The 461,373-nt window shown below is 38.7% G+C and carries 451 protein-coding genes, 4 tRNA genes, 1 pseudogene and 2 other annotated features (2 of these 458 running past the window's edge); of the genes and pseudogenes, 108 read left to right on the top strand and 348 right to left on the bottom strand.

Annotated elements, in window-relative coordinates:
- On the bottom strand, positions 1 to 764 hold the 5' portion of the coding sequence (gene tsf / locus IGI44_RS10665) for a translation elongation factor Ts (RefSeq protein ID WP_438787712.1). It extends 121 nt beyond the left edge of the window; only the first 764 of its 885 coding nucleotides appear in the window; the start codon lies at positions 762 to 764; its stop codon lies beyond the left edge, outside the window.
- 78 nt (positions 765 to 842) lie between these two features.
- Positions 843 to 1,640 carry a 30S ribosomal protein S2 gene (gene rpsB / locus IGI44_RS10670; protein WP_438787713.1) on the bottom strand — a complete coding sequence of 266 codons (798 nt, stop codon included), beginning with the start codon at positions 1,638 to 1,640 and terminating at the stop codon, positions 843 to 845.
- 368 nt (positions 1,641 to 2,008) lie between these two features.
- Here rpsB and IGI44_RS10675 point away from each other — a divergent pair, with 368 nt between their 5' ends.
- The gene (locus tag IGI44_RS10675; RefSeq protein ID WP_438787714.1) at positions 2,009 to 2,488 is read left to right on the top strand and encodes an arginine repressor; all 480 of its coding nucleotides are present in this window, start codon (positions 2,009 to 2,011) and stop codon (positions 2,486 to 2,488) included.
- 67 nt (positions 2,489 to 2,555) lie between these two features.
- On the opposite strand, the gene IGI44_RS10680 is transcribed toward IGI44_RS10675, so the two are convergent.
- From IGI44_RS10680 to galE, 10 genes are all read right to left on the bottom strand, one after another.
- Positions 2,556 to 3,614, bottom strand: a complete 1,059-nt coding sequence (locus tag IGI44_RS10680; RefSeq protein WP_438787715.1) for a BMP family ABC transporter substrate-binding protein — start codon at positions 3,612 to 3,614, stop codon at positions 2,556 to 2,558.
- Between the two features lie 142 nt (positions 3,615 to 3,756).
- The gene (gene argS / locus IGI44_RS10685) at positions 3,757 to 5,448 is read right to left on the bottom strand and encodes an arginine--tRNA ligase (RefSeq protein WP_438787716.1); all 1,692 of its coding nucleotides are present in this window, start codon (positions 5,446 to 5,448) and stop codon (positions 3,757 to 3,759) included.
- Positions 5,449 to 5,829: 381 nt separating this feature from the next.
- On the bottom strand, positions 5,830 to 6,843 hold the full coding sequence (gene argF / locus IGI44_RS10690) for an ornithine carbamoyltransferase (RefSeq protein ID WP_438787717.1): 1,014 nt from the start codon (positions 6,841 to 6,843) through the stop codon (positions 5,830 to 5,832).
- Positions 6,844 to 7,382: 539 nt separating this feature from the next.
- Complete coding sequence (gene tsaD, locus IGI44_RS10695) at positions 7,383 to 8,405, bottom strand: tRNA (adenosine(37)-N6)-threonylcarbamoyltransferase complex transferase subunit TsaD (RefSeq protein WP_438787718.1); 1,023 nt, start codon at positions 8,403 to 8,405, stop codon at positions 7,383 to 7,385.
- Positions 8,398 to 8,823 (bottom strand): ribosomal protein S18-alanine N-acetyltransferase, encoded by a 426-nt coding sequence (gene rimI / locus IGI44_RS10700; protein ID WP_438787719.1) that lies wholly within the window; start codon positions 8,821 to 8,823, stop codon positions 8,398 to 8,400. The genes tsaD and rimI (IGI44_RS10700) overlap by 8 nt, the downstream gene beginning before the upstream one ends.
- Positions 8,824 to 9,372, bottom strand: coding sequence for a ribosomal protein S18-alanine N-acetyltransferase (gene rimI / locus IGI44_RS10705; protein WP_438787720.1), 549 nt, complete (start codon positions 9,370 to 9,372; stop codon positions 8,824 to 8,826). It lies immediately after the preceding gene.
- Positions 9,356 to 10,063: a tRNA (adenosine(37)-N6)-threonylcarbamoyltransferase complex dimerization subunit type 1 TsaB gene (tsaB, locus tag IGI44_RS10710; RefSeq protein WP_438787721.1), complete on the bottom strand. Its 708-nt coding sequence runs from the start codon at positions 10,061 to 10,063 to the stop codon at positions 9,356 to 9,358. The genes rimI (IGI44_RS10705) and tsaB overlap by 17 nt, the downstream gene beginning before the upstream one ends.
- Before the next feature lie 206 nt (positions 10,064 to 10,269).
- Positions 10,270 to 11,253 carry a LacI family DNA-binding transcriptional regulator gene (locus IGI44_RS10715; protein WP_438787722.1) on the bottom strand — a complete coding sequence of 328 codons (984 nt, stop codon included), beginning with the start codon at positions 11,251 to 11,253 and terminating at the stop codon, positions 10,270 to 10,272.
- A 12-nt stretch (positions 11,254 to 11,265) separates the two neighbouring features.
- Positions 11,266 to 12,747: a UDP-glucose--hexose-1-phosphate uridylyltransferase gene (galT, locus tag IGI44_RS10720; RefSeq protein ID WP_438787723.1), complete on the bottom strand. Its 1,482-nt coding sequence runs from the start codon at positions 12,745 to 12,747 to the stop codon at positions 11,266 to 11,268.
- 11 nt (positions 12,748 to 12,758) lie between these two features.
- Positions 12,759 to 13,748: a UDP-glucose 4-epimerase GalE gene (galE, locus tag IGI44_RS10725; RefSeq protein ID WP_438787724.1), complete on the bottom strand. Its 990-nt coding sequence runs from the start codon at positions 13,746 to 13,748 to the stop codon at positions 12,759 to 12,761.
- Positions 13,749 to 13,897: 149 nt separating this feature from the next.
- Here galE and IGI44_RS10730 point away from each other — a divergent pair, with 149 nt between their 5' ends.
- Both IGI44_RS10730 and IGI44_RS10735 read left to right on the top strand, forming a co-directional pair.
- Complete coding sequence (locus IGI44_RS10730) at positions 13,898 to 14,065, top strand: DUF3042 family protein (protein WP_438787725.1); 168 nt, start codon at positions 13,898 to 13,900, stop codon at positions 14,063 to 14,065.
- A gap of 114 nt (positions 14,066 to 14,179) precedes the next feature.
- Positions 14,180 to 15,625 carry an IS1182 family transposase gene (locus tag IGI44_RS10735; RefSeq protein WP_438787726.1) on the top strand — a complete coding sequence of 482 codons (1,446 nt, stop codon included), beginning with the start codon at positions 14,180 to 14,182 and terminating at the stop codon, positions 15,623 to 15,625.
- Between the two features lie 22 nt (positions 15,626 to 15,647).
- On the opposite strand, the gene IGI44_RS10740 is transcribed toward IGI44_RS10735, so the two are convergent.
- From IGI44_RS10740 to IGI44_RS10790, 11 genes are all read right to left on the bottom strand, one after another.
- Positions 15,648 to 17,414: an FAD/NAD(P)-binding protein gene (locus IGI44_RS10740; RefSeq protein WP_438787727.1), complete on the bottom strand. Its 1,767-nt coding sequence runs from the start codon at positions 17,412 to 17,414 to the stop codon at positions 15,648 to 15,650.
- Positions 17,415 to 17,520: 106 nt separating this feature from the next.
- Entirely contained in the window at positions 17,521 to 18,336 is an 816-nt protein-coding gene (yidA, locus tag IGI44_RS10745; RefSeq protein ID WP_438787728.1) for a sugar-phosphatase, read from the bottom strand.
- 271 nt (positions 18,337 to 18,607) lie between these two features.
- The gene (locus IGI44_RS10750; protein WP_438787729.1) at positions 18,608 to 19,009 is read right to left on the bottom strand and encodes a rhodanese-like domain-containing protein; all 402 of its coding nucleotides are present in this window, start codon (positions 19,007 to 19,009) and stop codon (positions 18,608 to 18,610) included.
- A gap of 27 nt (positions 19,010 to 19,036) precedes the next feature.
- Complete coding sequence (locus tag IGI44_RS10755) at positions 19,037 to 19,993, bottom strand: ROK family glucokinase (RefSeq protein ID WP_438787730.1); 957 nt, start codon at positions 19,991 to 19,993, stop codon at positions 19,037 to 19,039.
- A gap of 1 nt (position 19,994) precedes the next feature.
- Positions 19,995 to 20,201 carry a YqgQ family protein gene (locus IGI44_RS10760; protein ID WP_438787731.1) on the bottom strand — a complete coding sequence of 69 codons (207 nt, stop codon included), beginning with the start codon at positions 20,199 to 20,201 and terminating at the stop codon, positions 19,995 to 19,997.
- Positions 20,202 to 20,479: 278 nt separating this feature from the next.
- Positions 20,480 to 21,148, bottom strand: a complete 669-nt coding sequence (locus IGI44_RS10765) for a rhomboid family intramembrane serine protease (RefSeq protein WP_438787732.1) — start codon at positions 21,146 to 21,148, stop codon at positions 20,480 to 20,482.
- 55 nt (positions 21,149 to 21,203) lie between these two features.
- Complete coding sequence (locus IGI44_RS10770; protein ID WP_438787733.1) at positions 21,204 to 21,740, bottom strand: 5-formyltetrahydrofolate cyclo-ligase; 537 nt, start codon at positions 21,738 to 21,740, stop codon at positions 21,204 to 21,206.
- Positions 21,741 to 21,796: 56 nt separating this feature from the next.
- The gene (locus IGI44_RS10775) at positions 21,797 to 22,792 is read right to left on the bottom strand and encodes a GDSL-type esterase/lipase family protein (RefSeq protein WP_438787734.1); all 996 of its coding nucleotides are present in this window, start codon (positions 22,790 to 22,792) and stop codon (positions 21,797 to 21,799) included.
- 11 nt (positions 22,793 to 22,803) lie between these two features.
- Positions 22,804 to 23,793: a FecCD family ABC transporter permease gene (locus tag IGI44_RS10780; RefSeq protein ID WP_438787735.1), complete on the bottom strand. Its 990-nt coding sequence runs from the start codon at positions 23,791 to 23,793 to the stop codon at positions 22,804 to 22,806.
- Entirely contained in the window at positions 23,790 to 24,773 is a 984-nt protein-coding gene (locus tag IGI44_RS10785) for a FecCD family ABC transporter permease (RefSeq protein ID WP_438787736.1), read from the bottom strand. Before IGI44_RS10785 ends, IGI44_RS10780 begins: the two co-directional genes overlap by 4 nt.
- Positions 24,774 to 24,777: 4 nt before the next feature.
- The gene (locus IGI44_RS10790; RefSeq protein ID WP_438787737.1) at positions 24,778 to 25,566 is read right to left on the bottom strand and encodes an ABC transporter ATP-binding protein; all 789 of its coding nucleotides are present in this window, start codon (positions 25,564 to 25,566) and stop codon (positions 24,778 to 24,780) included.
- A gap of 157 nt (positions 25,567 to 25,723) precedes the next feature.
- Here IGI44_RS10790 and IGI44_RS10795 point away from each other — a divergent pair, with 157 nt between their 5' ends.
- Positions 25,724 to 26,650, top strand: coding sequence for an ABC transporter substrate-binding protein (locus IGI44_RS10795; protein ID WP_438787738.1), 927 nt, complete (start codon positions 25,724 to 25,726; stop codon positions 26,648 to 26,650).
- A gap of 58 nt (positions 26,651 to 26,708) precedes the next feature.
- Here IGI44_RS10795 and IGI44_RS10800 read toward each other — a convergent pair whose 3' ends face one another.
- The 7 genes from IGI44_RS10800 to IGI44_RS10830 form a co-directional block, all read right to left on the bottom strand.
- Positions 26,709 to 27,440: a DUF6681 family protein gene (locus IGI44_RS10800; protein ID WP_438787739.1), complete on the bottom strand. Its 732-nt coding sequence runs from the start codon at positions 27,438 to 27,440 to the stop codon at positions 26,709 to 26,711.
- Complete coding sequence (locus IGI44_RS10805) at positions 27,437 to 27,856, bottom strand: hypothetical protein (RefSeq protein WP_438787740.1); 420 nt, start codon at positions 27,854 to 27,856, stop codon at positions 27,437 to 27,439. Before IGI44_RS10805 ends, IGI44_RS10800 begins: the two co-directional genes overlap by 4 nt.
- Positions 27,857 to 28,060: 204 nt before the next feature.
- On the bottom strand, positions 28,061 to 28,210 hold the full coding sequence (gene rpmG / locus IGI44_RS10810) for a 50S ribosomal protein L33 (RefSeq protein WP_010740369.1): 150 nt from the start codon (positions 28,208 to 28,210) through the stop codon (positions 28,061 to 28,063).
- A gap of 124 nt (positions 28,211 to 28,334) precedes the next feature.
- A complete protein-coding gene (locus tag IGI44_RS10815; RefSeq protein WP_438787741.1) occupies positions 28,335 to 28,808 on the bottom strand; it encodes a glutathione peroxidase in 474 nt (157 codons plus the stop codon).
- 144 nt (positions 28,809 to 28,952) lie between these two features.
- Positions 28,953 to 31,079, bottom strand: a complete 2,127-nt coding sequence (locus tag IGI44_RS10820) for a penicillin-binding transpeptidase domain-containing protein (protein ID WP_438787742.1) — start codon at positions 31,077 to 31,079, stop codon at positions 28,953 to 28,955.
- 415 nt (positions 31,080 to 31,494) lie between these two features.
- Positions 31,495 to 33,435, bottom strand: coding sequence for a threonine--tRNA ligase (gene thrS / locus IGI44_RS10825; RefSeq protein ID WP_438787743.1), 1,941 nt, complete (start codon positions 33,433 to 33,435; stop codon positions 31,495 to 31,497).
- Between the two features lie 317 nt (positions 33,436 to 33,752).
- Positions 33,753 to 33,929, bottom strand: a complete 177-nt coding sequence (locus tag IGI44_RS10830; protein ID WP_438787744.1) for a 2-hydroxymuconate tautomerase — start codon at positions 33,927 to 33,929, stop codon at positions 33,753 to 33,755.
- Positions 33,930 to 34,153: 224 nt separating this feature from the next.
- On the opposite strand from IGI44_RS10830, the gene IGI44_RS10835 reads away from it, so the two are divergent.
- From IGI44_RS10835 to helD, 3 genes are all read left to right on the top strand, one after another.
- Positions 34,154 to 34,564, top strand: coding sequence for a VOC family protein (locus IGI44_RS10835; protein WP_438787745.1), 411 nt, complete (start codon positions 34,154 to 34,156; stop codon positions 34,562 to 34,564).
- 17 nt (positions 34,565 to 34,581) lie between these two features.
- Positions 34,582 to 35,448, top strand: coding sequence for a VOC family protein (locus IGI44_RS10840; protein ID WP_438787746.1), 867 nt, complete (start codon positions 34,582 to 34,584; stop codon positions 35,446 to 35,448).
- A 276-nt stretch (positions 35,449 to 35,724) separates the two neighbouring features.
- Positions 35,725 to 38,016: an RNA polymerase recycling motor HelD gene (gene helD, locus IGI44_RS10845; RefSeq protein WP_438787747.1), complete on the top strand. Its 2,292-nt coding sequence runs from the start codon at positions 35,725 to 35,727 to the stop codon at positions 38,014 to 38,016.
- A gap of 87 nt (positions 38,017 to 38,103) precedes the next feature.
- Here the strand turns inward: helD and IGI44_RS10850 are convergent, their stop codons facing one another.
- The 34 genes from IGI44_RS10850 to IGI44_RS11015 form a co-directional block, all read right to left on the bottom strand.
- A complete protein-coding gene (locus IGI44_RS10850; protein WP_438787748.1) occupies positions 38,104 to 38,823 on the bottom strand; it encodes a YebC/PmpR family DNA-binding transcriptional regulator in 720 nt (239 codons plus the stop codon).
- A 72-nt stretch (positions 38,824 to 38,895) separates the two neighbouring features.
- Entirely contained in the window at positions 38,896 to 40,035 is a 1,140-nt protein-coding gene (locus tag IGI44_RS10855) for a nucleotidyltransferase (protein WP_438787749.1), read from the bottom strand.
- Positions 40,036 to 40,109: 74 nt separating this feature from the next.
- A complete protein-coding gene (locus IGI44_RS10860) occupies positions 40,110 to 40,838 on the bottom strand; it encodes a class I SAM-dependent DNA methyltransferase (protein ID WP_438787750.1) in 729 nt (242 codons plus the stop codon).
- Positions 40,838 to 41,194 (bottom strand): ribosome silencing factor, encoded by a 357-nt coding sequence (rsfS, locus tag IGI44_RS10865; protein WP_438788974.1) that lies wholly within the window; start codon positions 41,192 to 41,194, stop codon positions 40,838 to 40,840. The genes IGI44_RS10860 and rsfS overlap by 1 nt, the downstream gene beginning before the upstream one ends.
- Before the next feature lie 60 nt (positions 41,195 to 41,254).
- Positions 41,255 to 41,851 carry a bis(5'-nucleosyl)-tetraphosphatase (symmetrical) YqeK gene (gene yqeK, locus IGI44_RS10870; RefSeq protein WP_438788976.1) on the bottom strand — a complete coding sequence of 199 codons (597 nt, stop codon included), beginning with the start codon at positions 41,849 to 41,851 and terminating at the stop codon, positions 41,255 to 41,257.
- Positions 41,841 to 42,476: a nicotinate-nucleotide adenylyltransferase gene (locus IGI44_RS10875; RefSeq protein WP_438787751.1), complete on the bottom strand. Its 636-nt coding sequence runs from the start codon at positions 42,474 to 42,476 to the stop codon at positions 41,841 to 41,843. Before IGI44_RS10875 ends, yqeK begins: the two co-directional genes overlap by 11 nt.
- 35 nt (positions 42,477 to 42,511) lie before the next feature.
- On the bottom strand, positions 42,512 to 42,823 hold the full coding sequence (yhbY, locus tag IGI44_RS10880; protein WP_438787752.1) for a ribosome assembly RNA-binding protein YhbY: 312 nt from the start codon (positions 42,821 to 42,823) through the stop codon (positions 42,512 to 42,514).
- 29 nt (positions 42,824 to 42,852) lie between these two features.
- The gene (yqeH, locus tag IGI44_RS10885) at positions 42,853 to 43,962 is read right to left on the bottom strand and encodes a ribosome biogenesis GTPase YqeH (RefSeq protein ID WP_438787753.1); all 1,110 of its coding nucleotides are present in this window, start codon (positions 43,960 to 43,962) and stop codon (positions 42,853 to 42,855) included.
- Complete coding sequence (locus tag IGI44_RS10890) at positions 43,963 to 44,487, bottom strand: YqeG family HAD IIIA-type phosphatase (RefSeq protein WP_438787754.1); 525 nt, start codon at positions 44,485 to 44,487, stop codon at positions 43,963 to 43,965.
- A gap of 127 nt (positions 44,488 to 44,614) precedes the next feature.
- The gene (locus IGI44_RS10895; RefSeq protein WP_438788978.1) at positions 44,615 to 45,349 is read right to left on the bottom strand and encodes an amino acid ABC transporter ATP-binding protein; all 735 of its coding nucleotides are present in this window, start codon (positions 45,347 to 45,349) and stop codon (positions 44,615 to 44,617) included.
- A gap of 18 nt (positions 45,350 to 45,367) precedes the next feature.
- Complete coding sequence (locus IGI44_RS10900) at positions 45,368 to 46,057, bottom strand: amino acid ABC transporter permease (RefSeq protein ID WP_438787755.1); 690 nt, start codon at positions 46,055 to 46,057, stop codon at positions 45,368 to 45,370.
- 12 nt (positions 46,058 to 46,069) lie between these two features.
- Positions 46,070 to 46,912 (bottom strand): transporter substrate-binding domain-containing protein, encoded by an 843-nt coding sequence (locus tag IGI44_RS10905; protein WP_438787756.1) that lies wholly within the window; start codon positions 46,910 to 46,912, stop codon positions 46,070 to 46,072.
- A gap of 263 nt (positions 46,913 to 47,175) precedes the next feature.
- The gene (locus tag IGI44_RS10910) at positions 47,176 to 47,310 is read right to left on the bottom strand and encodes a hypothetical protein (protein WP_002302374.1); all 135 of its coding nucleotides are present in this window, start codon (positions 47,308 to 47,310) and stop codon (positions 47,176 to 47,178) included.
- A 43-nt stretch (positions 47,311 to 47,353) separates the two neighbouring features.
- A complete protein-coding gene (locus IGI44_RS10915) occupies positions 47,354 to 48,658 on the bottom strand; it encodes an IS91 family transposase (protein WP_438785899.1) in 1,305 nt (434 codons plus the stop codon).
- Between the two features lie 135 nt (positions 48,659 to 48,793).
- The gene (locus tag IGI44_RS10920) at positions 48,794 to 49,579 is read right to left on the bottom strand and encodes an acetyl-CoA carboxylase carboxyl transferase subunit alpha (protein WP_438787757.1); all 786 of its coding nucleotides are present in this window, start codon (positions 49,577 to 49,579) and stop codon (positions 48,794 to 48,796) included.
- A complete protein-coding gene (accD, locus tag IGI44_RS10925; RefSeq protein ID WP_438787758.1) occupies positions 49,579 to 50,445 on the bottom strand; it encodes an acetyl-CoA carboxylase, carboxyltransferase subunit beta in 867 nt (288 codons plus the stop codon). Before accD ends, IGI44_RS10920 begins: the two co-directional genes overlap by 1 nt.
- 11 nt (positions 50,446 to 50,456) lie before the next feature.
- Positions 50,457 to 51,821 carry an acetyl-CoA carboxylase biotin carboxylase subunit gene (locus IGI44_RS10930; RefSeq protein ID WP_438787759.1) on the bottom strand — a complete coding sequence of 455 codons (1,365 nt, stop codon included), beginning with the start codon at positions 51,819 to 51,821 and terminating at the stop codon, positions 50,457 to 50,459.
- Positions 51,822 to 51,827: 6 nt separating this feature from the next.
- The gene (gene fabZ / locus IGI44_RS10935) at positions 51,828 to 52,250 is read right to left on the bottom strand and encodes a 3-hydroxyacyl-ACP dehydratase FabZ (protein WP_438787760.1); all 423 of its coding nucleotides are present in this window, start codon (positions 52,248 to 52,250) and stop codon (positions 51,828 to 51,830) included.
- 46 nt (positions 52,251 to 52,296) lie between these two features.
- Positions 52,297 to 52,758, bottom strand: coding sequence for an acetyl-CoA carboxylase biotin carboxyl carrier protein (gene accB, locus IGI44_RS10940; protein WP_438787761.1), 462 nt, complete (start codon positions 52,756 to 52,758; stop codon positions 52,297 to 52,299).
- A 2-nt stretch (positions 52,759 to 52,760) separates the two neighbouring features.
- Positions 52,761 to 53,987, bottom strand: coding sequence for a beta-ketoacyl-ACP synthase II (gene fabF, locus IGI44_RS10945; protein ID WP_438787762.1), 1,227 nt, complete (start codon positions 53,985 to 53,987; stop codon positions 52,761 to 52,763).
- 17 nt (positions 53,988 to 54,004) lie between these two features.
- Positions 54,005 to 54,736, bottom strand: coding sequence for a 3-oxoacyl-[acyl-carrier-protein] reductase (fabG, locus tag IGI44_RS10950; protein WP_438787763.1), 732 nt, complete (start codon positions 54,734 to 54,736; stop codon positions 54,005 to 54,007).
- Positions 54,720 to 55,664: an ACP S-malonyltransferase gene (gene fabD, locus IGI44_RS10955; protein WP_438787764.1), complete on the bottom strand. Its 945-nt coding sequence runs from the start codon at positions 55,662 to 55,664 to the stop codon at positions 54,720 to 54,722. Before fabD ends, fabG begins: the two co-directional genes overlap by 17 nt.
- A gap of 64 nt (positions 55,665 to 55,728) precedes the next feature.
- Positions 55,729 to 55,956, bottom strand: coding sequence for an acyl carrier protein (locus tag IGI44_RS10960; RefSeq protein WP_010746005.1), 228 nt, complete (start codon positions 55,954 to 55,956; stop codon positions 55,729 to 55,731).
- A gap of 51 nt (positions 55,957 to 56,007) precedes the next feature.
- A complete protein-coding gene (locus IGI44_RS10965; RefSeq protein WP_438787765.1) occupies positions 56,008 to 56,970 on the bottom strand; it encodes a beta-ketoacyl-ACP synthase III in 963 nt (320 codons plus the stop codon).
- Positions 56,967 to 57,407, bottom strand: coding sequence for a fatty acid biosynthesis transcriptional regulator FabT (gene fabT / locus IGI44_RS10970; RefSeq protein ID WP_016180640.1), 441 nt, complete (start codon positions 57,405 to 57,407; stop codon positions 56,967 to 56,969). Before fabT ends, IGI44_RS10965 begins: the two co-directional genes overlap by 4 nt.
- Before the next feature lie 197 nt (positions 57,408 to 57,604).
- Positions 57,605 to 58,768, bottom strand: coding sequence for a class I SAM-dependent methyltransferase (locus tag IGI44_RS10975; protein WP_438787766.1), 1,164 nt, complete (start codon positions 58,766 to 58,768; stop codon positions 57,605 to 57,607).
- A gap of 240 nt (positions 58,769 to 59,008) precedes the next feature.
- Positions 59,009 to 59,239, bottom strand: a complete 231-nt coding sequence (locus IGI44_RS10980; RefSeq protein WP_016180637.1) for a YkuJ family protein — start codon at positions 59,237 to 59,239, stop codon at positions 59,009 to 59,011.
- A 104-nt stretch (positions 59,240 to 59,343) separates the two neighbouring features.
- Positions 59,344 to 60,210, bottom strand: coding sequence for an NAD(P)-dependent oxidoreductase (locus tag IGI44_RS10985; protein WP_438787767.1), 867 nt, complete (start codon positions 60,208 to 60,210; stop codon positions 59,344 to 59,346).
- 62 nt (positions 60,211 to 60,272) lie between these two features.
- Positions 60,273 to 61,511, bottom strand: a complete 1,239-nt coding sequence (locus IGI44_RS10990) for a glycosyltransferase family 4 protein (RefSeq protein ID WP_438787768.1) — start codon at positions 61,509 to 61,511, stop codon at positions 60,273 to 60,275.
- A gap of 15 nt (positions 61,512 to 61,526) precedes the next feature.
- Positions 61,527 to 62,570: a glycosyltransferase gene (locus tag IGI44_RS10995; protein ID WP_438787769.1), complete on the bottom strand. Its 1,044-nt coding sequence runs from the start codon at positions 62,568 to 62,570 to the stop codon at positions 61,527 to 61,529.
- Positions 62,571 to 62,834: 264 nt separating this feature from the next.
- On the bottom strand, positions 62,835 to 62,969 hold the full coding sequence (locus tag IGI44_RS11000) for a hypothetical protein (RefSeq protein WP_438786009.1): 135 nt from the start codon (positions 62,967 to 62,969) through the stop codon (positions 62,835 to 62,837).
- Positions 62,970 to 63,012: 43 nt separating this feature from the next.
- The gene (locus IGI44_RS11005) at positions 63,013 to 64,317 is read right to left on the bottom strand and encodes an IS91 family transposase (protein WP_438787770.1); all 1,305 of its coding nucleotides are present in this window, start codon (positions 64,315 to 64,317) and stop codon (positions 63,013 to 63,015) included.
- Positions 64,318 to 64,461: 144 nt separating this feature from the next.
- Positions 64,462 to 66,189 carry a phosphoenolpyruvate--protein phosphotransferase gene (ptsP, locus tag IGI44_RS11010; protein ID WP_438787771.1) on the bottom strand — a complete coding sequence of 576 codons (1,728 nt, stop codon included), beginning with the start codon at positions 66,187 to 66,189 and terminating at the stop codon, positions 64,462 to 64,464.
- Complete coding sequence (locus IGI44_RS11015; RefSeq protein WP_010740408.1) at positions 66,189 to 66,455, bottom strand: phosphocarrier protein HPr; 267 nt, start codon at positions 66,453 to 66,455, stop codon at positions 66,189 to 66,191. The genes ptsP and IGI44_RS11015 overlap by 1 nt, the downstream gene beginning before the upstream one ends.
- Positions 66,456 to 66,897: 442 nt before the next feature.
- On the opposite strand from IGI44_RS11015, the gene IGI44_RS11020 reads away from it, so the two are divergent.
- Positions 66,898 to 69,120, top strand: coding sequence for an AAA family ATPase (locus IGI44_RS11020; protein WP_438787772.1), 2,223 nt, complete (start codon positions 66,898 to 66,900; stop codon positions 69,118 to 69,120).
- A 152-nt stretch (positions 69,121 to 69,272) separates the two neighbouring features.
- A complete protein-coding gene (locus tag IGI44_RS11025) occupies positions 69,273 to 69,587 on the top strand; it encodes a DUF1827 family protein (RefSeq protein ID WP_438787773.1) in 315 nt (104 codons plus the stop codon).
- A gap of 61 nt (positions 69,588 to 69,648) precedes the next feature.
- Here the strand turns inward: IGI44_RS11025 and IGI44_RS11030 are convergent, their stop codons facing one another.
- The 3 genes from IGI44_RS11030 to IGI44_RS11040 form a co-directional block, all read right to left on the bottom strand.
- A complete protein-coding gene (locus IGI44_RS11030; protein ID WP_438787774.1) occupies positions 69,649 to 71,226 on the bottom strand; it encodes a peptide chain release factor 3 in 1,578 nt (525 codons plus the stop codon).
- A gap of 212 nt (positions 71,227 to 71,438) precedes the next feature.
- A complete protein-coding gene (locus tag IGI44_RS11035) occupies positions 71,439 to 72,815 on the bottom strand; it encodes a hemolysin family protein (RefSeq protein WP_438787775.1) in 1,377 nt (458 codons plus the stop codon).
- Positions 72,816 to 72,927: 112 nt separating this feature from the next.
- Complete coding sequence (locus IGI44_RS11040; protein WP_438787776.1) at positions 72,928 to 74,052, bottom strand: AI-2E family transporter; 1,125 nt, start codon at positions 74,050 to 74,052, stop codon at positions 72,928 to 72,930.
- A 76-nt stretch (positions 74,053 to 74,128) separates the two neighbouring features.
- Here IGI44_RS11040 and IGI44_RS11045 point away from each other — a divergent pair, with 76 nt between their 5' ends.
- Positions 74,129 to 74,563, top strand: a complete 435-nt coding sequence (locus tag IGI44_RS11045; protein ID WP_438787777.1) for a GNAT family N-acetyltransferase — start codon at positions 74,129 to 74,131, stop codon at positions 74,561 to 74,563.
- Positions 74,564 to 74,641: 78 nt separating this feature from the next.
- Here IGI44_RS11045 and ntdP read toward each other — a convergent pair whose 3' ends face one another.
- The 3 genes from ntdP to recX form a co-directional block, all read right to left on the bottom strand.
- Positions 74,642 to 75,175, bottom strand: a complete 534-nt coding sequence (gene ntdP, locus IGI44_RS11050; protein ID WP_438787778.1) for a nucleoside tri-diphosphate phosphatase — start codon at positions 75,173 to 75,175, stop codon at positions 74,642 to 74,644.
- 96 nt (positions 75,176 to 75,271) lie between these two features.
- A complete protein-coding gene (gene mutY, locus IGI44_RS11055) occupies positions 75,272 to 76,423 on the bottom strand; it encodes an A/G-specific adenine glycosylase (RefSeq protein ID WP_438787779.1) in 1,152 nt (383 codons plus the stop codon).
- The gene (gene recX / locus IGI44_RS11060) at positions 76,416 to 77,213 is read right to left on the bottom strand and encodes a recombination regulator RecX (RefSeq protein ID WP_438787780.1); all 798 of its coding nucleotides are present in this window, start codon (positions 77,211 to 77,213) and stop codon (positions 76,416 to 76,418) included. The genes mutY and recX overlap by 8 nt, the downstream gene beginning before the upstream one ends.
- Before the next feature lie 161 nt (positions 77,214 to 77,374).
- Between recX and rlmD the strand changes: the two genes are divergently transcribed.
- On the top strand, positions 77,375 to 78,748 hold the full coding sequence (rlmD, locus tag IGI44_RS11065) for a 23S rRNA (uracil(1939)-C(5))-methyltransferase RlmD (RefSeq protein ID WP_438787781.1): 1,374 nt from the start codon (positions 77,375 to 77,377) through the stop codon (positions 78,746 to 78,748).
- 108 nt (positions 78,749 to 78,856) lie between these two features.
- Here rlmD and IGI44_RS11070 read toward each other — a convergent pair whose 3' ends face one another.
- The 3 genes from IGI44_RS11070 to IGI44_RS11080 all read right to left on the bottom strand — a co-directional run bounded on the left by IGI44_RS11070 (position 78,857) and on the right by IGI44_RS11080 (position 81,463).
- On the bottom strand, positions 78,857 to 80,068 hold the full coding sequence (locus IGI44_RS11070) for an LCP family glycopolymer transferase (protein ID WP_438787782.1): 1,212 nt from the start codon (positions 80,066 to 80,068) through the stop codon (positions 78,857 to 78,859).
- A gap of 245 nt (positions 80,069 to 80,313) precedes the next feature.
- Complete coding sequence (locus IGI44_RS11075; protein WP_438787783.1) at positions 80,314 to 80,922, bottom strand: superoxide dismutase; 609 nt, start codon at positions 80,920 to 80,922, stop codon at positions 80,314 to 80,316.
- 73 nt (positions 80,923 to 80,995) lie between these two features.
- Positions 80,996 to 81,463 carry a GtrA family protein gene (locus tag IGI44_RS11080; RefSeq protein ID WP_438787784.1) on the bottom strand — a complete coding sequence of 156 codons (468 nt, stop codon included), beginning with the start codon at positions 81,461 to 81,463 and terminating at the stop codon, positions 80,996 to 80,998.
- Positions 81,464 to 81,622: 159 nt separating this feature from the next.
- Here IGI44_RS11080 and IGI44_RS11085 point away from each other — a divergent pair, with 159 nt between their 5' ends.
- The 3 genes from IGI44_RS11085 (at position 81,623) to IGI44_RS11095 (ending at position 84,723) form a co-directional block, all read left to right on the top strand.
- Complete coding sequence (locus IGI44_RS11085) at positions 81,623 to 82,438, top strand: DUF1189 domain-containing protein (protein ID WP_438787785.1); 816 nt, start codon at positions 81,623 to 81,625, stop codon at positions 82,436 to 82,438.
- 90 nt (positions 82,439 to 82,528) lie between these two features.
- Positions 82,529 to 83,476 carry a phosphoglycerate dehydrogenase gene (locus IGI44_RS11090; protein ID WP_438787786.1) on the top strand — a complete coding sequence of 316 codons (948 nt, stop codon included), beginning with the start codon at positions 82,529 to 82,531 and terminating at the stop codon, positions 83,474 to 83,476.
- Between the two features lie 1,052 nt (positions 83,477 to 84,528).
- A complete protein-coding gene (locus IGI44_RS11095) occupies positions 84,529 to 84,723 on the top strand; it encodes a hypothetical protein (RefSeq protein ID WP_438787787.1) in 195 nt (64 codons plus the stop codon).
- A 311-nt stretch (positions 84,724 to 85,034) separates the two neighbouring features.
- On the opposite strand, the gene IGI44_RS11100 is transcribed toward IGI44_RS11095, so the two are convergent.
- From IGI44_RS11100 to IGI44_RS11220, 25 genes are all read right to left on the bottom strand, one after another.
- Complete coding sequence (locus IGI44_RS11100; RefSeq protein ID WP_438787788.1) at positions 85,035 to 86,582, bottom strand: hypothetical protein; 1,548 nt, start codon at positions 86,580 to 86,582, stop codon at positions 85,035 to 85,037.
- A 10-nt stretch (positions 86,583 to 86,592) separates the two neighbouring features.
- Positions 86,593 to 87,543 carry a glycosyltransferase family 2 protein gene (locus tag IGI44_RS11105; protein WP_438787789.1) on the bottom strand — a complete coding sequence of 317 codons (951 nt, stop codon included), beginning with the start codon at positions 87,541 to 87,543 and terminating at the stop codon, positions 86,593 to 86,595.
- A gap of 94 nt (positions 87,544 to 87,637) precedes the next feature.
- Positions 87,638 to 89,170, bottom strand: coding sequence for a hypothetical protein (locus IGI44_RS11110; RefSeq protein WP_438787790.1), 1,533 nt, complete (start codon positions 89,168 to 89,170; stop codon positions 87,638 to 87,640).
- 137 nt (positions 89,171 to 89,307) lie between these two features.
- Positions 89,308 to 90,255 carry a glycosyltransferase family 2 protein gene (locus IGI44_RS11115; protein ID WP_438787791.1) on the bottom strand — a complete coding sequence of 316 codons (948 nt, stop codon included), beginning with the start codon at positions 90,253 to 90,255 and terminating at the stop codon, positions 89,308 to 89,310.
- Positions 90,256 to 90,266: 11 nt separating this feature from the next.
- The gene (locus IGI44_RS11120; RefSeq protein ID WP_438787792.1) at positions 90,267 to 90,560 is read right to left on the bottom strand and encodes a HesB/YadR/YfhF family protein; all 294 of its coding nucleotides are present in this window, start codon (positions 90,558 to 90,560) and stop codon (positions 90,267 to 90,269) included.
- A gap of 11 nt (positions 90,561 to 90,571) precedes the next feature.
- Positions 90,572 to 91,237: a potassium channel family protein gene (locus tag IGI44_RS11125; protein WP_016180613.1), complete on the bottom strand. Its 666-nt coding sequence runs from the start codon at positions 91,235 to 91,237 to the stop codon at positions 90,572 to 90,574.
- Positions 91,238 to 91,357: 120 nt separating this feature from the next.
- A complete protein-coding gene (locus tag IGI44_RS11130) occupies positions 91,358 to 91,990 on the bottom strand; it encodes a response regulator transcription factor (protein ID WP_016180612.1) in 633 nt (210 codons plus the stop codon).
- Between the two features lie 55 nt (positions 91,991 to 92,045).
- Positions 92,046 to 93,113, bottom strand: a complete 1,068-nt coding sequence (locus tag IGI44_RS11135; protein WP_438787793.1) for a sensor histidine kinase — start codon at positions 93,111 to 93,113, stop codon at positions 92,046 to 92,048.
- The gene (liaF, locus tag IGI44_RS11140; RefSeq protein ID WP_216409709.1) at positions 93,110 to 93,832 is read right to left on the bottom strand and encodes a cell wall-active antibiotics response protein LiaF; all 723 of its coding nucleotides are present in this window, start codon (positions 93,830 to 93,832) and stop codon (positions 93,110 to 93,112) included. Before liaF ends, IGI44_RS11135 begins: the two co-directional genes overlap by 4 nt.
- Positions 93,833 to 93,964: 132 nt before the next feature.
- Complete coding sequence (gene greA / locus IGI44_RS11145) at positions 93,965 to 94,444, bottom strand: transcription elongation factor GreA (RefSeq protein ID WP_049218879.1); 480 nt, start codon at positions 94,442 to 94,444, stop codon at positions 93,965 to 93,967.
- 95 nt (positions 94,445 to 94,539) lie between these two features.
- A complete protein-coding gene (mltG, locus tag IGI44_RS11150; RefSeq protein ID WP_438788980.1) occupies positions 94,540 to 95,682 on the bottom strand; it encodes an endolytic transglycosylase MltG in 1,143 nt (380 codons plus the stop codon).
- Positions 95,683 to 96,602: 920 nt separating this feature from the next.
- Positions 96,603 to 97,568 (bottom strand): glycosyltransferase family 2 protein, encoded by a 966-nt coding sequence (locus IGI44_RS11155; protein WP_438788982.1) that lies wholly within the window; start codon positions 97,566 to 97,568, stop codon positions 96,603 to 96,605.
- A 9-nt stretch (positions 97,569 to 97,577) separates the two neighbouring features.
- A complete protein-coding gene (locus tag IGI44_RS11160) occupies positions 97,578 to 99,029 on the bottom strand; it encodes a hypothetical protein (protein WP_438787794.1) in 1,452 nt (483 codons plus the stop codon).
- A 671-nt stretch (positions 99,030 to 99,700) separates the two neighbouring features.
- Positions 99,701 to 101,449 carry a hypothetical protein gene (locus IGI44_RS11165; protein ID WP_438787795.1) on the bottom strand — a complete coding sequence of 583 codons (1,749 nt, stop codon included), beginning with the start codon at positions 101,447 to 101,449 and terminating at the stop codon, positions 99,701 to 99,703.
- A 662-nt stretch (positions 101,450 to 102,111) separates the two neighbouring features.
- Entirely contained in the window at positions 102,112 to 103,071 is a 960-nt protein-coding gene (locus tag IGI44_RS11170; RefSeq protein ID WP_438787796.1) for an NAD-dependent epimerase/dehydratase family protein, read from the bottom strand.
- Between the two features lie 134 nt (positions 103,072 to 103,205).
- On the bottom strand, positions 103,206 to 104,630 hold the full coding sequence (locus tag IGI44_RS11175) for a lipopolysaccharide biosynthesis protein (RefSeq protein ID WP_438787797.1): 1,425 nt from the start codon (positions 104,628 to 104,630) through the stop codon (positions 103,206 to 103,208).
- A 2-nt stretch (positions 104,631 to 104,632) separates the two neighbouring features.
- Positions 104,633 to 105,604 (bottom strand): glycosyltransferase family 2 protein, encoded by a 972-nt coding sequence (locus tag IGI44_RS11180; RefSeq protein WP_438787798.1) that lies wholly within the window; start codon positions 105,602 to 105,604, stop codon positions 104,633 to 104,635.
- Between the two features lie 12 nt (positions 105,605 to 105,616).
- Positions 105,617 to 106,444, bottom strand: a complete 828-nt coding sequence (locus IGI44_RS11185) for a LicD family protein (RefSeq protein WP_438788984.1) — start codon at positions 106,442 to 106,444, stop codon at positions 105,617 to 105,619.
- Positions 106,441 to 107,838 (bottom strand): O-antigen ligase family protein, encoded by a 1,398-nt coding sequence (locus IGI44_RS11190; protein ID WP_438787799.1) that lies wholly within the window; start codon positions 107,836 to 107,838, stop codon positions 106,441 to 106,443. The genes IGI44_RS11185 and IGI44_RS11190 overlap by 4 nt, the downstream gene beginning before the upstream one ends.
- Before the next feature lie 17 nt (positions 107,839 to 107,855).
- Positions 107,856 to 108,830: a glycosyltransferase family 2 protein gene (locus IGI44_RS11195; protein WP_438787800.1), complete on the bottom strand. Its 975-nt coding sequence runs from the start codon at positions 108,828 to 108,830 to the stop codon at positions 107,856 to 107,858.
- On the bottom strand, positions 108,830 to 109,888 hold the full coding sequence (locus IGI44_RS11200) for an NAD-dependent epimerase/dehydratase family protein (RefSeq protein WP_438788985.1): 1,059 nt from the start codon (positions 109,886 to 109,888) through the stop codon (positions 108,830 to 108,832). Before IGI44_RS11200 ends, IGI44_RS11195 begins: the two co-directional genes overlap by 1 nt.
- Before the next feature lie 7 nt (positions 109,889 to 109,895).
- Positions 109,896 to 110,597, bottom strand: a complete 702-nt coding sequence (locus IGI44_RS11205) for an IspD/TarI family cytidylyltransferase (RefSeq protein WP_438787801.1) — start codon at positions 110,595 to 110,597, stop codon at positions 109,896 to 109,898.
- The gene (locus IGI44_RS11210; RefSeq protein ID WP_438787802.1) at positions 110,598 to 111,470 is read right to left on the bottom strand and encodes a LicD family protein; all 873 of its coding nucleotides are present in this window, start codon (positions 111,468 to 111,470) and stop codon (positions 110,598 to 110,600) included.
- A 15-nt stretch (positions 111,471 to 111,485) separates the two neighbouring features.
- Entirely contained in the window at positions 111,486 to 112,526 is a 1,041-nt protein-coding gene (locus IGI44_RS11215) for a glycosyltransferase family 2 protein (protein WP_438787803.1), read from the bottom strand.
- A 14-nt stretch (positions 112,527 to 112,540) separates the two neighbouring features.
- The gene (locus IGI44_RS11220) at positions 112,541 to 113,932 is read right to left on the bottom strand and encodes a sugar transferase (protein ID WP_438787804.1); all 1,392 of its coding nucleotides are present in this window, start codon (positions 113,930 to 113,932) and stop codon (positions 112,541 to 112,543) included.
- Positions 113,933 to 114,593: 661 nt separating this feature from the next.
- On the opposite strand from IGI44_RS11220, the gene IGI44_RS11225 reads away from it, so the two are divergent.
- The 9 genes from IGI44_RS11225 to IGI44_RS11265 all read left to right on the top strand — a co-directional run bounded on the left by IGI44_RS11225 (position 114,594) and on the right by IGI44_RS11265 (position 119,116).
- Positions 114,594 to 114,908 carry a hypothetical protein gene (locus IGI44_RS11225; protein WP_438787805.1) on the top strand — a complete coding sequence of 105 codons (315 nt, stop codon included), beginning with the start codon at positions 114,594 to 114,596 and terminating at the stop codon, positions 114,906 to 114,908.
- A gap of 240 nt (positions 114,909 to 115,148) precedes the next feature.
- Entirely contained in the window at positions 115,149 to 115,352 is a 204-nt protein-coding gene (locus tag IGI44_RS11230; RefSeq protein ID WP_438787806.1) for a hypothetical protein, read from the top strand.
- 22 nt (positions 115,353 to 115,374) lie between these two features.
- Entirely contained in the window at positions 115,375 to 115,587 is a 213-nt protein-coding gene (locus tag IGI44_RS11235; protein ID WP_438787807.1) for a DUF2922 family protein, read from the top strand.
- 68 nt (positions 115,588 to 115,655) lie between these two features.
- The gene (locus IGI44_RS11240) at positions 115,656 to 116,042 is read left to right on the top strand and encodes a hypothetical protein (protein ID WP_438787808.1); all 387 of its coding nucleotides are present in this window, start codon (positions 115,656 to 115,658) and stop codon (positions 116,040 to 116,042) included.
- A gap of 64 nt (positions 116,043 to 116,106) precedes the next feature.
- Complete coding sequence (locus tag IGI44_RS11245) at positions 116,107 to 116,586, top strand: hypothetical protein (protein ID WP_438787809.1); 480 nt, start codon at positions 116,107 to 116,109, stop codon at positions 116,584 to 116,586.
- Positions 116,587 to 117,229: 643 nt separating this feature from the next.
- Positions 117,230 to 117,436, top strand: a complete 207-nt coding sequence (locus tag IGI44_RS11250) for a hypothetical protein (RefSeq protein ID WP_438787810.1) — start codon at positions 117,230 to 117,232, stop codon at positions 117,434 to 117,436.
- On the top strand, positions 117,408 to 117,764 hold the full coding sequence (gene tnpB / locus IGI44_RS11255; protein ID WP_438787811.1) for an IS66 family insertion sequence element accessory protein TnpB: 357 nt from the start codon (positions 117,408 to 117,410) through the stop codon (positions 117,762 to 117,764). Before IGI44_RS11250 ends, tnpB begins: the two co-directional genes overlap by 29 nt.
- A 240-nt stretch (positions 117,765 to 118,004) precedes the next feature.
- The gene (locus IGI44_RS11260) at positions 118,005 to 118,250 is read left to right on the top strand and encodes a hypothetical protein (protein WP_438787812.1); all 246 of its coding nucleotides are present in this window, start codon (positions 118,005 to 118,007) and stop codon (positions 118,248 to 118,250) included.
- The gene (locus IGI44_RS11265; protein ID WP_438787813.1) at positions 118,136 to 119,116 is read left to right on the top strand and encodes an IS66 family transposase; all 981 of its coding nucleotides are present in this window, start codon (positions 118,136 to 118,138) and stop codon (positions 119,114 to 119,116) included. The genes IGI44_RS11260 and IGI44_RS11265 overlap by 115 nt, the downstream gene beginning before the upstream one ends.
- 245 nt (positions 119,117 to 119,361) lie before the next feature.
- Here IGI44_RS11265 and IGI44_RS11270 read toward each other — a convergent pair whose 3' ends face one another.
- The 15 genes from IGI44_RS11270 to map form a co-directional block, all read right to left on the bottom strand.
- Positions 119,362 to 120,615, bottom strand: coding sequence for a glycosyltransferase family 4 protein (locus IGI44_RS11270; protein ID WP_438787814.1), 1,254 nt, complete (start codon positions 120,613 to 120,615; stop codon positions 119,362 to 119,364).
- Positions 120,616 to 120,628: 13 nt separating this feature from the next.
- Positions 120,629 to 123,622: a rhamnan synthesis F family protein gene (locus IGI44_RS11275; RefSeq protein WP_438787815.1), complete on the bottom strand. Its 2,994-nt coding sequence runs from the start codon at positions 123,620 to 123,622 to the stop codon at positions 120,629 to 120,631.
- Between the two features lie 25 nt (positions 123,623 to 123,647).
- Positions 123,648 to 124,868 carry an ABC transporter ATP-binding protein gene (locus tag IGI44_RS11280; protein ID WP_438787816.1) on the bottom strand — a complete coding sequence of 407 codons (1,221 nt, stop codon included), beginning with the start codon at positions 124,866 to 124,868 and terminating at the stop codon, positions 123,648 to 123,650.
- Between the two features lies 1 nt (position 124,869).
- The gene (locus IGI44_RS11285) at positions 124,870 to 125,667 is read right to left on the bottom strand and encodes an ABC transporter permease (protein WP_438787817.1); all 798 of its coding nucleotides are present in this window, start codon (positions 125,665 to 125,667) and stop codon (positions 124,870 to 124,872) included.
- A 109-nt stretch (positions 125,668 to 125,776) separates the two neighbouring features.
- Positions 125,777 to 126,997 (bottom strand): EpaQ family protein, encoded by a 1,221-nt coding sequence (locus IGI44_RS11290; RefSeq protein ID WP_438787818.1) that lies wholly within the window; start codon positions 126,995 to 126,997, stop codon positions 125,777 to 125,779.
- A 20-nt stretch (positions 126,998 to 127,017) separates the two neighbouring features.
- Positions 127,018 to 127,845, bottom strand: coding sequence for a glycosyltransferase (locus tag IGI44_RS11295; protein ID WP_438787819.1), 828 nt, complete (start codon positions 127,843 to 127,845; stop codon positions 127,018 to 127,020).
- Between the two features lie 21 nt (positions 127,846 to 127,866).
- On the bottom strand, positions 127,867 to 128,712 hold the full coding sequence (gene rfbD, locus IGI44_RS11300; RefSeq protein WP_438787820.1) for a dTDP-4-dehydrorhamnose reductase: 846 nt from the start codon (positions 128,710 to 128,712) through the stop codon (positions 127,867 to 127,869).
- Positions 128,713 to 128,770: 58 nt separating this feature from the next.
- A complete protein-coding gene (rfbB, locus tag IGI44_RS11305) occupies positions 128,771 to 129,799 on the bottom strand; it encodes a dTDP-glucose 4,6-dehydratase (RefSeq protein WP_438787821.1) in 1,029 nt (342 codons plus the stop codon).
- Between the two features lie 14 nt (positions 129,800 to 129,813).
- Positions 129,814 to 130,386: a dTDP-4-dehydrorhamnose 3,5-epimerase gene (gene rfbC, locus IGI44_RS11310; RefSeq protein ID WP_216410539.1), complete on the bottom strand. Its 573-nt coding sequence runs from the start codon at positions 130,384 to 130,386 to the stop codon at positions 129,814 to 129,816.
- Between the two features lie 11 nt (positions 130,387 to 130,397).
- Positions 130,398 to 131,267 carry a glucose-1-phosphate thymidylyltransferase RfbA gene (gene rfbA, locus IGI44_RS11315; RefSeq protein WP_438787822.1) on the bottom strand — a complete coding sequence of 290 codons (870 nt, stop codon included), beginning with the start codon at positions 131,265 to 131,267 and terminating at the stop codon, positions 130,398 to 130,400.
- A 68-nt stretch (positions 131,268 to 131,335) separates the two neighbouring features.
- Positions 131,336 to 132,073 (bottom strand): glycosyltransferase, encoded by a 738-nt coding sequence (locus IGI44_RS11320; protein ID WP_438787823.1) that lies wholly within the window; start codon positions 132,071 to 132,073, stop codon positions 131,336 to 131,338.
- A gap of 15 nt (positions 132,074 to 132,088) precedes the next feature.
- A complete protein-coding gene (locus IGI44_RS11325; RefSeq protein ID WP_438787824.1) occupies positions 132,089 to 132,883 on the bottom strand; it encodes a glycosyltransferase family 2 protein in 795 nt (264 codons plus the stop codon).
- A 15-nt stretch (positions 132,884 to 132,898) separates the two neighbouring features.
- On the bottom strand, positions 132,899 to 134,017 hold the full coding sequence (locus IGI44_RS11330; protein ID WP_438787825.1) for a glycosyltransferase family 4 protein: 1,119 nt from the start codon (positions 134,015 to 134,017) through the stop codon (positions 132,899 to 132,901).
- A gap of 89 nt (positions 134,018 to 134,106) precedes the next feature.
- Positions 134,107 to 135,030 carry a YihY/virulence factor BrkB family protein gene (locus tag IGI44_RS11335; RefSeq protein WP_438787826.1) on the bottom strand — a complete coding sequence of 308 codons (924 nt, stop codon included), beginning with the start codon at positions 135,028 to 135,030 and terminating at the stop codon, positions 134,107 to 134,109.
- Positions 135,031 to 135,045: 15 nt separating this feature from the next.
- Positions 135,046 to 135,810: a type I methionyl aminopeptidase gene (gene map / locus IGI44_RS11340; RefSeq protein WP_438787827.1), complete on the bottom strand. Its 765-nt coding sequence runs from the start codon at positions 135,808 to 135,810 to the stop codon at positions 135,046 to 135,048.
- A 467-nt stretch (positions 135,811 to 136,277) separates the two neighbouring features.
- Here map and IGI44_RS11345 point away from each other — a divergent pair, with 467 nt between their 5' ends.
- Complete coding sequence (locus IGI44_RS11345; protein WP_438787828.1) at positions 136,278 to 136,721, top strand: flavodoxin; 444 nt, start codon at positions 136,278 to 136,280, stop codon at positions 136,719 to 136,721.
- A gap of 149 nt (positions 136,722 to 136,870) precedes the next feature.
- Positions 136,871 to 138,109 carry an aminopeptidase gene (locus IGI44_RS11350; protein WP_438787829.1) on the top strand — a complete coding sequence of 413 codons (1,239 nt, stop codon included), beginning with the start codon at positions 136,871 to 136,873 and terminating at the stop codon, positions 138,107 to 138,109.
- A gap of 46 nt (positions 138,110 to 138,155) precedes the next feature.
- On the opposite strand, the gene IGI44_RS11355 is transcribed toward IGI44_RS11350, so the two are convergent.
- From IGI44_RS11355 to sfsA, 4 genes are all read right to left on the bottom strand, one after another.
- Positions 138,156 to 138,229, bottom strand: a tRNA-Arg gene (locus IGI44_RS11355).
- Between the two features lie 187 nt (positions 138,230 to 138,416).
- Complete coding sequence (locus IGI44_RS11360; protein WP_438787830.1) at positions 138,417 to 139,595, bottom strand: DEAD/DEAH box helicase; 1,179 nt, start codon at positions 139,593 to 139,595, stop codon at positions 138,417 to 138,419.
- Positions 139,596 to 139,603: 8 nt separating this feature from the next.
- On the bottom strand, positions 139,604 to 140,605 hold the full coding sequence (locus IGI44_RS11365) for a Gfo/Idh/MocA family protein (protein ID WP_438787831.1): 1,002 nt from the start codon (positions 140,603 to 140,605) through the stop codon (positions 139,604 to 139,606).
- A gap of 14 nt (positions 140,606 to 140,619) precedes the next feature.
- Positions 140,620 to 141,351, bottom strand: coding sequence for a DNA/RNA nuclease SfsA (sfsA, locus tag IGI44_RS11370; protein ID WP_438787832.1), 732 nt, complete (start codon positions 141,349 to 141,351; stop codon positions 140,620 to 140,622).
- A gap of 107 nt (positions 141,352 to 141,458) precedes the next feature.
- On the opposite strand from sfsA, the gene IGI44_RS11375 reads away from it, so the two are divergent.
- The gene (locus IGI44_RS11375) at positions 141,459 to 141,830 is read left to right on the top strand and encodes a DUF4828 domain-containing protein (RefSeq protein ID WP_438787833.1); all 372 of its coding nucleotides are present in this window, start codon (positions 141,459 to 141,461) and stop codon (positions 141,828 to 141,830) included.
- Positions 141,831 to 141,964: 134 nt separating this feature from the next.
- On the opposite strand, the gene IGI44_RS11380 is transcribed toward IGI44_RS11375, so the two are convergent.
- Together IGI44_RS11380 and gltB are read right to left on the bottom strand one after the other, a co-directional pair.
- A complete protein-coding gene (locus IGI44_RS11380; RefSeq protein ID WP_438787834.1) occupies positions 141,965 to 143,401 on the bottom strand; it encodes a glutamate synthase subunit beta in 1,437 nt (478 codons plus the stop codon).
- Between the two features lies 1 nt (position 143,402).
- Positions 143,403 to 147,893, bottom strand: a complete 4,491-nt coding sequence (gene gltB / locus IGI44_RS11385) for a glutamate synthase large subunit (protein ID WP_438787835.1) — start codon at positions 147,891 to 147,893, stop codon at positions 143,403 to 143,405.
- 215 nt (positions 147,894 to 148,108) lie between these two features.
- On the opposite strand from gltB, the gene IGI44_RS11390 reads away from it, so the two are divergent.
- Complete coding sequence (locus tag IGI44_RS11390) at positions 148,109 to 148,756, top strand: metal-dependent transcriptional regulator (protein WP_216410513.1); 648 nt, start codon at positions 148,109 to 148,111, stop codon at positions 148,754 to 148,756.
- Between the two features lie 171 nt (positions 148,757 to 148,927).
- A complete protein-coding gene (gene zwf / locus IGI44_RS11395) occupies positions 148,928 to 150,442 on the top strand; it encodes a glucose-6-phosphate dehydrogenase (protein ID WP_438787836.1) in 1,515 nt (504 codons plus the stop codon).
- 149 nt (positions 150,443 to 150,591) lie between these two features.
- Here zwf and ileS read toward each other — a convergent pair whose 3' ends face one another.
- From ileS to IGI44_RS11480, 17 genes are all read right to left on the bottom strand, one after another.
- Positions 150,592 to 153,378: an isoleucine--tRNA ligase gene (gene ileS, locus IGI44_RS11400; protein WP_438787837.1), complete on the bottom strand. Its 2,787-nt coding sequence runs from the start codon at positions 153,376 to 153,378 to the stop codon at positions 150,592 to 150,594.
- Positions 153,379 to 153,755: 377 nt separating this feature from the next.
- Entirely contained in the window at positions 153,756 to 154,460 is a 705-nt protein-coding gene (locus IGI44_RS11405; protein ID WP_438787838.1) for a DivIVA domain-containing protein, read from the bottom strand.
- A gap of 21 nt (positions 154,461 to 154,481) precedes the next feature.
- Positions 154,482 to 155,264: an RNA-binding protein gene (locus IGI44_RS11410; RefSeq protein WP_438787839.1), complete on the bottom strand. Its 783-nt coding sequence runs from the start codon at positions 155,262 to 155,264 to the stop codon at positions 154,482 to 154,484.
- A 12-nt stretch (positions 155,265 to 155,276) separates the two neighbouring features.
- Positions 155,277 to 155,552 carry a YggT family protein gene (locus IGI44_RS11415; RefSeq protein ID WP_438787840.1) on the bottom strand — a complete coding sequence of 92 codons (276 nt, stop codon included), beginning with the start codon at positions 155,550 to 155,552 and terminating at the stop codon, positions 155,277 to 155,279.
- A 13-nt stretch (positions 155,553 to 155,565) separates the two neighbouring features.
- A complete protein-coding gene (locus tag IGI44_RS11420; RefSeq protein ID WP_438787841.1) occupies positions 155,566 to 156,207 on the bottom strand; it encodes a cell division protein SepF in 642 nt (213 codons plus the stop codon).
- 9 nt (positions 156,208 to 156,216) lie between these two features.
- Positions 156,217 to 156,894 carry a YggS family pyridoxal phosphate-dependent enzyme gene (locus tag IGI44_RS11425; RefSeq protein ID WP_438787842.1) on the bottom strand — a complete coding sequence of 226 codons (678 nt, stop codon included), beginning with the start codon at positions 156,892 to 156,894 and terminating at the stop codon, positions 156,217 to 156,219.
- A 14-nt stretch (positions 156,895 to 156,908) separates the two neighbouring features.
- Entirely contained in the window at positions 156,909 to 158,147 is a 1,239-nt protein-coding gene (ftsZ, locus tag IGI44_RS11430) for a cell division protein FtsZ (protein ID WP_438787843.1), read from the bottom strand.
- A gap of 21 nt (positions 158,148 to 158,168) precedes the next feature.
- The gene (ftsA, locus tag IGI44_RS11435; protein WP_438787844.1) at positions 158,169 to 159,494 is read right to left on the bottom strand and encodes a cell division protein FtsA; all 1,326 of its coding nucleotides are present in this window, start codon (positions 159,492 to 159,494) and stop codon (positions 158,169 to 158,171) included.
- 165 nt (positions 159,495 to 159,659) lie between these two features.
- Positions 159,660 to 160,781 carry a cell division protein FtsQ/DivIB gene (locus tag IGI44_RS11440; RefSeq protein ID WP_438787845.1) on the bottom strand — a complete coding sequence of 374 codons (1,122 nt, stop codon included), beginning with the start codon at positions 160,779 to 160,781 and terminating at the stop codon, positions 159,660 to 159,662.
- Positions 160,782 to 160,790: 9 nt separating this feature from the next.
- The gene (gene murG, locus IGI44_RS11445) at positions 160,791 to 161,882 is read right to left on the bottom strand and encodes an undecaprenyldiphospho-muramoylpentapeptide beta-N-acetylglucosaminyltransferase (protein ID WP_438787846.1); all 1,092 of its coding nucleotides are present in this window, start codon (positions 161,880 to 161,882) and stop codon (positions 160,791 to 160,793) included.
- A 9-nt stretch (positions 161,883 to 161,891) separates the two neighbouring features.
- A complete protein-coding gene (gene murD, locus IGI44_RS11450; protein WP_438787847.1) occupies positions 161,892 to 163,256 on the bottom strand; it encodes a UDP-N-acetylmuramoyl-L-alanine--D-glutamate ligase in 1,365 nt (454 codons plus the stop codon).
- 13 nt (positions 163,257 to 163,269) lie between these two features.
- Positions 163,270 to 164,232 carry a phospho-N-acetylmuramoyl-pentapeptide-transferase gene (mraY, locus tag IGI44_RS11455; protein ID WP_438787848.1) on the bottom strand — a complete coding sequence of 321 codons (963 nt, stop codon included), beginning with the start codon at positions 164,230 to 164,232 and terminating at the stop codon, positions 163,270 to 163,272.
- A gap of 15 nt (positions 164,233 to 164,247) precedes the next feature.
- Complete coding sequence (locus IGI44_RS11460; RefSeq protein WP_438787849.1) at positions 164,248 to 166,437, bottom strand: penicillin-binding transpeptidase domain-containing protein; 2,190 nt, start codon at positions 166,435 to 166,437, stop codon at positions 164,248 to 164,250.
- Positions 166,438 to 166,815, bottom strand: a complete 378-nt coding sequence (ftsL, locus tag IGI44_RS11465) for a cell division protein FtsL (protein WP_438787850.1) — start codon at positions 166,813 to 166,815, stop codon at positions 166,438 to 166,440.
- 5 nt (positions 166,816 to 166,820) lie between these two features.
- Positions 166,821 to 167,774 (bottom strand): 16S rRNA (cytosine(1402)-N(4))-methyltransferase RsmH, encoded by a 954-nt coding sequence (rsmH, locus tag IGI44_RS11470; RefSeq protein WP_438787851.1) that lies wholly within the window; start codon positions 167,772 to 167,774, stop codon positions 166,821 to 166,823.
- A 15-nt stretch (positions 167,775 to 167,789) separates the two neighbouring features.
- Positions 167,790 to 168,221 (bottom strand): division/cell wall cluster transcriptional repressor MraZ, encoded by a 432-nt coding sequence (mraZ, locus tag IGI44_RS11475; protein WP_438787852.1) that lies wholly within the window; start codon positions 168,219 to 168,221, stop codon positions 167,790 to 167,792.
- A 168-nt stretch (positions 168,222 to 168,389) separates the two neighbouring features.
- Positions 168,390 to 168,761, bottom strand: coding sequence for a DUF3397 domain-containing protein (locus IGI44_RS11480; RefSeq protein ID WP_438787853.1), 372 nt, complete (start codon positions 168,759 to 168,761; stop codon positions 168,390 to 168,392).
- A 228-nt stretch (positions 168,762 to 168,989) separates the two neighbouring features.
- On the opposite strand from IGI44_RS11480, the gene IGI44_RS11485 reads away from it, so the two are divergent.
- Entirely contained in the window at positions 168,990 to 169,106 is a 117-nt protein-coding gene (locus tag IGI44_RS11485) for a DUF4044 domain-containing protein (RefSeq protein WP_010745911.1), read from the top strand.
- 26 nt (positions 169,107 to 169,132) lie between these two features.
- Here IGI44_RS11485 and recN read toward each other — a convergent pair whose 3' ends face one another.
- The 13 genes from recN to IGI44_RS11550 all read right to left on the bottom strand — a co-directional run bounded on the left by recN (position 169,133) and on the right by IGI44_RS11550 (position 179,750).
- The gene (gene recN / locus IGI44_RS11490; RefSeq protein WP_438787854.1) at positions 169,133 to 170,803 is read right to left on the bottom strand and encodes a DNA repair protein RecN; all 1,671 of its coding nucleotides are present in this window, start codon (positions 170,801 to 170,803) and stop codon (positions 169,133 to 169,135) included.
- 30 nt (positions 170,804 to 170,833) lie between these two features.
- On the bottom strand, positions 170,834 to 171,292 hold the full coding sequence (locus tag IGI44_RS11495) for an arginine repressor (protein ID WP_438787855.1): 459 nt from the start codon (positions 171,290 to 171,292) through the stop codon (positions 170,834 to 170,836).
- A gap of 15 nt (positions 171,293 to 171,307) precedes the next feature.
- The gene (locus tag IGI44_RS11500; RefSeq protein ID WP_438787856.1) at positions 171,308 to 172,123 is read right to left on the bottom strand and encodes a TlyA family RNA methyltransferase; all 816 of its coding nucleotides are present in this window, start codon (positions 172,121 to 172,123) and stop codon (positions 171,308 to 171,310) included.
- A gap of 24 nt (positions 172,124 to 172,147) precedes the next feature.
- Complete coding sequence (locus IGI44_RS11505) at positions 172,148 to 173,032, bottom strand: polyprenyl synthetase family protein (protein ID WP_438787857.1); 885 nt, start codon at positions 173,030 to 173,032, stop codon at positions 172,148 to 172,150.
- Positions 173,033 to 173,254, bottom strand: coding sequence for an exodeoxyribonuclease VII small subunit (locus IGI44_RS11510; protein WP_438787858.1), 222 nt, complete (start codon positions 173,252 to 173,254; stop codon positions 173,033 to 173,035). It abuts the gene before it with no gap.
- Positions 173,254 to 174,588 carry an exodeoxyribonuclease VII large subunit gene (gene xseA / locus IGI44_RS11515; protein WP_438787859.1) on the bottom strand — a complete coding sequence of 445 codons (1,335 nt, stop codon included), beginning with the start codon at positions 174,586 to 174,588 and terminating at the stop codon, positions 173,254 to 173,256. The genes IGI44_RS11510 and xseA overlap by 1 nt, the downstream gene beginning before the upstream one ends.
- A 15-nt stretch (positions 174,589 to 174,603) precedes the next feature.
- Positions 174,604 to 175,461, bottom strand: a complete 858-nt coding sequence (locus tag IGI44_RS11520; RefSeq protein WP_438788987.1) for a bifunctional methylenetetrahydrofolate dehydrogenase/methenyltetrahydrofolate cyclohydrolase — start codon at positions 175,459 to 175,461, stop codon at positions 174,604 to 174,606.
- Between the two features lie 59 nt (positions 175,462 to 175,520).
- On the bottom strand, positions 175,521 to 175,979 hold the full coding sequence (gene nusB, locus IGI44_RS11525) for a transcription antitermination factor NusB (protein WP_438787860.1): 459 nt from the start codon (positions 175,977 to 175,979) through the stop codon (positions 175,521 to 175,523).
- Positions 175,972 to 176,397, bottom strand: a complete 426-nt coding sequence (locus IGI44_RS11530; protein WP_438787861.1) for an Asp23/Gls24 family envelope stress response protein — start codon at positions 176,395 to 176,397, stop codon at positions 175,972 to 175,974. The genes nusB and IGI44_RS11530 overlap by 8 nt, the downstream gene beginning before the upstream one ends.
- A gap of 260 nt (positions 176,398 to 176,657) precedes the next feature.
- The gene (gene efp, locus IGI44_RS11535; protein WP_016180534.1) at positions 176,658 to 177,215 is read right to left on the bottom strand and encodes an elongation factor P; all 558 of its coding nucleotides are present in this window, start codon (positions 177,213 to 177,215) and stop codon (positions 176,658 to 176,660) included.
- 85 nt (positions 177,216 to 177,300) lie between these two features.
- Complete coding sequence (locus tag IGI44_RS11540; protein WP_438787862.1) at positions 177,301 to 178,365, bottom strand: M24 family metallopeptidase; 1,065 nt, start codon at positions 178,363 to 178,365, stop codon at positions 177,301 to 177,303.
- 126 nt (positions 178,366 to 178,491) lie between these two features.
- Positions 178,492 to 178,728: a GlsB/YeaQ/YmgE family stress response membrane protein gene (locus IGI44_RS11545; protein WP_034876217.1), complete on the bottom strand. Its 237-nt coding sequence runs from the start codon at positions 178,726 to 178,728 to the stop codon at positions 178,492 to 178,494.
- Between the two features lie 320 nt (positions 178,729 to 179,048).
- Positions 179,049 to 179,750 carry a hypothetical protein gene (locus IGI44_RS11550; protein ID WP_438787863.1) on the bottom strand — a complete coding sequence of 234 codons (702 nt, stop codon included), beginning with the start codon at positions 179,748 to 179,750 and terminating at the stop codon, positions 179,049 to 179,051.
- Between the two features lie 180 nt (positions 179,751 to 179,930).
- Between IGI44_RS11550 and IGI44_RS11555 the strand changes: the two genes are divergently transcribed.
- Positions 179,931 to 180,458 (top strand): PadR family transcriptional regulator, encoded by a 528-nt coding sequence (locus IGI44_RS11555; protein WP_438787864.1) that lies wholly within the window; start codon positions 179,931 to 179,933, stop codon positions 180,456 to 180,458.
- Between the two features lie 107 nt (positions 180,459 to 180,565).
- Positions 180,566 to 181,786: an MFS transporter gene (locus IGI44_RS11560; RefSeq protein ID WP_438787865.1), complete on the top strand. Its 1,221-nt coding sequence runs from the start codon at positions 180,566 to 180,568 to the stop codon at positions 181,784 to 181,786.
- A 101-nt stretch (positions 181,787 to 181,887) separates the two neighbouring features.
- Here IGI44_RS11560 and IGI44_RS11565 read toward each other — a convergent pair whose 3' ends face one another.
- The 8 genes from IGI44_RS11565 to IGI44_RS11600 all read right to left on the bottom strand — a co-directional run bounded on the left by IGI44_RS11565 (position 181,888) and on the right by IGI44_RS11600 (position 189,292).
- A complete protein-coding gene (locus tag IGI44_RS11565; RefSeq protein WP_438787866.1) occupies positions 181,888 to 182,598 on the bottom strand; it encodes a glucosamine-6-phosphate deaminase in 711 nt (236 codons plus the stop codon).
- A 62-nt stretch (positions 182,599 to 182,660) separates the two neighbouring features.
- Positions 182,661 to 183,473, bottom strand: a complete 813-nt coding sequence (locus IGI44_RS11570; RefSeq protein ID WP_438787867.1) for an RnfABCDGE type electron transport complex subunit B — start codon at positions 183,471 to 183,473, stop codon at positions 182,661 to 182,663.
- A 12-nt stretch (positions 183,474 to 183,485) separates the two neighbouring features.
- A complete protein-coding gene (locus tag IGI44_RS11575) occupies positions 183,486 to 184,076 on the bottom strand; it encodes an electron transport complex protein RnfA (protein ID WP_438787868.1) in 591 nt (196 codons plus the stop codon).
- On the bottom strand, positions 184,076 to 184,753 hold the full coding sequence (gene rsxE / locus IGI44_RS11580) for an electron transport complex subunit RsxE (protein ID WP_438787869.1): 678 nt from the start codon (positions 184,751 to 184,753) through the stop codon (positions 184,076 to 184,078). The genes IGI44_RS11575 and rsxE overlap by 1 nt, the downstream gene beginning before the upstream one ends.
- Before the next feature lie 12 nt (positions 184,754 to 184,765).
- Complete coding sequence (locus tag IGI44_RS11585) at positions 184,766 to 185,329, bottom strand: FMN-binding protein (protein WP_438787870.1); 564 nt, start codon at positions 185,327 to 185,329, stop codon at positions 184,766 to 184,768.
- Entirely contained in the window at positions 185,326 to 186,267 is a 942-nt protein-coding gene (locus IGI44_RS11590; RefSeq protein WP_438787871.1) for an RnfABCDGE type electron transport complex subunit D, read from the bottom strand. The genes IGI44_RS11585 and IGI44_RS11590 overlap by 4 nt, the downstream gene beginning before the upstream one ends.
- A complete protein-coding gene (gene rsxC / locus IGI44_RS11595; RefSeq protein WP_438787872.1) occupies positions 186,264 to 187,589 on the bottom strand; it encodes an electron transport complex subunit RsxC in 1,326 nt (441 codons plus the stop codon). The genes IGI44_RS11590 and rsxC overlap by 4 nt, the downstream gene beginning before the upstream one ends.
- Positions 187,590 to 187,918: 329 nt before the next feature.
- Positions 187,919 to 189,292 (bottom strand): adhesive domain-containing protein, encoded by a 1,374-nt coding sequence (locus IGI44_RS11600; protein ID WP_438787873.1) that lies wholly within the window; start codon positions 189,290 to 189,292, stop codon positions 187,919 to 187,921.
- 332 nt (positions 189,293 to 189,624) lie between these two features.
- On the opposite strand from IGI44_RS11600, the gene IGI44_RS11605 reads away from it, so the two are divergent.
- The 3 genes from IGI44_RS11605 (at position 189,625) to IGI44_RS11615 (ending at position 191,803) form a co-directional block, all read left to right on the top strand.
- Positions 189,625 to 190,002, top strand: coding sequence for an LPXTG cell wall anchor domain-containing protein (locus tag IGI44_RS11605; RefSeq protein WP_438787874.1), 378 nt, complete (start codon positions 189,625 to 189,627; stop codon positions 190,000 to 190,002).
- Entirely contained in the window at positions 190,002 to 190,628 is a 627-nt protein-coding gene (locus IGI44_RS11610; protein ID WP_438787875.1) for a WxL domain-containing protein, read from the top strand. The genes IGI44_RS11605 and IGI44_RS11610 overlap by 1 nt, the downstream gene beginning before the upstream one ends.
- Before the next feature lie 161 nt (positions 190,629 to 190,789).
- Positions 190,790 to 191,803 carry a DUF916 and DUF3324 domain-containing protein gene (locus tag IGI44_RS11615; protein WP_438787876.1) on the top strand — a complete coding sequence of 338 codons (1,014 nt, stop codon included), beginning with the start codon at positions 190,790 to 190,792 and terminating at the stop codon, positions 191,801 to 191,803.
- A gap of 86 nt (positions 191,804 to 191,889) precedes the next feature.
- On the opposite strand, the gene IGI44_RS11620 is transcribed toward IGI44_RS11615, so the two are convergent.
- Positions 191,890 to 192,021 carry a hypothetical protein gene (locus IGI44_RS11620; protein ID WP_438787877.1) on the bottom strand — a complete coding sequence of 44 codons (132 nt, stop codon included), beginning with the start codon at positions 192,019 to 192,021 and terminating at the stop codon, positions 191,890 to 191,892.
- Positions 192,022 to 192,370: 349 nt separating this feature from the next.
- On the opposite strand from IGI44_RS11620, the gene IGI44_RS11625 reads away from it, so the two are divergent.
- The 6 genes from IGI44_RS11625 (at position 192,371) to IGI44_RS11650 (ending at position 196,324) form a co-directional block, all read left to right on the top strand.
- Complete coding sequence (locus IGI44_RS11625; protein WP_438787878.1) at positions 192,371 to 192,895, top strand: PadR family transcriptional regulator; 525 nt, start codon at positions 192,371 to 192,373, stop codon at positions 192,893 to 192,895.
- Between the two features lie 25 nt (positions 192,896 to 192,920).
- The gene (locus IGI44_RS11630) at positions 192,921 to 193,736 is read left to right on the top strand and encodes a helix-turn-helix domain-containing protein (RefSeq protein ID WP_438787879.1); all 816 of its coding nucleotides are present in this window, start codon (positions 192,921 to 192,923) and stop codon (positions 193,734 to 193,736) included.
- Between the two features lie 44 nt (positions 193,737 to 193,780).
- A complete protein-coding gene (locus tag IGI44_RS11635; protein ID WP_438787880.1) occupies positions 193,781 to 194,197 on the top strand; it encodes a VOC family protein in 417 nt (138 codons plus the stop codon).
- A 119-nt stretch (positions 194,198 to 194,316) separates the two neighbouring features.
- Entirely contained in the window at positions 194,317 to 194,940 is a 624-nt protein-coding gene (locus IGI44_RS11640) for a TetR/AcrR family transcriptional regulator (RefSeq protein WP_438787881.1), read from the top strand.
- 112 nt (positions 194,941 to 195,052) lie between these two features.
- Positions 195,053 to 195,742, top strand: coding sequence for a M23 family metallopeptidase (locus IGI44_RS11645; RefSeq protein WP_438788989.1), 690 nt, complete (start codon positions 195,053 to 195,055; stop codon positions 195,740 to 195,742).
- A 15-nt stretch (positions 195,743 to 195,757) separates the two neighbouring features.
- Complete coding sequence (locus IGI44_RS11650) at positions 195,758 to 196,324, top strand: YdeI/OmpD-associated family protein (RefSeq protein ID WP_438787882.1); 567 nt, start codon at positions 195,758 to 195,760, stop codon at positions 196,322 to 196,324.
- A 41-nt stretch (positions 196,325 to 196,365) separates the two neighbouring features.
- Here the strand turns inward: IGI44_RS11650 and IGI44_RS11655 are convergent, their stop codons facing one another.
- Both IGI44_RS11655 and IGI44_RS11660 read right to left on the bottom strand, forming a co-directional pair.
- Positions 196,366 to 196,986, bottom strand: coding sequence for a DUF2922 domain-containing protein (locus IGI44_RS11655; protein WP_438787883.1), 621 nt, complete (start codon positions 196,984 to 196,986; stop codon positions 196,366 to 196,368).
- Positions 196,987 to 197,033: 47 nt separating this feature from the next.
- Positions 197,034 to 197,417, bottom strand: a complete 384-nt coding sequence (locus IGI44_RS11660) for a hypothetical protein (RefSeq protein ID WP_438787884.1) — start codon at positions 197,415 to 197,417, stop codon at positions 197,034 to 197,036.
- A gap of 279 nt (positions 197,418 to 197,696) precedes the next feature.
- Between IGI44_RS11660 and IGI44_RS11665 the strand changes: the two genes are divergently transcribed.
- The gene (locus IGI44_RS11665; RefSeq protein ID WP_438787885.1) at positions 197,697 to 198,110 is read left to right on the top strand and encodes a GNAT family N-acetyltransferase; all 414 of its coding nucleotides are present in this window, start codon (positions 197,697 to 197,699) and stop codon (positions 198,108 to 198,110) included.
- A 109-nt stretch (positions 198,111 to 198,219) separates the two neighbouring features.
- Here IGI44_RS11665 and IGI44_RS11670 read toward each other — a convergent pair whose 3' ends face one another.
- The 12 genes from IGI44_RS11670 to IGI44_RS11725 all read right to left on the bottom strand — a co-directional run bounded on the left by IGI44_RS11670 (position 198,220) and on the right by IGI44_RS11725 (position 207,602).
- Complete coding sequence (locus IGI44_RS11670; RefSeq protein WP_438787886.1) at positions 198,220 to 198,831, bottom strand: DUF3267 domain-containing protein; 612 nt, start codon at positions 198,829 to 198,831, stop codon at positions 198,220 to 198,222.
- 652 nt (positions 198,832 to 199,483) lie between these two features.
- Positions 199,484 to 199,693: a helix-turn-helix transcriptional regulator gene (locus tag IGI44_RS11675; RefSeq protein WP_216409822.1), complete on the bottom strand. Its 210-nt coding sequence runs from the start codon at positions 199,691 to 199,693 to the stop codon at positions 199,484 to 199,486.
- A 9-nt stretch (positions 199,694 to 199,702) separates the two neighbouring features.
- Positions 199,703 to 200,038 carry a DUF6442 family protein gene (locus IGI44_RS11680; protein ID WP_438787887.1) on the bottom strand — a complete coding sequence of 112 codons (336 nt, stop codon included), beginning with the start codon at positions 200,036 to 200,038 and terminating at the stop codon, positions 199,703 to 199,705.
- Positions 200,039 to 200,105: 67 nt separating this feature from the next.
- Positions 200,106 to 200,849: an ABC transporter permease gene (locus IGI44_RS11685; protein WP_438787888.1), complete on the bottom strand. Its 744-nt coding sequence runs from the start codon at positions 200,847 to 200,849 to the stop codon at positions 200,106 to 200,108.
- Positions 200,846 to 201,700 carry an ABC transporter ATP-binding protein gene (locus IGI44_RS11690; protein WP_438787889.1) on the bottom strand — a complete coding sequence of 285 codons (855 nt, stop codon included), beginning with the start codon at positions 201,698 to 201,700 and terminating at the stop codon, positions 200,846 to 200,848. Before IGI44_RS11690 ends, IGI44_RS11685 begins: the two co-directional genes overlap by 4 nt.
- Before the next feature lie 55 nt (positions 201,701 to 201,755).
- Positions 201,756 to 201,944: a DUF6440 family protein gene (locus IGI44_RS11695; protein ID WP_438787890.1), complete on the bottom strand. Its 189-nt coding sequence runs from the start codon at positions 201,942 to 201,944 to the stop codon at positions 201,756 to 201,758.
- Between the two features lie 127 nt (positions 201,945 to 202,071).
- Positions 202,072 to 202,449 (bottom strand): DUF3021 domain-containing protein, encoded by a 378-nt coding sequence (locus tag IGI44_RS11700; RefSeq protein WP_438787891.1) that lies wholly within the window; start codon positions 202,447 to 202,449, stop codon positions 202,072 to 202,074.
- Positions 202,433 to 202,912, bottom strand: coding sequence for a LytTR family DNA-binding domain-containing protein (locus IGI44_RS11705; protein ID WP_438787892.1), 480 nt, complete (start codon positions 202,910 to 202,912; stop codon positions 202,433 to 202,435). The genes IGI44_RS11700 and IGI44_RS11705 overlap by 17 nt, the downstream gene beginning before the upstream one ends.
- Before the next feature lie 611 nt (positions 202,913 to 203,523).
- Entirely contained in the window at positions 203,524 to 204,243 is a 720-nt protein-coding gene (locus IGI44_RS11710) for a hypothetical protein (protein WP_438787893.1), read from the bottom strand.
- Between the two features lie 384 nt (positions 204,244 to 204,627).
- On the bottom strand, positions 204,628 to 205,785 hold the full coding sequence (locus IGI44_RS11715; protein WP_438787894.1) for a hypothetical protein: 1,158 nt from the start codon (positions 205,783 to 205,785) through the stop codon (positions 204,628 to 204,630).
- Between the two features lie 20 nt (positions 205,786 to 205,805).
- Complete coding sequence (locus IGI44_RS11720; RefSeq protein WP_438787895.1) at positions 205,806 to 206,603, bottom strand: SDR family NAD(P)-dependent oxidoreductase; 798 nt, start codon at positions 206,601 to 206,603, stop codon at positions 205,806 to 205,808.
- Between the two features lie 246 nt (positions 206,604 to 206,849).
- Positions 206,850 to 207,602: an SDR family NAD(P)-dependent oxidoreductase gene (locus tag IGI44_RS11725; protein WP_438787896.1), complete on the bottom strand. Its 753-nt coding sequence runs from the start codon at positions 207,600 to 207,602 to the stop codon at positions 206,850 to 206,852.
- Between the two features lie 506 nt (positions 207,603 to 208,108).
- Here IGI44_RS11725 and IGI44_RS11730 point away from each other — a divergent pair.
- Positions 208,109 to 209,353 (top strand): HlyC/CorC family transporter, encoded by a 1,245-nt coding sequence (locus IGI44_RS11730; protein ID WP_438787897.1) that lies wholly within the window; start codon positions 208,109 to 208,111, stop codon positions 209,351 to 209,353.
- A 531-nt stretch (positions 209,354 to 209,884) separates the two neighbouring features.
- Here IGI44_RS11730 and IGI44_RS11735 read toward each other — a convergent pair.
- The 25 genes from IGI44_RS11735 to IGI44_RS11855 all read right to left on the bottom strand — a co-directional run bounded on the left by IGI44_RS11735 (position 209,885) and on the right by IGI44_RS11855 (position 232,810).
- Positions 209,885 to 210,388, bottom strand: coding sequence for a hypothetical protein (locus tag IGI44_RS11735; RefSeq protein WP_438787898.1), 504 nt, complete (start codon positions 210,386 to 210,388; stop codon positions 209,885 to 209,887).
- Between the two features lie 454 nt (positions 210,389 to 210,842).
- The gene (locus IGI44_RS11740) at positions 210,843 to 212,378 is read right to left on the bottom strand and encodes a hypothetical protein (RefSeq protein ID WP_438787899.1); all 1,536 of its coding nucleotides are present in this window, start codon (positions 212,376 to 212,378) and stop codon (positions 210,843 to 210,845) included.
- Positions 212,379 to 212,711: 333 nt separating this feature from the next.
- Complete coding sequence (locus IGI44_RS11745; RefSeq protein ID WP_438787900.1) at positions 212,712 to 213,392, bottom strand: hypothetical protein; 681 nt, start codon at positions 213,390 to 213,392, stop codon at positions 212,712 to 212,714.
- 76 nt (positions 213,393 to 213,468) lie between these two features.
- Complete coding sequence (locus tag IGI44_RS11750) at positions 213,469 to 214,509, bottom strand: hypothetical protein (RefSeq protein WP_438787901.1); 1,041 nt, start codon at positions 214,507 to 214,509, stop codon at positions 213,469 to 213,471.
- 1 nt (position 214,510) lies between these two features.
- Positions 214,511 to 215,233 (bottom strand): hypothetical protein, encoded by a 723-nt coding sequence (locus tag IGI44_RS11755; protein ID WP_438787902.1) that lies wholly within the window; start codon positions 215,231 to 215,233, stop codon positions 214,511 to 214,513.
- Complete coding sequence (locus IGI44_RS11760) at positions 215,223 to 215,744, bottom strand: hypothetical protein (protein ID WP_438787903.1); 522 nt, start codon at positions 215,742 to 215,744, stop codon at positions 215,223 to 215,225. Before IGI44_RS11760 ends, IGI44_RS11755 begins: the two co-directional genes overlap by 11 nt.
- Positions 215,745 to 216,150: 406 nt before the next feature.
- Positions 216,151 to 216,498, bottom strand: coding sequence for a hypothetical protein (locus IGI44_RS11765; RefSeq protein WP_438787904.1), 348 nt, complete (start codon positions 216,496 to 216,498; stop codon positions 216,151 to 216,153).
- 199 nt (positions 216,499 to 216,697) lie between these two features.
- Positions 216,698 to 218,092, bottom strand: a complete 1,395-nt coding sequence (sufB, locus tag IGI44_RS11770) for a Fe-S cluster assembly protein SufB (protein WP_161169054.1) — start codon at positions 218,090 to 218,092, stop codon at positions 216,698 to 216,700.
- 261 nt (positions 218,093 to 218,353) lie between these two features.
- The gene (sufU, locus tag IGI44_RS11775; protein ID WP_438787905.1) at positions 218,354 to 218,827 is read right to left on the bottom strand and encodes a Fe-S cluster assembly sulfur transfer protein SufU; all 474 of its coding nucleotides are present in this window, start codon (positions 218,825 to 218,827) and stop codon (positions 218,354 to 218,356) included.
- Complete coding sequence (locus tag IGI44_RS11780) at positions 218,814 to 220,049, bottom strand: cysteine desulfurase (RefSeq protein WP_438787906.1); 1,236 nt, start codon at positions 220,047 to 220,049, stop codon at positions 218,814 to 218,816. Before IGI44_RS11780 ends, sufU begins: the two co-directional genes overlap by 14 nt.
- Positions 220,049 to 221,326: a Fe-S cluster assembly protein SufD gene (sufD, locus tag IGI44_RS11785; protein WP_438787907.1), complete on the bottom strand. Its 1,278-nt coding sequence runs from the start codon at positions 221,324 to 221,326 to the stop codon at positions 220,049 to 220,051. Before sufD ends, IGI44_RS11780 begins: the two co-directional genes overlap by 1 nt.
- Positions 221,327 to 221,339: 13 nt before the next feature.
- A complete protein-coding gene (gene sufC, locus IGI44_RS11790; protein ID WP_016180483.1) occupies positions 221,340 to 222,110 on the bottom strand; it encodes a Fe-S cluster assembly ATPase SufC in 771 nt (256 codons plus the stop codon).
- Between the two features lie 140 nt (positions 222,111 to 222,250).
- On the bottom strand, positions 222,251 to 222,673 hold the full coding sequence (locus IGI44_RS11795; RefSeq protein WP_438787908.1) for a GFA family protein: 423 nt from the start codon (positions 222,671 to 222,673) through the stop codon (positions 222,251 to 222,253).
- 162 nt (positions 222,674 to 222,835) lie between these two features.
- A complete protein-coding gene (locus IGI44_RS11800) occupies positions 222,836 to 223,606 on the bottom strand; it encodes a DeoR/GlpR family DNA-binding transcription regulator (protein ID WP_102872497.1) in 771 nt (256 codons plus the stop codon).
- A 95-nt stretch (positions 223,607 to 223,701) separates the two neighbouring features.
- Complete coding sequence (locus IGI44_RS11805; RefSeq protein ID WP_271819191.1) at positions 223,702 to 224,562, bottom strand: ketose-bisphosphate aldolase; 861 nt, start codon at positions 224,560 to 224,562, stop codon at positions 223,702 to 223,704.
- Positions 224,562 to 225,959, bottom strand: coding sequence for a PTS fructose transporter subunit IIC (locus IGI44_RS11810; RefSeq protein ID WP_438787909.1), 1,398 nt, complete (start codon positions 225,957 to 225,959; stop codon positions 224,562 to 224,564). The genes IGI44_RS11805 and IGI44_RS11810 overlap by 1 nt, the downstream gene beginning before the upstream one ends.
- On the bottom strand, positions 225,956 to 226,414 hold the full coding sequence (locus IGI44_RS11815; protein WP_438787910.1) for a PTS sugar transporter subunit IIA: 459 nt from the start codon (positions 226,412 to 226,414) through the stop codon (positions 225,956 to 225,958). Before IGI44_RS11815 ends, IGI44_RS11810 begins: the two co-directional genes overlap by 4 nt.
- 227 nt (positions 226,415 to 226,641) lie before the next feature.
- Positions 226,642 to 227,484: a MetQ/NlpA family ABC transporter substrate-binding protein gene (locus IGI44_RS11820; protein WP_438787911.1), complete on the bottom strand. Its 843-nt coding sequence runs from the start codon at positions 227,482 to 227,484 to the stop codon at positions 226,642 to 226,644.
- A gap of 57 nt (positions 227,485 to 227,541) precedes the next feature.
- The gene (locus IGI44_RS11825; protein ID WP_438787912.1) at positions 227,542 to 228,228 is read right to left on the bottom strand and encodes a methionine ABC transporter permease; all 687 of its coding nucleotides are present in this window, start codon (positions 228,226 to 228,228) and stop codon (positions 227,542 to 227,544) included.
- Positions 228,221 to 229,255 carry a methionine ABC transporter ATP-binding protein gene (locus IGI44_RS11830; protein WP_438787913.1) on the bottom strand — a complete coding sequence of 345 codons (1,035 nt, stop codon included), beginning with the start codon at positions 229,253 to 229,255 and terminating at the stop codon, positions 228,221 to 228,223. Before IGI44_RS11830 ends, IGI44_RS11825 begins: the two co-directional genes overlap by 8 nt.
- Before the next feature lie 459 nt (positions 229,256 to 229,714).
- Positions 229,715 to 229,967 (bottom strand) — a binding site (T-box leader).
- A 62-nt stretch (positions 229,968 to 230,029) separates the two neighbouring features.
- Positions 230,030 to 230,362, bottom strand: a complete 333-nt coding sequence (locus IGI44_RS11835) for a glycine cleavage system protein H (protein WP_176673325.1) — start codon at positions 230,360 to 230,362, stop codon at positions 230,030 to 230,032.
- Positions 230,363 to 230,366: 4 nt separating this feature from the next.
- Positions 230,367 to 230,720, bottom strand: a complete 354-nt coding sequence (locus IGI44_RS11840) for an arsenate reductase family protein (RefSeq protein WP_438787914.1) — start codon at positions 230,718 to 230,720, stop codon at positions 230,367 to 230,369.
- On the bottom strand, positions 230,713 to 231,909 hold the full coding sequence (locus IGI44_RS11845) for an FtsW/RodA/SpoVE family cell cycle protein (RefSeq protein WP_438787915.1): 1,197 nt from the start codon (positions 231,907 to 231,909) through the stop codon (positions 230,713 to 230,715). The genes IGI44_RS11840 and IGI44_RS11845 overlap by 8 nt, the downstream gene beginning before the upstream one ends.
- A gap of 89 nt (positions 231,910 to 231,998) precedes the next feature.
- Positions 231,999 to 232,532, bottom strand: a complete 534-nt coding sequence (locus IGI44_RS11850) for a DUF1361 domain-containing protein (protein ID WP_438787916.1) — start codon at positions 232,530 to 232,532, stop codon at positions 231,999 to 232,001.
- Between the two features lie 205 nt (positions 232,533 to 232,737).
- Positions 232,738 to 232,810, bottom strand: a tRNA-Thr gene (locus IGI44_RS11855).
- Positions 232,811 to 232,944: 134 nt separating this feature from the next.
- Between IGI44_RS11855 and IGI44_RS11860 the strand changes: the two genes are divergently transcribed.
- Positions 232,945 to 233,181: a hypothetical protein gene (locus IGI44_RS11860; RefSeq protein WP_438787917.1), complete on the top strand. Its 237-nt coding sequence runs from the start codon at positions 232,945 to 232,947 to the stop codon at positions 233,179 to 233,181.
- A gap of 304 nt (positions 233,182 to 233,485) precedes the next feature.
- Here the strand turns inward: IGI44_RS11860 and upp are convergent, their stop codons facing one another.
- The 6 genes from upp to IGI44_RS11890 form a co-directional block, all read right to left on the bottom strand.
- Positions 233,486 to 234,115 (bottom strand): uracil phosphoribosyltransferase, encoded by a 630-nt coding sequence (upp, locus tag IGI44_RS11865; RefSeq protein WP_016180473.1) that lies wholly within the window; start codon positions 234,113 to 234,115, stop codon positions 233,486 to 233,488.
- Positions 234,116 to 234,270: 155 nt separating this feature from the next.
- A complete protein-coding gene (gene glyA, locus IGI44_RS11870) occupies positions 234,271 to 235,512 on the bottom strand; it encodes a serine hydroxymethyltransferase (protein ID WP_438787918.1) in 1,242 nt (413 codons plus the stop codon).
- A 68-nt stretch (positions 235,513 to 235,580) separates the two neighbouring features.
- Positions 235,581 to 236,594 carry an L-threonylcarbamoyladenylate synthase gene (locus tag IGI44_RS11875; protein WP_438787919.1) on the bottom strand — a complete coding sequence of 338 codons (1,014 nt, stop codon included), beginning with the start codon at positions 236,592 to 236,594 and terminating at the stop codon, positions 235,581 to 235,583.
- Between the two features lie 179 nt (positions 236,595 to 236,773).
- A complete protein-coding gene (prmC, locus tag IGI44_RS11880; RefSeq protein WP_438787920.1) occupies positions 236,774 to 237,604 on the bottom strand; it encodes a peptide chain release factor N(5)-glutamine methyltransferase in 831 nt (276 codons plus the stop codon).
- Positions 237,597 to 238,670 (bottom strand): peptide chain release factor 1, encoded by a 1,074-nt coding sequence (gene prfA, locus IGI44_RS11885; protein WP_438787921.1) that lies wholly within the window; start codon positions 238,668 to 238,670, stop codon positions 237,597 to 237,599. Before prfA ends, prmC begins: the two co-directional genes overlap by 8 nt.
- Before the next feature lie 65 nt (positions 238,671 to 238,735).
- Complete coding sequence (locus IGI44_RS11890) at positions 238,736 to 239,317, bottom strand: thymidine kinase (protein WP_438787922.1); 582 nt, start codon at positions 239,315 to 239,317, stop codon at positions 238,736 to 238,738.
- 209 nt (positions 239,318 to 239,526) lie between these two features.
- Between IGI44_RS11890 and IGI44_RS11895 the strand changes: the two genes are divergently transcribed.
- On the top strand, positions 239,527 to 241,062 hold the full coding sequence (locus IGI44_RS11895) for a YfcC family protein (RefSeq protein WP_438787923.1): 1,536 nt from the start codon (positions 239,527 to 239,529) through the stop codon (positions 241,060 to 241,062).
- A gap of 18 nt (positions 241,063 to 241,080) precedes the next feature.
- Here the strand turns inward: IGI44_RS11895 and IGI44_RS11900 are convergent, their stop codons facing one another.
- Entirely contained in the window at positions 241,081 to 241,536 is a 456-nt protein-coding gene (locus IGI44_RS11900) for a MerR family transcriptional regulator (protein WP_438787924.1), read from the bottom strand.
- An 82-nt stretch (positions 241,537 to 241,618) separates the two neighbouring features.
- On the opposite strand from IGI44_RS11900, the gene IGI44_RS11905 reads away from it, so the two are divergent.
- The 4 genes from IGI44_RS11905 to IGI44_RS11920 all read left to right on the top strand — a co-directional run bounded on the left by IGI44_RS11905 (position 241,619) and on the right by IGI44_RS11920 (position 246,017).
- Positions 241,619 to 242,350: an SDR family oxidoreductase gene (locus tag IGI44_RS11905; RefSeq protein ID WP_438787925.1), complete on the top strand. Its 732-nt coding sequence runs from the start codon at positions 241,619 to 241,621 to the stop codon at positions 242,348 to 242,350.
- Between the two features lie 116 nt (positions 242,351 to 242,466).
- The gene (locus IGI44_RS11910; RefSeq protein WP_438787926.1) at positions 242,467 to 243,864 is read left to right on the top strand and encodes a TrkH family potassium uptake protein; all 1,398 of its coding nucleotides are present in this window, start codon (positions 242,467 to 242,469) and stop codon (positions 243,862 to 243,864) included.
- A gap of 121 nt (positions 243,865 to 243,985) precedes the next feature.
- Positions 243,986 to 245,338: a MurT ligase domain-containing protein gene (locus tag IGI44_RS11915; protein ID WP_438787927.1), complete on the top strand. Its 1,353-nt coding sequence runs from the start codon at positions 243,986 to 243,988 to the stop codon at positions 245,336 to 245,338.
- Positions 245,331 to 246,017 carry a type 1 glutamine amidotransferase gene (locus IGI44_RS11920; RefSeq protein ID WP_438787928.1) on the top strand — a complete coding sequence of 229 codons (687 nt, stop codon included), beginning with the start codon at positions 245,331 to 245,333 and terminating at the stop codon, positions 246,015 to 246,017. Before IGI44_RS11915 ends, IGI44_RS11920 begins: the two co-directional genes overlap by 8 nt.
- A gap of 59 nt (positions 246,018 to 246,076) precedes the next feature.
- On the opposite strand, the gene manA is transcribed toward IGI44_RS11920, so the two are convergent.
- Together manA and IGI44_RS11930 are read right to left on the bottom strand one after the other, a co-directional pair.
- The gene (gene manA / locus IGI44_RS11925) at positions 246,077 to 247,027 is read right to left on the bottom strand and encodes a mannose-6-phosphate isomerase, class I (RefSeq protein ID WP_438787929.1); all 951 of its coding nucleotides are present in this window, start codon (positions 247,025 to 247,027) and stop codon (positions 246,077 to 246,079) included.
- A 107-nt stretch (positions 247,028 to 247,134) separates the two neighbouring features.
- The gene (locus IGI44_RS11930; RefSeq protein WP_438787930.1) at positions 247,135 to 248,166 is read right to left on the bottom strand and encodes a serine hydrolase domain-containing protein; all 1,032 of its coding nucleotides are present in this window, start codon (positions 248,164 to 248,166) and stop codon (positions 247,135 to 247,137) included.
- A gap of 141 nt (positions 248,167 to 248,307) precedes the next feature.
- Here IGI44_RS11930 and IGI44_RS11935 point away from each other — a divergent pair, with 141 nt between their 5' ends.
- A complete protein-coding gene (locus IGI44_RS11935) occupies positions 248,308 to 248,640 on the top strand; it encodes a hypothetical protein (protein ID WP_438787931.1) in 333 nt (110 codons plus the stop codon).
- Between the two features lie 64 nt (positions 248,641 to 248,704).
- On the opposite strand, the gene IGI44_RS11940 is transcribed toward IGI44_RS11935, so the two are convergent.
- Positions 248,705 to 249,526, bottom strand: coding sequence for a VOC family protein (locus IGI44_RS11940; RefSeq protein ID WP_438787932.1), 822 nt, complete (start codon positions 249,524 to 249,526; stop codon positions 248,705 to 248,707).
- A 302-nt stretch (positions 249,527 to 249,828) separates the two neighbouring features.
- Between IGI44_RS11940 and IGI44_RS11945 the strand changes: the two genes are divergently transcribed.
- A complete protein-coding gene (locus IGI44_RS11945) occupies positions 249,829 to 250,137 on the top strand; it encodes a rhodanese-like domain-containing protein (RefSeq protein ID WP_438787933.1) in 309 nt (102 codons plus the stop codon).
- Between the two features lie 98 nt (positions 250,138 to 250,235).
- Positions 250,236 to 250,856: an FMN-dependent NADH-azoreductase gene (locus IGI44_RS11950; protein ID WP_438787934.1), complete on the top strand. Its 621-nt coding sequence runs from the start codon at positions 250,236 to 250,238 to the stop codon at positions 250,854 to 250,856.
- Between the two features lie 15 nt (positions 250,857 to 250,871).
- Here the strand turns inward: IGI44_RS11950 and IGI44_RS11955 are convergent, their stop codons facing one another.
- Positions 250,872 to 252,041, bottom strand: coding sequence for an AI-2E family transporter (locus IGI44_RS11955; protein WP_438787935.1), 1,170 nt, complete (start codon positions 252,039 to 252,041; stop codon positions 250,872 to 250,874).
- A gap of 12 nt (positions 252,042 to 252,053) precedes the next feature.
- Entirely contained in the window at positions 252,054 to 252,398 is a 345-nt protein-coding gene (locus IGI44_RS11960) for a PTS glucitol/sorbitol transporter subunit IIA (RefSeq protein WP_438787936.1), read from the bottom strand.
- A gap of 106 nt (positions 252,399 to 252,504) precedes the next feature.
- On the opposite strand from IGI44_RS11960, the gene IGI44_RS11965 reads away from it, so the two are divergent.
- Positions 252,505 to 253,524 (top strand): lactonase family protein, encoded by a 1,020-nt coding sequence (locus tag IGI44_RS11965; RefSeq protein WP_438787937.1) that lies wholly within the window; start codon positions 252,505 to 252,507, stop codon positions 253,522 to 253,524.
- Between the two features lie 55 nt (positions 253,525 to 253,579).
- A complete protein-coding gene (locus tag IGI44_RS11970) occupies positions 253,580 to 253,741 on the top strand; it encodes a hypothetical protein (protein WP_016180453.1) in 162 nt (53 codons plus the stop codon).
- Between the two features lie 585 nt (positions 253,742 to 254,326).
- Here IGI44_RS11970 and IGI44_RS11975 read toward each other — a convergent pair.
- Positions 254,327 to 254,752 carry a hypothetical protein gene (locus tag IGI44_RS11975; protein ID WP_438787938.1) on the bottom strand — a complete coding sequence of 142 codons (426 nt, stop codon included), beginning with the start codon at positions 254,750 to 254,752 and terminating at the stop codon, positions 254,327 to 254,329.
- 153 nt (positions 254,753 to 254,905) lie between these two features.
- Between IGI44_RS11975 and IGI44_RS11980 the strand changes: the two genes are divergently transcribed.
- Positions 254,906 to 255,412: a GNAT family N-acetyltransferase gene (locus IGI44_RS11980; protein ID WP_438787939.1), complete on the top strand. Its 507-nt coding sequence runs from the start codon at positions 254,906 to 254,908 to the stop codon at positions 255,410 to 255,412.
- A gap of 53 nt (positions 255,413 to 255,465) precedes the next feature.
- Here IGI44_RS11980 and IGI44_RS11985 read toward each other — a convergent pair whose 3' ends face one another.
- From IGI44_RS11985 to groES, 8 genes are all read right to left on the bottom strand, one after another.
- On the bottom strand, positions 255,466 to 258,141 hold the full coding sequence (locus IGI44_RS11985; protein ID WP_438787940.1) for a cation-translocating P-type ATPase: 2,676 nt from the start codon (positions 258,139 to 258,141) through the stop codon (positions 255,466 to 255,468).
- 246 nt (positions 258,142 to 258,387) lie between these two features.
- Positions 258,388 to 259,167, bottom strand: a complete 780-nt coding sequence (locus IGI44_RS11990; protein ID WP_438787941.1) for a tRNA 2-thiocytidine biosynthesis TtcA family protein — start codon at positions 259,165 to 259,167, stop codon at positions 258,388 to 258,390.
- Positions 259,168 to 259,189: 22 nt separating this feature from the next.
- Positions 259,190 to 260,995, bottom strand: a complete 1,806-nt coding sequence (locus IGI44_RS11995) for an LTA synthase family protein (RefSeq protein ID WP_438787942.1) — start codon at positions 260,993 to 260,995, stop codon at positions 259,190 to 259,192.
- Positions 260,996 to 261,248: 253 nt separating this feature from the next.
- Positions 261,249 to 262,073: an ammonia-dependent NAD(+) synthetase gene (nadE, locus tag IGI44_RS12000; RefSeq protein WP_438787943.1), complete on the bottom strand. Its 825-nt coding sequence runs from the start codon at positions 262,071 to 262,073 to the stop codon at positions 261,249 to 261,251.
- A gap of 17 nt (positions 262,074 to 262,090) precedes the next feature.
- Positions 262,091 to 263,563, bottom strand: a complete 1,473-nt coding sequence (locus IGI44_RS12005) for a nicotinate phosphoribosyltransferase (RefSeq protein WP_438787944.1) — start codon at positions 263,561 to 263,563, stop codon at positions 262,091 to 262,093.
- Between the two features lie 217 nt (positions 263,564 to 263,780).
- Positions 263,781 to 264,140, bottom strand: a complete 360-nt coding sequence (locus tag IGI44_RS12010; protein WP_438787945.1) for a DUF1827 family protein — start codon at positions 264,138 to 264,140, stop codon at positions 263,781 to 263,783.
- A 289-nt stretch (positions 264,141 to 264,429) separates the two neighbouring features.
- Positions 264,430 to 266,058, bottom strand: coding sequence for a chaperonin GroEL (gene groL, locus IGI44_RS12015; RefSeq protein ID WP_216410151.1), 1,629 nt, complete (start codon positions 266,056 to 266,058; stop codon positions 264,430 to 264,432).
- Positions 266,059 to 266,081: 23 nt separating this feature from the next.
- A complete protein-coding gene (groES, locus tag IGI44_RS12020; protein ID WP_010745764.1) occupies positions 266,082 to 266,366 on the bottom strand; it encodes a co-chaperone GroES in 285 nt (94 codons plus the stop codon).
- A gap of 188 nt (positions 266,367 to 266,554) precedes the next feature.
- Between groES and IGI44_RS12025 the strand changes: the two genes are divergently transcribed.
- Complete coding sequence (locus tag IGI44_RS12025) at positions 266,555 to 267,196, top strand: lysostaphin resistance A-like protein (protein ID WP_438787946.1); 642 nt, start codon at positions 266,555 to 266,557, stop codon at positions 267,194 to 267,196.
- A gap of 79 nt (positions 267,197 to 267,275) precedes the next feature.
- Complete coding sequence (locus IGI44_RS12030) at positions 267,276 to 267,896, top strand: NAD(P)-dependent oxidoreductase (RefSeq protein WP_438787947.1); 621 nt, start codon at positions 267,276 to 267,278, stop codon at positions 267,894 to 267,896.
- A 36-nt stretch (positions 267,897 to 267,932) separates the two neighbouring features.
- Here IGI44_RS12030 and IGI44_RS12035 read toward each other — a convergent pair whose 3' ends face one another.
- The 7 genes from IGI44_RS12035 to IGI44_RS12065 all read right to left on the bottom strand — a co-directional run bounded on the left by IGI44_RS12035 (position 267,933) and on the right by IGI44_RS12065 (position 275,124).
- Positions 267,933 to 268,742: an MBL fold metallo-hydrolase gene (locus tag IGI44_RS12035; protein ID WP_207108894.1), complete on the bottom strand. Its 810-nt coding sequence runs from the start codon at positions 268,740 to 268,742 to the stop codon at positions 267,933 to 267,935.
- A 48-nt stretch (positions 268,743 to 268,790) separates the two neighbouring features.
- Positions 268,791 to 269,636 (bottom strand): two-component system regulatory protein YycI, encoded by an 846-nt coding sequence (locus IGI44_RS12040; RefSeq protein WP_438787948.1) that lies wholly within the window; start codon positions 269,634 to 269,636, stop codon positions 268,791 to 268,793.
- Positions 269,637 to 270,950, bottom strand: coding sequence for a YycH family regulatory protein (locus IGI44_RS12045; RefSeq protein WP_438787949.1), 1,314 nt, complete (start codon positions 270,948 to 270,950; stop codon positions 269,637 to 269,639).
- Positions 270,947 to 272,776, bottom strand: a complete 1,830-nt coding sequence (gene walK, locus IGI44_RS12050; RefSeq protein WP_438787950.1) for a cell wall metabolism sensor histidine kinase WalK — start codon at positions 272,774 to 272,776, stop codon at positions 270,947 to 270,949. The genes IGI44_RS12045 and walK overlap by 4 nt, the downstream gene beginning before the upstream one ends.
- 2 nt (positions 272,777 to 272,778) lie before the next feature.
- On the bottom strand, positions 272,779 to 273,483 hold the full coding sequence (yycF, locus tag IGI44_RS12055; RefSeq protein WP_438787951.1) for a response regulator YycF: 705 nt from the start codon (positions 273,481 to 273,483) through the stop codon (positions 272,779 to 272,781).
- Positions 273,484 to 273,728: 245 nt separating this feature from the next.
- Entirely contained in the window at positions 273,729 to 274,583 is an 855-nt protein-coding gene (locus tag IGI44_RS12060) for a DegV family protein (RefSeq protein ID WP_438787952.1), read from the bottom strand.
- A complete protein-coding gene (locus IGI44_RS12065) occupies positions 274,576 to 275,124 on the bottom strand; it encodes a DUF1836 domain-containing protein (RefSeq protein ID WP_438787953.1) in 549 nt (182 codons plus the stop codon). Before IGI44_RS12065 ends, IGI44_RS12060 begins: the two co-directional genes overlap by 8 nt.
- A gap of 157 nt (positions 275,125 to 275,281) precedes the next feature.
- On the opposite strand from IGI44_RS12065, the gene IGI44_RS12070 reads away from it, so the two are divergent.
- The 3 genes from IGI44_RS12070 to IGI44_RS12080 all read left to right on the top strand — a co-directional run bounded on the left by IGI44_RS12070 (position 275,282) and on the right by IGI44_RS12080 (position 278,399).
- Positions 275,282 to 275,354: transfer RNA gene (locus IGI44_RS12070), tRNA-Lys, on the top strand.
- A gap of 430 nt (positions 275,355 to 275,784) precedes the next feature.
- Positions 275,785 to 276,993, top strand: coding sequence for an LPXTG cell wall anchor domain-containing protein (locus IGI44_RS12075; RefSeq protein ID WP_438787954.1), 1,209 nt, complete (start codon positions 275,785 to 275,787; stop codon positions 276,991 to 276,993).
- Between the two features lie 278 nt (positions 276,994 to 277,271).
- Positions 277,272 to 278,399, top strand: coding sequence for an LPXTG cell wall anchor domain-containing protein (locus IGI44_RS12080; protein ID WP_438788991.1), 1,128 nt, complete (start codon positions 277,272 to 277,274; stop codon positions 278,397 to 278,399).
- Positions 278,400 to 278,524: 125 nt separating this feature from the next.
- On the opposite strand, the gene IGI44_RS12085 is transcribed toward IGI44_RS12080, so the two are convergent.
- Genes IGI44_RS12085 through opp3b form a run of 4 tightly spaced genes read right to left on the bottom strand, consistent with a single transcriptional unit; the run spans position 278,525 to position 282,535 of the window.
- Complete coding sequence (locus tag IGI44_RS12085; RefSeq protein WP_438787955.1) at positions 278,525 to 279,478, bottom strand: ABC transporter ATP-binding protein; 954 nt, start codon at positions 279,476 to 279,478, stop codon at positions 278,525 to 278,527.
- A gap of 27 nt (positions 279,479 to 279,505) precedes the next feature.
- Positions 279,506 to 280,552: an ABC transporter ATP-binding protein gene (locus IGI44_RS12090; RefSeq protein ID WP_438787956.1), complete on the bottom strand. Its 1,047-nt coding sequence runs from the start codon at positions 280,550 to 280,552 to the stop codon at positions 279,506 to 279,508.
- A 7-nt stretch (positions 280,553 to 280,559) separates the two neighbouring features.
- Positions 280,560 to 281,594, bottom strand: a complete 1,035-nt coding sequence (gene opp3C, locus IGI44_RS12095; protein ID WP_438787957.1) for an oligopeptide ABC transporter permease — start codon at positions 281,592 to 281,594, stop codon at positions 280,560 to 280,562.
- On the bottom strand, positions 281,594 to 282,535 hold the full coding sequence (opp3b, locus tag IGI44_RS12100; protein ID WP_438787958.1) for an oligopeptide ABC transporter permease: 942 nt from the start codon (positions 282,533 to 282,535) through the stop codon (positions 281,594 to 281,596). Before opp3b ends, opp3C begins: the two co-directional genes overlap by 1 nt.
- Before the next feature lie 136 nt (positions 282,536 to 282,671).
- On the opposite strand from opp3b, the gene IGI44_RS12105 reads away from it, so the two are divergent.
- The gene (locus IGI44_RS12105; RefSeq protein ID WP_438787959.1) at positions 282,672 to 283,016 is read left to right on the top strand and encodes a DUF3899 domain-containing protein; all 345 of its coding nucleotides are present in this window, start codon (positions 282,672 to 282,674) and stop codon (positions 283,014 to 283,016) included.
- A 101-nt stretch (positions 283,017 to 283,117) separates the two neighbouring features.
- On the opposite strand, the gene IGI44_RS12110 is transcribed toward IGI44_RS12105, so the two are convergent.
- Complete coding sequence (locus IGI44_RS12110; RefSeq protein WP_438787960.1) at positions 283,118 to 284,779, bottom strand: peptide ABC transporter substrate-binding protein; 1,662 nt, start codon at positions 284,777 to 284,779, stop codon at positions 283,118 to 283,120.
- A gap of 604 nt (positions 284,780 to 285,383) precedes the next feature.
- Between IGI44_RS12110 and IGI44_RS12115 the strand changes: the two genes are divergently transcribed.
- The 4 genes from IGI44_RS12115 (at position 285,384) to leuD (ending at position 290,193) form a co-directional block, all read left to right on the top strand.
- Entirely contained in the window at positions 285,384 to 286,898 is a 1,515-nt protein-coding gene (locus IGI44_RS12115; protein WP_438787961.1) for a 2-isopropylmalate synthase, read from the top strand.
- A 288-nt stretch (positions 286,899 to 287,186) separates the two neighbouring features.
- Positions 287,187 to 288,236 (top strand): 3-isopropylmalate dehydrogenase, encoded by a 1,050-nt coding sequence (leuB, locus tag IGI44_RS12120; protein ID WP_438787962.1) that lies wholly within the window; start codon positions 287,187 to 287,189, stop codon positions 288,234 to 288,236.
- Between the two features lie 2 nt (positions 288,237 to 288,238).
- Positions 288,239 to 289,612 carry a 3-isopropylmalate dehydratase large subunit gene (gene leuC, locus IGI44_RS12125; protein ID WP_438787963.1) on the top strand — a complete coding sequence of 458 codons (1,374 nt, stop codon included), beginning with the start codon at positions 288,239 to 288,241 and terminating at the stop codon, positions 289,610 to 289,612.
- Positions 289,612 to 290,193: a 3-isopropylmalate dehydratase small subunit gene (leuD, locus tag IGI44_RS12130; protein ID WP_438787964.1), complete on the top strand. Its 582-nt coding sequence runs from the start codon at positions 289,612 to 289,614 to the stop codon at positions 290,191 to 290,193. Before leuC ends, leuD begins: the two co-directional genes overlap by 1 nt.
- Positions 290,194 to 290,258: 65 nt before the next feature.
- Here the strand turns inward: leuD and IGI44_RS12135 are convergent, their stop codons facing one another.
- The 5 genes from IGI44_RS12135 to IGI44_RS12155 all read right to left on the bottom strand — a co-directional run bounded on the left by IGI44_RS12135 (position 290,259) and on the right by IGI44_RS12155 (position 295,853).
- Positions 290,259 to 292,037 carry an ABC transporter ATP-binding protein gene (locus tag IGI44_RS12135; protein ID WP_438787965.1) on the bottom strand — a complete coding sequence of 593 codons (1,779 nt, stop codon included), beginning with the start codon at positions 292,035 to 292,037 and terminating at the stop codon, positions 290,259 to 290,261.
- Positions 292,038 to 292,104: 67 nt separating this feature from the next.
- Positions 292,105 to 292,806, bottom strand: coding sequence for a MarR family winged helix-turn-helix transcriptional regulator (locus tag IGI44_RS12140; protein ID WP_438787966.1), 702 nt, complete (start codon positions 292,804 to 292,806; stop codon positions 292,105 to 292,107).
- Between the two features lie 291 nt (positions 292,807 to 293,097).
- A complete protein-coding gene (locus IGI44_RS12145; protein WP_438787967.1) occupies positions 293,098 to 293,232 on the bottom strand; it encodes a FeoB-associated Cys-rich membrane protein in 135 nt (44 codons plus the stop codon).
- The gene (gene feoB / locus IGI44_RS12150) at positions 293,220 to 295,382 is read right to left on the bottom strand and encodes a ferrous iron transport protein B (protein ID WP_438787968.1); all 2,163 of its coding nucleotides are present in this window, start codon (positions 295,380 to 295,382) and stop codon (positions 293,220 to 293,222) included. Before feoB ends, IGI44_RS12145 begins: the two co-directional genes overlap by 13 nt.
- The gene (locus tag IGI44_RS12155; protein ID WP_438787969.1) at positions 295,383 to 295,853 is read right to left on the bottom strand and encodes a FeoA family protein; all 471 of its coding nucleotides are present in this window, start codon (positions 295,851 to 295,853) and stop codon (positions 295,383 to 295,385) included.
- A 393-nt stretch (positions 295,854 to 296,246) separates the two neighbouring features.
- Here IGI44_RS12155 and nrdH point away from each other — a divergent pair, with 393 nt between their 5' ends.
- From nrdH to nrdF, 3 genes are all read left to right on the top strand, one after another.
- Complete coding sequence (gene nrdH, locus IGI44_RS12160) at positions 296,247 to 296,465, top strand: glutaredoxin-like protein NrdH (RefSeq protein ID WP_216409902.1); 219 nt, start codon at positions 296,247 to 296,249, stop codon at positions 296,463 to 296,465.
- Positions 296,466 to 296,869: 404 nt separating this feature from the next.
- Positions 296,870 to 299,029 (top strand): class 1b ribonucleoside-diphosphate reductase subunit alpha, encoded by a 2,160-nt coding sequence (nrdE, locus tag IGI44_RS12165; protein ID WP_438787970.1) that lies wholly within the window; start codon positions 296,870 to 296,872, stop codon positions 299,027 to 299,029.
- A 299-nt stretch (positions 299,030 to 299,328) separates the two neighbouring features.
- Entirely contained in the window at positions 299,329 to 300,294 is a 966-nt protein-coding gene (gene nrdF, locus IGI44_RS12170; RefSeq protein ID WP_216409904.1) for a class 1b ribonucleoside-diphosphate reductase subunit beta, read from the top strand.
- Between the two features lie 40 nt (positions 300,295 to 300,334).
- Here nrdF and IGI44_RS12175 read toward each other — a convergent pair whose 3' ends face one another.
- The 31 genes and pseudogenes from IGI44_RS12175 to rplU all read right to left on the bottom strand — a co-directional run bounded on the left by IGI44_RS12175 (position 300,335) and on the right by rplU (position 335,681).
- Complete coding sequence (locus IGI44_RS12175; protein ID WP_438787971.1) at positions 300,335 to 302,815, bottom strand: ABC transporter permease; 2,481 nt, start codon at positions 302,813 to 302,815, stop codon at positions 300,335 to 300,337.
- Positions 302,816 to 303,475: an ABC transporter ATP-binding protein gene (locus IGI44_RS12180; protein WP_438787972.1), complete on the bottom strand. Its 660-nt coding sequence runs from the start codon at positions 303,473 to 303,475 to the stop codon at positions 302,816 to 302,818.
- Between the two features lie 102 nt (positions 303,476 to 303,577).
- Positions 303,578 to 304,705 (bottom strand): sensor histidine kinase, encoded by a 1,128-nt coding sequence (locus tag IGI44_RS12185; protein ID WP_438787973.1) that lies wholly within the window; start codon positions 304,703 to 304,705, stop codon positions 303,578 to 303,580.
- Positions 304,678 to 305,352: a response regulator transcription factor gene (locus IGI44_RS12190; RefSeq protein ID WP_438787974.1), complete on the bottom strand. Its 675-nt coding sequence runs from the start codon at positions 305,350 to 305,352 to the stop codon at positions 304,678 to 304,680. The genes IGI44_RS12185 and IGI44_RS12190 overlap by 28 nt, the downstream gene beginning before the upstream one ends.
- A gap of 134 nt (positions 305,353 to 305,486) precedes the next feature.
- Positions 305,487 to 306,191: an MgtC/SapB family protein gene (locus tag IGI44_RS12195; protein WP_216409909.1), complete on the bottom strand. Its 705-nt coding sequence runs from the start codon at positions 306,189 to 306,191 to the stop codon at positions 305,487 to 305,489.
- Positions 306,192 to 306,263: 72 nt separating this feature from the next.
- Positions 306,264 to 306,971 carry a pseudouridine synthase gene (locus tag IGI44_RS12200; RefSeq protein ID WP_438787975.1) on the bottom strand — a complete coding sequence of 236 codons (708 nt, stop codon included), beginning with the start codon at positions 306,969 to 306,971 and terminating at the stop codon, positions 306,264 to 306,266.
- 97 nt (positions 306,972 to 307,068) lie between these two features.
- Positions 307,069 to 307,347, bottom strand: a pseudogene (locus IGI44_RS12205) (CatB-related O-acetyltransferase); the annotation flags it as partial.
- Between the two features lie 387 nt (positions 307,348 to 307,734).
- Positions 307,735 to 308,436, bottom strand: a complete 702-nt coding sequence (gene nagB / locus IGI44_RS12210; protein ID WP_438787976.1) for a glucosamine-6-phosphate deaminase — start codon at positions 308,434 to 308,436, stop codon at positions 307,735 to 307,737.
- 216 nt (positions 308,437 to 308,652) lie between these two features.
- A complete protein-coding gene (locus IGI44_RS12215) occupies positions 308,653 to 309,141 on the bottom strand; it encodes a hypothetical protein (protein ID WP_438787977.1) in 489 nt (162 codons plus the stop codon).
- Positions 309,122 to 309,928 carry a DUF3100 domain-containing protein gene (locus IGI44_RS12220; protein WP_438787978.1) on the bottom strand — a complete coding sequence of 269 codons (807 nt, stop codon included), beginning with the start codon at positions 309,926 to 309,928 and terminating at the stop codon, positions 309,122 to 309,124. The genes IGI44_RS12215 and IGI44_RS12220 overlap by 20 nt, the downstream gene beginning before the upstream one ends.
- The gene (locus IGI44_RS12225; RefSeq protein WP_438787979.1) at positions 309,925 to 311,193 is read right to left on the bottom strand and encodes a M20/M25/M40 family metallo-hydrolase; all 1,269 of its coding nucleotides are present in this window, start codon (positions 311,191 to 311,193) and stop codon (positions 309,925 to 309,927) included. The genes IGI44_RS12220 and IGI44_RS12225 overlap by 4 nt, the downstream gene beginning before the upstream one ends.
- A 366-nt stretch (positions 311,194 to 311,559) precedes the next feature.
- Complete coding sequence (locus IGI44_RS12230) at positions 311,560 to 312,699, bottom strand: mannitol-1-phosphate 5-dehydrogenase (protein ID WP_438787980.1); 1,140 nt, start codon at positions 312,697 to 312,699, stop codon at positions 311,560 to 311,562.
- 1 nt (position 312,700) lies between these two features.
- On the bottom strand, positions 312,701 to 313,138 hold the full coding sequence (locus tag IGI44_RS12235; RefSeq protein WP_438787981.1) for a PTS sugar transporter subunit IIA: 438 nt from the start codon (positions 313,136 to 313,138) through the stop codon (positions 312,701 to 312,703).
- A gap of 31 nt (positions 313,139 to 313,169) precedes the next feature.
- The gene (locus IGI44_RS12240) at positions 313,170 to 315,221 is read right to left on the bottom strand and encodes a BglG family transcription antiterminator (RefSeq protein ID WP_438787982.1); all 2,052 of its coding nucleotides are present in this window, start codon (positions 315,219 to 315,221) and stop codon (positions 313,170 to 313,172) included.
- 87 nt (positions 315,222 to 315,308) lie between these two features.
- Complete coding sequence (locus IGI44_RS12245; RefSeq protein ID WP_438787983.1) at positions 315,309 to 317,069, bottom strand: PTS mannitol transporter subunit IICBA; 1,761 nt, start codon at positions 317,067 to 317,069, stop codon at positions 315,309 to 315,311.
- Positions 317,070 to 317,372: 303 nt separating this feature from the next.
- Entirely contained in the window at positions 317,373 to 317,744 is a 372-nt protein-coding gene (locus tag IGI44_RS12250; protein WP_438787984.1) for a DUF956 family protein, read from the bottom strand.
- 101 nt (positions 317,745 to 317,845) lie between these two features.
- Positions 317,846 to 318,757 carry a PTS system mannose/fructose/sorbose family transporter subunit IID gene (locus IGI44_RS12255; protein WP_438787985.1) on the bottom strand — a complete coding sequence of 304 codons (912 nt, stop codon included), beginning with the start codon at positions 318,755 to 318,757 and terminating at the stop codon, positions 317,846 to 317,848.
- A 19-nt stretch (positions 318,758 to 318,776) separates the two neighbouring features.
- Positions 318,777 to 319,583, bottom strand: coding sequence for a PTS mannose/fructose/sorbose transporter subunit IIC (locus tag IGI44_RS12260; protein ID WP_438787986.1), 807 nt, complete (start codon positions 319,581 to 319,583; stop codon positions 318,777 to 318,779).
- A gap of 42 nt (positions 319,584 to 319,625) precedes the next feature.
- Complete coding sequence (locus IGI44_RS12265) at positions 319,626 to 320,594, bottom strand: mannose/fructose/sorbose PTS transporter subunit IIA (RefSeq protein ID WP_438787987.1); 969 nt, start codon at positions 320,592 to 320,594, stop codon at positions 319,626 to 319,628.
- Between the two features lie 75 nt (positions 320,595 to 320,669).
- Positions 320,670 to 321,164, bottom strand: coding sequence for a PTS system mannose/fructose/N-acetylgalactosamine-transporter subunit IIB (locus IGI44_RS12270; RefSeq protein ID WP_438788993.1), 495 nt, complete (start codon positions 321,162 to 321,164; stop codon positions 320,670 to 320,672).
- Positions 321,165 to 321,369: 205 nt separating this feature from the next.
- Entirely contained in the window at positions 321,370 to 324,144 is a 2,775-nt protein-coding gene (locus IGI44_RS12275; protein WP_438787988.1) for a sigma-54-dependent transcriptional regulator, read from the bottom strand.
- 494 nt (positions 324,145 to 324,638) lie between these two features.
- Positions 324,639 to 325,940, bottom strand: coding sequence for a group II intron reverse transcriptase/maturase (gene ltrA / locus IGI44_RS12280; RefSeq protein ID WP_438787989.1), 1,302 nt, complete (start codon positions 325,938 to 325,940; stop codon positions 324,639 to 324,641).
- Between the two features lie 573 nt (positions 325,941 to 326,513).
- A complete protein-coding gene (locus IGI44_RS12285) occupies positions 326,514 to 327,953 on the bottom strand; it encodes a TrkH family potassium uptake protein (RefSeq protein WP_438787990.1) in 1,440 nt (479 codons plus the stop codon).
- A 12-nt stretch (positions 327,954 to 327,965) separates the two neighbouring features.
- Positions 327,966 to 329,333, bottom strand: coding sequence for a Trk system potassium transporter TrkA (gene trkA, locus IGI44_RS12290; protein WP_438787991.1), 1,368 nt, complete (start codon positions 329,331 to 329,333; stop codon positions 327,966 to 327,968).
- A gap of 278 nt (positions 329,334 to 329,611) precedes the next feature.
- Positions 329,612 to 329,878, bottom strand: a complete 267-nt coding sequence (locus IGI44_RS12295; protein ID WP_438787992.1) for a SemiSWEET family transporter — start codon at positions 329,876 to 329,878, stop codon at positions 329,612 to 329,614.
- Between the two features lie 332 nt (positions 329,879 to 330,210).
- Positions 330,211 to 331,047 (bottom strand): PRD domain-containing protein, encoded by an 837-nt coding sequence (locus tag IGI44_RS12300; RefSeq protein WP_438787993.1) that lies wholly within the window; start codon positions 331,045 to 331,047, stop codon positions 330,211 to 330,213.
- Between the two features lie 17 nt (positions 331,048 to 331,064).
- On the bottom strand, positions 331,065 to 332,531 hold the full coding sequence (locus tag IGI44_RS12305) for a glycoside hydrolase family 1 protein (RefSeq protein WP_438787994.1): 1,467 nt from the start codon (positions 332,529 to 332,531) through the stop codon (positions 331,065 to 331,067).
- A gap of 15 nt (positions 332,532 to 332,546) precedes the next feature.
- Positions 332,547 to 334,382 carry a beta-glucoside-specific PTS transporter subunit IIABC gene (locus IGI44_RS12310; protein ID WP_438787995.1) on the bottom strand — a complete coding sequence of 612 codons (1,836 nt, stop codon included), beginning with the start codon at positions 334,380 to 334,382 and terminating at the stop codon, positions 332,547 to 332,549.
- Between the two features lie 316 nt (positions 334,383 to 334,698).
- Positions 334,699 to 334,992, bottom strand: a complete 294-nt coding sequence (rpmA, locus tag IGI44_RS12315; RefSeq protein WP_010745708.1) for a 50S ribosomal protein L27 — start codon at positions 334,990 to 334,992, stop codon at positions 334,699 to 334,701.
- Positions 334,993 to 335,004: 12 nt separating this feature from the next.
- Positions 335,005 to 335,355, bottom strand: a complete 351-nt coding sequence (locus IGI44_RS12320) for a ribosomal-processing cysteine protease Prp (protein WP_438787996.1) — start codon at positions 335,353 to 335,355, stop codon at positions 335,005 to 335,007.
- Positions 335,356 to 335,372: 17 nt separating this feature from the next.
- Positions 335,373 to 335,681, bottom strand: a complete 309-nt coding sequence (gene rplU / locus IGI44_RS12325; RefSeq protein ID WP_431392060.1) for a 50S ribosomal protein L21 — start codon at positions 335,679 to 335,681, stop codon at positions 335,373 to 335,375.
- Between the two features lie 20 nt (positions 335,682 to 335,701).
- Positions 335,702 to 335,773, bottom strand: a sequence feature (ribosomal protein L21 leader region).
- 119 nt (positions 335,774 to 335,892) lie between these two features.
- Between rplU and IGI44_RS12330 the strand changes: the two genes are divergently transcribed.
- From IGI44_RS12330 to IGI44_RS12345, 4 genes are all read left to right on the top strand, one after another.
- Complete coding sequence (locus IGI44_RS12330) at positions 335,893 to 336,540, top strand: uracil-DNA glycosylase (protein WP_438787997.1); 648 nt, start codon at positions 335,893 to 335,895, stop codon at positions 336,538 to 336,540.
- Positions 336,540 to 337,208 (top strand): O-methyltransferase, encoded by a 669-nt coding sequence (locus tag IGI44_RS12335; protein ID WP_438787998.1) that lies wholly within the window; start codon positions 336,540 to 336,542, stop codon positions 337,206 to 337,208. Before IGI44_RS12330 ends, IGI44_RS12335 begins: the two co-directional genes overlap by 1 nt.
- 100 nt (positions 337,209 to 337,308) lie before the next feature.
- The gene (locus tag IGI44_RS12340; RefSeq protein WP_438787999.1) at positions 337,309 to 338,148 is read left to right on the top strand and encodes an alpha/beta hydrolase; all 840 of its coding nucleotides are present in this window, start codon (positions 337,309 to 337,311) and stop codon (positions 338,146 to 338,148) included.
- A 59-nt stretch (positions 338,149 to 338,207) separates the two neighbouring features.
- A tRNA-Arg gene (locus IGI44_RS12345) sits at positions 338,208 to 338,281 on the top strand.
- A gap of 363 nt (positions 338,282 to 338,644) precedes the next feature.
- Here the strand turns inward: IGI44_RS12345 and IGI44_RS12350 are convergent.
- The 10 genes from IGI44_RS12350 to IGI44_RS12395 all read right to left on the bottom strand — a co-directional run bounded on the left by IGI44_RS12350 (position 338,645) and on the right by IGI44_RS12395 (position 350,314).
- Positions 338,645 to 340,015 carry a glycoside hydrolase family 1 protein gene (locus IGI44_RS12350; protein ID WP_438788000.1) on the bottom strand — a complete coding sequence of 457 codons (1,371 nt, stop codon included), beginning with the start codon at positions 340,013 to 340,015 and terminating at the stop codon, positions 338,645 to 338,647.
- Between the two features lie 57 nt (positions 340,016 to 340,072).
- Complete coding sequence (locus IGI44_RS12355; RefSeq protein ID WP_438788994.1) at positions 340,073 to 341,413, bottom strand: PTS sugar transporter subunit IIC; 1,341 nt, start codon at positions 341,411 to 341,413, stop codon at positions 340,073 to 340,075.
- Positions 341,414 to 341,585: 172 nt separating this feature from the next.
- Positions 341,586 to 342,290 carry a GntR family transcriptional regulator gene (locus IGI44_RS12360; protein WP_438788001.1) on the bottom strand — a complete coding sequence of 235 codons (705 nt, stop codon included), beginning with the start codon at positions 342,288 to 342,290 and terminating at the stop codon, positions 341,586 to 341,588.
- Between the two features lie 434 nt (positions 342,291 to 342,724).
- On the bottom strand, positions 342,725 to 343,669 hold the full coding sequence (locus IGI44_RS12365) for an ROK family protein (protein ID WP_438788002.1): 945 nt from the start codon (positions 343,667 to 343,669) through the stop codon (positions 342,725 to 342,727).
- 11 nt (positions 343,670 to 343,680) lie between these two features.
- Positions 343,681 to 344,592, bottom strand: a complete 912-nt coding sequence (locus IGI44_RS12370; protein ID WP_438788003.1) for a sugar phosphate isomerase/epimerase family protein — start codon at positions 344,590 to 344,592, stop codon at positions 343,681 to 343,683.
- Positions 344,593 to 344,666: 74 nt separating this feature from the next.
- Positions 344,667 to 345,845, bottom strand: coding sequence for a Gfo/Idh/MocA family protein (locus tag IGI44_RS12375; protein ID WP_438788004.1), 1,179 nt, complete (start codon positions 345,843 to 345,845; stop codon positions 344,667 to 344,669).
- A gap of 22 nt (positions 345,846 to 345,867) precedes the next feature.
- Positions 345,868 to 346,863 carry an ABC transporter permease gene (locus tag IGI44_RS12380; RefSeq protein WP_438788005.1) on the bottom strand — a complete coding sequence of 332 codons (996 nt, stop codon included), beginning with the start codon at positions 346,861 to 346,863 and terminating at the stop codon, positions 345,868 to 345,870.
- The gene (locus IGI44_RS12385) at positions 346,844 to 348,337 is read right to left on the bottom strand and encodes a sugar ABC transporter ATP-binding protein (protein ID WP_438788006.1); all 1,494 of its coding nucleotides are present in this window, start codon (positions 348,335 to 348,337) and stop codon (positions 346,844 to 346,846) included. Before IGI44_RS12385 ends, IGI44_RS12380 begins: the two co-directional genes overlap by 20 nt.
- 17 nt (positions 348,338 to 348,354) lie before the next feature.
- Positions 348,355 to 349,488: a substrate-binding domain-containing protein gene (locus IGI44_RS12390; protein WP_438788007.1), complete on the bottom strand. Its 1,134-nt coding sequence runs from the start codon at positions 349,486 to 349,488 to the stop codon at positions 348,355 to 348,357.
- A 10-nt stretch (positions 349,489 to 349,498) separates the two neighbouring features.
- Entirely contained in the window at positions 349,499 to 350,314 is an 816-nt protein-coding gene (locus IGI44_RS12395; protein WP_438788008.1) for a sugar phosphate isomerase/epimerase family protein, read from the bottom strand.
- Positions 350,315 to 350,528: 214 nt separating this feature from the next.
- On the opposite strand from IGI44_RS12395, the gene IGI44_RS12400 reads away from it, so the two are divergent.
- The 3 genes from IGI44_RS12400 (at position 350,529) to IGI44_RS12410 (ending at position 354,692) form a co-directional block, all read left to right on the top strand.
- On the top strand, positions 350,529 to 351,428 hold the full coding sequence (locus IGI44_RS12400) for a sugar phosphate isomerase/epimerase family protein (protein WP_438788009.1): 900 nt from the start codon (positions 350,529 to 350,531) through the stop codon (positions 351,426 to 351,428).
- Entirely contained in the window at positions 351,425 to 352,480 is a 1,056-nt protein-coding gene (locus IGI44_RS12405) for a Gfo/Idh/MocA family protein (RefSeq protein WP_438788010.1), read from the top strand. Before IGI44_RS12400 ends, IGI44_RS12405 begins: the two co-directional genes overlap by 4 nt.
- Before the next feature lie 226 nt (positions 352,481 to 352,706).
- Positions 352,707 to 354,692, top strand: coding sequence for a LacI family DNA-binding transcriptional regulator (locus IGI44_RS12410; RefSeq protein WP_438788011.1), 1,986 nt, complete (start codon positions 352,707 to 352,709; stop codon positions 354,690 to 354,692).
- A 103-nt stretch (positions 354,693 to 354,795) separates the two neighbouring features.
- Here the strand turns inward: IGI44_RS12410 and IGI44_RS12415 are convergent, their stop codons facing one another.
- The 4 genes from IGI44_RS12415 to IGI44_RS12430 all read right to left on the bottom strand — a co-directional run bounded on the left by IGI44_RS12415 (position 354,796) and on the right by IGI44_RS12430 (position 358,277).
- Entirely contained in the window at positions 354,796 to 355,071 is a 276-nt protein-coding gene (locus IGI44_RS12415; RefSeq protein ID WP_438788012.1) for a Na+-transporting malonate decarboxylase, carboxybiotin decarboxylase subunit, madB, read from the bottom strand.
- Positions 355,072 to 355,429: 358 nt separating this feature from the next.
- The gene (locus IGI44_RS12420) at positions 355,430 to 356,059 is read right to left on the bottom strand and encodes a GyrI-like domain-containing protein (protein ID WP_438788013.1); all 630 of its coding nucleotides are present in this window, start codon (positions 356,057 to 356,059) and stop codon (positions 355,430 to 355,432) included.
- Between the two features lie 66 nt (positions 356,060 to 356,125).
- Complete coding sequence (locus IGI44_RS12425; RefSeq protein ID WP_438788014.1) at positions 356,126 to 357,013, bottom strand: helix-turn-helix transcriptional regulator; 888 nt, start codon at positions 357,011 to 357,013, stop codon at positions 356,126 to 356,128.
- A 310-nt stretch (positions 357,014 to 357,323) separates the two neighbouring features.
- Positions 357,324 to 358,277 (bottom strand): zinc-binding dehydrogenase, encoded by a 954-nt coding sequence (locus tag IGI44_RS12430; protein ID WP_438788015.1) that lies wholly within the window; start codon positions 358,275 to 358,277, stop codon positions 357,324 to 357,326.
- Positions 358,278 to 358,477: 200 nt separating this feature from the next.
- Between IGI44_RS12430 and IGI44_RS12435 the strand changes: the two genes are divergently transcribed.
- On the top strand, positions 358,478 to 358,843 hold the full coding sequence (locus IGI44_RS12435; RefSeq protein WP_438788016.1) for an ACT domain-containing protein: 366 nt from the start codon (positions 358,478 to 358,480) through the stop codon (positions 358,841 to 358,843).
- Between the two features lie 218 nt (positions 358,844 to 359,061).
- Positions 359,062 to 359,382 carry a YtxH domain-containing protein gene (locus IGI44_RS12440; RefSeq protein ID WP_438788017.1) on the top strand — a complete coding sequence of 107 codons (321 nt, stop codon included), beginning with the start codon at positions 359,062 to 359,064 and terminating at the stop codon, positions 359,380 to 359,382.
- A gap of 65 nt (positions 359,383 to 359,447) precedes the next feature.
- Here IGI44_RS12440 and IGI44_RS12445 read toward each other — a convergent pair whose 3' ends face one another.
- Positions 359,448 to 359,954, bottom strand: coding sequence for a S26 family signal peptidase (locus IGI44_RS12445; protein WP_438788018.1), 507 nt, complete (start codon positions 359,952 to 359,954; stop codon positions 359,448 to 359,450).
- A gap of 405 nt (positions 359,955 to 360,359) precedes the next feature.
- On the opposite strand from IGI44_RS12445, the gene IGI44_RS12450 reads away from it, so the two are divergent.
- Positions 360,360 to 361,829, top strand: coding sequence for an MFS transporter (locus tag IGI44_RS12450; protein ID WP_438788019.1), 1,470 nt, complete (start codon positions 360,360 to 360,362; stop codon positions 361,827 to 361,829).
- 43 nt (positions 361,830 to 361,872) lie between these two features.
- Here the strand turns inward: IGI44_RS12450 and IGI44_RS12455 are convergent, their stop codons facing one another.
- The 3 genes from IGI44_RS12455 to IGI44_RS12465 are packed head-to-tail and all read right to left on the bottom strand — an operon-like array spanning position 361,873 to position 365,352.
- Positions 361,873 to 362,868, bottom strand: a complete 996-nt coding sequence (locus IGI44_RS12455) for a sugar kinase (protein WP_438788020.1) — start codon at positions 362,866 to 362,868, stop codon at positions 361,873 to 361,875.
- Positions 362,861 to 363,511 carry a bifunctional 2-keto-4-hydroxyglutarate aldolase/2-keto-3-deoxy-6-phosphogluconate aldolase gene (locus IGI44_RS12460; protein WP_438788021.1) on the bottom strand — a complete coding sequence of 217 codons (651 nt, stop codon included), beginning with the start codon at positions 363,509 to 363,511 and terminating at the stop codon, positions 362,861 to 362,863. The genes IGI44_RS12455 and IGI44_RS12460 overlap by 8 nt, the downstream gene beginning before the upstream one ends.
- 11 nt (positions 363,512 to 363,522) lie before the next feature.
- On the bottom strand, positions 363,523 to 365,352 hold the full coding sequence (locus IGI44_RS12465) for a glucose PTS transporter subunit IIA (RefSeq protein ID WP_438788022.1): 1,830 nt from the start codon (positions 365,350 to 365,352) through the stop codon (positions 363,523 to 363,525).
- 577 nt (positions 365,353 to 365,929) lie between these two features.
- Between IGI44_RS12465 and IGI44_RS12470 the strand changes: the two genes are divergently transcribed.
- A complete protein-coding gene (locus IGI44_RS12470) occupies positions 365,930 to 367,129 on the top strand; it encodes an enolase C-terminal domain-like protein (protein ID WP_438788023.1) in 1,200 nt (399 codons plus the stop codon).
- A 65-nt stretch (positions 367,130 to 367,194) separates the two neighbouring features.
- Here the strand turns inward: IGI44_RS12470 and IGI44_RS12475 are convergent, their stop codons facing one another.
- From IGI44_RS12475 to IGI44_RS12500, 6 genes are all read right to left on the bottom strand, one after another.
- Positions 367,195 to 367,902, bottom strand: coding sequence for a GntR family transcriptional regulator (locus IGI44_RS12475; RefSeq protein WP_216409040.1), 708 nt, complete (start codon positions 367,900 to 367,902; stop codon positions 367,195 to 367,197).
- A gap of 94 nt (positions 367,903 to 367,996) precedes the next feature.
- Complete coding sequence (locus tag IGI44_RS12480; RefSeq protein WP_438788024.1) at positions 367,997 to 369,004, bottom strand: lipoate--protein ligase; 1,008 nt, start codon at positions 369,002 to 369,004, stop codon at positions 367,997 to 367,999.
- A gap of 20 nt (positions 369,005 to 369,024) precedes the next feature.
- Positions 369,025 to 369,762, bottom strand: coding sequence for an MBL fold metallo-hydrolase (locus IGI44_RS12485; RefSeq protein ID WP_438788025.1), 738 nt, complete (start codon positions 369,760 to 369,762; stop codon positions 369,025 to 369,027).
- Complete coding sequence (locus tag IGI44_RS12490) at positions 369,759 to 370,535, bottom strand: DUF975 family protein (protein WP_438788026.1); 777 nt, start codon at positions 370,533 to 370,535, stop codon at positions 369,759 to 369,761. The genes IGI44_RS12485 and IGI44_RS12490 overlap by 4 nt, the downstream gene beginning before the upstream one ends.
- A gap of 252 nt (positions 370,536 to 370,787) precedes the next feature.
- Positions 370,788 to 370,958: a hypothetical protein gene (locus IGI44_RS12495; RefSeq protein WP_438788027.1), complete on the bottom strand. Its 171-nt coding sequence runs from the start codon at positions 370,956 to 370,958 to the stop codon at positions 370,788 to 370,790.
- Positions 370,959 to 371,026: 68 nt separating this feature from the next.
- Positions 371,027 to 372,106 carry a M42 family metallopeptidase gene (locus IGI44_RS12500; protein WP_438788028.1) on the bottom strand — a complete coding sequence of 360 codons (1,080 nt, stop codon included), beginning with the start codon at positions 372,104 to 372,106 and terminating at the stop codon, positions 371,027 to 371,029.
- Between the two features lie 172 nt (positions 372,107 to 372,278).
- Here IGI44_RS12500 and IGI44_RS12505 point away from each other — a divergent pair, with 172 nt between their 5' ends.
- Entirely contained in the window at positions 372,279 to 372,689 is a 411-nt protein-coding gene (locus IGI44_RS12505; RefSeq protein WP_438788029.1) for an NUDIX domain-containing protein, read from the top strand.
- Between the two features lie 179 nt (positions 372,690 to 372,868).
- Here IGI44_RS12505 and IGI44_RS12510 read toward each other — a convergent pair whose 3' ends face one another.
- From IGI44_RS12510 to IGI44_RS12520, 3 genes are read right to left on the bottom strand one after another with little or no spacing between them, the layout of a single operon-like run.
- The gene (locus IGI44_RS12510) at positions 372,869 to 374,041 is read right to left on the bottom strand and encodes an ABC transporter permease (protein WP_438788030.1); all 1,173 of its coding nucleotides are present in this window, start codon (positions 374,039 to 374,041) and stop codon (positions 372,869 to 372,871) included.
- A complete protein-coding gene (locus IGI44_RS12515; RefSeq protein WP_438788031.1) occupies positions 374,028 to 375,164 on the bottom strand; it encodes an ABC transporter permease in 1,137 nt (378 codons plus the stop codon). Before IGI44_RS12515 ends, IGI44_RS12510 begins: the two co-directional genes overlap by 14 nt.
- A gap of 14 nt (positions 375,165 to 375,178) precedes the next feature.
- Positions 375,179 to 376,111 (bottom strand): ABC transporter ATP-binding protein, encoded by a 933-nt coding sequence (locus IGI44_RS12520; protein WP_438788032.1) that lies wholly within the window; start codon positions 376,109 to 376,111, stop codon positions 375,179 to 375,181.
- Between the two features lie 163 nt (positions 376,112 to 376,274).
- On the opposite strand from IGI44_RS12520, the gene IGI44_RS12525 reads away from it, so the two are divergent.
- Together IGI44_RS12525 and IGI44_RS12530 are read left to right on the top strand one after the other, a co-directional pair.
- The gene (locus IGI44_RS12525) at positions 376,275 to 377,375 is read left to right on the top strand and encodes a sensor histidine kinase (RefSeq protein WP_438788033.1); all 1,101 of its coding nucleotides are present in this window, start codon (positions 376,275 to 376,277) and stop codon (positions 377,373 to 377,375) included.
- A gap of 64 nt (positions 377,376 to 377,439) precedes the next feature.
- Positions 377,440 to 378,063 (top strand): response regulator transcription factor, encoded by a 624-nt coding sequence (locus IGI44_RS12530; RefSeq protein WP_438788034.1) that lies wholly within the window; start codon positions 377,440 to 377,442, stop codon positions 378,061 to 378,063.
- Between the two features lie 112 nt (positions 378,064 to 378,175).
- Here the strand turns inward: IGI44_RS12530 and IGI44_RS12535 are convergent, their stop codons facing one another.
- Both IGI44_RS12535 and IGI44_RS12540 read right to left on the bottom strand, forming a co-directional pair.
- On the bottom strand, positions 378,176 to 379,225 hold the full coding sequence (locus IGI44_RS12535; protein ID WP_438788035.1) for a hypothetical protein: 1,050 nt from the start codon (positions 379,223 to 379,225) through the stop codon (positions 378,176 to 378,178).
- Between the two features lie 222 nt (positions 379,226 to 379,447).
- Complete coding sequence (locus tag IGI44_RS12540; protein ID WP_438788036.1) at positions 379,448 to 379,762, bottom strand: MazG nucleotide pyrophosphohydrolase domain-containing protein; 315 nt, start codon at positions 379,760 to 379,762, stop codon at positions 379,448 to 379,450.
- An 82-nt stretch (positions 379,763 to 379,844) separates the two neighbouring features.
- Here IGI44_RS12540 and IGI44_RS12545 point away from each other — a divergent pair, with 82 nt between their 5' ends.
- Entirely contained in the window at positions 379,845 to 380,405 is a 561-nt protein-coding gene (locus IGI44_RS12545) for a TIGR00730 family Rossman fold protein (protein WP_438788037.1), read from the top strand.
- A gap of 44 nt (positions 380,406 to 380,449) precedes the next feature.
- Here IGI44_RS12545 and dltD read toward each other — a convergent pair whose 3' ends face one another.
- The 9 genes from dltD to IGI44_RS12590 all read right to left on the bottom strand — a co-directional run bounded on the left by dltD (position 380,450) and on the right by IGI44_RS12590 (position 391,308).
- Entirely contained in the window at positions 380,450 to 381,715 is a 1,266-nt protein-coding gene (gene dltD, locus IGI44_RS12550; RefSeq protein WP_438788038.1) for a D-alanyl-lipoteichoic acid biosynthesis protein DltD, read from the bottom strand.
- Positions 381,715 to 381,948, bottom strand: coding sequence for a D-alanine--poly(phosphoribitol) ligase subunit DltC (gene dltC, locus IGI44_RS12555; protein WP_438788039.1), 234 nt, complete (start codon positions 381,946 to 381,948; stop codon positions 381,715 to 381,717). The genes dltD and dltC overlap by 1 nt, the downstream gene beginning before the upstream one ends.
- 38 nt (positions 381,949 to 381,986) lie before the next feature.
- Complete coding sequence (gene dltB, locus IGI44_RS12560; protein WP_438788040.1) at positions 381,987 to 383,207, bottom strand: D-alanyl-lipoteichoic acid biosynthesis protein DltB; 1,221 nt, start codon at positions 383,205 to 383,207, stop codon at positions 381,987 to 381,989.
- Entirely contained in the window at positions 383,207 to 384,718 is a 1,512-nt protein-coding gene (gene dltA / locus IGI44_RS12565; RefSeq protein ID WP_438788041.1) for a D-alanine--poly(phosphoribitol) ligase subunit DltA, read from the bottom strand. The genes dltB and dltA overlap by 1 nt, the downstream gene beginning before the upstream one ends.
- Before the next feature lie 44 nt (positions 384,719 to 384,762).
- Entirely contained in the window at positions 384,763 to 384,912 is a 150-nt protein-coding gene (locus IGI44_RS12570) for a teichoic acid D-Ala incorporation-associated protein DltX (protein ID WP_216409024.1), read from the bottom strand.
- Between the two features lie 203 nt (positions 384,913 to 385,115).
- Positions 385,116 to 385,883, bottom strand: a complete 768-nt coding sequence (locus IGI44_RS12575; protein WP_438788042.1) for an ABC transporter ATP-binding protein — start codon at positions 385,881 to 385,883, stop codon at positions 385,116 to 385,118.
- A 12-nt stretch (positions 385,884 to 385,895) separates the two neighbouring features.
- Complete coding sequence (locus tag IGI44_RS12580) at positions 385,896 to 388,238, bottom strand: ABC transporter permease (RefSeq protein WP_438788043.1); 2,343 nt, start codon at positions 388,236 to 388,238, stop codon at positions 385,896 to 385,898.
- A gap of 300 nt (positions 388,239 to 388,538) precedes the next feature.
- Complete coding sequence (locus IGI44_RS12585; protein WP_438788045.1) at positions 388,539 to 390,551, bottom strand: FtsX-like permease family protein; 2,013 nt, start codon at positions 390,549 to 390,551, stop codon at positions 388,539 to 388,541.
- Positions 390,541 to 391,308 carry an ABC transporter ATP-binding protein gene (locus tag IGI44_RS12590; protein ID WP_438788046.1) on the bottom strand — a complete coding sequence of 256 codons (768 nt, stop codon included), beginning with the start codon at positions 391,306 to 391,308 and terminating at the stop codon, positions 390,541 to 390,543. Before IGI44_RS12590 ends, IGI44_RS12585 begins: the two co-directional genes overlap by 11 nt.
- A gap of 386 nt (positions 391,309 to 391,694) precedes the next feature.
- Here IGI44_RS12590 and nrdD point away from each other — a divergent pair, with 386 nt between their 5' ends.
- Positions 391,695 to 393,884: an anaerobic ribonucleoside-triphosphate reductase gene (nrdD, locus tag IGI44_RS12595; protein WP_438788047.1), complete on the top strand. Its 2,190-nt coding sequence runs from the start codon at positions 391,695 to 391,697 to the stop codon at positions 393,882 to 393,884.
- An 84-nt stretch (positions 393,885 to 393,968) separates the two neighbouring features.
- Positions 393,969 to 394,571, top strand: a complete 603-nt coding sequence (gene nrdG, locus IGI44_RS12600; RefSeq protein WP_438788048.1) for an anaerobic ribonucleoside-triphosphate reductase activating protein — start codon at positions 393,969 to 393,971, stop codon at positions 394,569 to 394,571.
- Here the strand turns inward: nrdG and dinB are convergent.
- From dinB to IGI44_RS12640, 8 genes are all read right to left on the bottom strand, one after another.
- A complete protein-coding gene (gene dinB, locus IGI44_RS12605) occupies positions 394,563 to 395,684 on the bottom strand; it encodes a DNA polymerase IV (RefSeq protein ID WP_438788050.1) in 1,122 nt (373 codons plus the stop codon). The two genes, nrdG and dinB, sit on opposite strands and share 9 nt — an antisense overlap.
- A 179-nt stretch (positions 395,685 to 395,863) precedes the next feature.
- Positions 395,864 to 396,394, bottom strand: a complete 531-nt coding sequence (locus IGI44_RS12610; RefSeq protein ID WP_010745652.1) for a hypothetical protein — start codon at positions 396,392 to 396,394, stop codon at positions 395,864 to 395,866.
- A gap of 171 nt (positions 396,395 to 396,565) precedes the next feature.
- Positions 396,566 to 397,600 carry a winged helix-turn-helix transcriptional regulator gene (locus IGI44_RS12615; protein WP_438788051.1) on the bottom strand — a complete coding sequence of 345 codons (1,035 nt, stop codon included), beginning with the start codon at positions 397,598 to 397,600 and terminating at the stop codon, positions 396,566 to 396,568.
- Positions 397,601 to 397,709: 109 nt separating this feature from the next.
- Entirely contained in the window at positions 397,710 to 399,821 is a 2,112-nt protein-coding gene (locus IGI44_RS12620) for a heavy metal translocating P-type ATPase (protein ID WP_438788052.1), read from the bottom strand.
- Positions 399,822 to 399,879: 58 nt separating this feature from the next.
- Positions 399,880 to 402,054: a heavy metal translocating P-type ATPase gene (locus tag IGI44_RS12625; RefSeq protein ID WP_438788053.1), complete on the bottom strand. Its 2,175-nt coding sequence runs from the start codon at positions 402,052 to 402,054 to the stop codon at positions 399,880 to 399,882.
- Positions 402,055 to 402,264 (bottom strand): copper chaperone CopZ, encoded by a 210-nt coding sequence (copZ, locus tag IGI44_RS12630; RefSeq protein ID WP_438788054.1) that lies wholly within the window; start codon positions 402,262 to 402,264, stop codon positions 402,055 to 402,057.
- A 21-nt stretch (positions 402,265 to 402,285) separates the two neighbouring features.
- Positions 402,286 to 402,726 (bottom strand): CopY/TcrY family copper transport repressor, encoded by a 441-nt coding sequence (locus IGI44_RS12635; protein WP_438788055.1) that lies wholly within the window; start codon positions 402,724 to 402,726, stop codon positions 402,286 to 402,288.
- Between the two features lie 485 nt (positions 402,727 to 403,211).
- On the bottom strand, positions 403,212 to 405,269 hold the full coding sequence (locus tag IGI44_RS12640) for a heavy metal translocating P-type ATPase (protein WP_438788057.1): 2,058 nt from the start codon (positions 405,267 to 405,269) through the stop codon (positions 403,212 to 403,214).
- Positions 405,270 to 405,518: 249 nt separating this feature from the next.
- Between IGI44_RS12640 and IGI44_RS12645 the strand changes: the two genes are divergently transcribed.
- The 6 genes from IGI44_RS12645 (at position 405,519) to IGI44_RS12670 (ending at position 407,365) form a co-directional block, all read left to right on the top strand.
- A complete protein-coding gene (locus IGI44_RS12645; protein ID WP_438788058.1) occupies positions 405,519 to 406,157 on the top strand; it encodes a TetR/AcrR family transcriptional regulator in 639 nt (212 codons plus the stop codon).
- 75 nt (positions 406,158 to 406,232) lie between these two features.
- On the top strand, positions 406,233 to 406,484 hold the full coding sequence (locus IGI44_RS12650) for a hypothetical protein (protein ID WP_438788059.1): 252 nt from the start codon (positions 406,233 to 406,235) through the stop codon (positions 406,482 to 406,484).
- A 25-nt stretch (positions 406,485 to 406,509) separates the two neighbouring features.
- The gene (locus tag IGI44_RS12655) at positions 406,510 to 406,710 is read left to right on the top strand and encodes a hypothetical protein (protein ID WP_438788060.1); all 201 of its coding nucleotides are present in this window, start codon (positions 406,510 to 406,512) and stop codon (positions 406,708 to 406,710) included.
- 17 nt (positions 406,711 to 406,727) lie between these two features.
- Positions 406,728 to 406,928, top strand: a complete 201-nt coding sequence (locus tag IGI44_RS12660; protein WP_438788061.1) for a hypothetical protein — start codon at positions 406,728 to 406,730, stop codon at positions 406,926 to 406,928.
- A gap of 18 nt (positions 406,929 to 406,946) precedes the next feature.
- On the top strand, positions 406,947 to 407,147 hold the full coding sequence (locus IGI44_RS12665; RefSeq protein ID WP_438788062.1) for a hypothetical protein: 201 nt from the start codon (positions 406,947 to 406,949) through the stop codon (positions 407,145 to 407,147).
- A 17-nt stretch (positions 407,148 to 407,164) separates the two neighbouring features.
- Positions 407,165 to 407,365 carry a hypothetical protein gene (locus tag IGI44_RS12670; RefSeq protein ID WP_438788063.1) on the top strand — a complete coding sequence of 67 codons (201 nt, stop codon included), beginning with the start codon at positions 407,165 to 407,167 and terminating at the stop codon, positions 407,363 to 407,365.
- Between the two features lie 42 nt (positions 407,366 to 407,407).
- Here the strand turns inward: IGI44_RS12670 and asnS are convergent, their stop codons facing one another.
- The 6 genes from asnS to IGI44_RS12700 form a co-directional block, all read right to left on the bottom strand.
- Positions 407,408 to 408,706, bottom strand: a complete 1,299-nt coding sequence (gene asnS / locus IGI44_RS12675; RefSeq protein ID WP_028021247.1) for an asparagine--tRNA ligase — start codon at positions 408,704 to 408,706, stop codon at positions 407,408 to 407,410.
- 38 nt (positions 408,707 to 408,744) lie between these two features.
- Positions 408,745 to 409,932: a pyridoxal phosphate-dependent aminotransferase gene (locus IGI44_RS12680; RefSeq protein ID WP_438788064.1), complete on the bottom strand. Its 1,188-nt coding sequence runs from the start codon at positions 409,930 to 409,932 to the stop codon at positions 408,745 to 408,747.
- Between the two features lie 27 nt (positions 409,933 to 409,959).
- The gene (locus tag IGI44_RS12685) at positions 409,960 to 410,463 is read right to left on the bottom strand and encodes a cell wall elongation regulator TseB-like domain-containing protein (RefSeq protein ID WP_438788066.1); all 504 of its coding nucleotides are present in this window, start codon (positions 410,461 to 410,463) and stop codon (positions 409,960 to 409,962) included.
- Positions 410,464 to 410,517: 54 nt separating this feature from the next.
- Positions 410,518 to 413,271 carry a helicase C-terminal domain-containing protein gene (locus IGI44_RS12690; protein ID WP_438788067.1) on the bottom strand — a complete coding sequence of 918 codons (2,754 nt, stop codon included), beginning with the start codon at positions 413,269 to 413,271 and terminating at the stop codon, positions 410,518 to 410,520.
- Positions 413,272 to 413,519: 248 nt separating this feature from the next.
- A complete protein-coding gene (locus IGI44_RS12695; RefSeq protein WP_010745638.1) occupies positions 413,520 to 413,720 on the bottom strand; it encodes a cold-shock protein in 201 nt (66 codons plus the stop codon).
- Positions 413,721 to 413,921: 201 nt separating this feature from the next.
- Positions 413,922 to 415,025, bottom strand: coding sequence for a baeRF6 domain-containing protein (locus IGI44_RS12700; RefSeq protein WP_438788069.1), 1,104 nt, complete (start codon positions 415,023 to 415,025; stop codon positions 413,922 to 413,924).
- A gap of 483 nt (positions 415,026 to 415,508) precedes the next feature.
- Here IGI44_RS12700 and IGI44_RS12705 point away from each other — a divergent pair, with 483 nt between their 5' ends.
- Positions 415,509 to 415,634: a hypothetical protein gene (locus tag IGI44_RS12705; RefSeq protein WP_438788070.1), complete on the top strand. Its 126-nt coding sequence runs from the start codon at positions 415,509 to 415,511 to the stop codon at positions 415,632 to 415,634.
- A gap of 83 nt (positions 415,635 to 415,717) precedes the next feature.
- Positions 415,718 to 416,257 carry an SHOCT domain-containing protein gene (locus tag IGI44_RS12710; RefSeq protein ID WP_438788072.1) on the top strand — a complete coding sequence of 180 codons (540 nt, stop codon included), beginning with the start codon at positions 415,718 to 415,720 and terminating at the stop codon, positions 416,255 to 416,257.
- A gap of 37 nt (positions 416,258 to 416,294) precedes the next feature.
- On the opposite strand, the gene IGI44_RS12715 is transcribed toward IGI44_RS12710, so the two are convergent.
- From IGI44_RS12715 to dnaX, 11 genes are all read right to left on the bottom strand, one after another.
- Positions 416,295 to 416,639 (bottom strand): P-II family nitrogen regulator, encoded by a 345-nt coding sequence (locus tag IGI44_RS12715; RefSeq protein ID WP_438788074.1) that lies wholly within the window; start codon positions 416,637 to 416,639, stop codon positions 416,295 to 416,297.
- Between the two features lie 21 nt (positions 416,640 to 416,660).
- Complete coding sequence (locus tag IGI44_RS12720) at positions 416,661 to 417,875, bottom strand: ammonium transporter (RefSeq protein ID WP_438788075.1); 1,215 nt, start codon at positions 417,873 to 417,875, stop codon at positions 416,661 to 416,663.
- Positions 417,876 to 418,026: 151 nt separating this feature from the next.
- Positions 418,027 to 418,887, bottom strand: coding sequence for a 16S rRNA (cytidine(1402)-2'-O)-methyltransferase (rsmI, locus tag IGI44_RS12725; RefSeq protein WP_438788076.1), 861 nt, complete (start codon positions 418,885 to 418,887; stop codon positions 418,027 to 418,029).
- A 153-nt stretch (positions 418,888 to 419,040) separates the two neighbouring features.
- A complete protein-coding gene (locus tag IGI44_RS12730) occupies positions 419,041 to 419,388 on the bottom strand; it encodes a DNA replication initiation control protein YabA (RefSeq protein WP_438788996.1) in 348 nt (115 codons plus the stop codon).
- Positions 419,388 to 420,200, bottom strand: a complete 813-nt coding sequence (locus tag IGI44_RS12735) for a PSP1 domain-containing protein (RefSeq protein ID WP_438788077.1) — start codon at positions 420,198 to 420,200, stop codon at positions 419,388 to 419,390. The genes IGI44_RS12730 and IGI44_RS12735 overlap by 1 nt, the downstream gene beginning before the upstream one ends.
- 26 nt (positions 420,201 to 420,226) lie before the next feature.
- Positions 420,227 to 421,165 carry a DNA polymerase III subunit delta' gene (gene holB / locus IGI44_RS12740; protein ID WP_438788998.1) on the bottom strand — a complete coding sequence of 313 codons (939 nt, stop codon included), beginning with the start codon at positions 421,163 to 421,165 and terminating at the stop codon, positions 420,227 to 420,229.
- Position 421,166: 1 nt separating this feature from the next.
- Positions 421,167 to 421,496 carry a cyclic-di-AMP receptor gene (locus IGI44_RS12745; protein WP_010740793.1) on the bottom strand — a complete coding sequence of 110 codons (330 nt, stop codon included), beginning with the start codon at positions 421,494 to 421,496 and terminating at the stop codon, positions 421,167 to 421,169.
- Between the two features lie 13 nt (positions 421,497 to 421,509).
- A complete protein-coding gene (tmk, locus tag IGI44_RS12750) occupies positions 421,510 to 422,154 on the bottom strand; it encodes a dTMP kinase (RefSeq protein WP_438788078.1) in 645 nt (214 codons plus the stop codon).
- A 63-nt stretch (positions 422,155 to 422,217) separates the two neighbouring features.
- The gene (gene recR / locus IGI44_RS12755) at positions 422,218 to 422,814 is read right to left on the bottom strand and encodes a recombination mediator RecR (RefSeq protein WP_010779862.1); all 597 of its coding nucleotides are present in this window, start codon (positions 422,812 to 422,814) and stop codon (positions 422,218 to 422,220) included.
- Positions 422,815 to 423,024: 210 nt separating this feature from the next.
- Positions 423,025 to 423,339 (bottom strand): YbaB/EbfC family nucleoid-associated protein, encoded by a 315-nt coding sequence (locus IGI44_RS12760; RefSeq protein WP_438788080.1) that lies wholly within the window; start codon positions 423,337 to 423,339, stop codon positions 423,025 to 423,027.
- 74 nt (positions 423,340 to 423,413) lie between these two features.
- Positions 423,414 to 425,156 (bottom strand): DNA polymerase III subunit gamma/tau, encoded by a 1,743-nt coding sequence (gene dnaX, locus IGI44_RS12765; RefSeq protein WP_438788081.1) that lies wholly within the window; start codon positions 425,154 to 425,156, stop codon positions 423,414 to 423,416.
- A 182-nt stretch (positions 425,157 to 425,338) separates the two neighbouring features.
- On the opposite strand from dnaX, the gene IGI44_RS12770 reads away from it, so the two are divergent.
- From IGI44_RS12770 to IGI44_RS12785, 4 genes are all read left to right on the top strand, one after another.
- Positions 425,339 to 426,574 (top strand): DUF7130 family rubredoxin-like protein, encoded by a 1,236-nt coding sequence (locus IGI44_RS12770; RefSeq protein WP_438788082.1) that lies wholly within the window; start codon positions 425,339 to 425,341, stop codon positions 426,572 to 426,574.
- Positions 426,575 to 426,602: 28 nt separating this feature from the next.
- Positions 426,603 to 427,667, top strand: a complete 1,065-nt coding sequence (locus IGI44_RS12775) for a TFIIB-type zinc ribbon-containing protein (RefSeq protein ID WP_438788083.1) — start codon at positions 426,603 to 426,605, stop codon at positions 427,665 to 427,667.
- A complete protein-coding gene (locus IGI44_RS12780; protein WP_438788084.1) occupies positions 427,664 to 428,458 on the top strand; it encodes a TPM domain-containing protein in 795 nt (264 codons plus the stop codon). The genes IGI44_RS12775 and IGI44_RS12780 overlap by 4 nt, the downstream gene beginning before the upstream one ends.
- Before the next feature lie 143 nt (positions 428,459 to 428,601).
- Positions 428,602 to 429,894 (top strand): serine hydrolase, encoded by a 1,293-nt coding sequence (locus tag IGI44_RS12785; protein ID WP_438788085.1) that lies wholly within the window; start codon positions 428,602 to 428,604, stop codon positions 429,892 to 429,894.
- A gap of 32 nt (positions 429,895 to 429,926) precedes the next feature.
- Here IGI44_RS12785 and IGI44_RS12790 read toward each other — a convergent pair whose 3' ends face one another.
- Positions 429,927 to 430,412, bottom strand: a complete 486-nt coding sequence (locus IGI44_RS12790; RefSeq protein ID WP_438788087.1) for a GyrI-like domain-containing protein — start codon at positions 430,410 to 430,412, stop codon at positions 429,927 to 429,929.
- Positions 430,413 to 430,635: 223 nt separating this feature from the next.
- Between IGI44_RS12790 and IGI44_RS12795 the strand changes: the two genes are divergently transcribed.
- Positions 430,636 to 431,838, top strand: coding sequence for a YdcF family protein (locus IGI44_RS12795; RefSeq protein ID WP_438788088.1), 1,203 nt, complete (start codon positions 430,636 to 430,638; stop codon positions 431,836 to 431,838).
- Positions 431,839 to 432,070: 232 nt separating this feature from the next.
- On the opposite strand, the gene IGI44_RS12800 is transcribed toward IGI44_RS12795, so the two are convergent.
- Entirely contained in the window at positions 432,071 to 434,419 is a 2,349-nt protein-coding gene (locus IGI44_RS12800) for an ABC transporter ATP-binding protein/permease (protein ID WP_438788089.1), read from the bottom strand.
- A 129-nt stretch (positions 434,420 to 434,548) separates the two neighbouring features.
- On the opposite strand from IGI44_RS12800, the gene IGI44_RS12805 reads away from it, so the two are divergent.
- The 3 genes from IGI44_RS12805 to IGI44_RS12815 all read left to right on the top strand — a co-directional run bounded on the left by IGI44_RS12805 (position 434,549) and on the right by IGI44_RS12815 (position 436,664).
- Positions 434,549 to 435,223, top strand: a complete 675-nt coding sequence (locus tag IGI44_RS12805; protein WP_438788090.1) for a response regulator transcription factor — start codon at positions 434,549 to 434,551, stop codon at positions 435,221 to 435,223.
- Positions 435,220 to 436,269: a sensor histidine kinase gene (locus IGI44_RS12810; protein ID WP_438788091.1), complete on the top strand. Its 1,050-nt coding sequence runs from the start codon at positions 435,220 to 435,222 to the stop codon at positions 436,267 to 436,269. The genes IGI44_RS12805 and IGI44_RS12810 overlap by 4 nt, the downstream gene beginning before the upstream one ends.
- 86 nt (positions 436,270 to 436,355) lie before the next feature.
- Complete coding sequence (locus IGI44_RS12815) at positions 436,356 to 436,664, top strand: hypothetical protein (RefSeq protein WP_438788093.1); 309 nt, start codon at positions 436,356 to 436,358, stop codon at positions 436,662 to 436,664.
- A gap of 47 nt (positions 436,665 to 436,711) precedes the next feature.
- Here IGI44_RS12815 and IGI44_RS12820 read toward each other — a convergent pair whose 3' ends face one another.
- Positions 436,712 to 437,029, bottom strand: a complete 318-nt coding sequence (locus tag IGI44_RS12820) for an AzlD domain-containing protein (RefSeq protein WP_438788094.1) — start codon at positions 437,027 to 437,029, stop codon at positions 436,712 to 436,714.
- Complete coding sequence (locus tag IGI44_RS12825) at positions 437,022 to 437,777, bottom strand: AzlC family ABC transporter permease (RefSeq protein WP_438788095.1); 756 nt, start codon at positions 437,775 to 437,777, stop codon at positions 437,022 to 437,024. Before IGI44_RS12825 ends, IGI44_RS12820 begins: the two co-directional genes overlap by 8 nt.
- Before the next feature lie 453 nt (positions 437,778 to 438,230).
- Between IGI44_RS12825 and IGI44_RS12830 the strand changes: the two genes are divergently transcribed.
- Positions 438,231 to 438,920 carry a YoaK family protein gene (locus tag IGI44_RS12830; protein ID WP_438788097.1) on the top strand — a complete coding sequence of 230 codons (690 nt, stop codon included), beginning with the start codon at positions 438,231 to 438,233 and terminating at the stop codon, positions 438,918 to 438,920.
- Between the two features lie 232 nt (positions 438,921 to 439,152).
- Here the strand turns inward: IGI44_RS12830 and IGI44_RS12835 are convergent, their stop codons facing one another.
- The 3 genes from IGI44_RS12835 to IGI44_RS12845 form a co-directional block, all read right to left on the bottom strand.
- A complete protein-coding gene (locus tag IGI44_RS12835; protein ID WP_438788098.1) occupies positions 439,153 to 439,668 on the bottom strand; it encodes a VanZ family protein in 516 nt (171 codons plus the stop codon).
- A 24-nt stretch (positions 439,669 to 439,692) separates the two neighbouring features.
- Complete coding sequence (locus tag IGI44_RS12840) at positions 439,693 to 440,508, bottom strand: DUF4097 family beta strand repeat-containing protein (protein WP_438788099.1); 816 nt, start codon at positions 440,506 to 440,508, stop codon at positions 439,693 to 439,695.
- An 86-nt stretch (positions 440,509 to 440,594) separates the two neighbouring features.
- Positions 440,595 to 441,545, bottom strand: coding sequence for an aromatic acid exporter family protein (locus IGI44_RS12845; protein ID WP_438788100.1), 951 nt, complete (start codon positions 441,543 to 441,545; stop codon positions 440,595 to 440,597).
- Between the two features lie 154 nt (positions 441,546 to 441,699).
- Here IGI44_RS12845 and IGI44_RS12850 point away from each other — a divergent pair, with 154 nt between their 5' ends.
- The 5 genes from IGI44_RS12850 (at position 441,700) to IGI44_RS12870 (ending at position 445,705) form a co-directional block, all read left to right on the top strand.
- Positions 441,700 to 442,161 (top strand): DUF441 domain-containing protein, encoded by a 462-nt coding sequence (locus tag IGI44_RS12850; RefSeq protein ID WP_438788101.1) that lies wholly within the window; start codon positions 441,700 to 441,702, stop codon positions 442,159 to 442,161.
- Between the two features lie 156 nt (positions 442,162 to 442,317).
- Complete coding sequence (locus IGI44_RS12855; RefSeq protein WP_438788102.1) at positions 442,318 to 444,060, top strand: ABC1 kinase family protein; 1,743 nt, start codon at positions 442,318 to 442,320, stop codon at positions 444,058 to 444,060.
- 261 nt (positions 444,061 to 444,321) lie between these two features.
- Positions 444,322 to 444,891, top strand: coding sequence for an alkaline shock response membrane anchor protein AmaP (gene amaP / locus IGI44_RS12860; RefSeq protein ID WP_438788103.1), 570 nt, complete (start codon positions 444,322 to 444,324; stop codon positions 444,889 to 444,891).
- Between the two features lie 11 nt (positions 444,892 to 444,902).
- Positions 444,903 to 445,091 (top strand): DUF2273 domain-containing protein, encoded by a 189-nt coding sequence (locus IGI44_RS12865; protein ID WP_438788104.1) that lies wholly within the window; start codon positions 444,903 to 444,905, stop codon positions 445,089 to 445,091.
- A gap of 77 nt (positions 445,092 to 445,168) precedes the next feature.
- The gene (locus tag IGI44_RS12870) at positions 445,169 to 445,705 is read left to right on the top strand and encodes an Asp23/Gls24 family envelope stress response protein (protein WP_438788105.1); all 537 of its coding nucleotides are present in this window, start codon (positions 445,169 to 445,171) and stop codon (positions 445,703 to 445,705) included.
- Positions 445,706 to 445,956: 251 nt separating this feature from the next.
- On the opposite strand, the gene IGI44_RS12875 is transcribed toward IGI44_RS12870, so the two are convergent.
- The 4 genes from IGI44_RS12875 to IGI44_RS12890 form a co-directional block, all read right to left on the bottom strand.
- The gene (locus IGI44_RS12875; RefSeq protein WP_438788106.1) at positions 445,957 to 446,907 is read right to left on the bottom strand and encodes a P1 family peptidase; all 951 of its coding nucleotides are present in this window, start codon (positions 446,905 to 446,907) and stop codon (positions 445,957 to 445,959) included.
- Positions 446,908 to 446,969: 62 nt separating this feature from the next.
- Complete coding sequence (locus tag IGI44_RS12880) at positions 446,970 to 447,974, bottom strand: nucleoid-associated protein (protein WP_438788108.1); 1,005 nt, start codon at positions 447,972 to 447,974, stop codon at positions 446,970 to 446,972.
- Positions 447,975 to 448,158: 184 nt separating this feature from the next.
- Positions 448,159 to 448,830 carry an ABC transporter ATP-binding protein gene (locus tag IGI44_RS12885; protein ID WP_438788109.1) on the bottom strand — a complete coding sequence of 224 codons (672 nt, stop codon included), beginning with the start codon at positions 448,828 to 448,830 and terminating at the stop codon, positions 448,159 to 448,161.
- Position 448,831: 1 nt separating this feature from the next.
- A complete protein-coding gene (locus IGI44_RS12890; RefSeq protein WP_438788111.1) occupies positions 448,832 to 449,902 on the bottom strand; it encodes an ABC transporter permease in 1,071 nt (356 codons plus the stop codon).
- 108 nt (positions 449,903 to 450,010) lie between these two features.
- Between IGI44_RS12890 and IGI44_RS12895 the strand changes: the two genes are divergently transcribed.
- The gene (locus tag IGI44_RS12895; RefSeq protein WP_438788112.1) at positions 450,011 to 450,601 is read left to right on the top strand and encodes a TetR/AcrR family transcriptional regulator; all 591 of its coding nucleotides are present in this window, start codon (positions 450,011 to 450,013) and stop codon (positions 450,599 to 450,601) included.
- A gap of 32 nt (positions 450,602 to 450,633) precedes the next feature.
- On the opposite strand, the gene thrS (IGI44_RS12900) is transcribed toward IGI44_RS12895, so the two are convergent.
- The 4 genes from thrS (IGI44_RS12900) to IGI44_RS12915 form a co-directional block, all read right to left on the bottom strand.
- Positions 450,634 to 452,541 (bottom strand): threonine--tRNA ligase, encoded by a 1,908-nt coding sequence (gene thrS, locus IGI44_RS12900; protein WP_438788113.1) that lies wholly within the window; start codon positions 452,539 to 452,541, stop codon positions 450,634 to 450,636.
- 375 nt (positions 452,542 to 452,916) lie between these two features.
- Positions 452,917 to 455,598, bottom strand: coding sequence for an ABC transporter permease (locus IGI44_RS12905; RefSeq protein WP_438788115.1), 2,682 nt, complete (start codon positions 455,596 to 455,598; stop codon positions 452,917 to 452,919).
- A 147-nt stretch (positions 455,599 to 455,745) separates the two neighbouring features.
- Positions 455,746 to 457,089: a PFL family protein gene (locus tag IGI44_RS12910; protein WP_438788117.1), complete on the bottom strand. Its 1,344-nt coding sequence runs from the start codon at positions 457,087 to 457,089 to the stop codon at positions 455,746 to 455,748.
- A gap of 12 nt (positions 457,090 to 457,101) precedes the next feature.
- The gene (locus IGI44_RS12915) at positions 457,102 to 457,371 is read right to left on the bottom strand and encodes an ACT domain-containing protein (protein WP_438788118.1); all 270 of its coding nucleotides are present in this window, start codon (positions 457,369 to 457,371) and stop codon (positions 457,102 to 457,104) included.
- Between the two features lie 425 nt (positions 457,372 to 457,796).
- On the opposite strand from IGI44_RS12915, the gene IGI44_RS12920 reads away from it, so the two are divergent.
- Complete coding sequence (locus tag IGI44_RS12920; RefSeq protein ID WP_438788119.1) at positions 457,797 to 458,528, top strand: NADPH-dependent oxidoreductase; 732 nt, start codon at positions 457,797 to 457,799, stop codon at positions 458,526 to 458,528.
- Positions 458,529 to 458,547: 19 nt separating this feature from the next.
- On the opposite strand, the gene IGI44_RS12925 is transcribed toward IGI44_RS12920, so the two are convergent.
- The 4 genes from IGI44_RS12925 to IGI44_RS12940 form a co-directional block, all read right to left on the bottom strand.
- Positions 458,548 to 459,291, bottom strand: coding sequence for a cyclase family protein (locus tag IGI44_RS12925; protein WP_438788120.1), 744 nt, complete (start codon positions 459,289 to 459,291; stop codon positions 458,548 to 458,550).
- A gap of 151 nt (positions 459,292 to 459,442) precedes the next feature.
- Entirely contained in the window at positions 459,443 to 460,381 is a 939-nt protein-coding gene (locus IGI44_RS12930) for an NADP-dependent oxidoreductase (protein WP_438788121.1), read from the bottom strand.
- A 63-nt stretch (positions 460,382 to 460,444) separates the two neighbouring features.
- Positions 460,445 to 460,810: a DUF1722 domain-containing protein gene (locus IGI44_RS12935; protein WP_438788122.1), complete on the bottom strand. Its 366-nt coding sequence runs from the start codon at positions 460,808 to 460,810 to the stop codon at positions 460,445 to 460,447.
- A gap of 143 nt (positions 460,811 to 460,953) precedes the next feature.
- Positions 460,954 to 461,373, bottom strand: partial view of a fructose-6-phosphate aldolase gene (locus IGI44_RS12940; RefSeq protein ID WP_438788123.1) — the 3' portion only. It continues 261 nt past the right edge of the window; the window shows 420 of its 681 coding nt (coding positions 262–681); its start codon lies off the right edge, out of view; the stop codon is at positions 460,954 to 460,956.

The raw sequence follows: 461,373 nt of genomic DNA on the forward strand, positions 1-461,373 counted from the left end.
TCAACAGTCATATCAGGATCTTTAACAAATGGTTGGTCAACCAAAGCGATTTCTGCTTTGAACTTGTTCAAACGGCCAATAACCATTTTTTCAACGATATTCGCTGGTTTGCCTTCGTTCAATGCTTGTTCAGTTAGAACTGCTTTTTCGTGTTCTAATTCTGATTCTGGAATTTGGCTTTCATTTACATAACGAGGGTTGATAGCTGCAACGTGCATCGCAACGTCTTTTGCAACTGATTCGTCAGTTGTGCCGTTCAATAGAGCTAAAACAGCAATACGTCCGCCCATGTGTAAATAGCCACCAAATGCAGCGTTGTCGTCTTTTTCAACAACTTCAAAACGGCGGAAGTTGATTCTTTCACCGATAACTTGTGTTGCTTCGATCAAAGCAGCTTCAAGAGTTTCGCCTTTAGCGTTCGTTAACTTCATTGCTGCGTCCATATCAGCAGGCTTGTTTTCAGCTACTAATGCAGCGATTTCTTTCACTAAGTCTTGGAACATTTCATTTTTAGAAACGAAGTCTGTTTCAGAATTCACTTCTACGATTGCAGCAGTATTTCCGTGGATTGCAACTGAAGCTAAACCTTCAGCGGCGATACGGTCATTTTTCTTAGCTGCTTTAGCCATACCTTTTTCGCGTAAAAGATCAACAGCTTTTTCAATGTCACCTTCTACTTCTACTAATGCACGTTTCGCATCCATCATCCCTACGCCAGTCATGTCGCGTAGTTCTTTTACCATTTTAGCTGTTACGTCTGCCATTTTAAGGGCCTCCTTAGATTTTCTAAAAAAGCTGCTTCAAAGGAAAATATTTACTTTGAAGCAGCATATGCTACGAGATTATTCAGCTGATTCAGTAGAAGCGTTGTCGCCTTCTACTACATCAACGATTTCTTCGATTGAAGTTGCTTGTCCGCCATCTTCAGCAACGAAGTCTGCTTCTGCTACTTGGTCTTCACCTTGGTTCCCTTCGATGAAAGCATCAGCCATTTTAGCAGTGATTAATTTCACGGCACGAATAGCATCATCATTTGAAGGAATTACTACGTCGATTTCATCAGGATCGCAGTTCGTATCAACCATAGCAACGATTGGAATGTTCAATTTTTGAGCTTCTTGAACAGCAATACGTTCTTTACGAGGATCAACGATATACATAACATCAGGGATGCGAGGCATATCAGCGATACCGCCTAAGAATTTTTCTAAGCGTTCACGTTCTTTGTTCAAGCCAACAACTTCTTTTTTAGGCAATACTTCGAAAGTACCGTCTTGTTCCATAGCGTTGATTTGTTTCAAACGAGCGATACGTTTTTGGATTGTATCCCAGTTAGTTAAAGTTCCGCCTAACCAACGGTGGTTTACATAGTATTGACCAGCGCGGATAGCTTCTTCTTTGATTGCTTCTTGAGCTTGTTTCTTAGTACCTACGAACAATGCAACGCCGCCATCTTCAGCAACATCTTTCATGTAATCGTAAGCAGCATCTACTAATTTGACTGTTTTTTGTAAGTCAATGATGTAGATTCCGTTTCTTTCTGTGAAGATATATTTCTTCATTTTTGGGTTCCAGCGACGAGTTTGGTGACCAAAGTGTACGCCGGCTTCTAGTAATTGTTTCATAGACAATACTGACATTTGTGTTTCCTCCAATTGGTTTTTGTTTTCCTCTTCTGCTCTCTTCTTTATAAGGAACTGACATGCAGCACCGCCTTATAAATCAAGCCAGAATGTGGATTTTTTTATGCATAGTCTCCCACACACAATTAGTAATTATACAAGACTCTTTTTAATAAATCAATCTTTTTTATTTCACTTTACGCTGATTAATATTTAGTAAGGAATACTGTTTAAAAAATCTTTTTCTGCTATACTGAATGCATAATTATCATTTTCTTTCAAACTAAAAAGATTAACTACATTGATGAATGGCACTATCTAGAACATTCAATCAATTTATAGAAACCTTTGCTAAGTTACCATTATACAAATTAAGGAGTTTTTTTATGCGAAAAAAAGATCGCCACGAACTAATCAAAAAAATAATTTCTGAAAATTCGATTCGAAACCAAAATGAATTGATGGCGTATTTACATCAATATCAAGCTTCTGCTACACAGGCAACTATCTCACGAGATATCCGAGATTTAAAAATTGTCAAAACGATTGATGAAGCTGGCAACCCACGATTTGAGTTATTTCAAGAACAACAGCCTGCTACTGAAGATGATGATATTAAACGTCTCATTCGCATGACAAACAACGTTATCGTAAAAATTGATACCGTTCAATTTATGACAATCGTTGGTACTCTGCCGGACAATGCACATCTATTAGCATCTGTACTGGATGATTTATCGAGTGAATTGATCGTTGCGACGATGGCGAGTTTCGACACCATTATTATTATTTCAAGAACACCTGAAGATGCACAACAAGTTGCTGCTTTTCTGCAAGACCCTACGCAGCAATCAATTTTCTCTTAATATAATAAGGTTAAAATCTTTTATCATCAAAAACGCGCTCCCAAAAAGTATATGGGAGTGCGTTTTACTATTTTTCAGGTATTGTTATTTCACCATCAATAATTTGCTTTTTAGCCTTTGTAACCGCTTGGTAGGCTTCTTCGGATAATTGCCCCTTTGTGAGATCCACTCCACCTTCTTTCAACCCGAACTCCAAATGCTCTCCACCGGGAAAGGTATTCTCATAAGAAGCTTCAGCAATTTCAGTTACCGCTGCCCCAACATTTTTCTTAGTAGATGTCAGAGTAAAATTCCCCGTTTCTCCATTTGCCATACGATAATTTCCTTCATCTGTTTGATCGCGATCTACTCCAATTACCCAGACTTTCTTAGTTTTGTCGTTTTCATTTTGGGCCTTTGCCTCTTGGAAAACACCCGCTCCTGTGCTTCCGGCTGCTTGATATAGTATATCTGCCCCCTCTTTATACATAGCCGCCGCGATAACTTTTCCTTTATCTGGGGCATCATAAGAAGCTGCATATTGCACATTAACTGAAATTTCTTTTCCTAACTCTTTAGCTCCAGCTTTAACACCTGCCTCAAAACCACTTTGAAAGCGCTGAATTACAGGACCTTCCATACCACCGATAAACCCAACTTGATTCTTATTCGTACTATATGCTGCCGCTAAGCCTGCTAAATAAGCACTTTCCTGATCTTTAAATGTTGCAGAAACGATATTTTTTTTATTTGAAATCTCTCCATCAATCAATGCAAAATTAAGATTGGGGTTTTGTTCAGCTGCTTCTTTAATCGCATCTGCCTGTAAATAACTTAAACTGATTATGGTAGTGAAACCATTCTCAACAGCCTGATTGATATTTGTGCTGTTTTCCTGTGGATCGTTTGTTTCAAGATAGGTGAACTCTTTTTTGGGTTTCAGGCTTTTTTCTTTTCCCCATTTTTCCAATCCTTCCCATCCTGCTTGATTAAATGAACGGTCATCGACACCGCCAAACCCTAAAATCAAGGCAATCTTTTGTTTAACATCTTCATTTCCTGCGTTCTTTTCAGCCTGACTTTGACCACATGCTGCTAGGATTACAATTAATCCTAAACAAGCTAATCCTAAAAGAATTCTTTTCATCAATATTCCTCCATATGTCTTGACACCTTTAGTTTCCTCAAAGTATAGCATACAGCCTATTGTTTCAGCAAAAAACATTGAAAACCAAAAAGGAAGTTGCAAGATAACTCTTCGCAACTTCCTTTTCTTCTATCATAAAAAATTACATTTTATTTGGTGCATGAACACCCAGCAAACGTAGATCCTCTTTTAGGATTACTGTTAGAGCATATACAAGTGCTAGACGAGCCTCTTTTTGATCATCTTCAACTAAGATTTTCGTATGGGCATAATACTTATTGAATGCTTGAGCCAACTTAATTGAATGTTTTGCAATCACAGATGGTTCGTATTGATCCGCTGCCTGCATTACGACTTCTGGGTAACTTTGTAGCAATTTAATAATCTCCCAACTATCAGGATCATTTAATGCATAGACTGCTTCTGGATCGGCAGTGAAGTTTCCTTTTTCCAAAACTGTCATCGCACGTGCATGCGTGTATTGTACATATGGACCAGTCTCTCCTTCAAACCGGACGACTTCTTCTAAATTGAAATCAAAGTTGTTCAAACGATCATTTTTCAAGTCATGAAAGACTACCGCTCCAACTCCTACTTGATGGGCTACTTCTTCTTTATCAGGTAAGTCTGGATTTTTTTCTTGAATTTGAGCAAGCGCAGAATCCTTTGCCTCATTTAGAACCTCTTCTAATAGAACAATTTTTCCTTTACGAGTGGACAATTTTTTTCCATCTTTGGTAATTAGACCAAATGGAATATGAACCATTTCATCCGACCAATCAAAATCCATTTCCTTCAATACCGCTTTTAATTGTTTGAAGTGTCCGCTTTGTTCATTTCCCACAACGTACAGTGATTTAACAAAATTATATTCACGTTTTCGGTAAAGTGCCGCTGCTAAATCACGGGTGATATATAAGGTTGCACCGTCTGATTTCTTAATTAGCGCAGGATTCAAATCATATTTTTCAAGATCAACAATTTCTGCCCCTTCATTGGTTTGCAATAAATGTTTTTCTTCCAACAAAGTTACAACTTCATCCATTTTGTCATTATAAAATGCTTCGCCATTATATGAGTCAAAGTCAACTTCTAGCATGCCGTAAATTTTATTAAACTCTTTCAATGATTCGCTGCGGAACCACTTCCACAGTTCTAATGCTTCCGAATCATTTTCTTCCAATTTCTTAAACCAAGCCCGAGCTTCATCATTTAATTCAGGTTCTTCTTCCGCCTTTTCATGGAATTCAACGTATAGACGGAGTAATTCGTTGATTGGTTCAGCTTTAACTTTTTCCTCTGAACCCCATTTTTTATAGGCAACAATCAACTTCCCAAATTGGGTCCCCCAGTCACCTAGGTGATTGATTTTGATTGGATGATAGCCTATTTTACTCAAAATCAAACTAATTGAATTCCCGATAACGGTCGAACGCAAATGTCCCATGGAAATGGGTTTGGCAATATTGGGTGAAGACATATCAATAGTAACATTGCCCTCATTACCGATAGTACTATCACCAAAATGGTTTTTTTCCTTTGCGATCTGTTTCAGAACCATACTTGAAATCACTTCTTTTTTCATGAAGAAATTTAAGTACGGTCCAACCACTTCGATTTTCTCAAATGCTTCAGGATTAATTTGCTCCGCTAACTCTGCTGCAATTTGCTGCGGTGCTTTACGGAAAACTTTTGCTAGAGCAAATGTCGGAAAGGCTACATCCCCATGATCCACTGACTTAGGATTTTCCAATAAACGTTCGACTTCTAGCAAGGTTAGATTTTCCTTGACTGCTTCAAAGACTGCTTGTGCTACGATTTCTTTATTATTCATCTGAATTCCTCCTTGATTTTAGTACAACTACTATCGATTGTGTGACTCATCTTTCAACAATTAAAATATAAGACTGGTTTTCCGCTTATAAGATTCGCTAATAGAAAAAAATACTCACAAAAAAAGCCCCTGATGTATAAATACATCAGAGACGAGATTTCCCGCGGTACCACTCTTATTGTCGTAAACGACCAGCTTAGGCTATAACGGTAGCTGCCGATTCACCTCAAAAGTGCGCCCTCTATTTCTGTTTATCCGGCTCTCACCTGCCCGAACTCGCTATAAAACAATCCATAGACTTCTCTTTTTCATCGATGAAATAATTATCTGGCATTTATATTAACAGAAAATTCTTCATCTGACTAGTCAGGAAGGATATTTTTATACCTTAGGAATAAACAAATTTCCTAAAGTTGCCGCCATAACTGCTTTAATCGTATGCATCCGATTTTCCGCTTGTTGAAATTGTAATGCATTCTCGGAACGGAATACTTCATCTGTGACTTCCATTTCAGATAATCCATATTTTTCTTTGATTTCCTCAGCTACTTGCGTTTCAAGATCATGAAAGGCTGGTAAACAATGTAAGAAGATCGTTTCGTTTTTTTCCGTTTTCGCCATAAGTTTCTGATTAACTTGATAAGGTAAAAGCAAATCAATTCGTTCTTTAAACGCAGCTTCTTCACCCATAGAAACCCACACATCCGTATAGATAATATCCGCCTGTTTAACCCCTTCATCAGTATCTGCTGTTACTAAAACTTTCGACTTGGACTCGAACGCATATTCTTTGGCTAACGTGATCAACTCTTGTTTCGGAAACAATTCTTCTGGGGTTACGATTGAAATATTTATACCTAAAATTGCACTAGTAACTAGTAGTGAATTGGCAACATTATTCCGCCCATCACCTACATAGGCTAAAGTTAGACCCTCTAATTTTCCAAAATGTTCCTTGATTGTTAAAAAATCGGCGAGCATTTGCGTAGGATGCCAAGCATCAGTCAAACCATTCCATACGGGCACACCACTATGTTCTGCCAATCCTTCGACTGCTATTTGCGAGAATCCGCGATACTCAATGCCATCAAACATACTACCTAAAACTTTTGCTGTATCTTCGACAGACTCCTTCTTACCTAATTGAATATCATTCTTACCTAAATACTCCGGATGAGCCCCTAGATCAATAGCTGCTGTCGTAAAGGCTGCACGTGTACGAGTAGAGGTTTTCTCAAATAGCAGTGCAATATTTTTCCCGGTTAAATATTTATGCGGAATATTTTGTTTCTTCAATTCTTTTAAATGTGCTGCAAATTCGATTAAATACAGCAGCTCATCTTTTGTAAAGTCAATTTCCTTTAGAAAACTTTTCCCTTGAAAGACACTCATCATTTTAACTCCTCCATTTTTGAATATTCATTCGGAACTATTGGATTTATCTCATTTTTATTCATAATAACGGAATAAAATGAAAGTATCAAGCTTATTTATGAATTATTTAGATAATTTGATTCAGCTTACAAAGCATTGCAGGAAAGATATCCAATAAACCAAGAAGAACTATTGATAGTGTGAATGAAGCCACCCAAACTGACTTCCTGCGTAATACATTTAATTTATCTTGTATCTCGCTGTCCATTGACAGCGCCTTTACACTAAAAAAACTATTATAAACAATCAGGAAAGCATTTAAATTAATCCTAAGATTTTGTTCCAAAGTATTGATTAATAGTCTAGCTAGAAAAGAGTATAAGCAACGCTGGGAAATCATTTAAAATCAACCTGTTCTCTAAATTGAAAAAGTCTGTGGAATTTCAGTATCAAAAAAAACAGCTAAATTATTATTAGCTGTTTTTTTTGATCTTGTTATACATAAAGATTTGAACTATTAAAAACTGATAAATACTTCTTCAGTTTATTACAATAAACTACTAAATGTGTTGAAAGGCTAAACTCGGATTCGCATTCAAGCTCATTCCTGCAAAATGATGTTTTTTTAATTCAATATGGGCCGCCGCACCAATCATGGCTGCATTATCACCACATAAGCGTAATGGTGGCACAATCAATTTCACATCAGGTAATTCCTCACTAATCGTAGCAGCCATTGCTCCACGTAATCCTCGATTCGCTGCCACGCCTCCAGCAACGATCAATTGTTTCACAGGATATGTTTTACATGCTTTGATTGTCTTCGTAACCAATACTTCAACCACGCTAGCTTGGAAACTTGCAGCTAAGTCTTTTTTGTCTAAGTCTTCCCCTCGTTGCTCTGCATTATGAGTCAAATTGATGAATGCACTTTTCAATCCGCTGAAACTAAAATCAAAATTATCTTCTTTAATCATGGCGCGAGGAAAATTGTACGTGTCGTTCCCTTGATGGGCCAACTCATCAATTTCCTTTCCACTAGGATAACTTAAGCCCAGCACACGGCCAACCTTATCATAAGCCTCCCCGGCTGCATCATCACGAGTTTCACCAATAATTTCAAACGAACCATCTTTTTCCATATAAACCAACTCTGTATGCCCGCCACTTACAAGTAGCGCCATCAAAGGAAACTGCAATGGTTCAACTAAGCGTGCCGCATAAATGTGACCTGCCATATGATTGACCGGTAATAGCGGTAAATCATTCGCCCATGCAAAAGCCTTAGCTGCACTTAAACCGATTAATAAGGCCCCAACAAGTCCTGGTCCGTAAGTTACTGCCACTGCTCGAAGGTCTGTTGGTACTACATTCGCCTCGGTCAGTGCTTCTTCAATACAAATCGTAATTTGTTCAACATGATGACGACTAGCAACTTCAGGAACTACTCCGCCAAACCGTTTATGACTTTTGATTTGTGAAGCAACAATATTCGATAGAACTTTTTCGCCATTTTCAATCACCGCAACACTTGTTTCATCACAGCTACTTTCAATTGCCAAGATAAGTTCTGATTCATTCATTCGGATCTCCTACTTTCAAAAGCATCAGTACCGCATCTTCTATCGGATTCTGATAATAATTTTTCCGGACTCCAATTTCTTGGAAGCCGAACTTTTCGTAAAAAAGACGCGCCTCCTGATTCGAAGCACGTACTTCTAAAAAAATACTCGCGATTTCCTGCGATTTTGCATGGGTTATCAAACGTTCCATTAATTTTTTACCATAACCTTGACCTTTTCTTTCAGAAGCAATATTTGTGATTTCGATCTCATCACATACTTGATGAAACCCAATAAAAGCTACAATTTTCGATTCTTCAGTAAAATAATGGCTATGGGTCTGCTTGATATCACTGGCAAATTGTTCTGCACTCCAAGGAGATTCAAACGTGTATGCCGTTTGACTGATTTCCCAGAATCGTTTTGCTAAATCTTCCAACTAATTCACTTCCAACCGTTTGATCATATCTAAAGCATCCTCATTATTCTCAGTATAATAATTCTTACGGATATTGCGCGCTGAAAATCCTAGTCGTCGATATAAACGTTGCGCGTCAGTATTACTGAGACGAACTTCTAAAGAAAGAGTTTCACAATCGTTCATTATAGCGAATTTTTCTACTTCGTCAATTAATAGTCTTCCAATTCCACGGTTTTGAAACGCAGTGGCTACCGCTATATTGGTAATATGCGTATCATTGCCAATCAAACGGCTGCCGATAAAACCAGCAATTTCTTCTTGCTTAGTGACCATACAAATATAAAGATGAGGGATTGGTGAATGAATCTCTGACAGAAATGCGCTTTTTGTCCAAGGCGTTTCTCCAAAATAAACATCACGTTCTAGAGCAATCAATTCCTTGATATCTTGGTCAATAATTCTTCTTAATAAATATTCTTCTTCAAATAAAATCACATTCTTAGAGGTGAACGGATATTGTTTACCGTAAAGAATCGTTTTTACTAATCCGCTAAATTTTTTCAACATAGTTACTGTCTCCTGGTTGATGTGTCTCCAACCATTTTTCTTCTGCCTCCACTCGTTTCAAATATTCCGGTACTAGTCCATGGATATTTTTGATTGGTTCTGCAAGAAAGCCTAATTTTCCTAAAACGATTCCATTAGGTAGATTTTGTTCATCTGATTCAGAAATGACCGCAGTTGGTAACGCTGTTTCAATCTGTTCTTTAAATTTATGCGTTTCTCCAATGAAAACCGCGGGCTCCTTAATGTGCTCCAACAAATCCATTAATGAAATATGTTGATCCGCTAAAATACTCACTAGTCGTTGATTTTCCCAACGATAGACTCCTGCATAGACATTGTTTCGGCGCGCATCCATTATTGGGACGATCCATTTATCCGTCTGAGCATTCGCTGCGATCACAGCCAAACTGGAAACAGTTGTTAATTCGATTTTCAATGTTTCAGCCAACGTTTTTGCTGTCGTTACTGCAATTCGGATACCTGTGTATGAACCCGGCCCCTTAGCAACGATGATTCGATCCAAATCAGTAGGTTTTAATCCGCTTGCCTGCATCACCGATTCGATTGCCGGCATCAATGTCAAGCTATGATTCATTTTTCGATTTAATTGAAAATGAGCTAATACTTTTTCGTCATCCAGGACTGCCACAGCTAAGGTTTGATTGGATGTATCCATCGCTAATAATTTCATAAAAATTCATTTCCTCGCATTTAAGATAGCCATATTTTAACACAAACTACATTTGCTTTCCTACTAGCAGTTCAAAGATTTCTTCTTTCCTGCGCCAGACAAAAAAATAGCCGAACACTCATAGACTATCCAAATGGAAAGAAACATGAGTATTCGGTTTCTATTTGTAAAGTATTTTTCAAAAAGACTTTACTAGATATATTGAATTATTTAGTGGAATCTCGTTCGATTAGCTTCGTACCCAGCATAATTTTTCGTGGAACGGGTGAAAATTCTTTTGCTAGATCTAAAATTGTTGAAACCGCTAATTCCCCCATCCACTCAGTTTCAACTTTAACAGTTGATAAAGCTGGCGATACATATTTAGCCACGCTGACATCATTAAAACCAATGACAGATATATCCTCCGGAATTTGCAAACCACTTTCTTGAATTGCTTGCATTGCCCCTACAGCTAATGCATCACTTGAAGCAAATAAAGCTTCTGGTAACTCATAATTCTCAGCTAAAAACTTAGCCATTGCTGCCTTTCCAGCCTCCATTGAAAAAGCAGCAGTCAAAGTGAACTCTGGTCGATAAAGATTAAGTTGTTCCATCTTTGTTTTAAAAGCACTCAATCGCGGGTCCTCGATTGGCTGTAAATTATGTTTAGTGTGCTCTTTTCCAGAAAGAATACCAATTTTTTGATGACCTTGTTGAATAAAGTGATCAATCACTAGATCAACACTTTGATCAAAATCAATGACTAGTGAATTCAGCCCATTATTCATGCCATCAAAATCGACGAATAATAGCTGCTCATCAATTTGTTTCAACTGTCGTATCTGCTCAGCATCAAATTTTCCTAGAGCGATTGTTCCGCTGACTTGACTATCCGATAGCTCATTCAAAGCTTCTCGTCGAATTTGAATATTCAATTCTTCAGCCTTCTTCTCGATCCCTAAACGAATCGATAAATAATACAAATCTGCTAATTCTTCGGCTTCATCATACCATTGTACTAAACGGATAACAGATTTCCCCGGCCTGTTCGCGCGTTTATGTTTAGTGTAGTTTAATTCCTCCGCCACTTCAAAAATACGCTGCTTTGTTTCTTGGGCGACGGATAATTCTTGATCGTAATTTAGCACACGTGAAACTGTAGCAGGAGAAACTCCCGCCAATTTTGCAATATCTCGAATAGTTGCCATCGCTGCCCCTTTCTACAAAGTATTAATAAAGCGTGTGAAACCTTCTTGTCCTTCAACATCCCGTTTGAAGACCCCAGCATCCTCCAAGACACGGGCAAAAACGGTTCCCACTGCCGTTTGAACGACTTTTGTAACATTCTCGCTTGTAATTTGATTCGTCGCTTTCAATTCATCGGCCCATGTAATATGATAATCGGCAATTGTATTTTCCTCGTTCAATAAATATTTTTCGACTTCTTTCAACTCGGATTCTAGACGCGGTGGCAAAACAGCCAGTCCCATCACTTCAATTAGACCGATATTTTCTTTCTTAATGTGCTGTACATCTGGATGCGGATGAAAAATACCATCTGGAAATTCAGCGGAAACATTGTTATCACGTAGAACCAAATCCATTTCAAATAGATCCTCTTTTCGGCGAGCAATTGGTGTAATTGTGTGGTGAGAAAGGCCATCTGAAGTACGAGCAACGATTTGTAATGCTTCATCCGAATAAGCATCCCATTTCTCAAAAATCATTTGAGAAGCATCAACTAAGTCCTTTTTGTTTTTCCCTTGCAGCCGAATGACTGACATTGGCCACTTAACAATACCGGCTTTTACATTTGGATAACCTTTAAGTTCAAACGTTCGTTCCATCTCAGCTATAGCCATTGGAAATGTATGCCGACCGCCTTGATAATGATCGTGTGAAAGGATTGAACCACCAACAATTGGCAAATCCGCATTTGACCCAACAAAATAGTGTGGTAAGACTTCTGTGATCCTCAACAAGCGTTGAAAAGTTGCCTTGGTAATTTTCATTGGGCGATGCTCTTCTGATAAAATGATGCAATGCTCGTTATAGTAAGCATAAGGTGAGTATTGGAACCCCCAACTTTCACCATCAAGATTCATTCGAATAATACGATGGTTGGTCCGTGCTGGATAATTCATTCGTCCTTTGTATCCTTCATTTTCCATACACAGCATACATTTCGGATAATCAACTTTTTTCATTTGTCTTTCCGCGGCAATTTGTTTTGGATCTTTTTCAGGTTTTGAAAGATTAATCGTAATTTCCAACTCGCCGTATTCTGTTTCAGCGGGAAAAATAATGTTACGAGCAATCTCACGAGTTTTAATATAATCATTATTTTTACTTAACTGGAAGAAATAATCTGTTGCTTGGACAGGATCCTTCGAATAATATTGTGCAAAATAAGCATTTACAACTGAAGGCGGTGGTGTCATCAAATCCATCAGTTGTGCTTCAAGAATGTCCCTTTCTGCCTGTAAGTCTGTGATTACTTGATTTTTTTCGGCCTGAGTCAACAGTTGGTCAACTAATTCTACTGCACTCTCGGATACCTCACGATTTTCCGCTTTTGACAAAGAGTCTTCTCCAATCATAGCGATCACGCGGTTTTCTAAATACAAGCGATCCATCTCCATCCAACCGCCTGATTGTATGGCTAAAGTAATAAAATCTTTTACCGTTTGACTGATTGACACACTATTTCCTCCTAATCCTCATACCCATGTGGATGACTCACATGCCAGTTCCACGCTGTTTCAATGATTGCTTTGATGTCCGTATACTCTGGCTTCCAACCTAAAGCTGCTTTGACTTTGTCACTTGATGCCACTAAGCGGCTTGGGTCTCCAGCACGACGAGGTCCGATTTCTGCAGCAATTTCTTTTCCAGTCACTTCACGAGCCGCATCCAGCATTTCCTTGACAGAGTAGCCATTATTTGAACCAAGATTGAAGAAATTACTTGGATTTCCAGCTTTTAAATACTCCAATGCAAGGATATGGGCATCAGCTAAATCTTCTACCTGAACATAATCGCGAATACATGTCCCGTCTGGTGTATCATAGTCATCGCCGAAAATCGTTAAATGATCTCTTTGACCTAAGGCCACTTGTAGAATAATCGGTACCAAATGGGTTTCTGGATCATGGTCTTCTCCAATACTGGCATCGGCTTTTGCACCAGCAACATTAAAGTAACGCAAGGCAACATAACGCATACCATACGCGTTATCGCACCACTTCATCATTTTTTCCATCATTAATTTGCTTTCACCATATGGATTGGTTGGGTTAGTCGGAACTTCTTCAGTAATCGGGGACACACCTGGCTCACCATAAGTAGCTGCAGTTGAAGAAAAGACAATATTTTTGACGTCAAATTCTTCCATAATTTCTAATAAACTTTCCATTCCAACAACGTTATTATTAAAATACTTTAACGGTTTTTCAACAGATTCACCAACTAATGAACTGGCTGCAAAATGAACAACGCCTTCAATTGATTCTTTCGTGAAAACATCCCGCATAAATGCTTTATCACGACAATCCCCTTCATAAAATTTTGCATTAGGATGAACAGCCTCACGATGACCTGTCAATAAATTATCAACAACAACGACTTCGTAATCTCGTGAAACTAACTTATCTACCGTATGAGAACCAATATATCCAGCGCCGCCTAAAACTAAAATTGCCATTTTATCTACTCCTGTCATTTTTATTTTATTTAGTAAACAAATTATAATTTGTTTACTAAATAAATGCAAGCGATTTTCCATTCGTTAAACTTTCTATTTTTGTGCTTTTGCTTCATAATGAAGATATAAAGAGAAGGAGTGATGAAACGATGCGTAAATTTGCTTCAGGATTCGTTACTGGTACCTTAGCTGCTGCAGCAGTAGTTGCTGGTGTAGTGATGGGTGTTAAAAAGAAAGTTATCGACCCCATTGAAGAAAAAGAAACAAAAATCGATGAAAATCGTAAAAAAGCCCGTAGAAAACGAATCGCACGATAAAAAAAGAAAGCCATCGGCTTTCTCAGACTGTAGACAAAGTCCATTTTATGGATGATGTCTACAGTCTTTTCTTTTATAATAGATTTATGAAATCGAATACAAGGAGTGATAGTTATGATGTCTAAAAACAATACGAACGGTAGAAATCAATTTGCGATGCTCACGATTGATGATCTGGTTCCTCAAGATCACCTCGTTCGAAAGATTGATGCCGCGATTGATTTTGACTTTATTTATCCAATCGTCGAAGCCACTTACTCCGATTTAGGTCGACCAAGTATCGATCCAGTCATTCTGATCAAATTGGTGTTTATCCAGTATTTATTCGGCATCCGTTCCATGCGCCAAACCATTAAGGAAGTCGATACCAATGTCGCTTACCGCTGGTTTTTAGGCTATTCCTTCGAGGAGAAAATCCCCCATTTCTCAACTTTTGGAAAGAATTATGTCCGCCGATTTAGAGAAACGACGTTGTTTGAGGATATCTTTGCCTATATTTTAGAACAAGCAGTTAAAGCAGGTTTCGTAACAGAGGATAATTTGTATCTGGATTCTACCCACATCAAAGCCAACGCCAATAAGCATAAGTTCACGAAGGAAATGACCCATGATGAAGCGAAAGCCTATCAAGATGAATTAGAAGATGAGATCAATCGTCAACGAATAGAGGCCGGAAAACGCCCTTTTACTTTGGACCTAGAAAAGGAAGTGAAGCTGAAAGAAAGAAAAATAAGTAAGTCTGATCCGGAAAGTGGCTACTACGTCAAAGGTGAACGAGAAAAACAATTTGCTTATTCTGCCCATACTTCATGCGACGACAACGGATTTGTTCTCAGCACCATCATAACTCCTGGAAATATTCATGACAGTCAAGTCGCCTTTCAACTCGTCAAACAATCGAAGAGACTTTTTCCTGAAATCAACTGTGTTGTCGCCGATGCCGGGTATAAGACACCTAAGTTTGTTCACTTTTTGACTCATTTGAACCTTCGACCTTGTTTGCCTTATTCAAGGCCCAAAGGGAAAAAGGGACTATTATCAAAAAACGAGTTTCTCTATGACGAGTATTATGATTGTTACATTTGTCCGCAGGATCAAATGCTCGATTTTTCAACAGTCACTCGAGACGGGTATCGTGAATACAAATCTGATCCAAAAGAGTGTGTGCACTGCCCTCTGCTAAACCAATGTACCAAAAGTAAAAATCATCAACGAGTCATCACGAGACATGTTTGGGGAGACTTAATGGATGAAGCGGAACATCTTCGTTTAACGGATCGGAATAAATCGATTTATAAAAAACGAAAACAAACGATTGAACGAATATTTGCGGATGCAAAAGAGAAGCATGGGATGCGTTGGACCAAGTATCGAGGCTTGGAAAAAGTCGCGACGCATACGATGCTAGTGTTTGCTGCAATGAATTTAAAGAAATTAGCCACATGGCTATGGAAAGGCAAGAAGCCTTTATTTTTTTGTCCTGAATTTCGAAAGAAATCAGATAAAAAGACGTCCCAAACTCAAATTTCGAGTTTGGAACGTCTTTTGTCTACAGTCTGAGAAAGCCATCGGCTTTCTTTTTTTAGTGATAAATCGTATCGACAATTTGATTGGCTAAATAAAAAACTCGATCATTACTTTTCGGACGTGGTGATGCAGCGTTTAACCAATCTAAACCCTCCAAGGGGATCCCATAGCAGAAAATATGCGATAAAACATTCCCCTTTCGATCAATCACCTGATGCGTTTCGCGTTTAACTTGTAATGCTCCTGTTAAGTGTTTCTCTCCATCAAAGATTACCTGATGCGGTGTTATATAGCCTCTTTCACGCATCTGTATCAACAAGGGATTTTTTGTACGATTTAAATTGGTTGCAGGCAAACGAGCTTCAATCAAATTTTTACTGCTAAATGTCTGTTCTGATACCTTTTTACTGAAAGCTAAGAATGCGCCTTCTTTTCTTTCAACAGTCATTTCAGGTGCTAAAAACTGTACAACACCTGCTTTCACAAGTGCTAACAACTGTTTTTGTCGGATTACTGGTGCGCCAATCGTCAGAAAACTATAATTTCGATTGAAGGTCCCAAAAAAATCTTCGAAATATTCTTTCGGAGAGAATTTTTCGTGATCCAACATATAGTTGAAAGGTTCTTGTAATTCTTTATACGTATCAATCGCTCTAGCGAATGCGCCACTTACATTTCCACGTTCAGCCTCGGCGATATCATTTTCCAAATAACTTTGAATAAACTCAGGAAACTCTTGCGGAGAAACTTTCTTTCCCGGATCAAAAAGTTTTTCCCAATCTAAACGATCTCCAGTTGGGACGTGATATTTTTGTAAGACGCTTTCTTTGTCCCCTTCGCGGTATTCACGCAAAAATTTTTCTAACACTATTTCAGATTTCGACAGCCTCACTTGGTAGAAAGCTAATTCAGCTTCCTTCTTTAGTAAATCAAACAGATCTTGCGCACTGCCGCTGAATTGCTTCATAAATGTTTTTGTCAGAATCTGGGGCTGTGCATCCTCTCCAGGATTTTTCTGATTATTTGGTCGTGCATGATACGGCAATCCCCTTCCTGAGCCAACTATCAGCTGCTGCTCTTTCCCAGAAGCTTCATACACCAAACAATCCTGCTTTTCGATAAAGCGTCCGCCCCATTTAGCAACGAACAGCGCAATATAATCAAAGAAACTGAGACCCAATCCCCGAAGTATCACATCTCCTTCTGCTAATCGATCTAGCGGTGTATCAGAAGGATTCCCCGGTCCTTGATAGAATAGACCATGTTCTTCTGCATAGGTTTTATTTTTTTCTTCCTCTTCATTCAAATGATTGGACGAATGTCCAGTTGCCAAGATAACATTGCTGACTCGATACGTTTGTGAAGCTTGAAGTATGATCTCCTCTTCGTTCAAGGTTAAATCAATAACTTTTTCTTCAATCATTTCGACCGTTACATTTTCTGGAAGTTGCTTTATCAGCTCCTCGAAAAACCAACGTTGATAAACACCATAATATCGCCGCTGGCAATAATCATTTTCTCCTAAGCTGATTTCTGATAAAAAGGTTTCTCCGTTTTTTAAAGTAGAAAGGTATTCAGGAGCTCTTGTCTGATTCCATTCTGCTAAATTCGGTCCTTCATCCTCCGAAAACAAGGTCACATGTTGCATAACGGTGTTCATGATTACTTGATCATTTTGATCTTCACGCCAAATATTGCCTCCAGGCCCCTCGGGATCAAAAAGCAAAAGAGTAATTTTTTCATTTGATGGTGCTTGTTTAATTAAGCGATCTAAAGCGATCAAGCCATATGGACCTGCACCAATAATTGCGATTTTTTTCATACACATTCCCCATTTTTTAGTTTCATCTCTTTAAGAGTAGAGAAAAATCGAGGAATAAGCAATAAAAAAAAGCTTCTGATGATTATTTCATCAAAAGCTTACCAAACTATTTTAACACCCATCGCTCAAATGCTTCTTTTACACCATCTTCTAGATTTGTTGCGACAGTGTAATCGGCCGCCGCTTTAACTGATTCGCTGGCATTTCCCATTGCAATTCCAGTTCCAGCAAATTCAATCATTGACAGATCATTCTCTGCATCACCGATGGCCATTACTTCGGACTGTTGGATTCCTAGATGCTCACTCAACTCTTTTAATGCTATCCCCTTACTGGCATTAGGATTTAATACTTCAAGGAAATACGGAGTACTCCGTACAAGCGTATATTTTTTGAAATATTCTGTCGGAATTTTTTTGTATGCTTCACTTAAAATTTCAGGATCATCAATCATCATCATCTTGATGGGTAATATATTTCCTGCAGCAATTTCTTCCGGTGTTCGATAATGCAGAGGCATATTTACTAAATAAGATTCTAAAATCGTGTACGGACTGATATCACGGTTAGACGTGTACATTTCCTTTTTATCTGCAAGATGTAAATGGACGCCCAATAAACGTGCCAAATGATCAATCTCCAAATAATTTTCTCGTGTCAAACCATGTTCAGCAACAATCTCCCACGTATTTGTATTCAAAACCAATGCACCGTTATACGTAATAATATAGTCATCTATATTAGTCAATCCTAATGCATCTAACTGGGCTCTCGTACCTGATAATGGACGACCCGTTGAAAGAACCACATAGACTCCAGCTTTACGTGCAGTTTTAATCACATCAATGACTGGTTGATTGATTTCGTGATGATCGTTTAGTAATGTACCATCCAAATCGATGGCAACTAATTTTATACTCATAAATTTTCCTAACTCCTATCGCTATACTTATTTGTTTAAGTAATATTCTCAAGCCTTTAACCTGACTCTTAGTAAAGTACCAGCTTTCATAATAAGCGTAATCCTATATTCAGTCAATTTAATGAATGTATTATCAGCTAGATCAACGCCTTCAGATATCTGATATTTGAATTCAATTTACTGTTTCACCATCAAAATGCCGACCTATAAAAGTTAGTCCGCAAAACTAACTTTTATAGGTCGGCTAACTATTTATCCAACAACTTTTTAATTAATCATTCTTTTTCTGCTTAACTTTTCCGGTCCATTCTTGCATTCCGCCTTTAAGAATATACAAATCCGTGTACCCTTTTTTTCTAAGCAAGTTGGCAGCACGAGCACTGATTGATTTATTATGATCATAAATAAAGATAGGCTGATCTTTTCTTAAAGAGCTATAGGTTTCTTTTAACATAGTATATGGAAAACTACGCGCTCCTAAAATATGTTTTGCATTAAACTCGTCACGTTCACGCACATCAATGACTTGCGCTTTACGCATTCCTGCTTGAAATTCTTCTTGAGAAATGATTTTCGCAGAACGTCTCATCATAATTCGCACAAAAAGTTCGTAAAGACCGTATAAAACAATTACTGAAATTAGTACAATATTAATTTTCCACCAAATTGACATCACTTGATTCCTCTCTTAGTCCTTATTCTATTTTGCTAATGAAGCAGCACCAATAACGCCCGCCTCATTTCCTAACTCTGCTAGTTTGATTTTTGTACTTTCCCGTACTTGTGGGAAAGTAAATTCTTTGAAGTAGTTTTCGATACGACTACGTAAAAATTCTCCCGCCGCAGAAACACCACCTCCAATAACAATCGTTGAAGGATTCAATGTATTTCCGAGATTTCCACAAGCTAATCCTAAATAGAACGTTACCTTATCGACTACCATTAAAGCAAGATCATCATTTTCCTTCTCAGCCAACTCAAAGACATCTTTACTTGTAATATCTTCACCGTTATCCAAACGCGCTTTCAACTGCGAACCACCTGCATATTCCTCAGCTAGTTTGCGAGCTACGCGCACAACGCCTGTCGCACTAGCCACAGTTTCTAGACACCCGCGTTTGCCGCAAGTACATTCAAATCCATTAGGATCAACGGTCACATGTCCGATTTCACCAGCACAGCCAGCTATACCATGAAGTAATTGACCGTTCATCACGATTCCACCGCCAACGCCCGTTCCTAAGGTCATAAAGACAACATCAGGTTCATTATCACCAGCGCCTTTCCAACGTTCACCTAAGGCGGCTACATTTGCATCGTTATCAATACTAAATTTGATTTTTGTTCCTTTTTCAATCTCACTTTTAACCTGCTGTAACGTTGTCCAATTCAAATTATAGGCACCAATAACCGTCCCAGCTTCAATATCGACACTACCAGGAGTTCCCATACCGATTCCAATAAATTGTTCAGGACTCATACCATACAATGACAAATGATGGTTAATTGAATCAATGATATCCGGAACAATATGTGAACCGTCATCTAAAATATTAGTTTCAATACTCCATTTTTGCTGAATCTCACCGGCTTCAGTTAAAATCGCAAATTTTACTGTTGTTCCGCCTAAGTCAATACCTAATAATTTTTTATCCACTTTAGTCACCTTCTCGACTTTCTTCAATGTGATGTTCTCGTTTTAAAATGCTCCAACCCTGCAAATAAGTGTCTCGATCCACTAAACGACTCTCATATAAATTTTTCAATTCGATCTGCATTAATTCAATATCGTAGATTCTCTTTCCTACGTACACATAAATGCCGAATTGTTTTAGCAACTGCTGTACATCATATAAACTTTCCATTCAAACACATCCCTAGTATTATACAGAAAAAAGAGCTTTTTTTGTAGCTTAATTTCTATTTCCTAGCCTAATTATTAATAAGTCATCTAGTCCGCTTTATATTTTATAGTATTTTCTCCACACTCGCAAATTCAGACCAACTGCCACCTATTTTCACAAACTAAAAACGGCACAAAAAACTTTTGTTATTTACAGATTGTCAGTTTCTCCATACTTTAAGTAAAAAGCACTCTTCATTCAGAAATCTAAAAAAAGCGGACAACCTTCGTCCGCAATCATTATTGATACATACTAAATTTTCTTAGTCCAAAGAAAACAAAAATTACAATAGCGAAAATGAAAAATAGTACAGATGTAGCACGTCCTCGGGTTGTGAAGCGGTCTTGTGAATACGGCACCGCTAATGCCCAACCAGACAATGCGCCTCCAATAATACCGCCCAAGTGTCCCCAAATATCAATTGTCGAATCGAATAAACCAAAAATAAGATTCATCATAATAAACAGCGTAAATTGACGAGTCAATGCCTGAATTGCTCCGTTGTCACGATAGTGCAACCCAACTACTAAAAAGGCCCCAAATAATCCAAATATTGCTGTACTTGCTCCACCGGATAGTGTCGTTGGCTGGTTAAATGCGAAACTAGCAAAATTCCCCATAATCCCGCTTAATAGGTAGATCACAGCAAATCGCCAATGACCAAAAATGGCTTCACACTGCTGCCCCATATAATAAAGGACCACTCCATTTAAAGCAAAATGCATCAATCCAAAATGAATAAACATCGGAGTAATAAACCGCCAATATTGATGCTGCCAAATGACCGATGGTGCAAACATTCCCAATTGATTCTCGATTGATAATCCAGGCAATAAATACTGCATAATGAAAACGATCGTATTGATTGCAAAAAACATATACATCATATAAGGCTTGTCTTTTTTCATGTATCTACCTCTCTCATTCTATGGTTATACTAAGTTATGGTAATAGCAAAAGCTATCAGGAAAGAAATAATTGCTGGACTGGCTGATCAAAAGCTTCTATTTGCCATTCTTCGATTAATTGATCAGCGAAAACTAAACTGCAGGTTTCTCCTGAATAATTTGCTAGATAGCGATCATAATACCCTCCACCAAATCCAATGCGGTATCCTTCATGATTAAACACTAATCCAGGAACAATCAATAGTGCTAATTCATCCGGTCTTGCAATATTTTCCGTAGCAGGTTCAGCGACACCAAATTTTGTTGTATAAAATGCGGATTCATCATCTATCCAATGAAAAACCATCTGGCCTTTCGGCAGCGATTTAGGAACAGCAATTCTTTTTCCCATATCAAGAGCACGTTTTATCACCGGTGATGTTGGAAACTCAAATTCTGTTGCCATCGTCAAACCGATGCTATCTGCTTTTTCCCAAGTCTTACTTTGAAAAAACTTTGCAAGAATGATTTCTATTTGAGCGTGTCTTTCCTCGTTGGACGCAATTTTTTGTAAACGAGAAATTGCCCGTTGTCTAAGTTTCTCTTTCTCCATTCATTCACCTTCTTATCTAGAAATACTAACAAAATCCAAACAAAATAAAAAGGGGATTACTCCCCTTTAATGAAATCACTAGAAATTTGACGAGCAATTGCTAAGCCAGCAACTGCATTGAAATGCAAATGATCTCCGCTATCAAATGACGAATGTAAATAACCTGATGCTTCTTCGACAATCATTGAAAAATCCCAAACGTTAGCGTAATTTTCAAGCAACCACTGATTTATTTCTTTGCGCAGCATTTCTTTCGTTTGATTCATTCCCGGATACCCCATACAAGGCGACAATGTACACAATTGATAACTTATCGTATATTTTCCACAAAGTTGAATCAGCTCTCTGATCCCCTTTTTGAACTTTTCCAAAGTAAGGTCCCCATTTATCAAATCATTCTCACCAAGAAAAAGGATGACTCTGCTGACATTACTGTGACTAGTTAGACAATCTTCTAAGCGACGCAACCCACCAAAACCATAAAAAAGGTTCCGTGAATCATTTGTTGGAACGTCACTACTTGATTTCAGCAAGCAACTGCCATTTATCCCTTGATTAACTAGATAAAGATTATGTTTTCGCCATTGTCTCTGCAAAGGTGCTGTCCAAGTTGCTCCTTCAGTTAAAGAGTCTCCTAAAGCAATAATACATTCGCCCTCACACTCTCCTTCAATCGCCAATAATCCTGAACAAAAATTTAGGTTCCTAGGCTCCGCCAAAAAATCAGCATCATTATAGGAAAAGCCACTTTCAAGCGAAGAAACTTGAAAAGTAATTTGCCACTTTTTCGCATTTGAATCAATCGAAATAGAACCTGTTTTTAAAAGTTCACTAGGACTCAACGAAAAATCAGGTAGATGTTGACAAGTCTGATTGGTTTTTATCGATAACTTTTTGATTTGTTGTGTCTTCTCGCCGTATTCATTAGCAAAAACTAAACGAATTGCCTTCACCGGTGCAATTTGTCTTAACGTTAAATGGATCACTCCGTTTGAAGTAGTGTGATGTGCAATCCCTCGTTGTGCATGACTCCATATCGTGGTCCAACTCATCTCGTTTCTCCTTATCTTTCATTACTTTTCTTCAATAACTGTAAAATAAAATAGGGTGCTCCAATCAACGAAACAATAATTCCGGCAGCCATTTCACCATTTGGCAAAATGACCCTTGCTAAAATATCACTATACAATAACAAAATACCGCCGATCACAGCAGTCATCAGTAACGCTTGATTATTCTTCCGCCGAGTAAACTGTTGGGCAATATGCGGCGCAATCAAACCGATAAAACTGATACTACCCGCAATAGAAACGCTCACTGCTGCCAAACAAACCGCACAAAGTAAAAAGAATACCTGCGTCCGTTTCAATTTTAATCCTAATCCAACAGCTATCTCGTCTCCTAATTCTAGCACCTCTAACGAACGCCCCTTCGACACTATCAAAGGTAATATGCAAAGGATCCAAGGAAGTAAGAGCAACACATGCTGCCAGGTTGTGCCCCAAATCGTTCCCGCAAGCCAAGCCGTCACAAATTGATAATTGTCTTTAGAAACACGAATCGTACCAATCAAAGTCAAAGCTGAAATACCGGCATTTACTGCTACCCCTGCTAACAGCAAACGATTCGGTGTGATACGTTTTGATTGTCTGCCAAAATAGTAGACTAGCCCTGTTGCTGAAAAACTACCGATACAAGCAATCAGTGGTAAAAACCAACTACTTTCACCAGTTGAAAAAAAGCCCAAATAAATTAGAACCGTCAGGCCCGCACCCGCATTTACTCCTAAAATTCCCGGATCCGCTAAATCATTATGTGTAATTGTTTGAAACAAGTAACCCGAAACCGCTAACCCCATACCCGCCAAGATTGAAACTAGCATCCGTGGAAAACGAAAATCAAAAACGATTAATTTTTGACTATTGGCAGCAGTTTGTTGAAAGACTCGCAAAAGATCAGTAACTGACATTGAAATCGTCCCCACGGTAAGGCTGAGTACAATTCCAATAGCTAATAAAATAAGTATTAATAGCCAACCTGCCTTTTTTCTCATATGCTACCCTTCCTAATTTGCAAAAGTAAAAACGGAACCCCAATAACTGTAATAATAACGCCAACAGGAGTTTCTAACGGAGGAGCGATCAATCGTGAAAGAGTGTCTGCCCCGACAAAAAATAGAGCGCCGAATAATCCAGAAGCCGGAATCACATACCGATAATCATGTCCCACAAAAAAACGAACGACATGGGGAACTATTAATCCAATAAAGCTAATCGTCCCAACTAATGCCACCGAACTTCCTGCCAGTAATAAAACAAACAGCATGCTCATTTGGCGAATACGCCGAGGATTTTTTCCTAAGGAGATGGCAGTTTCATCACCTAAACTCAACAAAGAAATTTGAGGTCCGAACAAGATTGCGCCGATTATTCCAATCATGATTATCGGAATAGCCACTTGTAATTGGTTCCACGTAAGGTTAGCAGTTCCTCCGACAAACCAAAAGGTGATGTCTTGGTTCAGATTAAATATCAAACTGATACTCTGACTCAACGCCGTAAAAAAGGCACTTAACGCCGCCCCTAATAAAACAATCCGAACAGGAGACAATCCAAATGATATACGATTAGAAACTAAATAAATCAAAAAAATTGAAAGTGATGCACCAAGAAAAGAACCAAGAATTCCTACAGAAGGGGAAGGATTTGCATTTAAGACAAAAACCAAAACAAGCCCTAATCCTGCGCCCGAATTAATTCCCAATAATCCAGAATCAGCGATTGGATTGGAGGTAATTCCCTGCATCAAAGCGCCAGCTATCGCAAAGGCAGCCCCTACAGAAGCCGCCCCCAGCATGCGCGGTAATCGCAAATAACGAATTAACTGTTCTCCCTGGTTTTCCGGATTAAACTTCAGCAATGCTCGAGTTACATCTGACCATTGGCTGGTAACTGCTCCATAACGCAAAGATAGAAGCATTGCAATGATTAATAAGAGAACAACAGTAGGAAAAAAATATTTTTGCTTTATCATTTTTTTAATGCTCCTTTATCAGGTCGTAAGCAATAACTACCGGTTTATCACTGTTAGGCATGGTCGCAAAGGTAGCTTGGATATCAAAAAGAGTAAGCAATTTATCCACTGTGAAAATTTCTTTTGGTGTACCTTGAAAAACCAATTCTCCCCTTTTCATCCCCAACAAATAATCAGAAAAGCGCGAGGCGTGATTTAAGTCATGAATCGTCATCAGAATCGTTTTTCCTTGCTGATTTATTTTCTGTAATAATTCTAATATTTCCAACTGATGCGCGGGATCCAAAAAAGTAATTGGTTCGTCTAATATCAAAATGTCTGTATCCTGTGCCAATGCCATGGCGATCCATACACGTTGCTGTTGTCCACCAGACAAGGTACCCAATGTTCGATCTTTTAAATTTTGAAGGTTTGTAGCTTTTAATGCCCAATTTATCAGTTGGTGATCCGTTTCCTTCAATCCAGAAAAACCCTTTTGATATGGAAATCGTCCATAAGCTACGATTTCTTCAACAGTTAATCCGCTGATTTGCGCACTAGTTTGTGACAAAGAAGCAATTTTTTGCGCAGTACTTTTAGTATCTAACTGTTGGATGTTTTCTCCGTCGATAAAAACCTCTCCCTTGGCTGGTTCTAGAATCCGTGCCAGAGCCTTTAAAAAAGTGGACTTCCCACTACCATTTGGACCAATCAAACTGGTAATCTTACCTTTGGGAATTTCTACTGTAATATCGTTTACGACAATTTTTTTATCATACCCAATTGAAAGATCAGCGGTATTCAATTTTGTCATAGAATTTCCTCATTTCTCTGATAATCGTTCTCAATTATGACCTTATTTGTTATCTGCGTCAACTGTCAATTAAAAAAGACACAGTTGACACCCTAAATGCTTTCAGTAATAATAGTAATTGAGAATTTTTCTCAATTAACTTCAAGGGAGTTTTTTTATGTTAAAAAAAGTAATGCTGAGTTCAGCTTTCCTGCTAGCTCTTTTCAGCTTAGCTGCTTGTGGGCAGAATAATGATAGCAAAGAAACAAATAAAGATGTGCACTCAATGACTGATGCGTTGGATCACAAGGTAGACATCCCCAAAAAACCTAAACGGATTATTGCTTCATATCTAGAAGATTACCTAGTCGCTTTAGATGAAAAGCCTGTTGCACAATGGACAGTGGGTGAGGGAAAGATTCAACATTATCTACAGGACAAATTGAAGGATATTCCTACTATTAACTATGATATGCCTTATGAAGACGTAGTAAAATTTGAACCAGATCTGTTATTGATTGGATCAAATGGATCACTTGAAGGTGGAAAATATAAGGAATATTCTAAGATTGCCCCTACCTATGTTGTAAAAAATGGTGATGGTGTTACGTGGCGTGATCAACTAGAGGATATTGGCGCTGTTTTAGGAAAAGAAGACAAAGCTAAAGCTGTGGAGAAAGACTATGATCAATTAGTTAGCCAAACTAAAAAAGAGCTTAAAAATGAAATCCAAGGTAAATCTGCTGTTGTATTGTGGGTAACGAATAATTCTGCTTTTATGGTAGCTGATAACCGTTCTAGTGGACAACTAATTTATAAAGAATTAGGTTTTGAAATTCCCCAATTAACAAAAGATATCAGCAAAAAAGCCACCGCAGACTTTTCTCAAGTCTCGTTGGAGAGCCTGTCTCAACTTGATGCTGATTATATCTTCTTAGTCAATAGCGACAACGGTGCTGCGATGTTTAAAGACCCTTTATGGAGTAACATTCCAGCAGTTAAAACTAATCGACTATTTGAATTTGACGGAACATCAAGTTGGCTATACAATGGTCCCATCGCGTATACTCAAATGGTTGAAAACATTCGCAATGTCCTGAAATAAAAATACCGTTCTGATCAATGTTCCCTCTACTATTAGAGAATTATTGATCAGACGGTATTTATTTTTTACTCCGACGTGTTCGCGAATTCGCTTCTTCTGATTTGACTAAAAATTTTAAGCGGTAGGGTTCATGGTAGCGTACACCATTCTTAACAAAATCCCCTCCGACAATGAATAATCCAATCGGTTTTAAAGGCTCCGTTTGATGAATCGTTCCAATTGTTTCCAAATTGCGATAATTCTTTCCAATCTGTAGCTGATACGTCCCGCTATTAATTTGTTTTACATAATAATATGGATATAATGTATTTTCTTCGATTAAGAAGCCTTCTTCTTTGGAAAGGTCGCGAATCGTGATTTCCTTCTCTTCAATCAGCAGTTGGATATTTTCAACCAGTTTTAACTGGTAATCTTCATTGAAATCAACAGGAAGCTCCTTCGCTTTTTCAAACCCCTTTTTCGGCTTTATATTTTTTTCATTTTGGATATTAAACGCATCATCCGGCAAATATTTTACAAATAGCTGCGTAATATCACCTTTCACATTTCTATCCATAAAGTAGTAAAAGAAGTTTAAAACAATGAAATAAACTAATACAATGAAAACTAGTCCATATAGGAATAATTGTAGATAGTTCTGATTAAGCCATAACCCATAAACAATCCGTAAAATATAGACAGTCGGGATAACACTTAGTAACGTGTATGCACGATTTGAGTATTTAGGACTAATATCTAAGAATCCCAAAAACTTATTTAGGCCATTTATAATGTCTAATAATAACGTCATTGATTATCACCCGCCTTTGATCCAATTGGTGCATCAGCTGGTTGTTGCTGTGACGGTACGGTCTGTGATGATTGCGTTGAAGATTGCGGTTGTGACGCTACAGAGCTACTGTCTGTTGAAGGTTGCGTATTTTCAACCTGATTGTTCTCAGCAGAGCTTTCAACAATAGCATCGGTGTCTTTTGATTCTTCAATTGATGTCTGCTCCTCGATTGTGTTTGTTTCATTAGTAACGCTATTTAAATCACTAGAAGAATCGGTCGTACGTGATGTAGCAGATTCGGTCGTCGATGTAGTTGGTGTTGTTGCTTTTACTTGACGATAACTGGAATTATTCAGAATCCCTGTAGTCGTTGCTATTAAGATCGACAAAGTTAAAAGAGCAATCGGCTTTAAAATCGGTGGAACTTTACGCATTTGATCCTTCCTTTCTATATTGTTTTATATGATACTTAGTTTTATCATTGGAAGGTTATCTTTTGCTTAGGATTCTGTGAAGATTTTATGTAGATTTCTGAAAATAAATGCGCGTTTCCAAGTTCTTTAGAATCAATTGACCCATTCAATTCTAGAAAACAAAAAAACCAGTAATCAACTCTGATTACTGGTTTAGTAACTAAATTATTTTACTTCTTTATGCAAAGTAACTTTACGTTCGCGTGGGCAATATTTCATTTTTTCCAAGCGATCTGGATTGTTACGTTTGTTTTTGTTAGTTAGGTAGTTACGTTCTTTACAAGAAGTACATTCTAAAGTGATATTTACGCGCATGATTTTCCCTCCCTAGTTAGGATCAGTTTTCCAAGATATTTCTCAGACTTTGATATCATATCACGTTTTTATTTTTTTGACTAGCCTTTTCGCGAAATTCGTTAAGTAATTCTACTTGACGTTGTTAAAGTTGCGCTTCGATGTCTTTTGCAATATCTTCTGGCTTTGTTTGTGATGCATAGCGTTTTATCACATTTCCTCCGCGATCAACCAAAAATTTTGTAAAGTTCCATTTAATTGCTTTGTTAAGTAAACCACCTTGCGCACTCTTCAAGTAACTATACAAAGGTGCTTCATTTTCTCCGTTAACATCAATCTTACCGAAGGTCTGAAATGTTGTATGGTATTTCAATTGACAAAACTCTGCAACTTCTACATCTGTTCCAGGCGCTTGATTCCCAAATTGATTGCATGGAAAATCAAGAATTTCAAATCCGCTATTCTTGTACTGATCATATAAATTTTGCAACCCTTCATATTGTGGTGTAAATCCACAGCCAGTTGCTGTATTAACGATCAGAAGTACTTTTCCCTGATAATCTGCTAAAGATTTCTCTGTTCCATCGGTTTTTTCCACTTTAAAATCATAAACTGACATGCTATTTTCTCCCTTTCATACAAAAATTTACTCATTTTTATTAATAAAAAATCTATTAAAATGTAGCAAAAAAGAGTGATTCCTTCATTCGTCTATTTAATCCAATTTAAACGAATAAGGCTAAGGAGCATAAGCTCCCTAGCCTTATTGTACGCCATATGTGTCTGCAAATGCATTTATTATGTCTTTGGCAATAGCCTTATTTGTATCGTCATGTTCTTCGTCTAAATTTGGCAACATCACACTGATTGCAATTTGCGGCTTATCGTAGGGTGCATAAGCAACAATATTACTATTGATCGTATTCACTGGTTGACCATTAACAGATACAACCGTTTCAGCAGTCCCTGTTTTAGCTGCAGGATCAATTTTCGCCGAAGCTAAATCTCTTGCTGTAGTATATGGATCGCTACCATGAACAGCTTGATAAAAACCTTGTTTGATAATTCCCATTTGCTCTCCAGTGATGTTGACTTGATCCAATTTTTTACCAGTGATCTCTTGTTGTAATTTTCCAAGTCCACCACTATCGTTATTTCCATAAATTCCTTTGACAACATGAGGGGCTATTCTAGTTCCACCATTAGCAACAGTCGCTGCGTATTGAGCCAATTGCATTGGTGTATACGTATCATACTGACCAAATGACAGGTCAAGTAAGTTCCCGCCGCCAGGAGCATTTTTAGTCCCAAATTGATCATTGACTAGCCCTGGAGATTCATTTGGTAAATCAATTTGTGTTTTCACACCCATACCATACTCCGCAAAAGCATTCCTTAATTTATCATACATTTCTTTCGATGAGGCGCTCTCTGGCAAACTCATCTCTTGTTGATACTGAACTCCCAACATTCGTAAAACAATCTGCATCATATATGCATTAGAAGACCATTCTAGTGCTTTTACCGTATTCAATGGAATTTGATTGCCTAGTACTTTATTGTAAATTGATCCTTTTAACGCGGTACCTGCTAATTTGATTGGTTGATCTATTAATGTGTCATTTCCTGTAATAACCCCTGTTTGATACCCTGCCGTTACAGTTCCAGCCTTAACAACAGAACCCGGTTCAAAAGCACTCGTGATTGTCCCTAAAGTATTTTCTTCGATTTCCTTACTATTGATATCATGTGTGAAGCCCGTCATAGCTAAAACTTCGCCCGTATTTGGGTTCACGGCGACTGCATAAGCACCTGGTGAATACTTAGCAACACCACTATCAACTAAACCTTGATAATGCTTTTTCAAGATATCTTCAACTTTTTTCTGAAAATTACTATCGATGGTTAGAACGAGATTCGAGCCTTTTTCTCCTTTTTTGACCTCTTTTTGTTTCTCAATATTTCCTTCGTTATTCAAGGTGACTTTGTATTCGCCCTTCTTACCTTGAAGCTGCTCTTCATATTGTTTCTCTAAATAACTTTTACCGACACGATCGTTTCGCGCATAGCCCTTTTTCAATAATTCGTCAGCTTCTTCAGCTGGCAATCCTTCTTTTTCTGTTGTAATTTTTCCTAAGATACTTTTTAATGAACCATCTAAATCGTCGTTATACGAACGATCCCAGTCAGTTCCTGTAGAAACGCCTGGTAAATCTGAGGCACGCTCAGCAACCACTGCCAACTCCTCATCCGTTACACCTTCGTTTTTGACAAAAACTGTGCTTAGCGCAGAAGCACTATTCATTCGTTTGAAAATCGTCGCGATTTTTAGCTGATCCTCGCTGAATTGAATTTCACTATCCTTCACTTTATCGACTAATTTTTGATACTCATTCGTATTATCAAGATTTTTTTCTTTAAAAGATAGACGATCTTCGGCTTCCTTTAGATGATCCTTATCTGCAAGCCAGTAATCCTTCTTATCACGCGTAGTTAAATTTTCATCAACGGGTACATCAATCAATTTGTTCAATTCAATCGCTAATTTAAGAATATCAGACGCTTCCATCCGATTGCCGCGTGTAAAAGTAATGGCCGGATTGGCTTTATTATTTACCAGCGCTGTTCCTTTAGCATCATAGATTACTCCGCGCGGGGCGTTTTCTTTCACCGTGATGGTCGTTGAAGCCTTCATCTCAGCTTTCATTTTGTCGCCTTCAACGATCTGAAGATAGCCTAATCGTGAGACTAAAATAACGAACAAGCCAAAAATCACAAAAAATAGAAAATTTAATCTAAACGGGATATGACTTTTATTTTGATTACGGCCTTTTTCGTCCGCAAGCTTCAATTTTTCAAAAAATTTCTTTAATGGATTCGTAAATTTCATTCTTCTGTTCCTTCCACTTTGACAGTTACTTGTCTTATTGTAGCCGAAAAAGTGTTTTTTCAAAAGGATTATTCGTAGTTCCTTTACTATAGTTTAAGAACTTCCAATTCTTTAGTGCATTAAATCGCTATGTGTTTCACGAGGAGAGGATTATTTTTTTCATCAGGGATAAATTTAGCTTCAAATATGGATTTTCGCCTACAGAAAAAAACCATTCCTGTGAAACATTCTATTCAGCAATCAATTGTGGAAAACTTTCGAAATTAAAAAGACGGGTATTATGCATTTTCTTTAAAAAGTTTTCCACAAATGAATCTTTTTTTGACTTAACTGATTATATTAACGAATTTCTGTAGAAAGACTGATTAATTGATCTACAATAAAAAAACCGGTGAGCGAACTCACCGGAAAATTATTAATTGCGACTCATGTTATCAATATCTGCTTTAATCGACTCAACAAACAGATTTAAGTCTTGTACTTCTTGTTCCTCACTACCATAGCGACGAACATTCACTGTTGCATCATTGACTTCTTTATCACCGATTACTAATAGATAAGGAATTTTTTGTGTCTGAGCTTGACGAATTTTATAGCCAAGTTTCTCATTACGATCGTCAACTTCAACCCGGACACCCTCACGAACCAAACGATCTTTCACTTCATACGCATAATCGCCATGATGTTCAGGTGATACTGGTAAGATGGCTACTTGCTCTGGTGCTAACCAAGTTGGGAAAGCCCCTTTATATTGTTCAATCAAGTAAGCAGTGAAACGTTCCATCGTTGAAACAACACTACGGTGTACTACGACTGGACGATGTTCTTTTCCATCTTCACCAATATAAGATAAATCAAAGCGTTCTGGTAATAGGAAGTCAAATTGAATCGTCGACAATGTTTCTTCAGTTCCTAAAGCCGTTTGAACTTGGACATCTAATTTAGGACCATAAAACGCTGCTTCGCCATCCGCTTCAAAATAATCAAAACCAGATTCATCCATAACTTCTTTCAATAAACGTTGAGAATTTTCCCACATCGCATCGTCATCAAAATATTTTTCAGTATTTTCAGGATCGCGATAGCTTAAGCGGAAGCGATAATCTTCAAAACCAAAGTCTTTATAAACTTCTAAGATCAAGTCTAACGTACGACGGAATTCCTCTTTGATTTGATCCGGACGAACAAAGATATGCGCATCATTCATTGTCATTTCACGAACCCGTTGTAAACCAGATAAAGCACCAGATTTTTCGTAACGGTGATCCATTCCAAGTTCAGCTAAACGAATTGGTAATTCACGGTATGAGTGAATATGATTTTTATAAATCATCATATGGTGCGGACAGTTCATTGGACGCAATACTAATGATTCTTCGCCGTCTCCCATGTCCATGATTGGGAACATATCTTCTTTGTAATGATCCCAGTGACCAGATGTTTTGTACAAACCAGTATCTGCTAATACAGGAGTATAAACATGTTCATAGCCCATTGAGATTTCTTTATCAACGATATAGCGTTCAATAATACGACGAATTGTCGCGCCTTTTGGCAACCAGAAAGGTAATCCTGAACCAACTTCTTGCGAGATCATGAATAGATCTAATTCTTTACCAAGTTTACGATGGTCACGTTCTTTCGCTTCTTCACGCATTTTTAAGAAATGATCAAGATCTGCTTGTTTAAAGAAGGCTGTTCCGTAAACCCGTTGCATCATTTTATTATCAGAATTTCCACGCCAGTAAGCACCAGCTACTGATAATAATTTGAAAATCTTGATTTTACCTGTTGAAGGCACATGTGGCCCGCGACATAAATCGGTGAATTCACCTTGCGTATAAGCAGTGATTACTTCATCCTCTGGCAAATCTGTAATCAATTCTACTTTGTATGGATCATAACTGAAGAAATCTAACGCTTCCTGACGACTCATTACTTTGCGTTCGATCGGCAGATTTTCTTTGATGATTTTTTTCATCTCTTTTTCGATTGCCGGGAAATCTTCTTCGCTGATTTGTTCCCCGTCTCCATTATCAGTATCATAATAGAAGCCAGATTCAATTGCTGGCCCTACACCGAAATGCATATTTGGAAATAAACGACGAATCGCTTGTGCCATTAAATGTGCACTTGAATGACGAACAAGTGGTAAAGCTTCTTCATCTTGTTCAGTCACGATTTTTAATTCCGCATCTTCTTCAATTGCTCGGTTTAAATCTTCCAACTCACCATTTACAACAACTGCTAATGCTTTTTTTGCTAATGAACTAGAAATACTTTTTGCGATCTCTAAGCCAGTAATACCGTTGTCAAACTCTTTTGCTGATCCGTCTGGAAATGAAATTTTTACCATCCTATAGTCCCCCTTATTCGTTTTGATTGATAAAAAAAGCCCTAGTACCGAAATCGGTACTAGGACGAATAAACGTGGTTCCACCTAATCTTTGGACAGAATTCCTGTCCCTCACAAGCGATAACGGCGCTATCCGCTTCTGCATTTTTACAGAAGTCTCAGAAAGTGGTCATCCCTTGCGCTTATCTGGAAAAGTTTCAGCCAAGCTTTTCCTCTCTAATAAACAGCCTTCAAGTTCAGGTGTCTTTCTTTATCAATCAATTATAAGGTCATTATAAACACTTATTGATTTGAAATGCAAGTCTAAATAGTAATAATTATTTCCATTTACCACCTTGCGCATATTTGCCCTTTTGCATTTCGTTAATAATGACATGAATATTTTCTTTTGGTGCTCCGGCAGTTCTTGAGATGACTTCTGTTACCTCTTCAACCATTTTAGTTAATTGCTCTTCAGTTCTTCCTTCAACTAATTCAATGTGTACGAACGGCATAATGAATCGCTCCCTTAATTTTAAATTTTTTCGTCGCTTCATTTTATCATATTTTACCAAAAAAGATGTTACAGCAGATGGCAAGAGCCCATTATATGTTCCACGATTAAATGTTCTACACTCCTGTACTTTAAAAATAAGATATTTAGTTTCAATGAGTCAAATCATTATTGATAGCCCTTTCTTCGTGATAAAGTAAGGGGATAAGAATGGAGGAAATCTCAATGGATATCTATTTACATTTCAAAAATCAAGCTACAGAAGCAATCGCCTTTTACGAAAAAGTTTTTAAAACAGAACCGGCTCAAATAATGACTTTTGGCCAAATGCCCCAGGATGATGAACATCCGATTGATGATAGTATCAAAAATCTAGTGTTGAATGCCAATTTGAATATCAATGATACAAACGTTATGTTCTCAGACAGTCCTGAGAGTATGGCGCCTCCAATAATCGTTGGAAATAATGTGGCTTTGGTGTTTAATGCGAATACTACAGAAGAAGCATCAGAAATCTTTCAGCAACTAACAGAGAAGGGAACTGTCCTTTTACCACTTGAGAAAACTTTCTGGGCAAAATTATATGGCATGGTTAAAGACCAATATGGCGTAATTTGGCATATCAATCTTTATTAAAGAGAGGATGAAACTCCATGGAACAGCAATTTGGTTGTTGTCTTTGGTTTAACGGACACATTGACGAAGCTGCCGAATTTTATACAAAAATCTTTGAGGATAGTAAAATCGTCGATCAAACACGTTATGTTACAGATGAGCATGGGAAAATCGGTGATTTACTAACTATTACTTTAGAATTAGCAGGCTCCGAATTTCTTTTGTTGAACGGCGGTGATGTTTTCACCCCCACCCCTGCTATTTCTTACATTGTCAACTGTGAACATGAGGATCAATTGCAGAAAGTATGGAAGCACCTCAATCAAAATGGGAAAACATTGATGCCCCTCTCAGATTATCCTGAGCTGGGAAAATTTGGATGGACAAACGATCGTTATGGGTTCTCATGGCAGGTTCGCTTAGGGGAAAACTTACAAACTATTACTCCCTGTATCATGTTTGCTAACGAAAATTTCGGCATGGCTCAAGCGGCAATTGATGAATGGATCTCTGTCTTTGGTGGAAAGCAAACCTTTGTCATCAAAGGAAAAGAAGACCGTTTACGAGCTTCTGGCATCCAATTGCGTGGACACGACTTGATTGTCATGGATAGCCCAGAAAAACATGATTTTACGTTTACAATGGCGAACTCTTTTTATTTCTATTTTAAGGATCAGTCAGATATTGATCAAGCTTGGGATGCTATAACGAACGGTGGCAAGGAATGGCCATGTGGTTGGATGGAAGATCGCTATGGGGTCTACTGGCAAACAGTCAATAAAAATCTCTTAAAATGGACCAATGATTCTAATACTGAAAAAGCTCGCCGCGCAACGCAAGAAATGTATAAAATGAAAAAAATTAATTTAGATCAAATTCAAAAAGCTTTTGATGGAGCAAACTAAATATTTATAGCTTTCAAAAAAATTAGTTGACCCTGTCTAGAAAAACTTAATACCCTAATGAGGAACATCTATAAACTTTTATCAAGGAAAATTTATAGATGTTCTTCTTGCCTTAAAAGTTGTTTAGCTCACAATCATTCTATCGCTTTTCTACTCTAATGCCTAATAGTCCTAGCATGTATTAACTCAAACGAGCCCTTTGCTTCTCTTTCCCCTTATGTGCTATACTATTATGCTGTTATAAACAGTTAATGGAAAAACAAAGGGGGATGCTCAATGAATGCAAGAGAGTACGAACAAGAGCACATCCAACAGACAAGTACTTTGATTCAACAAGAAATAGCATTTTTGGACAACCAAAAGAAAGAAACTAAAGCAAAATTCGATACCGATATGTTAGAAAATGCAGGACAAAGAATTCAAGGTGGTTCTTTCGAAGCCTTGGCAGAAACAATGGCTGATACTCGGCAGCACGAGGCTGAATTACTTTTACGTTATCAATCCTTGGCTTCACAAGAAAAACGCCAAAGAGTGCTACGATTAATGAGGGAGAATCCTTATTTTGCCCGCATTGATTTTAAAGAAGACCAAGAAACTGAAACACTTTATTTGGGCATTGCCTCTTTACGGGATGCACAAGAAGAAACCGTGGTCATAGATTGGCGCGCACCAATTGCGAATCTCTATTACGAAGGAACACTGGGTCAAACCCATTATGAAGCCCATGATGCAATTATTCCGATCGAATTATTATTAAAACGACAATTTAAAATTCGTGAAGGACAACTTTTATCAATGGTCGATACATCAGAAGCGATTAACGATGATTTTTTGTTGGAGATTTTAGACGAAGCCTCCTCGAATCACATGAAAAATATCGTAGCCACAATCCAACGTTCGCAAAACGAGATTATTCGCGATACAAAAAGTAAGGTTCTAGTCGTAGAAGGAATCGCTGGAAGCGGAAAGACTTCTGCATTGCTTCAACGAGTGGCATATCTGCTGTATCACAATCGCAAATGGTTAGACAATGAACAGGTTTTATTATTCTCCCCTAACCATATTTTTTCTGATTATATTTCTACTGTTCTACCCTCTCTTGGAGAAAGTGGGATTCCGACTGAAACATTCAAAACTTTTCTAACTGCACTGCTTCCGACTTATCAGATTCATACTGAAGAGAGTCATGAAGAAGTTTTCCTTTCTGGACAAGATGATCGCGTATTACGCGCGAAAAGCAGCTTTGCAATCGTTCAAGAATTGTACAACTATGTCGAACGTATCACTGAATTCGGACCACTATTTCGAGATCTTAAATTAAATCAGGAAGTATTGATTTCTAAGAAGCAAATCCGCAATTGGTATCAAGAAGCAAACCCAGACCTTCCGATGTATCAACGAATGCAGTTGTTGCAGGTCAAACTTTTAAAGAAAATCAGCGGACTGGAAAAAGATGAAATGAAGAAGGATTGGGCAAAGAAAGCAGCAGATGAGTTAGTGGATGCCGTATTTATTAACAATCCCGATATGGAAGACTCGGAAAAAGCTGAACGTCGTTTACGCCGTCAGATGGCTCAAAAGGTCGTACGAAAAAAAATGCGCCCGATTCGCAGAATGATCAATCGATTTGGTTTTATTAATTACGCCAAACAATATCTGCATTTCTTGCAAAATGTACCGAAGCAGCTATTGACTCACTACCAATTGACAGAAGAAAATTGGAAAGCGATGCTTGAAGAGTTACGAAATGATTTTAAACGAAAGGATATTAGTTTGGAAGATGGTACACTGATGTTCCTTTTGATGAAATCCATCCATCCGCTAGACGTGAAACAAAAAGCCCGCTTTATATTTATTGATGAAATGCAGGACTTCTCCCCTGCACAAGTCGCGTTACTACGTCATTTATATCCCAAAGCAACGTATACTTTATGTGGTGACTTAAATCAAAAGGTCTTTGGAAATGAGAGTATGGTTCATTCATTAGAGGAAATTTTCCCCGATCAGTCTTTGACTCATTTTGAATTAACTACAAGCTATCGTTCAACAGAAGAAATTACGAACTTTGCGAATCAATTCCTAACACAAGAGAATCGCGTGGAGCTGACTGCCCGTGTTGGTGATCTTCCGAAGGTATACTACGCGAATGAGTCTCGTCAGATGATCGACGGACTAATTCATCAGATCGAAGAAACCGCAGAATTAGCAAAATACTGGCGAACAGCCATTATCGCTAAAACGGTGGAAGAATGCCAAGCACTCTATGATCAATTAACTTCCGAGCAAAAAGACCGTGTTCAACTACTAACCGATGAGGAAGACTTCATGAAAAAAAGTTTAATCATCATCCCTACTTATCTAGCAAAGGGACTAGAATTTGACCGTGTCTACGCTTGGAATATCTCGCCTGAAAACTATCATACTGAACAAGATAAGTTAATTTTGTATACTGTTTGCACGCGCGCCATGCACGAATTAAACTTACTAGTCATCGGCGAAAGAAGTCCTTTATTGGAAATGATTCCAGAAAACTTGTATAAACAAGAATCAGTAACTTCTGAAATTTAAAAACAGGATTTCCGTAGAAAAAGCTCAATAATCCGGATTTAAAAAGGACCAGAAAGAATAAATTTATTCTTTCTGGTCCTTTTACTATTAATCATCTAATTCGACATTGTGATAAACTTGTTGAACATCTTCTAACTCTTCCAACACATCAATCATCTTTTCAAATTTTTCCAAATCATCCCCGGTTAATGTCACTTCATTTTGAGGAATCATTTGCATTTCTGCCACAGAGAAATCTGTGATACCTTTTTCCTTCAAAGCTTCTTGGATGGCATTGAAATCTTCAGGTTCACCATAGACAATGATCTGTCCTTCTTCATCTACTACATCGCGAACATCAATCTCTTTGTCCATTAAATATTCTAAAATTTCATCAGCATCTTCCCCGGCAAAGCCAAATAGCGCAGTGTTGTCGAACATATAAGCAACTGCACCTGAGACGCCCATATTCCCGCCGTTTTTACCAAAGGCAGCACGAACATCTGAAGCTGTCCGATTGACATTGTTGGTTAGTGCATCGACAATTACCATTGAGCCGTTAGGACCAAAACCTTCATAGCGTAATTCTTGGAACGTTTCATCGCCAGAACCTTTGGCTTTTTCAATTGCTCGATCAATAATATGCTTTGGTACATTATACGTTTTCGCGCGTTCAATAACGAAACGTAACTTTTGATTAGCATGCGGATCAGGTTCACCTGATTTTGCAGCTGCATAAATCTCAATTCCAAATTTAGCGTAAATTTTACTGTTGTTTGCATCCTTCGCAGTTTTCTTCGCTACGATATTCGCCCATTTACGTCCCATGTTTTCACTTCTCTTTCGTTAATTTCATACTTTCTCATTATAACGACTCACTTGCGCTTTGCAAAGTATTTTTTATACTCGAATCGGAAATCGTCCAATCGTTTGTTCTTCAGGGTGGATTAATTGATAAATTTGATCTGCACGATAAGTTAAGAAATGCTGCTCTTTTTCTTTTTGTCCTATTTTTGCCGCTACCGGTAAAGTGAATTGCTTTTTCTTGCTATTTAAGTAGGATTGCCCTTTTTTAGTAAAACCCAAAATATGAAGCATTGAATCTTTCTGCTCTGTTTTTATTTCAGCTTCCTTGACTTGGAGTAAAACATAAGTTAAAAGGCGCTGCAATCGTGGCTGCGTATAACGCTTTGTGCTGATTTCTTTTAGATAAGCAGAAAAGTTATTACTCCCCCGCTCAACTAAGCGATGCTCTAGGCCTTCCTTCATCTGATAAATTGTCTTCAAACTATCCAAAGAATTAGCTCGCAACTGATAATCTAAATATGGCCAGAAATCTTCCCAGGTAACATGCGTTTTTTCCAATTCTTCTTGTATTTCATTTGGGACGAAAGCTGCTATATCCTCTCCAGCCAAAACAGCTTGTCGAATTCCTGTAGCACTTGCAAATTGATTAATAACTAACTTTTCATCATGGTATCCCTGGTCTTTACGCGCTAATGGAAAAATTTCCATTGGTTGCGCATAAGTTGCGTTCTCCTTGGCATAACTTAAACCTAAAATATGGTTAGGAGGAAAAGCTTGCGTTTGTGGATACAAACGAGAAACAACTTCAGCCATTTTTTCTGGATAGCTCCATCCAATAGGTAATTCATGGAAAAGCTGATCAATCGCTTGCTTCTCTTCGATAAAGAAACGTCCGTATTTCGCGTAATCAAAAAAAGAATCACTATCCGTACCAAAACATAACGTATCGCATTTTAAAGCTTGCAACAACTTAATACTGCCCCTAGCAAAATAATCTGCAGATTGTACTGCCCATGAAAAGGGCAGTTCCACCACGAGATCAACCCCATTTTGCAAAGCTGTCTTTGTTCTCGTCCACTTATCAATTATTGCTGGTTCCCCACGCTGCAAAAAGTTTCCACTCATAACCGCTACCACTACATCAGCACCACTTAATTCTCGTGCTTTTTCAGCATGATACCGATGTCCATTATGAAAGGGATTGTACTCTACTACGATTCCACAGCTGCGCATATTGATCCTCCTTTTCCGTTTTATTTTACTACGTAAAGAAAATAAATTCACAAAAAAGCCGAGATTGCTCTCGGCTATTTTTGACAGACAAAAAACCAACGTTTACTTGTTTCGCTCGGTGCCTCATCTTTGAAGTCCGCAAAGACTTCAAACTTAAAGCCAACCTCACTCAACATTTTCTGGTATGTTTCTAATGGGTATGTCCGTTCCTTATGCAGTTCATCGATACGTTCAAACATTTCACCTTCTCTTTTAACAAAGAATGTCAAAAAATGTTCAATACTATGAGGAAAATCACCCGAGTAGCTATCCCATAGAAAAGCAAAATCATCGGTTTGATCATGAAAGCTATAGTCAGGAAAAATTTCATCTATTTGATATGTTGAATGAACATCAAAAATAAATGTTCCTGAGGATTCTAACAAATCATATACACCCTCAAAAACTTGTTTAACCTGCGTCGCGTCCTGCATATAACAAAGCGAATCTGAAAAACAGGTCACCGCTTGATATTTTCCAATATCAGTTAGATCCAGCATATCTCCAGCAATCCAATTGATAAAAACATCTTCTTGGGTCGCACGATCACTTGCTAATGTCAGCATTTCTTCAGACAGATCCAAGCCCGTCACTTCAAAACCATTTTTGGCAAATTCAACGGCTAACGCACCAGTTCCACAAGCTAGTTCTAAGACCTGGTATGTCGTTTTTGGCAGATGGCGCAATGAAAAATCCAACCATTGCTGATATAAAGAGTCATCCATTATTTCATCGTAAACAAAGGCAAATGTTTCATAAGCCATTAGTCTAACCAAGCCTCGATATTTTCAAGCGGAGCATCTGACCATAATTTTTCTAAATTATAAAATTCGCGTTCTGAAGTACTGAAGACGTGAACAATCACATCCCCTAGATCGATCAGGACCCATTTCCCACCATCTTTTCCTTCGACGCGTTTCACTTCTACTTGTGCTTCTTCTTCTTTATCGATGACCTCATCAACAATTGCGTTGATTTGACGATCTGAATTTGCTGAACAAATCAGGAAATAATCCGCCAATAATGAGACTTTTGAGACATTTAATGCCACAATATCAACTGCTCGTTTCGAGTCAGCTGCCTTCACGGCAATTTCTAACATATTTTTACTATCTATGATGATTCTCCTCCTTATTTCATATCCTTTAATAAACTAATTTTTCTAGCATGTCCATTTATTTTACTGTATTCCAGCTACCCAACGATTATACGTTTCAATCGTTTTAGGATAAACTGGCGTTTCACTTTCGATTAGATGAGCCAGTGTATGTTTCGTTTCATAAGCAACAGCCTGATTTAAATCGCTAAATGCGATAACACGCGCGTCTTCTACTCCTGGAAATTGCCTACCTGGTTCAATGTAATCTGCTACATAGATGATCTTATCTAGTAACGTCATTTCTGCTGCTCCCGTAGTATGCAACCGAATAGCATTTAATATCTCTTCATCGGTAATTTTGAGTTCCCGAGCCACAAAATCCGCACCTACAAGACCATGCCAGATAGCATTGCCGTACTTTAACAAATCGATCTTGTTTTCATAATCACCTTGATCAATTGCCAGTTGGAATTCTTCGTCGGAACGCTCTTTCGCATAATCATGTGTCAGTGCAGCAATACTTGCCTTTTCTGGTGAGGCGCTAAAGCGTTCTGCCAAAGCAATAGCTGTTTCTTCAACTCCTAAAACATGCTTGAAACGACGTTCACTCATACGCATTTGAACAGCTTGCATCAGTGACTCTCGATCTAAAGCTGTGTACTCTTCGCTATATTTCATCAAGATACAGTCCTTCTTCCGAGATATATTCCCGCACCCGATCAGGTACAAGATAACGAATCGAACAACCTTGTTTCACCTGTTTTCGAATGTAAGAAGACGACAATTGAATTTCTGGTACGTCAACCCAAATGATTGGGTACGGACTTTCTGAGGAAAAACCTGAACGTTTTACCCCTACAAAATTGACGATTCGAACTAGTTCATCGATACGATGCCATTTTGGTAGATAAGCCACTTCATCCCCGCCGATAATGAAATAGTATTCGGTATCAGGATTTTCAGTAGTCATTTCTAACATCGTATCAATCGTATAGCTCTTACCTTTACGAACAAGCTCTCTTGTATCTATTGATAAAAAAGAGTTATCTTCAATCGCCAATTTAGCCATCGCCAATCGATGCTTACTATCGATCGTTTTCTTCTCATCTACATGCGGCGGCAAATAACTTGGCAACAGATGTACTTCATCAAATCCCATTTTTTGTCCGACCTGTTCGGCAATCATTAAGTGTGCATTATGAATCGGATTAAAATTACCACCCAGTAAGCCCACCTGCTTTTTAGGCATTGTAGCATCCGTCATTGGTTTGACTTTTGGAATCGTTAAGACATCTTGATACAACAGTTACTCCCCCTCATTATTCTAAAAAATGATGATTAAATCCCTTGAACTTCTTTTGAGATTTTTTGATATTTTTCTTTGCTTGAAGCTTTGTACAAAACCAAGACACGCCCAATAATTTGGACGATCTTACAATTGATTTTTTCTTCCAACACATGCGCCACATCTTCTGCGATCTCATCGGTATTTTGTAATAAATTGATCTTGATCAATTCTCTTTTTTCCAATGCTTCATTGATTTGAATGATCACTGCATCATTAATCCCATTTTTTCCAATTTGAAAAATTGGTTGTAGATGATGCGCTTTGCTGCGTAAGAAACGCTTTTGTTTTCCTCTTAATTCCATTAATACTCCCCTTATTCGGATAATAGATTTTAAATCAGTGCTTTACGGGTCAAAACATCTACGCCTTTCGGTGCCCAACCAGCTACAACAGCCGGTTTCGATACAGTCACCCAGCCGAGTCCTGCAAAAACAATGTCAGTCTTTTCTTTGATAGAAAATTCAAAACGAACCAATTCTGGAAAATCCTCAACTTCATCTGGTCGAGGAGGCTGCAGTAACCCTCCGACATGTTTTTCATAAAATGCATCCGCTTTTTCTAATTTTGTTCGGTGTGGTTCAATGTCATTTGCGACATAGGCAACGAATGACGCTCGGTCTCCTTGAATAAAATCAAATCGAGCTAACCCACCTAAAAATAGTGTTTGTCCAGCATTTAATTGATAGACTTTAGGCTTAATTTCTTTATGAGGTGCAATAATCTTCAGGTCTTTTTTCCCAAGATAATGCGCCATCTGATGACGATGAATGATTCCCGGTGTATCAAATAGATAGTGCCCATCGTCTAAAGGAATTTCGATCTTATCCAAAGTAGTCCCTGGAAACTGAGATGTTGTGATTAAATCTTGTACACCAGCAGTTTGCTTAATGATTTGATTAATCAATGTTGACTTTCCAACATTTGTCACACCAACTACATAAACATCTCGTCCATCTCGATACTCTTCGATTTTTTCTAATAAGTTAGACATTTCATTTGCTTTACGCGCACTTGTTAGCAAAATGTCCACTGGACGTAATCCTTCCTCATGAGCGCGTTCTCGCATCCATTGGGTCAATTTTCCCCGTTTTAGCGACTTAGGCAATAAATCAACTTTATTACCGACTAATAAAACTGGGTTATCCCCAACAAATCGATGCATTCCTGGAATCAGTGAGCCATTAAAGTCAAAGATATCCACCACATTCACAATCAACGCGTCTGCTTTTCCTAATTCATTTAATAAACGTAAAAAGTCATCATCCGTCAATGAGACATCTTGAATCTCATTATAGTGACGCAAACGGAAACAACGTTGACAGTAAACTTCCCCATTTGCTAACCCTTTTTCTAGAGCAGAAAGCGGAGTGTAGCCTAAATCATTGGGATGTTCTGTTTGAATCTTAGCGCCACAACCAATACAAAATAATTCTTCTTCCATTTATAATTCACTCTTCCATTTCATCTCAGGGTCTTTGCGCAATAAAACATGCATTACACGACGTTCAAAAAAACGATTAATTCGAGTGTTCCAGCCATCCGTATTTAAAATCGGGCGCACTAAGATGCTTCGAATCCCTGCTGCGCTTGCTCCACGAATATCTGTCATCACTTGATCTCCAATCATGACGATTTCATCTTTCGAAACACCTAATTGTTGCTGAGCATTCTTAATTCCCACCGAAAATGGTTTCATTGCTCGTGCAACAAAGTCTAATTGAAAGCTTTCTAATGCTTTTGCAACACGGCTAGCCTTATTATTTGAAACAACGACCACAGGAATTCCTGCCTCATCCATCATTTTTAACCAATCAATTAGCTCTTTGGTTCCATTAGGATTGTTCCAAGCAATCAAAGTATTATCTAAATCTGTCAGAACTGCTTTGAATCCATGAGCCTTCAATTGCTCTGGGGTTATTTGATAAATGGCTTCGACCATCCACGTTGGTTTGTATTTATCTAACATGGCAACTCCTATAACTTTATTTATACTTCTACAAAACCTGATTATAACGCAATTTTTTTGAAAACTCTACATTTGACTACAAAGGTTTAAAAAAAGACTAGGCTTTCTCTGCCTAGTCTCATTAATCTTATAATACTTTTGATAAAAAATCGATCGTTCGAGGACTTTTTGTATGGTCGAAAACATCCTCAGGTGTTCCTTCTTCCACGATGATACCGCCATCCATAAAGATCACGCGGTCGCCGACTTCTTTGGCAAAGCCCATCTCATGGGTAACGATCATCATCGTCATCCCCTCTTTTGCTAACTGCTGCATAACTGCCAACACATCCCCGACCATCTCAGGATCAAGTGCCGAAGTTGGTTCATCAAACAACATAACATCTGGCTGCATCGCTAATGCACGTGCGATGGCGATCCGTTGTTGTTGTCCACCAGATAGCGATTGTGGATAGGCATCTGCTTTTTCAGACAAACCGACCTTTTTTAACAGTTCCTTTGCGATCTTCTCTGCTTCAGCTTTTGCTAGACCCTTTACTTTTATTGGTGACAACGTAATATTATCTAAGACTGTCATATTTGGAAATAAGTTAAATTGTTGAAAAACCATTCCCATTTTTTCGCGTGTTTTAAAAATATCATTCTTTTTATCTGTAATATCTGTTCCTTCGAATCGGATTGTACCAGACGTCGGAACTTCCAATAAATTAACACAACGCAAGAAAGTACTCTTGCCTGAACCAGATGGTCCAATAATCACGACAACTTCACCAGGAATAATCTCTGCTGATATATCCTTAAGAACTTCATTGTCACCAAATTTTTTATTTAAATGTTCAATTTGAATCAACGCTTCTGTCATCCTGCTCACCTCTGCTCCTTATCTCTGATACCCTTTTCCAAGTTTTTTCTCCCATAAATTCACTAAGCGAGAAGTGATGAAGGTCATCACAAAATAAACTGCCGCCGCAACAATTAATGGTTCTAATGGAATATAAGAATTTGAGACAACAATCTGAGCAGAACCCATTAATTCATTAATTCCGATCGTAGCAAGCAAAGATGAATCTTTGATTAAAGTAATAAATTCATTTCCTAACGGTGGTAAGATGTTTCTCAAGGCCTGTGGTAAAATCACGTAACGCATCGTTTGGGCTGGTCGCAGACCTAATGAATGTGCTGCTTCTGTCTGGCCAAAGTTCACGGCAGTAATCCCACCACGAATGATTTCCGCAACATAGGCACCCGAGTTCAAAGATAAAACAATCATACCTGGGATCAAACGATTCAAGCCAACTGTCAGTACACCCACATTTAGATCACTTGAAGGAAAGAATCTTTGCAAAATCAAAAATCCAATTGTGATCTGCAATAGCATCGGAGTGCCGCGAAGCACTTCGATGTAAATATTTGCTAACCAGTTTAAAGGTTTGTGTTTAGAAAGTTTTAACAAAGCCATAGCTAGGCCGATCAACGTTCCTAAACAAACTGTTACTAATGAGATAATAACGGTGATTCCTGCACCAGAAACGAAATAAGATAAATATTTATCTAAAAAAGAAAAGTTCAAAACCTGTTTCCTCTATTCTTCAGCTGATTTTTCGGCTAATTCATGATTTTGTTTAACATACTCATCAATCTTGCCTTCATCATTTAACTTTTTGATGATTTTATTGATTTCTGTTTGTAATTTATCGCTGCCTTCTTTTGGTAAAGCAATTGCAAATGCTTCATCTTCATTCGCCTTCAAATCAATATTAGCAATCATTAATTCAGGATTTTGTTGTACGTAAGATTCCGCAATTGTTTTTTCTACAACCATTGCATCTAATGAACCGCTGTTTACTTCAATTACCATGTTCGGCACTTTTTCAATTGAAACAAGTTTTGCATCTTTGATTTGTGTTTTTACAACATCTTCTTGAATCGAACCTTTTTGTGCACCGACATTTTTATCTTTTAACGCATCTAAGCTTGTAAATTTATTTTCGTTCTTTTTATTGATAATCACTACTTGTGGTGGATTGTAGTAGTTATCGGTAAAGTTAAATTGTTCTTGTCGTTCTTTAGTCGCAGATATCGCTGAAATGGCAATATCTGATTTTCCTTCTTTTAGTGAAGCTAAGACGGTGTTAAAGCTCATATCGGATACTTCAGCTTTAACTCCTAATTGTTTGGCAATTTCATTAACTAAATCAATATCAGCACCGACAATTTTATCTTTACCATCTACCATGGTATGGAACTCAAACGGCGCATAGTCTGCTGAAGTGGCAACTTTTAACACCCCTGCCTTTTTAATTGCTGCTAATTGATCCTCTGATTTAGCACCTGATGAATCAGCTGTTTTATCACTGCCTCCACCACATGCTGCTAAAGTAAATAATGCTACTAATGTCATAACTAAGCCGGTAATCTTTTTCATCCTATTTCCTCCTATTTTGAATGCTTTTTTCAATGAATTTATTATAGCATGAAATTTTCATAAAACAAGCATTATTATGTATAAATATTGAAATAATTTTGGATATGAGTTCAAATGTTGAATATATTCAATTTCTTAGTGTATAAATATTTTTCTTTTTTTCCAGTACTACTTTTTTTCACACTGACATTTCCAATCAAACTGGCATAAGAAAACCTCAGGAGAAAACCGCTCCTGAGGACTTTTTGTTTAGATGAATCATTTTATTGTCGATCACTGATTCTAAATTCGTATCCAAGTACGTTCTTATAATATTCTGGATACATCTCTCCACCGCATTTTTCGCAATCAAATTGCGGAGCGTTCTCAGGATCAAATGCAACATCTCCTGCATCCAAAAATTGAACCACTTCCTTTGGAATTTTTTCCTTTATCCCACATTCAAGACAAATGTAATGAACCACTCCATTGGAATCGAAGGCTTTTAAAAGCTGCTTCTTTTTCTTTTTCATACTTACGTTTCGATGCTTCTTCCCCAATTTTTTTATTCTCCTCTCGCATGAATCGTTCCGATTCTTTATTCTTCGCATATTTCACTACAAGTCGTCCATTTTTAGACACACTAACTCCACTAAATTCATAATATTCGCCACATCTAGTACATTCCAATGGATTTACTCCGAATTCTTCGGCTATTCGTTCACACCATGATTTTGGTTTAAGTGCTTTCTTCACATTCACAAGCATTCGTTGAATCTCTTTCTGGTAATTACTTACTACTTTTTTCATGATTGTCTTGATCCGCCGACTATAAATGCCGTATCTACGAATTGTTTTGAACTGGTTCTCTGGAATATGACGAATCAGTGCACCAATAAATTCCTCTGCCGACATCGTCTTTATCTTATCCGTGTTAGTTCGTTTATCGTGATACTGAAACATCACTATTTTCCCATCGTACAAAAGGATACGATTTAAAGCAATGGGACCACGTTTCATATAACGACTGATATATTCTAATATTTTTTTGAGAGAAGTTCGGCTCCTTTTGGGTGCATGCACGTAAAAGCCCTCTGCATTTTTCGTGTACGCCGCTTGTAAAAGCGGCTGGACTCGTGCCTTATCCCATTGGGATAAGGTTCTTCGAATAAGCTTTAGGACCGCATTCTGCCAATATTTCCTCAACATTGCGAACGGAAAATAGTCATAGTCCTTCCATTTTCCATCCTTCGTCAGTCCACCCATGGTGACGACTAAATGAACATGCGGATTGTATTCTAGCTGAGAACCGAAGGTGTGGAGTGTTGCCACAACCCCAGCTTGTATATGGTGTTTTCTAAAAAAATCTAATAGTATCCGTGCAGCTTCGTCCATTAATCCTTTTAAAAGCTCCCTACGATACTTCTCCTTCAGAAAAATCTCACGTAAACCTTCATCGATCGTGAAGATGACGTGCCGATGTGTCACTGTAAACAGATCATTCGCCGCAACCTCTGCCCACCGTTGACTTTCCCCTGTTGCACAAGTTGGACAAAATTTCCCTTTACAGCGAAAAGCAACTTTCTTTACATCATGGCATCCTTCACAGACAAATAGGCGGTAACCTTTTTTAAGGTCGCCACAATCGCGAAACTTCTTCACTTCTCTTTTCACAACGGATCGAATCCTTCTCGTGTACCTTTGATTGAACTTCTCCCAGTTCTGATATTCATCAAAGAAAATGGCGTGTAAAATATTGGGTTTCATGTCTCTAGTTTAATAGGAAAAAGACCAGATGAAAAGCGGTCAAAAGATTGATGTATCAATCCTTTGACCGCTTAAAATGTTATACTCCCTTTAATGTCTAAAAAACGACGGCAAATGCCGTCGTCGAGGATCTGTTTAAAATTTACGAAATCTTTGATACCTTTTTTCAAGAAGCTCTTCGATACTCAAAGATGAAAGTTCAGTAATCGTTTCAATCAGAGATTTTTTCATCATCCGAACGATTTTCTCTTCACTAAGTTTTTTACCTTTCAGCGTTTCTGGAATCACTCGGTCAATGACATCTAGTTCTAAAAGCTCAGCCGCGGTGATTTTCATCAGCTCGGCCGCCTCATCCGCTCGTTTACCGTCTTTCCAGAGGATTGAGGCAAACCCTTCAGGGGAAAGAATCGCATAAATGCTATATTCCATCATCCATACTTCATCAGCAACTGCTAATGCAAGTGCCCCACCGCTGCCACCTTCTCCTGTCACAATTGAAATGATTGGTACTTTTAAGTCCGACATCTCCATCAGATTACGAGCGATTGCTTCACCTTCACCACGTTCTTCAGCTTCAACTCCACAAAACGCTCCAGGTGTATTCACAAAACAAATCACCGGCCGATTAAACTTTTCTGCCTGTTTCATCAAACGTAGGGCTTTACGATAGCCTTCTGGATTGGGCTGACCAAAATTTCGTGCCATATTCTCCTTTAAGTCATTTCCTTTTTGAATACCAATAACTGTGACTGGCTTACCCGCAAGGTTGGCAATACCACCAACAATTGCAGGATCATCACCGAATAATCGGTCTCCGTGAAATTCTTGAAAATCAGTAAAAATCTTTTCGAAATAATCAAGACTAGTTAAGCGATCCTGATGTCTCGCCAGTTTTACGATTTCTCCAGCAGTAAGACTCATTAGTCACACCAGCCTTTCTGTTGATGAAATGCTAATAATTGCGACAAACGTTCTCGTAAAGTCATTCTCGGAACGATTTGATCAATAAATCCATGTTGTAAAAGAAACTCGGCTTTTTGAAAATCTTCTGGGAGCTGTTGACGAATTGTCTGCTCAATCACTCGTCGGCCTGCAAAACCGACTAACGTTTGCGGCTCCGCTAAGATAATATCTCCTTCCATAGCAAAACTTGCTGTAACACCGCCAGTAGTTGGATCGGTGAGAACTGTGATATACAATAAACCAGCATTGCTATGTCGTTTGACCGCCGCCGAAATTTTAGCCATCTGCATCAAAGAAAAAATCCCTTCCTGCATTCGAGCTCCACCTGAAGCGGTGAATAACACAACGGGTAATTTTTCAGAAGTAGCCTTTTCGAAGAGTCGAGTGATCTTTTCACCGACGACTGTCCCCATACTACCCATAATGAAATTCGCATCCATCACCCCGATGGCTACCAACTGATTATTAATTGTCGCTTTACCAGTTATAACAGCTTCGTCTAAACCTGTCTTTTCTTTCATCGTCTCGATTTTTGTTAGATAATCAGGAAAATTGATTGGATTCTGCTGCGTTAATTTATTATCCCAATCAACAAAGCTTTTTTCATCGATCGTTAATGCTAATCGTTCCCAAGCACTGATTCGGAAGCTGTAGCCACAATGAGGACAAACTTTCTCAGCACCAATTTCTTTTTTATATAAGGTACGTTTGCAATTCGGACATTTTGCCCACATATCATCAGGCACAGTTGGCTTCGTCGTTGGTACACTATCGCGGTTAGGATTGATCCGAATGTAGTTTTTTTTCTTATTAAAAAGGCCCACCTATATTCCTCCTACTCGCTTTGTTGCCACTCAGGTAAAAATGTTTTTTGTAAGAAACTTGTATCGTAATCACCGAATAGAACACTCGGATGACTAATTAAATCCATTTGAAACTCAACATTCGTGATAACACCTTCTGAAACAAACTCTCCTAAAGCACGTTGCATTTTCATTAGAGCGTCGAAGCGATCTTCTCCATGAACAATAATCTTTGCTATCATTGAATCATAGTATGGTGGGATTGTCACACCACTATACATCGCACTATCTACTCGTAATCCTAATCCACCACTAGGTAACAATAAGGTTTTGATTTTACCAGGTGAAGGAGCAAAATTAAATGCTGGATTTTCCGCGTTGATTCGGCATTCAATGGAATGCCCTTGAAATTTCACATCTGATTGCTTTAATCCCAAAGGTTCGCCAGCCGCAATTTTTATCTGCTTCTTCACGATATCAATCCCGGTAACCATTTCGGTAATTGGATGCTCTACTTGAATACGCGTATTCATTTCCATGAAATAGAAATTTCCGTTCTCGTCACGAAGAAATTCAATTGTTCCGGCACTTTCATAACTAACTGCTTTTCCAGCTTTAACAGCGATATCTCCTAACATTTGGCGAGTTTCTTCACCAATTACCACAGAAGGCGCTTCTTCTAAAACCTTTTGGTTATTCCGCTGTAATGAACAATCACGTTCTCCCAGATGAATCACATCACCGTTTTGATCACCTAATATTTGAACCTCAATATGACGTGCGGGATAAATAATTTTCTCCATATACATCGCGTCATCACCAAAAGCTGCTTTCGCTTCAGATTTTGCTGATAAGAAATGCTTCTCCAGTTCACTTTTCTTAGGAACCTTACGAATACCTTTTCCGCCGCCGCCAGCTGCTGCTTTCAGCATGACCGGATAACCGATTTTATCAGCAAGCTTTTCTGCTTCTTCTAAGGTATCGATTGCGCCATCACTGCCGGGGATTACGGGTACACCAGCCTCTTGCATCAATTGACGCGCATGGATCTTATTTCCCATCGCGTCAATCGTTTTTTCACTAGGTCCGATAAATTTAATATTGCATTCTGCGCACATCGTCGCAAACAAACTATTTTCTGATAGAAAACCAAAGCCGGGATGGATCGCTTCAGCATTCGTCACAATCGCCGCACTTAAAATTTCCTGCATATTCAAATAGGATTCGCTTGAACGAGCCGGACCGATACAAATCGCTTCGTCAGCCATTTCTGTATGCAACGCTTCTTTATCTGCCTCAGAATAAACCGCGACTGTCTGAATTCCTAATTCACGACAGGCACGGATAATTCGTACAGCAATTTCGCCACGATTGGCAATTAAAATTTTTGAAAACATAGACATCTATCCAATCATAAAAGTCAATTCTGCTTCGGCTACCTTTTTACCATCGACATAAGCGATGCCTTTTCCGCAACCTGCTGAAGAACGAACTTTTGTTAATTCTACTTCTAAAACTAAAGTATCTCCTGGAACGACTTTCTTACGGAATTTCGCTTTATCGATTCCCCCAAAGTAAGCTGTCTTACCCTTGAACTCATCCATCGACAATAAAGCGATGGCACCAGCTTGAGCCATTGCTTCAACGATCAAAACACCTGGCATTACTGGTTCGTGAGGAAAATGGCCTTGGAAAAATGGCTCATTAACGGAAACATTTTTCTTCGCTTTGATGCTTTTTCCTGCTTCTAATTCTTCCACGCGATCGATCAACAACATTGGATAGCGATGCGGGATGATTTCTTTGATTTCTTCAATTGTTAACATTAATTATTTCCTCCTAGTTCCTATTACGAATAAACAGAATGACCGACTAGCTAATACGGAACAACGGTTGTCCATATTCAACAACGTCTTCATTTTCCACTAAAATCTCTGTGATAGTCCCATCAAAATCGCTCGTGATTTCATTCAATAATTTCATTGCTTCGATGATGCAGACAGTTTCCCCCTGCTTCACTTTATCACCAACAGATTTGTAGGCCTCTTGCTCCGGTGATGGTTGTAAGTAGACGATCCCTACGATTGGGGAAGTAATTACATGTCCTTCTTCCTTGCTTTCAACAATTGGAGTCGCTTCTGCTGAAGTCGTCGAAGCAGAAGTAGCTGCTACTGGTACTGAATCTACAGCTTGTTCTGTTTGGACAGGTGTTACTTGACGACTCGTTTGATTTTTATTCATATATAATTCAAAACTGCCCTCACGCAAATCAAATTCAGTGAGGTTCGAATCATTAAATTGACTCAGCAGTTCTTTGACTTCATTGATTTCCATTATTATGCCTCCCAGCGTTTCAAACAGATCACAGCGTTGTGACCGCCAAAACCTAGAGAATTACTTACAGCGTAATTAACTGCTGTTTCTTTTGCTTCATTCACAACAACATTTGCTTTGATTTCTGAATCTACTTCTTGGATATTCGCAGTTGGTGGAATAAATTGGTGTTGTAAGGCCATTAATGAAGCTACTGCCTCCACGCCACCGGCTCCACCTAACAAATGACCAGTTAAGGATTTCGTGCTGCTGACGTAAGCATTCTCAGTCAATGCCGCTTCGATCGCTTTGCTTTCAGCTTTATCATTAGCTTGCGTGCTGGTTCCGTGAGCATTCACATAGTTTACTTCATCTGGAGTAATCCCAGCTTCTTTGATAGCTTCAGTAATTGCTCTAGCTGCGCCTTCCCCATCTGGTGATGGAGCTGTCATATGGTAGGCATCACAAGTAGCCCCATATCCCACAACTTCACCAAAAATCTTTGCTCCGCGTTTTTGTGCATGCTCTAAAGACTCTAAGACTAAGACGCCGGCACCTTCACCCATAACAAATCCGTTACGGTCTTTATCAAATGGGATTGATGCACGAGCTGGATCTTCTGAAGTACTTAACGCAGTCAATGCCGCAAAACCAGAGATACCGATCTTATTGATACAAGATTCTGCTCCACCAGCGATAATTACATCTGAATACCCATGCTTGATATTACGGAAAGCTTCACCGATTGAATGTGTTCCGCTGGCACAAGCTGTCACCGTACTTGTACAAATGCCTTTTGCTCCGATACGTAAAGCAACATTTCCAGCAGCCATATTTACGATCGCTAAAGGTACGAACATTGGAGAAACACGAGCTGGGCCTTTTTTATCCATTTTAATAACTTGATCCTGGATCGTACCTAGACCGCCGACACCAGAACCAATCATCACGCCAAAGCGCTCCATGTCTTCCTCTTCTGTGTTGATGCCGCTCATTTCTAATGCTTCAAGTGCAGAATAAATAGCATATAACGAATAAGTTTCCATCCGCTTTGTATCTTTTTTTACAAAATATTTTTCCAAAGGGAAATTTTTTACTTCCGCCGCAACGCTAATACCAGTTTCGCTGGCATCAAAACGCGTGATCGGACCAAAGCCGTGATTTCCTTCTTTTAAATTCTTTAAAAATGTTTCTTCATCGTTTCCAATTGGTGAGGCAACACCAAAGCCTGTAATTACGACACGATTCATATTTTTCCGTCCTTTCTTTACATGACCATTCCGCCATCAACGTTCAAAACTTGACCGGTGATATAATTATTTTGAGCTAAAAACAACGCGGCATTTGCTACATCCTCCACGCTGCCAAAACTTTTCAGCGGAATTTGCCCTTCCATTTGTTCCTTAACTTTATCGTTTAGTTCATCTGTCATGTCTGTTTTAATAAAACCAGGGGCAATTGCATTGCAAGTGATTCCCCGCGGTGCAACTTCTCTAGCGACTGCTTTTGTAAAGCCGATTACACCAGCTTTACTGGCTGCATAATTGCTTTGACCGACATTTCCGATCAGACCTACAACACTGGAAAGATTGATAATCACGCCAGCACGCTTTTTCATCATTTTTTTCAAAACTTGCTGGGTCATGTTGAAGGTTCCCTTCAAATTGATAGCCATCACCGCATCGAAATCTTCTGGTTTCATACGTAAAAGCAATTGATCTTTTGTAATTCCCGCATTATTGATCAGAATGTCGATCGAGTCTAAAGATTCTTCGCATTGTTTGATCATTTTCCCAGCTTCATCAAATGAGCTGATATCACCACAGATACTTGTACATTTCACACCATAAGACTCAATCTCAGCAATTTTTTCACTCGAAATTTCCTTACGACCGTTTAAGACAATATTAGCACCAGCTTTTGCAAAGGCTTTTGCTATTCCCCAACCAATACCGCGGCTGCTTCCAGTAATGAAAACTGTTTTATTCGTTAGTTCCATTCGAACCTCCTAAAAAAATGATGGTTTCTTCTAATGTCTTCCTATCTTCTATGCGACTAGTAGCTAATGAACGATCGATTTTCTTAATGAATCCAGTCAATGTCTTGCCTGGTCCAATCTCAATCAACTGTGAAATACCTAGTTCCTTCAACTTCAGGACGCTATCACTAAAACGAACCGGAGACATCACTTGTTTTGTCAGTAATGGTACGATCTCAGTCTGTGGCATAGTGTCAGCAGTCGTGTTAGAAATTACAGGAATGTGCATTTCATTGAATGTTACTGTCAGTAATTCCTCATTCAAACGTTTACTAGCAGGCTCCAATAATGCCGTATGGAAAGGTCCACTGACATTCAAAGGAATCATGCGTTTTGTTCCAGCAGCTTGCAATAATTCTTCCGCTTTTTCAACCGCGGCCACTTCACCGCCAATTACGATTTGTTGCGGAGTATTATAGTTTGCTGGTGAAACAATGCCTAATGCTGAGGCTTGCTTGCAGCAGTCTTCAATTACATCTGCTGCAGTATTCATCACGGCAACCATTTTCCCACTACCTGTCGGAGCCGCTTCACTCATAAATTGTCCACGTCTGTGTACAAGCTTTACGGCATCACTAAATGCCAGTGCTCCAGAGGCAACCAATGCTGTATATTCTCCCAAGCTTAAGCCTGCTAATGCGTCAGCTTGAAATCCTTTAGCTGTCAGCACACGTAGAAAAGCTGTACTAACTGTTAAGATTGCTGGTTGTGTATATTTCGTTTCATTAAGCTGGTCGTTTTCCAAAAAACATAAATCTTCCATTGAAAAACCAAGCAAATCACTGGCTTCTTCAAAGGTTTCTTTTACGATTTTTTCCTGCTGGTACAACTCTTTGCCCATTCCGACATATTGAGCGCCCTGCCCGCTGAACAAGAATGCTGTTTTCATGATCGTCTCCTAATAGCAGGAAAGGCCAGGCCTTACGCCTAGCCTTTTCCCGAAATTTTATTAATTAAGCGTTTTGTTGTTTTTCAACATATTCAACTAAATCTTTAACTGTTGTGATGCCATCTTCTGTTTCGATCTTCACATCAAATTCGTCTTCGATTTCGTTGATGATTTGGAATAGATCCAAGCTATCTGCTTCAAGATCTTCTTGAATATTTGTTTCTAATTTAACCTCTTCTTTTTCTACTCCTAGTTCTTCTACGATGATGTCTTGAATTTTTTCGAATGTCATAAGTTGTTTCCTCCGATAAGTTTAAGTTTTAATTTTATATTTTTAACAAGCTTACAGCTGAATCAGCAGGTTTCCCCACGCTAAGCCACCGCCATAGCCTGTCAATACCACAGTTTGCCCACTATTTAATGATAGGATATTGGCTTCAACAAGTTCATCCAGTAAGATCGGAATACTCGCCGCTGAAGTATTTCCATAATTCATTAAATTCATAGGGAATTTTTCAATTGGCTCATTCATTTTACGAGCAATTTTTTCAATGATTCGTTTATTGGCTTGGTGCAGCAGAAAATAATCGACTGACTCGTTACCGATAAATTCTTTCAAACTTTTTGTTACATCATTTAAGGCGAAGTTCCAGATTCCGCGACCATCCATTGCTAAAGCGGTATTGATCTCTAATCCTTCATGGAAAATATTACTGTTTTTGCGGAAGCCGGCAGTCAACGCATTCGCACGCTCTCCATCTGCTCGCAACATCTGCTTTACAATAGAAGGTTTTTCATTTGCTTCTAGTAAAACACCCGCTGCCCCGTCGCCAAAAAGAACTGCTGAAGAACGATCCTGCCAATCCAATAACTTCGAAGTTTTCTCGCCACCTATCACCATTCCGCGCTGCATGCCACCACGCATGAAATTTTCGGCTGTTGCCAAAGCATAGACAAATCCCGCACAAGCAGCTGCTACGTCAAAGGCCATCGCTTGTTTCGCACCCACTGCTCCTTGTACTTGACAAGCTACAGAAGGCGAAGTGTAATCAGGCGACATTGTTGCAACGATAATGAAATCTAAATCTAGAGGATCAATTCCCGTTTTATCGATCAATTTTTTTGCTACCTGCGCACACATGTCAGAAGTATTTTCGATTTCCGCCACGTGACGCTGTTTGATACCAGTCCGTGATTGAATCCATTCATCTGAAGTATCCATCCACTCAGTCAAGTCATCATTCGTCACGACTTTCTCAGGTAGGTAGCGGGCTGTTGCCGTTATTCTTCCGAATCTCATACTCATTTGATCTCCTCTAAGTAACTATATAGATTCACTAGCGCTTTTAAGAAAACCTCTTGCTCATCCTCATCCAAATCTTTAATGGCACTTTTGACCATTTCATGATGAAAATGTTGATGAATCCGAAAAACGAGTCGACCTTTTTTCGTCAAACCTAATTTGACTACACGGCGATCATCTTCGCTGCGAATTCGTTCTACATAGCCCTTTTTCACTAAGCGATTGATTGATGTCGTAAGCGTTCCGACAGTTACTAATAATTCTCTAGCAACTTCAGTTGTCGTCTTTTTCTTATACATGCCGATCGCATCGATGGTGTGCATCTCTGTAATCGTTAAATCGCTGAATTGTGATTTTTTTAGTTCGTTTTCTTCAATCGACAAAACATCGTTGAAAATTGAAACTAAATAGGTATTTAATTCTTCCCAGTTTCTTTCCATATCCTCACCTAATTAGTTTGATTATCAAATCATTTGATGTTCAAACTATATCTTATTTTTTTTCTGAATGCAACAACATTTTTTCAATTAACTAAAAATTAATGATTCTCTTTAAATCCAATTAAAATAGTTAGTTTGAAATTACTTTGGATATCAAAGTAATTGATTAAAATAAAAAGAAGCGGGATATCCGCTTCTTAGACATTTCGGTGCATTGGAGTCGAGTTGTTATTTGGATGAACTAATAAATATTGAATCACATCAATATTGCTAGCTTGGAATGACGCTGCACAAGCCTGTAGATATAAATCCCACATTCGATAAAAACTTTCATCTTTTTGCGCTATAACTTTATCAGCAACTTGATGGAAATTTTTCGTCCAATGTTCTAATGTCAATTGATAATCACGACGCAGGCTTTCAAGATCAATCAATTGCAAATCATTTTCGGTAATGTGTTTAACTAACTCTGTCACACCTGGAATATACCCACCTGGGAAAATGTATTGATTGATCCAAGCATTTTTTGCACCCCCTTGTTGACGACTGATTCCATGAATCAAAGCCGTACCATTTGGTGCTAAGTGTTTTTCCACCACTTTAAAATATTCTTGTAGGTTTTCTGCACCAACGTGTTCAAACATTCCAACACTTGTAATATGATCAAAGGTACCTTCTAAATCACGGTAATCCATTAACTCAACGGATACACTATCTTCTAGCTTTTCTTCAGCAATGATAGTCTGAATATGTTGATATTGTTCTTCACTTAAAGTAATGCCTTTTGCCTTAACATGGTATTCTTTTGCTGCTGTTAATATCAACGTACCCCACCCGCAACCAATGTCTAATAACGTCTCATCTGGTTGAATAAATAACTTGTTCAGGATATGATGCACTTTATTGATTTGTGCTTGTTCCAAGGTATCCTCAGGCGTCTCGAAATACGCGCAAGAGTACGTTAGCGTTTGGTCAAGCCACATTTCATAAAAATCATTACCTAAATCATAGTGACTATGAATATCATGTGCTGATTGTTTTTTAGTGTGTTTTTCCTTAGGCATCCATTTTTTAAAATTTGTATTATGGAAAAAGCCATTCGCTTGGTTATAGACGTCATAAATCAACGCTTGCAAGTTTCCTTCAATTTCAATTTTCTTTTCCATGTAGGCTTCACCTAATGCTAAAGATGCATTGTTTAGCAATTCTTTAACGGGAATTTTTTCGTTAAAAATAATTTTGAAGATTGTTTCACCTTCAGAATCTCCATACTCCTTTACCGTCCCATCCCAAAAAGTAACTTGTGTTCTCTTTGAAAAAGATGGTTTAAATAGTTGATTGTATACTTCTTTGTCTAACATATTATTACCTCCCCAAAATATCTTCCAACTAAAGCTTCATAAATTCAAAAGATTTGTCCCGAGTTATGGTAAAAAATAGGAATTACTCATAAAATTATAATCAAAAATTATCTGAAAGCCTTTTATTTTGGAAATAATAATATGTTCTAAATAATAACGTACCGGTCGTTATCCTACTAATACTTTCACTATTTATGTAGATTGGTAAAAATGGGCACAAAAAAAACGGGTTCCCCCGTTTTATTGAATCAAATCATAAATTTCCATCGCAACAATGTCGATGTTGTCAAATTGATAAGATTGTTTGCTGTCGCTTTCAGTCAGTTCAAATGTTTCTGTCGTATTATCATAAGTTACAGTACATTTCTCTACGCCCTCTTTTTCAAAACGACGTACCTGTACTTCATTGTCAGTCGATTCAGTCATTGCTTCTAAGCGTTTAATAATGGCAACTAATTGTGAATGTTTCATCTAGATGCCCCCCTTCTTCTCAATTCTGTCTTATTGTACCAAATCGGACCGTATCTTGCATTGATTTTCATCAATAAATTTATGTTTTTTTTACTAAATCTAACTTAAGATTTTGCCCACCATAATTTAATTAAGGCCTGCGTCCCATCATTTTCGAATCCTTGATCAGCTAAACGTTCATATAACTCAGTCGCCAATTTCGTTGCAGGTAGATCCAATTGCATTTTTTTGGCCTCGTCTAAAGCAATTTTTAAGTCCTTGATAAAATGCTTAACAAAGAATCCCGGAGAATAATCTGCCTTTAAAATACGAGGTGCATAATTCGTCATTGACCAATTTTGTGCTGCTCCACCACTCAATGTGTCCAGTACATTTTCTACATCTAAATCCGCCGCTTTCGCATATACCAGCATTTCCGTCAACCCCGTCATTGTCCCGGCAATCATGATCTGATTCGCCATCTTCGTATGCTGCCCCGCACCTGCTGCGCCTTGCAGAGAATAACTTTTCCCCATAATTTCAAAGAGTGGAGTCACTCGATCATATGCAACTTGATCGCCGCCGACCATAATTGTTAAGGTTCCATTCTGAGCGCCTAAATCGCCTCCAGAAACTGGGGCATCTAATGAAGCCGCACCTTTCTCTTTAGCCGTTTGATAAATTTTTTCTGCCAAAGTTGGAGTAGATGTTGTTAAATCAATCAAGATTTTATTTGTAACATCTACCGATAAAATCCCTTTTTCCCCATAATAGATTTCTTCCACATCACTAGGGTACCCGACCATTGAAAAAACAATTTCACTGAAAGTAGTAACTTCCGCAGGGGTGTCTTTCCAAACTGCTCCTTTAGCTACTAATTCGTCTGTTTTACTCTTCGTGCGATTGAAAACCGAAACTTCATGACCAGCTGCTAAAAAGTGTCCAACGATTGATTTCCCCATCACACCAGTACCGATAAAACCTATTCTCATGTTATTAACCTCCAAAATAAAATAATCCATCTCTAGTATACATGAAGAGATGGATTTGAGCTTTATTTATCTTCGGTGTTTCTAAGAGAATTAATTCTAACTCGCATTTTTTGCACTGTTCGCGTAGGTAATTTTATTTCTGTATGGTTTTCGGCATAATAAGTAATCATTTCTTGATAGAACTTAAGTATCTCACTGCCAAATCGTTCAGCTGAAATCTCAATTAGTTTATCTTGTTGAACTAAAGGATCTACACTGATTTGTTGTTGAACATACCTGACAAAACTTTCACTAAAATCCTCATCTTGTGCAAAAGTAATTCCTAAAGATTCATCACTTAACAATTGATTTAAATAATCATTGCCTTCGACAATACATTGTGTGCCTGAAGCTATTGCTTCGGCATAGGTCAATCCCTGTGTCTCTGAGGTGGAAGCACTGACAAAGTAATCAGCAGCACGATAATAATAGGCCACCTCTTCATGAGGAATCTCCCCAGTAAACTGGACATAATTTGTAATTCCTAACTCATGAGTCAGCTTTTCTAATTCCTCACGATAAGGTCCTTTTCCAACGATTACCAAACGGGCGTTAGGCAAGCTCATTAAAATTTCTGGAAATTGTTGGATAATACTATGGATATTCTTCTCATAAGAAATACGGCTCAAAGACAAAATCATTAGTTCTTCTTCCCGTATTCCTAATTTATCTCGCAATCGATCCGTATCCTCTTTTGTGATATCTGAACGAAGAAATTTGGCGACGTCAATTCCAGTTGGGATGATTCGCATTGGAACATCTACTTCATAACGTTTCAATGTATCAACGACACGTTTACTTGGACACACCACACCTGTCGAATGATTGACAAACATTTTTATAAAATGCTTTACATGCGTAGGTCTGACTACCTTTCCATTTGCAATATAATGAAGATAATCTTCGTACATCGTGTGATACGTATGAATGACCGGAATACGTAAACGATTAGCGACCATTTTACCTAAAAATCCAGTACCGAACTCTGTATGAGTATGAATAATTTCCAATTCTAATTCCTTAGCGATTTGATAAGCGAACCAAAGTCCACGAACTACTATCCGCCGATCAGTAAAAGAAATAAAAGGAACACTCGGCATTCGTACGATATCTTTTTCAAATTCGTCAGCATCAGGATCTGTTGTTGTAAAAATATAAACTTCATGCCCCTGATTTTCGAGTTCATTTTTTAAAGTTCTGATTGATGTTGCAACCCCACTTACTTGGGGAAAATAAGTGTCTGTAAAGAAACCGATCCGCACGTTCACTCCTCCAAACTATTTTGTAACCTTTGCATATACCTGATGATCGTATGGCAATTCTAAAACTGCACGATAGACAGATTCTAATTCTTTCCCAATTTGGGTGATACTTTTTTCTTGCGCCAATCTAAACCCAGCCATAGAAAGATTAGGTAAACGATGGTTGACTAATTGATGAATTAATTGTTCGAAATCTCGATTGTTGCTAGCCATATAGCAATTTTCTCGATTCTTCATCCAACCGTCATACACAGGAATATCTCTCAGCAATACCTGTTGCTGACTTGCTAAGGCTTCCAATACAACGATCCCTTCTGTTTCTTCGTAAGATGGGAAGAAAAACAAATCTGCACCTGAATACGCGCCCTCAATTAAATCCCCATTGATATAGCCGGGGAAAATGACATTTTTTGGATGTTCTTTTTTTACTACACGTCGAATATTCGCTGGAATCGAAATCATCGGTACATCGCCAAACCATATGAACGTGTATTCAGGCATCGCTTTTGCAATTTCAACAAAATCTAAAATTCCCTTACGTTCAAAAAATAAACCCACACAAATGACAACTTTTTGTGTCTCCGTTAAATGAAAGTAATTACGAAAGGCAACTTCTTTATGTTTATCCGGATAGTATTTTTTCAAATCAATCCCATTGGAAATGGCAGCGATTGGTTGTGTCAAACCATAATTACGCAGCAACTTTTTCGAATAAGGGGTCGGCGTGATTAAATGATCGGCCTGCTGGTACAGTGTAATTAGCCATTTTTTGAACAACGGAGCCAGTTGATTAGAGCCGACAAACGAATTTCGAAAATCTTCCTCAGTAGAATGCGCGTGAAAAATCACTTTTTTTCCAAGCCGTTTCGCTTTTCTGACTAAGTTTAAACTTTTAGGTCCGTATGTATTAATATGTAATATATCATAATCGGTTGCTTTAGGATCCAATGTATAATTAATTCCCATAGCACTTAGGGCTCTTTTCTGGTGTTTCAGCGCCCGACCAATGCCAGATTTGCCAATGACATTCTGACCCTCAAAGTATAATAATATTTTCATAAGCGCCTCCTTTTACAGTTTGATAAAACAAATTCCAATGAATTTAACATACCTATTTCCAGCTAAAGCATCATCGCTATTCGCAAATAAAAAATAATTTAGAATAGCTTTCCTTTAAAACAAATCAATTATATCATAAGCATTTCAGCTTTTTCTCAACCTATAGTCTGATTTAATAATGAAAACGTTTATTCGGGCTGTGAAATACTAAGAAAACCTCAGGAGAAAACCGCTCCTGAGGACTTTTTGTTTAGATGAATCATTTTATTGTCGATCACTGATTCTAAATTCGTATCCAAGTACGTTCTTATAATATTCTGGATACATCTCTCCACCACATTTTTCGCAATCAAATTGCGGAGCGTTCTCAGGATCAAATGCAACATCTTCTGCATCCAAAAATTGAACCACTTCCTTTGGAATTTTTTCCTTTATCCCACATTCAAGACAAATGTAATGAACCACTCCATTGGAATCGAAGGTTTTTAAAAGCTGCTTCTTTTTCTTTTTCATACTTACGTTTCGATGCTTCTTCCCCAATTTTTTTATTCTCCTCTCGCATGAATCGTTCCGATTCTTTATTCTTCGCATATTTCACTATAAGTCGTCCATTTTTAGACACACTAACTCCACTAAATTCATAATATTCGCCACATCTAGTACATTCCAATGGATTTACTCCGAATTCTTCGGCTATTCGTTCACACCATGATTTTGGTTTAAGTGCTTTCTTCACATTCACAAGCATTCGGTGAATCTCTTTCTGGTAATTACTTACTACTTTTTTCATGATTGTCTTGATCCGCCGACTATAAATGCCGTATCTACGAATTGTTTTGAACTGGTTCTCTGGAATATGACGAATCAGTGCACCAATAAATTCCTCTACCGACATCGTCTTTATCTTATCCGTGTTAGTTCGTTTATCATGATACTGAAACATCACTATTTTCCCATCGTACAAAAGGATACGATTTAAAGCAATGGGACCACGTTTCATATAACGACTGATATATTCTAATATTTTTTTGAGAGAAGTTCGGCTCCTTTTGGGTGCATGCACGTAAAAGCCCTCTGCATTTTTCGTGTACGCCGCTTGTAAAAGCGGCTGGACTCGTGCCTTATCCCATTGGGATAAGGTTCTTCGAATAAGCTTTAGGACCGCATTCTGCCAATATTTCCTCAACATTGCGAACGGAAAATAGTCATAGTCCTTCCATTTTCCATCCTTCGTCAGTCCACCCATGGTGACGACTAAATGAACATGCGGATTGTATTCTAGCTGAGAACCGAAGGTGTGGAGTGTTGCCACAACCCCAGCTTGTATATGGTGTTTTCTAAAAAAATCTAATAGTATCCGTGCAGCTTCGTCCATTAACCCTTTTAAAAGCTCCTTACGATACTTCTCCTTCAGAAAAATCTCACGTAAACCTTCATCGATCGTGAAGATGACGTGTCGATGCGTCACTGTAAACAGATCATTCGCCGCAACCTCTGCCCACCGTTGACTTTCCCCAGTTGCACAAGTTGGACAAAATTTCCCTTTACAACGAAAAGCCACTTTCTTTACATTATGGCATCCTTCACAGACAAATAGACGATAACCTTTTTTAAGGTCACCACAATCGCGAAACTTCTTCACTTCTCTTTTCACAACGGATCGAATCCTTCTCGTGTACCTTTGATTGAATTTCTCCCAGTTTTGATATTCATCAAAGAAAATGGCGTGTAAAATATTGGGTTTCATCTCTCTAGTTTAATAGGAAAAAGACCAGATGAAAAGCGGTCAAAAGATTGATGTATCAATCCTTTGACCGCTTAAAATGTTATACTTCCTTTAATGTTTAAAAAGACCGCTACCCTAATAAGGTAACGGTCTAATCATTACAGTTTATTTTACGTATTCTTCTACTAATTCTTGAACTTCTTCCATTGTGTCGCATTCTTTCAACGCTTTTTCAGCTAATTCAGCCATCTTAGTCGTTGTTAGACGTTTCATTAAACTACGAGTTCTAAGCACAGATGTTGCACTCATAGAGAACTCATCTAAGCCCATACCCATTAACAATGGAACAGCAGTTTGATCGCCGGCCATTTCGCCGCACATACCAGCCCATTTACCTTCAGCGTGCGCTGCATCGATCACGTTTTTGATCAAACGTAGGATTGATGGGTTATATGGTTGGTAAAGGTAAGAAACGCGTTCGTTCATACGGTCAGCTGCCATAGTATATTGAATTAAGTCATTTGTTCCGATACTGAAGAAGTCAACTTCTTTGGCAAACTTGTCAGCTAATACAGCTGCAGCTGGAATTTCGATCATGATTCCGACTTGGATTGTGTCAGAAACCTTCACGCCTTCTTTAACCAATTTTTCTTTTTCTTCGTTGAACATTTTCTTCGCTGCACGGAATTCTTTTAATGTCGCAACCATTGGGAACATGATGCGCAAGTTACCATGAACAGAAGCGCGTAACAATGCACGTAATTGTGTACGGAACATGTCATCGCCTAGTTCAGATAAGCTGATACGCAATGCACGATAACCCAAGAACGGATTCATTTCGTGAGGTAATGTTAAGTAAGGTAACTCTTTGTCTCCGCCGATGTCCATTGTACGAACTACGACTGGTTTGTCGCCCATGCCTTCTAAAACGGCTTTATAAGCTTCAAATTGATCGTCTTCTGTTGGGAAATCTGAAGAGTCCATGTATAAGAACTCAGTACGATACAAACCGATCGCTTCAGCGCCATTGTTATGAACGCCTTCAAGATCTTTAGGTGTACCGATGTTTGCTGCTAATTCAAAATGCTTGCCATCAGCTGTAACTGTTTCAGCATCCTTTAATTTTTCCCATTCTGCTTTTTGCGTTGCGTAAGCTTCGCCAGCTTTTTTATATTCAGCCGCCTGTTCGTCAGTTGGGTTAACAATCGTTTCACCGATGATTCCGTTAACTGCTAGTACATCGCCTTCTTTAACTTTAGAAGTGATTTCTTTCGTACCAACGATCGCTGGGATTTCCAATGAACGAGCCATGATTGCTGAGTGAGACGTACGCCCACCAATATCAGTAACAAAAGCTTTTACAAAGTTTTTATCTAACTGAGCAGTATCACTCGGAGTCAAGTCATGTGCCACCACAATAACTTCTTCATCGATCATTGATGGATTTGGTAATGAAACACCTAATAAATGCGCCATTACACGTTTTGTCACGTCGCGGATATCCGCAGCACGTTCTTGCATATAAGCGTTATCATCCATTGCCTCAAACATGCCAATGTACATATCAGTAACTTCTTTAAGTGAACTTTCAGCATTCACCTTATTATCTTGAATATGTTGTTTAATTTGACCAATCATTTCTGGATCTGAAAGAACCATCAAATGAGCATCAAAAACTTGTGCTTCTTCTTCACCTAAGCTTTTCGCTGCTTTATCCCGAATTTTTTCTAATTCAGCAGAAGAAGCCGCCAAAGCGTCGTCTAAACGCTTTTCTTCGGCAGCAGTGTCTTCTACATTATTTTGTTTGAAAGATAAATCCGGTTGTACTAGCAGATAAGCTTTCGCAACGGCAACCCCGTCACTTGCGGCAATACCTTTTAGTAATTCAACCATTATTCAGATAATCCTTCTTTCTTCATTGTTTCTACGATTGCTTCCATTGCTTCTTTTTCGTCAGCACCTTCAGCAGAGATAGTCACGTCAGAGCCTTGGCCAACACCTAGAGACATAACTCCCATGATTGATTTAAGGTTAACTGATTTTCCTTTATACTCTAAGTTAATATCAGAGTTAAATTTGCTTGCAGCTTGCACCAATAAAGTTGCGGGACGTGCATGAATCCCTGTTTCTGCTACTACGTGAAAATCTTTTTTTTCCATATTGACCGTTCTCCTTTATAAAAAAAAATGTTTTTTTATGTTAGGGCTTTAATGATAACATCCATCATTTTGAGCCCTTCATTTTCTTAGATTACCATTTTTTTGCGGTGGATACAACAATTTTAATCGATTTATTCTTCTAAATTGTATGCCCTTTCTTAAAATATCTTTGTGGATCGATTAATGCCCTTATTATTCCTGTTTTCATATTTTTTACATAACAGCTACATAATGTAGAAAGGAAGATATTCGTTCGTTTTAGCACTCGATGAATCAGATTGCTAAAAATCGAAACAAACTGTTTGCTTTTATCAAAATTCTCGTTATAATTGTTTTTAAGGTCAGTGAAAGTCAAACCATGCTGATCAGCGTATCTTTTTACGAGATTCGCTTACTCGATGTACAATGGAAGAAACAATCAACTATTGAAAGGGTGAAAATTATGCTTTGCCAAAATTGCCATGAAAATGAAGCAACAATTCATTTATATGCGAATGTCAATGGTCAACGAAAGCAATTAGATTATTGTCAAAATTGCTATCAAAAATTGAAGAATCAAGCTGGAGGTGCGCCACAGATGGCAGGAAATGATCCTTTTGGTTTTGGAAGTCTAGATGATTTGTTCCGCTCAATGTCACAACAAATGCAACAACGACAAGGTGCAGCAGATCAAACACCACCTACGCAATTTGGTGGTGGAAATGGAATAAACAATCAACCCCCTCGTGGAAACGGCGGCGGTGGTCTATTAGATGAATATGGCATAAACATTACGGGTCAGGCTCGGGAAGGAAATATTGATCCAGTTGTTGGACGTGATGATGAAATCCAACGCGTCATTGAAATTTTAAATCGCCGAACCAAAAATAATCCGGTATTGATCGGCGAACCAGGTGTCGGTAAAACTGCCGTCGTCGAAGGTTTAGCTCAAAAAATTGTAGACGGCGATGTTCCACAAAAATTAATGGACAAAGAAGTGATTCGCTTAGATGTCGCTTCACTTGTTCAAGGAACTGGAATTCGCGGACAATTTGAAGAACGGATGCAAAAGCTGATTGAAGAAATTCGTCAAGCTGAAAATATCATTCTCTTTATTGATGAAGTTCATGAAATCGTCGGGGCTGGTGCAGCTGGCGACGGTAATATGGATGCTGGTAATATTTTAAAACCAGCCTTAGCACGCGGCGAACTGCAAATGGTCGGGGCTACTACATTGAACGAATACCGCATCATTGAAAAAGACGCAGCTTTGGAACGTCGGATGCAACCTGTACGTGTTGAAGAACCCTCTGTTCAAGAGACGATCGAAATCTTAAAGGGGTTACAACCACGCTATGAAGACTATCATCACGTAAGATACACGGAAGATGCAATTAAAGCTGCAGCTGAATTGTCAAATCGCTACATTCAAGACCGTTTCTTACCTGATAAAGCAATCGACTTGTTAGATGAAACAGGATCGAAGAAAAACTTAACCATTCAAATTGTTGATCCAAAAACAATCGACAAGAAATTGGCAGAAGCTGAACAACAAAAATTACAAGCTTCTCAGGAAGAAGATTTCGAAAAAGCGGCTTACTATCGCGATCAAATTAATAAATTACAAAAAATGAAAGATCGTCAATTGACGGATGAAGAAACGCCCGTTATTACTGAAAAAGATATGGAAAAAATCGTTGAAAAACGAACTGGTATCCCAGTAGGTGAACTAAAAGAAAAAGAACAAACGCAATTGAAAAATCTTGCGGTTGATTTGAAACAGCACGTCATCGGCCAAGATGAAGCAGTGGATAAAGTTGCTAAGGCCATTCGTCGTAACCGTGTTGGTTTAAACAAGAAAAATCGTCCAATTGGCTCCTTCCTCTTTGTGGGACCTACTGGTGTTGGTAAAACAGAATTGGCTCGGCAATTAGCTGAAGAATTATTTGGTTCAAGTAACTCGATGATTCGCTTTGATATGAGTGAGTACATGGAAAAACACAGTGTCTCTAAATTGATCGGTTCACCTCCAGGCTATGTCGGTTATGAAGAAGCTGGGCAATTAACAGAACAAGTTCGTCGTCATCCATACAGCTTAATCCTGTTAGATGAAATCGAAAAAGCTCATCCAGATGTGTTGCATATGTTCTTGCAAATTCTTGATGATGGTCGTTTAACTGATTCTCAAGGTCGTACAGTCAGCTTTAAAGACACAATCATTATCATGACTAGTAATGCCGGAACTGGTAAAATCGAAGCGAATGTTGGTTTTGGTGCCGCAAGAGAAGGTGTTACCCGTTCTGTCTTAGGCCAATTAAAGGATTTCTTCGCACCAGAATTCTTGAACCGTTTTGATGGGATTATTGAATTTAGTTCATTATCAAAAGAAAACTTAATGAAGATTGTTTCATTAATGCTTGACGATGTGAACGAAATGTTGGCTTCACAAAAGTTACACATTGATGTTCCAGATAATGTTAAAGAAAAACTAGTTGATCTTGGCTATGATCCTGCGATGGGTGCTCGACCACTGAGACGGACAATCCAAGAAAACATTGAAGATGGTATTGCTGAGTTCTATTTAGATCATCCTGCAATTACTGATTTAAAAGCAAAACTAGATAAGGAAGATCATATTGTGATCACATCAAAACCTGAACGTTTAGCTAAAGAAGATAAGAAATAAAGAAATGAGGGTTCTCGCAAGTAGCGAGAATCCTTTTCTTTTTACCAAATTTTTCAAATCTTCTAATTAAAATGAGCAACATCCTTCTTTTTTCTTAATCTTTCTTATATAATTACACTATGAAGTAATGTTTAGGAAGAAGGTGTTTCAGGATGAAACTTATTAACGTGACAAATAGTCATTCGCAAATGGTTTACAATCAGCTAGAAAATACTGATGCAAACATGATTAAAGTCTATACAATTGGCAACACGACTGTGATATATACAGACGCATATAAGCATGCAGAAATTGTATTAAAAAACGATAATCGAAACATCCTGCCATCAGAAGTTGATTTTGTACATAAATACTTTAAACGAAAACTAGATAAAGGAACCTACGATTTCGCAAATATCTCGTACTTAGAGTCTCCTGGGTTAATCGAAATGTCTATAACAAAAACAGTTGATGCTAAAAGAGCTTAGCATCAACTGTTTTTGTTTATCTTTTAAGGACCGATTCACAATCCATAAATTTCTTTTTCTTCTACATCAAGCTCTTCAACTCGACATCTGGATATTTATCAGCAAACCAGCGCATTGCAAATTGATTTTCGAAAAGGAATAATGGTTGATCAAAACGGTCTTTAGCAAGGATATTCCGACTTGAACTCATTCGTTCATCTAATTGTTCAGGATCAATCCAGCGCGCAATTTTATTCCCCATTGGCGTCATAACTACTTCCGCATTGTACTCGTTTAGCATACGGTGTTGGAAAACCTCAAACTGCAACTGACCAACCGCGCCGATAATATATTCATCCGTCAAATAAGTCTTATACAATTGGATCGCTCCTTCTTGAACCAATTGATAAATGCCCTTATGGAATGATTTTTGCTTCATCACATTCTTAGCAGTGACTTTCATAAATAGTTCCGGTGTGAAGGATGGCAATTCCTCATATGCTACTTTCAGTTTTCCTTCATATAAGGTATCACCAATTTGATAATTCCCTGTATCGTAGACCCCGATGATATCGCCAGCAACAGCCTCTTCTACATTTTCACGTGCATCTGCCATAAACTGAGTAACATTGCTTAATTTCATTTTTTTGCTCGTACGGCCAAGAGTGACATCCATACCGCGTTCAAAGGTCCCTGAACATACCCGAACAAAAGCAATACGGTCGCGATGATTCGGATTCATATTTGCCTGGATTTTGAAAACAAATCCGGAGAACTCTTCTTCATAAGGAGAGACGGCCTCTCCTTCTTCTGTTTTATGAGCATGCGGTTTCGGTGCAAGGTCAACAAATGTTTCCAAAAATGTTTCCACACCAAAATTTGTTAATGCCGATCCGAAGAAGACAGGGGTTTGCTCGCCACGTTCGATTTTATTAAGATCAAATTGATCGCCAGCTTCTCGAACTAATTCGACTTCCCCGATAACATCTTCATAAATAGATTTTTCTTTTAACGGATGATCCCCTGCGATTTCGCCATCCGTCAGTTTTACAAATCGCTCTCCTTCATATTGTTCAGGACGATAGAATTCGATTCGTTCATTATGAATATCATAAATCCCTTCCAAACCTTTTCCCATACCAATTGGCCAGTTCATAGGATAAGACTCAATATTCAATAACTCTTCCAACTCTTCCAATAATTCTAAAGGCTCACGACCGTCACGGTCCAATTTATTGATGAAAGTAAAGATTGGGATTCCCCGACGCTTAACAACTTGAAACAGTTTTTTAGTTTGTGCTTCGATCCCCTTAGCACTGTCAATAACCATTACAGCACTATCGACTGCCATTAATGTACGGTACGTATCCTCTGAAAAATCTTCGTGCCCTGGCGTATCTAAAATATTTACTCGTTTTCCATCGAAATCAAACTGCATAACTGAACTTGTAACAGAGATCCCACGTTGTTTTTCAATATCCATCCAGTCAGATTTTGCAAAATTCCCAGTCTTTTTCCCTTTAACTGTACCAGCCTGGCGGATTGCGCCGCCAAATAATAATAACTGTTCAGTAATCGTCGTCTTACCAGCATCCGGATGGGAAATAATCGCGAATGTACGCCGGCTATCTACTTGTTGTTCTAAATTAGGATTGTTCATTCTATTGCTCCATTCATCTATCTATCTTTCAAATTTCAACCCAATCAGTATAGCATGGATTTTACTCTGATGGAAAGTTGAATCGCTCATTCTTAAGCACTGACTAATGCTCACATTTCTGAGTGTTTTCTATATTCATAAAACCTAGCTTTGACAAAAATCAGGTCTTGATCTCCTAATATGGGATCAAGACCTGATTTGTGATCATTTTTTTAGCGGCGAGGCTCGTCATCCTCAAAATCCTTAGTAAAAAGACGCCGTTCTTCTTCTGGTTCAGCATTCTCATGTTCTTCGGGATGGAAAATCGCCCGTAACGTCAAAACGCGAGAACCTTCCATTTCCTCAGAAATTAAGGTTAAATCGTCAACGTCAAAGGAAAGTTTTTCCCCTTGATCAGGAATTGTTCCCAAAGCTGTGATCAAATATCCTGCCATCGTATCGACATCACTCATATGCAAGTTCAAGCCAAACTCTTCGTTAAACTCGTCAATCAGCATCTTCCCATTGATCAAGTATTCGTTGTCCCCGACTTTTTCATAAAGTTTTTCAACTTCGTCGGATTCATCATCAATCTCCCCAACGATTTCTTCTAACAAATCTTCTAAAGTCACTAATCCAACCATACCGCCGTACTCATCTAGTAGTATCGACATTTGATTTTGGGTTTTCTTCAACTCATATAATAAATCATCAATGAAAATTGTTTCTGGTACGAATAGCGGTTCTTGTAAAATCTTCTGCAAATTAACATTTTCAAACCCGAACTGTCGAGCTGCCTTCAATAAAGTCTTCGTGTGTAAGATCCCTACGACTTTATCCTTATCATCATCATACACTGGAATTCGTGAATAGCTTTCATTCAAGATCTCATCAATACTTTCCAACACTGGATCATTGATATCGATCATGAAAGAATCTGTTCGAGGAACCATCACTTCACGAGCAACCTTCGTGTCTAATGAGAAGACACCTTGCAGCATCTCGATCTCATCGTTGTCTAGTACGCCTTCATTTTCTAACATATAACGCATTTCGTCGCGGGTCATTTTTGTGTCTTCATCATCAAACTTCATCGGCGTAATTTTCGCTAATAAGTTCGTTGAAGCCGTTAATAACCAAACGAAAGGCTTCGTAACTATTCCGATTTTACGAACCACACCAGAGGTAAACTGTGCCACTTCTTCGGTCTTGGTCATGGCAATTCGTTTGGGATATAATTCTCCAAATACAATCGATACATAAGTCAATAATATCATGACGATCGCCGCAGAAGCTGTCCGTGCAAGTGCACTTCCACCTAATAAAGGCGCCAAACGAGCAGACAAGCTATCCGCCAAGGAAGCCCCTGACAAGATGTTGACTAAAGTGATCCCAACTTGGATCGTTGACAAGAAATTATTCGGACTTTCAATAACCTCTAATAATCTTTTTGATTTTGGGTTCCCTTCATCCGCCTTTTGTTCTACTCGGTTTTTATTGACCGACACCACCGAAATTTCAGCCGCAGCTAAAAATCCGTTGATTAACGTTAAAATTACTAATAACCCTAGTTGTAAGATTAACGACTGACTATCGGGGTCAGCATTCATAATTGCATTCGCTCCTTATTTTTAAGTGTAAAAAAAGTGGCACAAAGGCCACGATAAAATCGTATCACATCACTTGTTTTTATGCAATCTTTTCCGAATGATGCACGATCGACTAGCTTAAAAATTCCTGTTCACGCTCTTCCTGCTTACTTTGCTTAACGATCTTAACCACGAAAATGACTAAAGTACGTAAAATGGCATAAACAGGTACCCCTAAAAAGACACCCAATATACCAGATAGATTCCCAGCAACTAATAAAATTAAAATAATCGTCAATGGATGAATATTCAAAGATTTTCCAATTACGTTCGGATAGATGACATTCCCGTCAACTTGTTGTACGACCAGTACGATTAATATACAGAGCAATGCCTTGGTTGGTGAATCAAAAAATGTATAGATTAATGCGGGCGCTAGACCCAGATAAGGTCCTAAGTAAGGAATTAAATTCGTTAAGCCAGCAATTACTCCAAATAAAAAGGCATAATCGACACCGATCAGTAAATACCCTAAAAAGGTAAATGTTCCTACAAACAAACACTCGATTGCTTGTCCGCTAATATAATCAGACAAGGTTTTATTTAGCTGTTGTAAGAGTCCCTTGATATTTTCTCTTTGCTTTTCTGGGAAAAGACGCTCAATATTTGGGACCAGTTTTTCGCCATCCTTTAACATATAGAATAAAATAAAAGGCACCGTAATCAATAATAGCACTACCGTTGTAATCTTTCCTATAACGGAACCTAAGCCATTTGTCACTCCAGTTAAGGATTGCTGAATAATACTTCCCGCTGAAACATCTAAGTTGCTGATATATTTATCAACATCCAATTCCTTAAAGAGTGGGAATCGGGTTGCTCTATCCGCTAATTCTTGCAGCCAATTTTGCATATTGCTGACAAATCCCGGAATATTCTTAGCTAAAGAAACCAATTGCTCCACCAGGTTAGGGATGACACTCATGAAAATTATTACGATCATTCCGATCAATAAAATAAAAATCAGTGCAATTGCCACTAGACGCTTGACACCCAATTTCATTAATAAGTTCACTAACGGATTCAATAAATAATATAAAAAGCCAGCGATCAAAATCGGTGCAAACAATGTGGTAAAAAACGTGCCGATTGGTTGAAAAACAAAATCAATTTTTGATGAAACTAAAATCAAGGTCGCGATGATCAAAATTTCTACCGACCAGAACATTAATTTTGAATTTTTAATTTTCTCAAACATTCGTCTACTCCTTTTTTTAGATTTAGTTTATAGTATACATCATGTGGAGAAAAATCCCCTTGAGGAAGGTGTCATTATGAAAATTTTAATTACTAAGGATACGATGAGCGATATTTATCTCGATGCTGTTCGCATCCGGCAAAAGGTCTTTGTCCAAGAGCAAGGTGTACCTGCCAATCTAGAAATCGACGGAAACGAAGCGTATTCCATTCACTTCGTTCTATATACAGAGGACAAGAAACCTGCAGCGACTGTAAGACTATTGCCTTTGGATGATCAAACATTTAAACTACAACGGATGGCTGTTTTAAAAGAATACCGTGGTAAAAATCTTGGAACTGAAATCATTGCTGAAGCCGAAACGTTTGCGAAACAGCAGCATTTCAAAGCAATCAAATTAGGTGCGCAATTATCAGCAGAAAAATTTTATAAAAAACTAGGTTACGTTACTTACGGAGATATTTTCGAAGATGCTGGAATTGCGCACGTGCATATGAAGAAAGAACTATAATGCTATTAGTAACATTTTTAGCGTTAGTATAAACGGCAAAAAAGACTGTCCCAATTATTTTGGCACAGTCTTTTCTTTCTACTTTCGCGACAATTGCTTGTAACGATCATACCAAATATCAATATAGCCTTGAGAAAACGGCCCCTTATCATTGTTGATCCAGTCCACTAAGATCTTGACATTTTCCTTTAGAATATAATCAATTTCTTTAGAGTAATGCATTTGCTGACTATGGGCTTCATATTCATCCACGTCTAACAGACGTTTCTCGCCATCCGGAAAAACTTTGACATCTAAATCATAATCAATATATTTTAGTGCCTCGTCATCTAATACATACGGTGATGCTAGATTACAATAATAAGAAACTCCCTTCTCTCGAATCATTGCTATTATGTTGAACCAGTATTTTTGATGGAAATAAACGATTGCTGGTTCGCGAGTGACCCATCTCCTGCCATCTGATTCTGTGACCAATGTATGGTCATTTAAGCCGATCAGTGAACACTCACTTGTTTTTAATACCATGGTATCACGCCACGTTCGATGCAAACTGCCGTCGTGCTTGTAACTTTTAATCGTCACAAACTCTCCTTCTTTTGGAACTCCCATAGCTACCCTTCCCTCAGCGAAAAAGTTTTCGCATTTGTTTGGGTGTTATCACACCGACATCAGAATTATTATAGCAATAAAATCTAAGATTGCCTACTAATCTTTGTCGTCAGCTAGATAATTTTCAAAAACTTCCAACATTTTTTGCTGTGGTTTTGGAAAAACGTAATTGGAAAAATCTTTTGGTTTCACCCAGCGACCGGCAATCGTTAACGGTGTGGCACTTCGACCATAAAAAATAAGAATATGCCAACGTAAATGACTGAAAACATGTTTGATTTCACCGAGAACTTTTTTTTGCCAGATGACATGTTGTTCAGGAAAGAAATCTGGACTATCCTCAGCCACCTGAGAACTGGAAAATAGATCCCAGCTATTAGGATCATATTGTTCCTGCAATTCGCTGAATCGCGCTGACGAAATTTCTTCTAAAGGGAAGAGCCACATATTCGCTAATAGCCCGATTTCTGGGCGTTGTTGAAGAAAAATCTCTTGCTCTTTATTTTCAATAATACCAGCTACATAATAAACGTCTTTTGGTTTTTGTTTTTTCGATTTCACTGGAAAATCGGTTTGATGTCCCTCCCGGTAAGCCTGACAAAATTGTTGAATCGGACAGATTTCACATTGCGGATTCGTCGGTGTACAAATACTGGAGCCTAAATCCATCATCGCTTGATTAAAGTCCCCTGGCTGCTTTTGACTGATGATCTTACGCATCGCTTCATCAAAAACGGTTCGACTACTTGCTTTCGCAATATCTGCTTCAATACAAAATAGTCTGCTAACGACTCGCATCACATTTCCATCGATCGCAGGTTCTGGGATTTCGAAAGCAATACTGCTAATAGCGCCAGCGGTATATGGTCCAATTCCTTTAAGTGACCGAATCTCTTCGACCGTTTTTGGAAACTCCCCACCGAACTCTTCAATAATCTGTTTTGCCGCAGCCTGCAAATTACGAGCCCGAGAATAATACCCTAACCCTTCCCAAACTTTCAGTAATTTGTCCTCTGGTGCCTCTGCTAACGCTTGAATCGTTGGAAATCGCTCCATAAATCGATAAAAATAATCAATCACAGTATCGACACGTGTTTGTTGCAACATGATCTCTGATATCCAGATGCGATAAGGATCATGATTATAACGCCAAGGAAGGTTACGCTTCTCCTGCTGGTACCAATTTAGAAAATCTACTTGAAATTGTTCCACGTCGGAATCTGACCAAATTTCCCAACCTCTACTCATCATCTTCCTCTTTTCCACGAATAAAGGCATCGATCTGATCTAGCTGAAATCCCTTTTGATACAAACTCTGTTTGACCTTTTGTCGCCGTTTTGCTGGTTCAAATCGTTGATTCTTGCGCCAAAGTTTCTCACCTTGAAGCTCTAATGCATACGTCTCTTGCTCCTCGATTTCAGAAAAATCAAGTTCGGCTAATACATTTTTACTGATGTCGCTGTTGAAACCTTTCGTCATCAGTAATTGTTGAACTTTCCGTTGAACTTCGCGCGGGCTGCTATGATGAAATTTTCGCATCGCCTTTTTTGCTGTATGAGCAGCAACTTGAAATTGTTCATCTGCTTCATAAAGATACAAAGCTTGTTGAATATCTGTATCATCCAGCCCTTTTTGTTTCAGCTTTTGCTGTAAAACTCGCGGACCTTTATCTCCTATGCGCATTTGCGTGCGAACATAGCTTTCTCCATAGACAAGATCATTCAGTAAATCCATTTCTTTCAAACGTTCAACGATTTTTTGTTGATCAGCACTTTCAATCTCATTTTCTTTTAGATAAGTGCGAAGCTCTTTTTCCGTCCGTAATTGATAACTCAAATAATTTAAAGCAAGCTGAAATCCCAAATCTTCTTTGCCTTCCTGCTTGATCTCCTCTAGTAATTCCTGATCCAATTCTTGCCCTTTGAGTAAGCGGTGACGCACGACTGTATCTTCAGATAATCGCAACTTCTCACCATTGGAAAATTCTACTTTATAGTAAGGCCCACGACCTTGACTAATTTTTACTACTGTCAACATCCTATTCCCTCCCTTATATTTCCTGGATAATCTATAAAAAATAGCCTTTCGATCCTTGCAAAAACTAATTCTATCACAGATAATCAACCAATCGATAAAAATATGCTAAAATGAATTGCGCTTTAAAAGCTGAAAATACACTTTTGAGAAAGAGGCTAAATATGGCTGTTCAACTTAAACCCAATCAAACATTAACACTGAAAATAAAGCGGCTCGGTATCAACGGTGAAGGTATTGCATACTATAAACGATTAATTGTTTTTGTTACCGGTGCCCTACCTAATGAAACGGTGATCGCACGAATCACAAAAGCAACCCCCCGTTTTGCGGAAGCTCGCTTAGTAAAAATTACGAAAAAAAGTCCCGATCGTATCACTCCTCCATGTCCAGTTTATGAGGAATGCGGCGGTTGTCAGCTTCAGCATCTAGTCTACAGCAAACAGTTAGACTTTAAGAAGGATTTGCTCCGTCAGGCTTTGGAGAAATATAAACCCGAAGGCTATCAAAAATTCGAATTGCGCAATACCATTGGCATGGAGGAGCCTTGGCATTATCGCAATAAAGCGCAATTTCAATTGCGAAAAAATAAAAAGACCAATCAGGTCGAAGCGGGACTTTATCAAGCGGAATCTCATCAATTGGTTCCGATCAAAGATTGTTTGGTCCAAGAACCAACCACTCAAAAAGTCATTAATACGGTCGTAAATTTACTAACGAAATATGATCTGCCAATTTATGATGAACGTTCAAATTCAGGTATTTTGCGTACTTTGATGGTGCGGATTGGTATCGAAACCGGTGAAGTGCAATTAGTTCTAATTACAAAAACTAAGAAACTGCCACAGAAGAACACATTGATTCGAGAAATCACGAATCGTTTACCAGAAATTGTCTCGATCATGCAAAATATCCAAGAGAAGAAAACCTCAGTAGTCATGGGAGATGAGACTGTTCATCTTTGGGGCAAAGAAGTCATTAACGAAAAAATCAATGAAGTCAGCTTTGAGCTTTCGCCGCGAGCATTTTTCCAATTAAATCCGCAGCAAACGAAGGTGCTTTATCAAGAAGCCATCAATGCTCTGGATTTAACGACTCCTAAGACTGTGGTAGACGCTTATTGTGGCGTTGGCACAATTGGGTTGTCATTAGCTAAAAACGCGAAGGAAGTTCGAGGAATGGATATTATCCCGCAAGCCATCCATGATGCAAAGAAAAATGCACAGGCGATGAACTTAACCAATACTCATTACGAAGTCGGAACGGCTGAAAGTTTACTACCAAAGTGGTTAAAAGACGGCTTCGCCCCTGATGCAATTGTGGTTGATCCGCCACGAACAGGTTTAGACAATCAATTACTTAAAGCGATTCAAGAATCACCTAGCCCGCAAATGGTCTATATTTCATGTAATGTCTCCACTTTGGCCCGTGATCTAGTTAGCCTTGCGAAAATTTATCGCGTAGACTATTTGCAGTCTGTTGATATGTTTCCCCAAACAGCCCGCTGTGAAGTCGTTGTAAAATTGTCTAGGAAATAATTCAAAACTTGAGCTTATAGCAAAAACGAACGGAACATCTACTATCATAAAAGATAGAGATGTTTCGTTCGTTTTTTTAAGCATTTTTCAGTTATGAGACTATTTATTTTAGTATCCAGCCGCCGGTTGTACGTAGACATCATTTTGTTGAGGTTCGTTTGGATCAGTAGCTCCGCCATAACCTTGATTTGGTTCAGTATATCCCTGATTATCAGTTGACTGTCCATAGCTACTTTCGGAATTTGCCGAGTCACCATATACACCATTTTCGTCATAGTTATTCGGATTATCATAGCCTGGAGCAAACTGACTTGTATCTTCGCTAGCTTTACCATCAGAATCATCGTAAAATAGGCTGTTAGCATCTTGTTCCTTCAAGTTTGGCAAAGTTGTTGCCGTTGGTAATTCTAATTGTTTCTTCAACGTATTTTGGATAGCCAATAATTCATTTGTACCTACGATTTGATAATAGATTTCATCAATTATTTGGCTTTTACCAACCAATTGCTTTTGTTTGATAGTGTCAAATGCAGAGAGATAATTGGTGCCAATATCAAGCATATCGTCCCACGATAAATCAGTCTTCATATTTTTTTCGACTGCTTTAAGTATTTTTTTATAATTTCCTACACCATTAATCGACATTGCCTTACGCAAAATTTTGGTTACAACTTCCCGCTGGCGTCTTTGCCGACCGACGTCGCCTTCAGGATCCTCATAACGCATCCGCGCATAAGCCAACCCCTTTTCTCCATCTAACGTTTGTTTTCCTTTAGGTACATGAATCCCATCTAAAGTAAAATCAATTTTATTATTTACTTCGATACCACCAACCGCATCAATTAGATCCTTCAACCCACGCATATTGATTGATACATAATGATCTAGCGGAATATCTAGCAATGTTTCAATCGTATCCAGTGACATTTTCACACCACCAAATGCGTAAGCATGATTCAGTTTATCATTCGTACCGTATCCGACTATTTTCGTTAAAATATCTCTATCCAAACTGACAATCGTTGATTTTTTTTGTTTCGGATTAATAGTTACGACCATCATACTATCCGAACGTCCTTGATCCGAACGACCAAGATCTCCTGTATCAACTCCCGCAAGTAGAATCGAAAAAGGTTCTGTGTTGTCTATATTGGGTTTGTCTCCCTCACGTTTCAAACTGGTCCGCTTAACAGTCTGGCGAATACTATCAACCATTTTACTGGCATCATTTGTCACTTGGACAGCATAGTAGGTAATCCCACCGATAAATAAATTGAGTAGGACCAATAACCCTACAATAACTTTCTTCCAACGACTCATAACACACCTCTATCAAGAATTTTTTCGTTTCATTTTCTCATATATCATCTGTCTAATCAACAATCGGCAAAAATAATTAATTTCAAATAACAGAAATTTAAAAAATACTAATATTTAATCTACCCTTTACGTACGATTTATACCACAAAAATATGAAGAATTTTGGAAGGTCAACATTTCATTACTAAAAAAAACAAAAAAGAAAGACTGGCTACACCAATCTTTCTTCTCAAAATTATAGTAGGTTATTTATCATTTACTAGATTTTCGTTTGCTTGATCCCAATTTACAACATCCCAAAAAGCGGCAATGTAGTCTGGACGGACGTTTTTATATTTCAAGTAATACGCATGTTCCCAAACATCTAAACCAATAATTGGTGTCTTGCCATCAGTCAATGGGTTATCTTGATTTGCAGTTGAAGTAATTTCCAACTTACCATTGTTCAATACTAACCACGCCCAGCCAGAACCAAAGCGTCCAGTTGCTGCATTTTTGAATTCTTCCTTCATTTTTTCAAAGCTGCCAAATGCTTGATCAATGGCATCTTTGATTGCTCCTGTTGGTTCACCACCAGCATTTGGTGCCATGATTTTCCAAAAGAAACTGTGGTTAGCGTGTCCGCCACCATTATTGCGTACCGCAGTACGGATATCTTCAGGAATTTCATTTAAGTTTGTTACTAGTTCTTCCACTGATTGTTCGCCTAATTCTGGATATTTTTCAATCGCAGCATTCAAATTCGTTACATAAGTGTTATGGTGTTTGTCATGATGCAAGTGCATCGTTTCAACATCGATATAAGGTTCCAACGCCTCGTAATCATAAGGTAGATCTGGTAAAGTGTAAGCCATAGTTCAAGTTCCTCCTTAAATATCTTTATGTACCAACTGTAACAAACATTGCAAACTTCTTCAAAACATCTGCCTAGCGTGGAGAAGAATTCGTTTTCTCGTCTTCAATGATCTCGACTTTTTTGAAAATGAACAGTTTACTAAATACATAGTTTGCGATTACAACAATAACTTGTGTAATTAATTTAGCTACCAAATTACCTGTGTGTAGTATGTCGATAAACAAAAACATCGTAGCCATATCCATACCGAACGAAATAACACGTGCTATTATAAATTTACTAAATTCCCAGAATAGTTCCATAAAATTTTCTGATTTTGATTGAAATACCCAAACTTTATTTGTTACAAATGCAAATAGTACAGAAAAAACCCAAGAAATCGCATTTGATATTGGCCAATTCAAATGAAATATTTGATAGCATAACGTAAATGTTACAATGTTTACTACAGTGGTTAAACCTCCAAAAAATAGATAAATAAAAACTTCCCATAGCCTTTTTTCTTCCAAATAATCTCTAAACAACTGATAAAATTTCATGATTACTCACTTTCTGATCGTTCTTTCATAAATACGATACCCAAGCGAAGAAGGATAGTCAATTCTTTCTTGTATTCTTTTTACATTTTTACAGTTCTCCTTGTTATTTCAATGCTACTTCGCTACAATGGCTCTTGTATAAAAGATTGGAGCGATCATATGACTTTTCGTCAATTAATCAAAGGATCCCTTATTCGTTTTGAGGATCTAAAATCAGCAAAGGATACACCCTTCTGGAAATCGATCGTTTATCTACTGGGCTTGAGTTTTCTTTTGGCCGTTCCTAGTGTCTATCAAGCCCTTCAGGTGATGAATCAGATTAAAACCGATAGCCTGAAAATCGTAGAGAAAATTCCCGATTTTAGAATTGAAGATGGCGAGATTAAAACAGTTAAACCTGAGAAAGGATTTATTTATCAAACAAACTCAATTATTCTAACCTTCGACCCAGAAGGTAAACGCACTCAACAGGATGTCGAAAAGGATTTAATTGGAAACTACTTTAGTGTTGGTTTATTGAAAGATCAGGCTTTAGTCGTCCTCCCAGATTACGGCGGGGTTAGCTCAGCACTATTTGGCGATAACGTCCTTAAATTTTCCTACAAACAAGAACCACTAAAAAGCATAACTGGCGATAAACTAAGATCGGGTCTTGAAGATTTGGAAATGCCTATTTGGACTCCCCTAGTCATGTTGCTAGCAGGAATTTATCCTTCTTTCATTAATTTATTTGTAACACTGATTTTTGCTGGTATCGCTGGAATGATCGTAGCAAAATTGAGATTGCGACGCGTAACTTTTTTTGAATGTTTTAAAACGATTATCTTTTGCGCGACTATCCCAACTCTCCTAGCAACCATTGTCTTATTATTTCAGCCAAACTTTGACTCTAGTTTATTGATTACTTTTATTAGTTTATTTATCTTTTTAAGAGTCATTAATTATTTTCCAAAAATTGAATTGCCAACCAATTAACTGCTTACGATTCTGTAAGCAGTTTTTTTTCGTAGGCTTTGTTAGAATAAACGTGAGAATTTAATTCGTAAATTGAAAAGAGGCATAACAATGACAAAACCAATTATTTTTCTACAAAAAACATTCCGCGAAGAGTTTATCAAAAAGATTCAAGTAATTGCTCCCGATTACCAAATCAAAACATCGCTGACCGAAAAAGATATACCAGATGTTGAAATATCTGTAGGCTGGGCAAAGAAATTCGAAGATCAATTACTGGCAACTCAACAATTAAAATGGGTTCAATCCATTTCAGCTGGTGTAGACTATTTGCCATTGGACAAGTTTTCAGAACAGGATATTATATTATCAAATGGCAGCGGGATTCACGCTCTTTCCATTAGCGAACACATTATTGGCGTTCTACTGGGCTATTATCGTGGATTGAATGAAGCTGTCAAAAAACAAAGTCGTAATGAATGGGCACAAGAATCCATTCATTACGATCAGCTTGCTGGAAAAAACTTGCTTGTTGTTGGGACTGGACACATTGGTCAACAGCTTTCAAAATCAATCCGCAGCTTAGGTGTAAGTGTTTATGGGATTAATACTACTGGACACCCTGCCGATGGATTCGTTGAAACCTATTCCATCAAAAATATGGCGAAGATTGTTCCCGAGATGGACATTGTAGTAGGGATACTTCCTGGAACACACGAGACCTATCATATTTTTAATAGTGATATCTTTGAAAAAATGAAAAAATCTGCTGTATTTGTAAATGTTGGACGTGGGGATACTGTTCATACTAAAGAGTTAGTAACTGCACTTGAAGAAAAATACTTTTCTTTTGCAGCACTTGATGTTTTTGAAGAAGAACCTTTACCAAAAGATAGTCCATTATGGAGATTTGATAATATTTTGATTACCCCACATATTTCTGGAATGACTATCGATTTCCAAAATAAATTTATGAAAATCCTTTTAGAAAATTTAAAAAGCTATGTCGCAAATAAAAAATTATCCATTAATCAAATAGAGCTAAATCGCGGGTATTAATTAAATCTCATTAAATTGAGGTTCTATAATATTTGGTGTTGTTACTCCTAATGAGTGAGAGCACCAATTTTTTTATACAAAAAGACATATTGATTCTCCCGCTAAAATCAATCGTAGGAGGCTAAGCAAATGTCCAATAAGTAAGAATATCAAAGTTAAAGACAATTTTCCCTAAACAAAACCATCAAGCAGAGCCTAAAGACTAACGATTTCAATATCACTCTTCCTACCTAGAGAGATGTCTCAAAAGAAATAGTCTATTGTCGATATCCAACTGTCTTCACCGGTCGGCTGAGCTATCTACCTCCTCGTATCAATGTTTTGGTAACGATTCCGTCATTCATCACGCATATAAAAATAGCTAGATTCAATTACTCCCATATAAAGAAGTTCCTACTTATCTTTATAAACAACAATTTTATTGTCAACAATGTTTATACACATTTTCAGCTAAAACGTATTATGTCGCAGAAAACTGTTATCTCTTAAATAGGAGAATGCTGATGAGCTGAATGAAAAATTCTATGAAAGATATCGCTCAGCGGTATTTCATTTCGTCTAAAACGGTCGAACGGGTGTTGAATTTTTTTGAAGAACCATATCTTAAGTCAAATTACTTACCCAAGCATCTATTGATTGATAAGTATAAATACTTTCAGAGAGTCATGTATTTTATTATTCTCAGTGATGCTGATACGGAGAATTCTTTGATATTTTAAAAGATTGAAGAAGGTATAAGTTGAACGCCTATTTCTTGAGTTTTACATATAATGCTAAGAAGTCCATCAATCGCTTCCATGTGATCCATCAAATCAATCGAGTGCTTAATAAACAACGGATAAAACCAGTAGTCACTTGAAAAAGAGAGACCCGTAATCCATGAAAAATTACCGCAAGCTTAAGATGTATTGACTAACAATTTTGAAGAAAAATAGAAAAATCAATTATTCTCCACTCAAATGATATCTGTATTTTCAACAGAAACACATGACGGGATCTGAATTATGAGACTATTTATTAACAATCGACGAGCATTTAAGGACAAGCTATAAGTGTATCAGGGTCTATTAGATGCTTTTGATACCAAAGATTATAAAGTCCTTTATGAACGAATTGATCACTTACCCACAATACTTGATCCAGCATTAAAAAAGCGTTTCTTTACTTTAATAAAAACCAATAAGCAATTATTAACGCTACAAACTAATCGTATTCAAATCGGAAAATTGAAGAAAAAAATAACCTAATTAAAGTAATCGAGAGAGTGGAGTTGGTTTTAGAGCTTTTCGTTACCTTCCTATGCGAATTCTGATTCAACAGAACCTTTACTACATCATTTGGGCAAAGAAAAAAGAAAACACCGAAGCATTTTCTTTAAGCGATTCACTGAGAACAATGTTACTTTACTTAGAGCCTAAAATAATAGACAGAAAACATCAACCTAGTAAAATTAAGCTAACGTTGTTTATCTATTACATTTCTTAAGCTAATGTCGAATATCATTTGTGCTATATCCCATGATAGATTATAAGAAGTTAGTCGATCTTTTGTATATAACTTATTTTTCAAATAGACTCGGATTCTTCTTTTTTCTGAAATCATAAAAAAAATTTATCCAACCTGATGAAGCTATGATAAGAAAGAATGGTAAATATTGAATTAAATATCTTGATCTTCCACCCTCAAAAATCAATAAATAAAGAAAAGCTCCAACAATCGTTAGTTTAATACAAAGTAAAACATAAAAATCGAAATCTTGATTTAATTTAAAAGAATATATCATTCCTACTATAATCAATAGCCAAATAATTTGCATAATAAAACGGACGTTATTCGTTTTTGCTCCTTGTTGATAATATGTATCCCTCAAAAAAGATTGAACCTTATTCTTAGACTGCTTTTCGGGTACTTGAGGAGTTCCATCCCTACCCCACCCAAAATCTCCGCGGTCAGTGTTATTGAAGTGTTTTTGAACCAGAAACTTTACATATCCTGCTATTTTGTGATCAGCCAAACGTTGCTTAATCACCTCGATATTAGATTTCTTTCGCAGAATAGGATCAATTATTTTTTTATCGCGTTCAACATCGCCAGAATTATATCCTCCACTGCCAGAGATTCCCATCATCACAAAATGAGTCCAAGGCATTGCTTTATTTGAGTCAATTTTAACAACAGTTTGGTGACTCATAAAGCCTTTGAAACTAACGACTGGCAAGCAGATTGATCCTAGAATAAGGATCAGTATTACGATATTCTTTAAAGTAAAACGATTATTTTTTATACACTTTAATAACTCTATAATGATCCAAGCGATGAAATATACAATTGAAGAGGGTTTAATCAAAAACGATATACCTATGACTAATCCAATGACGATTATTGCTACAAAATAAGATATACCCGAAACATCTTTTAAATTAGCATACAAATATAAGACGGTTGTTACTAAAAGAAGACTAATCTGGTCAGTGTATGGAACCATAATCCAAGGCGATAGCATAAACAGAAACATATATAAATAAAAACACAAGTAAGCTACACTCTTATTGAATAAACCTTTGGTTGCTTTATACAATAATATTGCAGCTATATCAATGAAAGCTATATTAAGTAATTGAAAAATTATCCATTGACCATCAAGACTAGGTATAAAAAAAGATATTATACTATTGTACAAATACATGAGAAAAAAATACAATTGATTGTTTGGGTACAGTGATAAATAATCATTCATTATTTTTGGGGTACTCACTCCAGAAATAACGGCCCCTACATCCCAGCCAATAGCGGTTGTCACATTAAGTAGAATAAAGATTTGTGCTATTACAATTGCCAAGAACAGAAGAAGGGTGATCAACGGTAATTTTTTATTAAAAACTAATAATACTTTTTTAGCTATTGATAAACTTTGAAGACGTAGAATATGGTGAGAACATACAATAAAAAGAAAAATAATTAAAAAAATGATCAAAAAAGCAATTTTACTAGATATCTCAAATAGATTTAAATTACTCGAACGAATAGCTCCAAAAAAAGTTAGTCCTGCAAAAAAAAGGAAAAAATAGTTAATTCGTTCAAATAAATAGTTCACAATTCTGTTCATACTATTCAGCTCACTTACTTTGAGAAATTTCCTCAATAATATACTTAGGTCTCTTCTTTGTTTCTAGATATATCTTTCCAACATATTCTCCAATAATTCCTAATGAGAACAATATTATTCCTCCTAAAAACCAAACTGAGACGATTAGGCTACTCCATCCAGAAATTGTTTGATTCTGAAAATGACGTATAAGAATATAAAATAGCATTATTATACTAATCAGTGATACAATACCTCCCAAAATTGTGATGAACCGTAGCAAAGAAACACTCAATGAGGTAATTCCCTCGAAAGCAAAGAAAAGCATTTTTTTTAATGGATACTTACTCTCTCCAGCCAATCGTTCTTCCCGAATATAATAGACTGAAGCACTGCTGTAACCAATCATTGGTACTAAGCCTCTTAAAAATAAATTCACTTCAGAAAAATTTGATAAACCCTCTAAAGCTAGATTACTCATCAAGCGAAAATCAGCATGATTATAAACGATATTTGCTCCCAAACTCTTTAAAATTTTATAATAAGCCTGAGCTGTAAACCTTTTGAAGACTGAGTCTTTATCACGATTATTTCTGACTCCGTAAACAATTTCATTTCCTTCATAAAATTTCTCAATCATAGCATCAAAACAATTAATATCATCTTGCAAATCTGCGTCAATTGAGATGGACATATCGCACTGATTTTTAACACTCATCAACCCAGCTAACAATGCATTCTGATGCCCTTGATTTTTAGACAGTTTAATTCCCACATAAATAGAACAATTTTTCGAGAGTTCAGAAATTTTATTCCATGTTTGGTCTTTTGAGCCGTCATCCACAAAAACGATGTAACTTTTTCTTGATATTTTACCTTGATTAATTAATTCAATTAACTTTCCCTTTAACTTTTCTGCGGTGTAATCCAACATTTCTTCTTCGTTATAACAAGGAACGACCACAGCCAAAATGCCTTCCATTTTCTCTTCCCCTTTAAAACTTTTTTTTAGAACCAAAAGTTCAAGTTTTATTCTATCATAAAATATTCTATGTTTCTTTTTTTCGTAAAGAAAGTTAATTGGCTTTAAGTTTTGAACTACTAAAACTCACTATCTTGCTTAATAGAAAAGAGCAACATGGTATTAAAGTTGTCAAATAGGGATATACATACTGACTTTTGGTCTCCCACATAAGATGAAACAGGAAACCACCAATGAAAAATGTGCTACAAAACAAAACATAAATAAAAAAAATACTATTTTGCTCTTTTTTAATTGAGATAAAAAAAGAGATACAGGCTCCACCAAGCATAACTACCATGTATACGTTCATGAACATAGTCAGCAAACCATACATCCTTTTTCCATTATATATTTCTTTTAAGATTCTAGAATGGGTATACTGTTGTGTACTTTCCAGGGGTCCAGACCATACAGATTGAAACATTGGATCATTCCAAGTCGAAGTTATTTTCCCTTTGAAAAAAGCAAATGTATAGGCTGGATTTTCTTTAAAATACTTAATACGTTCTGTAATTTCTTCTTTCCCAATAACATCCGCCTTTTTTGAATTAAAATTCACACTGCTTAATACTTTTCGAGTATAGCCGTTATACCATCCAGGATAAACTGAAGCGTTTTGATCATCTTGTAAACCCATAGCGACGAATAAACTTTTTGGCATGCTATTTTCAATTTTATACCCTGAACTTCTTTCATAAGTATGATTCAAAAGAGAGTTTGAGAAAATAAAAATTATTGGAATTAATAATAGTAAAAGACCACTGATGGTTTCTTTACTCCTTAAAATAAAAAATAGATTGATGACCATTATAGCTATAATTCCTATTAAGAAATTATTCTTTATAAAGTAGCTGGCTATTAATGGAAATATACTAATAATAGCATAGACCCCTTTTCTCGTTTTAAAAAATTTGAAAGTAAAGTAAAGACAGCAATAAAAGAGGAATAATCCTAAAATTAATCCATAGGCAAATAAAATGAAAAACAATTGAGGCAAAAACAGAAAAGATAGAATAATTGATATTTTGCTAATGTTCTCATTTTTCGAAAATAAAATATCAGTAATTTTCCATTGAAAAAAATTGATTCCAATTGCCGATAGAGCGTTAACAAGAAAAATAATTTTTGGAGAATTATAAATATGTATCATTAAACGCTCAAAAGATATAAATCCTAATTGGTGTGGGTAAATAGCTACATAATTCCCCGGTTTTAAAGACTCATAATTTTTGTGATTAAATTCATAAGCTGAGTTAAAAAGAACTCTTGCATCAGCACGTAAATTTTGATCTACATGAGTAATTAGATAAAGAGAAAGCATTAAATATACAATTGAAAAAACAATAAATATATGTTTATCAGAAATTTTTCCTGCAATTTTTAAAATAAGAAATACTAATAATAGAAAACATGGAATCAGTAGAATAATAACCCCCGAATTCTTTACAAAATATACAGATTCATATTTGTCTAATGTAACATATGAACGAACAAAAAGTAACGATATACTAATATACGAAATAACCATTAAAGCAACAATAATTATTGCTTTTTCTAGCAAAGATATCAAAAAAAAAAGATTCATTACATTCTTTATGCATTGTCTATTAATCAGCCTTCCTAATCTTATATATTGAATTGAATTTGAAACAAACTTGACAATTAGCTTTTACACATTCAAAAATTCAAGCCTATATAAAATAGACTTATAAATCATATTTTTCATTTTAAGTCTACTTTACGATTTACTTCTTTTTCTGTTTCTTGAACAATATATAAAGGTCTCTTCTTTGTTTCCATAAATATTTTACCAATATACTTGCCAATTATGCCGATACACAACAATTGAACTCCACCAATAAATAGAATAATAGTAACTAATGAAGGCCAACCAGCGGTCGGATCTCCAAATAGTAATGCCCGAAAAATAATAAAAACCATTGCGACCCCAGATATAAAACAAGAAAATGCTCCTACAAAGGATGCTATATTAAGTGGCACATCAGAAAAATTTATGATTCCGTCAATTGAATAGTTAAATAATTCCCAAAAAGACCACGATGTTTTACCAGCAACTCGCTCTTTATTTTCATATGAAAGATACTCTGTTTTAAATCCAACCCAACTAAACAAACCCTTTGAAAAACGATTATGCTCAGTCAATTCTAATACAGCATCCACCATCTGTCGTGTCATCAAACGGTAATCTCGAGCACCATCTACCATCTCAGTCTCACTAATCCGATTAATTAAATGATAAAATGCTTTGGCAAACAGATTACGTATTAGCGGTTCTCCTTTCCGATTTGAACGGCGCGTTCCAACACAGTCAATATCTGATATCTCAATCATTTCAATCATTTGTGGCAATAATTCAGGTGGATCTTGCAGATCAACATCCATTACTGTCACTAGATCTCCTTCGCATGCTTGTAAGCCTGCATATAAAGCAGCCTCTTTACCAAAATTACGTGAAAAAGAAATATAACGAACAAATTTGTTAGTACAAGATAAATCACGTAATACCTCCAATGTGCGATCCTTTGACCCGTCGTTAATAAAAATGTATTCAAACTGATGAGAGACTTTCTTTCTTATTTTTTCCATCTCAGCAAAAAAAAGAGGAATCGCTTCCTCTTCATTAAAGCAAGGAACAATCACTGATATCATTCAAACCACTCCTAAACTTGGTTAAACTCATACTTAGGTTCATTTAGTTCTGCATCATAATCCACAACTAAATCATATCCTTTGAAAAACCACTCATCAGTTTCTTCAACAAAGAACATCATACCATTAGCTTTTTCTTCAATCAATGGGGTTTCTGGAGTATCCACCGACATCCCCACAGAAAAGCCATCATGTACTTGGGTTTTCCCGTAAACTTTCCCATAAAATTTAATTCCTTGATTATCGCCCAACTCAATTTCACGTTTGAACCATTCTTGTGCTTTTGGTGTTATTGTCAACTTCATTTGAAAATCACCTATCCATTCATTTTTTCATCTAAATAATCCACGTCTTCATCACGACCGATCACGACTAAATGATCATCCTTCTGTACGACTTCCTCTGCAGGCGGTGTCACAATTGGATCTTGATTGTCACGACGAATAGCTACTACATTTAGTCCAAATCGTTGACGAAAATCTAACTCATCTAGCGTTTTACCATAAAATTTACGATTGGTGACATTAATTTCAGCCAAAGAAAATTCATCCGATAGCTCTAAATAATCTAGAATATTCTTAGAAACTAGATTATGAGCGATTCTTTGACCCATATCACGTTCAGGATGAACCACACGATCAGCACCAATTTTTTCCAATACACGGGCATGGTACTCGTTTTGCGCTTTTGCTAAAATATTTGGCACACCCATTTCTTTGACCATTAAAGTTACTAAAATGCTTGCTTGAATGTCTTCGCCTATCGCAACGATTACATGATCAAAATTTCGAATTCCTAAAGAACGGAGCGTCATTTCATCCTGTGCATTCGCCACAACTGCGTGTGTTGCGATATTCATGTATTCATTGACACGATCTTCACTGCTGTCAATCGCCAAGACTTCCTGACCTGATTCCACTAGTGTGCGGCAAATGCTCCCGCCGAATCTTCCTAAACCAATAATGACAAAACTTTGCTTCATGATATCTCCTTAATCTTACACGATATTTATCAAACTACTGAAAACTTGACCTTCAACAATACCAAAACTTACATTTTATAGTATAACAAAGAGCGGGTTAATAAAACAGAGATGAACTCTCTATTTTATTAACCCGTGCTTAAAGGCATAGATCGCTGCTTGTGTACGATCCTCCACTTCTAGCTTCGCTAAAATATTCGATACATGCGTCTTGACTGTTTTTAATGTGATAAACAATTCGTCCGCAATTTCCTGATTGCTCATCCCTTGAGCAATTAATAATAGAATTTCTTGTTCACGATTGGTTAATTCTTCATGAAGAACATGACGATTTCGATTAGACAATTGCTCCATCATCTTCGTCGTCACTTCTGGTTCTAAGACACGTTCACCATTATAGGTCTTGCGAATGGCATTGGCGATTTCATGAGCTGTCGATGTTTTTAATAAATAGCCAGATGCCCCTGCTTCAATGGCCGGATAAACTTTTTCGTCATCAATAAAACTGGTAACGATTAAGATCCTTGCTTCTGGCCACTCTTTTAGAATTTTCTTGGTTGATTCAATGCCATCCATCACTTCCATCACCAAGTCCATCAAAATTACATCTGGTCGAAGCGCCATCGCCTTCTCGTAGCCATCTTCGCCATTTTCAGCTTCCCCCACAACCTCGACATCTGATTGAATCGATAGGTAAGAAGAAACGCCTAAACGAACCATTTCATGATCATCAACTAACAATACTCGTATCATCCTCTGCCTCCTAGTTCTCATAATCTACTTTATCTCTATGCTGTCTATTTTATCGTTAAACAGGCTCATTGTCCTCTACAACAGGTACTTTAATTTCAATACTGGTCCCTTGGCCTTTAAAACTAATTATTTTTGTTGACCCACCAATACCCGCAATTCGTTCACGAATGTTGCGCAGTCCATAACTACCTGCATGTTCATCTTTTGCTTCAAATCCAACACCATCATCAATCACTCGCAACAAGATACTTTGACCAACAATCTTCAGATACACTTCCAATTCATTCGCTTTTGCGTGTCGTAATGTATTAGACAATAATTCCTGTACTACTCGAAATAGTTGATCCTCAATACTAGGCGAAACACATATATCCTGAACATCCCATTTTAACTGAATTTGAATTTTGGTCTGTAGTTCCTTTAATAATTGCTCGATTCCTTGTCGTAAGCTTTTACCTTCTAAACTGATTGGACGCAAATGAAGCAATAGTGCTCGCATTTCTGATTGGGCAGCATTGATAATATCAGCTACCATCGCCAATTGCTTCTTATATGGCTCCAATTCCTCAGAATGCTGTGATTGTTCATTCAAGGCGGACATCATCATCATTGCCGCAAAAAGCTGCTGAGAAACAGAATCATGCAATTCTCGTGCTAAACGATGACGTTCTTCTTCCAAGATTTTTTCTCGCGTCGTGCCGTCTACCATTTGAGGCTGACTGCTTAACTGCTGCAGCTCCCGTGACATACTGACCAATTTCTCTTTGATTCGTTTGATGTCATGATCAACTAACAGCATCGCTTTATTCTGTGAAATCGCCACATCTAAAGACGGTTGTTCATAATCACCCGAAGCTAAGTTTTGCAATTTCCCTTCTATTTTCCCCAATTGCTGTTTCTCTAAAAATGTCACGAGAAAATAGACCGCTGCGCATACCGTCAAAGAAATAACAATGATATGAACAAATAATGGAATATAAAAAATTCGTGCCACAAATAACTGTCCGAATAATTGCCTTTTTCCTATTGCATACATATACAGAAAGAGTGTTGTCAAAATCAGTAAAAAAGAAATCAGACCCGAATAAAGGGAAATTTGTAAACGTGAATATTTCCCCATCATACGCGGATCACCTCAACATCTCCAACCAACGTGTTGGTCACTATTTTCAATCTTCGGGGACTCTCATCATAATCCTCGCTATACATTTTGATTGTTTCATTACGTAGAACTTGTGTGTCCTCATCAAAATCAACTTTGCCATAAAGCGTCGCATGTTCGAAAAGAATTCCAATCCCATATGGAACCAAAATCCGTGTCCGACCGAAGCCTTTACGAACAATTACGATGCTATCTTCTTTAGGCAACAATGTATTTCCTAAGTCGACGATTGTGTCTCCAGCTAAAATCGCTACATTAATATCATCCCACTCGAAGACCTGCGTCCCGATTCGATCATTTCCGATCCAGCTTTGTTTCCTTCGTTCGCCATTATGACCTGTTGGATCTGTTGTTTCAACCATTACAATACTTTTTTTATTTTTCAAGGAATGGTTTGGCATTGAAATACCCGCAATTTCGAAGCCTTTAAGCCCGAGAAATATTACTGCAAAAATCAACATCAACCAAGTCGCAGGACTATTCACTAAACAGATGATCAAAATGACTGAACCTAAGATCAATTGAAATTTTCGACGACGATGTTTACGCAATGCCCAATATATATTCAATGCCCCAAAAAGCAGCATGATTAACATCGCAGGGTTTGAAGATAATTGCCATAATAAGAAAATTGCAAGTAAGGCTTCAATTACAATGAAAAAGCGCCATGGACTTTTCATCTTGTCTTTCCTCCCAACTTATTATTTATACCTTATTCTACTTTTTTTACGTTCTAAATACTATCGGTCTAAAGTCGCAACCTCTTTAAACCCTAAAAGAAAAGAGGCGACCAGCGCCTCTTTCATCCATTCTTAGTTTTGTTTGACATCTACGATCTTAACTTCCATGTTTCCACCAGGAGTTGCGATCGTTACGATATCCCCAACACTTTTACCAATCAACGCTTGCGCGATCGGTGAATCGTTAGATATCTTTCCAGTTAACGGATCAGCTTCGGCTTTTCCGACGATCGTATATTCTTCCTCTTCTTCATCAGGCAATTCCACGAAAGTAACTGTTTTACCGATTGAGATTTCATCAGAATCAACATTCTCATTATCAATAATTTGTGCGAAACGAATCATGTTTTCCAAAGTACTGATACGACCTTCAACAAAAGCTTGTTCATCTTTCGCTGATTCATACTCAGAGTTTTCAGATAAATCACCAAAGCTACGTGCAATTTTAATTCGCTCAATGATTTCTCCACGTTTAACTGTTTTTAGTTCTTCTAATTCCTGCTCTAATTTTTCTTTTCCTTCTAGAGTCATTGGATATGTTTTTTCTACCATTTTTCTTCTCCTTCAATCAACGAAATTACGAAAGGTAATCCTTTATAGATTTAATCCACAAAAGATTACCACGTAATTACTGTAATGTAAATTGTTTATTTCTCTTTATTGACATATTTTTCAACCAATTCCATATGCTCTTCATAAGTCTTGGCATAATACACTTTTCCTGTTGAGATATCTGCAACAAAATAAATGTAATCATTCTCAGTCGGATCAAGGACAGCTAGAATCGCTTCTTGACTTGGATTATCAAATGGCCCAGGTCCATAACCAGCATTCGTATACAAGTTATACGGCGAATCAACCTCTGTATCTTTATATGTGACAACTTCTTTATGTTCGCCTAACGCATAAAGTATCGATATATCAGATTGTAATGGCATTTGAGCATCGATACGATTAAAGAATACTTGAGCAATTTTCTTACGATCAGATTGCGTAACTCCTTCTTTTTCAACCAACGATGCTAAAGTCATGACTTCTTGAACCGTTAATCCTTTTTCCTTAATTTGACTATAATAAGGAGTTAAGATTTGATTTGTCGTATCCACCATCTGAGTTACTAGATCCTCTAGACTCCTATTTTTATGCACATTATAAGTTGCTGGGAACAAGTACCCTTCTAAACGATAGCGTACATCTTTTGCATTACCAGCATCCGTTAATAGATCCGGATATTGTGCCTTAAGCTGTTCAAAGAATTTATCGTCTTTCATAACTTTGATAAAGTCTTCTTTCTTGAAGTCTGTTTTCTTCGCGACTAAGCTAGCGATCTTATCAACATCATATCCTTCAGGTACAGTCAGTTTCGAAGCATCATCCAATGGCTCGGCACTTCCACCCTGCTGCAATTCTTTACTAATTTGATCCAGAGTCATATTTGGGGAAAATTGATAATACCCCGCTTGAAAATTTGTTAAGTTTTTAAATTTCGTATAGAAATTGAAGACCATCCCATCACGGATAACCTCTCCATCTTCCAAAATATCACCAATTTGACGGTTTGATGAGCCACTTGGGATTTCTACCTGAACTAGTTTCTTATCATTTTTATCCAATGGTTTCAATCCGGCACTCACATAGTTATATCCTGAGATTGCTAAAATTCCAGCGACGATCAAAATTCCAATTGTCAATATATAAACAATTTTACGGACGACTCGATCCTCTTTGCGACGTTCTGCTCGTTTCAAGTTGCTCTCCTCACTTAAATCACCTTCAAAATCTTCATCCATATGACGAAGATCCTCAAATTTCTCTCCAATACGTTGGAAAATTGATGGCTCTTCTTCAAAATGCTCCTCAGGCTTCGACTGCTTTGTAACCTCTGACTTTTGTTTCTCCTTGGATGGAACAGGTTTATCAGCTCGTCTTGATTCGCCATGGCGAGACGCTGCTTTCTTTTCTTGAATTGCTGAAGGCTCTTTGGTTTGCTCTTCTTTTATCGGACTCGTCTTCTCTACCTTAGACTTTTTTATCTCTTTTCTTATCTTAGGCTTTGATTCAGAGGCATCATCAGGAACCTTCTTTTCAGAATGACTTTGTTCCTTCCGAGATTCTTCTTTTTTTATTTCTTTTTCAATCGGCTTAGACTTTTGCTCAGTAGTAGGCGATTCTTTCTTTTGTCTATTGCCAAATAAACGCTCATAGGACGAAGCCAAATCGTCATCATCACTAGTATCCTTTTTTATTTTCGAAGGTCCAGTGGATGTCGAGCTCGTTTTTTTCGTTGGTTCTACTTCACGATTCTTTCGGCCCTCTTCTAAAGCCCGCATAATCTGCTCTTTAAAAGATCCTTCTTCCGAGTGTTGGTTTTGATCCTCAGACAAAAACAACTCCTCCTTACTTCATGTCATAACTTAAACCATTATACATGAAATGAAAGAGGAGGGAAATGTAAAATTTATTTAGTTAAGGAAATATATAGCTATTGTCTTCTCAATTGTGTAAAGAGAAAAAAATGTCTTTCAATTTTAAATTAAATTAAATCAACTAAACAGAATAAAAGAGTGTATAGAATAGAAATATATTGGGAATTCTCTCAATTTAAATATTTGTTTTCTGATCTGAAATAAATTTTCCCTACATAATATTTTCTATATAGTCCTAATATTAAGTTTCTCAGAGAAAATCGTCTCCAAAAACTAGTGTTCTCCTAACTTTTAGATGACGGTTTATCATCCAGCTTGGCTTTTTTGATCGCTCCAATAAAATAAAGTGGTCTACGTTTTGTCTCAACAAAAATTCTAGAAAGATACTCTCCAACTATTCCAACTGAGATCAATTGGCACCCTCCCAAAAAGAGCATAACTATCATTAATGATGGAAACCCGGATGTATCTGATCCAAATATCAGGGTCTTAACTAAAACATAAACCATATAAATGAATGCTACAGCAGAAATGATAAATCCAAAGTACATAGAAATTTTAAGAGGAGCAGTTGTGTAAGATGTAATTCCTTCGATTGCTAGTTTGAATAATGAATTATAGGTCCATTTTGAATTTCCATGTAATCTTTCATCAGCATCAAATTCTATTGAAATTTTCTTAAAACCTATCCAATTATACAGCCCTTTAGTGTATCTCTGAGTCTCTCTTATTTTTTTTAATGCGTCGACAGCTTTTTTATCTAGCAATCGAAAATCTCCTGCATCTGGATTAACTGGAGAATTAGACATTTTCCCGAGTAATTTATAAAACAGTTTGGATGTTGTCTTTTTTAATGGTGACTCTCCTTTTCTCTGTTTTCTCTTCGCATATACATCCTCATATCCGAGTTCCCATAATTTTATCATTTCAGGTATCAAAGTTGGTGGATGTTGGAGATCCGCATCGAGTGTTATTACCGCATCATGTGTTGAATAGTCAAATCCAGCAGCCATAGCTATCTCTTTACCGTAATTTCTTGACAAATCTATTAAACTTACGTCATTTGTATCCTCAATCAATGAGCTTATTACACTCATAGTTGAATCAAGACTACCATCATTTATAAAAAGGTATTCGAAAGAATATTCATTTGATAAGGAGATTAAGGTTTCCTTTAATCTATTATACAAAGGGGTAATGTTTTCTTCTTCATTGTACGCAGGAATAGAAATAAGTATTTTTTTCATTATTATACCTCACTATTTAAAAATTACAATTTTCTCCTTAGGAATACCGTAAAAATCCTTGAATCGTTCTAACCAAATCCCGGGCTCTGTGCTTGTCTTCCAAGTGTAATTTTCATTTGGAAGTAAAGGTAATGTAATCTCAGGATTACCATCCTTAATTGATTGATCAATTATTTCTTCTCGTTGAATTTGGACTCTGTACATATAGCCAAAAATGAAAAAATAGAAGATTAACATTGCACCTATGATACCTCTAATCATTGTTTTCAACAATATATAGTATGAATCCGACAAACTTAAACTTTGAAAAATTTGACAGTAAATCATGCCTGTAAACATTATCCATAAGCAATAAGTTAAATAAAAAGAACGTGCTCCGATAGGTTCTGCAATAATTAACGGTGCAGCTGATAAAGGTATTGATAGAAAAACTACTATATTGAAAAGTCGTTTTTTTCCTGAAAATACCGTTAGGATACTTCTTAATAAGAAAATGAAATACATAATGGAAAGAACATTGATTATTGTCGCGTCATAACTAAATGAGAAAGTCATCTGGCCGTAAAAAAAAGTTCCGTAAACGGTATAAAAAATTATAAAAGCTAAATTTATTTTGTTTACATACCCTTTAGTTCCAAATTTTTTTAACAAAAGAATTATCATTCCCAAATTAAAAAGAACAAGTAATAACTTATAATTCAGAATCATATTAGGTAATAATTGCGAACTGATTTTATGCCAAATAAAACCAATAGACAGCTCTAACCTTTTATACCCATCAGTGTTGTTTGCCGCATTCAAGTATGCAGGATTTATAAACATTATTGCTGAACCTAAAAATGATGTAACAGCAGAACAAACCGTAAACAAGGTGTTTTCTTTATTAATCAATCTTTCAATAGCTAAAACTGAAAGAGTTAATATTGACATAAAAATTGAGACACTTTCACTAAAAAATTGTGTAGCTAAAACGATAAATATTCCAGAAAGTATCGGATGTAATGGTTTCTTCTTATATAGAACGTACTCATGAAATAATTGAAAATATAGAACCACAAAAGTTACGGGAGGAACAAAATTTACAAAAGCAGCCGGCCAACCATAAATTTGTCTAAACAAAGGTGTCGGGGGTAATAGTAGCAATAAAAATGTACACAATGAAATTAATCGTCTGCTCTCATTAGTATTATTTTGAGTTCGATAAAAATTTTTGATTGACAAATACACCCCAAGTGTAGAGGAAGTCATTACAAATGCTTTAAATAAATTACTCCTTGTAATTAATAATGATAAGATGTCTCCAAAATAGCGACCGTTGTATCCTTGGAAAAAATTTTTCAAATTTTCAATTCCTTCGTTAGTCCCCCATGCCCATTCATCATGATTATATGGAACCATCAAAAAGATCACAAAAAGAACTATCACTACAAAAATATTTTTAAACACGTATTTCTTTACTGACAAACTACACACCTACTCCAAATTATAAAATCTTGTACTAATTTTAGAAAAATTAATATGAGGTCCAACTATCATTTTTTACTATTATTGATGATACACGAAAAAAAAAAGAATAGCTACACTATTTATGGATATGAGAGTACTACTTCTTCTCTGGTTTCAAGCAGTGCTGGTTAAAACTCTTTTATTATTTAAGATAATATATTGTATCTCCTATTTCTCTAATTACGAAAAGCTAGAAAAACTACCACTAATAGAATATCCTAAATGATTATTTACCAACATTTTTCTTGTATGCAAATAAAAAAATTTTGTTTGAAAAAAATCTTGCTGATCAAAACTATCAAGCTACTTAAGAAGCTCCTTAATTGAGAGTTGTACTTTCTAAAAAATTGAATTGATCGACGAATCAATTCAATTTGATAAAGAGTTTTTAGATTATAGATTATTAAAGACCGCTTTATTAGCGTCAAAACCTTCAATCTGTCACGTATTTTACCGTTAAAAACAACCTCGCCTCTACAAGCACAATAACCACTCACTTTTTTGGACAAGCTCACGTGAATTTCTTTTCATTCTTACTTAAACTTGGAAAACATCTTCTTTTTGAATATCCTTTTATACGTATCATTTTTTCGTTATCAAAATTTATTAAACATTGAAACTTTAATATCTTACTCTATTCTAATTAGTTTCAAAACATAAACAATAATATAAATAAAACAAAATAGAATTGTAATTAGTTTAATTGTCAAGATTATACTCATGTTAAATGTTGACTTATATCCTACTACCACAATGTTATTTCCAACTTTACTTTTTGTTTTTAAAAATCCCAGATCGCTTTTTTTTACGGAATTAGGTTTGACTTTTTCCCCGTTCAAAATTATTGTCGAATGACTATAAATGGCTATCGGTACTACTATCTCATTATTATTCTCACTAAACCACTCCAACTTAATTTTTGAGTCATTTGTCACACTCATTTTGACGTTGTTAGGATTCTCCATTACTTCTTTTTTATAAATCGTGTAAGGATCTCTTCCTAATATATCTTCCGAATTCAGATTTTCTGGAATAGGTAAGTAATCAGAAGTCCCTTTTCTGATTAAATCGAGCGCTTTTGTTAAATCTTTATCTTTAATTTTGCTTCTGAAAATATTCGGATCGGTTTCATAAAGATATGATGTATTGTTTCCTCCTTGAGTAGGATTATCACTCAACCAGTAATTTGAACTTTCCTTAACAGAATTATTAACATTTGCTATTGATATAACAGCTCCAGTTAATAAAATAATCTTAGATATTTTTATCTGTTCGCTATTTAACTTAGTGAACAACCTCTCTAAATTAAGACCTATACCTGACAAAATTAGGATATAAGCAATTATTGAGAACCTCATTGGGAATTGAAACGTAGAAAAAAATGATATTTTACTGGCTAAAGTATTCCATGGAACTAAGTTTGATGAGACAAAAAGGAATAATCCACCAACGAAATTAATTATTTTTTCTAAAATTGATAGCTTTTTCCAAATTGAACTTACATAAAGCAAATGCATGATAAAAAGTACTGAGAAAATGAGTCCCAAATTACGAGTCTCGTTTTTAGTTATTGATAACATTACAGTACTGTTTGACATATTATTATTGATAAAAGGACTTAACAAATTGTTAGTGAGATATACTTCTAAATAGCTATAAAGAGAGTTAAGCGAAAGAAGAACTGTTAAACCAATTGAAACAATTGCTTTAGCTAACCACTTCATTTTATCTTTACAATGATAAAAACTTACCGCAAAGAATGGAGAAATTGCTAGAACTCCAATAAATGCTGATAAAATATGCGTTGCAATCAGTAAAGACATAGGAATTGATAGAAAAACAGGATTAATTGGCCTTTGTCTATCTTTAACAGCTTTGATTGCCGGTAAGAATAGTAGTGGCAGGAAGGCTCCCCCCCAACTAATAAATGACTGGATTAGAGCATAAAAACTAATAAGTGCACATGACATATACAACATTGACAAGATAATTGATAATTTCTCGCTTATTTTTAAATACTTAAGTAAAACATACATATTTAGCCCGCTTAATAAATAGCAAATAAAAGAGGATATTATTTGAAATCTAGTCCACGTCTTACTTATTAGCAACAGGCACGCTAGTAAGTAAGACAAATCATAACCATATAATGCATTTACTATTCTTCCACTTTGATTGAAACCATAGATTGATTGAAAATAATTATAATCTCCAGTTTCAATTTGATGAGCTAAATCATAAATACGATTAAAATGAAATGAAATATCATCTCCCACCATTATTGACTTGTAGAATATTTGGGGAGAAACCATTATAAAAGCTACTAAAGATATGATAAATATTGCTTTTCCAGTTCTAAACCATAAATCCTTTTTCATTAATAAAATCCACCTTAAATATTTAAATAGTAAGTATTTTTCAGTTTGATTAACTTTTTACTAAAATATTAAATTATAGTATTCTTATGCATCCATTCATATTATAGATGTTTTTGTCTTTCAAAAATAGGAATACATGCTAGTTTCCACTGAAGAAAGAATATGTCCAACTCTTTAATCAATCAAAAGAACAACACTAACTATCAGTAAACAATTAATTAGATATAGAATCTAATATGAATTAGACCATTTAAAATTATATGAATCTATTTTTTTATATATAAAAATTGAAAAGTTAATATGAATATGCATAAGTTTCATTAGTAAAAAGCCTCTGGCCGCTTTAGATGCCTCCGTAATTCTTTAACGGTATTCAAAGGATTACGAATTTGATATGCAAGCCATTGAAAAAATTCTGAATGTTTTTGATAGCACAAGCTTTTTGGTAAAAGGATATCCATATAATAATGACATTGTGGCATCAACATACACGTCGGTTAAAGTGAAATTTATGCATTAATACTATTACTAAATCATCTTTCTAATAACAAAAAAAGCTATTTGTTAGTGTACTAGTTTATTCTCATAATTCTTTATACAAAAATAATCATAGCATTTCTTCAAACATATACTCTGAAAAATATTTTCCAAAGTGATTAGAATCAATGTGAAGTAGTTAAGCCTTCGGATACTAAGTATTTCTTTATTCCCTTTTCAATACTAAAGTACGGAGTATAGCCCAACTCTCTTAATTTACTGATATCAGAAATTGAATCTTTAATGTCTCCAGTTCGCTCGGCTTCATGTTTAATAGAAAGTTTTACATTAAGAATATTATCAATGACATTGATTAGTTCGCTTAAAGTAATCTTTCTTCCAGTACCAACATTGTATTGTTTTCCTAAAGACTCTTTTTTTCTTGATACAAGTAGTAACGCTTGAACAACATCCTCAATAAAAATAAAATCGCGTGATTGGGAACCATCCCCAAACAAAGTAAAATTCCCCTCTCCACCAGCAAGTATCTTTTTATAACAATCAATTAAAATTGATATCACTCCACTATAGGGCGATTCAGGGTTTTGCTTTGGGCCATAAACATTAAAGAAACGAACAGCACTAGTCTTAACACCATACAAATGATTATAGTCTAGCACATATTGCTCGGCAGCAAATTTATCGATCGCATATGGTGTAAGAGGGCGAATTACTGATTCTTCCTTCTTAGGCAGTGTGGGCTCATCACCATATACTGCAGCGGACGAACTAAAGACTAACCGTTTCAAATTTTTTTGATACTTTCTGATTAATTCCAGCAGCATTAGAACACTTTCAAAGTTAATTTGATGAGTTTCTATCGGTCGTTCGACAGAATCAGCTACACTAGCGATAGCAGCAAAATGAAAAATATAATCAAAAGAATTTTTTAAAACAACATCAGTCATCAAATCTTTATCCGTTACAGATCCTTTAATGAATTTAATATTTGAACTTTTATCCAAGTTTACTTCTTTGCCCATCGACAAGTCATCAATTACAATTACATAATTTTCTTTAGATAGGTAGTTAGCTAGAGTAGAACCAATAAAACCAGCCCCACCTGTGATTAAATATTTTTCCACTAATTTCTCTCCTAAAAATCTTTTTTTTTATGGTGCCAAACATACTCTGTTAGTTTAGCATTTCATTTTGAAAAAAACCACAAACAAAAACAAGCTTAGTAATAAGTACTCTACTTTTACTAAACTTGAAAAAACTATTTTGATTTAATCAAGTGGATAAAATCCTTTGCACTACTTACAACAGATTGATGAGTTATTAGAAGATAAATTAAATAGAAAACTGCATACATGATCAAACTCATTAATGATCCGTCAAATAGCAAATTACTTATTATGAATAATAAGGTAAGTGCTGTCTCTAAAAAGGTCCGATATCCAAATTTGACGTCCATCGCGCGACATAAAAAAAATTCTGCCAAGTTACATCTTAATGCCAAGCTGAAAATAATTAATGCTACTGACAACAAGAGATTCTCTACAACGAAAATGACAAACAAAGATAGCATTAATGACACAGCCAATGTTATTACATTTACTCTTAAAATCGTTTTTTCTTTTCTCAATGACTTTAGATACGTATTTATTAATAAAGACATTCTTCCTTCATAAACTACAATTGGAAAAAGGATTCCCATATACAATAAACTGTCATGATAAGCAGGCAACCACATTCCTAAAATCAACTTTGCGGGAATATAAAAAAGGAGTATTCCATAAGTTACAGGTACAAAAATATTCCGCAATGTTAGAAAAAGTTTGGGCAATTTATCCTGATTCGTTCTTCTTAGTAAGGGAAACATAACAACTCCAATTGCGTTAACAAAGGTCAAAAACATATTTGAAATGCTTAACGTAAAGGATAATTTACCAAATGTTTCAATTGACCATCTATGTTGTACGAAAAAGCGGATAGATCCTAAAATCAACATGCTAGCTATATTGCTCAATAATAATTTGCTTCCAATATTAATATTATCTAATATTTCTAAATACATGTTCTTTAAAGGGATTAACTTTTCAGTAACCATATCTTTGATACGAGAGATTCCCCAAATCGTCAAAATAAATTTAGATAAAATATCCATTGCAATCAACCAATAAAAATCACGCCCTCCAACTGAAAAATATATCCCAATAAATAAAACATAAAGATATCTATCATTTCTCGAAAGTTGAGCATATTCCTTAATTCGATTTGTTGACTGAAAAATGTATAGTATAAAAGTTTTAACGATAGTAACCACAGAAACAACTGCCGTAAGGATTAAAATCAATGATTGATTATTTAAAGACATAAAGAATAAAGCCCAAAATATTACTACTCCTGACAAGATTAACTCTAGCATCAATAAGTACCAGAATTGAGAACCTAATGATTTCTTATCTAATCTATCATATTCTTCTCCACCAATTTTCAAATATATTCCGTCAACCCAACCAAAATGTAAGAAGCCAACATAGGATGAATAGAATACATAAAGTTGCCAGTAACTGTATTCTGTAACACCCAATAATTTTGGCACAAACAAATTAAGTAATACGGAGATTCCTAAAGTAGCAAAATTAGCCGCCACAGTATAATAGAGATTTTTTATAATTACTTTTGCTTTTTCATTCACAATTAATTCCTCATAAACTTCATTTTTAGTATATGCTTGAAGTCCGCGCTAAAATTGAAAATAGTCATGTACGACAAAGCTTTAACAACCAACTTGCTGATTTTTCCACTTTCAAGAACTGTAATCCTAGCATCATTTTCTTTAACCATTTTTCCTAGTAACTTCATTTTTTTATCTTCACAATGAATTTCATTCTTATTTTTTATATAATTCATTGCACAAGAGATTCTCACATTAAACCTTTTTAACTGATTTATTCTTACTTGATAATAAGATTCTTTCTTCGTAGCGTTATCCACTTCTCTTTGAAATGAGCTGTTTTCATGCCTTCTATAATTAATTGTTGGCTCAGCTAAATAATATAGCCTATCATTTATCAAACCACTCCCCCACATTGCAACATCGTGAGCAGGATTTTCTAGAATATCAAAATACGAAATAACTTCTGGAACAAACTCTTTAGCTAATGCAAAAACACACCCAGGACGCTTTAACAAAATATTCTTATAAATGAAATCAATTTTCTTAGTTCCATTTTTATCTGTTGTTGTTAATTTTCTAAGTTTTGAAGATTTACCTGTACTTTCCATAAGCTCATCATAATCAGAAACTAACACACCAATTCTGCTATTTTTTTTAAATTGAGAAACCATCATTTCTATTTTTTTAGGTTTCCAAATATCATCCTGATCACAAGTAAAGATAATATCCCCACTAGCTACCTGTATAAGATTGATGAAATTCCTTCTCCAACCCAAATTTTCTTGATTTCTAATAATTTTCCATTGAGACTTAAGATCGTTAACTTTAATAAATTGTTTTACTATTTCAACTGTATTATCCGTTGATAAATCATCTGAAATAATCACTTCATCAGGTAACAAGGTTTGATTGAAAATTGAATTTAACTGCTCAGTAATAAAGTTTTCACCGTTATAAGTAGCTATTACAACGGATGTTCTAAAATTAATCATTTTTTCCCAGCCTTAATCCTTAAAATAGAATTCATATGGATGATGCGTAACACGTTCCTGTTTTGGCGGTAATTCCATATAATTACCATATCTTAGAGTTAAAAATTTATCTCTATCTTTAATGGAAAGAAACGTATGGCCCTCAAATTCCACTTCCTCATAATGTTTGAACCATTCTGAGGGAAAAACACCCCAAACTTCATTAATAAATTCCATATAACCACAATATTCAGAAGTTTCAAAGGGATATTTTGTAACAATTTTTTGATACTCATTTTTCCAAAAGTCATGATCCCCTATTTTTAAAATTTGTTTGTATTTTGGATAAAGAACAATCCTTTTTATATGTGCTTTAATCCAAGATCGTGAAATCGCATAGGATTGATTCAAAGTCATTACCATATTAGCACGATACTCTTCACATAGATCACCAAATTTTTTCCTTTCATCCAACTCTGAAGGAAATCCATCAATAGGAAAAATATCTACATATACACCTAGATCAGCATCTTCACTTCCATAGTATTGCTTACTGATAGCTTTTGTTCTTGGATCGACTAATTTAGCAAAAGCATAGCGATAATTCTCAGAAGTTTCTGGACTAAGTAAAATGTACTCACTTTGTTTTGACAGTAAAGTGAGTAATTTCTGATAATCAGGTCTTGGCATAACAATATCTAAATCATCATCCCAAGGTATGTAGCCTTTATGTCTTTCGACACCAATTAAACTACCATAAAAAATTGAATAATTAATATTATTAGATCTACACAATTTATCAATATAAATCAAAATTTCAACACTAATTTCCTGTATTTCTCTAGCGGTTAATTGCTTCATATTTTGCATCCCTTTTCCTCATAAAATTGATTACTAATGTTAGTAATTTTTCCTAAATACAACCAGAATAAGAATGCTCCTATTTTGTTTACTAATATTAATTCCGTCAAAAAAATTGCAGAAATCAAAATAGCCAAGCAGACTAAATTCTCCATTAAAAAGCGATCATATTTTGCAAAATTAGCTGTTAACAAAATTCGTAGAGAACCTAATACTTTAATTGTAATAAATGAAATCATCGGGATTGTACCTAATAAACCTGTAGTTGCTAACAAATAAAAAAAGAAATTGTGAGACGTTTGTCGCTTTGTCGAAATAAAAGTATTCGGAAGATGTTTCATTGCATAGCTCATCAAATTTCTCGGAGAAGTTCCTACAATTGGAGTTGTCTTAAAAATGTCAAACGAACTCTCCCACAACTCGAATCGATTATTAGAAACATCCTCTTTATTTTCAACGTCATCTCTTGTTAAGGTTAGATCTTCCTTATTGCTACCTGAAGAATTTTCAATGAAAAAATTTACAGTTGGGACGTTTTCGGCTAGTTTTGGAAAAACGATTTTAACAGCCGATTCTCCTCCTACTATGCATAATAGAACAGCTATACTAACGAACAGACATGTAATATAAGAAAAAAAACTTTTTGGAGTTTTTATTTTATTATAAGAGAAGAAAGCTCCAAAGAAACTTACTACAATTAATGCAATAAATGCGGTGCGTGAACCAGATAAAACTATATATATAAATTGAATTAAAATAGAAAATATTCTACTAAACTTACTAAAAGAAGTATTTTTTTCTGAAAAAAGATAATAAACAGAAAATACAATTATTACAACAGAAATAGTTCCTGCAAAGTTAGGGTCAGCAAAAATGCCATACAATCTATTCTCAACAAATCCAACTCTAAGTCCGTTATAAAATTTGTCCAAAGGAGCGACGTAAGAGAAATGAACGAAAAACATCATGACTGAAATGGTGGATAATAAATCCCAAGTAATAATAATTATTTTCTCAAGTAATTTAATACAAGTTTGCATTTCCATGGTACTTCCTATTTGAAATACAACGAATAAATATATTATTTGCCAAATGATTAGTTTGATATTTGCCATAAACCCTATCGGTCCATTCAAAATGGTCGACAAAACTAAAGCAAATAAAAATAAAAACAGCAATATATTCCCTCTGATTGATATTTTCTTTAGTATAAAAAAATCTATAAAAAGAATTACTATCCCAAAGATTGAAGTTAAGGTAAAAAGAAATGTATCCACTCTTGAAGGTAATAAACTATATATACCTATCAATCTTACTATCAGTTCCAAGCAAAAAGTAAAAAGAAATACCTTCTTAAAGAATACATTGTAATTTTCAATTTTTTTAATTTCCATTCTTTACTTCCTAACATTTAGCTATTTTTAGACTTATTTTTTGAATATTCAAGGTAAGAAACCAATTTATACAAATTAATATTCAACATTAGCAAGACTACTGATATTTTTCTGTTTCTTGTAAAATATTCATTCTTCATAATAAAGCAAAAATTTCTTCTTAAAAAGCTAACAATTTCATTTCTCTCAGAGACGAATTCTTTTTTACCCATCAACAATTTATCTAATACGATTAAATGAGCCCAACACACTCTTGTATGAGCAATGGAATTATATTGTGGATAATTCTTTTTAATATATTTTTCATTGTTCTGCCAAACTTCTATGGTTTTCAAATCTATCATAGAGAAGGCTTTCGTCGTTATACTATTTTCTCGATGATAATAATAATACTTTTGGCTGGTATCAATTACAACCTTACTTACATTCTCTAACAAATATAACATCACTGCCCCATCTTCAGTAATTGATCCTTCTGGATAAGAAACATTCTCAAAAAGCAATTTTTTATACAATTTGTTAACTGGATGAACAGAAATAATTTTAGCTTCAAGAATTAATTTCACAGCTTTATCACGATTTACAACAAAGTACTGTTGATCAATTCTTTTAACTTCCTTTCCTTCATAAACATCGTAAATACCACAAATAGAAAGCTCTGCTTCTTCTTTTTTTAGATTATGAAGAAGTAATTCATACATATCCGGATCGATAAAATCATCACTATCGACAAAACCTATGAACTCCCCATTGGAAATTTCAATACCTTTATTTCTCGCACAACTAACACCACCATTTTTTTGATGCAAAACCCTAATTCGATTATCTTCTCTAGCATAATCATCACAAATTTTTCCTGAAGAATCAGTTGATCCGTCATCAACTAAGATCAATTCAAAATCTCTAAATGTTTGATTTAAAATTGATTCAATTGTTTTATTAAGATATTTTTCCGAGTTGTACACAGTTACTATTATACTTATCTCACACATTAAATCCGCTCATTTCTTATTAACTCCACAGTATTTTTTAATGACTCATCTAAAGAAAAAATTGATTTCCAACCAATCCCTTCAATCTTTTCTGAGGCTAGTATAGCTTGACTGGCAGTTGAAAAACCAATTCTTTCCTCTTCGTCAGGTAAATCAAAAATAACCTCCTTTTGATTCAAACCTGCTAAAACTTGTGCCAAGTCTTTTAGATGTAAATCAAACTCTTCTACAGCAATATTATACGCTTCGCCATTCTCACCAATTGCCAGAAGATAAAGTAACGCGTAAACAACATCGCCAACATATGCATAAGAAAAATACTGCTTACCCATGCTTTTTAAAACGATATCTTCACCGTTTACAGCATTCAAAATAAACTGAGAAGAGGCTTTTGAATCATTCAACAACATCGTTGGTCCAAATGTACGACAAATTCTTGGTATAACAATATCCAAATCATATTTAGCAATATAAGCTTGACAAAGACTCTCGCTGGCGCGTTTGCCCTCTGGATATCCGGCCCGCAAAGTGTTGCAGTCGATGTAACCACAGTAATCTTCTGAGAATTTCTCAATATCTCCACGATTTTCTCCGTAGACTTCAACCGTTGAAAGAAATGCTACTCGCTTTGAATTATTCTTAACTGCAAAATCTAAAACTTGCTGAGATCCCATCAAATTTGTCATTATCGTTCCAATTGGATCAGTTGCATAGGCTCTAGGATGTGTGTTGCTAGCACCATGAAAAATATAATCTATTTTAGCTTTAATTGTAATTGGTTGAGTCACATCGGCTTCAATCATATGAAACAAATCCGACGTTAAATACATCGAAAATCGTTTTTCTAAGCGTTTGATGCTTCTTCCCATAGCAAAAACATGAATATTGGCATTATGTTTTTCATTCCTCATCATCAATACATCAATCATATAGGAACCAATCATGCCCGTTGCCCCAATAATCAAAAATGAGTGATTATCAATTTTGCTCCAGTCATTTTTTGCTTGATTGATTTTCGTTAATTCAGCAACATAAACATCATTGTTTAGTAACACAATTCCACCTCTAATCCTTCATCTTTAAGTAGGCTTTAAAAAGTTCCAAATCATCTTGAGTCGTTAATTTAATATTCTTATCTGAACCCGCAGCAAAATATAATGTCTCACCAAGTTCAACCATCATCGTATTAGTATAAGAAGAATCGGTCATTCCAATATCTTCTTTCATTGCCTTATCATACGCCCAGCTCAATTTACCAAACTGATAAGCTTGTGGTGTGGATACGCGACGCAAAGTATTACGATCGATATACTGTTTTGTAGTTTCTTCAGTATCTTTTAAGAAAATTTGTTCATTATACGGCAATGAAGTCACACCATTTCCGTTTTCTTGACACTTTACAATGACATCTGATAAAACAATTTCATCTACTAAAGGACGAATGCCATCATGAATAATAATAATATCATCTTCATCAGAAAATTCTTTTAAAAATTGAACACCATTATTGATTGATTCTTGACCCTTAGATCCTCCAGAAATAATCCATTGAACTTTTTTTAGTCCATATTCCTTAATATATCCCCACAACGTTTCTTCCCAACCATGTTTACATACTACTAAAACTCTATCAACCATTGGATGCTGTTCAAAGGACTCAAGAGTGTAAATGATAATCGGCTTCCCCTCAATAGTTATGAACTGTTTTGGAATATCTTGACCCATTCTCTTTCCGACTCCGCCGGCAATAATTAATGCTGTAATCACTTAGTTATCCTCCTTATTTACTAAATAATAAATTCCTTTATATTTTTTGTATGTGTTATTTGGATCTATGAATACAGTCTCGTGATGTGCTACTCGCTGATCTTTTGGAGGAAGCTTCATATAGTCTCCAAAAACTTTTTTTAGATAGTTATCGTACCCAATCGGTAACGGTAATTCTGTATTTTCAAAGGTAACCTTTTTAGATTTCGAAAAGTCCTTTTGTGAATAAATGTTTCCCATATATCTAGGACCTACACACAACTCGGTAACGACCCCCGTCTCCTGTTCATTGTACTTAGTCATTTGTCTTTCCGCAAATTTCCAAACATGATATTTGTTCAATTGACTTGGAGCGATACCCAACATAATTTTACCTAATTTAGCAAAAAAAGTACCATGATTTTGAGGTACTTGTTGGCTGCAATAGATAGCATAAACTAGAGCCCAAAACTTTTGAATTTTCCTTTGGTAATTCTTTAGCGGAGCAACATCTAAAGGAAAAATATCGATCTGTATGCCGTGACTAATATCTAAATCCTTTTGGTATGTTTTAATAAAAGTAGTCTCTTTATCTCGTAATGTAGTAAATGAATTGCGATCATTATATTCCTTACTTGCTCTCAATAAAACATACTTACTATCTTTTTTCTGATCTTTCCATAAAGCCATCAGTTTTTCATAGTCTTTTCTAGGCATAAAAAAATCTAAATCATCATCCCAAGGGATAAATCCATGATGCCTAATTGAGCCAATAGCACCACCACCGCATAAGTAACATAGTAAATCATTCTTATCACAAAAATCAGTAAAATACTTTGCGAGTTTTAAACTAGTTTCTTGAATTTGACGTAATTGCTTGTCTTTACTGTACATCCAATCCCTCAATCATTAATAATTTCTTTTCAACAATGCCATTAAACCAGGTATCTTCATTTCGATAAAAGCTCCGGTATTAAGCACTATCATAAACATAGGTCTCGGCATATTGAAAAGTAATTTAGTAATTTTTTTTGCTATAGTAGCGCTTGTGGCAATTTTTTTTGCTTCTAGTATAGAGCTATCGCTTAAAATTGAATTGATCTCCACTTTTTTCTGTTGTCTATCAATCATATCTGTTTCTAAAATTGAAAAAATCACTGATACTGTACCTTTAAGCAGCAATGCAGCCATTCCTGGCTTATCTCCGCTATTTGTAATTGCATTACTTCGTTCATAAAATTCTTTAAAAGTCGCAAACTTATTTTCATTATATTGATTGGTTATTCCTAACCCACCATCGAAATTATAGACATATTCAATTTTGGAATTCATTACAACTACAGAACAATGTTTATAATAATCAAGATTAAAAATCCGGTCTTCACAACTACGATAATTCTTAAAACGAATATCATTATTAATAATGACATCTCGTCTATAGCATTTGTTCCATACAACGTACATTAGCTGTTTGTTCATTAATTCATACATGTTTGACAAAAATTCTTCCTTATTATCGTAAATGTACTCCTCAACCAAATAGTTTTTTTCATCCGCAATCTTTTCCTGATTCAACGTTCTGAAATTAAAAGAACTGATAATTAAATCAAGTTTCGGATTAGCAGAAATGATAGATGAATAATCATCCAAGATCGTTTTTTGAGGAAAATCATCGGCATCAAAAAAAAGGATATAGTCACCTTTCACTTGCTCAATTCCATAATTTCTAGCTAACCCAGGACCACCATTTTCCTTACTCAATAACCGAAATCTCTCATCACCACTAATGATGTTACTAATAATTCCCTCTGTTTTATCAGTAGACCCATCATTAACAAGTAGGACCTCAAAGTTGGGGTAATCCAATTCTTTTAATGTATTTATTGTCCTAGTAATTGTCGCTTCAGCATTGTACACCGGAATAATAATACTAAATTTTGGTTCAACCATTTCTCCACCCCAAATTATTGAAGAATTTTCTCTTTAGGAAAATCCATTTTATCTAACGAAGTACATAATTCATCTTCCTCTAACCCTTGAGATGAAACTTTATCAAACAAAATTTTGATTGTTTGAAGTAATATCTTCAAATCCAGCATGAAAGAATATTTCTTGATGTATAATAAATCAAATTTTAATTTACTATTGTAATCAGATGCGTATTTTCCATACACCTGAGCATATCCAGTAATACCCGCACGTACATTGTGACGTAAATAATAGTAGGGGTTTTCTTGATTGAATTGTTCAACAAAGAATGGTCGTTCAGGTCGTGGACCAATAATCGACATATCACCTTTAAGTACGTTGATCAGTTGAGGCAATTCATCAAAACGAACCGCACGAATAAATTTCCCAACAGGAGTCACACGTGCATCATTACTCTTCGCCAAGACCGGTCCAGATTTAGATTCAGCTGTTGCACTCATAGAGCGAAATTTATAAATTGGAAATTCTTTCTGACCTTGCGTGATTCTAATCTGTTTATAAATAATCGGTCCCGGCGATGTCGTCTTTACTAAAATTGCGGTAAGCAACATAAATGGTGAAGCAATCACCAGTAGAATCAGTGAAACCACAACATCAAAAAGACGCTTGAACATCGCATCTTCAGAAGGGATCTTAAAGCCAGATGATTCAATGATACTCTCATCTTCGAAATTCATAATATTAGGATTGATCGTAATCAAATTTTCAAATGTTGTATTCAAAAATAATTTTTTATCTTTTCTTGTAACCAATTGATAGATTTTGATTTTTTCTGATTCTTCAATATCTGATGCTAAATATACAATATCTACACTATCGATTATTTTTTTTAAGTTATCATAGAAATGATTTAATATTACTGCCTGCACTTTATGCTTATTATTCTTTTGTGAACTAAAATTTTGTATTGCTGGTGCGACATCTTTCTCAAATCCCAAAATCGTTACTTTTTTATCCGAGCTTAATCTCATATAGGCTTTATAGATAATTGTTCGATAAATAATCAATAAAACCGTCCCTAGTAGAAACGAAATCAAAATCACAGTTCTAGGAAAAGCAAACCAACGTCCAGCGAATGTAATGATCATAATCCCAAGTGACATCAAAAATTGACCAATAACGGTCACAAAAACAATATCACTAATAATTCGATTATAGAAAACGTATGTTCCAAGTAAAACATTTAAAACAATAAAAAAAATCGAAATAAACAGTGCGGAACTTTCAAAAGTCTGAAAGTTTCTTTCTGGAATACTTCCGCCAAATTTCAGCCAAAAACTAAAAAAGATAGAGAAATTATAGACAAGCACATCCATTAGAATAATAAAAATACGACGTGCCGCACTCCATTCGCCAATTGTATTCATGTAAACACTCCTAATCCACGAAATAATCCACTACACATCTTACCATATAGCCCAAAAAAAGAGTAGTATTCAAAAGAAAAGTAAGAAAAACGCAAATTTTATAGATAATAAATTCCACGTATTATTTATTCAAGACGACTTAGCAATGGGACAAGGAAACTATTTCTTGTAAGTCAAAAAGATGCGATGTAACATTTCGAAAATCCCTTGGTAGTATCAGCTTTCCAACGAACCATCAAGTTAGTCTGAATGATTTAAGTTCATGATGAAAAAGTTAGAGCATTCTAGTTTTCAGATGATAAAAATGGTTATCACGATGGGAGATGTATTAAAATGGCTCGTTGTTATTTACTTCCTCAGGTTTTAGAAAGACCTCTGTTACCTTCCGATCCACGATCATGATGAGACCTTGATCGCTTACCTTTATTAGCGAAAAAATATTTTTAAGACGTTACATTCTTATGCTTCTGCGCATTGCTACCCCGATTATGCCATCATTTCCTATAGCCTCAAAAAGCTCAAGCTTTTCGGACAGTATAAAATCCCTTGGTACTGTCAGAACTTCACCCTCTTTCCGCTTGAACGTGCTGATAAAACCATCTGGCTCAATCCGCTAAAGATTCAGAATATCTTCAAACACGAAGAGCAGTACTTTGCCGAAATGGTTAACGGAATGATCTTACTGCTTCCTATCAGTAAACGCCGAGTTACGAAACATGCCGAAATCGCCTCTTTACTTCTAGCCACTATTTCAAGAGGGTACTTCCACACTAGCCGCACTGGTACGACACCACTTGATTTCTTAGAGTTGCCAAATACACCATTCGCTCACTACTTAAGCAAACGACCGCTCCTGCAAGCATTCATCACTCCTATCGGTAAACTGAAAAAGCATTATGAGATTTGTTACGCCTTGTATCATTCCCCAAGTTTGATCGAAAATTTTGATGATGATTATGAGAAAAATTGGTTATAGAAGATAATGTAAGCGTTTTACAAAAATCTTTTATTATACTTCATTCTTTCCCAGCTTGTAAAATCGCAAATTGACCATTACACCCCCAATTTGACCGCTTTTTCATCAAAAACAGCGTTTTTTGCCCGAAAACAGGTTAAATTGACCCCCTTTTGGTCAATTTGCGATTCGCACTTTTTTGAAAAATCCCTTATCTTTTAGTCACCGGCCGGAAACAAAAAATTTTAGGAGGAAACAACAATGATTCAAACGATCGGCAATAAACTACAAGTAGAAATCGATGCAGGCGGAGAAAAAACTAAGAAGATGACCTTTACGAATGTGATGGATGACCCCAGCGAAGAAAAGGTGTTGGAGCTAGGAGAGATCATGAAGGAACTATCCGTTGCAGGCAGTCAGCTAGACGGTGTGATCCTAACCAGCCAATCACGTTACACTAAATAACCCATAGAAAGGAATGGAAAAAATGCTGAAAATCGTCGCAACCTTTAAAAACAGTTTAGGGAAAAACCACACCTGGAGCTTCAATGATCCTGATACTCAAAAGACCGACACGGAGATCAAAGGATTGTTGCAACGCATGACAGAGGTAAAACTTTGTCAGAAAGATGGCGCAGTACTTTTTCACACCGTCGAAACCGCGAAGTACGTCGAAACGATTGAAACAATTATTTTTTAACCAAACACTTTGAGGAGCAGCGGCGGTCTTGCTGCCCTCCTCTACTATAAATGAAAGGATGAGTATCAATGAATGTCATACAAACACTGTCGTTTCGGCAGTTATTCAACTTAAAAGCCAAAACACTCGAACAACGGATCACCAATTTCTACCACGAAACACAAAACAGCAGTGTCACCATCAAATACATTTTAGCCTTGAAAGTTCGCTGCCAATTAGGAGCGGCGGAGTTTGATCATTTTCTAAAGGATCTTGTCCGTGACGTATTTATGCACACCAAGGCCACACGCACCATGAAACGTCTCTTCTATTATTTCGAGGACTACTTTATGGTACCGGAATGGCGAAGCCTGCGTTCAAAAGTCTTTCCTACCCGTAAATTCGGTGAGAAGATTGTCTCTGTTGCCCGCTCCCTTATGTCATTTGTCCGACCAGAAGAAACCGGCGAACCTTGATAGAAAGCAAAATCATTGAAAAATTACCTACGCAGATTAATCACTAAAAGAAAGGAAACGAACAATGACCAAGGATTTAATTGCCACCTTTGGAAAAAGCGATGGCGGTACCCACAATTGGAAATACAAAGGACTCGATCCTACATTATCGGCTCCACAGATCAAAGAAGCTTGCGAACTATTAACGAATCTAGACATTTTTACACAAAACGGCGTAAAACTATTTGATTCTGTGGTCACCGCCAAGGTCGTGACCTACAAAGAAACCCTATTATTTGATCCAGAACATGAGACAAAGGGCGTTCGTTACGATGAAGAGCCCGTTGAGGAAACAACCTGTGAAGAAGTTCGTTGCTTTGAAGTCGCGGAAAAACAAGAGAAATCTACGACAGTGGCGACTACAAAACCGTCTGCACTACCAGCAACACCGCATGGTCGCTACTTTAAACAATTAACCACGATTGAGACTTCAGAAAAAGCAGCGATCGCTGTAGAAAAAGACACAGTTCCACAACCAGGCAATAACCCGTTTAATAATCAGTAACCAACTGCTATGCCATTGGTTGAAGAGTACATTAAAGAAGAAACCAGATTCCTCCAATGGCTTCATAGAATTAGAAAGAAAAACAAAGAAGGACCGCCTGCGACACCGCGGGAATAAGCCTTTTTCCAATTAAATCCGTTCATTGACAGTTAAATACTGCGTAGGAATCAACGGCTGTTAACCCCTGCGAGCTTTCGTAGGGGGTGATCTACTTGCTTTAGAGTTATCTCAAAAGACTCTAACAAAACAACTGGTGCACTTAACAACGAATCTCCATCATTTACCATTTTGACGATAAAAAGTCCAGGCAGAACGATTGTTAGAGCAGTGATTTTTGCCTCAATGATGCTTATTGTAAAGTGTTTGCTTAGTCCTCTCAGATATCAATTTTATTCTAATAATAGGTAGGATACTCTAAATCAGGCAAAAACATTTGAAACATCAAGTGTTTAGAGCGTTTCGCTGAATAGTTTTAATTATAAGACAGACTGCGAGACGTAAAAACACCAATTGTTGGCCCGCGTTTACAGATAGTTTCATAAAGCCACTGGTTCACAGCCTTCGTAAGCGTCGTATACTCAGGCGTCTCGTTTTCTCCTTCGCCGACTGTTAAACTTACTGTATCAACTTACAGGAGGACACTATGGAGAGAAAAGAAATCGTACCTATTCAGATTGTAGACCGAAATCCACCAATGTCCCAAACTGCTCCCGCAAAATCGAAACTCGCGGCTCGTGTAAAATTGGGACAAGCCGAAACGTATATCTACAATGGAACGGACAAATATATTTTGGCAACGATCATGAAGGAGTTGAGTATCCATGCTTCTCAACTTCACTCACTTACCTAATATTTTTATTATTTGCGGGAAAACCGATCTTCGAAAAGGGATTGATGGATTGGCAGCCTTTGTCACAGAAACGTATCAACTGGATGTCTTCGATCAAGCACTCTTTCTTTTTTGTGGGACAAAGTCCGATCGTTTTAAGGCGCTTTACTGGGAAGGCGATGGATTTTTATTATTGTACAAACGGTTTGAAAACGACCGACTTTACTGGCCAAAACACACATCAGAAATTAACCAGTTAAATGTCCGGCAGTTGAAGCGACTGCTTACAGGCTTTTCGATCGAAGAGAAGACAACGATTCATTCCAGCACCAAGGGTGTTTTCTATTAAAGTAGTAGAAAACGTTGATTTCATGCTGTTTCCACTACTTTCTTGCATAGGAAAATGGCATAATAATAACAGATGATATTGAAAAACAGGGGGTGTAAATGGTTGGCAAAAAAGGGAAATCAGCTTCTTTTGGATAACAAGAGATTAGAGAAAAAGCTCTTCGAGATGACGAAACAATTTGAACTCGTCCTTGAACAAAATTAATACTTACAAGAACGGTTATTTGCGCTGCAGCATCAAATGTATGGGCGGAAAAAAGAGGATACCCCATCTGTCGATGGACAGACAAATCTCTTTGTTACAGACTCTTTTAGTGAACCAGAGCAGACTGGTCAAGAAAGCCAGGAATTGATTGAGGTAAAGAGCTTTAGATGGAAAAAGACAAAAGGAAAAAAGCCTTGCCGCTGGCACACTTACCCGCAAATCATCTTCACTATTATTTGGAGGGTGAAGACTGTCTTTGTGATGCTTATGGCACTTGTATGACTGAAATTGGCTCCACCGTCGTTCGTGAAGAACCTTTATTCACTCCTGCTCATATTGAAAAAAATTTATTTCACCAACATGCCTATAAGTGTTGTACGTGTGAAAAAGGCAATGGATCAACGACGATTAAGAAAGCACCAGTACTAAAGCCCCTAATCAGTAGTAGTTTTGGAAGACCGACGATGGTGACTCAGACAATGATTGAAAAATATGTCAAGAAAGTGCCTGGCAATCTAAATAGTGATGCTTACGCCGCTTATGAAAAAATATCTGGTATTAAGAATGTTTACTGTTGGGCACATGTTCGTCGGAAATTTCATGAAGCGATCGGCTCACAGCCGAAAAAATATAGCATCGCCTTATTAGGTGAGCGCTACTGTGATCTTCTTTTCAAAGAAGAGAAGAAACTACGTCATTTAGATCCAACGGATCGAAAAAAACAGCGTTATCAGTGGATCAAACCAATCGTGGATGAATTCTTTTCTTGGGCATCCAATCTATGCGTGCTCCCAAGATCAAAATTGGGAGAAGCGGTGGCTTATCTGTTAAAGTACAAGGAAGGATTATGTATGTTCTTAGAGGATGGACGATTAGAAACCACGAACGATCGTGCGGAACGAGCCATCAAAGAATTGGTCATCGGTCGAAAAAATTGGTTGTTTTCAAAAAGTGAAAAAGGTGCGCAAGCAACAGGGATCAATCTAAGTATTTTACGCACCGCTGTAGAAAATGGATTAGTCCCGAGAAAATATTTGATCTACTTATTTGAAAAGATACCCCACCTGCCAAGTTTAACAAAAGCTGCACTAGTAGCTTATTTGCTTTGGAATCAGGAAATTCAAGAAAAATGCCGGGCCAATTATTAGTGGAACAAGCAAGCCCATCAATCATCCTGAAGTATACAGGATGATTGATGAATTTTTGAATACACCTTACTATGAGACGCTTACTACAATTCCCCCAATTATTAAATAAAAACAACTAAGGTAGGAAATAATTTCCACCTTAGTTGTTTTTAAATTGCTTTCTCATTCTTACTTTACATAGTCGAACTTACTAAACTAATCTAATTTCATAGAAATCTGACTAGAGTAATTAGGTCATTTTAAAGTTAAATAGGAAATACCCTATTTTTAGCCTTATTGTAGAATACCCGAATTTTCTTTTCAACTCTAGCTATCCTGCTTTTCTTCTCATTTGTACTATAAAGATTTGCTACATGTCTAATTGGATTTAATGATATTTCATCTTGACTTTCAATTGAATTAATAATCTCTTTATAAACATTTTGAATCTGATACTCTTTTCGTGCTTTTGGCATAATTGAGATACTTTTATTTTTTTCCTCAACAAAATTTTCCAACATATACTTCATTTTTTGTGCTAACTCTTCAATATTTCCAAGTTTATAAGGATGCCCAAAATCAAAAAAATTATACACCGAAAGATGTCCTGGGTTATTTGAAAAAATCGTCGGAACTCCATTTAAGATTGCCTCAACATAGACTAAACCATAAGTCTCTAATTTTGAAGGAAAAATGCATATATCCTTATTGGTTACCATTTTCCAAGGGTCATTTAATCCCCCTAAAAATTTAATATTCTTTAAATGATGTGTATCAATGTACTCTAGACACTGCTTCTTATAAGTAGAATCCCATGAACCAATGAAAATCAGTTCAGAATCTTTAACATCAGCAATTTTGAATGCCTTTATTAACTCCAATTGATTTTTGTTATCCGTTACTCTTCCTACTGAAACAAAACGAATTTTTTTAGCTTCTTTTAACTTTTGATCAGATACTTGTGTATACGGGGCAAATGTATCTACTTCTTTTGAAAAAATAGGGGCCAAATATGCCTTTAGTTCACCCGTAACACAAAAAATCTTTTCTGAATATTCTTCTAAAAAATCTATTCTATCCCGATAATAACCAAATTCACCTTTTGGAAACTCATGCAACAACCAGTAATGTGGAATACCTTCAGCAGAAGCAGCAAATGCCCCTTGAAACATATTTACTGTATTTGTGATGACTAAATCAATTTCATTTTTTTTAATAATATCTCTAATCTCACAAATATTTTCGCGATAATATAGATTACGTTCTTCAATAGAGCCGGGCTGACCCCCAGGGGCATCCTCCCACCACCATTTTAAAACCGGTATAAAAAAAGTCTTTATCCCAGCTTTTTTGTATTGATCATGATACTCAATTTGTTTTTTATTATAAACCTGTGGGACAACATTAAAAATCTCATATCCTTTAAACTTTAAGAATTTCATTAAATGAAAAATTGATATCTCTGCTCCATTATCTAAAGTTCCAGTTGGCGAAATAAACAATATTTTTTTTAAATTCAAAAAAAACGCTCCCTCATTTTTTGATGGCTCTTAAGTATTCTACCAATGAATCTTCTTTTGACGTGACACATTCATTTAATACGAAGTTATACGCATTATTTGCTATTTCTTGACGTAAATCAGCGGATAACACAAGTCTTTCTAAACAATCATACCAATCATTATCATCAACTAATACACCAGTGACTCCGTTATTTATCATTTTCTTAAAAGTCCCTAAATTACTCGCAACAGTCGGAACTTTAACTAGAGCTGCTTCAAGCCATTTTATTTCTGATTTAGCTTCGTTAAAAATAGAATTGGTTAAAGGTGCAAGATTGATATCCACTTGGCTTATAAGAGATGGCAACTCATTCCAGTCCACATAATCATGGAAAATAATTTGTTCATGAAATCTAGATAATTCATCTGGTATTGTTAAATGACCAACGAGATGAAGTTCAACATTTGAATGTTTCTTAAGCAATCTAGCAACATCATTTTTTATCAAATTAAAATCTTCATTATGCGTAATGGAACCCGAAAAATAGCCTAATTTAACTTTATTAGATCCAATTACTTTGCTACTAATTACTCGATTACTTATCTCAACTAGTTCTTGGCTTGCTAGATTTCGATTTAATAAAACTAAATCCTGATAATTTGAAAGTTCTTTTTGTAGTTTACTTGTAGAAGTAATTGCTCCATCACATAAACGTAACATGCGACCGTAGTTTTTAACACCCGCATCATAATTTTGTTTTTTTTGTTCTGAGAGTTGCTGTGTATAGGGTAATTGATCTGTGTACTTTGTATCAATCACCAAATCATCAATGTCATATAAAACAGTTTTATTAAATTGTTTAGCTAATAAACATAATTCTGCAAGCAAATCACAATAACCGTATCGATAAATGATAATCAAGCTTGCATTTTCAGCATCTGATAGGCGGAATTGTGACATGTTAACTGTTTTCACATTGAAGCCATTTAGTCTTAACTGCTCAGCTTTGTTAACTACTCTATAACGTGTACATTGTGGAATAATATTTTCTACACCATCGATTATTAAAATATATTGACTCTTTTCCTTATTTTTTATATCACTCATTATTTTTTCAATTTCTTCGATCGGATAACTTGTTTGCTGCTCTAAATAATCTAATAGATCTGGAACCTCAGAATGTCGCTGTAATCCTTGCCATAAAAATTTTTCATCATTATAATTATTCAACGCTGAATACTTAATCAAAGGGACACCCTCTTTTAACATCGTCAAAGGATGGATGTACATTGCACTATCTTGATTATTAGCTGCTAAAGCTCCATGTCTGAATCCAAGATCATTAAAGTGCTTAGTAAATACCGTTTCATGAAATCCAATTGCTTTATTTCTAGAGTTAGTATCGTTTAGAGCTTCCCAATAGTCATAAAAACCTGAGTAGTTCAATAAAGTTTTTCGAATAACCAAAAAGAAAGTTTGCAAATGTAGAGGGATATACTTATATGGATTTAAACCAGTTATATCACTTTGTTCTTCTCCGTATGAAATACCCCAGAAATCAAGATTTTTTTCCTGCATTTTTTCAAAAGACGTAGCCAAATCACCTATCGGACCGATATTTGTATCATTGATTAGTAGCAACTCGTCAAACTGTTTCAAGTATTGTTTACCAAGAGACATGATTCCATATCTAAACGCCGCAGTATCATATCCAACATTCTTACGTACAGAAACTTTTCCATAATTGCTTAAGATTACCCGATCAGAGTCTGACAGATTACCATTGACTACGATCAATACCTCTTCACAAAGCTCCGCAATAGCATCTAAAAAAAGCAACTTGTATTTCTGAACAGACTCTTGGTTTTCATATATCACATAAATCAGAAATCTTTTTTGATTACTAGTATTATATCGACTTCTTTGAAAATCTCGAACTAGCTTCAATAATCCTCGTTTAGGACTTGGAATTTTTTTATACCATCTAACTATTTTATTTTTGAGTCTATATCCCCCTTTTTTTAAAAGTCTCGGATTATGTATGACTCTATTGATAATACTAATAGGTTTGACAACTAGATTTCCGATGCGATAAGACTTAGACTGCAATATTTCATTTTTTTCCTGAGTTAATATATTGTTAATGTGTTGAAGTGTCTCAGCATTTGACTTTAGTTGGAAAATTTGTTCTTTATTTTCAAGATTCTCATTTTTCAATTCTTCAGTATATTTCGTTACATCTGAAAGATGTTCAATTAGATCTTGGATCCGCCCCTCTAATATTAAACTATTTGCATTTAAAGCAGTGAAAATCTCATCCGGAAAATTATTAATGTACTTTTTCAAGATATATGCATAAATTTTATAAAAATACTCTCTGGAAGTATGATTATCTTTACGTGAAATTGAATTATTCAATACTCTATAATTTAATGATACATTTTCAGCATAAACGGCTTTTGCATTTTTCATTAAAATTAAATTCATCATAAAGTCATAGTCTTCTAGAAATTCGCGGTTCAATTTGATATCGTAACGACTATCGCCTACTGCCTGACGTCTGATTAATGAAGTATTTATTATGTAATTTCCTTGAAGAAAGCTAATCAAATCAAATGTTTTCGCCTTCATGAAAATCTCATTTGTATCAATATTTTTTAAATCGCAATAAACAATGTCTGCTTTTTCATGTTCTGCTTTAGTAAGCAACTTTTCAATAAAAAGAGGATCCAAAAAGTCATCGCTATCTAAAAATAGAAAATAATCACCCTTCGCTATTTCTAATCCTTCATTCCGTGTGTAACAGACTCCTCGATTTTCCTTTTGAATAATAAATTGAGTATTTTCGAACGGATCATTTTCTAGTATTCTACTGATACGTTGAGTTGTCTCATCAGTCGATCCATCATCAATAATAATTAATTCAATACTTCTATAGGTCTGCTCAAAAACACTTTTTATACATTGTTCAATATAGTCTTGATGATTAAAGCTAGTTATAATCACTGAAATAATTCTATCCATTTTTCCTCACTTTACAAATAAACATCTAAATTTTCCAAAAACCATTTCTAGTTAGTATTCCCGTGCTTGAATCACGGGCCGCTTCATTTAGGTTTTCAATTGGAGAAACCATAATGATTGGAGAATTTTTTGAATCGCTAAAAGCCAATGGCTCTTGCTCTTTATTCCTCACAGATACAGTCAATTGAAGTTTACACTGGTTAATGTTTGACAATTCACACTCATATTTCAAAACTTTTTTCCCGGTACCTGATATATCCTTATCCATAGAATTATCGTTATACATCCAAACATTTCGATCAATGTCAGTTAATGAAAAAGCTACATAGGTTTCCATTTCACTAAGTACATCATAAGAAACTTCGAATTCAACTTTTCTGTTCTCCTTAGTTAACATGCTTGGAGAAAGTAAATTTATCTTCAGATTCTTAATATTCGTACCTTTTTCTGTAAGTCCAGCCACAGCACTATCTGCACCTTCAATAACTGTAGAAGTTCCTGTTTGAGTTACATTGTCTAGAGAATATTGATTGGCTACTTCATCTGGAGTTCCTAAAACTTTGATTTCACCTTTATCAATCATTAGTGCACGATTACAATACTTTCGTACAGCTTCCATTGAATGTGTTACAAGTATAATTGTCTTTTTATCTGCTCTGGCTTGCATAAAATAATCATTACATTTCCTTTGAAACGCCTCATCACCTACTGCTAAAACTTCATCTAAAACCAAAATGTCGCTCTTCGCCTGAATGGCTACAGAAAAAGCTAATCTAACTTGCATCCCACTTGAATAATTTTTAAGTTTTTGATTCATGAAATCTTTCAGTTCCGCAAAATCCACGATATCGTCATACATTTCGCTGATTTCATTTTCTGAAAAACCAAGCATTGCACCATTAAGATAAACATTTTCCCGTCCAGTAAGTTCTGGATTGAAACCAACTCCAAGCTCAATAAAAGAAACCAATTTACCATCAACTTTTACAGAACCTTTTTCTGGAACATAAATTTGAGAGATTATCTTAAGCAAAGTTGACTTTCCGCTACCGTTTCTTCCCACGATACCAAAAAAATCTCCCTTATTTACATTGAAAGATATCTCTCTTAAAACTTCTTGCTCTCTATAGCCCTTGATTCCTTTGAAAAAATTTACCATAGTTCTTTTTAAGCTAGTCGTACTTTCCGTTGGTAATTTGAAACTTTTTTTAACATTCTCAACTTTTACTGCTACTTCTTTTTCCATATTAAATGATCTCCGCAAATCTTTTTGAATTCTTTTTAAAAATCCTGAAACCAACAATTAAGACAACAAATGGAATAATGTATGGTATTACTACAATAAACTTATTATTAATCAATTGCCATGTTGTAACGTTCACAGAACTGGTTAATAAATAGCGCATATCTTGGATTATCTGAGCCATTGGATTCAACATTAATAATTTAGCTATTGTTAGATCTTTATCCATCACCAATGTTACTGGATAAATCAGAGGGGTCATATACATTCCAACTTGCAATAGTACCTCCCATATTGGTCCGATATCTCTAAATTTCACGTAAATGGTCGCTAATATGAACGCCACACCCAATGAAAAGGCAAAGAGTTCGATTAACAACAATGGAACAACGAAGGCATAGTGAGAAACTTCAACTTGATTAATCAATCCAAAAATAAAAACAATGACGAAACTAATTACCAAGTTAATCAATGCATTAATAGATATAGATATAACAATTATCTCTGTTGGAAAACTCAATTTTCTCAACAAGTCTCCTCTGGAAACAATCGACATCATTCCAAGATTAGTCGTTTCAGTGAAAAAATTCCAAAGTACCATCCCTAACAAAAGAGCTACAGCAAAATGAGGAACATCCTGCCCGAAACGAAGAAAACGAACAAAAACGATGTACATTACTGCAAATAATAATAAGGGTTTCAAAATGGACCAGACATATCCAATTACGCTACCTTGATACCGTAATTTAAAGTCCGTTTTCACCAATTCTCTTAAAAGAATTCGATTTTTTTTTTCAAACATCAATAAATCTCCCAGCTATTTAGATTAATTCATTTACTCATGATAATAAAAAGAAGTATACTCGACATTTAGTGCTCACACAAGAAGACATATATTTTTTTTAACAATATCAATAGTATTTATTTATTCTACTTTCTGTTCTTCTTTCAGGATCTTTCAAAGTTGTCTTTACGATATCCTTGCGAATAGATCGTTCTGATAATGCCAGCCCAATGAAAATATAAATCAATGGCATCCAAGGTGCAACTAATAGCGTATCTTCCATCGAAGCATAAATTGTCAGCACAAAAAAAGCTAACATACAACTGACTTGCATCTTTGAAAGTTCCTTCCCATGGTTAAACCAAACCAAAATAATTAAGAACGTTAAAAATCCAAAAAGAAGAATATAACCGATGATTCCGTAATTAGAAAGAGTAAATAAATAGCTATCATGTATACTAAGTTGCTTTACTGGATCAACATAAACACCTAGACCAGTGTAAATAAATTCATCTTTTGTTAACCAAACCTCAAAGAAACGTTTCCAAATATCTTCTCTTCCTGTAAACAAATCATATTTTACCGAATCAGCAAAAAAATGAGCTATAAATGGCATACCGATAAAAACCATTGGAATAAATGCTAACCATATTTTAAATCGCTGAAAAATAAATTTAGGTATTAGATTGTCTAAGATGATGAATAGAAATAGAATCATCAATGGCGTTTTAGATTGGCATGCCCATGTAAGTATCAATCCTATTAAGTAAAAGACAACCACAGAGTATCTCAAAAGTACATATTTTGAACTCTTCAAGAGAATTGTGAGTAACATTACACCAAACGTCAATGCAGCACCAATCGTATTTACATTTATCCACAATTCTCTCAAGCTATTGTCAAAAGCTATTATCCTATCTAATGTAATGATTCTGCTTAATCCAATGAGTGTTTTGACTGACATAACGATAATAATTACAACTAATAAACTTGATAAAAAAGTCAACTCTATTTTATTAAACCGACAAACTTTATAACATAGTATCAAGAGAATTATAGAAGGAAGTACTAAATTTAGTTCAGGTGTATCAATGTACTTTTCTCCCGAAGTGATAAAGCTATAAACCCCTACTATGAATGCATAACCCAAAATTACATAATCTTCAAGCAAGAACTTCTTAAAATTAAGAATAAGTATGATAACTATAGTTCCAAATAGTAATTGATTTGCTTGAAAATAAAATATTCCAGTTAGAAAAGTTTTGGTTCCAAAAAACCAAATACTGAATGAGGCTGCTATTGAAATAAGTAGAAGCCACTGTCCAATTCGATTGCTAATTTTTTCCATATCTATTTCCACCTATTTTTCTACATTAGTATTTTAAAAAAAGTTTTTATAGTAGCTTTAAAAAAAACAGCTCTGCCAAAGAGCAGTTGCTTCAAACCTCTCATAAATAAGTGTTTCTTATAATCTTGGAATAAGTTTTTTTTATATTTGCTATAAAAAATATTTTCACTTCTTAAAATTTCCCTATAACGAGAAAAAGATAATTCTCTACCATGAAGAACTGATAACGAATGAGTTAATATTTCATTCAGTACATATACCTCTTTTTGATATTTAAAAATAGCCCAACTTACCCAATGATCTAAATAATCTACTTGAAACTCCTCATTGTACCCGCCGATTTGTTCTAAAAAAGATAGTCGAATAGCCGTTGCTGAATTAATTACCATAATATCTTGAGAATATATACAATCCTTTTTAGGTAGTGCTTTATTTAGTGGACGTAATGTATCATTGCGGACAGGAGAAATTTGTTGTCCGCTATCTTTGATAATCGGAGCAATAGCTACAACTCTTTCTGGTACTTCTAAATACTTAGAGGTCATCTCTTCTAAGTATTCTTTCGTTAGTATTGTATCTTGATCTAGTGTTATTAGCCATTCTGTATCATCGGAACTTTGGCCCAACGCATAATTATATGCCTTAGCTAATCCTACATTCGTTTTACTATGATAATAAACAAAGCGCTTATCTAATCCTTCAGGTATAGTTGAAGACACACTATTATCAAAAATTAGAATCTTTCTAATTTCCGGAAAAGCTCCTGAGGCAAGAAGTTGGTTCAGACTCACGATTGTCGGCGACTCAGAATATGTCATATTATAAAGAACAACCACTACTTCAAACAAACTTCTCACCTCTATCTTTCCCTATTGTTTCTCTTCTAATTCAAGAAAACTGGCTAATGCTTCTTGCCACGTTGGAATTTCAAAACCTAATACTTTGGCTTTACTTAAGTCCATGATTGAGTATTGCGGGCGGGTTGCTTTCTGTGGATACTCATCAGAAGTCACTGGTGCAACCTCTACATCCGTATCCTTTAAAATTTCTTTTGCGAATTCATACCAAGAACAACTATTCTCATTCGATAAATGATAAATGCCGAATGGTGCTTTCTTCTCGATTACGAATACCATAAATTCTGCCAATGTCCGCGTCCAAGTTGGTCGACCAAATTGATCATTTACAACTGTCAAGCGATCATGGGTTTTAGCTAATTTCTGCATGGTATAAATAAAATTGTGACCATAGATGCCAAATACCCATGAAGTACGGATGATATAATAATCATCCATCGTTTCTTGTACAGCTTTTTCACCCAATAGTTTTGTTCGACCATATTCATTTAATGGATTGGTCGCATCGTCTACTTGATACATACCTTCTTTTTTCTTGCCATCAAAGACATAATCTGTACTGATATAAATCAATGTTGCTCCAGCAGCTTTTGCTGCTTCAGCAACGTTACGTGTGCCTTCCACGTTGATTTTTTCGTCTAACTCTTTTCCTTCGTCCTCCGCCTTATCAACAGCAGTATACGCCGCACAATGATAGATAATTTCTGGTTTCATATCTGTAATGAACTTGTAGGTACCTTCTTTATCAGTAATATCGAGCTGATCCGCATCCGTTGAAAGATACTCAAGCTGCTTTTCATCTAGTAAATGACGAAGTTCTGTTCCTAATTGTCCGTGTCCGCCTGTTATTAAGATCATTTATATCGACTCCTTTTCTCAAAAAAAGGCAGGATATCCCTGCCTGATTCAATTAATATTATTGGCCGTTTTTGGCATAATTACTTTCAACAGCTTCTTTTTCTGCGCGCCACCAATCTTCATGTTCAGTATACCATTTAATGGTATCTTTCATTCCTGAACGGAAATCCGTGAACTCTGGTGACCAGCCTAATTCTTCCCGCAACTTTGTAGAATCAATGGCGTATCGTAAATCATGTCCTGCACGATCTTTTACGTGATCATAAGCATCTTTTGGTTGACCCATTTCTTCTAAAATAATCTCCATAACGGTTTTATTGTCTTCTTCACCATCGGCACCGATCAAGTAAGTTTCACCAATTTTTCCTTTAGTTAAAATCAACCAAACAGCGGAAGAATGATCATTAGTATGGATCCAGTCACGCACATTTTTCCCATCGCCATACAGCTTTGGACGAATGCCGCTCAAAACATTTGTAATTTGACGAGGAATAAATTTTTCAATGTGTTGATAAGGTCCATAATTATTAGAGCAGTTTGAAATCGTTGCCTGCAACCCGAATGAACGAACCCAAGCTTTTACTAGTAAATCTGAACCTGCCTTCGTTGATGAGTAAGGACTTGAAGGATTGTATGGCGTTTCTGCTGTGAATTTTTCGCCTTCACCTTCGCCATGTCCTGGTAAGTCTTCTCTCAATGGTAAATCGCCATAAACCTCATCCGTTGACACATGATGATAGCGAACATCATTTTTACGACACGCTTCGATCAATGTGTAGGTTCCAATGATATTCGTTTGAACAAACGGAAATGGATCTTTCAATGAATTATCATTGTGAGATTCAGCAGCATAGTGAACGACAGCATCTGTTTTTTTAACTAAACGGTTTACCAATTCCGCATCAGCAATATCGCCGACTATTAATTCTACTCGATCTTCAGGAAGACCAGCTAGATTTTCCTTATTTCCAGCATACGTAAGTTTATCTAAAACCGTTACGTGAACCTCTGGATGATTATTTACTACGTAATGAACAAAATTAGAGCCGATAAAACCTGCTCCACCAGTTACGATAATATTTTTCATCAATTATCTACCCCTTAAATTTCACCATAAACGAAAGGATTTTCAGCTTCAAATTCTTTCAAGGTTGGTTGTTTTGCATCTTTTTCTGATGTGATGGCCTTTTCGATAGCAATCGGCCAATCAATCGCTAAATCTGGATCTGCAAATGAAATACCGCCATCCGCCTCTGCATCATAGTAGTTGTCGCATTTATACATAAAATTGACATTCGGTGTTAATGTAACAAATCCGTGAGCATAGCCACGAGGAACTAACAGCTGACGATGATTATGCTCAGAAAGGATGTAGCCTTCCCATTTCCCGTAAGTCGGACTGCCTTTGCGGATATCAACGATGACATCAAGAACCGCACCAGTGACAACACGAATCAATTTCGTTTGTGCTGACTTTCCTTTTTGAAAATGTAAACCGCGTAGTACACCCGGTTGTGTAGAAAGTGAATGATTGTCTTGAATAAAATTGAAATCTATCCCAGCTGCTTTAAAATCTTCTACCGAAAAGCTTTCTGTGAAAAATCCTCGATGGTCACCAAAAACAGCCGGCTCAATGATTTTAACATCTGTTAAATTTGTTTCTGTTACTTTAATTTTTCCCATGCTTATTCCTCTTCTGCTAAACGTAATAAATATTGTCCATATTGATTTTTCTTCAATGGTTGGGCAAGTTCGATCAGACGCTCTTTGGTAATATAACCCATTCGATAAGAAATTTCTTCCAAACAAGCAACTTTTAAATTTTGACGTTTTTCAATCGTTGAAATAAATGTCGATGCTTCTAACAATGACTCATGAGTGCCTGTATCTAGCCAGGCAAATCCACGACTCATCACTTCAACAGACAATTTATTGCGTTTTAAGTATTCTTTGTTCACATCCGTGATTTCTAACTCACCACGTTCAGAAGGTTCAATATTCTTGGCAATTTCCACTACATCATTGTCATAGAAATACAAACCAGTTACCGCATAGTGGGATTTTGGTTTTTCAGGTTTTTCTTCGATTGACACAGCTTGCATCTCATCGTCAAACTCCACTACGCCAAAGCGTTCTGGATCATTTACATGATAACCAAAAACTGTTGCTCCCTCAGTTTTCTTAGCTGCACGTTGGAGCATGCGAGACAATCCATCACCGTAATAAATATTGTCTCCTAAAACTAAACAAACACTATCGTCACCAATAAATTCTTCTCCAATAATGAAAGCCTGTGCCAAACCATCTGGACTTTCCTGAACGGCATACTCAATGTGAATTCCTAATTCATGCCCATCCCCGAAAAGATTTTCAAATCTTGGCGTATCTTGTGGTGTTGAGATAATTAAAATCTCGTTGATTCCAGCCAACATCAATGTTGACATTGGATAGTAAATCATTGGTTTATCATAAACCGGCATTAATTGTTTCGAGGTTGCTTTAGTAAGAGGGTATAAACGAGTACCGCTGCCCCCTGCTAAGATAATTCCTTTCATAATTACGCTCCTTTTCAATACATACGAACATATTATACCTGATGTTAGTTACTAGAAGAATCATTTTACTATTTTTTTTTGATTTCCTTTATTCTTTTCCTCACCAATTGCAATGCATTCCAGCGCCATTTAAATTGTTGAAGACACGAGGCCGTTGTTTTAATCTCTGATGCATTCAATCCGTGCCGCCGATAATAAACCAATTGGTCTGGTATAAAGACAACCCCATGATAGTAATCTGCCAGTAAGCCGATCCACATGTCGTGCATCGGTACATTTAATGGAATCGGCAAAATAATTTTTTTTAGCTCAGAACGAAACGCCATGCCGGCACCAATATAGCTACTCTTTACAAGGTTATGCCAAAATCCAGAGTGAGTATGACGCATCGCTTGATAAGAGGGAACCAAAACTTCGAAATCATTGTCCACAATAATCAAATCAGAAATAACGGCTTGTGTTTCAGGATTATCAAAATAAGGCATTGTCTTTTTGACCTTATCCAGATGCCAAACATCATCCTGATCACTCAAAAAAATAATTGAATGCGTACTTTTCTCAATCGCATTGGCAAAATTAGCAATCAAGCCTTGCTGATTGTTTTGGAAGAGCCTGATTCGTGGATCCTTTGATTTCAAGTCTAATAAAAATTCCCACGTTCCATCTGTTGAATGGTCGTCGGAAATAATCAGCTCATCATGCTCCGAAAGTTGTGGGAAAATGCTGTTCAATTGTTCTTCAATAAAGTGGCGGCCGTTGTACGTTGCCATACAAACGGAAATCCGCTTCTCGGACTGCTTTAGCATTCCCTACCTCCAAATTTAAAAAAATTGCCAGCCCCACTTTTGAAAATATTTTCTCATGGACTGTAAAAAAATAAAAAATAATTTCTGGTTTTTAACTGCTCCGCGCTCGTACAAATGGACAACTGAAAATTGTGGACTATATAACGCCTTGTAGCCAGCTTGCTCCATTTTACGGCAAAGATCATTATCCTCGAAATACATAAAGTAGCGATCGTCAAATCCATTGATTTCATGGAACTTGGCTAGATCAACCACCATAAAGCTGCCAGAAATCATTCGGACAAAGCTGTCTTGATCCTCTGGCAAGTCACGACATTCAAATTTTGCTAACCGTTTTGCAAATATTCTTTTAACAAATCTGAAGGGAATAAATCGAAGCATATAGTCAAAGACATCTAAATGATCACGAATTAAGTACTGTGTCGTTCCATCTTCATTCAGAATCTTAGGGGCTAAAAGCCCACACTTAGGATTCGCTGCTAAATGATCAACCATTTCGTGTAAATGGTTTTCTGACAAAATAATATCTGGGTTAAAAATAATTCCATAACCGGAAACACCTAAGAGATTCGCATTATGTCCAAAGCCAAAGCCCTTATTTTCTCCATAGAACTCAATCGATACAAATGGATAATCAAGATATTTTGCTAATCGCTCGCGATAATTCTTCTCAGAGGCATTATCAAAAATTTTGATTTGAATTGATTGCTCCTTATTTAATATTTCAATCATTGAATCTAAACTTAAAAAAATCTTGTCACTGTTATGAGTAACAATGCTGACAGTCACATTTATATCATTCTTTTTCATAAGAGACGACAACACTCATTTCTTGAAATATTTACGTAATACTTGCGAACGATATTCTTTATTCCCAAAAAATCGAAAACTTTTTGTAATGAACCCATATTTTTCGGGAATCAAGCCAATTAATTCTAATAAGAAAGTCAAGGCAAAAGCCATCGCAATAATCAAAACAATCGTCCCAACTTTACTCGTATAATTCAATAATAAGGCAGTGAAAGAAAACAATACAGCAATAGCATAAATTGTTAATACTGCACCACGATGAGTAAATCCTAAGTTCATCAAACGGTGGTGCAAGTGTTGTTTATCGGCCATCGAGATTGGCATATTGCTGGTTTTGCGGCGTACCATTGCAAAAAAGGTATCTGTTACCGGAACACCAAGAATAATCAACGGTGTAATCAAAGAGATAAAGGTAACATTTTTTAGGCCTTGCAAGGTCAATACAGAAATCATAAAACCTAAAAACAACGCTCCGGTATCACCCAAATAAATCTTGGCCGGATGAAAATTATATGGAAAAAAGCCAATTATACTTGCGACTAAACAAAAAATAGCTAAAGAAATAAATACTTGAGATGAATGCAAAAAGAAATATCCTATTATGCCAATCGTCATTAAACTAATAATAGACACACCCGAAGCAAGTCCGTCTAATCCATCAATTAAGTTCATGGCATTCGTTATCCCAAAGATCCAAAACAGTGTTGCAGGCAAACTCAACCATTCAAGATTGATTCGACCAAATAATGGAGCAGTAAAGAAGTCGAAGCGAATGCCTGCGTAATAATAGATCACTAGACCTGCCAGTAAAATACCAATACTTTTTTGTTTTGGAGAAAGTTCAAACTTATCATCCAATAATCCTGTGATGACGATAATCAACGCACCTAACAAGATTTTACTTATATAATCAAATGGAATCGCATCGCGAAATAGAATTAGTGAAGAAATAGCAAAAGTAATAAAAATCGGCAAGCCGCCCGCACTAGGCATAGGCACTTGATTCATTCGGCGCGCATTCGGATTATCTACCAAACCAGTTTGCACTGAGATTATTTTAAAAATCGGAGTTAAAATTAACGCAATCAAAAACGTTAAAAAATATTTTATGATCAATCCGAATGATACTAACATGTTGACACCTGCCTTTTTACTAAAAATTATTATAAAGGATTCAAGAACCTTTACAAGGTTCTCGTAAAATCTTACAAAAAATCTTGAAATTATTTCTTCTTTTTAATAATACGATCTTTCAATTTGTTGAGCCATTTATTCACACGATTAGATCCTTCTTTAACCTCTTGTCCCGTACGATATTCCTCAATGGTCACATTTAGAACACCACCTAAAATAATGATTGTGGCAGCGAAGTTCAACCAAAACATCAAAACGATAAAACTTCCAATGATCTGATATCCTGACACACGTTGAGCAAACGTTCGCGCATAAATACTAAAGCCCTGAGCCAGAACAATCCAACCAACTGTTGCAAAAATTGTTCCTGGCAAGGCATATTTAATACGAACATGTGCATTGGGAATAACGATGTATAGACCCCCGAGAATAACCAATAGCCCGATTAGCGTTACAGGCCAGCGTAACGCCAAGAAAGTATTGATAATATCAGGTGAGAAACGTAATAACTGTTGCAAGGCGTCTAAAATTACTTGACCAGCACTAAAGAAAAGTGCCACAGCGATGATCGCCATCATTAATATTCCAACAATCCCAACTGAAACAATACGGCTGATGACAAAGTTCCCTCGATCTTCCACTCCGTAAGCACGATTAAGTGCTGTCTGTAACGCGTTAATTCCACGACTAGATGACCATAATGCCGCTAAAACAGAAATCGAAAGCATTCCACCCGAACTACTTTCTAACAAACCTGTAATTGCTGGTTTCAAAAAGCTGAAGACATTCGGAGGAATGGCCTCGCTCAAATAAGGCAAAACTGTTTCTGGAGTAATATTGAAGTACGGCAACAAATTCCCAACAATAATTAGTATTGGAAAAAAGGACAGCAACAAATAATAGGCAACTACCACTGAGCGGTCGCCTATTTCTGTTTCTGCTAAATGTTTTTGGATCGATTGGATAAAATCCATTAATTTCTTATTCCCTTTAATTTTATCTATTGGTCCCATAGCATCCTCGTCGTTCTAATAAGTTCCTTCTTCACCTTGTGAAGTCAAGATTTTTGGCCCTTCTTTAGTGATTGCTAGTGTGTGCTCATATTGTGCACACCAACCGCCATCTTGAGTATAGGCAGTCCAACCATTAGGATCCATCTTCATTTGCCAAACACCAGTATTGATCATTGGTTCGATTGTAATAACCATTCCTTCTTTTAAACGCAGGCCCTTTCCAGCAACGCCGTAGTGCGGAATCGCAGGTTCTTCATGGATGGTTGGGCCAATCCCATGTCCTACAAAATCACGTACAACTGAAAAACCTTCACCTTCGGCATATGTCTGAATGGCATGACCAATATCACCGATACGATTGCCAACTTGAGCTTGTTCGATCCCTAAATACATTGCTTTTTTAGTTACTTCCATTAAGCGTTGAATTTCAGACGATACCTCTCCAACTGCATAAGACCAGCAAGAGTCGGACATTGCGCCTTTATATTCTACACACATATCAACTTTGATGAGGTCCCCATTTTTTAGAGGTTTCTTTCTTGGAAACCCATGACAAATTTCATCATTTATACTGCAACAGGTAGCATATTCGTACCCTTCAAATCCAATTTGAGCAGCCACGCCACCATGACTTTCAATGAAGTCTCTAACAAAGTTCTCTATATCCATACTGGTAATTCCTGGTTTTATAAAATCACGTAAATGACGATGGACATCGGCCAGCAATTCACCTGATTCATTCATCATTTCAATTTCACGGGGTGATTTTAATGTAATCATTTTCTCGTCTCCTTATTTCTGTTAACTATAATCGACTTGGTGAAAATAGTTTATTGGTCGTCCAGTCAAGCAAAGTCCTCTTGCCTCGAATTAATGTATCGGTCAGAGTCTGTGAAATACTGGACGAATACCTTTTTCATCTTGTCCATTTTAACATAACCCTATTAAGCGAACAAATGGTTAGAAAGCAGTGATTTCCTTTTGTTTTCTATTTTGATATAATGACCATAAATTTAGCTTAAAGCTAAGGATGTCGGTTCAACTTTGCCAGTTCTTCTTGTTCTATCAAGATTAAAAGAATGGTCGCCGTGAGGAAGTCTTTTGGACTTTTCCGTAAAGCATTGGTTTGTCTTACGAATTTACTTAAAAATAGTAAGCATGGAATTAGTTGAATGATCTATGGCATTCGAATTGAACTAATTTTCTCGGAAAAATTAATTCATTCAAACAAATAAGGAGGAATTCTTTTGACATTAGCAAAAATTGTTTACGCCAGCATGACTGGTAATACCGAAGAAATCGCCGATATCGTGGCCGAAGCCTTCGAAAATTTGGATTTAGATGTAGAAATTGATGAATGTACACAAGTAGAAGCAGAGGATTTTGAAGATGCGGATATTTGTGTCGTTGCAACATATACTTATGGTGAAGGCGATCTTCCTGACGAAATCGTAGACTTTTATGAAGAATTACAAGAATTAGACTTAACCGGAAAAATCTTTGGTGTCTGTGGGTCTGGTGATACTTTTTACGATCAATACTGTAAATCTGTCGATGATTTCGATGCAGCATTCGCAAAAACGGGAGCAACTCGTGGAGCAGATAGTGTAAAAGTAGAAATGGCAGCTGAAGAAGAGGATATTGAAAATTTAGAAGCTTTTGCGAAAAAACTTGCAGAGGCAGTAGCATAATGATTGTTAGAAGATGTACCAAAATAATTGGTGCATCTTTTTTATTTTATGAAGGTCTTCAGAATTATTATATACAGTAATTAATCTCATTTTCTTTTTAGAATATCGAAGAAATGCTAAGATAAGACTATCGAAATGGAGGGATAGGAATGGTTTTACCTAATTTTGACACACTTTTAAAAAAATATGCGCATTTGATTGCAAAGGTTGGCGTAAATATTCAACAAGAGGATACTGTAGTCGTATACGCTAGCGTTGAACAAGCAGTATTAGCTCGGCTTGTTACAAAAGAAGCTTATCAATTAGGCGCAGCAGAAGTAATTGTCCAATGGAACGATGATGAAATTCAACGGGAGTTTTTGAGTCATGCAGCAGTAGAAAGAATCAATGAAGTTCCTGCATATAAGGTGGATGAAGCAAATGCATTTGCTGAAAAACGGGTCACTCGAATCAGTATCGTTTCACAGAATCCAGATGCTTTGCTAGGCGTTGATACAGCTCGTGTAGCAAGTTATCAAGCAGCTCGTGGCAAAGCACTTCAAGCAGTGATGGAAGCGACTCAATCAAATAAATTACGTTGGACAGTGGTCGCCGCTGCTAGTCCCGCTTGGGCAAAAAAAGTCTTTCCTGATCTCGATTCAAGTGAAGAGCAAGTCGATAAACTTTGGGATGAAATTTTCAAAACAACCCGGATTTATGCAGATGACCCTGTGAAAGCATGGGAAGAACATGATGCAGCAATGCGTGAGCAAGCAGAACGTTTAAACAAAGAACAATTTTCTGCTTTACACTATACTGCTCCAGGTACAGATATCGTGATCGGACTGCCAGATCATCATGTCTGGGAAGGTGCTGGAAGTTACGCTGCAGATGGCAATGAATTCATGGCAAATATGCCGACGGAAGAAGTCTTCACCGCACCAGATCGTCATCGTGTCGATGGCTATATTACTAGTACAAAACCATTGAGCTATGCCGGAACAACTTTAAAGGAAATGAAATTCACCTTTAAAAACGGGAAGGTAGTAGAATTTTCTGCTAAGGATGGAGCTGATGTCTTAGGTTCACTATTGGAGATTGATGAAGGAGCGAAACACTTAGGAGAAGTTGCCTTAGTTCCAGATCCTTCGCCTATTTCCCAATCAGGGATTACCTTCTTCAATACACTATTTGATGAAAATGCCTCAAATCACTTAGCGTTGGGTGCAGCTTATCCCTTTAGTGTGGAAGGTGGTACTGAAATGACTAAATCTGAATTGGCTGATGCTGGTTTAAATAGTAGCCAAACACATGTGGATTTTATGGTAGGTTCTGCTCAAATGAATATTGATGGCATTCGCAAAGATGGGACAAAGGTTCCAATTTTTAGAAATGGCGATTGGGCTTAATTAAAAAAAGCACGGCTTAGAGATGTTCTCTAAGCCGTGCTTTTTACGTTCTCGACTGGAATCGAACCAGCGACCTATCGCTTAGGAGGCGATCGCTCTATCCTACTGAGCTACGAGAACATGCCTCTACTATTGTAGCGATTTTAACTTATTTTAGCAAGATGGCTAACTTAAATTTAATGAAGTAGCGCTTAAAAAATGAAAGAAATACTGTAAACAACTATTACTAATTCATGAATTTTTCTCAAATAAGAATTCAAAAGCTTTATGCCCTCCAGATTTTCCTGTAACGAAAAAGAGAAGAGACTTATTTCCGTCTCTTCCCTTTGCTCTTTTTACTTTTTTTCTTTTTTGGTTCGCTTTGCTTTACTGGTTCTTCTGTTAAAAGCTCTCCTCCAAACAAATAAATTGGTGCCAACTCTAGATTCAGCTTTTTAGCAATTTTCATTAAGTCTGGTTTTTCTTGTGGAGTGACAAATGAAATCACGACTCCGGCATTTCCCATTCGACCAACTCTGCCAGCACGATGCAAATAGCTTTCCTCGCTTAATGGCACATCGACGTTGATGACAAATGGTAGTGCTTCAATGTCTAGTCCTCTACTAGCTAAATCGGTCGTCAGTAACCCTAATGTTTGATGCTTTTTAAATTGTTCAATCGCACCCTTGCGAGAAATTTTTGATTGATCGGAAGCTAGACTTGCCACTGGTAAGTGATGGAATCGTAATTTTTCTTCTGCACTGCCCATATCGGTCAGCTGATTAAAAAACATCATTCCCCAAAACTCAGGTAAATTTAATAAGCGACGTAATTGATCAACCTTTTTACGATCACTTGTTTCTAAGTAAAAGTGTTGCACCTCACCTTGACTATCGTCTTCTTCGCTTACATCTACCACGATCAGCTCAGGTTCGATCTTATTCAATTCATTTAATACGACATCAGCAGTTGCGGAAAAATACAGATGTTGCGCATTGTTATCCGTAGCCTTCAAAATGTTTTGAATCAACTGTAAGCTCTGACCTTGAACCAGCTGGTCTACTTCATCAAACACGAGGGTTTTGATATTGGGAGCTTTAATTTTTTTTGCCGTGAGTAATTCCAGAACACGACCGGGTGTTCCGATTAATAATTCGGGTTTTTTCTTCAATGCTTCTTGTTGCCGTTTGACATTGGCGCCGCCGATCAAAGGCTGAACTTTCATTCCTGAACCGCTAATCCAGTTTCGAGCGACTTCGACAACTTGCATCGCTAGTTCCTGTGAAGAAGTCAACACTAATACTTGACTGGGAATCCCCGCTTTAAGAGTGTTAATCAACGGTAGTAAATAAGCCAATGTCTTGCCACTACCTGTCGGAGCAATTCCAACAAGATTTTTTCCTTCACTGATTGCATCATAAACTTTTGTCTGAATCAAAGCAGGCTTTTTAAAGCCGGCCTTTTCCCAGTTTTTTTGTAAAAATGGGACCAATTTCTGTTTATCCATGGATTCCTCTATTTCTCGTCCGCATCAAAAATGATGCCCGCACTTTTTCGCATATCATAAATTACTTGATTTACATTACGTGATAACTCTACCCACTCCTCGTAATCTGTACCTAACTTACGATCTGTGGGATTCAAGATTACTTCTGCAAATTCATTTGCCTCTTCTACCATTGGATTCTCCAATCGATTCACAGCCAATTTTTTCCTATGTTGATGATTACGGTCGTGAAAGACTGCTTCACTGATCGAATTAACCGCGTCTATTACTAAAGTTCCATTTGTTAAATAAATCTCGGATTTTTGGAAACTATCACCAATTTTACCTGTCCGAATAGTCACATCAAAGTTGTCATACCGTAAAATACCCGTCCCAAGTCCATCCACACCGGTTGAAATCAATTGACCATAATAGACACTTTCTTTTGGCATGCCAAACCAAGCTAATGCCGCATAAATTGGGTAAACGCCTAGATCAACCAATGCGCCTCCTGAAAAATGCGGGGAGAAAATATTTGGTTCTTCACCATCTAACACTTGATCGTAACGTGATGAATATTTCATAAAACTGAAATCCGCACCAAAGATTTGATCTTTCAAGGGCAGAAAATCGGCAATAGTTTTAAAAGCTTTTTCATGAATATTGCGAGCAGCCTCAAAGAAAAAAACTCTTTTCTGATTCGCTAACTCGATAAGCTCATTAATTTCATTCGGTGTTGAAAAAGCAGGTTTTTCAACGATGATATTTTTACCGGCTAAAATTCCTTGCTTTGATTGTTCAAAATGCAAGCTGTTTGGTGAAGCAATATAAACAGTATCCATGTGTTCAATCCCGAAAAATGTATTTAGATCGATAGCGTACTCAACATCTCCATATTTCTCTCCAAACTTCTGCGCTGTTTCCAGTTGACGAGAATAGACGGCAGTTAATTGATAGTTACCTGTTTCATGAGCCGCTTGAACAAATTGATCGGTAATCCAATTTGTCCCGATAATCCCTAAGTTAATCATGATTTTTCCACCTTTCACTGATTCGGATCAATAAATGTTTGCTTCAAATCAAAGGGAACAGTTCCCAATATTGAAATATTCTCCTGATCTACCTCACAATTATACGCTAAAATCTGAACACCGTCTGCTTCGGCTCTTTTTACCGCTTCGTAAAGCGCGGGCTGCATTTCTTTGTGGATCGTTGCTGCTTCAATCCGTGGGAATTGTACAATGAACAGAAGGTAGCAATAATAGCCCATCGCTTGTGCCAAATCTAATTCTTCTACATGCTTCAAGCCTCTTACTGTCGGAGCATCAGGAAAAGCACCAATCTTGTGATTTTCTAAGGTCATTCCCTTAACCTCGACAAAGCCTTTCTCTTGTTGATCCGTTTCAAAGTAGATGTCGAATTTCGAACGCTCAAAAGTATACTCACGTTTCAAAAAATTGATTGTCCCACTTAATCCTGGCAATTTAATTTTTCCAGCTAGTATTCCCTCGGCAGCGAGTGCATTGGGAATTTGAGAATCAATATTGATCCACATGTCTCCTTTTTTGACGGCAATCAGGTCATAAGCTGTTTTGCGTTTATCGGAGGGTTGATGATTTACTGCTACCAGAACATTCGGAATAAGTAATTCTTTACTACGCCCTGTGTTTTTAACGTGAGTAATAATCTCTTCTCCTGTCGATAACAAACGGCAACGAGCAATAAAACGATTGCTTCTTTCAATAAAAATAGCTAGTTGAATGGCTGAATACTTCATTTTTTATCAAAATCCTTCTAAAAAAGTTAAATAGTCCTTAAGTCGGATGGAAAGATGACAGACTTTATTATATAGTATAACAAAGCCAGTGTGAAAGGAGTTTTTTGATGAGATTGAAATGGCCCGTCTTCCTGAGCGCGACCTCACTTGGTGTGGCAGCAGTGAGTTCTAAGTTTATTCGCAGACGTGAAGCGAAGGACCTAAATAGCATGTATGTCGGTTCTTGGGAGTTCACTCATCCTAAAGAACATAAACATCACACGATAACGATTTATCCTGATTTATCAATTATTTTAGATGGAACAGCCATCATTTACCAGTTAATCGAGCTAAGCGAAAAGAAGCTAGCTATTCAGGATCAATATGGCTATCATTTAATAATCAACACTAAGAATGGGACGCCAGAGTCGCTTTACGACGAATTGGATGATGTATCCTTACCAATCGTACCTGTAAAAAAAGAAAATCAAGCTGATTAAGAAGCTTGTTTGTTAGAACTTTAACACAAAATGAAACCGAACATCCCTGTACTATCCCAAATGATAGAAACAGTGAGTTCGGTTTTTTATCTTATAAAACGAATTTTTTTGACTTTTCCTGATAACAGTTCGTTTTACTGATGAATCAATGAACGTAGAATCTGATCCACATTTTCTGCTGCTTTGCGCCCTTCGCGAATTCCCCAAATCACGAGACTTGGACCGCGTCTGGCATCGCCTGCCACATAAACTTTTTCATTATTCGTTGTATAGTCTTCATAAATTTCCTGTACATCAAAGGCATCAAGTAAATTTTTTTCTGCCCCTGTAAAGCCCATAGCCAACAAGACAAGGTCTGCCTTTAATGTTTTTTCAGTCCCAGCAATCGGTTGGAATTGATTGTCTACCTGAGTAGTCTCAATTGCAATCACTTGCCCACGTTCAGCACCAATAAAAGCAGTGGTAGAAGTAGTATACGTTGTTAACTCAGCATTTTTTAATGCTCCTTCTTCTTGCCCATACCCTTCACGGTTGATCATTGAATATTCTGGCCATGGGTTATTGGCTGTACGCTGTGCTGGCAATTGTGGTGTTATTTCTAACTGTTTAACAGAAGCGGCTCCTTGACGAATCGCTGAACCAATACAGTCATTTCCAGTATCTCCACCGCCAATGACAACAACGTGCTTACCAGCGAGTTTTTGATCAGTGACTTTTTTACCGTGCTTCATCACGTCTTTTGTACATTCAGTCAGATAATCTACCGCAAACTGGATGCCATGAAGCTCACGTCCTTTTATTTTTAGATCTCGCGGAACGCTAGCGCCACTAGCAATAATAATGCGATCGTATTTCGCTTGTAGCTCATCTGCCGTGATGTCTACGCCAACTTCAGTGCTCAAGATGAAGGTAATCCCTACCTCTTCCATCACATCAATCCGACGCTGAACGATGTCTTTGTCTAACTTCATATTAGGAATACCGTACATCAATAACCCACCTGCACGATCACTTCGTTCATAGACAGTTACTTGATGTCCCAGCTGATTTAACCGCCAAGCAGCGGACAAACCTGCTGGTCCAGAACCAATGATGGCAACTTTAAAGTCAGTGCGTTCTGTCGGTAATCCATCCGCTTTGACCCAATCCTTTTCAAATGCATGATCAATAATGAAACGTTCATTGTCATGGATTGCTACACCAGAACCGTTCAACCCTTCTGTACAAGATTTTTCACATGGTGCTGGACACACACGTCCGGTCATTTCCGGTAGCGGATTCGTCTTCGCTAAACGATCAAAGGCGCTTTTGAAATCACCACGGTAAACGAAGTCATTCCATTCTGGAATTAAGTTGTCATTTGGACAACCTGAGACGGCACGTTTGCCGCCATAAAAAATTCCTGTGTGACAAAAAGGAATTCCACAGTTCATACAGCGAGCCGCTTGTTCTTGCCGCTCTTCAACATTAAGCGGCGTTTGTAATTCTTCCCAATCCTGAATTCGTTCTTCAGCTGGTCGATAAGGATTATCTTTTCGCGGATATTTTAAAAAGCCAAATGGATCTGCCATCCTAGCCACGCCCCTTTCCAGCCGGTACCGTTTGTTCGCCGATTACTTCTATAAAGGCTTTTTCAATTAGTTCTTCGCCTGCTAAACCGGTTTTCGCTAATTCGTCAGTTACACGAACCATTTCATGGTATTCTCTCGGATAAACCTTTACGAAATGCTTTTGAACATTTTCCCAATCATTCAATAATTCAGCCGCTTTCAATGAATCCGTATAAGCTAAATGATTCTCAATCATTTCTTTCAAAATAGCATCGTCCCCGGTTTCGTCAAGTTTAAAAAGATCAACCATTTCTAAATTACATTTATCAGCAAAGGTTCCCTTCGGATCATAGACATAAGCGACTCCACCAGACATGCCAGCCGCGAAGTTTCGACCAGTTGGGCCTAAAATGACAGCAACTCCGCCAGTCATATATTCACAGCCATGATCACCGACTCCTTCAACCACCACGTTAGCGCCACTGTTTCGCACGCAGAAACGCTCACCGGCTTTGCCGCGGAAATAGCCTTCTCCGCGATTCGCACCAAAACAGACAACATTGCCGACAATTGGTGAATCCTCTATATCGTAAGCTGCATCTTTAGGCGGCACAATAATTACACGACCACCGCTTAACCCTTTCGCCACATAATCATTTCCTTCACCAATCAGTTTAAGCTCCATCCCTTGAGTGATAAATGAGCCAAAACTTTGACCAGCGATCCCAGTATACGTGTATTTGATCTGTCCTGGTGTCAGCTGATAATTGCCAAAACGTTCCGCAATCCAGCCGCCCATACGCGCCCCGACTGTCCGATTGACATTATTGATTGGAGCGCTCATTTTCACTTGCTCCCCGTTTTTAATCGCACCTTCTGCAAATTGATCCAACTCAGGCCATTCACGTTTTTCTTTAAACGGATCTTCTGTTTTACGTTCGATGCCAATACTTGTAGATAAAATTCGAGAGAAATCTAATGATTTCGCCTTGCCTTTTGCAATAAAGCGCGGCTCTAATACTTCTGTATGACCAATCATTTCATCAATACTTCTAAACCCTAATTCGGCCATAATTTCTCGCAAATCTTCCGCAATAAAATACATCATATTGATCAAGTGTTCAGGCTTACCAACAAAGAATTTCCGTAACGCAGGATTTTGTGTCGCCACACCAACCGGACAAGTATTTAAACTACATACGCGCATCATCACGCATCCGATCGCTACCAAAGCAAGTGATGCAAAACTATATTCTTCGGCACCAAGTAAAATCGCCATTGCGACGTCACGACCAGTCATCAATTTCCCATCAGTTTCCAAGGTCATTCGTTGACGTAGATTATTCATCGCTAGGGTTTGGTGCGCCTCAGCGACACCCATTTCCCATGGCAAACCTGCATCACGAATCGAGTTTCGCGGTGAGGCACCAGTTCCACCATCGTAACCAGAAATCACGACAACATCTGCGCCAGCTTTAACAACACCTGTTGCGATCGTTCCCACACCGGTACTTGAAACCAATTTAACATTGATCTTCGCATACGGATTAATAGCTTTTAAATCATAAATCAGTTGCGCTAAATCTTCGATCGAATAAATATCATGATGCGGTGGCGGTGATATCAACCGCACTCCTGGCGTCGATCCCCGAATTTCTGCTACCCATGGAAAGACCTTATTGCCAGGGAGCTGTCCGCCTTCTCCTGGCTTCGCCCCTTGTGCCATTTTAATTTGTAACTCTTCGGCACTCATCAAGTATTCGGCGTTTACACCAAAACGACCTGACGCAACCTGTTTGATTTTACTGTTGAAATTCTTGCCGTTTACTTGTGGTTTGAATCGATTGCGGTTTTCGCCACCTTCACCACTATTAGACTTCGCTCCAATGCTGTTCATTGCTTCAGCAATACATTGATGGGCTTCTTCACTCAATGAACCATAGGACATCGCACCAACTTTGAACCGTTTCACGATTTTACTTGCGGGCTCGACTTCAGAAAGCTTCACTGCCGGACGCTCTTTTTTAAATTCCCACAGCGCCCGTAAATTGGTAGGCTCTTCTAACGCTTCCTGATTCATTTGATCAACATAATGCTTAAATAATTGATAATCGCCTGCACGAACCGCTTGTTGAAAATTGTAAATCGTTTTCGGATTAAATAAGTGATGCTCGCCATCCGCTTTGTATTGGAAGCTTCCGCCAGACGCTAGTAAATCATTTTGCTGCGGACCATAAGCCAATTGATGGCGTTGTAAATATTCTTCTTCAATTTGATGCAACGATAGTCCACCGATACGGCTTGCCGTTCCAGTAAAGTATTTTTCTGTCACTGGTTGACTAATACCGACGACTTCAAACAATTGAGCACCATGATATCCCGCAATCGTCGAAATACCCATCCGAGACATTACTTTTACAATCCCTTTTTCAGCTGCTTTTCGATAGTTTTCTAATCCATTTTCAATATCAAAGCCTTCCAAGGTTGCATACGCTCCATAAGGATGAATCCCGCTAGCTCCATAACCGATCAGCGTAGCAAAATGATGGACTTCGCAAACTTCTGCTGAATCGACTACTAAACTCGCTAACGAAGCTTTTCCCTTTCTTACCAAATAATTGTGCACACCAGATACGGCTAATAAAATCGGCATGGCCATTTTGGCTTTTTCTGCTCCACGATCACTTAAAATTAAGATCGTTCCCCCATTGTCAATGGCAGATTCGGCCACTTTAAACATTTGTTCCAAGCCATCCTCTAAAGCATTCTGTCCTCCGACTGGATATAAGGTTGAGATAGTTACCGCTTTTTGTTCCTTCGTATTCAACTGAGTAATTTTATTGAAATCGCTACTACTTAGAACAGGGCTCTTAATTTTCAGTTTTTGGCAATTATGTGCGTTATCTACTCGAATATCTCCATCACGGCCTAAGAACATCTCTGTTCCAATCACCAGCTGCTCACGAATCGCATCAATCGGTGGATTCGTCACCTGTGCGAATTGCTGTTTAAAATACGTGAACAACGATTGTGGCTTGTCACTTAAAACTGCCAATGGTGAATCATATCCCATTGAAAGAACGGGTTCCTCACCTTTTTCCGCCATCGGTAATAACTCATCACGGATAATTTCATCCGTATATCCATTAAGTTTCCACATTTTTTGACGTTCTTTTTCAGTCATTGAGGTCTCGCTTGCTTCCGTTTCAGTAAGCTGTGACAGTTCGATTCGGTTTTCGGCTAGCCATTCTTTGTAAGAATGCGCATGTGCATACTTTTCTTTGATTTCTTGATTGCGGTAAAATTTTCCATTGATGGTGTCAACTAGAATCATGTTGGCTGGTCCTAACACACCTTTTTCAATCACATTAGATGGCGCAAAGTCAACCACACCCGATTCAGATGCTACTTGAACAAAGCCATCTTTGGTAATCGAATAACGAGAAGGTCGCAATCCGTTTCGATCCAAGGTCGCGCCTACCATTTCACCATCGGTAAAACATAAAGCAGCCGGTCCATCCCATGGTGCCATAAAACTAGCGTTATATTCTTGAAAGGCCGTCTGCTCTTCTCCTAGACCAGCCTCTTCTGACCATGCTTCTGGAACCATCATCATCAATGCATGAGGAATATCGCGACCATTTCGGTACAAATATTCCATGCAATTTTCTAACTTGGCAGAGTCAGAATCTTCTTCGTTGTAAACTTCAATACCATGACTCTTCATCCAGTTTTCTGACCCACGCAGTGTATTGATCTCGCCATTGTGAGCTAAAAAGCGGAATGGTTGCGCACGGTCCCAACTAGGAAAGGTGTTGGTTGAAAAACGAGAATGCACAACTGCGATACTGGCTGCAAAATCCTCATCTTGTAGATCATCATAGAAAATCCCAACTTGGTAGGCATGCAGCATTCCTTTGTAAACAATTGTTTTACTAGATAAGCTACAAATAGCCATTTCACTGGCATGGTAAGTTTTTTCTAGCTTTCGACGCAAACGATATAAGCGGTCTTCAAAGTCTCGATCCGTCTGTACCTCCAACGGTCGTTTTATGAATAGTTGCACAAAGCTAGGCATCACTTTTTGTGCCCCTGGCCCGCAGTTCTCATATTGGAACGGAACATCCCGCTGCCAAAGAACCAAGTAACCCGCGGACTCGATTTCCTTTACGAGGGCCTGTTGCAAACCACCTTTGTGTTTCTCATCGGCTGGTAAAAAGAACATACCTACCGCATATTGACCACGATCAGGTAAACTTATCCCTGCTGTTTTTGCTTCACGTTGAAAGAATTTGTCTGGAATCGTCGCTAAAATTCCGGCTCCATCCCCTGTTTCAGGTTCCGCTCCCGTTCCTCCACGATGATTCATTCGTTCTAACATTGTTAACGCGTGCTTCACTAATTGATGTGAAGCCTTGCCTTCCATCTGAGCAATAAAGCCCATACCACATGCATCCTTCTCAAATGAGGGATCATACATGGTCGGGGCCTCTGTTACTTGTTGCTTTGTCATTGACATCAATCCTTTAAATAGTTTGACAATTCTCATTTATTTTTAATATACTACCTTTTTTTTTTAAGATAGGCAAGGATTCTTAGAAATTTTTTTTTATTACCCCTGTTATTAGTGCTTTGTTTGTTTAAAAGACCAGTCCAATCAAATGGAAAAAATGTGATATATTTGGTAAACTTAATCTGATATGCCTCGTTACGAAAGGATGAACATCAATGACACCGAATCGTGAAGATTATTTAAAATTAATATTGGAATTAGGTGGCGACAAAGAAAAAGTTAGTAATAAAAAAATCGTTGCTGGTTTGTCCATTTCTGGTGCTTCTGTTAGTGAGATGATCAATAAGCTTGTGAAAGAAGGTCTAGTTGAACACTCCCCTTATCAAGGCGTTCAATTAACTCCGATTGGTTTAGAAAAAGCGAGTACGCTTGTCCGTAAGCATCGCTTATGGGAAGTCTTTTTAGTTGATCATCTTGGTTACTCGTGGAATGAAGTCCATGATGAAGCAGAAGTATTAGAACACGTGACCTCTTCACAACTAGAACAAAAATTGGATCATTATTTAAATCATCCAACTTTTTGCCCTCATGGAGGAATGATTCCACAGCAGGATCAAACAGTTCACGAAAAAGATCGTCAAACCTTAGCAAGTTACCCTGAAGGCACGAACGTTCGAATAGCACGTGTCTTGGATGAAAAAGACCTGCTTGATTACTTGATGGATCTGGGAGTCAAAATCCATGAAGAATACAAAATCACAAATATTGCTGCGTATGAAGGACCTATTACTTTACAAAACGACCAAAAAGAGGTTTCAATTAGTTACAAGGCAGCGTCAACAATTTTTGTTGATTCGCTGTAGTGTTTTACGGAATAGAAATCGAACTAGGATGCCCGTCCAACTTTTTGCAGTATTTATGATTGAGTGTTAAATTTCGATCTTACTTGCTCATGAGAACTTTTTCTTCGTTGGATGGTATTCGAGCTGGGTATCAAACTTATTTAACATTAAAAAGAACTAGGAGTGGAATTTATGGAACAGGCAGCATTATTCACCATTTTTGGTGGAACTGGCGACTTAGCAAAACGAAAACTGTATCCTTCGCTGTTTCGCCTATATAAAAAAGGAAATTTGGCGGAGCATTTTGCTGTGATCGGTACAGCTAGACGACCATGGAGTGATGACCACTACCGTGAGATCGTTCGCGATACGATCAAAGATATTGCTCCAACTGAGGAAGAAGCAGAGAAATTTTCAAGTCATTTCTATTATCTGTCTCACAATGTCAACGATACCGAACATTACGATCAATTGAAGGAATTGTCTGACCAGCTAGATGAAAAATATCAGCTACAAGGCAACCGTTTATATTACTTGGCCATGGCACCTCAATTTTTCGGCACGATTGTCAATCATTTAAAATCGCAAGAAATTTTGACTACCACTGGATATAATCGTTTGGTAATTGAGAAACCATTCGGTTTTGATTATGCTTCTGCGGATGAGTTAAATAATCAAATTCGCAAGGTCTTTCCAGAGCAAGATATTTTCCGAATCGACCACTACTTAGGTAAAGAAATGATTCAAAACATTTCTGTTATTCGTTTTGCAAATAACATCTTTGAATCCCTTTGGAACAACCGATACATTGAAAATGTACAGATCACATTTTCTGAAGCACTTGGTGTAGAAGATCGTGGTGGTTATTATGAACACAGCGGTGCGTTAAAAGATATGGTTCAAAATCATATCCTGCAAGTCGTAGCTTTACTAGCAATGGAAGTACCAACTTCTTTCTCTAATAAATCGATTCGTGAGGAAAAAGTTAAAGTTTTACAAGCCATTCGTCGCTACGATTCAGAAGAAGTCTTACAAAATTTTGTTCGCGGACAATATGACGCGGGAATGTTAGATGGCAAAGAATTTGCTGCTTACCATGATGAACCAAATGTTGCCGAAGATTCTCTAATGGAAACCTTTGTTGCTGGAAAATTCTTAATTGATAATTTCCGTTGGTCTGGAGTACCCTTCTACGTTCGTACAGGAAAGCGCATGACTGAAAAAGGCACACGAATCAATATCGTCTTTAAGCAGGTTCCTGTAAACGTCTTTAATTTCGAGCAAGAAGAAGCAGACGGTGCAGAATTGCCCCAAAATATTTTAACGATCTACATCCAACCAACTGAGGGCTTCTCTTTAACTCTTAATGGAAAGAAAATTGGTCAAGGTTTCAATACTGAACCTGTAAAACTAGACTTCCGCCAAAGTGCTGAAGTAACTGAAAACAGTCCTGAAGCCTATGAAAAGCTATTGCTAGATGCCTTAAATGGTGATAGCACCAACTTTTCTCATTGGGATGAAGTTGCGAACTCATGGGAGATTGTTGACCGTATCCGAAATACGTGGGATCAAACTACGCCAGGATTTCCTAACTATGCAGCTGGCACCATGGGTCCACAGTGTGCATTCGATCTTTTAGCTAAAAACGGACACGAATGGGCTTGGCAGCCAGACCAATGGTATCGTGAACGCGGAAAACTAGAATAATAGTACAAAAAACTGAGGAAAATTTCTCAGTTTTTTTGTATAGTCAGCCTAGCTGTGTAAATAGTTTTATTAAATAAATTAGATTAGATACTAAAAAGAACCTGCATCGAATTACCTTCGATGCAGGTTCCTTCTATTATATGGCTTTCCTATTCCAATCCTTCTGCTACTGCTTCTGGATAGTTTTCTTCTACGATATGGGCACATGAGGCACATAAATGTGGAAGCTTTTCATCCTCACCAACTGTTGTGCGAACTTGGCGACAGCGATCACAAACTTCACCATCTGCTTTTTCAACTAAAATCGCTACATCATCAAATACCATAGCATTGTCAGGAGCGCTATCCTTTGAAATACTAAATGAATCCGGTGACACGATCAATAATTGAGCCAGATCAGCATCTAGAGCTGTTAACATCGCAGCTACTTGTTCATTTGGATAAATGGTCACTTTTGCTTCAAGTGATTTACCAATCACTTTTTCATTACGAGCTTCTTCCAAAGCTTTCAAGACCTTATCACGGAAATCCATAAAGGCTTTCCATGTGTCTAGCAATTCCTCTTGGTTAGGGAACGTTTCATAGCTTGGCAATTCCGCTAACTGTACGTATTCTTCCTCTTCTTTCAAGTACGTCCAAATTTCTTCAGTCGTATGAGGAATAATTGGCGTCAATAACTTCGTCAATGCTACTGCAGCCTGATAAAAGACTGTCTGCATGCAACGGCGCTCATAGCTGTCCTCTGCTTGAATGTATACAACATCTTTTGCAAAATCCAAATAGAAAGAAGACAAATCAACCGTTAAGAAGTTTACAACTGTCTTGTAAATTTGTGTAAAGTCATACTTCTCATAACCCTCTTCACGAATGGTTTTGATTACTTCATTTAGACGAATCAGCATATATTTATCAACTGAACGTAATTCATCATACGCAACGCCGTGTTTTACTGGATCAAAATCATTGGTATTTGCTAACAAGAAGCGCATGGTGTTGCGAATCTTTCGGTAAACCTCAGATACTTGATTCAAGATATCCATAGAGACACGAACATCACTTTCGTAATCAACACTGCTGACCCATAGGCGTAAGATATCAGCACCCATTTGGTTAATGACTTTTCCAGGAACAATCGTGTTACCTAATGATTTACTCATCTTACGACCTTCGCCATCTAGAGTAAAGCCTTGAGAAAGAACTGATTTGTATGGGGCAACGCCATTAATTGCAACACTTGTTGTAATACTTGAGTTGAACCAGCCACGATATTGGTCAGAACCTTCTAAATACATATCAGCTGGAAACGTTAATTCCTCACGTTGACGTAACACCGCTTCGTGAGAAGAACCTGAATCAAACCAAACGTCCATGATATCTGTCTCTTTAGTAAAAATACCATTTGGTGAGCTTGGATGAGTGAATCCTTCAGGTAATAACTCTTTTGCTTCGCGCTCAAACCAAACATTCGAACCATGTTCAGCGAATAATTGAGCCACATGTTCTGTAGTTTCCGGCGTGATGATTGCTTCTCCATCTTCACCATAGAAAATTGGAAGTGGCACACCCCATGCGCGTTGTCGAGAAATAACCCAATCACCGCGATCACGAATCATATTATACAGACGAGTTTTCCCCCATGGAATGATCCAATCAACCTTTTCGATTTCATCTAAAATATCTTGACGGAACTTATCAATTGAAGCAAACCATTGAGGAGTTGCGCGATAAATGATTGGTTTTTTCGTACGCCAATCATGCGGATAACTATGCATGAAAAATTCTAGTTTTAATAAAGAGCCTTTTTCTTTTAATAAATCAGTGACCATTGCATTGACTTTGTCATAAAAGACACCTTCAAAGCCAGGGGCTTCTGCAGTCATCACTCCACGATCATCAACTGGAGAAATAATATCATTACGATACTTTTTCCATGCAAAGTAGTCATCCTCACCATGAGCAGGCGCCGTATGAACCACACCTGTACCAGCGTCTAAAGTGACATGATCCCCTAAAATTACTAATGACTCACGATCATAAAATGGGTGTTGTGCGGTCATATATTCAAGATCTTTTCCTTGAACTTCTTTGATCACCTTAGGAGCTTGCCAATCTAATTCTGTCGTTACAGAATCTAACAGATCCTTCGCTACAATGTATTTTTTCCCTACTTCTTCCACTACCACGTAAGTATAGTCTTTATTAACAGAAAGCGCCTGGTTAGCTGGTAAAGTCCAAGGTGTCGTAGTCCAGATAATAAATGACGTATCCGAATCTAAAATTTCTTTGCCATCTTTCACCTTGAAAGCAACAAAGATTGAGGGCGACTTAACATCTTTATATTCTACTTCGGCTTCTGCTAATGAGGACTCACTGGAGGGAGACCAATAAATCGGTTTTAAACCTTTATAAATGTAGCCTTTTTCAGCCATTTTTCCAAAAACGCGAATTTCAGCGGCTTCATAATCAGGCGTCAATGTAATATATGGGTGTTCCCAATCGCCAGCAATTCCCAAACGTTTGAAATCCTCACGTTGCTTATCCACCTGTGACAATGCATACTCTTCACATTTTTTGCGGTATTCCGCCATCGACATTTCTTTACGTTTGATTCCTTTGTTTGTTAAAACTTGTTCGATTGGCAAGCCATGAGTGTCCCAGCCGGGTACGTAAGGAGCGCGAAAACCTGACATTGATTTAGAACGTACAATGATGTCTTTACTGATTTTATTCAAGGCATGTCCAATATGGATGTTTCCATTCGCATATGGAGGGCCGTCATGTAAAACAAAGGTAGGTTTTCCTTCATTTAATTCCTGACGTTTTTCGTAAATTTTATTTTCTTCCCATTCTTTTTCCCACTGACCTTCACGGTTTGGTAAATTACCGCGCATTGGGAAGCCGGTTTTTCCTAGCTGAAGAGTTTCTTTTGTCTTCACTATCGATCGTCTCCTTTTATTTATAAGATTGATGATTAACGATACTTTTTAAGACGTTGCTTCCTCTTTACGTATACAAATATACGTATAAGAATTACAACTGATAAAGCTAATCGAACTCACTCGGTAGAATATAAATACGTAGTGACGTTCACAAAAAAACAAGCTTATCCGCACAGGGACGAGCTTGTCGTGGTACCACCCAAATTTGAAACCTAAGTTTCCTCTGACCATCATTAACGCAATGACGCGTCGATTACTACTTACCGTTCATAATCGAAATAATCTAGAGGATCTTTCCAATTAGAGGGTCTGCCGAACTTTCACTGTCATCGGCTCGCTATAAAGAATCTAATCAGCTTTTCTGTTCCAGACTTTTAATCTTCGTTTGATTTAATCAATTCAGGAATATCAATCGTCAAACCCATATCTTCTTGAGGTTCATCAAGGATGATTGGTTCATCTGAGTCTACTGCATTCTCTGTATCACTGTCAAGCTCATTTGCTAAAACTTCTTTCAAGACTTCGTGACCATCTCCGACATATGAAGACATTGGTTTCAAAACTTCTTCCCAATCTCCGCTGCGGGCTTGATCAATTTGTGTTTCTAATAATAACAACAATTGTTGATGGAAAACACGTGTTTTCTTCTTCAAATCATTGGTTTCAGCAGCTAACTGACGAGCTTTAGAAGTAGCATCCGTTAGAATTTCTTTTGCTTTATCTTCCGCAGTCGTTGTTAATAAGTTTGCTTTTTGCATTGCGTTAGAAATTAATTCATCCGCACGATTTTGCGCAGAAGTTACGATCACTTCAGATTCTTTACTTGCTGAAGATTTTACTTTATCAGCAGTATCTTGTGCTACAACGATAGATTGGTTCAATGCCTCTTTTAATTCATTGAAATATTCTAATTTTTCTTCAGAATGTTTCAAGGCTTTTTCTAGTTCGCGATTTTTTGCGATGCTATCTTCATAATCGCGGACGATCATATCTAAAAAATCATCGACTTCATCTTGGTTATATCCACGCATTTTAGTGGAGAAATTCTTGTTTTGAATATCTAATGGAGTTAATGCCATTTTTTTGTTCACCTCATAAATTTATTTTCGTAAAACGCCTAAGCGCAAACGGAATTTTTCTTTCTTTGTCTTTCCTTCTATTCCTTGGATCTGAATTCGCCCAAACCCGCGAACTGAAACAACATCTAATAAATCAAGTAAATAATCTGGTCGCTCATTAACGGACCAGTTAACTTTTACTTTGCTGGCTTCAACTAATTGCTTCGAACGTTGACGCGAAATATTATAAACAGTTGAAATAATCGCATCTAGTCGCATTGAGGTCGCTGTAGTTGTTTCCTCAACCCAACTATCTTTAGGAATAATGATGTCCGTGTATGGACGTTCCTCTAGATGAACGGTTACACGACCAATTTTAGTTACCTGATTGACAATATAACTAGCAGATTCTTTTGCTAAAAAAATTTGCCAACGGTTTCCATCAGAAATAATATCCCCAAAATAATCACGTTTAATTCCCGCACTCATCAATGTTCCTAATATTTTTCCGTGAGAAAGCTCTGTAAACTTTTGTGGATAATTGATTTCAATCATCACAAGTTCAAAATCATCGATTTGTGGTTCATAATACTCTGGATAGATCATGCAGCGACAACGTTCAGCGTGCTCATAACCACCATAAAACGAAAATTTCAATTCACTATTTTCGCGAATTAAGGTCTCTAAGATATAAGCTTGCCGAGGATCCAAAAAATTCGTCAAATAAGGAGCATACTGGCTCTCAACTTGTTCCAGCCAATCGCCAACATTGTCTACAAATGGATGCTCTTCTGGTCTAAAATGTTGATAGACATTGGCATTCATTTTGCCACCTCCTTAATAAATAAAATTAATCAGAATTTTTTGCAAAACCTCCATCGCGATATTTAGTGCTAGAATCGCTGCCATTATAGAAAAGTCGATCCCGCCGAATTGCAAAGGTAAACGTCGAAATAAATTAAGAAACGGTTCACAAATTCGACCTAACAACTGACCAAACTTGGACTGATACGCCCCTGGAAACCATGACATTAATGCATAAACGACTAAAAGTATCGTATACAGATAAACTAGTCGATTTAAATAATAAAAAAGTGTAATAAGTAGATTCAACTATGCGGCTCCTTTACATTCCTAATCCATAAATATCGTCATCAACCATGGCGCTCAACGTAGAGTTAGTGATTTCGACATTTGTTGGCGTACATAAAAACATTTCATTTCCAACACGTTTAATATCACCATCAACCATAAAGACTGCACCAGTTAGAAAATCGACTATCCGACGAGCTCTCATCTCATCCAAAGATTGGAAATTAATCAAGACTACTTCACCTTGACCAACACGTTTCGCAATAGTCATCGCTTCATTGTATGCTCTAGGTTCAACTACTGAAATGCGCTCTTTTCTTTTTTCTTCTGTTCTAGAAGAAGAAACTCGTTGTGCCCGATGATTATTGTTAGGCATTGAAACGACCTTCTCATTTTTTTGAGGCATAGTTTCTGCCTTTTTTACAACAGTTTCTGCTCTCCGATTGGTCTGAGTCTCTACAACTGGTTTGACTCTTTCTGGTACTCTTTCTTTGGGACGCTCCTGAGAACGTTCCTGTTTTTGATACGTAGGACGTGCTGTTACGCGTTCTTTTTTCAAAGGTGCACTTACTGGGCGGCTAACCTGCTTCTTTGGGGCAGGTGTCGCTGCTTCTTCGTACATATCATCATCTGCTAAACCAAAAAAATCAGTGATCTTTGCTAGACTAATTCCCATTAACTTTACCTAACCTTTCTTAAATAGTGCCGTTCCGATTCGAACAAAAGTAGCACCTTCTTCAATTGCCGTTTTGAAGTCTTGGCTCATTCCCATGCTTAATTCTGTACATGGTGCGTATTGCAAGTTTTGCTTTTTCACGCTTTCTTGAAGTTGTCTCAAGGTAGAGAAAACATTTCGAATCTCAGACTGACTTGCGTCATAAGGTGCCATTGTCATTAAACCGATGACTTGAATTTTTTCAAGCCCCGCTAATTCGTCAATGAAAGTCTGAAGTTCATCTGGCTTGATACCATGCTTTGATTCTTCTCCTGAAACATTTACTTCAATAAAACACTTTATTTGATGTTCTGCACGTTTTTGAATTTCTTGTGCTAAACGCAGACTGTCTAATGCATGAAAATAGTCAATCTCGTTTATAATCAATTTTACCTTGCGTCGCTGTAAATTACCAATAAGATGCCATTTGATCTGCTGATAGTTTGAAAGACTCTGCTTTTTATCCAGTAATTTGTCTACTCGATTCTCTGCTAAATCCGTCATACCTAATTCAACGAGTTCTCTTGCGGTCGTGGAGTCGACACTCTTTGTCACCGCAACCATAGTAATCTCCTTTGGGTTACGTGAAACAAGAGCACACGACTCCTGAATCTCTTGCTCGATTCTATGCAAGTTTTCAGCGATCATGTGCTCTCCCCCTTTTATTTTCTACGGCGAAAGAATGGTGGTGTATCTAGTTCTTCGTCTTTTTCAGGTTTTACTTCTTCACGATTGAAGGTTTCGAATTCTTTCTTTTCGATATTATCAAATTGTGTTTCCTCAACTTTAGGACGGATGTTTTCTTCCTTGCGGATATCCCATTCACCAAAAGCAGACTGACCGTCGTTACCTCTTGCAGGTTCAATATCTAAATTTTGTTTTTGTGGAACCGATTGGATTTGACTAGCACGTTGTGTATTACGTGTAGCCTTACGCTCCTTTTTTGTTGGATCAATTCCTGTCGCAATTACTGTAACGCGAATTTCATCGCCTAGTTCTTCACTGATTGATGTACCTAAGATAATATTTACATCGCCTGTTGCTGCACTTGCTACGATGTCAGAAGCATCTTGAGCTTCAAATAGTGTCATATCCAAGCCGCCTGTGATATTTAATAAAACTTGTTCTGCGCCATCAATAGATGTTTCAAGTAGTGGAGAAGAGATTGCTTTTTTCGTTGCTTCAACTACGCGATCTTCACCACTGGCCACACCAATTCCCATCAAGGCAGTTCCTTGGTTAGCCATGACTGTTTTCACATCAGCAAAGTCCAAGTTTACGTAACCAGGAGCTGTAATCAAGTCTGAAATACCTTGTACACCCTGACGTAATACATTATCTGCTTCACGGAATGCTTCAAGCATCGGCGTTTTCTTGTCAACAACTTCAAGGAGACGATTATTTGAGATGATCAACAAAGTATCAACATTTTCTTTTAATGCTGAAATTCCTTCTGCTGCAAAGCGACCACGTTTAGGTCCTTCAAAACTAAATGGACGCGTAACCACGCCGACAGTTAAGGCACCTAAATCCTTTGCGATTTTCGCAACGATTGGAGCAGCACCTGTACCAGTACCTCCGCCCATTCCGGCAGTGATAAAGACCATATCTGCGCCTTCTAAAGCATCACGAATTGCTTGTTCACTTTCTTCAGCTGATTTTTGTCCAACTTCAGGCTGTGAACCCGCACCTAAGCCACGAGTATATTTAGGGCCTAATTGAATCACTGTTTCTGCTTTTGAGTTTTTAAGTGCTTGAACATCAGTGTTTGATGCGATGAATTCAACGCCTTTAACGTTTTCTTCGATCATACGGTTGATAGCATTGCCACCGCCACCGCCAACACCGATAACTTTAATAACTGCACCTTCGTTAATATTGTTATCTATTGAGAATTCCATGTTTTCTATTCCTCCTACAAATTAGTCAAAAATATTAGAGAAGAAGTCTTTAATCTTCCCAGTAACTTTTTCTTCATTTTTTGGCTTTGATTCTTCTTCATAATCTGTTGATGCTTCGTAATCGTCATAAACAGGGGCTGTGGATACAGCACTGGTTTGTGGTGAGGCAGATAATGAAACTTTTTCACCCGTAACTGCTGATTTAGCTAAGTGATAAACGTCACTCAACTCAGCTGAGTAATTGACGATGCTGATGACATTCGTGAAAACTGGATTTCTCAAGCCCATTTGATTTGGGACATGCAACTTAACAGTGGTTCCGAAAATATCTTCCGCTAAATCAACCACCCCTGGCAGGCTTGCTGCACCACCAGTGAGGATAACTCCACCTGGTAAATCGAGTGCTTCGATCTCATCCAGAGCCTCTTTGGCTTTACGGAAGATTTGTTCTAGACGCGCTTCGATGATTTCAGCTAAATAGCGTTCATCCACTTTGACAGGGTCCGTTTTCCCAATAACATCAACTGGAAAATCTTCCTCTGCTGATGTCCGCGTTGGATAGGCATCTCCATAATTGATTTTCAACGCCTCCGCATTGTTGAACGAAGTGTTTAAAACAATAGAAATGTCTTTTGTAACAAACTCTCCACCTTCTTGGTCCACATGAGTGAACTTCAACTGTTTGTCGTGCATGACTGCCGTTGTAGTTTGACCGCCACCCATATCAATCACGATCGTTCCAAAGTCTTTTTCACCATCAGATAAAATTGACTCCGTTAAGGCTAAAGAGGTGATTACTGTTTCAGCAACTGATAAGCCCGCTTTTTCAACGCATTTGGTGATGTTATGAATGATTGTCTTAGGTCCTGTGAAGACCAAACCGAACATTTCAAGACGAACACCGATCATTCCTCGCGGATCCTTAATGCCTTCAAAGCCATCAACGGTAAATTCTTGAGGCAATAGCGCAACGATTTGTCTTTCAGGAGGAACAGAACGAACCATTGCTGCAGAAGCGACATTGCGAACATCGTCATCCATAATCTCTTTTGACTCGTTATTAACAGCGATCATACCTTGACAAGGTTCAACTTCTAATAAGTTCGCAGGTAATCCAACGCTGACACTTTTAATCTGAATCCCGGCTTTTTCCTCGGCCTGTTTTACTGCTCGTTGAATCGCCTGAACTGTTTTATCGATATCTACGATAATCCCACGGTTGATTCCTTCTGATTTTGCGTTTCCAACACCAATGATATTCATTTGGCTATCGATGTACTCGGCAACAACAACTTTTATCGATGTTGTCCCGATATCAAGGCCTACATACATTCCTGCTTTTGCCATGAATGGGATTCCCTCCTATTTTCAAATAAATGCTTTATTCAGATTTAATATTTTAACTTACTGTTAAGCATGAAATATAATTATTTGCAAGTAATTCACTGCCTTCAATTTTAACACATTTTGCCTAGAATGAAAAAGAAGATTCAACATTTTCTTGTAATAAATTTAATCATTTCCAACAGGGGTTCCAGATTGATCTATTGAGTTTTGTGTTGCATCCTCGGTCGCTGAATTTTCAGCAGAATTTTCAGTATATGGATAGCTATATATTCCTGCTTCCATATCTACGATACCTTTAATCTCTTTATCATTCATTTCTTTAGCAATTTGAGGATAATAGTTCATCTTATCACCGAGATCATTGATACTAATCAAAACTTTATTCCCATCATTCATGAAAATTTCCAGTAATTCCTTATTTTCATTCGTTGGAGCATACTTAATTTGAGATATACCTTGTTTAACTTCTTCAGATAATTTTTTATAACCATCAAGAACTTTTAAAATCCGTTTCGATCCAGTGAAGCTCTCTAAAATTGGCAGCTCACCGTCGCTTTTCTCTACTTCAATTGGAATAATTTTCCCATTTGAAATAACTGGTGAATACTTTCCATTACTTTCTAGATACGCCACTTCCGGATATTCTTTTACTTCCACTTCAAAATGATTAATTCCGTCTAGATGTACTTCAGCATTTTCAATTTGCAGTTCTTGCTTCTTCAAATTTTTCACGTTATCCTTGCGATCAAAATACTGACTCCAAAGATTGTCACCCACTGTAAAATTCAATTCTTTTTCAATTATCTCTGATGAAATTCTGTCATTGCCTTTTACACTCACGCCGCCTAGCTTAGCTAAAGGCGATATGTAATACAATAATAATAAAGCCGGAATGGAAAATAATCCAATCAGAATCATTGATCTCCGTAAAAGACGGCGATTACGTTCATGTTTGATGTTAGGTAATCTATCCAAAAATGAACCATTTTTCGGTCCAACTGGCGGCTCCTCTATCTCTGGTTCTGCGATTTCCGATTCTATGGCTACCGGTTCAGTTTTTTCAAACGTTTCCTCTTTTTGGTCGGCAGACTCATCAGTGCTCCCTGTTTCATCAAACGGTTCAGAGGTTGACGACTGCTCAATTGACTCTCCTTTTTCAAGAGCTTTTTGTTTCAAATATTCCATGTTTGCTAATTGCCATGGCGTTAGCTTCTCAGGCTCCGTTTTTTCTTCCTGCTGAATATCATTGTTTTCTTCTGGAAACTCTTTGCGGCTAATGGTCCTCACCTCCAAAAATTATTTGATGATTTCGTTCACCAATGTCCATAGACGTTCCGCTGCATCTGGAATACCTTCTTGACGCGAAGCCATTGCCATTGTAGCTTTTTTCTCAGAATCATTCATAATATCATCTACGGCTTCTACTAAGTTTTCACCGGTTAAATCCGCATCCTTAATCATCTTGACAGCTCCAGCATTGACAAGACTCTGAGCATTCTTTGTCTGATGGTCATTTGTCACATAAGGACTCGGAATTAGAATTGCCGGTAATCCTAAAGCAGTCAACTCTGCAATCGAAGTAGCACCCGCACGCCCAATCAACAGATCAACATTGGCCATAACGTCTGTCATATTCTTAATATACGGTTGGAGCGACAAATTATGGCTGATTTTTTCAACATCAAACTTCTCTAGTATTTCGTTATAATAACGATCTCCTGAAGCATAAAGTACTTGATAGTCTTTCTGAGAAAATTTGGGTAATGCTTGAATAACCGCTTGATTTATTTTAAGTGCCCCTTGGCTTCCACCGAATATCAAAACAGTTGGGATATCAGGCAGCAGACCATACTGTTCTAAGACTTCTGACTTTCCACTAGTTACCACTTCTTGAGCGCGTGGATTCCCAACTAAAACCGTTTTGTTTTCTGGAAAATATTGTGCAGCATCGGGAAAGCTTATTCCCACTCGATCGGCAAACCGGCTTAGAAATTTATTGGTGATTCCTGGAACACTATTTTGTTCATGAACAATCGTCGGAATGTTCATCCGAGCTGCTGCATAAACGACTGAACCAGATACATATCCTCCTGTCCCAATCACAACATCAGGTTTGAACTCTCGTAAAATTTCTTTTGAACGTTTAATGCTCTCTAAAAATAATTGAACTGTTTTGATATTATCGAATGAAAGTTTTCGCTTAAAGCCTTGGATCTTAATTGTTTTAAAAGAAATGCCTGTCTCAGGCACGATCTTATTTTCCAACCCTCGGTGTGTACCTACATATAAAAATTCTGATTCCGGTTGGATTTTTTGTACGTAACGGATAAACGCTAAGGCTGGATAAATATGTCCGCCCGTGCCGCCGCCTGTAACAAGTATTCTCATTTCATTTCCCTACTTTTCTAATTGCTTTACAGCTTGCATAAATTTGTCTCCACGAATTTCAAAGCTAGGGTATTGGTCCCAACTTGCATTCGCGGGAGATAACAGGATACTGTCACCATCTTCACTTTGTTCATAGGCCAAAGGAACAGCTGTTTCAACATTTGAAGTCATGATAATTGTTCTGATCCCTGCTCGTTCAGCAGTCTCAGCCAGTTTATCTTTGGTTTCTCCAAAAAGTATAATCGCTTTTACCCCTTCAAGAGATGGAATTAGCTCATCAAATCCATTCCCGCGATCCAATCCGCCAGCAAGCAGAATCAACTGATCGTTATCAAATCCACTTAAGGCCATTTCTGTCGCTAAACTATTAGTTGCTTTGGAGTCATTGTAAAACTTGCGTCCATTGATTGTACCAACGTATTGCGTACGATGAGGTACCCCATGAAATTTACTTAACGCAAAACGAATTCCCTCGTTGGAAACGCCTTTTAATTTCGCCACAGCAATTGCTGCCAGTGCGTTCTCAATATTATGAGCGCCGGGTACCCCTAATTCCGCAGCCTCCATAATTTTTTCGTCCATATAATAAAGACTGCCGTCATATGAGTATGCACCACTTTCAAGTTTCTCTTTTGTTGAAAAAGGAACGACTTGTGCCTTGGTTTGTGTACTCATTTCTTGTAATTCTTCTGAATTCCAGTTTAAGACTAGATAATCATCCGATGTCATGTTCTCTTGGATTGCCCATTTTGCGGCTACATAGTTCTCACGTGTTTTATGATAATCCAAATGTCCTTCATAAATATTGGTAATAACAGCGATTTGTGGTTTAAATGTTTCAATCCCCATCAATTGGAAACTTGACAATTCCATTACTATATCGTCGTCAACTGATGCCTTAGCAGCTACTTCACTAGCAGGAAAGCCAATATTCCCAGCAAGACGAGCACTTCCAGCGGTCCGTTCTTGATTCAACAATAAACCAATCATGGTAGTGGTCGTCGTCTTACCATTCGTTCCCGTAATGCCCACAATCGGGCACTCAGCAACTTGATAAGCCAACTCTACTTCAGTCAAAATTGGAATATTCACTTCTTTCGCTTTGGCTACTAAAGGATTATCATAAGGGATACCAGGATTTTTCACCATCAAGGAAAAATCTTCATCTAACAATTCAATTGGATGGTGTCCAGTAATCACTCGTACACCTTGTTCTAATAATCCTTGAGCTTCTGGATTCTCTTCGAAGGGTTTCCCATCATTAACCGTAACAAGTGCGCCCAAGTCATTTAATAACTTGGCCGCACTAAATCCACTCTTTGCTAATCCTAAGACTAATACTTTTTCATTTTCATATTGTTTGATTTGTTTCATTTCTAGTCATCTCCTACAGTACGATCAATAAAACAATGATTGATGCAATAAGCCCGATAGCCCAAAACACCGTATCTACTTTCCATTCTGACCAGCCAGACATTTCAAAATGGTGGTGCAATGGTGACATTTTAAATACACGCTTACCAGTCATTTTAAAGGAAGTGACTTGAATAATCACGCTTGCTGTTTCAAAAATGTATACCAAACCAACCAATAACAATGTCCATTCTTGATGTAAGACGATTGATATAGCTGCTAACAGACCTCCTAAAGCAAGCGATCCTACATCTCCCATAAAGATTTTCGCTGGTTTTTTGTTATAAGGAAAGAAACCAACAAGGCCGCCCATTACGGCAAGACATACGATCAAAACCTCATACTGTTGTTGTTTCCACGCAATAATTCCATAGGTTGCAAATGAAATAGTCCCTAATCCTGATACCAATCCATCGATCCCATCAGTTAGATTCACTGCGTTTGAAAAACCGACCAACCAAAAAATTACAAACAAGCCATAAAAAATATTTAACGGCAATTCTATGCCAAAGAAATTCAAGGTATTAGGATAACCTTCCATTCGATAAATGATGTAAAAAACAACGGCTACAACCACCTGAGCAATGAATTTCTGACTTGAAGTCAATCCTTCATTTTGTTTTTTTGCTAGTTTAATGAAATCATCTAAAAAGCCGATAATTCCATATAGTAATAGAACAAACACTAAAATTAATAGTGAAGTCGTCATTTTATTCGTCCAAAGACTGTACCAAATGGCTGTAATCACCGCAGCAGCTAAAAAACCTAAACCACCCATTGTTGGGGTGCCTGCTTTAGAGTTATGCCACTTTGGTCCCTCATCACGAATTTCTTGTCCTTGTTTCTTCATTCTAAAATAGCCAATTATAAAAGGCATGCCTGCCACAGTAATTGCGAAACTACTGGCAAAAGCGATAAATAGTTGTGCCGGTTGCATGTTATTCTCTCCAGTCTAACCTAACGTAATTTTCAATTTCTTTTTCGAGACTTCTGCATATGGAGCAATACTTTGCTTCGTACAGTATCCGTCTCCTTTAAAGCTAACCTCGATGTCTAACAGATTGGTTAATTTCAAGATATCTGCTTTAGACCAGCCGCGGACATCTGGCATTTCTTTCTTACCATCAGTTAATAAAATCAGATGTTCATTTGCCATAACCTTCTCGCCTGGCTTCGCTGACTGCTGAATGACTTTATCCCCATCGCCAACCACGACAGCTGTTAAACCACGCTTATTTGCATCTGCTGCTGCTTTGGAGGTTGAAAGATTGCGGTAATCCTCTACTGTAACTTTTGTATTACTTTCCTCATCAGAAGAATCATTTTCGGTATTTTGAAATTCCATGACACGACTCAATAGCGGATTCGCAATTTCTCCCAAAATGCCTTCTTGTTTTTCCTGTGGTTGTTTCATTGTCAAATACAAAATATATTCGGGATCCTCTGACGGAATCATCAACGCGATCGAATAGATATAATTCGTATCACCAGTTAAGTATCTCCCGCCCTCCGCGATTTGTGCAGTACCTGTTTTAGCAGAGATATGGTATCCCGGTACTTTGTATTGATCATAAGCCGAACCATAATTTTCGCTTTCAACAGTATCCCGCATATATTCACGAACCTTTTGTGCAGTTTCAGCCGTAATTGGCTCTCCTACTACTTCTGGTTTCGTAATAATCTCTTTTCCTGTGTTAGGATTGGAAACTTTTTCAATGTAATGTGGTTGCAACATTTTTCCATCATTTGCTACAGCAGTAAAACCACGCATCATTTGGAAATTCGTTACACCAATTGCCTGACCATACGAGCTCATCGCTTGGTCAACAATATTACTTGTTGGCAATGTCCCCTTTGTTTCACCGGGCAACCCAGAATACGTACTTTGACCAAATCCAAAACGTTTCACATATTCAGGCCAACGATCACCTAAACGTTCTTCTAGCTTGACCATCCCTACGTTACTTGACCAAGAAAGCGCCTGACGCATTGTCAAAATACCTTTTTTACCCAAGTCCCAGTCGTTGATCGTCGCATCAGCTACTTGGATTTTTCCAGAAACATAACTTTCGTTTTCATTAAAAATGCCTTCGTTGACAGCAGCAGATGTAGTGAAGACCTTCATGGTCGACCCTGGTTCGTAGCTATCTTCTACGAGAAAATTTCGCCACGCATCTTGCTCCCCTAAACCTTCCTTAGTCTCAGGATTAAATGTTGGACGCTGAGACATCGCTAAGATATCCCCAGTCTTTGCTTGCATCAACATAGCGGTCATCTCAGTAGGTTTGGCTTCTGAGTTCACCTTATCCATTAATGTTTCTAAGTAACTTTGTAAACCGGCATCTAAGGTTGTATAGATATCCTCACCATTGACTGCCTTTTTCTCTTCAGCAACACTTCCTGGAATTGGTCGTTGATTTTCGTCTTTTTGGTAAACGATTTTCCCGTTTTTTCCTTTTAGAACATCGTCATAGGCGGCTTCAACCCCCATCATACCAACTAATGACTCTTTTTTATCCGGTTGTGCATATCCAATAAAATGAGACGCAAAATTTCCGTTTGGATACATTCGATCCGTATGCTCTGTAAAGTAAAGACCTTTGACCTTGTCCTTTTTCATCGCATCCTCAATGTTCTGTTTGGTCTCTTCAGAAATATTCTTACCTTTATTACCAAATTCAACTTGATAATATTTACTAGTACCATCACTGTTTAATCCGCTTTTTAAAGTTTTTAATGCAGACTTTTCTTTGATGCCTAAATACTTATTTAAAATAGAAGCTAAATCATCAAAGTTCTTTTCTTGCGCATAGAGCTTTTCATTTCCCTTAACATAGCTCTCCGAAAGAATTGCGTAAATGGAGTAAGAAGTTGCATCTTCAGCAATCACTTCACCATTACGATCAAAAATTGTACCACGCTTTGCTTTTATTTCCTCACCGCCGTGATACAACTCTTCGGTCTTAGCTTTTAAGGAAGTTCCCGCTACATGACCACCTGCTACTACATAGATCATGCGAACGGCAAATAAAAAGAACAATCCAATACTCGTAGCAAACAAAATAACGCCTACTTTTTTGCGATTGTTCATCGGAGTCAAATTCTTTTTTCGGATTTTTCTTTTTAGCCTTTTAAAGCTCATTTACTTCACTTTCCTTAAATTGTCGTCATTGATTGAAAGTCCTGCTTTCTCAGCAATTTCTTTTAGACGATCAGAACGAGATAATTCGCTCTTTTCTTGTTGCAATTGCGAGGCTGTCTTTTCCTTTGCATCAATGTCAGTTTGAATACTCGTAATTTCATTTTGTGTTTTGCTAATATCATTACGGTAATTAACCATCACTACGGATAAACCAATTAACATCACTAAGAAGGCCAATACGGCAATTTTTTCTACCCGTGAAATTTTCTTTAAACGATCACCAGGAGAAACGAAGACTTTGAAAGAATCTGGCGTTTGGTGAATTTCTTCTTGCTGAGAATCAAATTGAAACGGTTGTTTATTTTTTAATTCTGCCATAATTCCTATCCTTTCTTCATTTTCTCAGCGATGCGCAATTTTGCACTTCTCGCGCGATTATTATCCTGTAATTCCTCTTCAGAAGGAACGATGGGTTTTCGATTTACTAATTTCAATATTGGTTGAAATTCTTCAGGCACCACAGGCAAACCAGGAGGCATGTCTTTTGGTGTACTGAATTCTTTGAACATTGTTTTTACGATCCGATCTTCTAATGAATGGAAGGTGATTACACTGACTCTGCCTTCAATTGAGAGCATGTCAATCGCCTGTTCTAAGGAACTTTCAATCGCTCCCAGTTCATCATTTACAGCGATGCGAATAGCTTGGAAAACACGTTTAGCGGGATGCCCGCCTTTCCGTCTTGCCGGAGCCGGGATCGCCTCTTTAATAAGATCCACTAATTCACCAGTAGTCTTAATCGGTTTGTCCACACGCTTACGCTCAATCAAACGAGCGATTTGTTTGGAGAATTTCTCTTCGCCATAGCGAAAGAAAATTTTAACTAATTCGTGGTAAGAATATTCATTCACGACTTGATAAGCACTTAATGGCGCATCCTGATCCATTCGCATGTCTAATGGCGCATCTTGATGGTAGCTAAATCCACGTTCCGCCTCATCCAGTTGCGGCGATGAAACCCCTAAGTCATATAAAATGCCGTCAACTTCCATCACACCTAAACGATTCAGTTCAGTCGTAAGTTCTCTAAAGTTAGCTTTAACAAAGGTCACTTGATTTTTTGTGACATACTCAGCTAGACGAATCTTCGCATTTTCAATTGCCTTTTGATCTTGATCAAAAGCATAAAGATGTCCATCAGTGTTTAACTGACTCAGCAAATATTCACTGTGTCCGGCACCACCTAATGTACAATCAACATAAACACCGTTCGGTTTGATTGCTAGACCATCAACTGTCTCATGAAGCAAAACGGTTGTATGTTGAAAGTCTGTCATTGATAATCCTCTTCTCTAAAATCCAAAATCGACCATTGTCTCTGCAATGTCATCAAAACTAGCTTCTGTTTCCTTTGTAAATTCGTTCCAGCGTGCTTGATCCCAAATCTCAATTCGATTAGCGACCCCGATAATCACACACTCTTTTTCAAGTGACGCATGATTGCGTAGGGAGGCAGGGATATTAATTCGTCCCTGTTTGTCAATCTCACACTCTGTTGCTGCGGAATAAAAGAAACGAACAAACGCACGCGCATCTTTCTTAGAAAGTGGCATCTCATTCAACTTTGTTTCTAATTCGTTCCACTCAGGTAAAGGGTATCCAAATAAGCACCCATCCATTCCACGGGTAACAACAAATTTTTCGCCTAATTGTTCACGTAATTTTGATGGTACGATCAATCGACCTTTAGCATCAATGTTATGCTGAAATTCGCCCATGAACATCTAGACTCCACCCCTTTTTACCACCGCATGAGATTAGTCTACCACAATCCCCCACAATCTACCACACTTTGTAAAAAACAAAAATAACACTTTTTTGACCTTTACTAACCATCCTATTTTATCAAGGGGTATAAGGATAATCAGGAGTTTTTTTAAAGTTTTTTTAATTTATAAGACATTAATAATACTTACGATAATCAAAATAAAATAGACTAACACGGACAATAAAAACGTTAAGCGCCAAAACATCTTAAAGAAGCGACCGTACATGATTTCCCTATAGCGATAGGCTTGGAAAACCACTACGCTAATACCCAATAATAGAATAGTTAATAAAAAATATGGTAGAATCGAAAACGTGCTGATGCTTTTTGATATTTCATGCATACCTACGATTAAAAATGGTATGGTGATATCTGGCGTTTTCAAATTGAAGCGTTGTTTTAATTTAAAAGTTGTCACGATATAATCAGACGCTAAAAAGACGATTATCGGAAAAATGTACCATAACAATAAAATTGGTGAAAATGATGCCAACAAATACAGTCCTTCCTCTTCAAACTACTATCCTCACTATACTGCATTATCGTTACATTCGTGTTTCAATTCATTTAAAATATAAAGGATTTAGCAAGTTTTAACAATTGAATTCGCAATATTGGTACGAAAAGATTTCTTAGTATTTTTTAAAAGTTTTTTTGGTCATTTGCAGAGTTTTAAGAAATGCAGTATGATGAATTTGAAGTTTTTTTGAGGGATGGTGACATCATGAATAACAAAAAATCCACGAGCACATTTTCTAAGGTTACCAAGGTTGTTATTTGGACCATGTTAATTTTAACAATTGGTTCATTAGTTTTGAGTAGTTTACTTAGTATCATGTAAGCAAATAGCCGAGGCAGCTGCCTCGGCTATTTTTTTGCTAGTTGCAATAATTCTTTTGCATGTTTGACTGTTAAATCGGTAATTTCTGTTCCAGCTAACATTCGTGCGATTTCCTCGGTTCGATCATCTTCTGTTAGTTCTTCTACTTTAGTGATTGTCCGACCATCTACTACTTCTTTTCGAATAAATAGTTGATGATCCGCTTTGGCCGCCACTTGCGGCAAATGGGTAATACAAAGGGCTTGAGAATTTTGTCCGATCTGATAGATTTTATCTGCGATCGCTTGAGCTACTCGACCACTCACTCCAGTGTCCACTTCATCAAATACGATACTGGTTAAGCCTTGCGTTTTTGAAAAAATCGTCTTTAAAGCCAACATGACACGCGAGATTTCCCCTCCTGAAGCTACTTTCACTAATGGTTTCAAAGGCTCACCAGGATTCGTCGTGATATAAAACTCTACTTCATCGCTTCCATCAACGTTAAAGGAGGTCTCTTTGAAGCGCACTTCAAAACGTGCATTTTCCATATACAAATCCTTTAATTCGTTTTGAATCGCCGCTTCCAGTTTTTTCGCCATTTTCTGTCGTGCTTTTCGCAGCTCTTCAGCTAGTTGATGCAATTCGGCCTTTTGGGCAGTCAATTCCTTTTCCAATTTTTCCAATTTGTCACCAGAGAAATCTGATTCTAGAAGCTCTTGGCTGATCTGTTCATAATAGTTCATAATGACTTCGATCGAATCACCGTATTTTCTTTTTAACTGATGAATCAATTCTAAACGTTCATTAACAAGATCTAAACGTTCTTCATCAAGCTCCAGCAGATCTAATTGACGACCAATCTCGCTGACAGCATCTTGCAAAAGATAGTATGCGCTGTAAACATTGTCTGAAATATTTTCATAATCTTTGTCCAAAGAGGCGATCGTTTGAAGTTCTTGACTGGCTGAGCCGATGGCATCAAGTGAACTTGTTTCCTCATTTGTCATCGCTTGATAACTGTAAGAAAGGCTATCGACAATTTTTTGATAGTTCGTCAGCTTTTCACGCTCTTCCATCAACTTCTCTTCTTCGCCAAGCATCAATTCAGCATTACCAATCTCTTCTTGCTGGAAGGTCAACATATCGATTCGTTGAACGAAGGATTGTTCATTTTGCTTGAATTTCTTGACCTGATTTGCCAAAGTCACATAATCCCGATACGCATTCTGATAAGCTATTTTGATTTCTTGAAATGCCGCTTCACCGAAACTGTCTAATAGACGTAAATGGGATTCTGGATGCATTAATTCTTGATGGTCATTTTGTCCTTGAATATCGACTAAAAATTGTCCGATTCGACGTAAATTTGCAAGAGTAACAATTCTGCCATTAACACGTGAAACGCTCTTTCCTGAGCTATTCAAGTCCCTTTGAACGATCAGTCCCGCTTCATCGACTTCAATTCCAAGCTCTTTCATCAATACATGAAAATCTGACTGTTTCGGCAAATCAAAAAGTCCTTCCACAAGGCATTTATCACTACCTTGTCGAATATACTCAATCGAAGAACGTGCACCAGCCAGTAAACTCACCGCATCAATAATGATAGACTTTCCGGCACCTGTCTCACCAGTCAATGCCGTCATTCCGTCAGTAAAGCCTAAATGTAACGAAGAAATGATCGCGAAATTTTTAATTGTCAATTCCTGTAACATTTTGTCTGCTCTCCTTTTTAATGAGACATACTAGTTCGTTTGACTTTTATCAGCGATGTCTTGTTTAAGGCGCTTAGCATCCTCTTCTGTACGAGCAATCATTAGGACACTATCATCATCATTCAAAGTCGTAAATAAGATTTTTGTAAATTGTTTTTCCAATAAGTTTGCACAAGCAGAAGCATTTCCTGGCAATGTTTTTACACTGATGAACTTCTCCATCTGATCCACAGAAATGACCGCTTCTTTTAAAAGATCAGCTAATTTTTCATTCACATCTTCCTGCTCTTTTCGAGGCATACTGTAGCGATAACCACCATTTTGAGCAGGGACTTTGATTAATTTCATCTCTTTGATATCACGTGAAATTGTTGCTTGTGTGACTGTCACTCCCTGTTGTGCAAGGATCGCCACAAACTCTTCTTGTTTCTTCACATCATACTCGTTTAAAAGCTGTGTAATGAGACGATGCCGTTCATGTTTTCGCATACATTCTCCTCCAGACTATTTATCTAGCTGCTGATGGGCTTCAGAAACGACCTGCGCTAAATCAATTTCTGGATTTAAGCGGCCTGTTTCTGGCACTTTTTTTAAATGTGCGAGAAATTCAATATTACCTTCACCACCAGTAATAGGAGAAAAGGTTAATTCTTGCACATCAAATCCATGTGTTGCCGCAAAATCAGTAATTTCTTCTAAGACCATCAAATGCGTTTTAGGGTCTTTAATGATTCCCTTCTTCCCAACATATTCCTTACCTGCTTCAAATTGTGGCTTAATTAACGCCACTACATCACCATCATCAGAAAGAATCTCGTGAAGTGGTGGTAGGATCAATTTCAAAGAAATAAACGAGACATCTATCGTCGCAAAATTTGGCTGTCCATGTTCGAAGTCAGCTAATTTCGAATAGCGGAAATTGGTTCGTTCCATTACTACGACACGTTCATCTTGACGTAGTTTCCAGGCTAGCTGATTATAGCCAACATCTAGGGCATAACTCAAAGTAGCACCGTTTTGTAACGCAACATCGGTGAAACCACCGGTTGAAGAACCGATATCTAATAGAATCTTTTGATTGATGTCAACATCAAAAATTTTCAGCGCTTTTTCTAATTTCAAGCCACCACGAGAAACATACGCTAAACTTTGACCTTTGATTTGTAAAATCGTCTCTAATGGAATTTTTTCGCCAGGTTTATCTAGCCGCTCATTTTTCTGATCATAGACTAGCCCAGCCATTACGCCGCGTTTGGCCTTTTCTCGAGTTTCAAAAAGCCCTTGGTTAAAAGCTAGCACATCGACACGTTCTTTTTTCATATCATTTCCTACTTCATCATAATTTTATTTTTTGAGAGTGAAAAGACTAAGTAATTCTTGGAAGAGCTGTGGTTGAAAATCACCCGCTTCTGCTAATTGACGAATAACTAGTTCTGCTTGTTCCAATTCTTCAGCCAACGCTTTTTGAGCACCCTCAAGACCGAGCAGAGCTGGATAAGTACTTTTTTCAGATTTTTCATCCTGTCCAACTTGTTTGCCAAGCTCCTCAGTTGTACTAACAACGTCCAACAAATCATCTCGAATTTGAAAAGCCAAGCCAATGTGACCTCCCAGCTGTTCAAGTAACTCAATTACATACTCGGTTTGATTGGCTAAGATTCCACCAGCAACGAACGCATACGTCAAAAGGGCACCCGTTTTTCCACGATGAATTGCCTTTAATTCATTCAGCGCTACCTGATGCTTTTCAGCTGCCATATCTCCTGCCTGCCCAGCCACCATACCGCCTATTCCAGCCGCTTTCGCTAGAAGCTGAATCAGTAACACATTCTCAGTAGGGCTCAATGTAGTTTCACTCACCAATTGAAACGCGCCGGTCAAAAGGCCATCACCAGCTAGAATCGCTAGCGCTTCACCGAAAACTTTGTGATTAGTTGGTTTTCCACGACGCAGATCGTCGTCATCCATCGCTGGAAGGTCGTCATGAATTAATGAATACGTATGGATCATTTCCAACGCCCCAGCTGTTTGATAAACAGGTGAAGTCAGTTCTTTTTGAAACGCTCGGACAGTCGCTAAAACAATTAACGGTCGAATCCGTTTCCCGCCTGCTTCAATGGAATAGAGCATACTCTTTTTCAATTCTTCATGGGTAGTACAGGTAGTAATGAAGTCGATGATCTCTTTTTCAACCTTCGGTAGCTCCTCAGCAGAAAGCTGCTGCAACATTTAGGCTTCCTCCTCACCTGTGAAAGGCACTTCTTCGTCTTCGCTCATCATTTTAGTCAATGTTTTTTCCGCCTTTGTTAACGTATCCTGGCATTGTTTACTCAAAATCATTCCTTTTTGAAACGCTTCTAGTGCTTCTTCTAAAGGCACGTCGCCTCGTTCCAGCTGTGTGACAATCGTTTCTAATTGCGTGATTGATTCTTCAAAGGTTGTATTTTCCATTATTCTTCCCCTTTATCAATTTCTAAAATCGCTGCTTTCACCGTGCCATCGACAAAATGAACGGTCATCTCTTTTTCCTGCAAATCGTTTACTGACCGAACAACCTGATCATCTTGCGTCGTATAAGTGAATCCTCGTCCCATCGTTTTCAACGGACTTAACAAATCTAGTGAAGTGATCGCTTGCTGCACTCGCCGTTGTTGAGTTTCTAAGTAGCCTTGCATTTGCTGCTGTAGGCGTTCCTGCAAATAAGTCATCTGCTGTTGGGCTTGTTTCACGCGATTAATGGGATTAGCTTGGGCCAACCGATTGCTGTACTGCATCAGTTCTCGTTCCCGCTGATTCACTAAAACAGTCATGTTCTGTTGTAATTGCTGCGTTAAGCGATCCAGTTGTATACTTTGCGCTTCATATAAACGATTGGGCTGTCTGAAAATATAGGATTGCTGCAAACGTTCAAACCGTTCTTTTTTTCGTTGCAATTGATGTAAGAAGGCTTGTTCTAGGCGCGCTTGTTTTTCTTTGATGCGCAAGATTTCTTCTGATAAAACTGGTACTGCTAATTCCGCAGCCGCCGTTGGAGTAGCAGCTCGCACATCAGCGACTAGATCCGCAATCGTCGTGTCCGTTTCATGTCCGACCGAGGAAATAATCGGTATTGGCGAAGCAGCAATCGCTCGCGCCACGCTCTCTTCATTAAACGGCCATAAATCTTCGATTGAACCTCCGCCGCGACCAATAATCATCGTGTCAAAGTCCATTTCCTCTGCCTTTTTGATATTTTTAACAATATCAGCCGCTGCTTTGTCCCCTTGTACTAAAGTTGGGAAAAGAACCAATTGAGTGATAGGATAGCGACGTTTTACTGTTGTTATAATATCACGGATGACCGCACCACTTGGACTAGTAATCACCGCGATTCGTTTAGGATAACGCGGCAAAGGCTTTTTCGGTTGCGAGAATAAGCCTTCTTTGTTTAATTTCTCTCGTAATTCGGCCAACGCCTGATACAATGCACCAACACCATCAGGCTCCATATGATCAATATAGATTTGATAGTTTCCGCTGGCTTCATATAGTGCCACGCGTCCGACCACCAAAACTTTCATCCCTTCTTTAGGTGAAAACTTCAGTTTTTGAAAAGCACCCTTGAACATAATCGCACTGATTTTTGAGCGCTCATCCTTCAAACTGAAATATTGATGACTATTTGCCCGCATACGAAAATTGGAAATTTCTCCGGTCAAATAGACCCGCTCTAAATAGGGGTCTACGTCGAATTTTCGTTTGATGTATTTGTTTAATGCACTGACAGTTAAATACTCTTGTGCCATTTAAACACCTCTTTGCTATTCGTGATTCAGTACCTGACGTTCACAGCATTCTACTGTTTGCTGCATCAGCATCGTGATAGTCATAGGACCAACACCGCCTGGAACAGGTGTAATGTAGCTGGCGATCGATTCAACCTCATCAAATTTCACATCGCCGATCAGCTTTCCATCCTCATTTCGATTCATACCGACATCGATAACGACAGCTCCCGGTTTGATGAAATCTTTTGTTACAAAATGCCCCCTACCGATTGCGACAACCAAGATATCTGCTTTACGGGCAACCTTGGCTAAATCTTCTGTTTTTGAATGGGTCAAAGTCACTGTCGCATCCGCGCCTAAAAGTAAAATGGCCATTGGTTTACCTACGATATTGCTGCGGCCGATCACTACTGCTTGTTTACCCGCTAATGGGATATCATATTCTTCAAACATTTTCATAATGCCATATGGAGTACAAGGAATTGTATGAGGCATGCCCGCGAATAATCGTCCCATATTCATTGGATGGAACCCATCAACATCTTTTAAAGGATTGATTGCCAATAGAACCTTTTCTTCATTAATGTGCTCTGGTAATGGCAATTGTACCAAAATACCATGGAACTCTTTTGACTGATTAAAATAGTTAATTTCTTTGATCAACTCTGCTTCGGTGATGGTTTCTGGATATCTTTTGACTTCAGAGTGAATGCCGATTTTCTTCGCTGCACGTTCTTTGTTTCTAACATAGATTTGACTAGCGGGGTTTTCGCCGACCAATAACACGACTAATCCTGGATGGATACCCTTTGCTGCTAATGTTTCAACTTGCTGCGCTGTTTCATTTTGAAGCTTTTCTGCTAACTCTTTCCCATTAATAAGTTGTGCCACGTTCATTCCCCGCTTCTTTCTTTTCTATAGTTTAAATGAAGCTGGGAAAAATAGCTTTATTAGCTATTTGCCCCAGCTTCATCGATCTCTTTCATTACATTAGATAAGATTCCATTGACAAACTTTCTTGATTGATCATCACTGAAAGTTTTGGCTAATTCGATGGCTTCATTTAGAACCACTCGGTTAGGTACTTGAGTGTTGTATAACATCTCGTAAATACCTAGTCGCAAGATAATCAAATCCATTTTAGCAATTCGTTGAATCGACCAGTTAGAACGTAGATGCTTTTGAATAATTCCATCCAGTTCTGCTTGGTGCTCAACAACTCCGCCAACTAATTCATCAAGATAGACTGGAACAAAGGCTTCTTCGTCTTCACTAACGAACGCTTGTTGGTCAATGCTTAATGCATGGTTGATGGCATCTTTTTTTGTTAATTCTTGATTGAAATCCAATGGGAACAACGCCTGTAACGCTTTCTCCCGAATCTCATGACGTGATAATTCTTTACTCATTATTTTCCTCTTCATCATTGAATAATTCTTCTAAAGTTGGTTGCTCCAATTTTTCTGCAACAACACCGACTACATGGATATTTACTTCACTTAATGCAATGTCTGTCATAAATAAGACTTGTTGTTTTACCCGTTCTTGCATAGCCATTGCCACTTTTGGTACAGAAGTGCCATAGTCAAAATAAGAATAGATATCAACTTTCAAGCCGTCTTCATCGTTTTTAAGATAAACACCTTTACCATGAGCTGATTTACCAAGTAATTCTGTCACATTGCTGGCTAATGAGCCACGCATGCCGTAGACACCGTCAACTTTAGAAGCTGCGATCCCGATAATTACTTCGATCACTTCTGGTGCAATGATAATCTCACCAAGTTCTGGGCTCTCGCCTAAAACTAAATTTTTTTCATCTGCCATCTTACTCTCTCCTTACTCCTACTAAATGTAATTATTTTTCTTGCCAGAAAAATAAATCTGATGTTCGTGCCGTATATCATTCTACTAAACTTTTCTCTAGCTCGGCTTTTAGTGAATGTTTATTTACTTTTCTTTTATTGATCCTGCGAAAAGTAGAACTGACATCCTTACTCCTACTAAATGTAATTATTTTTCTTGCCAGAAAAATAAATCTGATGTTCGTGCCGTATATCTTTCTACCTTCTACGCTAGTACTATTACTATGCTCTTGAAGCGTAGCTACCGTCTTGTGTATTGATGATTAGTTTGTCGCCTTGGTTTACGAAGAAAGGAACATTAACTGTTAGGCCGGTTTCCATCACAGCTGGTTTTGAGCCGCCTGATGAGGTATCTCCTTTGATGTTTGGTTCTGTTTCTGCGACTTCTAATACCACTGTATTTGGCAGATCCACACCTAAAACTTCATTGCCGTACATAATAACCGTCAATTCCGTATTTTCTAATACATAGAGCATTTCTTCTGCTACTTGTTGTTTAGGCATTTCAATTTGTTCATAGCTTTGCATATCCATGAATACGTAGTTATCACCGTCATCATAAAGATATTGCATTTTTTTATTATCAATTTGAGCTTTTGCTACTTTTTCACCAGCACGGAAAGTTTTTTCTTGCACAGCTCCCGTACGCAGATTTTTTAGTTTTGAACGAACGAAGGCCGCACCTTTACCTGGCTTTACATGTTGAAAGTCGACTACGCGCCAAATACCGCCGTCCACCTCGATCGTCAAACCAGTTTTAAAATCGTTTACTGAAATCATGATACTTCCTCCTAATTCAATCTCTGCAGATTTGGTTCTAGTTTATCATTTCTTGTTTACTTACGCTACCACTACTCAATGAGACTTATAAAATGATGAGCTCTTTAGGTGACTGGGTTAAAATTCGATTTCCTTCAGCTAAAATCACCAAATCATCTTCAATTCGGACGCCGCCCACCCCAGCTAAATAGATGCCTGGTTCATCAGTGATGACATTTCCAACATCCAATGGTTCGTCATTTGAGCGGCTGATATTTGGCCCTTCATGGATTTCCATACCAATTCCATGACCAGTAGAATGACCGAAAGCTTCACCATAACCTGCGTCAGTGATAAAATCACGGGCAATCGCATCTAATTGTGCACCTGTCACACCAGCCTGTGCTACTTCAATAACTTTCCGTTGTGCTTCCAAAACGACCTGATAGATGTCCTTTAACTGTTGACCCGGATCACCGATCGCAAAAGTTCGCGTGATATCAGATACATATCCCTGGTAAACACAGCCAAAATCAAGCGTAATCAACTCGCCTTGTTCGATCATTTTTTCACTGGCTACACCATGCGGCAGAGCAGATCGAACACCACTGGCAACGATCGTATCAAAGGATGTTCCTGTTGCACCAAGCGAACGCATGAAGAAATCTAGCTGATTAGCGACTTCGATTTCAGTCATGCCTGGACGAATCATTTTCAAAACATGTTCGAAGCCTTCATCTGCAATAGCGCAGGCTTTCTCGATAATAGCAATCTCGCCATCATCCTTTTGTTCCCGCAATTTTTCGATCAATCCGCTAGCAGGGGCTAGCTCCGCATCAATCACTTCTTCAAAAACAGAATACTCCGCGTAAGTCATGAAGGCATCCTCAAAACCAAGTACATTGATGCCTTCACTTGCCATCAGTTTTAAAATCTCCCCTACAATATTGCCGTGATGCTGAATAATTGTCATGCCTTGCACCTGTTCACTGGCTTGCTCAGTGTAGCGGAAATCAGTAATAAAGAACGCTTTTTCTAACGTAATCAACGCTAGTCCGGCCGTCCCAGTAAAATTTGTCAAATAGCGAAGATTCGCTGGATTTGTTACTAAGTACGCGTCGATGACTTCTTTTTTCATTGAATCGCGTAATTTTTCAATTCGTTTTATCATTCTTATCACCCACCCTCCATTATAGCAAAGAGTTCCCAAAAGCTGAACGAACACGACTAGAAAAAAGAAATTGGCCTTTTGCGCACAAAAAAACAGAAGTCACAATCTCAACTTCTGTTTCTTTTATCATCGTCGTCCAGTAAAGAATGACACAACTGCAACAACGACTACTGCACCTAAGATCGATGGTACTAACGCCATTCCTGCTAAATGCGGACCCCAATGACCGAAAATTGCTTGTCCAATATAAGAGCCGGCTAATCCTGCAATGATATTAAAAATACAGCCCATTTGCTTTCCACGACCAGAAAGGCTACCGCCAATCGCACCAATTATCGCACCAACAATTAATGTCCAAATCATAATTATCTCTCCTCGCCTTTTCATTCAAAATTATTTAAACACCTATAGGAAAATAGCTGCTATTCACTTTATATTTTAGTCCAGAATATTCCTTCAGAAACGCAGGAAGCCTCTAAGATATTAATTTAACGAACGTTTAACATCGTCGTTTTGATGGTCAAATGCTTATCACGATTGTCAAGAGCTTTAGAACGCTTTTTTCAAAAAGTTTCTCAATTGTGAAACTTGATTAAACATTGATATAACAGCATTAAAGCTTTTGTAAGCGGCTAAATCAAGAGATAAAAACGCTTTTCTCGGCACCCCTGTGAATAACTTTTTTATTGAAGCAGATCTGACCGCAGCTTTACACTGTTTTGTTCCCAATTTACTGTTCCTAAGCGATAAGGAAAATCACCTATTAGTGAGAAACTCCCGACTTCTGGTACATTGATCTTATTCATCCGAGCACTCCCTTTGGCTAAATAGCCGGTGCCCATTTTAAGCATATCTTTCAAATTAAGATTGCTGCCGGAGTATTCTTTAACGGTTCCATAGTTATTGGTAATCGAAGATAGGCGTGGGCGAACTGTTTTGCGTTTCATCAACCGAATAATGTCCTCTTGGCGTTCGAAGACATCGATTCGACCATCCTGATCAATCTGATAACTAATATACGCATCAATCTGATCCAGCGACATCCGGTGATCACCCTTTGTAAACTGTTGTCCATTTTTCAAAGCGATAAAGTCTTTATAAACAGTTATCGGCATTTTACCATCTGCTTCAAGCCCAGCCTCCTTCACGCCTAATAGACTGTCCGCTTTTTTTAGAATCAAGTATTTTTTTACTTCTATAGAAAAGGCCACGGAAAAATAGCCTAGAAATTTTTCAATCGGTACTTGGGTATACAGTTCTCCCAATGTCAGTTTTTGAATCTTTATTTCGGGTGAAACCCGTAAGAGACTGTTCACACCGCTCGTTAAATCATAAACAAAAAAACTGGAATATTCCCGATCTTCAAACACAAACAAAACTTTCATGACGATCTTCCTCTCTGAATTAAGTGTATAGAAGATCGAAAAGAAAATCATCCGTCGAAAGACTGAAAAATAGTCAGCAATTTCTAATCATCTTCCTTCAATCAATGTTACAATAGACACGGAGAAAATGTCGAACCACAATAGACTGGCTCAAAATTCCTTAACAGAAAGGGTCTCACAATGAATACAATCAGCTATGTCGTCTTGGCGATGCTTGTCCGTGCGCCATTAACCGGCTATGAACTGAAACGCTTTTTGAATCTTTTTTGGGAGGCGCATCATAGTCAAATTTATCCGACATTAAAGGAATTACGTAAACAGGAATTGATTGAAATTGTCGATATTCCTGATGGCAAACGGAAAATCTATGACATCACCCCAACAGGTAAGGAAGTAGTCAAGGAGTGGGTCTTTACCAAAAGCCATGCCCCTTCACAAAAGGATGAATTTTTGGCGAAAGTTTTTACTATATCTGCACTGGATCGAGATACGTCAAAATTTTTAATCATGGAACGCAAACAATATTTCCACGAGCAACTAAACGAATATTCTAAAGTACTGGATGGTCTGAATGATTTAAACGGAGAGGATCGTCGAAAGAATTTCGGTCGTGAACTGATTCTTGAACGGAAAATCCGTTTATGCAAGGAAGAACTTTCTTGGTGTGAGTGGGCAGAAGAAAAAATCGATGTATATTTTGCTAAATAGACTTAAAGCAGATCTTATACGGTCTGCTTCTTTTTTTGGTCAAAAAATATGTGTAAATTTATTTATGTAAATATTGACATAAAATCTTTTTGTGATTACACTGTTGAATGGAAAGTGGTGACTTAATGGAAAATTTAAACGAGAACAATGAAAACATAGTAAGAGAGAAAGCTAATGGGAAAGCGGCGTATGTTGTTGCCTTTGCTTGCATGATTGCCTTCATGGGGATCGGTTTAGTCGATCCTATTTTGAATTCGATCGCTAAATCATTACAGGCAACGCCTGCACAAACGACACTATTATTTACCAGTTACATGATGGTTACTGGTATTGTGATGCTGTTTACTGGTTTTGTTTCAAGTCGAATTGGCACAAAGAGAACGCTAATGCTGGGGTTATTCATTATTATTTTATTTGCACTATTCGCTGGTTTATCTGATACGATCGATGCCTTAATTTATTTTCGTGCAGGTTGGGGCTTAGGAAACGCCCTATTCATTTCAACCGCCTTATCAGCAATCGTCAGTGTGTTAATTGGGCAAACGGAAAAATCAATTATGCTGTATGAAGCGGCAATGGGGTTGGGTATGTCAATTGGTCCTTTAGTTGGCGGATCGCTAGGTTCGATTTCTTGGCGCTTGCCATTTGCTGGTGTATCGGTTTTGATGCTGATCTCATTCCTATCGATCTTGATTATGTTTAAAGAACCAAAAGGTGAAAAAGAAAAAATTGCTTTTTTTGCTGGTGTTAAAGCGCTAAAGAATCATAAGCTACGCTCGATCGGCTTAATTGCCCTTTTGTATAACTTCGGTTTCTTTACTTTACTTGCTTATGCGCCCTTTTTAATGCCGAACTTTTCTGAAATGAATATCGGTATGACCTTCTTTGGTTGGGGAATCTTACTAGCTATATCCTCAATTTTCTTAGCTACTCGATTTGAACGAAAAATCGGAACATTTTATACCTTGATGATTGGTTTCATTGGTTTTGTTATTTGTTTATTGTTGATGGGGATCAATGCGGATCAACCAACCCTTGTCGCGGCTGCGCTGATTGTTGCTGGTTTCTTTCAAGGGATTATTAACACCTTGATGACAACCATTGCGATGGAAATCCCTGGAATTAAACGCAACATCGCTTCATCAACTTACAGCTTTGTTCGCTTTTTTGGCGGTTCGTTAGCACCTTTTGTGGCTGGACTAATTGGCGCGCGATTCGGTGGGAACTATACCTTCTATTTCGCAAGTGCGATGGTCTTCATTGGAATTGTACTAGTCGTTGTTCACTCCCAATACTTTGAAACGGTGGAAGAGGAAGAATTAGAATAGAAGACTAAAAACAATAAAGCGATAACTGCTTTTGACATGAAAACCGAGCGCTTATACTTTCATTACTAATCGTATAAGCGCTCGGTTATTTTTCTATTCAATTACTCCAACAAACTCGCCGCTTCGCGATCTAGGATCACCGTCAAGTTCGGATGCAAGCGTAAAACAGATGCTGGTACATCTTCTGTGATTGGTCCTTCCAGCGCTTGTTTGATGATAGCGGCCTTCTTCTCGCCATTAGCAATCAGCACTAATTCTTTCGCGGCTAAAATGGTTTGAGTGCCAAATGTCACCATTTCTTCTCCTGGTTCATGAGGACTTGCTCCCTCCAGAAGCTTGTAGAGTTCATCATCCTTCTCGATTGGTACGCGATAAACACCGAAATCAAAGGAGGTGAACTCTGGCAGATTGCCACAGAAGTGACCATCTCCGCCAATTCCCATTAGAACTAAGTCCAAGCCGCCATCTTCAGCGATTTGACGATCGTAGTCCTGATAATTTTGGGCATTTAAACCTTCGATATTTTCTTCTTCGATCCCTAATGGTCGAAATAATTCTTCAAACAATGCCTGCATCGTTAATCCGTATTCTTGACCCTTTAGGGTAATCTCGTCAAAGTTGTAGAAATGCGCCAAGCTTTGATCGAAATCTACCTGCTTCAGTCGTTCAGCTAAGATTTCGTACGCACGCTTAGGGGAAGAGCCCGCAGTCAGCGCCAGATTCACGCGATGACTTTCCGCCCACTTCATCAAAACGATGTCCGCTGTGATTTGACTTAATGTTTGATAATCCTCTGTTACTAATAATTTCATTTCAACACCTGCCCTTTTCTTTTAATGATAGCGCACCTTTTTGAAAAGGCTTCCGTTTTCTATTAACTAGGAATCTTTTCCTTCGCCGGCAGCTGTAAAATACAATTTTGCGGACAGATTTCGACACATTCGCCACAGTCGATACATAGATCTGGATCAATCACGGCGACATTGTTTTCCATTTTGATTGCGTTTTGCGGACAGGTCTTCACACACCGATTACAGGTGATACAGCCCACATCACAGATTTTTCGCACACCACCGCCTTTATCCTGATTGGAGCAGGCCACGAGCGCGGTGTTTTCTGCCGGCAGCATCTTGATCAGATTCTTCGGACAAGCGGTGATACATTTCAAGCAGCCGACGCATTTATCAGGATCAACCTTAGCCACCCCATCTACAATATGCAGCGCGTCGTAGTCACAAACAGCCGCGCAATCGCCAAATCCCATACAGCCAAAGCGGCAGTCTTGCGGACCGCCAAAAATTTGGTTTGCTCCGTAGCAAGTTTCTGTTCCGGCATAAGCCATTTTCTTGTTTGTAAACTCGCAGGTCCCATTACAGCGAACAAAGGCGGCGACTTTTTGAACATCCCCAACCTCAACACCCAAGATTTCTGCCAAGGCTTTTTGCGTAGTTGGTCCTCCGGGCGTACAGTTGGTCGCTCCAGCTTCTCCTTTAGCCATGGCCTTGGCATAGCCGTCACACCCGGAATAGCCGCAGGCTCCGCAATTGATTCCCGGCAGTGCTTCTCGCAAGGCTTCTTCCTTTTCATCCACCGGTTTATGGAAGATGATCGTGGCTAAGGAAAGAATGACTCCTGCGATTAATCCCATCCCACTAACAATACCTATGGGTATCATGATTTCTGTCATTATTTCCACCCCCTACTGGAATAATCCTTCTGCCAAGCCGGCAAATCCAAGAAACGACAACGAGACAATCGCGGCGGCAATCAGCGTGATCGGCAGGCCTTGAAGTGATTCAGGAATATCATTTCCCTCCAAACGGCCTCGTACACCAGCAAAAATCACCATAGCGACTAAGAATCCGACCCCAGCCGCAAAAGAATTGACCATCGATTGCATAAAGGAATAATTCTTTGAAAAGTTCAAGATCGTAACACCCAGCACTGCACAATTCGTGGTGATTAAGGGCAAATAAATCCCCAGCGCATTATAAAGCGGAGTCATATACCGTTTCATCACGACCTCTACCAGCTGAACAAGTGCGGCAATCGTCAGGATAAAGACGATTGTCTGAAGGTAATCCAACCCCAGTGGTACTAATACTGACGCATACAACGGGTACGTTACTAGAGTCGCTAGTACCATAACAAAGGTAACAGCGAGAGACATTCCGACGGCGGTATCTAATTTTTTGGATACACCGAGAAATGGACAAATCCCTAGAAATTGCGACAAAACAAAATTATCGGTTAAAATACCGGCGACTAAAATCGTTACAAAAATCTGCATTATTGATCACCCGCCTTTTCATCACAAACCGTGGTACAGGCTTCAGCGACCGGACAAGCACTACAATCGATTTCTTTCGTCTTGCGATCACTCAACTTATTCGCCAGCATTACCAGCATCCCAAAGACGAAGAACCCGCCTGGCGGCAGCAGCATGATCGTCATTGGCGGAATCACACCGGCTGTGATTGGAAAGCCTAAGAAGGTCCCGCTGCCAAGCAGCTCGCGAATCCCTCCCATACATAAGAGCGCCATTGTAAAGCCGACACCCATTCCTAACCCATCTAAAGCGGAATGAAGCACCGTATTATTTTTGGCATAAGCCTCTGCACGCCCTAGAATAATACAGTTTACTACGATCAAGGGTAAATAAATTCCTAACGTAGCATCTAAAGCAGGGGCCAATGCCTTTACAACTAGTTGAACCACCGTCACAAAACCCGCGATGATGGTGATAAAAGCCGGAATTCTGACGCGATCAGGAATCACCTTCCGTAGAAGAGAGATCACGACATTGGAGCCTAGAAGAACGACGGTAGCCGCGACGCCCATTCCTAAACCGTTCATCGCAGAGGTCGTCACTGCTAACGTTGGACAGGTCCCTAACATCAGACGCAGGACAGGATTTTCTTTGATCAACCCTCTGCTGAAAATAGTGGATGCTTTTTCTTTTTCCATTGCTTCTCCTCCCTATTTCTCTGACGTAGCAACTTGTTCAAACAGAGCAAGCGCCTCTTTGACTGATGCAGCGACAGCATTGGAGGATTTTGTCGCTCCAGTCACCGCTTCTACTTGATTCTTATTCGTTGGATCATTTTTTACTACCTCTAGTGACTCATCGATGCCGTCGAATTGATCGACAAATTCCTTTTTCGTGACATTTTGTCCAAGTCCTGGAGTCTCATTCGAGGCATCCAAAACATCGACTCCAAGAACCTTGCCATCCATCACAGCACTCATGACACTCACGTCACTGCCATAGCCATAGGCCTTGGTCACAAAAAGATACCCTACAATCTTGCCGGAATTATCCAGCGCTTTATAGCCTTGGTTGTCCCCAGCTACTTTGACTTCTTGAAAGTCATCGGCTTTGATCAGCTGGCTCATGACGCTTTGAGTTTGCTCCCACTCCTGCTTAGCGATTCGGTCTTTAAACACAGAACGTGTTCCAGCTACCGCAAAGGTGATCACGAGACAGATAATGAAGAGACATAAGGCATCGGTAAAAATGACTTTAGAACTGGATTTTTTCATTTTACCTTCGCCTCCTCACCAAAAACCTTCGGAATCGTCAAGTTCTCGATATGAGGAACTAAAATATTCATTAATAAAATGGCATAAGAAACCCCTTCTGGCAGTGCTGCGAAGAAACGAATCAAAACAGTGACAATCCCGCAGCCGATCCCAAAAATAATCTTGCCATTTCTGGTAATGGGCGAAGTTGTATAATCCGTCGCCATGAAAATTGCTCCCAACAATAATCCACCTGACATCATTTGATACAACGGATCACCGCCCAATAAGGTTGAGAAGAGGACGACTGTTCCGATAAAGCAAAGCGGGATAAGCGGTGAAATCACCTTTCTGACAACTAGATAGACCCCGCCGATCAATAGAGCTAACGCACAGGTCTCCCCCAAACTACCCGCTCGAATGCCTAAAAACATATCCAGTAATGACGGAATTTTTTGCCCCGTCTGCGAGGCTGAAAAATACGTAGCCGATGAAATAACATCCGGACGGAACATATAATAGTTCAGCGGCGGCTGCCACGTACTCATTTGAGAGGCAAAGGACATCATCAGAATAATTCGAGCAGTAATCGCGGGATTCACGAAGTTTTGTCCAACCCCGCCGAAAAATTCCTTCACGATCACAATCGCGATCACACCACCTAAAATAGCCATCCAAAATGGCAAGGTCACCGGCAGATTCAAGGCCAGTAAGATTCCTGTGACGACTGCCGTCAAATTGTGAATCGAATCCGGCCGCTTTAAAATTTTCCGCGTGACATACTCGCTGATGACACAAGCCGCAACCGTTACAATGATCAAGATAAGCGCGCGAAAACCAAAGATAAGTGTGGAGGCGATAATTGCTGGGATCAGCGCGATGATCACGTCCAGCATAATTCCTCGGCTACTGCGTCCAGAGTGCAGATGAGGCGAGATAGAAACCGGTAATTTGTTCATTTGGCAGCCTCCCTTTCTAACTGTTTCGCTCGTTTCATCGACTGAACGAGTCTGCGACCAGCCGGACAAACGAAGGCACAACAACCGCATTCCATACAGGCGGATACATTTAACTTTTTCAAGCCAGTAAGATCATTGTTTCGCGTACAGCGTTCGATCTGAACCGGCAGCAGCGACATCGGACAAGCTTCGACACAGCGTCCGCAGCGAATACATGGTGATTCCTCTGGCAGCTGTTGAGCCGCTCCTAAAATCGTGATGGCATTGGTTTGCTTCGTAATCGGTAAATCCACTGAAAATTGAGCGATCCCCATCATTGGTCCGCCCAAAATAATCTTGCTAGGCTCATCGATCAGCCCGCCACAATACTCAATCACGTCACCAATCGGCGTCCCGACAGGAACCACCACATTTTTGGGCTGCGCCACATTGCCATCTACGGTGATCCGCTTATGAGTCAGCGGCATACCGATCTCGATATAGCGCTGTAACAATGAAATCGTTGAGATATTCATAATCAAACAACCGACTTCAGACGGCAATTTCCCAGGCGGGATTTTTCGACCAGTCGTTGCATACACGAGCATTTTTTCCGCGCCCTGCGGGTATAATGATGGAATCTCCATCACATCGATCGACGGATCACGGTCAGCCAGCTCATTCAAGTGATCCCGTAATTTTTTTAACCCTTTTGGCTTGTTGCTTTCGATCCCTACGACCCCATGAGCGATATTCAAATACTTCATCACTAATTGCATCCCTGCGATGATTCGCTCTGGATACTCTAGGCTTTCTCGGTAATCGGACGTAATAAAGGGTTCACATTCTGCCCCGTTAATCACCAGCGTATCAATCGGTGTGCTCTCATTGACATTCAGCTTGACGTGCATAGGAAATCCAGCGCCACCAATCCCAACGATGCCGCTGTCTCGCGCAGCCTTCAAAAGATCTTCTTTCGAATGAATTTCAACCGGTCTTGGTTCGGGAAATTCGACAGGTAGACCGTCACTAGCGATATGAACCGCATCACACATCTGACCATTTGCCATCAAAACCGGTTTGATTCCCTTAACCTTTCCAGAAACAGAGGCATGGATTGGAGCTGAGACAAACGCTTCCGAATCCGCGATAACCTGCCCAACTGTGACAACGTCCCCTTTTTTTACCGTCGGCGTACAAACACCTCCAATATGCTGCTGCATTGGAATAGTCACAATTTTCGGCGGTTCCATAAAAACGCTTTCAAGTTCTGCCGTATTCTTATTATGGGGAACTTTGACACCTCCTTTAAACTTTGCGATTGCTTTCGTTAATGTTTCCATAGACAAACCTCCCCTGTGGTCCAACAAAATCATTGGGCTTACTCCTCATTTTGCAACAATTCATACACCAGCAGGCTTATTCTTACCCAAATAAATAATAGAAGAAAAATGACGAAACAGGAAAGCTGAACCTGTAGCTGGCTTGATTTTAAACGTTCATTTGTTTAATCCGAAAAGTTTTTTCACAAAATGATTCACAAACTTCAGTATCGATTTTATCAGTATACTTATACGTTTATGATAGCACAGTGAAAAACAAATGTAATTAGTTTTCACAAACTCACAAAAAAAAGCGCCTAATTTCTTAGGCACTTTTAATCGCTCATCACTTAGGGTGTATTGGAAATCGTCCACTGCAGAGTGGTTTGATAAGTTCCCGTTTGTTTTGGTGTATCTTTAGGAACAAAAAGCTGAAACTGATTCAGCGGCATCTCGAAATAGCCGGGAGCTGTAGTGGCGCTCAAGGAAAACAAGGTCACTTGATTGCTAGGGAGCATATGGACTGTCTGATTTGAAATGGAGAAATAATTCTGAAAGTTACTATTTACGCTACCTAGGACGATATCTAGCCGAGCATTGGCTAGATTTTTCTGCCCGCTCACCCAAGCATTTGTTTGCGCAAGTTTCAGCTGCCAGGCTTTTGCTGTGGTACGAGTATCATCGATTCGGATCGTTCCTGTTTGCAACGGATTGGCGTTATTCCCTCCGACATGGGCACTCCATGTTTCGTCGACTTTTGTTTGAACCGGATGACTGCCAAAGTTCAAACTGCTTGGCAATAATTCATTCTTCATCGCTAGGCTTCCAGCTGCGAAATAAAGATTCGTATTACCACCATAGTTGCTTAATAGCTGGACATCAAAATTATCTGTTTGAAAAATCCCACCCCGTACAATAGCCGTATAATCTTGCGTCAATCCTGTAGGACTAGAAACTAACGTCGGAAATGAAACGCTCGTTGATCCTAAAATAGAAGCCGCTACTAGATTTTTGCTAACAGTCGAATTCGCATTGCCAAGGATGCTAATGGTATTCGTCAACGCATTCAAGAGATTGTTCAACGCCGTGCTAATCAACGATACAGAAGCAATTCCTTGAACGACCGTTTGGACAGCTTGTAAACGAACAATCAATGCATTCGTTATTATCGGCAGCAAGCCTTGATTGATATCCGCTCTTAACAAAGTAGCAGAATATTGTTCAACTGGAGAGGCGAATACTTGTCGTCCGAAATCTTCCTTGTTTAACGCCGTAATCGCATTATTAAGATTCGTCACCGTTGCGCCTAAGCCTAACGTCGTGAGCAACCCCGTCAAAGTCGTCACTAAATCTAAGACCGTTCCTGTTGCGGCCTTGATATCAGAAGCAAGTACGGTAACCGTCGTATCGACAGCCGCATTTCCATTTTTTTGTACATTTCCAGCTAATTGAGCGGGCACATTGATAAAGGCATACTTCACCCCTGTCCTTCCAGCCGTTGCACCGATCGCTGTTGTGCCATTTATGGTAAAAGTCACTGCTTTATTCGTAACATTTAAATACGGGGCCGCCGCGGTCGTCCCGCTGTTATTACTGACTTGTGTATTTGAAAATAAATCCAGCGACACCGCACTTACAATAATATTTGAACTTGTGAGAACTAGAAAAATTGCCCAACCTATAACCCAAAACTGTTGAAATAATCGAGAGCATTTCCCCTTCATTTTACTTCCTCCTTCTATCGTTACACTCAACGCCTTCAAAAATTTCTTTTCCAAGAAAATAATCGACAACAGTGCAAAATGATTTGGAAATCTTGTTTTTAATACTCAATCAATTACCAATAAACTGATAAAAAAGCCCTTTCATTCATTGTCTTCTCCCTTAATTAAACCCGGTACTTAAGAAAGCGGGAAATTTTTTGCTTAACTGTGAAGATTCTGTGAGCATTCTGATAGCGTTATTTTCAAGGCGACCTATATAATGCCGACATAAGAAATATTTTCTTTTCTGCGCAGAAAAGAGCCACTACATTTTCCAAGAAAGGGGGAGACAATTGAAGACACAGATTGGCATCCTTTTGGTTTTTCTGTCACTCTTCGTTGTCCCTTCTCCAACGATCGAAGCAGCCGTTACTAATGGCAAGGTTCAGTACTATTACGAAAGCAGTACGGCAGCTAGTGACAGTTCTTCTCGTTCCACCACAAGCTCTCAGAGCAGGACTGGCGAAACGAGCAACAGCACGACGGATGTTGCGAATCATAAAGAATCTCCTGCTTCACCTAGTAGACAAAGCAGGAAGCAGCACTCAGGCATCACCCGTTTTCTACAAACGAATGATCAACGAAATACCTTTTTAGTTAGTATTGGTTTACTGATTCTCGCAATCGCTTTTTTAGGGTGGCGAATCGTTCACTATAGGAGGAAAAACTGATGAAAAAACAAGCAGCCTTATTCGCAGCCGCCTTTTTTGCCGGCAGCTTATTTACTTTCGCAACGAGTGTTCATTCGGCCGACACAACTGGGACTGTAGACTATACCTCCGGCGGTATCACCTTTGATCCGCAAGTTTCCGGCGATCCAAGTGCGTCCTTGCCAACCAATTTGAACTTTGGTTCGCATCCAATTCAAACAAAACAAGCAGAGAGCTGGACAGCTACCTCTGATGGCAATCAAACCTCTTCCGTAACAACTGGGCAGGTAGCTGTTAGTGATAACCGTGGAACCGTGGGCACTGGCTGGTCAGTAAAAGTGGCACAACCAGAACAATTCAAAGCTGGACAAAATGTGCTTTCTGGAGCAATCCTATCCTTTACCGTTGGTACACTTACCAATAACCTGAACGCTTTGCCAACAGGAGATGGAATCGCCAATAACAGCACGCTTGGATTGGTTATTGGGCAGACGGGCTCCGTCATCACCGCACAAGCGAATGAAGGCGCTGGCGAGACCGCACTGCCAATCAATAAATTTAGTCTGAACGTCCCAGCCAACACAGCAAAAACAGCGGCCCAATACCAAACAACCGTCGTCTGGACCTTCTCAGCAACACCTAGCTAAAAAAAACTCGGGCAAAATCCCAACGACAGCCGCGCTTACTGTGAAAGTGACTTCATTCTGTCAGACGAAGATTTTGCCCTTTGATTGATAGATAAGGGGAAAGAAAACATTGAGAGAGACTCTTCCATTACGCGGAAAATACAATTGAAGGAGAAAGAAAAATGCTAAAGCAGCTAATTTATTTATTTCGAGGTGTATGCCTCCTATTAGCCTTTTCATTTTTACCAATTGTCGCTCATGGAGAATCATTGGATAGCTTTGATGCGGTCATTCACCCATCAGAGCATCAAATTGAGAAAGATCAGCTTTATTATGATTTGCAGTATCAGCCCAAGGAATCCGAGCGACTGACAATCACCTTGACCAATCGGACAGAACAGCCGATCAAGCTGAAGGCCACCTTCAATCGAGCGGTCACGAACAGTTTAGGGGTCGTTGAGTACTCTGGGATGAATGAAGATGAGAGTAATTTTGGTCCCAATATCACCGACTACGTCAAACTTAGTGATCCAACCATTGATTTAGCACCAAAGGAATCAAAGGATATTTATTTGGATGTAAAGATGCCAGACAAAGAATTTGAGGGAATTTTAGCCGGCGGTCTTTACATCGAACAACTTTCAACTGAAAAAGTCGAAGGCAATATCAAAAATGTGTTTTCACGAGAGATCGCTGTCTTGCTGCAAAACAAGACAGACGAGGTAAAACCAAATTTGACTATCGCCAAAGCAAACGCTCTGCAAGTCAATCACCGCAATGCAGTAAACGTGATTGTCGATAATGAAAAGGCCACCTATGTGAAGAATATGTCTGTTGACTATCAAGTCGAAAAAGATGGGAAAACGATTGCTAAAGCCAAAAAAGAGAAACTGACTATGGCCCCAAGCTCACGTATGCCCTTCTTGATCCAGATGGATAATACCGAATTTTCACCCGGCACCTATACCGTCAAAATGACCATCAACGCTGATGATCAAAAATGGACAGGCAGCCCGAAATTCACCATCAATCAAGAAAAAGCCAACGATTACAATGACAAGGATGTATCGATCGAAAAAGAATCGACCAATCCTTGGATTTGGATAGGAATCGCCGTCATTATTCTCTTACTAGCCGTTGTCATCTTTATGTACAACAGAAACAGGCACTTACAGAAGAAAGTAGATGGGAAATAGAAAAAGGCGGCGTCTCAATTAGGAGACGCCGCCTTTCTTAGGCTTGATTCTTACAAGCAATGACGACAGGAACTAAAAAAATAAAGTTAGAACAGCACCAACAGAAATCCCCGCAGCAGACTAGCTGCCGCTAAAATAATCCACCCCAAAATTAATTGGCTTTGCACCGCCTGATCAAAGGTCCCGCCTCTTTGCTGGACCAATACTTTTGTACGCATGTCTCTTCCTCCTTTTCAGACACAAAACGTCACCTGATTTTCGCATTCATTAACTGACAGTCCTTCATTCCTCTTCTCCTTTAAATTATATACTGAAAAGAATTTGGGTTAACTCCCAGAAACTTGATGATCGGTTAAAAAAATGATTAGTTGCAACAATAAGAAAATTCTAACGAATAGATACGTCACTTTGAGGACGATCACATTTTTCTGTAATCAATTTGTTCCTACCTCCCCCTTCAACGCTTGACGTGACCAACAAAACAGAATACTATAAAAGATAGTAGTAGTTCTACGATCACTCGTAGATAGATCATAAAGAAAACACGATAGAAAGAAGGGTTAAGCGATGCGGACGATTGATTTGATTGTTCTAGGAATCCTAAAAAAGGAATCTCTGAGTGCCTATGATATTCAAAAACTGATTGACTATCGGAACATTTCTCAATGGGTAAAAGTTAGCACCCCCACCATCTACAAAAAAATGCTGCAGCTGGAGAAACAGGGCTACGTCAAAAGCACCCTGAAGAAAAATGGTAAGATGCCAGAGAAGGCTGTCTATTCATTGACTAAAAAAGGCCAGACAGAATTCGAAAAACTAATGCTAGGAATCGCCGCCCGTCCCATCAATATTTTCTTAGACTTCAATGCCGTCATCCTTAACCTCGATAGCCTATCACCCACAGACCAAAAAGCTTGCATCGGTATCATCGAAGCCAATGTTAATAAGATGAAATTGAAACTAGAGGAAGACATCTCAGATAGCAAAGCTTCGAAGGAAATCCCTGAAACAGCAAAAGCCGTGATGCAGCAGCAGATGCTTTTGACTGAGACCATTGAGAAATGGATCGCTAGTGTGAAAAACGGATTTTAAAAATTGCCTATTGGAGGATAAGCTTATGTTAAATAAAAAAAATATTTATCAGTGTTCATTTCCAAAAATCAATGGCAATATGATTGTCCTTCCTCCTCACAGACTGTTGCGTCCATACATTGCGAACTATACATTTACCGATCCAAGTACGATGCATCCGCAGCAAACAATCCTGCCGACAATCAGTTCAACCCTTGTCTGTACTTTTAAGAACGGACAATTCACTGCTGGCTTACGTGGAGTGAATACCAAACCAACTATGATCGCTGACTATGCCCGACAATTTGATTTTATGTTTTTAATTGAGTTTCATTCAGCCGGACTTTACCCCTTTCTGAACATTGATCAACATCATTTGGCGGATGAGGGCTTTCTCTTTACTGATTTAAACCAATCATTAACTGAACAAATAGCCGAAGCGTATTTCATCGCTAAAAATATTCCTGATTTAACGAATAAGCTTGATTCTATTTTTTTAGCTGCCATTCATGATACAGAACTTAACCCTGCTTTTCGCATTGCCTTTGAAAAAATTCTTGAAAGCAATGGAGCGATTCATGTGAAGGACTTGGCGCGGCAAACCTACTACAGTGAAAAACAATTAAATCGCTTATTTATGAAATATGTTGGTACGAAAGTAAAGACCTGTTCTCGCATTGTCCGCATGAAGAATGCCGTAGAGCTACTACAGAGCAGCCCTCACATTGCTTTGCTATTTGAGCAAACCGGCCATCACGACTATCCTCATTTTGTTCATGACTTTACTGCGCTTTATGGACTCACCCCTAAAGAATACTTAACAAAGATGTCACTTTTTTACAATGACCCCTATAAATTGTGACGGTATACTTTCAAGTATAGAAATGAAAGAGGTGGTTAAAGTTTATGTTTACACCCTACATCAGTTTTAATGGGGATTGTGAAGAGGCTTTTTTGTGGTATGCTCGGCTGTTCAACGGTACTATTCAACATCTGTCCAAATACGATGAAATACCAGAGAATCCTGAATTCCCAATTAACAGCGAACTAAAAAATAAGGTGATGCATGCTCGGCTTGCTGTCAGCGAAACCGCTGGTATCACTGGTGCAGATTATCTAGAACCAATCGAAACAACTGGAAATGTCGCGATTCAAGCACACCTACCGGAGGAAATTATGGCTAGAAACGCCTTTTCAGAACTCGCTGAAGAAGGCATCATTATTGCGGCAATCGCCAGCAATCCTCCCCCTGATGACGGCAGTATCAGTGGTTGTGTGAAGGATAAATATGGCGTGACTTGGATCATTTCAGCGATGAAGTAATTCAATCGTTTAGGACGAACCAATAACAAAAACTGTTGTTGGTTTTTCCACTCTTCACAATTGACCTATCAGGTAAATACTGTTAGACTCTAATTGACCTATTAGGTAAAGGAGTGAGCATGTTGACTGAAATCAATCCGAAAGATCCAAAAATGCAAAAAATTTATAATGCGGCACTACAGGAGTTTTCGCAACGAGGATATGATGAGGCTTCAACGAATCGAATCGCAAAGGCTGCGGGAATTTCGAAGGCATTGATGTTTCACTATGTTAAAAGCAAAGAGGAGTTGTTTTTACTTCTGCTGAATTATTGTCAGAAGACTATTGCTGAGGACTATTGGAATAAATTAAATTGGCAGGAAAAAGATCTTTTTAATCGTTTGCGGCAATCATATACACTCCAGATTGACTTAATGAAACGCAATCCGTGGATTTTTGATTTTACTAATTTGACGTTTGAAACAAAAGCAGAAAAGATCAATCAAAAAGTAGCTGACATAGCCAAACAACAGCATTCTTCTTGTAACAAGGATTTATTTCAAGGGATTGATGAAACGAAATTCCGAACGGGACTTAATGTTGAACGCTGTAAGCAATTGATTCTTTGGGGGAATATTGGATTTACCAATGAAATTTTGGAGGAACTGAAAAAGGCAGATCGTGATCAGATTGATTTTCAAGCCATTGCTGATAAACTAACCCAGTATCTGGAAGATCTTAAAGACGTTTTTTATGAAAAGTAATTGAGGACGCACGATGAAAAAGATACTGATTGTCATTAGTTGTCTGCTGCTTTTCTGGTCTATCTTACAATTGGTCACAAAAAATAACCCGCAACAGAAAGAAGGTTCTGTGATGGAAAAAGAAGCAACTGCTATCGCCTTTCCTTTACGTGGAGAATGGTACACGGAAACAAGCCCAGCTGATCGAATCCCGAGTCATGGCACGGATCGTTTTGGATTGCGTTATGCCTTTGATTTTATTCAAAAGGATCAGAAAGAAGCCTCGCATACTGGAGGTTCAGCTGCTTATTTCTTTGGCGGAGTTCCCTTAGAAAGCTATTATTGTTTTGGTCAACCCGTCTATGCTCCCTTTACTGGCGAAGTCATTACAGTAAAGAACAATACTCCCGATGGGGAAAATGCTTCATGGCTTCATGACCAAACAACTGCCATCCGTCATTCCCTTTTTTTCAACCCAAAACAGGATGGCTTTGAGGCAATCGCAGGAAATTATCTTCTCCTCAAAAAGTCCGAAAGAGCCTACGCCGCCTTTTGTCATCTGCAAAAAGACTCGATCGCTGTCACCGAGGGAGAAAAAATTAGCCAGGGAACCTATCTTGGCAATGTAGGGCATTCAGGAAATTCCACTGAGCCACATTTGCATTTTCAATTGATGGACTCGGCAATAATCGAATCAGCCAATGGTCTTCCACTGGTGTTTGAGACCTATGAAAAATACAATGGACATTCTTGGGATATCGTCAATAATCAACTTCCCGCCGCTGGCGAACGGATTCGTTCACTAGACACAGAAAGAAACTAGGTGACGACTTTGGAAATGAACAATTTATATAAACCTCAGAGCCGACAGGATCTGAGAGATTGGTTAACGAAAAATGCAGCAAGTGCAAACGATTGCTGGATCGTGATTGATCGTGAGCAATCGAACCTGACCTATTTAGATATCGTGGAGGAAGCTCTTTGCTTTGGCTGGATCGACAGCACTAAAAAGAAGCTTTCCGCAACGGAAATCGCACAGCGACTCTCACCTAGAACGAAAAAGAGCCAATGGACCGAGTTGAATAAGGAACGAGCTCGTCGTTTAATCTATTTAGGGTTGATGACTGATTTAGGTCGAGCGACTTTGCCTGATTTGTCTTCAGAAAGTTTTGTGATTGATCCGCGAATTTTACAGGCGCTTGAAGCGGATCCTGAAATTCAGCAAAACTTTTCAACTTTCCCAGCGCTTTATCAACGAATCAAGATCGATAACATCCAGCGCTATAGTGCTGATACCGAACTCTTTGATCGACGCTTGCAGAAATTATTGACCAATACTAAGGCCAACAAGCTGTTTGGTGCTTGGGACGACAACGGTCGACTAAGCAGCTACAAATCAAAATAATGTTCAATTGTGGAAGTGAACCGGTTGGTTTACTTCCCTATTTAATTTGACCTTCGTTTTCTCAATCGATCGATTAGCCTACCGCGCTTTTTCTTAGCTTTTGATGGTGCTATAGCTGGATTAAGACCCTCCAGATCCTCTTCAAGCTTGACTAAAAGTCGGAATCTGACAGGTTGTGTTCCTTCGATTACACCGAAGTCCTCTATCTCTCCACCTTCTGGTACCATAGCTAGAATTAATGCTGCTGCATCGCTCTCAGAGATATCCTGTGGTTCGATCCCTGTCGGCAGCTCAAAAAATAGCTCAAGCAATCCAGGCTTGATCAGGCTTTGCTCAACAATTAAATCCTTTGGTTCCTGAATGGTTTGCACCGAGTGCGCTGGATTCTTTCGTGTCTCTCTTGGTGCTTCTGCAGCTTCTGATACTTCTGATTGTTCCTCTGTTTCTTTATCGAAAATCGATGTCTCAATCGTTTCAATAAATTTCGCTGTAACAACCTTTTCGAAGAAATTGACACCATTCTTTTCAAAAATATCTAGGGTCGTCAGCTTTTCTAGTTGCGTTCTTATTTCTTCGGCAGTCTTATTCGGATTGGCGTCTTTCAACCGCCACGTATGTTTTCTGCCGTTGCTTTTTTCAAACGTTGCCGATAGACTTAACATGTTTTTCTCCTCTTTTCTTGTTGTATTTTATGCGTCTAATCTTACCGTCATGAGCCAGCTAGTTTAGCTAGTGGTTCTTTTATAAATTGGGTACAGAGCTTTTCAATTTTTTCAGTCACATAGTTCTTAACTGAAAATAATCTGATAGACACGACCTTCCATTCATTGGAAGAAAAATAATGTTTAAAATAAAAATAGTAGCGGCGCAACGTGCGCGAGGTTTTCGTCTCCAAAAACAATTTACGAACAAGCTTCTTCATAAAAAACGAAAAATCCTCTTCCCCTAATTCATCTCGTACTTGAAGCGCTATCAGAATTTGAATCGTTGATTTCGCATCATGGGTTTCTTTGTAATGTGTATCTATTCTGGTCTGTAATGTTTTGGGCCGGAGCGAAAACACTTGCTGCGGGGTAAATAATGCTTCTGTCAAGATCATTCTCCTCTCATATTCGCTTGTGATCACGCCTCGACTATAATCCTAACGGAAACCACCTGTCAATCAGTCAAAAATTTTTTTCCTTCCCTTTACTGCTTATCCATAAAGCAAAACCACTTGTATTATGGGAAAGAATCAGAAAAATATCTTAGTTTTTTATTTTTGATTAAAATAATAAAACGGGAGATTTAGATTATTTGCGTATCTTATTTCTTGTTTCTTTTAGTGAATAGCGTAGAATGGGCGTAGGAAGACATGGAAAGGATGTTTGCGATGGAAAACTACGTCATCAGAATTGATACTCCCGAGGTTGATGAATACTTGGCACTGCGACAACGTTGCGGATTATCTGCACGAGGCAGAGAAGCCAGTAAAATGGGATTAGCCAATAGCATTTATTCAGTAATTATCCGAAGCAATACCGATCAAAAGTTGATCGGAATGGGGCGAATCATTGGTGATGGCGGTACTGCTTATCAGATTGTGGACATTGCCGTTCATCCGACAGAACAAGGCAAAGGGTTGGCAAAGAGGATCATGGAGCTGTTGATGAAACACGTTCATGATGAGATTGATCCGCAAGCCTATGTAAATTTGATTGCTGATTCTCCTGCAGATAAGCTGTATGCTCAATTTGGCTTTGTAGAAACCGCCCCAGAAAGTCTAGGAATGTATTTAAAACGCTAACGCCTGTTCTAATATAGGAGCTCATTTTTAATAGTATTTAAACTTGCAGTTATAAAGGCAAATTCAAACAAACAGGATTCTGCTAAAAAGCAGAATCCTGTTTGTTTTTCTATTTTGTAAAAACAACAAAGCCCGGTAATTCTGGATGATCAATCACAAGGCCTTCATGAATTGAACGTGCACTCCAAAAGATCATCAAATCCCCAGCAGCCATAAAAATATTAAATGCTGAGAGCAAGATCAGTTCCGTATTTGGAAACAGCAGCGACAGAAGAAAATAGCCGCCAGCTAATACAACAACGGGTGCTAAAACACCGATCTTATAGGCTTTTGCCGCTAAAGCTTCCTTACAATGGCAATACGGCATTAACTCCTTGACATTAAATCCAAAGGTGATGCTTTTCATTTTCTTTTTTGCATAATTTGCCCAAGCCAGTCCATGAATCAGCTCATGTACTGGAAATGAAAGGATAAATAAGCCCAAAAACAAGAGAAAATCAATCTCCCACAATGGCGATGCGTCCGCTCCCCAACGCCAAAAATACCCGATTACAACCAACACGATCAACGGAAGCGGCAGCAGCATTCCCTGAGTTCCCGTCTCCTTTGCCGAAAAGGTTTTATCTTGTTTATGATAATCCTTTTCTTCCATTTCCTGACAAAGCGCATCAAACAGTTCATACTTCTTGTCCTTTTTCCCCTTCTTATGCCTCTTTTTCATACGATGGCCCCCTTTTTCCTATGTCCCCACATATTTTTTAACTCCTTTTAACCCTTTCTATTGCCATCATATACGTTTTCACCCATCCGCGTCAAAGTTTGTAGACTAAACCCTCTTTTACTAAAAAAACCAGGAACTTTTTATATAAGCTCCCGGCAGTGTGACACAATTCGTTTTTTCAAAAGGACAAAAATCATTTTGTTTATCCTATTCTTTTTTTAAATAACTCATACAAAAAGGAAATACCAAAACGATCAAAGCCATGATCAAACAGATCATCGTTAAATAAATAAGAACCTCATCGGTTGGAAAAACTACGCTTAACATGACAAGAAAATAGAAAAGCACCTGAAATATACGACTTATCTTGTTACTCCTTCGATAAATTCTTTCGTGTCTACTTGAATCCATGTTCGTCATTCCTCCTAAATAGAAGCCGGACTAACCTACCACTGGATCAACTCAACAACAGGAATAAAACATTTGAGACTGCTTACAATCTATAGATAAACCAATCTCCCCTCACCACTATTATAAACGATTGTTCATTGTTTCACTTGTTCGTTTTTTTGTTATTTTTGCAAAAAAATGGTATATAGAAACAAAAAAGCCAATGATATTTATCATCGGCAGTAAAAATTCAGATTATTATTTAAAAATAGAACAAATCTTCAAACTTCACATCCAGTGCGATACACAAAACCAAGGCTAATTTAGCCGTTGGACTGAACTGGCCCGTCTCAATCGAGCTAATAGTTGTTCGTGACACGCCGACTAACTTAGCAAGTGCGGCTTGGGATAATTTCTTTTCTTTTCGCGCTTCTTTTAAACGATTTTTTAAGACTAATTTTTCTTCAGACATACGACTCACCTAGACTATCTTAGGATCAGAAACCAGCTGTTTTATGTGAAAAATGATCATTGCGATCGTAACCAATAAATAGATGATCCCGAAAATCAACTCTCTACGTCTTCTTAAGTAATAGTATCTTACCAGAAAGTCTGTAGCACCATAAGAAAAACTAACCGCGTAAAGCCCAAAATTAAAGCCTCTATCAAGTAACATTTGAATGACAAAAAGACCCGTTGATAAAAGAACTACGACCAACCCGCTAAAAGAATTCGAACGTTTTTGAACTTCTTCACGGTAAGGATCCTTTTTTCGATTTTCTTCACGGCTTTTTGCCAGTATTTCTTCTTTTTTCAAAGATGATCCCTACTTTCTAATTAAACATTATAGCTAATTTTCTGAAGAATGAATAGCTTAAGATTGATTAATCAGACTCCATGCCTCGTTTTCTATACGCTATAAGAAAAATTACGATTCCTAAAACAAACCAAATGGCCATTGTTACAAGATCCGGCATATTGAGAGAATAGCCTTCTTTGCTGAAAATTCCATCGACATAACCAGCAATCACTCCAGAATAGCTATAACTAGACACTTTATCAATCGTCGAACTGAAAAAACGCAGCTGAGGAAGCATCGTAAAAACAAGCAGAAGCGGCGTACAGATCACGCCAGATTGTGTCTGATCCTTCGTCAAAATCCCGACTACAAAGCCTAAAACAATACTAATCAGGGTTCCAGCAGCGGTAATCAAAAGAAAAACCGGAAGATCAATGGCTGAATAAGCTATCCCACTCGCTGGAATTAAAAGAAGATTAACAATCATGATGATACTAAAAGTTGGGATCAATGACCCGACCAAATACTCATTGCTTTTTACTGAGGAGGTCATCAAGACCCGCAACGTATGCTTCTCTTTTTCTTCAGCGATCGACGTGCTGCTGATCATCAACCCGCCAGAAACGATATTCATGATCAGCCCCAATCCCAGTAGAAAGGCATCCACGCGAAAGGCGCCATTTGCTTGCGGCAGGTTCGCCATTACTCGGCGAAAAACCATCACGATGATTAAAGCAATGATCGGATTGCTCATCATACTCAAATTACTCAAGATCGTTTGAAATTTCAAGCCCATTATGGCATTGAGCCGTTTCATTGTATTACTCATATTAACTTCCTCCCTGTGGCTTCCAAAAAGACTTTTTCTAACGTGGGCTCGCATGAATGGATCGTCTCCACTCGATCTGCGGCGATCCATTTTTCAATCAGCTTGGCGGTTTCAACTGATTGCATCAATTGAACTTCCGTGTCGTCAGTCAGATGAACATTGAAGCGTTTCTGTTTGTTGAATTTAAGTCGTAAATTCTCTGGTGTATCCAGTTCAGCAATGATCCCTTCGTTCAACAGTGCCACTCGATCGCAAAGCTTATCCGCTTCTTCCATATTGTGGGTCGTTAGAAAAATTGACGTCCCTTCCGCTCGTAATTCCTCCATCATTTGATGGACCGATAACGCAGAAACAGGATCTAGTCCGCTAGTTGGCTCATCCAAAAAGAGCAGCTGCGGCTTATGCAATATCGCCCGAATCAGTACCAAACGCTGCTTCATCCCTCTTGAAAGCTTTTCCGCTAACTTTTGTCGATGTTCATATAACCCAAATTTTTTTAATAGCTCATCAATTGATGCGGGGTCCACATTTAACAACTTCGCAAAAAACTTCAAATTCTGATAGACGGTCAATTTTTCATAAAAGCCACTCATATCAGAAACAATCCCGATTCTCTTATAAATATCTTCATCGACATGCTCTACAGGAATACCTAAAATACTGGCCTGTCCTGAGGTTTTTCTCAATTGTCCAGTTAAAATCTTGATCGTTGTCGTCTTGCCAGCACCAGATGGACCTAAGAAACCAAAAATTTCTCCTTCATAAACCTTGAAATCCAATTGATTAATCGCTTGATAGTTTTTAAACTGCTTCGAGATACCTCTTGCTTCAATTAATACTTTTCGTTCCATGATCGTTTTCTCCTATTTTTGATAAGTTTTCTTGTCAATCGTATGTAAAAAAAAATCATTCTCTCTCCATTTCAGCCAACAGCGGCTTTCCATCCTTATCAACCAGCACTGCCATTCCTGACCCCATATTAGGAACGATCGCTAATAAGTATTGCACGCCCGAATGTTTATCAACCACAACTGTCGTAATCCCGGATCCGCTTGTTTCAATCGTCTGTACATTAAATCTTTTTTCCTTACTCATTTTCCTTCACTCCTTTTTTTGACAAGTTTTATTGTCAATCATAGTATAAAGCTGACAAGTAAACTTGTCAATATTTAACATTAAAAAAATCAGCAGTTTTCGACCGCTGACTCTCAAAAAGCCTATTCTAGTGCAATTTCTGATTAATTTGGTTGATCTCCTGTTTATATTTCAAATAATTAAAAATCCAAATCCCAAAAAAGATCAGGAAAAACGAGATCGATGCCGATAAGATAACCTGCCACTTAAAGGGAAACCATTGATTTATCCCCGCAACAATCAAGAAAGCAATGAAGCTTCCTCCCAGATGAATCAGTGTTTGGACTAGCAACGGCAACTTTTTCGCTTCATAAATCAGACTCAATAACCCGATCACCACCGATAACAGGACAAAGCTCAAGACGATTTTTCTGACGTGATTATCCGCATAAATCAGCGCAAATAACATACAAATAGCACTGCCGATCCCTACCGACTGACCTAATAATTTAAGTACTCGTTTCATTTTTACTCCTCCTTTTGATTCCTAAATGCTGTTTTAACTGATCGACAAACCGACGAGAAACAGTAATCCTTTGACCATTGCTTAAATAGGCATATAGACTGCCGGAAAAGGCCACCTCTAATTTTTGAATTGCTTTTGTATTGACTAGCGCTGATTTTGACACCTGTAAAAAATGTTCACTTGGCAGCTCCTCCTTCAACGCAATCAGCGATTTACGAAAAGAATAACTGTCCTTCGTCGTATACAGGGTCATGATTTTATTGAATACTTCTAAATAAATAATGTCTGTTTTATCCAGTAAGACAAACTCCTCGTTTACCTTAATGATTAATTGCTCCTCTTGAAACGCTTCTAGACAGCCAGCAATTTGATTACCTATTTTTTCTTCAGCCGCTCGAATCCGGACCTCCGGCGCTGTCCACTTCTTGCCAATCTCCATTTGAATTTTCAACCCCTCAAACATAGACCCTTACCGCCTCCTTCTGTATCTTCATAGTAAGCTATTTTAGCAGGGCGACCTAGCTTTTTTTCCTTTCCGGTAATTAGAATGTCCCATCCGGTAAACAAAAAAAAGAACCCTTTTTCATAAAAGCGTTCTTAAAATCATTCTTTTTTTTACAGGTTGTGCGCCAAGTCATTTTTGGTAATTTTCAAGTTCTGTTAAGTTTGCGTATTGAAAGAGGAGGGAAGAGGACTTTTTAATAACCTCAGTTTAAATCTGCGTAAATCCCACTACTTGGCGCACAACGAAGCACGGTGCTTCTAAAATTTGACTAGTTTAATAGTAATGGCTGTTCTACTTCAGGTCAAAAAGTGATTGTCGCAGGCTTTCGACATCAAAGCTTGAATGTGAATCGTTGGTTTTCCCGCACCTATCCGCTAATTGACAAAAGGTTTTCGATTTTTATTCAGTCGAGTTCTATTAGTTTGATTCACTGTGGCAGTCAATTAGCTGAAAAAGTTGACGAACCATTTTCTTCGTTATTCCGTGAGTTTTTGGAATTTTTAGTAGCACACGAAAAAACCGAGCGAATGATTCCGCTCGGAATTGGATCAATTTATTAAGCTGTACTTTTAATCTTGAACCATTTCAACACCGACAGGATCTGCTGAAAAGTCCGTCTCGCTGTCTGTTTCCATTGGACGTTCCTTCAGCTCGATTTCCAGCTGATGCTGCTGCAGCGTACCGATCTTTTGTGTGATCAATACTAACAACTGACGCAAGCTCTCTTCTGAATGAATTTTATTTTCCACGATCGCTTGGCAAAGGTATTCGATTTGATGACTTTGTTCGAATAGCTCCAAATAACTTTCGCTGTGACGATCGACCTCACGAATCAGCTGCCAATCCGTATCATGATAGTAGGTATCATACATTACAAAGTCTAAACGATAAACACCAAGTACGAATAAATCGCGTACTTTTTGATTTTCTCTTAATAGTGTCGCAAGTTCTGTTGAGCCATTCGCGATTTCTCCACCCAACTCCACTAGTGCTGAATAATTATGTTGATATTCCTTTTTCAGCTTCGTAAACAATCGCGCAGTCTTACGCACTTCCTTCTGCTTTTCACGATATTTCAAGTATTGAAACATCAATAGCGCTGCTAAAAATGAAAAGAAGCAACCAAAGAAAGCTGTTGACGCATTGACAAAGGTTTTAATGACATTGATGTGTTCGCCGAAAAACTCTCGGTTGAAATAAATCAGACCGATACTGATCACCGCAATGACTTCCCCAACCAATAGAACGGCTAAAGCAACAATCGCTAATTTTTGTTTTTCTGAAATCATTTTTCACCACACATTCAAATTGAATGCTTCTCCTTATATTTTTTCTCCCAAACCCCTAAAATTAAGTTACTTTCCCTCCTCGCTTTATTCGCTAAATACCCCAGAAATTATTTCTAGCATATTTAATCAATAAAATGACTTTTTTATAACGAAACAGATATTTTAGCGTTTAATAACGTTTTTTATTATATCATTTATTGTCTCTATAAGAAAGACCTCCTGAACTTTTTGGATAATTGTTTTATTTGTAATATTTGAAATAAACAAATATTTCACCAGAAAAACACCATTGTCTGCGAGCTGTAGACAATGGTGTTCACTCCTATTTCATGTTGTTGTAAACAGGTTCAGAGGCTTTAAGAGCTTCTGCGTAACGGTCTTTCTTTATTCTTTTTCTATCAACCCTTCAACCTGCGGCAATCCAATCCCTGCCGTATAGACTTCAATCAAGCCTGGCGGCAATTCCAAATCCTCCGTATGTCCTTTGACATTCATGTGGATCGTCTCTTCTTTATCTGCTAAGATTTTTTCTTTGAAGTCTGGATCAGATAATGCTGCCACACCCATCGACGCCACATCGCCGTAGTTCAGTGCATCCAAGGCCTCATCAGCTGAACGAATCGTCCCTGAAATAACCACTGGCACTCTGCCTGACACAAACTTCTTGATCACTAAGCTGACTGGCTCAGTAAAACCGCCTCTTTGCGGCATCGCCTTATAAGCATCTTTACCAAAGTTTCCGCCTGCTGCTGAAGATAAATCAAGAAAATCGAGGTCCTGTTCCAACAGCTTATCGATCAACTTCAATGAATCATCTAAGTCATACCCGACCATCTCCCCATGAATCTCTTCCGGTGAAATTCGATAGCCGACAATCGCCTCAGGATTTTCTGCTCGCGCGACTTTCAAAACTTCTTTCGTCACTTCAATGGCAAAGTTCATTCGTTTTTCAAACGAGCCGCCCCAATAATCCGTCCGTTGATTTGAATAGCTAGAGAAAAACTGCTGGATCAAATAGTGATTTGCCCCGTGAATCTCCACACCGTCAAAGCCGGCTTTCAGCAAGCGCTGCGCAGCTAAGCCAAAATCCTTCACCACTTGCCAGACTTCATCTTCTGTTAATTCGGTTACCTTGTATTGCAAAAATGGAAATTCGATCGCACTTGGTGCATAGGCCTTTCCAGTGACATAGCAGCCATACGCGCCTTCACGTCCCGGATGCTGAATCTGACCAATCGCTTTGCTGCCATTGCTCTTCATGGCCGCAGCTAATTTGCTGTAAGCATCAATTGCTTCATCGTTAAAAATGGACAATTGTTTCGGATGTCCTTGGATATTTTCCTGAACCGTGATCGCACCAGTAATCAGCAAATTCGCAAACTTACTGCGCCGCTCAAAGTACTTGATATCCTCCTCCGTTGGTTGCCCCGTTGCTGGATCAGCTGCGAAAACCACCATCGGACACATCGCGAAACGATTCTCCAAACGTCCGCCATGCTTCAATCCAATCGGTTCAAATAATGGTGCATATCTTTCTTTCATTTATGATTCCTCACTTTCTTTTATACTCGTGCATGTGTCGTATACCAGCCGCCGTCGATCGTGATGGTCGCACCAGTGATAAAGCTAGCTTTAGCCGATGCCAAGAAGGCAAATAATTTCGCTGGCTCCCAATCCTCGCCGATCCGCCGACTCGGGATCGCCTTCAACGCTGATTCGGTTCCCAACATCTCCCATGCTTGATCCGGCATCAAATTAGTGCGGATCAATCCCGGACAAACCGCGTTTACCCGAATGAAGGTATTGTCGCCTTCATCGATCTCCGTCACTGCTTTAGGTCGTCCAAACATATCCGCTGGATTATTATTTAACAACGCCGCCGCACTTTGCCGCGTGTAATTCAATAATGCAGCCTTCAAGACATTATAAGGAACCGAATCGCCAATCATGAAGGAAGCCACCGAGGCGGTGTGGGTGATACTCGGATTTTTCGACTTGCGTAAAAGCGGCACACAATATTTAGTAAACAGAGCGGCATGCAGCACGTACAATTGAAAAGCCCGTTCAAACTCACCCGAATCCACCTCTTCAACCGTACCCACGATCGCTGAACCCGCATTGCAAATCAAGCTGTCTAATCTACCGAATTTTTCCTTCGCAAAAGCCACCGCTGCTTTGATCTGCTCCTCATCCGTCACATCACATTTAACCGGCAAAAAGTTCTCGCCTAACTCCTTCGTTCGGCTGAAATTTCGCCCAATCCCGATTACCGTTGCCCCCTGATCCAGAAACTCCTTCGTTGTCGCCAAACCGATGCCAGAAGTCGCGCCAGTAATCATTACGATAGAATCTTTTAACATGTTGAATCCTCCTTCTACCTCATTTTAAGGAATTCATTTTTTTCAAAATGAGTTTTATTTTCGTCACGCATACCATTCCACTAAACGTTCATATTTTGAATAAACTGCAAAAAGTGGAACTGGCATCTACCTCATTTTAAGGAATTCATTTTTTTCAAAAATGAGTCTTAGTTTCGTCACGCATACCATTCCACTAAACCACTAAACTTTTTTCTTTAATTTAAACTGCGTAAAGTGGAACTGGCATTAATTACTGACCGTCATCAAGCCGCCATCGATCAAGACATCGGCGCCATTGATGTACTGTGCTGCATCTTTCGAGGCTAGAAACGCGATCAAATCCGCTACTTCTTCTGGTTTCCCTGTTCGTCCGCAGGTAATTTGCGCCATTTGATCATACATCGCCAAAACATCAGCTTCCACCATATTGACACCCTCTCGTTGGAAGATCGGTGTTTGGATAAAGCCCGGCGAGACACTATTGCAGCGCACGCCAATAAAGCCCTGGGCTTGCTGCTTGGTATACAGCACCACGGCGTTTTTCGCTAGATTATACAAGGGATTTTCGGAGCTAACTGTTCGACTGGCTGCAGAAGCGGTGTTGATAATACTTGCGTTGTTTTTCGGAGCATTTAATAAAAGAGGATACAATTCTTTGGCAAACAGCATCGGTGCCCGCAGTAAAAGACTGAAGCAGCGATCAAATTGATCGACCGTCACATCGCGAATCGTGGTATTCTCACCAAAACCCGCATTGTTAACAAACACATCCAACTCATTGTCAAACGTTTCTTTGATAAATTCACACGTCTTTACTATCTCATCGGCATCCCGCACATCACAGGTCCGAGGAATAAACCGATCACCTAAATCCTTCGTCTTGCTAAAATTCCGACCGATCCCAATCACTGTCGCGCCCTCCTTGATAAACAGCCGAGCCGTAGCCAGACCAATACCAGAAGTCGCACCAGTAATCACAACTTTGTAATCTTGGAACATCGTTCTACCTCCCTTTTCAAAAAGCAAAAAAAACTTCAAATGAAAATAGGACAGTTAAATTTGTTCAATTAGAGACTCTTGTTGGATTTTAGTTGCAGACAGATGTCTTGATGAATCGAATAAAGTTTGGGGGATACTACGTTACTACTACAATGATAGCACTAATCAGGGTGATTAGAAAACGCCTTCATGAAAAAGGCACACTATTTTTGCTTATTGACGTTCGTTCTTGTAAAAAGCTGGCTGAATGAAAAATTCTGAAGTAATAGCCGTTTTCTTAACCTGTCTATTTGTGATTAAATCCTATCTTGACATTCAATTTGGACTACGATACGGTTAATTAAAGAGATTTTTAGCTAAGTTAGGAGAAATGATATTTTGGACGACGAGGACTCGTTGTGTATAGAAAAAAATAATCGTGTATTTACTAATAATGATTTTAACGTGCGCTGTTGGCATACAGGGTGCTTTTTTACATTGGTTGAAAAATATAAGGAGGAACCTTTTTGGATAATCTAAGTGTCATGATGGTTGTATTGGTAATATTGCTGGCGCTGTCAGCGTTCTTTTCTTCGAGTGAAACGGCCTATTCTTCATTGAATCGCATTCGGATCACTAAACTGGCAGAGGAAGGAAATGATAAAGCAAGGAACGTTTTAGAATTGTTTCATAATTTCGATCGCCTATTATCAGCGATCCTGATCGGGAACAATATCGTGAATATCGCAAGCTCATCGATTGCGACCGTCCTGTTTGTACGCTATTTTGGCAACATCGGTGTGACACTATCGACGGTTGTGATGACGATTTTGGTTTTAACCTTTGGAGAAATATTTCCCAAAACATTGGCAAAAGAAGCACCTGAGACTTTCGCGCTTGCCGTTGCCCGTCCATTGAAAGTTTTGGTGACAATATTTTATCCACTGACGCTCTTTTTCTCTGTCTTGAAAACTGGTCTGATGAAGCTGATACCCAACAAAGAAGCCACCCCTTCCATCACCGAAGATGAATTGCTGATTCTTGTGGAGGAAGCAGCGCAAGAGGGTTCGATCGATGCAGATGACGAGCTTCTGATCAAAAGTGTGGTCGCATTTAACGATTTGGAGGTACAAAAAATCTTTGTGCCCCGTACCGATATCATTTCCATTAACAGTAAAAAGAGTACCGAAGAAATAGCCGAAATTTTTGAATCCTCCGGCCTATCTCGCCTGCCCTATTGCCAAGATAGCATCGATGATGTGACCGGTGTGGTGAATCAAAAAGATTTTTATTACCATGTGCTAAAAGGTGAAAAAAGAATCGAAGATATCGTCAAACCAATCAGCTTCATCCCAAAAAGCATGAAAATTTCCGAGCTGATGAAAAAATTCCAAACCGATCAAATCCATATAGCCATCATTATCGATGAATACGGCGGAACCGCCGGCCTCGTTACACTAGAAGATATCATCGAAGAATTGGTCGGGGAAATCTGGGATGAATACGATAATAAGAAACTGGATTATTACAAGCTGGCAGATGGCAGCTTCCTAGTAAATGGACGCTCAGACTTCGATTGCCTGGAAGAGCTTTTCAATATCACAAATACCACAAACTCCATATCCGTCGCCGGCTATATCTTAGCGTCAATCGAACGAATCCCCATGGAAGGCGAAACGATTCAGTTGGATGGATTGAAGATCACTATTTCGAAGATGCGGAATCGTAGGATTGAAGAAGTGGTGATTGAGCCGGTTGTTGAGGAAGGGTAAGTGGATGTTGTTAGGTTGTAAAGGATTGTTGGGATGAAGAAGATTTTGAGATAAATTTAGTATTTTTTAGATAGAGTCCAAAAAATAATTGTGAAACCATTTATAAAAAAATCGACCATACAGAATAGATCATTGCACTCTGTGCTCTTCAATAAGTAATCTCTTAGGAATGTAAGTAATATTAATCAATATCAAAAAAACGCAAAATACCTGTAAATATTTTGCGTTTATTTGATATTGATTTCATATTCATTTTAAAAATTTGTTTCAATTTTTATCACTATTTTTTGATGCAATTTCCTCAATAATTAGTTACTAGCGTTTTAAATAAATGTATCGGTACTATACTTAATTTTTACCTCACACTGCCCTTCATTAAAGGTTTTCTATTCAAACGCCCACGATTATTGTTACATCAACAACTAAACCTTAATAGTAATCATTTAGAAAAACATATATTCGCTTCTATATTTACAATAGATATCTTTTTTACTAGAGAACTTTCAAAAAATTCTTGTTACACATGGGCTATTATTCTTGTGAGGGAATGTAAATCATGCTCCCTATTGTTAGTGTTAACAACGCAACAGGGACTGCTAATCCTATATAAAATAAAAATGGGTGAGCTACACCCTCTATCTTGTACACCATCGCTTCTAAGCTAACTCCTCTAACATTGATGAAAATAAACCCATATTCCACAGCAATCATTAAAATACTCCCTATAACTTCTAAAACTCTTTTCAAGAGAAAAATTAAATTTAAGCAAAACAATGGAAAGTAATGATTTATCGCCACCATAATACAGAATAAAAACCATAAAAAGCCATGGAAACTTAAAAAATATAGAATTAAATCTATATTGGAATTACTCAACAAGCTATTTGGAAACCAAAATTTTATATACTGGTGATTCAAAATATTACTAGGTATAGAAAATATTGAAACAAAAAAACAAAATGCTGTTAGTACAACCAATAAATATTGCATCTTATCCAAAATCTCATTTATTAATTCTTTTATAGCTACAATCATAAATTTACTCCATTTATATTTTTCTTCAATTGTACCAAAAAAGTAAATTTTTAACTTCTTTTCCCAATATAACAAATAGCTCCATGTCAACGTTTCATATTAATAAAGACTTACCTCGTCAAAAAATGAAAAAGAGTAAAAGTGTGAAGATTAGAAAGAACCGTTCTTTCGCAATACATCCCGCAATCCCTGAGGTTGTGGGAGAGGCAAATAAACTTCCGTATTAGAAAAGTTTATTTGTCAACATTTCGAGCAGTAACTATGATATTCTCCACAGAACCTTTCATTTAATAATTCAGATTATAATAGCAATCGTATTCGCTGAAAATCAATGATCTCAGTTAAAATCGACAAAACAGTACTCACTGTGGTGTTCATTTTTTGTACTTTTGAATAATTATTGTCATGCAATATCAACTAGAAATCTTATCTAAACTAAAAACATCACTATCTATTAGATATACTCTCTGGGTGTAAATCCTGAAAAAAATTTCATTTTAAATGGTTCATTCACTGCAATCATATTACAAGCATCTTTGTAGTTTCCTATCGGAGCATTAGTGGCCTGTTTACCACTTATTAAATCTAGACACATTCTTAAAATAATTTGCTTTTCTACTAGATTTATGTTGTTTTCATATAATTCAAATAACGGATACCAATCATATATTGAACGACAAGAGTCAAAAGTAAATATATCAACATTCATTTCATTTACTTTTGATCTATAAGAAAAGCGTTCATGATTTGTATAGTTCACGTGATATGGATAACCTAACTGAAAAATCGTGAATTCAACTAGTGTTCGCAAAAAAACAATATCACAAAAAAATCTTTTCTCCTCAAATATATTCATTATCTTATATGAGCTTTCAATAGCATTTTTAAATGGTTCAGCTACAAATGTGCAATTCAGTTCATAAAAAGAACTATTTAAAATTTCGGCAACTATATCAATGCTTTGTATTCTATTTCTTTGAGTCCCTGACTCCTTATTCTCGTACATTGCATTTTTATTTTTCCATTCACTAATCAAATTATGCACAAAATACGAGGACATTTTTTCTCCTCTATAATTTTTAGAAAGTTCAACCCCAACCTTATTTTCGTCAATCAAAAAAGAGCTTAGAATTTTATTCTTAAATATTTTATATACGGGCGAAACATGATTTGAATAGAAAATTGGGTATAATGTACAAAATGAAGAGTAAGCTTGATAAAAAAATTTCTTAATATCAGGAAGAAGAGCAGCTTTATTATCTTTATATTCAGCGGAAAGGACTGCATAGCAACCTTCTTCACCAATAATAGCAGGCTCTATCTTTTCTTGCTTGACAAAAAAAGAAGTTAATAATTCATTATATTTTTCACTATTCTTCTTGATATCTTCTTTTGAAGGAACTGAATTGTTTGTCACTAATATCCCAAAGTTCTCCAGCATATTATAATCAAAAACGTAATGAATCGTTTCTACATTATTTGTATTAAATAAACTCGCAGTAAAGTCAAGATATATAATATCAAACTTTTGCTTAGGAAAGCTTTCGCAAAAATTTTTAAATCTCATTTTGTATATTTTTAAGGTAGGAAATTTCTCCTTAACATTTCTAATTGCCTTATTATATAGAGTATTTTCCTGTTCAATTGCACAAATATTCTCAATTTTAACTCCAAGTTTTAGCATAATGTTCAAATCATTCTCAGGTTCAGGACCACAAAAATATATGATTTTCAAATCTTCTGGATACTTAGTCTCATTTGTACGGTTAATAAAGCCACAGAAATCAGCTAAAATACTGCTGTCTATACTAAAATAATCCGATAATCGTTTTGTGCTAACTGATTGTTCAAATGTATAGTGCCACATTTCACGAATTACATTTTCATTAATCAGTGTTTCTTTTTCTCGATTATTAGTTAATGTAGAAATGGCTTTCTTCCAAATCCTTAGTCGTGATTCCTCTTTTTTCTCCTGCTTATAAGTAATCAACTAGTCCCCTCCTTTTTTGATTTTTATATTATTGATATCATTTTTTCATTCAAGATCGATATTTCTGACAAAATAAAATGGTTTTCGTTATCCTAATATTAATTTGAAGTAATCAAATAAAGTACCGAAAAGATGCCTAGTTCACTATGATATAAATTACTTTACAACTCTAGTAAAGGTTTACAAGAATAAAATGAAAAAAGTCACGAAAATTTTTTCACATTTCGGAGCTTTATTTTTAAAAGAAGCATCAATGATATTTAAACATGGTGTATGAAATAGCCCTCAACTAAATGCATTTGAGGAACCATTTCAAAAATAGTATTTAGTCACTTAATTCATTTTCCATGTTTCATGTTTATATCCTAACAACTCTTTATGTTGGTCGAATTTTGTTTGGTCAACCTCAAATGAATTAGGAACCTTTTTTATCAGACGTTGGTGCAAATTGGGGTTAATATTAAAAATAGTGAACTCCCCACTCTCATCCAAACTGAATACCCCAATTATTCTATCAGCAAAAATGGCGTGAAAAAAAGTTGTTTCCTTTTCAGAAGCGTGCTGAGTATAAGTTTGTGTTAAAACTTTAAATTGTCCTTTATCATTTTCCCTATCATAGTATGCTAGTATTATATATGAGTTTTGCATCTCGTTTTTTTTCATAAGAGCGAACTCCTTAGCAACCTCAAATTCTTTTGTCGTGGAGACATATTTTGATAATTTCGGTGAACTATTAGCATGACTTTTTATGTCAAAATCATTCATTGAATCTTCATTGATATTCAGTTTTTCAAAATATTCAATGCCTTCGTTTAATAAAGTTTGTTTAAAATATTTTCCTTTTTCCCCAACATCTGAAATCAATGTTGTAAATTCTACTGAGCCATACTCATTGGTTACACCTCTGTAAACAATGCTTTCTTTTTTTTTCTCAATAAACTTCGCAAGACGTTTCTCTATCTTTTTGTCAACACTCTTTCCATCAGACATAACCGTTTTCTTTTTATTAATCATAATAAACTCCCTTTTCTACAAATATCCACACTTTACTAACCTTTGAAAAAATAGTTTATATCTCACAGAACATGATTTATTGAATCTGCTTCTCATTCTCGAAGTTTTCTTCTAGTTCATAAAATCCTCTTAATTCACTTAAATCAATATTATTATTGTTGATGATCGACCGGATTACTTGTAATCCTATTTTTTTACTGAAGTTTCCTTTATCCTCATTTGCAAATGATTCTTCTTCTGAAACATAGAGTAGTCTTAACTTAGGTATCAAGTAACCATACAGATAAACTAGAAGGAAGCTTGAAGTTTCCACGCTATCAAGTATAAGAAGTTTCCTTGATTGATTAACATAAATTACAGTGTTACATTTATCATCAATTCCAAAGACAATATCTATTTCATTATCCTTTTTTATTCTAGCCGTTATATTTTTTAAAGTCTCACCATTACTGATAAATGCCTTAGTGATTATTAGCTCAGAGGTTTGTTGAGAAACTCCTTTAAAAGTATTTTGTTCATCAGTTATATTACCCATAAATCCGCCAATTCCCTTCAGAAAAAATTGGTCTCCCAAAACTCCATTGCTTTCATCAAATTGATAGAATAACCAATTAAAAAAGTCATTTTTAAAAGAATAATTGGGATTATTTGATGAGAAATTTTCTCGTCCAATTAATTTTTTTACACGATTAACATACACAATTTGAGACGAACAAATAACAGCGTAAATATTATCATCAATGTCTATAAAGTATACGTCAACCTGGACCTCGTTGGTTCTTTGTTGTTTAGGTAAATAGGCTCCATTTGAATCTCGTTTTTTTTGTTTGGAGTATTCTATATTGGCTATTGCTTTTATAAACTGAAGTTTTTTTTCTTGATTATTTTCTTCCTCTTTTACAGTAGCAGTCTCTAAAGTTTCAACATCCGAAAACTTGTCCCAAGTATAATTGAATTTTGCATCATCACCATGCAAAACAATTCCGTTTTTTTTATCTTTTCTTGTTAGAATAACTTTCTCGGTTTCAGATCTGTTAAGTATTTTAGATTTAACGTTAGAAAGAGAAGTCATTTCCTTTAGTTTATAAAGCTTGCAAATTATCTTAGCGCTGCTCAACTTATAGTCCCTCCTCACAATCAATTTTAAACTGATTGTATTTAACCTTCAGAAAACGTTTCGCCAGCCTATTGAGGAAAAAATTTCCATTACCAAATGTCGGGCAATAATCCAAGTATGTAGATTGTTTTTTTACTCTAATAGGCTTTATTTCGATTTTTTCAGACATAGTGTGCTCAGTAGTTAGAAACTTTTCTCCTTGAATATTCATTGGTTTTAATATGTGAACTTTTATGCATCTCTCCGAGACTGCAAATCCATTTAAACTTGCTTGTTCCCACTGCTCAGCCAGAGAAACATCGATAACATTTGGATTAAAATAAATTTCTAAATTAACATCGAACCATTTCGCTACAATATTAGAAACCTTACCTTTAGGATGCATTTTGACTTCCAAATTAATTGTCTCCTTCGGATATTCATTGTTACTATCCGGTGTAAAAACTATCTTTGATAGTTTCCTATTATTTTGCTTGATTTCCATTTCCAACTCTATTTTTGAGAAGGTCAGACACATCCATTGAAAAAAAGCCACAATGAACAATCCGATTACACCTATCAACAAAGCTACTGCAGCACTCAAAAAACTTTTCCTAAAAACTTCATTTTTAATTTCAATATTATCTAAAAAAGAGTAAATTGGATTTTTTTCATTCGTCACAATAAACGCTGTAATTATCGTTACTAAAAAAGTTTTGAATAATGACCATAAATTACTTTTCATGTATTATCACCTTTCCGTAACTTAGAAAATCTAATAATTGAGCGATAATTTCATACTCTTTATCCAAAATCTCTTCATCAAGTCCGATTACTCCATTATTCATAATAACGATCATACATTGACTATTAGTTCTGAAGAAAAGTTTACTTATTCGAAAATCATATTCAGAAATTAATTGAAGGAAAAGCGAAAAATCAAAATCCTCTTCCTGTAAATAATTGCCTATATCATCATCAAATAGTTCACAATCAACTAGCTCAATTCGTAAATTCTTTGCTGAAATTGCAAGTTGAATAAATTTCCAATTAGACATCAACAATTGCTTAATAGACATTTCTATAAGAAAATTATAAAAGTCCTCATCAGACAGCAAAGCTTGATATTCATTAGGGGAATATTTCAATGCAAACGAGTATCCACTATTACCAACAATCATTTTTGAAATGTTATGTTTTTTTGAAAAAGAGCTTGTATTGAAATTTGTTTGAGTAAGCACCTTAAAAAATTCCATAGCTTTCTCCTTTCAATGAAATTTCATAACCAAAATGAGTCTAATCATTTTACATTAGTAGAATCAAATATTTTTCTTATTCAAGATTAACACACCTTGAGAGCTAAAATAAGCCCTCTTTATTGTTAATCTTATAAAGAAATCATGCCATAACTAGAATAATCAACAAGATAGTTTACTGTGAATTCCGGGACATGAATACAAAATAAAAAGACGAAGCGTTCACATTTCAACGTTTCGGAAGATTTTAACTTTTCTATCTCGCAGAACACTTCATATAAAGTATGGCGTTTTAGTCAATTAAAGCAGATCTTTTAATCTTTATATCAGTAAGCCTTTATTAGTTATAGTATCCCATAGTTTCATCATATACATTAGTAAATCCACCAATACTAATATAGTTCGATTAGTCTCTATACTCACTTGCTTTAATAATTCCACCTTCATAAAAATAGTAATTAGGATCTTCGTTATCTTCACCAGTCCAATAACCTCTGTATGCAATAAGTTCTCCTGAATTGTTACTCAAGGTTTCAAAATCTTTAACATCTCTGTATTTACTGCTGCGCTCTTTTAGTATGGTTTCTAACTTACTCGATAAAATATTGAAATCTGTATTGTATAAAAGTGTGATGTAAGGCATATAAAAAGAGTGCTCAATTAAAATAAAAATATCTTTATCTTTACTTTTCTCAATGGCAGTATTAATATAAGTAATTCTATCAAATAGAGTTTCTATTCCTGCTCTTGTCATGTTTTGGTTTTCCTCCTAAATTTGTAACAATAATATTTTCTATTATACAACCAAATCGACTTAGTCAATCCGATTACTATATTATTGTTTGATTCCTAAGTTATTTCTTAGGACTTACATTTACGTTTGCTCCTCCAACTAATACTAAAAAAGCTAGAAACCCATACATCAAGGTTTCTAGCTTAAAATGGTTCGAGTATTACCCCACAGACCCTTCCATCTCATACTGAATCAGACGGTTCAACTCCACAGCGTATTCCATTGGTAATTCCTTCGTAAATGGTTCCACGAATCCCATAACGATCATCTCTGTCGCTTCTTGTTCAGAAATGCCGCGACTCATTAGATAGTACAATTGTTCTTCAGAGATTTTCGAAACCTTCGCTTCATGCTCTAAAGATACATTTCCATTTAAGATTTCATTATAAGGAATTGTATCCGAACTGGATTGATCATCCATGATGATCGTATCACATTCGATGTGGCTGAATGAACCTGCACTGTTTCGTCCAAAACGAACGGTTCCGCGGTAGTCTACCGCGCCGCCATCTTTGGCGATGGATTTTGAAACGATCGAGCTGGAGGTGTTCGGTGCATTATGGATCATGCGGGCACCGTTATCTAGCACGATGTTCTTGCCGGCTACGGCGATCGATAACATCGTACCGCGGGCGCCTTTGCCTTCCATGTAGACACTTGGGTATTTCATGGTTACTTTTGAGCCTAAGTTGCCGTCGACCCATTCCATTGTCGCGTTTTCTTGGGCTTGTCCACGTTTGGTTTCCAAACTGTAGACGTTGTTTGACCAGTTTTGGATCGTCGTGTAACGGCAGTAGCCGTCTTTTTTTACGAAAACTTCTACGACTGCGGCATGCAGGCTGTCAGAAGAGTACGTTGGTGCGGTACAGCCTTCAACATAATTGATACTTGCGCCTTCGTCCACGATAATCAATGTCCGTTCGAATTGTCCGGTATTCGCCGAGTTGATTCGGAAGTAGGACTGGATCGGAATATCGGTTTTCACACCTTTTGGTACATAGATAAAGGTTCCGCCTGACCAAGCTGCAGAGTTCAACGCAGCCAACTTGTTATCTGATGGCGGTACTAATGTTCCGAAGTATTCCTTGAACAATTCAGGGTATTCCTTCAAAGCTGAGTCTGTATCGGTAAAGACGATCCCTAATTTAGTGAACTCGTCCTTCATGTTGTGGTACACCACTTCTGATTCGTATTGGGCAGAAGCACCAGCTAAGTAAGCACGTTCTGCTTCTGGAATCCCTAGACGTTCAAAAGTCGTTTTGATTTCTTCTGGTACATCATCCCAATCACGAGCAGGTTTGTCGCTGGAACGGATGAAGTAGTTGATTTTATCGTAATCCAGTTCGGATAAATCTGGTCCGTAACCGGGCATCTCTAATTTTCTGAATGTTTCTAAGGATTTCAAGCGGAAATCCAACATCCATTCTGGTTCTCCTTTTGCGCGGGAGATCTCGCGAATGACTTCTTCCGATAGACCTTCACCAGTGGTAAAGACGGGTTCGATATCATCGTGGAAGCCAAATTGATATTCCTCTTGCATTTCAGGTACACTCATGTAGTCCCGCTCCTTATTCGTATTAATGTATTTATTTTTCCTTCAAAAAAATAAGTTTGATTCTCATGCCGTATACCATTCCTCTATAAATGTAGTCGTTCAAAAAAATAAACTGCGAAAAGAGGAGCCAACTCTAATGTAAAGGTGAAAATTTGAAACAAATTTTCTGATTGTCGTTGGCATACGATTCCACTAACGTATTAAAAATACGAAGTGGAACTCGCAACTGGCATCCTTATTCGTATTAATGTATTTATCTTACTAATCTTTATGATATTGCCCTTCCCGAGCTTTACCTTGTTCATCGGTCAGCGCTTTGCCTAAGGCTTTCCACGCTAACGTTGAGCATTTGATGCGGGCTGGGAATTTTGCGACCCCGCTAAGCATCGCTGCATCGCCCAATGCTTCTTCGTCTTTTTCAGGGATCTCATTGCCTTGCACCATTTGGGCAAAAATCACCGCTAAATGTTCTGCTTCTGAGACTGGCTTGCCGATTACCGCATCCGTCATCATCGATGCACTGGCAGTTGAAATCGAGCAGCCGCTGCCGGAAAAGGCAATGTCTGTGATCACGTCATCTTTAACGATCAATTCAAGCTCGATCACATCGCCGCAGGTTGGATTGTTCATCTCGATCGTTTTCGTAGAATCACTTAGTTTTCCGCGATGGTGTGGATGAGAGGAATGGTCCAAGATCACTTGCCGATATAAATTGTCTAATTTAGATAGCGCCATCTTTGAAAAACTCCTTCGTCGCCTTGATTGCTTCGATCAAACGGTTCGCATCTTCTTTCGTATTGTAGAAATAGAAGCTAGCCCGCGCCGTCGCTGGCAGATTCAAATAATTCATTAACGGTTGCGCACAGTGATGACCAGCACGCACCGCGATCCCTTCCATATCTAAAGCAGTCGCTACGTCATGAGGATGGATGCCATCCAGATTAAAGGCAATCACACCGGTATGATGTTTTGGATCTTGTGGTCCATAAGTCGTGATCCCGTCGATCTCATGCAGCTTCGGTAAGACGTATTCAACCAATTCTTGTTCGTAGCGATGGATGTTCTCCATCCCAATCTCGTTCAAGTAATCAACCGCTGCGCCTAAAGCGATAGCTCCTGCGATGTTCGGTGTGCCTGCTTCGAATTTCCATGGCAGTTCTTTCCAGGTACTATCAAACAGATTGACGAAATCAATCATCTCACCGCCGAATTCTACCGGTTCCATCTGTTCTAGCCATTGACGTTTGCCATATAATACACCGATTCCCGTTGGTCCGCACATCTTATGCCCGCTAAAAGCAAAGAAATCGGCATCAAGTGCTTGAACATCAACAGCCATATGTGGAGCAGCTTGCGCACCGTCCACGATCATTACCGCGTTATTGGCATGAGCCATTTCTCCTAATTCTTTGATCGGATTAATCACACCCAGCACGTTTGACACGTAGGCTAATGAAACGATCGCTGTTTTTTCGTTAATGATGTCTTTTGCGGCTGCCATATCAATGAAGCCTTGATCCGTTAATGGCAAATAACGCAGAACTGCACCTTTGCGTTCGACTAATTGCTGCCACGGAATAATATTGGAATGATGCTCCATGTAAGAAATGACAATCTCATCGCCTTCTTTAATGAAAGCATCGCCATAACTGCGAGCCAACCAGTTCAAGCCGGTGGTCGTTCCACGCGTGAACAAGACTTCTGCTGTTTCCTTCGCATTGATAAAGGCTCGGACTTTTTCGCGACTATTTTCATAATCGGCTGTCGCCCGTTCAGCTAACGTATGCACCCCACGGTGAACATTGGCATTGTCATGTTCATAATAATAGCGCAAAACATCTAAGACTTGCGTCGGCTTTTGTGTAGTTGCCGCATTGTCTAAATAAACAAGTGGTTCGTCATTTACTTCTTGGAAAAGAATCGGAAAATCTTTTCTAATAGTAGAAAAATCCCTCATTATTTACTCAACTTCCCTTCGATCGTATCGATCAGTTGCTCTTGAGTGGCTTTGACTGGAATAGCAGTAATAACAGGTCCTAAGAATCCGCGAATAACCAAACGCTCCGCTGCCGCGCGTTCTAGTCCGCGACTCATTAAATAGAAGAGTTCATCTGGGTCAACGCGACCAACACTGGCCGCGTGTCCGGCAGTAACTTCATTTTCATCGATCAGAAGAATCGGATTGGCATCGCCGCGAGATTTCTCAGACAGCATCAATACACGACTTTCTTGTTGTGCATCGGCGCCCTTCGCTCCTTTTAAGATATGCCCGATCCCATTGAAGGTCAAGGTGGATTTATCAAGAATAACGCCGTGTTGTAAAATATGCCCGATCGTATGTGGGGCCTTATTGGTTACACGAGTATCGATCCCTTGAATTTGTTTGCCGTCACTAATCGCTACAATCTTGACTTCTGAATGCGAGCCTTCACCCACCAAATCAGAATCAAAGTCTGCGATCACATTGCCATCATTCATGATTCCGATTGCCCAATCAATCATAGAATCGCGCATTAGGTAACCACGCCGGTTCATATAAGTCGCGATGTTTGCTCCCATTGAATCTACCGCTGAGAATTTCACACGAGCACCTGGTTTCGTGATCACTTCGACCACTACGTTCCCAGAAAGTTTCTTCGCTGTCTCGCCTTGTGATTCAAAACGTTCTAAGTAAGAGAACTCACTATTGTCTTCAGCTACGATTAGGACGTGCTTGAAGAAATGCGCATCGTCATCGCCGTTATGCAAGAAGAGACTTTCGATTGGTTCTTCGATCACGACGTTTTTCGGTACATATAGGAAGATCCCATTGTTCATGAAAGCGGCATGTAACGCCGTCAATGAATTTTCTTCAACGGGTACTGCTTTTTGCATGTAGTATTCTTTGACTAATTCAGGATGCTCTTGCATCGCTGTCACTAAATCAGTGAAGATCACGCCTTGATCTGCAAGCTTTGGTGAGATTTGTTCGAAAACAGTCGTCTCCCCACTTTGCACGATCATCGGATTGTCCTTCATTTGATCAAAGCTTGGAATGGTCCCCGCTGCTTCTTGATGCTCAGGTTTTACATTATAAAGATTCCAACGAGCAAATTTTACCTTTTCAATCACTGGTAAAGGCAGCTCATCGATTTTTGTTAACGCATTGACCCGTAGATCGGTCATCCATTGAGGTTCGGCCCATTCGGCTGAGAAAGCTTTGACGGCCTCAAGATATTCTGTCCATTTTTTCATCTATCTTGCCCTCCTAAACTTCTTCTTTGTAATCGATACCTAATTCAGCAGAGATACCTGCGTAGCCTTCAGCTTCTAAACGTTTCGCTAATTCTGCATCGCCAGTCAAGACTACTCGGCCATCCATCATAATATGCACCACATCTGGCACGATGTAGTTCAATAGACGTTGGTAATGGGTAATGATCAACGCGCCAAACTCTTCGCCACGCATTTCATTGATCCCTTTCGCTACGACCTTCAAGGCATCGATATCAAGTCCTGAGTCGATTTCATCTAAAATTGCAAAAGTAGGTTCGATCATCAATAATTGTAGGATTTCGTTACGTTTCTTTTCCCCACCAGAAAAGCCTTCATTTAAATAGCGTTCCGCCATTTCTTCCGGCATATTCAACAATTCCATTTTTTTATCTAATTTTTTCAAAAATTGCATCACAGAGATTTTTTCATCTTCTTCACGACGAGCGTTGATCGCTGCTCGCATGAATTCAGCATTACTGATTCCCGGGATTTCGCTTGGATATTGCATCGCTAAGAATAACCCTAGACGTGCGCGTTCGTCGACTTCCAAGTCTAAGATATTTTTTCCATCGAAAAGGATTTCGCCTTTCGTCACTTCATAGTTTGGGTTGCCCATGATTGCTGCGGATAAAGTTGACTTACCAGTCCCATTTGGTCCCATGATGGCGTGGATTTCGCCTGTCTTCATCTCAAGGTTTACACCTTTTAAAATTTCTTTATCGTCAATGGCAACGTGCAAGTCTTTGATTTCTAAAACTGACATGAAAGTACCTCCAAAATTTTTTTCTCGTTCTCACATATTTTAGACTAAATGAGAATGGAATACAAACCGATTCACCAATTTTCTTCTAAAAAACTATCCTTTATTTAGAATAATTATAAAAATGCTTTTTCTCGACTGAACTAATCAGAATCTGTAAAGAGTTTTTGTAAGAACGCTTCCTCGGTTAATTTTTCTGTCGACTCCTTAAAATGAAAAAAAGGCGGCTTCTGATCATAAAAAATTTCCGTCGTCAGCTTTGCCTGATCGATTTCATCAAACAAGCCTGCTGGAAAATAATATTCGTCATCTGCCAAGCTATGATAAAACAGACTGCTTCCGCATTGTTTGCAAAATCCCCTTTCTGCCCATTCCGAAGACAGATAGCGTTGAATCTGTTCTTCTCCATTGATCTCAACATCCTTTGGCAACACACCCGCTAACGACAAAAATGGCCCACCGAAGAATTTTTGACACATATGACAATGACAAACAGTGATTTCTCCTGATAGTTCAAGAATAGTAACACGCACCTCGCCACAAAGACAATGACCCTGTAATTCCATCGTGTAATCCTCCTAATTTTTTTGATCCAGCCAAGACTATCGCTGCTTTTTAGAACTATTATTTTATTCTAGTGTATCAAGAATGACTTGGGATACAAAATTCCTTTTTCATAAAACTAAAAAGACGCCGAAGAACTATTTTCTCCAGCGTCTTTAAGACAATTAATACAAGCATTTAATATGATGATGATTTAGCTTCTCCATTTTCTCTGCTAGTACTGGTTTTTCGGTGATTAAATAATCGATTTCATGGCAAGCAATCGCCTGATACATATATTTATGATCCAGCTTATCTTCGGTCGCTAACACGACTACATGGTTGGCTTGTCGGCGGAAGGCTTTTTTGATTAATGCTTCCCCTTCATGGGTTTCCGTCACCCCGTGATCAAAATCTAGGCCGCGACAACCAATAAAAGCCATATCCGCATTATAGGTTAGAATGTCATTGTACGCTTTAGAACCATTGATCGTAGCTCGTTTGGGTACGATTGACCCGCCTAGAACGGATACATGAGCTGTCGTAAATTCACTTAGCATCGCCGCAGTTAGTACGCCATTAGTAATGACCTGCAACCCATCAAACTTGCTTAAATTTTTGATCAAATGCAAACTCGTCGTGCTGGAATCTACAAAAATCACCATATCATCCTTCACTAATGTTGCTGCAACATCGGCAATATATTGTTTGTTATCCTCTTCGTTTAGACGTGTTACCTTCATTAAATAAGGAACATCAATTTTCTTGTTGTCAATAATCATCGCGCCGCCGCGTGTTCGCCTGATTAATCCACTCTCTTCCAATAAAACAAGATCTCTTTTGACCGTCGCCTCGCTGTAATTAACCAAATCAATCAAATCCGCCACTGTTGCAAATTGATTTACCTTTAAGTGATTGACGATCTGTTGCTGCCGATCTTCTATCGCACTTAGCATCTTTCTCCCCCTCTACTTCTTCTCTCTAATTATACCTGCTCCAAAGGAAAAGAAGACAGCCCTTCCACAAAAAATGGAAGTTCTGCCTTTTTTGATTAATACAATTCAGCTTTTCCAATTGTATTCAAAACACCTAGCTTGTGTCTGACTACTTCTTTGACCTTCTCATTGGCTTCTGGGAAAACGTCTCCTGGTTCAAACATCGCAGGATTCTTCGTTAAAATCTCTCTTAAAGCATCAAAGAAGACACTCTTTAAATCAGAACTCAAATTAACTTTTGCCACCCCATATTTCACTGCTTCACTTACTTCGGCATCAGGATTACCCGAACCGCCATGCAAAACAAACGGAATATCGATGCGTTTATTCAATTCTTTAAGTAACTCGATATTTAATTTTGGCGTCATATCTTTAGGATAGAGTCCATGTGCCGTTCCAATGGCCACAGCCAATGTATCAATGCCTGTTTCTCTGACAAATTCTTCTGCTTGATCAGGATCTGTATAGATAATATTCGCTGATCCTCCTTCAGCAGACCCATTATTGCCGATGGTTCCTAATTCTGCTTCGACCGAAACATTTACATCATGAGCTAGCTTCACAACTTCCTTTGTTAATTGCAGGTTTGCTTCAAATGCTTGTGTTGAAGCATCGATCATCACCGAAGTATACCCATTGCGGATTGCCCGCATCACATCCTTGACCGAACCGCCATGATCCATATGGATAACGACCGGAACATTACTGTTATGGGCATACTCTTTCGCTGCTGCCACAAACTCATTATTTAAATAGGCGATTTCATCTGGATGGATTTCTAGAATCACTGGCGCATTCTGAGCTTCCACTTCTTCCATAATGGCCTTCATCATATCGTAGCTGCAAATATTAAATGCAGGTACAGCAAACTTGTTCTCTTTCGCGACTTTCAATAAATCCTTCATTGTATATAACATTACAATTCCACCTCGTTCATCATTTTTGTTTCTTCAACAGTCACTGGCTTTTTCAATAGCCCAACAGCTACAGCTGTCACTAAAGTGCCAGCAACAATTGCTAATAAATACATTGGTAAATTATTCATTACATTTGGGATCAGCATCACCCAAATGCCGCCATGAGGCGCCATCGAAGTCACACCAGCAGCCATCGATATTCCCGCTGCAGTGGCTGAGCCTAACATTAAACTAGGAATTACCCGAATTGGATCTGCTACCGCAAATGGGATCGCTCCTTCAGTAATATATGAAGCCCCTAAAATCCAACACGATTGTCCCGAAGTGCGTTCTTCTTTCGTAAACTTGTTTTTAAATAGGATTGTAGCTAACGCTAAGCCTAAAGGAGGTGTCATTCCAGCAGCCATACAAGCAGCAATTGGCGCATTCACTCCCGCAGACATCAAGCCAATCGAAAAGGTCGAAATGGATTTATTAATGGGACCACCCATATCCGCCGCCATCATGACGCCAATCAACAAGCCAAACATCAGACCTGACGTATTTCCCAGTCCATTCAACCAGCTGGTCAATGCGTCTAAAACCCAGGCAATCGGCTTATCAATGAGGAAGACCATCGCCAGACCAATCACTAAAATAGAAACTAAGGGAACGACGATCAATTGATAAATAGCGGCAAATTGCTTCTTAACGTTAATTTTATTTGCTAAAAGATCCGTCATATACCCAGCTAGTAAACCGCCAATCATCCCGCCTAAGAAACCTGATCCACCATTTGCCGCCAGTAATCCAGCGACGATTCCCGGTGCGAATCCAGCTTTTCCGGCAATTGAACTGGCAATCCCCGCTCCTAAAGCAGGAACCATCATCGCAAAGGCTGTTCCTCCGCCAATCGTAGATAACGCACCAGCGAGAACATTGTAATCGTCAGATTTTGGATCAGACGCCGTTATTCCAAAGGCAAAGCTCAACGCGATAATGATCCCGCCTGCAATGACGAATGGCAGCATGTAATTGACACCATTCATAAAATGGTTATAGATTCCGCTTTTTTGTTCCTGTGAATTCTTTTTCTTGTCTAAAGAAACTTTAGTAGTTCCAATATTTTCTAGCGCTTCTTCGATAACCTTCTCAGGCTCCTTGATCGCTCGAGCAGTAGATACACGCTTAATGTTCCTCCCAGCAAAGCGACTCGTATCAACGTCCTTATCCACCGCCAAAATAATGGCATCCGCCTCCTCAATATCCGAGGAAGTCAAAACATTTTCTATTTTTGCTCCTTGTGTTTCAAACTTCGCTTCATAACCTAGACTTTTTGCAGTAACCTCCAGCTTTTCGGCAGACATGTACGTATGAGCGATTCCAGTGGGGCAAGCAGTGATTCCAATAATTTTCATGATAATTCCTCCTTACTCATGATCTCTAACACTTCCGTCGCATCAGTAGCTTCCTTTAACTGACTTCTAAATGATTCATTCATCAATTTTCGTGATAAATTGCTCAAGATTTCCAAATGCATATCCGATGTCTTTTGAGGGACAAAAATGGCAAAAACCCATTCAATCTCTTTATCATCCAGTCCGACATAATCAGAAATTTTCCCTGTATGCACAAAGCAAATCGTAGGTGCTAAAACCGCTTTGCTTTTCGTATGCGGAATACCAAACCCATCCTCTATTCCTGTAGATGTTTCTGACTCTCTACGATACAAATCTTTCATAACCTTTTTGGCTTTTGTCACTCGCTCCTTTTTTTCTAGCAAACGACTTAATGTTTCAAACAGCTCATCTTTTGAACGGATTGATTCATCAAAAAGAATCAAATCGTTCATCATTAAATCAACTAACTTCACGATAAAAACCTACTTTCATAACTAGGACAGCGCTTTCCTGTTTATGCTGATAACTATAGCATCGCTATCCAAAGCGTTCAATATTTTGACTGATTTTCGGTTTAAAAGTCTTTTGACGACAAAATAGCTCAAAAATCATGATCTATTTAGATCATAATCTTTGAGCTATTTAGAAAGTGACTAAATAAAAAACCTCAATACACTTGTATTGAGGTCAAAAAGTCTACTTATTTATCAACTGGTTTTACAGAACCGTCCCATTTTTTCAAGATCCAATCTTGAACGTCTTTTTCATGTAGGACTTTGTTCAGTTTTTCAATTCGAGGATCGTCTTTATCTTCTGTACGAACGGCTAAAATATTGGCATATGGAGAAGTATCTTTTTCAAGTAAAACGGCATCCTTCACTGGATTTAAACCAGCACCATAAGCGAAGTTGGCATTGATCGCTACTAGATCGCCTTCATCATTGCTGTAAGTCGTTGCTAACAACGCAGGGTCAATTGAGTGATCGAATTTTAATTTCTTAGGATTTTCAGCAATATCTTCAAATGTTGCTGTTTCCAAATCAACACCGTCTTTGACTTTGACTAAACCAGCATCTTGCAAGATCGTGATGATACGGCCCCAGTCTGATTCGGAGCTTGAAGTGATAATTGTCGCACCTTCTTTTAAATCTTTGATGTCTTTGATCTTCTTAGAATATAAGCCCATTGGTTCGATATGAACCGCACCTGCATCCGTGAATTTGTAATCATTTTCCTTCACTGCTTTTTCAAAGAACGGTTTGTGTTGGAAGTAATTCGCATCGATATCTTTGTCTGCTAGCGCTTTGTTCGGCAAGACATAATCATCGAATTTTTTAATTTCTAAATTGACGCCTTCTTTTTCAAGCAACGGTTTCACGTGCTCCAAGATTTCCGCATGCGGTGTTGGTGACGCCCCTACAACTAGTGTGTCACTCTTTTCTTTACTGCTGCTGTCTGATGAACCTGATCCGCTGTTTCCGCATGCTGCCAAGCCGACTGTTAATAACGCTACTGCTGCAAAACCTAAAATTTTCTTTTTCATTGATAGTTCCCCCTAAATTTTTTTGGATTTATTTTTAAGAATAATTGCTATTCTGTGTTAACGCTTGTCTGTTCGTTTTGTCAAGAAATCGCCAACGCCTTGAACGATGAATACGATAATCAAAATAATTACTGTTGCTACCAGTGTGACTGTGTAATTCCCACGTTGATAGCCTTCTTGCCAGGCCAATGCTCCAAGTCCACCTGCACCAATTGCACCCGCCATTGCAGTAAAACCGATCATCGAAACCGAAGTAACTGTTAATCCAGAGATCAACGCTGGCAAGCTTTCCGGAATTAAAACCTTATAGATCGTTTGGAAATAACTAGCGCCCATTGAATCTGCCGCCTCTAACACCCCTGAATCCACTTCGCGAAAAGCAATTTCAACCAGTCGTGCATAAAACGGTGTCGCTGATAAAACCAATGCTGGAATGGCAGCTTTCGCACCCAACATCGTGCCGACTAACGCTTTCGTAAATGGGATAATCAAAACCATCAAAATCATAAACGGCGTTGATCGGAATATATTGCTGAGAATTGAAACTAATCCATATAAGATACTGCGAGCAGCGGAATGTTTCCGCCCCAATGAATAAAGCAGCAGTCCTAGCAATAGTCCTAAAACAAACACGATCAACATCGAAACGATCGTCATAAACAAGGTATCATTGATGGCTTCCTTTAGCGTATCCCACGATACCTGTTGAAAGTTTAAATACGTTTCTGAAAAACTCTTATCCACGGTGCAGCACCTCCACTTCCACTTGTTGATTTTCAATAAAGGCGATGGCTTCATCAACCTTGTCCGCATCGCCCGTCAATTGAACTGTCAATGTGCCGAAGGAATTTCCCGTTGCCCGTTCGATATTGCCATAAACGATGCTGATATTCACTGGAAAATTACGAATTACTTGTGATACGACTGGTTCATTGGCATTGTCCTCTAAAAAGTGCAATGTTGCTAATGTTCCGTTGGGATTTTCTTTAATAAATTCCTTCAATAATTCAGATGGATCGGCTTTCGGCTCAAGATCCTGTTGAACGAAAATCTTGGTCACTTCCTGTTGTGGATGGCGGAAGACTTCACGAACAGAACCTTCTTCTACGATTTTGCCTAACTCCATCACCGCGACCTTATTACAAATTTTGCGAATTACGTTCATCTCGTGAGTGATCAACACAATCGTCAAACCCAATTTTTTATTGATATTGGCCAATAATTCTAAAACCTCTTCCGTTGTCTGCGGGTCCAGCGCACTGGTCGCTTCATCACAGAGTAGGATATCTGGGTCATTTGCTAACGCTCGTGCGATCCCGACCCGTTGTTTTTGTCCGCCTGATAGTTGAGAAGGATAAGCGTCTCCTCTGCCATCAAGACCGACTAGACTTAGCAGTTCTTCTGCTTTTTTGCGACGTTGGTCTTTTGCCACGCCTGCCAATTCTAAAGGTAATTGAATATTCTCAATGACTGTTCGTGACCATAATAGATTGAAATGCTGGAAGATCATCCCAACTTTTTTTCGAAACGTTCTTAATGATGCGCCTTGCAGTTTGGCAACATTTTCACCATTCACTAACACTTGACCGTTAGTAGGTGTTTCTAGTCCATTCAATAAACGAACCAATGTACTCTTCCCAGCGCCCGAATAACCAACGATGCCATAAACATCCTTTTCTTCGATCGCTAAATTGATTCCATTGACTGCGTGGATTGGTCCAGTCTTGCCGGCAAAACTTTTCCCCACTTGATTTAATTCAATCAATGCCATGTTTCTTACACCCTTTCTAAATAACTGATTAGCTTATAGCTAATTCAGATATGTAACTATTTTTTATTTCGCTTGTCATTGCATTAATCTGCGAAAATTTGATGAGGAAGTTTGACAGCTAGCTCATAGTAGCGGAAGCTTTTTCAAAGTTCGAAAAAGCCTTATTTTCGTACGCATATCTTTCTGCTAAACAGCTTGCTCGTAATATCAGTAATAAAACTTTTTTCACGTCATACTGAACAAACTACGAAAAGCAGAATAGACAGCTAGCTCGGAAGAATAGTAATCATTTTTCGAAAAACACGAAAAATGAATCTGATTCTCGCCTCGCATACGATTCCACTAAAGCGCTCGACACTTTCGACAGCTTAAATCGTTATCAAGCTGATACGAATAATAGATACTGCGAAAAGTGTAACTCGCAAAAAAAGCTTCCGCCCTAAAAATGTACGAATGTACACTTAGGACGAAAGCTTTGACTTCCGTGTTACCACCTAAAATTCGTTCTGACCTTGCGATCACAACCTCTGCCAGTACTTGCTCCACGCGTATACTGAGGTGCTGTAACGGGCACTCCCGTGATAGACTTAGCACCCGCTTCGTCCATCCTGCTCAAAGACCATTTTCCATCTCATTGCCATAACTCCTTTTCAGCATACCGGAGCTCTCTTTGTACTTTAATCAGATGTACTTTTCTTTTCATCGCTTTCTCATGTGTATGAAAGGATTATATCAGGCTGATTTTCTCCTGTCAAACATCAAATGAAAATTTCTTTATAGGTTTTCAAACTCATCAACATCGACTTCTCGTAAAGACAAGATCCATGCATCCAATTCTTCCTTCACATTCAATGCAGCAGGATCAGCTAGTACCTTCTCACTAACCGATGAAACCACACCTGTTAATGGACTTTTGAATTCTTGGACTGCTTTTTCTGCTTCAATTTCTAGTAATGGTTCGCCAGCTTTGACCGCTTGCCCAATTTTTGGCAACGAGATGAAGGTCACATCACCAAGGGTATCCGCCATTTCAGCAGTTAGCCCCATGCAAAAATCTTTATCGTTGTGTAAGATCCATAGACCTTCATTTTTTTTCAAGTAACTCATTTATTTAGAACGTCCCTTCGTAAGTTGTTTCTTTAAATCCGTTTAATAAAAATTGATCATTTTTGATCAGTAATGGGCGCTTCACTAGCATCCCGTCACTTGCTAATAATTCACTGGCTTCTTCTACCGATAAATCTGCCATTTTGTCCTTCAAGCCTAATTCACGATATTTCATACCGCTAGTATTGAAGAATCTGCGGACTGGCAAATCGCTAGCAGTCAGCCACTTTTCAAAAGTATCCGCTGAAGGCGTCTCTTGAACCAAATCAATCGTTTCAAACTCCACACCAGCTTGTTCTAACCAAGCTTTAGCTTTGCGGCAAGTTGAACATTTAGGGTACCAATAAAATTTAAGCACTGCGTGTCCTCCTAATAGGTTGTTTATCTGCACTTTGATAACGCATCGATAAAATCAAACCGATTCCGATCATATTTCCCAGAATCGATGATCCACCTTGACTAATAAATGGCAACGGAATCCCCGTTAACGGTAATAACCCAATATTTGCCCCAATATTTTCAAAAACATGGAACAGCATCATCATAACGATTCCTGATGCGATGTAGGCGTAGAACTCATTATTCATGTCAAAGCATAACCGAATCATGCGATAAATCAAAATAAAATAAATCAAAATTACAAAAGCACCGCCGATGAATCCAAAGTTCTCACCAATGACTGTAAAGATCATATCCGATTCCCGTACTGGCACATAGACATTACTAACATTGTAGCCTGTCCCGAACATTCCGCCAGACCCGATTGCCATCAATGCATGGGCTAATTGGAAACTGATTCCTTGAGGATCGTGGAACGGCTCAAGCCAGGAGTCAATTCGAGCAAATTGATAATTCTTGAATCCTATATGTGTTAGGATTTCTCGTCCTGCATCTGTCGTGACGAAAAATATCAAGGTTCCGCCTAAAACAATTGCTAAAATAATTGCTGGAACCAAAATCAACCATGAGATTCCCGACATTAAAAACATTCCTGCAAAGATTGCTAAAAAGACAAGCATTGTACCAAAGTCTTTTTGTGCCAACACTAAAACTAGAACCGGAAGAGTTACTAAAAACATTTTACCAATCAACATAGTGTCGGTTTTAAGACTGCGAAGCTTATTCGACACATTATGTTTAGTGATGATCAGCGCCATCATTAATATGTAAGCAATCTTCATCAATTCTGAAGGCTGGAAGGTCAGTGTTCCAAACTTAAACCAGTTTTTCGAACCAGTAGAAGCAAATAAGGCAGTGTCGTAATACTTCAACAAAGCAAGCATAACCGCTAAACCAATCACGTACATAAACGGGGTTATGCGCCATAAGAGCTTCGCATCAAAATGAATGATAATTACTACAGCTAATGCACCAACCACGTACCAAACAGCTTGCATGGCCAACCCACGAAAAACATTCGGATCTCTCGGGTCCTGAACCAACGCAACATATAAAGCAAGCAGCCCGATCAAACACAATATAAAAACAGGTAAAATAACGCCATAATCAATTCGGCTGTCATTATTATTCTTTTTTAATCTATCCATTGTTCATCTCTTTTCCCACAGTGTACTTGCCCTATTATAGACGCTTCTTTGATTAAAGAAAAGTCAGCATCGCTGACTTTGTAAAAACTTTATTCTTCTCGAAAGTCATGTTGTAAAAAGTTGATCAATCCCCAGATCCCCAGCTGCAAAATACTAAACATTACGACAAATTGCAACTTTTCAGCGCTCCAATGACCAATAAGTAATTTCAGCACTTTCATAGGCTGAATGAATAGCTCGACCGAATGAATCCGTTCAAAGCGCCCAATGTAAACTGCGATACTAGAAAGAACTGACAGTACGGTTAAACTCCCGATCTTCTGCATCAACGGCAATCTGATTGCTGAAAATAGTTTGAACACCTGCGCCATGCCGAGAAAAACCATTATAAGAGCTGGCAATAGTAATAAAAGATAAGACCACCAGCTATTACTGTCATTAAAAAAATGCCCGCCAGGCTGATAAACCTTTAAACTAGCCAGATGAAACATATCAGTCATTAAATATGGAACATTTGGGAAAAACAACAACCACAGCGGTATAAAAAGCCAGCGCCAGTTACTTCTCAATTTTAGAAAGAGCTGTGCAAAAACAATTGGCAGCCATGCTAGAAAGACATTCAACGCCATTGGTCTGAGTGAAATACATCAATAAAATATACATCCATACACCGAGATGGAATCCATAAACTTTTTTCATAACTCTCCTTCATTTAATCCACTATTCTTTAAAAATACTATACAAGTTTGGTCGATAAACTATGATCAGGATAGTAAAAAGCCGTCATCATCGAAGGATTAACCTTGATACGACGGCTTTTATAAGTAGTGCCAGCTGCAGGATTCGAACCTGTGACCTACGCGTTACGAGTGCGTTGCTCTACCAACTGAGCTAAGCTGGCGATTAGTACAAAAGAAATTATAAGAAACTTCTGCGAAAAAGTAAAGTAAGATTCTTCTCAAAAAGCGATTACATGAAAAAAACTTGAAAATGTGCTAAAATTAAGTACGTGAAAAAAGGGGGCGTTCAAAAAGTATGGCTACATTTGGCAAAATAGAGACGCATATAGATCCTTCCGAAGTTGGGAAAAAATTTCCCGTTAAGACACACGTCATGTTCACTATCCGCGGCAAATCTCAAACTGGGATTGTTGCTAAACAATTGAAAAACGCAGCTGTCGTTGAAATTGATGAAAAGCAGGACAATGAAGAGCTGATCAATCATTCCAACGGCGTTGTCGTCGTCAATTATAAACAAATGAAGAAGATTTAAAGGTTTCGCGAATTGTTTGATTTTTTAAGCAACAAGAAGACTCTGACGCAAGACACATCTTCTTAAGTATCAGAGGTATGCCAAGAGATTTGGCATACCTCTTTTTTTGCAAAAAAAGGTATTTGCTGCAATGAATTTAAAGAAATTAGCCACATGACTATGGAAAGGCAAGAAGCCTTTATTTTTTTGTCCTGAATTTCGAAAGAAATCAGTAAAAAGACATCCCAAACTCAAATTTCGAGTTTGGAACGTCCTTTGTCTACAGTCTGAGTGACCGAATATTCATTCGATCACGTTCATTTATTTATTTTGTTCCGAATAGACGGTCGCCTGCATCGCCTAGACCTGGAACGATATAGCCTTGCTCGTTCAATTGGTCATCTAAAGCCGCTGTATAAATATCAACATCTGGATGCGCATCTTGTAATGCTTTTACGCCTTCTGGAGCTGCAACTAAACAAACAAATTTCATGTTTGACGCGCCACGTTTTTTTAACGAATCAATCGCCATGATTGCCGAACCCCCAGTAGCTAGCATTGGATCAACGATGAATAGTTGACGGCTGTCAATATCTTCCGGCATTTTGAAGAAATATTCATGTGGTTCCAACGTTTCTTCATCACGGAACATACCGATATGTCCAACTTTTGCCGCAGGGATCAATTCTAGAATGCCATCTACCATACCGATACCCGCGCGCAGGATTGGTACGATCGCAACTTTTTTACCAGATAACGTTTTTTGTGTAGATAGCGTGATTGGTGTTTCAATCTCGATATCTTCTAATGGCATATCCCGTGAAACTTCGTATGCCATCAACATCGCAATTTCATTGACTACTTCGCGAAAAACTTTTGTTCCACAGTTCTTATCACGAATGATCGTTAATTTGTGTTGGATCAGTGGATGATCAATTACTTGAAACTTACCCATAATAAATTGCTCCTTACTCATTTTAAAGTATTCATTTTTCGCATTGAAAAATGAGACAGAATACTGTACCGCAGGTCTTTACAACACTTAAAAAACGGACGTCCCTTATTCTGCATTTCTCCTAATTATAAGACAACTAGTGTCAGAAAACTAGTCTAATGTGACTGAATTGGATGAGATTCTGTTAATTCTAATACTGCTTTGCGAATCTCTGCCAGTTTCGCTTCATCACCTTTAGAACGCAAGGTTTCAATCATTAATTCTGCCACTTGTTTTGCATCCTCTTCAACAAATCCACGACTGGTAATAGCAGGTGTTCCGATTCGAACACCACTCGTCTCTTTAAAACTTTTTGACTCAAAAGGAATAGAGTTTTTGTTGACCGTAATATGCACGCTATCTAATAATTCCTCTGCTTCGCGTCCAGTAATATCAAAACCTGTCACTTCGATCAGAAGCAAATGATTGTCTGTAGCTCCAGATATTACACGCGTTTCCGGCGCTTGATTAAAGACTTTAACCATTGCCTGTGCATTTTTTAACACCTGCTCGCTATACTCTTTAAAATCTGGTGACAAAGCTTCCTTAAAAGCTACCGCTTTGGCTGCGATCACATGTTCTAATGGTCCACCCTGTAAACCAGGAAAAACAGCACTATTGATTTTCTTTGCCAAATCAGCATCATTAGTTAGGATCAACCCGCCGCGTGGTCCACGTAAGGTTTTATGAGTTGTTGAAGTTACGATATCTGCATAAGGTACTGGGTTAGGATGTAAACCAGTCGCTACTAATCCCGCAATATGAGCCATATCCACCATCAATTTTGCATCTACCTCATCGGCAATTTCACGGAAACGGGCAAAATCAATCGTCCGACTATACGCACTCGCTCCTGCTACAATCAATTTAGGCTGATGTTTCCGCGCCAAAATGCGAACGACTTCATAGTCGATCGTTTCTGTATGAGGATCTACGCCATAGCTGACAAAATTATATAACTTTCCGCTGACATTCACTGGTGAACCATGAGTCAAGTGACCTCCTGCGGATAGATCCATTCCTAAAACAGTATCACCAGGCTGGATCAATGAAAAATAGGCTGCTTGATTCGCTTGTGAGCCAGAGTGTGCCTGGACATTCGCAAATGTTGCATCAAATAATTCTTTCGCGCGATCGATTGCTAAATTCTCTACAACATCGACAAATTCACAACCGCCATAATAGCGTCGACCAGGGTATCCTTCTGCATATTTATTTGTCAGAACACTCCCCTGTGCCAATCTTACAGCTTCTGACACAATGTTTTCTGAGGCGATCAATTCGATATTCTGTTCTTGACGCTCCGCCTCGTTTTCAATTGCTCCCCATAGTTCGGGATCTAGTGCTTTATAATCCATCCCAACGCCACCTTTCAATTTTCTGATTTAAGTATACGAAAGATTCAACAGATAATCGAATCTTTTGTTTACTTTTCTGTAAAATATTTTTGTGCTGCTGCTTTCTTCAAGCGATTCATATAGGCTAAGCCTAGATGATCCTCCGGAAAGACTTCCGCAAAGATTACGTCGCTTTGTTTTGCCTCATCCAATGCTCTCAATCCGCTGAATAATCCGCGAGTAGCCGCCTCGATTGAATCTTCTTCAAAGACAAAACGATCTGCTGAAGGATAGCTATCAGCAATTTTAGGCGTCGCCAGCAAACCGACTTTTTTCCCGTTTGTATCAGCCCAAGCGATGGCTTTTTCCCAATCACCTGGTTTAATCATTAAAACCGATACATCAGGCGAATAATGCTTATATTTCATTCCGGGCGCTTTCGGCGTTTCACTTTCTTTGACTAGATGTTTGTCTAAAGGAACTTCAATACCCAAAACTTCTTCTAGTTTTTCTTTTGTCACTGCACCTGGACGTAAAATTGTCGGCACTTCTCCACTTAAATCCAACACCGTCGATTCTACGCCGATTTGTGTTGCTCCATCGTCTAAAATTCCAGCAATTTTGCCTTTAAGATCGTGAAAAACATGCAGCGCTGTTGTTGGACTTGGTTTGCCAGAGGTATTCGCACTCGGTCCAACTAAAGGAGCCCCTGTTTCTTCAATCAAAGATAATGTTTTTTTATTATCTGGCATCCGAAAGGCAGCTGTGGATAAACCACCGGTCACAATCGGACTTAAACTCCCGGCTTTGATCGAAAAAATCAACGTCAGCGGTCCTGGCCAAAACTTTTGAACGATTTTTTCAGTTAAAGGATGATAGCTTTTCACAAATTCTTCAGTCATCGAGAAATCGGCCACATGAACGATCAATGGGTTGTCACTAGGTCGTCCTTTAACCGCAAAAACTTGCTTGACAGCCTCCGGTAAAAGCGCGTTAGCTCCCAATCCGTAGACAGTCTCCGTAGGAAAAGCCACCAACTCTCCTTGACGCAATAACGCCGCCGCTTGATTTATTTGATCCGTTTGAAAAATTTTCGTTTCCACAGCTTCTCCACAGCTCCTTTACTCTAGCTTTCCTCATTTATAAACTTTCTTTCGTAACTTATCCTCACGTTGTGGATAACACGATTGTCAAGTGTGTATAACCATGTTGATAACTTTTTGTGTTTTTGAACACTGCTATATCAGCGTTCTTTTATTATTTTTTTCGCTAAAAATAATTTTTAGCGAATGACAACCATCCGATCATGTCCCGACATATCCTGATGAATACGTACATCTTTTTCCGGAAAAGTTTCTTGGAAGATTTGTTGAACCGCTCGCCCTTGCTGAAAGCCAATTTCCAAGAAAATCATGCCCGTTGGCTGTAGAAGCTCACGACTTTCTGACGCAATTTTTTGATAGATAGCTAATCCATCATTTTCCGCAAAAAGCGCCAGCTTAGGTTCGTAAGTTCGAACACTTTCATCCATCAAATCCCATTCGCTTTGACTGATATAAGGAGGATTACTAATGATAATATCTTGCTTTTCAGAAATTGCTGATAACACATCGCTTTGTGTGAATTTGATTGATGCTTGCAGATTTTCTGCATTTTCTTCTGCAACACACAACGCCTCTTTCGAAATATCCAGAGCAATCACATCCCAATCTGGACGAGCTAGCTTCAGGCTAATCGCGATGGCCCCAGTGCCTGTTCCAATATCGACAATTTTCTTCGTCTTGCCTTCATTCATAGACAAACATAAAGCAACTAACTCTTCCGTTTCCGGTCGCGGTATCAACGTATCCTTGGTCACTTTGAAACGATGTTCAAAGAAATATTCATAGCCCAACAAGTACTGCGGGGGAATATTGGCCATTAAGCTTTCCAGGTCTTTCTGAATTATTCGTTCATCCGCTGGTAAAATATTCTCCCGCATATGCAATAGCCATTGGGTTTTATCCCAGTTTTTACGAGCTAGAAAAAGATATTCGATCGCATAGCCTTCTTTTCCATGATCCTCTAAAAAAGAAGAAGCCCCAGACAGGACTTCTACGTAGGTTTTAGCCATTTTGCATCTCTTCCAATTTCTGCGTTTGATCATACATAATCAAGGCATCAACAATCTCGTCTAGCTTACCTGCTAGGATTTGATCTAGTTTTTGGATCGTTAAGCCAATCCGGTGATCCGTCACCCGATTTTGCGGGAAGTTATACGTACGGATACGTTCTGAACGATCTCCTGTTCCAACAGCCGATTTACGACTCGCATCATATTCACTTTGTGCTTCTTGCTGGATTTTGTCATACACACGTGCGCGTAAAATCTTCATCGCTTTTTCACGGTTTTTGATTTGAGAACGTTCGTCCTGCATCGCAACAGCGATCCCAGTTGGTAAATGAGTCAAACGAACCGCAGATGCTGTCTTATTGACGTGCTGACCGCCGGCACCAGATGCGTGATAAATATCCGTCCGAATATCCTTATCAGCAATATCAATTTCAACTTCTTCCGCCTCCGGCATAACCACGACCGTCGCAGTCGAAGTATGGATACGACCTTGAGATTCCGTTGATGGTACACGTTGAACACGGTGTGCGCCACTTTCGTATTTGAGTTTCGAGTAAACATTGTCACCCGTAATCATCATGATGACTTCTTTATATCCGCCGATACCAGTTACATTGGCTTCCATGACTTCCGTCTTCCAGCCTTGATTTTCCGCGTATTTTTGATACATATTGAAAAGATCGCCTGCAAATAAAGCAGCTTCATCTCCACCAGCAGCGCCACGAATTTCCATGATGATGTTTTTGTCATCATTTGGGTCCTTCGGTAATAGAAGAATCTTGATCTCCTCTTCCAACGCTTCTTTTTCCTTTTTTAAATCTGATAGTTCTTCTTTTGCCATTTCTGCCATGTCGGCATCCAGGTTTTCACCTAATAATTCTTCTGCATCACTAATGCCTTCTACCACTTTTTTATAACGACGGTAAGTTTCTACCGTGTCGCGGGTATTCGCTTCTTCTTTTGACAGCTGCATGAAGCGCTGCGTATCACTAATGACTTCCGGGTCACTTAGTAATTCGCCAAGCTCTTCATAACGATCTTCGATTGCTTGCAGTTGATCGTACATGAATAAAATTCCTCCTAGTTCCTATAAAAATTTTTCTACCTATATCATCTATGTCCATGAAATAGTTATTCCGGACTAGTAATCTCTGGGTGTAAATAATGCTTGCGGCAAACAGGGTAATAGGCCTCATTACCGCCGATTTGCACTTGATCGCCTTCATAGACGGGGCGACCATCAATGTAATGGAGATTCATCGTGGCTTTTTTATGACAAAACCAGCAGATTGTTTTCAGCTCTTCTAATTTATCTGCATAAAGCAGCAAATATTTTGAACCCTCAAACATTTCATTTCGGAAGTCATTTTTCAAACCAAAGGCCATAACTGGAATGTCTAAGTCGTCTACGACTTGTGCTAATTGAATAACATGCTTCTTCGATAAAAATTGTGATTCATCAATTAAAACACAGTAAGGCTTATAGTCGAGTTCCTTGATAAATTCGTAAATGTTGGTCTCTGAAAAAATCGGTACAGCAGGTCGGCTCAAGCCGATCCGACTGGAGATGGTTCCTACACCTTCTCGTGTATCCAGACCGCTAGTCATCAATACCACCGGTTTGTTTTGTTCTTCATAATTATGAGCGACTTTCAGTATCTCAATCGTTTTGCCGCTGTTCATTGCACCGTATTTAAAAAAAAGCTGGGCCATTTCTTGTCACCTTTCCCTTTTGTTCCTATCGTATTATAGCGGAAAAGCTTGATTATTTACAGTAATAATTTTCATTAATGCCTCATCTTAGAAGAATCAATAATTAATTTCAACAAAATCACAGGCTATCTTTTTAAGAATATAAGCGCTCAATGCTATACTTTTCGTTGGTAATTATTTTTATAAATATAAAATTAGGAGGCGTTCTCATGGAACAATCAGGTAAAAAGAAGCGGCGTAGTTTCCCTTCTGCGTACACAGTTATCATTATTGTGTTGATCTTGGTTCAAGCACTAACATTCTTTATTCCTTCAGGCAAGTACAGTACGTTGAGTTATGACAGTGGCAAAGATCAATTCGCGATTACAGATGCTAAGGATAAAACGATCATGGAGCCTGCAACACAAAAAACATTGGATAAATACGATATTCATATCAAGGTTGATAAATTTCGCGATGGAACAATTTATCGTCCAGCCGCTATTCCCAATTCTTATGAAGGGATTAAAAAGCCCGAACGCGGAATTACAGGAACGATCACTCAGTTTTTAAAAGCGCAAGTTCAAGGAATTACTGAAAGTGTTGACATCATGATCTTCATTTTGATTTTAGGCGGTGTTATTGGGATTGTTAATGCTACTGGCGCGATGGACGCTGGAATGATGCGGCTTTCAGAAAAATTGAAAGGCAAACAAAAATGGTTGATCGTAATCGTTACTACCTTGATTGCTATTGGCGGAACTACTTTTGGTTTAGCGGAGGAAACGATTGCCTTTTATCCAATTTTAATTCCAATTTTCTTATTGGCAGGCTATGATACGCTCACGGCAGTCGCCACGATCTATTTAGGAACCGCCATAGGAACGATGAGCTCTACGATTAATCCCTTCTCGACGGTGATTGCATCAAACGCTGCTGGAATCAGTTTTACTGACGGCATGCCACTGCGTATTTTGATGTGGGTCACAGCCGTAGGTCTCTCAATTCTTTATACGATTCGATACGCAGAAAGAGTCCGGATGAACCCTGCCACATCGCTAGTTGCCGATCAAGCAGAAAGCGACCGAGAACGTTTCTTAGGTGGACAGGAACGTGAAAAAAATACAGATTTCACCAAACGGCAAAAATTTTCATTGATTGTTTTTGCTTTAGGCTTTGTTGTAATGATTTATGGCGTGCAGCAACTAGGCTGGTACTTTACCGAGATTGCAGTGGTCTTCTTAGCAGTTACTTATATACTAGCCTTCGTCTCAGGGTTAGGAGAAAAGAAATTCATCGACAGCTTCGTTACTGGCGCTGCGGATCTATTAGGGGTTGCATTGATTGTCGGGTTAGCTCGTTCGGTCGGTATCGTGATGGAAAACAGCTTTATCAGTGATACGATCATGAATTTCTTTAGCAATGCCATCAGCGGGATGAACAATGTCATCTTCATTTGGTTTATGTTCCTAGTCTATGTCATTTTAGGTTTCTTCATTCAATCTTCTTCTGGTTTGGCGGTATTATCAATGCCAATTATGGCGCCTTTGGCTGATGTTGTTGGTATTGATCGTGCATTGATTATTGATGCCTATAACTGGGGACAAGGCTTGATTGGATTGGTCGCCCCAACAGGATTGATTTTAGTTTCCTTGTCTGTGGTGAACATCGGCTTTGATAAATGGATAAAATTTGTCACGAAGTTATTGGTCACTATCATTGTTTTAATTCTCGCTTTCTTAGCGATTGGTGTATTGATTTCATAATAAAAAGCCCGAATCAATTTACGATTCGGGCTTTATTGTCTCTAGATACGTCTTACGCCACTTCTTATCTACTTGACGTGTGCCTTCTTTAAAGAAGATTTCCTCCGTTGCTGCTTCATTGGCAGTTTTATAGTACCACTTTTTCCAGCGCAGAAAATCCAATTGGGCTTGTAATTCTATGATTTTTTTCTCTAAGGCTGCCTCTTGCTCAACCATAAAAGCATAGCGCTGCGGCAAGCTTTTGTCCCCTTCTACACACCAATCCATAAATTTCGCAATTTCTTTAACAGGAATTCCAGAGCGCTTTAAACAATCAATTACTTCGATATAACCAAGATCATCCTCAGTAAATACTCTGCGACCTGCTTGATTTTTCTTAACAAATGGCAGTAGCCCTGCTTTATCATAATATCTCAGAGTGTCTTGAGAGATGCCATACATTTTTGTAATATCGCCAATCAAAAAATTTTTCATTTTTTCAAACTTCCTTCTTGACCTGGAGTTAACTCCAAGTAGTAAAGTCAGTGTATCATACTTTTGAAAGAAGGCAATTTATATGGAAAAATCGTTAGTTGTAATTACAGGTGCTAGTTCTGGATTTGGTGCCGAGATCGCCAAACTATTTAACCAAGCAGGAAATCCATTACTGCTGCTCGGTCGTCGCGTAGAAAAAATCGAAGCACTACCCTTGAATTTTGAGAATGTCATGATTGAAAAGGTTGACGTGACTGATCAAAAGGCGTTTGAAGTCAGTATTAAAAAAGCAGAAGCTGCCTATGGTCCAGTAGATCTATTAGTCAACAATGCAGGCGTGATGTTACTTGGAAATGTCTTGACCCAAGATCCAGCAGAATGGCAAACCATGCTGAATACTAACGTGATGGGAGTACTAAACGGAATGCAGATTGTATTGCCTAGTATGACCGAACGTAGACATGGAACAATCATCAATATGTCTTCTCTTGCTGGTAAGAAAACCTTTACCAACCATGCTGCATATGTTGCTTCAAAATTCGGCGTGCACGGGTTAAGTGAAACAATTCGTGAAGAAGTTTCCGGCTCAAATGTCCGCGTTTCTTTAGTCGCTCCTGGCGCTGCTGAAACAGAATTGCTTACCCATGTGACAGACCAAGGAGCATTAACGGATTACCAAGCTTGGAAAGAAAGCATGGGCGGCATCACACTTGATCCAGTTCATGTTGCTGAGACAGTGAAATTTATCTATGACATGCCGCAAGAAGTCAACATTCGTGAAATCGATATTGCAGCGACTGCGCAGGACAACTAATCAAACACAATCTCCTCTTACTTACTCCTTCCAAACCGGTGGGAGTTTTTTTCATGGAAGCATGCTATACTATCTCTATTGTAAAAATTTCCCACAGATGATTGAAGGAGTCTTCTATGAATTTTGATCGCCGAGTAAATTTTCTCAAAAAAAGCTGGCAAAAGCTTAATAATCGATTTTCTTCGATTCAAATCATCGTCTTCTACTATTTAGCGATGACCATTCTTTCTTTGATCTTGTTCCATTTACCAATTTTTCGTGAGCCAGGTTCACACGTGCCTTTTCTTGATATGGTATTTATGGCCATTTCGACCATTTCAGTGACTGGTTTAACCACCTTTGATATCAATTCAGTCTTCAACGATACCGGTGTTTTAATGTTGGAAGTATTATTCCATATTGGTGGATTGGGGATCATGATGATCACTACTTTCTTTTTTATCGTATCAAAACGTCGAATTACGTTGAAACAACGCCAACTAATTATGACAGACATGAATCAACCGCGTCTAAGTGGAATTGTCAACTTGATTCGAATTACATTTACGATGTTGTTAGCAATAGAAGTTCTTTTTGGCACGATTTTTTCGATTTATTTTTATCTGGCAGGCTATTATCAAAAACTATCGGAAGCGATCTTTTTTGGCTTCTATCAGGCAATCTCTGCTGTGACGAACTCGGGCTTTGACGTGACTGGTGAATCAATTATTCCTTTTTCTCATGATTACTTTTTCATCATCACGATCATGGTGTTGATTTTTATCGGTGGGATCGGATTCCCCGTCTTAATGGATTTTCATGGCTGGATTTATCACAAACGTTCTAAATCTCGGATTCCGTTTCGGTTTAGTCTTTTTTCTAAAATTGCGCTGCTCGCTTTTTTTGTTCTATTTATTGGCGGTACAGTAGCTATCTGGCTATTAGAAAAAGATCACAATTTTGCTAATATGAATCTATTTGACCAATGGTTGAACTCGTCTTTCTATTCCATGACAACGCGCAATGCCGGTCTGCAAATTCATGACCTGAACTTGTTCCAAAATACGACCTTGATCATCTTTTCTTTACTGATGTTTATCGGCTGTTCTCCTAGTTCAGTGGGCGGCGGAATTCGAACCACAACGATCGCGATTATCGGATTATATCTATACTCATTCTTAAAAAATGAGAACGACATCAATATTTTTGGTCGAAAAATCGCTCAAGAAGATGTCCGAAAATCTGTGGTAGTCTTCATGCTATCTGCTGGAATGTGTCTATTCAGTATTCTTTTTTTAACGGCGACGGAGGATCATTCTTTGATTTCGATCATCGTTGAAGTTACCTCTGCTTTTGGAACGACCGGACTTTCTTTAGGAATTACTGATGACCTTTCAAATACCGGAAAAATCATGATCGCTGTTTTAATGTTTATCGGACGTATCGGCATGCTTTATACCCTGATGCTCTTTGTTCCAAAAGAAACACAGGACTTAGGCTATGAATTTCCAGAAGAAAAGATTATTATTGGCTAGGAGCAAAACTTTGCCCTAGCTTTTTTCTATAGAAAATTTAAGAATAGGAAAAGCTATTTAAACTTTTTTTTTAAATATGATAAGATGAATTAAATTTGTTTTTAGACATGGAGGATGTGTAATGGGGATACGAAGTCAACTGGCTATCTCTGCCGGCAAGACCGCCCAATGGGTATTAAAAACGTTTTTTAAAGGCGGATCCAGTTATCCTGGACAACTCGCTTTAAAGTTGGATCCAAAGATTTTAGATACCTTAGTCAAAGACTATAAAGTGGTAGTAGTAACTGGTACAAACGGAAAAACCTTAACCACTGCCTTAACGGTTAATATCTTAAAACAGGACTTTGATTATGTGTTGACAAATCCAACCGGCGCCAACATGGTACAAGGAATCGTATCAACATTTTTGAATGCTAAAGGGAAAAAAGGCGACAAAAAAATAGCTGTTCTTGAAATTGATGAAGCCAGCTTGAGCAAAGTCACGGAATACATCAAACCAGAGCTATTTCTATTTACGAATATCTTCCGCGACCAGATGGACCGTTACGGTGAAATCTATACGACCTACAAATTGATCGTGGACGGTGCAGCTAAATCGCCAAGCGCTCCGATCTTATGTAACGGCGACTCACCGATCTTCAATTCATTGGAAACAGTCAACCCAAGAAAATATTACGGTTTCGATCATTTACCAGATGAAGATCAGGATGCACATTACAATACGGACGGTCTGCTTTGTCCTAAATGTCAGCACATTTTGAAATACAAAATGATCACGTATGCCAATTTAGGTAAATATTATTGTCCTAACTGCGGCTTCCACCGTCCAGAATTAGATTATAAATTAACTGAAATGAAAGCAATGGATAATAAGTCTTCAGAATTTGTAATTGATGGTCAAGATTATAAGATCGAAGTCGGCGGTATGTACAATGTATACAACGCTCTTGCCGCAACTGCTGTAGCGGAATTCTATGGCGTTTCTAAAGACAAGATCAAACGCGGACTTGGCTATGATGAAAAAGTCTTTGGTCGCCAAGAAGAATTTGTGATTGATGGCAAAAAATGTACGCTTGTTTTAGTAAAAAATCCAGTCGGCTTAAACCAAGTTATCGACATGATCGGTCTAGCACCTTATCCCTTCTCATTGGTTTCCTTATTGAATGCCAATTATGCAGATGGTATCGACATCAGTTGGATCTGGGATGGCAATCACGAAGCCTTCGCTGAGATGGAAATTCCCGCAGTCATTGCAGGTGGAGATCGTCATGAGGACATGGCCCTTCGCCTGAAAGTAGCAGGAATTCCTGAAGATAAACTAACTGAGACGGAAAGCTTGACGGATGTCATTGAAAAGATCAAACTATTGCCGACGGAACACGTGTACATCCTTGCGACCTACACAGCCGTTTTACAATTACGGAAAGAATTAGCCCAAAAAGGCTATATTGATGGAGGTATGGATCGTGGCTAAATACGAATTGAACTTAGCGCATTTATACGGAAATTTGTTAAACACATACGGGGACAATGGTAATCTCTTAACGTTGAATTATTATGCGAAACAAATGGGCATCGACATCCATTCAGAGATCGTCAGCATTTATCAAGACTTCGATCCTGATAAATATGATTTTGTCTTCATCGGTGGCGGACAAGATTATGAACAGGTCATCGTTTCAAAGGATATCCAAGATAAGAAAGAAGACTTGATTAAGTACATCGAAAACAACGGGGTCATTCTTTCAATCTGTGGTGGCTATCAGTTACTGGGCCACTACTATATTGGTGCAAATGGAGAAAAAATCGATGGTATCGGTGCATTGGATCATTACACCCTAAGCCAAGACAACCATCGTTTCATCGGAGATATCGAGATCCATAACGAAGAATTTGGGGAAACCTATTACGGCTTTGAAAATCACAATGGTCGTACATTCTTAGGTGAAGGTGAACGCCCACTAGGCACGATTGTTAAAGGCAATGGGAATAACGGCGAAGACCATGGTGAAGGTGTTATCTACAAAAATGTTTATGGCTCATACTTCCACGGTCCGATCTTAGCTCGTAACAAATCATTGGCTGTGCGCTTACTTCATACCGCTTTAAAAAATAAGTACGGGGAAGATGTTGATCTGCCAGAATTACCATAAAATAAAAATACTCATCCGCGTTAGTTGGATGAGCATTTTTGTATATGAAAAAACATTTACTATTTTGTTCCTGGAGTGGAAGCGATGATCTTCATTTCGCCTTCAACCTTCCATTCGGTAATTTGTGCCGGTAAAATGCAGCTTGTTCCAGGCTTCATCTCATAACTTTGACCATCAACGATCAAATTTCCGTACCCTTCAACAACTGTTACTAACGTGTACTCCCCTTCTTTTTTAAGAGCAAGTTCACCCACAACGTCCCATTCATACACATTAAAGAAATCTGTCTTCAAGTAGGTAATTACTGAAGAGGTACCCTTTTTGCTTTCAGAGATTTCTAATTCGGGACTGATAGCTGGAACCGTTGTCACATCAATTGATTGCTGGATGTGCAATTCGCGTGTATTGCCTTGATCATCCTTACGATCATAGTCATAAACGCGGTATGTTGTATCTGAACTTTGTTGTGTTTCTAAAATCATGATGCCTTTACCGATTGCGTGGATCGTCCCACTTGGGACATAGAAAAAGTCACCTTTTTTTACAGGAACCCGTCGCAATAAATCATCCCAACGTTCGTTTTCAATCATTTCTGCCAATTCTTCACGAGATTTCGCATTATGTCCGTAAACGATCTCCGAACCTGGTTTCGCATTAATAATATACCAACATTCAGTTTTACCTAGTTCTCCTTCGTGCTTCAATCCGTAGCTGTCGTCTGGATGAACTTGAACAGATAAGTCATCTTCTGCATCTAAAATCTTAGTTAATAATGGGAATACGTCGCCTTCTGCATTACCGAACAATTCACGATGCTCATTCCAAAGATCGCTGACCTTCCAGCCTTTGTAAGGACCGTTTTCTACGATACTAACACCATGCGGATGTCCGCTGATCGCCCAATCCTCACCGATTTTGTCGTTTGGAATGTCAAAGCCAAAAACAGTGTGTAATTGATCGCCACCCCAAATTTTTTCTTGAAAGACTGGTTGTAAAAATAATGGTTCCATACTTCTTGCTCCTTTTTAAGTTAGTGTATTTATGTTCATTTCGCCCTAAGCAAGCTGCGAAAAGCTGTAGATTTTTAAGTTATTGAAAATAGGCAGCTATCCTAACCTTATTTTTGATACCGTTGCATGCGTTCTTTCAAATAACAGACCAAAATCTCATCACGGTGCTTCACGTAACTAGCACGATGATCCTCTGTGTGAACGCGATTTGATAGAAAGATAAAAGCTGATTTTTTTATAACATCCAGCATTAGAAAGGTCCCTGTATACCCAGTATGAAAGAGTAACGGGCTTCGATCTAATGGGCTGTATTTCAGATCCCAGCCAATTGAACGCGCACCATTTCCTGTCGGTGTTTGATCACAAAGTAATTCTTGAACTGTCTTATCATGCAAATAAATCATATCGCTAACACGTCCAAGTTTCAAATACATTTTTGCAAATTTACTTAAATCTTTCATATTCGTAAAAAGTCCAGCGTTTCCCGCATGCTCCGCTAATACGCGAGCCTTCGGATCATGAGTCATACCCTTTAAAATCGTCCCGTCTGATAACTTTTCAGTTGGCACAATTTTATCATAAGGTGCCTGTGGTAAAAAAAGACTATCGGACATTCCAAGTGGCTGCAAAACTTCCTGTTTGAAAACGTCGATCACATCTTTTTGATAAAGCTTTTCGATTAGAAATCCTAATAAGATCGTTCCAGCATCCGTATACTTAACGACTTCTCCCAGCTCTTCTCCCGGTTGTAAATTTAGATATGCCGTTCGGAGTTCTTGCGCATTTAACTGATCACGATTTGGGATATACGTTTGAATATCTGATGTATGTGTTAATAAATGTCGTAAGGTAATCGTTTCATTTTGAAAATCTGGCAGCAGACTATGAAGGGATTGATCCCACGAAACTTTCCCTGCCTCCTTCAATTTCAACATGATTGTTGTTGTGCAGACGACTTTTGTTAAAGAAGCGACATCAAAAAGGAAATCTTCTTGCATCGAAACTATCGTTGGTTCTACTTGTGCATTTCCTAGGACATAATTCTCGTCATTTTCACTTTCGATAAAACGCACAACTGCCCCTGGAAAAACACCCTCCTGCATTTTTTCTTCTATTAATTGAAGTGTATCAGGATACATGCTGACCTCCCATATAGACTTGTTTCTTAAAAAGTATAGCATAAAATAGTAAATGAGCCTTTTTAAAATTTGAATAGCTCTAGAAAAAAATTAGCGGTAAAATGAAAAGAATAAAGTATCCCTAAAAAGGAGTGCCCTTCGATGAAGACAAGGCATAAAAAAATTTTACAGCCACGAAATATTCTCATCCTTTTGTTGTCTTTTACTCTGATTCTTTTAGTTGATTTATTTATGGACAATTGGCAACTTAAGAGTATCAGTCTATTCTTTATATTCTTGCTTGATAGTACCCTTCTTTATCAATTCACTGACTACTTCAGCAAAACAGGAATTTTTATCGTACCTGTCTATGATTTTATTATCCATTTATTTCTGTGCTTCCTAGTTGGTCTAGCAGTTTACTATACTCATGCAGTTAGACCCACTCTTCATGCCTCAATGTTACTTGTCATCATTCATAGTAGTTGGAAGTAAGTTGTCTACGCGAATGAATTTAACTACTAAAAATAAAAAAGCCGCGATCTTCTCGCGACTTTTTCTATTTCAGTACAAACCACCATTCGATCCCAGCTGCATCATAGATTGTAATCAGAGATTTTTTTTGATCCATGAAATAGTCGAACTCTTTATTACTTAGGTGTTTAGATAATTCCAGTAGTTTCACTTTCGAAACTTTGAATTGCAAAAAGTCCAAGCCCAATACTTTATCTGTTGGCAAATCAATTGTACCGCCAATTGCCGATGTCAATCCAATATTAAAGTCGCCACGATTCAATACTAGCTCTTCTTCACTTTCATCATGAACCTTCAAACCTAAAATATCAGCTAAAAAGGCCTGTTGTTTATTCAAGTCACTAACATTTAAATGTAGCTTGTCAAAATAGGCACCATGAATTTTTTCACGCTTTGTTGCTTTTTTGGCTAATTCACTGAAATCTAGTTCTACTGGTTCTGAGGTTGAACGTTCCTTACTAGGAGCAAAGAAAATCTCGATTTCGTTTCCTTCAGGATCTTCAAAGAGCAACCCCTTCTCATCATCGGCCTGCAAAGCAGATTTAACAGGATAGTTTCCTTCCTTTGCACGGTAATAGACATTCGCCAATTCCTCTACATTGGGTACTACTAATGAGACCCGTTGCATTTTTTTAATTTCTCCACGATGTTCATCTGCTCGTGGGCTTTCTTCCAGCCAAAGTAATTCACTGGCTGGATCTTTGTATCCTAGAATCGCTAATTCGTTTTCCTCACGTAATAGATGCAATCCGATGATATCCCGATAAAAATGAATCATGCCATCACGATCTCGCACACGAATAGCGATTGTTTTCAAACTAAGTGTCCCTAAATGAAAATTCTCCATTATTCTCTTCCCTCCGTCACTACTATTCTACCGATGCCCTCTGATTCACGCAAGCAATATCTTTTCTAAAAAAAGAGTCGATTATTTTCTACCCCGAAAAATGAACACAATAACAAGAAAATGATATTTTCATAAAATCAATGAAAAAACCTTGTCAATTTTTTCTAGTTTTGAAAGTTTTTTGAATGATTACTTTACTTTTTACCAAATTCAAGTAAAATGTCTATGATAACACTTGTAATCAAGCAATAAATACATTAATGTTGGAATAACTATTAAGAAAGAAAAGGCTGTTGAAAAAAATGAACTATTCAGTAACAACAAAAGAATTTATGCTACTTGCTGCTAAGGGACCTGTGGACGTATTGGATTTAAGAGACCCTGATTTTACTGATTCCTTTGATTTACTAGAAGGGTCTAACGTAACTCGTATTCCTCTAACCCAATTGCCTAATCGTTTGGACCAACTTGACAAAGGTAAAACGTATTACCTATTCACTGAATTCGGTGGTCGTTCGAAAACGATGGCTCAATATTTAAGAAATGAAGGCTTCCAAGTCACAAATGTAATTGGTGGTACTTCTGCCTATAAGCAATATCTTGCAAGTTAACAAAATTTGTTTTATTTGAAACTTCTGAGCAGATAAATTGTCTGTTTTAGATATATTGTGTACGATTCGTTTGTAATTAAATTTAAGGAGTGTTAGTTTTGGCAAATGTTCTAGTAGTGAATGCTCATCCGTTAGCCGCAGAAGACTCACAAACTGTAACTATTCTGGATACTTTTATCGAAGCCCATCAAGCAAGTCATCCGGAAGACGTGTTCACCATGTTGGATTTGTATTATACAGATCTTCCTGAGATCGACGGCGATTTATTATCCGCCTGGAAGGCTCTTCAAAAAGGTACTGAGTTTACAGATTTAAGTAGTGTTCAGCAAGAAAAAGTTCGTGTCTTTAATGAGTTTACTGATCAATTTTTAGCTAGTGAAAAAATTGTGATCGCCAACGCTTTATGGAACCTGAATATTCCAACGAAATTAAAAGCGTGGTTTGATACAATAAATGTTGCAGGTAAAACCTTCAAATATACAGCTGAAGGTCCTATTGGATTGATTACAGATAAGAAAGCTCTCCACATTCAATCAAGTGGCGGTACATATAATGGTCAAGATTTCTCAGCACAATACGTTAAAGGAATTTTGAATTTTATCGGTATCACTGATTTTGACTCTATCTACATTGAAGGCGCGGATTACGATCCAGCCAGAGCACCTGAGATTATGGCAGCGGCAAAAGAAAAAGCCACATCATTGGCTGCACAATTTTAAAAAAAATCCTGTCGATTATTCATCGACAGGATTTTTTTCTATATTTTCATCTTCATATAAACTTGAGACACCTTTATACCACTCGAATACATGGATCGCGATTACTTTCGCTACCGCATAAAACGGAATCCCTAAGATTACTCCCGCAATACCAAAGATTTTTCCAGCTGTCAGTAAGACGAACATAATCGTCACAGGATGAATTTCTAATTGATTTCCTAAAACTAATGGTGAGACAATTCGTCCTTCAATTGTTTGCTCAATCGCAAAAACAATAATCACTTTCACCAGCATGATTGGACCGGTAACAATGGCAATAAAGACAACTGGCACCATTGCTAAGAAAGATCCCAGATAAGGAATCAAGTTCAAAAATCCGGCTAAAATCCCTAAAGTAATCGCATAATTCATTCCTACTAAAGAAAATCCAATAATGAACATTACGGCTACTGCAAACGCTACAGTCAGCTGTCCGCGAATATATGACGCTAGCTGTGAGTTCATCTCTGTCATAACCTTCAGGGTTGGTTTTCGTGCTTTAGTCGGTAAGAATTTTAAAATGTACGGTGCTAATTGATCGCCATCCTTCAGAAGGAAAAATAGAATGATCGGCGCCGTAAACAATGCAATCAGAACCGTCGCCAATGTCGAAACAACACTTCCCAAGCCTTGCAAAGTCACACGAGAAATATTTTGTGCCGTCTCTGTCAACGACTCTAATATTTTCTGCAAACTATTATCAATATGCTGTTGAAATGGTTTGAAGGCTGGATCTGTAAAAATCTCACTTAGTTTATCGCTGATTGTATCAAAATAGCCTGGTAAGCTTCTCATCATCGAACCAATTTGCTCTCTAATCTGCGGTATGATAACGACGATGCCCCAAATAATCAATGCCACTACTGCGATAAAAAGCAATACAATAGCAAAGCTGCGCTTCAGCCCTTTTCTCTCTAAAAAATTGACTACTGGATTCATTAAATAATAGAGAATACCAGCAATCACCATCGGAAGACCAACGATTGCAAAGAATTGACCCACCGGTTCAAATAGATACGACACTTTCGTAAAGACCAACGCGATTAGCAGCAGCAATAATACAATGATTAATGCCACAACCACTTGGCTATTTAAAAACCATTTCCAAAACCAAGAAGTTTTTTGCGTTAATTTCTTTTTATCCACTTACTCACGCTCCTACTGAAAGGTAATTTTCATCCCTACTTCCAAATTCGGAAGCTTCTCTGGGGTGACATAGATTGCATTGGGAATTTCACCGACTTTTTCTTGAAAGAAAACTGTCGCATGTCCGATTTCATTTAAATTTTGATTGGCCAACGGCCCCATACCCTTCACTTGGTATACTTGATCGCCAAAAATCAATTGGCCACCCTTTTCTAAAACAATTGGAGTATTAGTGATTGGCTTTTGAACGATCGAGACATCTAATAAGTCTGGTGTAATACTTTCACCAAAAAGCACTAAAATATTTTCATCGTTAATCGCATTTTTTCCAATTTTAGTAATTTCCGTTACAGTCATAGGTCACTCTCTTTTCACATTTATTTTTCAATTATATCACAAAGTTAGCGCTATCCAAGCGGGAATAAACTTGCTAAAATGTAGATAGAATGAAGGAGGTTTTTTAATGATCCACAAAATAATTTTAGGAACGTACACACGACGCATCAGTCAAGGGATTTACCAAATCGAGTTAGATACTTCGGCTGAAACGTTAAACAACTTAGAGTTAGTAACAGAAGAAACAAGTCCTACCTACTTTGCCAAAAGTAAAGAAAATTTTCTTTACTCAGTAACAAGTCGCGAGGGTCAGGGCGGCATGTCCAGCTACGATGCGCAAAATAAGTTTTTGAATGCGGTGACAGAAGAAGGCGCTCCACCTTGTTACGTGGCTGTTGATGAACAACGGCAACTTGTTTACGGCGCCAATTATCATAAAGGCGAATTAAATACCTATAAAATCCAACCAGATGGCTCTCTAGAGGCTGCAGCTTCCCTTTTCCATAAAGAGCCAACTGGACCTCATAAAAATCAAGACCACGCTCATACTCACTACACGGATCTTGCACCTGATCAACGCTTAGTTGTGTGTGATCTTGGTACTGATCGTGTTTATACCTATGATGTTTCAGAATCTGGTGAGGTCGAAGAAGTGGCCGTCTATGTCGCAGAACCTGGTACAGGACCTCGTCATTTAGTCTTCCATCCAACTGAAATGATCGCCTATTTATTTGGTGAATTAGATAGTAGCGTAACTGTTCTAACTTATGACAAAACAGATGGTAGCTTTACTCAAACGCAAAAAGTCTCTACCCTGCCAAAAGATTTTGATGGCGAAAATGGCGGTGCAGCGATTCGCGTATCAAAGGATGGGCGTTATCTGTATGCGTCAAATCGTGGACACAATTCGATTGCTGTTTTCGCAGTTGCTGAAGATGGCTTGAGTATTGATTCAATCCAAATCATTTCAACAGAAGGCGATTTCCCAAGAGACTTCGCATTAAGCCCGGATAATAACTATCTAGTTGCCGCAAACCAAAACAGTGATAACTTAACGCTTTATCGTCGTGACAGCGAGACTGGTCTATTGACGATGATCCAGAAGGATGTCTTTGCGCCTGAAGCTGTTTGTGTCTACTTTGATTAGTAAGCAGTACAATGGGAAAAATATTTAGTCCCTGATACCTTAGGAGGTCGTACTTATGAATAAAGAAGAAGTAATTGAACGATTGAAAAAGGATTTGGATTTACCAAACTTCAAAGGACGTTTAGAAGAAAAAGAATATACCGAAGAAGAATATCAAAAGATTAAAAACGATTTGAATGATTACTTCGAAAATTATGTAAGAAATATCGAGAATTAAAAAAAGTCTTTCCTTTCGTGCTCATCGCGAAAGGAAAGACTTTTTGTATGTTGAGTTGATGATGGACCTTCAGTAATCTGAGAAGAGCAGAACTGCAGCTAACTCTTAATACGGAAATCATTTTTCCAAACCCATGAAAAATGAAGTTAACTCTCACTTCGCATATCATTCTGCTAAACAGTTTGTCTTCTTTATTTTCAATCATCGATAGGTCGATTTGAACCTTCAGTGTCCTGCGAAAAGCAGAACTGACTGCTAGCTCGTAATACGGAAATCATTTTTCCAAACCCATGAAAAATGAAGTTAATTCTCACTTCGCATATCATTCTGCTAAACAGTTTGTCTTCTTTATTTTCAATCATCGATAAGTCGATTTGAGCCTTCAGTGTCCTGCGAAAAGCAGAACTGACAAAGAAGCACCGATCGGCAAATCGGTGCTAAAGGAGTATTACCTAAATGCAATGAAAAAGAAAAGGTTGTTATTGGTTATGAATTAATAATACTCAATTCTTTTCCATTTGTATTTAAAATAACGTTATAAAAAAATTAGAAAACCCTTGTTCTCTTATGGTTTAAACTTGTTAATTATTTCAATAACAGATTAGTGATTTTTTGGATTGTTTTATAAATGATGTCAGTGGCAGCATCCTGTTTTTTTTCGGCTGCGTTAAACGCTTCTTCATTTACTTCTGGTAACAAACTATCTGTCATTTCTTGACAGCCGGCTACGTATTGAACGTATGCCTTCTCAAAGCTTTTATGGTTTCCCATTACTTTTGCAGGTGCTTTTAACAGCCCAATCTTTTCTAAATTCAATTGATAAAACTGAGTGCCTTCTTTAAAAAGTTCATGGATTTCTGATAGACGTTCTTGGTCAAACTCAGCCATTTTATTTTCATCTAAAGCAGTTCGAATTTCTTCGTAGCTTGGGTGTAAACGCTCACCCATTTTTTCCGTATTTTGAACGATTTCGTTAATTTCTCTAGCATAAAATCCTGTATTAGGTCGCATTCCTTTATTCCTACTTTCTATCTTTTGATACTATCCATTTTACCGATTTTCTTTCAAGATGCAAAGAAGCCCAGAAAATATTAAAAATTGCTTCATTTATTATTCGTTTGATGATACTTTGGAAGAAATAAGTTTTTCAAGAGGGGGAGTAGTATGAATAAGATAATCAGAAAATGGCGACGCGAAGATGCAACAAATTTGGCTAAAGCTCTAAACAATAAAAAAATTCAGGCAAATTTACGAGATGGGCTTTCTTATCCTTATACGGAATCAGATGCTGAAGATTTTATTCACAGTATGCTAGAAGCTGATCCAGACAAAACCTTTGCCTTTGCAATCGTGAATGAGCAAGATGAAGCAATCGGAAGCATCGGCGCTTTCCGCTGCGAGAACATTCATCACTTAACTGCTGAAATAGGCTATTACATTGCGGAAAATTATTGGGGCCAAGGAATCGGAACAAAAGCGATCAAACAGCTGGTAGACTATCTTTTTAACGAAACTGACATCATTCGACTTTTTGCAGAGCCATTTTCAACGAATCATGCTTCTTGTCGTTTGTTGGAGAAAAATGGGTTCCAATTGGAAGGAACGTTGAGAAAAAATGCAATTAAAAATGGTGAGATTATCGATATGCAGATGTATTCTTTGATCAAATAAAAAAATTCGCATGAATGCCAATAGTGATGGCTTCATGCGAATTTTTAGTTAAACTATTTCTTTTGTGCACTTCGTTGGAAAGCTTTAACAATCTCAACAATCGGAATAATCGCAAAGGATGCACCGATAACGATTCCCCATTGATAAAGATCAAGATGTGCCACTCGGAAAATATCATTCAAACCTGGTACAACAATGATCACCATCATCAATACAAAGGATAACAAGATCGCCCAATTAAAGCTCTTATTGCGGAACGGTCCGACTTTGAATAATGATTGATGAACTGACTTCACATTAAAGGCATGGAACAGCTGCATCAAGCCTAATGTTGCAAAAGCCATCGTTAATGCGTCAGAGTGGATTTCCGTATAAGTTGTGTGTACGGGCCACTGGATCGCTGACCAGTATACAAAGAGCACTGTACCTGCTTCTAAGATCCCTTGATAGATGATACTTGATAAGACACCACCTGAGAACAGGTTGGAGCTACGTCCACGCGGTTTATGCTGCATTAAATCCTTTTCAGCTGGTTCCATTCCTAACGCAATCGCTGGGAACGTATCGGTTACCAAATTGATCCACAACAGATGAATCGGTAATAAGGTATCCCAACCAAGTAAAGTAGCGATAAATAAGGTCAACACTTCACCCAAGTTAGCAGCTAACAAATATTGAACTGCTTTTTGGATATTTGAAAAGACTTTACGTCCTTCTTCAACTGCCACAACGATCGTTGCAAAGTTATCATCAGCAAGAACCATATCAGAGGCCCCTTTAGAAACTTCTGTACCCGTGATCCCCATACCGATACCAATATCCGCTTGTTTCAATGCTGGCGCATCATTCACGCCATCACCAGTCATGGCAACCACTTTTCCTTCTTTTTGCCATGCCTTCACGATTCGAACTTTATGTTCCGGAGAAACCCGCGCATAGACAGAATAGTGTTCCACTTTTTGGGCAAATTCTTCATCTGACATTTCATTTAATTGAGCACCAGTTAAAACAGAAGCATCGTCACCTTTTTCGATAATTCCAAGACGAGCAGCGATGGCTTCGGCTGTGTCCTTATGGTCCCCAGTAATCATGATTGGTCGAACCCCTGCTTCTTTTGCAATCCGCACAGCTTCAGCTGCTTCAGCACGTTCTGGGTCGATCATTCCGACTAAACCGGCAAAGATCAAATCGTTCTCAACTACTTCAGATTCTAGTTCAACTGGAACAACATCAACATATTTATATGCCATTCCTAGAACACGTAGCGCTTGTTGGGCCATATCTTTATTATTAGCTAAAATATCTTGTTTTTCTTTATCAGTCATTGGTACAACTTGACCATTTAATAAGATTTGTGATGTCCGACCAAGCAGCACATCTGGCGCACCTTTAACAGCCACTAAAATCTTGCCGTCTTTTTCTCGGTGTAACGTACTCATTAATTTACGGTCTGAGTCGAATGGCAATTCGCCTACACGTGGTTCTTCTGCCACTTTTTCACGAACATCAAAGGCATTGTTTAAACCAAACTGAACTAAAGCCGTTTCTGTTGGATCGCCGATCAGGCTGCCTTCTTGCGTAAACTTCGTATCGTTTGCGTAGTTCATGACCTTCATCGCCATACTGTCTACAGGCACTTCACCATTGGCATCATATTGATGATTATCTACATATAATTTTTCAACCGTCATTTGATTCAATGTTAATGTCCCTGTTTTATCAGAAGCAATAATATCCGTTGAACCTAATGTTTCAACAGCTGGCAGTTTACGGATTACAGAGTTTCGTTTAGCCATTACTTGTGTACCTAAAGCTAAGATAATTGTGACAATCGCTGGCAAACCTTCTGGAATCGCCGCAACCGCCAATGAGATCGAAGTTAATAGCATATCGACCCAAGAAGTATTATTGAAGAAAATCCCAACGAAAAACATTACAACGGCAATGATAATAATCGCAAAGGTCAAGAATTTACTTAATTGATTCAAATTATTTTTAAGCGGTGTTTCTGTTTCATCTGCTTGGGCCAACATACCTGCGATTTTACCTACTTCAGTATTCATCCCAGTGTTGACAACGACACCTTTACCGCGACCGTATGTCACATTACTATTTGAATAAGCCATATTGACACGATCCCCAATACCGACTTCGCCATCTGCTATGACAATCATTTCTTTTTCGACTGGTACGGATTCCCCTGTCAATGCCGCTTCTTCGATCTTTAGTGAAGCAACTTCCAGCAAGCGTAAATCGGCAGGAACGACATCGCCGGCTTCTAACATCACGATATCCCCGGGAACAAGATCGGTCGATTTTACTGAGCTAATATGCCCATCACGTAAAACATTCGCATTTGGTGTCGACATTTCTCGCAGCGCTTCGATCGCTTCTTCCGCTTTTGATTCTTGAACGATCCCCATGATCGCATTGATAATGACAACGGCTAAGATAATGATCGAATCCACTACCTCATGAGAAACGACCGCAGAAATAATTGCTGCAAACAATAAGACAATGATCATTAAATCTTTGAACTGTTCGATAAAGCGAGCGAGCATACTTTTTTTTTCGCCCTCTTCTAGTTCGTTCAACCCATATTGACTCAGACGTTTTTCTGCTTCAGCAGAAGTAAGTCCTTCTTCCGTTGTTTGAACTTCTGCCAAGACCTGCTCTTTTTCTTCTGTGTAAAAAGGCTTCAGCAGCTGTTGTTTTTTCTCCTCTGACATTATAGTCCTCCTTTGTTTTTCTGAATTAATTCTTTTGAAAATTAATTCGCTTTGAATGTTGTTCCTTTTGGGAATAAAAAAAATAGACTTGTGTATGCGAAAAAACACATACATAAGTCTCACTATTTAAGACAACACCAGAAAATTTCTTTTCTTGCTGGTGGCGTTGCCACAGCTTGCGCTGCTAGTTACTCCCTCATGAATACAAAACGAATTATAGCATGAGAAAAGGCTGGAATACAATCACTACTTTTCAATTAATGAATTGTAAGAGTTTCCAACAGAGACTTTTGTCCAAAAATCTTCAGCAGTTCCTTGTTCCATGCCCATTATAAACTTTTCTCGGATATCTGGATAGTTTTTAGCAAGCTGTGTTACTAGGTTTTTAATCTCTTCCCGCTTTGTTTTTTTATCCACAGGACAAGGATTAAAAATTACAGGCAATTCTTCACGTTTCACAAGACGAATAATCTGTTTTTCTTCTAAATAGACCATCGGCCTTATCAATGTCACCTTTGTTTTAGATAAATAGCTTTTCGGTTCAAAGCTATTCAGGCGTCCGTGAAACAAAAAATTCATCAAATAGGTTTCGAGCGCATCATCCACATGGTGGCCCAAAGCAACTTTTTGACAACCAAGCTCACTCGCGCGATTATACAAAATTCCTCGACGCAGCTTAGCGCATAAAGAGCACGGAGATTTTTCCTCTCGAATATCAAAAACGACTCTTGCAATATTCGTTGGAACAACCTCTAATTGATACCCTAACCCTTCGACAAACTTTTGCATCGGAGTAATGTCACAGTCCTCAAACCCCATATCAAGAGAAATCGGAACGATCTCGAAATCAAAGCCTAAGCGTTTTTGACGACGAATCTGATCTAGTAAATAAAGTAACGTTGTACTGTCTTTCCCGCCGCTCATACCAATTGCCACTTTATCACCCGGCTCGATCATTTGATGATTCAAAATTGCTCGGCGCAACGGATTGTAATAATTCTGATTGTCTTTCTTTTTAAATCCCATGTTAGCTCCTTTAATCCTTGGTTTATTTAAAAAAATTCTCTTTCAAACTATACTGCTTGCCGGTAGTAATGTCATATTGGATCATTTGATACTCTTGATAGAGCTTTTCTTGCTTTTTATTCAACCGAGCTTCTTTAAACCATTGGCCACTTTGATAATACATTCCCTTTTCAAAGGCAGGAAACTCTTTTTGCAAAGCCACTAATAATTGTTGGAAGCCAGTCATTTGAAGTCTTCCTTGTTGGAATAGATCTGCCGCAAAATAAAACGGACTTGTTGTGACTTGTTCCCTATTGAGTTCATGGCGATTGTCATACATCAGAAATTCCGTTTCGTGTAATAAATGTCCTGGATTCTTCTTTTGGATATCCTCTGAATAAATTCCTGGCAAATGATCCCCCCAAAAAACAACCAATGTTCGTTCAGACAAATTATCCAACTCTCTTAGAAAATCATTCAAAGCTTCACTACTATAAGCAATATCTTGGAGATACATCTGAAGAGATAAACTATTGTCCCCTTTAACCATGTATGGAACATCGGTATATTTGTTTTCGTACGGCATATGTGTTTGCATTGTTACCAAATGTAAAAATTGCGGCTTTTTATTCTTATTTAATTGATCAAGTATTTCTTGATAGGCCGCCGCATCAGAAATATAAGGATTATTTTCAAGTTTGTCCGTATGCTGCATGGTTTTTTCATCCAAAAAATGATCAAAACCAAATGTTTCGTAAACATCTTTTCTTTTGTACATTGAGGTGTTATAAGGATGAATCGCAGTCGTTTGATAACCGCGCTCTTTTAGTGTTCCTACTAATGAAGGAAAAGAATTAAACTCAGACATCAGCATCGTATAAGGTGTCGTCATCTGCGCATTGAAAAGCTCCATAGAAAAACCCGTTAAAGCTTCAAATTCAATATTGGCTGTCCCGCCTCCATAGTTTTGCGATAACATTTGACCGCTATACGTTTGATCGGCAATGGCACGGTAAGCCTGTAAAGGATCTCCGCCAAGGATCTCTAGACCATTCAGACGACTCGGATCAGAAAAGCTCTCACTCATGACATAAACAATATTCGGTTTTTCCTCAGAAGTTGTTTTTTTCTCCTTTAGATACTTCTTAGTAATTTTTTCTACGTTAGCCTTAGAGTAATTCTTTGGCTTTTCCATCGCTTCTACTGGCAAATTATATAGAAATCCGCCCATAAATCCTGTGTTGTAATAATTCATTTTTTGACTGTATGGAATCCATAAAGCTGTTTTATTATAGGCTTTGCGTAATAAATTCCCTTGTTGATTAAATCCACCAATGTAAAGTAACAAACTGCTAGTTAAAACAAAAAGCCCTAAACGAATCCATTGTTGCTTTTTAGCTAACTTCACACTTTTTTTCAAGCTAAAAACAATTAAAAAAATACCCGCTGTTAAAAGTACTAAGAATAACAGAAACAATGGTAGCCCAACCATATCATAGATCATTCCAAATTCAGTAATCATTTTCAAATCATTGGGATAGATCGGTTCCATTCGATAGTTCATTTTTAAATAATTAGCAATTCCTATGCCAATCACCGTTAAAAGATAAACGAGACTTCCGGTCTTTAATGACCCCAAAAAGCTGCTGATCCAACCGTAAAAAATGAGTAATACCAAACAACCTAAAAAGAATTTTTCCGTATGCCAAGAAAAAGCAAATTTAAACATCAAATCAAAAGAAAATTCATTTTGTGTCAATTGAAAGAAAAGATTAGATATAATAATTAGTCCTAACACGCCAAAAATTTTTAAAAGCAGACGCCAAGGAATCTTTCGAAGTTTTTGCATATGTCTCTCCTATCCATGAACTTCAAATTCGTAATAATAACTCCCCTGTTATTAACGAACGAAAATTCCGCTGCTCATTTATAGAATATTTCCCGCATTTATGCGATTACTACTATCACTTAGATAATTGGAATGAGCGAGCATCCTCAATAGTTTAGCGAGAAATCAGACGAAAGTAAAGAAGGTTCCCCTTGAACCTAAAAATAAAAAAGACTAGCGGAGAGAAAACTCCGCTAGTCAGCAAATCACTGATCTATTTCCAAAAATCATCAAAGATTGTGATGGGTAAATGACGTTTATGTTGTGTTTTGTTCCACCAATTTTCGATCGTTGTTTGAGCCTTTTCGTCAATCGTCTTCCCCTCTAAGTAATCATCGATATCATCATACGTTACACCAAGGGCTACCTCATCGGCGATCAATGGTTTTCCATCCTCTAGGTCAGCAGTTGGGACTTTCATGTACAAAGCCTCTTCTGCGCCTAGTTCTTTCAATAACATTTTTCCTTGACGCTTATTCAACCGAAACAGTGGCAAAATATCCGCACCGCCATCTCCAAACTTAGTGAAAAAGCCAGTGATGTTTTCTGCCGCATGATCCGTTCCGATAACAGCACCTTGATTGTCGCCAGCAATTCCATACTGCGTGATCATTCGTTGACGCGCTTTGATGTTTCCTTTGTTAAAGTCACTAATTGTAACCCCCGCTTCTTCCAGCGCAACAACCTCTGCATCAACCGCTCCTTTAATATTCACGCTCAGACTAACATCTGGTTTAATAAAATCTAGCGCTCGCTTAGCATCCGCTTCGTCTGCCTGAGAACCATATGGAAGACGAACGGCAATAAATTTATAGGCAGCGTCGCCTGTTTCTTTTCTCATTTCTTCCATCGTAAGCTGAGCTAATCGACCAGCTAAAGAAGAATCCTGTCCTCCGCTGATTCCTAAAACAAATGTTTTTAAAAAAGGATATTTGGACAAATAAGCTTTTAGAAAGTCGATGCTTTTACGAACTTCCTCTTTTGGATCAATTGTTGGTTTCGTTCCTAGTTCCTGAATAATCTCTTCTTGTAACGTCATGATAGGTATCCACTCCTTTAATCTTCTTGTTCCGTTTTTACCACAGATTTACGTACCTGGTCCATAATTTTGTTTTTGTGGTTCCAACACTCTGTAGAAAGATCGACCGGATATTTTTGTGGATTTAGGTCGCGTTTGTATTCTTCCCATAATGAATCCAAGCTGTCTTTGGCAGTCTGCTTGACTTCTTCTAAATCAGGTAGTTCATAAATAAGCTTGCCGTCTACAAAAATATCTCTCAAGACCGGACGAGCCTCAAAGTTTTTCACCGTTTTATTGATATACGGATAAACGGGGTGGAACATATAGAGCTCTTTTTCTTCCCGTGGGTTTTCATCCCATAGCGTTACGTAATCACCCTCTGATTTCCCATCAGATTTACGCGTAATTCGCCAAACTTGTTTTTTACCAGGAGTGGTTACTTTCTCGGCGTTGCTTGAAAGTTTAATGGTATCCACCATTTCTCCTTGCTCATTTTCGATGGACACCAATTTGAAAACAGCCCCAAGAGCTGGTTGATCATAGGCCGTAATTAATTTTGTCCCGACACCCCAGACATCGATCTTCGCATGCTGCATCTTCAAGTTTAGAATTGTGCTTTCGTCTAAATCGTTGGATGCGTAAATCTTCGCATCAGGAAAACCTGCCTCATCCAATTGCTGACGCACTCGTTTTGAGATATAAGCCATATCACCGCTATCAATTCGTACGCCTAAGAAATTGATTTTATCACCCATTTCACGGGCAACTCTGATCGCACTCGGCACTCCCGATTTGATCGTATCGTACGTATCGACTAAAAAGACGCAGTCGCGGTGCGTTTGAGCGTAGGCTTTAAAGCCTTCATAGTCATTCCCATAGGATTGAATCAATGAATGAGCATGCGTTCCGCTATCAGGTATCCCAAAAATTTTCCCTGCTCTAACGTTACTTGTGGCATCCGCACCTCCGATATAGGCCGCGCGTGTTCCCCAAAGTGCTGCATCCAACTCTTGAGCCCGACGTGTGCCAAATTCCAACAACGGGTCATCGCCGATCACAGATTTGATTCGTGCCGCTTTTGTTGCGATCAATGTTTGGAAGTTTACAATGTTTAAAAGTGCTGTTTCAACTAATTGACAGTGAAGTAACGGTCCTTCTACTTGAATAATCGGTTCATTGCTAAATACCAATTCCCCCTCCACTGCAGAACGAACCGTACAAGCAAATTTGAAATCTCGTAAATAATCGATAAACGCTGCCGGATAGTGTTCTACCTCAGACAAATATGCCAAATCGCTTTCGCTAAAAGTCAGTTCTTCCAAATAATTTACAAGTCGTTCAAGACCCGCAAAGATGACATAGCCATTATCAAACGGCATACTACGGAAATAACACTCAAATACGGCATGAAGATCCGCTCGACCTGTCTCCCAATAAGTTTTCATCATATTGATCTGATAAAGGTCCGTATGAAGTGTCAAACTGTCATCTTCGTACAACTTTTTCATAGTCATGCTCCTCATTTGTTTTTAGTAATTTGAACTATTTCACTTATTATAGCATAAGAAATCAGCGGGAGTAGTGTTAGCTCTTCTATACCAAAGAAATCTATTCATTAGAGTACTTACCCGAGTGTTCCTATTTTCTTCACTGTTAATCATGGAAGCTTACTCGTATAAATGCTGGTAAAAGAAAAAAGGCCTTAAGCCTTTTTCTCGTTCATTGCTATTCTTTAGGAATCTTGTATTCCACTGCGATAATATCTTTATAGGTCTCTTTTGGACGTAAGCCGGCTTCCATAATTTGCTTTTTATAACCGACATCCACAGTAACGTCCTCGCGATCAACTTTTAACAGCCGATGAATAATTGTGTCTACTTCTTGATGGCTGATTTTGCGCTGACGATTCAATAATAACAAATCAATCGTATCAAAACGATCCGCATAAATAATTTTCGTCCGATCATAAGCGTACAATTTAAGCAGTTTTACAGCTGGACGTTTATCAAAAAAGTATTTTGTTAGATTAGGATATAGTGTTTCTAAGTTAACATTACTATTTAAAGGGGTCTCAATTAATTTCATTCAACATTCTCCCATCTATATCTTTTTAGTCTATGCGACTGATTTATTTTCTTTATTATGATCATTTTAACACACGCAGCAAATGTTTTTTAATGAATAAAAAAATTTTTATGAAAAAGAAAAAAATCTTGATAACTCCACCAAATGGCAACTTCAATTAGTAAAAGGATTGCAGCCTTCGTTGTTTTTTTGACCGTATAGAAATGAAAAACTTCTATATGTTACACCGCTCTCTAGTCAAAAAAAGTCACCGGAAAACTTCCCGATGACTTTTCAATTAACGCTCTGATTACATCATGCCGCCCATCATTGATGGATCCATTGCTGGGGCAGCAGCTGCGCCGCCTTCAACAGGTTTGTCAGCAACAACTGCTTCAGTTGTTAATAACAACGCAGATACTGATGCAGCATTTTGTAAAGCTGAACGAGTCACTTTCGTTGGGTCAACAATTCCAGCTTCGATCATATTGACATACTCACCAGAAGCTGCGTTAAAACCAGTTCCACGATCCGCATTTTTCAATTTATCGATAACAACTGAACCTTCAAAACCGGCATTTTCAGCAATTTGACGAACAGGTTCTTCTAAAGCACGAACCACGATTTTCACACCTGTTGCCACATCGCCTTCAGCGTCTAATTCAGAAACTCGCTTGATGACATTGACTAATGCAGTCCCACCACCGGAAACGATTCCTTCTTCAACAGCTGCACGTGTTGAGTTCAACGCATCTTCAATACGTAATTTTAATTCTTTTAATTCTGTTTCTGTAGCCGCACCAACTTTAACGACTGCTACACCGCCAGCAAGTTTCGCTAAACGTTCTTGTAATTTTTCACGGTCAAAATCAGACGTTGTTTCGCCAATTTGACGTTTAATCATTTCAACACGATCAGTCAATGCAGCCTTGTCGCCAGCGCCTTCAACAATCGTAGTATTGTCTTTATCTACCACAACTTTACCAGCAGTACCCAAGTTTTCGATTGTTGCTTCTTTAAGATCTAAACCAAGGTCCTCTGTAATGACAGTTGCGCCAGTTAAAATTGCGATATCTTCAAGCATAGCTTTACGACGATCACCAAATCCAGGAGCCTTAACTGCTACAACATTAAATGTTCCGCGAATTTTATTCAATACCAATGTTGGTAATGCTTCGCCGTCCACATCGTCAGCGATGATCAATAATGAACGAGATTGTTGCAATACTTGTTCTAACAATGGCAAGATATCTTGAATATTTGAGATTTTCTTATCTGTAATCAAGATATATGGATTTTCAAGCGCTGCTTCCATCTTGTCATTGTCTGTTACCATGTATTGAGATAGATAGCCGCGATCAAATTGCATTCCTTCAACCACGTCTAATTCAGTATCAATCCCTTTAGATTCTTCAATTGTGATAACACCGTCGTTACCAACTTTTTCCATGGCTTCGGCAATTAATTTACCTACTTCATCACTGCCAGAAGAAACAGCCGCTACTTGTGCAATAGCATCTTTTGAATCTACTTCTTCAGAGATACTGTGTAGTTCTTCAACCGCTGTTTTCGTAGCCAATTCGATTCCGCGACGGATACCCATTGGGTTTGCACCAGCAGTAACGTTTTTCAAGCCTTCACGAACGATTGCTTGTGTAAGAACGGTCGCTGTCGTTGTACCGTCGCCAGCGATATCATTTGTTTTTGAAGCAACTTCTGAAACCAATTTTGCTCCCATGTTTTCGAAATGATCGTCTAATTCGATATCTTTTGCGATCGTTACACCGTCATTTGTGATCAAAGGAGAGCCATAAGATTTCTCTAAAACAACATTACGTCCTTTTGGTCCCAATGTAACTTTAACTGTATCTGCTAATTTGTCTACACCACGTAGCATTGCTGCGCGAGCGTCTTCAGAAAATTTAATATCTTTTGCCATGATTCTTTCACCTCATTATTTTTTTATTCTACGATTGCCATAATATCTTTTGCAGCGATGATCAAATATTCACTGCCTTCATATTTCACTTCTGTACCTGCGTATTTTTCAAACATTACCATATCACCAACAGCTACTGGCATTGGACTTTTTTGACCGTTTTCCAACACATTGCCTTCACCTACAGCTACAACCTTAGCTGTTTGAGGTTTTTCTTTGGCCGCTGAAGCTAAGACTAGGCCTCCAACTGTTTTTTCTTCTTCTTGAGTAACTTCAAGAATGACACGATCACCTAATGGTTTTAACACAATAAATCCCTCCAACTAGTAATGATTTTCTAAGTCGTTAGCACTCTTAGTTATCGAGTGCTAACTCACAATTCTTATAATACCATTTTTGTTTTTTTTTGCAAGTCCTTCGTTTGATTTTTTCTACGCTAAATTTTTTAAAATGTATGATATACTTGAGAACAATAAACGTTTAGGAAGGAAAACTAATGACCGAAAAAAAATATAGCTTTATTACGATCTTCACGTATGGATTAGTGCTCTTTTCACCTGTCGTTTTTCAAAGCTTTTTAAAGGCGGGGCCTTCACTAATTATTCAATTAACCACACTGACCTATTTTTTAGGTGCTATCCTAATGATTTTTTATCGTGTTAAGTCACGATCATTTCAATTAGAGGGGCAACAAAAAAATCTTCTGATTACTATTTTAATAGGAATCATTGGGATTCCAGCATCCTTAATTCTACAAATGCTTATTTTGCAAATCGAGCAACGTTTGCTTGGACAATCAGTCGCTTCACAAAATACGCAAAACATTGTTCAATTGATCATGAATAATATGATTTTCATTTTGGCGACTACGATTGCCGGTCCAATTATGGAAGAATTTGTTTTTCGTCGTGCAATCTTCGGGGCATTAGAGAAAAGATTCGGCTTTTTCTTACCAGCACTTTTAAGCTCCGCTCTTTTTGCTTTTGCACACAATGACGGCCATTACTTGTTGTACGCAGGTTTAGGTTTCTTATTCTGCGGCATGTATCGCTATAGCGGACGCATTTGGGCATCAATGATTACCCATGTAGGTATGAATTTATTAGTTATCCTGACACAATTAGCGTTGCAGTCATAACAGTTGCGAAACGAATCTTTTGCTATTTTATAAAAACCTCCTTAGACTAAAGATAGATTTAGTCTAAGGAGGTTTTTATATGAAGGTAGCAATTATCGGAGCAACTGGTCATGCTGGCTCATTTATATTAAAAGAGGCTTTGGATCGTCACTTGGCAGTTACTGCAATCGTACGTCATCCAGAGAGACTAGAGGTTAAGGTCCCAATTTTAGTAAAGGATCTATTTGAGCTTACTACAAAAGATTTAGAATTTTTTGACGTTGTAATCGATGCATTTCGGCCACCGGTTGGAAAAGAAGAACTGCACCAAACATCTTTAAAACATCTAAGCACTATTTTGCAAGGAACGGAGACTCGTCTAATTGTCGTCGGCGGAACCTCTTCTTTGTTTATCGATGAGAATCACCGAATGATCGATGTTTCTGATCCAAATGCGATCTATTATCCAACTGCCTATAATATGTACCAAGCATTTTTAGACCTAAAGTCTATTCAACAATTAAACTGGACCTACTTAAGTCCTGCTGCAAATTTTATTCCCGATGGTCCTCGAACAGGCCACTATCAAGTTAGTGATGATCACTTACAAAAAAATGCTGCTGGTAAAAGTGAAATCAGTATGGCAGATTACGCCATCGCTATGATTGATGAAGTCATTGAACCAAGACATTTAAATCAGCATTTTAGTGTCTATAGTTAGAAAAAAAGACAAGCCTGCAAAAGCAAGCTTGTCTTTTTAAATAGCAAATAGTTCTGTTGCACTGTCTGGATCAGTATCAAAAATTTGGAACTGATGGTTCACACCAAGATCATAACGTGTCAAGGTTTCTTCCATCGTCATGTGTGCCAGTTCCTTCATGTTATTCTCTTTACTTAAGTGTCCTAAATAAATCCGTTTTGTACGGTCACCTAAGATATCGGTCATTACTAATGCACCATCATCATTGGACAAGTGTCCACGATCACCAAGAATTCGCTGCTTCAAGCTCCATGGATAAGCGCCCATCCGCAACATTTCTAAATCATGATTACTTTCAACTAAATAAGCATCGGCATCACGAATCGTTCCTCTCACGTGTTCACTAGCATAGCCAGTATCCGTCAACATTACAAAAGAATGTCCATCTTTATAGAAACGATAGAACTGCGGAGCTGCCGCATCATGAGAAACTCCAAAACTTTCGATATCTAAATCACCAAAAGTCAATACCTTCCCCATTTCAAAAATATGCTTTTGTTCTACGTCAACTTTTCCAATCAATGGAGCCATCGCTTCCCAAGTCTTTTCGTTGGCATAGACAGGTAATTTATATTTTCTCGCTAACACTCCCACGCCATGGATATGGTCACGGTGCTCGTGAGTGACTAAAATCGCATCTAGATCCTCAGGTTTTCGATCGACCTCTGCCAATAGCGAAGTGATTTTTTTCCCGCTCAATCCAGCATCAACCAAAATTCTTTTTTGCGGGCTTTCTAAGTACAAAGAATTTCCTGTACTGCCGCTGGCTAAAATGCTGATATTGAAGGCATTATTCATTTCTAACATGAGCAATTGGTCCTCTCTTTTAAAACTGTTCTCAGTATACAACCCTTTTTATGGATTTTCCACCTTTGGAACTAAATTATTCGTAATCACTTGATTATTTAATGCATTGACTTTCTCAATTTGTGTTGTCTTATCCGAGGTTCTTACTTTAACAAACCACACCGGAACATAGACATTTTTTTCACGTACCTCGAGTGTTCGAAAATAGCCTAGATAGATATTAGTGATCGTTGAATTGCTCGGAATATTATTATTAATATATAACGTATTTAAAATCTCTTTTTCAGAATAAAGCGTCATTTTTTCACGTAGGGGTTCAATTTCCTTCAAACGGGTTTGAGTATATTTCATAACCTGCTCTTGATCATTGTTTTTCTCGATATCTAACGTTACACGGGAGGTTTCGTCAACGAAGGGGATTCCTTCATAAGATTGAGCTCCAACTATTTTAGCTAAATCGTCATCTTTTTTAGAAATATCCGGTAAGTAGGTGTACTCTTGACCATCCAGAATGAAATCCTTATTCTTCATCAAACGATTAAAACTGCTAGTCGCTTTTTTCAAATCAAATTTTGTTTCTTCACTTGGATAACTTGTTAACACTTTATCTGAAATATTAGAATTTCTCGCAATCGTTGGATTTCCCGTTGCACTCAACAACGATTCAAAATTATCTTGTTCAGCACTTAGATAATATCCTTCACGATGCTCATCAGAAACCTCTTCATTGACTGTTACTTCGTCATTTTCTAAACGCTGAAGAATATCCTCGCGTTGATTCGAGCTTGTGACAAGGCTTTGTTCATGCTGATTATTCCAATAGATACTAAAAAGAAAGATATTCAACCCAATAAAGACGAGAAAAAAGATCCATTCGATTTTTCTGAAATCCAATTAGCTCGCCTCCGTTTCAAAATTCCCTTGCATTAATTGATTAGCAGCATACCAATCGTTGTCATATTTGACAAACCATTCCGGAGTCAAGGCAACTAGTTTATTCACGCCATCAATATCTTGCCAGGTATAGCCAATAATAAAGCTTTGAACTTTATTCAAATCAAATCCAACCGCTGCTAGATTATTTTCAACTTCTAATGTACTCGGCAATTCAACCTCTTCGTCCGAAGGTATAGGTACTTGAACAGTGTCCATACTTGTTTCGATTTTAACTTGTGGTGTTGAAGTATTGGATTCATCCTCAATCTTCACACTCATCTTTCCCTTTGAAGACTCACTAAATATCGGATATCCTTCAACGAAGATTCTGAAATTGATCTGTCCATCATGATGATCAAAGTAACGCAGATTACCAACGGCGGTTCCTAAGCGGCTAACATAGTTAAAGCTTTGACTGTATAAGCTTTCTTTAGATAAATCCTTCGGTAATTCCCCAGTGAATGTGACTAGACGTTTCTGTTCATCCATCATTAGCTCTTCATGCCCACTAACAAAGGAGCGCACCCCACTGGCCTCTTCTTCACCTCTCGCTTGGTCAGGTTCTTGAAAAAATGCATTTCGGAAAAGTGAATACGATTGTGTCGTCAAAATATAACTATATTTTTTTAGACGCACTCGGTCCTTTGTGCGTAAAAGACGAGGAACAAAAGGATTTTCTGCTGTCATTGGCAAATATTTTTCTTGATTTTTTTGATAAATCGTTTCTAAACCAGTGAAATCAGCGGAAATAGCAGCCTCATAGACAGTATCCTTACCATAATTCAAAAAACGAATTTTTTTCTTTGCAAAATCTACTTGAATCTTTGAAAAAGTCAGTGTTTCTGCTTCCTTTAGTGAATTCAAATTGATCGGCATATCAAAGACCTTCACGTATTCGGTCAATGAAAAACCGCCTTCGTAGTTCAATTCGATTCCATCATCCAAGTTATAGTAATTTTTGATCTCTTCTTCACCTTGGGCAACTTCCTGAAGTTGTCCATAGGTGCTTTCTGTTAAACGAGCTTGTGTCGTGGCTAAAAGATTTTCACTACTGGTTTGGAACTTTTCTTTATTTACATCCCAAATACCGCGAATTGGTAAAAAGGCATCCGTAGCCTTCGCATAGTTCTGATCATTTTTTACGGCCTGTTTACTTGTATTGATATCCGCAGTTTTCGAGGTTGGACTTAGCCAAATCGCATAGGTTAGGACAATGCTGAGTACGATCAGAGCCAAAAGCGCGACGCGGATAATTTTTTCTGATAGTTTCATTCCCAAATGTCCTCCTCATAAGGTTCATAAGGTAAGGAAATGTAAAAGGTCGAGCCTCTACCTTCGACACTTTCAACCCAAATTTGACCTTGATGGGCCTTCATGACTTCTTTAGAGATGGCCAAACCTAATCCAGTTCCTCCTTGCTGACGAGCCCTTGCTTTATCTACGCGATAAAAACGCTCAAACACTTTTTCTAAATCTTTCTTAGGAATTCCCAAGCCTTCATCAGAAATACTTAAGACAACATTGTTATGCGTCTCCATCAAATGAACTTCGATCTTTCCACCATCCGGTGAATACTTGATCGCATTGTTCATAATATTGTCGATTACTTGCATAATCTTGTCTGTGTCAATCTCAACCCACAAATCTCTTTCCGTAAATTCTCGGACGATTCGATAGTTCTTTTCTTGACTGTTCACCATCATATCGAACCGATCTAATATATAATCGACTAACTCATTAAAGTTAACCAATTCAATATCCATCTGCTGGGCTCCGGAATCCATACGGGAAAGATTTAATAGATCATTAATCATGCGGATCATCCGATCCGTTTCTCCTAAAGTCACATGGATAAATTCTGGTGCTACCGCCTTGTCCTTCCAGGCGCCCTCTTCCAAAGCTTCTAGATAACTGCGAACACTCGTAAGTGGTGTTCGTAATTCATGTGACACATTCGAAACAAACTGACGTCTTTCCTCTGCAGTCTTTTCCTGCTCTGTAACATCATGAATAACCACAACCAATCCGCTGATAAAGCCGGATTCACGGCGAATCATAGCAAAATCAGAACGTAAGGTCATACGGTCTTCCTCAGAGTCCGATTTTGAACGATCAATTAAAATCTCATCTGAAGTTTCCAATAACTTGCGTAGCGTATATTCTTCTTCTAAATCCAGCAACGTTAAAATCGATTGACCAATTGCTTCTTCACTGGTGGTGTTCAATAAAGATAGTGCCATTTCATTAATGGTAATTACTTTTCCACGACGGTCGGTGGCAATAACTCCATCTGTCATATGAGTTAAGACACTATCTAATCGATTTCGTTCTGCCTCCATTGTATCTTGTGCATCTTCAATCCGATCTGACAGTCTGTTGAAGGTCTCTGCCAATTGGCTTAATTCATCATGCCCCTGAACATCTACTTTTTCAGAATAATCACCTTGTGCAATCCGAACCGCTTGCTTCTGCATCTCTTTGATAGGTTTAGTAATCGATCGTGCTACTAATAAGGCGACAACAATTGAAATCAGACCTGCAATCAGAGAAGCCGTAAAGAAGATTAACGCAGTATTGCCGATCTCAGAGTATTTTTGTTCAATGTCACTCTTAACATAAAGAGCCCCGATCACAGCCGAATCGCCGGTCGGGGACTGAATAGGTTGAACATTGATATATACCCGCTTATTGTTGTCATCCAAGGTCACATATTGTTTCATTGAAAAATCATCGATATCGCTGTATTCATTTCGCTTTCCAACAATAGAATCTTTTTGTCCTACATCATTCGTAGCTAAAACAATTCCTTTGTCATCTACGACCCACATTTCTTTAATATCGGCAGCGGAATTATTTTCCAAGAGCCGTTGCAGCTGGTCAGCTTCATTTTCACTGTCTTCTGCCATCGTAGAACCCAATGTTGTGCTTAGTAGAGCCACACGTTGATTCATGTCTTTAGTGAAATTGTCAATCGTTGATTTTTCAAGCCCTCTAATAAAATATGCACCGATGATCTCGATTGAAATCAGCAAGATTAAGATAAACGAAAAGGCAATCTTAAAATTGACTGATCTATAAAAACGGACTTTCTTTTCCATACTTACTCCTGTTCAGGGTTACGTAGGTAATATCCTACGCCACGTCTTGTTACTAAATAGGTTGGATGGCTTGGATTGTCCTCAATTTTTTCCCGTAAACGACGCACAGTCACATCCACAGTTCGCACATCCCCGAAGTAATCATATCCCCAAACTGTTTGTAATAAATGTTCTCGAGTCATTACTTGTCCAATGTGCTTTGCTAGATAATGCAGCAATTCAAACTCACGATGAGTCAGTTCGATCGTCTCGCCATGCTTAGTAACCATATAAGCATCAGGATGAATCGTTAAATCACCTATCGTTAAATCACTTTGCGTTGTTTGTTCTTCCTCTTTTGGCGCTTGACCACCACGGCGCAGATTTGCCTTTACACGAGCAACTAGTTCGCGATTAGAAAAAGGCTTGGTTACATAATCATCCGCCCCTAGTTCCAAACCTAAAACTTTATCGATCTCAGAATCTTTAGCCGTAACCATAATGATCGGCATTTCATGGGTCTTGCGTACTTCACGAGCCACTTCTAAACCGTCTTTTTTAGGCAGCATCAGATCTAATAAGATTAAATCGGGATTGACCTCTTCAACTTTTTCTAAGGCTTCTTCACCGTCATACGCAGTAAAGACTTCATAGCCTTCTTTGGTTAAATTAAATTTCACGATGTCCGAAATCGGCTTTTCATCGTCAACTACTAGAATTTTTTTCACTAAGAGTCACCTCATACCTTTATAGGATTGTATGTACGCCTTACTATTATACAATAATTTCAAAGCTGTTTCATCTTTTCAAACAGACGACGAATCTTTTACAACTATTACTTAAGAAAAAATAGAAAAAGAATTCATTTATTATAAACAAAAAAGATGAGCACAGGCTCACCTTCTTTTTAAAATTGGCTTTATTTTCTCGTTGCTCACAAATTAATCAGCAACATCAAGATGCCAAACAGTTACTAGTCCAATACTTGGCACACCACACCTAATGAACCAGGACCTGTGTGGACTGACAACGCTGGTGAAACTTTACCGAAATAAATATTCTCTGCTGTCGGAAACATTTCATGCAACCGCTGTCGGATTTTTTCAGCTGTTTCTAGTGCATCTGCTTGTGTTACTGCCAAATTAAACCGTTTATGATTGCCAACATGCTCTTTTACTAATTGAAGCGTTTTGTCAATACTCTTATTTAATCCGCGGACCTTAGCCACTGTATAATAAATTCCATCCGAATTACATGAAATAATTGGCTTCAGCTTCAAGGCACTTCCCAAAAGAGAAGAAACGAGCCCGATCCGACCACCCTTTTGCAGATATTCCAACGTATCAACATTGAAAAAGATTTTTGTCATAGGAATCTTACTTTCAACTTCCGAGATGACTTCCGTAAAAGACTTTCCTTGTTTGACTAAGTCACCAGCATAGATTGCTAGAATTCCCGCACCGATCCCAACATTTTTCGTATCAATTGATTGAAAGACTAATCCTTCATAATGTTCACCAAGCACACGTAATGCGTTGTACGTTCCACTTAGTCCACTAGAAATCGTTACAATGATTACATGCGTATATCCTTGCTCTTTGATCTCATCAAAGACTTTATGAATCAACTCTCCGTCAGGTAAAGAAGTCGATGGCAATTCTTTTTTGATTAATGGAAAAATTGTATCAGAACTGATATCAATCCCATCTCGATATTCTCGATCACTAAAAATGATTCGTAATGGAACCATAAAAAATGGTCCATTGTCTACCACTTCTTTTGGAACATCTGTCCCAGAATCAACTAAAATTGCAATTTTTTCACTCATTAATTTCGCCCTCTTTCTCTTTGTCCAATTGAATTATTTTTTCAGCTAACATTTTCTGGGTAAATGAGGCAACCGCACTTTCCATCGCCAAATAATAAAAATCCTCGCTCCTACGAGTGAGACTAACTTCTTCCCCTAAAACAATTTTTGCTATCTGTAATAGAGCTTCTTCTTGTACCATGCAAAAACTATTATAGGCATCTTTGGGCTCGTTAATCGCCAGTTGCATCCGAATCAACTCGTTGATATCTGGAATTGCAAAAACTTGCTTTAGTAAAGTAATGGCGATCAGATACGCTAAATGATTTCGGTTATATCGTTTTTTTACAGGTGGCGGTATTAATTTATGTTTAACGTAATTGTTGACCATTGCGCTGGATAAAAGTTGATGTTTCTCATCTTCGATTAGTGGCGACAAATAACGATCAACAAGAGTAATCACTTGATCCATGTATAACTCTAATTCGGGTAACTCTTCCCAACGAGGCAGTTGTAATTCTTTTAAACCTTCTGCCCATGTTCTGAGCTTTTTGTTTTCCATTTTTTTACACCCCTTTCATTAGTAGTTTATCAAAATTACGAAAATTATACAATGTAGTTTTAAAAACTAGATAACTGGATAATTTTTCGATAAAAAAATTGACGTTTGTTCTTGCAATTTTATTTTCTCAGTGCTAACATATGAAAGTACTTTGTTTGGGCCGTTAGCTCAGTTGGTAGAGCAGCTGACTCTTAATCAGCGGGTCGCGGGTTCGAGCCCCTCACGGCCCATTGGGTGCCAAACCCACGTCACCAGTGCATTCTTGGCTACTTCGGTAGTTTAGAAAAGAATGTGCGTGGTGGCATTTTTTGTTTTTTTGGATGAACTTTCCCCATCAAATAGCTATATTTAAAGGTTTTAACTAAGAAGATGCTCGTGATCTCCCTTTTAGTGAATTGAACATATTTTCCACCATGAACACTAAACTTTATATCCTATTTAATAGATAAAAACTAAACCACCAGTACATCATTAACGTTTCCCGACGTTTTAAACTGATATGTACATGGTGTTTTTTCTTTAATCGCCTTTATTTAATCAACATAAAAGATACTTTATAACAATTATGTGATATATTTGAATAATATTAGGAAGTCTTTTAGTTGGTTTTTGTATTAAAACATTTTTGTTGTCGCTGTATAAAAAACAAGGAGTGATTTAATGAAAAAAATAGTTTTGTTTAGTTTATTGGTATTGATTTTTCCTGCCGCTGCTCTGGCCGATACTTTTGAGAGTACCTCTGATGAATTGACGACTCCGGACCAAGAACTAATTACCGAATCTACATCAATACCTGAAGATATCACAGATGAAAGTCAAGCACCTGTTGCTAATGAAACTCAGACTTCGGATGAACCAACAATTGAAAGTGAAGCAACAATACCTGAAGAAACCTCCAGTATTGATATTATCTCAACCGAGGAGGAATTGTCTTCAACTGATGAATCATTAGCAGAATCAGAAGAGACTGAATCAAACACAAGTAGTTCTGAAAATCTTGAAGAGAAGACAACTATCTCTCCGGCAGTTATAGAAAATAGAGCACTATCATCCGCTCTTGGAAAAATAGATCCTAAAGAAATAGCTGAAAAAACGAAACCTGCCCTATCCTTCCAAGAAGAATACCTTATTGTTGAATGGATATACCCGTGGCAGATTCGCGAAGTCTTAACTCATTCACAATTTAAAATAGACCCGAAAGAACTGAGTGACTACACGGACCAAGAACTAGAAAATGCCTTCAAATTGTTCGCGCATTACAGTGAAGATATCATGTTCATGGATTGGAGTGCTTATGTCCATGTTCTACAAATGGTTTATAGAGATAAGGTAATCTCTTGGTCAGATGTTGAAAAGGTTCTATCTTTTAGGCCTATTTATTATGACACAACTAAGGAACTAGCTAGGGATATTGATAAATTACAAACTTATTTGCAAGTTCTTTATTCAAATAAGGAAGGGCTTTTACAAATTAGACCTTTTACAAATGAAGAACTGCTTCAAATTTTAAATGATCTTAGCGGCTACGAAGAAGAATTAAGTAAGGATCATAATTTGTTTTCAGGTATCCTCCACTGGCTTTACAATTCTCAAGAGGAGAATCATCTAAGCGAAAATGGACTCAGACCTTTGGTGCCAAATTTAAATCTGTTAACATCGACTAATCCTGCTAACGGAAGTGTTTTATCTATTCCAAGATCAAGCTCAATTCCTGTAAGTTTGCAAAACAATGATGCTACGATGAATGCAACTGCGCAAAAAGAATATCCTAAAACTGGCGAAAAGAGAACTCTCGTATTGTCAATCATCGGGGTTGCCTGCTTCCTTATGTCAGGTTTTATTCTTTTAGAGAGACGTTTTCGCGTATAATTGTCCTTTTTTACTAACTGAATTGAAATCAGCCGCATAAAATCATTAACAAGATTTTATGCGGTTTTTTCCTCGAAAAATAACTTGTAGATACATAAAACATTTTTTGTGATATGTTTTCATAAAAATAACTTTATAATAGTAATTATTCTTTAAGGTGTTTTCGAAAATAGCAGAAAAAACTTTTTCAACTATTTCCAACTTTCTAGTTTACAAAAATATTTCTTATGTTACAATTGTGTTACAGAAAAAATTAAGGAGTGATTCTTGTGAAAAAAATGGTTGTTTTAAGTTTGTTGGCACTGAGCTTCCCCCTTGCTGCATTTGCTGATACTTCTGAAAGTATTCCTGCTGAAACAGTAGGCTCCCGTCAAGAACAAGTAATTGAGAGCAGTTCTGTTCCTGAAGAAACCGGAGTAGATAATGAACTCTCCACTGTCCCTACTGAGACTCAAACCTCTTCGGAAGGAAAAGTCGAAACTCAAGAAACTGACACTGAAGATGCTACTGCTAATTTAGAGATAACAAAAAAAGAGAACCTAAATGAAGCACCAACTACTGAAACTTCTAATGTAGAGACAAAAGCAACGGAAAATGCTAAAACTTCAGACTCTGTCCAAAATCGACAGACTGTTGTAAAAGCGTTAGAATCACCAGCGGTTGTCGAAGAAAATCTTAATAAGGAATGGACAGCAGAAAAAATTCGCGAAAATTTGACTGGTACAGATTACGGAATCAATCAAAACGAACTAAAAGGATACACTGATGAAGAATTGACAAATGCCTTCAAACTATTCAATCGTTATAACTTCGATATTACTGGTATGGATCTGGGAAGCTATGTCCGGGTGTTACGAATGGTTTATAAAGAAAAGGTAGTTTCATGGAATGATGTCGAAAAAGCCTTAGCTTTCAATCCAAATAATTACACAACAACTGCCGAATTGGCTAAAAATGTTGATCAGTTGCAAGCTTATTTACGAGTCCTTTATGCGAATAAAGATGGGTTCTTGCCGCTTCGACAATTTTCTAATGAAGAAATGCTACACATCCTAGATCATCTTAGTGGCGCAGAAGATGAATTAAGTGCTGCAAACGGTTTATTCTCTGGTCTGGTGCATTGGCTATACAACTCTCAACAAGGAAATGGACCGATTGAGAATGGACCAAGACCCATTGCACCTATCCAAAATCTAGCAACAACTACTAAACCAATTGCTCAAGATATTGCAACATTCCCGAACACTACAACCACAATGAAAAATGATATCACAGGTCAAACTGCTGGTCAGAAGGAATACCCTAAGACAGGTGAACGCGGTACTACTTCTCTAACAATAATCGGAATCGCTGTATTCTTATTTACAGGCTTAGTTGTCTTAAAACGTCGTGCTTATTTAAAATAAAACGAATTAGTTTTATACTTTACAATCGTAAAGTGTTTTCGATTTCTGTTTAACGAATGGAAAGTATTTCGTCAACGAGCTAAAAAGCCAAAGCAGATTTTTTACTCTGCTTTGGCTTTTCCTTTTTACACTGCTATAGCTTTCTGACTTTTCAAATGTTGCAATTTCTTCTTATAATAAGCCACCTCGTCTTCAGATGAATAGATAAAGTGACCCGGTGCGATTTCTCGCAGTGAGCGGGTTTTGCCATCGTGTGGCTCTGTCTGATATTTGATCCGACGACGTTGACGCTCATGATCAGGATCAGGCATCGGGATCGCCGACAGTAGACTTTCCGTATAAGGATGAACTCCATAGTGATAGATTTCATCACTCGTTCCGACTTCTAACAGATGCCCGTTATTCATCACTCCGATTCGATCACTAATGTGTTTCACCATTGAGAGATCATGAGCGATAAATAGATAAGTCAAATTATGCTCTTTCTGTAAATCCTGCAACAGGTTTACTACCTGCGCTTGGATGGAAACGTCTAATGCCGAGATTGGTTCATCACAGATAATGAAACGTGGACGGACTGCTAATGCGCGGGCGATCCCGATACGTTGCCGTTGTCCGCCGGAAAATTCATGTGGGTAGCGTGTCCCATGACTTGGATTCAGACCAACTGTTTCTAGCAAATCATTCACGATCTTATCTCGTTCTTTTGGCGTTTTAGCTAGACCATTAACATCAATACCTTCTGCAATAATATCTTTGACTTTCATTCGCGGATTTAAAGAAGCATATGGATCTTGAAAAATCATTTGGACATCACGGCGGAACTCAGCCAATGCCGCTTTCCCGTGGATTTTGGCTACATCTTTTCCATCAAAAAGTATTTCTCCGTCTGTTTTTTGATTTAAACGGATAATCGTTCGACCAGTAGTGGACTTTCCACTACCGGATTCTCCTACTAAACCAAATGTTTCCCCTTCATTAATATGAAAACTCACATCGTTGACGGCACGAACTTCATTTTTACTGCCAGTATTAAAATACTGTTTTAAATGTTTTACTTCTAGTAATCGTTTTTCCATCTTAGTCCTCCATTTTCTTCGCTAAAGTTAAGCGGAATATTGGTTTTGTTTCTTACGGAAAATATCCCAACGACGTTGAATTTCAGCTGGAGGTGTCACTACTGGCGCTTGCGGAGCAAGCAGCCAAGTTGCCGCCTTGTGGGTTTCAGATAATTCAAAAAATGGTGGTTCCATTTCAGTATCGATTTTTAACGCAAACTCGTTACGAGGGTAGAACGCATCTCCTTTTGGCGGATCTAATAAATCGGGCGGTGATCCAGGAATTGCGTATAAGCGATCATTCTCGCTCTCTAGAGTCGGCATTGATCCAAGTAGGCCCCAAGTATATGGGTGCTGCGGATTGTAGAAAATTTCTTCAGCCGTCCCAACTTCAACGATCTTACCCGCATACATGACCGCTACACGATCGGCTACATTTGCCACGACACCTAAGTCATGGGTGATGAAAATAATTGATGTTTCGATTTTTTCTTGGATTTCCTTTAATAGTTCTAAAATTTGTGCTTGGATCGTTACATCTAAAGCGGTTGTTGGCTCATCGGCAATTAGAATTTCTGGATTACAAATCAAAGCGATAGCGATCACGATCCGTTGGCGTTGCCCACCGGAAAATTGGTGAGGATAATTTTTCAAGCGCTTTTCAGCATCGGGAATTCCTACTAAATTCAATAGATCTAAGGCAGCCTTCAAGCTCTCCTTTTTTGATACGTTTTGATGCTTACGTAAAGACTCCGCTACTTGCTTGCCGATTGTCATAGTCGGATCAAGTGAAGTCATCGGGTCTTGGAAAATCATTGCGATTTCTCTACCACGAATTTTTTGCATTTCTTTTTCGGATTTATCAACGATGTTTTGGCCTTTAAAAAGAATCTGACCTTCATCAATAGTCGCATTACTGGAAAGAAGACGCATGATCGTACGGGTGGTAACAGACTTTCCGCTGCCAGATTCTCCTACAATTGCCAGCGTTTCTCCTTTATTCAAATCAAAATCTACGCCCCGAATGGCACGAACCTTTCCGGCATAGGTGTCGAACGAAATGTTTAAATTATTTACTTCTAAAATTTTCTCCATAATATCGTCACTCTTTCATTTTCGGATCGAATGCGTCACGTAGACCATCGGCTAGTAAATTGAAACAAATCATGATCAGTGAAATCGTCACTGCTGGAATCCACAATAGGTAAGGCAGATACAAGAAGGTTTTATACCCATCATTTAATAAAGTACCTAAAGAAGCCGCTGGCGGTGTCAAACCTAGACCGATGAAGCTCAAGAAGGCTTCAAAGAAAATCGCAGTGGGAATACTAAACATCATTTGAATAATGATCACACTGGAGATATTTGGAATGATATGCTTGAAGGCAATCTTCCATTTTGATTCTCCCAGAGTCATCCCCGCTAAAACATATTCCTGATCTTTCAGCTTGAGGGTCTGGGCTCGGACAATCCGTGCCATCGGAATCCAGTTGGTAATCGCCATGGCAGCAACGATCGAGAAAATTCCTGGTTCAAAAACAACCAGCATCAGGATCATGACAACTAAGTTCGGAATCCCTGAAAGAATTTCCAAAAAACGTTGCATCGCATTATCCACTTTTCCGCCTAACATTCCAGAAATCAGTCCATAAGCGACACCGATTGTAATATCAAATAAAGCTGCAATAAAAGCGATCAATAGTGAAATACGCGTTCCCATAAATAAACGGCTCAGTACGTCGCGGCCTAGCCCATCTGTTCCTAAAAAATAATTTACGTTGTTCGGAACATCTGCTTGGGCATATTTATCAACGAGTTCACCGGCGACCATGGTTTTTCCATTCAGTCCGTTGATATTCAAACCTGGAACACGCGGCGGCAAATTAATATAATCAACATTTTGCTTGCTCGGATTATGTGGCGAGACAAAAATTGTTAGAACGGAAACCGCGATAATTATGACCAAAAGTACCATCGAAATGACTGCAGCTTTATTTTTCTTCAAACGGCGCCAAGAATCTTGTAAGAAATTCAGCGAAGGTGCAGCGATTTCCTCACGTTCCTCTTCAGTATTTTTTTGTAAGGGTTGAAATTCATCAGCGGGAATATCAACGATTGAAGGATATTTCATTTCCATTAGCTCTTACTCCCTTCTGATAGACGAATACGAGGATCAACCAAGCCATAAAGCAGATCGACGACCAAAATAACAAAAACCAGCATGAATGAATAGAGAATCGTTACAGCCATAATTGTTGGGTAGTCGTTGGTCATGATCGATTTTACAAATTGTTCCCCAATACCAGGAATTGCGAAGATATTTTCAACAACCAATGACCCAGTCATTAAAGCAACTGCCAATGGTCCAAGCAAGGTCATTAACGGAATCAAACTATTCCGCAAACCATGCCTAAAGGCGATTTCCCAACGACTCAACCCCTTAGCTCGAGCTAGCTCGACATAATCACTGTGGAGCACTTCCACCATCTCCGTTCGGATAAAACGGGCGGAATCTGCCAAAGGTGACATGGCGAGTGCTAATGTCGGTAAGATTGTATAAGCAAAACCTTCCCATTTTGCAATTGGCAAGATTCGTAATTTCATTGCAAATATATATTGTAATAGTACCGCGAAGACGAAGTTAGGAATTGAACGTCCTAAAATCGCAACTAATGTTGAAGCCGTATCAGCCCATGAATTTTGTTTCATTGCCGAGATGGTCCCTAAAATAATTCCAACGAAGGTTCCAAATATGATCGCCTGCAAACCTAATTGCAATGAAGGTCCAATCCGTCCTGCTAGCAATGCAGCAACTGCTTGGTTTTTAAATTGGAAAGAAATTCCGAAGTTTCCTTGTACGAGGTTTGATAAGTAAATCCCGTATTGAACGATCACTGGTTTATCTAAACCAACTTGCTTATTCAACATAGCAATCGTTTCAGGACTTAAACGTTCTTGATTGGTATATGGTGTCCCGGGTAATAATTGCATCAAGAAAAAAGTGATAGTAGCAATCAACCACAGTGTAATCAACATGAAAAAGACACGCTTTAAAAAATATTTCAAATAACTGCCCATGAGGTGCCTCCTAAAATAAGTCTGATGTTCCGCTCTTATATTTTGACTTCTACTTTTATTATGGTTTAGAGTAGAAATACATTGCGGATAAATGTTTATCTAGATAGCTTTAGCTATTAATTATTGGAGTGTATGTATGAAAAATAAATTATTTCCCATTGGAATCGGCGGCGGTCTGCTTGTGATCATTTTGGTCTATTCGTTCATTCGAGGACCACTCACTTTTTTGACCCTATCCAACCGATTTTTCTTAGTTGGATTACCGTTTCTAATCATAGGTATCCTGTTTTGGATTTTTTCTTCAGGCTTCTTTGATCACTTTCAACATTCAATGCATCAAGCCTTCAGCAGAAAACAAAAGAAAAAATCAGAATTTCAGTCCCTCTCACAAGTCGGACAAGGACGCTATTCGTTTTGGTTGATCATCGCTGCTATACTGATTGCAGCTTCGATTATTTGTGCATTGATATCAATGAGTTAAAAGGAAGCTGGAACGGCGTTGCCGTTCCAACTTCTTTTTATTTTCATCAGCGTCTCATTACCAGTAAGAACCATGAAAGAAACGCGAGTTTCACTTAACTATTATTTTTCCACGTAAGCCCATTTGTAATCCCAAGAAGCGCCAGCAGGGTGATGAACAATACCTTTGACTTTTTCGTTGACTAAATGAGCCTCAGATAATTGGTAAAGTGGTGCGACACCGGATTCTTTCGAAATGATCTCATTGGCTTTTTGCAGATCGTCCCAACGAGCTTCTTCATCACTAGCATCCTTATTACCGGAAGCATCAACTAATTTGTCATACTCTTCATTACTCCAACGTCCACGGTTGTAAGAGTTTCCTGTTACAAACAAATCAGTAAAGCTAGATGGGTCAGCATAGTCAGCTCCCCAACCGCCAAGTAGAACATCAAAATCACCCGCATTTGAACGGTCTAAACGAACAGAGAAAGGAACGGGTGTTGGTTTCACGGTCATTCCTGGCAGCGTGTCCTCTAGAACACCTTGAATATATTCAATGACTTTTTTAGATGAGTCCGTGTCAGAAGCCATCAGCTCAAAGGATAGTTTATCGATGCCTAATTCTTTTTTAGCTTTGTCCCAATACTCCTTCGCTTTTTCTTTATCATAAGGAGCTAACTTACCGGCTTCTTTGGCAAAATCTTCTTCTGTCTTAGGATTTTTTGACATACCAGATGGCACTAAACCAGTAGATACAACTGAACCATCACCTAAAACTTGATTAACTAGAGATTTTCGATTAATTGCATAGGAAACAGCTTTTCTCAAATTTTCGTTTTTCCAAGGCGAATCTGCTTTCCGTTGATTGTACTCAAGGTAGCTTGTCCGAGCCTCTTTAAATGATTTATATGCTGGATCGTTCGCATTTTGTTGCGCTAACTCACCAGATAGAATTACGTCATCCGCTTCACCATCTTTAAATAAGTTTAATGATGTAGAAGATTCTTTAACGACATTAACTTTTACAGTGGATAGTTTGACCTCATCCTTGTCCCAATAAGTGTCATTTTTCTTGTATTCCCATTCTGTATCCGTACCAGGTCCGTCAAAGCCTTCTAGGGTGAATGGACCATTGTAGACAGATTTGTCGCTCTTAGTTGCATATTCTTTTCCGTTTGCTTCCACGACTTTCTGATTTTGTGGGAAGAAAGATGGAAAAGCCAGCAGATAATCAAAATATGGTGTTGGTTTTGATAACTTGATTTCTAATTCATGATCATTGACAGCTTTGATTCCTAATTCATCTGGTGCTTTTTTACCAGCGGAAATATCAGCCGCATTTTCAACAGGTTCAAAAAGATACGCATATTCTGAGGCCGTTTCTGGTTTCACCGTACGTTGCCAACCAAAAACATAATCTTTAGCTGTTACTGGATCGCCGTTAGACCATTTGGCATCTTCTCTTAATTTGACAGTATAGGTCTTACCGTCATCGCTGACTTTTACTTTCTCACTAGCGCCGGCAGGTTGCGGCTTATTGTCTTTGTCTAAACGGTAAATTCCTTCATAAACATTATTTAGTGCAGCAAAACTAATTGTATCTGTCGCGACGGATAAGTCCGCTGTAGGCATTTCTTGTTGGACCACCAAATTAAAAGTTCCGTTGTCCTTGGCTTTTGTGCTAGAACTGCTCTCATCAGTTGTTGCACTATTGCCTCCATAACAACCCGCTAAAGCGAGCCCGCAAATCGCGATAATACCATAAGCAAATTTGTTCCTCATATCTTTTTCCCCTTTTGATTCAATTTTCAGAATAATTATGAAGTTCTGAATATGAAGAGTATTTTAATCATTTGTTTTTAATAAATCAAACCATATGCTCTAATCTTTTTTGTATTTATGTAAAGAAATCCTAAGAAAACTTGTAAAATCAGCAATTCTTTTATTAAAAATTTTTTTGAACTAAAAATATTTTGCTTTTTTATGTTTTATGCTTGTAGAGTGACATCTTCATGGTAGATAATTATGGTTTCATGTAATAGTAGAAAACTTTTAAAAAAAAAAGCATTTCTATTTTCATTTGATTTGGCTTTATATAGAAATGAGTTTATTAAAAATAATTCTCATCTTTTTTTCATAATCGTATTGACATTTCTTTTCTTTTTTTATACGATGATTACAACAATTTTAAAAAAATTCTGACAATAAACGGGTGGTTGCCATGATGAAATCAAATATGTCTTTCAACGCAACTTTATTATTATAGCTGGGACTTTCTGAAAATCATTTCATAAAGTCCCTATTCGCATTGCATCGGAAAAGAAAGTGGTTCTTTTCCGATGGGATGCTTTTTTTATACCCGTTTTTGAATAAAGGAGGAGAAAAAATGAGAAAGATTCAATTTTTTGACACCACATTAAGAGATGGTGAACAAACACCGGGCGTAAATTTTAATACAAAAGAAAAGGTTCAGATCGCCCTTCAATTAGAAAAATGGGGAGTTGATGTCATCGAAGCCGGATTTCCAATTGCTTCACCTGGTGATTTCGAAGCGGTACAAAGTATTGCTCGTCAGGTAAAGAATATGACGGTAACCGGATTGGCACGTTGCCAGAAAAAAGATATTGATCGTGCCTATGAGGCATTAAAGGATGCCGTTGATCCGCAGATTCACGTATTCTTAGCAACCAGTGATGTCCACATGCAGTACAAATTGAAAATGACTCGAGAAGAAGTTCTGGCTTCTATTAAAGAGCATGTCAGTTATGCCCGCAGTTTATTTGAGAAAGTTCAGTTTTCGCCAGAAGATGCTTCTCGGACAGAAAAAGCCTTCCTATTAGAAGCGGTACAAACTGCAATTGATGCTGGCGCGACTATTATCAATGTCCCAGACACCGTCGGCTACTCAAATCCGACTGAATATGGCGGGATATTTAAATCATTGATCGAAAATATACAAAGCGAACAGGAAATTTCTTTTTCTTCCCACTGCCACGACGATCTGGGAATGGCAACCGCAAACGCATTGGCTGCCATCGAAAATGGCGCAAATCGTGTAGAGGGAGCAATTAATGGAATCGGTGAGCGTGCCGGCAATACAGCCCTAGAAGAAGTGGCATTGGCGCTGGCAATCCGCAAGGACTTTTATCAATGCGAATCGAATATCGTATTAAATGAAACAAAAAGGACCAGTGAACTGGTCTCACGGCTTTCTGGCATACCAGTTCCGAAAAACAAGGCAATCGTCGGTGACAACGCCTATGCGCATGAATCTGGTATCCATCAAGATGGTGTATTGAAAAATCCAGAGACCTACGAAATTATTACCCCTACCCTAGTGGGCGTCAATCAAAATTCTCTTCCACTTGGAAAATTATCAGGGCGACATGCATTTACTGCCAAATTAGAAGAGTTGGGCTACCAATTAAATGAAGCTGATAGCAAAGAAGCCTTCAAACGCTTTAAGTCATTAGCTGATAAAAAGAAACAAATCACTGATAAAGATTTAGTGGCTCTGCTGGCGGATCAATATCGAGAAGAAACTGAGAAATACAAGCTGGCCGATGTTCAAGTACAATATAGCTCCAATGGGTATCAAGGCGCGATCGTATCTATTATTAATGAAGAAAACGAAACACAAGTAGCCTCTCAGATCGGTTCAGGCAGCATTCAGGCAATCTATAATACGATCGACGAGTTGTTCCAGCAAGATCCCGAATTGACTGAATATGAAATTCAGGCATTAACTGGCGGTGAAGATGCTCAAGCGGAAGTACGTGTCACGCTACGTGACGCAGAAACCAATAATGAATACCGCGGAATCGGGGTTGATTTCGATGTACTCCATGCATCAGCCAAAGCATACGTTCAAGCCAGCAATCATTTAAAACAAAATGGCTAAGTAACGGCATTGTGAACACGAACTAATGAAACAATTTTGCCATGTATAGATAGAAAGTATACGTGACGACAATCAAACTCATTTTTCGTTTTTTGAAAAATGAATACCTTAATTTGAGATAGGATGCTAGTCCAACTTTTCGCAGAACTCTTTGTACGCAAGTTTTGTATCAATGAAACAATTAATTCTTTTTTGTCTCGTTTAGTTGGATAGTATACGTGACGACAATCAAACTCATTTTTTGTTTTTTGAAAAATGAATACCTTAATATGAGATAGGAGCAGGCACATGAATAGTAAAATTGTTGTTTTAGCCGGTGACGGTATTGGACCAGAAATTATGGATAGCGGGCTGCAGGTACTTGCAGCTGTCGAAAAGAAATGTACACATACATTTGAACTTGAAAAACTTCCTTTTGGGGGAGCGGGAATTGATGAAGTCGGGGCTTCTCTTCCGGAAAAAACATTGGCTGCTTGTCAGGTCGCTGATGCGATTCTTTTGGGAGCAATCGGTGGTCCGAAGTGGGAAAAGATGCAGGATACACCAGAAAAAGGTTTACTAGCTTTGAGAAAAGCATTAAATTTGTTCGCCAACATTCGGCCAGTTTCAGTTTCCTCTGCCCTGCTGCATCTTTCGCCTTTAAAACCAGAAATTCTTGAAGGCACTGATTTAATCATCGTACGAGAATTGAGCAGCGGTATTTATTTTGGGGAACCTCGGGAATTGACAGACACGATGGCTTACGATACCGCACGCTATCAAAAGGAAGAAATCGAACGAATTCTGCATTCTGCCTTTAAAATTGCTCAGGGTCGCGATAAAAAAGTAACCTCAGTAGATAAAGCGAATGTACTTGCTTCTAGTAAGTTATGGCGGGCAACCGCGGAGCAAGTCGCAAAAGAATACCCTGATTGCCAACTAGAGCATCAATACGTTGATTCAGCGGCGATGAAACTGATCCAAAATCCGAAAGCTTTTGACGTCATCGTAACGGAAAATCTTTTCGGTGACATCTTGAGTGATGAAGCATCCGTATTGCCAGGTTCGTTAGGTGTGTTGCCAAGTGCAAGTCACAGCGATGGCGGACCTTCACTTTACGAACCGATTCATGGGTCGGCACCAGACATCGCAGGAAAGGGGATCGCAAATCCGATCTCAATGATTTTATCAGTGGCGATGATGCTACGCCAATCATTCCAAGAAGAACGAGCGGCCAAAGCAATTGAAACAGCCTGCGATACCGTTTTATCTAGAGGAATCTTTACGCATGATCTAGGCGGGCAAGCAACGACAGCTGAATTTACGAACGCGGTGATTCAAGAATTGGAGGAAGTATAATTATGGGAAAAACACTATTTGATAAGCTATGGGATCGGCATGTTGTTCACGGCGAAGAAGGCTCTCCGCAATTGCTTTACATTGATTTGCATTTGATCCATGAAGTCACCTCCCCTCAAGCGTTTGCGGGAATCCGTGAAGCTGGACGAACGTTGCGTCATCCTGAGCGGACCTTTGCTACGATGGATCATAATACACCGACTAAAGATATTTTTAACTTCACCGATCTAGTGGCGAAAAAACAAATCGATACCTTGAGAGACAATTGCCAAGAATTTGGTGTCCAGCTTTGTGACAACGGCAGTGATCGTCAAGGGATCGTTCACATGGTCGGACCGGAAACTGGTTTGACCCAACCTGGGAAAACAATTGTTTGTGGGGATTCACACACCGCAACTCACGGCGCTTTTGGCGCACTAGCCTTCGGCATCGGTACTAGCGAAGTGGAACACGTTTTTGCCACTCAGACGCTTTGGCAAAATAAACCAAAAAACATGGGCATCAAAGTTACTGGCAAATTGCCAAACGGGGTTTATGCAAAAGATATTATTTTGGCGTTGATCGCGAAATATGGCACTGATTTCGGTGTAGGCTACGGCGCCGAATTCTGTGGGGAAACAATTGAAAACCTTTCAATGGAAGAACGCATGACGATCTGTAATATGGCGATCGAAGGCGGCGCGAAAATCGGCTTGATCGCTCCAGATGAAAAGACTTTTGACTATGTTGCTGGTCGCGAATATGCACCGAAAAATATGGAAGCTGCAATTAACGATTGGAAAGAGCTTTATACAGATGAAGATGCTCATTATGACAAAGTATTAACGCTCGATGCTAGTGAATTGGTGCCCTTTGTTACTTGGGGGACGAATCCTGAAATGGGTGTTCCATTTGATGGGACATTTCCAGCGATCACATCTCCTGATCTGCAAAAGGCCTACGATTACATGGATCTAAAACCTGGGCAAACGCCGGCGGATATTCCAATTGGTTATGTCTTCATTGGCTCTTGTACAAATGGGCGCCTGTCTGATTTACAAGAAGCAGCAAAAATCGTGGAAGGCAAAAAAGTTCATAACAATGTTACAGCCATCGTCGTTCCCGGTTCTAGACCTGTTCGTAAAGCCGCTGAAGAAATCGGATTGGACAAAGTCTTCATCGAGGCTGGCTTTGAATGGCGTGAACCTGGCTGCTCCATGTGTCTAGGGATGAACCCTGACCGAGTACCGGCAGGTGTGCATTGTGCTTCAACATCTAATCGGAATTTCCAAGGGCGCCAAGGAAAAGATGCCCGCACACACTTGTGTAGTCCAGTCATGGCAGCACTAGCAGCCATTCATGGAAACTTTGTCGATAGCCGTAAGGAGGTCATCTAATGGAAAAATTTACGACTTATACAGGAAAATCAGTCCCACTGATGAATGATAATATTGATACCGACCAAATCATCCCAAAAGGCTTCTTAAAGCAAGTCGATAAAGCCGGTTTTGGAAAACATCTGTTTGACGAATGGCGTTTTTTGGAAGATGGTTCGCCAAATCCCGACTTCATTTTAAACACACCTGAACGAAAAGACGCGACTATTTTGATCTCTGGTGAAAATTTTGGGTCTGGCTCTTCTCGTGAGCACGCGGCTTGGGCGATTCAAGATTACGGCTTCAAGGCAGTCATCGCCGGCAGTTATAGCGATATTTTTTACATGAATGCATTAAAAAATGGACTCTTGCCGATTCGCATGGATCAAGATGTCCGGGAAATTCTCAGCCAAATCCCTGCGGAGCAGACGATTACGATTGATCTGCCAAAACAAGAAGTTCGGACCGCTGAAGCTAACTATGCCTTTCAAATTGATCCAACCTGGAAGGAAAAACTAGTGAATGGACTTGACGATATCAGTATCACCTTGCAATATGAAGAGGCGATCACTGCATACGAAAAAAACATGCCAACTTATTAATTGAAAAGAAAATCGCATCAAAACTTTCTATTCGTAAAGTTTTGATACGATTTTCTTTTATTTTGTTAATTCACGATTTGTTCTTGTACATATTGAGCATAGAGTGGGTGACTGGCAATTAGCTCACTATGCGTTCCATGACCAGTTACCTCTCCTTTTTCAATGAAGTAAATATGATCGGCATCCACGATCGTTGATAACCGATGAGCAATCACCAAAGTTGTCCGCCCTTCCATTAATTGATCCAAAGCCCGTTGGACTTTTTCTTCGGATTGAGAATCTAAACTAGCAGTAGCTTCATCTAACATCAGGATTTTGGGATCTCGTAAAAATGCTCGAGCAATGGCAATCCGTTGTTTTTGACCACCGGATAATTTTACTCCACGCTCACCTAGCTCTGTTTCTAATTGATCTGGAAAATCGCGAACAAATTGATCCGCATAGGCCAGTGCTAATCCATGCCATAATTCCTCATCTGTCAGTGTCCGATCTAGTCCGTATTGTAAATTCTCTCGGATGCTTCCTGCAAAAACCGCACTGTCTTGCGAGACGTAACCGATTTGTGACCGCCAATTGGTTAGACTAAGTGCCTCAATTGAGTCCTCTCCAATTTTGATTATTCCATCGTTCGATTGATAAAAACGCTCCAACAGTGCAAAAATAGTCGATTTCCCACCGCCACTAGGACCGGCAAAAGCAATCACGGTATTTGGTTTTGCTTCAAAGGAAACCTTTTTCAAAATGGGACGATCGGCTACATAATGGAAGGAAAGATTTTCAGCTTTGATTGTTTTTCCTGCTACATCTACCTTTTTCCCTGTTGTAATAGGCTCCAATTCGGTTTTTAGGATTTGTTCGATTCGCTCAGTTGCCCCCATGGCTTTTTGCACTTGCGAGAAGAACATTGCAAAGCTGGCTGCCGGCATCATGATATTAAATAGATACAACAAGAAAGCGACTAATTGTCCGCTCGTTAATGTTCCTGCTTGAACACGAACAGCACCATATCCTAGAATACCAACAAATAGACCCAGCATAACAGTCGTAATAATCGGTTGGAGCATCGCCTCAACTTTTGCATCCTTAACACCCAAATTAAAAATTTTATTGATAAATGTTCCACCGCTGTTCTTTTCAAATTCTTCACCGTTGCTAGATTTAATCAGACGAATTTCAGACAATTTTTCACTGGCTTCCGCATTAAAATCCGCGGTAGCCGCCTGTAATTGACGGCCTAAGCGAGACATGATTCGTCCAATCGGCATCATGATTAATGCCATGATCGGTACCGCCAAAAACATCATCGCTGCCATTTTCCAATCCATTACAAATAAAATGATCATCGATCCAACTAATTGGATTGCTCCAGTAATGAAGTTAGGAAATTGTGTAGCAACTAAATCCTTAATGACGGTGGTGTCATTCACCAGTCGCGAGCTGCTTTCACCCGATTTATGATCGTCATAATACCCTACTGGCATTTGTAAAAGATGACTCCATAATTTTTCCCTTAAGGTTTTAACAGCACTTTCACCAACATAGCGCAGTAAAAAACTGCCAATTGCACCAAACGCTAATTGCGCCACAAAAGCTAAAACTAAAACGATCAACATGGTCTTGTCGATCCGAGCCAATTTACTTGTATCAATCAGCCCCTTCGTCAATTGTGGAACGATTAAACTGGCTCCGCTTGTTAATAAGCTCAAAAACAAACCAATTGCAAATAGTGACTTCTTAGGATTAACACTCAAAATTAAGCGCAGAAAATCCTTTAATTTATAGTTACTTTTCTTTTTGTCGCCCTTGACTGTTCCTTCAGGCGTCATACTCATATCCCGATCCATGATTGGTTCCTCCAAACGTATAAGCATGAGAATTCTTCAGTCGAAGTATCCTCTCACGTTTATCTAATTAAAAATCTTGCCATTCCGTATCTTCTGGATTCCTCGTATTTGTGGAATCCTCACAGAAATCGTGATTTCCCCAAAAGTTCCGTCGAAAATCATGATTGAAATTGCGTGAAAAATCACGTGATGCATTTCGCATCTCACGTTTCATTTGATTGCGCATTCGATGCTGCTCTTCACGTGAAAGATTTTGCCAATCTTCTTGCCAGTTCTCCGCAAGCTGTTCACGCATCGCTTGCATCTGACGCAGGCGATCCATTGGGTCGACAAAACGTCCCGCTTGATTTTGAAATTCTTCCTGCCACCCAGCAGAAATCTTTTGCATATACTCACTAAACTTTTCTTGTTCTTCCTTTGTTAATCCAGCAAAGAACGCTTCACTCATATCTTCTCCAACGTGGCTTAATTTTTGAGCCTTTTGCTTTCCCTTTTCAGTTAGGAAAACGCGTTTGATTCGTTTGTCGTGCTCCTCTTCTTTACGCTGGACATCCCCGCTTTTTTCCATTTTTTTCATCAACTCAGCTAAAGAACTGGGACGTATATCTAGAATTTCGGCTAATTGACTTTGAATCAAACCATCTTCATTTGCTAAAATGGCTAAAACTCGTTGTTGTCCTGTTAACTTTTGTCTCTTACTCATAAAGGCATTACTAGCAGAACTAATAAAACGTAATTGACGCATTAACTCTTTAGTAAATTCGCTCATTGTAAAAATCTCCTTCTTCCATCACTAAAGTTCGGTACCGAACTTTATTACATTAGCTATTATAGTTCGGTACCGAACAGTTGTCAATAACTTTAACCTATTTTTACTACGCATACGATCCAACCAAAGTTTTCGATTATTCATTTAATGAAAGGAATTTTTTTTGGCTTCTCTACATGACATTCTGCTAAACCACCTATTCCATGACACTTGAAAAGAATACAGTTATTTAACAAACCTGATAAACTACAAAAAAGAACCTAGCGAAATTCACCAGGTTCTTCGTTCAGGTTAATATTTATGCTGCTCCTCTTTTACCGGACAACCACTGTCGCAATCTTCACAAGAACTGCCATTTTTAATCCGTCGATAGACAATCACTCCAGCACCGCCGAAAATCAAAATACTCAAAATTACAGTTGCCATTCTTTCACCTCTTTGATCTCTTCAATTGTTACTGATGGCGTTTGCTTAACAGGGCGTCTTATAATGAAATAAATCATCACAGCAAGCACACCCGCTGCTAAAATGAACCCGATACCGATCTGGCCATTTTCGAAAATCACATGTCCAAATTGGTAGACAATAAAGCTCACAGCATAAGCCAATCCGCATTGATAACCAATTGCTCGCCAAGTCCACTTGATGTCGCCCATTTCGCGATGGATCGCACCAATTGCAGCAAAGCATGGCGCACAGAGTAAATTAAAAACTAAAAATGAATAACCGGCGATTGGTGTATAAGCTGCCTGCAAGGATTTCCAGATTTCCACACCATTTTCTGCTACCTCAGCATGACGATATAAAATTCCAAAGGTACCAATCACATTTTCTTTAGCAACCAAGCCTGTGATCGCAGCTACAGCACCACGCCAGTCTCCCCAACCAAGCGGTGCAAATAGCGGTGCGATCAAACCACCTAAAGCGGCTAAAATACTATCATTCTCGTTCACTGCCTGTAAAGTAAAATTGTGACTAGAAATAAACCAGATCACAATACTAGAAACAAAAATAACTGTTCCTGCCCGTTTGACAAAGGCTTTACTATGATCATACGTATAACGCACCGTATTGCCAATTCTAGGCATATGATAGAGTGGGAGCTCCATGATAAATGGTACCGGATCACCCGCAAAAAGCTTAGTTTTCTTCAACGCAATTCCTGATAAAACAATGGCTCCCATTCCGACAAAGTAAGCAGAAGGTGCTACCCAGCTACTGTTAGGGAAAAAGGCTCCAGCAATCAGTGCGATAATTGGTAGTTTCGCGGAACAAGGCATAAATGTGGTCAACATTGCAGTCATTCGGCGATCCTTTTCATTCTCGATCGTTCGACTAGCCATTACTCCAGGTACGCCACAACCCGTGGCGATTAGCATAGGAATGAATGATTTTCCAGATAATCCAAATTTGCGGAAAATCCGATCCATCACAAAGGCAATTCGAGACATATAACCACAATCCTCTAACAACGCCAAACATAAGAAAAGCACCATTAATTGTGGAAGGAAACCTAAAACAGCCCCGACTCCGGCAAGAATTCCGTCTAATATCAAGCTTTGCATCCATTCAGCAACATTCCACGATTGCAAGGTTGAGCTGACAACATTTGGCACGATATCGCCAAATAGACGATCATTTACCCAACCAGTGCCCATCGCTCCAACCGTTTGAATCGCAATATAGTAAATCAACCACATTACTAACGCAAAAATCGGCAATGCTAAGAAACGATTAGTGACAACTCGGTCTATTTTATCTGAAATCGATAATTTGAATTGGTCCTCGTCAACAACACATAATGCTTTTAAATCCGTGATAAAGTTATACCGCTCATTGATTACCAAACTTTCGGCATCTTCACCAAAGATTTTTTCCGTAATTTGAATGATTTCTTGCAGATCTTTTTGTTGGATTGGACTTAAATCTAAGTCTTTTTGTGCTCGTTCGTCTCGTTCAAATAATTTCAGGCTATACCAGCGACTGTATTTAGTGACAACTGTGCTACCTAAAACTTCCACAATTTCACTAAGTGCAGCTTCTAAACGTTTATCATAGTGGGGAAAATTAACTTCCTCCCCTCCTTTTTTAATTAAATGAAGGGCTTCGCTTACTGCTTTATCTAAACCCCAATTTTTTAGTGCGCTGATTCCTACGACTGGAACGCCTAATGCATAAGCCAATTTGTCTAAATTAATTTGTTTGCCACTTTTTTTAATGATATCCATCATATTTACGGCGACTACTACTGGAATCCCCGTCTCAATCAATTGGGTCGTTAAATACAAATTACGCTCAAGATTCGTACCATCAATAATATTAACAATGGCATCCGGCGTACCTGAAAGTAAATAGTCACGTGCGACTACTTCTTCTGGAGAATATGGTGAGAGTGAATAAATTCCTGGCAAATCGTCAATGATGACTTCGGAATCCTTTTTATAAATCCCTTCCTTGCGTTCAACAGTTACTCCTGGCCAGTTTCCCACAAACTGATTCGTCCCTGTCAAAACATTAAAGGTACTTGTTTTTCCGCTATTAGGATTTCCCGCTAAAGCAATGTGTGTTTTCACCATTTATTCTGCCTCCTTAGAAACAATCACCATTTCTGACTCACTTTTTCGTAAACTCAATTCATAGCCGCGAACACGAAGCTCCATGGGATCTCCTAAAGGAGCCAGTTTAACTACTCTAATTGCGGTTCCTCTCGTTAACCCCATATCCATTAAACGGCGCTTAATCGAACCATTGCCATGAACATTTACCACGACCCCTTCTTCGCCGACATTCAATTGATCCAGAGATACCCAAGTTTCTTGGTCTTCCGTTAGCTCTTTCACAAATATTTGTTTGAGTAATGACTGGGATAAAGCCAGTCGTGTATTATGCAAGAGAATAATGCCATTATCACCAGAATGATTGACGACGGCAACTTTCGAACCGACAATCATACCCAAATCTTGTAACCGACGCTTCAAATCATTTGTTAAAGGCATTTCATCAATCTGTACGACGTGGTTCAACGAAACATCTGCCAAAGTTGTCATTTTCTTCTCCACCTTACTGTTTGACTTCTCTATCTAATTAATAATGAGAATCTTTCTCACTAAGAATAGCTTCATTTGATGGCAAAGTCAATAAATGGTCGAAGATTTTTGCTTTTTTCCGAGCAAGTTGTTTGACAATCCCTGATTTATTTGTTTCAAAATACGGATTTTCGTTATTAAAAAAATTTTTTTCTTGTAAAAAAACATCGTATTACGGATTTCTCTATTCTGTAAAGGGATTTTTCTTTGCAACTACCCGTTTTCAATCTTTTTGCAAAAAACACAAAGAGTAGTATACCAATATTTCTCCAACACAATATATGGTGTTTAACGATTGACTTTTTCTCTACATCTTTTATACTAGTAATTGTAGAAATCAAGGGAGGTAGTCTTATGGTAAAAGTCTATTCAAAAAATAATTGTATGCAATGTAAAATGACAAAACGTTATTTAACTGAAAATCATATTTCATTCGAAGAGGTCAACATCGACAATGAACCCGAAGCTTTAGGTTTTCTGAAAGATCAAGGTTTCCAAAGTGTCCCAGTTATTTTCGGCGGACAGCAAGCCATCATCGGTTTCCGTCCAGATCAATTGAAAGCATTAGCGTAATTTAAGAGGACGCGGCAGAAGCATTTAGCTTCATGAATAAGAAGGACCATCTTAAAACAGATTTTCATGTTTTGGACTAATTCGGCTTATTGCGTAGAAGAAATTGCTTCTAGAGCACCGTTTTTCGAAACTTTGCGATCCATGATTGCAAAGTTTTCTTTATTGCCAGTTCCAATTTTCGCAGTTTGCTTAGTAAATGAGTCGCTGTTCAAGAAACTTTATGGAATGGTTATGTGTATGAGCTTTCTCTAAATTTTAACGTCAGAAAAATTCAGACAACAAAATGAACGAACTTTGACGTTATCTGTTGGAACATTCATAAATCAATACGTGATGACGAGTCATTCCTTCGATTTTAAATGATTAGAAATATACAGACACTATATATAGAAAGATGTGACGAGATGAGTTTGAAAGACCTAGGTGAAGTATCATACTTCAAGTTGAATAATGAAATCAACCGTCCAGTGAATGGACAGATTCCACTAAATAAAGATAAAGAAGCATTAGCCGCTTTTTTCAAAGAAAATGTTGAACCAAATACTCATGCATTTTCTTCCGTACAAGAGAAAATCAACTATTTAATAGAAGAAGATTTTCTAGAGGCAGAGTTTCTTGCAAAATATACTCCTGCTTTTATCGAAAAGCTTTATACCTATTTAGCTGAACAAAACTTTACTTTTAAATCATTTATGGCAGCGTATAAGTTTTACTCGCAATATGCGCTGAAAAGCAATGATGGCACGGAATATTTAGAAAGCTATGAAGACCGTGTTGCTTTTAATGCCTTGTACTTTGCGGATGGAGATGAAAAATTAGCTTTGTCCTTAGCAGATGAAATGATCCATCAACGTTACCAACCCGCTACCCCGTCCTTCTTGAATGCGGGACGCAAACGTCGTGGTGAATTGGTCTCTTGTTTCTTGATCCAAGTAACTGATGACATGAACAGCATCGGCCGTTCAATCAACTCCGCTTTGCAATTATCACGTATCGGTGGCGGTGTCGGTATCAATTTGTCCAACTTGCGTGAAGCAGGTTCACCAATCAAAGGTTATGATGGAGCAGCAAGTGGTGTCGTTCCAGTTATGAAATTATTCGAAGATAGCTTCTCTTATTCAAATCAATTAGGTCAACGTCAAGGTGCCGGGGTTGTTTACTTAGACGTCTTCCATCCAGATATTGAAATGTTCTTATCTGCCAAAAAGGAAAACGCCGACGAAAAAATTCGCGTGAAGACTCTTTCCCTTGGTGTGACTGTGCCAGATAAATTTTACGAATTGGCTCGTAAAAATGAAGATATGTATTTGTTCAGCCCTTACGGCGTCGAACGCGAATATGGTGTGCCTTATTCTTACGTGGATATTACGAAGGAATACGACAACTTAGTCGCTAATCCAAATATTCGCAAGAAGAAAATTCGTGCCCGCGATTTAGAAAATGAAATCTCTAAGTTGCAGCAAGAATCTGGCTATCCATATATCATCAATATTGATACAGCGAACCGGGCGAACCCTGTTGATGGGAAGATCGTCATGAGTAATCTATGTTCTGAGATCTTACAAGTTCAAACACCTTCTACCATCAATGGACGACAAGAATATGATGTATTAGGTACAGATATTTCATGTAATCTTGGTTCAACCAATATCGTGAACTTGATGGAAAGTCCCGACTTTGGTCAATCTGTTCGGACAATGGTTCGTGCGTTGACTTTTGTTACTGATGAGTCAGATATTGAAGTTGTTCCTTCGATCCAAAATGGAAACAAGCTGAACCACACGATCGGATTAGGTGCGATGGGCTTACACAGCTTCTTTGCGAAACATCTGATGGAGTACGGTTCAGAAGAATCAATCGACTTTACCAATATTTATTTCACGTTGCTTAACTACTGGACACTAATGGAAAGCAACGAATTAGCAAAAGAACGCAAGACAACCTTCAATAACTTTGAAAAATCAGATTACGCAAACGGTTCGTATTTCGATAAATACACGACTGGCGAATTTGTACCTAAAACAGCTAAAGTCAAAGAAATTTTCAAGGATATCTTTGTCCCATCTGCTGAAGATTGGCAAGCATTAAAAGAAGCCGTTCAAAAAGATGGTTTGTATCATCAAAACCGTCTAGCCGTAGCACCAAATGGTTCAATTTCTTACATTAATGATACAAGTGCCAGCTTGCACCCAATCACTCGTTTGATTGAAGAACGTCAAGAGAAGAAAATCGGTAAGATCTATTATCCAGCACCTTACTTGAATAATGAAACCTTACCTTACTATACTTCTGCCTACGATATGGATATGCGCAAAGTCATCGACGTTTACGCAACTGCGCAACAACACATTGACCAAGGAATGAGCTTGACCTTGTTTATGCGTTCGGAAATTCCTGGAGGCTTGTACGAATGGAAAACAGAAAGTAAACAAACCACACGTGATTTGAATATCTTGCGTAACTACGCCTTCTACAAAGGCTGTAAATCAATCTATTACGTACGTACCTTCACTGATGATGCCGAAGAGATTGGTTCAAATCAATGTGAAAGCTGTGTAATCTAATGATCATTACCTCTCGCACTTCGGTTCGAGAGGTCGTGTTATGCGTAAATTAATACTTTAGGGCTTCAGTCCAACTTTTCGCAGTTGCCAGTTTTACTTTCTACTTTAGTAGATTAGTAAAATGGTATGCGTACGAAAATCAATTGAATTTTTACGTTAGAAAAATTCATACATTGTAGATGAGCTAGCTCAATAACAGCAAGTCAAGTTTAGTTGGATGATATACGTGGTGAGCATCAACTTTATTTTTTCGGTCTTTGAAAAAATAAATACATTAATACGAACTAGGGGGAATATCCATGGCAGAAACTTACTATGAAGCCATTAACTGGAACGAGATCGAAGACGTCATCGATAAATCGACGTGGGAAAAATTAACCGAACAATTTTGGTTGGATACACGGATTCCGTTGTCTAATGACTTAGACGACTGGCGCAAACTATCCGATTTAGAGAAAAAAACAGTCGGCTATGTTTTCGGTGGGCTAACATTACTAGATACTGTCCAATCGGAAAGCGGAATGGATCAATTGCGCAAAGATGTTCGGACGCCGCATGAAGAAGCCGTACTAAACAATATCCAATTTATGGAATCTGTTCACGCGAAAAGCTATTCATCGATTTTTAGTACCTTAAATACAAAAACGGAAATCAATGAAATTTTTGAATGGACCAACACCAATCAATACCTGCAAAAGAAAGCAGAACGAATCAACGAGATCTATAAAAACGGCACACCTTTAGAAAAGAAAATCGCCAGTGTTTTTCTTGAGACTTTCCTTTTCTATTCTGGTTTTTATACGCCACTCTATTATTTAGGAAATAATAAATTAGCAAACGTGGCCGAGATTATTAAATTGATTATTCGTGATGAATCGGTTCATGGAACTTACATTGGCTACAAATTCCAACGCGGCTTCAATGAGCAAACAGAAGAAGAACAAGAACGTTTGAAGGAATGGATGTACGATTTGTTGTATGAATTGTATGAAAACGAAGAACGTTATACCGAAGAATTATACGATGAAATCGGCTGGACCGAAGAAGTGAAGACATTCTTACGCTATAATGCCAATAAAGCATTGATGAATTTAGGCATGGACCCGCTCTTCCCAGATACCGCAGATGATGTGAATCCAATCGTAATGAACGGAATCTCCACCGGAACTAGCAACCATGATTTCTTTTCACAAGTCGGCAATGGCTACTTGCTTGGCCAAGTCGAAGCCATGAACGATGATGATTATTTGATTGGCTTAGAATAAAGCAATAGGCTACTAGCAAAAAATGCTGGCAGCCTATTTTCTATTCTGATGCTTGAATTCGTTTAATGACTGTTTCTTTATTAACAATCGTAGTCGTTGCATAGGTCAGAATCAGCTGAACAACAACTACCAAGAAGATCATCAGCAAGACTTGGATTAATGGGTATTGATACAATTTAATTTGTAGCAACGCATTACTTTCTGCGTAGAGATAAACTAAGTAACCTAGAATACTGCCTAATCCTCCTGCTAGTAAAATGATTCCTAATGCATAAATCAATCCTTCTGTTCTTAGCATTTTCTTCATTTGATGATCGGACATGCCGATTGCTTGCATAACGCCCAATTCCTTTTTGCGGCTTAAAATACTGTCGATCGTTGTGTTGATCAAATTCATAATGCCAACAATTGCCAAGATAAGCATAATGGCATAACCAGCACCAGTCATCATTTGCAGTGACCCTTCCCATTGTTCTAAAACTTCCTTATAGCTTTCTAGTTGAAATAGTTCACTTCCTTCTACAATACTTTCGATAGCCGGCTGGATAGCTTTAACTTGCCCTTTTGCTGCTTTGATATTCACATAATAGGTCAAATTGTTTTTCGATAATTTCTTCACTGCTTCATTGCTCATCAAGAAATTATCAAAGTTCGCAACTGATTGTGCAATATTACCTCCACCGATAACTGTCATATCTTTTTCAAAAGTACGATCGCCATCAAAGAATTTGAAGGTCAATGTTTCGCCAATCTTGATTTCCGGATAATTTGCTAGTACGTAACCTGTCGCAATAACTTTATCTCCCGAGTTTAATTCCTCGTAAGTCGCATGTCCTTCCTCAATATCTCTATTGATCAGAGCCATTTGGTCTTTAGAAATACCGCCAATCGATAATCCCATTGGTTTATCTGTCCCAGGTTCCTTAACACTAGGAACCTCGCCTGTAATAGATTGAAAGTCTTCTACCTTTTCAACACCTTTAATTGATTTGATCTTACTGATCATCTCATCGTTTAATGGATTATCCTGTTGGATCACTGTCCACTCAAGTTCTGGTCGCATTTTATCTCCGCTTCTTGAGCCGATATTCATCCGATAATCTTCGGCAATCGTATCTCGTGCAATTTGTTGAGGATTCATACAGCTGAAGACAGTCGAGATGACTACGAATAGAACACCAATCATTCCTAGTGAAAAGATAGTAATCAACGTCCGTTTTTTATTTCTTGAAAGATTAGCATTTGCCAGTCGTTTTAAATTAAGATCAATAAACCCTTTACGCTGCTTTTTCTTGCCTTGCGTTTGTCCAGTGTATCGCATAGCCTCCACTGGCATGATTTTACTTGCTTGACGCATTGGTTTTAATGAAGCTAAAATAACCGTTAGTAAAGTAACTCCTACCGTCATTCCGATGATCCACGGAAGGATTAGGGATACCTCGCCTTTTTCTACAACCTCTCGCATCACTTCTATGCTTGTCACTTCGTTTTTGATTGAAGACAACATCCAGAAGAAAACAAATTTCACAGTAGCAATCCCGATCAACAGTCCAATTGGAATAGAAATTCCCGCTACAATCAAATTTTCTTTTAAAATAATTTGGCGCGTTTGACGCTTGGTTGCTCCTAACGCGGCCAGCTTTCCGAACTCCTGAACCTTATTGATCAAAGACACATAATAAATACTATAAATCGTCAATGCTCCGGCAATCAATATAATTCCTACAATAATTACCATCCCAGAATAAAAGGCGGGATCAATATAGTTAGCAAAAAGATAATCGCCATTTTCGACAATATTATTTTCAGTTACACCGAAAATTTTTCCAATTTCCTTGACTTGATCCTTAATAGCATCGGTTGAAGTTGCGGCGGCATCAGTCAAACGAATCATCATACGATAGCTTCGTTGTTTTTTGGGAATGACCTCATCCATAAAATCTTTTGAAACGAGCATTGAAAAGATTTTCTTATCCCCTTTGTTTTCACCATCAGGAGAAAAACCAGTTAAACGAAAGCTTTGTTCCTGCTGTAAACTCATTCCATCCTCTTCATAGATCTGAATTGGAATTTTAATCGTATCTCCGATTTTTGCATCCGGATAACCAAGCGTTTTCAAGGCCTGACGTGAAAGAACCGCATCGTTCCCTTTTTCCGGGGCGCGTCCTTTCGTAAATGTTTGTTTGGCCAATTTTTGCGCACCTTTATCCAAATAGCTAATCAGAACAAAGTCGTTTTTATTTAAAACAGATTCACCAACATCTTGACGCAGACCGTATTCGCCAATCGTATCATGCTGAGCGATTTTCTCCATATTTTCTTCAGAGACTTCGCGATACATCGCATGCCAGGTTGGATAAATCTTGTTGACAGCTGCATTCTGAACATTTACAACCCCTAAACCAATCGAAGTGATCAAGAAAACTAACACACTGGTTAAAATGATCGCAATCCCCGAAAGTAGATTTTTCCCTTTATGATATTTCGTGTTGGCTAAAGCCACCGTATTAGTCATCTTCATTTAGATCACCCGCCCATCTTCAATGTGAACAATATGATCAGCTGTTTGGGCGATTCCTTCATCATGAGTAATCATGATTAGTGTCTGTCCAAATTTTTCAACTGATTTTTTTAAAAGCGACATCACTTCTAATTCTGTCTTGGTATCTAAGTTCCCAGTTGGTTCATCCGCCAAAATAATCGCCGGTTCAGCAGCGATCGCTCGTGCAATGGCTACCCGTTGCTGTTGCCCCCCAGAAAGCATGCTTGGTAATGCTTTTTTCCGGTCACTTAATCCGATCGTCTTCAATAAGTCCTCGACAAATGCGGTATTGACTCTTCGATTATCTAAACCGATCGGCAAAACGACATTTTCCCAAACATTCAGTGATGGAATCAGATTATAATTCTGAAAAATAAAACCAATTTTTTGACGACGAAAGACAGCCAATTGCTCATCCTTCATTCGAAAAACATTCTTCCCATCAATAATGACTTGCCCTGAATCGGGTCGATCTAACCCGCCAATTAAATTCAGCAGTGTACTTTTCCCGGAACCCGATTTACCAACTATCGCCACAAAATCGCCCTTTTGTACTTCCAAATCAATATGGTCAACCGCCTTTACGACTGAACTCCCATCATTATAATGCTTTACTAAATCCCTAATTGTTAAAATCATTTTCGTCCCCTTCTTTCCTCATCTCATTTCTATACCCTTAGTATAAAAAAGAACCCTTGCAGGATTCTTTCAACGAACATAACAAATTTGTAAGAAAAGAAATTACGATGTCGGCAAGGTCAATTGAAAATTTGATCCCCGAGGATACCGTTGCTTCACCATGACTGTCCCGCCTTGCCCCTCAATAATTTTCCGAGTCAGATACAGTCCTACTCCAGAACCTTCCACCGCCGTACTAGAAATGCCGCGGTAAAAACGTTGATAAATCTTATTTTGTTCATCAGTAGGAATTCCAGGTCCTTCATCTTTAATTTCAACCAACACATAAGTCACCAATGAGGAAGCCTGAAGAATCACTGTGGTTTGCTTTGGCGAATATTTCACCGCATTTTCCAAAACATTTCCTAAAGCTTCTAACGTCCATTTTTTATCAACCAGAACAAAAACATCCTCCAACAATTCAACTTCCAACTCAATGCCCTTTTCGACTGCTTTCATGATCACACCATTGACTGCTTCATTAATCAACTGTTGCAAGGAAAGCTTTTGTGGTTTCAGTTGAATCAAATCTGTTTCTAGCTGTGAGATTTTTGCTAATCCATCTAGCATCAAGTCCAATTTGTTGATCTGAACTTCTGCTTGATCGGCGAAATTTTTTCGCTCGTGTTCTTCATAATTATCTGAAAGCGCGATGTCTAAGCTTAGCTTTAACGAAGCAACAGGTGTCTTTAACTGGTGCGTGATATCTGTAATACTGGATTTCAGATTTCCTTCTTCCAGCTGACTGCGTTTCAGCATCAATTCATTGTGACTTATCTTTTCTTGATATTCATTGGTCAACTCCTCAAGGCTCTTTTGGATTCTTCTTTTTTCATACATCTGCCAAAAAAACAGCAGAGAAAGGATCAGCCAACAGATCGAAAATACTCGCAGATTCCTGATAAAAAAAGCACGTAATAGGATTGGATGATTCATTTTGTCTACCAAGCCATATTTTTCTTCCAAAGATTTCCCCTCTATCACTAACTCAGAGGTTTTTTGTTTTTCAAAAACCTCAATCAAAGCGGCCTCTGAAAATTTCGCTTCTTTATTCAATAATGCTAAAGTCGCTTGACGATCCTGCTCGATTTCCGAATACATTTTAAGATTTTGAGCGATAAACAGCGCAAAGCACCCAATAGATATCAATACGTAAATCAAAATTATTTTTTTTGAACGTCGTTGATCCATAGATACCCCACTCCCCGTACGGTTTTAATTCGTTCCTTACCGATTTTCTGCCGTAACCGACTAATATTAACTGAAACGGTATTCGTATCAACATACTCTCCTTTGGTATCCCAGATTTGATCAAGTAACTGATCTGTTGAAAGAATTTGTTTCGGATTTTCCATGAAAAGCACCAGCAATTGGATCTCCGTCTTACTTAACGGCAAAAGCTCTCCTTGTAACTTGACCTTCATTTCGGTTAATGAGACTGATAATTCCCCAGATATTAATTCTTGTCCTTGATTGCGTACGACTCGCTTCATCATCGCCTGCACTTTTGAGACCAAAACCATCAAACTAAAAGGCTTCGTCATATAATCGTCAGCGCCATGAACATAGCCCGACACAATGTCGTGTTCCTGATTATAAGAAGTCAGCATCAAAATCAAAACATTCGATTGTTCGCGAATTTTCTGACAAAAATCCAAACCGCTGCCATCTGGCAAAGAAAGATCACTGATAATTAAATCAATCTCATTTTGTTCGAATGCCCGCTCAGCTGAAGCAATATCTAAACAAGTCGTGATCTCGTACCCTTCTCTACTCAAACATAATTGAATCCCATTATTTAAATTTTGATCGTCCTCTAATAAAAGAATTTTCCTCATTTTTCCTCCTAATATACCAAATACACCCATTTGATTCCTCTTACCTCTAACTCTATCAATGAACAGGAGCCCTGACAATACTACTTTATTCAAAAAAAGGATAAAACCATCGTTAAATGATTTTATCCTCCCTTTTAAACATTGATCATCCGAAGTTTTGTGATGTTTTTATACATCGATAAATCCTCAATCACATCGGTATAATTCATTCCACGTGGCAGATCGATCGTATAAACATTCGTGTAAATCCGATAGTCGTCCATGAAATCTACGTCAAAATCGACATCCTCTACTTCGATTTTTTTACTCTCAAAATAATTCATAATAAATTCCTTGGTCGCTTCACGATGGATATAACGAATCTCCAGCTTTTTGATGGCATTGATTTTGATAATCCGCTTTACCACCGTTAAAGCTAAAATAATACCGACAAAACTGCAAATAGCGATCGTATAATAGCCCATACCGATGGCGATTCCTAAACCAGCACCTGCCCAGATCGATGCGGCAGTGGTTAATCCTTTTACCGAACGATTGCTAACCATGATGGTTCCCGCACCAAGAAAACCAATCCCGCTAACGACTTGCGCAATCAATCGCGCCTCATCCGCTCGCACGACTCCGACAAATTCAGGCTTTGCCGCAGCATAGCGTAACGCTTGGTCGGCAATTTCCACTTGGATCAAGGCGATGATGGTCGCCCCCATACAAACCAAGATATGCGTTCGTATACCTGCTGGCCGATTCTTATACTCTCGTTCAATCCCGATGGCACCACCCATGATCATAGCTAAAAATAGCCGCAGCATAATTTCATAAACAGACAATTTCAAATCCATTTGTGCACCACCTTCTTGTTCTTAAATTCTCTTTTCTTTTAGTATAGCACGGCTACAAAAAAGAGCGCTCACTTAACCTTTTAATCCTTGCAACTCATCCGCGGTCAATGGGCGATAAGACCCTTTGGCTAAAGCTTGCGGCAAAGTCAGTTCTCCCATCCGAATTCGTTTCAAATAGGTGACTTCTTTCCCACAGGCTTTGACCATTCGTTTGACCTGATGAAATTTTCCTTCATGTAAAATAATCCGCACCTGCGAGGTCTCTGAATTCGTTTCGTCTATGATTAATTCTGCTGGCAACGTCAGCTCTCCATCCAGCATGATCCCTTCAACAAAACGCTGCTGATCCTCAGCGGTCATCACTCCAGCAATTTTAGCAAAGTATTCCTTTTCTACATGCTTTTTAGGCGATAACAAATCATGAGCCAGCTTGCCGTCATTGGTAATTAATAATAGCCCCTCAGTATCCTTATCCAAACGTCCCACTGGAAAAAGATCACTGCGATAATCGGTTGGTGAAAATAGATCCATCACGGTCTGATCATGCTTATCCTCTGTGGCACTCACGACACCAGCCGGCTTATGTAATAAATAGTAGTAAAACTCTTGATAATGTAAGATTTCACCTTGGTACTCAACCTGATCTTTCTCTGGATCGATCTGTTTTTTATCTGATTTTTCAGTTTGCTGGTTCACCTTGATCTGACCCTTTTTGATCAGCTGCTTGACTTCTTTGCGGCTACCTAAGCCGACCTCCGCCAAAAATTTATCTAAACGCATATTTTTAAATCCTCCGCCTAACTTTTCTAGTGTTCACTATAGCCAAAGGAAGAACAAGAAGCAAGCCCAGCAGTGTAACCGACTGAGCTCGCACCGCTTATTCAAACAATTGATCGATCTGACCATTTTTCAAATAGGGGATCGCTTGTCGAATTTTTTCATCTGGCCAATCCCACCATTTGAGCTGCTGCAATTTCTGAATCGTTTCCGAATCAAATCGGTGTTTGATTTTCTTCGCTGGAACACCGCCAACTACGCTATAGGCTGGAACATCTTTCGTCACCACTGCCTTTGCCCCGATGATCGCGCCATCTCCGATTGTTACACCGGATAAAATCGTTGCTTCATAGCCGATCCAGACATCATTTCCGATGATGATATCGCCTTTATTGTCCCAAGCCGAAGTCACCTGTTCTTTGTCTAACTGCTACTCTTCATAAAATAGCAGAACTGACAGCTAGCTCGTAGGCCAGAATTCATTTTTCGAAACCCATGAAAAATGAAGCTGATTCTCACTTCGCATATCATTCTGCTAAACAGCTTGACTTCTTTATCTTCAAGCATTGATAGTTAGATTTGAAGCTTTAGTTCTGCGAAAAGCAGAACTGACAACTAGCTCATTTTATGTATTCATTTTTCCAAAAAGCGAAAAAATGAGTTTTATTATCTCCGCGTATACGATTCCACTAACGTACGTGAAGTACGAAGTGGAACTCGCAAAAAAAGTACCAAGGAATTTTCCTCGGCACTTTATTGGTTACAATTATAATTTACTTGCTGCGTCTTCGTCGATGATCACTGTTACATCATCATGATTTTGTAAAACACTTGCAGGTAGATCTACAGTTACTTCACCATCGATCATGCCTTTGATTGCATCAGCTTTGTCTGTACCGAAAGCCATCAACAAGATTTTTTTACTTTGCATGATTGAGCCAATTCCCATTGATAATGCATGAGTCGGAACATCTTCAACTTTATCAAAGTAACGTTTGTTGGCTTCAATTGTTGATTCTGTTAATTCAACCACGTGCGTAGTAACATCAAATGGTGTTCCTGGTTCGTTAAAACCGATATGTCCATTACGGCCGATTCCTAATACTTGCAAGTCAAGTGGATGTTCAGCAATCACTTCATCGTAACGTTTGCATTCAGCTTCTAAATCTTCAGCTTTTCCATTTGGTACGAAAGTTTCTTTAAATGGTTTTTTGTTGAATAAATGATCGTTCATGAAGTAACGATAGCTTTGATTGTCTGATCCATCTAAGCCAACATATTCATCTAAATTTACAGAAGTCATGTCTGAAAAATCTAAATCGCTCGTTGTCATTTCTTTATATAAGGTTTCAGGAGTGCTGCCTGTTGCTAGTCCTAATACTTTTACGCCGTTTTCCATTCCATCTTTGATGATTTCAAATGCTTTTTTTCCGCCTTCGTTGGCATCTTTCACACGAATTACTTTCATGGTTAAACGCTCCTTTATCAATTTGGTATACACCAATTCTAACACCGATCAACGAATTTTTCAATAAAAATGTCTAGACCAAATTATTAAATTTCTATCATCTTTGCCTAAAGCCATTATCGTCAATTTCTGCGGGAAGGTAAAGAGTTTTCTATTCAAAAAACTCCAGAACAGAATTTCTTCTGGTCTGAAGTTCCTGACATTACTTATGAACGTTTATTTTCCACTTAAATACAAACCAATTTGGGCAATAACCGCACTACCTAGATAGGTTCCGATAAAAACAAATACCGCAACGATGGCGACTTTCCATGAAGTCTTCCGCAAATCCATCAAGCTATCCGCGACCGATAGACCAGCAAAGGCCAAAATCGGAGTAGTGATCGATAAAAAGTCAACACCCGCAATTGCTTGAACAAAAAAATCAGAAAGCAGACAGAAGAATAAAGAGGTTAAGGATACCCAACCTAAAATTGGAAAATCAGCTAGGATTTTTATATTGGTTTTCTTCACCAAGGTTGAAATAAATACGCCGATCATTGAAAAAGCCCAAAGGACAACTAAGCCTTGAATCGTGTTAAACGTAATCGGAGTAGAAGCTGGATTTTTAAGCAATTTGATTCCTTGAGTAAACAAGATCAAGCTAATACTCAGTAATAAAACTAGTGATATTTTGATGTATTCGTTAGACTGTTTCTTTTCCACGACGTGATCCTCCTGTCAATAAATTGTACATAAAACGCTGCAATGGTACCGCAATAAAGACCATTGTGTAAGTTCCTAAAAAGCTCGTTAATAATTGACTTGCAGCTGCATAGGCTGCGATCGTCGTTTCATTTTCTGGCATCAATGCGATCAATGATGAAGATGCTGCTGTCATCATACTGGCTGAACCAACACCTGAACTCATTGCTAATGCCCGATAGTCAAACCCTAGTCCAGCCATAATCGGTGCAAAAATACTAAAGAAAATTGAGCCAAATAGTGTACCAATTAAATAGAGTGACAACACGCCACGACCTTCAGCTGAATCCAATGTATATTTTTCAGAAATATACGCCAATTCCCCTTCACGTCCTAAGCCTAATGTCGCCCCGATTGCTTCTCGACGTAGCCCTAACATAAGTGCGACAGGCAGCCCAATAATAACCGTTCCAACATTTCCTAATTCTTGGAAAAGGAAAACCCAACCAACAGTCAAAATTTCTTTCAGTCTAGGTGCAACATCAGCCCCATAGCGCGCCATTAACGGCAACATAATATAGAGTAAATACTTTGCTGAAAACTGAATATTACTTTTTGAGTAGATTTTAGCAACAAGCCCCTTACGAAGCATCGGCAACCCAAACAACATTGCCAGTAACACAGAAAACACCAGTGGTAAAACCGTGATCGTCGTATTACCTAACGAAATAAACTGCATCCCAATCAACTCTGCAACAGTTACTACTACCACTACGAAACCAACTAACCACACCAATTGCTTTTTCATACATTCCCTCCGATTGAATCAATCAATTCTCTATATTCTTTAAATGAACGACGATAAAATTGGCTTTCATCCAAATTACCTGACATTTCTTTTAAAACTTCCGTCAAAAATTCTGGAAACGTCTCTAATACAAATTCTGGATCAATCATTTTAAAATCATCCCCATGAATCGTACCTTCAAAGCCCCCATAACTGATTTGGATACAAGGCATCATAAATGCTAAGTCACCAATATCACCAGCAGCAGCGATCCCACCACGATCGTCAATAATATCCGGAATCTTGTCAAACTTCGCAAAGGCCCGTTCCACGAAGCTATTTAAATAGCGATCCTGAACAAAAGGCAGGTAGCCCATCTCTGTTTCAATCGCCACTTCCCCCTCCAAAGCATAGGCACTTCCTTGAGCTGCACGATCCAATTTGCGCGCAACCTCCGGCATATACTCTAAAGTCTTACAGCGTAAATCAGTTCCGATAGTAATATGATTCGGAATCACGTTGGTCGACATATCACTGTCCATTACGATGGGATTGACTCGAATCGATTCTGTATCCTTAAATTGTTGTCGACTCAACCCGATCGCTGTATTGAATAATGTCGACATGCTGTAGGCATTGATGCCTGAAAAAGGATCAAAACCAGCATGAACTGCTTTTCCCGAAAAATGATACCGTTTGTACAAAAATCCTGCTAAATCACAATTCACTTCGATCGTCGGACGTTCAAATACCTCACCGATAGCATGAACGCAGACACCAAAGTCAATATCATCAAAAATCCCTAAGGACATTGCTTCTGGTTTACCGCCTAAGAACTGGATTTTACCAGCATCTCGAAGCTCCTTGCGAAAATCCAGATCTAAATATTCTTCTGCCGGTACAAAGATAAAGCACAGATTGAAGTCTAGCTCTTTATAGCTCTCGGTTTTAACATAATGATCGTATAAAGCCAACGCGATTGCGACTTGCGTAAAGTGGCCGCAATTATGCGCTGCTCCCGTTTCAGCATCCGCTTGAAAATGTGTGGGTGCATAAACAGCATCCAGCTCCGCGATAAAGGCCATCGTTCGTTTCTTGTCTCTTGATAAAAATGTTTTAAGCCCAGTTTCTGAAAATTTCGAAAATTCAACCGATGGATTGATTCGTCTCAATTCTCTAATCACCTTTTCTGAGGTGTGGTGTTCCTTGTAACCTAATTCTGGATGTAAAAATAAGTCCTCCGTAAATGCTTTCAAATGATCATAATACTCAGCAAACGTTGTCATCTGACTCCCCCTTAGTGTGCTTTAAGAATAAATACAAACTATAAACAGCGTATCCTTAAAAACCTCACTTCAAACTTTTTTGGCACTCCATGAAATGAAATTTCTCAACTTTGTCTATAATATCTTTTTAAAAAGAAAGAATCAAGAGTATTCCGATAAAAACACGAACTATTTTATCCTATACACTCCCAAACGTTTCTAAATTTAACCGACAGGCAATTAATTAAATGAAACTTTTTCTAAATTTTATTTGAAAAATCTTTTAATAAATTTCGAAAATTGAAATATTGTTTCGTGTTTATCACCCTCTTTTGTTACAAACAAAAAACCTCTAATACGGTTGTTTATCCGCGTTAGAGGAAAAAATTATTTTTGATATTTTGCTGATATTTCAGCGATTAATTCATCATCCTTCAGATCGGTCACTTGTTGAATCACTTCAGCTGCTGATTTTTCTTTTAACAGTCCCTGCAATTCAACACTTTGTTCATCATTCGGATCATTGTATTTTAAGACCATTCCCACTACATCTAGCAAGTTATCGTAGGCAAGTCCCCGTTCTTTTAATTCGCGTATTGGACGAATAAAACGTTCATCAAAGCCCAGCTTACGAATCGGTGTCCGTGCCACACGGCTGATACTATCGGAAATATATTTATTTTCGAAACGACTGACGATCTTGTCAATATAAGCAGAATGTTTTTCCTTATCAAAGTTCCATTTATGAACCAATAAATCCCCGGTTTCACCTAGTACCGCACGTAATTTTTCTAACACCTGTTTATCAGCGATTGCTTCATCAATTGTTTGATACCCCTCGTAGGCTCCAGTATAGGCAACCGTCGCATGTCCAGTATTGACTGAGAATAACTTCCGTTCAATATACGGCTCTAAATCTTCTACGTACTCTACATCTTCAAGGCGCAAGGCTTTGTTTTTACTTTGCGTCGCATCGATCACCCATTCACTGAAGGGTTCCACTGATACGAATAGCGGATCTTCATGATGTTGAATCGGCACAATCCGATCGACTGCCGCATTGGGGAAACCGATGTATTGTTCCACAAATGCTAAATCTTCGGCTGACAAGAAGCTTTGGACTTTTTCGAATAAAAATTGGCTACCGCCGATCATATTTTCACAGGCCACAACATCCAACTCCGCTGTGTTGCCTTCAGTACGGCGTTTTTGAATTCCTTTTGCAATTAATTCCGCGATAAACGGTAAGATATTCGGTCCAATTGCAGTGGTAACGATATCCGCTTTGCTGACTGAATCAATGACTGCCTCTGGATTTGTTTGATTGTTCAACCCATCCACATTTGAAACGTGAATTTCTCTTTGACTTTCGTCTGCGAGCTGAATCGTGTATTCGTTTCGTTCGTTCAACGCGTTGATAATCGTTTCATTGATATCAACAAAATCGATAGAAAAACCGTTTTTCGCTAAAATTTCTCCAATAAATCCACGTCCAATATTTCCGGCACCAAAGTGTGTTGCTTGCATCCTATTCTACCTCCTGAAGATAGCCAATGACTTCTTCTTTTGTTTTTGCATCTGCTAATTTCACGACATTTTCAACATCCGAGCAAAAAATCGCAATTTTTTGTAAGATATCTAAATGCTCATTTTCGATCCCAGCAATTCCGAATAATACCATTGCTACATCCTCCGTGTCATCCTTTCCAAAATGAACACCTGTTGGAACTTGGATCACTGAAATACCGCTCTTCTTCACATAGCGTTTCGCTTCATCGGTTCCATGAGGGATCGCGATAAAGTTGCCCATATATACGGAAACCAGCTTATTTCTTTCGATCATGGCATCGACATACCCTTCTTCCACACAACCAGCGTCCACTAGCAGTTGCCCGCTTGCACGGATCGCTTCTTCCTTGTTGGTAAATTCTTGGTCTAATAAAATCATTTCTGGTTGTAATTCCATTTCTATTCCCTCCGATTTTTCTAAGCTAGCGCTAATTTTCTCGAATCTCTTTCACAAATAAAGAACTCAACAACTGATAGATGATTTCTTTATTCCCAAATTTGTAAATTTCTGTGTTTAAATCACTTTCAATGACTGAACTACTAATCTTTCCTAACAAACTTTGCTGGCTCTCAGGCATTGGATCGGGAGCTAACAGTAATAATACTCGTGTTAAATCAATGCTTTTTTTATCCATCCCTTGAATCAAAAACTTCTGATCTAAGTCATAAATGGTAAACAACGGTTCTTTAACATGTACATCCGCACAATGGAACAAGGCAAAATTTGTGTTAGGAACGCCGATCGGTGCTACTAAATACCGTTTGATCACTTTGTCTGTAACAATTTCAGCATCAGTAACGATTGTTCCTTGTAATTGGTCAATAATTTCTTCTAGCGTGAGTTCAATTGTTTCCCGCGCATGGATGTTTCTGACGTCAAAATTTTGCAATAAATTATTGGCGATGCGCATCGTCTCATAAATTTCATCAAAGGCTTCGCTGGGTTCTTGTTCTGGTTCCTCCAGTGCCTCATGAACTTTGTCAGGATGAACGGTTTGGCTATATTCCTTGATCTCTTGAATCTCATCATCTAACAACAGCGGTGAAATCACTTTGTATGGCAAATTAAAACCTGGTAAAAAAACCGTCGCTAAAATTAGATCATAACTTTTATAATCCAATTGATTCATTTCTGAAATCTTTGCTACCTGTACTCTCTCAATCTCATTCAAATACTTATGAATTCGACTTTCCAAGATTCGCGCCGTACCAATCCCGCTGGAGCACAAGACTAAGGCAGATAATGCCCGACCACTTGGATGACGTTCCAGAGAAGTAGCGAAATGAATTACAACATAGCCTAATTCATCCGATGTAAATTGATGATTTGGAAAAACAACTGCCAATTCTTTAATAATCGCTGTCGTTAAGTCTTGATATTTCTCACGAATTTTTTGCAATAACGGATTATTCGCTCCTTGAAGAACAGTTAAATTTCGTTTTAAAGCTGCTGACATGTGGGCAGATAAATCATTAAAAAGCTGTTCATCTTTACGAAAATCAATCCCCGTCGTTTCTGATACCAAACGAATTAATTCCTTAATTTTATAAGAAAGTTCCACATCAAAACTATCAATAAAAATATTCTGCGGTTTCTTATAGTTCACACCTTCAAGTTGAAAAGCAAAAAAACGAACTTCTTGTGGCGGAATCGATTTTTTGAGTGTCGTTGCAACTTTGATCATGATTTGACTAGCGATTTGCATGCTTTCCGGCTTCGCTTTATTTTCCTGTTCGACTTCTACAAATCGCTCTTGTGACATTCGATCAATCGAAAGAGCTAACAGAATCAATACGCGCTGCAGCTGATTGTCCGTTACCTGTTCAAATACCTGTCTCGAAATTTGATCAAAGATCGTCCGTGCCAGTAACAAACTCGATTGACTCAATAAATTCAAGAAGAAGTTATCGGTTGTCTTTTTTTCCTCATCTAATGAATCAATAAATTGAAAAAAGTCGAATTCACTGACACCGTTATAGATCAAGTTACTTAATAATTGACGCCGTTGCTTTTCGCGACCAACGATCCGAATGCCGCGCCCTTTGAGACGCTGCAACTCCAAACGATAATCAATTAGACTTTTTTCAATTGTAGCTAAATCAGAAGTAATCGTTGCTGGACTGACTTTAAAATCGATCGCCAAGCCTTCGATCGTCTCCTCCTCATCCATCAATAATAAGGAGCAAACAATTGCACTTTGACGCTGCACATTATCTGTAAAGAGCTCCGCCTGCTTTTCGCCTAATTGCTGCTGCAGGCGTTCCAGATTTAAGGTTTCTCCCACAATTCGATAGCCTTCGCCGCGAGGTTTAATAATCTGAATATCTTGGGATTTGATGGTCTTTTCAATACTTGATATTTCTCGATAAACCGTTCGTTTGCTGACCTGTAAAATATCTTGCAATTCTTCTGGGGTGATACCATTCGGATAATCTAACAAAAGGGAAAGTATCTTTTTTTCGCGAATCGAAAAATACACAATATCTCCTCCAATAATTTCAAAAGGGTAAAAGCAGTGAGAATCCCCACTGCTTTAAGAGTAATACGATTCTTTAAAAAAGACTACTTATTTCCTTAAGTTTTGAATGACCTTGTCATATTTTTCAGATGCAACTAAATCATTTAATGGAACATGCGTTGCGCTTGGAGCTTGTTGTTCTGCCTTAACCGTTTCATCCTTAGTTGTAACAATCAACGCATTTGGTTCATCTTGCAGTGTATCAATAGAGGCCACTGTAACTGAATAATTCAACCCGTTATCCTTCAATAATTTTTTCAAAATCGTGGCACCCATATTCGCTGAGCCTTTTGTTTGATCATAACCAAAGATAATGTGATCGACCTTTGAGTAATCCGCTAAGCCTTCTACCACATCATCTGTCAGAGGCTTTTTTGTGCTGTCACCTGTTGGTTCGGCTGATAACCGTTCAACGATCTCATCATAACGTGGAGAGTTCATGAAGTTTTCCACTTGAACAAAGGTTGCGCTTGGTGCTTTTTGACTTGCACGATCATGCAGCTCTTCTTGCGTCACGATCAAAGCATTCGGATCATCACTCAAGTTGTTGATGGCTGAATTGGAAACTGGTAATCCTAAACCAGCCTTCTTCACTTTGTCTCGTAATACTGAAGCACCCATCGCACTTGAGCCCATACCGGCATCACAAGCGAAGATGATCTTGTTGATGTTGCCGAACATTTCTTGATTGTCCGCTTTTACTGCACCTTGTCCTTTTGCTTGAGCTTTAGCATCAGCTACAGCTGCTTGAGTTGCTGCTAAGTCATCTTCCTTGCTGTCAGACTTAATAATGATCATCGCTACCAAGAATGAAACTGCACATCCAACAACAATTCCGGCTAAGTTAGCAAAAATTGCATTAGGTGGTGTCATTGCCATGATCGCAATGATCGAACCTGGAGAAGCAGCAGCTCGTAAACCTGCACCTAACAATTGGAAAGTAAATGTTCCAGCAACCCCACCAGCCATAACAGCTAAGAATAAAAGAGGTTTCATCATTACGTATGGGAAGTAGATTTCATGAATCCCACCTAAGAATTGGATAATGATCGCACCTGGTGCAGAAGATTTCGCCGCTCCTTTACCAAATAGTGTGAAGGCTAATAAGATTCCTAGACCTGGTCCAGGATTTGCTTCTAATAAGAAGAGAACTGATTTTCCAGCTTCTGCTGCTTGTTCAATTCCTAATGGTGTCAAAATTCCGTGATTGATCGCGTTATTCAAGAATAAGATTTTTGCTGGTTCAATAAAGATATTTGCTAGTGGTAACAAGTGCATATTGATGATTGCTTCAACACCAGCCGCCATCATATTTGTTAATGAGCCAACAACTGGTCCAATAGCGTAAAAGCCAACAATTGCTAATACAAAACCGATTAATCCAGAAGAAAAGTTGTTAACTAACATTTCAAATCCAGCTTTGATTTTATCTTGGAAAGCGTCATCAAATTTCTTGATACACCAACCGCCTAACGGTCCCATCATCATCGCACCGATGAACATCGGTACTTCCGAACCAACGATAACACCCATTGCTGCGATCGCCCCAACAACTGCACCACGTTGTCCATGTACCATGCTACCACCTGTATAAGCGATTAATAATGGCAGTAAATAAGAAAGCATCGGGCCAACTAACGTAGCAAGTTGTTCATTTGGAATATAACCATCTGGGATGAATAAGGCCGTGATTACACCCCAAGCGATAAAGCCTCCAATATTTGGCATGACCATTCCTGACAAATGACTCCCGAGACGCTGGACTTTTGCCTTAAGTCCACCCTTTTGTCCAGTAGCTTGCATTTCCATTTCCTTTTCCTCCTTAGAAATAATATGAAATGATTTCGTTTACATATTTATCTTATATCCTGCGGTATCCGCTTTCAAGAAATAGAAGATAGAGCTTTGGCACAGAAGTTTGTGCCAAAATTAAAATGCCCTTTGCTGCAAAGCTATTTGATAAAATCATTATTACTTCTACTTAATATGAAGGCTGGAATAATTCTGAGCATTGGTTCTCTGAATTATCGTTCACAGCATGTGATTTTCGTGATATGTCGGAATAAAAAAAGACAGATCAATGGTTGACCTGTCCAATAATGATTATTTTGATTATCGTTTGAAAATATTTTTCATTCCTCTTTTTATCACATCTAAGAAACTAAGTGAGCGAACCATACGGCTTGGATCTACATACTTACGAATAGCCCTTAAAACTTCTTTTGGTTCTTTTGAAGCAAAGGAATACGTTCCGTTTTTCTTTGTCTGAATCGCATAACGAGGAATTTTTTTCCCTTTGAACATTACTGAAGCGATCACATAGTCGACCTCTTCCCAAGGTATTTGAATGAAATTGTTCGCATCACGTTCATTATAAAATTCAAATCCTTTATCACCAACCATAATTTTTCCGTAATCTGTTAAACCTTGATACGAAGTTGCTTTCACGACTAAATCCACTTTCGTATTGAGTGATTGAACCATTTGATCTACTCCATTTCTATGCAGCAATTACTATGAATAATTTACTATCTCTATTTTATGTAAAAAATGCCCGGGAATCAACCCGAGCATTTATCCAATGATTACATCAATCCGATTAAGTGGAAGACAATACCAACCACGAATAGTCCAAGAATGACAACAATTGGAGAAACTTTTTTCTTAAGTAACCACATACATAATAGTGTTAGCAATAAGCCAGAAAGTCCTGGAATCAATGAATTCAAGTTATCCTGTAAAGTAGTTACTTTTGAGCTATCCAATGAAAGTCCACTTGCCTGTTGAGTTAAGGCTTCTTTAATACCTTGTGCTCCAGCAGGTAATTTATCCCATTCAATGTAGGCACCTTTGTCTAATTTAACAGTAGACACGACTGGCGCCCAACTGATTGATACCCATCTATTAACCAAGGAACCTAGAATAAACATCCCTAGAATAGAAGCACCTTTTGTAATATCTTGTAAAAGTCCACCTGATAAGTCATCAGTGATACGAGAACCCGCTTTGTAACCAAATTCTTGTGTGTACCACATGAATGCCATACGAATAATATTCCAACCAACAAAGTAAATGATTGGTCCAAGAATGTTTCCGCTGATTGCTAGAGAAGCAGCTAATGCACCTAAGATAGGTTTAACAGTGAACCAGAATACTGGATCCCCAATACCTGCCAAAGGTCCCATCATACCAACTTTAACCCCTTGAATTGTTACGTCGTCAACTGGCGCGCCATTTGCACGTTCTTCTTCAAGCGCTAAAGTAACCCCGATGATTGGTGAAGCAACATATGGGTGAGTATTAAAGAATTCCAAGTGACGCGTTAAAGCTGCGGCACGATCTTCTTTTGTTTTGTATAATCTTTTGATCGCTGGGATCATTGAGAATGCCCAACCACCATTTTGCATACGTTCATAGTTCCATGACCCTTGAATGAAGGTCGAACGCATCCAAACAGAAATACGATCTTTTTTTGTTAATTTAACTTGTTCTGCCATTTTCGTGTTCTCCTCCTTCTTAGTAGTTATCGATGATATCGCCTAATGGGTCACCAGTATTTGAACTTCCTCCGTTACTTGAACCGCCTTGTTTAGAAAGAGCCAAGTAAATTAAAGCAAGAGCTACACCGATAGCACCAAGACCGATAAGAGTAATTTCAGAAATTGTCGCTAATACAAAACCAATTGCGAAGAATGGCCATACTTCACGAGTAGCCATCATGTTGATAACCATTGCATAACCAACGGCAACAACCATACCACCACCAATTGCTAAACCATCTGTTAACCATGCTGGCATAGATTCTAGCAAGCCGCGTACTGGACCTTCACCAACAGCTAAGATCAACGCTGCAGGGATTGCGATACGAACACCTTGCATTGCAATAGCAATAATGTGCCATAATTCAACCATACGAATGTTTCCATCTTTAGCAGCAGCATCCATTAAATGTACGAACGCAGTTGCGATAGTACGACAGATGATTGTTAATAGCAAACCAGCTACAGCTAGAGGGACAGCAATTGCGATAGCTGAAGATACTCCAGCACGACCTTGTCCACCTAATACTAAAATAATTGCAGATGCGATAGATGCTAATGCAGCATCTGGCGCTACAGCTGCACCGATATTTGCCCAACCTAAAGCGATCATTTGTAATGTACCACCTAAGATTACACACGGTACTAAGTTACCTGTTACCAAGCCGATTAACGTACATGCAATAACTGGTTGATGGAAATGGAATTCATCCAAGATACCTTCCATACCAGCTAAAAATGCTACGATAACGACTAAAATCATTTGAATAATATTTAATTCCATGATTATTAATCCTCCGTTTTCTTCTGATAATTTGGACTATTCTTACTTATTAAGCTCTTCTTGAGCCTTTTTAAGGATTTCATCCATGTTGCCTTTTGAGTCATTTGGCACTTTACGTACATCAAACTTGATTCCTTTAGCTTTCAACTTATTGAATGTATCAATATCATCTTGACTGAATGCTAACACCTTGTTTGGTTGTACTTTACCAGGTGAGTGAGCCATTGATCCAACGTTAATTTCTTTCAAATCAACGCCGCCTTCGACTGCTCTAAGAGCATCCTGCGGATTTTCAAAAAGAAGCAATGCTTTTTGCCCACCAAAATGCTTGTCATCTTTTGCAAGCTCAATCATTTTGTTCACTGGCACCACATGAGCTTTTACACCTGGAGGAGCAGCTTGTTGGATTAGTTTTTTACGTAGTTCATCTTTTGCAACAGCATCAGAAACAACGATAATACGAGTTGGACCAGTTGTTTTAGTCCAAGCAGTTGCCACTTGTCCATGTAACAAACGAGAGTCAATACGAGCTAATACATATGAGAATTTACCAGGTGCTCCAGCATTTGAAGTTTGAGTAGCTGCCGCAGCAGGAGCTGCTTCAGCAGGTTCAAGTTCTTCAGGACGAATTCTAACCCCTTCTTTAGCTGTACCCAAAATATGCGCAGCGATTTCATGTGCAGATTCCATTGAAAAACGTGAAGCATAAGCTTCGATCAACATCGGTAAGTTCATACCAGCAACGATTGCCCATGTGTCTTTGTGTTCTTCAAACAAACTATTAGCTTGATTGAAAGGAGTTCCACCCCAAAGATCGACTAAGAACAATACTTCGTCTTGGTTTTCGAAAGAGGCAATTGCTTCTTTCATTTTTGCTTTAACGTCATCAGGACCTTCACTCGGCATCAAAGTTACTGCTTTGACATTTTCTTGTTCTCCAAAGATCATCGCTCCAGATTGCAAGATACCGTTAGCGAATTCGCCATGACTAGCAATGATAATTCCTACCATCTTTTTACCTCCTATTAGTATTGTTACAGCTCAAAATATAAATAAGTTCTTAAAAAACCTGTAACCAAAATTAAGTTATTGCAGCATCTTTTCTTTTTTGATTAATTGCATCAGATCTGTTTTTCGGTCTTTCGGCACTTGACGTATTTCCAATTCTACTCCTGCTTTCATTAACTCAAGAAAAGATTCAACGTCTTTACTATCTACAGAAATAAAATTAGTAATCATTTTTTTGCCTTCGTCGAATCGCATACCGCCAATATTGACCGATTTCAAATCAACACCTGCTTCAACGACTTCCACCACATCTTGTGGGGAAGCAAATAACAACATAACCTTCATCCCATCAAACAATTGATCTTGATACACTTCAACCAGTTTTCTTTTTGTGACGACATTGGACTTGATTCCTGGTGGCGCGGCTTGTTTTAGGAGAAACTTACGCAACTCATCGTTCGCAACCTCATCACTAACCACTAAGATTCGTTCGATCCCTGTTGCCTTGGACCAAACTGTCGCTACCTGCCCATGAATCAAACGATCATCGATCCGAGTGAGTCGAATATCCATTACCATCCCACCACCTCCTGCAATTACAAGGCTCAGATGCTAAAAGACTTGTGCTACATTATTGAGTACAGTATTGCATAAGTACTCATCTATAATAAAGCAAGTACCGTGCCAAAATACACTAGCAAGAAATTCTTTATTTATCACCTTTATAAACAATACACAAAAAAGGATACAGTATACTGTATCCTTTTTTGTGTATTGTTTATACGCTAATTTCTTCATTGTTTTTCAGTAATTGATAAATATAATATCGCTCAGATGTCGGAATCGTGATCCTGAGCTGACTTTCTAATTCATTTAATCCCCGATTCATCACTACATTATCGGTAACATTCTGATAAGCCCGCTTGGATTCCTCATCAATCTTAAGCGGCTGTTGTAAAATCCCTCGTTCGATCGTTCCAGCCATATGCATCACAAAATTTACCATCAAGGCATACTCAGATGAATCGCCAGCACTCGCTATAATTGTTTGCGCTAAATGCCAGAGCGGATCAATGAGTTTGTTCGGATTGATGAAAGTAAAACTTTCCTCCATAAACTTTATACACAATTCTCGCGCCTTATTTGCATCCAGCACAACTTCTTCCTGCTCAGACAAATCATTCTCGAGCAACAGCTCATCTAAAATCTGATCAGCCTTCTGATTGATAAATTTTTCCATTGGAATATAGGGAGCGCCAACTTTTGGATCCATGATCCCTGTCGTTGCCAAAATCTTATATTCCTCTTTAAAAGCGGGGACCTTAGTTTTGATGTCTGCAACAGCCAAGGTTAATACATCGATATGCTTTAGATTCCGTTGCTGCAGTGGCCGTTCAATGATTTCCTTCAAACGCTGGGCGGTTCCCTCACCGGAAGCACAAATGGCTAAAATCGCTTGTTTTTCCTGTAGCTCTTCTTTTTCCGGCATAACATGACCATAACCGCGGAAGCCTTGCAATGAGTCATATAACTCATCCACCCCTGAACCTAATACACTCGATTTTCGGGCTGCCTCGATCAATAAGGGCGTTGTAACCATATCTAATGTACAAACTTCAATTCCAGTGTCTTTTCGAATTTCTTCATTAAAAGTAGCTAAGGAACCCATGTCTACCATGATTAAAACTCCGCTGCCCTCATCAATTTGAGTTACCGCTTCACGCATTTTCTCATAAGCCACTCGCGGATGCATGTCTAAGGGCATATCAACCGCAATAATATTGGAAACATCCAACAGTTCACGAACTACTTGAGCCATCGAGGTTGCCGTACTATTTCCATGAGCCGCTACAACCACACCAATTTTACCGGAGGATTGATCTTCTCGCAACGAAACTAATAATACAGTTAAGTAGTAGTCTTCGCTATCAGGAATAACCACTTGAAATTCTTTTTCAACCAATCGGCGAATTTCACGAGCAACAGCAAATTCAGTCGGATAATCCTTTGCCATCTCCCGAATATTGGCATTAGTCTCGCGTGTTTCTCCCACATGAATCTTTTTCAAAAAGGAAGAAATATGGAGACTCATCGCGTAAATAAAATTTTGCTGGAAATGAGTCTCTAACCGTTCACCAACCAATACAGCAATTTTATTGCTGATCTCAATAACATGTCTATCAACAAATTCAGTCAAGCGAGTCTCTGTATCAAAAGTAAAACCGTGATCTTTATAAAATGATTTCAAATGAACATTGATGTCGGTAGAAATGAAATGATTGATTGTTTCTTGATCAAGACCTTCTGTTTTTAACAGCGCGGCTTTATCACCAATAATGTCATAAAGGTTATAAGGCAATTCATACGTATCTGTTTTGATCAACTCGTCAATCTCATTCGGCGTCACCACCATCTCAGGTTCAAGGTAAGGCGAGATATCAGTTGACTTGATTCGATCAGCAGATAACTGAACCAACCCTGCTTTAATTCCCTCTGTTAAATCATTCAAGGTAATATGAATCTCCTCTTGCATCATATGATTCATAAACCCGCGGGCACAAATCAGCTGAACATTTGATTTCAACTGGCCAACGTTTCCGTAGGATACACTACCTAATAATGCCTTTACAACATCTTCTGTCAACGTGATCTTCCGTTGAATCCGATTTGCTTCCATCGCCACCATTACACGGACTAAGTCCAACTGCTCAGCAGCTGGTCGACTACCAAACGCAGGCATTTGGATATTGATCGGGATACGTCGGACAAAGGTATCTAATAATGCAGAATGCGGATCTTCTGTTGTTGCTCCAACAATTCGAACATTCGCAAAGCGGTTCTTCCCAGTTTCACCAAGGCGGCTGTAAGTCCCATGATCCATGAAATAAAAAATCATTTCCTGTCCTTCGGGCGGTAGACGATGAATTTCATCTAAGAAAAGCATCCCTCCGTCTGCTTGCTGAATCAGTCCGTCTTTTTCGGTATCCGCACCAGTAAAGGCTCCTTTTTCGTAACCAAATAAATGACTCATCAATAATTCTGGGTTGTTGGCGTAGTCCGCACAGTTGAAAACAACCAGCTCACGATCGGCTTCCACGACCCCTTCTGTTTGAGCGAACTGAAACATAGCATGGGCAAAAAAAGTTTTACCTGATCCTGTTGGTCCCGTAATCAAACAATTTAATCCTCGAGGCGGATACAAAATTGCTGCTTTGGCTTGTTCTACCGCATTACGCATACTTCCAGCAGAACCAATAATTTGAGTAAATACATTGCCGGTATTTTTAGTAAGAATCTTTTTCTCCGGCGGTTCCACAACACGTGTGTGCGTCTTAGGGACTTCTGCATCAAACGACGTTGCTGTTGATTGGTTCGAAACAAAATAGCGAACAGGTCTACCTTCACTTTTGCCTAAATGACCTTCCTTAACAAGAAGATTTAAATCTTTACTGGCATTTGTCCGTTGAATATCCAATGAATCCGCTACATCTTTTGTCGTTACATTTGCATTTTCTGAAACAAAGCGATAAATGCGGTCAATCCGTCGTTCCATTCAGTCACCTTCTTTATTAGTGTATTCCATATAATCAATCATCTATAGTTTTTATTAAAAAGTCAAACATTTCGATACAAAATAATACACTATATTTTTGAAAAATGAAAGTTTTAGGGTTTTTACTTCGATTGATCTTAAGCACATTTAAATATTTTCCTCGTTTCTTTGTCACATTATTTTATTTGTGCCGAGTTTCTTCTATTATAATAGAAGATAACTATAGTTCTTTTTCGAAATGAAAAATTAACAATTTATTCTACGTAGTTATTATTTGATAGATTTTCATTTCTTTCGATAAGAAAAGCGGAGGTTTATCTAGATATGCTGCTGCAAAAAAAGGGCTTTCTCATTCATTAAGCGTAGAGTAGAAAACTGATTTCGAACACCGGCCCTTGGGTCGGTGTTTTACTTTCAGCTTCCCCTCATCAAACCGTACGTGAAGTTTTCCTTCATACGGCTTTCCGACACTCTTCATCATGTACATTATAGAATCAATCGGCTGCTAATTTCTTTAGCTTACCCTCTAATAGACTTACGACAACTTTTCGGTTCCTATATTTGAATTTTTGTCGTTTTGTATTGTAGTGGATGATTAGTAAATCTCTGATATACCAGTCAATCTTCGCTAACCACTTACGAGATAGCGGAGTGGTGAAATAGTAATTTCTCATTCCTACAATCTTACGATTGAGTCCTTCCACAAAATCTAAGGTATCTAGATACAGTTTATTTCGTGGAGAAATGGTTGCTTTAAAGGTTTGTCGCATTTTCTTCATGGCTTTCTTGCTAGGCACATGTTCAAGTGTATAAATCACTTTCCCGTGTTTCCGTCTCTTGGGAAATTTTCGATGATGGAATCCCAGAAAATCAAATCCTTCCGAGTCGTCCCATAGATTGACCAAACGACTCTTTTCTGTATTCATTTCTAGTTCCAGTTTTTCGAAGATTCCTTTTAGAGAACGGATGCTTTCCAGAGCCATCCCTTTTCGTTTGCACATGATTACCATGTCATCTGCGTATCGTATCAGTGTTCCTAGATGAGAACAGTGCTTTTCCCATAAGGTGTCCAAGTAATTCAAGTAAATGTTCGCAAGCAGCGGACTGATGACGCCTCCCTGTGGCGATCCGACGGTTGATTCATGGAATTCTTTTCCTTCCATTACGCCAGCTTTTAACCATTGACGAATCAAAGCTAATAGCCGTCGATCAGAGATTCGTTGTTCTACTAATTGCATCAACTTTTGGTGGGAAATGTTGTCAAAATAGCCTTTGATATCGACATCTACTACCCAATACTTTGTTTTACTTTCTTTCCTGATCACTTTCAGCGCTTGGTGTGCATTCCGTTTGGGTCTAAAACCATACGAACAATCTTTAAAATCCACTTCAAAGATAGGTTCCATCACTAATTTTGTTGCCTGTTGTACCACTCGATCCTCGATCACGGGAATTCCAAGTGGTCTCGTTTCCCCATTCCCCTTGGGAATGTATACTCGTCTCACTGGTTGAGGCACATACTTTTCTTGTTTCAGTTTTACATACAAGTCATTCAGAAACTGTCGTTCTCCGATGGTATCCACGATGTAATCAATGGTTTTTCCATCGATTCCGCCACTTCCTTGGTTCGCCTGTACCTTCAGCCAAGCTAATTTGAGTACGTCGGGACGATAAATCTTGTCATAGAGTGCATGAAACTTGCGATTTGGTTGTTCTTTGGCACATTGATATAGAACCTGTCCAAAAGCATCCACTTTTTGTTTCAACATGGTATTAGTCATATTTCGGACATTCATGTATGAACGCCTCCTTTCAAATTCGTTAAGTGAAGTAGAGGTCCTTTCCTACACTAAGTTGTGTTGTCTTAGTGATCATTGGTACTATGACCTCCTCCGACTCCCTTCCATCTAGTCCTCATTTCGGCATCTGCCTTATAGATTCCTACGTTACCTTTGACAGGTGATGGGGAGGGTCTCCCCAGTTCCGTTAACTACTTTCTTATCATGTCGCTTCCTATACTCCGAGAGATTCTTAGGTGCTGTTTCCAAGTTCACTACACCGTCCATGGTCTTCGCCCACTCTATGCAGGCTCGACTTCTCTTTGGCTGTTTACACAGGTTCTTTGACGGAGCCGCAGAATTCACTTCATGTTACAACCTGATAAGTTGCTCGCCCGATTTCTCGGTACTTTTTTCACAGGGCTTCAGCCAGCAGATTTCGCCACTGACTGCCTGATAGCTACTGAGCGTCTTGGCACTTACTCAGACTGGACTTTCACCAGTTAGCAATTAACGGCTTGCTGGGCACGCATAAAGCAAAAAAATCTTATCTCAAAATGAGATAAGATTTCATCATGAACTTCCCGGAGGTTAACTCTTCCAAAGTGATTTTGAAAAAAGCAATAGAATAGGAAAAATCTCCAGCCTTCCAGCCAACATGGCAAAGGAAAGCGTCCATTTGGAAATATCCGATAAAAATTCGAAGTTTCCGGTTGGACCTACCCCTTTGAATCCAGGACCTACATTATTAATGCAGGTCGCAACCGCTGAAAACGTGGTTTGAAAATCAAGATTTTCTAAAGATAGAATAAGTAGCGAAGCCGCAAATACTAGCAAATATAGTACTAAATAGGAATAAACATTACTAATTGTTTTAGGGGCGATCGCCTCACCTTCAAAATTCAAAGTCGTCACACTGCGAGAATGGATCATTTTTTTCAACTCTTGAATAGCTTGCTTTGAGAGCATGATAATCCGAGAAACTTTAATTCCTCCGCCAGTTGATCCTGCACAAGCGCCAATAAACATTAATAGCAGCAAAATTATTTGAGAAAACATCGGCCATTTATCATAATTTGCTGTTGAAAAGCCAGTAGTTGTAATGATCGACGCTACTTGAAACACGGCATAACGAAAGGCCTTTAGGTATGACGTATATTGAGACGCGATATTGAGCGTAATCAGAAGTGTTGATCCAGCAATAATCGCTAAATAGCCTCGCAATTCTTCACTCTTCAATACCGGTGCAATTTTACCAATCAAAAAGAAATAGATTAAATTGAAATTGACACCGAATAAAATCATAAAGAAAGTAATGACGCCATCGATATACGCACTTTGATAGCCAGCAATTCCTTCATTGGTCATGGCGAAGCCACCCGTTCCGGCAGTCGCAAAGGAATTCAGAATACTATCAAAAGCCGGCATACCACCTAATATCAATAAAATAACCTGAACCAAGGTCAGCACAGCGTAGATTACATAAAGAATGCGAGCAGTTACACGAACCTTAGACACCAATTTACCAACAACCGGGCCAGGCATTTCAGCCTTTAGAATATGCATTGTCCGACCAGAGGCTAGAGGGATAAATGCTACGGTGAATACTAGTATCCCCATACCACCTACCCAATGCGTAAAGCTTCGCCAAAAAAGACTGGCATGACTTAAACCGTTTAAACTTGATAAAATAGATGAGCCGGTCGTTGTAAAACCAGAAACCGTTTCAAAAAAAGCGTCCGTAAAAGATGGAATTTCGCCAGTGAGCATAAAGGGCAGCGCACCAAATACTGATAACAGAACCCAGCTTACTCCAACAATGAAGAAGCCTTCTCGTGCATAAATATTGCGATTTTTAGGAAGTTTTCGACTCATCAACAGACCAATCAGGAAAACAAAAACCGCGACGATTGCGTAAGAAAGCGCAACATGTTCTTGATAGATCAAGGAGACTACCAGAGGAAGCAGCAATAGGACCGCTTCCACCTTTAATAGTTTTCCCAATGTAAACAAAACCATTTTTTTATTCATTAGGATTCACCGTTATCTCCTTACCAGATCATTCAAATTACAAATTTTACGATTGGTGGTAATAATAACAAGATGATCCTTCAAGCGGATCTGAGTATCCCCTTTTGGAATCACAAAACCACGTTCTCTTGAAATCGCTGCTATCAACGTATTATTCTTCAAATTGACCTCAGAAACTTTTTTATTTAAGAAACAGGTTTGTGGAGTCACGACAAATTCCATCGCCTCCACCTCATCGTTGACTAAGCGATGCAGTGTTCTTACACCACCATCCTCATCTTTATTGTTCTTTGCTCGAACAAAACGAAGAATATGTCCAGCGATAATATTTTTTGGTGAAATGACACTGTCAATGTCCAATTGATCTAAAACATCCATAAAATTCGTCCGAGTAACCTTTGCGACCGTTTTTTTAGCTCTCATTTGTTTACCATACAACGAGATGACGATGTTTTCTTCATCCAAACCAGTCAGCGCGACAAAAGCATCTACATTCTCGATGCCTTCTTCGATCAACACTTCCTCATCGCTGCCATCCGATTCAATAATTGTGACATCAGGAAGTTTTCTCGAAAGCTCTAAACAGCGCTTCGGATTATTTTCGATAATCTTCACTTCGATCCCCTGCTCTACAAGCTGGCGCGACAAATAAAAAGCAATTCGTCCGCCACCAACGATGATGACCCGCTTTGTTTTTTGTTCAAATAAATTGATATCATGACAAAAACGGACTAAATCTCGATGCTGTCCCATCACATGGATACGATCCCCTTGCATCAAAACCGTGTTACCATCAGGAATAATTAATTCATCTTTTCTTCGCACTGCACAAATTAACACATTAGTTTTAGAAATTTTATATAGACGATTTAACGGCATATCAATTAATTTGGCATTCTCTTTCAAACGAAACTCCGCCATCTCGATCTTGCCACCAACAAAGGTATCCACTTTAAAAGCCGAAGGAAACAATAATATCCGTCGAATTTCATTTGCTGCTTCTAGCTCTGGATTAATGATCATAGAAATTCCCAGCTGATCCCGCATAAAGGAGCGCTGCTTCAGATAATCAGGGTTTCGTACCCGGGCAATTGAATTTTTTGCCCCCATTTTCTTCGCCATTAAGCAAGCTAAAATGTTCAGCTCATCTGACTCTGTCACCGCAATAATGATGTCCGTGTCACTCACACCAGCCTCTAGTAAAATGTCATATGAAGCGCCATTTCCAACAACACCTAACACATCATACTGGTTAACGATCGCCTCAACCTTTTCAGAGTGCAAATCAATGACAACCACATCATAATCATAGTCTTCATCAGACAAATGCTGAGTCAGCGCTTTGCCGACTTTACCAGCACCTAAAACAATAATCTTCATTCCATCCTCCAGCTAATAATAATATTCTTATTCTCCATTCTAGCCTTTTCTATAAGGGAAAACAACGGACATTCTAGAAAGCTTTGTTCATGATTTTCAAAAAAGTAATGGTTTTTGGATATAATTAACCAAGCATGAGAAAACGCGGAAACTATACAATTTAGAAGTTGGAAAGGAATAACTTTATTAACACTTCTCTTTCACTTGCTAATAAAAAAAGTATCTCAAGCAGAAATTCTACTAAAGATACTTTTTTGATACGCGTTTTATAACAGTCACTACATTATTGCTGTAAAAAATGTAATTGCACCTAGAAAGATTCCAGGTATATTCGCTACGATGATGGGATAATCTTTTTTCTTCTGCATTGTGGCATAGATTACCCAAAAAATACAGTTGATCATGGCAACTAAAGGCTGAATCGGGTTTCCCCTGTTTCCATCTAGATTATTCATAATCTGCGGAATGTATGAAACATACATCATCACCGATAAAAATGAAGCAATTCTTCCAAAAATCAGTACTGTTCGATCCTTCTTATTCAATAAATACACCTCAAAACTTCTTTCAATGACAAAATTTTACCCTAAGTTGAAAAAAGAAGCGAAAAAAAAGCCCTAATCCCGTAATCAGGATTAGGACTTCAAATTTCTTAAGCTTCTTGAGCGACTGGGTCCAGATGGCTGAGCAAATCATTCAGTATTATTATTTATCAAGTCCAGTAATATCAAGGATATTGGCAACTTCACTTATCAATACATTTCATAAAAGTGAAGCCAAATGGCATTCACTTTGGCATTCAAAAAATCGTGTGGGGCACATAGGAAAAGAAATCAAGAGGTATATCATCATGTATACTTATTTAGATTTTACATTGTTAAGTAGTATGTTTCATTAGACGATTAATATGAACACCTAAATAAATAATTTCATCTGTTGGAATAGTCTTATGATTAACCTTCTCGATATAACTTTTTACCTTTCCAGCTATTTCCATAGCCGCTGGATATAATATCCACATCTGCTCGTATAATTGATCTTCACCTTCTTCGAGTAGGCTATCTCCATAAAGACGTTCTACAAAATAGCGAACATGGGTGATAAATCGCGAGTAATGAATGGAAGAAGTATCGATTTCTTTTTGTATAGAATAGCGAACCATATTTACAATTCCACTAATCATTTTAGCGTATTTAAAGCCATTTGCTTCAGAACCTTCTGACTGCGCATTAATCAAATGAAAGGCAATATTACTGGCCTCTTCTTTTGGTAGTTGAATTTCATATTTCTCTTTCATTAATTGCAACGCCTGTTTACCGATCTCAAACTCTTTTGGATAATAATTTTTTATTTCCCAATACAATCGATTGGCCACAATCAGCCCTTCTCTTGAACGTTCAATAGCAAAATGCAAATGATCTGTTAAAGTGAGATAGATATTACTATTTAATTGTTTTTGTAGCTCATTTTCTGCTTTAAGGATGATGTCACGTGAAATTTCAAAAAACTCAAAAGGAATTTCTCCCACCAACTCAATAATTTGTGATGTTTTTTTATCTTCTGCTGCTAAAAACATTTTATCAACTCGATCATCTGAAATAGCTTCGCCAGCCTTTTTCCCGTAGCCGATCCCTTTACCAAAAGCAATGATCTCTTTTCCCTCATCTTCAGCAAGTACAACACTTGAGTTTAAGACTTTCTTGATCAAAATCACCTTTTCACCTCCTCATTTTAGTCATTCAATAAAGCGCCGTTCGTCTCAATAACTTTTTTATACCAATAAAATGAATCTTTCTTGCTACGATTATATGTTCCGTTTCCTTCATCATCTGCGTCTACATGGATAAAACCATAGCGCTTACTCATTTGCGAAGTTCCTGCGCTTACTAAATCAATGGGACCCCAACTTGTATAGCCAATCAGGTCTACGCCTTCATCAATTGCTTCTTTCATTTGTTTGAAATGTGCTTTGAAATATTCAATACGATAAGGATCATGAATAGCTCCATCTTCTTCAACGATATCTACAGCACCCATGCCATTTTCAACAATCATTAACGGTAAATTATAGCGATCATAAAGCTCAATCAATGAAATCTTCAAGCCTTTGGGATCAATTTGCCAGCCCCATTCTGTAGATGGCAAGTACGGGTTTTTCACACCTAGTACTGTATTTCCTGGCGTCCGTTCTGCTTCTGGATTACCGGATTCTGCCATGGACATATAATAACTAAAGGTTACAAAGTCCACTGTATTTTCTTTTAGGATTTTTTTATCTTCTTTTGCCATTTCTATCTGAATATCACGATTCTTCAAATCCTTTAAGATCATCTTAGGATAAGCACCCTTCACTTGCACATCTGCATAAAAATTATTCTCTAAGTTTTTTTTCAGTGTCAGTTCAACATCTATGGGCTCGCAGGTTAACGGATAGGTAATTAGTTTCGTTAGCATGCATCCTACCTGACTATTTGGAATCTTTTCATGAGCCATTTTTGTCACAAGCGCACTTGCTACAAATTGGTGATGTAGAGCCTGATAAATATCCTTTTCAATAGTATCTCCAGATCTGTCTGGAATAATTCCCGCAGTAGTAAAGGGGTGACGATGAATCGAATCAATTTCATTAAACGTCAACCAGTATCGAACATACTCTCCAAAGCTATCGTAACAGACATTGGCAAAACGAACAAAGTGATCAATTACTGATCTATTGACCCAGCCATTATACTTCATGCTTAACGCAAGAGGCATCTCATAATGTGATAAAGTTACGATTGGTTCTATGTTCAAGCGTTTCATTTCTTTGAAAACTTCTTTATAAAAATTCACTCCCGCCTGATTAGGTACTTCTTCCTCTCCTGTTGGAAACAGTCTTGTCCAAGCAATGGATAACCGTAATGTTTTAAAACCCATTTCGGCAAATAACGCCAAATCCTCTTTGAAGTGGTGATAAAAATCAATACCACGTCGCTTTGGATAAAAAGTATCAGTGGCATCAGCTGCTGCTTTTTCAACAGCTTCACTAGTGACCTTCAAATGTACAGAGTAATCCTTTTGATCGACATGAGGCTTATAAGTCGCAACATCAGCAACCGATAATCCTTTGCCATCAATATTCCATGCACCTTCTACCTGATTAGCAGCAATCGCGCCACCCCATAAAAAATCTTTTGGAAAAGTTGTCTGTTCTGTCATTTTATAATCTCCCTTTTATATAGTATTTATTGATAGCACATCTGAATCATTCGTTACTCGTTGCGTTTCATTAAACGTTTGAACATCAAAGCGATCTCCGTTAGTTACGACACAAATAACAATAGGATCAAAACCCGATTCTTGGATCGCCACAATATTGAATTTAATTAACGGGTCTCCTTGTTTGACTTGGTCACCGGCTTCAACAAATGCTTCAAAGCCGTTTCCCTTCATTTGAACAGTATCCAAGCCAATATGAAACAGCAATTCTGCGCCATTTGATAATTTCATCCCGATCGCATGCTTTGTTTCAAATACTGTGGTCACTTCACCATTTTCCGGTGCATAAAGCATTCCTTCTTCAGGAATAATCGCCACCCCTTTTCCAACCATACCACTGGAAAAGACCTCGTCTTGAACCTCAGATAGTGGAACCACCTGACCTTTTACTGGGCTTGTTAAGAATTCGATAGAGTTATTCGATTTAGTTGCAGTGCTTTTTTCAACTGTTTCAGCATCCTTATACAAGAAAAATGCGGCTAAAAATGCTACAACAAATGAAACGCCAAAGACTACAAATGCCCATTTCAAATTTGCCCCGCCTGATGGATCTGCAAACATTGTAATACTTGCCAGACCAGGTCCAACTAATGCAAAAGCTTTAATTGCAAGTATTCCAGCCAATGCACCGCCTACTAAACTCGCACTCATTACTGCCATCAATACACGTTTATGAATTATCGTTACACCATAAAGTGCTGGTTCTGTAATTCCGAATAAAGCAGAGATTCCAGCAGAAATAGCTGTTGAACGAAGATCTTTATCTTTTGTTTTCAGACTTACTGCAAAACACGCTCCTGATTCTGCAATGTTATGAGCTAATGAAGCTGGAAGATAAAGTAGTTCTGCTCCCAACTCACTCATTGAGGAAACCGCATATGGAATCATCGCTTTGTGCATTCCCGTGACAACCATCAATGGTAAAATGGCTGCTAATAACGCCGTAGCTACCCAACCAACGGTTGAGTAAAGAGAGATAATCGCACCTGAAAAAACTGATCCCACATTATATCCAAGAGGTCCTAAAATTAATAAACCAATTGGAACAGTGATCAACATACTCATCATCGGAACAAAGAAAATGCGAATTGACTTAAACGAGTATTTCGTAAAGAATCGCTCTACATAAGCATAAAATAGAATAGTTAAAATAGCTGGAAACACCTGTGACGCATAAGCGATATTCTCGATATTGAAAGATAAAAATTTTGCTCCGTCTGCAAGCATGACCGTTAAGTCTGGTAAGATCATCGCACCAGCAATGGATACTGCTACTAATTGATTCACCTTCATTTTCTTAGCCGTTGTCATTGCAACTAGGATAGGTAAGAAGTATAGTGATGCACCGCCAATCAGATTTAAAATTTGATAGGTTTGACTTTGGTCATTCATTAATCCAGTCAAAGATGCTAACATCAATAACGACTTCAAAATCCCGCCTCCAGCAAGTGCTGGTACCAATGGTTGAAAGATTGAAATAACAAAATCTAATAAAATAGCACCGATTTTTCGATTCTTTTTTGGTTCTTCCGTACTAGTCATGACAGTATCTCCAACGAGCTTAAGGACTTCCTCGTAAACCTCGACAACCTCATTTCCAATGATGACTTGACACTGAACATTGTGGCGAACACCAATGACTCCTTCAATTGTTTCTAAAGCTGCTTTATTCACTTTACCGTCGTCCTTCAATGTGAATCGAAGGCGAGTCGAACAATGTTCGATATGAGAGATGTTATCCTTACCACCAATGTTATCAATGATTTGTTGTGCTGTTTTCTGATAGTTCATTTTTTCTCCTCTTTTCCATTTAGTTTGTTGCTGATGGCCAGTCAGACAACAAAAAACAGGACCAAAATAACTCCTCACTTTACTTAAATGTAATATGAAGACTTATTTAGGTCCTGCCTGCATTACCAGTCACATGCCTGTTTGATTTATAAGCATCTTAGCACAAAACAAATGAAACCGCAAACATTATTTTAAACTTTCTTATTTAGTTCTAAAAAAAGTAAAAATCATCCGTTTTTTAAAGATGAAGATTGTATCTCTTGCCAAACAAAAAAAGCTCCACCCCTTGAGCGACAAGGGATAGAGCGTGAAGTTCTTAAGCTTCTTGAGCGACTGGGTATACAGACACTTGTTTTTTGTCGCGACCTTTACGTTCAAAACGTACCACGCCGTCAACTTTAGCAAACAATGTGTCATCGCCACCGATACCTACGTTAACACCAGGGAAAATTTTAGTACCACGTTGGCGATAAAGAATTGATCCACCAGTAACAGTTTGACCATCAGCACGTTTAGCACCTAAACGTTTTGATTCTGAGTCACGTCCGTTAGAAGTTGAACCGCCACCTTTTTTGTGGGCGAATAATTGTAAGTTCATATTCAATAACATGAGCTGCACCTCCTATGATTTAGATTCTGTTTGGATTTCAATGAAATCCAAATACTCAGTTTCGATTGATTGCAAGCCTAATAATAAATGCTCCAGCAAAATTTGCGAGATATTCATCTGCTCTTGGGTCATGGAATCATCTTCCTTCAACGCAACATGAAGATAACCACCTTCAGCATCGTTGGTTTCGATGTTCGGAATGACACCTGCTAGTGCATCCAAGCTATTTACTGTACTGATAGCTAATGCGGAAACCGCAGAACAAACGATATCGCTACCGTAAGGACCGGCTTCAGCATGACCTGTCAGAGTAAATTCGCTGATTAGTCCTGCTTGATTTCGAGTGAATGTACCTTTGATCAACTTAGGCACCTTCTTTTTTATGCTTTGATTGAGTCAATGACAACTTTAGTGTAAGGTTGACGATGACCTTGTTTACGGTGTGAATGTTTTTTAGGTTTGTATTTGAAAGTAACGACTTTCTTTTGTTTGCCGTGTTTTTCAACAGTTCCTTCAACAGTTGCACCTTCAACGATAGGAGCTCCTACTTTGGTAGATTCTCCGCCTACTAAAACAACTTGGTCGAAGATAACTTTTTCGCCAGCTTCAACGTCTAATTTTTCAATGTAGACTGCTTGACCTTCTTCAACTTTGATTTGTTTTCCGCCAGTTTTGATGATTGCGTACATGCTTGTGGCACCTCCTTATAATAGATACTTAGACTCGCCATCCCAAGTGACCGAAGTACTTAATAACTTGTTCTGTGCGGTTGTAGCTGTGGGTTCCACAATTACAACATTCATAGTTTACTAAAAAAGATAGGTCAAGTCAATGATTATTTATTGACGCGTGCCCTGCTTTTTTCTACTATTAAGAGGATGACAAAGTGAGGCGAAGAAAATGGACTATCCAAATAGTTTAGTCACGCTCGTTGAAGAACGTTCAAAAGGATTTCAGCTTGAAGGCTTTATCGCCGGACAAGGACCGCTTCATCCGAAGCTGATGCTCGTTGGCGAAGCTCCCGGGCGCAAAGAAATCGTCAATCATATTCCCTTTTCTGGTGCTGCTGGAAAGGAACTGATCCAAGCGATGGCATCAATCGGACTCACTCGGGAAAATACGTATATTACCAGTGCCGTTCGAAGTCGTCCTTACAAGATCGTTAAACGCGTGAACAAACGAACACAAGAACACGAAACCGTTTATCCCAATCGAACACCGAATAAAAAAGAAATCTTAGCACACGCACCAATTCTGGACTATGAATTGGAAATAATACAGCCAAAAATCATCGCAACTTTAGGCAATATCGGCTTACAACGTCTACTTGGTCCAAATTGGCAAATCAGTGAACGGCATGGCGAGGTTTACCATGGCCCGGTACTAGAACTGAATCCAGAACAAAATAGCTATCAACCGTCTAAAAAAGAATATACAGTTATCCCGCTTTTTCATCCGGCAGCGATTTTTTATAATCGTTCACTAAGTGAAAAAATTAGAAAAGACTGGTTAAATTTAGGAAAATTACTAGAGAAAGAGGAAGAATAATGCGCAACGAAATGATGTACCGCCCAATTATTAATGAAGATATTTTACATTATCTGCGAACAGAACAAAAGCAACTGACTGGATCACTAGGAGAACTAGAAGAACTGGCTCATGAGAATGGCGTTCCTGTCATCCCCCATGAAACAGTTGTCTTCCTGCAATTTTTATTAAAGCAAAAGCAACCAAAAAATGTCTTGGAAATTGGTACCGCTATTGGTTTTTCTGCTAGTTTGATGGCAGAATCGCTTGGCAAAGAAGCCAAAATCACGACAATCGATCGCTTTCCTGTGATGATCGAAAAAGCAAAGAAGAATTTTGCAAAGTTAGGATTAACAGAACAAGTTACTTTATTGGAAGGCGATGCAGCTGACTTACTCAGCACATTAAAAGGCCCCTACGATTTCATCTTTATGGATAGTGCAAAATCAAAATATATTACCTTCTTACCTGAATGCCTGCGCTTGTTAGCAGCGGATGGCGTGTTAATGGTAGATGATATCTTCCAGGCGGGAACGGTGTTGCAGCCGATCGAAGAAATACCAAGGAAGAATCGCTCGATCCATCGTCACTTGAATGAATTTTTAAATGAAATCACCAAATCTCCTGAACTGACTTCTACCCTATTACCTTTAGGCGACGGTGTCGCGTTGATTTCAAAAAATAAATAGATAAAAGGCGGAAATTTGAAACTTTTTTGAATTTCCGCCTTTTTACTTGTACCTGAGAAAAATTGGCGTACACTAAGAAACTGAAATGGAGGAATTTCCTATGAACAGCAAAAAAATAGAAGGTGTCCTAACAATCATCGTGTTCTGTATACTTGGGATAATCCTACTCGAAACAAGAGACCATGTTCATGCTGAAAAAAATTCAAATGATCCTTTACCGATCACTGCTCCAGTAATCATGGTACCAGGAACCAATGGGGATGTAGATCGTTTCGATAGTCTGGTGGATTCATTGAAACAAACAGAAAAAGGGGTAGATGAAATAAAAATTACAGTTAATAAAGATGATTCCATCACCTCCTCGGGTCACTTTACGAAGGAAACCAAACGGCCAATTATCGCTATCGCCTTTGAAGATGGCTCAGATCCTTCATTACCAAAACAATCGCGCTGGTTTCAAAAGGCCTTAGAATATGCCGAAAAGAAATATACGTTTAACACTTACGATTACTTAGGCTATTCAAACGGCGGACTGATCATCACTGGCTATTTAGAGAATGAACAAAAGAGCAATGATCCGGCGCTCTATCATTTGATTACGTTGGGGACTCCTTACAATGATACATCTTGGGACTACAACGACTGTAGTACTACCTTTACAAAACCAAAAGCCAAGAGTGATTTGCTGGATTACTATTTGAAAAACAAACAAAATATTCCCAAAAACATCACGGTCTATAATATCGCCGGCAATGTTGATACCCAGAACACAGATACTACCGTACCATTAACAAGCGTCTTGGCTGGTCGCCTAATTTATGGAGATAGTGAAAAATACAAAGAAATCATTGTAGATGATCAAGCGGACCATGGTTCACTGATTGAAAATCCTAAAACCCTGCAACTGATCAAGGAATACCTTTTTGAATCAGTAAAATAACGAATTAGGTTGACAAGCAAAGGTAGTTTTTCTATAATAGTTTTTGTTGCAAAACTACTGTCACAGTAGCTCAGCTGGATAGAGCATCCGCCTTCTAAGCGGACGGTCGGGGGTTCGAATCCCTCCTGTGATGTAAAGAACTAATCTGAATAGAATAAGTATAAAGATCTGTTAGTTGACTTTTACGTCGGCTAACAGTTTTTTATATGTCCAAGAAACATTGAAAATCCCTTTTTAACTACTGTTCACTTCTCAAAGCATGGGCCTCATTGCGTTATCTGCGCCTGATGTCATCACTAATTTTCTTGTAAACCTGTCATTCTATACATAAATAGCCCAATCCTCTGAAGAAGATTGGGCTTGATCGAAAGAACAGATCGTTTATTTTAAACAATAAACATATGAACGCTCCTGCTCTCTTTTTATAGTATTTTTTCCTATTACCGTATCAATTAAGAACTTCCCATACCAAACAACGGCATCCCTTTACAGGGCTCTATTCCTCTTCTAACAGATCCCGTTGCTTTAGCAAAAAGTCTTTAAACCAGTAAAAACTTTTCTTTGGTACACGCTTCATATCCCGTAAGTCATGATTTCCCCGATTGACATAGACCATGCCATATCTTTTTTCCATATCCCCCTTGGAGCTCGGCAAATCAATTAATCCCCATCCAAGGTATCCTAGCACTTCACACCCATCAATGTTCATTGCGTCCTGCATCGCTTTAATATGTTGTTCATGGTAAAAAATTCGGTAATCGTCTTGAATTTGATTCTTACCATCCCATTCTTCTTTCGTTCCTATGCCATTTTCGACAGGAAAAATAGGTACGTGGTATTTTTGGTACATCTTGTTGATAATGTCTCTAAATCCTAGAGGATCAATGCCAAGATTCCACTCATTCATTGAAACAAATGGGTTTTCACTTTCCCCATAAGTCAAATAGTAATTTGGTGCAACATTAGCTGGGATGTTTTTGTGACTGATCGATCCTGTACAATAATAACTAAATGCTAAATAATCACTAGTTACTTTTTCGATCTCTGCCAGTTCCTCTTCTGTTAATTCTAGATTCAAGTGCTGCTCTTCAAAAGTCTGAACTTGCTTAGAATAGCCTCGTCCACAAAAAGCATCTAAAAGATTTTGATTGATAAACTCATCCCATTCTCTAGCAACTAGTACATCTTTAGGATCATTTGTCGCAGGATACATATTCGAATAAGCTAGCATCCCACCGATTTCGCCGTCCGTCGTCTCATGGATATAGTTGGCGATTCTTGCATGTGCCACCATAATATTATGCGCGATCTGGTGAATGTTTTCTGCCGTATCTGCTGTAGTTAATGTGCCACCATATAGTAAAGCCAAAGGTGTGGAATATAAATTTTGTTCATTGAAGGTGACCCAGTACTTTACTTTGCGCTTATAGCGATCCACTACTTTTTTCCCGTATTCCACAAAGGCATCTACTACGTGCTTGCTCATAAAGCCTTCATAGTTCTGTGCCAGATGGAGCGGCATATCAAAGTGATAGAGACAAAGCATCGGCTCGATCCCTCGTTCCAGCATCGCATCAATATAGCGGTCATAAAATAAGAACCCCTCTTCATTGAACGCCCCATCACCCAGCGGATTGAGCCGCGACCAAGAGGTTTGGAAACGGTAAAAATTCATGCCCATTTCCTGCATCAAATCGAGATCTTCTTGATACCTGTTGTAACGATCGATCCCGTATTTCCAATCCGAAGTTGTTTCAGTCGCCTCGCGAATGTCATAGACAGATAAGCCTTTTCCACCCTCGTTCCAAGCGCCTTCCGTCTGCATGCTTGATGAGGAATCTCCCCAAAAAAAAGTTTTCTTTCCCATTTTCTCATTCCAATCATCGTTCTAATTTATTAATAGCTTGTTTCGTTGATTAACAGACTAGGAAGCAGTCAGCTCCGCACTTGCACGAGCAACCCGTTCACTGATCTTCAAGAACGGTAAATAGAAAAATACTAGCGCCACGATAATAATGGCTTGGACAATGATTGCTCGCCAATCCCCAGCTGTCGCTAAAAAGCCGCTTAAAAATGGTGGCGTTGTCCAAGGAATCGTGACAACACATGGATTTACTAATCCTGCAGCAGTCGCTAAATACCCAATAACTGTACCAACAATCGGAGATAGAACAAATGGAATAATCATTGGTAAATTGAATACAATCGGTAATCCAAAAATAACAGGTTCATTAATATTGAAAAGGTTGGGACCTAAAGCCAGTTTTGACAAGTCTCTATAAGCCCGATAGCGACTGAAAATCAAAATGGCTATGACTAAAGCAATCGTTGACCCTGTTCCACCCATTAAAGCACCATAAACTTGATGGAACGCTGAGTTGATGATATGAGGAGCCTGCTGCCCAGCAGCAGCCGCATCCATGTTCTCATTCATATTTACCATCAATAACGGATCTAAGATTGGGCCTGTAATAACAGATTGATGAATACCAAATGAAAACAACAGATTCCCAAAACATACCAAGAACAAATAGCCAAATAACGAGGTTCCCACTCCTCTTAAAGGTTCTTGAATAAATCGTTCGATCATCGTCATGAAGTCATTTCCTGTTAATTGGATTAAAAATGATGCAAAGGCAAATAATGATACTACGATAATCAATGGAATCATTGTATTAAATGATTTTCCAACTGCCGGGGGCACACTATCACCCAAATTAATCTTTAACTTTTTGGATCGTGTGAGACGGATATACATTTCTGTTGCTAATAGTCCAGTAATAATTGCAGCAAAAACGCCTTTTGAACCGATATTCCCGTAACTGATAACACCACTGATTTTCACAGCAGTCTCTGCATCAATCGGAGTAGTTTCAATCATTGTTGGAAGCAATGTCAAAAATGCTGGAACAACAGCGATCACAACACCAATCGGATTGTCGTACTCCCTGTTTTTTGCTAAGAAATACCCGATCGCAATCACAAGAATGACACCTGTGATATTGAGTGTTGAATTCGTAATAATATTTCCCCAATTTTGCCAAGTTGACATGGTATCGGCGCTAATAATACTTTTGAACCAGCCTGTCGAATCCAACACCACTGAATTAATTAAAATAGCAATACCCGCTAGAATGAATAGTGGCATGATTGTAGCAAACGAATCCCGCAGCGTTCTCAAATAAATTTGATCCCCAATTTTCTGAGCAGTTAAAACAAATTTCCCCATCAATGCTTCTCTTTTTTGCTTTTTATTCTCATCCATCATTTGTACCTCCAAGATTAATTACAGTTGCGCGCTAACTTTTAATACATAATATCACTTGTAAACGTTTCTGTAAATACATTAATTAAATAAGTATATACAAATTATAGATACACAAAAAAAGACTCTACTTGATTTCTCTAAGTAAAGTCCTTTTAAATTGATATTCGTTTTAGTTTATGTCCGCTACAATTTTTCCAGATGTGTAGGGATATCTTGTTTTAGATAAATCAAATGGGGTACCATCATCAAAAAATACGACCTGATTTGTTTCCAAAATTGGTTCGCCAACCTCAATACCAAATTCTTCGCTATCTAGATCATTTGCCTTAGAAGCAATAATCACCCGTTGAGCAGCACTGATCACATAACCTAGTTCATCTCTTATATAGTTATAGATAGAGCCCATCAAAATATTTTCATCTAAGTCTTTGATGTATCTCAGCGGCATGATGGATGTTTCTATACTTCGGGCATCATTATCTACGTATCTTACGCGTTTAATATCATAAACTGGATCGGTAAGTTTTATCTTCAGCTCCTCAGCCTCATAGGGTGTTGGAAAGCGCACGTCAAAACGAATAATCTTACTGGTAACCTCCGCACCTTCTTGAACAGATGTACCAAATACGCTATTGATTTGTGTCACATTCTTATTGTTCTTTTTAATATTGCTTTTGACATATGTTCCCGATCCTCGCCTCGTGTAAAGCAGTCCTTCATCGATTAATAACTGTATCGCTTTTCTAACGGTAACTCGGCTTGTATTATACGTTTTTGCCAATGTTTCTTGATCTGGCAATAGTGCACCTTCTTTAAAATCACCTTCCACAATTTTATTTTTTAAGGCAATCGCGATTTCTTTATATTTAGGCATTCTCATCGTCCTCCGAAATTTGTATACACTTATATATTAAATGATTGACAATAATTTGTAAACAACCTATACAACTGCGGAGTTTGGACAATCAAAATAACCTACCTAGCTTTTACCTTTAATCTATTTATTGCGTTGACCGAAACTAAATTTCAATTTTTAAATTAGCTATTTCGTATTTTTAGTAGAAGAACAGAAGAACTTAATTCAATAAGAAATCAAAAATCCCAATGCAGAAACTTATAAAACTAAAAAATTCGAGATTTTTTATGTGCTTGAGCCTAATTCAGAATTTCCTTTTGTTAAAAGATAATTATTAGATTGCTTATCTATGAATGTGAAGCACTTTTATCACTATTATTTTGGGGAACGATTGGAAAAATTTACATTAGAATCTATTTAAGTCATTCTTTTTACTAGAAGGTTATGCTGATTCACAGTGTATTTTTCGACAAGTAAGAATAAACAGCGCCATAAACCCCTGCTTCATTCCCTAATATAGCTTTTTTTAAAGAGAAGTGATTGCTTATTTGAGGGAATACATACTTTTCCAGCTTTTCATTTAATGGCTCCAATAAATAGGCTCCTGCTTCAGATAATCCACCGCCAATAATAATTTCTTCCACGTCAATCGTGTTCATAATCCCTGCTAATGCTTGGGCTAAAACAGTTAGAAACTCATTCAAAACCTCTTTAGCCGCCTCGTCGTTCTGAGCGGCTTTTGCAAAAATGATCGGTGGCGTAATTTCTTCCCAAGATTGATCTAACAGCTCCAGCTTTTTTCGCATAGAAAGTACGAGACCATTCGCAGAGGCAAAGGTTTCTAGGCAATTTCTGCCCCCACAGCCGCATAGTCTGTTCTCATTAGATCGAATAGGGATATGGCCGATTTCGCCTCCGGCAGAATGACAGCCATTTAATACTTCTCCATTCAGGATAATGCCGCCACCTACTCCCGTACCCAAAGTAACAAAAAGCAGATTTTTTCTACTGCGGGCAGCCCCTTTCCACATTTCACCTAAAGCTGCTGCATTCGCGTCATTTAGTAAACAAGCCTCAATACCCAATTCATGTTTGATCATTTTCTTCAAAGGTAGCTGCTCCCAGTCAAGATTGACTGCTCTGAGGACAGTCTCTCCGTCTGACGAGATCGCTCCAGGTACACCAATTCCGATTCCTTCGATCTCTTTTAACGTATCTTTGTCTATCGAACGGCGGATAGATGAGCTGATTTCAGCCGGAATAAACCTTCCTTTCTCAGAAATATTTGTTGGAATCGACCACTTTTTTTCGATTATCCCTTGCGTATCCATTAATGCAAACTTGATGGCCGTACCGCCAATATCTACACCAATTATCTTTTTATTTTGCTTTTCCAAGGAAACCTCCCCTAAACAAAATTCCGCAAATAATGGGCACTTTGTCTAACCGAACGTTTGACATCTTCATAATCAGATTCGTACGCACGATCTTCAACTTCGATACAGGTGTATCCGTTGTATCCAATATCGGTCAACGCGGAGACGTATTTTCCCCAATCCACGTCGCCTAGCCCTGGTAATTTAGGTGACATATACTCCAGTGGCGTTGCCATAATGCCTACATCCTTCAGTTTGTTTGGATACAGCTTGATATCCTTGTAATGGACATGGAATAGTTTATCTTTAAATTCATAAAGGGGTTCAATATAGTCGATGTGTTGCCAGACAAAATGAGAAGGGTCGTAGTTAATCCCAAAGTGGTCACTATCCAGAATTTCAAAAATTTTTCGCCAATTACTAGGCGTTGTCATCAGGTTTTGTCCACCAGGCCATTCATCCTCTGTAAAAAGCATTGGACAATTTTCAATTCCGATTTTGACTTCTTGTTCCTCCGCATATTGTATAATTGGCGGCCAAACTTTTGCTACCTCCTTCAGGTTTTCAGAAACACTTTTGCTTGGCATTCTTCCTAAGAAAGTGGTCACCAAATTTACGCCTAATAGTTTGGCTGCATCAATGAGTGTATACAAATGATCAATAACTTCTTGCCGTTTTTCTAGATTTTCATCTAATGGATTGGGGTAATAGGCCAATGCCGAAATTTCTACCTGCTTTGTCTTGCAATAAGCCAAAATCTCTTGCGCTTTTTCTGCTGTTAAATTCTTCGTATCAATATGTGAAACACCCGCGTAGCGTCGTTCTGCTTTTCCTTTCGGCCAGCAGGCGACTTCGACACATTCTAAACCTGTATCGGATACGATATCGATCATTTCCTCGAAGTTGCTTTGATCAAAAATCGCACTTACAATTCCTAGCTTCATAAATAAGCTCCTCTCAATATATGTCAATAATAGAGGACCATTCTGATGATCAATGGTCCTCTTATTTAAATGATCTATTCTGCTACTTTCGTCCAAGCCTTTGTCTCTGAAGATTTGATAACTGCCTCAGTGACTAAGTCCACTTTATAGCCTTCTGCAAAACTAGTTGATGGTTGTTTTCCACTTACTACAGCTTTGATGAATTCATAGGCTTCAATTGTTTTTAATTCTCCATAACCAATGTTCATTCCTGGGATATTCCAAGTGACTTCTCCATAGAAGTGGGCTGGTCCGGTATAAATTGTTTTGAATCCTTTTCGATCATCTGGATCATCTGCAAACATAACTTGAAGCTCGTTTAGACGTTCATAGTTAAAGATTAGAGAACCCTTTGTGCCATGAACCTCAATTGAGATAAAGTTGTTTCGGCCCCAAGCATTTCTGGTAGCTTCGATACTTCCAACTGCACCGCTTTCAAAGTTAACCAAGAATGACGCTTCATCATCCACATCTACGGCTTCTTTTTTCACATCGCCATTAAGTTTCACCGTACCTAATAGATCCACTCCGCCTTCTTGCACTGGGCGTTCATTGATATAGGTTTTCACCGTAGAAACGACTTCACTGATGTTTCCAGCTAAGTATTGAGAAATATCAATCACGTGAGTCGCAATATCGCCTAATGTCCCTGCTCCTGCGATGGCTTTTTGGAATCTCCAAGATAGAGGAGAATTTGGATCAGCAGACCAGCTTTGTAGATATTGTGCCCGTACATTTAGAATTTCGCCGATTGAACCTTCATCAATAAACTTCTTAGCCAAAACTAAAGCTGGAACACGACGGTATTGATACGCACACATTGAGATAATACCTTTTTTCGCTGCTTTTTCTGCTGCTTCACTCATTGCTTTAGCATCTTGATGGGTACTGGCAATTGGTTTTTCACAATAGACATGCTTTCCAGCTTCTAGCGCAGCGATCGCAATTTCTGCATGAGAATCGTTTGGTGTACAGATGCTGACAACATCAATATCTGGATTATTCACAACTGCTTTCCAATCAGTGACTGCTTCTTCAAAACCAAAGCGATCCTTTGCTTCTTTAGCAATCTCTTCTTCAACATCACAAACTACCTTTAATACGGGAACCGCTGGCGCCGGCCAAAAGAATTTTGGCATATTCGAATAGGCTACTACATGTGCCTTTCCCATAAATCCTGCTCCAATTAGTCCAACATTAATTTTTTTGATCATTTCAATATCTCTCCCTTAACTTTTAATTATTTTTTTTACTTGATAAATTGCTCAATGCAACTGCGAAAACGATAATTAACCCTTGAACAATGGTTTGTTGAGAAGAACTCAATCCCGCCAAGATCAAAGCATTTTTGATAATCCCCATCAATAATGACCCGACTAATGCTCCTATAACCGAACCCGAGCCTCCGTTCATAGCTGCTCCGCCAAGGACCACCGCTGCTATGACAGACATTTCATCACCATCACCAAAAGAGTATCTTCCTGACTGCATTCTTCCGGCGTATAAAATCCCGGCAAATGCGGCGAATGCGCCTGACATGATAAATACCTTCAGCTTAATGAGATTTGTATTTATTCCGCTGTATTTTGCAGATAATTCATTCCCGCCAGTGGCTAATGTATGTTTCCCAAATGGCGTTTTGTTAAATAGAAATACACCAATTACATAAAACAGGATCGTCCATAAAATCAGAACAGAAATACCACCAACACTACCTATACCAAAGACACTATTAAATTGACTGTTCTTGATCGGAACTGCTGCGGTATTGGTAATCCACATAGCCGACCCACGAATAATCTGCATCATTCCCAATGTAGCAAGAAATGCTGGAATTTTAAGAATGGTAACTAAGAAACCATTCACCGCCCCACAAATGACGCCAAATCCTAACCCGGTTAGTAAGGCTAAAACAATCGAGTTCGTACTTTGCAAGACTAAAGACACACACATGGCCGTCATTGCTGCAACCGCACCCACCGTCAAATCAATCTGACCAGCCGCCAATACAAACGTTCCTGCAACCGCCATGATAGAGATCATTGACGTTTGTCTTAGAATATTTAACAGATTGTTGGAGCTTAAAAAGCCTTTATTTCCTAAAAAAATCGAGAAAGCCAGAAAAACAATAACAAATACGATGTAAACCATGTATTTATTCCACTCGATCGTTTTCAAATCGATTTTAGTATCGGATGTCTTTTTTTCTAAATTAGCCTGCTTGGATTGCATGCTGTAGTTCCTCCTCACATGAAATTTCTTCTCGTTTAATGTCATTCACTATTTTTCCATCAAAAAGAACCAAGATGCGATCACATGCTGCCAGTAGCTCTGCAAGCTCTGAAGAAACAAACAGGACACCGTTTCCCTTATCGGCATACTCGCGAATGATATTAACGATTTCCGTTTTGGCTCCGATATCAACTCCAGCTGTTGGTTCATCCAATAACATCACTTTAGGATTTGTGTTCAACCATTTTGAAATGACAACCTTTTGCTGATTTCCGCCCGATAATAGACTGATTTTTTTGTCTATGCTTGAGGTTTTAATATTGAAATCCGAAACGTTCTTTTTAGTTACTTCTTGTGATTCTTTTTCATCAATTACGAAATCAATAAAGGACAATTTCTTTAAAATAGGTAAAATGTTGTTTTCTTTCACGGAGTGAGATAATACCAATCCCTGTTTTCTTCTATCTTCGGGTACCAGACCGAGACCCGATTTTATAGCATCTCGCGTATTTTTTATCGTACTCTTTTGATTATCAATATAGATTTCTCCAGCTTCTATTGGACTGATGCCAAATAGTCCTTCCAAAATCTCCGTTCGACCGCTCCCCATCAATCCAGCAATACCAAGTATTTCCCCTTTCTTCACTTCAAAGGATATCTCGGAAATGGCGTGGTTAATGGTTAAGTTCTCTACCTTTAAAATTGACTCATCCTGCGAATAATCACGTTTTTTCCATTCAAAAGTCGGTCCGTTTTCACCAACAAAGAACGAAACAATATCTTCTAAGCATAAGTTAGCGATTTCATCTGTTAAAACGTTGGTTCCATCCTTTAATATAGTGATCCGATCTGCGATATTCATGATTTCATTCATTCGATGTGAGATGTACACCATTGTTACACCTTTATCTTTTAAGTCATTAATCAACTGAAAAAGCTGCTTTGACTCTCCGTCTGACAAAGAGGCTGTCGGTTCATCAAAAACCAGAATTTTAGCATCCTTAATAACCGCTTTCGCAATTTCCACCATCTGGCTTAGTCCGACACTCAAACTTTCGACTTTTGCTTTAGGATCGATATCTATTCCTAAATTAAGTAGAGCTGATCGTGCCTTCCTGTTCATTTCCTTTTCATCAATCAATCCGCTCTTTTGCAGCTCACTCCCAAGAAAAATATTCTGTGCCACCGTCATCGATTGAACGAGAGACAATTCCTGAAAAATCATTTCAATCCCGTTTTTTGAGGCATCTTCGCGATTTTTAAAATCAACTAACTGATCCTCAATCCGAATTTCCCCACCATCTTTCGAGTAGACACCTGTCATTATTTTCATAAGTGTCGATTTACCTGCGCCATTGCCACCAACCAATGCATGAACTTCTCCTCTTTTTAAGGTAAAATCCACATCCTTTAAAACTTTTGTTTCGCCAAACTTTTTTTCAATCCTGTTCATCTTTAAAATAGAATCAAGCATGCGTTCACCCTCTACTATCATTTGTCTAATTCTTCAGTGATAAAGCCCGGTGCTTTCTTGTGGTAAACCATTTCATAGCCAGAAACAATGGTATTTCTCTCCACCTTTGTTGCGGGAACAGCCACATAAGAAGGTGTTTCTTTACCTAATAAAGCATAGGCTGCCATCGTTGCTTCCGCTACGCCTTGATCGTAAGGTAATTGAGCGCCTACGCCTAAAACTTTTCCTTGGGCAATTTCCTTGGCAATGTTATCGCCTAAGTCAATGGAACTGACAAAAACATCCTCGCGCCCAGCAGAGGTAAGTGCGGATAAGACACCCTCGGCAGGAATATCCCAAATTGCAAAAATCGCTTCTAAATCTGGATTTTGGGTCAGCATAGCGTCAGCAACTTCGGTAGATTGGTTGACATCTGAAAAACCAGTTTTTGCAATAACTTCAATATCCGGATATTCTTTCTTAATCGTTTTTTCAAATGCTTCTAACCGTTGATTCGTCACAAAATAGTCAACATCGTAGTGAATAATTCCAATTTTCCCTTTGCCCTTCAACTTGTCTCCGATCAGCTCCGCTGCGATAACACCATTGCCGTAATTATCGGCTGAAACAGACCCAACATAATTTTCACCAGCGACAAAACTATCAGGTACATTGTCCATAAAGACTAACTTGATTCCTTGATCACTTACGCGCTTGAAGGCATCAGAGGTCGCTTTGGCATCTGTGGGAATACTAATCATCACATCTGGATTAAGAGCAGTTAAGGTTTCCAAGTCGGATACCTGTTGTTCAACTGAGAAATTCGCATCGGTTGTTCCTACAATATTGATCCCATATTTTTTGAAGGTATCCTCCAATCCTTTTTGCTGAGCCGAGGACCAGTCATTTCCAGCATAATGAAACGAAATGGCCGCTGAATAATTACCTGCTTTTAATTTTGCGATTTCTTCATCTGTCAGCGTTAATGAACTGGCGGGTGCGGCTTTTTCTCCGTTCGGTCCTGTCGATTTTATGTCGTTTTCATCTAACACTATTTCGTCTTTTCCATCTGTTTTTTCTAACGCGTCCTTATTAGCTGCAGAATCCGAACCACATCCAGTCGCAAATAGTAAAATTAATGAAAAAACGATCATCTTTTTGATAAACTTCATAACTCTCCCCCTATCCTTCAAAAAACTGTTCTAAAAACTTGTAAGAAGCTTCGCAAGCGTAGTAAGAATCCCCTGAGTAGCCATCAATTTCTACTAACCAGTCTCCCGAGAAACCATCCTCTTTTAAGTAGCGAATAATTTCTTCCAATGGGATGTCCCCTTCGCCCAACGGAACAAATTCTGATCCCTTCAAATCCTTTAAATGAACATATTCGATTCGCTGGCGATATTTCTTAATCAATGCCAAAGCGTCTCCACCGCCAGCCACAAGATGAGCAATGTCTGGACAAAAACAAATATTCGTTAACGAAAACAGCTGATCAATTTGTTCAGGCGTCTCAACTGCTGATCCTAGATGAGGATGATAACTTGCAATGATGCCCTTTTCTTTAGCAAATTGCGCAACCTGATCAAGATTTTTTGCTAAAATCTTATAATCTTCCGCTACATTTCCCTTTGCTCGGATTGCTCCGCCTCCAAGAACTAAGTGCTTTGCTCCAAATTTTTCCATATTTTCAATCGTTTTTTTAATGCGGAAAAATTCATCTTCGAACGCATCACTATAAATATAGTTTGCCCCGGTATAAATCCCTAAGATCTTCGTGTTTGTTTCAGCTAAATACGCTTTCAATTTTTCTGGCGAATCATCAAATTTTTCTAAATTCCCATCAAACAATTCGATGTAGCGATACCCAACTTCAGAGATTTTCTTCATCACTTCAGCTTCATCGATTAAAGAAAGATATTTCGCCTCCCTAACATTGGTGACGCCGCCGCCTGTACCTACTAACCCACCGAAACCATTTGTCATGTATCCAACTTCCAAAATCACCACTCCTTTTTTACGTAAATTTATTTGTGTTAGCGCTTTCCACACACAAATCCTACCACCACGGATATTCTTTGTCAATATTTTTTTCGTTTTTACGCTATTTTTTAGCTAAATTTGATTTAAACAGCAAAAAAAAGTTGCTTAATAATTTTATCTGGTGTATCTTTGTGGTGAAAATATAAAATTTACGTAAAAAGGATGTGTTTTTATGAAACTAGGCTTTTTGACCAACTGCTTTAACGGTTCTTTATTAGATAAGGTCTTTTTAGCTAAGCAACTAGGCTACTCTCAATTAGAAGTTTCCCTAACACCAAGTTCGACTCAACGTATGGCTACTCTCGATAGTGAGTGTTTAAACTTCAAACTCTGCGAGAATGAAATTCGTTTTTCTTCTTTAGCTTATTATCAAAATATTTTGACCGAGCAAAAGCACTTAAGACAGCTACACATAAACAATTTGTACCGCCTGATTGATTTTGCTTTTGAAAATGGGATTCCACAAATTAGTACCTTTTTAGGACGGGATAACAGTAAGTCAATTGCGAAAAACTTTACTTTATTAGATTCACTTGTGCGTCCCATCGTGGACTATGCAGAACAGCTAAAGATCAAAATCGCGATTGAAAATTGTTCCATGCCTTCATGGGACAAAAATGGTTTTCCTGCAACTATTTCGTATAGCCCTGAGCTTTGGGATGAAATGTTTTCAAGAATCCCTAATGAGAACTTCGGGCTAAATTTTGATCCTTCTCATCTTATATGGCAGAAAATCGACTATACGAAAGCACTCACAGATTACTACGATAGAATTTTCAGCATTCATGTAAAGGAGGTTTTTGTTGAAACTGATAATCTCAGCAGATATGGAATTTTTGGAAAACAGATAGAACGAGAACATCCCTATGATTTTGGTTGGTACAGACCTGCCCCATTAGGATTAGGGAGCATTGACTGGAGAAGGATTTTTGAAATTCTGAAAGAGAAGAACTATTCAAAGGACCTTACTTTAGAGTTCAAGAGTGAGAACAAAAGCGAAGCTGAACAAACACTTATTCACTCTAAAAAATATATTGAGGAATGTTTTAATAGAAAGGATGTTTTAGCATGAAAAAAAGAGTTGGCTTAGTAGGCTTTGGCGGAATGGGAAAACAACATATCAAACGAATTAAGGAGAGCCAATATGTTGAGATCACGGGGGTTTTTGATAGTGATTCAGCAAAGGATTATTCAACTATTTCGTCAACAATCAAAAAGTATCCTTCATTGACGGATTTATTGGCAGAGCCCACGATTGATATTATCTTAATTGCAACGCCAAACGATACCCATAAAACAATCGCAATCCAGGCTCTACAAGCAGGAAAACACGTTATTTCTGAAAAACCAGTTACATTGAATACACAGGATTTAGAAGAAATTTTAGCGTCTGCTGAAAAATGTGGGAGAAAATTTACCGTCCACCAAAATAGACGATGGGACGAAAATTTCCTAATTACGAAGAAATTACTCGAAGAAAAAAAACTGGGCGAACTGCTATACGTTGAAAATCGTGTACAAGGATCGCGCGGGATTCCAAAAGATTGGCGCAGAGAAAAGGCACAAGGTGGCGGTATGCTGCTGGATTGGGGCGTTCACCTAATTGATCGGATCTTATTTTTATTCCCGAATCAAAAGATCGTTCATCTTCACGCAACGTTAAATTATTTTTTGGGCCACGAAGTAGACGACGGTTTCAAAATAGAGCTTGTTTTCGATACTTCAAAAAAGGCTTATTTAGAGGTTGGAACGACGAATTTTATCGAATTGCCCGAATGGTATACGGTTGGGTCAATTGGAACCGCAGTAATTGAGGACTTTGAGCTCAATGGAAATTACGTAACGTTAACTGGAGAGTTAGCCAAGGAAGCGGTTCCTGTCGAAACTGGTGCTGGACTTACAAAAACGATGGCTCCGAGAAATGATGATTCTATCGAAACTTTTCCCTTACCTTATGTTAAAAGCAATGTCGTCGAGTTTTATGATAACTTTGCCTTAACAATCGATGGAAAAGCCGAACCTTTTATCAAAGCAGAAGAACTATTACGACTAACAACCATTATTGATGCCTGTTTCGAATCTTCCAAAAAGAATGAAATTATCCATTTTCCAAATGGACTTTAGTAAAAAAGAAGTAACTTAAAACAGAAAACATCAAATACTCAAGTATTTGATGTTTTCTCGAAGGCCTTATTCAATGCTACTTCAGTAATCTTGAAAGTCAGATTTAACGCAGACCAATTCCTGCCATTGTCGATTCATTACCTTCTTCATCACTTATAAAAACGTTCACTTTACTGATACCTTGTAGTATGATGTGAATTAGATAAAAATAGAAAATGGTGATTTTTTGACGACTATTAAAGAAGTAGCGGAAATGGCTGGCGTTTCTGTAGCTACAGTTTCTCACGTTGTTAGAAAAACTAGATATGTTAGCCCTGAGTTAGAAAGAAAAGTAGAAGAAGTTATCGCTTCGCTTGACTCTGTTCCTAATTTTGTATTGAAGCAAAACAAAAAAAATGAGAACAAAGTACAAATACTATTGGTCTATGTGCCAAATTTTTCTGATAAATTTCAAATGGGACTTCTAGCAGAAATTCGTCGGCAGCAAACGAATAAAAATGTACTCGTTATTCCTGTTGAATATCAAGATATAACGAATGAGTTTGAAGTTATGTTTGATAGCTTCGCTGAAAAAATTATCGGTCAAATTCTAATCTACTCGGAAGAAGTTGAACCGACATTTCCTAAGAAATTTTATAAGATTCCGTTTGTGCTCATCAGCGCCAATAACTGTGAAACAATCACTCTGCCATATATTTCAAGCAATAGTTGTGCAGGTGTTGAGCATGCAACCAATCATTTAATAAAAAGCGGTCACTCCAGAATTGCGTACATAGACTATTCGGAGAAAGCGGAGAATGACTCACTCATTGGCTTCAAGCAAGCTTTTCAAAAGAGCAACCTTGAGGTCGATGAGGAGATCATCTCTACTAAACGACTTACTGAGCATGAATTGTTTGAAAAGCTGCATACGCTGTTTTCTCAAGATAATCTTTACCCGCCGACGGGTATCTTTGTTGACCCTTTAATTGTCGATGAAGTGATCAGCTATTTTAAGAAGACCGGGTATCGTATCCCTGAAGATATTTCGATTATTTCCTTGGGAACTGAATCTTGGTATGCTCTTTGCGATCCAGCTATTACAAGTATTGAGCATGATTTTCCTACAATCATTGCTGAAGCTTTAGACGTTCTGCACTCGTACACAGCGGATTTGCAATTCAAGAAGGTTGTTCCTACTACCTTTCATTTACAAAATTCTACATCAGGAATTGCAAAAGGCCCCTTTGGTGAAAAGGCCTACTCCATCGATAGTATTATGCTTACTGAAAAAGAAATCATCGAAATAAAACAAAAGAAAAGAACTGCCGTCATCTCTTTTCATTATACGGGTGCTTCTTGGATGAACCTTCACGAAGCTGGGATAAATAAACTCTTTCATGAGCTTAATATTAATATTATTGGTGTGACGGATGCTCATTTTGATGCTGATCTGCAAAACAAACAAATTGACAGTCTCTTGTCATTAGAACCGGATATTTTTATTGCTATCCCAACAGATACCGCAAAAACAGCCGAGGCGTTCAAAAAAATTGTTGAAAGTCCTAGTGAGTTAATTTTAATCACGAATGTGCCCAAAGGACTAACTCCTAACGATTATGTATCGGTGGTATCTGTAAACGAACTTACTAACGGAAGACTCGCCGCCAGAGGGTTATGTGAACAGATGGTTTCGAATGGGAAAACCAAAGCTGGACTTATTACCTTTGATTCTGACTTCTATGCTACCAATCAAAGGGATACCTCTGCACAACAGTTAATTGATGAAGATTTCCCTACTATTGAAATCGTAGCGCAAACTTCCTTCAAAAATGAAAGTGAAGTTTTTGAAAAAACATTGAGCTTGTTAGATGAACATCCCGAAATAGAAGGGATCTATATCTCTTGGGATGGACCAGCGCAACAAGTCATTGAAGCACTAACTACTATCGATCGATTAGATATCATTGTCGGAACTGTCGATTTAGATTTTTCTTCTGCATTAGTTATTGCTGAAGATGGACCGATAAAATGCGTGAGTGCCCAACAGCCGTTTGAACAAGGAAGAGCAATCGCCTTAGCCGCAGCGCAATCCATCCTTCATAAGCATGTCCCTAGCTTTATCGGCATTGAGCCTATCATGGTTAATAAGGGAAACCTACTTAGCTCGTGGAGAACGATTTTCAAAGAAGAGCCGCCCAAAGAATTAAGAGAGTTACTCTCTAGAAAATAATTGCTTCATACTATATACAAACAACGAGCGCCACTGAAACCGAAAGTAGTTTCAGTGGCGCTTTTAAGTATTTGGTTCTTATCTGTAGCTTTTCATTATATTTCTATTTTAATTTTTCATTCACTGCTTTTGGTGCCACAAGTAGGACGCACATTGCAAGACCTAATACGATAAACAATACTGCACCTACGATATTTCCTTTCGTGAGCATCGCAAAAGCGATCGTGCCGAAAAGACTTGCAACAGTTAAAACAATGCCTGATTTTTGGATTCCCGTCAGTTTGGCGAAAGTATTTCTAAAACCGATCGTCAATAATAATGAGCCGACAAATGAAGCGATCCCAAAAATGATGTGACCAACTAAAATAAGACTTTCCATATCTTCACCTCCCTCTGAGTAACTATACTAGATAGTCAAAAAGAAGACTAAGAATGTGCCCACAATGACAAAAAAAGATGGACTACTCAGGATTATTCTAGTTTATACTCAAACTACACTAAAACAGGGTTGGGTTAGAGAGATATGAGTTTTTACTAAAAGTCTGAATAGTCCAAGTCTTGTACAAAAGGAATTAAGTCCCTTTGCTTACTTACATTATAGTTGAATCTTTTTCTCAAGCTTCCCCTTTTAGGGTGATAGCGATCTTTTCATAATCCTTATTATTTATTAAATTTTTTATTTCTAGGATCAAATTCTCAAAAAAGCTGTGAAATTGGAATTTCCTATCTCTTTCCAATCAGCTGATTTGGTACCTTAAAATTGTTTGGCGCTTTTCTGGTGGCGTCTTTCGCGCATCGTTCAGATAAATTTCGCGATGAAGATAGCTGCTACGGGTTAGTCCCTGCTCTTTTATAAATTGGTCCATCTTTTGAAATGAAGCAGGTTCATCATCAAAGGAGCCTAAATGCAAAAGCTGAACGCATTTTCCATCCTCAATTGTTTCCAATGAGAGCTCTTGGAGCAACTCATTGGGGGCTTTTTTTGCTACAGCGACAATTGCTGCTTCGAACATCGCTTCAGTAATCCAATCCGGCTGCCGCAGCATAATCTTATATTCAAAACTAGCTTTATCTGTAAGATCAGTGGTATTTTTCGTAGACCAGATCCCCTCTAATGGAAAAATCGTAAATTCACTATACTCAAATTCTGACTGAATGTCTGCGTGTGTCTGATAGAATTTTTTGTAGCCCATCTTGATACTCCATGCTACTGAATAAAGCACACCGACTCTAGCTGAGAAAGCTTCGTTGTTAGGATCACCTTCACCCTTAATCGTCAGAAACTTCTGAGGCGGTACCGTTACGATTTCTGGTTTCTTTTTTCTACCATATAAATGCTTCTCTTGTTTTTTCCAATCGTATTTCATATATTTTCCCTCGCTTTCAACTTTGACTTCATTATAGCGAGTGAAACCTGCAAGCTCGTGTCAGGTTTAATAAATAGTTTTTAATTGTGCGATTTTTTTGCTCATTCCTTGGCGTACTGAATCAGGAAACAAGACCTCCACTTGTCCACCAAAGGAAAGCAGGAAACGATAAAAGCTCTCATTCACTGGAAATTTTTCCTCCACTAGCAACCGTCCATCCTCGGTTTCTTTCACCTGCTCGTGATTTTCATACACGTGATAGGCCAATTCTGGTGCAAAGGCAAGCTTGACCACTTGCTGGTTTGCCGTATAAATCTTTTGGGATTCGAGAACCTTTTCTGGTGCAGATCGCTCAAAGGTTTCAGTCGTTTGCTGGAGCTGTCTGATCCGTTTCAGCTTGAAGAGGCGATACCCCTGCTTCTCACAGCAATACGCGTACAAATACCACTCTCTTGCTTTAAAAATCAGCTTTAATGGTTCAACTTTACGATCTGAGCCAGGTTTTTCACGACTGAAATAGTAAAAACGAAGCCGCGTTTTTTGGAAAATTGCTTTTTGCAAAAGCTGAAATCGTTCTTCATTCTGCGGATGCCATTCTGAAAAATCGATCTCGATCCAATTAATAGTTTGTTTCTGGAAAACATTGCCTAGTTTTCTTAGCAAGGCTTGGTTCTTTTCCTCATCCATTCCCCTCAAGCCTTGCAGGGCGGTTAAGATTTGATTTTGCTCTTCTTCTGAAATCAAGGAACGGTTTAGAACAAAATTTTCAGGCAGGAAGATTCCGCCACCCTTTCCTTGCGTTGTATAAATAGGTATACCCGCCGAACTCAGAATGTCGATATCCCGATAAATCGTTCGAATCGAGACTTCGAATTTCTCCGCTAGCTCTGGTGCGGTCGTATGACCTTTGTCCATCAAATAGTAGACCATTTGAAATAATCGGTATTCTGACATGAGTGCCACCTCCATCTTCAGTATAGCATCGCAAACTAGCAAACACTTGTCAGGTTACAAAAAAATCCATACTTTACCTCCCCTCAATAAAGTATGGACGTTGTTACGTATTGATAAAAGCTACGAAGGAAAAAGATTAGAGAAATTGCTAAGCATACGGTATTCAGTCAGTTTTACCTCGAAAAACGTTGAAGGTTTTCTATAGTCGAATAAATTGCTCCTTGAATAACCATATAGTCTATATACTCTCATGACAGAAAAAGCTTTTCGTTTTTCAACGAGAGAGGAGCATGTGCCCATTTACGAATTTTTAAGGCTTCAGCAATACTTTGCCAATACTCTTACCCGTCTCTAAATAGTCATGCGCTTTTTGGCCTTCAGCTAATGAGAAAATCGTTGGTTCACTGATTTTGTTTTTTCCGTTTTTAAAGTAGCTGAATAGACGCTCACTGCGAGCATTCCGCTCTTCATAACTAGTAAGATAATCCCATAGATCCCCAGTCAAAAGGCTTTTTGATTCAGCCATCAAGGCAACCGGATCGATTTTCACCGGATCGCCACCAGCCATTCCGAAAAAGACAACCTTTCCGCGGTGCTTAATCAAGTCAAAACTTGCTTGAATCGTCGAGCCGACACCATCATAAGCCGTCGCAAATTGACCTTTGATAGCTTCGATCCACGTTTGTTCGCGACTAGGAAAGACTTGCTTTACCCCATGTGACAAAGCCAATGTCTGTTTTTCTGTTGACGAAGCAGAGCCATAAACCTCAAGGTCATCTGCCACTAACATTTGTGAGAGCAGCTGGCCAACACCACCACTAATTCCTGTAATAAATACTTTCTCACCAGGCGTATTTTGACCAAGATCATGAGCGAGAAAATCAGCCGTCAGCCCTTGCAGCCCAATGCTTGCAGCTAATTTACTATCTATTCCGGTTGGTAATTGAATCGCCTTCTCACTTGGTACCGCTACATATTCAGCATTCGCTAATGGCACATCGACAAACAGGACGGTCTCTCCAATTCTTTGTTTCGTCACCTTTGCTCCAACTTCCACAACTACACCAGCTCCTTCATATCCGTTGATATACGGGAGGTGTTTTTCAATATAATAGTTTCCTCTTCGACGATAAATATCCGCAAAATTTAAACCGATATAGTCGGTCTTTACTAATAGCTCATTTTCCCCAATGACTGGCTTAGGAAGCTCACCATATTGGAGAACCTCGCTATTGCCAAATGTTTCAAAAAATAATGCTTTCATGAGTTAAACTCCTTTGATTCATTTTCTAGCAGATGTACTGCACACTGTGAAAATTCGGACTGATAGTCCTTTCTTTTACCTTTTCTGGGCATTTTTTCAAATATACTATGATGATAGTTTTTCAGCATAGAATCAGATTGCATTCTTGTTGCACCTCTGCTAAGTTTGAAGGATCATAGGTTTTTGAAAGGAGCTTTTTTATGAAATTAGTTACAATGCCACAAGATTTTTCTGTCTATCAGGTTGCGGACCTGAACTTGATAGATCTCACCCAGCAACCGCTTTTCATCGGCGTAACCGATGAAGAATTATCGATCGTTTCGCCGACTGCTACTGTTCCTGCGGAGACACTCAACCGAGAGGATCATTGGAAAGCTTTCAAAATTGAAGGTGTCCTAGATTTCAGTTTAGTGGGGATTCTGGCAAAAATCGCAACTTTGCTAGCGGAAGCAGGTATTAGTATTTTTGCTGTATCAACGTATAATACCGATTATATTTTGATTAAGTCTGAAAAACTGGAGGCTGCGATTGCCGTCTTACGTGAAGGCGGATATACTGTCGCGTAAAAACTCGATCATGAAGAGTCTTTTTAGGCTCTTTTTTTCATGCAATTTTTATTTTCTTCCCCTTTCCAGTCTTTTTTCCGAGAAAAAAATAGGTCTTTAGTTGGACGAAACGCTTTCCATATTCTCTTATTATGAGAGTGTAGAAACAAAGCAGAAATAAAGTGAGACAATCGAATGACTTGTTAACTTGTTGGTAGGAAAAATTAGGAGGTAGAAAAATGAAAAGAAATCGTTTAGATATGACTGTATTAATTTTAGGCATTGCTTGTATTGGTTTATTGACAGTGAATCGCTACATTTTACGTCCCTTATGGCGTTCTGAAGTTCGAACCGAAATGAGACAGGTCAAAAAGGATATTCGAAAAGATCTAAAGGAAAGCAAAGGTGAAGTCAAAGAAGCCTCTAAAGAAATGAAGGATGAGTTAAATGGGCGCCGGAAGGAATCCAAACTCGAACTTAAAGAAACTCAAAAAGAAGTAAAGGAAGAAATAAAGGAAGTCAAAAACGACCTTAAGGAAGCCTTGGAATTATCCTATTAATCAAAGGCGTTACTAAACAACTAAAACGCGAGCACTTGAAAAGACCTTCTTTTGTAAAGGTCTTTTTATTCTGTCTGTCGTCGTGTTTTATAGTTCATTTCTGTCTGAACAAACAACGTTGAGAGGGTCATTAAAATAGCGCCAACAAACAAACTGCTTTTGATAATATTCATCACTTTCGTATCTGCTAAAAAACCAATGTAAGGAAGATAAAAATGCGGGCGGCCGATCAGATTTCTTTCGTGGACGAGTCCCATCTCTGCTTTAACGGAGTTGTCTCCTTTAACAAAATAACCATCAATCTTATTATCCACTGCCAATACTCGTCGTGTTTTAATCGATTTCCCTTGATTTTCGTAATAGGTGATCGTGTCGCCAACGTGAATAGGGCCCACCACATCTTTTACAAAAACAAGTCCATCCTTCTGATACTCCGGAACCATTTTATTATCTGAAATGACGTACGGCGTGACATTTAGCACCTTTGGAATAACAATTGTCATAACAGCTAAGAGAAATAAAAAGAAAATCATTAAGGCATATACAATTGTTATTTTTTTATTTTTTAGCATTCGTTTCTACCCCCTTTCAAGAGAAAATCTACTTATACTCATCATATCACATTTGTCAAAAAAATCTATTTTTCACCTTCGATTTGAAGAAAAATTTGAAATCATTTTGACTGAACTTTGCAGTATGTTACTATTATTGTAGTCTTTGTGATTATTATTTTCTTTTTTTTAATGAAAGGGTGTTCGTCCATCAATACTAAACAAAGTTGCCATCGCTTTTTCCAATTCTGTTCAAAGCAACGTTACGCTTTAATAATAACAGTTATTTTAATTTTTATATCAGTTTGTGTATTCAAAACAATTAGCGAGATAAAAAAAACAAATGTCACCGAATTAAAAAGTCGTTGGACATTCATTGTCAAGAATCACTCCGATCATTATGTCTTCGGGAGAACCGATCAGCGTTTGAAAAACGTCCATCCGAACAATGCGCTAATTATGCAACAACAGCTAGAAACAACGCTTTCAGATCCACAGCTTGTCGTTCGAGCCAACCATCAGTGGGTTTCGGTTTATATTGGAGAGAAACTACTGTACAAATACAGTGCTACCGAAAATCAAAAAGATCCAGGATTACTCCAGACAACGATCCGTTTACCCGAAGATTATCAAAAGCATAAGCTGCGCATTATCACGAAGACGCCCTATGAATACTATGCAGGAATTCCTGCTCAGGTCTTCATCGGGCAGTCCGCTGAGGTCAGTCGGTTCTTTCTCCTTCGCTCATTACCGCAGTTTTTACTTTCGAGCGTCTGTGTCCTATTGATGATACTCCTGCTGGGGCTGCTCTTTTTTAGACCGGATTATAGGAAGAAGCAGCTGCTTTCTTCCCTGCTTTTGATCGGCTTTACACTATTAGTTGGCGTGCAATCAATCGTTTTAAATATTCCAGCCAGCACGTTGTTCAGTCCAAAAAGCTTGTCGTTCCTCTATAACCTGACGGCGATCCTCATTCCGGTTTTTCTAACGAATTACTATTTACTGCGGACAAGAAAATACCAACATTATTATCTCTACGGTGTCGGTTCGCAAGTTATTCTTTTGGGTGTCGGGTTGTTTTGTATCGCTATTGGAAAATTATCACTTCCCATCGCGATGCAGATCTTCAGCGGCTTTAATGTCTTTATGACGCTGTACACCTCAGCGATCGCTTTGGCTGAATCCGCCGATCACAATCGTTTTTATACGATTTGCTCCCCGGGGATCATCATGGCGGCCTTCGTTCACTGCTTTTTCTATATTCAGCTTTTTGCCGGCGCCGCGAATCTAACGACCGATTGGCCGTTGATTCTGTTCACTGGACTGATGCTGTTGATCGCTGGCTACCACTTTGAGGAAGAGCTAAGATACATCAAGCATTATCGAATGAAGCAACAGGAAATTGCACAACAGCGCTTGTTAATGAAGGAAAGACAAAACAATCTACTAATGACGTTTAAACTACTAGCTGAGAAAGAAGCGACAAACACCAATCAGACTGTTTCTCTAAATTGTCAGCTTCATCAAATTCAGGAGTATTATCAAAAGGAATTTCGCAAGCAGGCGAAGTTCTTCTCCTGCCAGCTACTCGTTGAAGAACATAGTATTGTGCTAAACGATGAGTCCTTGTCTTTACTGATCCAGTTATTCGAAAAATTTCTGAGCGTTCCACACTTCGGAACGATCGACATTTCGATCAAACAGGAGCAAGCGCGATTGATCATCGAAAGCAACACCAGTGCCTTCACTCGCCATTCCTTTACTGAAGCGGTCGTAGCAGATGTTGCGAGTGATTCCCATCAAGAATTGGAACAAGCCGTTAAACGTTCCAATGGCGAGTGGCATTGGCAAACGAAAGAAAAGCAGCAATACTTTAAAATCACCTTGGAATTATAAAAAATCAGGGAACAATCCGCTCGTCGGACCGTTCCCTGATTTTTTACCGTTCAATTTTGGCGCTCTCGCTTTGGCTGAAGCTTAATACTTCGGCTTCGTTAAATTGATTGCAGTCACCCTTCACTGAGTGCTTTAAGACTGAAGCCGCTGTAGCAAACGCCACTACCTCATTTGGCGAACTTCCTTGAAGCAAGCCGTGTAAAATCCCTCCAGTAAAGGCATCCCCACCACCAATGCGATCAATGATCGGATCAATTAGATAATTTTTCGAAGTATAGCAGGTGTCATTCTGCCACAATGTTCCTTGCAGCTCATTCACGCAGGCGGAATGAACCACCCGATTCGTCGAATAGAAAACCTTGATATTAGGAAGCATTTCCTGCATTTTTTGATAATAGTAGCTGATCTCTTGGCTGGACTCTGGAATTCCTAATAGGTGAATCGCATCCAATTTTCCTGCTGAACAATAATCAACGAAAGGCAGTACTTTCGTTAAAAATTTACCGGCCGCTTTTTGACTCCAAAGATTCTTTCGATAATTGCAGTCAAAGTTAACGCTACAACCAGCCTGTTTGGCTGCTTTGATCAATTCTAATGTAAGCTTCTGCCACGCTTCCGACAGTGCCGGCGTAATACCGGAAATGTGGAAGACGTCTGCCCCAGCAAATAACTCCGCGAATGACCACTCCGGTTCGCTCATCGAGGCAAAAGCCGAGGCCTGCCGATCATAGATCACGGAGGTTCCACGTTGACCCGTTCCTTGCTCGACAAAATACGTTCCTAGTCTGCCTGTTCCTTTCAGTAAATGATCCGTCAGCACACCATAACCTCTTAGATGCTGTTCTACTGCTTGCCCGAATCCATTAGCGGGAAGCTTGCTGGCAAACTGGACTTGATGCCCATAGTTGGCTAATGAAACCGCAACATTCGCTTCACCGCCTCCATAGAAAACAGCCAGTTGTTGGGCATATTGAAGGCGTGTGCCCGCTTCCGCCGACAAACGCAGCATGATTTCTCCTAGACAAACGACCTTAGCCATTGACTGTTCCCCGAATCTCAGCCAGTTTTGCCGCATATTGCTGAGCGATTTCTGTTACCTTGGCAAAATCACCCGTAGCCGCCGGAGCCAACAGATTTCCACCCACACCAACTGCGACGACGCCAGCTGCAAACCAAGTCGCCATATTTTCAAGGTTCACACCGCCCGTCGGCATTAAGTTGATATGCGGCAGCGGTGCCTTGACCGCTGCGACCATACTTGGACCACTGACACTTCCCGGAAACAACTTGATAATATCAACGCCCATTTTCAACGCCTGTTGCATTTCAGTAATCGTCATACAGCCAGGCAGATACGGGATCTGATATAGATTGCACAGCTCTGCCGTTTCCTGATCAAAGCTTGGGCTGACGATAAATTCCGCTCCCGCCATGATGGCTAAGCGAGCCGTCACCACATCCAGCACCGTTCCAGCACCGATTACAACGTCTGCCCCTTGATCTTCAACCAATTCTTGGATCGCCGCCTGTGCGTTAGGAACGGTAAACGTAACTTCGATCCCCGTCACTCCGCCGGCAATAATCGCTTGGCTTGCTTTAACTGCCTCAGCTGAATCCTTTCCGCGAACCACTGCGATAACGCCCGATTTTTTTAAACGTGACAAAATGTCCATTCGTTTCATATCGCTATCTCCTAACCGTTCAGCAAAGCACGTTCTAAAATGACACCTGCCTGATGCTGCCCTTCTAAATCTCTTTCACCAGAAAATTTCAACACCCGATCCATGTTGGTAATCACCACAATGATCATGCTTTCTTTTCCTTGGCTATGAATATAAGACAGATCCATCTGCGCGATTTTCGTATCCGCTGTGACTTTATCGCCTGCTTTAACGGATACATCGAAGCCTTTACCGTCTAATGTCACCGTATCAATTCCCATATGAACTAGAACCTCCACACCATTGCTGGTTTGAATCCCAATGGCATGCTTCGAAGGAAAGACAGTAGTCACAGTTCCGCTAACTGGTGCATAAACCGCACCATCAACAGAATTAATCGCAAAGCCGTCACCCATCATTTTCGTTGAGAAAACTTCGTCTGGTACATCCTCTAAAGGAATATAATCGCCTTTTGCCACAGCATGCAATGCGACTTCATTAGTCAACTCATCGGCTTCTGCTTGTTCAGCTGGAACCAGCATATAGGTAATCACAAATGAAGAGATCAACGCGATCAAGATTCCTAGTACCGCAAAAATAAAGTACTGACCAATGTATGCTGGCAGGCTGAAAATGCTTGATAAAATATAGCCATAGATACGTACACCGAAGAAACTGATAAAGGCAGATGCCACAGAACTACCGACTGTTGCGGCAATGAAGGCTTTTTTGTATTTTGACAAAATCCCGAATAATGCCGGCTCCGTGATTCCTAACAAACCAGAAACAGCGGATGATAAAACAAGTGATTTATCTTCTTTTGATTTGACTTTTGTATAGATCGCCGCTGTGGCACCAGTGATCGCCATGTTCGCCATAAACATCATTGGCATCAGCATGTCATAACCTTGGTTGGCAAAGTTCTGTAAAGCAATCGGTGTCATCGCATGATGCAGACCTGTAAAGATCGCAATCGGACGAATCGCACCAACGACAATTCCTGCCAATACTGGTGAGATTGAAAACAGCCATGCCACGCCAGCAGCCAATAGATTTCCTAAATGAATACTAATTGGCCCGATAATCGTCAATGTAACTAATCCTGCAACAAACAAAGAAATAGTTGGCGTAAAGACCGTCCGTAATACCTGCGGCAGAACTTTATCAACCCAACGATAGATATAGCTCAGCGCCAATACTGCGAAAATAATTGGAATAACGGTTCCCGCATAATTGAAGACCGGCACAGGAACGACGCCGAATAGTTTAAAGGCCGAGATCGAGCCTTCAGCTACCGCATTTGTCATCGTCGGAAATTGCAATGTTGCCGCAATCGCCACCGCTAAATATTGATTTGTTTTAAAAATACGAGCAGCCGATGCCGCGACAAAGAATGGCAAGAAGGTAAAGACACCACTGGCGATCATATCAATGATCAAGTACGTATCCGTTTGGTTTGAGATGACATTCAAAGCAACTAGCCCAGCCATTAATCCTTTGATCATTCCTGCTCCAGCGATCGCCGGAACGATTGGACCAAAAACGCCGGAAACAGTATCCATGAATAAGGACACAGCTCCTTTTTTCTCGCCGTCACCTTGCTGACTATTTTCATCCAATCCTAACGCCTTAGCGATGGGTGCAAAATACTCCGCTACGTCTGTTCCGATCACTACCTGCAGTTGATCACTTTGATATTTCGTTCCAACCACTTTCGTTATCTTCTCAAGACCAGCGTAATCTACCAATTTTTCGTCTTTTAGATTGAAACGCAGCCTGGTCATACAATGCCAAGCATTATTGATATTTTCTGCACCGCCGACATTTTTAATAATTTGTTTCGCTACATCCTCATGCTTCACTTTTTCTTCCTCCTTATTCGTGTTAGTGAATTAATTTTTCACAGAAAAATTAGTCCGTTTCGAATGCCGTATATCATTCAACTAAAGCGTTCAAACTAGTGGTTTGCTAAATCTTCGAAATTGATTTCTCTTTTCGTAAACTGCAAAAAGTTGAACTGACATCCTTATTCGTGTTAGTGAATTAATTTTTCACAGAAAAATTAGTCCGTTTCGAATGCCGTATATCATTCAACTAAAGCGTTCAAACTAGTGGTTTTCTAAATCTTCGAAATTGATTTCTCTTTTGATAAACTGCAAAAAGTTGAACTGACATCCTTATTCTTCGAAACGCAAGTAAATGTGTTTCCGTTTTCACCCACATAGTAGCATGGTCAACCGCTCTTGTAAAACCAGTCCTTTTTGTCTAAAAATAAAAAAAAATAGCTTTATATCAACGTTTTGATAAATTCAATTAAAAAATTGGACTGCTTTTACGTGCTTTAACTCCTTTTTTTTAGACCAAATTGACAGCCCTATCATTTACATGTTTCAATGAGCATGCAAACGAATCTTATCTATGTACATTGGAGTGAAGAAAATGACACCTACTATCATTACAGATATAAAAAGCTTCGCCATCAAACCTGATCGCCATAATTTATTAGTGGTCAAGGTAGAAACGAACAAGGGCGTCTCCGGCGTCGGCTGCGGAACGTTTCAATTCCGGCCATTAGCCGTTCAAACAGTCGTGGAAGAATACTTAAAACCCTTATTGATTGGAAGAGACGCGAATCAAATCGAAGACATTTGGCAAGTGATGAATGTCAATTCCTATTGGCGCAACGGACCCATCACCAATAATGCCATCTCAGGTGTCGATATGGCTCTGTGGGATATCAAGGGCAAGCTGGCAGACATGCCATTATATCAATTACTCGGTGGGAAAGCGCGGACCGCAATTCCAGCTTATACCCATGCAGTAGCAGATAACCTAGATGAACTGTATAGCGAGATCGACAAATTCTTAGCAGAAGGCTATCGTTACATTCGCTGTCAATTGGGCTTTTACGGCGGCAATCCAAGCAAGCTGGAAACGCCTGAAAAACCACTTGAGGGCTCTTATTTTGATCAAGAAGACTATATGCAGACGACATTAGACATGTTCGAAAGCATTCAAAACAACTACGGCAGCCAGTTTCAAATGCTCCATGATGTCCATGAACGTCTTCATCCCAATCAAGCCATCAAATTTGCGAAGGCTGCAGAAAAATACAATCTCTTTTTCTTAGAGGATATCCTGCCGCCAAACCAAAATGAATGGTTGGCGCAATTACGCAGTCAATCAGTGACACCGATCGCAACCGGCGAATTGTTCAATAATCCGATGGAGTGGAAGGAATTGGTTCGCAATCGTCACATTGATTACATGCGTGCTCATGTTTCCCAAATCGGCGGGATCACTCCAGCCTTAAAATTGGCTCACTATTGTGAAGCGATGGGTATCCGAATCGCTTGGCATACACCCTCCGATATTACACCAGTTGGGTTAGCGGTGAATACCCATTTGAACATTCACTTGCATAATGCTGCGATCCAGGAAAACATCGATGTTCCTGCGAACACACAAAAAGTCTTTGGCAATATTCCAACTCCAGAAAAGGGCTTCTTTTATCCCATCGAAGAAAGCGGCATCGGTGTGACCTTCAATGAAGAATTGGCCGCCGAGTATCCAGTCGTTTATCGCACTCACGAATGGACACAAAGCCGGACACCGGATGGAACGATTGTAACACCATAAAAATAAAAGCAATGACCCTTACTTCTGCCTTCGAAGTGCGGGTCATTTTGTTTGTAATAAGATTTCTAATCAATCCGCGACCGATGAATCTCACGGTCAAAGGGTCGAATATACGTTACAGAATAATCGATCGCCACAATGCTGCTGTATTCAAAGATCTGCCCATCCTCCAAAATGGCTCGATTCGTAATCTGCATCGCGGGTGTTCCGCGTTTACAGAGCAGCAGCTTGGACTGCTCCTTGGAGGTTGTGATGGGGTCATAGCTGGTAATGTAATGAGAGATGCGGTAGCCCTTCTGCTCCACATAGTTTTGAATCGAATGCTCTACCACTTCCTGAGATAAGTCAGGAAACATCGAGACCGGCATCTTTGAGATTTCTAACTGTTCGATTTTGTAATTGACGATCCGAATCCGCTCAAACGTCCAGATTTCCTCGCCTTCATTGATTTGAAAGATTTTCTGTTCATCTAAGGTGGCAGGTGTTTTCTTTAATTCGATCATTTTTGAATCAATCCGATCATAGGGTGTTCGAGTCAGCGAATTGAAGATCAGCGGGTTTTTCACCCACTTCTCGTGAACGAAAATCCCTGACCCCTGAACGACGCGGACGATTCCGATTTCCTCTAAATTTTTCACTGCCTGCTGAATCGTAAAGCGGGAAACGCCATAGATTTCCGCTAACTTCCGCTGATTCGGCAATTTTCCATTATTAAATTCTTCCTGATAGATTTTACTCAATAAGTCTTGAACGATGAATTCACGCTTTTTCATAAAGGGCTCCTTTATTCTGCTTTCACTGACTATCTTAACAAAAATCAAAAAAACAAACGACCTTCTGTTTAGCAAAAGGTCGTTTGTTGGACGTTTAATAAATCAATTCTAAGAAATCTTCTTTGGTGATATTACCAAAGTAGTGAGTTAAGTCAATCTGATCAATGCATTCTTCTAGGGCTTTTTTATCGTAGCGCGTACCAATCAGTTGATCCTCAACATCCTTGATCTCGCCTAAGCCAAAGAAATCACCGAAGATTTTGGCTTTTTCGATCTTACCATTGGCAACGTCTAAGCGAACTTCAATCGAACCGATAGCGAAACGTTTTTGACGCTCCAAGTTGAACTCTGGTGAACGGCCATAATTCCAATCCCAGTTTTTGTAGTAGTCTTCCGAGATTTGATTGATTGCTTTCCAATCTTCCTCATTCAACTCATGAGTTTTCACTTGGTCCACACTATCTACACCAAAAATCTGCAAAAGAATCGCTTGGCGAAATTCCTCTGTCGTCATGGCTTGTTTATCAGCCGGTAAGTAATCTTTGATGTTCGTCACACGAGAACGGATCGATTTGATGCCTTTGGATTCGATCTTATCTTTCTTAACTTTTAAGGCATTCACGACTTCATCAATATCACTATCAAACATCAAGGTTCCATGAGCAAACATCCGACCATTTGTTGAGTACATGGCATTTCCAGAGAATTTCTTGTCGTCAATCACAAGATCATTCCGACCTTTTAATTGTGCCCCTTCAATCCCCAACTTATGCAAGGCTTCAACGATTGGCTCCGTCAATTTTTTGAAATCTCTAAAGGAGTTGCCATCATCTGGCATGATGAAGCTAAAGTTCAAATTTCCAAGATCATGATACACAGCGCCTCCGCCACTTAAGCGGCGAACGACATGAATCCCTTTTTCGTCCACATACTCTTTATTGATTTCCTCGATCGTATTTTGATTACGACCAATGATAATCGACGGTTCATTGATGTAAAAAAGCAAGATTGGTTCATCGAGCGGCATATTTTGTAATAAATACGTCTCGATGGCAAGGTTTACTCGTGGATCACGTTCTTTGTCATTTGGTACATATAGCATGGTTCCAACTCCTCTTTTTCTTATATTTCAAAAACTTTGTGGGGCTGAGCCAATTCAACGGGAATTTCCCCGCTAACGGCTGCAGCTTGTTGACGCAGCTCTTCCAGATCACCGTGTTGCGGTAAATGAGTCAAGACTAGCTTTTTGACTGCGGCATTTTTAGCAAATGTCCCCGCTTCGCCTGCGGTAAAATGAGCTTTATGATTTTCATTGCCATTAAACAAATACGTGTCCGCTAAAAATAGATTGGCGTCCTTGGCAAATTCATTAAAGGATTCCAAATACCCAGAATCACCAGTAAAGACAAAAACAGCTCCGGTTTTTTCTTCCACAAAGCGCATCGCATAGCAAGGCACCGGATGAATCGTCTTCATAAACGTAACAAGAAACGGTCCAAGTTTCAATTCTTCTGCTTCAAAGTAGGAACGACCTTCCGTTACACCTTCCATGGTCAAATCGTTGAAATGAAATTCGTCTTCTGTATGTCCATAAATCGGCAAAATAGGCTTAGGTGTTTGCGTTGGATAAAGCTGCCAATAATATTGCAGCACCCCAAGATCCGCTATGTGATCATGATGGTAGTGCGTCAAAATCACCGCATCCAAGTCTAGCGGATCAAGTTCCTTCTCCAATTCCACCAGGGTCGAACTACCAGCATCCAGTAATAAGTTAAAACCATCAGCCTGCAGCAAATAGCTGGTGGTTCCTTGACCTTCATAAGGATATGCACCTAAACAACCGAGTACGGTCAGTTTCATGCTAATTCCCCCTGATCAATTTTTTCCTTCAAGGCTTGGTCATAAAAAGCAGCACTCGCCGTATTTACATAGACCGCTACGAAAAGCAGACCTACGATCAATGCGACAAACCCTAGAATGTACCAGCCGATGAATGACAATTGCAATAAGATATATTTACCCCAGCGATCCTTCAATAAGACCCAAGCACGTTTGATACAATCAGCCACACTCAAATCGGGATAATCAAATTTCACCCAAACAGCGAATTTAAAGATGATACTAATAATTGTTGTTACAAGTAAAAATAGTAACGTTGAGATGACATAAAGTCCTAATACACCAATGTTCATCAGCGTAGAAACACTTTCTGTGTTCGTCGTTAATCCACCAGTTGAAATCAGCGAGATATATACACTGCTACCTGCTTGTAGCAGTAATGGAATGAAAAAGATCGCTGCCAAAACATATTGTACAATTTGAGCAAGAATATTGATGATCATCAACGGAACATAATATCCCTGCTGAAAAACAACAAAAATTTGACCCAGTTCAGCTCGGCCACCCCGTACGACATACAAGCTGACATAATATAATGAGTAGCTAAAAGCAAAAAGTACCAGAATACTCAATAAAAATGAGATTCCTAATTGAAAATTTGTATTGTCAGTCATCGTTGAAACATTACTAATTGCTGCTGTCAGCAGTCCAACGATCACCACTAACCCTACATTAATTCCCCATTGACCATTAAGACGGTCTTTCGCCATTTGACGATAACCACCAAGACGCATAAAAACACTCCTTCTTCGTTTTAAAGTAATTATTTTTTCCTTCCGAAAAAATAAGTTTGATGCTCAGGCCGTATACTATCCGACTAAAGCTCACTACTACTATTGAGCTAGCTCGTAGTTAAGTTTGAATTTTTCTAACCAAAAAATTCAAAAGATTCTCGTACGCATACCATTTTTCTAATTACGCTAAAGCGCAAAGAAAAACTGGCAAAAGTTGGACTAGCATCCTTTTTCATAGGCAACAGCAGTCTCCTATGACTCTGCTAATTTGGCTATTTCTTCGTTTAATTTCTTTATTTTTTGTTCAATTCGTTGTTTTTCAGGTGCAATTGAAACATTTGCAAAGGTTAATCGCTTAAATGTTTGCAATTCCTTTTTTAAATGATCCACTTCTGTACGTTTTGTATCTATCTTCGTAGTCAAATTACATTTCTCCTTTGACAAGAACCGAGGGACATAAAACAAACAACAACCTGTCTCAGTTAAAGAAACTAGTAATTCTTGATTTCTCCAACTGTATCATAGTCTAAACGAGCAACAACTTCCGTCACTAATTTGACCGTATTAAAATAATCCTCTTCGTGAATAATCGAGGTATGTGAATGCAAGTAACGGACTGGTACTGTGATAGCTAATGAAGGAACACCGTCACGCGTCAAGTGCATTTGACCAGCATCGGTTCCGCCGCCAGCAATCACTGTATATTGGAATGGAATTTCTAATTCTTCAGCAACATCGATCACGAAATCCAATAATTTTTTATGAGGAACCATCGAGGCATCATAGATTAGAATTTGTGGACCTTTTCCAAGAACGGAATCCGCCTCTTTTGGTGTCATCCCTGGTGTATCACCTGCGGTACCTGTATCTAACGCAAACGCGATATCAGGATTTACGATATGAGAACTTGTCCGAGCTCCTCGTAACCCAACTTCTTCCTGGACGTCACTGCCGGCAAACAGTACGTTATGATGCTCCCGTTTCGATAAATTCTCTAAAACACGTAAAGCCACAGCTGTCCCTATACGATTATCCCATGCTTTTGCCAATAAGAATTTCGAATCATTCATTCGTTGATATTGAATATAGGGTGTCACCATATCGCCAGGACGAATGCCCCATTCTTTGGCTTCTTCCGCACTTGATGCTCCGATATCAATAAACATATCTTTGATCTCAAATGGTCGTTTGCGAGCCTCTGGAGTCAATACATGCGGTGGCTTTGAGCCAATTACGCCATGAATAATTTTTCCTTTACGGGTTTTGATTTCAACTTGTTGTGCCAGCATCACTTGATTCCACCAGCCGCCAATCGTTTGAAATTCTAAAAAGCCTTTTTCGGTGATCTTGGTAACCATAAAACCAACTTCGTCCAAATGTCCTGAAATGAAGACTTTTGGTCCGCCACCGCCGCCGTGCTTCGCGATCACACTGCCTAAACCATCAAAGAAAATATCGTCAGCAAAATCCTTCGCATAATTTTTAAAAACCTCTCTGACCTCGTCTTCATTACCCGCGATACCGCGCGCTGAAGTTAAATCGATCAATAGTTGCTCTTCCTGTTTTTCCACACTTACTCCTCCTGCTTTACCTCAAAATATGCTGCTATTCCAGCCTGGATATCCCTAATAATAATTGCTTACTTTATGAAAGAACGATCCGATATCCAACCATCATAAACTCAGTATACCATTGTCAAAAAATTCTGCGAAGTATGTTGTATAATCACTACGAGGTGATTGAATGGGACGTTTACTAGCAATCGAACTAACAATGATGGTAATGATTGAAAATGAGGAAGGAGAAATCTTGGTTCAGGATCGCAAAAAGAAGGATTGGCCTGGTTGGACCTTTCCAGGTGGTCATGTGGAACAAGAAGAAGGCAGCTACAAAGCTGCTTTACGTGAGATCAAAGAAGAAACCGGATTGGTGATTCAACCGACCCTACAAGGAACAGCCGAATGGAATAATCTAACTAAGAAGACGCGGGAGCTGGCTTTTCTCTATACAGCACTAGTCAAAAAGCAAAGCTTGCCTAAAAATCTCTTTTGGATTAAAAAGGCTGATCTTGGCACACACAATCTTGCAGGAACCTTGAATGAGTTATTGCCCATCTTCTTTGGTGACGAACAACAAATTTACTTTGAAGTATAAAGAAGGAGCTGATCCAAAAGTTTAAAATACTTTTGGATCAGCTCCTTTTCACGAATAAACGGCGACTCATAAGTTGCTTCTGTGAAAAACAAGCCGAAAATCCACAAAAATGTAAAAAGTAATTTTCGGAATTTCATTCTTATTTCTCGACACTGAATATTTATGTCTTGACCTCTTCTTTATACTTGATTCATTTTATAGGTTAAACTGCCTTTTTCCCGCATGGTGATTAAATGGATCACCCAAAACGCCGCTGCAAAAGCTAGTAAAATACCCGTTTGAAATAAAAAGGTGTCTAGAAAGGATTGATTGAACGCCACTGTTTTCCCAATCAATTCATTGTTTTGCGCAAACCAATAGGTAGGCGTAAAAGCCGCAATCTTATTCACCACATTTGGCAAATACTCGCTTGGTACAAAGACTCCACCCACAAAACAGCTTCCCATAATGAAAATATTATTGATTCCCGCTATGGCATCTTCATTTTTCATCAAACTGGTCACCATAACCGAAAAACCGACGATAGCAGCGAAGAACGCCAATGAATTCAATACGAAATACCCGACCACCTGATCAAAGCGGTTCCGCGTAACCAACATAACAAAAGCTAAAAAGATTACCCAACAAAAGATCGAATAGGCTAAGGTCCCAATCGAGAGTTTTCGTGACAGCTTGCGACGAGAGACAGGAGAGCAGCTATTACGACGACTAATTTCTTCCCGATTAAAGGCCAAGTTTATAACTGCATAGCCGCTAAAAATAGACATAAACATCCCGTAGGCCAATAAATTGTAAATTTGCCCAGACACACGTTGGCGTTTCTTATTGTGATACGTCGAATCAAAATGGACTTTACCTTCTTTGCTCAATGTCTTCCGTGTCCTCTTCAACAGATTCTTTTGACTTTCCTCAGGCAGCTGTTTTTGATAGGTCAAATAAGTATTCATAAAATTATTGACCGTCGTATCCACCAGCGATTTGGAAAAGGTAGCTGGCCTAGTCTTGCTGACCAATTTCACACCTTCTCCTCGTCCTAATTTTTCCGAAAAATCTTTTGGAATCTCTAAGATGTATTGTACCTCATCAAAATACAAGGCATCGTCTAATTTTTTTTGCGAGGTATCCTTTAATTTTACGATCGTATGCTGCTCGCCTAAATAATCGACCAGTCCTTTTTCGATCGCAGAATTATCTTTTGATAGAATTGTGATTTTCGCACCGGTCAACTCTTCCGCGTCCTTCGTTAATTGTCCAGCATAGAAAAAAGTGATCACAGCCATGATAATGATTCCTAACAGCAAGCTGCCTTTTTTCTTTTTTAGAATTTCCAGAATTGCCTTATAAGTGGTCATATTGCACCTTCCTTTCAAAAGAATAGTTAAGCAGGATAAATACTACGCCAAATCCAGCCAACCAAATTAAATTGGCATAAAACGGCTTCAGTGATTGATAGTAGAATAGCTGATACAAACTTTCACTGATTAAATTCACGATATTTATTCGACTCAAAAACGGCAAGTTGACATCAATCCAATATTTAATCGATTGTGACCCCATCATCCCGGCAAGAAAGCTCATAATCATAGATATCGAAATCCCTATCGAAATTTTTTGCTGAAAATCCAATTTCGCAAAAAGATTCCCTATCAATGTTCCGAATGAAATCGAGGTAAACGTTCCTAACCCACAAACAAGCAAAATGTAGTTCCAATGATCCCCAAACTCGACTTGATACACAAATCGATAGAACATTAAAATGAATATGGCCTGAATAAAGAACAAGACAAAGCTTGCCAGCATATTCGCAAAGGAAACAAGCAACTTATTTCGTGGAATCAAACATAACCGAATGCCCTCAGGTGATTGATTGGCTTGTTGATCATTCGCATTGCGTAGCCCCCACATGAACCCATACATGATTGTCATTCCGATTAATGTGAAAAAGTAAAAGGATTTTAAATTGAAATTTCCAGTTCCATTACCATCTTTTACATAGCTTCCCTGTTGCAGCAACTGGCTTACCTCTTGTGGCTGGACATTGCCAGCTGCTAGTAATGTTTCTGCTTTATTGGTATTTTGCAGATATTGACTCAAGACCTCTTTTAAGACTGTCTGCTGCGTATCGCTCTTACTAACAAACAGTTCGATACTTTTAGCATCAATTATAAAGTACCCAGAGAGATTGTCGTTGGATAGTTCTTCTTGCGCTTTTTCTTTCGTCATTCTTTTACTTTTAAAAAGCCGTTTTCCGTCCTGTTTGATTTCCTTTAGCACATTCTCAAACTGTTCTTGATTGTCTTCGTTGGTAGAAACGATCCCCACTGTAGACTGCTCAACTTTCCCCATTTGATCAAGATCACTAAACGCGAGATTGAATAATAGTCCTAAGACGATTGGAAAAGCAAACGTCCAAAAAAGTAAGCTGCGATTTCTTAACAGCACACGTAATCGATAGATAAATAAACGAATAAACATGTTGGCTCTCCCTCCTAATCTCTCAATTCTTTTCCAGTAATTTCTAAGAAGACATCATTCAAGGTTGCTTCTTGTGTATGGATGTTGGCATACATAATGCTTTCGGCTTCAAAATAATTCAAGATCGGCAATAACGCCTCCTTAAGCTCTTTCGTTGTCACACTTAAATAATTTTCATCATAGGCTACTTCGATAATTGATGGAAAGGCGCCAACTGTTTCAACTTGTTGCCGCGTTAAACCAGGAACCTCAATAATCAATTTTTCATTTTCACGAACCATATTCTTCAGTTGTTCCTTGCTGCCTTCCGCAATGACTTGACCTTGATCAATAATCACAATGTGGTTGCATAAAATTTCTACTTCTTCCATATAATGAGTCGTATAAACAATCGTCGCTCCCTGTCGATTTAATTCTTTGATGCTATCCAAAATTTTATTTCGACTTTGAGGATCGACGGCCACAGTTGGTTCATCTAGAAAGATCAATTCAGGCTTATGCACAATTCCACAGGCAATATTTAAACGTCGTTTCAACCCGCCACTTAGTTGTTTCGGGTAAAATTTACGGAATTCCTCTAAGCCAACAAGTTGAATCACTTCTTCGACATATTGTTCCCGTTTGGCTTTTTCTTGAATGTACATTCCGCAAAAATAGCTGATATTGTCTGTCACAGTTAATTCTTCAAAAAGAGCAATCTCCTGTGGAACAACCCCGATTTTTTGCTTAATGCTATATTTTTCCGGACCCATTTCTTCTCCAAAAATCTTGATTGACCCGCGATCATAGGTCAGTAATGAAAGAATGCAATTAATAGTTGTCGATTTACCACTGCCATTCGGTCCAAGCAACCCTAAAATTTCTCCCTTTTTTACAGATAAATTTAGATGATTCAAAGCAGTAAAATCACCATAACGTTTTACTAAATTTTCGATTTCGATCAACATTTGAAAAACCCCTTTTCCTTTTCTTCTTACATTTACTATAATAAAATTAGAAACTTTCTAATAGTGAGTTTGCGCCAATTATAGAATGACAAATGTCATTTTAATTGGCTCGACCATACCTATAGTGATGATTTGATTTCTTTAATACAAAGTAGGAGTTGCAATGAAAAATTTAAATAGTTATTGGATGGATTTTTTCTTTCTAGAATTGATTGGTACTTTGCTGCTTTTTCAACAGAATTTCAAACCCCAAATGGTCGTCTACCTGCTTGCCAGCATTCTTTTAGCTGGGCCTGCGCTATTGTTGAAACAGAGCTTAGGGCAAGCCTTAGGTGTTTTTCCTTTAGTGATCCTGAGCTTTTTCTGGCCAAACTTGCTTCTGTTTCTACCGGCAAATCTGCGGATTGCTTGGCGGACAGATATTCTTTGGAGTTGGGCACTGATTGTCTTAGCCATCCCCTTACTGCAAGATGCTTATTCCGTGCCTGAGCGTCTCTTAATTTTAATTTTGAGTTGCTTTGCAATCCTTTTATCTTGGCGAGGAAAAACGCAAAACGAGGTAAAGGAAGCTTTGCTCCAGCTAAAGGATGACAGCTGGGAAAAACAAGAATTGTTAAAACAGAAAAATCAAGAGTTGATTCAGTCTCAAGAAACCTTTATCGACTTAGAGATTTCCGAAGAACGCAATCGTATCGCTCGCGACATCCATGATAATGTCGGCCATTTATTATCAAGTGCCATCATTCAGCTTGGAGCGATCGAAGCCATTAATCAAGCGGACGGATTAAAAAAACCGCTGGACCAATTACGAACCACGATTCATACGGGGATGGATAATATTCGCGAAAGTGTCCATGATCTTCATGAGACCTCGCTTTCTTTTTCAAAAGGATTGGAGTTATTAATAGAAGAATTTCAATTTTGTGACGTTGAGATTCGTGGTAAAATTCCAGAAGGTATGAAACAGGAACAAGAGCGAACACTGCTTATGATTCTGAAGGAAGCCCTGGCTAATGTAATGAAACATAGTAATGCAACTAAAGTCACCCTCTCCTTTAATGAGCTGCCTGCCTTTTATCGGATGCAGATTCTTGATAACGGAACCCTCCCTAAAAAAAGCGGAGATGGCATTGGTTTAAAAAGCATGCGCCAACGAGTAGAACAAATAAAGGGACAGCTTCACGTCTCACAAACTCCGAATCATTTTTTGATTCATATCGTTTTACCAAAAGCTACCCAAACAGCCCTTCACAGAAGCCCTTGATAAAACCACACGGATAAATCTAGTTCAGAAAGATATTGTTTAGATTATGAGGAGGAACACCGCTATGATTCGCGTTGTTGTTGTAGATGATGATCCGTTAGTAACGGAATCATTAAAGACGATTTTAGAAATATCCGAAGAGATCCACGTTGTTGGTACCGGTAACTCGGCATCAGAAGCAGTTAAGTTGTATTTGCAGGAACACCCTGATGTTTTATTGACCGATATTCGAATGGGAAAAAGCACAGGTATTGAAGCCGCCAAAGAAATCTTTAAACAAGTTCCAGAAGCGGTTATCTTACTGCTAACAACCTTTTGCGATGATGACTATATTCGTGAAGCTTTACAGATCGGTGTCAAAGGCTATTTAATCAAACAGGAGCTTGCTAGTATCGTACCAGCGATCAAAGCCGTATATAACGGGCAAACCGTCTTTGGGACAGAGATTGTCGGAAAGCTCGCATTGATCTTAACAGATCAAGCTACTCAAAAGCGACCAAATATCGATTTATCTGAAAGAGAAGAAAGTATTCTAGTTGCCGTCGCTAATGGCAAAAACAATAAAGAAATCGCTCAAGAACTGTTCTTAAGTGAAGGAACGGTTCGCAACAACATTAGCCAATTACTAGATAAATTAGGTGTACGCGACCGAACCCAGCTAGCGATCTTTTACTATAAAAACTTTTAATAGACGTTGACCAAGGGCCTAAAGAATTATTTCTTAGGGCTCTTTTATTATGCTGGCTAAACAATCAAAAACTTAGTTTCTTTTCTTATTATTACGCTCATTTTTCTTTCATCTATTCCCTTTTTTTCTGTGGGCCATTCTTAAATAAAGACTGGATGTAGGCAGCTCTAGCAGTAAGCCAGTTGCGCTTTCTAGGTCTCTGCACTTCTTCCGCTGGAAGATCAAAAACAGCTAAAGAAGACTTCGTCGAAGTAATACGATCATCCCTCACGTTTGTTGACGTATTTGGTTCTGTCAAAGGGGCAGAAAGAGGCGCCTCTAGTGCATCGTTTTCTTCTGATTGCAGTGCTGGCTCCGTAAAAACGACACGAATATTTTCCAAACTAGCTACTTCTGGATGCTCCACTTGGATCATTGCCAGTAACTCTTCATCAGTGAACGTGCCAGGATTTATCCCTACTGGAACGATGATCTCTACGGTTTGTTTTTCTTTTACTTCTTGTTTGACATTTTGGACATCTGCCACTTGTTGTTCGTCTTCGTTTAATGTCTCTTTTGTTCCTGGGCGTTTCGCTTTAAGAATTCTTGCAAAGCGTCTTACACCGTCAGCCGTTTTAAAGAGCTCTACCGTTGTTAGAATCTCTAAAATTTTATAAATGTCGGCCTTTGAGCGTGTTTCATCTGCGTCCGCAATCGTCAAAGTATGTTTTTTTCCTGATGTATCTTCAAATGTAGAAATAATCCGAAGAGCCAACTCTGAATTGTTCACCGCTTCCGTACCAGGAGTGTCCAAAAGTTTTTTATAGGAACGAGCTTTCTCAGACAAACGATAATAATTCTTTTTGTTTCTAAATAAACGATGAACAACTCTATCCCAATCACTGCTTTTTTTGAAATAGTCCTTAAAATATGCGCAGTATTCCCGCAACACATCCGTAGGTTCAGCCGTCAGAAGTATGTCACAAATCAATTCTCGACAAACAAACGAATAATCACTAACAACCAGCGAATTTCGTACCATTAGAATAACTAAATACTTAATTAGTGCTGATATATTGTTAGAAAACTCGAAATAGCTGATAATCTTGGCTTCAAGTGTCTCGCGTTTCATACCGAATAGCTGTCTCTGTAAAAGTGGGGTTTTCTGCTCAATTGTTCTCACGTAAATCGCTCCTTTTTAGTGTTGAATTCGCTTTCTTCATGAATATCATAACGCTATAAACCTAAAATAGCGATTCTTAAATTTTTCGTTGGAATAAAGAAAAAAAGTGTTTCCCCATTTTTTTAGTCATTTTTTGATAAAAATAAAATAACTATTAAAACAAAACAGTTATCTTAATTGTCAATTATTTTTCGACCTAAAAAAAGCAGCGTTAAACTTTTTTTAGTCATAACGCTGCTCTAATTTTTGTTTGTGAATTGTCATTATTTCTTGTAAAGAAATTCCGTATTTATCCGCTATGATAAATACATTATCTAAAACATCCCCTAATTCTTCTGTCAGATTTTCCAATGCCTTTGATGGATCCGATTGTGCCTCATCAGGTCGATCGCGTCCTATTTCGATCGTGCGAATTGCGCGACTAACTTCGCCAACTTCTTCTGTTAAAAAGTTCGACCGAATAAAAGAATCGTATTGATACCAATTTCTTTTCTTGTAAAACGCACCGATCCATTCTTGATATTCCTGAATGTCCAAAAAATCACTCCTCACATTTACAAACATATGTTCTGCCTATATGATATACTACTAACAATAGAAATGGAAGTGAGGGATTATTTTGAACATTATTGTTTATTGTGGTGCAGGAAACGGCAATGATCCTAGTTATCAAAAGACTACTGAAAAATTTGGTGAATGGATCGCTGAAAAAAAGCATACTTTGGTCTACGGCGGAGGGAAGGCTGGTTTGATGGGAATCATTGCTGATTCTGTATTAAAGAATCAAGGACGGGTAATCGGCGTAATGCCTACCTTCTTGATGGAGAGAGAACTAGCTCACCAAAATTTGACAGAAATGCATATCGTTCAATCCATGTCTGAGCGAAAACAAAAAATGTTGGCGCTAGGCGATGCCTGTATCGCTTTACCTGGTGGTCCCGGTACACTAGAAGAGATTACCGAGATGATCTCATGGGCAAGAGTAGGGCAAAATACGAACCCCTGTGTTCTGTTTAACGAAAAAGGTTTCTATGACCCATTAAAAAACTTGTACGACAATATGGTCAAAAATGATTTTCTCACGCAAGAGGATCGCAGCAAGACGCTCTTTTCTGATTCTTTCAATGAAATCGACCAATTCATCAACAACTATACTCCTCCGACCATTCGTTCTTATTAACGACTAAAGGCAGCCACAACTTCAACCTTGTGACTGCCCTTTTTTTATTTTAATGCTGTTGGATTCATTTCTTGCCATTCTTTGCTTAAGAAATAAGGATTGTTCAGCTTATACTTTTTGCCTTGAGACTTTGGAGTCTTCAAGAATGGAGCGATTTCTTTGTCTGCTGTTAACCAGCCTTTCCAACCTAAATGAATCGTATCTTGCATGAAGTACGGTGTATTTTGTTGGTTTGAATAGTCAGCGATATTCGTAAATCCCTGCGAAGTTAATTGATATTTGATCTTAGCAGAAAATTGTTTCAGCATTTCGTCGGATAATCCAGTAAATTTGGCCCAACGACCATTGACTGGTGGAATAATAAACAGTGCGTCACTATGTTTCTTCGCTAGTTGGTCTAGCGCCAATTGGAAATCAGAAAACTCTGGAGAATAGCGATAATCCCATTCTTTTTGGGAATTCGCAAACCGATCCATATGCGGTTCAATTCTTTTTTTGAAGAACTTTTGCTGAATCCCAAATTCATTTCCTTGAGTCGCTTGTTCACCTAAACGATCAGCTAGCGTATTTAGTTCGCTGTCCTCATATTTTTTCGGCAAAGCTGTCACATTTTTATCAATTTCATTCTGCTTACTGATCATTCCGATCGTACTGAATAATTCATCTTCTCGTTCCAGCATATTTAATTTTAATTTACTGAAAGTGACATCATTCTTGTTAGGCAGCTTTCCATCCATCACCGCATCTAGCATGCGTTCTAAACGTTCATCTTTTCTTACCACTCCATAATGGGTTAAACGCTTTGCTAGATATTGATCACTGGTTTGGACTTTTTTTAGATTCAACAGCCAAGTCAAGGTTTGCTCTGGGGAATAATAGGCATCAAAATAGTCACGTTTGATCCCATGTTTAACAAACCATTGCGGAGAAATGATGAAGACCACCTTTCGATCGTTCAGCTCATTTCCCAACGACTGCATCATCATGAATTGAGTCAGTGACTGGGTTCCCGGTGCGCCCATCAAAAACGGGGTGTAGCCGCGATCATACTTTTCGGCTAGGACCGATGGATGGAACGGACTGATCCGACTCAATTCAGAGGAACCAAAGAAGGGGACGTATTTATCGGTACTTAGGGCTTCCTTTGTAATACTGTTTCCTCGCAGAACATTTCCCGCCATCGAACTTGAAGCAGCTTTGATCAGCTTTGGATCGTTGCTGTTGATTTTAAATGGTGAAAAAAACAGAAGAACCAATAAACCTGCCGCTAAAAGGATCGGTCCAAAGATACCAAAAAGTTTCTTTTTCATTAGGCTTGCAATGCTTTCACTTGTTCAATAATTTTATTTGGTGTGTTCCATTGAGCGCGGTCAAACTCTGAAACTGGTACTTGTACACCTAATTGCCCTTCGATCTCAACCAATAATTGAACGGTTGCTAAAGAATCCATCAAACCTTCTTCGAATAAATCCACCTCTGGATTGTCTCTTACTTCATCTGTTCCTGTGATATCTTCTAAAATATTAAATAATGTGTCTTCCATGTTACTCGCTCCATTTCGTGTTTTTGTAGTTTAGCTGTTTATCTTCCTAGAAAGAAATTGTGAAATATTAATTTATCCAAAAAGCCTGAGAAGATCAAAAAGCTCAAGCAGACGGCGTTGAAGGTTAAGAAGATTGCCAACGCGTGGGTAAATTTATTAGATGGTATCTGTTTTTTGTGTTTCTTTTTGAATCGCAGCCACGCATCAGTCAGACAAATCAATGCGGCGTGGTAGAAGCCATACAAGATGTAATACCAAGTCAAGCCATGCCAAACGCCCATGATCAGGAACAATGCGAAGTAGCCGACATTTGATGCGACGATCCGACTCTTGAAGGTTTTCTTTTTAATCAAGGTGAACATCAAGCGCATGTAGATGTAATCGCGGAACCAAAAGGATAAGGTCATGTGCCAACGATTCCAGAATTCTTTGATGTTCCAGGATAAGAACGGCTTATTAAAGTTCGGTGGAGTCTCGTATCCCATCAGTTTGCTGGTACCTACGGCGAACAAGCTGTAGCCAGCAAAATCGAAGAACAAATACATACTATAGACATACATATAGCCGACTAGGCCCCAAGAAATGCCACCATGCTGCATTGCCATCCGATCAACGATTGGCAGTAGCACTTGACCAAAATAATAGCCGATTACAAATTTATATAAAAAGCCGACAAAAATATCGTGAACACCCGCACCTAATAAATCGACGTATTTTTCTGGTGTAGGCGGCTCCTTCAAATCCTTTTCAAAGCGGCGATACCGATCGATCGGACCAGAAGAAATCGTTGGGAAAAACAGCAGGAACTTGATATAGTTCAATGGGCTGTATTCCTTGATCATCCCATCCCGCATTTCCATGATGATCTGAACCGATTTAAAGGTCAGATAAGAAATCCCTAGAAATCCAAAGAGGGAATTTTCGCCATCCATGAATGGCGTGACTTTGACTAGGATCAAAGGGACGATACTTAAAAATACGGCTAAGTAAAAGATGCCCGCTTGATTCTTGTTTTTTCGATAATGGTTGTAACACCAAACAAGAATACTTTGGAAGAACACGTAGCCGATCAATGCCAGCCCTTGGCGATAATCCTTTCCGCCGAAAGAAACATACAAGAAGAACAGTGTGATCAGTGACTGATACCAACCGATTCGTTTGCCGCGAAGCAGTAAACTTAAAATTAACGGCAGCAGCGCGACAATCAAGATCATGAAGTAAATTGGTGACGCGTATGGGACCATGTGAGGTACAATCATCAGCTATTCACCTCGTTAATTAATCGCTTGCGGTCAATTTTGCCGTTTGCCGTTCGCGGTAATTGATCGACATAGACAAATTTTTGCGGAATCATGTATTCCATGACACCTTCCGCCAATTCTTCTTTCACTGCCTTGGTTAGCTGATACGCTTTTTCAAAGTCATTGTCATTGGCAACAACATAAGCGACTAATTGTTGAACCTTGTGGTCTTGATACTTCGGAACAACGGTCGCCTGTTTCACGTAGGAAACTTTTTCTAAATGATGATCGATGTCTTCTAATTCGATCCGAAAACCATGCAGCTTCACTTGGAAATCGATCCGGCCTTCATATAGCAGCAAGCCATCTGACTGCAAGCGTCCAGCATCACCGGTATGGTAGGCAGGAACCCCGTCAATCTCAAAGAAGGCTGCTGCTGTTTTTTCTGGATTGTTCATGTACCCTTTTGAGACGCTTGGACCTTTGATGATAATCTCGCCTGATTCTCCGGCTGCTGCTTCGTGGTCTTCATCGTAGATTAAGACTTCCGTATCTTCTTTAATATATCCGATCGGTACGCGATCATAGGTTGCCAAAACCTCTTCTGTCACTTCAATTTGTGTCATAGCCACCGTTGCTTCCGTTGGTCCGTAAGTATTAAAGATCTTCGCATTCGGGAAGCGACGCAACAATTCGGCCGCTGTCTTACGCGGCAGCTCCTCGCCACAGAATTGGAAAATCTTCAGTGAAGGCACATGTTCGCCATCAAAGGTCTTCTCCATTAGACAGATATCCATGAATGACGGTGTCGAGACCCAGACCTCCAAAGCTAAATTTGGTAAAAAACTGAATAATTTTTTGAAATCATTGATGACCGTTTTTTCCATAGGGATCAGAGTTCCGCCGCAGCAAAGGGCTGGATAAACACTCATGACCGAAAGATCAAAGGAATACGGTGCCTGTGACAAGAAGCGCATCCCTGTTTCGATCCCAAAATCCTTCAAATCCCAATTCACAAAGCTCAATAAATTCTTGTGGCTGATCTGAACACCCTTCGGTACCCCAGTGGTTCCAGAAGTAAAAATGATATAAAAGGTTTCGTCAGCTACGACTGGCTGCAGGTCCGTTGGCGCTTGTTCAGTCGTAAAGAGCTCAGCCAGCTTGGCTGGTGTCACAACTGGAATAGTCACATTGATTTCTTCGGGCCAAGGCAAAACACTTAAGATCATTGCTGGCTGTGCGACTTCTAAAATCAGTTGGATACGATCCAATGGTGTGTTTGATTCAATCGGAATATAGGCATGTCCGCTTTTAGCAGCCCCTAAAAAACTAGCGATCATTTCAAATTCCAATTCACCGAAAACAACGATTGGTGTGTTTGCTTCTATGTTCTGATTCAAATAGTGTGCTAAGTTATCAGACCATTGATGCAAGGTTTGATAACTGAACTGTTCTGTTTCTGATTGATAAGCAATTGCTTCTGGCGTTTCATTCGCCCATTGATCAATTGCTGTGATGATGTTTTGCATGATTGTCCCCCCGTTCGATTCAAGAACGAACTCTTTTCAATCGATTAAAATTCGTTGTAGATAAAATTACCGCCTTGGATACTCTTGTAATGGTATAAGTAAATTAGAATCAAAAGGACGGCAAAGTAGAAAAACGTCTTTCCAATAAAACTTAACCAGTAACGAGTAGCGGGGCGTTTAAAAAATTCCTTCATCCGATCGCCCTCTCCCTTTTATTTAATCCCAATTATAGGAGCTTGCTGGAAAATCACCATTTATTGCTCTTACATAGAGCGCTTTCAAACGAACAGTTTTGTCACATTTCCAAAAAGCAGAAAAAAGAAAGAATGTTTGGTATTATCTGAACCAAAACATCCATTCTTTTTCCTGCTACTTCATTCTATTCAGCATAAACTTTCTAGAAGCCCAGACCTGTCAGCCAGGTCATCAGCTGCTCTTCACGCTCCTGTAAATTGTCCTTCTCAGCTTGAATTTTTTCCAATCGTTTTTCTCCAGCAATCACTCCATCGGTCATAAAAACCACCCGATCTGTTCGTGCTGCCACTTTTACATCATGTGTGACTAACAAAATCGTCGTTCCCTGCTGATTGATTTCACTAAGAATATCCATCACCTCAGAGGAAGCTTTTGAGTTTAATGCTCCCGTCGGCTCATCTCCGAATAAGATTTCCGGCTGATTAATCAATGCCCGACAGATTGAAGCTCTTTGCAATTGTCCACCAGAAGCCTGCGTGATATCATTATCAGCTAATTGCTCGATGCCAGTCGCTTGCATCAACGCGTCGGCTCTTTGCTGGATCTGCTTTTTGCTCTCCTCATTGCGCAAATAGCTAGCCAACATAATATTGTCCTTGATCGTCAGATTTTTAAGCAAATTGCTTTGTTGAAAAATGAACCCCATTTTGGTTAAACGCAATTCAGATAAGACCCCTTCAGATTGTTTGGCTAGATCTAAGCCATCAAACCGAACACTTCCAGAATCAAAGCGATCCATCCCGCTGATGGCGTATAGTAAGGTTGACTTTCCCGACCCTGATTGTCCCATGATCGCAAGAAACTCCCCTTTTTGAACCGTTAATTCGATGTCTTTCAACACCTGCTGTTGATTTTCTTTGCCACTCACATAGGTTTTATTGATCTTTTTTGCTTCTAATATTTTTTCCATTTCTGATTCTCCTTACTCGGCGATTGCTTTTAAATCGCTAGCTGTTTTGATTGTTTGGGTACTGATAATGATTGATCCTGTCACTACTGCCACTAAACCTAACGGGCACAAGAGATAGCTGATGAATGGATTAACCGCTAAAGTCATATTGGAAATTCCTGGAATGATGAACCCTGCTAATGATCCGCCTAGTAAATTTGACAGCAGCGTCCCAATCACTACACTGAACGACAGGATCAGCAGCGCTCTAGTCATGTATTGTATTCGTATCTGCTTAAGCGTAAAACCCAGACTGCGCATAATTGTAATTTGACGCAGCTCTTTGGTGATCAACATTTTAAAGAACAGGATCGTGATCAAGGAGGCCACACCTAGTGATAAAATCGTGGCTGCCACAGTGACCATTTTTAATTGATCAATAATGCTTCCCAAAGTTTGATAGAGATACTCATTCAGATCGGTGATTCTAGCTGGATAAAAGGCCTCCGAATACTCCGAAATTTTCTTGTCCAAAGCGACATTGCTCTTCACATCTAAATTGATCGTTAACCAGGCAATATCCTTCACCTCAAAAGGCAAGATTGCCTTTGCTGTTTTTCCGCCCTTGGTAACATCTGGATAGATCCCACAGACTTTTAGCGGCACCTTCCTTCCATCCTTCAGCAGCACATTGACCGTATCACCAATTGATTTGTTCAATTCTTCCGCATTCAAAGAGGAAAGCGCGATCTCATTTTTGGTTTTCGGTGCATGTCCACTGGCGAAATCTAACGGGAATACAGAGAAATCCCCCACTTCGATATTCATAGTTTCATAGTCGCCATCTGCATTTTCTACCTCATACCCAACGCTGGATAATGGCGTATATTTAGCTACCTCAGGGTCTTTGGCTAAGTAATTCATCACATCATCGTAGCGTTCTTGAATATCAGCCGAATGCTGCAAATCGATTCGCAATTGACTATTTCCCGCCCCCATGTTGGAAAGAAACGCCGGTGAGTTTAACGTGTTCAATAAATTGATGGGAACGATCATAATAAAGGTACAAATTATGAAAACAAATCCAAGTAAGCCATACACCCAGATTCTGCCTAAAACATCCTTCAACCCTAGGAAAATATTGACATTGGGAAGAAATGAACGACTAAGAGTCAGCCGTTTGCTGCCAAAACGATCGTTACCCGAAAGACTTGCATTTAAGCCTTCCACAGCGGTTATTTTTTTGAAGCGCCGCAGGACGATCCGACAAGACAGCATGACAATCAGACCAATCAGCAGAACCCCCAGCAAGGGAACCAAAGCAGTCAGGAGTGTCTGATCGGTACTTCCCATATAAAGGGTAATGTTTGCGATAAAGATATCCTTTGTCAACAACGAAAGGATGTACCCAACAATGCAGGCTGAAAGAGCAATGATGAAATACTTAGTCATATACAATTTACGAATGCCTTTATCTGGAATCCCTAATGCTTTCATGACGCCGATCTCGCGATAATCCTCTTCAATCGTCGAAATCAACGTAAAGCGCAGGCATAAAAGCGCGATCAGCATAAACAAAAGTGCAATTAAAATGATGACGGCTGCCGTGATCCCATCAGAGATGCTGTTAATGTCCTGCACCAACGAATGGGTCATTAGTGAGCCTTTTTTCGGCATTTGGGTATCCTTCTGATACAATTTCTCCAATTCAGACACTTGCTCAAGATCGTGAACCTGAAATTCGATCATGTACTCGATCTCACCAATTTTCTGATGCATCGCTTCCCAGTCATGATCGGTAATCAAGAAACGCTTTGAGTTAATGATGGAAGGATTCATGATGCTGTCTCGCGTAAAAGCTTTAATGACAAAGTCCTGATCATAATTGGCACTTTTGACGCTGATCGTATCACCGATCTTCAGATCGTATTTCTGCATGTGATAAAGCGGAACAGTCACTTCGCCATTTTTTAATTTGACTGGTTGATTCTTGGTATCCAAGATAAAATCAAAGCGCTTATTCTGCTTCACAAAGGAATTATCCATCACGCTATCTGCTTCTGAGACAGCGTCTTTTCCTAAGTAAAGATTGGAACCGTTGATATTCAACAAATTAACAATTTGTGTTTCCTTAATGAGGTCTTTGTGTTTTTCCGCAAAAGCGGTCACCACCTCCACATCTAAGTCACCAGAATGTAATTGTGAATAATGACTGGAGCTGGTCGCCTCCAAAAGTTTCGCCGTTGAACCAGAGAGACTCATGATAATTGAGGAAGCACCTGAGATTAGTAAAGCTGCCAGCATAATAAATGCAAAGAGCGTTCCCACGACGACTTTATTGCGCTTCATATCCTTCTTTAATAGTTTAAATTGCATGTTTTCTCCTACCTTCTAAACAATAGTTGTAAAGCTATATCTAGAGTGTAGTAGCAAAACTTCCCGGTGCTGAGCAAAATGTAACGATTCACTGGTTTTCCTGTAACAGTTTTCCTTAGATATTTTCAGCATAAGAAAGACTTTAACAACTCACTCAGCCTTTGCTCTTATTGCTCAAAAGCTAGTTCGTGAAGCCAGACATAGCTGGATGCTGTAAAAGAATTAATTCATGTGAAAATTTTATACTTTCCTTATAAACAAAAACGTTCTGTTGTGACCCTTCACAACAGAACGTTTATTTTATAACAGTTTTTTTTGATAGACACACGTTGTCCAGTAAAATAACGTATAAACGACGAGGATTAAGCCGCAAAATAGATAGACCAGACCATAGTTCGCATTTTGGGCAATGTGAGAAATGACCGAGATCGCCAGCATACTATGAATCAACGCTAAGATCGCTGGAATAAAAAAGACCACTCGATTTTCACGTTTGATTTCTTGATAGATATTTTTTTCTGGGATACCCATTTGACGTAACAGTCCATATTTCTTACGTTTTTGCTTAAACTCAGAAAGCTGTCGCAAGGTTACCATACTTGCCGTAACAATAATAAAGGTCGTCGTTACAAAAGTAACCACAAACAAAATCAATCCCGTACTGCTGCGCGTTGCTCGATAAACATCCTGATATGACGTATATTCGGAGCGATAGATTGTTGATCCATCTTTTTTCGCGCCCTCTCCCTCAATAATGTCCCCAACGATTTGCTGGTTTTTCCATTTTAAATCATAATGCACAGGGTAGTCCCAATCGCCCTTCAAATTCTCACGAATCAGATGATTCAATTTATCTTCAAAACGATTTTCTACATCAATCACCTCAAGTGCATAAGAGATCCCTGGCGTCTTCTCAAATAATTCATCAGAAACAACGATCATTCCCGTACCGTATCGCAGACTTGTATCTCCAAAGAAATTGGGATGTGTCTCTTGTACCTTCAACTTCTGATTTTTTAAATAAATGATCTTGCTGTAATGCGTGTAATCATTCAAATATCGCTGGTAAGAACTCAAAACCACGGTCGAATCAACAGATTTCAACTGAATATCCCGCAACGTCGGATTCGTTTTTTGAAACGCTCGATAATCAGAAAGTGAAACCATGTCAGTGATTTCCGGCTGAGAATTTACCCCCTCGCCAGAGATTTCAACGCTTTGTTTCGCTGGTACTGCTTTTAAATGCAACGTTTGTCGTTGATAAGGAGCAACACTTTGTAGCTTCGGCGCCAGTTTCTGATAACTTTCCTGTGTAACCATTACTGAAGCCGGAGCGACTTCATTAACCAAACGTATTTGGATGGAAACAAGGGCTGCCATTCCCCCTAAAATTGCCAATGCCAAACCTAAAGCAACGGTGATTGACCCAAAAAAACGCCATTCACCAAATAAACGCAACTGCCACTCACTTCTTGACAGCATCCCCAAATTTTTATTCAAACGCTTCGGCCGATAAGAATTGTACCAGCGTAGCGTAAAAGCAAAAAATAAGTAGCTGCCCAGTACGCATAATAGAAAGATCAGGCCCATCAATAAGGCATTTCCTTCAAGCAAACCGAACTGGGCACTCACCGTACGGGCAAAAGTAATGTAGGTGAGGGCCATCCCCCAACCGCAAAATAAGAATATCGCACCGATAACTCCCGCAATTTTCTGCCATAAAGAGACCTTCATAGCCTGAATTTTTCGCAGACGAAGTTTTTTCAAATGAGAGAATTTATAGCCAGAAACCAGCCACAAAATCTGAAAAGAAACAACCGCCAAAATAAAGAGCACGACTAGTGCAGTAGCAACGATTGCATCGGTGGAGAAAAAGAAATGGACTCTCAGCGGCAATGCCATGGCCTTTACCAAAATCATACTAAACAACTTAGATAACAGAACACCCGCACCAATTCCGATCACAAAAGAAAAAATCCCGATAAAAAAGATTTCTAATATAAACCAGAGACAGATTTGGTAATAATTTAATCCGTATAAATGAAAGATACTAATATCCTTCCGGCGATTTCCAATGAAGAACCGATTGGTATTCGTCATAAAAAACAGCAAAATTAAGACAACTGCAAAGCTGCCAAAGCCTAGCATGCCCACCAATTGGGTATTTTTTCCTGCACTACGGATCAACGGCTGCTCATAGGTCATCGCTGTAAACGAATAATAAACCATTACTGCAAAAATCAGACTGAAAAAAAAGATCAAATAGTTCGACAATTGCTTTTTAAAGCTTCGCCAAACGATTTTAATCAGCATTGGCCTTCCCTCCTCCGCCGATTGTGGCCTGCATGTCGATGACTTTTTCAAAAAAATCTTTTCGGGAAGAACGCCGAACGATTTCCGAGAAAAAACGACCATCCTTAATAAACAACACTCGATTACAATAACTGGCCGTATAAGGATCATGAGTCACCATCAAGATCGTTGTTTCCTCATGGAGGTTCACCTCATCTAAATAATTCAAAAATTCTGAAGCTGACTTGGAATCTAAAGATCCCGTAGGTTCATCAGCAAAGAGAACCAATGGGCGGCTAATTAGGGCACGTGCCGCTGCTGTTCGCTGCTGTTGCCCAATCGAGATTTCTTCTGGATAACGTTCTAAAATCTGATCAATCTTTAATATTTTCGTTAAACGAAGCACACGCTCTTCAATTTCCTCGTTAGACAGCTTGCTGACTGTCAACGGTAATATGATATTATCCTTAACTGTCAAACTATCAATCAGATTGAAATCCTGAAAGATAAAACCGAGATTTTCTCGCCGAAAGTCAGTCAAACGATTCTCCCGCATCTGTGTAATATCCGATCCGTTAATTTTGACTGATCCCATTGTCGGCAATAAAATTGTTGATAGAATATTCATCAAGGTTGTCTTGCCAGCACCACTAGGTCCCATGATCCCGACAAACTCGCCTTTTTCTACACTGAAATTCAGATCGCTTAAAACCGTAACTTTATTATTTCGTGTGCCAAAGCTTTTACTAAGATGTTGCACTTCAATCATTTTTTTCATGTGTCTCCTCCTCGGATTGAAAAAAATACTAGTTCTTTGTCCGAGTCCTCCTCGGACAACCGTCTCAAAAAAATAAGTAAATGAATTCCTATTTTTAATATCCAAAATTTTTTCTTTATGGTATCATATTTGGGGCAGATTCTTATGTGAAACGTCCTTCAATATTCTTACATTTTTTTCACTTTTTCGAAAAAATATTTTTTGGTTATTTTATTTTAAATGGAAGCTTGGCCTTATCAGCTTTCTTATATCTTTCAGTAAACAAGCACACTATATATAGTGTGTTTTTCTTTTTTTACAAAAAAATAATACTATATATCGTTGCAACCACATCAGAAATACTATATGATTGATAATGAACTTTAAAGGAAATGGAGTTGTTTACAATGATGGAAATCCACACAAAAGATTCGTTGTTCAACGAATATCAACCGTCGTTAAAAAGTATTAAGGTCGTAAAACGTGATGGTCGTCACACAGCGTTTGATGATCAAAAAATTTATGATGCGTTAATCAAGGCAGAAACGAAAATTAAGGGATCTGTTGATCCATTGGCTCATGAACGTATCCAGTCAATCGTTGAGCGCGTAGATGCAGAAATTTCAGAACGTTTTACTAGTGATATCAAAATTTATGAAATTCAAAACATTGTGGAGCATACATTATTAGAACACAACGAATACGAATTAGCGGAAGAATATATCAATTATCGCACACGTCGTGACTTTCAGCGTAGTAAAGCGACGGATATCAACTTTACGATCGGGAAATTGATTAATAAAGACCAAACTGTCGTAAATGAAAATGCCAATAAAGATAGCGATGTCTTTAATACACAGCGTGACTTGACGGCCGGGATCGTCGGGAAATCGATTGGTCTGAAAATGCTGCCGCCACACGTAGCTAACGCGCACCAAAAAGGAGATATTCACTATCATGATTTAGACTACCATCCATATACACCGATGACTAACTGCTGTTTGATTGACTTCAAAGGCATGTTAAACAACGGCTTCAAGATCGGGAATGCGGAAGTGGAAAGTCCTAAATCAATCCAAACTGCGACAGCTCAAATTTCACAAATCATCGCTAACGTGGCTTCAAGCCAATATGGTGGCTGTTCGGCAGACCGGACTGACGAATTATTAGCTCCTTTTGCGCGCCTAAATTACGATAAGCACTTAAAAGATGCAGAAGAATGGATTGATGATCCTGAAAAACAAAAAGCTTTCGCAAAACAAAAAACCCGTAAAGATATTTACGATGCGATGCAAAGTTTGGAATATGAAATCAATACGTTATTCACCTCGAATGGACAAACACCTTTCACCTCTCTAGGCTTTGGTCTCGGGACAGATTGGTTTGAACGTGAAATTCAAAAAGCGATTCTGCAAATCAGAATTGAAGGTCTGGGCAGCGAAAAACGCACAGCGATCTTCCCTAAACTGATCTTTACCTTGCGTCGTGGAACGAACTTGAATCCAAGTGATCCGAACTACGATATTAAAGAATTGGCTTTAGAATGTGCGACAAAACGGATGTATCCAGATATCTTGAACTACGATAAATTGATCGAATTAACTGGCAGTTTCAAAGTGCCAATGGGTTGTCGCTCATTCTTACAAGGCTGGAAAAATGAACAAGGTGAAGAAGTCAATGCTGGTCGGATGAACCTTGGTGTAGTTACCTTGAACTTACCGCGGATTGCGTTAGAATCTGGCGGCAACAAAGAAAAGTTCTGGTCATTACTAGAAGAACGCCTGCAAATCGCCAAAGACGCACTAGTTTTCCGGATCGATCGTTGTAAAGAAGCAACGCCTGCAAACGCACCGATCCTTTATCAATACGGCGCATTCGGCAAACGCTTGAAACGGACCGATGCAGTTAACGAATTGTTTAAGAATAAACGAGCAACCATTTCTTTGGGGTATATTGGTCTTTACGAAGTAGCCAGCGTTTTCTACGGCGGCGAATGGGAAGACAATGCCGAAGCGAAAGACTTCACCATTGACATCATGAAAGACTTGAAAGAACACGCAGATGCATGGGGCAACGAATATGGTTACCACTTCAGCGTTTATTCAACACCAAGTGAAAGCTTGACTGATCGCTTCTGCCGTCTAGATACAGAACGCTTCGGGATCGTTGAAAATATTACAGACAAAGACTACTATACAAATAGCTTCCATTACGATGTTCGTAAAAATCCAACACCATTTGAAAAATTGGACTTTGAAAAGGATTATCCGAAATATTGTTCCGGCGGGTTCATCCACTATTGTGAATACCCTGTTCTGCAACAAAATCCAAAATCATTGGAAGCTGTTTGGGACTATGGTTACGATCGCATCGCTTATCTAGGAACGAATACACCGATCGACCACTGTTACGAATGCGGCTTCGAAGGCGACTTTAAACCAACGAAACGTGGCTTTGAATGTCCACAATGCGGCAATCATGATCCAAAATCATGTGACGTTGTTAAACGAACTTGCGGCTACTTAGGAAATCCTCAAGCACGCCCAATGGTTCACGGTCGTCATGAAGAAATCGCATCACGAGTAAAACACATGTAAAAAAGCTCAATGAGCCAAACAGAAATACGATTGACAGGGACGGCGCTCTTTGCCGCTCCCTGTTTTACTTGAAAGGGGAAAAATATGCGTAATCCTAAACCCAAAGAATGGCTGGCCAGCGAATTGAGCCAACAATACATCGCTGATTATAAAGCCTTCAACTTTGTCGATGGCGAAGGCGTCCGCAATAGTCTTTATGTCAGCGGCTGTCCTTTTGCCTGCGAAGGCTGCTTCAACGCGGCGTCGCAGAATTTCCGTTATGGCAAGCCCTTTACGCAAGAACTAGAAGATCAGCTGATTGCAGATACCGCCCATGACTACGTTCAAGGCGTTACTTTCTTAGGCGGCGAACCTTTCTTGAACACCCAAGTCTGCTTAAAGGTGATTGACCGCATTCGGGCAGAATTTGGTGACACCAAAGACATCTGGTCTTGGAGCGGCTACACGTTTGAAGAACTTTTGCTAGATAGCGATGATAAATTAGAGATGCTAAGTAAGATTGATATTCTAGTTGATGGCCGCTTCGATCTCTCAAAGAAAAATTTGATGTTGCAATTCCGCGGCAGCTCAAATCAACGCATCATCGATGTGAAAAAATCATTAGCTCAAGGGGAAGTCGTCATTTGGGAGAAGCTCCATGATTCGGAAAAGGCCTTCGAGCAAATCAAAAAGAGCGAACTAATTTGATCGCTCTTCCCACAATGGCAATACAATATTTTCAAAGGCAATGGGATCGAGATTAGTCAGAGTAATTCCGACTAGGCGGATCCCTTTTTCTACGCCGCCAATTTCCTCCCAAATCAAACTCGCTTGAGAAAATAAATCTTCTTTCTTTTCTATGTAATAAGGCAATGTCACCCTTCGTGTAACCGTTGTGTAATCTGCATAGCGAACTTTGAGAACAACTGTTTTACCATGCCGCTGCACCCGCTTCAGGGATCCTTCAACCTTTTCGGCTAACTGTCTCAGCTGGCTTAGCACCTCATCTTCTGTCGACAATGGACGTCCGTACGTATGCTCTTTTCCAACAGACTTTCGCTCACGTGTAATACTAACTGGCGAATCATGAATTCCTCGCACCTTTCGATACAAAGAATAGCCCATCTTGCCGAATTCCTGAATCAAGAACATTTCACTTTTCTCATATAAATCCGCCCCCGTAAAGATACCCAGCTCATTCATTTTAGGAACGGTCTTCTTGCCAACCCCATGAAATTTTTCAATCGGTAGACGCTTTAAAAAGACGACAGATTCTTCTGGGGAAATCACCGTCATTCCTTGTGGCTTTTGGTAATCCGAAGCCAGCTTAGCGAGAAATTTATTGTAGCTAACTCCTGCTGAGCAGGTTAATTGCAGCTCCTGCCAAATCTCCTGTTGAATCAGGCGAGCGATTTTGATTGCTGAACGCGCATGGATTTTGTTTTCCGTTACATCTAGGTAAGCTTCATCAATCGAGACCGGTTCAATGATATCCGTATAGCGATGAAAAATTTCGCGTACCTGTTGGGAGACAGCATTGTATTTGGCATGGTCGCCCGGCTTAAAAATGGCCTGCGGACACAATTCATAGGCCTTTTGAGCACTCATCGCAGAATGAATCCCATAGATTCGCGCCTTGTAATTCGCTGTTGTCACGACACCCTTACCACCAGTATCAGAAGGATGGCGAGCAATCACCAAAGGATGCTTTGCTAGCTCTGGATCATCTCGCTCCTCAACAGAGGCAAAAAAAGCATCCATATCAATATGAATTATCTTTCGCGATGTATCATTTTTCAATGGAAAAACCAATTCTGCCATGCTACTCGCCTCCTTCCCACGTTTATGTCTCCATTCATTATAACCGAACGTTTGTTCATAAACAATTATTCATGCTAGCAGTAAAAAGAACTTAATTTTTCAAGCAAAAAAACCAAACAACCTGCACGATCAAAATCGTCAAAACAGTCTTGTTCGGTTCCATAGTATAAACTATCACATTATCTCTCGATGAGATTTACTTTGCGTATCATCAGCTTATCAGCTGAACCTCGCTGAAATTCTTGTGGTTCGCCAAAAATTTCAGCATAGATCACCTTGTTGTGTTCACGACGACGTAGCTGGTAGATAATTTTCCCAGTATCTTCCAGTTCCTTCATCATTTCCGTCACACCACCGAAGCCCGTTTTTTTTGTGATAAATCCAGTTGCCACCATGCGTTCATCTAAGTAACGTGCTGAGATCACTGATCCTTTCGCCAAAGTTGTTCTTAAGGCCGTTGCTAATTCCTCTAATTCCTCTGGAACAGGCAACTCCCGTTCAACTGGCTGATATAACGTATCTCGCAAGGTGTTTAATTCCTCCACCAAAGCTTCATACTGCTCCTTCGTCAGCATCACACCTGCGATTTTTTCACGGTTAAAAATGTAAACACCGGTTTCTGCCTTACGAGCTTGAGCAAAAACATCCATTGGTGATTTTTTTACTTCTGTAATTGAAGATGTCGGAACATCTAATTTTCGCAATCCCATGTGCTCTCCTCCTACTTACTAGCTCTTCATATAGAAGAACTACCCCTTATTTTCAATTGTATCCCATTCTATCAATCACGCGTTCCACCACCCAACACGCTAAGTAGAATGACACTCTTCTCGTAGTCCTAATCATTATAGCATAACCTTTCTTGAAGAAAAATCTTCACCTCAGTTTCCTTCGTCAGATAAAAATGTTCGGTATCTTTCTTGAATCAATAAAGAGGAGTCTAAGGTAGGCGTTGTTGTCAACGCTACCTGATGACTCGCAAGCACGATGTTTTTTAAAGCTAAAGCCAGTTCATCTATTCGACAATTACTCAACAGGGATAATTGTCTTTTTAATTCCTTGCTAAGACGATGATAATCTGGTGAAACATGTCCTTGCTTCCATTTTGAATTGAAGATCACTAAGGGAAGACCTTGGTGTATGCCAAAAAACAAATCAAAAAGCTTTACTCGGAATGTGCTCTTCAATAATTCACTTTCCCAAGCCATCGTTTCTTCGATAATCTTACTCGCCAGCGTGACTTCCTCATATAAGGCTGTTCGATGCTTCTGATGGCAACGGTAGAATTCAGTGAATAGCTGAAAATGATAACGCATATGGTCAAAGAATAAATAAACAGCCAATTTTTCCTGTACATCAAATTCCTCAATGAATTTATTGACTAGTACCTTGTCTGGAAACAACGCTTTGTCCAATGAAGTCGCCGATTGGTTTTGATAATACTCATCTATTTGTCGATAAACTTCCCCTTCTTCAAAATAATAGAAATCTCTCAAATAACGTAATTGTAGCAATAGAATGATCCCTAGATCACCTAACAATCTCCCTGTTCGCCGTTTTGCTAACAAATTCAAACTAATCAATCGTCGATTTAATCTTCGCAATTTTGTATACTGCATTTCTGTAGGTGTCAGTTCCCAAAGAAATTGTTTGAAAAGTTGAAAGAGTGGATCTTCCATCAATATTTTTCGATGAAGCTCTAAGTAATTTGGATAATGCTGACGATTAATTTGCCATGTATTCTCTTTGATGACATACGCCTTTTGCTCTAGTTCACTAATGTAGCGCCTCACTGTTTTTATACTTATCCCTAGTTGTTTAGCCATTTCAGTCATCTTGTACTGTTCTTCCTTGATTAACTCAAGTAGCGCCAAATACCGTTGCGTTTTTTTACTTATTATAAGTTGCCAGATCATCCTTCATGTCCCCTCTTCTGCTCATTGAAATTCTTCTAATTTAAAAATAGCACAAGTATGATCCGAGTTTTTTCTCAACTTTTTTTCAAAAAAAAAAACGTCTGAATTCTCAGACGTTCAAAGTCATGGCATTTACCGCCACGATAATTGTACTCAAGGACATTAAAACCGCACCAACAGCGGGACTTAGCAGGATTCCAATCGGTGCCAAAACCCCTGCCGCAAGAGGAATGGCTAAAATGTTATAGCCGGCTCCCCACCAAAGATTTTGGATCATTTTGCTGTGTGTTCTTTTGGCTAAGCGGACAAATTTTAAAATATCCTGCAAATTGCTATTCGTCAAAACGACATCCGCAGAGTCAATCGCGATATCCGTTCCAGCACCGATCGCCATTCCGATCGTGGCTCTTGCCAAAGCGGGTGCATCATTGATCCCGTCACCTACCATCATGACTTTCTTGCCATCATCAGTATACCGTTTAATGATTTTTTCTTTATCATCCGGCAATAGTTCACTATAAAACTCGTTGATAGACAGATAATCTGCTACTGCTTTGGCCGCCTCTTGATTGTCTCCAGTCAGCATCACCGGTTCGATCCCGACATTGCGCAAGCTCTTGATAAAATCCTTTGCCTGCGGTTTTAAGGTATCGCCCATTGCAAAGAAGGCCACCAGCTGATCGTCTATTAATAGGAAGGAAATCGTATTGCCTTGGGCTTGATAATCCTTCAATTTTTCTTGATCAATACTTAATTCACGACGTTCGATTTCCTTTTGGTTGGCCAGAATGACTTGATGTCCTTCGACCGTTCCGCTAACACCGATCCCCTTCAGAGTCGATACGTCTTGCGCTTGAAAAGCTTCGATCCCTTCGACCTTCAAATAATTCATGACACCGACAGCTAGTGGATGATTGGTTTGAGCTTCCAGCGCACCAATATATTTCAACGCCTCAGTTTTACTCATATCAGTCAATTCTTCGATCCCAGTGACCGTAAACTTGCCTTCTGTTAACGTTCCAGTTTTATCAAGAAAAACATAATCCAATTGGTTTCCCTGTTCGAGGGCTTGACGACTTTTCAGCAGTAGGCCATTTTTAGCCGCTAATGAAGTCGAACGAGCAATGACTAAGGGAATCGCTAGACCCAAAGCATGCGGACAGGCAATGACAAAAACCGTTACCATCCGATCCAACGCCTGTGGCAGATCCGCCGCGATCAACCATGTAATAAAGGTCAAAACACCTGCGATTAACGCGATATAGAATAACCATTTCGCTACTTTATCTGAAATCGATTCTAATTTTGACTTTTCCTGTTGGGCTTGCTGGACCATCGTCATTACTTTGGCCAGATAGCCGTCCTCGCCAGTGCCAGTCACTTTTACTCTGATTGTCCCATCACCGTTTACTGAACCGCCAATGACTGGATCACCGACACTCTTTTGAACACCTTTTGACTCACCTGTCACGGCTGATTCATCAACGATCGTTGACCCTTTGATGATCTGACCATCTGTCGGCATTTTATCGCCAGCACGAACTAAGAGTAAGTCTCCGCTCTTGATTTCCTGCAGCTTGACCTTTTGCGTTGAACCATCTTCCTGAATTTGATTGACTTCATCCGGCAGCAATTCCGCCAACTTTTTCAACGCATTGCTGGCATTGGAGACTGCACTCATTTCCACCCAATGACCTAAAAGCATAATAACGATCAAGGTCGCCAATTCCCAGAAGAAATCCATCACGTGTTCATGGGGGTTGAGCTTATTGGCAATAAAGGAATACAAACTATAGATATAGGAAACTGTGATCCCCATCGCGATCAACGTCATCATCGCGGGACTTTTCATCTTCAGCTCCATTTTCGCTCCGCTTAAGAAGGGTTGTCCTCCATAAATGAACAAAATCGTTGCTAATACTAAAACAACCCACTCAGATCCTGGAAACGTTACTTGGAATGACAGTTGCACTCCCATCATCGGCGAAAGAACGATGATGGGAATTGCTAAAACAAGGGAGAGCCAAAATTTTTGTTTGAAATTTCCCATGTGCATCGAATGATCCATTCCTCCATGATCCATCTCATGATGATCATGCCCTTCCATTCCATGACTCATTTCGTGATGCTCGTGTCCCTCCATTGAATGATCCATTGCTTGATGGTCATGCATGGAAGGATCCGTGTTCATCGATTCATCCATTTGATCTCCTTGTTTCATGTTAAATGCCTCCTATTTCCTGCAACGTTCTTATCCTGAAATCCTTCCTCCCTGCTTGCTACAGTTTTTTATGATTCAAGCTGAGGGAGTTGAGCAGCACACTGACCGAGCTAAAGGCCATCGCGCCGCCGGCTATGATTGGATTCAAGAAGCCTAAAGCGGCAAAAGGAATCCCAATCACATTGTATAAAAACGCCCAGAATAAATTTTGTTTGATTTTTCTTAATGTTAGCTTGGATAAACGAATACTCTTTTCAACCGACAAAAGATCGCTGTTCATCAAGGTAATATCGGCTGTCTCCATTGCGATATCGGTTCCGCTGCCCATCGCAATCCCGATATCCGCTAAAGCCAGTGCCGGTGCATCATTGATGCCATCGCCTACCATACCTACCGATTCACCTTTTGTCTTCAGTTCTTTAACGACCTGCGCTTTGTCCTCCGGTAAAACTTCTGCCACAATATCTGAGGCCGACAGTCCCACCTGTTCACCAATATACCGCGCTGTTTGAGGATTGTCTCCCGTCAGCATATTCACCTTAATGCCCAACTGATGCAAAGCAGCAATCGCGGCTTTAGAGGATTCTTTGACCTGATCTGTGACTGAAATCAACGCAAGAAGCTGGGTGTCGTCGGTTAAAAACATCACCGTTTTTCCTTCCTCTTCTAACGCTACCACACGCTCTTCGGGAAATGAAATGTTTCGCTCTTTTAAGCCACGTTTTGAGCCAACAAAATAGGCCTGTCCATTGATGATCCCCGTTACCCCTTGACCAGTTAAACTCTCAAAGTTTTCCACTGGCAAAATCTCGGTTTGCATTTTTCCATATTGATAGATCGCTTTGGCCAAAGGATGCTCTGACTGCTGTTCCAAACTCGTCAAATAAGCCAAAGCCTTTGAATCAAACGCTTCAAAATCTGCTACTACCGGCTTTCCTTCTGTAATCGTTCCAGTCTTGTCTAAAACGATCGTCGTCAAATGAGCGATTTTTTCTAAGGCACCGCCGCCTTTAATCAAAATCCCCGATTTCGCACCTAATCCGGTTCCTACCATAATCGCCGTTGGTGTGGCTAGGCCTAATGCACAAGGACAAGCAATTACCAATACAGAGACACTATGAACGATCGCCTGCTGCCAATCACCCGTCACAAATCCGGTCACGATCAACGTAAGCAACGCCAAGCCCAATACTGTCGGAACAAAAATACTGGAGATTTTGTCTGCAATTTGCTGGATCGGTGCTTTTTCTCCCTGCGCATCCTCGACCATTCGAATAATCCGAGAAAGAACCGTCATGCTGCCAACTTGTGTAGCGCTGAATTGAATACTCCCTGTTGTATTGACGGTTCCGCCAAAAACCTGATCCTCTACCTGCTTATCCACTGGTAAACTTTCACCTGTCAGCATACTTTCGTCAATCGTGGTCTGTCCCTGAATAATCTTTCCATCAACAGGAATTTGTTCCCCTGGACGAACCCGAAAGATATCACCCACTTGCACAGCTTCGATCGGTACTTCCTTTTCTTCGCCATCAATAATTATCATGGCTGTCTTAGCCTGCAGACTCATTAATTGTTTGATTGCATCGCTGGTTTTCGTCTTAGCCTTTTGTTCTAAATATTTCCCCAGCAAGATCAACGTAATGATCATGCCGCTGCTTTCAAAATACAAATCCGAGTTGTCCGGATTGAAGAAACCGTTATACACACTTAACGCGAAAGCAGCCGAGGTCCCCATCGCTACCAATACATCCATATTCGGCGCTTTAGTCTTCAAAGCATGATACGCCCCGCGATAAAAACGCTGACCAACTCCGAACTGGACGGGGGTTACTAAAATCAATTGTACTAGCGGAAGGTGTAAAAAGTGCACCCAGCCGGCATGACTGCCTAAGAGCATCGCGATCATGGCTATCATCAAGGGCGCTGTTAAAACCGCACTTAAAATCAAATCCCGCTTCATTTTTCTAAGATAAGCCGCTTTTTCTTCCTCGATCTTTTGCTTATGAGCTTCATCAAATAGAATCGCCCCATAGCCGATCGCTTCAACACGCTGAATCAACTTTTCCGCCGTCAGCGTATCTTCAAATTGAACCGTAGCTTTTTCTGTCGCTAGATTCACATTCGCTTCCAGCACGCCTTCTGTTGCCTTTAATTCTTTTTCCACCCGCGCCGAACAATTGGCACAGGTCATGCCAGTGATGGCAAATGTTTCAACTGTTGCCTCTGCCAATTAGATCACCTCAGTTTCATACCCTGCTTCAGTCACTGCTGCAGCGATTTGTTCCGCAGAAACTTGCGCTTCATCGAATTTAACGACCCCTTGATTCTTTTTCAGGTTGATCTTTACTTTGTCGATGCCATCCAATTGATTGATCGCTTTCTCTACGTTTGACACACAGTGGTTACAGCTCATTCCGTTGATTGCAAATTGTTTTTTCATTTTAATACTCTCCTTGTTTTTTTATTTATGATGATTGCATTCACATTGTCCTGGAATACAATTACATTCGATCGTTGCTACTGTCCGCTTATTTACTAGCTGCTCTTTGATCAGCTCAACATCGGCATCGGTCAATTCCGCCTCTGCGACTAATTCAGCGATTGTTTCACCGATTCGTTTCGCACAAATATGGGAAAATAAGTTCTCTGTTGCACTTTTGACGGTCTCGCCCTCACTGATTGCCGGATAATAAATATATTTTTTCCCCGACTGCTCTGTTCGTACCGCTTCTTTTTTGACCAACCGTCCCAAAAGGGTTTTGATCGTCGCCGGCTTCCACTCCATCGTTTGCCCAAGGATATCAATGATTTCCTGTGCAGTGGTGGACTCCTGAGTCCAGATCACCCGCATGACTTCCCATTCCGAATCACTGATCTTTATTGGTGTAATCGTCATAGCCATAAGTTTCACTCCTATTCCTTTTAAATTTGTTCGAATTTTTCCAACATGAAAATTCGGCAGATCGTCATTCGTATACGATTCCACTGACCAGCTAAAACAGGAAAGAGAACTCGTATCCTTTCGTTTACATTTGTAATCTACATTTTAAGTTTACAGTTGTAATCAATATTCGTCAACTACTTTGATGCTTTTTTCTAAAAAAAGTAACTGAAGTCAGTTTCACTACTCCAACGATTCAACGAAATACGTACCTTATTAAACTGTCAAAAGTTGAACTCGCTGCTACCTCATTCTATAGTAATCATTTTTCTGAAAATCAGAAAAATGAGGCGTATTTTCGTCACGCATGCGATTCAACTAAACTTCACGTACTAATAATTCATTTAAAGATCAATCTCTCCTTCTCTCTTTACTAAACTGCCAAAAGTTGAACTCGCAAAAAGGCTTTGCAATCTTTTTTTGATTGCAAAGCCTTTCGTAGTTTTTTATTTTATTCTCAAACAGCGCATCGCATTTAAAACAGCGATGACTGTTACGCCGACATCGGCAAAAACAGCTGCGTACATCGTCGCAAATCCCAATGCTCCTAAAATCAGCACCAAAATTTTCACACCGATGGCAAAAACAATATTCTGCTTCACAATTCCCATCGTTTTACGTGCAATACGAATCGCTACTGAGATCTTAGCTGGTTGATCGTCCATAATAACCACATCGGCTGCTTCAATCGCAGCGTCTGAACCAAGTCCTCCCATAGCGATTCCAATATCTGCTCGGGCCAAGACTGGTGCGTCATTCATTCCATCACCAACAAAGGCGGTTTTAGCTTCACGTTTTAATTCTTCTTCTAAGTGAATGACTTTGTCTTCTGGCAATAACTCGCTATACACCTGATCGATCCCAACTTTATTTCCGATCGCCTCAGCAATTCTGCGATTATCACCAGTCAGCATCACCGTCCGCTTCACGCCAAGTTTTTTCACTTCGGTCAACGCTTCAGAAACATTGTCCTTCAATTCATCGGCAATCACTAAATGTCCAATAAAAAGACCATCCAGCGCGACATAAACGACCGTGCCGATTTCTTTGACTGCCTTGTACGGAATATCATATTTCGCTAATAGCTTTTCATTTCCGACTAGAACATGATGTCCTTCAATCTCAGCCGAGATCCCAAACCCAGCAATCTCTTCCAGTTGGCTAACCGCTGCTAAAGGTTGATCCACATAGCTTACAATTGATTGAGCGATTGGATGGCTCGAACTTTGCTCCGCACTAGCAACATAACGTAGGAAATCCTTTCGATCAATCGTGGTGTCGACCTGCTGAACTTCAAAAACACCCTTCGTCAACGTTCCTGTTTTATCGAAGACGAGCGTTTCAACATTTGCTAACGTTTCAATATAATTACTACCCTTGATTAGTACACCAGCTTTACTTGCACCGCCAATTCCGCCAAAGAAACTCAACGGAACAGAGATTACTAATGCACAAGGACAAGAAATAACTAAAAAGGTCAATGCCCGATAGATCCAATCATAGAAAGGTTCGCCTGTAACCAAAGGCGGAACAACTGCCAACAGAATAGCCAAACCAACAACGATCGGTGTATAGTAACGAGCAAAGCTGGTGATAAAGTTCTCAGCCGGAGCTTTTTTACTGCTGGCATTTTGAACTAAGTCTAAAATCTTGCTGACAGTCGATTCACCAAAGGTCGTCGTCACTTCAACCGTCAATTGCCCACTTTGATTAATAAAGCCGCTAAGAATTTGCTCACCTGGATCAATACTGCGAGGCACGGATTCACCTGTTAAGGCTGAAGTATCCAGCATTGAGTGACCCTCCTTGACGATCCCATCCAAAGGAACCTTCTCTCCTGGCTTGATCAAAATTAGATCACCTACATGGATCTTTTCAGGCGCAACACTTCTTACTTCATCATTCAAAATCAGGTTCGCCGAATCCGGACGAATCGCTAATAAGGAGCTGATCGATTTTCGTGATTTTGCTACCGCATAATCTTGGAAAAATTCTCCTACTTGATAAAAGAGCATGACCGCTACGGCTTCCGGATACTCACCAATCGCAATCGCACCAACCGTCGCAATCACCATCAAGAAGTTCTCATCGAAAATCTCACCATGAAAAATATTCGTAATCGCCGTCTTCAGCACATCATAACCAATCCATAAATACAAAATCAGATACGCGATCAACTTCCAAGGCATGGCTGGTGTAAAGATGGCCAGTAAAACCAGAGCAATGAGTGCCGTGACAATCTGAATAATCTTTCCTTTGGAGCTTTCTTCAACTTTTTCTGTCTGCACGCTGTTAACTTCCACGTCTGGCTCTAGCTTGTTAACAATCGCTTTCGCCTCGTCGCTAATACGGTCAATGTCCTTTTCAGGAGCAACAATCGTAAGCTTCGTACTCATAAAATCAACCTGCGCTTGCTCCACTCCACTGATTTGCTGAACGGAACGCTCGATTTTTGCTGCACAATTCGCACAATCCAATCCATCTAACCGATATACTTTTTCCATGAGATACCCTTCTCTCCGAATTACATATGAATGTTTCCTCATATCAATTATATATGAGTGCACGCTCATGTGTCAAGCAAAGAAAGAAAGCTTTTTCAAAAAAATATTCTATGATAAACCTTGATATATCAGCTTTTAAGAAACTAAAAAAAACTTTCCTTCAAAAAACCGTTGACAAATAGACCAGCGGTCGGTATTATAAAGGTACAGACAACGACCGACAGTCGGTTTAGAGAAAGGAGAGAAGAAATGCGTATCGTAAAGGAACACGACGAACGGAGAAATGAAATCATTACAACGGCAGAAGAATTCTTTTTAACCAAAGGATTTAATAAAACCACCGTCAATGATATTTTGAAACGAATTGGGATCGCTAAAGGAACCTTCTACCACTACTTTGTTTCAAAGGAAGAAGTTCTAGATGCGGTCATCGGACAAATCATTGACCAGGAAATTCTACGAGCAAAGGAAATCCAAAAATTGGACGGAACAGCCCTAGAAAAACTAATCACCTTCCTTTCACAAAATAGTCAGGAAGATGATCGAAAAGAAGAAATGGTCGACAAATTCCAAATGCCGGAGAATTCCTTGATGAAACAGCGAGCACTAGACGGCACCATCAATCAAGTTTGTCCCGTTCTAGCAGAAATAATTGAAGTCGGCAGACAACAAGGAGAATTCAAAACAGCTTATCCACTTGAAAGTATCCAATTTTTAATCGCTGGCATCCAAACGATGTTTGATGAAATTGAAAAATTACCACCTGAAACCATTCAAAACCGCGTCATTGCCGCAACAGATTTAATTTATAAAGTCCTGGATGTGAACCAAGAAATCCATCCTTACGATCAAACAATCGCACAATTACAAAAAATCTTTATCCCATAAGCTCAACAAATTCTGTTGAGTTTAATTAAAAAATTAAATTAGACCGACAGTCGGTCAAGAAAAGAGGAAATTATTATGAATAGCACACAAACAATCAAAACCGTAGCAGGAGAAACCAACGAGTCGATCCAAACAGTCGAAAGCATCTTAAACAGTTACGAAAATTACTGCAATAAGAACATCACCCGTTACTCTCGCAAACACATGGCAGCAATCGTTGAATTTATCTCGAATGAAACGCTTCTATCACAAGAAACCTGTTCAAAAGTCATGAATCAATTCTTTGATCTAGTGAAAAGCGAAATCAAAGGTAAATTCTTTAACTAAAAAACATAAAAAGGAGAAATTTAACATGAAAAAACTAACAATTATCGCTTTGACGCTTATCACTTTAGGAGCTACTTCTCAAATCGTTGAAAAAAACATCGACAAAGAAGAAGTAAAAACCGCAGTGACTTCGAATCTTAAAGAACACGACGAAAAAGACAATGACATTGACTTTGGTCACGACAACGACGCTGAAAATACATTAGCCGAAAAAATCGGATTTTAATTAGGAGGAGCTTTATCATGAAAAAACTAACAATTATTGCTTTGACACTTATTACTTTAGGAGCCACTTCTCAAATCGTTAAAAAAAACATCGACAAAGAAGAAGTAAAAACAGCGGTGACTTCGAATCTTAAAGAACACGACGAAAAAGATAGCGACATTGACTTTGGTCACGACAACGACACTGAAAACACATTAGCCGAAAAAATCGGATTTTAATTTAGGAGGAGCTTTATCATGAAAAAACTAACAATTATCGCTTTGACGCTTATCACTTTAGGAGCCACTTCTCAAATCGTTGAAAAGAACATCAACAAAGAAGAAGTGAAAACCGCAGTGACTTCGAACCTTAAAGAACACGACGAAAAAGATAACGACATTGACTTTGGTCATGACAACGATGCTGAAAATACATTAGCCGAAAAAATCGGATTTTAATTAGGAGGAGCTTTATCATGAAAAAACTAACAATTATTGCTTTGACACTTATCACTTTAGGAGCCACTTCTCAAATCGTTGAAAAAAATATCGACAAAGAAGAGGTGAAAACCGTCGTTACGACAAACCTCAAGGAAAATGATTCCGAAAATGACTCTCTCTACTTTCAGCATGAAGATGACAAACAAAGCTCACTAATAGAAAAAATTGGATTTTAAAAAAGCGTCGAGGACAACCTCGACGCTTTTGCTCTAATTCAATTATGGGTAAATCCGGTTCAACAAACGTGGGAATGGAATAGCCTCACGTACATGATCGATCCCAGCAATAAAGGTGATCGTTCGTTCAAGACCTAAACCAAAACCTGAGTGCGGCACAGTCCCGTATTTACGCAAGTCTAAGTACCAAGAATATTCTTCTTCGTTCAATCCTGTTTCACGAATTTGTTCTAACAGGTAATCATAGTCCGTTGCACGTTCTGAACCGCCGATGATTTCACCATAGCCTTCGGGAGCAATCAAGTCCGCACAGATGACAACATCTTCCCGAGTTGGATGTGGCTTCATGTAGAACGGTTTAATCGCCTTCGGATAATTTAAAATGAAGACTGGACGGTCAAAGGAGTTCGCGATAAAGGTCTCATGTGGCGAACCAAAATCTTCGCCCCATTCAATATCGTCAAAACCATTTTTCTTCAGTAATTCGATCGCGTCATCATAAGAGATTCGCGGATAAGGAAGTTTTGTATAGTTTTTCAAAATTTCTTTATCACGACCCAATACGTCTAAGGCATAATCGCAGTTGTCCAAAACATTTTGAACTAAGTATGCGACATATTGCTCTTGAACCTCTAGGCTATCTTCTTGATGCATGAAGGCCATTTCCGGTTCAATCATCCAAAACTCGATCAAGTGACGACGTGTTTTAGATTTTTCTGCACGGAAGGTTGGGCCAAATGAAAATACTTTGCCCAGTGCCATTGCAGCTGCTTCCATATACAATTGTCCACTTTGAGATAAATACGCTTTATGGTCAAAATAGTTCGTTTCAAATAAGTCGCTGGTGCCTTCAGGAGCTGAACCTGTCAAAATCGGCGGATCAACTTTTACAAAGCCATTATTATTGAAGAATTCATAAGTTGCTCGGATCACTTCGTTACGAATCAACATGATCGCGTGTTGTTGTGATGAACGCAACCATAAATGACGATGGTCCATTAAAAAGTCAACACCATGTTCCTTCGGTGTAATGGGATAGTCGTGACTTTCACCGATTACTTCAATTTCTTTCACGCCTAATTCATAGCCGAATTTTGAGCGGGTATCTTCCCGAATTTCGCCAGTCACAATAATTGACGTTTCTTGTGTCAGCTCTTTGGCTAAATGAAAGACCTCTTCAGATACTTCACTCTTTACAACAACTGCTTGGAAATAAGCCGTTCCATCACGTAATTGTAAAAAAGAAATTTTTCCGCTTGAACGCTTATTAGCTACCCAAGCCCCGATTTTTACTGTTTCGCCAACATGATTCTTGGCATCGATAATTTGAATCTGTTCCACAAATGTCTCTCCTAACTTATTTATCCCGAATTGATGTATTACTTCTTACTATTTTCAATAAAGCGGCGAATCCGTACAACGGCTTCTTCTAAGTCCTCCATACTGGCTGAATAACTCATCCGTACACTATCCATAGAACCAAAACCTTCACCGGTTACCAGCGCTACCTGTTCTTGCTCCAACAGATCGTTGACCCAAGTCGTCACATTGTCATAGCCGCCCATCTCCATGGCTTCCTTGATATTTGGAAACAGATAGAACGCCCCTTGTGGTTTTTTAAGCTTAAAGCCTGGAAGATCAGCAACCTTTGGATAAATCGTATTCAGGCGCTCCTCAAAGGCTTGGCGCATTTTTTCTGCTGTTTCTTGTTCGCCAGTTAAAGCTTCAACAGCTGCCACCTGGCTAACAGAGGTTGGATTACTTGTCGCTTGAGAGGCGATCGATGTCATCCCGCCGATGATCTCAGGATTCCCAATGGCATAACCGATTCGCCAACCGGTCATAGAATAGGTTTTTGATACCCCATTGATGATCACTGTATGATGGAAAATCTCGTCAGATAAAGAAGCCAGATGCGGCGCTTTGTTCCCATTATAAACAAGATGATCATAAATATCATCTGAGACAATCAGCAGTTCATGGCGGACTGCCCATTCACCAATTTCCCGCAGCTCATCTTCTGTATAGATCATTCCTGTAGGATTTGACGGTGAATTAATAATAATTGCTTTTGTTTTCTCAGTACGAGCCGATTCGAGCTGATCAACTGTTATCTTATAATCATTGTCCTGAGCACCCGTAACAAAAATCGGCATCCCCTGTGCCAACTTGACCTGCTCTCCGTAACTAACCCAATAAGGCACTGGGATAATCACTTCATCCCCTGCATCCAAAATTGTATGGAACAAGGTATACAAGGCAAATTTCGCACCACTAGTCACGATGATGTTTTTCGGTTCGATCGTTAAATCATAATTATTCTTAGTGAAGTCAACGATCGCAGACTTTAATTCTGGGGTACCGCCGGCTGCAGTATAAAAACTGACTTTCCCGCTCTTGATTCCTTCAATCGCGGCCTGCTCAATATTCTCCGGAGTTGTAAAATCCGGTTCACCAACAGTTAAACTAATTACATCTAATCCTTGGGCTTTCAACTCTTTGGCTTTGGCGGTGGCTGCTAAAGTGACGGACGGTTCTAGGTTTGTTACACGCTGTGACAATTTCATAACTAATAACTCCCTTACCAAGATTTTTTAGATTTTTTTGATCGTTTTGATCGACTTGCCGTCGTTAAATGCCAGCAAGTAATAATAAATCGCGCCTTGCTCATCCTTTGCGGTGATCTCCCAAGCAGTTTGATCGTTATAGATTCCCAGATTGGCCTTTTCAAAGATCTTATCTGGATGCTCGCTTTCAAAGCGCTGTTTTGCTTGCTGCTCGGTCAGACCATCCTTTTGATTAAGAACGCGGATTTTCTCTCCCGATTCTGGAACGATCACGATGATCGCTTCTCCCGTATTGCTTTCACCGATGACGGTAAAATAAGTTTTATCACGATTGAACCAGTAAAATTGATCCACCGTTTTTAAATCGGCATATTTTTCTGCCATTTGAACAGCTTCTCTTTTGGCTTGCTGCATCGGACGATTTGAACGAATAAAGATCATGGTCGCCGCCACAATGATAATCAGTAAAAAAGTCACAATTCCTAACAGCCAGCGGTTGAGTCGTTGTTGTCCTGCACTATTCGTATCCAAAATCATACTCCTCTCAGACAAGCTACATTATACCAAAAGAAGAGCTCCGCCTCACTATTTCTCTGTACTTTTGTCAGAATTTAAAAATTGATCCGTCTCCAGTAAGATTTCCTCCAAAGGTAATTGTTTGATCGGCAATTCCTTTGGCAGTGCTTTACGCAGTTTTTCTCCGTAGCCAGCAGTAATAAAACGTTGATCTAACAGTAACATGACTCCTCTATCTTTTTCTGATCGGATCAGTCGCCCTAGTGCTTGCCTTAATCGCAACGCGGCATGAGGAACGGCCTCTTGGAAAAAGGGATTGATCCCTTCTGCTGATAAAAAGTCATTACGCGCTTTTACCTGCAGACGCTGCGGATTTTCAAATGGCAAACGCGTGACAATCAGAAGCTGTAAAATATCTCCTGGTAGATCAATGCCTTCCCAAAAACTATCCGCCCCAAATAAGAGCGCATCATTAGATAATAAAAAACGTTTCAGCAGTTTTTCACGACTGCCGCCGATGCCTTGTGCCAAGACTTCTCTGCCTTCGTTTAGTAAAGGCACACGAACACGCTGATATACTCGATTCAAGATATCGTGCGAAGTAAACAGAACCAAAATCGGTCTTTTTTGATTTTCCGCCATTTTATGAACCACACTGGCCACATAATTTGCATATTGGTCTGGTGAGGTTGATTGAATACTGATGCTGTTGGTTGGTAAATACAAGCGCGCCTGTTCTGCATAATCGTAGGGACTGCTGATAATTTTCAAGGGCGTTTCTGGAATGCCCCAACGCTTTGCGAAATAATGCCGATCACTGCCAATTTTCAACGTCCCACCTAAATAGAGAATTTGCTGATAACGGTTATACCATTTTGTCTGACTGATCAATGAAGCATCTAAATCCTGTACTTGGAACGTTTTACGTTTTGCATTGAACCAATGAATATAACGAGCGTCCCATTTTTCACTAAACGTCTCAAATGCCAACTGTTGTTGAGCTAAATTTTCTAACAATGATTGAAGATCGCTCCACTCCGCCTGCTCCCTGATATCAAAAGTCTCTTTATATCTCGCAAAGTAGGATTGCATTTGATCTCCTAATGTCAAGGCATCATGATACAGTCGGCCGATACGCTGCAACACTTGTTCGCCAGCTAAAGATAATTGATCAATCATATCTTTAGTAATCAACCGCTCATCCTCTGTTGGATATTCTTCTTTGAATATCTGATAAAAATCCGTCAAATCCTCATTTAATTCTTGCAACACATCTTGAAAAATTTCGAGCGTATGCTGCGTTTGTTGGTCTTTTTGAACCAGCTTTTGCCATACAGTAAATTGTTGCGTATCAAATAGGCGATGAAGCATACGTTGAATCGCCAAAAGATTAAATTGTTGTGTAGTGATTTTTTCCAAGACACGATTTAAGTGATGCGCTTCGTCAATAATCAGATAAGGACTTTTTGGCAGCTGTGGAATATCCCGCTGATCTTCTTGCGCTAAATACGCATGATTTGTTACGATCAAGTTGCTTTGTGCCAATTTTTCCTGCCGGTGCCGAATAAAATCCACAGCATAGAAAGGACTACTTGGGTTCAAGGTGTGTGTCCCTAAATGAGCCACTTCCTGCCAAAAAGGGTGCTTTAGACTTGTCATATTTAATTCATCAAAATCGCCGGTTTCTGTTTGTGTCAGCCAAACCAGCAAGGCCATCTGATAAAAGGTATATTGCTTTTGCTCCGATTTCTTTTCAAAGCTTTGATAAAAACGTTCCAGATCAATGTAATGGCGACTGCTTTTCATCACCACCGCCTGCAATGGCTGATCCAACAGTCGATTGAGCAACGGCAAATCATGGCTCAATATTTGTTCCTGCAATAGTAGAGATACCGTACTTATGACGATCGGCTTTTCTGGTGTCGCCAGAAAACTCATGGGCAGTAAATACCCTAATGTCTTACCGATTCCGGTTGCAGCCTCCACCAAAATGTTCTTATCGTCTTTTTTATTGAAGAAATCATAGACCAGATTCATCAGCCGCGCCTGTTCTTTACGAAAATCCAATTCTCCAGCGTAAATCTTTTCCTTGGCCTTCCTTGAACGTGGATACGCCTTTACTCCAAAATAATTTTCAGAAAAAAGGGGAACACTCTTCTTTCGCAGGGCCAAACCATGAATAATGACTAAATCCTTTGACAAGGGTTTTGGATTGGCTTGCATCTCCGTTAAGCAGCTTTCCAAATAATTCTTTGTTTGAAAAGCCATTTGATCGGCCGTATCGATTATTTTTTCTAACGTAATGAGCGGCAGTTCTTTTATTATTGTTTCTAAATGCAACAATAATTGAGCCGTAACATCCGCATCACTGTCAGCCTGATGAGGATTTTCATGCGTTAAGTGTAGTTCTTCAGCTAAGTCTTTCAAACGAAAGCTGAGAGATGTCGGCATAAATACTTGTGCCAACTCTACAGTATCAACTCCCGGGATGGTTAACGCCGGCATCCCGCATCGTTCTAACTCATTACTTAAAAACGGATAATCAAAGTGAATATTATGTGCTACAAAAATCGTATCTTCCAATAAATTCGTGATCGTTTGCGCCACATCTTCAAAATAAGGGGCCTTTTTAATCCGCTGGTTAGTGATGCCGGTCAGCGTCTGAATTTGTGCCGGAATCGATTGATCCGGGTTGATGTCGGTTGAAAAATGGGTGACGATCTTCCCTTCTTCGATCAATACACAGCCGAATTGTATAATTCGATCCGTCTTAGGGTCTGTTCCTGTCGTTTCTATATCAACGACTGCATAATTTTTTTTCACACGCGCCCCTCCTTCCTCGAATTGGTCCTCTGTGAATATAAAAGTAAAATAGCTCAGCTCTTAGTCTTCCTCACGCATTATATCTGAATACTACCACTTTCTACAAGAAAGTTCTTTAGTTAAAACGATTCCAAACAAAAGAATACCCGCGAAAAGAGACTCTATTCTTGTTTATACCCGCCAAAAGATAAATTTAATTATAAAAAAAAGCCAGATGCTTGCGCATCTGGCGTAAAAGTCTACTAAAATTAAGCTTTGTTAACGTTTGTAGCTTGAGGTCCACGTTGGCCTTCTTCAACGTCGAAAGTCACTGCTTGACCTTCTTCTAAAGTTTTGAAGCCGTCGCCTTGGATAGCTGAGAAATGTACGAATACGTCATTTCCGTTTTCAGCAGTGATAAATCCGTAGCCTTTTTCTGAGTTGAACCATTTTACTGTACCTTGTTCCATGTTAAACATCCTCCTAGGATAAAAATTAATTTGTAATTACTTGAATGGTGAAATAGGAAAGATGTTGTCTGAAACAAACTTGCCAATATTACCGTACAAAAACTACAATTAGAAGTATAACACAGATAAAGCGATAACACTAGGTTATCGCTCAAAAAACTTTGGAAAATTTTTTCTTAATATATTTGAAATATTTCCACACTAATAGCGTAGGATCGCCAATAAGCTTTTCTCATCCGGTGCATCCTTTTGGTCTAGAACAAAGACCTGCCCGCCATTTTTGATAACATTGTCAGCAATTTCATTCAATACTTGACGGCGGTCATATTCTACATCAGGATCTTCGCCAAACCCATCTACAAGATTTGCTGTCGCAATAAATAGATGAGAAACTTTTCCCTCTTTTGCTGCTGGGACAATATCTACCAATTGATCAATAAATTTCCGGTTAATCAATTTTTGATTGCTCTGCGTTTCTACCTCAGCTAGCTGATCCGCTATTTTCTGCGTTTCCTTTTTGATATCATTGATATTCATTTGTGCCGGAGACCCGCTGATTGCGGCTTTGTCTGAGTAATAAGGATTTTTAGCGATCTTCTTGAATTGTGATTGATTTTCTGGCAAAGCAAAAAGATACAATGGTAATTGTTCTGGATTATCCAGTTCCTTCAGAAAATTATCGACTGCTTGGTAATAATTTACCCAATCAATCTCAACCTCTTCATCCTTTGCGCTGACGCCGTGGACACTACCAACCTCGCCACCTCTTGAGGAAACACTTAGATTTCCACCTGTCAACTCGTCACCCAGAGCTGTGACAATATCTTTCGGAGCGCCTTCTGGAAGCTCAACCATCTCAATTTCTTTATTACGAACAATATAGAGTTTCATTGAATCTCTATTCAGTGCCATTAAATAGTAAGAATAGTTAAATTGCGCGTTTTTGATGATTGCCAATAAGTAAGGTAAATCACTTACATAGTATTGGTCATCAACTGCGATGCTTAACCGATGAATATATGTTGCGTCAGCGGTCAAGATTACTGCGACACTTTTTGTTCCGCTGCGCCAAAAATCTCCATCTGCTAATAATTGATCGATTTTTTCTTGGAATGGTTCAAAGCTGTGATCAGTGTACTTCTTCTCAAAGCGTCGTTTCGCTTCTTTAGCAAAATTTTTAAACATGATTTGGTCTTTTTCAACGTCTTGGTGTGCATGGTGAGTATTCAACATAAACGTGATAAACGGACCGGTTGCTTCTTCTGAAGTCAATTCAGTTAGTAACTTTTTACTGATATTTGCCATAAATGTACCCTCCTATTTAATCTTCCAACCCAAGTGTACCATAGCTCTCAATTTCCTTAAAACGAAACGCAACCCTTACATTATGAAATATTCTTAAAAATTTTACTGTAATTTGCATAAGTCTTTTCTAATACATTTCTTAGCGATTAACAAACAGCTATTCATGATTTCATTGATTGAATGCTTTATCATGAAATCATACCAATTATCCCGAATTGGTTTTTCATACTTACTCCTACCAAGAGTAAATAACAACCTTCATTTCCACCATAGTGACGGCTATGGTGGTTTTTTGCGAGTTCCACTTTGCGCTTTAGCGCGATTAGTGGAATCGTATGTGTGATGAAAATCTAATCCATTTTCGCGGGCTTCGAAAAAGAATCACCTTTTCTTGAGCTAGCTGTCAGTCCAACTTTTCGCAGTTTCTCAAAGTCAGACTGACAAATTTCATTCTCAAATTAGATATTGATACGAGGCGGGTAGTTGGATGATATGCGTGATGAGAATCAAATTAACTTTTTTCGGTTTTTGAAAAAAGCTAGTACGCTAAAACGAATTAGCAGCCTGCCAGTTGCCTATTCCAATACGTTAGTGGAATCGTATGCGTGACGACTATCTAATCACCCCAACAAAAATTTGTTTGCGTTCCTAATTTTTGCTAAACTGGGACTAACAAAACAAGGGGGTAGATCATGAAAACTGCCGAGGAAATGTACCAGTTTTGCCAAGATAACGGATTTTTCTCTGGTTCAGATCAGCAATGGGGTGTCAGGCTTTTTTCTGTTTTAGAAAAAAACTTAGGGGCAGATGAAGAGATCCAGCTTTGCTTTATTGGTCTGCACAATCGAACATCAGCTACAAAAAATGATGGTTTTTATGCCTACGCGTTGACGAATCAACGCTTTATGATGGGTCAAAAGAAACTGATCGGCGATGATTTTAAAGTCATCCCTTTGGCGAATCTACAGGACCTTCGTTTAACCAAAGAAATTAGCTTAGATGTATTAGAAATTTCTTCTTTAGAAGGCGTAATTAAGATCGTTTTGACTGAAGAAGAAGCCCCAAACGTATTTACCCGGTTAAAAGAAAAAATTCAATTAACCACCAAAGAAAAAAAGTCTGAAGATCCACTAAGTAAAGTAGAGCAGCTTCTGAAAATGAAAGAGCTATTAGATCAAGGGATACTAACAGAAACAGAATTTGACAAAATAAAAAAAGATATTCTTCAATAAAAAAATCCAGTCTAAGAAATTCTTAGACTGGATTTTTTTATTGAATCGCTGCTTTGCCCGTTTCGCGAGTACGGATACGAATCGCTTCTTCAATCGGGTAAACAAAGATTTTTCCTGTTCCACATTCTTCCGACTGACACGTTTCTAAGATCAAGTCAATCACTCGTTCGACATCCTCATCTGCTAAGATGAAACTTACCGATACTTTGGGTAATAAAGTCGTAATAATTTCTTGTCCCCGTACATGGCTTTTTTGACCCTTTTGCAACCCACAACCCAATACTTGACTGACTGTCATACCATTTACTTCAATTTCTTGATCAAGCGCTGCTTTGATCGTTTCTAATTTTTCTTGTCTGATAATCGCTTCAACTTTTTTCATCGCGTCCTCCTCTTACTGCTTCTAAGAATCCATTCCCATAAATGTTGGATAAGCATTTTCATCATGCTCGATCTTGTCTAAACCTAATGCTTCTTCTTGTTGCGAAACGCGAATCGGCATAAATACTCTAATCAATGAAATAATCAAATAGCTCGCTACACCGGCAAATACCAAGGTGAACAATACACTTTCAATTTGAGCAATAAATAAGTGAGTCTCTCCATAAATTAGTCCAACTCTCCCACCGACTGAAGGGTCAGCAAAAATTCCGGTAACGATTCCGCCAAAGATCCCGCCGACACCATGACAGCCAAACGCATCTAGCGCATCGTCAAAACCAAGCTTTTGCTTAATCACTGAAATGAAGAAGTAACAAAATGGACTCACTAAAGCACCAATCAAAAGACTTGACCAAATCGATACAAATCCCGCGCCTGGAGTAATCGCAACTAAACCGACCACCGCTCCAGTACAAGCTCCAACAACCGTAGGCTTGCCATTTAGAATCTTTTCAATCAACATCCATGACAGCATCGCACAAGCTGCTGCTGTATTCGTAGTGATCATCGCATGGATCGCCAAACCGTCAGCGGCTAACGCCGAACCGCCATTAAAGCCGAACCAGCCAAACCATAAAAGTCCAGTTCCCAAAACAACGAAAGGAACATTATGCGGCCGGTAATCTCCAAGGTGATACTCGCGACGACGACCTAAGACGATTGCTAAGACTAACCCCGAGATTCCTGAACTAATGTGTACAACATTTCCGCCGGCAAAATCAATCGAGCCAATCTTATCAAGGAACCCGCCACCCCAGACCATATGCGCCATTGGGAAGTAAACTACGACCAACCAAATCGCGATAAATAGGAAAATCGCGGAGAATCGCATCCGACCAGCAACTGATCCTGTTAAAATGGCTGTCGTGATCAAGGCGAACATCATTTGGAAGAAAGCAAATAATCCTTCTGGAATTCCGTCGCCCTTTGTCATTGAGACACCATTGAAAAGAACTTTATCTAGGTTCCCGACGAAATCGCCGCTGCCGCTAAAGGATAATGAATACCCAATCACTATCCAGATCAAGGAAGCTAACCCCATCGTACAGATTACCATCATCATCGTGTTCAAAATGTTTTTCCGCCGTTCTAGACCACCATAGAAAAATGCTAACGCGGGTGTCATGAGAAAAACCATTCCTGAACAAATCAAAATAAATGCAATATTTGCTGCCATCAAACCACTCCATTCCTCTTTATGTTAAGTATTCTAACATCGATTTCAAATAAAAAAAGTATTTTTCCTCATTTTTTTCATTTTTTTCTAATTTAGTGACTTTTCATGTTAGGAAACTTTACATAAAAGGAGCAGGAATCTCTTCCTGCTCCTATAATTCATGGTATTCTTTATAAACCTCTTGTTTCTTCAATCCGTGTCGTTTCGCCACCGTTTTGATGGCCTCTTTAGCGAACTGCCCTTCTTCCACTAACGCTTCAACCTGTTCCTTCAACGTTCCTTCAAACGTTTCCTCCTCAGCTACCTCTGTTGCTCCCGAGACTAACAGACAACATTCGCCTTTTAAAGGATGTTCAGACAGATAGTCAACCAACTCTTCTGCCGTTCCTCGTAGGTATTCTTCATAGAGTTTAGTTAGCTCACGACAAATCACTACATCACGATTCCCAAAAACTTCAATAATATTTTTAAGTGTTTCCTTCACGCGATGAGGAGATTCATAGAAAATCAACGTCGCTGTTTGATTTTTTAAATCCGTTAATTCTTTTTTCTGACTACTTTTTTTTCGTTGTAAAAAACCATAGAAATAGAACGGTTGAGGCAGTAAGCCGGAAGCAATCAACGCCGTCATACCAGCTGTAGCACCAGGCAAAGCAACAACAGGAATATTTTCTTCTATACAAGCTACAACTAACTCATGCCCAGGATCACTGATTGAAGGCATCCCAGCATCACTGACTTGAGCAATCGATTGACCACTTTTCAAAAAGGCCAGCAGTTCAGGAATCCGTTCATTGTAATTGTGTTCATGCAAACTTTTTTGCGGAACCTTCACCTCAAAGTGGTTCAGTAGTTTTTGAGTGTTTCGTGTATCCTCACTGGCAATTAAATCAACAGTTTGCAAGGTTTTGACCGCACGAAAAGTCATATCCTCTAAATTACCGATCGGTGTCGGAACTAAATACAATGTACCAACTTCTTGTGCAAAACTTTTTTGGATCTTCACGACCATTCTCCTAACTCTTTTCATACATTCAGTTTCTGTTCAAAATAATTTCAAAAAAATATGTTCCTCTATTTCGTTACAGACCTTGAAAACTGGAAAGTTTGAACTGACAAAAAAGCGGGTGTGACAAGCAGCGTCATACCCACTATTTTAATTCAATTATTTTTGTTTGCTCTCACGATAAATGACATCTAAACAAAACGCGCAGGGTTCATCCGCTTCACGTCTCGATCCGTAAAGTAAATTACAGACGTGAAAGCCATCTTCGTAAATCTTTTCAAGATTCAAACGAGATTCGGATAGTTCTTGTCGTTCATCCAAAACGGGCGATTTCTTCTCATCAATCTCACGAATTCGTTCGCGTAATCGTTCGTTTTCCATTTCTAGCTTGGCATTTTTTTCAACGAGCTCTAATAAAGTTTCTTTCATCGATACTAAATCATCGAGATTCTTCTGCATATCCAGCTCTAATTGATTCAAGCCATCATATAAAGAACGCCGGTCCATCATGACAGATCACCTGCTTCAACTAGTTCTTGATAATCAAAATCAATCGTTGCATCGCGGCCAAACAAACGAACTTTGACTACTTTACTAAGTAAGTTCAAACCGATGACTTTCCCCCGACCTTCTGGCGTATTGATTTCCTTGCCATAATCTGGCATTTCTTTTTTCGCGGCTTCATATTCACCATTCTCATACTTCAGGCAACACATTAACCGTCCACAAAGTCCAGAGATTTTCGTTGGATTCAACGATAATCCTTGATCTTTAGCCATCTTAATCGACACTGGGATAAAGTCTCCTAAGAAAGTTGAACAACATAACGGTCGTCCACACGGTCCGATCCCACCAAGGATCTTCGCTTCATCACGAACGCCGATCTGACGCAATTCAATACGCGTACGGAAAACACCGGCTAAATCCTTCACCAGTTCGCGAAAGTCAATTCGTCCATCTGCCGTAAAATAGAAAATCATTTTACTTCTATCGAAGGTATACTCGACTTGAATCAGTTTCATTTCTAACTCATGGGTACGAATTTTTTCTTTCGCAACCTTAAACGCTGCTGCAGCATCCGCTTCATTTTGAGCCACTTTTTTTAATTCTTTGTCTGACGCTTTATGTAAAATCGTTTTTAAATCATCAGACAAATCTTTTTTTGCTATCTCTATTTTTGGAATTGCCACTGTCGCAATCTGGTGCGCCTGTTGTGACTCGACCAAGACTTTATCATTATAAAAATATTCGTTTTTACCTGGTGCATAGTAATAAATATGACCAGCGTCCCGAAAACGAACACCCACAACTTCAACCATGGTTCTCCCTACTCTCTTAAATAACGTTAAGCAAAAACGATGTGTAACGTTATTTGTTCTGCGATATTTTGAAATGACACGTTTGCTTCTAGTTTCTGACCAGCTGATAAAACTTCTTCTAATAGGTAGTTGTAATTTTCTAAACCTAATTGATTTTGTTTCATCACTTGATTACGTTTTTCCTTCACAAAATACGCGAGCATTTCAAATGCGAATTGCTGTTGTGTTTTGTCTTTAAACGTCTTAACCAGTTTTTTCTGGACATAGATAAACGCTTGCGGATCATTTTTTTCGAGATAATTAAACCATTGAATAACAACATCTCTAGCTTCATTAAACCATTCATCTTTTGAGATTTCAACAGCTTTTGTATAACTATTTGTTAAATTTGCTAAGAGTTTTGCAGTTTTTTCAGGGATTTGTTCTGCCTCTAAACGAGACTGCAAGCGTTCCGTGGACAACGCTTGGAAGTGGATGATCTGACAACGAGAGCGAATCGTAGGTAAAATTTTTCCTAATGATTGGGTCTCCAGAATAATCATAAAATTGGCAGGTGGTTCTTCCAAAAACTTTAGTAGGCTATTCGCCGAGTTCAAATTCATTTTCTCCGCCTGATGAATAATCACGACTTTTTTCGCAGATTCGAAGCCGCTCTTAGTCAACTCACTTTGCAGTGCTCGGATTTGATCAACTTTAATGGATTGCCCATCTGGCTCTATTTCGACTACATCGGGGTGGTCTTTACTGGTAATCCGCAGACAATTATTACATTTTTCGCAAGGCATTCCTCCTTGCAAATTCAGACAGAACTGATGCTTGGCAAACCACAATGCCAGTTCTGCCTTGCCTGTCCCTTGGTCGCCTTCAAAAAGATAAGCATGGGCTAACCGCCCATGCTCAAAACTGTTTTGTAATTGGCGAAAAACAATGGGCTGAATTGTCTGGAGCTTTTTCGCTTCTTCCATCTTAATACTGGTGGAAGCCTTCGACTGGTAAGACAAATACTGTCGCACCGCCGACTTCAACTTCAACTGGATACGGAACTTGACCATCTAACGAAATGTCTAAAGTCACAGGTGTAGTGACATATTGTGTTCGTGCTTGACAGGTCTCTTTGATTAAAGCTAAGGCGTCTTCCACCCGCTCGTCTTCAATCCCAATAATAAAGGTACTATTGCCCGCTTTCAAAAAGCCACCAGTAGAAGAAAGCTTAGTTGCTCGAATGTTTGCGTCGATAAATTCATTGGCTAGACGGTTCGAGTCTTTGTCTTGAACGATCGCTAAAATAAGTTTCATAATTTAACACCTCTCATGATTGAAAATAGTCTGGGTAACGTGTCAACAACTCGTAAAAACAAGCTTTTACGACTTCATCTAAACGTTTCCGAGCATCGATTTTTATGATCCGATCTGGATTTTCTTCTGCTAATTTTAAGTAAGCATGTCGGACCCTCTGATGAAATTGTAACCCTTCCGAGTCCAAACGGTCAATTTGATTGGTTCGGTTCTTCATGATTCGTTGCAAACCGGTATCAGAATCAACGTCCAGATAAAGGGTGATATCAGGCGTTGTCCCCTCAATCGCAAACTCATTAATCTTAGCAACTTCTTCTATTCCGATTCCGCGGCCAGCCCCTTGATAAGCCAAGGAACTATCGACAAAGCGGTCGCATAAAACAATCTTATCTTCATCTAGTGCAGGCCAGACTTTTTCGATCAGATGTTGCCGACGTGCTGCGGCATAGAGCAAAGCCTCGGTTCGATCATCCATTCGATCATTGCTAGGGTCAAGAATCACATGGCGGATTTTTTCAGCGATCGGAATGCCTCCAGGTTCTCTTGTCTTAACGATGGATCGTTTCGCCGTTAATTGTAATTTAGGATAGAGTTCATTCAGCACACTGGTCTTCCCAGCGCCATCTGGCCCTTCAATCGTAATAAATAATCCGTTCACTTTCTTGTCCCCCAAAATAAGTATGATCTTTTTGTATCTTTTAAAAAAGACACCGCGAAATCTTTATAATTCACGGCGTCCTTCCACTGCTTTTAACAAAGTAATTTCGTCAGCATATTCAATGTCACTGCCAACTGACAAGCCATGAGCGAGTCGCGTAACTTTGATTCCAGCCGGTTTAATCAAACGCGATAGATACATCGCAGTTGCTTCGCCTTCTGTCGTTGCATTTGTCGCGATAATGACTTCCTTGATTTCATCATCGTGCAGTCGTTTGATCAATGGCGCGATATTAATGTCTTCTGGTCCTGTCCCTTCCATCGGTGATAAAACACCATGAAGCACATGATAAAGGCCATGATATTCACGAACCTTTTCCATCGACATCACATCTTTTGGCTCTTCTACGACGAGTATCGTACTACGATCTCGAGTTGTATCCGAACAAATTTCGCAAGGATCTTCCTCCGTGATGTTCCCACAAATACTGCAAAAACGCAAATCTCTTTTAACACTAATCAGCGAACGTGCAAATTCATTTACCGATTCGTCCTTCATATCAATCGTAAAAAAGGCTAAGCGGGTTGCGGTCTTTTGTCCGATCCCTGGCAACTTCATATAACTTTCAATCAATTTTGCAATTGGTTCTGGATATTGCATTCTGTCCTTCCTCTCTTCCAGAAAGGCTTCACGAACTCGTTCAGCTTTTGAGCACCGAGTAGGAACTGTTCCATATCAGCTCTGCAAGCAGTAACTGTATGCGTAGCTTGCGTAGAAACGCTAGTTCGTTAAGCCGGACATGGATAATACTACTAGCAAAAAAAATATATCTTTGAAAAAGTAATATTTTTTTGCTGAGAACAAAGTCGCTTACATTCCAGGAAGTCCCTTTGTATATTTGCCCATCGTTTGATCCGTTTCTTTCGTAATCTTTGTGATCGCATCATTTACTGCTAAAACAATCATATCTTGCAGCATTTCTGGATCTTCTGGATCGATCAATTCAGGATTGATCGCCATAGCTTTCATATTTTTGTCACCAGTAAAAGTCACTGTTACTAAATCATTGGTTGAACTGCCAGTAAACTCTTTTGCATTTAATTCATCTTGGGCTTTCACCATTTCTTTTTGCATTTTTTGCATTTGTTTCATCATGCCTTGCATGTTTCCCATTCCGCGCATCATTTTATTATTCGCTCCCTTATACTTAATACTTATTTGCTAACTTCTGCTAAAACTAGGTTTAAGAACCTGATATTCTAATCATCCTTAATCGTGACTAGATCACCAAACAGACTTTTTGCTTGTTCAACGACTTCATTAGTTTCTTCAGGTATCAGATTAATCTCATCATCTGATTCATTCGTCTCGGCTGCTACAGGACGATCATGATGTTGACTGACAAAGGCTTGCCGCAAGCGCGGCCAGCTTTCACGTGTAATGAAAACAAATTCCGGAGTATAATCCTTAATCATCATACTCAACGTGTTTTGCATATTCAAGCGGAGTTCATCACTGCTGTCTGCACGTTGACAAACAATCTCATAATCAAAAGCAATCAACATTAATCCTGGACCGGCTGCCATCGGTTCACTGGCTTTCAGCATCGCTCGTTGTGTAACTGGCAACGCCATTAGTAAATCCTCCCAAACGTTCTTCACATTCACTAAATGATCTTTGGTTGCCTCACTTAGTACCTGATAGACGCGCTCCGTCGGGACACGATAACTGCTTGCAGTTTTCTTTGGAGCTGCTTTCCGCTCCTCTTTCTCCACTGTTGGATTAGTCTTTAGCTGTTGCAATTCACTTTGTAACTGCTGCAGCTGATTTTTCAGTGCTAATAGTTCTGATTGATCGACTGATTGGACTACAGATGATACCCCTGAGTTTATTGGTGTTACAGGTGCAGTCTCACTTGACGTCTGAGGGGTGGCTAGTTTCACTGTTGCAACTTCCAAATAAACATTGGCATGATTAGTAAAGCGAATTTCATTTTGAGTTTCGCTTAAAATCTTAATCATACTGTACAAACGCTCAGAGGCAGTCGCATCAGCCAATTGTTTGAATGTCTCCGTTAAATAAGCTGCTCGATTTTCCAACAACTTCGGTGCCTGCTGATAAATCAACAAATCCCGACAATACAATAACAGATCTTCGGTTAAGCGGCGGGCTTCTTTGCCTTCTGCTAGAATATTCTCCAAAACTTCAAGTGCGCCACTGACATTCAGTTGTAGACAAGCTCCAATAAAACTGTCCATCATCTCGGTAGTTAGACTGCCTGTTACAGCTAATGCATCTTCTAAAGTAATTCTCTCATTACTAAAGGAAATGGCTTGATCTAAAATACTCAATGCATCCCGCATTCCGCCTTCTGCTGCGCGTGCGATCACGGACAACGCTTGCTCTTCATATGGCTGATTGCTTTGTTCAAGAATGTAAGCCATTCGACCAATAATTGCTTGAACGTCAATTCGTTTAAAATCAAACCGTTGCGTTCGAGAAATAATTGTCGCTGGAATCTTGTGCGGCTCAGTGGTTGCAAGAACAAAGATTACATGTTCCTTAGGTTCTTCTAACGTTTTTAGTAAGGCGTTAAAGGCTCCAGTAGAAAGCATATGAACTTCATCGATAATGTATACTTTATATTTTGCTGTCGTCGGCGCATAATTCGCTCGATCACGAATAAAACGGATTTCTTCCACACCGTTATTGCTGGCTGCATCGATCTCAATCACATCTTCTTGTCGTCCATCAGTGATTGAACGGCACATCTCGCACTCATTGCAGGGTTCCCCATCCACACTATTTGGACAATTGATGGCTTTAGCAAAAATTTTTGCGGCACTAGTCTTTCCCGTTCCACGAGGACCAGTAAATAAATAGGCATGGGAAGTTTTCTGTTGTTGGATCGCATTTTTCAGCGTTTTTGTGATCGCTTCTTGTCCAACTAGATCATCGAACCGCTGCGATCGCCAAACGCGATAAAGTGCTTGATACGCCATAATTCTCCTCTTTTCTTTCAAAATCACTGCTTTTTATTATACGTGATTTCGGATAAAAAAACTATAGAAACCCATTCTCTGATGCAATTGTTTAGGGTCTTTTAATCTGTTGGACAGCTTCCTTTCTATTTCAAAATTGCCCTGTGGTATAATGAAAAAAACGTTTTTATGGAGGGAAACTCATGGGACTATTTAAAGCAGCAACAAGCAGTATCAGCGGTGGAATGGCCGACCAATGGCTAGAGATTATTGAACCAGCCGACATGGGACAGACAACAGTGATGTCAAAAGGCGTTGCCGTACGAAAAGATGACAAGCGCAGCAGCAATAAAAAAGGGACCAGTGATGTGATCACAGACGGCTCTGTGATCCATGTTTATCCAAATATGATGATGCTCTTAGTAGATGGCGGCAAGATTATCGACTACACTGCCGAAGAAGGCTACTACACAGTGGAAAATAATTCTGCTCCGTCGATGTTCAATGGCTCATTAAAGGAAGCCGTTGCCGAAACTTTCAGTCGTTTTAAGTTTGGCGGCGTGACACCCCAGAAACAACAGGTATTTTATATCAATTTACAGGAAATTAAAGGGATCAAGTTTGGTACCAGCACTCCGCTAAATTATTTTGATAATTTCTACAATGCAGAATTATTCTTGCGTGCACACGGAACCTATTCCATTAAAGTAACGGATCCGATTCTCTTTTTTGCCAATGCAATTCCACGAAATATGGATCAAGTTGATATCAGTGATATCAATGAACAATATTTACAAGAATTTTTAACAGGTTTGCAAGCGTCAATCAATCAAATGTCCGCCGATGGACAACGGATCTCTTACGTCCCATCAAAGAGCTTGGAACTTAGCAAATACCTTTCTGACGCTTTAGATGATAGCTGGAGAGAATTACGCGGGATGGAGATTGTTTCGGTGGCAGTTGCCAGTATCTCTTATACAGATGACTCAACGAAATTAATCAATATGCGAAACGAAGGCGCCATGTTGGGCGACCCTAACGTGCGCGAAGGCTATGTCCAAGGCTCAGTTGCTCGCGGCATGGAGGCAGCTGGCAAAAATGATGCGGGGGCTGCCACTGGATTCTTCGGAATGGGCATGGGAATGAACGCTGGCGGAGATTATCTTAACCAAGCTTCACAAAATAATAATCAACAAATGCAACAGAATCAACAGGCTCAACAAAAAAAAGCAGATGATCAATGGACTTGCCCGAAATGCGGCGAAGAAAATTCCGGAAAATTTTGTAGCAACTGCGGAGAACCAAAACCAGCTCCAGCAGCTGCAGCAAAAATCCAAATGAAATGCAGCGAATGTGGGGAAATTGTCGATTTAAGCAATGGTGTGCCAAAATTCTGTCCACATTGCGGCAAACCCTTCAAAGGTATTCCGTTAGACTAAACTATTACTAACTTAGGAGGGCCTGCAAATGGCTGATGTATTAACGCATCATTGTCCCAATTGCGGCGGACCCTTAACTTTCAATCCGAGTGATCAAAAATTTCACTGTGACTATTGCTTAAGCATTTTTACTGTGGAAGACATCGAAAAATTTGAAGCCAAAGAAGCAGTCGAGGAGACACAAACAACGACTGCCAGTGCTGAGGAACCGAAAACTGGTGACGTGGATCTTTTCCTCTGTCCCAGCTGCGGTGCTCAAATCGTCACTGATCACACCACCGCCGCAACCTATTGCTATTTTTGTCATAACCCTGTCGTATTGTCAGGACGTTTGACAGGAGAATTTTTACCGAACAAGGTTTTACCCTTTAAAATTGATCGCGAAAAAGCCATCGCAGATTTTTTAGCATGGACACAAAAGAAACGTTTTATTCCGAAAGATTTTTTCAATAAAGATCAAATTGAGAAAATGACCGGGGTTTATTTCCCCTATTGGGTTGTTGATGCAGAAACTGCGGGGAATTTGACTGGTAAAGGAACTTCTTTGCGAGTATGGATCGTCGGTGATATTGAATATACCGAAACCAAGGTCTATCAGATCTTCCGCAAGGGCAAAGCAAAGATCCGACATTTGACCAAAAATGCCCTGCAAAAAAATCTGCAGCAAAAAATGGTTGAAGGGGTTCAACCTTTTCCGATTGATCAAGCGGTTGATTTTCACACTGAGTACCTATCAGGCTTCCAAGCAGAAAAACGTGATATTGAAATCAAGGACTTAGCTGATCAGATTGATCGTGAGCTTACCGAGTACACAGAAGACTTGCTACGAGATACGGTTTCGGGCTATACCACTTTTGCAGCCGGTAATAAATCTGTAAATGTCGAGAAACAAGATAACCACTATATGCTGCTGCCTGTCTGGCTTGTGACTTATCAAGATGCCTCGAAGAAAACCTATTATTATGCGATGAATGGGCAAACAGGCAAAGTCAGTGGTATTTTGCCGATCAGCAATAAGCGTTTAGGATTATTCTCAGGTGGGATTTTCGCTGCGATTATGATAATTGCTATGATCGTGGGGTATTTCCTATGAAAAAAATCCTATTATTGATTGGCTTTCTAGCTTTATTCAGTCCATTGAAGGTTTTGGCGGCTTCCAACACAGTGGATGATCAGGCCAATCTGCTATCACCAGAAGAACGAAACGAATTATCCAAGCAAGCAGATGCAATCAACCAAAAAATCAAAGGTGAAGTGTTTATTTTAACTACTAACACGAATACTGAGGATCCTGAAACATTCGCAGATAATCAGCTGAGAGATCGGATTGGTAATAATCACAATGGCGCTCTGCTATTGTTAGATATGAACCAGCGTAAAATCCATCTTTCAACTTCAGGGAATATGATCGATTACATCACCGATAAACGGCTTGATAAGCTTTTAGATGATGTTGAGGCGGCAATGAGAGACGGCGATTATTATCAAGCAAGCAGAAATTTCTTGTTTAATGCACAAGAATTCGTTGACGATGGTGTTCCTGGTGGTTCTTATCGTATTGATGAAAAGACCGGAAAAGTCACGTATTATAAATCCATCACACCAATTGAATTTGCGATTGGTTTTGTCATTGCAGCTGTGGCGGCAATTGCTTTCTTTGTTTCTGTACGTTTGCGTTATCAACTAAAAACTGGTACTTACCGTTATCCTTATCGTCAAAACGCACAATTAGACTTAACTGAACGACAAGATCAATTAGTAAATTCCTTTGTTACCACTCGTCGGATTCCAAAGCCTTCAAATAATGGTGGTGGCGGTGGTGGCGGCAGCACCACTCATTCTAGCGGAGGTGGAACCTTCGGCGGTGGCGGTCGCAGTTTTTAACAAAATAAAATAGAAAAAGTTATCAATACGCACCAGAGGCTTTCAAAACTAATGAAAAACTCTGGTGTTTTCATGTATTTTCTTGAATTCACCCTTTGATTTTGCTAAACTTTTGGGGTTAATAGAAATAAAGGAGCCCATCAATGAAAAATAAGAAAAGTTTCTCAATTGTTTTGGTTATCTTCGTACTTTTCTTCCAAAGTCTCATAGGAATTCCTGTCCATGCGGCAGATGAGTTTTCCGTCAATGCGAATGCAGGATACGCCATTGACGCTGATTCAGGAAAAGTTTTTTTCAACCAAGACGGCGACACACCCAAGGGCATTGCTTCCATCACTAAAACGATCACGGCATACCTCGTTTTAGAGGCGATTAAACAGCAAAAAATTACTTGGGAGCAAGAAGTGCCGATCTCAGAATACGCTGCAGATTTGAGCACTGTCCCCGAACTATCAAATGTTACGTTGGTTCGCGATCAAAAATATACAGTCAAAGAGCTTTTTGAGGCGATGATCGTTCAATCAGCGAACGCTTGCGCGGTTGCTCTAGCCGAGCTCATCGCTGGTAATGAGCATACTTTTGTAAATCAAATGCGCGAACAACTCACCGAATGGGGAATCAAAGATGCGACAATTATCAATGCTTCTGGGTTAAGCAACGTTTATCTTGGTGAGCATGTTTATCCTGGAACTCAAGAAAATGATGAGAATTTAATGTCTGCGAGAGATGTCGCGATCGTCGCACAACACTTGATTAAAGATTTCCCAGAAATTTTGGAAACCTCTAAGATCAAGGAAAAAACATTTGCCCCAAATTCCTCTCAACCAACTGAAATGGAAAATTGGAATGTTATGCTATTTGACGGCCCGAATTATAAAGAAGGTGTTGATGGCTTAAAAACTGGTACTACCGATTTAGCTGGTGCGTGTTTTGTCGGCACCATTCAAAAAGATGGGCGTCGCGTTATTACAGTGATTTTGAATGCACTTAACCAACCGAATGATGAAAACGCCCGATATGTCGAAACAAGCAAATTGATGGATTATTGCTTAAATAATTGGCGTCACCAGGAGGTGACTGTCGCTGGACAGACCCCCGCTGATAAAAAGGAGCTAAAAGTTACAGAGGGCAAGAAAAAGACTGTTGCTTTAGCGATGGAAAAACCTGTTACGCTTTGGATCCGTAGTGACATGGACCCTAATAACTTAACAATTAAGACAACCTTAGATCATTCCTTGCTGGATAATAACGCCATCATCGCTCCCGTTCATAAAAATGAAAAAATCGGTACCGTCAGTGTCGCTCTAGCACAAGATACCTTAGGTTACGTTCAAGAAAATGAAGGTGCTAAAACAGATTTAGTAACCAAAAATGAAGTAGAGAAAGCCAGTACTTTCGAGTTAATCTGGCAAAAGATCACTGGCATATTTGCATAAAATAAAAAACTTTCGACGGGGTCGAAAGTTTTTTATTTGGCTTTGAAGGGAAAATATAATTCCACTTCTCCTTCGGCGAAATGAGGCAAATAATGTTCGTGTATCGCACCCGCAAGCTCCAAATTTTCTATAGGAAAGACCTCACCCAAGATTAAATTTGTCGCTTCTTCAATCTTTTCTGCACTCGCCATAACAGTCAAATAACTCATAGGCGGTAATTCCCAACGAGCCCAACCTTCAGGCGCTTCAGCTTCTGCTGGAACTTGAACACCTGCCAAGTAACGTCCTTCATTTTGCCAAGGTTCTAACCAATGGTCTTTATCGCTCATTAATCCCCATAACTGTAAATCCTTCATGTCCTGTTCCGCTAAAAGTTCAACTAACTCTTCAAAATGAGTATTCATCTGATCCCATAGTAATGGTACCCATGATGGTCCATCTTCTGCTAATCCCTGGCCTTCTTTACCAACAACAAAAATAGTTGGTAAATCTACGCGATTGATTCCTTTAATTTTCATCAATAGCCCTCCTCGTTCGTTTCAGCGAATACACTAAAAGTATTCACCGCAAATGTTCCTCTCATAAGTTTACTAATCTTCTTAAATAAAACCAACTAATAGTTCTTAAATGCGCATTTGCCCCTTTCTTTGATATACTGACATAGTACTATCAGGTTAGCAGAATGATCAGCTATTGAAATTTGAAAAAATAAATTTTCTTAACGATGAAAGGTGTGATGGGATGGACCTACAACGTGATTTAATCGCATTATTGTTTTATTTCGTTGTATTAATTGGTTTAATGAAACGGTTCAAACAACAAAGATTCAAAAATTTTTCACTATGGACAGGAATTTTTCTAGTTTTATATTTTTGTCTACTAGAAATTCAAAATAAAACTTTCTATATTTTGATTCCCCTCTTTTTCTTTTTATTATTTTGCTATTTCTATTTTAAAGAAAAATGTCGCTTACGAAATGGCTGGTTGCTTAACCTTACTTTAATCAGTTTTATGGGGTATGTAACACTTATCACGATTACTGATGGCTCTTTGATTGGCGCTGGAATTATCGCATTGCTATTGTTTCTATTTCTAGTGACCGTTCTTCTTGGTATCTATGCAGCAATTATTTTTTTGATTGGTAATAGTTTCATTGTTCTGCGCCATGAGTCCCGTAGACTACCAAATTTATTGACCTTGATTTTGGGACTAGCAATCATCGCACTAATAATTTTGCAAACGTTTGGGCCACGACTTTTACCTGATTGGTCGGTCATTTTATTATCAATTCCGACTACTATTGCCATTTATTTCTTTGTCGTTTTCTGGAATTTTCTATCCATTTCCTTGCTCTATCAATTCAATCAGCCTAAGTATAATCAAGACTATGTAATTGTCTTAGGTGCTGGTTTAATCAATGGTGAAAAAGTCACTCCTTTGTTAGCAAAACGAATTGATCGAGCAATTCAGTTCTATCGTGAGCAAAGCGAAGAAACACTTTCTCCACCACAATTATTAATGTCTGGCGGACAAGGTCCTGATGAGAAAGTTCCTGAATCTCAAGCTATGCGTGACTATGCTTTAGAGCAAGGAATTCCTGATGAAGATATTATCATGGAAGCACAATCAACCAATACACTGGAAAATATGAAATTCAGTAAAGAGATTATGGAACGAGAAAAGCCAACTGGCTATCATGCAATTTTCACTTCAAACAATTACCATATTTTTAGAGCCGGTATGTATGCTGAAGAAGTAGGTCTAAAAATTGATGGAATTGGTTCGAAGACGGCACGATATTATTTACCCAATGCTTTTTTAAGAGAATTTATCGCAGTCGCTTTGATGAATAAACGCCTTCATTTTTTAGTTTGCGGATTGATTACAATTGGGTATATCGCATTAGCGGTGATTAACTACTTCTTTATCGATAAAATAATGTAAAAAAGGCCAGAATTTTTTCTGGTCTTTTTTTGTTTGAATAACCTTAAATCGTGACAACCATTTTCAATTGTTTGCTTATTCGTGAAAGACAATCAATCTTAGCCAGCTTTGTCATTCGGATAAGTTGCCATACTTGCATTTAGTAATCCAAATGCTTATTCGGCTAAAAAAACTCCTAAGTTAGTTTTTCATCTAACTTAGGAGACCACGTTATTTCTTTTAAATAATTTTCTTACTCTGCGCGTAATGCGATTGCGGCATCTTTCTTGGCTGCCATTCTTGCCGGAATATGTCCACCAATCATAGTCAATACGGTTGAGACGATGATTAAGATAATCCCGTGTACTGGGTTTAATTGTGCGACATTTTCTAGTTCAGTCATATTATATAAAATCGCGTTGATTGGGAAAGTTGCCAAATAGGCAATCAATACACCCAGTGTTCCAGAAGCCACCCCTAAAATACAAGTTTCTGCATCAAATACACGGGTGATATCCTTCTTTCTTGCCCCTAACGCTTTTAAGACACCAATTTCTTTTGTTCGTTCAATAACTGATGTGTAGGTAATGATACCAATCATGATCATGCTGGTTACTAATGAGATTCCCGCAAAGGCAATCAATACATACGTGATCGCGTCCATTAAGCCGCCAGTCAGTTCAGTCATCGTCCCCGCCAAATCGGTGTAGATGATCTTATCTTTCTTTTTCTTACCTTTATTGTAATCATCCAAATAGCTTAAGATTTGTTCTTTATCTTTGTAGTTATTTGGGTAAATCATAATACTGCTAGGAATACTGTCTCCGCCTAAGTAAGCCAAAGTACTTTCTTTGGTCGCATCATCCAATTTTTCGTTCGTCATGACATTTGTATCGGTCTCTTTTTGTGCTTTGACAATCTCAGAATTTTCATTGTCCTTCACGATTTTAGAGGTCAACTCATTACTGTAAGCAATCCCAGGCGCTAAAAGATTCATCGTTGAGGATTGTTTTACCCGCAGAATTCCTGAAATTTTCAGTGTATCATTGTTGGCATTGTCGTACATCGCCTTGTAATCATTCTTCGGGATAAAATTCCCCGTTGGTACTTTTTGATAATATTCATTGTTGTTGATCAACTTAAACTCCGTACCAACGATTTTATCAAAATCTACCTTCTCGTCATCTTTAACATCAAAACCAAGATTTTTCAGTGAATTGATATTCGTACTATTATTGGCGTCAACAATCAAGACAACATCGGTATTGGCTTTTGGATAAGCTCCAGCTAATAATTTATAGTTATCTTCTAAGAAATTACCAGAACTTTTATCTAATTGTGTCGGAAATGATGAGACGCCCATTCCTGTCATACTGGACATTGCACTCATCATTGATGGCCCGCTATCTGGTGAATCATTAGATAGTTTTACCGGCTTCACATCGCCATCAATATCTCGTAAAAGGTTCATACCAACCACTCGAGTAAAACCAATATTATTACTCAATTTAGGGTCAATATCATTAATATAATCCACATAATCTTGATTGATTTTATTCGTATGCTGCGCTTTGTCTTCATCACTGATTTTCGCGACCACACTATTTTTTGTATCCTTGGTCGAACCGCTCGCTTTTTCTGATCCAAGTGCACGATCACGATTCGCCGTTTGGTCCGTTGTCGTTTTTGAAATCGTAATCGGATACTTCGCCATAGTCTCGGCTTGAGTATTATCAATTTGTTTTTGGAAGCCGCTGGATAATGAAAGAACGATACCGATACTGATGATCCCGATACTGGAAGCGAAGGCGGTTAAGAAGGTTCGGCCTTTTTTGGTTCGTAAATTATTAAAGGATAATTTCAACGCGGTAATAAACTTCATTTTGGTCCGTTTTAGTTGAAATTGTTCTCCTTTTTTCCCTTCAATATGAGGATGAGAATCATCCATGATCCGGCCGTCAGAAAATCGGATTGTCCGATCAGCGTACTTGTTGGCTAACTCAGGATTATGCGTTACCATGATAACTAATTTTTCTTTCGACAATTCTTGAATTAAATTCATGATCTGAACACTGGTTTCAGTATCTAACGCCCCGGTTGGCTCATCACAAAGTAAAATGTCGGGATCATTTGCTAACGCACGAGCAATTGCGACCCGTTGCATTTGTCCTCCAGATAGCTGATTCGGTTTCTTATGCATATGATCCGCGAGGCCTACTCGACGCAAGGCATCCTCCGCTCGCCGTGTCTTCTCTTCTTTTGAAACACCGCTCAACGTCATACCAAGCTCCACGTTATCGATAATCCCTAAATGGCTGATCAAATTGTAGCTTTGGAAAACAAATCCAATCGAATTATTTCGATAAGCGTCCCAATCTGCATCTTTAAACGTTTTTGTCGATTTTCCATCGATGACCATATCTCCAGAGTCATAATTATCTAAGCCGCCGATGACATTCAGCATCGTCGTCTTACCTGACCCGCTGGCGCCTAAAATTGCGACAAATTCTTGTCGCCGAAATGCAACGGATACGCCATCTAAAGCCTTGGTTGTCGTTTCCCCCACATGATAATATTTCTTGATGTCTTTTAATTCTAACATTGCGTCACCCTTTTCTTTCTGTTTACATCGTAAAGATAGCATGGCATTATTAACTCAAAATGAACAAAAATTCATACTAGGTTCACAGTGATTTGCTACTATTATTAGGCAAAAAGGGAGGCAACGCAAATGAATCGAATACTTATTGTAGAAGATGATGAAAACTTATCTTTACTTTATCAATCGGCACTGAAAAATGAACGCTTTCAAGTATTTCGCGCGATGAATGGGGTAGAAGCTTTAGCTCTTTTAGACAAGCAATTCATTGATCTGATTATCAGCGACATCATGATGCCAGATATGGACGGCTACGAACTAGCCGAAAGCTTACGACAAGCCGACTATGATTTACCCATTTTATTTATTACTGCCAAGGACTCTTTTGAAGATAAAAAACGCGGATTTACTATCGGTGTAGATGACTATATGGTCAAGCCAATTGATGTCAATGAAATGCTTTTACGCGTAGACGCCTTATTGCGGCGTGCACAAATTGTTCATACCAAAGAATTAGTTGTCGGAAATACCCGTTTAGATCAAGAAACCTATCAAATTAAAACCACTGAACAGACAGAGACACTGCCTCAAAAAGAATTTCTATTATTGTATAAATTATTGGCTTATCCCAATAAAATTTTTACTCGCCAACAACTAATGGACGAGATATGGGGATTAGATTCTGATACGGATGAACGGACCATCGATGTTCATATCAAACGTTTGCGTTCACGATTAGAAAACAATTCAGACTTTTCAATTGAAACGATACGCGGACTGGGTTATAAGGCGGTCATCCACTCATGAGAAAAAGACTCTTCTCCCAAATATGGATGTACTTTGTCTCCATCATTTTTTTAATTATGGTCGTCGTATTAGGTGTCTTCGTTGCACTGCTTTTCATCAGCAATCATTTCAAACTTTTAGAGTCTGAACGCGGTTCCCATTTTTTTCCTTTAGGAGTCATTTTTCTTTTTAGTCTCATTTTGGGCTTGGTTCTCTCCGTATTCGTTGGGAAGCGAATTCTCCAGCCGATTGGGGATCTTCGGCAAGCGATGAGTAAAGTGGCGAAAGGCGATTTTACTATTCAACTAGAAGAGCGTCAGCAAGTGGAAGATGTTGAAGAACTCTATCATGATTTCAATGTCATGGTAAAAGAATTAAGCAGTATTGAAACATTACGAAATGATTTTGTTTCAACCGTCTCCCACGAATTCAAGACACCGATCGCAACAATCAAAGGCTACGTACAACTGTTGCAAAATGAGGATTTGTCGAAAGAAGAACGACAGATTTATTTAGAACGAATGTTAGATGGGACACATCAGCTGACTCACCTCACAGATAATATTTTGAAGCTGAGTAAACTTGAAAACCAAGGGATTGGTTTGGATTTTCAAAGCTTTCGCTTAGACGAACAAATTCGCGAAGTCATTTTATTTTTGCAACCAAAATGGGAGCAATTGAATTTGACACTGGACTTGGATCTACCTTGGACTGAGTATTACGGGAACGAAGAGTTTCTTTATCAAGTCTGGCTGAATTTGGTGGACAATGCGATTAAATATAGTCGTCAAGACAGCAACATCCATGTTCATTTAAAAAATGATCAAAACGGACAAACCATTACTATCAGCGATGAAGGTATTGGCATGACTGAAGAAGTTGCCGATCGCATTTTTGATAAATTTTACCAAAGCGATACCAGTCGTAAAACCAAGGGCAACGGTTTAGGCCTGGCTTTAGCCAAGCAGATCATTGAACTACATCAAGGAACGATCAAAGTCAATAGTTCGCCAAATAAAGGCAGTAATTTTAAACTATTTTTGCCAAATATCCCGAAAAATTCATAATTAAATGACGTAAAAAGCAAATTAATTCATCCTTAGTTAATATTTCTCTTGTATGCTATGAGTAACTTAAAGAAAGGATGACTGATATGGTGAAAAAACAAAAAGTTACCAAATCCGTGTACTTTGTAGAAGAAACCCAAAATATCGAGGGCGCGTATGTTGAAGTCAATACACTTTTTGTCGCTGATAATCAAGAGCAAGCAACCGAAGTCTATGAAAAATTAGTCAAAGAACAACCTAAAAAGTCCTTTGGCCTATTATTAAACGAATATATCATCAATGCAGATGGTGGCTTTTTCCATAATCTTCTGCAATCATGGAAAAATCTACCCGCTGAATTTTATCGAAAAATGCAGGTCTTAACTTATCGACCTATTGCTGAATACCAAAACTAATAATTAAACAGGAAAAAACGAGGCGCTCTTTTCAGAGTGCCTCGTTTTTAAATCATTGATAATAAGAAAACAGCCGCTAAACCCGTAATCACTGAAATCGCCATTGAGCGCGTCTTGTATGCCACTCCCGCAACTAAAAACATCGCCATGATCCGCACATTCCCAATCACATCCAGCTGATTATCGCTAATAAATACATCCTTAAAAACGAGAGCAGCAAATAATGAGATCGGCACATATTTCATCCAATCACTAAACCATTGCGGCACTTGTCGTTGCGAAAAATACAGCATGGGAAAAAGACGAGGTAAGTAAGAGGCTCCAAATAAACAAAGGATCAACAACAGTAATGAAGTATTACTCATGATGGACCTCCCCGCCAGTCAGATCATAATGATCTGGTCCGTCATTTTTCGTATGAGCCGTTTTCCAAAAACGTTCAATTAAATAGCCTGTTAACGAGGCTAGTAATGTCGCTAAGATCAATCCAAAGGTATTTTTAAAGAGCAACATGAAAATAACCGCTAAGCCACCAGACAATAAACCAGTAGCTAATAACAAGCCATTACTTAGCTGCATCATAAACATAAAGATGAACATCGCTGTTAAAGCAAAATGAACCAACTCCGTATCAACATGAATCACAGAGCCAAAAATGGTTCCTACTACTGTGCTCCCTGTCCATGATGCCATTGAAAACCAATTGACGTACAAAGCTTTCTTACGATTCCATTCAGGATCAGTAGAATATTTCAAATAGTTAACTGCATAATTTTCATCATTCATCGATTGTGAAAACAATGCGATAAAGGATCGTTTTTCTTGTTTAAAAAATTGCGACAAACTGGAACCAAGCAAAGCGTAGCGTAGCTCCAAGAAGAAAACCATTAAGATAGTAGACACAAATGATGCGTGCACGCTGATCATCGAGACGACTAAAAATTGTGCGCCTCCTGAAAAAACTAGCATCGAAAGCAAGGCTGTTAAGAAGATGTTAAATCCCGCTTTTTGTAAAAGCATACCACATGCCAAACCAACCGGAATGTAACTAAAACAAAGCGGCATCGCCGCGTATAACGCCTCTAACCATGGTGTCCTTTTTTTTACAGACATGGTGAGTTCTCAATTCCCTTCACGTTCACAGGATAAAAAGCATTTTCATTCTAACACATTCCTTCGAAAAAGATAGCACCTGACGAACAACTTGTTTTTTAACAACAACACTCCCCATCATTCGTAAAAATCGCGATAAAAGTACTATATATTTTTATTACCCACGTTTTTATAAGCGGAAATCCGAATGATGATCTTGTTGAAAATATAATTATTTGTTTTCTTCATTTAAAAAGAGGAAACTTTTAAATGATTCTTATGAAAACTTCATGTACATTTTCTGTCAAAATGATTTTTTGAGAACGAATTATTCTAATTTTCAGAGGTTAACTGATAGAAAAACAACTCACTTGAAAGTTAAATGAATTAAGTCCATGAAAATAGCTATGACATTGATTATCTTTTTTCTGAAAAAATATGGTAAGATAGTCAGCGAAAAGAGATGAATAGCAAATGAATAATAGTTTTCATGAGAACCGCTCAGTAGGATTGCTAATGACCTTTATCGGTGGAATGATGGATAGTTATACCTATATCCGTTATGGTGCTTTTGCCTCAGCGCAAACTGGAAACATCATTTTGGCGATCATTCAAGCGTATGAGCGACAATGGAACATGGTCGGGAAAAAATTACTTTCCACCTTATTTTTCTTTATTGGAATTCTTTTAGCAAAATTTATGATTGACTACTTCAAAAGAAAAGAACATCATTTCTGGCGGTTATTCCTGCTTTATTTTGAAGCAGCAGTCTTTTTTGTCATCAGTCTGGACTTCTTACAACCGCATCCTGCAATTATTACAATCATGATTGCCTTTACTGCAGCGATTCAATGGGTATCATTTGATAAAATCAACGGACTTGCCTACACAAATTTGTTTACAACAGGAAATTTAAAGGGGGTTGCTACTAATCTTTACGATTATCTAAGTACGAAGAATCCGGATGCGAAGGCACGCTTTCTCCATTTTCTTTCAGTTGTTGTTGCTTTTATTGTCGGTGCGATTATCTCGGTCTTTTCTTATCGTATGATTGGTACAAATGCCGTTTTGATCATCGCAGCGTTATTCCTTTATTTAGCCCTCTCTGAATCGTTCTTAGTCTGGAGATTCCAACGAAACACAAACATCATGCAAAAAAAATAAGGAGCTGAGCCAAAAGTCTTTTAGACTTTCGGCTCAGCTCCTATTCACGAATAAACGTCGACTCATAAGCAACATCTTTAAAAATAAGCCGAAGCACAAAAAATTTGAAAAATACTGAGTGAGTCCTCTTCAGGATCAGTTCAAAAGTCACTGTGTTTCTTGGTAATGTTCGAAACTTCCTTCTTATTTCTTGATGCTACACCCTTATGAAGAGTCTTTTTTTTGAATACTTTTAGCGATTCACAAAAAACAGTAGCAGCACCATTCCCAGACATACAATCCCGATAACAGTGCCTATGATAATGAGCCGCTTATCCAATTTTGACTCTGGAATAACCTGTTTTAATCCTTGATACAGACAAAGTCCAAGGAACCCACCGGAAAAATTCATGATAAGATCCGTTACATCGGTTGCCCCAATCCCTAAAATAAATTGCATTCCTTCAATGAAAAGCGAGAACAGCAAGAGAAAGGCCAACTTTCTTATAAAAGATAACCCTTTTACAGAAATACCTAAGAGCACACCTAACGGCATAAACACAATTGCGTTTAAAAAAATTTCATTGAGTGCAATTTTTCCATTGACGATTACTGACTCTTGAAATGGAATGAGATTGAGCGACCTCATCGGATGCTTCAAACTTTCAGCAACATCAGCGAAAGAAAACGAAAGTTTAAATAGTAAAATCCAGATTAACAGCAACACATAAACGACAAGCAACAACTGTTTCAGCTTTTTACTAACCATGCGCCTTCCTCCTAAAGAGTCCAATTAACGAACAAAGGCAACCTCTATGTCACCATTACTCGTTTTAACTTCCAATTCTTTTGAGCCATCCTTCTGATTACCTAGATTATTTGAAGCATTGCTGGTTTTTGAGGTGATTGAAAACTCTTCCTTATTACCGATAATGGTTCCATTGATCTCTGAATTACTTGTTTCGAGAGAGAGCGATTTTGCTGGTTTCAAATTCATCAGATTAATCTTACCGTTAGATGTTTGAAACTCCCCTTCACTAAAATTCAGATCTAGTAGATCCATTTTACTATTGCTAGTTTCAAATGAACCGTCCTCAAATTTGAGGTGTGAAAGTTCCACTTTTCCATTACTAGTCTCTGCATCCACGTTACTAGCATCAACGTCATTGATTGTCATCTTGCTATTGCTGGTTTCCAAATCTAAATTATCCAATGTCAGATTCTCTGCTGACACTTTGCCATTAGAGGTTTCAATTTGTAAATCTTTCAACTTTGCTTTTGGAACCTCAATTGTTACGCGAGGACTGCTGTTGCCAAAATTAAAAAAATTAAAACTAAAGCCAATCGTTCGTTTTCGTTCCAAAGTTAGTGTGTTGCTCGTTTGTTTTATTTTGTATTTAATATCTCTACTATTTTTATACTTGATTCGCGTCCGATTTCCCGACACACCCACAACATCGACCGGCATATTGCGATCATCCACCGTTAATTCCCGAACAGATCGTGTGGTGGTAAATGTTTCATTACTCATGCGATTATGGAAAAACATACTACCGATACAAACCATTGCCGCACCAACTAAAATTAACCCTAAAACTATCTTTTTCATATTTATACCCCTCACCTGTTTTTCATATCTTTATCATAAAGTTTTTTTAAATCGTTTACATGGGACAAAAGACTGATTCTTTCTCATTATTTATTCCGATTGAATCCGGCCTTGATCTCAATAAAATCTTGAAATAGCTGGAATAACTGGAATAGCATTGCTCGTTCTTCAAAAGCTTGACGACTCTCGGGTAATTTTTTTTGCTGATAACGCTGATCCGTCTCAGCAATCTTCACTAAAATCTCATTCCCATCATTGTCCTCTGCCAATGTTTCCGCTGTAAATTCAAACAGCTCTTGTAATTCTTGCACATCTTCCGGCTCGGCATCTAAACGATTCAATATCTGCAACATATCTGATAAAACTTTTAATTGTAAACGACGCATCGCAAAATACTCAAAATAATAACTGTTCCCGGAAAAGAAACGATTTTCTTCAAACTCCTGCGCACGAACTTGAGCTTCTCGAACAAAATCCCGTAAAGCCAAACATTCTTGTCGCAATAACTCCTCTTTAGCCGGCTGATTCAAATAATTCGACATCTGCCCCAGCATTTTCTTCATTGAAACCTCGACGACTGCTTGATCTTCCTGAATTTTTTTCTCAGTATTTGGCATATAAAGATTGGCCGCTAAGGCACATCCAACACCGATGATCATCAATAAGTATTCATTAATAATCAGTTGTAGAGGCATCTCTTTAGCTGCTAAATAATGAGTGATCAAAACCGAACTGACTGCAATTCCTTCTGCTAGATCAAGCTGAATGGAGAGTGGAATAAAGAATAATAAATATAGACCGAAAACAATCGGGTGAAATCCTAAAAGCGAGAAGCAAACCGCTGCAATGACTGTTGCAAGCGTCAATGAAAAAAGACGATTTAGTGCGGTCTTTGCTGTAGAACGTTTCGTATTAGTGACTGTCAAAATCGTTATGATAGCAGCCGATGCTGCTGAATCTAAATTTAATCCTCCAGCTAATAACAATGCAATGGGGGCCGCCATCGCGGTCTTGATTGTGCGTAATCCTATTTTCATTTTTGACCTCCTCCTTTAAAAGCTTACACTAAAGTCGCTTTGGAAAAAAGTCGCAACTTCACGAATTATCTTGTATAGTAAATACGTTATGAAAATCAACTTGTTTTTAAACTAACTAATGCTGTACATCCGTACGAAAATAGGAGTGAATACTATGGAGAGTTGGCTTTTTTTGGGAATTATTTTATTGATTGCTTTTATTGCAAAAAATCAAAGCTTATTAATCGCGACACTCGCAGTCCTAGCTTTAAAACTAATTCCTCAATCAGACAAATTTTTAGCCCTCTTAAATAAGCAGGGAATCAACTGGGGGGTGACGCTGATATCAGCAACGATCCTCGTCCCTATTGCGACTGGCGATATCGTTTTAAAAGATCTGCTAAACACGTTAAAATCACCCCTTGGCTGGGTAGCCACAATCTGTGGGGTATTAGTTGCGGTTCTATCCTCAAAAGGGGTCGGATTAATCAATCAATCGCCTGAAGTTACGGTAGCTTTGGTTTTTGGAACCATTATGGGTGTCGTATTCTTAAAAGGCGTTGCTGCAGGGCCTGTAATTGCTGCTGGCATTACCTATTGCATCATGCAAGCTATTCAGATGGTGACAAATCACTAATTTTTAACCCCTGATTCTTTTCTGATGAGAATAATTAGGGGTTGTTTGTATCTAATAAAAATCTCTTGTAAGATAGATATGAAGACTATTCGTAGTGTAGTCATCCTGTTTACGCTCCATAACTAAGTCCTTTCGTAATGACCAGGGGGTGTAGTAATGAGAGGAAAATCTAGAACCGCTCGATTACGTCAAATCGTTAAAATCATCAACCAGTATAGCCTCGTTAAAAATATTACCCAACAAAAAAATCCTGAAGAGGTGCGTAAGGCTTTTGAAGAACTTGGGCCTACTTTCATTAAAGTGGGACAAATGATGTCAGTTAGAACAGACATCTTTACCTTAGATTTCACGAAAGAACTGCGAAAATTGCAGGATGATGTAAAAACCGATAGCTTCGAGTCTGTGAAAGCGCTAGTTGAACAAGAATTGGATTTGCCCTTATCAGAAATCTTTGAGAGCTTTGATGAGCAGCCTTTCGCCTCCGCTTCAATTGCTCAAGCACATCACGCACAATTGAAAAATGGTCGAAAAGTCGTTGCCAAGGTCCAGCATCCTGGGATCGCTTCTGAGATCGAGTTAGACTTATCCTTATTTGAAAAAGCGATTCCTATCGCAAATTGGGTCCCAGAAAGTAAGGTAATTAATCTAAAAAATATTTTAAAAGAGATTCGAGTATCACTAGAGAATGAATTGGATTTCCAAAAAGAACTGGAATTGGCAGAAGAATTTTATCGATTAAACAATGAATGGAAAGAAATCCGTGTCCCTAAAATGGAACCTGCCTATTCTTCGAAAAAGGTCATCGTAATGGAGTTAATGCCTGGGACCAATTTAAAGGAATTAATAAACACCGAAGATGACAAAATCGTACATGGCGAGACAACCTATAAAGAGTTGAAGAAAACAATCAGTGAATTATTGATCGAACATTTTATGAAAGAAGTATTTGAAGACGGATTTTTCCATGCAGATCCTCATCCAGGCAATATTTTATTGCAACTGATGAGTGAAAAAGAGAATCGAAAAGAGCAACAACTAAAAACAAAAGGACATCAGGGAAAAGTTGGAAATGTCCCTTATGAAATTACCTATTCTCGCAATGAAAAATTACGTCCATTTCGAATGAATTTCATTGATTTTGGTATGATGGGCACTATTAACCGTGAGATGCAGGCCAAAATGAGCAACACGATTATCGCCATCTATAGTAAAGACAATCAGCGCATCACAAATGCAGTACATGCGATTTGCAAACAGATTGGCAGCTTTGATGAAGAAAAATTCACTTATGAGCTAGATGATTTTTTGAATCGCTATTTGAACTTGCCAGTTAAAGAGATTGACCTGCAAAAAGTTTTTTCTCAAGTAGTCATCATTTGCCACGATAACAACTTGCAAATTGATGATTCAGTCACCATGCTGATTAAAGCCTTCGGTACACTTGAAGGTGTGATTGAAGACCTCAATCCAGACCTCTCCTTATTTGAGGTGGTGGCGCCTTTCGCACAAAAATATTTTCTCCAACAACTGAATTTGAAGGATGAACTGCAGGAAACTGGATTAGATTTCTTAACTTCACTAAAAGCGATACCAAAAATTCCTAGTCACACGCTAACGGTTCTTGATACCTTTGCTAAAGGAAAAGCAAAGTTGAATTTAGAAGTTAAAAACCAGCATAATTTTTTAGAGCGGGCTGAAGCAATGGTCAATCGCCTAGTGATTGGTTTAATTCTCTCCGCTTTGGTCATTGGCTCATCCATTTTAGTTCAGTCTTCGCCTGAAGGAGATACGCTAATTTCTGATTTAGGGGTTTTTGGTTATTTTGTAGCCGCGCTTTCCATTCTTTTTTTAGTTGTCGAAAGCCTCTATCGGCGGTACCGCAAATGGAAAGAACGATAATGAACGAAAACATCTTAGAAGTGTGCTGGAGAAGCACACTTCTTTTTTAGTTCAAAAATCTTGCTCGCTCATTTTTTTCTACAACAATAAAAAAAATGAAAATTTGCAAAAAAAGTTATTATCTCCTTAATTAAATGATATTTATCCGCACCTAAGTCCCTTTTTGTCAATCAAAATGAGCAAATTCTTTTACATAAAAGGGGTGTCATTTTACTATTTGGGTGTAAACAAATTAAAAATATTGAAGCAAGGAGGTGCGGTATGAATAAATTTCTCAAAACCATCTTGATTATTATTTCACTGGTTTTACTTTCTATTTTTCTATCCGTCGTAGCGATCTATTACTTCATCGCTTCAAACCCGCTGGACTTTAGCTCATTGCAACAATTTGTGCTGACAAATCAATATGCTCAGCTATATTTGTTTTGGGTAGCGGCAGCTTTAGCGATCTTAACGGTAATCGGTATTTTCGTAATTCTATTTTATCCAAAGAGAGTGACCAAGTTTGCTTTGAAAGAAGATCGAGGAAAACTAGCTTTGGATAAGCGAGCGATTGAAGGGTATGTTCGGACAAGTATCAAACAGGAAGACTTTATGGATAACCCCAAGGTCAATGTAACGGCAACGAAAAATAAAATCAGAGTAAATGTTCGTGGTCAGTTGAAAAAAACGTCTGGTTTGGTTGGACAAACAGACCGCTGGGCCAAAAACGTAGAAACGAAGCTTCGCGAATTATTAGGTCCAGAAGAAAAAGTTTCTATCAAAGTAAAACTTCAAGCACTTGAACCAACACCAACCGAAACAACGGTGGCTCGGCAGCGAGTAGAATAGGAGGAACTGCGATGCAAGAATTCTTAACGCGAGACAAATTGCCTATGATCTTCGGTATCCTCGGTTTTATCTTAGCTGTGCTATTCTTTACCATCGGCTTTTTTAAAACGATTTTATTGATCCTGATTACAATCATTGGCATAGCAGTCGGCATCTATTTAAAAAATAATCATATTTTAGATGACTATTTAAAAAAATAATCAAACATCAATCAGATTAAAATGATCTTTTCTCTTTGAAAAGTCAATACATTAACAAAAATTAGGAGGAAACAATAATGGAAAACACAACAATCAAACCAACAGAACCAAGAAAAGACGTTAAAGGTGAATTAACCTATGAGGACAAAGTCATTCAAAAAATTATCGGTATTGCATTAGAAAATGTAGATGGCTTATTGACAGTAGATGGCGGTTTCTTTTCAAATATTAAAGATAAGTTAGTTAACAGTGACGATGTGACATCTGGAATCAGTACAGAAGTTGGAAAAAAACAAGTTGCTGTCGATATGGATGTAGTTGTTGAATATGGCAAAGACATCGAAAATATTTATGATCAAATGAAAAAATTAATCTCTGAAGAAGTCGATAAAATGACTCATTTAGATGTGATTGAAGTTAATGTAAATGTCGTGGATATCAAAACTCGCGCAGAATATGAAGAAGACAGCGAAACCGTTCAAGACAAAGTAACTAGTGCCGCTCAAACAACTGGAAGATTTGCTTCAAAACAAACAAACCGTGCAAAAGACGCTTTGAGCAATCAAACAGATAAAATCAGCGACAACTTAGAATCAGAACCACGTGTTAAATAATTCTTCCCCACTGACTAGCTGAACCTTAGCTAGTCTTTTTTGCGAGTTCCACTTCTTACTTTAGTAAGTTACTGGAATCGTAGGCGTGATGAGCATCCATTCATTTTTTCGGGTTTTGAAAAAAAGATTTCCTTCTAACGAATTAGCTGCGATTTCCACTTCTTGCTTTAGTAAGTTAGTGGAATCGTAGGCGTGATGAAAGATCTCTCTATAAAGAAACAGCCAAGACAATCTCTGCCTTGGTTGTTTCTTTATAGATCTTGATAGCTTAAATAATCTCCGTAGGTCTCTGCTGCTTTGGTTCCTTTTATAATTGCTTGACGAACCGCCTCAACAGTTAAGATCGACACCGCTTCAAAACTGGCATTGATTTGATTTGCACCTAAAACAAATAACGTATCGCCGTCATAGGTTGTATGAGAAGGACGGATTGCTCGTGCAATTCCATTGTGACTAATATCCGCTAACTTATTCATCTTAGCCTTTGGAAATGTTGCATTGGTCATCACACACCCAATGACTGTGTTGCCATCAAACAAGGCTGCTTCATTTTGATAATGCTCAAGAAATAGTTCTTCTGAGAAGCCGATTTTACTTTCACTTGGTTTACGGGCACCAGCGATAATCCTTCCGACTTCTTCGTCAAAAACATCTCCTACCGCGTTAACAGCAATGACTGCGGTTACCCATAACTTTCCGTGAGTGATCGTGTGAAGACCGATCCCGCCTTTCATAGCGTTTTTCACACCATTGATCGTTCCAACACTGCAGCCTGTTCCAGCACCATGATTTCCTGCTTGAAATTGTTGGCCGACAAACGCTGCTTCACACGCTTTGCGACCAGCTTGATAATCGGGGCGAACATCTGCCTGTCCAATGCGTAAATCAAATAAACTCGCACCAACGACATTGGGAACAAAGGTAATTCCCATATCTCGTCCAATTTTATTTTCTTCCAAGAAATCTACGACTCCAGCGTTTGCTGCTAAACCAAAAGCACTTCCGCCAGATAGCGTTACTCCATGGACAAATTTTCGATTGTTTTCTGATTTTAATGCATCTGTATCTCGGGTATTCGGTGAGCCACCGCGAACTGAGACACCACCGGTCACGCCGTCTTCACAAAGAATCACTGTACAGCCGGTCATTGCTTCTAGATCCGTGTACTGTCCAATACGAAAAAATTCTTGATATGCTTCCATCTTGTTCCTCCAAAGACATTTTCTTCATTCTAGCCATTCCCATAAAAGAAAACAACCGCCTATTAAAGACGGTTGATTACTTCATCAACATTTTTGATCGTTACGGAAATTGTTCCGTCAGGGTTATTAATAAACTCAATTAACTCTGGATTACGATAAACATCTAAAGGAACGATCAACTCGATCCCATTCGACAATTTTAATTTTTGCTTGCCGTATTTCTTTTCAGTGATTTCGCGCACTTCTCTTAACAAAGGTGCTTGGTCCACATACCCTTTTTCAACGACCTCTTCTTGGAAAGCAACTTGTGCGGACACGTTGTCCTTGAAAACTTTTTGTGCCACAACTTTCGCATCAATCTGACCGCTTTCTTCCACCACATCGTAAACAGCTTCCTTCACATCAGCAATAACATCGTGCTTGGGATTTTCGAATTTTGCTCCGATTTTTTCTGCGACTTTTTTAATTACGCGAACGTTTTCTTCTAGCGAAGGTGCAGGCCGACTTTCGATCACTTGAGTTGAGAAATACAAACGTTTTTCACCAGAAAACGGGTATTTTTTCTCGATCATCTCGTAGCTTAAATTACTCAGATTCACGACAATGCCTTCATCCGCTTTTTGTGTCTTGTTTGAAAGCAATGCACGGTGGATGATCAATTCATTTTTCAAGCCCGCATCATCTGAATCAACGATATGGGTATAGCCTTCATGATAATTCACTTTCAAAAAGGCCAAATACATCTGCGTATCCTCTTCATATAAAGCAACAAAAACGTCCGCGCTTGGAGCTTCTTCACTCTCTTTATACGCTTCGTACCAGCGAGCCACGATTCTTTCACTAACAGATAGGAAATCATGTTCCGCTTGTTGGCTCAATAGGGCAAAGGTTGAATCCTCCGTTAAGGTTCCCGTTTTTGTTTGAGCTGATGATAATTTTTGAATTTTTTTCGTTAAGTACTCTCGAACATATTCCTTTGTCAAATCTAATTCACTTTGACTATAAATCGGATCGCCAGATTCACGATCAACGATATGAAGTGCCGCTTTTTTTAAATAGATATCCATAAATTCCCTGCTTTCTAAAAAATTTGCGAATTTTACATTCGTCCAAATTCTTTCTAATAAACGAATAAAAAGCCTACTTTTCATCTGCCAATCTAATTGTTTTCAGTTCGATTCACTATCGAACACTTAGAAAAGCAGAACTGCCAACCTGACTATCATACACAGGAAACAGGGAATATGGCAACTATTGTTTTAATAAAAGTTCGCCGTCCTTCATTTGATAAACTTTGTCACTCCATTGTGTCATTCGTTCATCATGTGTGACCATGACGATTGCCTTGCTGCGCTCATGCGCTTCTTTCGCTAAGAGTTTCACCACATCAAACGCGTGATCCGAATCAAGACTAGCAGTTGGTTCGTCCGCTAAAATTAATTGTGGATCATTGAATAAGGAACGGGCAATCGCCACTCGCTGTCTTTCACCACCAGACAGAGCTTTAGGATACTGTTCCCGCAGCTCCCAAACATCTAGAGATTTAAGTAATTCTTCAATTTTTGCTGCATTTTTTTCTTTTTCAATTTTTTCTACCAATTGAAATTGCTCTTGTACTTTTAAAAATGGAATCAAATTGGAGCTTTGGAGAATAAATCCGATTTCCTTGAAGCGAGCCTTTGATCGTTCTTTCTCGTTCATTCGTCCAAAATCTGACCCATTGATGGTTATCTTTCCTTCAGTTGGTGTCTGTAAGCCACCGGCGATTGTCAAAAAGGTGCTTTTTCCTGAGCCTGAGGGACCGATCACACTAACAAACTCTCCTTCAGCAACATTAAAATCAATTTTCTTTAACGCCGTCACTTCTGTATGGCCTTGTCCAAATCGTTTCACTACTTTTTCCATCATTAAAACATCGCTCATCTTATTCTCCTCCAATCGCGGTTACTGGATCAACCTTAGTTACAGTACGGATCGAGAATAACCCGCCGATCATAGCCACCAGAACTAAAGTCAAACTGTATACTGCCCATTCTTCCCAGTGAACTGCGAATGGCATTGCACTTGGTAAGACCAAACTTGTCAGTATACTCAGCCCACCAGCAATTGCAACGCCCATAATTCCTACTAGAAAAGCCTGTGCTAGAATCGAACGCACTAAATAACCTGTCGCCACGCCTTGCGCTTTCATCACCCCGAAAATCGCTGTTTTTTGTAAGGTAATTACATACATAAAAATACCGATAATCGCAGCTGCTACGACAAACAAGAAATAAATCATTGTATTCAACGTTAATTTCTCTGGTGTGTAGCCGGGGATATTTTCAATAAACGTCTCAGGTGACATTTTTTCTAATGTGGTTTGTCCCTTTGGATTGTCCACTGACGTTTTTCCCTTTGTCGCAATCAAATTGATCGGTTCATTAGTTGTCGGTTGAGAACCATACTTCAACGTTTTGAAAGTTGCAGGATTCAAATAGATTACCGGAGCAAGTGTATAAGTTGTTTCTTTTGTAACACCAACGATCTTCAATGTTTGATCATTGACTTTTATCCTTTGGTTTAATTTGTATCCTTCTGACAAAAGATTTTCTGATGCAATGACTTCGTTATCATTCTTATATAGTCGACCTTTGGTTACTTTCGGAACAATAAAAGACTTATTGTCTGTACCGAAAATGGACACATTCGTCTTATCGCCACCTGACTTTTTCTCTACAGCCGTTGAGTAAATACCGACTCCGGCTATTTCTTTGGCAGATACGCGGTCCATATCCTTTTTCTGTAATTGGGAAGCATTAGCAATTTTATTACTGTCTTCAGACAAAATAATTGCTGAAGACTTCCAATCATCGATCGCAGTTCTATTTCCGTCAGCCAATCCATTAGCTAACCCCGATAACATGAGGACCACATAAGCCACCAAAATCATAATTCCTACAATCAAGCCATATCTTAACTTCGCATAGCGAATTTCTTTCCAAGCTAAAAACATAGTTATCACCCTTTCTGTAGAAAGAATACTCCTTCGGTGACAAAATGTCACCATTTTTGCTTCTGTGCTATACTATAGATAAGAATGAAATATTTTTGGGGGTGCACCATGCCGAAAAAAACGTTTTTAAATTTACCAGAGGATAGACAAGCAGAAATACGCGCTTTGCTATTAACGATTTTTTATGAGAAACCGGTGAGTCAGGTCAAAGTCAGCGAAATCGTTACGGCACTGCAAATGTCCCGGGGAATTTTTTATAAATATTTTGAAGACTTGAATGATGCTTACGATTATTTAATTCACTACTATGCTGGACAGATTCATGGAGAAATTATTGATTACATGACCCAGCAGGAGGACGATTTCTTTCAGGGAATCGAAGCTTTTTTACTTTTGTATGTTGGATTGGATCAAAGGTCTGATCGCTATCGCCAATTAGTTCTCTTGGCACAAAACAGCTATTTATTCTCTTACAGGCCAGAGGCAGATCATGGTGTCGCCGCTTGGAAAGAACTCTTAGAGAAGAACCATTTTGAAATGAACACGACGGATGAGCAAATTAGTTTTTTGTATTTTTCCATGAAGCTGGTGATCGACTCATTAACTGACATGTTGGCGAATAATTGGGGAGAAAAAGAATTACTAAAGGATTTTCGCTTTAAATCTCACTGGTTGCTTGAAGGCATCAAAAAACGCTGAAGTGCGCTTCAGCGTTTTTTTGTCTATTGATTTTAGTAGTACTGATGATTTTTCTCTTGTACTTGCTGTTTAAGCAGGTTCATAAATTCACTCTTGGACATTTGTTTGACTGTATCCGTCCCCTGTTTACGAACTGAAAACAATCCTTCGTTCATCTCTTTGTCACCGATCACCAAGATGTAAGGAATTTTCCTTAATTCAGCCTCACGGACTTTTTTACCTAGTTTCTCATTGCGCAAATCTTTTTCTACACGAATTCCCGCTGCATGAAATTCTTGGAATAAATCCTCTACACCAGCTTCATGAGGCTGGGCAACATTGATCAATGCCACTTGTTTTGGTGCTAACCAGAGCGGAAAAGCACCTGCATAGTGTTCGATTAAAATTCCTAAGAAACGATCTAAGGACCCAAAAACAGCGCGATGGATCATTACCGGTTGTGCTTCCTGATTATGCTCGTCTACATACGTTAAATCAAACTTCTCCGGCATTTGAAAATCTAACTGAACCGTCGCACATTGATGACTGCGATTCAAGGCATCCTTAATATGAATGTCGATCTTCGGTCCATAAAAAGCGCCATCACCTTCATTGATATTGTACTTGTAACCAAGATCAGTCAATACCTTTCCTAATGAAGCTTCTGCTTCATCCCACAGTTCGATCTCACCCATAAAATCATCTGGTCGAGTCGAAAGTTCTACACCGTACTCAAAACCAAATATTTTATAAACCTCATCAATGATTTTCAAGGCCAAAGCAATTTCTTGCTCGATCTGATTGCGGCGCACGAAAATATGCGCATCGTCTTGGCAGAAGGTCCGAACTCTAAGTAAGCCGTTTAAAGCCCCGCTAAATTCATGCCGATGGACCTGTCCAAATTCCGCCATCCGCATTGGTAGATCACGGTAGGACCGTTTACGATCCTTGAAGATCAAACAATGCCCCGGACAATTCATTGGCTTCAACGCATAATCCTCGTCCGCAACCTTAGTAAAGTACATATTATTTTTATAATGATCCCAGTGACCTGAACGTTCCCACAAGCGTTGATTCAAAATCAGTGGTGTCTTAACTTCCTTATAGTCGTATTTTGCCTGCAATTCTCGTAAAAACTTTTGCAATTCATTCCGAATGATCAGACCATTTTCCAAGTAAAAAGGCATTCCCGGTGCTTCTTCCGAAAACATAAACAGATCGAGTTCCTTGCCTAATTTTTGATGACTACGTTTTTCAGATTCTTCTAAGTAATCTAGATGAGCAAGAAGCTGGGCTTTTTCTGCAAAGACCACACCCATAACCCGTTGCAGCATTTCATTTTCCGGTTTTCCATGCCAGTAAGCACCAGAAACTTTTAACAATGAAAAATATTGTGCTGTGGCTACTTCAAGCGCCATTGGTTCAAGGAAAAACTCGGTTACATTACCAAATGAATAGACAAAGACTCGTTGCGCCGCTGCGAATCCCGCTAAGGCATCAAGCTTTAATTCATTGTCTTTGAAAATTTCTCTTGCTTCAGAAACGCTTAATGTCGCACTTTCAATTGAAACGTCTGATTTTATTTGTTTTTTGATATGATGCTCTAAATCTTTCAAAATCAACGCACTCAATGGTTGTTTCACGCGTAAATCGACCCAAACAGTTTGATCTTCCCGCTGAGCCTTAGCAAAAAGTGCTTCAGGATAACGTGCTTTGATCGCCTCTTCTAACAGCAAACTAACCAACTGACAAATAGCGGTAGCTCCTTCTGGAGACGAGCAATCATAAAAAGCGATCTCGGCGTTTGCTTTCACTGGAGTTGCTAAATCAACAAGCTCGCCATCAATGCTGCCGACGACTGCCTCTTCCATCAATTGATTTTTTATCTCGAACAAAGTGGTGTATTTTTCCACCCTTCGCTTGCTTCCATCTGGTAACACAATTTCGATTTCTTTTGACATCCAACTCAACTCCGATCCGCTTTTTCAAACCATGCTTTCCTGCGTACCTTTTCCTACTAATTTTAACAAAAGGCTTGAAGGGTTTTCAATAAAAAAACGTCCCTATAAAAAATAGGGACGTGAATAAACGTGTTACCACCCAAGTTCCCAAAAAGTGTAGACTTTCTGGCTTGTACGATAGATAACGGGAATCACCCGGACCGTTTTGCGGTCGCTCAAAGGGAGTAATCTGTTTTTCTCAATCAGAAGCTTCCAGCCGTGACTTCTTTCTCTAGTGACGAGGAACAAAATCAGATCTTGTCCTTCTCATTGCATTATATTATTGAATAAAGCATAGCTCCACAAAAAATATTTGTCAACGCTTTTCTTTCGGGCTTATTCATTTGATTTCAATGCATCAATCATATTGATACGGCGCAAACGAAAATGTGTCGCGACCATTACAATAACGGAGAAAAGAATCGTCAATCCACCAGATGAAAGGTAGGCTCCCGAACGAATCACTAAGGGAAACGTGATCGTCTCCATAGACGCTTGGTCCAAAATAAATTTAGTTAAAACAATGCCCAAACCATAACCGAATAAAATTCCTAGAATAGTAAAAACAAAATTCTCGCGGAATATATATGAGGTCACTTCTCGATCATAGAAGCCCAATACTTTGATCGTGGATAATTCTCTCACTCGTTCCGACACATTTATATTCGTCAAATTATATAACACAATAAAAGCCAATAAGCCTGACAAAACAACGAATATCCAAACAATGCCATCAAGATTATCCATCGAATTTTCCTGTGTTTCAATTTGCGTAGACACAAAAGAAGTATTCGTCACTTGGTCCGTACTTAACAACTTCCGTGACAACTCGTTTTCTTCTGAGTCCGTTAACTTTTTACTTTTGAGCAAATAGCTATTCACTATGAAATCTTTTCTACGAACTTGTTGATAATATTCTTTTGATAAATATAAAAAGTTTCCTAAGTAATTATCAGTAATAGCAGAAATTTTAACCTCAAAAGTTTGTTGGTCATCATCATAGACTTTCAACCTGTCACCTTTTTTCAAGTCAAACAGCTCCGCTAATTTCTGTGTAATCACTGCACCCTCATTTGACAGATTGAATGGTTCACCTTGATTCTTCAAATGCAGGTAATCTTTAAATTTCTGACGATTTTCCGGCACCATCATCGTCAATTTCTGATTAGCTTGGCCTTTTTGCTTCAATTCAATCGTTTGATTCATCATAGGCAATTCGCTGACCAGTTTTTTATTCTCAGAAAAAATTGTTTCAACTGTCGCTTTATCTGGCTGATCCTTTAGTGTGACAATCGCATCATAATCAATGATTGGTCCAAACTGCTTCTCTCCAACTGAACCTAATGAATCCTTCAAGCCTACTCCGGCAACCATTAACGCAGAACAACCAGCAATGCCGATCACCGCCATAATCATTCGTGATTTATAACGAAATAGATTGCGATAACTAACTTTCGAATTAAAACTCATACGCGACCAAATCGGCGTGATACGTTCCAAGAAAATTCGTTTTCCGGGTTTTGGCGCCTTCGGTTGGAGCAACACGGAAGGTTTTTCATGCAGCTCCCGCATCAATACAAGCATGGCTGCTCCCAGACTAGCAAACAAAAAGGCGATCGTTGCTTGGATGATCGGGCGGGATAAGTAAAAAGCTTTCACCCCAGGAAAATTATAACGATCACTGGAAAGCTCGAAAACTAATCGCGGTAGGGTATTTACACCAATAACACTACCTAGAACGATGCCAATCGTTGCTGCTGATAACGCATAAATAATGTACTTGATTGAAATTTCAAAACGTGAATAGCCGAGTGCCTTTAACGTACCGATCTCACGTCGATTTTCCTCCACCATCCGAGTCATTGTCGTAAAGGTGATCAATGCAGCTATGAAAAAGAAAAAGACAGGAAAGACATTAGCAATGGCAGCTATTCGGTCAGACAAATCACCATATTCTTGGAAGCCTGGATTGTCTGAACGCTGATCATAAGAATAGCTAGGTGTCTTTAACTCACTGATTTCTTTCTCACTATCACTGATTTTTTGCTGAGCATCCATTAATTTCTCACGATTGCTGCTGAGTTCCTTTTGTTGTGCTGCGAGCTCTGCTTGGGCCTGTTGCAATTGCGGATTTCCGGCAGGCATTACAGCTGCCTGCTGCTCTAACTGAGCTTTCGCTTGGTCTAATTCTTTTTGTCCAGCATCCACCTTGGCTAAGTTCTCAGTCACCTCGGCTTTTCTTGGTAGCAATTCCTTTTCTGCTGTATCTTTGATTTCTGCCGCACGTTCTTGTGGTCGATCTGCGAAAAGTTTTTCGACTTTATCGATATTTTGTTCCATCTTTTTCTCGTAGGCTTTGCCATACGTTTCTTTTCCATCAACATTTGAAAAGCGAACATAGATGACTGATTTTATCTCGTTGGAAAAATTACTCTCAGGTACATATGCGAAGAAATCAACATTACCATTTCCCACATTCGACAGCCCACGCTCTTCTGTGCTTATATACATGGGTGACTGAACAAACCCAACAATTTTAAAGCTCTTGCGTTTCAATTGATCCGGCTGATCAATTTTATATGTTTGATTTAGTCGATAACCTTCTTTTCTGGCTTTTTCATCCAAAACAATCTCGTCAGCTTTTTTGGGCAAATGCCCCGATTTTACGATCAATTGATTCTGTTGATTTCTTTGGTCATAAGAATAAAGCTTAACCACTTGGTTCTTATCACTATCCGCATAGAACAATTGATGTCCGCTTTCGACTTCCGCTCCAGAAATGTCTTCGGCAAGCTTCTCATCCGCTTTTGTCAGCCCACCAGTGGAGATAATTTGCAGATTTGATAACTCCTGCTGATCGACAAACTGACTAGCCGAATGATTTAAGATCGGACCAGTAGCCTTTATCCCGACATATAGTAATGTACCTAATAAAATAATTAAAACAATTGAAATGAAACGGCCTTTTGAGTATATGATTTCTCGTAAACTCGCCTTTAGATAGGTTTTATTTTTCATCTGTCTACTCCTGTTTTTTCGTCCATTTTATTTTAACACAAAACGTTTTCATGACTGGTACGAAAAAGTCTGACTAGAATCTAAAAAGAACACTACAAAAGTATCCACTCTTGCAGCGTTCTATTAAAAAAATCAATTTTATTGTGTTTAGTTTTTAAATGAGTGAATTGGGGCTGGAATTCGACCACCGCGAGCGATGAAATCATCAGAGCCAGCTGCATTAACAGCCATAACTGGTGCTCTACCCAACAAACCGCCAAATTCAACCATATCACCAATTTTTTTGTCTTTCGCTGGAATGATCCGAACAGCGGTAGTTTTATGATTGATCACACCAATCGCTGCTTCATCGGCAATCATTGCTCCAATAGTACTAGCAGGTGTATCGCCAGGAATCGCAATCATATCTAACCCTACTGAACAGATTGCTGTCATTGCTTCCAATTTTTCAATGGTTAACGAACCATTATTCACCGCATCAATCATCCCTGCATCCTCTGAAACAGGAATAAATGCGCCTGATAATCCGCCAACATGATTACAGGCCATGACACCGCCTTTTTTCACTGCATCATTTAATAATGCCAGTGCGGCAGTTGTTCCATGAGTTCCGACTGTTTCTAGACCCATTTCTTCCAGAACATGAGCCACTGAATCACCCACTGCTGGAGTTGGCGCTAATGATAGATCAACGATTCCAAAAGGTACATCTAGCCGTTCTGAAGCAATTTTCCCAACCATTTGTCCCATTCGAGTAATTTTAAAGGCGGTTTGTTTCACCGTTTCAGCGACGACATCAAAGGATTCCCCTTTGACTTTTTCCAGTGCCCGCTTCACAACACCTGGTCCGCTAACACCAACATTGATCACACAGTCCGCTTCTCCTACACCATGAAAGGCCCCTGCCATGAAAGGATTGTCTTCAACTGCATTGGCAAAAATTACTAGTTTCGCACACCCCATATCAGAAGCTTCTGCCGTCTCTTTGACGATTCGTCCGGTGTGTGCGACAGCATCCATATTAATTCCCGCTCTGGTCGAACCGATATTGACCGAAGCGCAAACAAAATCTGTTTCTGCTAATGCTTGAGGAATGGAATCGATTAGAATCCGGTCCCCGTGCTGATAGCCCTTTTCAACTAAAGCCGAGAATCCTCCTAAGAAATTAACGCCCACATCTTTCGCTGCTTTATCTAATGTTTTAGCAAATTTTACATAGTCTGTATCAGGAGTCGCTGCTGCGATAATTCCAATCGGTGTCACGGAGATACGCTTGTTAATGATCGGAATTCCATATTCAGCTTCAATCGACTCACCTACTTTAACTAAGTCTTTCGCTTTCGTAGTAATTTTGTTATAAATCTTTTCACAGGCGCGATCACTGTCGCTATCAATACAATCTAGCAATGATATCCCCATGGTAATCGTTCGAATATCTAGATTTTCTTCTTCGATCATTCGAATCGTTTCCATTATTTGATTGATTTCCACAAAGAGCCCTCCCTATAATTTATGCATCGTGTCAAAAATTTCTTGATTTTGAATACTAATTTTCACACCAAGTGTTTTACCCAGTTCATGAAGCGTTTCACGTGCTCCTTCAAAATCTTCTGTAGCATTGGTTAGGTCTACTAACATCATCATCGTGAAATAGTCCCCCATGATAGTTTGAGAAACATCTAAAATATTAATTTGTAATTCCGCTAATTTTTGACTAGTACCTGCTACGATACCAACCTTGTCTTTTCCAATAACCGTTACTACGCCACGCATTTGCATAACTCCTTTCAGATAATTGTTTCTCATTATAGCACAGTGATGGCAAAACGATGAGATTTTTATGAATTAAATCAAACCTTTTTATCAAAATGTTCGGATTTTGCAAGTTCCACTACTCGTATGCGTACGAAAGTAGCGGTTTTTTTCGCTCTTTGAAAAAAGCAGCCTCAATCCTGAGCTAGCTGTCAGTCCAGCTTTTTGCAGTTTGTTACATATTGAGATGAATCGCGTGTTTCTAAATTAGATTCATTTGATAAAAGTCTAGTTGGATGATAGGCGTACGAAAATCGTTTGCTCTTTTCTGTGGATTGCTTGTGCACAAGCAATCGCCCTCCAATATCGCTTTGCTTCCTATTGTCTTTTTCCTGTGATATATTCAACTTGACGAGTAAATTAGTATAAAAATAGGAGGCTTCTTGATGGAACTTTTTGAAACAATGCTCCAACATACATCGGTCCGCTCATTTACCCAAGAAAAACTATCTGACGAACGAAAGGAACAATTAGTCTTATCCGCCCAAAGTGCCAGCAGTTCTAACTTTTTGCAGGCCTTCTCAATAATTGAAATTACCGATTCCGAAAAAAGAAAAGCGATCGAACAAATCGCAAATTTCCCTGTCGATAATGGTGATAAAGGTACTCTTTATATTTTTGTTGCTGATCTAAATAAGCACGCACAGGTTTTAGCCTTGAATGGGGATTCGCTGGAACATCTACGCACCATGGAATCCTTAGTTGTGTCCATCGTTGATGCTACCTTGGCCGCTCAATCGATGGCTGTTTTTGCCGAATCGAATGATTTAGGAATTTGCTATGTCGGAGGGATTCGTAATAACCTGTTTAAAATGAAGGAATTGTTAGAACTTCCTGCATTAACCTATCCAGTATTCGGTATGTTTGTCGGCTATCCTGCTGAAAAAAATGAGGTGAAACCACGACTGCCGATTCATGCTGTACTTGGAGAAAATTCCTACCGATCATTAACGGCAGAAATGATCAACGACTATAACAAGACGACTTCAGACTACTATCAAGCTCGCAGCTCGAACATTCAGAGTACCAATTGGTCTGAAAAGGTGCGGCAACAATTTGAGTATCCTCGGCGAAAAAACACGGTGGAATTTCTTAAAAAGCAAGGTTTCGTTTTTTAAACGAAGCCTTGCTTTTCTCTTACTCTGTTGGAATTATGGCGATTGCACGAACGTTAAATCCTGGTGCATCTTTGACTTTTGGCACGCCAATCGAAATGGCGCCGCCAATTGGTGGAAGTTCCGTTAAACGATTCAGCACCTCAACTTGAAACTTATCCTGCTCCAACCAGTACAATTCCCCGATTAACCCTCCGTTTTTGGTGCAATTCACTGCCGAATCCGTATCCAACGTCTCATGACCGATCGCCGTTACGTTGCGTTCTTCATGTAAAAACTTCAAGGCTTCCAACGACCAACCAGGCGTGTGTGCCTGTCCGTCGTGATCAACATTGTAGAATGCTTCCAGATTCTCCCAACGTTTTGACCAGCCGCTGGCAAATGCGACAAAACTTTCTGCTGGGATTTCTCCATACTCCGCTTCAAAAGCAACAATATCTTCTACTGTCAGGGAATAATCAGGATTTTCGTTGACTTCTTTTTCTTTATTGATAACGATTAACGGCAATAGGAAATCTTTGATTGGTAACTGATCAACGGATACACGATTCTCTACGAAATGCACCGGAGCATCAATGTGGGTACCATATTGCGTCACTAGCTGATACTCTTTGGCAAAAAAGCCATCTTTCTTAACTGTGACTAGTGTTTTTTCCTGCATTGGTTGAAAAGACTGAAAATAAGGAATACCACCATAAATACTATGACTCAAATCAACCCATTTTTGCTGCTTCAAAAAATTTACACTATTCGTAATTTCACTCATACTGCTCCTCCTTAAATCGCTTTCATTTTTACTTAACGATACCGATAAATAAATTCCCTGTCAAATGACGATTTATGTTCCATTCCTGACCATACAATTTTTAAAAACGGGATAGAAAAAAGCTGCACCAAGTTTCGATGCAGCTTCTGAACTATTCATTGACTAAGACAATTTTTCCTTTAGCATGATGCGTTTCACTTAATTCATGTGCTTCCTTCACACCTTCCGCTGTTAACGGATACGTATGTCCGATGACACTTTTTACTTTTCCATCAGCCATTAGATCAGCAATCGCTTGTAATTGTTTCCCATCCGGTTGAAGCCAGATACTTTCCGCTACCGCAACGTTTTTAGCTAGCTCATCATCTGGTTGACTGACGATTGAGATCAGACGTCCGTTTTCATTCAATACTTTGAAGCTGTCTCGTTGAACGTCGCCGCCCATCGTATCAAAAACCAAGTCCACATCTTCTAATACTTCTGAAAAATCAGTTGTGTGGTAATCAATGACTTGATCAGCACCTAGCTCTTTTAACAGCGCATGATTTTTTTGACTTGCTGTAGTGATAACTGTTGCTCCAGCATTTTTTGCTAATTGAATCGCATAGATACCAACACCACCCGCACCAGCGTGAATCAAGACCTTTTCCCCAGCCTTTAGTTTCCCATGAGTGAATAATGCTTGATAAGCCGTTAACCCGGCTAAAGGAACAGCTGCCAACTCCTCAAACGAAATAGACTCAGGCTTATGTGCTAACAAGTGATCGTCAACAATCGTATAGTCTGCATATGTACCGAAGCGAGTCGTCTCTGGCCGAGCAAAAACAGCTTGTCCTACTTGCCAATCTGAGACTGCCGAACCAACTTCTACAATTTCACCAGCAACATCCCAACCCAAAATAATTGGAAAATCCCAAGGCATCATTTGTGCTAAATATCCTTCCCGTAATTTCCAGTCAATCGGATTAACTGACGTAGCTTTTACTTTCACCAAGACTTGGTGCTCGCCTAACTCAGGCAATGTTACTTTACTTTCTTTTAATTGGTCCGCATGACCATATTCTTCTATTACAACTGCGCGTGTTTCCATTCGTACATCCCTCCATATCGATCCATTATAAAAGTCTTATCAAAAATCTGGAAACGATTTGCTTCATTCAAATAAATGAGACGCCAGTAAATAGTCAACTTGATATTTTTCAGCCAATCTTTTCAAATAAGGAAGTGCTTCATTCGTCTCTTCATCCATCTGAGTTAAAAAAATAAAGAATTGTTGTCGCTCATCTGGTGTCGCCACATTTTTGAAATAGCCCCAAACATGTTCATAGGCATTCCTTTGCGCTTTTAAGTCAATCGGTAATTTCTTCACTGCGTCCACGTGTTGATAAAACAGCTCGGTCTTTTTTGCTGACCATTGATTGCCAGAAAAAAGCTGACGTAAATATAGGTATTCCTTTTGCGATTTTGCCATAACAAAGTATTTCCAACGAGCCCATTCTTTTTGAATCTCACGCATCATTTCCACCTCTTCCTCAGCTTAACATCTGACAATCCATTTTTTGAAGAAATAAGCCTGATTGCTCCTCAGAATAAATTGAGCATTTCTGCCAATAGTCGTAAAAAGACTGTAGACGTTCTCTGCCTACAGTCTTAAAACTTGTATTATAGATCAGCGATCGTTGTTCCTTCACCGAAGATAGTTTCCCAATCGCTTGTAAAATCAGTTACCGCTTGGGCAATTGACGGCATTGCGAACGCTTGTTGGAGAATATCAACACCCATTGTGGCTGCATGGCTGCCATTTTCTAGAGCAGCGTTAACCTGACCAACGTTTTTGAAGCTGGCTGCCAAGATTTTTGTTTCACTGTTCGTTCGAGCGATCTCCTCTGCCATTTCGAAAATAGCCTCCCGTGGATCAATATTCAAATTTTCCATCCGATTGAAATAGGGTGCAATATAATCTGCTCCAGCTGCAATTGCTAAATATGCTTGAAATTTCGTATAAATTGCAGTCGCTGTAACGTTGATGCCGCGACGTTTCAATTCCTTGATTGCCTTTAATCCAGGTTGATTGACCGGAAT

Origin of the sequence: Enterococcus sp. DIV0756, from assembly GCF_051710745.1 — a bacterium.
In the GTDB taxonomy this organism is placed as follows: Bacteria; Bacillota; Bacilli; order Lactobacillales; family Enterococcaceae; genus Enterococcus_A.

Excerpts from the sequence above, each read along its gene's own strand:
- IGI44_RS11820 (WP_438787911.1), bottom strand. The coding sequence starts at position 227,484 with ATGAAAAAGAAAATTTTAGGTTTTGCAGCAGTAGCGTTATTAACAGTC.
- IGI44_RS11135 (WP_438787793.1), bottom strand. The coding sequence starts at position 93,113 with ATGATGGGGAAATATTCACGTTTACAAATTTCCCTTTATTCGGGTCTG.
- IGI44_RS12800 (WP_438788089.1), bottom strand. The coding sequence starts at position 434,419 with ATGTTAGAATTAAAAGACATCAAGAAATATTATCATGTGGGGGAAACG.
- IGI44_RS12835 (WP_438788098.1), bottom strand. The coding sequence starts at position 439,668 with ATGGTTAGTAAAAAGCTGAAACAGTTGTTGCTTGTCGTTTATGTGTTG.
- IGI44_RS12870 (WP_438788105.1), top strand. The coding sequence starts at position 445,169 with ATGGAAAACACAACAATCAAACCAACAGAACCAAGAAAAGACGTTAAA.
- IGI44_RS11670 (WP_438787886.1), bottom strand. The coding sequence starts at position 198,831 with ATGAAAAAGAGGCATAAGAAGGGGAAAAAGGACAAGAAGTATGAACTG.
- recX (WP_438787780.1), bottom strand. The coding sequence starts at position 77,213 with ATGTTGACAGTAGTAAAAATTAGTCAAGGTCGTGGGCCTTACTATAAA.
- IGI44_RS10965 (WP_438787765.1), bottom strand. The coding sequence starts at position 56,970 with ATGAGTATGAGATTCGGAAGAATAACGGCAACAGCCCGCTACCTACCT.
- IGI44_RS12585 (WP_438788045.1), bottom strand. The coding sequence starts at position 390,551 with ATGCTGATTAAAATCGTTTGGCGAAGCTTTAAAAAGCAATTGTCGAAC.
- dinB (WP_438788050.1), bottom strand. The coding sequence starts at position 395,684 with ATGGCAGAATTGGTTTTTCCATTGAAAAATGATACATCGCGAAAGATA.
- IGI44_RS11015 (WP_010740408.1), bottom strand. The coding sequence starts at position 66,455 with ATGGAAAAAAAAGATTTTCACGTAGTAGCAGAAACAGGGATTCATGCA.
- opp3b (WP_438787958.1), bottom strand. The coding sequence starts at position 282,535 with ATGGGCAGTTATTTGAAATATTTTTTAAAGCGTGTCTTTTTCATGTTG.
- IGI44_RS12420 (WP_438788013.1), bottom strand. The coding sequence starts at position 356,059 with ATGAAATACGATTGGAAAAAACAAGAGAAGCATTTATATGGTAGAAAA.
- IGI44_RS11600 (WP_438787873.1), bottom strand. The coding sequence starts at position 189,292 with ATGAAGGGGAAATGCTCTCGATTATTTCAACAGTTTTGGGTTATAGGT.
- IGI44_RS10765 (WP_438787732.1), bottom strand. The coding sequence starts at position 21,148 with ATGAAAAAAGACAAGCCTTATATGATGTATATGTTTTTTGCAATCAAT.
- IGI44_RS12650 (WP_438788059.1), top strand. The coding sequence starts at position 406,233 with ATGAATAGCACACAAACAATCAAAACCGTAGCAGGAGAAACCAACGAG.
- IGI44_RS12185 (WP_438787973.1), bottom strand. The coding sequence starts at position 304,705 with ATGGATCAACGACGTTCAAAAAAAATAATTTTGATTTACGTATTGATA.
- IGI44_RS12330 (WP_438787997.1), top strand. The coding sequence starts at position 335,893 with ATGGACTATCCAAATAGTTTAGTCACGCTCGTTGAAGAACGTTCAAAA.
- IGI44_RS11570 (WP_438787867.1), bottom strand. The coding sequence starts at position 183,473 with ATGACAGAAATCATGATACCCATAGGTATTGTTAGTGGGATGGGATTA.
- ntdP (WP_438787778.1), bottom strand. The coding sequence starts at position 75,175 with ATGGGAGTTCCAAAAGAAGGAGAGTTTGTGACGATTAAAAGTTACAAG.
- IGI44_RS11500 (WP_438787856.1), bottom strand. The coding sequence starts at position 172,123 with ATGAAAAAAGAACGTGTCGATGTGCTAGCTTTTAACCAAGGGCTTTTT.
- IGI44_RS11765 (WP_438787904.1), bottom strand. The coding sequence starts at position 216,498 with ATGACAAGAGCAGGAATAGAAACTCTATTTGATAGAATTACTTATATT.
- rimI (WP_438787720.1), bottom strand. The coding sequence starts at position 9,372 with ATGTTGAAAAAATTTAGCGGATTAGTAAAAACGATTCTTTACGGTAAA.
- IGI44_RS12885 (WP_438788109.1), bottom strand. The coding sequence starts at position 448,830 with ATGAGCGATGTTTTAATGATGGAAAAAGTAGTGAAACGATTTGGACAA.
- IGI44_RS11030 (WP_438787774.1), bottom strand. The coding sequence starts at position 71,226 with ATGAACAATCCTAATTTAGAACAACAAGTAGATAGCCGGCGTACATTC.
- thrS (WP_438787743.1), bottom strand. The coding sequence starts at position 33,435 with ATGGTAAAAATTTCATTTCCAGACGGATCAGCAAAAGAGTTTGACAAC.
- IGI44_RS11700 (WP_438787891.1), bottom strand. The coding sequence starts at position 202,449 with ATGAAACGAGTACTTAAATTATTAGGTCAGTCGGTAGGGATCGGCAGT.
- IGI44_RS10850 (WP_438787748.1), bottom strand. The coding sequence starts at position 38,823 with ATGGGACGTAAATGGGCGAATATCGTAGCGAAGAAAACTGCGAAGGAT.
- rsmH (WP_438787851.1), bottom strand. The coding sequence starts at position 167,774 with ATGACAGACTTTCAACATACAACCGTTTTGCTTCATGAGACAGTTGAT.
- IGI44_RS12115 (WP_438787961.1), top strand. The coding sequence starts at position 285,384 with ATGAGAAAGATTCAATTTTTTGACACCACATTAAGAGATGGTGAACAA.
- IGI44_RS12855 (WP_438788102.1), top strand. The coding sequence starts at position 442,318 with ATGAGAGGAAAATCTAGAACCGCTCGATTACGTCAAATCGTTAAAATC.
- IGI44_RS11860 (WP_438787917.1), top strand. The coding sequence starts at position 232,945 with ATGGCTACATTTGGCAAAATAGAGACGCATATAGATCCTTCCGAAGTT.
- thrS (WP_438788113.1), bottom strand. The coding sequence starts at position 452,541 with ATGTCAAAAGAAATCGAAATTGTGTTACCAGATGGAAGCAAGCGAAGG.
- IGI44_RS12735 (WP_438788077.1), bottom strand. The coding sequence starts at position 420,200 with ATGGTTGAAGTTGTGGGTGTTCGTTTTCGGGACGCTGGTCATATTTAT.
- IGI44_RS11545 (WP_034876217.1), bottom strand. The coding sequence starts at position 178,728 with ATGATTTGGACATTAATTGTTGGTGCGATAATTGGTGCGATTGGCGGT.
- IGI44_RS11830 (WP_438787913.1), bottom strand. The coding sequence starts at position 229,255 with ATGGCATTGATTGAATTAAATCAAGTGGGGAAAAGTTTTGCCGGCAAG.
- IGI44_RS12850 (WP_438788101.1), top strand. The coding sequence starts at position 441,700 with ATGGAGAGTTGGCTTTTTTTGGGAATTATTTTATTGATTGCTTTTATT.
- IGI44_RS12360 (WP_438788001.1), bottom strand. The coding sequence starts at position 342,290 with ATGCCTAAATATAAAGAAATCGCGATTGCCTTAAAAAATAAAATTGTG.
- IGI44_RS12220 (WP_438787978.1), bottom strand. The coding sequence starts at position 309,928 with ATGAAAAAGCAATTGGTGTGGTTAGTTGGTTTCGTAGTGGTAGTAGTA.
- IGI44_RS12375 (WP_438788004.1), bottom strand. The coding sequence starts at position 345,845 with ATGATCAAAAAAATTAATGTTGGACTAATTGGAGCAGGATTTATGGGA.
- yhbY (WP_438787752.1), bottom strand. The coding sequence starts at position 42,823 with ATGGAATTAAGAGGAAAACAAAAGCGTTTCTTACGCAGCAAAGCGCAT.
- IGI44_RS12045 (WP_438787949.1), bottom strand. The coding sequence starts at position 270,950 with ATGAAACTATCAGAAAAAATTATCCGCGTCGCGCTTTTGGCTCTGATC.
- sufD (WP_438787907.1), bottom strand. The coding sequence starts at position 221,326 with ATGAAAAAATGGACAGAATATCTTGAGGCCGTCAAAGCTTTCTCAGCC.
- murD (WP_438787847.1), bottom strand. The coding sequence starts at position 163,256 with ATGAAACAAATCAAACAATATGAAAATGAAAAAGTATTAGTCTTAGGA.
- ltrA (WP_438787989.1), bottom strand. The coding sequence starts at position 325,940 with ATGAATGTCCGAAATATGACTAATACCATGTTGAAACAAAAAGTGGAT.
- IGI44_RS12460 (WP_438788021.1), bottom strand. The coding sequence starts at position 363,511 with ATGAAACGAATGGACATTTTGTCACGTTTAAAAAAATCGGGCGTTATC.
- IGI44_RS11890 (WP_438787922.1), bottom strand. The coding sequence starts at position 239,317 with ATGGCCCAGCTTTTTTTTAAATACGGTGCAATGAACAGCGGCAAAACG.
- tsaD (WP_438787718.1), bottom strand. The coding sequence starts at position 8,405 with ATGAATGAATCAGAACTTATCTTGGCAATTGAAAGTAGCTGTGATGAA.
- IGI44_RS10680 (WP_438787715.1), bottom strand. The coding sequence starts at position 3,614 with ATGAAAAGAATTCTTTTAGGATTAGCTTGTTTAGGATTAATTGTAATC.
- IGI44_RS12700 (WP_438788069.1), bottom strand. The coding sequence starts at position 415,025 with ATGGCAAATATCAGTAAAAAGTTACTAACTGAATTGACTTCAGAAGAA.
- IGI44_RS12590 (WP_438788046.1), bottom strand. The coding sequence starts at position 391,308 with ATGAAAAAAATGATTGAAGTGCAACATCTTAGTAAAAGCTTTGGCACA.
- sufB (WP_161169054.1), bottom strand. The coding sequence starts at position 218,092 with ATGAGTGTACCTGAAATGCAAGAGGAATATCAATTTGGCTTCCACGAT.
- IGI44_RS12530 (WP_438788034.1), top strand. The coding sequence starts at position 377,440 with ATGATTCGCGTTGTTGTTGTAGATGATGATCCGTTAGTAACGGAATCA.
- IGI44_RS11185 (WP_438788984.1), bottom strand. The coding sequence starts at position 106,444 with ATGAAGCAATTAACCGCTAGAGAAATACAGGAAATTAGTGTTGAAATT.
- IGI44_RS10785 (WP_438787736.1), bottom strand. The coding sequence starts at position 24,773 with ATGATAAAGCAAAAATATTTTTTTCCTACTGTTGTTCTCTTATTAATC.
- ftsL (WP_438787850.1), bottom strand. The coding sequence starts at position 166,815 with ATGGCAGAATTAAAAAATAAACAACCGTTTCAATTTGATTCTCAGCAA.
- IGI44_RS12820 (WP_438788094.1), bottom strand. The coding sequence starts at position 437,029 with ATGAGTAATACTTCATTACTGTTGTTGATCCTTTGTTTATTTGGAGCC.
- IGI44_RS11510 (WP_438787858.1), bottom strand. The coding sequence starts at position 173,254 with ATGGAAAATACAACCTTTGAAGAATCAATCACGCAATTAGAAACGATT.
- rpmG (WP_010740369.1), bottom strand. The coding sequence starts at position 28,210 with ATGCGCGTAAATATCACTTTAGAATGTACTTCTTGTAAAGAACGTAAC.
- xseA (WP_438787859.1), bottom strand. The coding sequence starts at position 174,588 with ATGGCACAAGAGTATTTAACTGTCAGTGCATTAAACAAATACATCAAA.
- IGI44_RS10980 (WP_016180637.1), bottom strand. The coding sequence starts at position 59,239 with ATGAAACATTCACAATTAGTTGCCATTATTAAACGCTTAGAAGCAATG.
- IGI44_RS12235 (WP_438787981.1), bottom strand. The coding sequence starts at position 313,138 with ATGGAATTACAACCAGAAATGATTTTATTAGACCAAGAATTTACCAAC.
- IGI44_RS11710 (WP_438787893.1), bottom strand. The coding sequence starts at position 204,243 with ATGATTTCAGAAAAACAAAAATTAGCGATTGTTGCTTTAGCCGTTCTA.
- accB (WP_438787761.1), bottom strand. The coding sequence starts at position 52,758 with ATGGAAATCAATGAAGTCAAAGAACTGCTGAGTCAATTTAATGATTCG.
- fabD (WP_438787764.1), bottom strand. The coding sequence starts at position 55,664 with ATGAAAACAGCATTCTTGTTCAGCGGGCAGGGCGCTCAATATGTCGGA.
- IGI44_RS11025 (WP_438787773.1), top strand. The coding sequence starts at position 69,273 with ATGAAACTTATTAACGTGACAAATAGTCATTCGCAAATGGTTTACAAT.
- IGI44_RS11975 (WP_438787938.1), bottom strand. The coding sequence starts at position 254,752 with ATGCGACCTAATACAGGATTTTATGCTAGAGAAATTAACGAAATCGTT.
- IGI44_RS11640 (WP_438787881.1), top strand. The coding sequence starts at position 194,317 with ATGTTGACTGAAATCAATCCGAAAGATCCAAAAATGCAAAAAATTTAT.
- IGI44_RS11755 (WP_438787902.1), bottom strand. The coding sequence starts at position 215,233 with ATGAAAAGTAATTTATGGTCATTATTCAAAACTTTTTTAGTAACGATA.
- recR (WP_010779862.1), bottom strand. The coding sequence starts at position 422,814 with ATGCAATATCCAGAACCAATTGCAAAATTGATTGAAAGTTATATGAAG.
- IGI44_RS10730 (WP_438787725.1), top strand. The coding sequence starts at position 13,898 with ATGCGTAAATTTGCTTCAGGATTCGTTACTGGTACCTTAGCTGCTGCA.
- rsxE (WP_438787869.1), bottom strand. The coding sequence starts at position 184,753 with ATGGAAAAAGAAAAAGCATCCACTATTTTCAGCAGAGGGTTGATCAAA.
- IGI44_RS10750 (WP_438787729.1), bottom strand. The coding sequence starts at position 19,009 with ATGTCAATTTGGTGGAAAATTAATATTGTACTAATTTCAGTAATTGTT.
- IGI44_RS11965 (WP_438787937.1), top strand. The coding sequence starts at position 252,505 with ATGATCCACAAAATAATTTTAGGAACGTACACACGACGCATCAGTCAA.
- IGI44_RS12785 (WP_438788085.1), top strand. The coding sequence starts at position 428,602 with ATGAAAAATAAGAAAAGTTTCTCAATTGTTTTGGTTATCTTCGTACTT.
- IGI44_RS11505 (WP_438787857.1), bottom strand. The coding sequence starts at position 173,032 with ATGTTGCAGCAGCTTTCTGCTGAGGAGCTACCGAAGGTTGAAAAAGAG.
- IGI44_RS12780 (WP_438788084.1), top strand. The coding sequence starts at position 427,664 with ATGAAAAAAATCCTATTATTGATTGGCTTTCTAGCTTTATTCAGTCCA.
- IGI44_RS11375 (WP_438787833.1), top strand. The coding sequence starts at position 141,459 with ATGAGATTGAAATGGCCCGTCTTCCTGAGCGCGACCTCACTTGGTGTG.
- fabF (WP_438787762.1), bottom strand. The coding sequence starts at position 53,987 with ATGAATCGTGTCGTAATTACAGGCTTTGGTGTTGCCTCACCAATTGGA.
- murG (WP_438787846.1), bottom strand. The coding sequence starts at position 161,882 with ATGAGAATACTTGTTACAGGCGGCGGCACGGGCGGACATATTTATCCA.
- IGI44_RS11635 (WP_438787880.1), top strand. The coding sequence starts at position 193,781 with ATGTTTACACCCTACATCAGTTTTAATGGGGATTGTGAAGAGGCTTTT.
- IGI44_RS10800 (WP_438787739.1), bottom strand. The coding sequence starts at position 27,440 with ATGACGTTATTATTAGACATTATAAATGGCCTAAATAAGTTTTTGGGA.
- IGI44_RS12370 (WP_438788003.1), bottom strand. The coding sequence starts at position 344,592 with ATGAAGCTAGGAATTGTAAGTGCGATTTTTGATCAAAGCAACTTCGAG.
- IGI44_RS12925 (WP_438788120.1), bottom strand. The coding sequence starts at position 459,291 with ATGAGTGAAATTACGAATAGTGTAAATTTTTTGAAGCAGCAAAAATGG.
- IGI44_RS12505 (WP_438788029.1), top strand. The coding sequence starts at position 372,279 with ATGGGACGTTTACTAGCAATCGAACTAACAATGATGGTAATGATTGAA.
- IGI44_RS11665 (WP_438787885.1), top strand. The coding sequence starts at position 197,697 with ATGGAAAACTACGTCATCAGAATTGATACTCCCGAGGTTGATGAATAC.
- manA (WP_438787929.1), bottom strand. The coding sequence starts at position 247,027 with ATGGAACCATTATTTTTACAACCAGTCTTTCAAGAAAAAATTTGGGGT.
- IGI44_RS12285 (WP_438787990.1), bottom strand. The coding sequence starts at position 327,953 with ATGAATAAAAAAATGGTTTTGTTTACATTGGGAAAACTATTAAAGGTG.
- IGI44_RS12655 (WP_438788060.1), top strand. The coding sequence starts at position 406,510 with ATGAAAAAACTAACAATTATCGCTTTGACGCTTATCACTTTAGGAGCT.
- nrdD (WP_438788047.1), top strand. The coding sequence starts at position 391,695 with ATGATGGAAATCCACACAAAAGATTCGTTGTTCAACGAATATCAACCG.
- IGI44_RS11075 (WP_438787783.1), bottom strand. The coding sequence starts at position 80,922 with ATGGCTTACACTTTACCAGATCTACCTTATGATTACGAGGCGTTGGAA.
- IGI44_RS12195 (WP_216409909.1), bottom strand. The coding sequence starts at position 306,191 with ATGGATTTGAAATTGTCTGTTTATGAAATTATGCTGCGGCTATTTTTA.
- IGI44_RS12435 (WP_438788016.1), top strand. The coding sequence starts at position 358,478 with ATGAAATTAGTTACAATGCCACAAGATTTTTCTGTCTATCAGGTTGCG.
- IGI44_RS12825 (WP_438788095.1), bottom strand. The coding sequence starts at position 437,777 with ATGTCTGTAAAAAAAAGGACACCATGGTTAGAGGCGTTATACGCGGCG.
- IGI44_RS10830 (WP_438787744.1), bottom strand. The coding sequence starts at position 33,929 with ATGCCGTTCGTACACATTGAATTAGTTGAAGGAAGAACTGAAGAGCAA.
- IGI44_RS12490 (WP_438788026.1), bottom strand. The coding sequence starts at position 370,535 with ATGCGTCTTGGTGGTTATCGTCAAATGGCGAAAGACCGTCTTAATGGT.
- IGI44_RS11905 (WP_438787925.1), top strand. The coding sequence starts at position 241,619 with ATGGAAAAATCGTTAGTTGTAATTACAGGTGCTAGTTCTGGATTTGGT.
- IGI44_RS11230 (WP_438787806.1), top strand. The coding sequence starts at position 115,149 with ATGATTCAAACGATCGGCAATAAACTACAAGTAGAAATCGATGCAGGC.
- IGI44_RS12905 (WP_438788115.1), bottom strand. The coding sequence starts at position 455,598 with ATGAAAAATAAAACCTATCTAAAGGCGAGTTTACGAGAAATCATATAC.
- IGI44_RS12200 (WP_438787975.1), bottom strand. The coding sequence starts at position 306,971 with ATGCGTTTAGATAAATTTTTGGCGGAGGTCGGCTTAGGTAGCCGCAAA.
- IGI44_RS11405 (WP_438787838.1), bottom strand. The coding sequence starts at position 154,460 with ATGGCATTAACTCCATTAGATATTCAAAACAAGAATTTCTCCACTAAA.
- IGI44_RS12340 (WP_438787999.1), top strand. The coding sequence starts at position 337,309 with ATGAACAGCAAAAAAATAGAAGGTGTCCTAACAATCATCGTGTTCTGT.
- IGI44_RS12875 (WP_438788106.1), bottom strand. The coding sequence starts at position 446,907 with ATGGAAGCATATCAAGAATTTTTTCGTATTGGACAGTACACGGATCTA.
- tsaB (WP_438787721.1), bottom strand. The coding sequence starts at position 10,063 with ATGAAATTATTAGCGATGGATACATCCAATCAAACCTTAGCTGTGGCA.
- IGI44_RS12455 (WP_438788020.1), bottom strand. The coding sequence starts at position 362,868 with ATGGCTAAGGTCGTTTGTCTAGGAGAAATCATGCTGCGTTTGTCGGCG.
- IGI44_RS11125 (WP_016180613.1), bottom strand. The coding sequence starts at position 91,237 with ATGAAGCAAAGTTTTGTCATTATTGGTTTAGGAAGATTCGGCGGGAGC.
- mltG (WP_438788980.1), bottom strand. The coding sequence starts at position 95,682 with ATGGATGAAGATTTTGAAGGTGATTTAAGTGAGGAGAGCAACTTGAAA.
- IGI44_RS11530 (WP_438787861.1), bottom strand. The coding sequence starts at position 176,397 with ATGGCAGATGAAAAAAATTTAGTTTTAGGCGAGAGCCCAGAACTTGGT.
- IGI44_RS12180 (WP_438787972.1), bottom strand. The coding sequence starts at position 303,475 with ATGATTTTAACAATTAGGGATTTAGTAAAGCATTATAATGATGGGAGT.
- IGI44_RS11100 (WP_438787788.1), bottom strand. The coding sequence starts at position 86,582 with ATGAACAGAATTGTGAACTATTTATTTGAACGAATTAACTATTTTTTC.
- yidA (WP_438787728.1), bottom strand. The coding sequence starts at position 18,336 with ATGAGTATAAAATTAGTTGCCATCGATTTGGATGGTACATTACTAAAC.
- IGI44_RS11220 (WP_438787804.1), bottom strand. The coding sequence starts at position 113,932 with ATGAATACAATTGGCGAATGGAGTGCGGCACGTCGTATTTTTATTATT.
- IGI44_RS11810 (WP_438787909.1), bottom strand. The coding sequence starts at position 225,959 with ATGAAAATTATTGGAATCACTGCTTGCCCCACTGGAATCGCTCATACG.
- prfA (WP_438787921.1), bottom strand. The coding sequence starts at position 238,670 with ATGTACGATCAACTGCAAGCAATCGAAGATCGTTATGAAGAGCTTGGC.
- sufC (WP_016180483.1), bottom strand. The coding sequence starts at position 222,110 with ATGTCAGTTTTAGAAATCAAAGACTTGCACGTTGCCATTGACGATAAA.
- IGI44_RS11575 (WP_438787868.1), bottom strand. The coding sequence starts at position 184,076 with ATGCAGATTTTTGTAACGATTTTAGTCGCCGGTATTTTAACCGATAAT.
- walK (WP_438787950.1), bottom strand. The coding sequence starts at position 272,776 with ATGGAAAAGAAAGTCCGTTTTTATAGATCAGTCAATTTTAAGATTGCC.
- IGI44_RS11365 (WP_438787831.1), bottom strand. The coding sequence starts at position 140,605 with ATGATTAACTTAGGGATTATCGGGACAAATTGGATTACCGATCAATTT.
- IGI44_RS11380 (WP_438787834.1), bottom strand. The coding sequence starts at position 143,401 with ATGGCAGATCCATTTGGCTTTTTAAAATATCCGCGAAAAGATAATCCT.
- IGI44_RS11695 (WP_438787890.1), bottom strand. The coding sequence starts at position 201,944 with ATGAGTAAGGAAAAAAGATTTAATGTACAGACGATTGAAACAAGCGGA.
- IGI44_RS10740 (WP_438787727.1), bottom strand. The coding sequence starts at position 17,414 with ATGAAAAAAATCGCAATTATTGGTGCAGGTCCATATGGCTTGATCGCT.
- IGI44_RS12470 (WP_438788023.1), top strand. The coding sequence starts at position 365,930 with ATGACACCTACTATCATTACAGATATAAAAAGCTTCGCCATCAAACCT.
- IGI44_RS12480 (WP_438788024.1), bottom strand. The coding sequence starts at position 369,004 with ATGCTATATGTACCAAATGACAAAGAACGTGATCCACGAGTAAACCTT.
- IGI44_RS12060 (WP_438787952.1), bottom strand. The coding sequence starts at position 274,583 with ATGAGTGAAAAAATTGCAATTTTAGTTGATTCTGGGACAGATGTTCCA.
- dltA (WP_438788041.1), bottom strand. The coding sequence starts at position 384,718 with ATGCAAAACATCATCACAGCAATTGATCAATGGGCGAATGAAACGCCA.
- IGI44_RS12845 (WP_438788100.1), bottom strand. The coding sequence starts at position 441,545 with ATGAAAATAGGATTACGCACAATCAAGACCGCGATGGCGGCCCCCATT.
- IGI44_RS11005 (WP_438787770.1), bottom strand. The coding sequence starts at position 64,317 with ATGAAACCCAATATTTTACACGCCATTTTCTTTGATGAATATCAAAAC.
- IGI44_RS11540 (WP_438787862.1), bottom strand. The coding sequence starts at position 178,365 with ATGATAAAACGAATTGAAAAATTACGCGATTCAATGAAAAAAGAAGTC.
- IGI44_RS11645 (WP_438788989.1), top strand. The coding sequence starts at position 195,053 with ATGGAAAAAGAAGCAACTGCTATCGCCTTTCCTTTACGTGGAGAATGG.
- IGI44_RS11350 (WP_438787829.1), top strand. The coding sequence starts at position 136,871 with ATGGTTTTACCTAATTTTGACACACTTTTAAAAAAATATGCGCATTTG.
- IGI44_RS11550 (WP_438787863.1), bottom strand. The coding sequence starts at position 179,750 with ATGAAAGTTTTGTTTGTGTTTGAAGATCGGGAATATTCCAGTTTTTTT.
- IGI44_RS12475 (WP_216409040.1), bottom strand. The coding sequence starts at position 367,902 with ATGAAAAAGCGTGAATTCATCGTTCAAGACTTATTGAGTAAAATCTAT.
- IGI44_RS10960 (WP_010746005.1), bottom strand. The coding sequence starts at position 55,956 with ATGACATTCGAAAAAATTCAAGACATCATCGTAGAAGAACTAGGAGTA.
- leuB (WP_438787962.1), top strand. The coding sequence starts at position 287,187 with ATGAATAGTAAAATTGTTGTTTTAGCCGGTGACGGTATTGGACCAGAA.
- IGI44_RS12430 (WP_438788015.1), bottom strand. The coding sequence starts at position 358,277 with ATGAAAGCATTATTTTTTGAAACATTTGGCAATAGCGAGGTTCTCCAA.
- IGI44_RS10760 (WP_438787731.1), bottom strand. The coding sequence starts at position 20,201 with ATGGAAAGTTTATATGATGTACAGCAGTTGCTAAAACAATTCGGCATT.
- IGI44_RS10905 (WP_438787756.1), bottom strand. The coding sequence starts at position 46,912 with ATGAAAAAGATTACCGGCTTAGTTATGACATTAGTAGCATTATTTACT.
- IGI44_RS10735 (WP_438787726.1), top strand. The coding sequence starts at position 14,180 with ATGATGTCTAAAAACAATACGAACGGTAGAAATCAATTTGCGATGCTC.
- IGI44_RS12525 (WP_438788033.1), top strand. The coding sequence starts at position 376,275 with ATGAAAAATTTAAATAGTTATTGGATGGATTTTTTCTTTCTAGAATTG.
- IGI44_RS12105 (WP_438787959.1), top strand. The coding sequence starts at position 282,672 with ATGAAAAATAAATTATTTCCCATTGGAATCGGCGGCGGTCTGCTTGTG.
- IGI44_RS11800 (WP_102872497.1), bottom strand. The coding sequence starts at position 223,606 with ATGCTAAGTGCGATAGAAGATCGGCAGCAACAGATCGTCAATCACTTA.
- IGI44_RS10915 (WP_438785899.1), bottom strand. The coding sequence starts at position 48,658 with ATGAAACCCAATATTTTACACGCCATTTTCTTTGATGAATATCAGAAC.
- IGI44_RS11715 (WP_438787894.1), bottom strand. The coding sequence starts at position 205,785 with ATGAAAGAAAGATATGCACCATTATTTGAACCGATTGGATTGAAGCAT.
- IGI44_RS11105 (WP_438787789.1), bottom strand. The coding sequence starts at position 87,543 with ATGGAAGGCATTTTGGCTGTGGTCGTTCCTTGTTATAACGAAGAAGAA.
- copZ (WP_438788054.1), bottom strand. The coding sequence starts at position 402,264 with ATGAAAAAACAATTTGCAATCAACGGAATGAGCTGTAACCACTGTGTG.
- IGI44_RS12770 (WP_438788082.1), top strand. The coding sequence starts at position 425,339 with ATGGGACTATTTAAAGCAGCAACAAGCAGTATCAGCGGTGGAATGGCC.
- IGI44_RS11035 (WP_438787775.1), bottom strand. The coding sequence starts at position 72,815 with ATGAATGCTGACCCCGATAGTCAGTCGTTAATCTTACAACTAGGGTTA.
- IGI44_RS11705 (WP_438787892.1), bottom strand. The coding sequence starts at position 202,912 with ATGTTTGAGGGGTTGAAAATTCAAATGGAGATTGGCAAGAAGTGGACA.
- IGI44_RS12440 (WP_438788017.1), top strand. The coding sequence starts at position 359,062 with ATGAAAAGAAATCGTTTAGATATGACTGTATTAATTTTAGGCATTGCT.
- IGI44_RS11275 (WP_438787815.1), bottom strand. The coding sequence starts at position 123,622 with ATGGATAGAATTATTTCAGTGATTATAACTAGCTTTAATCATCAAGAC.
- IGI44_RS11250 (WP_438787810.1), top strand. The coding sequence starts at position 117,230 with ATGGAGAGAAAAGAAATCGTACCTATTCAGATTGTAGACCGAAATCCA.
- nrdH (WP_216409902.1), top strand. The coding sequence starts at position 296,247 with ATGGTAAAAGTCTATTCAAAAAATAATTGTATGCAATGTAAAATGACA.
- IGI44_RS11900 (WP_438787924.1), bottom strand. The coding sequence starts at position 241,536 with ATGAAAAATTTTTTGATTGGCGATATTACAAAAATGTATGGCATCTCT.
- liaF (WP_216409709.1), bottom strand. The coding sequence starts at position 93,832 with ATGAAAAGTCCATGGCGCTTTTTCATTGTAATTGAAGCCTTACTTGCA.
- IGI44_RS11290 (WP_438787818.1), bottom strand. The coding sequence starts at position 126,997 with ATGGAAAAAATTAGCAATCGAATTGGACAGTGGCTTCTACTTATTTCA.
- IGI44_RS12025 (WP_438787946.1), top strand. The coding sequence starts at position 266,555 with ATGACCGAAAAAAAATATAGCTTTATTACGATCTTCACGTATGGATTA.
- IGI44_RS10815 (WP_438787741.1), bottom strand. The coding sequence starts at position 28,808 with ATGTCAGTTTATGATTTTAAAGTGGAAAAAACCGATGGAACAGAGAAA.
- opp3C (WP_438787957.1), bottom strand. The coding sequence starts at position 281,594 with ATGGAAATGAAATATCCTTCAATCGTTGATATTCCCGCTGATGAATTT.
- IGI44_RS11320 (WP_438787823.1), bottom strand. The coding sequence starts at position 132,073 with ATGCTAAAGCAGTCCGAGAAGCGGATTTCCGTTTGTATGGCAACGTAC.
- IGI44_RS10840 (WP_438787746.1), top strand. The coding sequence starts at position 34,582 with ATGGAACAGCAATTTGGTTGTTGTCTTTGGTTTAACGGACACATTGAC.
- IGI44_RS11165 (WP_438787795.1), bottom strand. The coding sequence starts at position 101,449 with ATGAAAAAGGATTTATGGTTTAGAACTGGAAAAGCAATATTTATCATA.
- IGI44_RS11265 (WP_438787813.1), top strand. The coding sequence starts at position 118,136 with ATGGAAAAAGACAAAAGGAAAAAAGCCTTGCCGCTGGCACACTTACCC.
- map (WP_438787827.1), bottom strand. The coding sequence starts at position 135,810 with ATGATTACATTAAAATCACCCCGTGAAATTGAAATGATGAATGAATCA.
- argF (WP_438787717.1), bottom strand. The coding sequence starts at position 6,843 with ATGATGAGTGTCTTTCAAGGGAAAAGTTTTCTAAAGGAAATTGACTTT.
- leuD (WP_438787964.1), top strand. The coding sequence starts at position 289,612 with ATGGAAAAATTTACGACTTATACAGGAAAATCAGTCCCACTGATGAAT.
- rpsB (WP_438787713.1), bottom strand. The coding sequence starts at position 1,640 with ATGTCAGTATTGTCTATGAAACAATTACTAGAAGCCGGCGTACACTTT.
- IGI44_RS12715 (WP_438788074.1), bottom strand. The coding sequence starts at position 416,639 with ATGAAAAAAGTTGAAGCGATTATCAGACAAGAAAAATTAGAAACGATC.
- IGI44_RS11625 (WP_438787878.1), top strand. The coding sequence starts at position 192,371 with ATGCGGACGATTGATTTGATTGTTCTAGGAATCCTAAAAAAGGAATCT.
- upp (WP_016180473.1), bottom strand. The coding sequence starts at position 234,115 with ATGGGTAAGTTTCAAGTAATTGATCATCCACTGATCCAACACAAATTA.
- IGI44_RS11935 (WP_438787931.1), top strand. The coding sequence starts at position 248,308 with ATGAAGACAAGGCATAAAAAAATTTTACAGCCACGAAATATTCTCATC.
- ftsZ (WP_438787843.1), bottom strand. The coding sequence starts at position 158,147 with ATGGAATTCTCAATAGATAACAATATTAACGAAGGTGCAGTTATTAAA.
- IGI44_RS12760 (WP_438788080.1), bottom strand. The coding sequence starts at position 423,339 with ATGATGCGCGGAATGGGAAACATGCAAGGCATGATGAAACAAATGCAA.
- IGI44_RS12190 (WP_438787974.1), bottom strand. The coding sequence starts at position 305,352 with ATGAGGAAAATTCTTTTATTAGAGGACGATCAAAATTTAAATAATGGG.
- IGI44_RS11020 (WP_438787772.1), top strand. The coding sequence starts at position 66,898 with ATGCTTTGCCAAAATTGCCATGAAAATGAAGCAACAATTCATTTATAT.
- IGI44_RS12665 (WP_438788062.1), top strand. The coding sequence starts at position 406,947 with ATGAAAAAACTAACAATTATCGCTTTGACGCTTATCACTTTAGGAGCC.
- nusB (WP_438787860.1), bottom strand. The coding sequence starts at position 175,979 with ATGAGTAAAGAATTATCACGTCATGAGATTCGGGAGAAAGCGTTACAG.
- IGI44_RS11040 (WP_438787776.1), bottom strand. The coding sequence starts at position 74,052 with ATGTTTGAGAAAATTAAAAATTCAAAATTAATGTTCTGGTCGGTAGAA.
- IGI44_RS12610 (WP_010745652.1), bottom strand. The coding sequence starts at position 396,394 with ATGGGATTGCGAAAATTAGATGTTCCGACATCTTCAATTACAGAAGTA.
- IGI44_RS11895 (WP_438787923.1), top strand. The coding sequence starts at position 239,527 with ATGGAACAATCAGGTAAAAAGAAGCGGCGTAGTTTCCCTTCTGCGTAC.
- IGI44_RS12350 (WP_438788000.1), bottom strand. The coding sequence starts at position 340,015 with ATGGGAAAGAAAACTTTTTTTTGGGGAGATTCCTCATCAAGCATGCAG.
- galE (WP_438787724.1), bottom strand. The coding sequence starts at position 13,748 with ATGGCAATTTTAGTTTTAGGCGGCGCTGGATATATTGGTTCTCATACG.
- IGI44_RS11560 (WP_438787865.1), top strand. The coding sequence starts at position 180,566 with ATGGAAAGTGGTGACTTAATGGAAAATTTAAACGAGAACAATGAAAAC.
- IGI44_RS12405 (WP_438788010.1), top strand. The coding sequence starts at position 351,425 with ATGAAAAAAAGAGTTGGCTTAGTAGGCTTTGGCGGAATGGGAAAACAA.
- IGI44_RS11585 (WP_438787870.1), bottom strand. The coding sequence starts at position 185,329 with ATGAAAAAATCCAGTTCTAAAGTCATTTTTACCGATGCCTTATGTCTC.
- IGI44_RS12830 (WP_438788097.1), top strand. The coding sequence starts at position 438,231 with ATGAATAATAGTTTTCATGAGAACCGCTCAGTAGGATTGCTAATGACC.
- IGI44_RS12085 (WP_438787955.1), bottom strand. The coding sequence starts at position 279,478 with ATGGAAAAACGATTACTAGAAGTAAAACATTTAAAACAGTATTTTAAT.
- fabG (WP_438787763.1), bottom strand. The coding sequence starts at position 54,736 with ATGGAACTAACGAATAAAACAGTTTTCATTACTGGAAGCAGCCGCGGT.
- IGI44_RS10985 (WP_438787767.1), bottom strand. The coding sequence starts at position 60,210 with ATGAGAATAGGTTTTATCGGTACTGGTGTGATGGGGAAATCAATCGTT.
- IGI44_RS12005 (WP_438787944.1), bottom strand. The coding sequence starts at position 263,563 with ATGAAAAAGTTGTACGAAGATGACAGTTTGACACTTCATACGGACCTT.
- IGI44_RS12580 (WP_438788043.1), bottom strand. The coding sequence starts at position 388,238 with ATGCAATTTAAACTATTAAAGAAGGATATGAAGCGCAATAAAGTCGTC.
- IGI44_RS12840 (WP_438788099.1), bottom strand. The coding sequence starts at position 440,508 with ATGAAAAAGATAGTTTTAGGGTTAATTTTAGTTGGTGCGGCAATGGTT.
- IGI44_RS11390 (WP_216410513.1), top strand. The coding sequence starts at position 148,109 with ATGACACCGAATCGTGAAGATTATTTAAAATTAATATTGGAATTAGGT.
- IGI44_RS10975 (WP_438787766.1), bottom strand. The coding sequence starts at position 58,768 with ATGTTAGACAAAGAAGTATACAATCAACTATTTAAACCATCTTTTTCA.
- IGI44_RS11720 (WP_438787895.1), bottom strand. The coding sequence starts at position 206,603 with ATGTTAAAAGATTCTATCGTAATGATTACTGGCGCGACTTCTGGCATC.
- IGI44_RS11845 (WP_438787915.1), bottom strand. The coding sequence starts at position 231,909 with ATGGATAGATTAAAAAAGAATAATAATGACAGCCGAATTGATTATGGC.
- IGI44_RS12035 (WP_207108894.1), bottom strand. The coding sequence starts at position 268,742 with ATGTTAGAAATGAATAATGCCTTCAATATCAGCATTTTAGCCAGCGGC.
- helD (WP_438787747.1), top strand. The coding sequence starts at position 35,725 with ATGAATGCAAGAGAGTACGAACAAGAGCACATCCAACAGACAAGTACT.
- feoB (WP_438787968.1), bottom strand. The coding sequence starts at position 295,382 with ATGGTGAAAACACACATTGCTTTAGCGGGAAATCCTAATAGCGGAAAA.
- IGI44_RS12250 (WP_438787984.1), bottom strand. The coding sequence starts at position 317,744 with ATGGTTCAATCACTCAATACGAAAGTGGATTTAGTCGTGAAAGCAACT.
- IGI44_RS12810 (WP_438788091.1), top strand. The coding sequence starts at position 435,220 with ATGAGAAAAAGACTCTTCTCCCAAATATGGATGTACTTTGTCTCCATC.
- IGI44_RS12640 (WP_438788057.1), bottom strand. The coding sequence starts at position 405,269 with ATGGAAAAAGTATATCGGTTAGATGGATTGGATTGTGCGAATTGTGCA.
- IGI44_RS10930 (WP_438787759.1), bottom strand. The coding sequence starts at position 51,821 with ATGTTTTCAAAAATTTTAATTGCCAATCGTGGCGAAATTGCTGTACGA.
- IGI44_RS12695 (WP_010745638.1), bottom strand. The coding sequence starts at position 413,720 with ATGGAACAAGGTACAGTAAAATGGTTCAACTCAGAAAAAGGCTACGGA.
- IGI44_RS11215 (WP_438787803.1), bottom strand. The coding sequence starts at position 112,526 with ATGGTTGAACCAAAATTTAGTATTATTATTCCGGTGTACAATGCTGAA.
- IGI44_RS11210 (WP_438787802.1), bottom strand. The coding sequence starts at position 111,470 with ATGTACAGTAAAGACAAGCAATTACGTCAAATTCAAGAAACTAGTTTA.
- IGI44_RS10920 (WP_438787757.1), bottom strand. The coding sequence starts at position 49,579 with ATGAGTCTTACTGCTGGAGAAATCGTAAAACTGGCGAGACATCAGGAT.
- IGI44_RS12790 (WP_438788087.1), bottom strand. The coding sequence starts at position 430,412 with ATGAAAATTAAAGGAATCAATCGCGTAGATTTACCAACTATTTTTGTT.
- IGI44_RS12080 (WP_438788991.1), top strand. The coding sequence starts at position 277,272 with ATGGTTGTTTTAAGTTTGTTGGCACTGAGCTTCCCCCTTGCTGCATTT.
- IGI44_RS11995 (WP_438787942.1), bottom strand. The coding sequence starts at position 260,995 with ATGCAAAAACTTCGAAAGATTCCTTGGCGTCTGCTTTTAAAAATTTTT.
- IGI44_RS11685 (WP_438787888.1), bottom strand. The coding sequence starts at position 200,849 with ATGAGTAATACAATGAAACGGCTCAATGCCATAATGGGCTTGAAATTT.
- IGI44_RS12415 (WP_438788012.1), bottom strand. The coding sequence starts at position 355,071 with ATGGAAAGTCTTATTTTAGTTGGTCACATCATTTTTGGGATCGCTTCA.
- IGI44_RS10675 (WP_438787714.1), top strand. The coding sequence starts at position 2,009 with ATGCGAAAAAAAGATCGCCACGAACTAATCAAAAAAATAATTTCTGAA.
- IGI44_RS12575 (WP_438788042.1), bottom strand. The coding sequence starts at position 385,883 with ATGGAAAAAATATTAGAAGCAAAAAAGATCAATAAAACCTATGTGAGT.
- sfsA (WP_438787832.1), bottom strand. The coding sequence starts at position 141,351 with ATGAAGTATTCAGCCATTCAACTAGCTATTTTTATTGAAAGAAGCAAT.
- rpmA (WP_010745708.1), bottom strand. The coding sequence starts at position 334,992 with ATGTTATTGAATATGAACTTACAATTATTCGCCCACAAAAAAGGTGGC.
- efp (WP_016180534.1), bottom strand. The coding sequence starts at position 177,215 with ATGATTTCAGTAAACGATTTTAAAACTGGTTTGACGATCGAGGTGGAC.
- IGI44_RS11070 (WP_438787782.1), bottom strand. The coding sequence starts at position 80,068 with ATGAGTCGTTGGAAGAAAGTTATTGTAGGGTTATTGGTCCTACTCAAT.
- IGI44_RS11325 (WP_438787824.1), bottom strand. The coding sequence starts at position 132,883 with ATGAAAAAGAATGATATAAATGTGACTGTCAGCATTGTTACTCATAAC.
- IGI44_RS12710 (WP_438788072.1), top strand. The coding sequence starts at position 415,718 with ATGAAAACTGCCGAGGAAATGTACCAGTTTTGCCAAGATAACGGATTT.
- fabZ (WP_438787760.1), bottom strand. The coding sequence starts at position 52,250 with ATGTTAACAATTGAAGAAATCAAAGAAATCATCCCGCATCGCTATCCA.
- dltD (WP_438788038.1), bottom strand. The coding sequence starts at position 381,715 with ATGAAAAAGAAACTTTTTGGTATCTTTGGACCGATCCTTTTAGCGGCA.
- IGI44_RS12815 (WP_438788093.1), top strand. The coding sequence starts at position 436,356 with ATGGTGAAAAAACAAAAAGTTACCAAATCCGTGTACTTTGTAGAAGAA.
- IGI44_RS11410 (WP_438787839.1), bottom strand. The coding sequence starts at position 155,264 with ATGAATGCCAATGTCTATCAACATTTTAGACCAGAAGAGCATCCATTT.
- IGI44_RS11285 (WP_438787817.1), bottom strand. The coding sequence starts at position 125,667 with ATGTTTGAAAAAAAAAATCGAATTCTTTTAAGAGAATTGGTGAAAACG.
- IGI44_RS12175 (WP_438787971.1), bottom strand. The coding sequence starts at position 302,815 with ATGAAGATGACTAATACGGTGGCTTTAGCCAACACGAAATATCATAAA.
- IGI44_RS12720 (WP_438788075.1), bottom strand. The coding sequence starts at position 417,875 with ATGGCAGCAAATATTGCATTTATTTTGATTTGTTCAGGAATGGTTTTT.
- IGI44_RS11655 (WP_438787883.1), bottom strand. The coding sequence starts at position 196,986 with ATGTTAAGTCTATCGGCAACGTTTGAAAAAAGCAACGGCAGAAAACAT.
- IGI44_RS12635 (WP_438788055.1), bottom strand. The coding sequence starts at position 402,726 with ATGGCTATGACGATTACACCAATAAAGATCAGTGATTCGGAATGGGAA.
- IGI44_RS11425 (WP_438787842.1), bottom strand. The coding sequence starts at position 156,894 with ATGATCGCTGAAAACTTGCATAGAATCGAGCAAGAGATTCAGGAGTCG.
- dltC (WP_438788039.1), bottom strand. The coding sequence starts at position 381,948 with ATGGAAGACACATTATTTAATATTTTAGAAGATATCACAGGAACAGAT.
- IGI44_RS12890 (WP_438788111.1), bottom strand. The coding sequence starts at position 449,902 with ATGTTTTTAGCTTGGAAAGAAATTCGCTATGCGAAGTTAAGATATGGC.
- IGI44_RS11930 (WP_438787930.1), bottom strand. The coding sequence starts at position 248,166 with ATGTATCCTGATACACTTCAATTAATAGAAGAAAAAATGCAGGAGGGT.
- nrdE (WP_438787970.1), top strand. The coding sequence starts at position 296,870 with ATGAGTTTGAAAGACCTAGGTGAAGTATCATACTTCAAGTTGAATAAT.
- IGI44_RS12515 (WP_438788031.1), bottom strand. The coding sequence starts at position 375,164 with ATGTTTATTCGTTTATTTATCTATCGATTACGTGTGCTGTTAAGAAAT.
- recN (WP_438787854.1), bottom strand. The coding sequence starts at position 170,803 with ATGTTACAGGAATTGACAATTAAAAATTTCGCGATCATTTCTTCGTTA.
- leuC (WP_438787963.1), top strand. The coding sequence starts at position 288,239 with ATGGGAAAAACACTATTTGATAAGCTATGGGATCGGCATGTTGTTCAC.
- IGI44_RS11970 (WP_016180453.1), top strand. The coding sequence starts at position 253,580 with ATGAATAAAGAAGAAGTAATTGAACGATTGAAAAAGGATTTGGATTTA.
- IGI44_RS12510 (WP_438788030.1), bottom strand. The coding sequence starts at position 374,041 with ATGACCACTTATAAGGCAATTCTGGAAATTCTAAAAAAGAAAAAAGGC.
- rsmI (WP_438788076.1), bottom strand. The coding sequence starts at position 418,887 with ATGGTCGTGAAGATCCAAAAAAGTTTTGCACAAGAAGTTGGTACATTG.
- IGI44_RS11805 (WP_271819191.1), bottom strand. The coding sequence starts at position 224,562 with ATGTTATATACAATGAAGGATTTATTGAAAGTCGCGAAAGAGAACAAG.
- rfbA (WP_438787822.1), bottom strand. The coding sequence starts at position 131,267 with ATGAAAGGAATTATCTTAGCAGGGGGCAGCGGTACTCGTTTATACCCT.
- dltB (WP_438788040.1), bottom strand. The coding sequence starts at position 383,207 with ATGATTGTACCTCACATGGTCCCATACGCGTCACCAATTTACTTCATG.
- IGI44_RS11555 (WP_438787864.1), top strand. The coding sequence starts at position 179,931 with ATGAATACAATCAGCTATGTCGTCTTGGCGATGCTTGTCCGTGCGCCA.
- IGI44_RS12135 (WP_438787965.1), bottom strand. The coding sequence starts at position 292,037 with ATGGATCGGGATATGAGTATGACGCCTGAAGGAACAGTCAAGGGCGAC.
- IGI44_RS12385 (WP_438788006.1), bottom strand. The coding sequence starts at position 348,337 with ATGCTTGATTCTATTTTAAAGATGAACAGGATTGAAAAAAAGTTTGGC.
- IGI44_RS12895 (WP_438788112.1), top strand. The coding sequence starts at position 450,011 with ATGCCGAAAAAAACGTTTTTAAATTTACCAGAGGATAGACAAGCAGAA.
- sufU (WP_438787905.1), bottom strand. The coding sequence starts at position 218,827 with ATGGCGCTATCTAAATTAGACAATTTATATCGGCAAGTGATCTTGGAC.
- IGI44_RS10890 (WP_438787754.1), bottom strand. The coding sequence starts at position 44,487 with ATGTTAGATAAATACAAACCAACGTGGATGGTCGAAGCCATTTATCAA.
- IGI44_RS12520 (WP_438788032.1), bottom strand. The coding sequence starts at position 376,111 with ATGTTGATCGAAATCGAAAATTTAGTAAAACGTTATGGTGATTTTACT.
- IGI44_RS10995 (WP_438787769.1), bottom strand. The coding sequence starts at position 62,570 with ATGAAAATATTATTATACTTTGAGGGTCAGAATGTCATTGGCAAATCT.
- IGI44_RS12795 (WP_438788088.1), top strand. The coding sequence starts at position 430,636 with ATGGACCTACAACGTGATTTAATCGCATTATTGTTTTATTTCGTTGTA.
- IGI44_RS11335 (WP_438787826.1), bottom strand. The coding sequence starts at position 135,030 with ATGGGACCAATAGATAAAATTAAAGGGAATAAGAAATTAATGGATTTT.
- IGI44_RS11235 (WP_438787807.1), top strand. The coding sequence starts at position 115,375 with ATGCTGAAAATCGTCGCAACCTTTAAAAACAGTTTAGGGAAAAACCAC.
- IGI44_RS12310 (WP_438787995.1), bottom strand. The coding sequence starts at position 334,382 with ATGAACTATCAGAAAACAGCACAACAAATCATTGATAACATTGGTGGT.
- IGI44_RS10770 (WP_438787733.1), bottom strand. The coding sequence starts at position 21,740 with ATGGAGAAAGAGAAACTTAGACAACGGGCAATTTCTCGTTTACAAAAA.
- trkA (WP_438787991.1), bottom strand. The coding sequence starts at position 329,333 with ATGAAGATTATTGTTTTAGGTGCTGGTAAAGTCGGCAAAGCGCTGACT.
- IGI44_RS12880 (WP_438788108.1), bottom strand. The coding sequence starts at position 447,974 with ATGGATATCTATTTAAAAAAAGCGGCACTTCATATCGTTGATCGTGAA.
- rlmD (WP_438787781.1), top strand. The coding sequence starts at position 77,375 with ATGGCTGTTCAACTTAAACCCAATCAAACATTAACACTGAAAATAAAG.
- IGI44_RS11090 (WP_438787786.1), top strand. The coding sequence starts at position 82,529 with ATGACAAAACCAATTATTTTTCTACAAAAAACATTCCGCGAAGAGTTT.
- IGI44_RS12865 (WP_438788104.1), top strand. The coding sequence starts at position 444,903 with ATGCAAGAATTCTTAACGCGAGACAAATTGCCTATGATCTTCGGTATC.
- yqeK (WP_438788976.1), bottom strand. The coding sequence starts at position 41,851 with ATGAAATATAGCGAAGAGTACACAGCTTTAGATCGAGAGTCACTGATG.
- IGI44_RS12030 (WP_438787947.1), top strand. The coding sequence starts at position 267,276 with ATGAAGGTAGCAATTATCGGAGCAACTGGTCATGCTGGCTCATTTATA.
- IGI44_RS11615 (WP_438787876.1), top strand. The coding sequence starts at position 190,790 with ATGCTAAAGCAGCTAATTTATTTATTTCGAGGTGTATGCCTCCTATTA.
- tnpB (WP_438787811.1), top strand. The coding sequence starts at position 117,408 with ATGCTTCTCAACTTCACTCACTTACCTAATATTTTTATTATTTGCGGG.
- IGI44_RS11080 (WP_438787784.1), bottom strand. The coding sequence starts at position 81,463 with ATGAAATTTTATCAGTTGTTTAGAGATTATTTGGAAGAAAAAAGGCTA.
- IGI44_RS11045 (WP_438787777.1), top strand. The coding sequence starts at position 74,129 with ATGAAAATTTTAATTACTAAGGATACGATGAGCGATATTTATCTCGAT.
- rfbB (WP_438787821.1), bottom strand. The coding sequence starts at position 129,799 with ATGAAAAATATTATCGTAACTGGTGGAGCAGGTTTTATCGGCTCTAAT.
- IGI44_RS12570 (WP_216409024.1), bottom strand. The coding sequence starts at position 384,912 with ATGAAGGAATTTTTTAAACGCCCCGCTACTCGTTACTGGTTAAGTTTT.
- IGI44_RS11990 (WP_438787941.1), bottom strand. The coding sequence starts at position 259,167 with ATGGGATTTAAAAAGAAAGACAATCAGAATTATTACAATCCGTTGCGC.
- IGI44_RS10795 (WP_438787738.1), top strand. The coding sequence starts at position 25,724 with ATGTTAAAAAAAGTAATGCTGAGTTCAGCTTTCCTGCTAGCTCTTTTC.
- IGI44_RS11190 (WP_438787799.1), bottom strand. The coding sequence starts at position 107,838 with ATGGAAATTAAAAAAATTGAAAATTACAATGTATTCTTTAAGAAGGTA.
- IGI44_RS11245 (WP_438787809.1), top strand. The coding sequence starts at position 116,107 with ATGACCAAGGATTTAATTGCCACCTTTGGAAAAAGCGATGGCGGTACC.
- IGI44_RS12245 (WP_438787983.1), bottom strand. The coding sequence starts at position 317,069 with ATGGAAATGCAAGCTACTGGACAAAAGGGTGGACTTAAGGCAAAAGTC.
- IGI44_RS11120 (WP_438787792.1), bottom strand. The coding sequence starts at position 90,560 with ATGAAGTTGACAATAACACCAAAAGCACAAGAATGGTTCAAACGTGAA.
- IGI44_RS11085 (WP_438787785.1), top strand. The coding sequence starts at position 81,623 with ATGACTTTTCGTCAATTAATCAAAGGATCCCTTATTCGTTTTGAGGAT.
- IGI44_RS10835 (WP_438787745.1), top strand. The coding sequence starts at position 34,154 with ATGGATATCTATTTACATTTCAAAAATCAAGCTACAGAAGCAATCGCC.
- IGI44_RS12110 (WP_438787960.1), bottom strand. The coding sequence starts at position 284,779 with ATGAGGAACAAATTTGCTTATGGTATTATCGCGATTTGCGGGCTCGCT.
- IGI44_RS11180 (WP_438787798.1), bottom strand. The coding sequence starts at position 105,604 with ATGATTAATTTTAGAACATCCGTTGTAATAGCTACTTATAACGGTGAA.
- IGI44_RS12660 (WP_438788061.1), top strand. The coding sequence starts at position 406,728 with ATGAAAAAACTAACAATTATTGCTTTGACACTTATTACTTTAGGAGCC.
- IGI44_RS12745 (WP_010740793.1), bottom strand. The coding sequence starts at position 421,496 with ATGAAACTTATTTTAGCGATCGTTCAAGACAAAGACTCGAACCGTCTA.
- rsxC (WP_438787872.1), bottom strand. The coding sequence starts at position 187,589 with ATGGAAACATTAACGAAAGCAATCGCAAAGTTTAAAGGAGGTGTCAAA.
- amaP (WP_438788103.1), top strand. The coding sequence starts at position 444,322 with ATGAATAAATTTCTCAAAACCATCTTGATTATTATTTCACTGGTTTTA.
- holB (WP_438788998.1), bottom strand. The coding sequence starts at position 421,165 with ATGGAAGAAGCGAAAAAGCTCCAGACAATTCAGCCCATTGTTTTTCGC.
- IGI44_RS11835 (WP_176673325.1), bottom strand. The coding sequence starts at position 230,362 with ATGAGTTACTTGAAAAAAAATGAAGGTCTATGGATCTTACACAACGAT.
- IGI44_RS12155 (WP_438787969.1), bottom strand. The coding sequence starts at position 295,853 with ATGACAACTTTGGCAGATGTTTCGTTGAACCACGTCGTACAGATTGAT.
- IGI44_RS11690 (WP_438787889.1), bottom strand. The coding sequence starts at position 201,700 with ATGGAACGAAAAGTATTAATTGAAGCAAGAGGTATCTCGAAGCAGTTT.
- IGI44_RS11460 (WP_438787849.1), bottom strand. The coding sequence starts at position 166,437 with ATGAGCTTTAAAAGGCTAAAAAGAAAAATCCGAAAAAAGAATTTGACT.
- IGI44_RS12380 (WP_438788005.1), bottom strand. The coding sequence starts at position 346,863 with ATGCAATCCAAGCAGGCTAATTTAGAAAAAAAGACATCCGATACTAAA.
- IGI44_RS12140 (WP_438787966.1), bottom strand. The coding sequence starts at position 292,806 with ATGAGCGAATTTACTAAAGAGTTAATGCGTCAATTACGTTTTATTAGT.
- IGI44_RS11780 (WP_438787906.1), bottom strand. The coding sequence starts at position 220,049 with ATGAGGGATTTTTCTACTATTAGAAAAGATTTTCCGATTCTTTTCCAA.
- IGI44_RS12065 (WP_438787953.1), bottom strand. The coding sequence starts at position 275,124 with ATGGAAAACAAAAAGCTCAGAACATGGGCAGAAGGTTTAAAAGAATTA.
- IGI44_RS12075 (WP_438787954.1), top strand. The coding sequence starts at position 275,785 with ATGAAAAAAATAGTTTTGTTTAGTTTATTGGTATTGATTTTTCCTGCC.
- ftsA (WP_438787844.1), bottom strand. The coding sequence starts at position 159,494 with ATGGCAAAAGCAGGAATGTATGTAGGCCTTGATATCGGGACAACATCG.
- IGI44_RS11985 (WP_438787940.1), bottom strand. The coding sequence starts at position 258,141 with ATGTCAGAGGAGAAAAAACAACAGCTGCTGAAGCCTTTTTACACAGAA.
- IGI44_RS12145 (WP_438787967.1), bottom strand. The coding sequence starts at position 293,232 with ATGGCAACTGTAATTTTGAGTATTTTGATTTTCGGCGGTGCTGGAGTG.
- IGI44_RS12930 (WP_438788121.1), bottom strand. The coding sequence starts at position 460,381 with ATGGAAACACGCGCAGTTGTAATAGAAGAATATGGTCATGCGGACCAA.
- IGI44_RS12485 (WP_438788025.1), bottom strand. The coding sequence starts at position 369,762 with ATGAAACTGACCGTACTCGGTTGTTTAGGTGCATATCCTTATGAAGGT.
- IGI44_RS12805 (WP_438788090.1), top strand. The coding sequence starts at position 434,549 with ATGAATCGAATACTTATTGTAGAAGATGATGAAAACTTATCTTTACTT.
- groL (WP_216410151.1), bottom strand. The coding sequence starts at position 266,058 with ATGGCAAAAGATATTAAATTTTCTGAAGACGCTCGCGCAGCAATGCTA.
- IGI44_RS11240 (WP_438787808.1), top strand. The coding sequence starts at position 115,656 with ATGAATGTCATACAAACACTGTCGTTTCGGCAGTTATTCAACTTAAAA.
- IGI44_RS11260 (WP_438787812.1), top strand. The coding sequence starts at position 118,005 with ATGTATGGGCGGAAAAAAGAGGATACCCCATCTGTCGATGGACAGACA.
- IGI44_RS12645 (WP_438788058.1), top strand. The coding sequence starts at position 405,519 with ATGCGTATCGTAAAGGAACACGACGAACGGAGAAATGAAATCATTACA.
- IGI44_RS12620 (WP_438788052.1), bottom strand. The coding sequence starts at position 399,821 with ATGAAACAAGGAGATCAAATGGATGAATCGATGAACACGGATCCTTCC.
- IGI44_RS11225 (WP_438787805.1), top strand. The coding sequence starts at position 114,594 with ATGGTTAACGGAATGATCTTACTGCTTCCTATCAGTAAACGCCGAGTT.
- IGI44_RS12400 (WP_438788009.1), top strand. The coding sequence starts at position 350,529 with ATGAAACTAGGCTTTTTGACCAACTGCTTTAACGGTTCTTTATTAGAT.
- IGI44_RS12935 (WP_438788122.1), bottom strand. The coding sequence starts at position 460,810 with ATGATGCGTGAGATTCAAAAAGAATGGGCTCGTTGGAAATACTTTGTT.
- IGI44_RS10860 (WP_438787750.1), bottom strand. The coding sequence starts at position 40,838 with ATGGCTTATGAAACATTTGCCTTTGTTTACGATGAAATAATGGATGAC.
- argS (WP_438787716.1), bottom strand. The coding sequence starts at position 5,448 with ATGAATAATAAAGAAATCGTAGCACAAGCAGTCTTTGAAGCAGTCAAG.
- IGI44_RS11980 (WP_438787939.1), top strand. The coding sequence starts at position 254,906 with ATGAATAAGATAATCAGAAAATGGCGACGCGAAGATGCAACAAATTTG.
- IGI44_RS11795 (WP_438787908.1), bottom strand. The coding sequence starts at position 222,673 with ATGGAATTACAGGGTCATTGTCTTTGTGGCGAGGTGCGTGTTACTATT.
- IGI44_RS12775 (WP_438788083.1), top strand. The coding sequence starts at position 426,603 with ATGGCTGATGTATTAACGCATCATTGTCCCAATTGCGGCGGACCCTTA.
- IGI44_RS12355 (WP_438788994.1), bottom strand. The coding sequence starts at position 341,413 with ATGGATGAGAATAAAAAGCAAAAAAGAGAAGCATTGATGGGGAAATTT.
- IGI44_RS11960 (WP_438787936.1), bottom strand. The coding sequence starts at position 252,398 with ATGACTGTAACGGAAATTACTAAAATTGGAAAAAATGCGATTAACGAT.
- rfbD (WP_438787820.1), bottom strand. The coding sequence starts at position 128,712 with ATGATCTTAATAACAGGCGGACACGGACAATTAGGAACAGAACTTCGT.
- IGI44_RS11565 (WP_438787866.1), bottom strand. The coding sequence starts at position 182,598 with ATGAAATTATTAGTAACAGAGGATTATCAAACATTAAGTCAAATCACA.
- mutY (WP_438787779.1), bottom strand. The coding sequence starts at position 76,423 with ATGAGTAGAGGTTGGGAAATTTGGTCAGATTCCGACGTGGAACAATTT.
- IGI44_RS11115 (WP_438787791.1), bottom strand. The coding sequence starts at position 90,255 with ATGATATCAGTGATTGTTCCTTGCTTTAATGAAGAGGAAGCGATTCCT.
- IGI44_RS12270 (WP_438788993.1), bottom strand. The coding sequence starts at position 321,164 with ATGGATATTCGACTCACTCGGATCGATGATCGTTTGATTCATGGGCAG.
- mraY (WP_438787848.1), bottom strand. The coding sequence starts at position 164,232 with ATGCAACCGGCACAACTATTTATCGCTTTTGCCAGTAGTTTCGCAATT.
- IGI44_RS11910 (WP_438787926.1), top strand. The coding sequence starts at position 242,467 with ATGAATTTTGATCGCCGAGTAAATTTTCTCAAAAAAAGCTGGCAAAAG.
- IGI44_RS11420 (WP_438787841.1), bottom strand. The coding sequence starts at position 156,207 with ATGGGAATTAGTCTAGCAAAGATCACTGATTTTTTTGGTTTAGCAGAT.
- IGI44_RS12230 (WP_438787980.1), bottom strand. The coding sequence starts at position 312,699 with ATGCAAGCAACACACTTTGGTGCCGGAAATATTGGACGTGGATTTATT.
- IGI44_RS11610 (WP_438787875.1), top strand. The coding sequence starts at position 190,002 with ATGAAAAAACAAGCAGCCTTATTCGCAGCCGCCTTTTTTGCCGGCAGC.
- IGI44_RS12305 (WP_438787994.1), bottom strand. The coding sequence starts at position 332,531 with ATGACAGAACAGACAACTTTTCCAAAAGATTTTTTATGGGGTGGCGCG.
- nagB (WP_438787976.1), bottom strand. The coding sequence starts at position 308,436 with ATGAAAGTAATTCGTGTGAAAGATGCCAACGAAGGCGGAAAAAAAGCA.
- IGI44_RS12275 (WP_438787988.1), bottom strand. The coding sequence starts at position 324,144 with ATGGAACGACGGATTGACCGCATTTATCGCTTTGTTTCAGAAAATGCA.
- IGI44_RS11195 (WP_438787800.1), bottom strand. The coding sequence starts at position 108,830 with ATGTGTGAGATAAGTATAATAGTAACTGTGTACAACTCGGAAAAATAT.
- IGI44_RS12265 (WP_438787987.1), bottom strand. The coding sequence starts at position 320,594 with ATGGTAGGAATTATCATTGCTAGTCATGGCGAATTCGCTAACGGTATC.
- IGI44_RS12920 (WP_438788119.1), top strand. The coding sequence starts at position 457,797 with ATGGAACTTTTTGAAACAATGCTCCAACATACATCGGTCCGCTCATTT.
- IGI44_RS11915 (WP_438787927.1), top strand. The coding sequence starts at position 243,986 with ATGGGGATACGAAGTCAACTGGCTATCTCTGCCGGCAAGACCGCCCAA.
- greA (WP_049218879.1), bottom strand. The coding sequence starts at position 94,444 with ATGGTAGAAAAAACATATCCAATGACTCTAGAAGGAAAAGAAAAATTA.
- ptsP (WP_438787771.1), bottom strand. The coding sequence starts at position 66,189 with ATGGTTGAATTACTAAAAGGTATTGCCGCAAGTGACGGGGTTGCCGTT.
- dnaX (WP_438788081.1), bottom strand. The coding sequence starts at position 425,156 with ATGGCGTATCAAGCACTTTATCGCGTTTGGCGATCGCAGCGGTTCGAT.
- IGI44_RS12255 (WP_438787985.1), bottom strand. The coding sequence starts at position 318,757 with ATGGCAGAACAAGTTAAATTAACAAAAAAAGATCGTATTTCTGTTTGG.
- IGI44_RS11675 (WP_216409822.1), bottom strand. The coding sequence starts at position 199,693 with ATGTCTGAAGAAAAATTAGTCTTAAAAAATCGTTTAAAAGAAGCGCGA.
- IGI44_RS11650 (WP_438787882.1), top strand. The coding sequence starts at position 195,758 with ATGAACAATTTATATAAACCTCAGAGCCGACAGGATCTGAGAGATTGG.
- prmC (WP_438787920.1), bottom strand. The coding sequence starts at position 237,604 with ATGGCTAAAACCTACGTAGAAGTCCTGTCTGGGGCTTCTTCTTTTTTA.
- IGI44_RS12225 (WP_438787979.1), bottom strand. The coding sequence starts at position 311,193 with ATGACAACGTTTGCTGAGTATTATGATCATTTGAAAGCATTTACGGAG.
- IGI44_RS10895 (WP_438788978.1), bottom strand. The coding sequence starts at position 45,349 with ATGACAGAAGCGTTGATTCAAATTGAACATTTAAATAAAAAATTTGGT.
- IGI44_RS11330 (WP_438787825.1), bottom strand. The coding sequence starts at position 134,017 with ATGTTAGTATCATTCGGATTGATCATAAAATATTTTTTAACGTTTTTG.
- zwf (WP_438787836.1), top strand. The coding sequence starts at position 148,928 with ATGGAACAGGCAGCATTATTCACCATTTTTGGTGGAACTGGCGACTTA.
- IGI44_RS11760 (WP_438787903.1), bottom strand. The coding sequence starts at position 215,744 with ATGGAATTTTTTAAGGTGCTTACTCAAACAAATTTCAATACAAGCTCT.
- IGI44_RS11725 (WP_438787896.1), bottom strand. The coding sequence starts at position 207,602 with ATGTTCCAAGATTACAAAGTTGTGATTACTGGTGCGACTTCTGGTATT.
- IGI44_RS11495 (WP_438787855.1), bottom strand. The coding sequence starts at position 171,292 with ATGCGAAAACATGAACGGCATCGTCTCATTACACAGCTTTTAAACGAG.
- IGI44_RS12670 (WP_438788063.1), top strand. The coding sequence starts at position 407,165 with ATGAAAAAACTAACAATTATTGCTTTGACACTTATCACTTTAGGAGCC.
- IGI44_RS11130 (WP_016180612.1), bottom strand. The coding sequence starts at position 91,990 with ATGATACGAGTATTGTTAGTTGATGATCATGAAATGGTTCGTTTAGGC.
- IGI44_RS11745 (WP_438787900.1), bottom strand. The coding sequence starts at position 213,392 with ATGATTAATAAAAAGAAAACGGTTATGTCTGATGGAAAGAGTGTTGAC.
- IGI44_RS10855 (WP_438787749.1), bottom strand. The coding sequence starts at position 40,035 with ATGCGCAGCTGTGGAATCGTAGTAGAGTACAATCCCTTTCATAATGGA.
- IGI44_RS10775 (WP_438787734.1), bottom strand. The coding sequence starts at position 22,792 with ATGAGTTGGACCACGATATGGAGTCATGCACAACGAGGGATTGCACAT.
- IGI44_RS12260 (WP_438787986.1), bottom strand. The coding sequence starts at position 319,583 with ATGGAATTAAATATTATTCAAATGATTTTAGTCGTTATCGTAGCATTT.
- rplU (WP_431392060.1), bottom strand. The coding sequence starts at position 335,681 with ATGTACGCAATCATCAAAACTGGCGGAAAACAAATCAAAGTTGAAGAA.
- glyA (WP_438787918.1), bottom strand. The coding sequence starts at position 235,512 with ATGGATTATAAAGCACTAGATCCCGAACTATGGGGAGCAATTGAAAAC.
- nrdG (WP_438788048.1), top strand. The coding sequence starts at position 393,969 with ATGCGTAATCCTAAACCCAAAGAATGGCTGGCCAGCGAATTGAGCCAA.
- IGI44_RS11620 (WP_438787877.1), bottom strand. The coding sequence starts at position 192,021 with ATGCGTACAAAAGTATTGGTCCAGCAAAGAGGCGGGACCTTTGATCAG.
- IGI44_RS12390 (WP_438788007.1), bottom strand. The coding sequence starts at position 349,488 with ATGAAGTTTATCAAAAAGATGATCGTTTTTTCATTAATTTTACTATTT.
- IGI44_RS12010 (WP_438787945.1), bottom strand. The coding sequence starts at position 264,140 with ATGAAATTAATTGAGACCCCTTTAAATAGTAATGTTAACTTAGAAACA.
- IGI44_RS11110 (WP_438787790.1), bottom strand. The coding sequence starts at position 89,170 with ATGAATCTTTTTTTTTTGATATCTTTGCTAGAAAAAGCAATAATTATT.
- IGI44_RS12615 (WP_438788051.1), bottom strand. The coding sequence starts at position 397,600 with ATGATCTGGCAACTTATAATAAGTAAAAAAACGCAACGGTATTTGGCG.
- IGI44_RS11360 (WP_438787830.1), bottom strand. The coding sequence starts at position 139,595 with ATGGATAAACAGAAATTGGTCCCATTTTTACAAAAAAACTGGGAAAAG.
- IGI44_RS12335 (WP_438787998.1), top strand. The coding sequence starts at position 336,540 with ATGCGCAACGAAATGATGTACCGCCCAATTATTAATGAAGATATTTTA.
- IGI44_RS10805 (WP_438787740.1), bottom strand. The coding sequence starts at position 27,856 with ATGCGTAAAGTTCCACCGATTTTAAAGCCGATTGCTCTTTTAACTTTG.
- IGI44_RS11945 (WP_438787933.1), top strand. The coding sequence starts at position 249,829 with ATGAACTATTCAGTAACAACAAAAGAATTTATGCTACTTGCTGCTAAG.
- IGI44_RS10780 (WP_438787735.1), bottom strand. The coding sequence starts at position 23,793 with ATGAGAAAAAAGGCAGGTTGGCTATTAATACTTATTTTATTAGCTATT.
- IGI44_RS12425 (WP_438788014.1), bottom strand. The coding sequence starts at position 357,013 with ATGTCAGAATACCGATTATTTCAAATGGTCTACTATTTGATGGACAAA.
- IGI44_RS12090 (WP_438787956.1), bottom strand. The coding sequence starts at position 280,552 with ATGGAGAAAATTTTAGAAGTAAATAATTTAAACATTTCGTTCGACACC.
- IGI44_RS10790 (WP_438787737.1), bottom strand. The coding sequence starts at position 25,566 with ATGACAAAATTGAATACCGCTGATCTTTCAATTGGGTATGATAAAAAA.
- IGI44_RS10715 (WP_438787722.1), bottom strand. The coding sequence starts at position 11,253 with ATGGCAACTATTCGAGATATTGCAAAATTGGCGGGAGTTTCTCCTGCT.
- IGI44_RS11485 (WP_010745911.1), top strand. The coding sequence starts at position 168,990 with ATGAATAACAAAAAATCCACGAGCACATTTTCTAAGGTTACCAAGGTT.
- nrdF (WP_216409904.1), top strand. The coding sequence starts at position 299,329 with ATGGCAGAAACTTACTATGAAGCCATTAACTGGAACGAGATCGAAGAC.
- IGI44_RS12730 (WP_438788996.1), bottom strand. The coding sequence starts at position 419,388 with ATGGACCGGCGTTCTTTATATGATGGCTTGAATCAATTAGAGCTGGAT.
- fabT (WP_016180640.1), bottom strand. The coding sequence starts at position 57,407 with ATGGAAAGAAACTGGGAAGAATTAAATACCTATTTAGTTTCAATTTTC.
- IGI44_RS11940 (WP_438787932.1), bottom strand. The coding sequence starts at position 249,526 with ATGGAGAATTTTCATTTAGGGACACTTAGTTTGAAAACAATCGCTATT.
- IGI44_RS10820 (WP_438787742.1), bottom strand. The coding sequence starts at position 31,079 with ATGAAATTTACGAATCCATTAAAGAAATTTTTTGAAAAATTGAAGCTT.
- IGI44_RS11590 (WP_438787871.1), bottom strand. The coding sequence starts at position 186,267 with ATGAACAAATTACCGGTTTCTATCTCGCCTCATCTGCACTCTGGACGC.
- yqeH (WP_438787753.1), bottom strand. The coding sequence starts at position 43,962 with ATGGAAGAAGAATTATTTTGTATTGGTTGTGGCGCTAAGATTCAAACA.
- mraZ (WP_438787852.1), bottom strand. The coding sequence starts at position 168,221 with ATGTTCATGGGCGAATTTCAGCATAACATTGATGCTAAAGGTCGATTG.
- gltB (WP_438787835.1), bottom strand. The coding sequence starts at position 147,893 with ATGACAAAGCAACAAGTAACAGAGGCCCCGACCATGTATGATCCCTCA.
- IGI44_RS11735 (WP_438787898.1), bottom strand. The coding sequence starts at position 210,388 with ATGATTGTAGCTATAAAAGAATTAATAAATGAGATTTTGGATAAGATG.
- IGI44_RS11280 (WP_438787816.1), bottom strand. The coding sequence starts at position 124,868 with ATGGAAAAAGAAGTAGCAGTAAAAGTTGAGAATGTTAAAAAAAGTTTC.
- IGI44_RS12445 (WP_438788018.1), bottom strand. The coding sequence starts at position 359,954 with ATGCTAAAAAATAAAAAAATAACAATTGTATATGCCTTAATGATTTTC.
- IGI44_RS12915 (WP_438788118.1), bottom strand. The coding sequence starts at position 457,371 with ATGCGTGGCGTAGTAACGGTTATTGGAAAAGACAAGGTTGGTATCGTA.
- IGI44_RS12680 (WP_438788064.1), bottom strand. The coding sequence starts at position 409,932 with ATGAAATTGTCACAGCGTGTAACAAACCTAGAACCGTCCGTCACTTTA.
- IGI44_RS11630 (WP_438787879.1), top strand. The coding sequence starts at position 192,921 with ATGTTAAATAAAAAAAATATTTATCAGTGTTCATTTCCAAAAATCAAT.
- nadE (WP_438787943.1), bottom strand. The coding sequence starts at position 262,073 with ATGACGTTACAAGAAGAGATTATTCAGGAACTAGGAACGAAACCAACA.